The sequence below is a fragment of the Bradyrhizobium sp. G127 genome (genome assembly GCF_021502575.1).
GTDB lineage: Bacteria > Pseudomonadota > Alphaproteobacteria > Rhizobiales > Xanthobacteraceae > Afipia.
Map to the genome: position 1 here is coordinate 962,284 of NZ_JAKFGN010000001.1, position 453,466 is coordinate 1,415,749.

General features: G+C 61.2%; 443 protein-coding genes, 5 tRNA genes and 2 pseudogenes (2 of these 450 running past the window's edge). 251 read left to right on the top strand and 199 right to left on the bottom strand.

The window, feature by feature from the left end:
• Positions 1-163 carry the start of a Crp/Fnr family transcriptional regulator gene (locus tag LVY71_RS04600; protein ID WP_184086064.1) on the bottom strand. It extends 560 nt beyond the left edge of the window, so 163 of the gene's 723 nt are visible here — the first part of the coding sequence; it begins with the start codon at positions 161-163; its stop codon lies beyond the left edge, outside the window.
• 465 nt (positions 164-628) lie between these two features.
• Between LVY71_RS04600 and LVY71_RS04610 the strand changes: the two genes are divergently transcribed.
• From LVY71_RS04610 to LVY71_RS04630, 5 genes are all read left to right on the top strand, one after another.
• A complete protein-coding gene (locus LVY71_RS04610) occupies positions 629-835 on the top strand; it encodes a hypothetical protein (RefSeq protein ID WP_184086062.1) in 207 nt (68 codons plus the stop codon).
• Positions 832-2,199: a hypothetical protein gene (locus LVY71_RS04615; protein ID WP_235098540.1), complete on the top strand. Its 1,368-nt coding sequence runs from the start codon at positions 832-834 to the stop codon at positions 2,197-2,199. The genes LVY71_RS04610 and LVY71_RS04615 overlap by 4 nt, the downstream gene beginning before the upstream one ends.
• Positions 2,196-2,699 (top strand): DUF2249 domain-containing protein, encoded by a 504-nt coding sequence (locus LVY71_RS04620; protein WP_184086058.1) that lies wholly within the window; start codon positions 2,196-2,198, stop codon positions 2,697-2,699. The genes LVY71_RS04615 and LVY71_RS04620 overlap by 4 nt, the downstream gene beginning before the upstream one ends.
• Complete coding sequence (locus LVY71_RS04625; protein WP_184086056.1) at positions 2,696-3,013, top strand: metal-sulfur cluster assembly factor; 318 nt, start codon at positions 2,696-2,698, stop codon at positions 3,011-3,013. The genes LVY71_RS04620 and LVY71_RS04625 overlap by 4 nt, the downstream gene beginning before the upstream one ends.
• Positions 3,014-3,094: 81 nt before the next feature.
• Positions 3,095-3,526, top strand: coding sequence for a hypothetical protein (locus LVY71_RS04630; RefSeq protein WP_184086054.1), 432 nt, complete (start codon positions 3,095-3,097; stop codon positions 3,524-3,526).
• A 117-nt stretch (positions 3,527-3,643) separates the two neighbouring features.
• Here the strand turns inward: LVY71_RS04630 and tnpC are convergent.
• The 3 genes and pseudogenes from tnpC to LVY71_RS04645 form a co-directional block, all read right to left on the bottom strand.
• Positions 3,644-4,669 (bottom strand): annotated as a pseudogene (gene tnpC, locus LVY71_RS04635) (IS66 family transposase); the annotation flags it as partial.
• Between the two features lie 56 nt (positions 4,670-4,725).
• Positions 4,726-5,232 carry an IS66 family insertion sequence element accessory protein TnpA gene (gene tnpA, locus LVY71_RS04640; RefSeq protein WP_184086052.1) on the bottom strand — a complete coding sequence of 169 codons (507 nt, stop codon included), beginning with the start codon at positions 5,230-5,232 and terminating at the stop codon, positions 4,726-4,728.
• A 126-nt stretch (positions 5,233-5,358) separates the two neighbouring features.
• Positions 5,359-5,562 carry a hypothetical protein gene (locus tag LVY71_RS04645; RefSeq protein WP_235098541.1) on the bottom strand — a complete coding sequence of 68 codons (204 nt, stop codon included), beginning with the start codon at positions 5,560-5,562 and terminating at the stop codon, positions 5,359-5,361.
• Positions 5,563-5,627: 65 nt separating this feature from the next.
• Here LVY71_RS04645 and LVY71_RS04650 point away from each other — a divergent pair, with 65 nt between their 5' ends.
• Positions 5,628-5,840 carry a hypothetical protein gene (locus tag LVY71_RS04650; RefSeq protein ID WP_235098543.1) on the top strand — a complete coding sequence of 71 codons (213 nt, stop codon included), beginning with the start codon at positions 5,628-5,630 and terminating at the stop codon, positions 5,838-5,840.
• Between the two features lie 81 nt (positions 5,841-5,921).
• Here LVY71_RS04650 and LVY71_RS04655 read toward each other — a convergent pair whose 3' ends face one another.
• Positions 5,922-6,233: a polyhydroxyalkanoic acid system family protein gene (locus tag LVY71_RS04655; protein WP_235098546.1), complete on the bottom strand. Its 312-nt coding sequence runs from the start codon at positions 6,231-6,233 to the stop codon at positions 5,922-5,924.
• Positions 6,234-6,412: 179 nt separating this feature from the next.
• On the opposite strand from LVY71_RS04655, the gene LVY71_RS04660 reads away from it, so the two are divergent.
• Complete coding sequence (locus tag LVY71_RS04660) at positions 6,413-6,610, top strand: DUF3606 domain-containing protein (RefSeq protein ID WP_235098547.1); 198 nt, start codon at positions 6,413-6,415, stop codon at positions 6,608-6,610.
• A 39-nt stretch (positions 6,611-6,649) separates the two neighbouring features.
• Here the strand turns inward: LVY71_RS04660 and LVY71_RS04665 are convergent, their stop codons facing one another.
• Positions 6,650-7,024: a CsbD family protein gene (locus LVY71_RS04665; protein WP_235098548.1), complete on the bottom strand. Its 375-nt coding sequence runs from the start codon at positions 7,022-7,024 to the stop codon at positions 6,650-6,652.
• Positions 7,025-7,147: 123 nt separating this feature from the next.
• Here LVY71_RS04665 and LVY71_RS04670 point away from each other — a divergent pair, with 123 nt between their 5' ends.
• The gene (locus LVY71_RS04670) at positions 7,148-7,378 is read left to right on the top strand and encodes a DUF2171 domain-containing protein (protein WP_235098550.1); all 231 of its coding nucleotides are present in this window, start codon (positions 7,148-7,150) and stop codon (positions 7,376-7,378) included.
• A 73-nt stretch (positions 7,379-7,451) separates the two neighbouring features.
• Here LVY71_RS04670 and LVY71_RS04675 read toward each other — a convergent pair whose 3' ends face one another.
• The 4 genes from LVY71_RS04675 to LVY71_RS04690 all read right to left on the bottom strand — a co-directional run bounded on the left by LVY71_RS04675 (position 7,452) and on the right by LVY71_RS04690 (position 10,243).
• Complete coding sequence (locus tag LVY71_RS04675; RefSeq protein WP_235098551.1) at positions 7,452-8,276, bottom strand: alpha/beta fold hydrolase; 825 nt, start codon at positions 8,274-8,276, stop codon at positions 7,452-7,454.
• A 207-nt stretch (positions 8,277-8,483) separates the two neighbouring features.
• On the bottom strand, positions 8,484-9,083 hold the full coding sequence (gene wrbA, locus LVY71_RS04680) for an NAD(P)H:quinone oxidoreductase (RefSeq protein WP_235098553.1): 600 nt from the start codon (positions 9,081-9,083) through the stop codon (positions 8,484-8,486).
• A 51-nt stretch (positions 9,084-9,134) separates the two neighbouring features.
• The gene (locus tag LVY71_RS04685) at positions 9,135-9,509 is read right to left on the bottom strand and encodes a nuclear transport factor 2 family protein (RefSeq protein WP_235098555.1); all 375 of its coding nucleotides are present in this window, start codon (positions 9,507-9,509) and stop codon (positions 9,135-9,137) included.
• 35 nt (positions 9,510-9,544) lie between these two features.
• Positions 9,545-10,243, bottom strand: a complete 699-nt coding sequence (locus LVY71_RS04690; protein WP_235098557.1) for a pirin family protein — start codon at positions 10,241-10,243, stop codon at positions 9,545-9,547.
• 132 nt (positions 10,244-10,375) lie between these two features.
• Between LVY71_RS04690 and LVY71_RS04695 the strand changes: the two genes are divergently transcribed.
• Both LVY71_RS04695 and LVY71_RS04700 read left to right on the top strand, forming a co-directional pair.
• Positions 10,376-11,290, top strand: a complete 915-nt coding sequence (locus LVY71_RS04695; protein ID WP_235098559.1) for a LysR family transcriptional regulator — start codon at positions 10,376-10,378, stop codon at positions 11,288-11,290.
• Positions 11,291-11,373: 83 nt separating this feature from the next.
• Positions 11,374-12,951 (top strand): gamma-glutamyltransferase family protein, encoded by a 1,578-nt coding sequence (locus tag LVY71_RS04700; RefSeq protein WP_235098561.1) that lies wholly within the window; start codon positions 11,374-11,376, stop codon positions 12,949-12,951.
• 78 nt (positions 12,952-13,029) lie between these two features.
• Here the strand turns inward: LVY71_RS04700 and LVY71_RS04705 are convergent, their stop codons facing one another.
• Positions 13,030-13,353 carry a hypothetical protein gene (locus tag LVY71_RS04705; protein ID WP_235098563.1) on the bottom strand — a complete coding sequence of 108 codons (324 nt, stop codon included), beginning with the start codon at positions 13,351-13,353 and terminating at the stop codon, positions 13,030-13,032.
• Positions 13,354-13,496: 143 nt separating this feature from the next.
• A complete protein-coding gene (locus LVY71_RS04710) occupies positions 13,497-14,240 on the bottom strand; it encodes a haloacid dehalogenase type II (protein WP_235098566.1) in 744 nt (247 codons plus the stop codon).
• A gap of 264 nt (positions 14,241-14,504) precedes the next feature.
• Here LVY71_RS04710 and LVY71_RS04715 point away from each other — a divergent pair, with 264 nt between their 5' ends.
• Positions 14,505-16,184, top strand: a complete 1,680-nt coding sequence (locus tag LVY71_RS04715; RefSeq protein ID WP_235098568.1) for a methyl-accepting chemotaxis protein — start codon at positions 14,505-14,507, stop codon at positions 16,182-16,184.
• Between the two features lie 113 nt (positions 16,185-16,297).
• Entirely contained in the window at positions 16,298-17,296 is a 999-nt protein-coding gene (locus LVY71_RS04720; protein ID WP_235098569.1) for a tripartite tricarboxylate transporter substrate binding protein, read from the top strand.
• A 6-nt stretch (positions 17,297-17,302) separates the two neighbouring features.
• Here the strand turns inward: LVY71_RS04720 and LVY71_RS04725 are convergent, their stop codons facing one another.
• The gene (locus LVY71_RS04725; protein ID WP_235098571.1) at positions 17,303-17,770 is read right to left on the bottom strand and encodes a YbaK/EbsC family protein; all 468 of its coding nucleotides are present in this window, start codon (positions 17,768-17,770) and stop codon (positions 17,303-17,305) included.
• 42 nt (positions 17,771-17,812) lie between these two features.
• On the opposite strand from LVY71_RS04725, the gene LVY71_RS04730 reads away from it, so the two are divergent.
• Positions 17,813-18,190, top strand: coding sequence for a DUF3175 domain-containing protein (locus tag LVY71_RS04730; RefSeq protein WP_235098573.1), 378 nt, complete (start codon positions 17,813-17,815; stop codon positions 18,188-18,190).
• A gap of 47 nt (positions 18,191-18,237) precedes the next feature.
• Here LVY71_RS04730 and LVY71_RS04735 read toward each other — a convergent pair whose 3' ends face one another.
• Complete coding sequence (locus tag LVY71_RS04735) at positions 18,238-19,008, bottom strand: IclR family transcriptional regulator domain-containing protein (RefSeq protein ID WP_235098575.1); 771 nt, start codon at positions 19,006-19,008, stop codon at positions 18,238-18,240.
• Between the two features lie 106 nt (positions 19,009-19,114).
• On the opposite strand from LVY71_RS04735, the gene LVY71_RS04740 reads away from it, so the two are divergent.
• The 5 genes from LVY71_RS04740 (at position 19,115) to LVY71_RS04760 (ending at position 23,409) form a co-directional block, all read left to right on the top strand.
• A complete protein-coding gene (locus tag LVY71_RS04740) occupies positions 19,115-19,594 on the top strand; it encodes a MaoC family dehydratase (protein ID WP_235098578.1) in 480 nt (159 codons plus the stop codon).
• 18 nt (positions 19,595-19,612) lie between these two features.
• A complete protein-coding gene (locus tag LVY71_RS04745) occupies positions 19,613-20,065 on the top strand; it encodes a MaoC family dehydratase (protein WP_235098580.1) in 453 nt (150 codons plus the stop codon).
• Between the two features lie 16 nt (positions 20,066-20,081).
• On the top strand, positions 20,082-21,332 hold the full coding sequence (locus LVY71_RS04750; protein WP_235098582.1) for an FAD-dependent monooxygenase: 1,251 nt from the start codon (positions 20,082-20,084) through the stop codon (positions 21,330-21,332).
• A gap of 58 nt (positions 21,333-21,390) precedes the next feature.
• A complete protein-coding gene (locus LVY71_RS04755; RefSeq protein WP_235098584.1) occupies positions 21,391-22,371 on the top strand; it encodes a tripartite tricarboxylate transporter substrate binding protein in 981 nt (326 codons plus the stop codon).
• Between the two features lie 66 nt (positions 22,372-22,437).
• A complete protein-coding gene (locus LVY71_RS04760) occupies positions 22,438-23,409 on the top strand; it encodes a tripartite tricarboxylate transporter substrate binding protein (protein WP_235098586.1) in 972 nt (323 codons plus the stop codon).
• Between the two features lie 51 nt (positions 23,410-23,460).
• Here the strand turns inward: LVY71_RS04760 and LVY71_RS04765 are convergent, their stop codons facing one another.
• Positions 23,461-24,498 carry an acyl-CoA desaturase gene (locus tag LVY71_RS04765; protein ID WP_235098588.1) on the bottom strand — a complete coding sequence of 346 codons (1,038 nt, stop codon included), beginning with the start codon at positions 24,496-24,498 and terminating at the stop codon, positions 23,461-23,463.
• Between the two features lie 330 nt (positions 24,499-24,828).
• On the opposite strand from LVY71_RS04765, the gene ykgO reads away from it, so the two are divergent.
• The 5 genes from ykgO to LVY71_RS04790 all read left to right on the top strand — a co-directional run bounded on the left by ykgO (position 24,829) and on the right by LVY71_RS04790 (position 28,087).
• Complete coding sequence (gene ykgO / locus LVY71_RS04770; RefSeq protein ID WP_002718645.1) at positions 24,829-24,954, top strand: type B 50S ribosomal protein L36; 126 nt, start codon at positions 24,829-24,831, stop codon at positions 24,952-24,954.
• A 141-nt stretch (positions 24,955-25,095) separates the two neighbouring features.
• On the top strand, positions 25,096-25,764 hold the full coding sequence (locus tag LVY71_RS04775) for a tetratricopeptide repeat protein (RefSeq protein ID WP_235098590.1): 669 nt from the start codon (positions 25,096-25,098) through the stop codon (positions 25,762-25,764).
• Positions 25,765-25,868: 104 nt separating this feature from the next.
• Complete coding sequence (locus LVY71_RS04780; RefSeq protein ID WP_235098592.1) at positions 25,869-26,840, top strand: alpha/beta fold hydrolase; 972 nt, start codon at positions 25,869-25,871, stop codon at positions 26,838-26,840.
• Positions 26,841-27,069: 229 nt separating this feature from the next.
• Entirely contained in the window at positions 27,070-27,480 is a 411-nt protein-coding gene (locus LVY71_RS04785) for a hypothetical protein (protein WP_235098594.1), read from the top strand.
• Between the two features lie 205 nt (positions 27,481-27,685).
• Positions 27,686-28,087, top strand: a complete 402-nt coding sequence (locus LVY71_RS04790; protein WP_235098597.1) for a phasin family protein — start codon at positions 27,686-27,688, stop codon at positions 28,085-28,087.
• A gap of 27 nt (positions 28,088-28,114) precedes the next feature.
• Here LVY71_RS04790 and pyk read toward each other — a convergent pair whose 3' ends face one another.
• Positions 28,115-29,551: a pyruvate kinase gene (gene pyk, locus LVY71_RS04795; protein ID WP_235098598.1), complete on the bottom strand. Its 1,437-nt coding sequence runs from the start codon at positions 29,549-29,551 to the stop codon at positions 28,115-28,117.
• Positions 29,548-30,072, bottom strand: coding sequence for a DUF1036 domain-containing protein (locus LVY71_RS04800; RefSeq protein ID WP_235098600.1), 525 nt, complete (start codon positions 30,070-30,072; stop codon positions 29,548-29,550). The genes pyk and LVY71_RS04800 overlap by 4 nt, the downstream gene beginning before the upstream one ends.
• A 282-nt stretch (positions 30,073-30,354) precedes the next feature.
• On the opposite strand from LVY71_RS04800, the gene LVY71_RS04805 reads away from it, so the two are divergent.
• Together LVY71_RS04805 and LVY71_RS04810 are read left to right on the top strand one after the other, a co-directional pair.
• Positions 30,355-30,657, top strand: coding sequence for a DUF1244 domain-containing protein (locus LVY71_RS04805; RefSeq protein WP_235098601.1), 303 nt, complete (start codon positions 30,355-30,357; stop codon positions 30,655-30,657).
• A gap of 235 nt (positions 30,658-30,892) precedes the next feature.
• Positions 30,893-31,165, top strand: a complete 273-nt coding sequence (locus LVY71_RS04810) for a DUF2312 domain-containing protein (protein ID WP_024574284.1) — start codon at positions 30,893-30,895, stop codon at positions 31,163-31,165.
• Positions 31,166-32,161: 996 nt separating this feature from the next.
• On the opposite strand, the gene LVY71_RS04815 is transcribed toward LVY71_RS04810, so the two are convergent.
• The 3 genes from LVY71_RS04815 to LVY71_RS04825 form a co-directional block, all read right to left on the bottom strand.
• Complete coding sequence (locus LVY71_RS04815; RefSeq protein ID WP_235098603.1) at positions 32,162-33,799, bottom strand: peptidoglycan L,D-endopeptidase MepK; 1,638 nt, start codon at positions 33,797-33,799, stop codon at positions 32,162-32,164.
• A 389-nt stretch (positions 33,800-34,188) separates the two neighbouring features.
• Entirely contained in the window at positions 34,189-36,282 is a 2,094-nt protein-coding gene (locus LVY71_RS04820; RefSeq protein ID WP_235098605.1) for a L,D-transpeptidase family protein, read from the bottom strand.
• Positions 36,283-36,613: 331 nt separating this feature from the next.
• Complete coding sequence (locus LVY71_RS04825) at positions 36,614-38,122, bottom strand: sigma-54-dependent transcriptional regulator (protein WP_235098607.1); 1,509 nt, start codon at positions 38,120-38,122, stop codon at positions 36,614-36,616.
• A gap of 163 nt (positions 38,123-38,285) precedes the next feature.
• On the opposite strand from LVY71_RS04825, the gene LVY71_RS04830 reads away from it, so the two are divergent.
• The 6 genes from LVY71_RS04830 to LVY71_RS04855 all read left to right on the top strand — a co-directional run bounded on the left by LVY71_RS04830 (position 38,286) and on the right by LVY71_RS04855 (position 44,592).
• Positions 38,286-40,154, top strand: coding sequence for a M3 family oligoendopeptidase (locus tag LVY71_RS04830; RefSeq protein WP_235098609.1), 1,869 nt, complete (start codon positions 38,286-38,288; stop codon positions 40,152-40,154).
• Positions 40,155-40,362: 208 nt separating this feature from the next.
• A complete protein-coding gene (locus tag LVY71_RS04835) occupies positions 40,363-40,515 on the top strand; it encodes an aa3-type cytochrome c oxidase subunit IV (RefSeq protein ID WP_235098611.1) in 153 nt (50 codons plus the stop codon).
• Positions 40,516-40,588: 73 nt separating this feature from the next.
• Positions 40,589-41,716: a Re/Si-specific NAD(P)(+) transhydrogenase subunit alpha gene (locus tag LVY71_RS04840; RefSeq protein ID WP_235098613.1), complete on the top strand. Its 1,128-nt coding sequence runs from the start codon at positions 40,589-40,591 to the stop codon at positions 41,714-41,716.
• Between the two features lie 11 nt (positions 41,717-41,727).
• Entirely contained in the window at positions 41,728-42,048 is a 321-nt protein-coding gene (locus LVY71_RS04845) for a proton-translocating transhydrogenase family protein (protein ID WP_235098615.1), read from the top strand.
• Positions 42,049-42,061: 13 nt separating this feature from the next.
• A complete protein-coding gene (locus tag LVY71_RS04850) occupies positions 42,062-43,462 on the top strand; it encodes an NAD(P)(+) transhydrogenase (Re/Si-specific) subunit beta (RefSeq protein WP_235098617.1) in 1,401 nt (466 codons plus the stop codon).
• 32 nt (positions 43,463-43,494) lie between these two features.
• On the top strand, positions 43,495-44,592 hold the full coding sequence (locus LVY71_RS04855) for a calcium:cation antiporter (RefSeq protein WP_235098619.1): 1,098 nt from the start codon (positions 43,495-43,497) through the stop codon (positions 44,590-44,592).
• A 2-nt stretch (positions 44,593-44,594) separates the two neighbouring features.
• On the opposite strand, the gene LVY71_RS04860 is transcribed toward LVY71_RS04855, so the two are convergent.
• Positions 44,595-45,974 (bottom strand): vWA domain-containing protein, encoded by a 1,380-nt coding sequence (locus LVY71_RS04860; RefSeq protein ID WP_235098621.1) that lies wholly within the window; start codon positions 45,972-45,974, stop codon positions 44,595-44,597.
• A gap of 3 nt (positions 45,975-45,977) precedes the next feature.
• The gene (locus tag LVY71_RS04865; protein WP_235098623.1) at positions 45,978-46,925 is read right to left on the bottom strand and encodes an AAA family ATPase; all 948 of its coding nucleotides are present in this window, start codon (positions 46,923-46,925) and stop codon (positions 45,978-45,980) included.
• A 289-nt stretch (positions 46,926-47,214) separates the two neighbouring features.
• Here LVY71_RS04865 and LVY71_RS04870 point away from each other — a divergent pair, with 289 nt between their 5' ends.
• From LVY71_RS04870 to LVY71_RS04900, 7 genes are all read left to right on the top strand, one after another.
• Positions 47,215-47,685, top strand: coding sequence for a hypothetical protein (locus LVY71_RS04870; RefSeq protein WP_235098625.1), 471 nt, complete (start codon positions 47,215-47,217; stop codon positions 47,683-47,685).
• A gap of 118 nt (positions 47,686-47,803) precedes the next feature.
• On the top strand, positions 47,804-48,037 hold the full coding sequence (locus LVY71_RS04875) for a hypothetical protein (RefSeq protein WP_235098627.1): 234 nt from the start codon (positions 47,804-47,806) through the stop codon (positions 48,035-48,037).
• A gap of 83 nt (positions 48,038-48,120) precedes the next feature.
• A complete protein-coding gene (locus tag LVY71_RS04880; RefSeq protein ID WP_235098629.1) occupies positions 48,121-49,521 on the top strand; it encodes a TolC family protein in 1,401 nt (466 codons plus the stop codon).
• Between the two features lie 14 nt (positions 49,522-49,535).
• Complete coding sequence (locus LVY71_RS04885; protein ID WP_235098631.1) at positions 49,536-50,918, top strand: multicopper oxidase family protein; 1,383 nt, start codon at positions 49,536-49,538, stop codon at positions 50,916-50,918.
• 1 nt (position 50,919) lies between these two features.
• Positions 50,920-51,387 carry a cupredoxin domain-containing protein gene (locus tag LVY71_RS04890; RefSeq protein WP_235098632.1) on the top strand — a complete coding sequence of 156 codons (468 nt, stop codon included), beginning with the start codon at positions 50,920-50,922 and terminating at the stop codon, positions 51,385-51,387.
• 26 nt (positions 51,388-51,413) lie between these two features.
• A complete protein-coding gene (locus tag LVY71_RS04895) occupies positions 51,414-51,719 on the top strand; it encodes a copper-binding protein (RefSeq protein WP_235098634.1) in 306 nt (101 codons plus the stop codon).
• A gap of 156 nt (positions 51,720-51,875) precedes the next feature.
• Complete coding sequence (locus LVY71_RS04900) at positions 51,876-52,784, top strand: cell envelope biogenesis protein TolA (protein ID WP_235098637.1); 909 nt, start codon at positions 51,876-51,878, stop codon at positions 52,782-52,784.
• Here LVY71_RS04900 and LVY71_RS04905 read toward each other — a convergent pair.
• Positions 52,781-53,956, bottom strand: a complete 1,176-nt coding sequence (locus LVY71_RS04905) for a substrate-binding domain-containing protein (RefSeq protein ID WP_235098639.1) — start codon at positions 53,954-53,956, stop codon at positions 52,781-52,783. The two genes, LVY71_RS04900 and LVY71_RS04905, sit on opposite strands and share 4 nt — an antisense overlap.
• A gap of 113 nt (positions 53,957-54,069) precedes the next feature.
• On the opposite strand from LVY71_RS04905, the gene LVY71_RS04910 reads away from it, so the two are divergent.
• The gene (locus LVY71_RS04910) at positions 54,070-55,554 is read left to right on the top strand and encodes an aldehyde dehydrogenase family protein (protein WP_235098641.1); all 1,485 of its coding nucleotides are present in this window, start codon (positions 54,070-54,072) and stop codon (positions 55,552-55,554) included.
• Between the two features lie 106 nt (positions 55,555-55,660).
• Here LVY71_RS04910 and rpsU read toward each other — a convergent pair whose 3' ends face one another.
• Complete coding sequence (gene rpsU / locus LVY71_RS04915) at positions 55,661-55,963, bottom strand: 30S ribosomal protein S21 (protein WP_235098643.1); 303 nt, start codon at positions 55,961-55,963, stop codon at positions 55,661-55,663.
• Positions 55,964-56,234: 271 nt separating this feature from the next.
• Here rpsU and aqpZ point away from each other — a divergent pair, with 271 nt between their 5' ends.
• Complete coding sequence (gene aqpZ, locus LVY71_RS04920; protein ID WP_235098645.1) at positions 56,235-56,951, top strand: aquaporin Z; 717 nt, start codon at positions 56,235-56,237, stop codon at positions 56,949-56,951.
• Positions 56,952-57,008: 57 nt separating this feature from the next.
• Here the strand turns inward: aqpZ and LVY71_RS04925 are convergent, their stop codons facing one another.
• Complete coding sequence (locus LVY71_RS04925) at positions 57,009-58,109, bottom strand: 5-(carboxyamino)imidazole ribonucleotide synthase (protein ID WP_235098647.1); 1,101 nt, start codon at positions 58,107-58,109, stop codon at positions 57,009-57,011.
• Positions 58,106-58,597 (bottom strand): 5-(carboxyamino)imidazole ribonucleotide mutase, encoded by a 492-nt coding sequence (gene purE, locus LVY71_RS04930; RefSeq protein ID WP_235098649.1) that lies wholly within the window; start codon positions 58,595-58,597, stop codon positions 58,106-58,108. Before purE ends, LVY71_RS04925 begins: the two co-directional genes overlap by 4 nt.
• A gap of 89 nt (positions 58,598-58,686) precedes the next feature.
• On the opposite strand from purE, the gene LVY71_RS04935 reads away from it, so the two are divergent.
• The gene (locus LVY71_RS04935; RefSeq protein ID WP_235100015.1) at positions 58,687-59,418 is read left to right on the top strand and encodes a GGDEF domain-containing protein; all 732 of its coding nucleotides are present in this window, start codon (positions 58,687-58,689) and stop codon (positions 59,416-59,418) included.
• A gap of 30 nt (positions 59,419-59,448) precedes the next feature.
• Here LVY71_RS04935 and LVY71_RS04940 read toward each other — a convergent pair whose 3' ends face one another.
• Positions 59,449-59,655 (bottom strand): YdcH family protein, encoded by a 207-nt coding sequence (locus LVY71_RS04940; protein WP_235098651.1) that lies wholly within the window; start codon positions 59,653-59,655, stop codon positions 59,449-59,451.
• A 417-nt stretch (positions 59,656-60,072) separates the two neighbouring features.
• Here LVY71_RS04940 and LVY71_RS04945 point away from each other — a divergent pair, with 417 nt between their 5' ends.
• Positions 60,073-60,249 (top strand): YdcH family protein, encoded by a 177-nt coding sequence (locus LVY71_RS04945; RefSeq protein WP_006022144.1) that lies wholly within the window; start codon positions 60,073-60,075, stop codon positions 60,247-60,249.
• An 88-nt stretch (positions 60,250-60,337) separates the two neighbouring features.
• Here LVY71_RS04945 and LVY71_RS04950 read toward each other — a convergent pair whose 3' ends face one another.
• Positions 60,338-61,447: an NAD(P)/FAD-dependent oxidoreductase gene (locus LVY71_RS04950; RefSeq protein WP_235098653.1), complete on the bottom strand. Its 1,110-nt coding sequence runs from the start codon at positions 61,445-61,447 to the stop codon at positions 60,338-60,340.
• Between the two features lie 208 nt (positions 61,448-61,655).
• On the opposite strand from LVY71_RS04950, the gene LVY71_RS04955 reads away from it, so the two are divergent.
• From LVY71_RS04955 to LVY71_RS04975, 5 genes are all read left to right on the top strand, one after another.
• Entirely contained in the window at positions 61,656-64,370 is a 2,715-nt protein-coding gene (locus tag LVY71_RS04955) for a sensor domain-containing protein (RefSeq protein ID WP_235098655.1), read from the top strand.
• 67 nt (positions 64,371-64,437) lie between these two features.
• Entirely contained in the window at positions 64,438-65,895 is a 1,458-nt protein-coding gene (locus LVY71_RS04960) for a glycerol-3-phosphate dehydrogenase (RefSeq protein WP_235098657.1), read from the top strand.
• On the top strand, positions 65,892-66,992 hold the full coding sequence (locus tag LVY71_RS04965; RefSeq protein ID WP_235098658.1) for an ABC transporter ATP-binding protein: 1,101 nt from the start codon (positions 65,892-65,894) through the stop codon (positions 66,990-66,992). Before LVY71_RS04960 ends, LVY71_RS04965 begins: the two co-directional genes overlap by 4 nt.
• Positions 66,989-67,900 carry an ABC transporter permease gene (locus LVY71_RS04970; protein WP_235098659.1) on the top strand — a complete coding sequence of 304 codons (912 nt, stop codon included), beginning with the start codon at positions 66,989-66,991 and terminating at the stop codon, positions 67,898-67,900. Before LVY71_RS04965 ends, LVY71_RS04970 begins: the two co-directional genes overlap by 4 nt.
• Positions 67,901-68,057: 157 nt before the next feature.
• The gene (locus tag LVY71_RS04975) at positions 68,058-68,858 is read left to right on the top strand and encodes an ABC transporter permease (protein WP_235098660.1); all 801 of its coding nucleotides are present in this window, start codon (positions 68,058-68,060) and stop codon (positions 68,856-68,858) included.
• On the opposite strand, the gene LVY71_RS04980 is transcribed toward LVY71_RS04975, so the two are convergent.
• Positions 68,855-70,990 carry an AsmA family protein gene (locus LVY71_RS04980; RefSeq protein WP_235098661.1) on the bottom strand — a complete coding sequence of 712 codons (2,136 nt, stop codon included), beginning with the start codon at positions 70,988-70,990 and terminating at the stop codon, positions 68,855-68,857. The genes LVY71_RS04975 and LVY71_RS04980 overlap by 4 nt on opposite strands.
• A gap of 291 nt (positions 70,991-71,281) precedes the next feature.
• On the opposite strand from LVY71_RS04980, the gene LVY71_RS04985 reads away from it, so the two are divergent.
• Entirely contained in the window at positions 71,282-71,983 is a 702-nt protein-coding gene (locus LVY71_RS04985) for a CoA transferase subunit A (RefSeq protein WP_235098662.1), read from the top strand.
• A gap of 21 nt (positions 71,984-72,004) precedes the next feature.
• Complete coding sequence (locus LVY71_RS04990) at positions 72,005-72,655, top strand: 3-oxoacid CoA-transferase subunit B (protein ID WP_235098663.1); 651 nt, start codon at positions 72,005-72,007, stop codon at positions 72,653-72,655.
• A 125-nt stretch (positions 72,656-72,780) separates the two neighbouring features.
• Here LVY71_RS04990 and LVY71_RS04995 read toward each other — a convergent pair whose 3' ends face one another.
• From LVY71_RS04995 to LVY71_RS05005, 3 genes are all read right to left on the bottom strand, one after another.
• On the bottom strand, positions 72,781-74,424 hold the full coding sequence (locus LVY71_RS04995) for an ABC transporter permease (RefSeq protein ID WP_235098664.1): 1,644 nt from the start codon (positions 74,422-74,424) through the stop codon (positions 72,781-72,783).
• A 40-nt stretch (positions 74,425-74,464) separates the two neighbouring features.
• On the bottom strand, positions 74,465-75,487 hold the full coding sequence (locus LVY71_RS05000) for a Fe(3+) ABC transporter substrate-binding protein (protein ID WP_235098665.1): 1,023 nt from the start codon (positions 75,485-75,487) through the stop codon (positions 74,465-74,467).
• 123 nt (positions 75,488-75,610) lie between these two features.
• Entirely contained in the window at positions 75,611-78,580 is a 2,970-nt protein-coding gene (locus LVY71_RS05005; RefSeq protein ID WP_235098666.1) for a PAS domain-containing sensor histidine kinase, read from the bottom strand.
• Positions 78,581-78,918: 338 nt separating this feature from the next.
• Here LVY71_RS05005 and LVY71_RS05010 point away from each other — a divergent pair, with 338 nt between their 5' ends.
• From LVY71_RS05010 to LVY71_RS05030, 5 genes are all read left to right on the top strand, one after another.
• The gene (locus LVY71_RS05010; protein WP_235098667.1) at positions 78,919-79,293 is read left to right on the top strand and encodes a phasin family protein; all 375 of its coding nucleotides are present in this window, start codon (positions 78,919-78,921) and stop codon (positions 79,291-79,293) included.
• A 204-nt stretch (positions 79,294-79,497) separates the two neighbouring features.
• A complete protein-coding gene (locus LVY71_RS05015; protein ID WP_235100016.1) occupies positions 79,498-79,926 on the top strand; it encodes a phasin in 429 nt (142 codons plus the stop codon).
• A gap of 234 nt (positions 79,927-80,160) precedes the next feature.
• A tRNA-His gene (locus tag LVY71_RS05020) sits at positions 80,161-80,237 on the top strand.
• Positions 80,238-80,394: 157 nt separating this feature from the next.
• On the top strand, positions 80,395-80,829 hold the full coding sequence (locus tag LVY71_RS05025; RefSeq protein ID WP_235098668.1) for a MarR family winged helix-turn-helix transcriptional regulator: 435 nt from the start codon (positions 80,395-80,397) through the stop codon (positions 80,827-80,829).
• Positions 80,830-80,839: 10 nt separating this feature from the next.
• Complete coding sequence (locus LVY71_RS05030; protein WP_235098669.1) at positions 80,840-81,610, top strand: enoyl-CoA hydratase; 771 nt, start codon at positions 80,840-80,842, stop codon at positions 81,608-81,610.
• Between the two features lie 44 nt (positions 81,611-81,654).
• Here the strand turns inward: LVY71_RS05030 and LVY71_RS05035 are convergent, their stop codons facing one another.
• The gene (locus tag LVY71_RS05035; protein ID WP_235098670.1) at positions 81,655-81,930 is read right to left on the bottom strand and encodes a metal-sensitive transcriptional regulator; all 276 of its coding nucleotides are present in this window, start codon (positions 81,928-81,930) and stop codon (positions 81,655-81,657) included.
• A gap of 49 nt (positions 81,931-81,979) precedes the next feature.
• Here LVY71_RS05035 and LVY71_RS05040 point away from each other — a divergent pair, with 49 nt between their 5' ends.
• A complete protein-coding gene (locus LVY71_RS05040; RefSeq protein WP_283842503.1) occupies positions 81,980-84,445 on the top strand; it encodes a heavy metal translocating P-type ATPase in 2,466 nt (821 codons plus the stop codon).
• A gap of 303 nt (positions 84,446-84,748) precedes the next feature.
• Here the strand turns inward: LVY71_RS05040 and LVY71_RS05045 are convergent, their stop codons facing one another.
• Together LVY71_RS05045 and trxB are read right to left on the bottom strand one after the other, a co-directional pair.
• The gene (locus LVY71_RS05045) at positions 84,749-85,672 is read right to left on the bottom strand and encodes a LysR family transcriptional regulator (protein WP_235098672.1); all 924 of its coding nucleotides are present in this window, start codon (positions 85,670-85,672) and stop codon (positions 84,749-84,751) included.
• Positions 85,673-85,674: 2 nt separating this feature from the next.
• Positions 85,675-86,640: a thioredoxin-disulfide reductase gene (gene trxB, locus LVY71_RS05050; protein WP_235098673.1), complete on the bottom strand. Its 966-nt coding sequence runs from the start codon at positions 86,638-86,640 to the stop codon at positions 85,675-85,677.
• A 428-nt stretch (positions 86,641-87,068) separates the two neighbouring features.
• Between trxB and LVY71_RS05055 the strand changes: the two genes are divergently transcribed.
• On the top strand, positions 87,069-87,551 hold the full coding sequence (locus LVY71_RS05055) for an Lrp/AsnC family transcriptional regulator (RefSeq protein ID WP_235098674.1): 483 nt from the start codon (positions 87,069-87,071) through the stop codon (positions 87,549-87,551).
• A 171-nt stretch (positions 87,552-87,722) separates the two neighbouring features.
• The gene (locus LVY71_RS05060; RefSeq protein ID WP_235098675.1) at positions 87,723-88,478 is read left to right on the top strand and encodes a sulfite exporter TauE/SafE family protein; all 756 of its coding nucleotides are present in this window, start codon (positions 87,723-87,725) and stop codon (positions 88,476-88,478) included.
• A 20-nt stretch (positions 88,479-88,498) separates the two neighbouring features.
• On the opposite strand, the gene LVY71_RS05065 is transcribed toward LVY71_RS05060, so the two are convergent.
• The 6 genes from LVY71_RS05065 to LVY71_RS05090 all read right to left on the bottom strand — a co-directional run bounded on the left by LVY71_RS05065 (position 88,499) and on the right by LVY71_RS05090 (position 94,629).
• Positions 88,499-88,903: a DoxX family protein gene (locus tag LVY71_RS05065; protein WP_235098677.1), complete on the bottom strand. Its 405-nt coding sequence runs from the start codon at positions 88,901-88,903 to the stop codon at positions 88,499-88,501.
• A 165-nt stretch (positions 88,904-89,068) separates the two neighbouring features.
• The gene (locus LVY71_RS05070; RefSeq protein ID WP_235098679.1) at positions 89,069-89,350 is read right to left on the bottom strand and encodes a hypothetical protein; all 282 of its coding nucleotides are present in this window, start codon (positions 89,348-89,350) and stop codon (positions 89,069-89,071) included.
• A 98-nt stretch (positions 89,351-89,448) separates the two neighbouring features.
• Entirely contained in the window at positions 89,449-89,925 is a 477-nt protein-coding gene (gene greA, locus LVY71_RS05075) for a transcription elongation factor GreA (protein WP_235098681.1), read from the bottom strand.
• 178 nt (positions 89,926-90,103) lie between these two features.
• Positions 90,104-93,568: a carbamoyl-phosphate synthase large subunit gene (gene carB / locus LVY71_RS05080; protein WP_235098683.1), complete on the bottom strand. Its 3,465-nt coding sequence runs from the start codon at positions 93,566-93,568 to the stop codon at positions 90,104-90,106.
• Between the two features lie 215 nt (positions 93,569-93,783).
• Positions 93,784-93,859: transfer RNA gene (locus LVY71_RS05085), tRNA-OTHER, on the bottom strand.
• A 74-nt stretch (positions 93,860-93,933) separates the two neighbouring features.
• Positions 93,934-94,629, bottom strand: a complete 696-nt coding sequence (locus LVY71_RS05090; protein WP_235098685.1) for a class I SAM-dependent methyltransferase — start codon at positions 94,627-94,629, stop codon at positions 93,934-93,936.
• A 166-nt stretch (positions 94,630-94,795) separates the two neighbouring features.
• Here LVY71_RS05090 and LVY71_RS05095 point away from each other — a divergent pair, with 166 nt between their 5' ends.
• Positions 94,796-95,317 carry a Dps family protein gene (locus LVY71_RS05095; RefSeq protein WP_235098687.1) on the top strand — a complete coding sequence of 174 codons (522 nt, stop codon included), beginning with the start codon at positions 94,796-94,798 and terminating at the stop codon, positions 95,315-95,317.
• Positions 95,318-95,320: 3 nt separating this feature from the next.
• Here the strand turns inward: LVY71_RS05095 and LVY71_RS05100 are convergent, their stop codons facing one another.
• A complete protein-coding gene (locus LVY71_RS05100) occupies positions 95,321-95,764 on the bottom strand; it encodes a PaaI family thioesterase (protein WP_235098689.1) in 444 nt (147 codons plus the stop codon).
• A 145-nt stretch (positions 95,765-95,909) separates the two neighbouring features.
• Between LVY71_RS05100 and LVY71_RS05105 the strand changes: the two genes are divergently transcribed.
• Positions 95,910-97,457, top strand: a complete 1,548-nt coding sequence (locus tag LVY71_RS05105) for a cation:proton antiporter (protein WP_235098691.1) — start codon at positions 95,910-95,912, stop codon at positions 97,455-97,457.
• A 38-nt stretch (positions 97,458-97,495) separates the two neighbouring features.
• On the opposite strand, the gene carA is transcribed toward LVY71_RS05105, so the two are convergent.
• The gene (gene carA, locus LVY71_RS05110; protein WP_235098693.1) at positions 97,496-98,686 is read right to left on the bottom strand and encodes a glutamine-hydrolyzing carbamoyl-phosphate synthase small subunit; all 1,191 of its coding nucleotides are present in this window, start codon (positions 98,684-98,686) and stop codon (positions 97,496-97,498) included.
• Between the two features lie 155 nt (positions 98,687-98,841).
• Here carA and LVY71_RS05115 point away from each other — a divergent pair, with 155 nt between their 5' ends.
• From LVY71_RS05115 to LVY71_RS05135, 5 genes are all read left to right on the top strand, one after another.
• On the top strand, positions 98,842-100,437 hold the full coding sequence (locus LVY71_RS05115; protein WP_235098696.1) for an AMP-binding protein: 1,596 nt from the start codon (positions 98,842-98,844) through the stop codon (positions 100,435-100,437).
• A 145-nt stretch (positions 100,438-100,582) separates the two neighbouring features.
• The gene (locus LVY71_RS05120; RefSeq protein ID WP_235098697.1) at positions 100,583-101,284 is read left to right on the top strand and encodes an alpha/beta fold hydrolase; all 702 of its coding nucleotides are present in this window, start codon (positions 100,583-100,585) and stop codon (positions 101,282-101,284) included.
• An 89-nt stretch (positions 101,285-101,373) separates the two neighbouring features.
• Positions 101,374-101,829, top strand: coding sequence for a GatB/YqeY domain-containing protein (locus LVY71_RS05125; RefSeq protein ID WP_235098699.1), 456 nt, complete (start codon positions 101,374-101,376; stop codon positions 101,827-101,829).
• A 130-nt stretch (positions 101,830-101,959) separates the two neighbouring features.
• Complete coding sequence (locus tag LVY71_RS05130; RefSeq protein ID WP_235098701.1) at positions 101,960-103,570, top strand: acyl-CoA synthetase; 1,611 nt, start codon at positions 101,960-101,962, stop codon at positions 103,568-103,570.
• A 79-nt stretch (positions 103,571-103,649) separates the two neighbouring features.
• Positions 103,650-104,432, top strand: a complete 783-nt coding sequence (locus LVY71_RS05135) for a DUF2189 domain-containing protein (protein WP_235098704.1) — start codon at positions 103,650-103,652, stop codon at positions 104,430-104,432.
• On the opposite strand, the pseudogene LVY71_RS05140 reads toward LVY71_RS05135, so the two are convergent.
• The 4 genes and pseudogenes from LVY71_RS05140 to LVY71_RS05155 form a co-directional block, all read right to left on the bottom strand.
• Positions 104,421-104,534 (bottom strand): annotated as a pseudogene (locus tag LVY71_RS05140) (SRPBCC family protein); the annotation flags it as partial. The gene LVY71_RS05135 and the pseudogene LVY71_RS05140 sit on opposite strands and share 12 nt — an antisense overlap.
• A 48-nt stretch (positions 104,535-104,582) precedes the next feature.
• A complete protein-coding gene (locus LVY71_RS05145) occupies positions 104,583-105,035 on the bottom strand; it encodes an SRPBCC family protein (protein ID WP_235098706.1) in 453 nt (150 codons plus the stop codon).
• Positions 105,032-105,517: an SRPBCC family protein gene (locus LVY71_RS05150; RefSeq protein WP_235098709.1), complete on the bottom strand. Its 486-nt coding sequence runs from the start codon at positions 105,515-105,517 to the stop codon at positions 105,032-105,034. Before LVY71_RS05150 ends, LVY71_RS05145 begins: the two co-directional genes overlap by 4 nt.
• On the bottom strand, positions 105,510-105,824 hold the full coding sequence (locus LVY71_RS05155) for an ArsR/SmtB family transcription factor (protein WP_235100017.1): 315 nt from the start codon (positions 105,822-105,824) through the stop codon (positions 105,510-105,512). Before LVY71_RS05155 ends, LVY71_RS05150 begins: the two co-directional genes overlap by 8 nt.
• A gap of 128 nt (positions 105,825-105,952) precedes the next feature.
• Here LVY71_RS05155 and LVY71_RS05160 point away from each other — a divergent pair, with 128 nt between their 5' ends.
• Positions 105,953-106,918, top strand: coding sequence for a DUF3592 domain-containing protein (locus LVY71_RS05160; RefSeq protein WP_235098710.1), 966 nt, complete (start codon positions 105,953-105,955; stop codon positions 106,916-106,918).
• 31 nt (positions 106,919-106,949) lie between these two features.
• On the opposite strand, the gene LVY71_RS05165 is transcribed toward LVY71_RS05160, so the two are convergent.
• Complete coding sequence (locus LVY71_RS05165) at positions 106,950-107,759, bottom strand: N-formylglutamate amidohydrolase (RefSeq protein WP_235098712.1); 810 nt, start codon at positions 107,757-107,759, stop codon at positions 106,950-106,952.
• A 111-nt stretch (positions 107,760-107,870) separates the two neighbouring features.
• On the opposite strand from LVY71_RS05165, the gene LVY71_RS05170 reads away from it, so the two are divergent.
• From LVY71_RS05170 to LVY71_RS05180, 3 genes are all read left to right on the top strand, one after another.
• The gene (locus LVY71_RS05170; protein ID WP_235100018.1) at positions 107,871-108,773 is read left to right on the top strand and encodes a transglutaminase family protein; all 903 of its coding nucleotides are present in this window, start codon (positions 107,871-107,873) and stop codon (positions 108,771-108,773) included.
• Positions 108,767-109,582 carry a transglutaminase-like domain-containing protein gene (locus tag LVY71_RS05175; protein WP_235098714.1) on the top strand — a complete coding sequence of 272 codons (816 nt, stop codon included), beginning with the start codon at positions 108,767-108,769 and terminating at the stop codon, positions 109,580-109,582. The genes LVY71_RS05170 and LVY71_RS05175 overlap by 7 nt, the downstream gene beginning before the upstream one ends.
• A 77-nt stretch (positions 109,583-109,659) precedes the next feature.
• Positions 109,660-110,058, top strand: coding sequence for a gamma-glutamylcyclotransferase family protein (locus LVY71_RS05180; protein ID WP_235098716.1), 399 nt, complete (start codon positions 109,660-109,662; stop codon positions 110,056-110,058).
• Here LVY71_RS05180 and LVY71_RS05185 read toward each other — a convergent pair.
• Positions 110,055-111,257, bottom strand: coding sequence for an MFS transporter (locus tag LVY71_RS05185; protein ID WP_235098718.1), 1,203 nt, complete (start codon positions 111,255-111,257; stop codon positions 110,055-110,057). The two genes, LVY71_RS05180 and LVY71_RS05185, sit on opposite strands and share 4 nt — an antisense overlap.
• 108 nt (positions 111,258-111,365) lie before the next feature.
• Positions 111,366-111,983 carry a cysteine hydrolase family protein gene (locus LVY71_RS05190; RefSeq protein ID WP_235098720.1) on the bottom strand — a complete coding sequence of 206 codons (618 nt, stop codon included), beginning with the start codon at positions 111,981-111,983 and terminating at the stop codon, positions 111,366-111,368.
• A 39-nt stretch (positions 111,984-112,022) separates the two neighbouring features.
• Here LVY71_RS05190 and LVY71_RS05195 point away from each other — a divergent pair, with 39 nt between their 5' ends.
• The 3 genes from LVY71_RS05195 to rpoD all read left to right on the top strand — a co-directional run bounded on the left by LVY71_RS05195 (position 112,023) and on the right by rpoD (position 117,466).
• A complete protein-coding gene (locus LVY71_RS05195) occupies positions 112,023-112,949 on the top strand; it encodes a LysR family transcriptional regulator (protein WP_235098722.1) in 927 nt (308 codons plus the stop codon).
• A 100-nt stretch (positions 112,950-113,049) separates the two neighbouring features.
• Entirely contained in the window at positions 113,050-115,083 is a 2,034-nt protein-coding gene (gene dnaG / locus LVY71_RS05200) for a DNA primase (RefSeq protein ID WP_235098725.1), read from the top strand.
• A gap of 253 nt (positions 115,084-115,336) precedes the next feature.
• Entirely contained in the window at positions 115,337-117,466 is a 2,130-nt protein-coding gene (gene rpoD, locus LVY71_RS05205) for an RNA polymerase sigma factor RpoD (RefSeq protein WP_235098727.1), read from the top strand.
• 187 nt (positions 117,467-117,653) lie between these two features.
• On the opposite strand, the gene LVY71_RS05210 is transcribed toward rpoD, so the two are convergent.
• Positions 117,654-117,995, bottom strand: a complete 342-nt coding sequence (locus LVY71_RS05210) for a hypothetical protein (protein WP_235098729.1) — start codon at positions 117,993-117,995, stop codon at positions 117,654-117,656.
• A gap of 509 nt (positions 117,996-118,504) precedes the next feature.
• On the opposite strand from LVY71_RS05210, the gene mbfA reads away from it, so the two are divergent.
• A complete protein-coding gene (gene mbfA / locus LVY71_RS05215; RefSeq protein ID WP_235098731.1) occupies positions 118,505-119,482 on the top strand; it encodes an iron exporter MbfA in 978 nt (325 codons plus the stop codon).
• 6 nt (positions 119,483-119,488) lie between these two features.
• On the opposite strand, the gene LVY71_RS05220 is transcribed toward mbfA, so the two are convergent.
• Complete coding sequence (locus LVY71_RS05220; RefSeq protein WP_235098733.1) at positions 119,489-120,355, bottom strand: SDR family NAD(P)-dependent oxidoreductase; 867 nt, start codon at positions 120,353-120,355, stop codon at positions 119,489-119,491.
• A gap of 193 nt (positions 120,356-120,548) precedes the next feature.
• Here LVY71_RS05220 and LVY71_RS05225 point away from each other — a divergent pair, with 193 nt between their 5' ends.
• A complete protein-coding gene (locus LVY71_RS05225; RefSeq protein WP_235098735.1) occupies positions 120,549-121,466 on the top strand; it encodes a 5'-methylthioadenosine/S-adenosylhomocysteine nucleosidase in 918 nt (305 codons plus the stop codon).
• 120 nt (positions 121,467-121,586) lie between these two features.
• Positions 121,587-122,390 (top strand): lytic murein transglycosylase, encoded by an 804-nt coding sequence (locus LVY71_RS05230; protein WP_235098738.1) that lies wholly within the window; start codon positions 121,587-121,589, stop codon positions 122,388-122,390.
• 211 nt (positions 122,391-122,601) lie between these two features.
• Here LVY71_RS05230 and LVY71_RS05235 read toward each other — a convergent pair whose 3' ends face one another.
• Together LVY71_RS05235 and LVY71_RS05240 are read right to left on the bottom strand one after the other, a co-directional pair.
• Positions 122,602-123,075: an SRPBCC family protein gene (locus LVY71_RS05235; RefSeq protein ID WP_235098740.1), complete on the bottom strand. Its 474-nt coding sequence runs from the start codon at positions 123,073-123,075 to the stop codon at positions 122,602-122,604.
• The gene (locus LVY71_RS05240) at positions 123,072-123,416 is read right to left on the bottom strand and encodes an ArsR/SmtB family transcription factor (RefSeq protein ID WP_235098742.1); all 345 of its coding nucleotides are present in this window, start codon (positions 123,414-123,416) and stop codon (positions 123,072-123,074) included. The genes LVY71_RS05235 and LVY71_RS05240 overlap by 4 nt, the downstream gene beginning before the upstream one ends.
• An 879-nt stretch (positions 123,417-124,295) precedes the next feature.
• On the opposite strand from LVY71_RS05240, the gene LVY71_RS05245 reads away from it, so the two are divergent.
• Positions 124,296-125,510, top strand: a complete 1,215-nt coding sequence (locus LVY71_RS05245) for a GGDEF domain-containing protein (protein ID WP_235098744.1) — start codon at positions 124,296-124,298, stop codon at positions 125,508-125,510.
• A 47-nt stretch (positions 125,511-125,557) separates the two neighbouring features.
• Here LVY71_RS05245 and LVY71_RS05250 read toward each other — a convergent pair whose 3' ends face one another.
• From LVY71_RS05250 to LVY71_RS05260, 3 genes are all read right to left on the bottom strand, one after another.
• Positions 125,558-125,797 carry a DUF2171 domain-containing protein gene (locus LVY71_RS05250; RefSeq protein ID WP_235098746.1) on the bottom strand — a complete coding sequence of 80 codons (240 nt, stop codon included), beginning with the start codon at positions 125,795-125,797 and terminating at the stop codon, positions 125,558-125,560.
• A 403-nt stretch (positions 125,798-126,200) separates the two neighbouring features.
• Positions 126,201-126,425 (bottom strand): hypothetical protein, encoded by a 225-nt coding sequence (locus LVY71_RS05255; RefSeq protein ID WP_235098748.1) that lies wholly within the window; start codon positions 126,423-126,425, stop codon positions 126,201-126,203.
• Positions 126,426-126,642: 217 nt separating this feature from the next.
• Positions 126,643-126,966, bottom strand: coding sequence for a hypothetical protein (locus LVY71_RS05260; protein ID WP_235098750.1), 324 nt, complete (start codon positions 126,964-126,966; stop codon positions 126,643-126,645).
• A gap of 345 nt (positions 126,967-127,311) precedes the next feature.
• Between LVY71_RS05260 and LVY71_RS05265 the strand changes: the two genes are divergently transcribed.
• Positions 127,312-127,992 (top strand): hypothetical protein, encoded by a 681-nt coding sequence (locus tag LVY71_RS05265; protein ID WP_235098752.1) that lies wholly within the window; start codon positions 127,312-127,314, stop codon positions 127,990-127,992.
• Positions 127,993-128,039: 47 nt separating this feature from the next.
• On the opposite strand, the gene LVY71_RS05270 is transcribed toward LVY71_RS05265, so the two are convergent.
• Positions 128,040-129,740 carry an AIPR family protein gene (locus LVY71_RS05270; RefSeq protein ID WP_235098754.1) on the bottom strand — a complete coding sequence of 567 codons (1,701 nt, stop codon included), beginning with the start codon at positions 129,738-129,740 and terminating at the stop codon, positions 128,040-128,042.
• A 586-nt stretch (positions 129,741-130,326) separates the two neighbouring features.
• Here LVY71_RS05270 and LVY71_RS05275 point away from each other — a divergent pair.
• Positions 130,327-130,650 (top strand): hypothetical protein, encoded by a 324-nt coding sequence (locus tag LVY71_RS05275; RefSeq protein WP_235098755.1) that lies wholly within the window; start codon positions 130,327-130,329, stop codon positions 130,648-130,650.
• Positions 130,651-130,680: 30 nt separating this feature from the next.
• Here the strand turns inward: LVY71_RS05275 and greA (LVY71_RS05280) are convergent, their stop codons facing one another.
• Positions 130,681-131,145, bottom strand: a complete 465-nt coding sequence (greA, locus tag LVY71_RS05280; RefSeq protein WP_235098757.1) for a transcription elongation factor GreA — start codon at positions 131,143-131,145, stop codon at positions 130,681-130,683.
• Between the two features lie 109 nt (positions 131,146-131,254).
• Between greA (LVY71_RS05280) and LVY71_RS05285 the strand changes: the two genes are divergently transcribed.
• Positions 131,255-131,809, top strand: coding sequence for a DUF4112 domain-containing protein (locus LVY71_RS05285; protein WP_235098759.1), 555 nt, complete (start codon positions 131,255-131,257; stop codon positions 131,807-131,809).
• 41 nt (positions 131,810-131,850) lie between these two features.
• Here the strand turns inward: LVY71_RS05285 and LVY71_RS05290 are convergent, their stop codons facing one another.
• From LVY71_RS05290 to LVY71_RS05315, 6 genes are all read right to left on the bottom strand, one after another.
• A complete protein-coding gene (locus LVY71_RS05290; protein WP_235098761.1) occupies positions 131,851-132,189 on the bottom strand; it encodes a hypothetical protein in 339 nt (112 codons plus the stop codon).
• Between the two features lie 282 nt (positions 132,190-132,471).
• On the bottom strand, positions 132,472-132,636 hold the full coding sequence (locus LVY71_RS05295; RefSeq protein ID WP_235098763.1) for a DUF3309 family protein: 165 nt from the start codon (positions 132,634-132,636) through the stop codon (positions 132,472-132,474).
• Between the two features lie 90 nt (positions 132,637-132,726).
• Positions 132,727-133,119: a hypothetical protein gene (locus LVY71_RS05300; protein ID WP_235098765.1), complete on the bottom strand. Its 393-nt coding sequence runs from the start codon at positions 133,117-133,119 to the stop codon at positions 132,727-132,729.
• 135 nt (positions 133,120-133,254) lie between these two features.
• A complete protein-coding gene (gene msrB / locus LVY71_RS05305) occupies positions 133,255-133,674 on the bottom strand; it encodes a peptide-methionine (R)-S-oxide reductase MsrB (RefSeq protein WP_235098767.1) in 420 nt (139 codons plus the stop codon).
• Positions 133,675-133,707: 33 nt separating this feature from the next.
• Positions 133,708-134,424 carry a peptide-methionine (S)-S-oxide reductase MsrA gene (gene msrA / locus LVY71_RS05310; protein WP_235098769.1) on the bottom strand — a complete coding sequence of 239 codons (717 nt, stop codon included), beginning with the start codon at positions 134,422-134,424 and terminating at the stop codon, positions 133,708-133,710.
• Positions 134,425-134,551: 127 nt separating this feature from the next.
• Positions 134,552-135,595: a sensor histidine kinase gene (locus tag LVY71_RS05315; RefSeq protein WP_235098770.1), complete on the bottom strand. Its 1,044-nt coding sequence runs from the start codon at positions 135,593-135,595 to the stop codon at positions 134,552-134,554.
• A 671-nt stretch (positions 135,596-136,266) separates the two neighbouring features.
• On the opposite strand from LVY71_RS05315, the gene LVY71_RS05320 reads away from it, so the two are divergent.
• Positions 136,267-137,091, top strand: a complete 825-nt coding sequence (locus LVY71_RS05320; protein ID WP_235098773.1) for a three-Cys-motif partner protein TcmP — start codon at positions 136,267-136,269, stop codon at positions 137,089-137,091.
• Here LVY71_RS05320 and LVY71_RS05325 read toward each other — a convergent pair.
• The 3 genes from LVY71_RS05325 to galU all read right to left on the bottom strand — a co-directional run bounded on the left by LVY71_RS05325 (position 137,088) and on the right by galU (position 140,080).
• The gene (locus tag LVY71_RS05325; protein ID WP_235098774.1) at positions 137,088-137,834 is read right to left on the bottom strand and encodes a DUF5131 family protein; all 747 of its coding nucleotides are present in this window, start codon (positions 137,832-137,834) and stop codon (positions 137,088-137,090) included. The genes LVY71_RS05320 and LVY71_RS05325 overlap by 4 nt on opposite strands.
• A 179-nt stretch (positions 137,835-138,013) precedes the next feature.
• A complete protein-coding gene (locus LVY71_RS05330) occupies positions 138,014-139,165 on the bottom strand; it encodes an OpgC domain-containing protein (RefSeq protein WP_235098775.1) in 1,152 nt (383 codons plus the stop codon).
• Positions 139,166-139,207: 42 nt separating this feature from the next.
• Positions 139,208-140,080, bottom strand: coding sequence for a UTP--glucose-1-phosphate uridylyltransferase GalU (gene galU / locus LVY71_RS05335; RefSeq protein ID WP_235098776.1), 873 nt, complete (start codon positions 140,078-140,080; stop codon positions 139,208-139,210).
• Positions 140,081-140,351: 271 nt separating this feature from the next.
• On the opposite strand from galU, the gene LVY71_RS05340 reads away from it, so the two are divergent.
• A complete protein-coding gene (locus LVY71_RS05340; protein WP_235098777.1) occupies positions 140,352-141,377 on the top strand; it encodes an aldo/keto reductase in 1,026 nt (341 codons plus the stop codon).
• Between the two features lie 138 nt (positions 141,378-141,515).
• Complete coding sequence (locus tag LVY71_RS05345; RefSeq protein ID WP_502797533.1) at positions 141,516-142,862, top strand: lytic murein transglycosylase; 1,347 nt, start codon at positions 141,516-141,518, stop codon at positions 142,860-142,862.
• A gap of 32 nt (positions 142,863-142,894) precedes the next feature.
• Here LVY71_RS05345 and LVY71_RS05350 read toward each other — a convergent pair whose 3' ends face one another.
• Positions 142,895-143,221, bottom strand: a complete 327-nt coding sequence (locus LVY71_RS05350) for a nuclear transport factor 2 family protein (RefSeq protein ID WP_235098779.1) — start codon at positions 143,219-143,221, stop codon at positions 142,895-142,897.
• A gap of 177 nt (positions 143,222-143,398) precedes the next feature.
• Between LVY71_RS05350 and LVY71_RS05355 the strand changes: the two genes are divergently transcribed.
• The 3 genes from LVY71_RS05355 (at position 143,399) to LVY71_RS05365 (ending at position 145,987) form a co-directional block, all read left to right on the top strand.
• Entirely contained in the window at positions 143,399-143,560 is a 162-nt protein-coding gene (locus LVY71_RS05355) for a winged helix-turn-helix transcriptional regulator (protein WP_502797534.1), read from the top strand.
• Between the two features lie 103 nt (positions 143,561-143,663).
• Positions 143,664-145,346: an SGNH/GDSL hydrolase family protein gene (locus tag LVY71_RS05360; protein ID WP_235098780.1), complete on the top strand. Its 1,683-nt coding sequence runs from the start codon at positions 143,664-143,666 to the stop codon at positions 145,344-145,346.
• A gap of 254 nt (positions 145,347-145,600) precedes the next feature.
• Positions 145,601-145,987, top strand: a complete 387-nt coding sequence (locus tag LVY71_RS05365) for a DUF1236 domain-containing protein (RefSeq protein WP_235098781.1) — start codon at positions 145,601-145,603, stop codon at positions 145,985-145,987.
• 90 nt (positions 145,988-146,077) lie between these two features.
• Here LVY71_RS05365 and LVY71_RS05370 read toward each other — a convergent pair whose 3' ends face one another.
• From LVY71_RS05370 to gltB, 4 genes are all read right to left on the bottom strand, one after another.
• Positions 146,078-147,181, bottom strand: coding sequence for an SbmA/BacA-like family transporter (locus LVY71_RS05370; RefSeq protein WP_235098782.1), 1,104 nt, complete (start codon positions 147,179-147,181; stop codon positions 146,078-146,080).
• A 217-nt stretch (positions 147,182-147,398) separates the two neighbouring features.
• Positions 147,399-147,722, bottom strand: coding sequence for a YnfA family protein (locus LVY71_RS05375; RefSeq protein WP_235098783.1), 324 nt, complete (start codon positions 147,720-147,722; stop codon positions 147,399-147,401).
• A 62-nt stretch (positions 147,723-147,784) separates the two neighbouring features.
• Positions 147,785-149,242, bottom strand: a complete 1,458-nt coding sequence (locus tag LVY71_RS05380) for a glutamate synthase subunit beta (protein WP_235098784.1) — start codon at positions 149,240-149,242, stop codon at positions 147,785-147,787.
• A gap of 148 nt (positions 149,243-149,390) precedes the next feature.
• Complete coding sequence (gltB, locus tag LVY71_RS05385; RefSeq protein WP_235098785.1) at positions 149,391-154,109, bottom strand: glutamate synthase large subunit; 4,719 nt, start codon at positions 154,107-154,109, stop codon at positions 149,391-149,393.
• Between the two features lie 466 nt (positions 154,110-154,575).
• On the opposite strand from gltB, the gene LVY71_RS05390 reads away from it, so the two are divergent.
• The gene (locus tag LVY71_RS05390; RefSeq protein WP_235098786.1) at positions 154,576-155,484 is read left to right on the top strand and encodes a hypothetical protein; all 909 of its coding nucleotides are present in this window, start codon (positions 154,576-154,578) and stop codon (positions 155,482-155,484) included.
• Positions 155,485-155,502: 18 nt separating this feature from the next.
• Here the strand turns inward: LVY71_RS05390 and LVY71_RS05395 are convergent, their stop codons facing one another.
• Positions 155,503-155,856, bottom strand: a complete 354-nt coding sequence (locus LVY71_RS05395) for a hypothetical protein (protein WP_235098787.1) — start codon at positions 155,854-155,856, stop codon at positions 155,503-155,505.
• 124 nt (positions 155,857-155,980) lie between these two features.
• Complete coding sequence (locus LVY71_RS05400) at positions 155,981-156,442, bottom strand: Hsp20 family protein (RefSeq protein WP_235098788.1); 462 nt, start codon at positions 156,440-156,442, stop codon at positions 155,981-155,983.
• Between the two features lie 296 nt (positions 156,443-156,738).
• Between LVY71_RS05400 and LVY71_RS05405 the strand changes: the two genes are divergently transcribed.
• From LVY71_RS05405 to LVY71_RS05415, 3 genes are all read left to right on the top strand, one after another.
• Positions 156,739-157,686 carry an alpha/beta fold hydrolase gene (locus LVY71_RS05405; protein WP_235098789.1) on the top strand — a complete coding sequence of 316 codons (948 nt, stop codon included), beginning with the start codon at positions 156,739-156,741 and terminating at the stop codon, positions 157,684-157,686.
• Positions 157,687-157,906: 220 nt separating this feature from the next.
• Positions 157,907-159,307 (top strand): selenium-binding protein SBP56-related protein, encoded by a 1,401-nt coding sequence (locus tag LVY71_RS05410; RefSeq protein WP_235098790.1) that lies wholly within the window; start codon positions 157,907-157,909, stop codon positions 159,305-159,307.
• Between the two features lie 2 nt (positions 159,308-159,309).
• Complete coding sequence (locus tag LVY71_RS05415) at positions 159,310-159,984, top strand: hypothetical protein (protein WP_235098791.1); 675 nt, start codon at positions 159,310-159,312, stop codon at positions 159,982-159,984.
• 20 nt (positions 159,985-160,004) lie between these two features.
• Here LVY71_RS05415 and LVY71_RS05420 read toward each other — a convergent pair whose 3' ends face one another.
• The 6 genes from LVY71_RS05420 to LVY71_RS05445 all read right to left on the bottom strand — a co-directional run bounded on the left by LVY71_RS05420 (position 160,005) and on the right by LVY71_RS05445 (position 168,296).
• A complete protein-coding gene (locus LVY71_RS05420) occupies positions 160,005-161,378 on the bottom strand; it encodes a M16 family metallopeptidase (protein WP_235098792.1) in 1,374 nt (457 codons plus the stop codon).
• The gene (locus LVY71_RS05425) at positions 161,375-162,775 is read right to left on the bottom strand and encodes a M16 family metallopeptidase (protein ID WP_235098793.1); all 1,401 of its coding nucleotides are present in this window, start codon (positions 162,773-162,775) and stop codon (positions 161,375-161,377) included. Before LVY71_RS05425 ends, LVY71_RS05420 begins: the two co-directional genes overlap by 4 nt.
• Before the next feature lie 149 nt (positions 162,776-162,924).
• Positions 162,925-163,656, bottom strand: coding sequence for a hypothetical protein (locus tag LVY71_RS05430; protein WP_235098794.1), 732 nt, complete (start codon positions 163,654-163,656; stop codon positions 162,925-162,927).
• A 116-nt stretch (positions 163,657-163,772) separates the two neighbouring features.
• Positions 163,773-164,273: a signal peptidase II gene (gene lspA / locus LVY71_RS05435; protein ID WP_235098795.1), complete on the bottom strand. Its 501-nt coding sequence runs from the start codon at positions 164,271-164,273 to the stop codon at positions 163,773-163,775.
• On the bottom strand, positions 164,270-167,248 hold the full coding sequence (gene ileS, locus LVY71_RS05440; protein WP_235098796.1) for an isoleucine--tRNA ligase: 2,979 nt from the start codon (positions 167,246-167,248) through the stop codon (positions 164,270-164,272). Before ileS ends, lspA begins: the two co-directional genes overlap by 4 nt.
• Before the next feature lie 76 nt (positions 167,249-167,324).
• The gene (locus LVY71_RS05445) at positions 167,325-168,296 is read right to left on the bottom strand and encodes a bifunctional riboflavin kinase/FAD synthetase (protein WP_235098797.1); all 972 of its coding nucleotides are present in this window, start codon (positions 168,294-168,296) and stop codon (positions 167,325-167,327) included.
• Between the two features lie 221 nt (positions 168,297-168,517).
• Between LVY71_RS05445 and LVY71_RS05450 the strand changes: the two genes are divergently transcribed.
• Positions 168,518-168,913, top strand: a complete 396-nt coding sequence (locus LVY71_RS05450) for a response regulator (RefSeq protein WP_235098798.1) — start codon at positions 168,518-168,520, stop codon at positions 168,911-168,913.
• Positions 168,914-169,022: 109 nt separating this feature from the next.
• Here the strand turns inward: LVY71_RS05450 and LVY71_RS05455 are convergent, their stop codons facing one another.
• The 3 genes from LVY71_RS05455 to aptA all read right to left on the bottom strand — a co-directional run bounded on the left by LVY71_RS05455 (position 169,023) and on the right by aptA (position 172,808).
• Positions 169,023-169,898: a TIGR01459 family HAD-type hydrolase gene (locus LVY71_RS05455; protein ID WP_235098799.1), complete on the bottom strand. Its 876-nt coding sequence runs from the start codon at positions 169,896-169,898 to the stop codon at positions 169,023-169,025.
• Positions 169,899-169,907: 9 nt separating this feature from the next.
• Entirely contained in the window at positions 169,908-171,374 is a 1,467-nt protein-coding gene (locus LVY71_RS05460) for an EAL domain-containing protein (RefSeq protein ID WP_235098800.1), read from the bottom strand.
• 90 nt (positions 171,375-171,464) lie between these two features.
• Positions 171,465-172,808, bottom strand: a complete 1,344-nt coding sequence (gene aptA, locus LVY71_RS05465; RefSeq protein WP_235098801.1) for an omega-aminotransferase AptA — start codon at positions 172,806-172,808, stop codon at positions 171,465-171,467.
• A gap of 519 nt (positions 172,809-173,327) precedes the next feature.
• Here aptA and hisS point away from each other — a divergent pair.
• From hisS to LVY71_RS05490, 5 genes are all read left to right on the top strand, one after another.
• Positions 173,328-174,902 (top strand): histidine--tRNA ligase, encoded by a 1,575-nt coding sequence (gene hisS / locus LVY71_RS05470; RefSeq protein ID WP_235098802.1) that lies wholly within the window; start codon positions 173,328-173,330, stop codon positions 174,900-174,902.
• Positions 174,903-174,914: 12 nt separating this feature from the next.
• Entirely contained in the window at positions 174,915-175,325 is a 411-nt protein-coding gene (locus LVY71_RS05475; RefSeq protein WP_235098803.1) for a DUF2000 family protein, read from the top strand.
• 61 nt (positions 175,326-175,386) lie between these two features.
• Complete coding sequence (locus LVY71_RS05480; RefSeq protein ID WP_283842504.1) at positions 175,387-175,644, top strand: tautomerase family protein; 258 nt, start codon at positions 175,387-175,389, stop codon at positions 175,642-175,644.
• A 16-nt stretch (positions 175,645-175,660) separates the two neighbouring features.
• Entirely contained in the window at positions 175,661-176,056 is a 396-nt protein-coding gene (locus tag LVY71_RS05485) for a thioesterase family protein (protein WP_235098805.1), read from the top strand.
• Between the two features lie 167 nt (positions 176,057-176,223).
• Positions 176,224-176,439 (top strand): hypothetical protein, encoded by a 216-nt coding sequence (locus LVY71_RS05490; RefSeq protein WP_235098806.1) that lies wholly within the window; start codon positions 176,224-176,226, stop codon positions 176,437-176,439.
• Between the two features lie 911 nt (positions 176,440-177,350).
• Here the strand turns inward: LVY71_RS05490 and LVY71_RS05495 are convergent.
• Positions 177,351-177,644, bottom strand: a complete 294-nt coding sequence (locus tag LVY71_RS05495) for a hypothetical protein (protein WP_235098807.1) — start codon at positions 177,642-177,644, stop codon at positions 177,351-177,353.
• A gap of 175 nt (positions 177,645-177,819) precedes the next feature.
• On the opposite strand from LVY71_RS05495, the gene LVY71_RS05500 reads away from it, so the two are divergent.
• Both LVY71_RS05500 and LVY71_RS05505 read left to right on the top strand, forming a co-directional pair.
• Positions 177,820-178,290: a hypothetical protein gene (locus tag LVY71_RS05500; protein WP_235098808.1), complete on the top strand. Its 471-nt coding sequence runs from the start codon at positions 177,820-177,822 to the stop codon at positions 178,288-178,290.
• Positions 178,291-178,819: 529 nt separating this feature from the next.
• Positions 178,820-179,257: an RNA-binding protein gene (locus LVY71_RS05505; RefSeq protein WP_235098809.1), complete on the top strand. Its 438-nt coding sequence runs from the start codon at positions 178,820-178,822 to the stop codon at positions 179,255-179,257.
• A 440-nt stretch (positions 179,258-179,697) separates the two neighbouring features.
• Here the strand turns inward: LVY71_RS05505 and LVY71_RS05510 are convergent, their stop codons facing one another.
• Positions 179,698-180,549: an IS1595 family transposase gene (locus LVY71_RS05510; protein WP_235098810.1), complete on the bottom strand. Its 852-nt coding sequence runs from the start codon at positions 180,547-180,549 to the stop codon at positions 179,698-179,700.
• A gap of 207 nt (positions 180,550-180,756) precedes the next feature.
• Between LVY71_RS05510 and LVY71_RS05515 the strand changes: the two genes are divergently transcribed.
• From LVY71_RS05515 to LVY71_RS05525, 3 genes are all read left to right on the top strand, one after another.
• Positions 180,757-181,398 carry a ribonuclease T2 family protein gene (locus LVY71_RS05515; protein ID WP_235100019.1) on the top strand — a complete coding sequence of 214 codons (642 nt, stop codon included), beginning with the start codon at positions 180,757-180,759 and terminating at the stop codon, positions 181,396-181,398.
• Positions 181,399-181,440: 42 nt separating this feature from the next.
• Positions 181,441-182,301: a 23S rRNA (adenine(2030)-N(6))-methyltransferase RlmJ gene (locus LVY71_RS05520; protein WP_235098811.1), complete on the top strand. Its 861-nt coding sequence runs from the start codon at positions 181,441-181,443 to the stop codon at positions 182,299-182,301.
• A gap of 285 nt (positions 182,302-182,586) precedes the next feature.
• A complete protein-coding gene (locus LVY71_RS05525; protein ID WP_235098812.1) occupies positions 182,587-182,799 on the top strand; it encodes a cold-shock protein in 213 nt (70 codons plus the stop codon).
• A 133-nt stretch (positions 182,800-182,932) separates the two neighbouring features.
• Here LVY71_RS05525 and LVY71_RS05530 read toward each other — a convergent pair whose 3' ends face one another.
• Positions 182,933-183,559, bottom strand: coding sequence for an outer membrane protein (locus tag LVY71_RS05530; protein WP_235098813.1), 627 nt, complete (start codon positions 183,557-183,559; stop codon positions 182,933-182,935).
• Positions 183,560-183,826: 267 nt separating this feature from the next.
• Here LVY71_RS05530 and uvrC point away from each other — a divergent pair, with 267 nt between their 5' ends.
• From uvrC to prmB, 5 genes are all read left to right on the top strand, one after another.
• A complete protein-coding gene (gene uvrC / locus LVY71_RS05535) occupies positions 183,827-185,884 on the top strand; it encodes an excinuclease ABC subunit UvrC (RefSeq protein ID WP_235098814.1) in 2,058 nt (685 codons plus the stop codon).
• An 86-nt stretch (positions 185,885-185,970) separates the two neighbouring features.
• The gene (gene pgsA / locus LVY71_RS05540; protein ID WP_235098815.1) at positions 185,971-186,585 is read left to right on the top strand and encodes a CDP-diacylglycerol--glycerol-3-phosphate 3-phosphatidyltransferase; all 615 of its coding nucleotides are present in this window, start codon (positions 185,971-185,973) and stop codon (positions 186,583-186,585) included.
• Positions 186,582-186,833: a molybdopterin converting factor subunit 1 gene (gene moaD, locus LVY71_RS05545; protein ID WP_235098816.1), complete on the top strand. Its 252-nt coding sequence runs from the start codon at positions 186,582-186,584 to the stop codon at positions 186,831-186,833. The genes pgsA and moaD overlap by 4 nt, the downstream gene beginning before the upstream one ends.
• Positions 186,834-186,840: 7 nt before the next feature.
• Entirely contained in the window at positions 186,841-187,320 is a 480-nt protein-coding gene (locus tag LVY71_RS05550) for a molybdenum cofactor biosynthesis protein MoaE (RefSeq protein WP_235098817.1), read from the top strand.
• Positions 187,320-188,330 (top strand): 50S ribosomal protein L3 N(5)-glutamine methyltransferase, encoded by a 1,011-nt coding sequence (gene prmB / locus LVY71_RS05555; RefSeq protein WP_235098818.1) that lies wholly within the window; start codon positions 187,320-187,322, stop codon positions 188,328-188,330. Before LVY71_RS05550 ends, prmB begins: the two co-directional genes overlap by 1 nt.
• A 27-nt stretch (positions 188,331-188,357) precedes the next feature.
• On the opposite strand, the gene LVY71_RS05560 is transcribed toward prmB, so the two are convergent.
• A complete protein-coding gene (locus tag LVY71_RS05560; protein WP_235098819.1) occupies positions 188,358-189,470 on the bottom strand; it encodes a branched-chain amino acid aminotransferase in 1,113 nt (370 codons plus the stop codon).
• 306 nt (positions 189,471-189,776) lie between these two features.
• Here LVY71_RS05560 and LVY71_RS05565 point away from each other — a divergent pair, with 306 nt between their 5' ends.
• The 3 genes from LVY71_RS05565 to LVY71_RS05575 are packed head-to-tail and all read left to right on the top strand — an operon-like array spanning position 189,777 to position 192,440.
• Positions 189,777-190,313 carry a MarR family winged helix-turn-helix transcriptional regulator gene (locus LVY71_RS05565; protein WP_235098820.1) on the top strand — a complete coding sequence of 179 codons (537 nt, stop codon included), beginning with the start codon at positions 189,777-189,779 and terminating at the stop codon, positions 190,311-190,313.
• A complete protein-coding gene (locus tag LVY71_RS05570) occupies positions 190,310-191,035 on the top strand; it encodes a response regulator (RefSeq protein WP_235098821.1) in 726 nt (241 codons plus the stop codon). The genes LVY71_RS05565 and LVY71_RS05570 overlap by 4 nt, the downstream gene beginning before the upstream one ends.
• Before the next feature lie 16 nt (positions 191,036-191,051).
• Positions 191,052-192,440: an ATP-binding protein gene (locus LVY71_RS05575; protein WP_235098822.1), complete on the top strand. Its 1,389-nt coding sequence runs from the start codon at positions 191,052-191,054 to the stop codon at positions 192,438-192,440.
• Here the strand turns inward: LVY71_RS05575 and proC are convergent, their stop codons facing one another.
• The 7 genes from proC to lgt all read right to left on the bottom strand — a co-directional run bounded on the left by proC (position 192,441) and on the right by lgt (position 199,052).
• The gene (gene proC / locus LVY71_RS05580) at positions 192,441-193,277 is read right to left on the bottom strand and encodes a pyrroline-5-carboxylate reductase (protein WP_235098823.1); all 837 of its coding nucleotides are present in this window, start codon (positions 193,275-193,277) and stop codon (positions 192,441-192,443) included.
• A 177-nt stretch (positions 193,278-193,454) separates the two neighbouring features.
• Positions 193,455-193,955 (bottom strand): type III secretion system chaperone family protein, encoded by a 501-nt coding sequence (locus LVY71_RS05585; protein ID WP_235098824.1) that lies wholly within the window; start codon positions 193,953-193,955, stop codon positions 193,455-193,457.
• 433 nt (positions 193,956-194,388) lie between these two features.
• A complete protein-coding gene (locus LVY71_RS05590) occupies positions 194,389-195,342 on the bottom strand; it encodes a ribose-phosphate pyrophosphokinase (RefSeq protein ID WP_235100020.1) in 954 nt (317 codons plus the stop codon).
• Positions 195,343-195,513: 171 nt separating this feature from the next.
• A complete protein-coding gene (locus tag LVY71_RS05595; RefSeq protein WP_235098825.1) occupies positions 195,514-196,107 on the bottom strand; it encodes a hypothetical protein in 594 nt (197 codons plus the stop codon).
• A 152-nt stretch (positions 196,108-196,259) separates the two neighbouring features.
• On the bottom strand, positions 196,260-197,027 hold the full coding sequence (gene pgeF / locus LVY71_RS05600; RefSeq protein WP_235098826.1) for a peptidoglycan editing factor PgeF: 768 nt from the start codon (positions 197,025-197,027) through the stop codon (positions 196,260-196,262).
• Entirely contained in the window at positions 197,024-198,148 is a 1,125-nt protein-coding gene (locus LVY71_RS05605; protein ID WP_235098827.1) for a class I SAM-dependent methyltransferase, read from the bottom strand. Before LVY71_RS05605 ends, pgeF begins: the two co-directional genes overlap by 4 nt.
• Before the next feature lie 52 nt (positions 198,149-198,200).
• A complete protein-coding gene (lgt, locus tag LVY71_RS05610) occupies positions 198,201-199,052 on the bottom strand; it encodes a prolipoprotein diacylglyceryl transferase (RefSeq protein WP_235098828.1) in 852 nt (283 codons plus the stop codon).
• A gap of 122 nt (positions 199,053-199,174) precedes the next feature.
• Between lgt and LVY71_RS05615 the strand changes: the two genes are divergently transcribed.
• Positions 199,175-199,438, top strand: a complete 264-nt coding sequence (locus LVY71_RS05615) for an accessory factor UbiK family protein (RefSeq protein WP_235098829.1) — start codon at positions 199,175-199,177, stop codon at positions 199,436-199,438.
• 9 nt (positions 199,439-199,447) lie between these two features.
• On the opposite strand, the gene LVY71_RS05620 is transcribed toward LVY71_RS05615, so the two are convergent.
• Positions 199,448-199,828 carry a tautomerase family protein gene (locus tag LVY71_RS05620; protein ID WP_235098830.1) on the bottom strand — a complete coding sequence of 127 codons (381 nt, stop codon included), beginning with the start codon at positions 199,826-199,828 and terminating at the stop codon, positions 199,448-199,450.
• Positions 199,829-199,873: 45 nt separating this feature from the next.
• A complete protein-coding gene (locus LVY71_RS05625) occupies positions 199,874-200,353 on the bottom strand; it encodes a MarR family winged helix-turn-helix transcriptional regulator (protein ID WP_235098831.1) in 480 nt (159 codons plus the stop codon).
• Between the two features lie 144 nt (positions 200,354-200,497).
• On the opposite strand from LVY71_RS05625, the gene LVY71_RS05630 reads away from it, so the two are divergent.
• Positions 200,498-200,944 carry a tautomerase family protein gene (locus tag LVY71_RS05630; RefSeq protein ID WP_235098832.1) on the top strand — a complete coding sequence of 149 codons (447 nt, stop codon included), beginning with the start codon at positions 200,498-200,500 and terminating at the stop codon, positions 200,942-200,944.
• A gap of 16 nt (positions 200,945-200,960) precedes the next feature.
• Here the strand turns inward: LVY71_RS05630 and LVY71_RS05635 are convergent, their stop codons facing one another.
• The 3 genes from LVY71_RS05635 to LVY71_RS05645 all read right to left on the bottom strand — a co-directional run bounded on the left by LVY71_RS05635 (position 200,961) and on the right by LVY71_RS05645 (position 203,549).
• Positions 200,961-201,959, bottom strand: a complete 999-nt coding sequence (locus LVY71_RS05635; protein WP_235098833.1) for a Bug family tripartite tricarboxylate transporter substrate binding protein — start codon at positions 201,957-201,959, stop codon at positions 200,961-200,963.
• A gap of 135 nt (positions 201,960-202,094) precedes the next feature.
• The gene (locus tag LVY71_RS05640) at positions 202,095-203,189 is read right to left on the bottom strand and encodes an HD domain-containing phosphohydrolase (protein ID WP_235098834.1); all 1,095 of its coding nucleotides are present in this window, start codon (positions 203,187-203,189) and stop codon (positions 202,095-202,097) included.
• Between the two features lie 114 nt (positions 203,190-203,303).
• Positions 203,304-203,549, bottom strand: a complete 246-nt coding sequence (locus LVY71_RS05645) for a hypothetical protein (RefSeq protein ID WP_235100021.1) — start codon at positions 203,547-203,549, stop codon at positions 203,304-203,306.
• A 226-nt stretch (positions 203,550-203,775) separates the two neighbouring features.
• On the opposite strand from LVY71_RS05645, the gene LVY71_RS05650 reads away from it, so the two are divergent.
• From LVY71_RS05650 to ychF, 4 genes are all read left to right on the top strand, one after another.
• Positions 203,776-204,006 (top strand): hypothetical protein, encoded by a 231-nt coding sequence (locus LVY71_RS05650; protein ID WP_235098835.1) that lies wholly within the window; start codon positions 203,776-203,778, stop codon positions 204,004-204,006.
• Positions 204,007-204,212: 206 nt separating this feature from the next.
• A complete protein-coding gene (locus LVY71_RS05655) occupies positions 204,213-204,956 on the top strand; it encodes a 50S ribosomal protein L25/general stress protein Ctc (RefSeq protein ID WP_235098836.1) in 744 nt (247 codons plus the stop codon).
• Positions 204,957-205,128: 172 nt separating this feature from the next.
• Positions 205,129-205,734 (top strand): aminoacyl-tRNA hydrolase, encoded by a 606-nt coding sequence (pth, locus tag LVY71_RS05660; protein ID WP_235098837.1) that lies wholly within the window; start codon positions 205,129-205,131, stop codon positions 205,732-205,734.
• A 33-nt stretch (positions 205,735-205,767) separates the two neighbouring features.
• Complete coding sequence (ychF, locus tag LVY71_RS05665) at positions 205,768-206,865, top strand: redox-regulated ATPase YchF (RefSeq protein ID WP_235098838.1); 1,098 nt, start codon at positions 205,768-205,770, stop codon at positions 206,863-206,865.
• A 142-nt stretch (positions 206,866-207,007) separates the two neighbouring features.
• Here the strand turns inward: ychF and LVY71_RS05670 are convergent, their stop codons facing one another.
• On the bottom strand, positions 207,008-207,313 hold the full coding sequence (locus tag LVY71_RS05670; RefSeq protein WP_235098839.1) for a DUF4282 domain-containing protein: 306 nt from the start codon (positions 207,311-207,313) through the stop codon (positions 207,008-207,010).
• Positions 207,314-207,506: 193 nt separating this feature from the next.
• Between LVY71_RS05670 and LVY71_RS05675 the strand changes: the two genes are divergently transcribed.
• Both LVY71_RS05675 and LVY71_RS05680 read left to right on the top strand, forming a co-directional pair.
• Positions 207,507-207,965, top strand: coding sequence for a MaoC family dehydratase (locus LVY71_RS05675; RefSeq protein ID WP_235098840.1), 459 nt, complete (start codon positions 207,507-207,509; stop codon positions 207,963-207,965).
• A gap of 10 nt (positions 207,966-207,975) precedes the next feature.
• Positions 207,976-208,455, top strand: a complete 480-nt coding sequence (locus LVY71_RS05680) for a MaoC family dehydratase (protein ID WP_235098841.1) — start codon at positions 207,976-207,978, stop codon at positions 208,453-208,455.
• 369 nt (positions 208,456-208,824) lie between these two features.
• Here the strand turns inward: LVY71_RS05680 and LVY71_RS05685 are convergent, their stop codons facing one another.
• From LVY71_RS05685 to LVY71_RS05700, 4 genes are all read right to left on the bottom strand, one after another.
• Positions 208,825-209,241: a hypothetical protein gene (locus LVY71_RS05685; RefSeq protein WP_235098842.1), complete on the bottom strand. Its 417-nt coding sequence runs from the start codon at positions 209,239-209,241 to the stop codon at positions 208,825-208,827.
• Positions 209,242-209,412: 171 nt separating this feature from the next.
• Positions 209,413-210,309: a hypothetical protein gene (locus LVY71_RS05690; protein WP_235098843.1), complete on the bottom strand. Its 897-nt coding sequence runs from the start codon at positions 210,307-210,309 to the stop codon at positions 209,413-209,415.
• A 261-nt stretch (positions 210,310-210,570) separates the two neighbouring features.
• On the bottom strand, positions 210,571-211,002 hold the full coding sequence (locus LVY71_RS05695) for a nuclear transport factor 2 family protein (protein ID WP_235100022.1): 432 nt from the start codon (positions 211,000-211,002) through the stop codon (positions 210,571-210,573).
• Between the two features lie 233 nt (positions 211,003-211,235).
• A complete protein-coding gene (locus tag LVY71_RS05700) occupies positions 211,236-211,481 on the bottom strand; it encodes a hypothetical protein (protein ID WP_235098844.1) in 246 nt (81 codons plus the stop codon).
• 257 nt (positions 211,482-211,738) lie between these two features.
• On the opposite strand from LVY71_RS05700, the gene LVY71_RS05705 reads away from it, so the two are divergent.
• On the top strand, positions 211,739-212,806 hold the full coding sequence (locus tag LVY71_RS05705; protein ID WP_235098845.1) for a Rieske 2Fe-2S domain-containing protein: 1,068 nt from the start codon (positions 211,739-211,741) through the stop codon (positions 212,804-212,806).
• Between the two features lie 203 nt (positions 212,807-213,009).
• Positions 213,010-214,305, top strand: coding sequence for a serine hydrolase domain-containing protein (locus tag LVY71_RS05710; RefSeq protein ID WP_235098846.1), 1,296 nt, complete (start codon positions 213,010-213,012; stop codon positions 214,303-214,305).
• 16 nt (positions 214,306-214,321) lie between these two features.
• Here LVY71_RS05710 and LVY71_RS05715 read toward each other — a convergent pair whose 3' ends face one another.
• Both LVY71_RS05715 and LVY71_RS05720 read right to left on the bottom strand, forming a co-directional pair.
• Positions 214,322-214,777 carry a nuclear transport factor 2 family protein gene (locus LVY71_RS05715; RefSeq protein ID WP_235098847.1) on the bottom strand — a complete coding sequence of 152 codons (456 nt, stop codon included), beginning with the start codon at positions 214,775-214,777 and terminating at the stop codon, positions 214,322-214,324.
• A 128-nt stretch (positions 214,778-214,905) separates the two neighbouring features.
• Positions 214,906-215,595 carry a hypothetical protein gene (locus tag LVY71_RS05720; RefSeq protein WP_235098848.1) on the bottom strand — a complete coding sequence of 230 codons (690 nt, stop codon included), beginning with the start codon at positions 215,593-215,595 and terminating at the stop codon, positions 214,906-214,908.
• A gap of 117 nt (positions 215,596-215,712) precedes the next feature.
• Between LVY71_RS05720 and LVY71_RS05725 the strand changes: the two genes are divergently transcribed.
• A complete protein-coding gene (locus LVY71_RS05725) occupies positions 215,713-215,892 on the top strand; it encodes a hypothetical protein (RefSeq protein WP_235098849.1) in 180 nt (59 codons plus the stop codon).
• A gap of 109 nt (positions 215,893-216,001) precedes the next feature.
• Entirely contained in the window at positions 216,002-216,973 is a 972-nt protein-coding gene (locus LVY71_RS05730) for an ATP-dependent 6-phosphofructokinase (protein WP_235098850.1), read from the top strand.
• A gap of 389 nt (positions 216,974-217,362) precedes the next feature.
• Here LVY71_RS05730 and LVY71_RS05735 read toward each other — a convergent pair whose 3' ends face one another.
• The 3 genes from LVY71_RS05735 to uvrB all read right to left on the bottom strand — a co-directional run bounded on the left by LVY71_RS05735 (position 217,363) and on the right by uvrB (position 221,945).
• Positions 217,363-217,722, bottom strand: coding sequence for a hypothetical protein (locus LVY71_RS05735; RefSeq protein WP_235098851.1), 360 nt, complete (start codon positions 217,720-217,722; stop codon positions 217,363-217,365).
• A gap of 106 nt (positions 217,723-217,828) precedes the next feature.
• Positions 217,829-218,809: an LLM class flavin-dependent oxidoreductase gene (locus LVY71_RS05740; RefSeq protein WP_235098852.1), complete on the bottom strand. Its 981-nt coding sequence runs from the start codon at positions 218,807-218,809 to the stop codon at positions 217,829-217,831.
• A gap of 178 nt (positions 218,810-218,987) precedes the next feature.
• A complete protein-coding gene (uvrB, locus tag LVY71_RS05745) occupies positions 218,988-221,945 on the bottom strand; it encodes an excinuclease ABC subunit UvrB (protein ID WP_235098853.1) in 2,958 nt (985 codons plus the stop codon).
• 153 nt (positions 221,946-222,098) lie between these two features.
• Here uvrB and LVY71_RS05750 point away from each other — a divergent pair, with 153 nt between their 5' ends.
• Complete coding sequence (locus LVY71_RS05750; protein WP_235098854.1) at positions 222,099-224,081, top strand: alkyl/aryl-sulfatase; 1,983 nt, start codon at positions 222,099-222,101, stop codon at positions 224,079-224,081.
• A gap of 5 nt (positions 224,082-224,086) precedes the next feature.
• Here the strand turns inward: LVY71_RS05750 and LVY71_RS05755 are convergent, their stop codons facing one another.
• Together LVY71_RS05755 and LVY71_RS05760 are read right to left on the bottom strand one after the other, a co-directional pair.
• Positions 224,087-224,689 (bottom strand): SCO family protein, encoded by a 603-nt coding sequence (locus tag LVY71_RS05755; protein ID WP_235098855.1) that lies wholly within the window; start codon positions 224,687-224,689, stop codon positions 224,087-224,089.
• 56 nt (positions 224,690-224,745) lie between these two features.
• Positions 224,746-225,858, bottom strand: coding sequence for an MBL fold metallo-hydrolase (locus tag LVY71_RS05760; RefSeq protein WP_235098856.1), 1,113 nt, complete (start codon positions 225,856-225,858; stop codon positions 224,746-224,748).
• Positions 225,859-226,108: 250 nt separating this feature from the next.
• Between LVY71_RS05760 and LVY71_RS05765 the strand changes: the two genes are divergently transcribed.
• Positions 226,109-226,813 (top strand): glutathione binding-like protein, encoded by a 705-nt coding sequence (locus LVY71_RS05765; protein WP_235098857.1) that lies wholly within the window; start codon positions 226,109-226,111, stop codon positions 226,811-226,813.
• A gap of 4 nt (positions 226,814-226,817) precedes the next feature.
• The gene (locus LVY71_RS05770) at positions 226,818-227,519 is read left to right on the top strand and encodes a glutathione S-transferase family protein (protein ID WP_235098858.1); all 702 of its coding nucleotides are present in this window, start codon (positions 226,818-226,820) and stop codon (positions 227,517-227,519) included.
• Positions 227,520-227,660: 141 nt separating this feature from the next.
• On the opposite strand, the gene LVY71_RS05775 is transcribed toward LVY71_RS05770, so the two are convergent.
• Together LVY71_RS05775 and olsA are read right to left on the bottom strand one after the other, a co-directional pair.
• Positions 227,661-227,855 (bottom strand): cysteine-rich CWC family protein, encoded by a 195-nt coding sequence (locus LVY71_RS05775; protein ID WP_235098859.1) that lies wholly within the window; start codon positions 227,853-227,855, stop codon positions 227,661-227,663.
• A 132-nt stretch (positions 227,856-227,987) separates the two neighbouring features.
• Positions 227,988-228,830 carry a lyso-ornithine lipid O-acyltransferase gene (gene olsA / locus LVY71_RS05780; RefSeq protein WP_235098860.1) on the bottom strand — a complete coding sequence of 281 codons (843 nt, stop codon included), beginning with the start codon at positions 228,828-228,830 and terminating at the stop codon, positions 227,988-227,990.
• Between the two features lie 399 nt (positions 228,831-229,229).
• On the opposite strand from olsA, the gene LVY71_RS05785 reads away from it, so the two are divergent.
• On the top strand, positions 229,230-229,586 hold the full coding sequence (locus tag LVY71_RS05785; RefSeq protein ID WP_235098861.1) for a DMT family protein: 357 nt from the start codon (positions 229,230-229,232) through the stop codon (positions 229,584-229,586).
• Between the two features lie 175 nt (positions 229,587-229,761).
• Here the strand turns inward: LVY71_RS05785 and LVY71_RS05790 are convergent, their stop codons facing one another.
• Positions 229,762-229,941, bottom strand: coding sequence for a hypothetical protein (locus tag LVY71_RS05790; RefSeq protein WP_235098862.1), 180 nt, complete (start codon positions 229,939-229,941; stop codon positions 229,762-229,764).
• 166 nt (positions 229,942-230,107) lie between these two features.
• Positions 230,108-230,779, bottom strand: coding sequence for a glutathione S-transferase family protein (locus LVY71_RS05795; RefSeq protein ID WP_235098863.1), 672 nt, complete (start codon positions 230,777-230,779; stop codon positions 230,108-230,110).
• Positions 230,780-231,428: 649 nt separating this feature from the next.
• On the opposite strand from LVY71_RS05795, the gene LVY71_RS05800 reads away from it, so the two are divergent.
• From LVY71_RS05800 to LVY71_RS05840, 9 genes are all read left to right on the top strand, one after another.
• Entirely contained in the window at positions 231,429-232,631 is a 1,203-nt protein-coding gene (locus LVY71_RS05800; protein WP_235098864.1) for a pyridoxal phosphate-dependent aminotransferase, read from the top strand.
• A gap of 136 nt (positions 232,632-232,767) precedes the next feature.
• Positions 232,768-233,292 carry a DUF992 domain-containing protein gene (locus tag LVY71_RS05805; RefSeq protein ID WP_235098865.1) on the top strand — a complete coding sequence of 175 codons (525 nt, stop codon included), beginning with the start codon at positions 232,768-232,770 and terminating at the stop codon, positions 233,290-233,292.
• A gap of 172 nt (positions 233,293-233,464) precedes the next feature.
• The gene (locus tag LVY71_RS05810) at positions 233,465-233,947 is read left to right on the top strand and encodes a DUF992 domain-containing protein (protein ID WP_235098866.1); all 483 of its coding nucleotides are present in this window, start codon (positions 233,465-233,467) and stop codon (positions 233,945-233,947) included.
• Positions 233,948-234,295: 348 nt separating this feature from the next.
• Positions 234,296-236,374: an elongation factor G gene (locus LVY71_RS05815; protein WP_235098867.1), complete on the top strand. Its 2,079-nt coding sequence runs from the start codon at positions 234,296-234,298 to the stop codon at positions 236,372-236,374.
• 135 nt (positions 236,375-236,509) lie between these two features.
• A complete protein-coding gene (locus tag LVY71_RS05820; RefSeq protein ID WP_235098868.1) occupies positions 236,510-236,782 on the top strand; it encodes a helix-turn-helix domain-containing protein in 273 nt (90 codons plus the stop codon).
• A gap of 119 nt (positions 236,783-236,901) precedes the next feature.
• Complete coding sequence (locus LVY71_RS05825) at positions 236,902-238,623, top strand: SulP family inorganic anion transporter (protein WP_235098869.1); 1,722 nt, start codon at positions 236,902-236,904, stop codon at positions 238,621-238,623.
• A gap of 63 nt (positions 238,624-238,686) precedes the next feature.
• Positions 238,687-239,517, top strand: coding sequence for a shikimate dehydrogenase (locus tag LVY71_RS05830; RefSeq protein WP_235098870.1), 831 nt, complete (start codon positions 238,687-238,689; stop codon positions 239,515-239,517).
• A gap of 15 nt (positions 239,518-239,532) precedes the next feature.
• The gene (locus LVY71_RS05835) at positions 239,533-239,838 is read left to right on the top strand and encodes a hypothetical protein (protein WP_235098871.1); all 306 of its coding nucleotides are present in this window, start codon (positions 239,533-239,535) and stop codon (positions 239,836-239,838) included.
• A 72-nt stretch (positions 239,839-239,910) separates the two neighbouring features.
• Positions 239,911-240,543 (top strand): single stranded DNA-binding domain-containing protein, encoded by a 633-nt coding sequence (locus LVY71_RS05840; protein ID WP_235098872.1) that lies wholly within the window; start codon positions 239,911-239,913, stop codon positions 240,541-240,543.
• A 91-nt stretch (positions 240,544-240,634) separates the two neighbouring features.
• Here LVY71_RS05840 and LVY71_RS05845 read toward each other — a convergent pair whose 3' ends face one another.
• On the bottom strand, positions 240,635-241,810 hold the full coding sequence (locus LVY71_RS05845) for an alpha-hydroxy acid oxidase (RefSeq protein WP_235098873.1): 1,176 nt from the start codon (positions 241,808-241,810) through the stop codon (positions 240,635-240,637).
• Here LVY71_RS05845 and LVY71_RS05850 point away from each other — a divergent pair.
• From LVY71_RS05850 to LVY71_RS05900, 11 genes are all read left to right on the top strand, one after another.
• Positions 241,791-242,075, top strand: a complete 285-nt coding sequence (locus LVY71_RS05850; RefSeq protein ID WP_235100100.1) for a hypothetical protein — start codon at positions 241,791-241,793, stop codon at positions 242,073-242,075. The two genes, LVY71_RS05845 and LVY71_RS05850, sit on opposite strands and share 20 nt — an antisense overlap.
• Before the next feature lie 81 nt (positions 242,076-242,156).
• A complete protein-coding gene (locus LVY71_RS05855; RefSeq protein WP_235100101.1) occupies positions 242,157-242,357 on the top strand; it encodes a hypothetical protein in 201 nt (66 codons plus the stop codon).
• A gap of 231 nt (positions 242,358-242,588) precedes the next feature.
• A complete protein-coding gene (gene glmM / locus LVY71_RS05860; protein ID WP_235098874.1) occupies positions 242,589-243,938 on the top strand; it encodes a phosphoglucosamine mutase in 1,350 nt (449 codons plus the stop codon).
• A gap of 288 nt (positions 243,939-244,226) precedes the next feature.
• The gene (locus LVY71_RS05865) at positions 244,227-245,468 is read left to right on the top strand and encodes an MFS transporter (protein ID WP_235098875.1); all 1,242 of its coding nucleotides are present in this window, start codon (positions 244,227-244,229) and stop codon (positions 245,466-245,468) included.
• Positions 245,469-245,809: 341 nt separating this feature from the next.
• Positions 245,810-246,622, top strand: a complete 813-nt coding sequence (locus tag LVY71_RS05870) for an outer membrane protein (RefSeq protein ID WP_235098876.1) — start codon at positions 245,810-245,812, stop codon at positions 246,620-246,622.
• 152 nt (positions 246,623-246,774) lie between these two features.
• Positions 246,775-247,602, top strand: a complete 828-nt coding sequence (locus LVY71_RS05875; RefSeq protein WP_235098877.1) for an outer membrane protein — start codon at positions 246,775-246,777, stop codon at positions 247,600-247,602.
• A gap of 93 nt (positions 247,603-247,695) precedes the next feature.
• Positions 247,696-248,274: a glutathione S-transferase family protein gene (locus LVY71_RS05880; RefSeq protein ID WP_235098878.1), complete on the top strand. Its 579-nt coding sequence runs from the start codon at positions 247,696-247,698 to the stop codon at positions 248,272-248,274.
• An 80-nt stretch (positions 248,275-248,354) separates the two neighbouring features.
• Positions 248,355-248,642, top strand: coding sequence for a hypothetical protein (locus tag LVY71_RS05885; RefSeq protein ID WP_235098879.1), 288 nt, complete (start codon positions 248,355-248,357; stop codon positions 248,640-248,642).
• Between the two features lie 136 nt (positions 248,643-248,778).
• Entirely contained in the window at positions 248,779-249,951 is a 1,173-nt protein-coding gene (locus LVY71_RS05890; RefSeq protein WP_235098880.1) for a phosphoserine transaminase, read from the top strand.
• A gap of 168 nt (positions 249,952-250,119) precedes the next feature.
• A complete protein-coding gene (gene serA, locus LVY71_RS05895; protein ID WP_235098881.1) occupies positions 250,120-251,709 on the top strand; it encodes a phosphoglycerate dehydrogenase in 1,590 nt (529 codons plus the stop codon).
• A 220-nt stretch (positions 251,710-251,929) separates the two neighbouring features.
• Positions 251,930-253,621, top strand: a complete 1,692-nt coding sequence (locus LVY71_RS05900; protein WP_235098882.1) for a methyl-accepting chemotaxis protein — start codon at positions 251,930-251,932, stop codon at positions 253,619-253,621.
• Between the two features lie 132 nt (positions 253,622-253,753).
• On the opposite strand, the gene LVY71_RS05905 is transcribed toward LVY71_RS05900, so the two are convergent.
• From LVY71_RS05905 to LVY71_RS05915, 3 genes are all read right to left on the bottom strand, one after another.
• Complete coding sequence (locus tag LVY71_RS05905; protein WP_235098883.1) at positions 253,754-254,746, bottom strand: Bug family tripartite tricarboxylate transporter substrate binding protein; 993 nt, start codon at positions 254,744-254,746, stop codon at positions 253,754-253,756.
• A 149-nt stretch (positions 254,747-254,895) separates the two neighbouring features.
• Positions 254,896-255,846, bottom strand: a complete 951-nt coding sequence (locus tag LVY71_RS05910; RefSeq protein ID WP_235098884.1) for a DMT family transporter — start codon at positions 255,844-255,846, stop codon at positions 254,896-254,898.
• Positions 255,847-255,979: 133 nt separating this feature from the next.
• Positions 255,980-256,906, bottom strand: coding sequence for a DMT family transporter (locus LVY71_RS05915; protein ID WP_235098885.1), 927 nt, complete (start codon positions 256,904-256,906; stop codon positions 255,980-255,982).
• 221 nt (positions 256,907-257,127) lie between these two features.
• Here LVY71_RS05915 and LVY71_RS05920 point away from each other — a divergent pair, with 221 nt between their 5' ends.
• The 3 genes from LVY71_RS05920 to LVY71_RS05930 all read left to right on the top strand — a co-directional run bounded on the left by LVY71_RS05920 (position 257,128) and on the right by LVY71_RS05930 (position 260,816).
• Complete coding sequence (locus tag LVY71_RS05920; protein WP_235098886.1) at positions 257,128-258,420, top strand: adenylosuccinate synthase; 1,293 nt, start codon at positions 257,128-257,130, stop codon at positions 258,418-258,420.
• Between the two features lie 75 nt (positions 258,421-258,495).
• Complete coding sequence (locus LVY71_RS05925) at positions 258,496-260,085, top strand: hypothetical protein (protein WP_235098887.1); 1,590 nt, start codon at positions 258,496-258,498, stop codon at positions 260,083-260,085.
• Between the two features lie 80 nt (positions 260,086-260,165).
• Entirely contained in the window at positions 260,166-260,816 is a 651-nt protein-coding gene (locus tag LVY71_RS05930) for a formyltransferase family protein (protein ID WP_235098888.1), read from the top strand.
• Between the two features lie 219 nt (positions 260,817-261,035).
• Here the strand turns inward: LVY71_RS05930 and LVY71_RS05935 are convergent, their stop codons facing one another.
• Positions 261,036-261,254: a hypothetical protein gene (locus LVY71_RS05935; RefSeq protein ID WP_235098889.1), complete on the bottom strand. Its 219-nt coding sequence runs from the start codon at positions 261,252-261,254 to the stop codon at positions 261,036-261,038.
• Positions 261,255-261,647: 393 nt separating this feature from the next.
• Here LVY71_RS05935 and LVY71_RS05940 point away from each other — a divergent pair, with 393 nt between their 5' ends.
• The gene (locus LVY71_RS05940; RefSeq protein WP_235098890.1) at positions 261,648-262,124 is read left to right on the top strand and encodes a hypothetical protein; all 477 of its coding nucleotides are present in this window, start codon (positions 261,648-261,650) and stop codon (positions 262,122-262,124) included.
• Between the two features lie 148 nt (positions 262,125-262,272).
• The gene (locus LVY71_RS05945) at positions 262,273-263,262 is read left to right on the top strand and encodes a Bug family tripartite tricarboxylate transporter substrate binding protein (protein ID WP_235098891.1); all 990 of its coding nucleotides are present in this window, start codon (positions 262,273-262,275) and stop codon (positions 263,260-263,262) included.
• Positions 263,263-263,810: 548 nt separating this feature from the next.
• On the opposite strand, the gene LVY71_RS05950 is transcribed toward LVY71_RS05945, so the two are convergent.
• From LVY71_RS05950 to LVY71_RS05970, 4 genes are all read right to left on the bottom strand, one after another.
• On the bottom strand, positions 263,811-264,299 hold the full coding sequence (locus LVY71_RS05950; protein ID WP_235098892.1) for an ureidoglycolate lyase: 489 nt from the start codon (positions 264,297-264,299) through the stop codon (positions 263,811-263,813).
• A gap of 29 nt (positions 264,300-264,328) precedes the next feature.
• Positions 264,329-265,303, bottom strand: coding sequence for a Bug family tripartite tricarboxylate transporter substrate binding protein (locus tag LVY71_RS05955; protein WP_235098893.1), 975 nt, complete (start codon positions 265,301-265,303; stop codon positions 264,329-264,331).
• Positions 265,304-265,468: 165 nt separating this feature from the next.
• On the bottom strand, positions 265,469-266,368 hold the full coding sequence (gene rpoH / locus LVY71_RS05960) for an RNA polymerase sigma factor RpoH (protein WP_349629878.1): 900 nt from the start codon (positions 266,366-266,368) through the stop codon (positions 265,469-265,471).
• Positions 266,369-266,585: 217 nt separating this feature from the next.
• On the bottom strand, positions 266,586-267,635 hold the full coding sequence (locus LVY71_RS05970; RefSeq protein ID WP_235098895.1) for an RluA family pseudouridine synthase: 1,050 nt from the start codon (positions 267,633-267,635) through the stop codon (positions 266,586-266,588).
• Between LVY71_RS05970 and LVY71_RS05975 the strand changes: the two genes are divergently transcribed.
• Entirely contained in the window at positions 267,634-267,966 is a 333-nt protein-coding gene (locus LVY71_RS05975; protein WP_235098896.1) for a hypothetical protein, read from the top strand. The two genes, LVY71_RS05970 and LVY71_RS05975, sit on opposite strands and share 2 nt — an antisense overlap.
• Here the strand turns inward: LVY71_RS05975 and LVY71_RS05980 are convergent.
• Positions 267,944-268,942 (bottom strand): sterol desaturase family protein, encoded by a 999-nt coding sequence (locus LVY71_RS05980; RefSeq protein WP_235098897.1) that lies wholly within the window; start codon positions 268,940-268,942, stop codon positions 267,944-267,946. The two genes, LVY71_RS05975 and LVY71_RS05980, sit on opposite strands and share 23 nt — an antisense overlap.
• A 176-nt stretch (positions 268,943-269,118) precedes the next feature.
• Here LVY71_RS05980 and LVY71_RS05985 point away from each other — a divergent pair.
• A tRNA-Glu gene (locus LVY71_RS05985) sits at positions 269,119-269,193 on the top strand.
• 191 nt (positions 269,194-269,384) lie between these two features.
• Here the strand turns inward: LVY71_RS05985 and LVY71_RS05990 are convergent.
• Positions 269,385-271,487 carry a HAMP domain-containing methyl-accepting chemotaxis protein gene (locus tag LVY71_RS05990; RefSeq protein WP_235098898.1) on the bottom strand — a complete coding sequence of 701 codons (2,103 nt, stop codon included), beginning with the start codon at positions 271,485-271,487 and terminating at the stop codon, positions 269,385-269,387.
• 663 nt (positions 271,488-272,150) lie between these two features.
• Between LVY71_RS05990 and LVY71_RS05995 the strand changes: the two genes are divergently transcribed.
• From LVY71_RS05995 to LVY71_RS06005, 3 genes are all read left to right on the top strand, one after another.
• A complete protein-coding gene (locus LVY71_RS05995; protein ID WP_235098899.1) occupies positions 272,151-273,476 on the top strand; it encodes an ABC transporter substrate-binding protein in 1,326 nt (441 codons plus the stop codon).
• A gap of 400 nt (positions 273,477-273,876) precedes the next feature.
• On the top strand, positions 273,877-275,505 hold the full coding sequence (locus tag LVY71_RS06000) for an NADP-dependent glyceraldehyde-3-phosphate dehydrogenase (RefSeq protein WP_235098900.1): 1,629 nt from the start codon (positions 273,877-273,879) through the stop codon (positions 275,503-275,505).
• A 137-nt stretch (positions 275,506-275,642) separates the two neighbouring features.
• A complete protein-coding gene (locus LVY71_RS06005; protein WP_235098901.1) occupies positions 275,643-276,512 on the top strand; it encodes a hypothetical protein in 870 nt (289 codons plus the stop codon).
• A gap of 420 nt (positions 276,513-276,932) precedes the next feature.
• On the opposite strand, the gene LVY71_RS06010 is transcribed toward LVY71_RS06005, so the two are convergent.
• A complete protein-coding gene (locus tag LVY71_RS06010; RefSeq protein WP_235098902.1) occupies positions 276,933-278,153 on the bottom strand; it encodes a multidrug effflux MFS transporter in 1,221 nt (406 codons plus the stop codon).
• 270 nt (positions 278,154-278,423) lie between these two features.
• Here LVY71_RS06010 and htpX point away from each other — a divergent pair, with 270 nt between their 5' ends.
• Entirely contained in the window at positions 278,424-279,347 is a 924-nt protein-coding gene (htpX, locus tag LVY71_RS06015; RefSeq protein ID WP_235098903.1) for a zinc metalloprotease HtpX, read from the top strand.
• A 70-nt stretch (positions 279,348-279,417) separates the two neighbouring features.
• On the opposite strand, the gene LVY71_RS06020 is transcribed toward htpX, so the two are convergent.
• A complete protein-coding gene (locus tag LVY71_RS06020; RefSeq protein WP_235098904.1) occupies positions 279,418-279,618 on the bottom strand; it encodes a cold-shock protein in 201 nt (66 codons plus the stop codon).
• 168 nt (positions 279,619-279,786) lie between these two features.
• Entirely contained in the window at positions 279,787-281,526 is a 1,740-nt protein-coding gene (locus LVY71_RS06025) for an adenylate/guanylate cyclase domain-containing protein (protein WP_235098905.1), read from the bottom strand.
• A 237-nt stretch (positions 281,527-281,763) separates the two neighbouring features.
• Between LVY71_RS06025 and LVY71_RS06030 the strand changes: the two genes are divergently transcribed.
• Positions 281,764-283,323, top strand: coding sequence for a glycosyltransferase family 39 protein (locus LVY71_RS06030; RefSeq protein ID WP_235100024.1), 1,560 nt, complete (start codon positions 281,764-281,766; stop codon positions 283,321-283,323).
• Positions 283,324-283,379: 56 nt separating this feature from the next.
• Here the strand turns inward: LVY71_RS06030 and LVY71_RS06035 are convergent, their stop codons facing one another.
• The 3 genes from LVY71_RS06035 to LVY71_RS06045 form a co-directional block, all read right to left on the bottom strand.
• Positions 283,380-283,640 (bottom strand): hypothetical protein, encoded by a 261-nt coding sequence (locus tag LVY71_RS06035; RefSeq protein ID WP_235098906.1) that lies wholly within the window; start codon positions 283,638-283,640, stop codon positions 283,380-283,382.
• A gap of 277 nt (positions 283,641-283,917) precedes the next feature.
• Positions 283,918-284,961 (bottom strand): YcjF family protein, encoded by a 1,044-nt coding sequence (locus LVY71_RS06040; RefSeq protein ID WP_235098907.1) that lies wholly within the window; start codon positions 284,959-284,961, stop codon positions 283,918-283,920.
• Entirely contained in the window at positions 284,958-286,427 is a 1,470-nt protein-coding gene (locus tag LVY71_RS06045) for a YcjX family GTP-binding protein (protein ID WP_235098908.1), read from the bottom strand. Before LVY71_RS06045 ends, LVY71_RS06040 begins: the two co-directional genes overlap by 4 nt.
• 289 nt (positions 286,428-286,716) lie before the next feature.
• Here LVY71_RS06045 and trhA point away from each other — a divergent pair, with 289 nt between their 5' ends.
• The 3 genes from trhA to LVY71_RS06060 all read left to right on the top strand — a co-directional run bounded on the left by trhA (position 286,717) and on the right by LVY71_RS06060 (position 288,977).
• A complete protein-coding gene (gene trhA / locus LVY71_RS06050) occupies positions 286,717-287,418 on the top strand; it encodes a PAQR family membrane homeostasis protein TrhA (protein WP_235098909.1) in 702 nt (233 codons plus the stop codon).
• A 218-nt stretch (positions 287,419-287,636) separates the two neighbouring features.
• A complete protein-coding gene (locus tag LVY71_RS06055) occupies positions 287,637-288,434 on the top strand; it encodes an SDR family oxidoreductase (RefSeq protein WP_235098910.1) in 798 nt (265 codons plus the stop codon).
• Between the two features lie 69 nt (positions 288,435-288,503).
• On the top strand, positions 288,504-288,977 hold the full coding sequence (locus LVY71_RS06060) for a VOC family protein (protein WP_235100025.1): 474 nt from the start codon (positions 288,504-288,506) through the stop codon (positions 288,975-288,977).
• A gap of 25 nt (positions 288,978-289,002) precedes the next feature.
• Here LVY71_RS06060 and LVY71_RS06065 read toward each other — a convergent pair whose 3' ends face one another.
• From LVY71_RS06065 to LVY71_RS06080, 4 genes are all read right to left on the bottom strand, one after another.
• Positions 289,003-289,860, bottom strand: a complete 858-nt coding sequence (locus LVY71_RS06065) for an HTD2 family dehydratase (protein ID WP_235098911.1) — start codon at positions 289,858-289,860, stop codon at positions 289,003-289,005.
• Positions 289,857-290,972 carry a CaiB/BaiF CoA transferase family protein gene (locus tag LVY71_RS06070; protein ID WP_235098912.1) on the bottom strand — a complete coding sequence of 372 codons (1,116 nt, stop codon included), beginning with the start codon at positions 290,970-290,972 and terminating at the stop codon, positions 289,857-289,859. The genes LVY71_RS06065 and LVY71_RS06070 overlap by 4 nt, the downstream gene beginning before the upstream one ends.
• Positions 290,973-291,114: 142 nt before the next feature.
• Complete coding sequence (locus LVY71_RS06075; RefSeq protein ID WP_235098913.1) at positions 291,115-292,278, bottom strand: acyl-CoA dehydrogenase family protein; 1,164 nt, start codon at positions 292,276-292,278, stop codon at positions 291,115-291,117.
• Positions 292,279-292,409: 131 nt separating this feature from the next.
• Positions 292,410-293,675 carry a cytochrome P450 gene (locus LVY71_RS06080; protein ID WP_235098914.1) on the bottom strand — a complete coding sequence of 422 codons (1,266 nt, stop codon included), beginning with the start codon at positions 293,673-293,675 and terminating at the stop codon, positions 292,410-292,412.
• 269 nt (positions 293,676-293,944) lie between these two features.
• Between LVY71_RS06080 and LVY71_RS06085 the strand changes: the two genes are divergently transcribed.
• Together LVY71_RS06085 and LVY71_RS06090 are read left to right on the top strand one after the other, a co-directional pair.
• Entirely contained in the window at positions 293,945-295,426 is a 1,482-nt protein-coding gene (locus tag LVY71_RS06085) for a methyl-accepting chemotaxis protein (protein ID WP_235098915.1), read from the top strand.
• A gap of 311 nt (positions 295,427-295,737) precedes the next feature.
• A complete protein-coding gene (locus LVY71_RS06090; RefSeq protein WP_235098916.1) occupies positions 295,738-296,907 on the top strand; it encodes an isovaleryl-CoA dehydrogenase in 1,170 nt (389 codons plus the stop codon).
• Between the two features lie 71 nt (positions 296,908-296,978).
• On the opposite strand, the gene LVY71_RS06095 is transcribed toward LVY71_RS06090, so the two are convergent.
• The gene (locus tag LVY71_RS06095; RefSeq protein ID WP_235098917.1) at positions 296,979-297,794 is read right to left on the bottom strand and encodes a DUF2927 domain-containing protein; all 816 of its coding nucleotides are present in this window, start codon (positions 297,792-297,794) and stop codon (positions 296,979-296,981) included.
• Positions 297,795-297,953: 159 nt separating this feature from the next.
• Complete coding sequence (locus LVY71_RS06100) at positions 297,954-298,532, bottom strand: L,D-transpeptidase (RefSeq protein ID WP_235098918.1); 579 nt, start codon at positions 298,530-298,532, stop codon at positions 297,954-297,956.
• Between the two features lie 233 nt (positions 298,533-298,765).
• Between LVY71_RS06100 and LVY71_RS06105 the strand changes: the two genes are divergently transcribed.
• From LVY71_RS06105 to LVY71_RS06115, 3 genes are all read left to right on the top strand, one after another.
• On the top strand, positions 298,766-300,310 hold the full coding sequence (locus LVY71_RS06105) for an acetolactate synthase large subunit (RefSeq protein ID WP_235098919.1): 1,545 nt from the start codon (positions 298,766-298,768) through the stop codon (positions 300,308-300,310).
• Between the two features lie 67 nt (positions 300,311-300,377).
• Complete coding sequence (locus tag LVY71_RS06110; RefSeq protein WP_235098920.1) at positions 300,378-300,596, top strand: hypothetical protein; 219 nt, start codon at positions 300,378-300,380, stop codon at positions 300,594-300,596.
• Between the two features lie 158 nt (positions 300,597-300,754).
• Complete coding sequence (locus LVY71_RS06115) at positions 300,755-300,916, top strand: Flp family type IVb pilin (protein ID WP_235098921.1); 162 nt, start codon at positions 300,755-300,757, stop codon at positions 300,914-300,916.
• Between the two features lie 66 nt (positions 300,917-300,982).
• On the opposite strand, the gene LVY71_RS06120 is transcribed toward LVY71_RS06115, so the two are convergent.
• Complete coding sequence (locus LVY71_RS06120; protein ID WP_235098922.1) at positions 300,983-303,037, bottom strand: putative bifunctional diguanylate cyclase/phosphodiesterase; 2,055 nt, start codon at positions 303,035-303,037, stop codon at positions 300,983-300,985.
• Positions 303,038-303,347: 310 nt separating this feature from the next.
• On the opposite strand from LVY71_RS06120, the gene LVY71_RS06125 reads away from it, so the two are divergent.
• Positions 303,348-304,481 (top strand): acyltransferase family protein, encoded by a 1,134-nt coding sequence (locus LVY71_RS06125; protein ID WP_235098923.1) that lies wholly within the window; start codon positions 303,348-303,350, stop codon positions 304,479-304,481.
• Between the two features lie 611 nt (positions 304,482-305,092).
• Here LVY71_RS06125 and LVY71_RS06130 read toward each other — a convergent pair.
• The 5 genes from LVY71_RS06130 to LVY71_RS06150 all read right to left on the bottom strand — a co-directional run bounded on the left by LVY71_RS06130 (position 305,093) and on the right by LVY71_RS06150 (position 308,138).
• On the bottom strand, positions 305,093-306,250 hold the full coding sequence (locus LVY71_RS06130) for a site-specific integrase (protein WP_235098924.1): 1,158 nt from the start codon (positions 306,248-306,250) through the stop codon (positions 305,093-305,095).
• A 184-nt stretch (positions 306,251-306,434) separates the two neighbouring features.
• On the bottom strand, positions 306,435-306,713 hold the full coding sequence (locus LVY71_RS06135; protein WP_235098925.1) for a hypothetical protein: 279 nt from the start codon (positions 306,711-306,713) through the stop codon (positions 306,435-306,437).
• The gene (locus LVY71_RS06140) at positions 306,713-307,024 is read right to left on the bottom strand and encodes a hypothetical protein (RefSeq protein WP_235098926.1); all 312 of its coding nucleotides are present in this window, start codon (positions 307,022-307,024) and stop codon (positions 306,713-306,715) included. The genes LVY71_RS06135 and LVY71_RS06140 overlap by 1 nt, the downstream gene beginning before the upstream one ends.
• Positions 307,025-307,034: 10 nt before the next feature.
• Positions 307,035-307,319, bottom strand: coding sequence for a hypothetical protein (locus tag LVY71_RS06145; RefSeq protein WP_235098927.1), 285 nt, complete (start codon positions 307,317-307,319; stop codon positions 307,035-307,037).
• 78 nt (positions 307,320-307,397) lie between these two features.
• Positions 307,398-308,138 (bottom strand): S24 family peptidase, encoded by a 741-nt coding sequence (locus tag LVY71_RS06150; protein ID WP_235098928.1) that lies wholly within the window; start codon positions 308,136-308,138, stop codon positions 307,398-307,400.
• Between LVY71_RS06150 and LVY71_RS06155 the strand changes: the two genes are divergently transcribed.
• The 15 genes from LVY71_RS06155 to LVY71_RS06220 are packed head-to-tail and all read left to right on the top strand — an operon-like array spanning position 308,137 to position 320,218.
• The gene (locus LVY71_RS06155; protein ID WP_235098929.1) at positions 308,137-308,421 is read left to right on the top strand and encodes a hypothetical protein; all 285 of its coding nucleotides are present in this window, start codon (positions 308,137-308,139) and stop codon (positions 308,419-308,421) included. The two genes, LVY71_RS06150 and LVY71_RS06155, sit on opposite strands and share 2 nt — an antisense overlap.
• Positions 308,421-308,822 (top strand): hypothetical protein, encoded by a 402-nt coding sequence (locus LVY71_RS06160; RefSeq protein ID WP_235098930.1) that lies wholly within the window; start codon positions 308,421-308,423, stop codon positions 308,820-308,822. The genes LVY71_RS06155 and LVY71_RS06160 overlap by 1 nt, the downstream gene beginning before the upstream one ends.
• On the top strand, positions 308,819-309,055 hold the full coding sequence (locus LVY71_RS06165) for a hypothetical protein (RefSeq protein ID WP_235098931.1): 237 nt from the start codon (positions 308,819-308,821) through the stop codon (positions 309,053-309,055). The genes LVY71_RS06160 and LVY71_RS06165 overlap by 4 nt, the downstream gene beginning before the upstream one ends.
• 6 nt (positions 309,056-309,061) lie before the next feature.
• On the top strand, positions 309,062-309,496 hold the full coding sequence (gene gpU / locus LVY71_RS06170) for a phage tail terminator protein (RefSeq protein WP_235098932.1): 435 nt from the start codon (positions 309,062-309,064) through the stop codon (positions 309,494-309,496).
• Positions 309,497-309,514: 18 nt separating this feature from the next.
• Positions 309,515-309,916 (top strand): hypothetical protein, encoded by a 402-nt coding sequence (locus LVY71_RS06175; protein ID WP_235098933.1) that lies wholly within the window; start codon positions 309,515-309,517, stop codon positions 309,914-309,916.
• A 12-nt stretch (positions 309,917-309,928) separates the two neighbouring features.
• The gene (locus LVY71_RS06180; RefSeq protein WP_235098934.1) at positions 309,929-310,261 is read left to right on the top strand and encodes a hypothetical protein; all 333 of its coding nucleotides are present in this window, start codon (positions 309,929-309,931) and stop codon (positions 310,259-310,261) included.
• 17 nt (positions 310,262-310,278) lie between these two features.
• A complete protein-coding gene (locus tag LVY71_RS22845; RefSeq protein WP_283842505.1) occupies positions 310,279-310,410 on the top strand; it encodes a hypothetical protein in 132 nt (43 codons plus the stop codon).
• On the top strand, positions 310,410-312,443 hold the full coding sequence (locus LVY71_RS06185; protein ID WP_235098935.1) for a hypothetical protein: 2,034 nt from the start codon (positions 310,410-310,412) through the stop codon (positions 312,441-312,443). Before LVY71_RS22845 ends, LVY71_RS06185 begins: the two co-directional genes overlap by 1 nt.
• Before the next feature lie 3 nt (positions 312,444-312,446).
• On the top strand, positions 312,447-312,806 hold the full coding sequence (locus LVY71_RS06190; RefSeq protein WP_235098936.1) for a hypothetical protein: 360 nt from the start codon (positions 312,447-312,449) through the stop codon (positions 312,804-312,806).
• Between the two features lies 1 nt (position 312,807).
• The gene (locus LVY71_RS06195; protein ID WP_235098937.1) at positions 312,808-313,356 is read left to right on the top strand and encodes a DUF1833 domain-containing protein; all 549 of its coding nucleotides are present in this window, start codon (positions 312,808-312,810) and stop codon (positions 313,354-313,356) included.
• Entirely contained in the window at positions 313,353-313,778 is a 426-nt protein-coding gene (locus LVY71_RS06200) for an NlpC/P60 family protein (RefSeq protein ID WP_235098938.1), read from the top strand. The genes LVY71_RS06195 and LVY71_RS06200 overlap by 4 nt, the downstream gene beginning before the upstream one ends.
• The gene (locus LVY71_RS06205) at positions 313,778-316,540 is read left to right on the top strand and encodes a phage tail protein (RefSeq protein ID WP_235098939.1); all 2,763 of its coding nucleotides are present in this window, start codon (positions 313,778-313,780) and stop codon (positions 316,538-316,540) included. The genes LVY71_RS06200 and LVY71_RS06205 overlap by 1 nt, the downstream gene beginning before the upstream one ends.
• Positions 316,541-316,543: 3 nt before the next feature.
• On the top strand, positions 316,544-317,941 hold the full coding sequence (locus tag LVY71_RS06210) for a hypothetical protein (RefSeq protein WP_235098940.1): 1,398 nt from the start codon (positions 316,544-316,546) through the stop codon (positions 317,939-317,941).
• A gap of 3 nt (positions 317,942-317,944) precedes the next feature.
• Entirely contained in the window at positions 317,945-318,355 is a 411-nt protein-coding gene (locus LVY71_RS06215; protein WP_235098941.1) for a hypothetical protein, read from the top strand.
• A 21-nt stretch (positions 318,356-318,376) separates the two neighbouring features.
• Positions 318,377-320,218: a hypothetical protein gene (locus LVY71_RS06220; protein WP_235098942.1), complete on the top strand. Its 1,842-nt coding sequence runs from the start codon at positions 318,377-318,379 to the stop codon at positions 320,216-320,218.
• Positions 320,219-320,544: 326 nt separating this feature from the next.
• On the opposite strand, the gene LVY71_RS06225 is transcribed toward LVY71_RS06220, so the two are convergent.
• Positions 320,545-320,874 carry a hypothetical protein gene (locus tag LVY71_RS06225; protein ID WP_235098943.1) on the bottom strand — a complete coding sequence of 110 codons (330 nt, stop codon included), beginning with the start codon at positions 320,872-320,874 and terminating at the stop codon, positions 320,545-320,547.
• Between the two features lie 231 nt (positions 320,875-321,105).
• On the opposite strand from LVY71_RS06225, the gene LVY71_RS06230 reads away from it, so the two are divergent.
• Together LVY71_RS06230 and LVY71_RS06235 are read left to right on the top strand one after the other, a co-directional pair.
• Entirely contained in the window at positions 321,106-324,714 is a 3,609-nt protein-coding gene (locus tag LVY71_RS06230) for a glycosyltransferase (RefSeq protein ID WP_235098944.1), read from the top strand.
• Positions 324,715-324,821: 107 nt separating this feature from the next.
• Positions 324,822-325,004, top strand: a complete 183-nt coding sequence (locus LVY71_RS06235) for a hypothetical protein (protein ID WP_235098945.1) — start codon at positions 324,822-324,824, stop codon at positions 325,002-325,004.
• Positions 325,005-325,107: 103 nt separating this feature from the next.
• On the opposite strand, the gene LVY71_RS06240 is transcribed toward LVY71_RS06235, so the two are convergent.
• A complete protein-coding gene (locus LVY71_RS06240) occupies positions 325,108-326,160 on the bottom strand; it encodes an acyltransferase family protein (RefSeq protein WP_235098946.1) in 1,053 nt (350 codons plus the stop codon).
• Between the two features lie 87 nt (positions 326,161-326,247).
• On the opposite strand from LVY71_RS06240, the gene LVY71_RS06245 reads away from it, so the two are divergent.
• The 5 genes from LVY71_RS06245 to LVY71_RS06265 all read left to right on the top strand — a co-directional run bounded on the left by LVY71_RS06245 (position 326,248) and on the right by LVY71_RS06265 (position 328,539).
• A complete protein-coding gene (locus LVY71_RS06245; RefSeq protein ID WP_235098947.1) occupies positions 326,248-326,871 on the top strand; it encodes a hypothetical protein in 624 nt (207 codons plus the stop codon).
• Positions 326,868-327,344 (top strand): hypothetical protein, encoded by a 477-nt coding sequence (locus tag LVY71_RS06250; RefSeq protein ID WP_235098948.1) that lies wholly within the window; start codon positions 326,868-326,870, stop codon positions 327,342-327,344. The genes LVY71_RS06245 and LVY71_RS06250 overlap by 4 nt, the downstream gene beginning before the upstream one ends.
• Positions 327,345-327,346: 2 nt before the next feature.
• Positions 327,347-327,817: a hypothetical protein gene (locus tag LVY71_RS06255; protein ID WP_235098949.1), complete on the top strand. Its 471-nt coding sequence runs from the start codon at positions 327,347-327,349 to the stop codon at positions 327,815-327,817.
• Between the two features lie 64 nt (positions 327,818-327,881).
• Positions 327,882-328,175: a hypothetical protein gene (locus LVY71_RS06260; RefSeq protein WP_235098950.1), complete on the top strand. Its 294-nt coding sequence runs from the start codon at positions 327,882-327,884 to the stop codon at positions 328,173-328,175.
• Between the two features lie 25 nt (positions 328,176-328,200).
• Complete coding sequence (locus LVY71_RS06265) at positions 328,201-328,539, top strand: septal ring lytic transglycosylase RlpA family protein (protein ID WP_235098951.1); 339 nt, start codon at positions 328,201-328,203, stop codon at positions 328,537-328,539.
• Positions 328,540-329,141: 602 nt separating this feature from the next.
• Here LVY71_RS06265 and LVY71_RS06270 read toward each other — a convergent pair.
• The 6 genes from LVY71_RS06270 to LVY71_RS06295 all read right to left on the bottom strand — a co-directional run bounded on the left by LVY71_RS06270 (position 329,142) and on the right by LVY71_RS06295 (position 333,038).
• Positions 329,142-329,954, bottom strand: coding sequence for an SOS response-associated peptidase (locus LVY71_RS06270; protein WP_235100026.1), 813 nt, complete (start codon positions 329,952-329,954; stop codon positions 329,142-329,144).
• On the bottom strand, positions 329,947-330,405 hold the full coding sequence (locus LVY71_RS06275; RefSeq protein WP_235098952.1) for a hypothetical protein: 459 nt from the start codon (positions 330,403-330,405) through the stop codon (positions 329,947-329,949). Before LVY71_RS06275 ends, LVY71_RS06270 begins: the two co-directional genes overlap by 8 nt.
• Entirely contained in the window at positions 330,405-330,611 is a 207-nt protein-coding gene (locus tag LVY71_RS06280) for a hypothetical protein (protein ID WP_235098953.1), read from the bottom strand. Before LVY71_RS06280 ends, LVY71_RS06275 begins: the two co-directional genes overlap by 1 nt.
• A gap of 188 nt (positions 330,612-330,799) precedes the next feature.
• Positions 330,800-330,874 (bottom strand) — tRNA-Val (locus tag LVY71_RS06285).
• A gap of 144 nt (positions 330,875-331,018) precedes the next feature.
• Complete coding sequence (locus LVY71_RS06290) at positions 331,019-332,320, bottom strand: coiled-coil domain-containing protein (RefSeq protein ID WP_235098954.1); 1,302 nt, start codon at positions 332,318-332,320, stop codon at positions 331,019-331,021.
• A 145-nt stretch (positions 332,321-332,465) separates the two neighbouring features.
• Entirely contained in the window at positions 332,466-333,038 is a 573-nt protein-coding gene (locus tag LVY71_RS06295; protein WP_235098955.1) for a DUF1134 domain-containing protein, read from the bottom strand.
• A gap of 149 nt (positions 333,039-333,187) precedes the next feature.
• Between LVY71_RS06295 and LVY71_RS06300 the strand changes: the two genes are divergently transcribed.
• Both LVY71_RS06300 and LVY71_RS06305 read left to right on the top strand, forming a co-directional pair.
• Entirely contained in the window at positions 333,188-333,664 is a 477-nt protein-coding gene (locus LVY71_RS06300; RefSeq protein ID WP_349629879.1) for a YHS domain-containing (seleno)protein, read from the top strand.
• A 102-nt stretch (positions 333,665-333,766) separates the two neighbouring features.
• Positions 333,767-334,228 carry a DUF6894 family protein gene (locus tag LVY71_RS06305; RefSeq protein ID WP_235098957.1) on the top strand — a complete coding sequence of 154 codons (462 nt, stop codon included), beginning with the start codon at positions 333,767-333,769 and terminating at the stop codon, positions 334,226-334,228.
• A gap of 76 nt (positions 334,229-334,304) precedes the next feature.
• On the opposite strand, the gene cysQ is transcribed toward LVY71_RS06305, so the two are convergent.
• Entirely contained in the window at positions 334,305-335,144 is an 840-nt protein-coding gene (gene cysQ / locus LVY71_RS06310; RefSeq protein ID WP_235098958.1) for a 3'(2'),5'-bisphosphate nucleotidase CysQ, read from the bottom strand.
• Between the two features lie 175 nt (positions 335,145-335,319).
• On the opposite strand from cysQ, the gene chpT reads away from it, so the two are divergent.
• The 7 genes from chpT (at position 335,320) to chrA (ending at position 343,431) form a co-directional block, all read left to right on the top strand.
• Entirely contained in the window at positions 335,320-335,967 is a 648-nt protein-coding gene (gene chpT, locus LVY71_RS06315) for a histidine phosphotransferase ChpT (protein WP_235098959.1), read from the top strand.
• A 186-nt stretch (positions 335,968-336,153) separates the two neighbouring features.
• Positions 336,154-338,871: a hybrid sensor histidine kinase/response regulator gene (locus LVY71_RS06320; protein ID WP_235098960.1), complete on the top strand. Its 2,718-nt coding sequence runs from the start codon at positions 336,154-336,156 to the stop codon at positions 338,869-338,871.
• Positions 338,872-338,882: 11 nt separating this feature from the next.
• The gene (locus LVY71_RS06325) at positions 338,883-339,353 is read left to right on the top strand and encodes a chemotaxis protein CheW (protein WP_235098961.1); all 471 of its coding nucleotides are present in this window, start codon (positions 338,883-338,885) and stop codon (positions 339,351-339,353) included.
• A gap of 103 nt (positions 339,354-339,456) precedes the next feature.
• Positions 339,457-339,822 (top strand): response regulator, encoded by a 366-nt coding sequence (locus tag LVY71_RS06330; protein WP_235098962.1) that lies wholly within the window; start codon positions 339,457-339,459, stop codon positions 339,820-339,822.
• Positions 339,823-339,915: 93 nt separating this feature from the next.
• Positions 339,916-341,094: a protein-glutamate methylesterase/protein-glutamine glutaminase gene (locus LVY71_RS06335; protein WP_235098963.1), complete on the top strand. Its 1,179-nt coding sequence runs from the start codon at positions 339,916-339,918 to the stop codon at positions 341,092-341,094.
• Positions 341,091-341,960: a CheR family methyltransferase gene (locus LVY71_RS06340; protein ID WP_235098964.1), complete on the top strand. Its 870-nt coding sequence runs from the start codon at positions 341,091-341,093 to the stop codon at positions 341,958-341,960. Before LVY71_RS06335 ends, LVY71_RS06340 begins: the two co-directional genes overlap by 4 nt.
• Before the next feature lie 88 nt (positions 341,961-342,048).
• Entirely contained in the window at positions 342,049-343,431 is a 1,383-nt protein-coding gene (chrA, locus tag LVY71_RS06345; protein ID WP_235098965.1) for a chromate efflux transporter, read from the top strand.
• A gap of 188 nt (positions 343,432-343,619) precedes the next feature.
• On the opposite strand, the gene ctrA is transcribed toward chrA, so the two are convergent.
• Positions 343,620-344,321: a response regulator transcription factor CtrA gene (ctrA, locus tag LVY71_RS06350; RefSeq protein WP_235098966.1), complete on the bottom strand. Its 702-nt coding sequence runs from the start codon at positions 344,319-344,321 to the stop codon at positions 343,620-343,622.
• A gap of 369 nt (positions 344,322-344,690) precedes the next feature.
• Here ctrA and fliI point away from each other — a divergent pair, with 369 nt between their 5' ends.
• The 4 genes from fliI to LVY71_RS06370 all read left to right on the top strand — a co-directional run bounded on the left by fliI (position 344,691) and on the right by LVY71_RS06370 (position 348,486).
• Entirely contained in the window at positions 344,691-346,016 is a 1,326-nt protein-coding gene (fliI, locus tag LVY71_RS06355) for a flagellar protein export ATPase FliI (protein ID WP_235098967.1), read from the top strand.
• A gap of 106 nt (positions 346,017-346,122) precedes the next feature.
• Positions 346,123-346,539, top strand: coding sequence for a flagellar export protein FliJ (fliJ, locus tag LVY71_RS06360; protein ID WP_235100027.1), 417 nt, complete (start codon positions 346,123-346,125; stop codon positions 346,537-346,539).
• Positions 346,540-346,814: 275 nt separating this feature from the next.
• Positions 346,815-347,363 carry a sigma-70 family RNA polymerase sigma factor gene (locus LVY71_RS06365; RefSeq protein ID WP_235098968.1) on the top strand — a complete coding sequence of 183 codons (549 nt, stop codon included), beginning with the start codon at positions 346,815-346,817 and terminating at the stop codon, positions 347,361-347,363.
• 16 nt (positions 347,364-347,379) lie between these two features.
• On the top strand, positions 347,380-348,486 hold the full coding sequence (locus tag LVY71_RS06370) for an anti-sigma factor (RefSeq protein ID WP_235098969.1): 1,107 nt from the start codon (positions 347,380-347,382) through the stop codon (positions 348,484-348,486).
• Positions 348,487-348,669: 183 nt separating this feature from the next.
• Here LVY71_RS06370 and LVY71_RS06375 read toward each other — a convergent pair whose 3' ends face one another.
• Complete coding sequence (locus LVY71_RS06375) at positions 348,670-348,879, bottom strand: hypothetical protein (protein ID WP_235098970.1); 210 nt, start codon at positions 348,877-348,879, stop codon at positions 348,670-348,672.
• Between the two features lie 305 nt (positions 348,880-349,184).
• Positions 349,185-351,317, bottom strand: a complete 2,133-nt coding sequence (gene flhA, locus LVY71_RS06380) for a flagellar biosynthesis protein FlhA (RefSeq protein WP_235098971.1) — start codon at positions 351,315-351,317, stop codon at positions 349,185-349,187.
• A 294-nt stretch (positions 351,318-351,611) separates the two neighbouring features.
• On the opposite strand from flhA, the gene LVY71_RS06385 reads away from it, so the two are divergent.
• From LVY71_RS06385 to LVY71_RS06410, 6 genes are all read left to right on the top strand, one after another.
• Entirely contained in the window at positions 351,612-352,847 is a 1,236-nt protein-coding gene (locus tag LVY71_RS06385; RefSeq protein WP_349629880.1) for an MFS transporter, read from the top strand.
• Positions 352,848-352,948: 101 nt separating this feature from the next.
• The gene (gene panD, locus LVY71_RS06390) at positions 352,949-353,296 is read left to right on the top strand and encodes an aspartate 1-decarboxylase (protein ID WP_235098972.1); all 348 of its coding nucleotides are present in this window, start codon (positions 352,949-352,951) and stop codon (positions 353,294-353,296) included.
• 51 nt (positions 353,297-353,347) lie between these two features.
• A complete protein-coding gene (locus tag LVY71_RS06395; RefSeq protein ID WP_235098973.1) occupies positions 353,348-354,478 on the top strand; it encodes an 8-amino-7-oxononanoate synthase in 1,131 nt (376 codons plus the stop codon).
• Positions 354,475-355,116, top strand: a complete 642-nt coding sequence (bioD, locus tag LVY71_RS06400) for a dethiobiotin synthase (protein WP_235098974.1) — start codon at positions 354,475-354,477, stop codon at positions 355,114-355,116. The genes LVY71_RS06395 and bioD overlap by 4 nt, the downstream gene beginning before the upstream one ends.
• Positions 355,113-356,372, top strand: coding sequence for an adenosylmethionine--8-amino-7-oxononanoate transaminase (locus LVY71_RS06405; RefSeq protein WP_235098975.1), 1,260 nt, complete (start codon positions 355,113-355,115; stop codon positions 356,370-356,372). The genes bioD and LVY71_RS06405 overlap by 4 nt, the downstream gene beginning before the upstream one ends.
• A gap of 169 nt (positions 356,373-356,541) precedes the next feature.
• Positions 356,542-356,617, top strand: a tRNA-Ile gene (locus LVY71_RS06410).
• A gap of 6 nt (positions 356,618-356,623) precedes the next feature.
• Here LVY71_RS06410 and LVY71_RS06415 read toward each other — a convergent pair.
• The 4 genes from LVY71_RS06415 to LVY71_RS06430 form a co-directional block, all read right to left on the bottom strand.
• Entirely contained in the window at positions 356,624-357,832 is a 1,209-nt protein-coding gene (locus LVY71_RS06415) for a tyrosine-type recombinase/integrase (protein WP_235098976.1), read from the bottom strand.
• Between the two features lie 239 nt (positions 357,833-358,071).
• A complete protein-coding gene (locus tag LVY71_RS06420; RefSeq protein WP_235098977.1) occupies positions 358,072-358,293 on the bottom strand; it encodes a hypothetical protein in 222 nt (73 codons plus the stop codon).
• A gap of 94 nt (positions 358,294-358,387) precedes the next feature.
• Positions 358,388-358,897, bottom strand: coding sequence for a hypothetical protein (locus LVY71_RS06425; protein ID WP_235098978.1), 510 nt, complete (start codon positions 358,895-358,897; stop codon positions 358,388-358,390).
• A 7-nt stretch (positions 358,898-358,904) separates the two neighbouring features.
• Positions 358,905-359,093 carry a hypothetical protein gene (locus tag LVY71_RS06430; protein ID WP_235098979.1) on the bottom strand — a complete coding sequence of 63 codons (189 nt, stop codon included), beginning with the start codon at positions 359,091-359,093 and terminating at the stop codon, positions 358,905-358,907.
• 384 nt (positions 359,094-359,477) lie between these two features.
• Between LVY71_RS06430 and LVY71_RS06435 the strand changes: the two genes are divergently transcribed.
• Complete coding sequence (locus tag LVY71_RS06435; RefSeq protein ID WP_235098980.1) at positions 359,478-359,864, top strand: GIY-YIG nuclease family protein; 387 nt, start codon at positions 359,478-359,480, stop codon at positions 359,862-359,864.
• 141 nt (positions 359,865-360,005) lie between these two features.
• On the opposite strand, the gene LVY71_RS06440 is transcribed toward LVY71_RS06435, so the two are convergent.
• The gene (locus LVY71_RS06440) at positions 360,006-360,785 is read right to left on the bottom strand and encodes an LvrA C-terminal domain-related protein (protein ID WP_235098981.1); all 780 of its coding nucleotides are present in this window, start codon (positions 360,783-360,785) and stop codon (positions 360,006-360,008) included.
• A 935-nt stretch (positions 360,786-361,720) separates the two neighbouring features.
• Between LVY71_RS06440 and LVY71_RS06445 the strand changes: the two genes are divergently transcribed.
• Positions 361,721-362,479, top strand: coding sequence for a DUF4145 domain-containing protein (locus tag LVY71_RS06445; RefSeq protein WP_235098982.1), 759 nt, complete (start codon positions 361,721-361,723; stop codon positions 362,477-362,479).
• 38 nt (positions 362,480-362,517) lie between these two features.
• A complete protein-coding gene (locus LVY71_RS06450) occupies positions 362,518-363,477 on the top strand; it encodes a hypothetical protein (RefSeq protein ID WP_235098983.1) in 960 nt (319 codons plus the stop codon).
• Positions 363,478-363,520: 43 nt separating this feature from the next.
• Here the strand turns inward: LVY71_RS06450 and LVY71_RS06455 are convergent, their stop codons facing one another.
• Positions 363,521-364,528, bottom strand: coding sequence for a S1 family peptidase (locus LVY71_RS06455; RefSeq protein ID WP_235098984.1), 1,008 nt, complete (start codon positions 364,526-364,528; stop codon positions 363,521-363,523).
• 65 nt (positions 364,529-364,593) lie between these two features.
• Complete coding sequence (locus LVY71_RS06460) at positions 364,594-367,452, bottom strand: phage tail tape measure protein (RefSeq protein ID WP_235098985.1); 2,859 nt, start codon at positions 367,450-367,452, stop codon at positions 364,594-364,596.
• A 565-nt stretch (positions 367,453-368,017) separates the two neighbouring features.
• On the opposite strand from LVY71_RS06460, the gene LVY71_RS06465 reads away from it, so the two are divergent.
• On the top strand, positions 368,018-368,701 hold the full coding sequence (locus LVY71_RS06465) for a recombinase family protein (protein ID WP_235098986.1): 684 nt from the start codon (positions 368,018-368,020) through the stop codon (positions 368,699-368,701).
• Between the two features lie 30 nt (positions 368,702-368,731).
• Here the strand turns inward: LVY71_RS06465 and LVY71_RS06470 are convergent, their stop codons facing one another.
• From LVY71_RS06470 to LVY71_RS06490, 5 genes are all read right to left on the bottom strand, one after another.
• Positions 368,732-369,259, bottom strand: coding sequence for a hypothetical protein (locus LVY71_RS06470; RefSeq protein ID WP_235098987.1), 528 nt, complete (start codon positions 369,257-369,259; stop codon positions 368,732-368,734).
• Between the two features lie 551 nt (positions 369,260-369,810).
• On the bottom strand, positions 369,811-371,058 hold the full coding sequence (locus LVY71_RS06475; protein ID WP_235100029.1) for an MFS transporter: 1,248 nt from the start codon (positions 371,056-371,058) through the stop codon (positions 369,811-369,813).
• A 105-nt stretch (positions 371,059-371,163) separates the two neighbouring features.
• Positions 371,164-371,715: a PRC-barrel domain-containing protein gene (locus LVY71_RS06480; protein WP_235098988.1), complete on the bottom strand. Its 552-nt coding sequence runs from the start codon at positions 371,713-371,715 to the stop codon at positions 371,164-371,166.
• Between the two features lie 73 nt (positions 371,716-371,788).
• Positions 371,789-373,990 (bottom strand): amylo-alpha-1,6-glucosidase, encoded by a 2,202-nt coding sequence (locus tag LVY71_RS06485; RefSeq protein WP_235098989.1) that lies wholly within the window; start codon positions 373,988-373,990, stop codon positions 371,789-371,791.
• Positions 373,991-374,047: 57 nt separating this feature from the next.
• The gene (locus tag LVY71_RS06490; protein ID WP_235098990.1) at positions 374,048-375,808 is read right to left on the bottom strand and encodes an ABC transporter ATP-binding protein; all 1,761 of its coding nucleotides are present in this window, start codon (positions 375,806-375,808) and stop codon (positions 374,048-374,050) included.
• Between the two features lie 296 nt (positions 375,809-376,104).
• Between LVY71_RS06490 and LVY71_RS06495 the strand changes: the two genes are divergently transcribed.
• Positions 376,105-377,172: a glycosyltransferase family 4 protein gene (locus tag LVY71_RS06495; RefSeq protein WP_235098991.1), complete on the top strand. Its 1,068-nt coding sequence runs from the start codon at positions 376,105-376,107 to the stop codon at positions 377,170-377,172.
• Positions 377,173-377,601: 429 nt separating this feature from the next.
• On the opposite strand, the gene LVY71_RS06500 is transcribed toward LVY71_RS06495, so the two are convergent.
• The 3 genes from LVY71_RS06500 to LVY71_RS06510 are packed head-to-tail and all read right to left on the bottom strand — an operon-like array spanning position 377,602 to position 380,927.
• Positions 377,602-378,837 carry a glycosyltransferase family 4 protein gene (locus LVY71_RS06500; RefSeq protein ID WP_235098992.1) on the bottom strand — a complete coding sequence of 412 codons (1,236 nt, stop codon included), beginning with the start codon at positions 378,835-378,837 and terminating at the stop codon, positions 377,602-377,604.
• Positions 378,838-378,858: 21 nt separating this feature from the next.
• Positions 378,859-380,136: a glycosyltransferase family 4 protein gene (locus tag LVY71_RS06505; protein WP_235098993.1), complete on the bottom strand. Its 1,278-nt coding sequence runs from the start codon at positions 380,134-380,136 to the stop codon at positions 378,859-378,861.
• The gene (locus tag LVY71_RS06510; protein ID WP_235098994.1) at positions 380,133-380,927 is read right to left on the bottom strand and encodes a WecB/TagA/CpsF family glycosyltransferase; all 795 of its coding nucleotides are present in this window, start codon (positions 380,925-380,927) and stop codon (positions 380,133-380,135) included. The genes LVY71_RS06505 and LVY71_RS06510 overlap by 4 nt, the downstream gene beginning before the upstream one ends.
• A gap of 199 nt (positions 380,928-381,126) precedes the next feature.
• Here LVY71_RS06510 and LVY71_RS06515 point away from each other — a divergent pair, with 199 nt between their 5' ends.
• Positions 381,127-382,230, top strand: coding sequence for an endo-1,4-beta-xylanase (locus LVY71_RS06515; RefSeq protein WP_235098995.1), 1,104 nt, complete (start codon positions 381,127-381,129; stop codon positions 382,228-382,230).
• A gap of 18 nt (positions 382,231-382,248) precedes the next feature.
• On the opposite strand, the gene LVY71_RS06520 is transcribed toward LVY71_RS06515, so the two are convergent.
• The 10 genes from LVY71_RS06520 to LVY71_RS06565 form a co-directional block, all read right to left on the bottom strand.
• Positions 382,249-383,685: a lipopolysaccharide biosynthesis protein gene (locus LVY71_RS06520; protein ID WP_235098996.1), complete on the bottom strand. Its 1,437-nt coding sequence runs from the start codon at positions 383,683-383,685 to the stop codon at positions 382,249-382,251.
• Positions 383,686-383,687: 2 nt separating this feature from the next.
• Positions 383,688-384,740 (bottom strand): acyltransferase family protein, encoded by a 1,053-nt coding sequence (locus tag LVY71_RS06525; RefSeq protein ID WP_235098997.1) that lies wholly within the window; start codon positions 384,738-384,740, stop codon positions 383,688-383,690.
• The gene (locus LVY71_RS06530; protein WP_235100030.1) at positions 384,737-385,840 is read right to left on the bottom strand and encodes an acyltransferase family protein; all 1,104 of its coding nucleotides are present in this window, start codon (positions 385,838-385,840) and stop codon (positions 384,737-384,739) included. Before LVY71_RS06530 ends, LVY71_RS06525 begins: the two co-directional genes overlap by 4 nt.
• Before the next feature lie 87 nt (positions 385,841-385,927).
• Positions 385,928-386,992, bottom strand: coding sequence for a glycosyltransferase (locus LVY71_RS06535; protein ID WP_235098998.1), 1,065 nt, complete (start codon positions 386,990-386,992; stop codon positions 385,928-385,930).
• The gene (locus tag LVY71_RS06540; RefSeq protein ID WP_235098999.1) at positions 386,989-388,401 is read right to left on the bottom strand and encodes a VpsF family polysaccharide biosynthesis protein; all 1,413 of its coding nucleotides are present in this window, start codon (positions 388,399-388,401) and stop codon (positions 386,989-386,991) included. The genes LVY71_RS06535 and LVY71_RS06540 overlap by 4 nt, the downstream gene beginning before the upstream one ends.
• Before the next feature lie 14 nt (positions 388,402-388,415).
• Positions 388,416-390,728 carry a GumC family protein gene (locus tag LVY71_RS06545; protein ID WP_235099000.1) on the bottom strand — a complete coding sequence of 771 codons (2,313 nt, stop codon included), beginning with the start codon at positions 390,726-390,728 and terminating at the stop codon, positions 388,416-388,418.
• The gene (locus tag LVY71_RS06550) at positions 390,709-392,151 is read right to left on the bottom strand and encodes an outer membrane beta-barrel protein (protein ID WP_235099001.1); all 1,443 of its coding nucleotides are present in this window, start codon (positions 392,149-392,151) and stop codon (positions 390,709-390,711) included. The genes LVY71_RS06545 and LVY71_RS06550 overlap by 20 nt, the downstream gene beginning before the upstream one ends.
• A gap of 314 nt (positions 392,152-392,465) precedes the next feature.
• Positions 392,466-393,044 (bottom strand): polysaccharide biosynthesis/export family protein, encoded by a 579-nt coding sequence (locus LVY71_RS06555; RefSeq protein WP_235099002.1) that lies wholly within the window; start codon positions 393,042-393,044, stop codon positions 392,466-392,468.
• A gap of 212 nt (positions 393,045-393,256) precedes the next feature.
• Positions 393,257-394,000, bottom strand: a complete 744-nt coding sequence (locus LVY71_RS06560; RefSeq protein ID WP_235099003.1) for a metallophosphoesterase family protein — start codon at positions 393,998-394,000, stop codon at positions 393,257-393,259.
• Positions 394,001-394,072: 72 nt separating this feature from the next.
• Positions 394,073-394,291 (bottom strand): hypothetical protein, encoded by a 219-nt coding sequence (locus tag LVY71_RS06565; protein WP_235099004.1) that lies wholly within the window; start codon positions 394,289-394,291, stop codon positions 394,073-394,075.
• A 491-nt stretch (positions 394,292-394,782) separates the two neighbouring features.
• Here LVY71_RS06565 and LVY71_RS06570 point away from each other — a divergent pair, with 491 nt between their 5' ends.
• The 7 genes from LVY71_RS06570 (at position 394,783) to LVY71_RS22805 (ending at position 401,049) form a co-directional block, all read left to right on the top strand.
• Positions 394,783-395,553, top strand: coding sequence for a sugar transferase (locus LVY71_RS06570; RefSeq protein WP_235099005.1), 771 nt, complete (start codon positions 394,783-394,785; stop codon positions 395,551-395,553).
• 61 nt (positions 395,554-395,614) lie between these two features.
• Positions 395,615-397,048: a mannose-1-phosphate guanylyltransferase/mannose-6-phosphate isomerase gene (locus tag LVY71_RS06575; RefSeq protein ID WP_235100031.1), complete on the top strand. Its 1,434-nt coding sequence runs from the start codon at positions 395,615-395,617 to the stop codon at positions 397,046-397,048.
• Between the two features lie 54 nt (positions 397,049-397,102).
• Positions 397,103-397,894 carry an FkbM family methyltransferase gene (locus LVY71_RS06580; protein WP_235099006.1) on the top strand — a complete coding sequence of 264 codons (792 nt, stop codon included), beginning with the start codon at positions 397,103-397,105 and terminating at the stop codon, positions 397,892-397,894.
• 78 nt (positions 397,895-397,972) lie between these two features.
• On the top strand, positions 397,973-399,298 hold the full coding sequence (locus tag LVY71_RS06585; RefSeq protein WP_235099007.1) for a UDP-glucose dehydrogenase family protein: 1,326 nt from the start codon (positions 397,973-397,975) through the stop codon (positions 399,296-399,298).
• 360 nt (positions 399,299-399,658) lie between these two features.
• Positions 399,659-400,114 (top strand): baeRF12 domain-containing protein, encoded by a 456-nt coding sequence (locus LVY71_RS06590; RefSeq protein WP_235099008.1) that lies wholly within the window; start codon positions 399,659-399,661, stop codon positions 400,112-400,114.
• A gap of 116 nt (positions 400,115-400,230) precedes the next feature.
• A complete protein-coding gene (locus LVY71_RS06595; RefSeq protein WP_235099009.1) occupies positions 400,231-400,707 on the top strand; it encodes a hypothetical protein in 477 nt (158 codons plus the stop codon).
• Between the two features lie 54 nt (positions 400,708-400,761).
• The gene (locus LVY71_RS22805) at positions 400,762-401,049 is read left to right on the top strand and encodes a universal stress protein (protein WP_235099010.1); all 288 of its coding nucleotides are present in this window, start codon (positions 400,762-400,764) and stop codon (positions 401,047-401,049) included.
• Between the two features lie 88 nt (positions 401,050-401,137).
• Here LVY71_RS22805 and LVY71_RS06605 read toward each other — a convergent pair whose 3' ends face one another.
• Positions 401,138-401,383 carry a hypothetical protein gene (locus LVY71_RS06605; RefSeq protein ID WP_235099011.1) on the bottom strand — a complete coding sequence of 82 codons (246 nt, stop codon included), beginning with the start codon at positions 401,381-401,383 and terminating at the stop codon, positions 401,138-401,140.
• A gap of 64 nt (positions 401,384-401,447) precedes the next feature.
• The gene (locus LVY71_RS06610) at positions 401,448-401,873 is read right to left on the bottom strand and encodes a c-type cytochrome (protein ID WP_502797535.1); all 426 of its coding nucleotides are present in this window, start codon (positions 401,871-401,873) and stop codon (positions 401,448-401,450) included.
• A gap of 416 nt (positions 401,874-402,289) precedes the next feature.
• Here LVY71_RS06610 and LVY71_RS06615 point away from each other — a divergent pair, with 416 nt between their 5' ends.
• From LVY71_RS06615 to LVY71_RS06645, 7 genes are all read left to right on the top strand, one after another.
• A complete protein-coding gene (locus LVY71_RS06615; RefSeq protein ID WP_235099012.1) occupies positions 402,290-402,835 on the top strand; it encodes a hypothetical protein in 546 nt (181 codons plus the stop codon).
• Entirely contained in the window at positions 402,832-403,308 is a 477-nt protein-coding gene (locus LVY71_RS06620) for a hypothetical protein (RefSeq protein ID WP_235099013.1), read from the top strand. The genes LVY71_RS06615 and LVY71_RS06620 overlap by 4 nt, the downstream gene beginning before the upstream one ends.
• Positions 403,251-403,691, top strand: coding sequence for an autotransporter outer membrane beta-barrel domain-containing protein (locus tag LVY71_RS06625; protein ID WP_235100033.1), 441 nt, complete (start codon positions 403,251-403,253; stop codon positions 403,689-403,691). The genes LVY71_RS06620 and LVY71_RS06625 overlap by 58 nt, the downstream gene beginning before the upstream one ends.
• Positions 403,692-403,720: 29 nt before the next feature.
• A complete protein-coding gene (locus tag LVY71_RS06630; protein ID WP_235099014.1) occupies positions 403,721-403,981 on the top strand; it encodes an invasion associated locus B family protein in 261 nt (86 codons plus the stop codon).
• Between the two features lie 231 nt (positions 403,982-404,212).
• Positions 404,213-405,370: a transporter substrate-binding domain-containing protein gene (locus tag LVY71_RS06635; RefSeq protein ID WP_235099015.1), complete on the top strand. Its 1,158-nt coding sequence runs from the start codon at positions 404,213-404,215 to the stop codon at positions 405,368-405,370.
• Positions 405,371-405,391: 21 nt separating this feature from the next.
• Entirely contained in the window at positions 405,392-406,000 is a 609-nt protein-coding gene (locus tag LVY71_RS06640) for an ANTAR domain-containing response regulator (RefSeq protein WP_235099016.1), read from the top strand.
• Between the two features lie 165 nt (positions 406,001-406,165).
• Positions 406,166-407,203, top strand: a complete 1,038-nt coding sequence (locus LVY71_RS06645) for an aliphatic amidase (protein WP_235099017.1) — start codon at positions 406,166-406,168, stop codon at positions 407,201-407,203.
• 74 nt (positions 407,204-407,277) lie between these two features.
• Here the strand turns inward: LVY71_RS06645 and LVY71_RS06650 are convergent, their stop codons facing one another.
• From LVY71_RS06650 to LVY71_RS06685, 8 genes are all read right to left on the bottom strand, one after another.
• Entirely contained in the window at positions 407,278-409,599 is a 2,322-nt protein-coding gene (locus tag LVY71_RS06650) for a nitric oxide reductase activation protein NorD (RefSeq protein WP_235099018.1), read from the bottom strand.
• Complete coding sequence (locus tag LVY71_RS06655) at positions 409,596-410,396, bottom strand: CbbQ/NirQ/NorQ/GpvN family protein (RefSeq protein ID WP_235099019.1); 801 nt, start codon at positions 410,394-410,396, stop codon at positions 409,596-409,598. Before LVY71_RS06655 ends, LVY71_RS06650 begins: the two co-directional genes overlap by 4 nt.
• A gap of 105 nt (positions 410,397-410,501) precedes the next feature.
• Complete coding sequence (gene folD / locus LVY71_RS06660) at positions 410,502-411,374, bottom strand: bifunctional methylenetetrahydrofolate dehydrogenase/methenyltetrahydrofolate cyclohydrolase FolD (RefSeq protein ID WP_235099020.1); 873 nt, start codon at positions 411,372-411,374, stop codon at positions 410,502-410,504.
• A 2-nt stretch (positions 411,375-411,376) separates the two neighbouring features.
• Positions 411,377-412,249 (bottom strand): formyltetrahydrofolate deformylase, encoded by an 873-nt coding sequence (purU, locus tag LVY71_RS06665; RefSeq protein ID WP_502797536.1) that lies wholly within the window; start codon positions 412,247-412,249, stop codon positions 411,377-411,379.
• Positions 412,250-412,283: 34 nt separating this feature from the next.
• On the bottom strand, positions 412,284-412,889 hold the full coding sequence (locus LVY71_RS06670) for a sarcosine oxidase subunit gamma (RefSeq protein ID WP_235099021.1): 606 nt from the start codon (positions 412,887-412,889) through the stop codon (positions 412,284-412,286).
• Entirely contained in the window at positions 412,882-415,842 is a 2,961-nt protein-coding gene (locus tag LVY71_RS06675) for a sarcosine oxidase subunit alpha family protein (RefSeq protein ID WP_235099022.1), read from the bottom strand. The genes LVY71_RS06670 and LVY71_RS06675 overlap by 8 nt, the downstream gene beginning before the upstream one ends.
• 2 nt (positions 415,843-415,844) lie before the next feature.
• The gene (locus LVY71_RS06680; protein WP_235099023.1) at positions 415,845-416,111 is read right to left on the bottom strand and encodes a sarcosine oxidase subunit delta; all 267 of its coding nucleotides are present in this window, start codon (positions 416,109-416,111) and stop codon (positions 415,845-415,847) included.
• Positions 416,112-416,114: 3 nt separating this feature from the next.
• Positions 416,115-417,365 (bottom strand): sarcosine oxidase subunit beta family protein, encoded by a 1,251-nt coding sequence (locus LVY71_RS06685; RefSeq protein ID WP_235099024.1) that lies wholly within the window; start codon positions 417,363-417,365, stop codon positions 416,115-416,117.
• A gap of 129 nt (positions 417,366-417,494) precedes the next feature.
• On the opposite strand from LVY71_RS06685, the gene LVY71_RS06690 reads away from it, so the two are divergent.
• The 5 genes from LVY71_RS06690 (at position 417,495) to glnT (ending at position 423,038) form a co-directional block, all read left to right on the top strand.
• A complete protein-coding gene (locus LVY71_RS06690) occupies positions 417,495-418,478 on the top strand; it encodes a GlxA family transcriptional regulator (RefSeq protein WP_235099025.1) in 984 nt (327 codons plus the stop codon).
• Between the two features lie 219 nt (positions 418,479-418,697).
• The gene (locus tag LVY71_RS06695; RefSeq protein WP_235099026.1) at positions 418,698-419,597 is read left to right on the top strand and encodes a class II glutamine amidotransferase; all 900 of its coding nucleotides are present in this window, start codon (positions 418,698-418,700) and stop codon (positions 419,595-419,597) included.
• Entirely contained in the window at positions 419,594-420,301 is a 708-nt protein-coding gene (locus LVY71_RS06700; protein ID WP_235099027.1) for a GltB/FmdC/FwdC-like GXGXG domain-containing protein, read from the top strand. Before LVY71_RS06695 ends, LVY71_RS06700 begins: the two co-directional genes overlap by 4 nt.
• Positions 420,302-420,320: 19 nt before the next feature.
• Positions 420,321-421,646: an FMN-binding glutamate synthase family protein gene (locus tag LVY71_RS06705; RefSeq protein ID WP_235099028.1), complete on the top strand. Its 1,326-nt coding sequence runs from the start codon at positions 420,321-420,323 to the stop codon at positions 421,644-421,646.
• A 36-nt stretch (positions 421,647-421,682) separates the two neighbouring features.
• Positions 421,683-423,038, top strand: a complete 1,356-nt coding sequence (glnT, locus tag LVY71_RS06710) for a type III glutamate--ammonia ligase (protein WP_235099029.1) — start codon at positions 421,683-421,685, stop codon at positions 423,036-423,038.
• A 37-nt stretch (positions 423,039-423,075) separates the two neighbouring features.
• Here glnT and LVY71_RS06715 read toward each other — a convergent pair whose 3' ends face one another.
• The gene (locus LVY71_RS06715) at positions 423,076-423,729 is read right to left on the bottom strand and encodes a helix-turn-helix domain-containing protein (protein WP_235099030.1); all 654 of its coding nucleotides are present in this window, start codon (positions 423,727-423,729) and stop codon (positions 423,076-423,078) included.
• Between the two features lie 306 nt (positions 423,730-424,035).
• Here LVY71_RS06715 and LVY71_RS06720 point away from each other — a divergent pair, with 306 nt between their 5' ends.
• The 16 genes from LVY71_RS06720 (at position 424,036) to LVY71_RS06795 (ending at position 439,126) form a co-directional block, all read left to right on the top strand.
• Positions 424,036-425,352: a transporter substrate-binding domain-containing protein gene (locus LVY71_RS06720; protein ID WP_235099031.1), complete on the top strand. Its 1,317-nt coding sequence runs from the start codon at positions 424,036-424,038 to the stop codon at positions 425,350-425,352.
• 62 nt (positions 425,353-425,414) lie between these two features.
• Positions 425,415-426,317 (top strand): urea ABC transporter permease subunit UrtB, encoded by a 903-nt coding sequence (urtB, locus tag LVY71_RS06725; RefSeq protein ID WP_235099032.1) that lies wholly within the window; start codon positions 425,415-425,417, stop codon positions 426,315-426,317.
• A 28-nt stretch (positions 426,318-426,345) separates the two neighbouring features.
• Positions 426,346-427,458 (top strand): urea ABC transporter permease subunit UrtC, encoded by a 1,113-nt coding sequence (urtC, locus tag LVY71_RS06730; RefSeq protein ID WP_349629884.1) that lies wholly within the window; start codon positions 426,346-426,348, stop codon positions 427,456-427,458.
• A gap of 9 nt (positions 427,459-427,467) precedes the next feature.
• Positions 427,468-428,208, top strand: a complete 741-nt coding sequence (urtD, locus tag LVY71_RS06735; protein WP_235099034.1) for an urea ABC transporter ATP-binding protein UrtD — start codon at positions 427,468-427,470, stop codon at positions 428,206-428,208.
• Positions 428,205-428,909: an urea ABC transporter ATP-binding subunit UrtE gene (gene urtE / locus LVY71_RS06740; RefSeq protein ID WP_235099035.1), complete on the top strand. Its 705-nt coding sequence runs from the start codon at positions 428,205-428,207 to the stop codon at positions 428,907-428,909. The genes urtD and urtE overlap by 4 nt, the downstream gene beginning before the upstream one ends.
• Positions 428,910-428,924: 15 nt before the next feature.
• Entirely contained in the window at positions 428,925-429,365 is a 441-nt protein-coding gene (locus LVY71_RS06745; RefSeq protein WP_235099036.1) for a N,N-dimethylformamidase alpha subunit family protein, read from the top strand.
• A 38-nt stretch (positions 429,366-429,403) separates the two neighbouring features.
• Positions 429,404-431,803: a N,N-dimethylformamidase beta subunit family domain-containing protein gene (locus tag LVY71_RS06750; protein WP_235099037.1), complete on the top strand. Its 2,400-nt coding sequence runs from the start codon at positions 429,404-429,406 to the stop codon at positions 431,801-431,803.
• Positions 431,804-431,859: 56 nt separating this feature from the next.
• Positions 431,860-432,873, top strand: a complete 1,014-nt coding sequence (locus LVY71_RS06755; protein WP_235099038.1) for a Rieske (2Fe-2S) protein — start codon at positions 431,860-431,862, stop codon at positions 432,871-432,873.
• Between the two features lie 3 nt (positions 432,874-432,876).
• Positions 432,877-433,185 carry a hypothetical protein gene (locus LVY71_RS06760; protein WP_235099039.1) on the top strand — a complete coding sequence of 103 codons (309 nt, stop codon included), beginning with the start codon at positions 432,877-432,879 and terminating at the stop codon, positions 433,183-433,185.
• Positions 433,186-433,188: 3 nt separating this feature from the next.
• Positions 433,189-433,836: a tetratricopeptide repeat protein gene (locus LVY71_RS06765; protein ID WP_235099040.1), complete on the top strand. Its 648-nt coding sequence runs from the start codon at positions 433,189-433,191 to the stop codon at positions 433,834-433,836.
• Positions 433,837-434,007: 171 nt separating this feature from the next.
• Positions 434,008-434,556 carry an urease accessory protein UreE gene (gene ureE / locus LVY71_RS06770; protein ID WP_235099041.1) on the top strand — a complete coding sequence of 183 codons (549 nt, stop codon included), beginning with the start codon at positions 434,008-434,010 and terminating at the stop codon, positions 434,554-434,556.
• Positions 434,557-434,651: 95 nt separating this feature from the next.
• The gene (locus LVY71_RS06775; protein ID WP_235099042.1) at positions 434,652-435,230 is read left to right on the top strand and encodes an urease accessory protein UreF; all 579 of its coding nucleotides are present in this window, start codon (positions 434,652-434,654) and stop codon (positions 435,228-435,230) included.
• A gap of 15 nt (positions 435,231-435,245) precedes the next feature.
• A complete protein-coding gene (locus LVY71_RS06780; protein WP_235099043.1) occupies positions 435,246-435,941 on the top strand; it encodes an urease subunit gamma in 696 nt (231 codons plus the stop codon).
• 1 nt (position 435,942) lies between these two features.
• Positions 435,943-437,652, top strand: coding sequence for an urease subunit alpha (gene ureC, locus LVY71_RS06785; RefSeq protein ID WP_235099044.1), 1,710 nt, complete (start codon positions 435,943-435,945; stop codon positions 437,650-437,652).
• Positions 437,653-437,655: 3 nt separating this feature from the next.
• Positions 437,656-438,318 (top strand): urease accessory protein UreG, encoded by a 663-nt coding sequence (gene ureG / locus LVY71_RS06790; protein ID WP_235099045.1) that lies wholly within the window; start codon positions 437,656-437,658, stop codon positions 438,316-438,318.
• Positions 438,272-439,126, top strand: a complete 855-nt coding sequence (locus tag LVY71_RS06795) for an urease accessory protein UreD (RefSeq protein WP_235099046.1) — start codon at positions 438,272-438,274, stop codon at positions 439,124-439,126. The genes ureG and LVY71_RS06795 overlap by 47 nt, the downstream gene beginning before the upstream one ends.
• A gap of 161 nt (positions 439,127-439,287) precedes the next feature.
• On the opposite strand, the gene LVY71_RS06800 is transcribed toward LVY71_RS06795, so the two are convergent.
• Positions 439,288-440,289 (bottom strand): NADPH:quinone oxidoreductase family protein, encoded by a 1,002-nt coding sequence (locus LVY71_RS06800; RefSeq protein WP_235099047.1) that lies wholly within the window; start codon positions 440,287-440,289, stop codon positions 439,288-439,290.
• 152 nt (positions 440,290-440,441) lie between these two features.
• On the opposite strand from LVY71_RS06800, the gene LVY71_RS06805 reads away from it, so the two are divergent.
• The 3 genes from LVY71_RS06805 (at position 440,442) to LVY71_RS06815 (ending at position 444,460) form a co-directional block, all read left to right on the top strand.
• Positions 440,442-441,506 (top strand): AraC family transcriptional regulator, encoded by a 1,065-nt coding sequence (locus tag LVY71_RS06805; protein WP_235099048.1) that lies wholly within the window; start codon positions 440,442-440,444, stop codon positions 441,504-441,506.
• Positions 441,507-441,634: 128 nt separating this feature from the next.
• Positions 441,635-443,161, top strand: a complete 1,527-nt coding sequence (locus LVY71_RS06810; protein ID WP_235099049.1) for an acyl-CoA synthetase — start codon at positions 441,635-441,637, stop codon at positions 443,159-443,161.
• Positions 443,162-443,245: 84 nt separating this feature from the next.
• Positions 443,246-444,460, top strand: a complete 1,215-nt coding sequence (locus LVY71_RS06815; RefSeq protein ID WP_235099050.1) for an ABC transporter substrate-binding protein — start codon at positions 443,246-443,248, stop codon at positions 444,458-444,460.
• A gap of 87 nt (positions 444,461-444,547) precedes the next feature.
• Here LVY71_RS06815 and LVY71_RS06820 read toward each other — a convergent pair whose 3' ends face one another.
• The gene (locus LVY71_RS06820; RefSeq protein ID WP_235099051.1) at positions 444,548-445,729 is read right to left on the bottom strand and encodes an acyl-CoA dehydrogenase family protein; all 1,182 of its coding nucleotides are present in this window, start codon (positions 445,727-445,729) and stop codon (positions 444,548-444,550) included.
• A gap of 296 nt (positions 445,730-446,025) precedes the next feature.
• Between LVY71_RS06820 and LVY71_RS06825 the strand changes: the two genes are divergently transcribed.
• Positions 446,026-447,645: an ABC-F family ATP-binding cassette domain-containing protein gene (locus LVY71_RS06825; protein WP_235100035.1), complete on the top strand. Its 1,620-nt coding sequence runs from the start codon at positions 446,026-446,028 to the stop codon at positions 447,643-447,645.
• 155 nt (positions 447,646-447,800) lie between these two features.
• On the opposite strand, the gene LVY71_RS06830 is transcribed toward LVY71_RS06825, so the two are convergent.
• A complete protein-coding gene (locus LVY71_RS06830) occupies positions 447,801-450,080 on the bottom strand; it encodes a cation-translocating P-type ATPase (RefSeq protein ID WP_235099052.1) in 2,280 nt (759 codons plus the stop codon).
• Positions 450,081-450,621: 541 nt separating this feature from the next.
• On the opposite strand from LVY71_RS06830, the gene LVY71_RS06835 reads away from it, so the two are divergent.
• On the top strand, positions 450,622-451,362 hold the full coding sequence (locus LVY71_RS06835; protein ID WP_502797537.1) for a cyclic nucleotide-binding domain-containing protein: 741 nt from the start codon (positions 450,622-450,624) through the stop codon (positions 451,360-451,362).
• Positions 451,363-451,749: 387 nt separating this feature from the next.
• Here the strand turns inward: LVY71_RS06835 and LVY71_RS06840 are convergent, their stop codons facing one another.
• The 3 genes from LVY71_RS06840 to hyi form a co-directional block, all read right to left on the bottom strand.
• Positions 451,750-452,190 (bottom strand): phasin family protein, encoded by a 441-nt coding sequence (locus LVY71_RS06840; protein WP_235099053.1) that lies wholly within the window; start codon positions 452,188-452,190, stop codon positions 451,750-451,752.
• Between the two features lie 232 nt (positions 452,191-452,422).
• Positions 452,423-453,310: a 2-hydroxy-3-oxopropionate reductase gene (locus LVY71_RS06845; RefSeq protein WP_235099054.1), complete on the bottom strand. Its 888-nt coding sequence runs from the start codon at positions 453,308-453,310 to the stop codon at positions 452,423-452,425.
• Between the two features lie 23 nt (positions 453,311-453,333).
• Positions 453,334-453,466, bottom strand: partial view of a hydroxypyruvate isomerase gene (gene hyi / locus LVY71_RS06850; RefSeq protein ID WP_235099055.1) — the 3' end only. Its footprint extends 653 nt past the window's final position; 133 of the gene's 786 nt are visible here — the last part of the coding sequence; its start codon lies beyond the right edge, outside the window; its stop codon occupies positions 453,334-453,336.

Here is a 453,466-nt window from a genome sequence, read left to right on the forward strand (position 1 = left end):
GCAGCACGAAGAAGCGGTCGGCTTCCGCGCCCTGCTCGAACACGGCGGTACCCCTCGGGTAGCGGACCGAGCGAGCCTCGCGCAGCAACTCCTCCTGTTCGCCGGGATTCAGGCCGGAGAACATTGAGAGACTGGCGACCAAAGAACGGTCGACTGAGGCCATGGCACCTTTCCTTGCAATGCGCCGGACACTAACCGCCACCGCTGCAGGCCACAACACCGGGCCGAGCCTTGGGCACGGGAACCCGCCGGCTGGTTGCGCTGGCGCAAAGTCCGGGATCGACGGGTTGGATATCGAAGAAGGCGGAGCCCGGCAGTCGCCGGTCCGCAAAGGCGAGGACGAAATGACAGTAAGGTTGAAAGGCGGCACTGGTCGCTGCGATCGTGGTGCTGGCGGGAGCCGCGCATGCTGCGGAAATCGAAGTGAAGATGCTCAACAAGGGATCTGACGGGGTGGCGATGGTATTCGAGCCGTCCTTTGTGAAGATTGTGCCGGGCGATACCGTGAAGTTCGTGTCCACTCACGAGGACAACGCATGAGCGGACCGGAAAGCCGCGAAGCGCAGTTTGGGGATGCTCCCCGAAGCGGCGGCGCTGCTTGCCACACTATGGGATGGGGATAGTTGCCATGGGTTTCGAGCTTGTCGAAAAGCGTGGCGAATACCTGCTTGGCCTTGCCCGTTTGAGGCACGGCCTTCGCCTGATCGACGTTGGTCGGCGAACCGACCACGATCACGCTTCTGGTTTGCGTCGGGACAAAGAAACCGGATCGCTCCTGACTATTTTGAGGGAGACAATTGGAGGTCTCGTAATGGCGACTATGGCTCCATCATGATCGGCGGCAACCTTTCAAAATGGGCGATGAGCTACTTTGCGGCTGCGATCGTATGGTTGTTGGCAGCCGAGATCCTCATGGTCGCTGGCTTTGGCTATCCTGCTGTCGACGTCGCATCGCCCGATACGCTGGTGATAGTCCACATGATCTGCGTCGGCTGGCTCAGCATGGCGATGTGCGGGGCGTTATTCCAGTTCGTGCCGGTCCTGGTAGCGAAACCCTTGTTTTCCGAGCGTTGGGAGCTGCCCACCTTCGCATTGCTCACGGCCGGTCTGATTGCGCTACTAGCGGGCTTTCTCGCACTCGGCGGGCGCCTGTCGGCGTGGCTCTGGTTGCTTCCGCTTGGCGCGACTTTGCTGATCGCCGGATTCGGTCTCATGACGATCGACCTTGTGTTGACGGTGTGGCGGGCCCGTCCTCCCATGGGCCCGGCACACTTCGTGCTCATCGGACTCGCTTCGCTGTGTGCGACAGCGTTGCTAGGCAGCGTGTTTGCATGGTCGCTGGCTGGGTATGGCGGTGCCGCGTTCGGGACGATTCTGGAATCGGGTGTCCCGCTTCATGCGATCTCCGGTTTGGGCGGCTGGCTGACGCTTACCGCCATGGGCGTCAGCTATCGCCTATTATCGATGTTCATGCTGTCGCCTGATATCGAGGGGCACCAAAGTCGCATTACGCTCCTTGCCGGTGCGGTGACGATCAGCTTTGTCGTGACCGGCGGACTTCTCGCCATCGCGATGGAAACCGGACTTGACGTCGTGCTTCTGGCGACCGCTGTTCTGAGCCTCGCAACACTCTCTCTCTACGGCCGCGACATCGCGGGGCTCTACCGCAACCGCAAACGACGACAACTCGAGCTGAATACTCGCATGGCGGCCTACGGTTTCGTTAGTCTGGCCGCAGCGGCATTGCTCGGGATCGAACTGGTAGCCACCGGCTCGTTCTCGGCGCATGTCGGAGCCTTCACGTTCCTAATCGCCTTCGGTTGGCTTTCGGGGCTCGTCCTCGCCAAGCTCTACAAGATCGTCGCTTTTCTCACCTGGCTCGAAACCTATGGCCCTGCGATGGGGCGCGTGCCGACGCCCCGCGTGCAGGATCTTGTTGCCGAGCGGCGCGCTGCCAAGTGGTTCGCGGGCTATTTCATATCCGTCTGGATAGCGACCGGCGGTTTGCTGGCCGGCCAGCCGTCTGCTTTCCGTCTCGCTGTCCTCGCGATGACGGTGGCGACTGCCGGCATTGTGCGGCAACTCGTCCGGACGCGTCGCCTAAGGGATGTAGTCGAGCCGCTCCGTCTGCCGAGCGGAACGAGCTTTCCGCGACTTTTGTATTCTCGACCTGAACCATGCCGAAAGAAACAGTCATGACCCATTACATCGACGTTGACGTCCGTCCCATCCTGCGCGCGGGCGGTGAGCCGTTTTCGGCGATTATGGCTGCCCTGGATAATCTTCAACCCGACAATGGATTGCGCCTCTACGCGACCTTCAAGCCCATCCCGCTGTTCAGCGTCATGGCCGACAGGGGCTTCGTCCACTCGGAGAGAGAACTCGACGGTGGCGAGTGGGAGGTCCTGTTCACGCCAGCGGGGATAGCGCTCGCCGAATCTCCGCCGCCATCGCAAGTTTCGGATACTTGGCCGGAACCGGTCGTGCGGCTCGACAACCGGAACCTCGATCCTCCTGAACCGATGGTGCGGATCCTCAGCGCCGCCGAACAGCTCCTTCCCGGGGAGACGCTCGCTGCGCTGCTTCGCCGCGAGCCGGTCTTCCTGTTTCCGCATCTGGAAAAGCGGGGCTTCCAATGGCTCGGCGGTTTCACGTCGGACGGATCGGCCTACGAACTCACTGTCCGGGCGCCGGCATGAATGACGATGACCTCGTTGAACTGATCGGGGAAGCGCTCCGGACTGTCATCGACCCCGAACTCGGGCACAATATCGTCGACCTCGGACTTGTCTACACAATCATGGTCACCGACGGCCTCGCGCATATCGTGATGACGGCCACCACGCCGGGATGCCCGGCCGTCAGCTTTCTCAAGGATGGCGTCGCCAACTGCGCATCGCGCGTGCCTGGGGTCCGGTCGGTCGATGTCGTCATAACGTTCGACCCGCCGTGGACGCCGTTGATGATAGCAGCCGACGTCAAAGCCTTGCTCGGGTTTGCTAGCTTGCATTAAAGCTACGGCAAGTTGCGATGGCGCAAAGACGATACTCTCGCACCAGCTATCGTGATCGCGTTCAAACAGACGGAGCGCACCATGGTATCCCGTTCAAGCCCGATCCTCGGCCGCGTGATCGATAGTCTCACCGCATGGCTCGCACATCGCCGCGACATCGGAGAGCTTTCTCACCTGCCGCCGGGAGAGTTTTCCTCGATCGCAAGTGATCTTCGCCTCTCCCCGACCGATTTTGCGAGGCTGGCCGGCAAACGGCGCGGCAAGGCCGACAATCTTTGCAGACTGCTCAGCGCTCTTGGAATCGATAATTCGGCAATCGCCCGCACCGAACCGGCCGTCATGCGCGACATGGAACGCGTATGTGCTGCGTGTCTGAACACCGCGATATGTCAGGACGAACTTCGTGCCGGAACGGCGGCTCGGACCTATCAGGAATTCTGTGCAAACAGCGGCACGCTCGATGTGCTCGATCGAGAGGAGAGGCTGCCGCCGGCCCCGGCGAGAGCCTCATGAAACTCGGTTACTGAGAAAAGCCATTAGAAATGCAACAATGGCGTTGCCGGTGCTGATAACGCACCGCGCCCCTACCGTCGTTGAATTAAGTGTAAGCGTCCATTTCTTACACAAGGCCTAGGCTTTGCCTTTGATAGGTTGCCAATTCCATGGCAGCGTCTCGTCGAGACGGCTGGCGGGATGGCCGTCGATCATGCGTTGCAGGATGTCCTTTAGATAGCCAAACGGCTCGACGTTGTTGAGCTTTGCAGTGGTGATGAGTGAACAGACGGTTGCCCATCGCGCACCGCCGCCGTCCGAGCCCGCGAACAGATGGTTCTTGCGTCCCAGCGCAACGGGACGGATGGCGCGCTCGACGGTGTTGGTGTCGAGTTCGATACGCCCGTCATCGATGAACCGGCCAAGATCGCTCCAACGGGTCAACGCATAACGGATCGCATCGGCGAGGCCGCTGCGCGGCGGGATGTGTAGCAGCTTCGTCTCGAACCATAGCTTCATCGCCTCGACCAGTGGCAGTGACCGGGCTCGTCGCACGCCCTTGCGTGTACCGGCGCTCTCGCCACGGATGGTTGTCTTGATCGCATAGAGTTCGGCGATGCTCCTTAGCGCTTCAGCCGCAATGGGAGAGCCGGTCGCCTGATGGACCTCATAGAACTTGCGCCGCGTATGGACCCAACACGCGGCGAGCTGTATATTGCCGCCGACGCGGAGCCGGTCGAAGCCGGGATAACCGTCGACCTGAACAACCCCTCTGAATTGTGCCAGATGAGAAGCTGGACGTTTGGCCTTGCGATCGGGACTGTAGAAGTAGATCGCCGCCGGTGGATCAACTCCGCTCCAGGGACGGTCATCGCGGGCGTAAACCCAGAGCCTGCCGGTCTTGGTGCGACCGCCGCCGGGATCGAGCACCGGGATTGGCGTATCGTCGGCGAACAGTTTTTGCGAGGCGAAGGCGTGCTCGGCAAGCTTTGCCTGCAGCGGCTCCAGCCACCAGCAGGCGCCGCCCACCCAGTTCGCCAGGGTCGAGCGGTCGATCTCGACGCCGTGCCGGGCGAAGATTTGGCTCTGCCTGTAAAGCGGAAGGTGATCGCAGTACTTGGCGACCAGGACATGAGCGAGAAGACCGGGACTGGCGAGGCCCTTGCGCATATCGATGAAGCCGAAGGCCAGATGCACCTTTACGCCCGGAGGAAGCAGCGTCATGACACATGCTCCTTGTCGCTCAGCACCGCGTCAGTGATCTGCACGGCCACGAACATTGGCTCACCACCAACTGTCATCTCCTGCTTCCATCGAAACAGCACGCGCTCCGCGATCCCATAGTGCCGGGCAACGTCGGAGAAGCGCGCGTCTGGTCGTATCGCCTCCGCGAGGATTTGCCGTTTGTCGGCCTCGCTGAACTTCCGACGACGACCTTCACGTGCGGGTGGAATGACGGGGACCGACACTGGTAAGTCATGACTAAGACCATGACTAAGGGTATGACTTAGTCCATGACTTAAGTGGCGCCGCCGGTAGAGCAGCTTCGGTTCGGGCAGCCGGGGCTCGGCCTTGAACTTCGCCCGCCAGTTGCCGAACGTCTTGAGCGGAATGCCTTGAGCCGCGCAATACTCACGTTGATTCAACTCACTACGACACCACGCCTCATGATGCGCCCGCCAGAATGCTTCGCCATAGCGCTCACGCGGATGAAAACCCTTCGACATCTTGTCCTCCTCACCTGCAAATTGCTGGTGAGAACAGATCGCTTCCGCGATGCTAGGAACAAGTGTGCGAGAAATGGACGCTTACTTATTTGCAGGTAAAATTCCCTGTTTCGGCTTGAAAATTCCCTATTCTCCGAAAATCTTGCCTGATAAGTTGCGTAGGGAATTGCGGGAGAAGTCGCTGCAGCGCAGAGGGTTCTCGCTATGGAACTGGCTATTGGTGCCCTGGAATTGCAGAATTCCCTGTATTTTTCCCTGTTCGCAGGGAACTGCGTTGGAGACCGGTTCGCGGGTGACTGCTTCCACCACCATCTTCCCCCAGATATTCATGGGTTCGCCTTTCCGGGTGGAACTCCTTGTTCCCTGACACGTTGCATGGGTCGGAGGACGATCACATGCGAACTTTTCTGGGAATGGTGCTGGGCTGCCTGCTGACGATCGGCGTCGTCTACATCCACGATTCGATGGCCACCTCGAGCGTCGCAAGCGGTGCATCGGCAAGTGCATCGCGCCAAATTGTGAACTGGGACGTTGCCGCCAGCGAGTGGGGACAGGTCAAGAATAACGTTCACACCACGTGGCTGAAGCTGACGGCCAATAACGGTTAAGCGGCGGGTCCTGCTAAATTACGTGCGAACGAAATTCTGCAGTGGTGCCGGATTTCGAGCCACTACAACAAATAGCGCGCGTTATTTCTTTTCAAGCATGCGCGTCGCGCGGGCGCGAATGGTCGCCTGCACGCCATGAGCCAGTCCGGCGAGCAGCCAGGGCAGCATGACCTCGAGCTTGACGTTATCTTCCGCCACATTGATCGTTCCGCTGACCCGCTGCTTCAATGCCGTCAGTTGGAATGCGAGGCGATCGCCGCTCCAGATTTCCTCATGCACCTGGAGAATCTTTCCATACTCTGAACGAATGCTGCCGAGTCCCGCCTTCAGCCGCCGGGTTGCTTCGTCCTTGCCGAGCTTGTGCGGAATGGAAACGATGAAGGGCTGGGCCACTGTCGCCTCGGAACCATGCGATGCGCCCTGATGGCGCGGGTTTCTGAAGTAACTATAGCAATTTTGTCCCCGAGAATGCCAAATAACCGGTAGTGCATCCGTTTGACTAAATTTCATCTTCATTAACGTTGCGACACACCGCAGCGTGCGAGCCCGGCACATCCGTGGTATTTTGAAGAATGCTCCGTCTTGTGACAGTCGCCTCCGTGCTGTCGTCGAATACCGGTGCGCGGCCTGCACCTGTAATCGACACGACGGATGACGCCCAGACTAAATACTGGGCCACCAAGCTCAACGTCTCGCCGGACGATCTCGCCGCCGCGATCCAGGAAGTCGGCCCCGCCGTTGCCGCCGTGCGGCGACACCTCGGCAAATAGACCTTCCTTCCGGACCGCGTCTATGCGGCGAGTTATCCCTCACCGATAATAGTAATCACGCAAGTTCCGGCGGCGCGGTTGCCGGTTGAGCATCAACGCGAGTGCAAAGCCGACCGCGCCTGCTACCAGCAACGCACCCAGCGGCTGGTCGCGAACGGTGGACGCCACCGCGGCGCTGCCGTCACGATAAATATCGCTGCCTTTATCGAACGCGTCCTTGGCGTAATCACCCGCAGTGTCGCCGATGTCGCGCACGGCGTCCTTCGCCTGCCCGTACAAATTCTGCACGGTGCCGGCGGCTTCCCGGGCGCGGCCGGAGGCTTCCGTGGAAGCATCGCCTGTGGCGCGGCCGAACGCGCCTTCAACTTTACCTGCGGCATCCTTGGCGGCGCCTGTGATTCGATCCTTATCCATTTTTCAATCTCCGGGGTTTGATGCCGCTCGACAACCGCGCGGCAGTCCAGAGGTTCCACTTGCAGCACCGAAACCTCCGGCGCGTTGCGTCGTTGTCAGGGCTCATCACAAAGGAGGCCAAAAATGGCAGACGTGTCGAAAATCAGGGAACACATGGACGTTATCGATTCCACCGGCAAGACGGTCGGGCAGGTCGATCACATGGAAGGCACGGACAAGATCAAGCTGACCAAAAGCAGTTCGCCTGACGGGCAGCATCATTTTGTGCCGGTGGCGTGGATCGATCATGTCGATACCCACGTTCATCTAAAGAAGCCGGTCAATGACGTGAGTGCCTTGCAGAAGGCTTCGTAACCATAGTACTGCGAAAAAAGAAAAAGGCCCGCTCATCGAGCGGGCCTTTTGGTATGTGGCGTTGAAACGAGCCTCAGCTCTTGATGAAGGCCAGCAGGTCAGCGTTGATGGTTTCGGCTTCCGTCGTGGGCATGCCATGCGGAAAACCCTTGTAAGTTTTCAGCGTGCCGTTTTTCAGCAGCTTGGCGCTCAGCGGTCCTGAATCGGCATAAGGTACGATCTGGTCGTCATCGCCATGCATCACCAGAACCGGCACCGTGATCTTCTTGAGGTCATCGGTGAAGTCGGTCTGCGAGAAGGCGACGATGCCGTCATAGTGCGCCTTGGCACCGCCCATCATGCCCTGACGCCACCAGTTCTGGATGATGCCTTCCGAGGGCTTCGCACCGGGCCGATTGTAACCATAGAACGGTCCAGCCGGAAGGTCGCGATAGAACTGGGCGCGATTGGTCGCGACCTGTGCCTGCAGTCCGTCGAACACGTCTTTCGGCAAACCGCCGGGATTGGAAGCTGTCTTGACCATCAGCGGCGGAACGGCGGCAATGATCGCGGCCTTCGCTACCCGGCTTTCGCCATGACGTGCGATGTAATGCACCACCTCGCCGCCGCCGGTCGAGTGGCCCACATGCACTGCGTTCTTCAGATCGAGGTGCGCGGTCAGCGCAGCCAGATCATCTGCGTAGTGGTCCATGTCGTGACCGTCCGCCGTCTGTGAGGATCGGCCGTGACCGCGCCGGTCATGGGCGATGACGCGGAAGCCTTTTCCCAAAAAGAAAAGCATCTGCGTGTCCCAATCGTCCGCCGAGAGAGGCCAGCCGTGACTGAAAACGATGGGCTGCCCGGAGCCCCAATCCTTGTAAAAGATTTCGGTACCGTCTTTAACTTTAATGGTCGGCATCGGAATTTCTCCCTCACTGGAAAGAACTCAACAAACCCGGCCCGCGAACTTTAGTTTGTTGTCGTGGCATTTGCGCGACCGCCATTAGTCGCAGATGTTTTCAAGGAAGATAAAACAATCCGCCACGCCGGTATCGATCATATCGCAGGGATCGGTCAGTTTATAAAATTGACGGCAGCATTGATTGTGCTGCCGTCAATTTTCCTGTCAGCCATGCAGCTTTTTTGCAGTCTCTGCGATGGTTTTGCCCTGATAGCGGGCCGCGGCGAGTTCGTTCGCGCTCGGCTGGCGGCTGCCGTCGCCGTCGGTGATGGTGGTTGCGCCATAAGGCGAACCGCCGGTCACTTCCTTGACGCCCATCTGTCCCGCAAAGCCGTAGTTCAGGCCGACCACGACCATGCCGAAATGCAGCAGGTTGGTGATGATCGAGAACAGTGTGGTTTCCTGGCCGCCGTGCTGTGTGGCGCTGGCGGTGAATGCACCGCCGACCTTGCCGTGCAGTGCGCCCTTCGCCCACAGGCCGCCTGCCTGATCAAGGAAGTTTGCCATCTGCGAGGCGATGCGGCCGAACCGTGTGCCGGTGCCGACAACGATCGCATCGTAGTTCGCAAGATCCTCGATCTTGGCGACGGGCGCGGCCTGATTGACTTTGTAGTAGGACGCCTTCGCGACGTCCGGCGGCACGAGTTCAGGCACGCGCTTGATGTCGACGGTGGCGCCGGCTTCACGTGCGCCTTCCGCGACGGCATTCGCCATCGCCTCGATGTGTCCGTAAGCGGAATAATAAAGAACGAGAACCTTGGTCATTGGAGTCTTCCTTGCGTTGGTGGGTTTGGGAGGGTCTGCTCCCCGCGAATCTCACGCGGGAGGATGGTCGAGAAATGTGTAGAGCGCGGCGATCCGGCCGCCGCGAACGGCGATCACGTCGAGGCCGGTGACCCTTTCCGGGTCTTCGGGAGGTCCGAAGGCCCAGGCAAGGCGGCCGGCGTCTTCCAGCGTTTGAGGAGGAGCGCGAGTCTTGAAGACGTAACCGGGCAGCAGTTTGTGCAGGGCGGTGACAGCTTCATCGAGCGCCTCATGGCCGGAGTTGCGGCCATGAGGATCGGTGAAGGTGAAGTCCTCGGTGAACAACTCGCCGATCACGGCTCGGCGTTTTGCCGGATCGTGCTCGCCGAACACCTCGAGGAGATTTCGCGCCAGAAGCGTTTCGATAACGACAGATGCTTCACTCATGTCCATCTCCTCAAAGTGTCCGTAAAGTGGTCGCGTCAGGCCGCATCCACCAGCACGAGTTCGCTGTCTTCCAGCGCGGTGATCTTCACCGACGCTTCTTTCTGCACGGCGACGCCGTCACGCGCCTTGACACGCACGCCGTTGATCTCCACCGAGCCGGTGGCCGGGACGAGATAGCCGTAGCGCTTCTCGCCGATGGCATATTCAGCGGTCTCGCCGGCCTTCAGCGTGGTGGCCAGCACGCGCGCATCGGCGCGGATCGGCAGCGCATCGTTGTCGGCCTTGAAGCCGCTGGCGATGGTGACGAACTTGCCGGAGCGGTTGGCCTTGGGAAACGGCTTCGCGCCCCAGGTCGGCTGTCCGCCTGCTTGCGTCGGCACGATCCAGATCTGGAAGATCTTGGTCGTCACCGGCTCGAGGTTGTACTCAGAGTGGCGGATGCCGGACCCCGCACTCATGACCTGCACGTCGCCGGCTTCAGTGCGTCCCTCGTTGCCGAGCGAGTCCTGATGGGTAATCGCGCCTTCGCGGACATAGGTGATGATTTCCATGTTGGCATGGGGATGCGCAGGGAAACCGGTGTTCGGCGCGATCTCGTCGTCATTCCAGACGCGCAGGCTGCCGTGGCTGATATTCGCGGGATTATTGTAGCTGCCGAAAGAGAAGTGGTGCTTCGCCTTCAGCCAGCCGTGATCAGCGCTGCCGAGCTTATTGAAAGGTCGAAGTTCGATCATGGGATGTTCCTTTGTTCGTTTTCGACATTGGAAATTGTCGTTGGCGTTATGGATAAGCAGTACGACCTCGTGCATAAATAGAAACTATCGAAACTCATTGTTTCTATTTGTGACATGCAAGGGGATGTACGGATGGCCAAACTTCCGGACTTCGAGGCGCTGGCGATCTTCGCCAAAGTCGTGGAAATGCGGTCATTCGCAGGCGCTGCAACCGAGCTGGCGCTTTCGAAAGCAACGGTCTCGAAGGCCGTCAGCCGGCTTGAGGAGCGGCTCGGCGCGCGCCTGTTCAACCGAACCTCGCGGCAACTGGCACTGACCGATGCCGGCCAGAAGCTGTCCGAGCGTGCCGCACAGCTTCTGATGGACGGTGAGGCGGCGGAGAATGAGGCGCTGGCCCAGTCGGCCGTGCCGCGCGGGCTGGTGCGGCTGGCAGTGCCGATGACGTTCGGCGTGAAGGTGATCGGCCCGCTATTGCCGGAGTTCCTCGGCACCTATCCCGAGGTCTCCATCGACCTTCATCTCAGCGATGCGACCGTCGACCTGATCGGCGAGGGCTTCGACGCCGGTGTCCGCATCGCGCGGTTGCCGGATTCATCACTGGTGGCGCGCCGGCTATGCGGCATGCGGCGCTACACAGTGGCAACCCCGGCCTATCTGAAGAAATACGGCCGGCCGACACATCCCATGCATCTCGCCCAGCACAAGTGCTTCGGCTACGCGTATCTCTCGACGCCGGGTGTCTGGCACTATGTCAATGCGGCCGGCGAGCAGGCAACGGTGCGGCCGTCCGGACAACTGCGCGTCAACAACGGCGAAGCCACCATGCCGTCGCTGTTGGCCGGGCTCGGCATCGCAGACCTGCCGGATTTTATCGTCGGCGACGCTATCGCCGACGGGCGGCTTGAAGTGATCCTCAAGGACTGGAAGCAGCCCGAGGGCGCGGTGCATCTGGTAATGCCCCCGGGCGGTCCGCGTCCTGCGCGCGTCGAGGTGCTGGCGGATTATCTCGCCGCCAAACTGGGGCGTACCAAACGGGCAACCCGGTGAGGCTCGATCACGTTGATGTTCCGCACTGGATCGATGCAACAAGTCCGTTTACGATGCGTCTCCATCCTCGAAGGTTTCCCTCAATGCGCAATTTCATCACGCCGTCCCGCTCCATCGCGGTGGGCGAACGCGGTATGGCCGCGACCTCGCACCCGCAGGCGACTCTCGCCGCGCTCGATATTCTGAAGGCCGGCGGCAACGCGATGGATGCGGCCATTGCTGCCGTTGCCATGCAGGGGGTGGTCGAGCCGCAGATGACCGGCATCGGCGGCGACTGCTTCGTGATTTACTCGCTGAAGGCCGGCACGCCGGTGGCGCTGAACGGCTCCGGGCGCACGCCCGCGAAGACCGATCTGGCTACGACGATGGCAAGGGGTGTGACGGCGCTGACGCCGACTTCGATCGAAGGCGTCACGATTCCCGGCGCAATTGACGCGTGGTGCAAACTGTCGGCCAAGTACGGCAGCAAGTCGCTGGAGGAAATTTTCAGGCCAGCCATCGATGCGGCAGAGAACGGCTTTCGCATCACGCCACGCGTCGCGTCGGATTGGTCGCGCAACCGTGCGAAACTCGAAAGCAATCCCGCCGCGAAAGCGCATTATCTTCCCGGCGGTGTCGCGCCGGAGATTGGCGCGCGGCGCGATCAGCCCGCGCTCGGCAAAACCCTGCGCCGCATCGCGCGCGAAGGGCGCGCCGCATTTTACGAGGGCGAGGTTGCGGAAGAAATCGTCAGCGTGCTGCAAGGCCTTAGCGGCGTGCACACCGTTGCGGATTTCGCCGCGAACGCGCCGGAGGATGTGACGCCGATTTCCACGAGCTATGGCGGCCACGACATTCTTGAATGTCCGCCGAACGGGCAAGGACTCGCGGCGCTGATGATCCTGCGGACATTGGCTGGCTACGACATCAAATCGCTCTCGGAAGCCGACCGCGTCCATCTGCTGGCGGAAGCGACCAAGGCGGCGTATCGTGCGCGCGACGCATTCTTCTGCGATCCCGCTTTCGGCAAGAGCGATGCCACGCACTTCTTGTCTGAAAGTTATATCGGTGCGATCCGCAGCAAGATCGACATGGCGCACGCCAGCGCGAGTGTTGACTGGGATGACATCGAGCACAAAGACACCGTCTACGTCACGGTGGTCGACCGTGATCTCAACGCCGTGTCGTTCATCAATTCGCTGTTTCAGCCGTTCGGCAGCGGCATCTATGCGCCGAAGTCCGGCGTGCTGCTGCACAACCGCGGCTGGGGTTTCCGGCTCAAGCGCGGCCATCCCAATGCGCTCGCTCCGAACAAGCGGCCGATGCACACCATCATTCCCGGCATGGTGATGAAGAACGGCCGCTGCGCGATGCCGTTCGGCGTGATGGGCGGGCACTATCAGGCAACCGGCCACGCGAATTTCATTTCCAACATCTTCGATCTCGGCATGGATATTCAGGCGGCCTCCGAGGCGCCGCGCTCGTTCGCTTTTGAAGGCGTGCTGTCGGTCGAACCGACGTTTGGAAAAGAAATCGGCGCTGAGCTTGCCGCGCGTGGACATGATCTGAAATGGGCCGATGCAGCCATCGGCGGGTGCCAGGCGATCTGGATCGATCATGAACGCGGTGTCCTGCTCGGCGCCACCGACCATCGCAAGGATGGTGTCGCGCTCGGCATTTGAGCACTCGCTCCGGACGCATTGGGCATGTCCGGAGATACATCAACCGGCGCGGATGTCAGCCGCGCGCGATCGCTTTGATTATGTATTGCCGTACTTCATGAAGAAGCACCTCCTTTCGCCGGAAAGGTTGTGGCATCGCCAGGTTCTGCCGTCTTCGCTCGGCGTCGCCTGTTCGAACGGAACCAGCTCCTTGAATCGCGTGAGCCAGATTCCGTCGGGGCGGACCTGTACCTCGTCTGCGCTGAGCTGTTCGCAATCACTGGGTCCGCAGCAGTGGACGCCGTCCTGGCCTTTGTAGGAGCCTTCGGCAATCCAGTTCGGTTTGCCATCGGCGTCGTGCGCGAAGCATACGCGGGTGAGCAGCAGCGCCACCGTCAGAAACAAGAAAATGATTGATCGCATCACATCACCTCCTTGGTGAAATGCGAAGCATCAATCGTGCCAGTCACGAGTCGCAGCGATTCCCAAAGGACATGCCTGAGATGCAAAGCCGGACGGCGAGTCTTTTCTGCAACAGTAACCGCGGATGCGAACGTCCGAATTCCCTAAGCGTCCGCGGTCATGAGCCTGGGCAGGTCGGCAAGTGCGGAGATTCGAAAGTCGGGTTCCATCCCGAACTCGTCCATCTGCATGCGCAACGCCTTGAACATCGACAGCGGGCGCACGAGATCGGCTTTCGCAAGCTCGGCAGCCATTGCTTGCGGCGTCACGCGTTCGATCCATGCCACATTCAGGCCAAAGGCTTTTGCGCCGCAGGCATCGAACGGATTGGACGACACGAACAGCACCTCATGCGGTTTCACGTCGAGATTCGATTCAATCAGTTCGTAGGTTCGCGGCGACGGTTTGAAGGTCTTCGTGGAGTCGATGCTGATGGTTGCGTCGAGAATGCTGTGGAGGCCAGTATTGCGCACCAGCGAATTCAGCATGTCGGTGCTGCCGTTGGAGAGGATCGCGAGCTTGCGGTCTTTCAGTCCGGTGAGCGCCTGTTTCGCATCCGGGTAAAGGTCGAGATGGATGTATTTGTCCATAATGCGATCGAAGACTGCTCCGTTGAATGTCAGCCCGAGTACGTTGAGTGTGAAAGTCAGCGAGTCGCGTGTGATGACCGAGAAGTCCTCGTAGCGGTTCATCAGCGAGCGCAGCCAGGTGTACTCAAGCTGTTTCAGCCGCCAGATCTGTGTGATCAGCTCGCCATAGCCGGGAAAAGCCTGGTTCGTGACGGCAGCAACCGACTGCACATCATAGAGTGTGCCGTAAGCGTCGAATACGACGGCCTTGATTCTCATTTCACACGTCCATCTTTGAGGGGCACGATCGGCAAATCTCCGGCGCAACTCATCTAGGTCCTGTCAATGCCAGCACGCCTGATCCGGGAGCGCCAACGCCTATAAATTGGGCCTCTATTGTGGTCCGCCATTGCCGGAATACTCAACCAATTCAAATTGCAATTCAGACTCCCGTTAGGAGCTGTTTCATGAATTTAAGTTAGCCATTGATCTGGCGCAAAGCGCCTGCCGGTTTATCGATCGCTGAAACCAGAAAGGTTAACGATGCTCGGGAATTTGCGGATTTCGTCCAAGCTGCTGATGATGGTGGTGCTTTCGGCGCTGGGTATCGTTGGCGTCGCCGGTGTCGGCCTCTCGGCGCTCAAGGATAATCTGCTAGAGGACCGCAAAGCCAAGCTCCAGGATCTGGTCCTGCTTGCGCGCCAGGCTGTCGAACAAAACTACGAAGTTTCCCGCAAGGCCGGCCTTTCGGATGCCGAGACGCTCGAGCGCGGATCGAAGTTGCTGCGCACGCTGCGCTTCGGCAAGGAAGATTATTTTCTTGCGTTTGGTTCGAACAGCGCCGTGCAGGTCCATCCCAACCCGAAAGTCGAGGGCAAGGATCTGACGAATTCTCCGGATTCCGACGGTGTCTTCTACACCCGTCAGTTGATCGAGATGGGTAACAAAGGTGGCGGATTTGTCGCTTACCGTTTCCCGCGCCCCGGCTCCGACCAGCCGGTGCCGAAGATTTCCTATTCGACACAGTTCAAGCCCTATGGATGGATCATCGCCGGTGGAATCTATGTCGACGACGTCGACGCGATCTTCTGGACACAGGTGCAGCGCATCGGTGCTCTGGTCGGCATTGGATTGCTGCTGGTTGTAGGCATGTCGCTTCTGCTGAGCCGCAGTATCGTCAGGCCCATCGTCGATATGACCGGGGCGATGCGCAAGATCTCCCAGGGTGACACCTCCACCGAGGTGCCCGCATTGGATCGCCGCGACGAAGTCGGCGCGATGGCGCAGTCGGTGCAGGTGTTCAAGGACAACATGATTGAGGCCGCGCGTCTGCGCGCCGAGCAGGACGAGATGAAAGTGCAGTCCGAATCCGAGAAGAAAAACCTTCTCAGGAAAATGGCCGACGATTTCGAGCAGGGCGTTCGTCAATCGCTCGATACGCTCACCGGAGCGGCGACGGAGATGCGTGCGACGTCGCAGAGTATGTCTGCGACTGCCGAGGAAACCAGCCATCAGGCCACGACGGTTGCCGCGGTTGCGGAGCAGGCCTCCGCCAATGTGCAGACGGTCGCAGCCGCGACTGAGGAATTGTCGTCTTCGGTGTCCGAGATCGGTCGTCAGGTTGCCGAATCCACCAAGATCGCGGGTCAGGCCGTGGAGCAGGCAAACCGCACCAACGTCACGGTGCAGGGTCTGTCGGCGGCGGCGCAGAAGATCGGCGCTGTGGTCAAGCTGATCAGCGACATCGCCAGCCAGACCAACCTTCTCGCGCTCAATGCCACGATCGAAGCCGCGCGCGCGGGAGAAGCCGGCCGTGGATTTGCGGTGGTCGCGAGCGAGGTCAAGTCGCTCGCCAGCCAGACCGCCAAGGCCACCGAAGATATCTCGGCGCAGGTGGCCGCGATGCAGGAGGCCACCGCCGAGGCGGTGCAGGCCATCGAAAGCATCGGCGGCACCATCGGATCGATCAACGAGATCGCCACTGTGATTGCGTCGGCGGTTGAGGAGCAGGGCTCCGCGACGCGGGAGATCGCCCGTAACGTTCAGGAAGCCGCGCAGGGGACCGGTGAAGTTTCCAGCAACATCGTCGGCGTCAATGCCGCCGCTGGCGAGACCGGCACGGCAGCCACGCAGGTGCTCGCTTCAGCCGAGCAACTCAGCGGGCAGGCCGCAACGCTGCGCGGTGACGTCGATCGCTTCCTCGCCAATATCCGTGCGGCCTGACGCGGCTCGTATCTGATCGGACTGCCGGAGTAATCCGGCCGCCCGATCGTCATTCCTGCATCCCATCGTGTGTGCTACCGTTCCCTCATAAAAATAAGACTAGGGGAGGCACCATGAATCGGCGCGAGCTTTTGAAGGCGGCTGCGGTGTTGCCGCTGTCGCAGGCTGTCTTGACGACGCTGTCCGGCAACACGAATGCGCAGGCGGCATGGCCCGCGCGCAACATCACCATGATCGTCCCGTTTCCGGCTGGCGGGCAGGCCGATCTTGCGGCGCGTCCGGTTGCACTGGCGCTGGAGCGCATTCTCGGCAAGCCCGTGATCGTGGACAATCGCGCCGGTGGTGGCGGTGGTTCGGTCGGTAACGCAGCGGCCGCACGCGCCGAGCCGGACGGCTACACGCTGCTGATGACGCTGTCCTCGCTGGCGGTATTACCCGAGGCCGACCGGCTGTTCGACCGTCCCGTCGCTTATGAAATGTCGCAGTTCGCACCTATTGCGCGGGTGCTTGCCGATCCGACCATGCTGGCGGTGCCAGCGTCGGCGCCCTGGAAGACCGTGAAGGATTTCGTCGAGGATGCGAAAGCGCGGCCGGGACAAATTCCCTACGGCTCGTCCGGCCCCTACGGCACGCTGCACATTGCGATGGAAATGTTCGCCGCGAGCGCCGGCATCAAGCTGCTGCATGTGCCGTTTCGAGGTGCAGGCCCTGCGCTCACCGGATTGCTCACCGGCACGGTGCAGGCAGTCGCGTCGGCGCCGGGAACGCTGCGTGCGCAGGTCGATGACGGCAAGATGCGTGTGCTGGCCGGCTGGGGCGCCAAGCGCGTCGCGAGTTTTCCGGACGTGCCGACCTTCCAGGAACTCGGCTACAAAGATGTTGAGTTTTACATCTGGGCCGGGCTGTTCGCCCAGAGGGCGTTGCCGGCACCGATCATGACGCGCCTGCGCGAGGCAATGGGTGAAGCCGTGCGCGCGCCGGAGGTGGTGAAGACCTTCGAGACGGCGGGTAGCCCGGTTGCTTATCTGGATGCGCCGGACTTTGCGAAGTTCGTCGAGGCTGATAGCGCGCGCCTGATCGCTGCGGTGAAAAAGATCGGCAAGGTGGAGTAGTTCTCCTTATGCGGGCAACTCGCTGACATCCACCCATTCGGCGCTGGTCAATTCGGCCATGCGCGCGGGCGAAATGCGCACCGCGCTGTTGATCGAACCGGCCGCGGGCACGACTTCGCTGAAAGCTTTCAGCGATATGTCGCAATACACCGGCAGCGGTGTCTTCAGCCCAAACGGACAGATGCCGCCGACCGGATGGCCTGTGGCATCCAGTGCTTCCTCAGCATTCAGCATGCGTGGCTTGCCACCGAACGCGGCGCGCGCCTTTTTATTGTCGAGCCGCGCAGTGCCGCAGGTCACAACCAGCAGCACGCGATCGCCGACGCGCAGCGACAGCGTCTTGGCAATTTCGGCGGGGGTGACGTCAAACGCTTCGGCGGCCAGCGCCACGGTGGCGGAACTCTTGTTGGATTCGATCACGGAAATCTCGGGCGCATTTTTCGCGAAGAACGCGCGAACCGATTCGATGCTCATGCTTTGTCCTGTCGGCAGTCTGGAGTCGATGGAGGACCTATCATGGCCACGGCCGTACGCAAATCGTCAGCAAGGCGAACGCGAAAGACATCGTCCGCGACGAAGAGCCGGAGAACGGCATCCGGACGCAAGACGGCAGCAAAACGTCCGGTTCGCAAATGGTCTGGCCGCGTCACCGCGACCAGCAATGCGCTGGATCTGAAGCACGATGTATTCAAGCAGGATAGTCCGGCCGCCATCGCCAGGTCGCTGAAGCGATCGGCAGAGCGCAGCCATCGTCGCAAGAGCGATCCCTATCGATCTGCGATGTCGATGCTGGTGTTCTACATTAACCGCGCCGGAAAGAATCTCTCGACTGCGCGCAAGCGCAAACTGGAGGCAGCGAAAGGCGAATTGCGCAAGGCGTTCGGTAAAACCTGACGACAAGACGGGAATGAGACGTATTGGCTCTCCTACGGGGCATCGTCTCACCCTTTCGCCGCGGTCTGCGTGCGGATATCCTGCGCCGTGCGTTGCAATGCCACCAGAAACTTTTTCTTCGCCTCGGTTTCGGTCACCGTCCCGGAGATTGTGTTGATGCTGATGGCGGCCACCACCTGACCGGCCTGATCCCGGACTGGCACGGCAATGCCGCAGATCGCGGGATCGAGTTCGCCGTCGATCCAGGCGTAGCCTTGCGCCTCCACGCGCGCGAGTTCTTCACCGAGCCTGATCGGGCAGGTCACTGTGCGTGGCGTGATCTGTTTGTAGTCGATAGCAGCAAGAACCTCCGCGCGTTTCTCCGGCGGAAGCGCCCCGAGCAGCACGCGGCCCAACGAGATCACATGCGCGGGCAGGCGGCTGCCGATGCCGAGATTGGCGGAGAGAATGCGCCGTGCTGGCAGGCGCAGCGCATAGACGATCTCGGTCTCGTCGAGCACCGCCAGCGCGCAGGACTCTCCGATCTCGTTGCGCAGGTCTTCGAGCGCGCGTTGCGCATAGCCCCAATAAGGCAGCGCGTTGAGGTACGACAATCCGAGGCCAAGCGCGCGAGGACGCAGGCTGAAGTAGCGGCCATCGGCCTCGCAATACTTGAGTGCAACCAGCGTCGCCAGCATGCGGCGCGCCGTTGCGCGTGTGAGCCCTGCGAATGCCGCAGCTTCCGACAGTGTGTGCCGTCCGGGCGGGCGGCCGAGCGCTTCAACCACGGAAAATCCCCGGGCGATCGCGCGCACGAAACTGTCACTATCCTTGGCCATTCTAAAAACCTCGTTTTTTCCGTCTTGTCAGGCTCGAACGGCCGGACCATAATGTTCGTAAGGCGGCTATAAAGTTCGCCTGATGAACGATAGATGAGAGAATGCCATGGCGCAAGCCCAAGCCGCCTTCGAAACCGATTTCTGGAAAGACGCCAATCTGCGAAAGGTCTGGGACGACATCGTCCCCGGCGAACCACGCAAAACGATTCCCTATCTGCTGACCAAGGAAGCGATCGAACTGTACTGTCGTTCCGTCGGCGAGGATCACCCGCTCTATTTCGACGAGGCCTATGCAAAGACCACGCCTTACGGCGGTCTGATCGCCCCGCCGTCGATCCACATTCTGCTGATGTTCGCCTGCACGCCCGCCGATGACTGGATGCGCTCACCGGGCACGGTTAACGCGGGACAATCCTGGAGCTACAACAAGCCGGCGCGCCCGGGCGACACCATTACGTTGCAGGCGCGCGCGCTCGACAAGTTTATCAAGCGCGAGCGACTGTTCGTGGTGCACGACAACGTCTTCTTCAATCAGCATGGCGATGTGATCTGTTCCGGCCGCGGCCAGACCATCCGGCCGATGTAACGCGAGAGGAATCCGAACATGACGACGACATTCGACAATCTCTCGGTCGGCGATACCATCGATGGTCCGAAGTTCGCGGTCTCGCGCGAATCCATCCGTCTCTTCTGCGACGGATCGCTCGACTACAATCCGCTGCATCTTGACGACAACTATATGAAGGGCAATTTCGGCAAGACCAATTTCGGCGGCATCATCATGCACGGCATGAACAATTTCGGACTCATCACCCGCATGCTTACGGACTGGGCCTATCCGGCCGGCGCCATTCATCGCCGTCTTGAAACACGCTGGCTCAAGCCGGTGAAACCGGGCGACACCATTCAGCCGACCGGCATCATCAAGGCTAAGCAGATCACGCAGAACTCGCGCTGGGTGCTGATCGATGTTCTGGTGAAGAACCAGCACGACGAGAAGGTCGCGACCGGCGAGGCCATGGTCGAGTTTCCCGTCGCGGCATCTGCTGCGGCCTGATCGGGAGCGGGACGCGATGTCGATTGCCATCGTGGGGGCAGGGGTTGGCGGACTGACGGCGGCGTTGAGTCTTCACGCCGCCGGCCGCGACGACGTCTTTGTCCTCGAGGCGGCGCGCGAGCTTCGCGATGTCGGCGTCGGCATCAACCTGCCGCCGCATGCGGTTCGCGAACTGACCGAACTCGGTCTCGGTGACGCGCTCGACAGCGTCGGCATCCCGACCAAGGAACTGGCCTATTACGATCCGTCGGGCCGGTTGATCTGGGCCGAGCCGCGCGGGCTCGATGCCGGGTACAAATGGCCGCAATACTCCATTCATCGCGGCACGTTGCAGCGGCTTCTGGCCGATGCCGTGAGGCGGCGTCTGGGAGATTCCTCCATCCGGATTGCACAACGCGTAACCGGCGTGGATGCCACGCAAGCCCACAAGATTCTGATCGAGGCCATCGATCAGGCCGCGGAACGTCCTGTCTCATATTCCGCAGACGTTCTGATCGCCGCCGACGGCATTCGCTCGCCGGTGCGCAACAGCCTCTATGGTTCGCCAGTGCCGCTCGCGTCTAACGGCTGGGTGATGTATCGCGGCGTCACCTCGTCCGCGCCGTTTCTGACCGGACGATCGATGGTCATCATCGGCGACGAAACCCAGCGCGTCGTAGTTTATCCGATCGCGGACGGCGTTCTTAACTGGTTATTGGTTCGCCCAAAAGATCAGACGAAAGCAGATGCCGAACTCGGCAACTGGAATATGCCGGTTTCCACGGATGTCATTGCATCATTCGTGAAGGACTACCGGTTCGACTGGCTCGATGTTCATCGTCTGGTGGCGTCGGCGTCGGAAGCCTACGAATATCCGATGGCCGACATCGATCCGCTGCCGCGATGGGTGTTCGGACGATGCGCGCTGCTCGGGGATGCCGCCCACGCCATGTATCCTTTCGGCTCCAACGGCGCGTCGCAGGCGATCCTCGATGCGCGCGTGCTGGCCTATGAAGTGGCGAACGCCGCAAATATTGACGACGGTCTCCGCGCCTATGAGACGCATCGCCGTCCTGTTGCGAGCGAGGTACAACTCGCGAATCGGCGGCAGGCGGGCGATGTCATGGCGCGGGTGAGCGCAATGGCGCGGCGCGGGGCGCACGGTGACGCGGCGACTGAACTTCAGGAGGTCGAGCGCCGTTACAAGCAACTCGCAGGCTTCGATGTCGATGCCCTGAACAACAGGAAATCCTGGAGCGTATCAGGAGCTTTGCCACAAACAGCGTGACAACAACCGGGCACGAAAACTGCAAGAAAAGTCCGGATCAGAACTGAGGGAGATGATGATGAGTTGGCTGAAAGCCGCATTGCGTTACGGAGTGGTCGCGGCGGCGCTGATGGCTGTGCCTCAATTTGCCAAGGCGCAAGATGCCTATCCCTCGCGGCCGATCAAGCTGCTCGTGGGATTCGCCGCAGGCGGCGCGACGGACACCACGTTCCGCAAACTCGGCGAACTCGCTTCCAAGCATCTCGGTCAGCCGATCATTGTCGAGAACAGGCCCGGCGCAGGCGCGACACTGGCGCCATCCACCATGGCGAAAACCGAGCCGCCGGACGGATATACCATCGCGGCCGCAACGGCAGGCCTGCTGCGTTATCCGTACATGCAGAAAGTGGACTGGGATCCGATCACGGACTTCACCTGGATCACCGGTCTTGGCGGCTACACTTTTGTCCTCGCGGTGAATGCAGACTCGCCGTTCAAGACCACTGCCGATCTGGTTGCCTACGCCAAGACGAATCCCGACAAGTTGACGGTGGCCACAGCAGGCGCCGGCACCACCATGCATCTTCTGGCCGAAGCGCTTGCCGGCATGGCCGACGTGAAAATCACCCACATCGGATACAAAGGCAGCAGCGAGGCCGTTACCGCCATTCTCGGCGGTCATACCATGGCGACGGTGGACGCCATTGGGACCATTCTTCCGTATGTCGAATCCGGCAAGATGCGCGTGCTGCTGTCGTTCGATCCGCAGCCGGCGGCGTCGCTGCCGGGCGTGCCGACGGCCAAAAGTCTCGGCTACGATCTGGTCTATCCCGCGCCCTATGGACTCGTTGGCCCGAAGGGAATGCCGCCCGCCGTCGTCGACAAGCTCTATCAGGCGTTCAAGGCCGCGGCGGACAGCGATGAATACAAGAAGCTGCTGGTCACACTGGGGCAGACGGAATGGCAGAAGCCGCCCGCCGAGTATCAGAAATGGGCCGGCGAATTCTACCTCTCCGAGCGTTCGCTGGTCGAGCGCGCCAGGTTGCTGCGCCAACCCTGAGGCGTCCCGATTGAAATCATTCTGGCGAGCGAACGGCCGCCATACAAATCAAGTCAGGCTGAAATCATGAAGCGAATACTTGCTGCCATCCTTTCCGTGTTCACGCTGACGGCAGCGGTTGTCGGCGCAAATGCCAATGAGTCGTTTCCCAACAGCGTGAAAATCATCGTGCCGTTCCCGGCAGGCGGCACGACCGACATCCTCGCGCGCTTTGTCGCGCAGTATCTCGGCGACAAGCTGGGCGTCACCACCGTTGTGGAAAATCGTCCTGGGGCGTCGGGCACGATCGGTTCCGAAATGGTGGCGAAGTCGTCGAACGACGGCAGCGTGCTGCTGCTGACCGCCACCCATCATGTCATCAATCCCAGTCTGTATCGCAAGCTGCCTTACGATACGAAGAAGGATTTCTCGCCGGTCGCCGTAGTGGCGAGCGCGCCGAACGCGCTGGTGGTCAACAAGGATTTTCCGGCGAAGACCGTCGCCGAACTGATCGTGATGGCGAAGAAGGATCCCGGCAAATACTCGTTCGGTTCGGCTGGCATCGGCGGGGCCAATCATCTGTCCGGCGAATTATTCAAGCAGATGGCCGGCATCGACATCGTGCATATTCCTTATAAGGGCGCGGCGCCCGCGATGAACGATCTGATCGGCGGCCATATCCCCATCATGTTCGATACGCTGCCGACAGTGCTGCCGGCCGCGACCGCCGGGAACATCCGTGTGCTGGCCGTCACCAGCAAGGAGCGCGCGGCTTCGCTACCCAATGCGCCGACGCTTGATGAGTCCGGTGTGAAGGGCTTCGAGGCGACGGCGTGGTTTGGTCTTTACATGCCTGCCGCCAACGGCAACGCGGCCTATACGAAACTTGTCGCGGCAATGAAGGATATTCTTTCGGCACCGGCGACGCGGGAGAAATTCGCGACGCAGGGCGTTCAGCCCGGCAGGCTCGCGGGTGCAGAGTTCGCGAAATTCGTCGATGCCGAAATCAGCAAGTGGGCCGGAGTGGTGAAGACCGCCAACGTGCCGCAACAAGATTGAGTCGGCGAGCGCGTGGCACGCTGGTTGCCACCGGCGTTCCGCCCGTTTCGATCAGTGCGTCGGAGTGCCGTCCGGTCCGTGGGTCGTGATGACCTGCCCCGTCGCGATGCCGGCTTTGGCCATGACATGAGGGCTCGGGCCGATCACATCGGTGGCGAGCCCGAGTTTCTCGAACAGGCGGATGGTCAGCCAGGTTGTATCGAATTCCCATCGCGTATGACCGTGGCGCGCCGAACGGGGGTCGGCGTGGTGATTGTTGTGCCAGCCTTCGCCATGCGCCAAGAGGCCGATGAAGACGTTATTCCGGCTGTCCTCATCGGTCTGGTAATTCCGGTAGCCCCACAGATGCGTGACGGAGTTCACGGCCCATGTCTGGTGCCAGACAAACACCGTGCGCACGAACACGCCCCAGATCAGCAGGCTCGTGCCGAACTGCACGGCCTGCATCGCCGTGCCGCCCATCGCCAGTTCGGCTAGGAAGCCGGCGCCGAAGAACACCGCCCATTGCAGGAGGATGATCTTGAGCTGAAGCCAGTTGCGTTCCAGCGCGACGTAAAAGGGATCGCGCAGGATGTCCTTGGCGTAGCGGTCGTAGATTCCGAGCCGGTTCAGTTCGGGGTTCTTCACCACCAGCCAGCCGATATGGCCCCAGATGAAGTTCACCAGCGGGCTGTGCGGATCGGGCTGTTCGTCGGCGTACTGGTGATGCCGGCGGTGCACCGCGACCCAGCGCGCGGGGGTGTCCTGCACGCAGCACACCGCAATAACCGCCAGCGCATGCTCGAACCACTTTGGACATTTGAAGCCGCGATGAGTGAGCAGGCGATGGTAGCAAATGTTGATGCCGAGCAATCCCGTCAGCCGGGCGGTGACGATTGCGACGATCACGCCGGTCCAGCTGAATGTCCAAGGCAGGACAGCGAGCAGCGCCACCAGATGATAGAAGGCGATGGGAAGCGCCGCTCCCCAGTCGATCCGGCTCAGGATAACGCCCGAGGGCAATGGCAGGCGGCCGGGACTTCCGGGCTTCGCTAGGCTGGACCGGGACAATTTGACGGCCTTCGCGGCGGCCCGGTGCTCTGTGGTCATTTCGACGGTCAATGGTTCACATCTGTCTTGCAAGCGGCCCCAGTGCCGTCTTTAACGCATGCACCCATAAAGCAGAATAACGGTGGTGCGAATGTGCCTGAATGTTGATTAGAGCCAGATTCGAGCCCCGGAAAGGCGGAAAATCGGTTCCATTCGAGGCATTTTGACCCGGGAGATGGCTCCGGAATAGCTTCCTCCGGATTGACATTTGGGCCTTCGATGGCATAGAAACCGCCTGTCTCGCGCGGCCTTGGCCTGCGGGATATTGCCCATCAACCAAACGGTTCCACACTCGGCCCTGCAACGCGGCCTTCCAGAGAGCATTGTCCCATGAAGGTCCGTAATTCGCTGAAGTCCCTGCGCGGCCGTCACCGCAACAACCGTCTGGTCCGCCGGAAGGGCCGGGTTTACGTCATCAACAAGGTTCAGCGCCGCTTCAAGGCGCGCCAGGGCTGATTGCTGGCGGCTAATTTAGCCCGCGCTGCATGATGATGTGTTCGGCCTGATCGGCCGGCGAACCGGGACAATCCCTACATCACGACCGTTTGACGCCGCATGTGTTTTGCATGCGGCGCTTTCCACGTTTAGACTTTCTGTATGGCATTGCGGTCGGCATCCACGGCAAATCGAACCGGGCTTTTTCTTAAGCTCGCGATAGGCGCCGTCGTACTCGGATCAGTGGCTGCAGCACCGGCCGCCGCGCAGGCGCCCCAGCTCACACCGCCCGGCAAGCAGAAGAAACTGCCCGAAGCGCCGGCCAAGCTGCCGCGCATCTCCGGCGACAAGACCAAGAATCTCGATTTTCTGTTCGGCGCGTTGAAAGCGGCGCCCGATCAGGAGAGCGCCAAGGCGGTGGAGGCCCGGATCTGGGCGCTGTGGACCGCGACGCCGAGTGATACGGCGGCGTTGCTGATGTCGCGAGCCAAGGTCGCGTTGGATGGCAAGGACACTGATGTCGCGCTGAAGCTGCTCGATGCCGTCATCAAGCTCCGCCCCGATTACATCGAGGCGTGGAACCGGCGTGCGACGATCTACTACCTGCAGAATGACTACAGGCGGTCGATGGAAGATATCCGGCAGGTGCTGATTCGCGAGCCGCGCCATTTCGGCGCGCTAGCTGGTCTCGGCATGATCATGCAGGAAACCGGCGACGAAAAGCATGCGCTGGACGCCTTCCGCAGGGCGCTGGCCATCAATCCGTATCTCGAACGCGTCCCCGACCTTGTGAAGTCACTGGCCGAAAAGGTCGAAGGCCGGGATATCTAACCGGACACTTCTGAGTTAAGCCGGTCCCGGATTTTTCACCGAAACTTTTCTTTCAGTGGCCCGTATTTTTTTCTGCTGTGCGGAAATTCTCCCGGATATTTTTCATGTTGGTTGTTGTTGCAGCGATCGCGCTGGCTGTCTTGGCGCTGGTCACGCAGGTCGGCGTCTATGCGCTGGACCGCGCCTATCCACCGCAGGGCAAATTCGTCAACGTGAAGGGCGCACGTCTCCACATCGTGGAACTCGGCCCGACTTACGCTCCCGGTCTGCCGATCGTCCTCGTTCATGGTGCGAGCTCAAGTCTGGAGATGATGCGCCGGCCGCTCGGCGACAGGCTGGCCAGGGATCGGCGCGTCATCCTGATCGATCGCCCCGGCCACGGATGGAGCACGCGCGACCGCCTCGAGGATTCCACACCTGCCATTCATGGCCGCATGATCGATGAGGCGCTGGGCAAACTCGGTATCGATCGCGCAATCTTCGTCGGTCACTCTTGGGCCGGATCGCTGATGCCTGCGATGACGCTGGACACGCCCGGGCGAGTCGCGGGCATCGTTATGCTGTCACCGGTGGCGTATCCGTGGCCGGGCGGAGTCGGAACCTTCAACAAGCTCGCAACCGTTCCGGTGATTGGTCCGCTGCTCGCCTATACCATCATGTTGCCGCTCGGCATGTTGCTGGTCGACAGCGGCACACGTTATGTATTTGCCCCACAGACGATGCCGGACGGCTATGTCGATGCCGCCGCGGTGCGCACGCTGCTGCGTCCGCGTGTATTCCTCAACAATGCGTGGGATCTCACCACGCTGAAGGCGGAAATGGTGAAGCAAGCGCCGGAATATCCGTCGATCGAAGTCCCTGTGACCATCGTGACAGGTGACGCCGACAAAACCGTCTCGACAAACATTCATTCACGCCCATTCGCGGCGGCGGTCCCGCAGACCAAACTTGTGGTGCTGCCGGACGGCGGTCACATGCCACAGGTCTATGCGGCCGATGTGGTCGTGTCCGAGATTGAGGCGATGGTGGCAAAGGTGCAGGCGATGTCATCCGTGGCAAAGGGGACCGCCGATTGATCGGGCGATCATCGCCGGTCTCTTCTCTTCAGAGGGCAAGCGTGATCGCTCTTGAGGCGCGCCTGCTCCCTAAGCAGGCGTTGAACCCGATTGATCGATGCAAAAGTGCAAGCGATTTCGGCGATGATCGCGGCGACTCAGATTGATCTTGATGACGCCGGCTGATAGGTCGGCGCCTCTCCGGCTGACCTATGCCGGATTCCTCATATTTTTTGATCGGGAGATGTTCATGAAGGCATCGTCTTTAAGCTTTTTTGCCGCGGTCATTGCAGTGCTCGTCGGGATGTCATGGGGCATCGCGATGGCGATTTCGCAGGATCACTCCGCCATGCCCGCCCATGCTCACCTCAACCTGCTGGGCTGGGTATCCCTGTTTCTGTTTGGCATTTTCTATCGTCTCCATCCGTCGCTGGAAGTCACGCGCACGGCGCTGATGCAGGTGTGCATCTGGATCATCGGCACCGTTTCCCTCACCATCGGCGTCGCCATGCTTCATGCCGGCAACAAGGGCGGCGAACCGTTCGCCGGCATCGGATCGTTTGTGTTGCTGGGGGATATGCTGCTGTTCGGCTGGCTGGTTGTGCGATACGAGCGTCGCGATATTATGCGCGATGTGGCGATCATGGTACCGGCCGAATAGCGGGATCGCTTCGCGCGCGGGTGGGTCATTGTTACTGACCTTCCTGCAATGACAAAAGGCCGGTCGGACTCGTTCGCACGTGAGTCGCAGGGAAGATTTTTCTTTCATCCACAGTCGCTGACTATCACACTACTGCCATCGACCGGTGGTGAAGTTCAGTCGTTGCACGCGTCCTTTTCTTGCTCCAGCGAACGAAGGTCGGACAATGACAACCACATCAGGCAGTGACAACGGTTTCAACAAGGCGGCGGGAACCATTCCGTTTCCGGATCTCGCTCGGGTGAGCGAGCTGAACGGGACCGTGTTCTCCGAAACCGCGAAGTTCAACGCGCAGGTCAGCACCACCTTGCAGAATATCGGCAAGGAATGGTCCGAGTTCGTCGGCACGCGGCTGCGCGAGGATATCCAGCTGTTCCGGACGATTCATGATTGCCGCTCGTTGCAGGATCTCCAGCAGGCTTATGCCCAGTTCTGGCAGAATGCCTTCACGCAGTATGGCGACGAAGCCCAGCGGATGCTGCGGATTGCGCAGGGCGCGGCGGAAAACGCCACGCTTACGGCGCGGGACATTCAAGAGACGATGACGGCCGCCGACAAGGCTGCCTGATCGTTGTTTTGAAGTTCCGGCCGTTTGTCAGATGTCGGCGTCTCGGTTCGGGCCGACATAGGCGATGCGGACCATATTGGTGGTGCCCGGCGTTCCGAGCGGAACGCCGGCGACGATGATTACCCGCTGGCCGGCCTTGGCGAAACCGTCGCGGAACGCGATGCGGCCTGCACGGTCGATCATGTCGTCCTGATCGTGGGCGTCTTCGGCGATCACACAATGCACGCCCCACACCACCGACAATTTGCGGCCGGTGTTAACGCTCGGCGTGATCGCGACCACCGGAGGCTTCGGCCGCTCGCGGGCAACGCGCAATGCGGTCGAACCTGAACTGGTCCAGCAGATGATGGCGGACAGATCGAGGGTTTCGGCGATCTGGCGCGCGGCGTCGGCGATGGCGTCGCCTGCGGTGGGCTCCGGGTCTGGACGCTGTGCACCGATCACGCCGCGATAGGTCGGGTCGCGTTCGACCTCCTCGCCGATGCGGTTCATGGTCAGCACCGCCTCGACGGGGAATTTGCCGGCCGCGGATTCCGCCGACAGCATGATGGCGTCGGCGCCCTCGAACACGGCGGTCGCGACGTCGGAGACTTCCGCGCGGGTCGGAACCGGGGAGGTGATCATCGACTCCAGCATCTGGGTCGCAATGACGACCGGCTTGCCCGCACGCCGCGCCATGCGCGTCATCTGCTTCTGCAGTCCCGGCACGCGTTCGGCCGGAAGTTCGACGCCGAGGTCGCCGCGCGCGACCATCAGCGCGTCCGATGCTTCCATGATTTCGGCGAGGCGATCGATTGCCTGCGGTTTCTCGATCTTCGACATGATCGACGCGCGGCCGCGCACCAGTTTCTTGGCCTCGATGACGTCGTCGGCGCGCTGCACGAATGACAGCGCGACCCAGTCGATACCCGTCTCGAGCGCGGCTTCCAGATCGGCGCGGTCTTTCTGCGTCATTGCCGAGACCGGCAAGTCGGTATCGGGAAGACTGACTCCCTTGCGGTCGGACATGCGTCCGCCGGTGACCACGCGTACAAGCGCGTGATCGGGTGTGGTTTCTTCCGCAATCAGCCGCAGCTTGCCGTCGTCGATCAGCAGCGCGTGACCGGGGCGCAGGGCCTTGAGAATTTCCGGATGGGGAAGGTGGACGCGGGTCTTGTCTCCGGGCGCCGGATCGCTGTCCAGCGTGAACATCGCGCCGTTGCTGAGTTCGACCGCGCCTTCCGCGAAATTTCCAAGCCGCAGTTTCGGTCCCTGCAGATCGACCAGAATGCCGATCGGGCGGCCATAGCTGCTTTCCACGTTGCGGATGGTCGAGACCAGTTCGCGCATCTTGTCATGCGGCGTGTGGCTCATGTTGATGCGGAACACATCGGCGCCCGCTTCGAACAGCTTGCGGATGGTCGCGCTGTCCGACGAAGCGGGTCCCAGCGTGGCGAGAATTTTGATACGGCGCAGACGTCTCATTTCGGATTTCCCGGAGCGGAGCCGGGAATTGCGCCTGGTTGTGCGGCTCCCGGCGCATTCGGCATGCCGGGCAATCCTGGCGTGCGTGGATTCTGTTCGTTGGATTCGGTCAACTGGACGGTCCAGGCGCGCTGCTCGCCGGTATCGACTTCGAAATAACCGGTGCGGTCGAAGCCGCGCGCCAGACAGTCGTCGGTCCCCTTGATGGTGAATTCCTTGTCGCGCGAACACATGAAGGCCTGCCCCGACCATTCACCGCCGCGGTCATAGTCGATGGCATAGATATAATAGTATCGTGCGACAAGCGTGCCACGCAGCAGGGTTTCGCAGGCGCGGGACGAGACGTTCCACCAGCCCTCCGTGACCCAGCCTTCATTGTCCTTGTAACCCAGCGCGATGCCGACCCGGCTCGACGTATTGTTGCAGAGACGGAAATCCGCTGCGGCCGGATCGCTCCATGCGCACAGCGCCATCAGCGCGACAAGCCCTGAGAGGGCGGCGGTGATGGTGCGACGGGACATTGCGGTGCGGAAATTTCGGGCTGTCATCTATCGGGCTGTATCAAGCGGGAAGGTTGTCGCGTAACACATTGAATATGATGGGCAAAAGTGAAAAACCCGTGTCCATCGGATCGGGTCGTGCGCAGTATAGAGGCGCTTGATGGTTTCGCCAAACCTCACAGAGGCGTTAATAGCCCGGTCGCCGGGATCGCGGCGTCGCGGGCCGGCTTTTTTCACGATATGGAAAACGATGCGGCGTGATCCCATGTTAGAGGCCACAGCCTATCAAATGGAAAAGTGACCATGGCCATCGACGACAAGACCCGGACGGAATTGGAAGCGGCGGTCTTTCGCCGCCTGGTCGCGCATTTGCGCGAACGGACCGACGTGCAGAACATCGATCTGATGAATCTCGCCGGCTTCTGCCGCAATTGCCTGTCGAACTGGCTGAAGGACGCGGCCGACGAGAAGAGCGTGGCGCTCACCAAGGACGACAGCCGCGAGGCGGTCTATGGCATGCCTTATGAGACCTGGAAGGCGACATATCAGAGTGAGGCGACGCCGGACCAGCAGGCGGCGTTCAAGAAAAGCAACACGGGCCACTGACAGGTTCCTCCGCGAGGCGCGCAGCGCCGCCCGCGAAGCGGTTCGCCGTTGTCTTCCGGCTACCAAAGGCAAGATAAATCCGCGCTTTCTCCGCGAGATGTCTTTCTTCTGTGGGTCACTGTGGATGACCCCTGCCGCTGCCTTGACGCAGCAGGCAGCACTCTTGAGTGTGCCTCGCAAATGACGTGCCGCGCACGCCCCTTCAAGCCCCATACCGAGTTCAGGAGTATCTCCGATGGCTATGCCTGCCGAGAAAGACAACGACGACACCGCGCACTCATTCGCGAAGGGGCAGCTCAAGGCCATCATCGAGCGTATCGAGAAGCTCGAGGAAGAGAAGAAAGCCATCAGCGACGACATCAAGGACGTCTACGGCGAAGCCAAGGGCAACGGTTTCGACGTCAAGGCGCTGCGCACGATCATCCGCATGCGCAAGCAGGACGCTGACGAGCGCCAGGAACAGGAAACCATCCTGGAAACCTACATGCAGGCGCTCGGGATGCTCTGAGTTGCGGCGGCGGTAAAACGCCTCGCGCCCTCCACAACGTGGTTCCTGCGCGGGGACGACAACTGTGGGGTTGCGACAGAGTGGGTCACCTCTCGTTCCCGATTCAATTTTCAAACAGCCACGTTCATTCACGCACGCGCAATTGCTCTCGCGCATCGCGCGAGGTGAGCTTGTAGTTTCCCCCTCACATGCGCGCGCGGGGCCTGCCTCGTTCGCGCCCCTTAAAAAGGGAGGGGCATGGAGCGCCGCGAGGCGCACCTTGTCTTGTCTCGCTTCCGGCATCCGCTTGCGAGGCGGTATTTCTCCGGAAGCGCATCGCCTTGCGGCGCTCCATTCGCGGCGATTTGTGTCCGGGGGACCGTGCTTCCGGGACAGGACGAGCGCGTATCGCGCCTCCGATCCGGCAGGCTTTCGCCCGCCTTCATCCTGTCCGCGTCCAGCCATCGAAGGCAGAGCCACGTAGTTGGCCCGGACGGTGATCCCCGGCCTCCCGGACGTGTGGGTGCGAATCCACATCGCGCAGGCGCCGCATCCTGCTCCGCCTTCAAGACGCCTCTAGAAAGCGCCCCTCACGAGCAGGACGGGTCGAACTTAAGAGAGGTTTGAAGGGCGGGGATTGGTATCCCCATCACGAAATGTTTCGGTGCTCGCTCGATATTATTGCCGTCATTCCGGGGCGCGAGCGCCTTCGCGAGCGAGCCCGGAATCCACCACCGCGGACCAAGCCTTAACAAGAGGACTGGATTCCGGGCCTGCGCGTGCAGAACGCGCATCCCGGAATGACAGGTTCAAGCATCCGGGCCCGCGTCTAGGAAGACGCGTCCCGGAATGACGAGTGCTCAAACCTGCATCGCGGGTGTCCCGGGCGCGATGCAGCGCGCCGCGCTGTCTCGCAGAACCGGGACCGTCACGGATCGGAATGCGTCCTGGCCCCGGCTCGGCCGCGCACGACTGGCGCGATGCGCTGCGCCCAAGGCACGGTTCGTGGGAAGGCCGTCAGCGCAGCGAGGCGGTGCGCATCGCGAACGGCGTCGTCGTCAGCGTCGTGATCGCCGAGCCGGTGAATTTCTCGCAGACGATGCCCATCTGCGGATCTTCGGAGAACGTCATCGCCACCGCAGCATTCGGCTTGGCGAAATGAACGCGCATCACCGTCATGTCCTGATCGCCGAGGATCGAAGCCGACAGCGACGTGCTGGCGCTCGGCGCGAGAATCATCGCGCGCATCCAGATGCTGTGGCTCTGGTCGGTTGTCTTGGTGCGAACCACGGCGGCCGTCGCGCCCTTCCGGGTCTTGGCGATCGCGGCTTCGGCCGTGTTGACGTCCCCGCCGGACATCGGAGCGAGCGAGGCGATGCGCGAACCGCGCGGGATCGGCGCGCTGGCAGCGACGATCTGGGCGCGTTCGAGCGGAGCGGGCGATGGCGCGTAGGCGAGCGCCTGGGAGACGTTCTGCGGCAGGCTGGCCGTGGATTGCGGATCGGCGGCGGAGACGGCGCCGCGGGCCTTGAGGGCGGCGATCTGGGCCTGCGTGGAGGGTTTCGGGGCGGGCTCGCTATCCCAGAAGCCGCGCGCGTTGATGATGTCGACCGGCGATTGCGGGGTATATTCGTCGGTGGGTATCGGCTTGAGCGCCGGCTGCGGCTTGGCGAGCGCAACCGTCCGGGAATCCGCCGAGGCGACCTGATAGCTCGCGGCGCCGGGAGGCTTGGCGCGCGGCAACGGCACGCGTTCAAGGACCTTCTCTGCGGCTGCGACCGTCGCCTGCGCGGCGTCCCTGGCCTTATCGGCCGCAGCGATGGCCACCTGCTTGACCTTGCCGCCGGCGGCGACGCTGTCGTTGCCGGCCTCTTCCTCGTCATCCGCCGACTTGCGGCCGAACAGCGAGGCCAGGAAGGTCTTCGACTTCGACGGGGCCGCGACGTCCTCGCCATTGCCGCGGCGCTGGATATCGGCCAGCGCCAGCTCGTAGCCCTTCAGCGGCTTGCCGTCGGACGGTACGTGCACGGTGCGTCCGTCGGGGAACACGCGCGCAAGCTGATCGTGGGTCATGCGTGGCCAGTGGCGGATGCTGCCGACGTCGAGATGCACAAACGGCGATCCGGAGGTGGGGTAGAAACCGACGCCGCCGCGCTGCAGGCGCAGTCCGGCGAAGCGAATCTGTTCGAGCGGCACGCCGGGGATGAAGAAATCCATCGCGTGGCCCTGCATGTGCTGGCTGTGGCGCGCCACGCCCGAGGAGCGGCGGCGAAGCATGGCGTTGGTGGCGGGCGAGCGATAGGCGGAGATGATCTTGATCGGCTGTTTGCCGTCGACGTCGCGGTAGACTTCCCAGACGATGTCGAACAGCCGGCGGTCCATCGTGGTCTGGTCCTGGCTGCGCCAGTCGCGGAGGAAATAATTGAGTTTCTTCAGCGCCGCCTCGTCGTAGCGGCCGTTGCGCTTGAAGGTGACGGTGAGGTCTTCGTCGGAATGGGTGTGGTGGAAGGTGAGGGTGCGGGTGTCGCCATCGGCGGTGGCGTTATGGACGGAGCGGGCATTGGTCACGATCAGAAGCAACGAGGCGAGACCGACGCGCACACCGGTGCGCGAAAGCCATTCAAGCCCAGTGCTGCGTGGAAAGCCGCCCGCCACTCAGAATCCCGCTCGACGCAGTTCGACTTGCGTCTGTTGGTTTTGATGATCCCCCGCTACCCCACGCAACGGGAGAGGATGAACGTTGTCTAAAGGCTGAGAGTTAATCGAGATTTACCCGCTCTAAGCTCTTTAGGTAATGTCCTCTTAATCAAGCTTCCCAAGTCTTCGATCGCCAACTGGAACTCACCGGCCCGGTCACAGGCCTGTGAACCGCCAGTATGCCCCCCGGAGTATGGCAAAAAAGGGCCGGTAGGCCGATCCGGGACGGAATGGTTTACGAATGCTTTCGGGGCGATGGTTAATGAAAAAGCCCCGCAGAGCGGGGCCTTTCAAGCTGCGAGCCGGGGAAAACCGGTGTTCCCGGGTGTTCAGGCCGTCAACGAGCCTCAGCGAATGACCCGGCGCTGCCCGCGAACCGCCGCTGGCGGCGGTGTCGGGGCGCCGAACAGCCGTTCGAAGAAGCTCGGGCCGTTGCTGGCGTAGCTGTCGCCCGGAATGTTGACGTTGGTCGGACGCACGTAGTTCGGCTGGGCATGGGACACCACGGTCTCCATGTCCTTGCCCTCGCTGCCCTTGAGCATCGCGATGATCCTGGCGTCGCGGCCATAGATGTCCTTGCGGAACTCCAGCTTGCCGGCATCGTCAACGAATGCGGTCTGATAGGTGATGTTGACCGGGATCGGCGTCGGGAAGTTGATGTTGAGTTCGCTGCGGCCGTACAGGCTTTTGATCTTCTCCGGCGTGTAGCCTTCCTTCGGCAGCGCGATGCTGAGCAGGTTCGCGGCGTACTGATCCGGATTCTGCACGCGCATGCAGCCGTGGCTGAAGGCCCGCTCTTCCTTGGCGAACAGATGCTTGTCCGGCGTGTCGTGCTGATAGACCAGGAACTTGTTCGGGAAGTTGAATCGGATGCGGCCAAGCGCATTGGCTTCGCCCGGCGGCTGCGAGATGCGCACGCTGCCGTCAGCGGCGCGCGCCAGCTTCAGGCCCATGCGGTCGAGCACGGTCGGGTCCTGCTGCAGGGCCGGCAGATATTCGTTGTAGATGATGGACGGCGGCACGTTCCACGTTGGGTTGACGGTGATGAACTTCATCGTCTCCGTCAGTTCCGGCGTTGCGTGCTTGCCAGGCTTGCCGACCACGACGCGCGTGGTCCAGGCCTGCTTGCCGTTGTGCATCAGCTTGAGCGTGTAGTCCGGAATGTTCAGGATCACGTAGGCATCGCCGAGCGCCTTCGCGCCCAGTTCGCGCGGCAGCCAGCGCCAGCGTTCCATGTTGGCGCGCACGATGTCGATCTGACGGTCGCTCTTGGGGCCGTTCAGCGCACGCACGGTGGCGTTGTCCAGAATGCCGGTCGCCTTGAGATCGTTGTTCGCCTGGAACTTGCGCACCGCGTCGGCGACCTTGGCATCGTAATGCGTGTCGTCGGCGTGCTCGGTGATGTTGAGCTTGGCGCGCAGCGCGGGCACGCGCGGATCTTCCGCGACGGCCGGGTTCGGGTTCTTCTTGGTCGGCTTGACGAACTTCAGCGCGTCGCCTTCGGCGATCTGCTTGGAGGTGTCTTCGGTCACGCCGCGCAATGCCGCGAGCTTGGCCTTCAGCGCCTGATAGCCCTTGTGCGGCGGGTTGTAGCTGTCGAGCGCCGCGGACGCATCCTTGGCGGTCGAGATATTGACGAGGACCTCGACGGGATCGACCGGATGCTCGGGATAGGAAATATCCGCGCTCACCCGTGACCAGTGCATGCGGCCGCTCTGGGCGTGGCGCGCGTAGTCGAGCAGGCTTTCCGTCAGGCGCAATTCGGCCTCGGCCTGCGCATCCGGCCCGGCCGAAGCGGAGAAGTCGGGGATCGGATAGTCGGTGGGGTTGAGACCTTCGCTGCCCGCATCCTTCAGGCGCGCGATCACGCTCTTGGCGCGCGCCGTCACGGCGCCCGCGTCGCTCCAGAGCGGCGCGTAGTTGCGGTCCTTGTAGAAATTCTCGACGGCGGTGCGTTCGTTCTTGCGGTCGAAATAGCGCGCGCCCTTGGTGGCGATCAGATCGCGCAGCTTGTCGGCGACCGGCTGATCGGCGGCTGCGACGGCAGGAGCGGCTTTCGCGGGTTCGGTTTTCGGAGGCTCGGCAGCAGCGGCAGCCGGCGGAGTTGTTGCAGCCGGCGCGGTTGCAGTCGCGGCCGGAGGAACGGTTGCGGTGGTAGCCGGTGCGGCGGCTTCGTCTTTTTTCGCAGGTGCAGGCGTGACGGCAGCGGCGGTGTCAGGCTTCGCCGCATCGGGCTTGAAGTCGTTGACGGTCGGCGGCGGCACGTTGGCGGGTTCGGGAAGCGGGATGGCGGCATCAATGGCCAGATCCGCGGGGCTCTTCGCCGTGCTCTGGGCGATGGCGGACGTCGCAGCGAGAGAGAGGAAAGTGGCCGTCACGGCCATCAGGACCCGGTCGAAGCCTGTTGGGCCCTTGCGGTGGCCGGTCGAAAAGTCGCGCATTCTCGCACCCCCTTGGGTGAAACTGCCCCGGCATGGAACAGCTCATGATGGTATCCGCCAGAACCTGAAGCAAAACCGCCGGCTCGATCGGAGTCTGCTACGCAATCCCGCACTAAAATACGGCGAGACGGTACACGCGCCGGCCTGAAGCGGCCAGACGCCGCCGGATCAACTCGAAGTCATTGCAAAAGAAATGACTTCAAATCAGCATTTCTTGCAACGGTTTGCGCGCATTGCCGCGCGCTTTTCCTATGTCTGTCACCGGGCCGCAACGGTTCAACAAGAGAAGCGAAAAAGCCGCGTGTTCGTTCCATGCAGAAGTGATTCGATTTTAGCGCGCCGGGTCGGATGGTTCAGCACCGGCGGCTTCATCCAGTTTGCGATAGAGGGTCGAGCGGCCGATCTTCAATCGCCGCGCCACCTCGGACATCTGGCCGCGGTAGTGGGCGATGGCGAAGCGGATGGTTTCCGCCTCCATGTCCTCAAGCGGCCGGACCTCGCCGTCCTCGCCGAGCATCGCAAGAGTGCCGTAGGCGGACGCAACTCTGGCCGGGGCGGCGACGGGCGCGATAGGTATTTCAATACCTGAAACCATTCTGGCCTGAGGCACCGGGTTTTCGAGCATCACCGGCTCGACCCCCACCGGATCCGAATCCGGCAGGACTGCTCCCGTCTGCGGAAAATCCTGCGGCCCGAGCTGGCCGCCGTCGCTCATCACCACGGCGCGATAGACCGCGTTCTCAAGCTGGCGGACATTTCCCGGCCAGTTCATCTGACTGAGCATCGCCATGGCTTCGCCGCTGACCGACGTGGCGGGCCGGTTTTCCTCGGCGGCGATGCGCGCCATGAAATGCCGCACCAGATGCGGAATGTCCTCGCGGCGGGCGCGGAGCGGCGGAATCGTCAGCGGCAGCACATGCAGGCGGTAAAACAAATCCTCGCGGAATGCGCCGGCCTTTACCTGGTTCAGCAGATTGCGGTTGGTCGCGGATACGATCCGCACGTCGACCTTGACCGGTTTGCGGCCGCCGACGGCTTCGACCTCGCCCTGTTGCAGGGCGCGCAGCAGTTTCACCTGCGCGGCCAGCGGCAACTCGCTGATCTCGTCGAGAAACAGCGTGCCGCCATTGGCTTCGACGAATTTACCGGCATGGCGTTCGGTGGCGCCGGTGAACGCGCCCTTCTCGTGGCCGAACAGCAGCGACTCCACGAGGTTGTCGGGAATCGCGCCGCAATTGACGGTGATGAACGGCTTGGCGCTGCGCTCGCTGGAACCGTGGATGGCGCGGGCGATCAGCTCCTTGCCGACGCCGGATTCGCCTTCGATCAGCACCGGGATGGCGGATGCTGCGGCCTTCCTGCCCATGGCGATGACATGATTCATCGCCTCGGAGCGGGTGACGATGTCGGCGAAGGTGAGCTTGCCCTCGCGGCGGTGGCGGATGCGCTGGAGTTCGCCTTTCAGCGCGCTGGCGTTGAGGGCGTTGCGCAGCGAAACCTGCAGGCGTTCGATGCCGACCGGCTTCACCACGAAATCCTGCGCTCCGGCGCGCATCGCGGACACCACATTGTCGATGCCGCCGTGGGCGGTCTGCACGATCACCGGCAGATCGAGGCCGAGGTCGCGGATTTTTTCCAGCACGCCCATGCCGTCGAGGCCGGGCATGACGAGATCGAGCACCAAGGCGTCGACGGGTTTCGTATCGGGATCGATCAGGTGGGCGAGGGCGGCGTCGCCGCTGTCGACCGTCACGGCCTCGTAACCGCAGCGCTGCACCATGTTCTCGACCAGACGGCGCTGAACGGCGTCGTCATCGGCAATCAGAATGGTCGCAACCATGGCATTCCCCGCAACTCTGGACTATCTCAACAACATGTCTCGAATCGGGGCACTCTCGCCGAAGCCGATTAACGACCTCTTAAGGGTTGAGATCAGGTTCGCGTTCTGTGGATAATGCCGCGTCAATCACGCCGGTCCGAAACGTCATTACAGGTTGAAAAGCATGGCCTCGCGTTCATCTTCCGCTCTCCGCAAATCCGCAAAGTCCAAACCTGCCGCGAAGGCAAAATCCGCCCGCAAGCCGGCGTCAGGTGCTGTCGGCAAATTGCCCGAGTGGAATCTCGCCGATCTTTATCCGGCGATCGATGCGCCGGAAGTGGCCCGCGATCTCGACAAGCTCGATGCCGACTGCGCGGCATTCGAGACGGCCTACAAGGGCAAAATCGCGGAACAGGTGGCGATGCCCCATGGCGGCGAGTGGCTGGCCGAGGCGATCAGGAGCTATGAAGCGATCGATGATCTCGCTGGGCGGCTGGCATCGTTTGCGGGTCTCGCCCATGCCGGCAACACCGTCGACGCTGCAATCTCGAAATTCTACGGCGACGTCTCCGAGCGCATCACCGCGGCATCGACTCACTTGCTGTTCTTCGCGCTCGAACTCAACCGCGTCGATGACGGTGCGATCGAGCGCGCAATGGAAGCGCCGGCGCTCAATTATTATCGGCCGTGGCTCGAGGATCTGCGCAAGGACAAGCCTTACCAGCTCGAGGATCGCGTCGAGCAACTGTTCCACGAGAAATCCGTCAGCGGCTACGCCGCCTGGAACAGGCAGTTCGACCAGACCATCTCGGCCCTGCGTTTCAAGGTCGGCGGCAAGGAGCTTGCCATCGAACCGACGCTGACGCTGTTGCAGGATCGCGCGCCGGAAAAGCGCAAGGCAGCGGCGCAGGCGCTGGCAAAAACCTTCAAGGCCAACGAGCGCACCTTCGCGCTGATCACCAACACGCTGGCCAAGGACAAGGAAATCTCCGACCGCTGGCGCGGCTTTCAGGACATCGCGGACTCACGGCATCTCGCGAACCGGGTCGAGCGCGAAGTGGTCGACGCGCTGGTGGCGTCGGTGCGCGCGGCCTATCCGCGGCTGTCTCACAGATATTACAAGATGAAGGCGCGCTGGTTCAAAAAGAAGACGCTCGCCTACTGGGACCGCAATGCGCCGTTGCCCTTTGCCGCGACCGGCCAGATTCCCTGGAGCGACGCCAAAAGCACCATCCTGAAAGCCTATGGCGAGTTCTCGCCGCAGATGGCGAGCATCGCGGAGCGCTTCTTCACCGACCGCTGGATCGATGCGCCGGTGCGTCCCGGCAAGGCGCCGGGCGCGTTCTCGCATCCGACCACGCCGTCGGCGCATCCCTATGTGCTGATGAATTATCAGGGCAAGCCGCGCGACGTGATGACGCTGGCTCACGAACTCGGTCACGGCGTGCATCAGGTGCTGGCTGCGAAAAACGGAGCGCTGATGGCGCCGACGCCGCTGACGCTGGCGGAAACCGCCAGCGTGTTCGGCGAGATGCTGACCTTCAAGCGGCTGCTGGCCCAGACCAAAAACGCGAAACAGCGTCAGGCGCTGCTGGCGGGCAAGGTCGAGGACATGATCAACACCGTGGTGCGGCAGATCGCGTTCTATTCCTTCGAGCGCGCGATCCACACCGAACGCCGCAACGGTGAACTCACCGCCGAGCGGATCGGCGAAATCTGGCTCAGCGTGCAGAGCGAGAGTCTCGGGCCGGCGATCGAGATCAAGCCGGGTTACGAGACCTACTGGATGTACATCCCGCACTTCATTCATTCGCCGTTCTATGTCTACGCCTATGCGTTCGGCGACTGCCTCGTGAACTCGCTCTACGCGGTCTACGAGAATGCCTCGGACGGGTTTGCGGAACGCTACCTCGCCATGCTCTCGGCCGGCGGCACCAAGCACTATTCCGAATTGCTCCAGCCGTTCGGGTTGGACGCCAAGGACCCCAAATTCTGGGACGGCGGCCTGTCGGTGATCGAGAACCTGATCGCCGAACTCGAGGCGATGGGGTAGCGGACAACGGGGGCAGGGTTGAAAGCCCGGGATTTAAGCAGCCGCTCCGTTCCGCATCGTGAAAATCCCGTCGGCAAAGCGTTGCATGGCTTCCATGAGAACGGTTTAATCCGTGGTCAGAAAAGCGGCGGGCGTTGCCCTTGCACCGCATTTGGGCTAATTCGCGCTACCTTGTGAACGGTACTTGAGCCGGATTTTGGAGGGGACGATGGCTGAGCATAATGAAGTCGCTTACACCACGGCGGATGGCATGGACTATCCGGCGCATGAGCAGACCTACGAAGGCTTCTTGCTGCTGACAAAGTGGGGCACGATTTCGGTCGTGGTCATCCTCGCCTTGATGGCGTTTTTTCTTCTCTGATCGAATTTGGTTGTTCACCGGCAGAATTGCCGGTGGTTAAGTCATGCGCGGCCGAACGGCTGCGGGAGGCGTCATGAAAATTGCGATTGCCAAGGAAGTCGATGCGGCGGAGCCGCGCGTTGCGGCGACCCCCGACACAGTGAAAAAGTTCAAGGCGCTGGGCATCGATGTCGCCATCGAGCCGGGCGCCGGCATCAAGTCCGGTCTGCTGGATGCGGATTATGAAGCCGCGGGCGCTGTCGTCAGTGCCGATGCGGTGAAGGATGCCGACATCGTCATCAAGGTGAAGCGTCCGGAAGCCTCTGAACTCGGCGCGTATAAAAAGGGCGCGCTGGTCATCGCGATCATGGACCCCTATGGCAACGACGCCGCGCTGAAGGTGATGGCCGATGCCGGCGTGTCGGCCTTCGCCATGGAACTGATGCCGCGCATCACCCGCGCGCAGGTGATGGACGTGCTGTCGTCGCAGGCCAACCTCGCGGGCTATCGCGCGGTGATCGAATCCGCTGAAGCCTTCGGCCGCGCCTTTCCGATGATGATGACGGCGGCCGGCACCGTACCCGCTGCGAAGGTCTTCGTGATGGGCGTCGGCGTTGCCGGATTGCAGGCGATTGCCACCGCGCGCCGCCTCGGCGCTGTGGTGACCGCGACCGACGTGCGCCCCGCCACCAAGGAGCAGGTCGAAAGTCTCGGCGCCAAGTTCCTCGCCGTCGAGGACGAGGAATTTAAGAACGCGCAGACCGCCGGCGGCTACGCCAAGGAAATGTCGAAAGAGTATCAGGCCAAGCAGGCCGCGCTCACGGCAGAACACATCAAGAAGCAGGACATCGTCATCACTACAGCGCTGATCCCCGGCCGCCCCGCGCCGAAGCTCGTCACCGCCGAGATGGTGAAGTCGATGAAGCCCGGCTCCGTGCTGGTCGATCTTGCGGTCGAGCGCGGCGGCAACGTCGAGGGCGCGAAGGCCAATGAAGTGGCGGACGTGGGCGGCGTGAAGATCGTCGGCTACACCAACCTTGCCGGCAAGGTCGCAGCATCGGCCTCGAGCCTCTATGCCCGCAACCTCCTGTCATTCATCGAGACGCTTTACGACAAGGCCGCCAAGTCGCTCGCCGTGAAGTGGGACGACGAACTGGTGAAGGCGACCGCGCTGACCAAGGACGGCGCCGTGATCCATCCGAATTTTCAGCCGAAAGCATAAGGAGAGCCGACATGCATGGAATTGAGGCTGTCGACCCGTTTGTGTTCCGGTTGTCGATTTTCGTTCTCGCGGTTTTCGTCGGCTATTTCGTTGTGTGGTCGGTGACCCCCGCGCTGCATACGCCGCTGATGTCTGTCACCAACGCCATTTCGTCGGTCATCGTGGTCGGCGCGCTGTTGGCGACCGGGGTTGCGCTGGTCGGTGACGACAACGGCCCGATCTGGGCGCGCGGTTTCGGTTTTGTCGCGCTCATCTTTGCGTGCATCAATATTTTTGGCGGTTTCCTTGTCACCCAGCGCATGCTGGCGATGTACAAGAAGAAGCAGAAGTGACGGGGCAGGGCACATGAACGCGAATCTCGCAGCGCTTCTCTACCTGGTCGCTGGCGTCCTTTTCATTCTCTCGCTGCGCGGTCTGTCGAGCCCGGCGTCATCCCGCCAGGGCAACTTCTTCGGCATGATCGGCATGGCCATCGCCATCGCCACCACACTGGCGGCGCATCCGCCGACCAGCCCGACCGGCTGGATCCTTGTGATCCTCGGCATCGCCATCGGCGGCGGCATCGGCGCTGTGATCGCCCGCCGCGTGCCGATGACCTCGATGCCGGAACTGGTCGCGGCCTTCCACTCGCTGGTCGGCATGGCCGCAGTGCTGGTGGCGGCCGGTGCCTTCTACGCGCCCGCCGCCTTCGACATCGGTGCGCGCGGCAGCATCCACGCCTCAAGCCTGATCGAAATGTCGCTCGGCGTCGCCATCGGCGCGCTGACCTTCACCGGCTCGGTGATCGCGTTCCTGAAGCTCTCCGGCCGCATGAGCGGCGCGCCGATCATTCTGCCGGCACGCCACATCATCAATATCGTGTTGGCGCTGGCGCTGGTGTTCTTCATCTACGGCCTTGTGGTCTCCCAGAGTTCGTTCGACTTCTGGATGATCACCATCATCGCGCTGGTGCTGGGTGCCCTGCTGATTATCCCGATCGGCGGCGCGGACATGCCGGTCGTGATCTCGATGCTGAACTCCTACTCCGGCTGGGCGGCGGCGGGCATCGGCTTCACGCTGGGCAATTCGGCGCTGATCATCACCGGCGCGTTGGTCGGCTCGTCGGGCGCGATCCTGTCCTACATCATGTGCCATGCGATGAACCGCTCCTTCATCTCGGTCATCCTCGGCGGTTTCGGCGGCGACAGCGGTGGTCCTGCCGCGGCAGGCACCGGCGAAGTCAAACCGGTCAAGCTGGGATCTGCGGACGATGCGGCCTTTATCATGAAGAACGCGCAGAAGGTCATCATCGTGCCGGGCTACGGCATGGCGGTGGCGCAGGCACAACACGCCTTGAGAGAGATGGCGGACACGCTGAAGAAGGAAGGCGTCGAGGTGAAGTACGCGATTCATCCGGTCGCGGGCCGCATGCCCGGCCATATGAACGTGCTGCTGGCCGAAGCCAACGTGCCCTACGACGAGGTGTTCGAACTCGAGGACATCAACTCGGAATTCGCGCAGGCCGACGTCGCCTTCGTGATCGGCGCCAATGACGTGACCAATCCGGCGGCGGAAGAAGATCCGAAGTCGCCGATCTACGGCATGCCGGTGCTGCAGGTCTGGAAGGCGGGCACCGTGATGTTCATCAAGCGTTCGCTGGCCTCGGGCTATGCCGGCGTCGACAACCCGCTGTTCTATCGTGACAACACGATGATGCTGCTGGGCGACGCCAAGAAGATGACGGAAAACATCGTCAAGGCGATGTAGCCTCGCGGACCCGTTCCGCCTACTGTGCGCGCATGAGCGCACATGTACATGTTCCACGGTCAGCATGGGTCTTTCCCTTGCTGGCCGTTTTGCTTTTCGCGGCAACCTCAATTCCGGGTATCGGCTTCAGCCATTCCGCCGGCGGTTATATCTTCGCAGTTGTTCTGCTGGTCGTCCTGTTCGGGACCGTGTTTGCGGCCGTTCACCACGCCGAGGTGATCGCGCACCGGATCGGAGAGCCCTACGGCACGCTGGTTCTGACGCTCTCGGTGACGATCATCGAGGTCGCGATGATCGCCAGCATCATGCTGGGCGAGAAGGCCGTGCCGACGCTCGCGCGCGATACGGTGTTCGCGGTGGTGATGATCGTCTGCAATGGCCTGATCGGCTGGGCTATCCTGGCCGGCGGCGTGCGCTTCCGGGAGCAGGAGTTTCAGATCACCGGCGTGAAGGTCTATCTCTGTGTTCTGATCGTGATCTCGACAATCACGCTGGTGCTTCCGAACTATACGCTGACCACGCCCGGGCCCTTTTTCGCGTCAAGCCAGCTCATCTTCATCGGCATCACGACGCTGCTGCTGTACTGCGTGTTCGTCTACACCCAGACCGTGCTGCATCGCGACTATTTCATTGTGGAAAGCGACGATGAGGGTGCCGATCATGCGGTGGCGTCCAGTGGCGTCATGATCATCAGCACGTTGCTGTTGCTGGTTTCGCTGGTCGCCGTGGTCCTGCTGGCCAAGAAATTCTCGCTCGTGGTGGATGCGGGTGCGGCCGCCATCGGCGCGCCGCCGGCCTTTGCAGGCGTTGTGGTCGCGCTGCTGATCCTGATGCCGGAAAGCGTGGCGGCGCTGGCCGCTGCGCGCAAGAACGACCTGCAGAAGAGTATCAACCTCGCGCTCGGCTCCTCGCTCGCGACCATCGGCCTGACCGTGCCCGTCGTCGCCGTCGCAGCCTTTGTGCTCAAGGAGAAGCTCGTTCTCGGGCTCGATCCCCGCGACATGGTGCTGCTGGCGATGACGCTGCTGGTCAGCATGATGACCTTCGCCACAGGCCGGACCAATGTCCTGTTCGGCCTCGTGCATCTGGTGATCTTCGCGGTCTATATTTTCTTTGTGCTGGTGCCTTAATTCTATTGATACGCCGCGACAATATCGGTGATGGCGCGCTCGAGCTGCTTGGCGGTGGAGCACTGGCGCACGGCGCTGCAAAAGGTGGCATAGCGCGGCATCTCGGAATCGCCCCAGCCCCACGCCATGCGGCCTTCGGGATTGAGCCAGACCAGCCGCTTGGAGCGCTCCGAGATACGGCGCAGGATGTCGGCGCGCGGATCGAGATTGTTGGTCCGTGCGTCGCCGAGCACGATTACGGTGGTCTGCGGCGTCACCGCGCTCAGCGCAAGCTTCTCGAAATCGGCGAGGGATTTGCCGTAGTCGGACGAGCCGAAGCCGACCTTGGCCATGATCTCTTTCATGGCTTCGTTGGCGTCCTTCCCGTCGAGAATGTCGCTGACTTCGATGAGATGACTGGAGAATGCGAAGGAGCGCACGTCCGAGACCACCTCGTGCAGGCTGTAGATCAGCAGCAGGAAGAAGTCCGAGACCCGCGCGACCGATCCGCTGACGTCGCAGATCGCGATGATCCGCGGCTTGTCGCGGTGGCGGCGCTTCCAGGTGGTGAGAAACGGCACGCCGCCCCACGCGGCGTTGCGCCGGATCGTGCGGCGCACGTCGAGATGGCCTCGGCGCTGGCGCTTGCGCGGCTTGCTATAACGCTCGCGCAGCCGCCGGGCGATCTGTCGGATCAGCGCGCGCATCTGTTCGATCTGCCGATGGTCGAGTTGCGACATCGGCGCGTTGCGCAGCACTTCGTTGCGCAGGTTCTCGCTTTCTTCGCGGCCATAAAGCAGCAGCGCCTGCGAGACCGTGTCGCGGACGGTGTCGCGCAAAGCCTCGGTGGCGGCCGCGAGCCGTTCGGCCAGCGCCGGATTGGTCGCGGTCAACGTATCCAGATCGTCTCGCAGTTGGGCGATGCCGAGCTGTTCGAGCAACCGGCTCGAATAGATGCCGCGCTGGGTGAAAAACCGGATCTCGGAAAGCTGCGCGGCCTCCGCGGCATTGGCGATCGCGGCGGCGAGGGCATTGCGGTCCTGTGACATGAGCATCTGGGCGAGGGGGCCGAGGCCGGATGGCGCACCGGCCGCGCCGTCGCCGGAGGGCGGCTGGGCATCGCCGTTGTCTTCAGGCTGTGTTTCCGGCTCCTGGGGCTGATTGTCCTGCGTCGCGGGAGCCTGGATTTCAGGCTGCTGGAAGAACAGATCGAAACACTCGGCAAGCGATCGTTTGTCGTCCTCCGATTTGGCCAGCGTCAGGAGGAAGGTGTCGCGCAGCACGTCCCGGTCGGCAAAGCCGATATCGGCGACCGCTCGCATGGCGTCGATGCTTTCGGAGGGCGAAATCCGCACCCCGGCCCCGCGGGCCGCCCGAAAGAATCGATGCAGATTTTCTCGCATCAATTATCCGAACACATTCTCGCGGCGGGTCTTGCCGATGAAGGTGGTGACTTGCGGCATCGTGGTCTCGATGTCGGCTTCGTATTTCAGCAGGACGTTGAGCGTGTCCTTGACCATCTGCTGATCCAGCTCGCTGGCTTGCAACAGCACGAGCACGCGCGCCCAGTCGATCGCCTCGGAGACCGACGGCAGTTTCTTCAGGTCGAGCGTGCGCACGTCATTGATGAAGCTGACGACCTGCCGCCGCAGCGATTGCGAAATGCCCGGCACGCGGCTCTCGACGATGCGCTCCTCCAGCTTCTGTTCGGGGAAGCCGATGTGCAGATGCAGGCAGCGCCGCTTCAGCGCGTCGCCGAGATCGCGCTCGCTGTTGGAGGTCAGGATCACCGTCGGCGGCGCAATCGCCGAGATGGTGCCGAGTTCGGGCAGCGTGACCTGAAAGTCGGACAGGATTTCCAGCAAAAGCGATTCGAATTCGGCGTCCGACTTGTCGATCTCGTCGATCAGCAGCACGCAGCCCTTCGGCTGTTCGAGCGCTTGCAGCAGCGGCCGCGGCTCGACGAATTCCTTGGAGAAAAACACGTCGCCGAAATCATGCAGCTTGTTGAGCGCCGCCGGAAGCGTCTCTGCGTCGCCGAGCACTTCGCCGAGCTTGTCCTTCAGGATCTGGGTGTAGAGCAGCTGCTTGGCGTACTTCCACTCGTACAGCGCTTTGGCTTCGTCGAGGCCTTCGTAGCATTGCAGGCGGATCAGCTTGAGACCGCGCCATGCCGCGATCGCCTTGGCGAGTTCGGTCTTGCCGACGCCGGCCGGCCCTTCCACCAGGATGGGCTTTTCGATCCGCTCCGCCAGATAGACCGCGGTCGCGATCTGGCGATTGGCGATGTAGCCCGCCGACGCCAGGCCTTGTTCGACCGCGTCAATGGAAGCTGTCGGCTGATGTTCGGTCACGATCGTAAACTCCAAAAGGCTTGGCTGGCCGGCCAGAGAATGCCGCCGGTTCCGGAGCGGCACAGACGCCGGCAAACCGGTATCTTGCTACGATGCTCTGAGGCATTCGTCCATATCGCGCCCGCTATGCGTCCGCGCCAGCCTCCGCCTGCGGACCCGCTGTGCGAAATAAGGCAGGGCCGCGTCCGTCTGCGCAAATAATGAACGTGCCGTTGCCTTGCGCATGCTGTGGCCGGCGGGTATTTTGCGCCAGGGAGGCCGTTGGACAGACGGTCGTTGAAATTTTCATATGCTGACACGACTGACCAGAGCGACACGATTGAAGGCCGCGCGCATGCTCATCGCGCTGTATGCCTTTTGCGTTGTTTTCCCGGTCGCGGGTTTTGCTTTCAGCAACACCGCCGCCGTGCCGCATTGTCTGACCGGCGCGGTGCAGGCCGAGCCCGTTGTGCATCGGCATGGCGAAGGTCAGGGCCACGCTCACCACGGCGATGCTCATCAGGGTCATGATCACGGCTCCGTGGCCGTCGCCGACGACAGCGGCCTGAACGACCACGGCGGCATGACTCACTCCGGCGGCAAGTCGACCGTGCCGGCCTGTTGCGGCGTGATGTGCGTCAGCGCGCTTCCCGCCAGCCTGTTCGAACTCGCGCCGCGGACAATGCATCACCTGTCGGTGATTGCATTCTCCGATGCCGGCATTCCCGGCGAGGCGCCTGATCGCCTTTACCGCCCGCCCATCGTCCTCCTGTCGCTGTGATCGCCGGCGTCGCGGCCGAGTAGCTGCGCGCCTCCGAAACCGTTCGACATTCGAGGATATGATGCTCGCGCAAAATCCGGCGAGGCGTGCTGCCGTAGGTTCGACGGTGGCGGTACGCGTGCCACGACGATTCAAAACGCCATTCCTGCTCACGGCCATGCTGGCCCTCGCAGGCTGCGCCGCACAGCCTTCGGCTTCGCCAGCGCCCGATCCGTCCGATCCGGGCGCGCGGACGCCGCGCGCCGACTATCGCTCCGCGATCGGCAATTATACACGCCAGCGGCCGGTGGCGCCCTCGGCGTGGCAGAAGCAGAACGAGCAGGTGACCCCCGCTCCGAAATCCAGCGAGTAGGCGCGATGCCAATTCCGGATTTCAGGACCTTCATTCCTTTTGGGCCGACGGCCCAGAGTCATGCCCGTCGTCTCGGGCGATGGATGGCCGCGGCAAGTGCCGTCCTGCTATCGGGCTGCGCGTCGTTCTCGCCGGACGGCGGGATGGGCGTTGTCACGGCCACGGTCTCGCAGGACCTCGGCAAGGAGGCGGTCGCGCTGCGCACGCCGGAGGACACCGTGTTCGCCCGCGCTGCGACGGTGCGCCTGCTGTCCAGACCATTGTCGGCGGATGCAGCGGTCCAGATCGCGCTTCTCAATAATCGCGGACTGCAGGCCGCCTACAACGAACTCGCCATCGCGGAGGCACGGGCGGTGGAGGGAAGCCTGCCGCCGAATCCGTCGCTTTCGCTGACGCGGATTGCAGGCTCCGTGGAAATCGAGGTCGAGCGCAAGATCATCGCCAATGTGCTGGCGCTGGCGACCCTGCCGGTTCGCTCGGAAATCGCCGCCGCGCGCTTCCGGCAGGCGCAGATCGTGGCTTTGAGTGAAACGCTGCGCATCGCAGCGGACACGCGGCGCGCTTACTACCGCGCCGTCGCCGCACGCGAACTGGCCGGCTTTCTGGCGCAGGCCCAGACCGGCGCCGAGACCGCGGCCAAGCTCGCTACTCGCTTGGGCGAGAGCGGCGGGATGAACAAACTGGATCAGGCGCGGGAGCAGGTATTCTACGCGGACATCACGGCGCAACTCGCCACAACGCGGCAGCGCGCCGACAGCGAGCGGGAAGCGCTGATCCGCGCCATGGGCCTGTGGGGTGATGACCTTGGATTCAAGACGGCTGGCGCATTGCCGCCGCTGCCCTCGCGGCCGCAGTCGCTGCCCGGCATCGAGGCGGAAGCGGTTCGGCGTCATGTTGATTTGCAGATCGGACGGATCGAACTCGATGCACTTGCGAAGGCTTACGGGCTGACGCAGGCGACGCGCTTTATCAACATCCTTGATGCGGGATTTGCCGCGAAGGACATTAAAGACAAGGCGACGGGAGAGAAAATCCGTGAGCGGGGCTTCGATGTCGAACTGCAGATTCCGATTTTCGATTTCGGTGAGGTGCGCGTCAGGGAAGCCGAGGCCACCTACATGCAGGCGGTCAACCGCCTGACGGAGCGGGCGGTCAATGTCCGCTCCGAGGCGCGCGACGCCTATCGCAGCTATCGGTCGGCTTACGACATCGCGGCGCACTACCAGCGCGAGGTGTTGCCGCTGCGCAAGATCATCTCCGACGAAACGCTGCTTCGCTACAACGGCATGCTGATCGACGTGTTCGCGCTGCTGGCGGAGGCGCGCCAGCGCATCGCCGCCACCACGGCGGCAATCGAAGCGAAACGTGATTTCTGGCTGGCCGCCACCGATCTCAATACGGCGGTGATGGGCGGCGGCGTCGCGGGCCGGGGCAACACCGCACGATCGCTGTCCGGCATATCCGCCGATCAACCTCAGCATTGAATGGAGAACGAGCGATGATCTCTCGCAGAGCAATTCTCGGGTCGGCCGCGGTGCTGGCGGGCGCGGGTGTCGTCAGCGGACGGGTGCAGGCCGCAAGCATTCCTGAAGCGGCGACTTCGAAAGTCACCACGATGCAGCCGCCGCTGTTTCCCGCCAGCGGTCCCGACTACCAGCCCGTGGTGACGCTGAACGGCTGGACACTGCCGTGGCGCATGAATGGCGACTGGAAGGAATTCCATCTCGTCGCCGAACCGGTGCAACGCGAATTCGCGCCGGGCATGGTCGTCAATCTGTGGGGTTACAACGGCCAGTCGCCGGGCCCCACCATCGAAGCCGTGGAAGGCGACAAGGTCCGCATCTTCGTCACCAACAAGTTGCCCGAGCACACCACCGTGCACTGGCACGGCATGATCCTGCCGAACGGCATGGACGGGGTCGGCGGCCTGACCCAGCCGCATATCAAGCCGGGCAAGACCTTCGTCTACGAGTTCGTGCTGAAGCGGAGCGGGACGTTCATGTACCACCCGCATTCCGACGAGATGGTTCAGGTCGCGATGGGCATGATGGGTTCTTTCGTCGTGCATCCGCGCGACCGCAAGGTCATGCCGGTCGACCGCGATTTTGTTTTTCTGGTCAGCGCCTTTGCCGTCGAGCCCGGCTCGTACCTTCCAAAGGTGTCGGAGATGACCGACTTCAACATGTGGGCCTGGAACAGCCGGGTGTTTCCCGGCATCGACACCATGCCGGTGCGGCTCGGCGATCGCGTGCGGGTGCGGATGGGCAATCTCACCATGACCAATCATCCGCTGCATCTTCACGGTCACGTCTTCTCCGTCACGGGCACCGAAGGCGGCTGGATTCCGGAAAGCGCGCGCTGGCCGGAAGTCACGGTCGATCTGCCCGTCGGCGGCATGCGCGCCGTTGAGTTCGTCGCGGATGCACCGGGCGACTGGGCGTTCCATTGCCACAAGAGCCATCACACCATGAACGCCATGGGCCACAACGTCCGCAACTTTGTCGGGACGAAAAAAAGCGACCTGGTGAAATCCGTCCGCAAGCTGGTGCCGGACTACATGCCGATGGGCACTGCCGGCATGGCGGATATGGGCGAAATGGAAATGCCGCTGCCGGACAACACGCTGCCGATGATGACCGGCTTCGGTCCGTTCGGCCCGCTGGAAATGGGCGGCATGTTCACGACCGTGAAAGTTCGCGAAGGATTGGCGGCCAACGACTACGCCGATCCGCCCGCCTATCAGCATCCCGCCGGAACGGTGGCCTACGAGGTCGCGAGCGCCACCGCTCCTTCGCCGGCGAAATCGGCGTCGCCGCCACCCGCGCAGTCTGCAACCGGCATGAAAGTCATCAAACCTTCCATGAACCACAAAGGGCACTGAGATGCGCATTTTGCGAAAATCTCTCATTATCATGACGGCGGCCGCACTGTTGCTGCCGATCTCGCTAAACTGTGCGCGGGCGCATGAAAGCCACGCGTCTTACGCCGCCGGAGAGCCTGGCGATCCGAAAAAACCTTCGCGCGACATTGTCATCGAGATGGGGGATCGCTTTTATCAGCCGATGAAAATCGAGGTGAAGCGCGGCGAACAGGTGAGATTCGTGCTGCGCAATGGCGGCCATGAAGATCACGAATTTCTGCTGGCCACGACCGAAGCCAATCTCAAGCATGCCGAGGCGATGCGGAAAAATCCCGGCATGGAACATGACGAGCCGAACGGCATTCAACTCGCGCCGCAAAAATCCGGTGAGATCGTCTGGAAATTCACCAAGGCGGGGACGTTTGAATTTTCATGCCTGATCGCCGGTCATCGCGAGGACGGCATGACCGGCACGGTCGTGGTGAAATGATCTACCTAGCAGCCAAAGGAAGAAACATGCGGAAATTCATTCTCGCTCTGTCCCTTATTATCGCGCTGTCCGGCGCTATGGTCCCGACGCAGGTCCATGCCCAGGCGCTGCCGGTGTCCGGAACCGTTACCAAGATCGACGAGGCCGCCGGAAAGATCACCCTCAAACATGGTCCGATCAAAAAGCTCGATATGGACGAAGGAATGACCATGGTCTTCAAGGCCGGAACGCCCGAGATGCTCAAGCAGGTGAAGGCCGGGGACAAGGTCAGGTTCGACGCCGACAAGGTTAACGGCCAGCTCACAGTTACCAGGATCGAGAAGGCGAAATAGCCGTTCGGCGGCAGCGGCCAAGCGTCTGGGTAACGCCTGAAACTGCTGACAAAGGCGTGACCCGCCGGTTTTCCGCCGCCTGCCACCGATCCGTCGCAGTTGATCCCTCAATCGGCCCTAAAGTTCCCGCAAGCAATGGCCGCGTGGGGAGTAGCGATGATCAAGAAGTTTCTGTCGAAATATATTCTGGAGGTGATCCCGTCGATCGTGGCGACGGTGGTCGGGGCGTACATCGTCACGCACTACATCAACTCCAAGCCGGAGGCTGACAAGCCCAAGGCGGGAATCTCCGCCCCCGCGGAAACCTCGAAGGATGCTGCACCACAAGCGCTGAAAGCTGACGAGGCCGGCGATAAGGCCTTCAAAGAGACCCCGAAAGCCGAGGCTGCCAGACTCAAGGCGGAAAAGCTCGCCGCCGAAAAGGCCGCCGCGGAGCGGGCCGCTGTCGATCGGGCGGAGAACGCGAAGAGGGCTGCCGAAAAACTTGCAGCCGAGAAAGCCGCTGCCGAAAAGGCCGCGGCCGAGAAGCTTGCCAGCGAGAAGGCTGCTTCCGACAAGCGGGACCGTGAACGGACCGTCGCGAAATCTGCGCCGGTTGCGTCGCCGTCTGCCGAGGCGAATGGTGGGTCTGAGCGCGATGCCAACGATCTGGCGCGGGCTGCGATCGAGCGGCTGCGCAAATCCTCCGATCCGCGTTCGTCCGAAACGCCGCGTGCGCCGGAAGCTGCCCGCGCCGAGGAGCCTGCGAAGCCGCAGCCCGAGCGCGCGAAAGTCAACAGCGTGGTCTATGCCCCAGCCGCGCCGCAGCCGTCCGTCCAGCCGCTGCCGCCCGCCGTCAACGTCGCACCGGCGCCGCCTGAAGTTGCGATCATCACGCCGCCCGCGCCATTCCCAAAGCCTGTGGACGAGGCGCGCGGGGATGATTCATCGCGGCTATCCCCGCCTGCGGACATTCCGTCGCGGCCGCTCGACCTTCGCGCACGTGAGAAGGATCGCTCCGTTGCTGAAGGCGTGGTCTCGGCGGCGCGATCGGTGTTTGAAGCCGTCTTGCCGGAACGCAACTAGGCCTTTTGTTTCCGGGTTTTCCGTTTCGCAACGCGCTTCGCCGTCGCCAGCCTTGTCTGCCCGGTTTGGGTGTCTCCGGCTTCTGCCGTCGTCCCGGCATCGACGATTTCCAGAAATTCCCTGACCGTGCTCACCGCGCCCGGGCTCGCCGCGACATAGCCGGGAAGCTGTGCGATCGCATCGTGAAAGGCATGGCCCTTCATGATGTCGAGCACACGCCGCATGGGCTCGGTATCGAGAAACGCTCTCCGGCAGACGAAGAAATAATCCTCCGTCAGCAGCCGCACGAAATCGAGCCCGAACTGTCTGGCCGCTGCTTCGACGCCGAATGCTGCGTCCGCCATGCCGCTGGCGACATAGGCCGCGACCGCTGCGTGGGTGAATTCCATCTGCTGCGCGCCGCTGATTTTCGCTTCATCGATTTTATGGAGCGCGAGCAGCTGGTCGAACAACGTCCGGGTGCCGGAATCGTGGTCGCGGTTGACGAAGCGGGCTTTGGTGGCGACGAGATCTTTCAGCGATCCGATGTTGAGCGGATTGCCCTTCTTCACCATCAGCCCCATTTCGCGGGTCACGAAACTGATAACGCGGTCTTCGCGCGGATCGAGCCAGTCGCGGCACGCCTTGATGGCCTGCACGCGCAGTTCACCGCGCGGGATGTGGACGCCGGAGAGATCGCAGGCGCCCTGCGCCAGCGACACCAGTGAATTCTGGTTGCTGACATAGCGCAGGTCGACGCCGATGCCGGGCTCGCGGTCGAGCAACTCGCGCAGCTTTGAAACCGCGAAGCCGTGGCTGGCGTGAACGCGGATCACCGACGGGCGCTGATGCAGGAACGGTTTGATTTCGGTCGCGAGTTCCTGCGCAAGGTTCTCAAGCTGCGGGCCGAGGCGCGCCTGCATGCGCTGCCCGGCCCACACCAGTTTCTCGCCGAACGCCGTCAGTCTGGTCCCTTTGCCGCGCTGGGTTTCCACCAGCAGAACGCCAAAGAAGTCTGACCATTGCTCGACGAGATTCCAGACGTGCCGGTAGGACAGGTGCGCATGTTCCGCGGCGCTGGTGAGTTTTCCGGTTTCGCGGATTCGGTTGAGGACTCCGAGCATGACCACTGCGGTCTGCGGGCTGCCTTCCTTGTGAAAGCGCCAGACCGGCTCGATCTCGATGTGCAGCATCGTGACCCTCTTATGAAATTGATTTCATATCATCGTGAGGCATTGGCACATCTTATCATATTTACTCTGGCATTTTGAATACACAAACTAGCGGAAACAATAGGAGTAATATGATGTCGATTGCATATGATAACTCCCTGGGGAGTCCGCACGCGCCGGGCGTCCTCCGCAAGCAGCTTTTGATCGACGGCCAGCATGTCGAGTCGGTATCGGGGCGGACCTTCAACACGCTCAATCCCGCGACCGGGCAGGTCATCGCGACCATTTCGGAAGGCAACGAAGCCGATGTGGAGCGCGCCGTCGCCGCCGCCCGCCGCGCATTCGAGGGCGTCTGGAGCGCCATGCGCCCTGCAGAGCGCGGCCACATCCTGTTCAGGTTCGCCGAACTGATCAAACAGCACGGCGATGAACTTGCCGAACTGGAAAGCCGCGATGCCGGCAAGCCGATCTCGGCGGTGTTGCGGCAGGATCTTCCCGCCGCCATCGACACGCTGACCTATTACGCCGGCTGGGCCGACAAGATTCACGGCGATACGGTGCCGACGCGCAGCGATGCGCTGACCTATACGGTGCGCGAGCCGGTCGGCGTGGTCGCTGTGATCGTGCCGTGGAATTTCCCGTTGATGATCGGCATGTGGAAGCTGGCACCGGCGCTGGCCTGCGGCTGCACCATCGTGATGAAACCTGCGGAGCTGACGTCATTGTCGGCACTCCGCCTTGGTGAACTTGCGCTCGAAGCCGGACTGCCGCCGGGCGTGCTCAACATCGTGCCCGGACCCGGCCGCGTGGTCGGCGACGCGCTGGTCAACCATCCCGGCGTGGACAAGGTGACGTTCACCGGATCGCCCGGCGTCGGCCGCGGCATTCTTCGCGGCGCGGCGGGTAACTTCAAGCGTGTGTCGCTCGAGCTCGGCGGCAAGTCGGCCAACGTGATCTATGACGATGCCAATCTCGATGCCGCGACCAAGGCCGCCGCCGCGGGCATCTTCTTCAATGCCGGGCAGGTGTGTTCGGCGGGTTCGCGCGTGCTGGCTCATGAGAAGGTCTATGACGAAGTGGTCGAGCGGCTGACGGCGCGCGCCGAGGCGCTGCGCATGGGCGACACTGCCGACAAGGCGACGGCGCTGGGTCCGGTGATTTCCGAACGGCAGATGAAGACGATACTCGACTACGTCGACATTGGTGAGAAGGAAGGTGCGACGCTGGTCACCGGCGGCCGGCATGTCGGCGACCGCGGCTACTACATCAGCCCCGCGGTGTTCGCGAACGTCAAACACGAGATGCGGATTTCGCAGGAGGAAATCTTCGGCCCCGTCGTCAGCGTCATCAAGTTCAAGGACGAGGCTGATGCGTTGCGGATCGCCAACGGCACCGCGTTCAGCCTCGCTGCAGGCGTGTGGAGCCGCGATATCGGACGGGTGCAGCGGTTCGCCAAGAAAGCGAAGGCGGGAACGGTCTGGATCAACACCTATGGTTATACGGACGTGCGGCTGCCGTGGGGTGGTGCGGGCGATTCGGGTTTCGGCCGAGAACACGGCACGGAAGCGCTGGCGAATTTCACCGAGCCGAAAGCGGTCTGGATGAATCTGAACGTCTGAGGATTGCTCTCTCCCCGTAAACGGGGAGAGGTGAAGAAACACACAGCTCAAACAAAAACGCGGGCCACAAGGCCCGCGTTTTTATATCCAAATACGATTGAAGCGCTCAGCGCGGTCCGCGCGGAGCACCTGCGCCGCCACGGCCGCCGCCAGCACCACGGTCCGCGCCGGGGCCAGCGCCGAACACCGGCTTCGGCTTCATCGGCAACAGGCCTTCGCGCTGCAGCTTCTTGCGCGCCAGCTTGCGTGCGCGACGAACGGCTTCCGCCTTTTCGCGGGCCTTCTTCTCGGAGGGCTTTTCGTAATGGCCGCGAAGCTTCATCTCGCGGAAAATGCCCTCGCGCTGCATCTTTTTCTTCAGCGCCTTGAGAGCCTGGTCGACATTGTTATCGCGGACGAGAACCTGCACGCGGCATCCTCTTTGTGTTTCAATCGAAAATTCAGGAGACGACGAAGGGCCGACAAAGGCCACGCCCTTCTCATCGAAGGCGCGGATGTACCAGATCAAACCGGGAATGTCCACCTGTGGACAGCCTTTTTCCGGGACGGCAAAGCCACTTTTCCGGGGCAAGTTCAGGGGGCGGGGCCGCGATTCGGGGAGTTCAGGAAGGCTTAAGACTCCGATTTCTAAAGTTCCCGCTGTTGAGGTGATTCAACACCGCATTCAGGGGAGACGTAACGTGAACGCGAAGAAATATGCTGCCGAGGCCATCGGCACGTTCTGGCTGACATTCGCAGGCTGCGGCAGTGCCGTCATTGCCGCCGCTTTTCCTCAGGTCGGTATCGGCCTGCTCGGTGTCTCGTTCGCGTTCGGTCTGAGCGTCGTCACCATGGCCTTCGCTATCGGCCATATTTCCGGCTGCCATCTCAATCCCGCCGTGACGGTCGGGCTTGCCGCGGGCGGCCGCTTTCCGGCGGGGCAGATCGTGCCCTATGTGATCGCCCAGGTGGTCGGCGCGATTGCCGCCGCGGCGCTGCTGTACGTGATCGCCAGCGGCAAGGCGGGTTTCGATCTCGCCGGCGGCTTTGCCTCCAACGGCTATGAAGATCATTCACCGGGCAAGTACAGCCTCGTTGCCTGCCTCCTCATGGAGGTGACGATGACGGCGGTATTCCTTTTCGTCATCATGGGTGCGACCCACGGCAAGGCGCCGGCTGGTTTCGCGCCGCTGGCGATCGGTCTTGCACTGGTGCTGATCCATCTTGTCAGCATCCCCGTCACCAACACGTCGGTGAACCCGGCGCGCAGCACCGGTCCGGCACTATTCGTCGGCGGCTGGGCATTGCAGCAGTTGTGGCTGTTCTGGCTCGCGCCGCTGGTCGGCGGTGTCATCGGCGGCGTGGTCTATCGCTGGCTGAGCGATGAGCCGGAGGGAATCGTGGCGGGGACCAAATAAACTCCAACACCGGACTCGGGGAAGGCTGTCGCGGAGTCGCCGCGGCAGCCTTTTGTTTTATTTTTGCGAAACTTTGACCTCGGTGACATGGCCCATCTTGCGGCCGGGCCGGGGAGCGCCCTTGCCGTAAAGATGCACGGTCGCGCCGGGCCTGGTCAGCCACTTGCCGTAATCGAGAATGTCGTCGCCGATCAGGTTGGTCATGGTGACATCGCCGTGGCGGACCGGATGGGCCAGCGGCCATCCGGCGATGGCGCGAATATGCTGCTCGAACTGCGACACCGACGCGCCATCCAGCGTCCAGTGTCCCGAGTTGTGAACGCGAGGCGCGATCTCGTTGACCAGCAGAGTGGGACCATCCTTGCCCGGCACCACGAACAGTTCCACCGCCAGCACGCCCACATAATCCAGCGCGGCGGCGATCTTCTCCGCAATGGTGCGGGCCTGTGCCGCGAGGTCATCGGAGATGCGCGCAGGCGCATGCGAGAATTTCAGGATGTGATCGCGATGCTCGTTTTCGGTGACGTCGTAGCAAACCACTTCGCCGCTGGTGCTGCGCGCGGCGATGACTGAAATCTCGCGTTCGAACGGCACGAACGCTTCGAGGATTGCCGAGCGCGTTTCGAGGTCGGCCCACACCGCTTCCGGGTCGTCGCCCTCGCGCACCACCACCTGTCCCTTGCCGTCGTAGCCGAAGCGCCGGGTCTTGAGCACAGCGGGCAGGCCGATCTGGCCAATGGCGGCTTTCAGGTCCTGTGCGGAGGAGACATCGGCGTAGCGCGCGGTGGCGATACCAAGCTTGGTGATGAAGTTCTTTTCCGCGAACCGGTCCTGTGTGGTTTCCAGGATCTTCGGGTCTGGCAGCACCGGACGGCGCGCGGCGAGGATCATCGCGGTGGAGGACGGGATATTCTCGAATTCGTAGGTGATGACGCCGACATCCGACGCGAACAGTTCCAGCGCCTCGACGTCGGCATATTCGGCGCAAGTCGCGTTCTGCACCACGTCGAAAGCCGGAGAATCCGGATCGGGTGAGAACACCTGCGCCTTGAGGCCGAGCCGTGCCGCGGCGAGCGCAAGCATTCGTCCCAACTGGCCGCCGCCGAGAATTCCGATGGTGTCGCCCGGTTTCAGCGTCACCCGACTTGAAGATGTCACTTAGGTTCGTCCTCTGGGCGCTCGCTTACCGCCTCGGTCTGTTGCTGGCGCCATGTGGCAAGCCGGGTTGCAAGACCGTCATCGTTGAGGGCCAGCACGCTCGCAGCGAGTAGGGCGGCATTGATAGCGCCTGCCTTCCCGATCGCCAAGGTGCCGACCGGAATTCCGGCGGGCATTTGCACAATGGAATACAGCGAATCCACGCCTGCCAGCGTCTTGGATTCCACCGGCACGCCGAACACCGGAAGTTCCGTCAGCGACGCCGCCATACCGGGCAGATGCGCGGCACCGCCAGCGCCAGCGATGATGACCTTGAAACCGGCGGCCTTGGCCCCCTTGGCGAAAGCATAGAGCCGCTCGGGGGTCCGGTGCGCAGAGACGATCCGCGCCTCATGCTGGATGCCGAGTGCGGTGAGGGTCTCTGCGGCGTGGCGCATGGTGGCCCAGTCGGACTGGCTTCCCATGATGATGGCGACGGGGGTTGTCATTCGGAATCTTTAAAAGGGGCCGAAAAAAGAGGGCGGATTATAGAGTTGCGCCCTTGCGTGGCAAGCCAGCGCGAATCCGTTATGCTTTCATGGTCAACGCGCGGGGCGGAAATTTGAAGAAACCGGGCAAGAAAGTGCCATCGCGGCGCCCTGCGGCAAAGCGTCTGCCCGCGGGCGCCGGGGCGTCGGGTCGCAAACAGGGCGCCAAGGCGTCCGTTAAACCCAAGGGCAAACCGATGGCGGCTCCGCTGAAGAAGGCGCGGCGGCAGATCTTGGCGCTGAAAGCGGAACTTGGCGCGGCGCAGGCCCGGATCGACGAACTTCAGGCCTGGGCTGACACCGACTTCCTGCTGAATATCTACAACCGCCGCGGCTTCGAGCGGGAACTCGACCGGTCGATCGCCTACATCCGGCGCTACAAGGCGACCGGCGCGCTGATCGTGCTCGACGTCGATCGCCTGAAGCCCATCAACGACACGTTCGGCCATGCGGCAGGCGATGTGGTGCTGAAAGGGGTGGTCGCGGTGCTGATGCGCCATGTCCGGTCGTCGGATGTGGTGGGGCGGCTCGGCGGCGACGAGTTCGGATTGCTGCTGTGGAATCTCACGGAGGCCGACGCCCTGGCGAAGGCGGCGGCGCTGGAAGAGGCAATCGACCGGCTGACCTTTGTGTTCAAGGGCCGTCCCGTGGTCGCGGGTGCATCGGCCGGCATCGCGCTGATCGGCGCAACCGACCAGGCTGCTGCGGCGATGGAAGCGGCGGATCGCGCCATGTATGCGCGCAAGGCGGTGCGCCGGGGACGCGTGCTGACCGCGCTTTGAGGCTCGACCGGCGCGGCGTCTTGCCGCAAGTCAGGCAATAATATCAGGTGTGATCTGGTCTTCGATGAACGCGATGCGGTCGCGCAATTGCAGCTTGCGTTTTTTCAGCCGCTGCAACCTCAGGAGGTCGGGCGCCGGCGACAGATGCAACGCCTCGATGGCGGCATCGAGGTCGCGATGCTCCTGCTGCAACCGCGCCAATTCCAGAGCGAATTCGTTGTTGTCCTGATCTACCATAACCGTCGATGACTAGATTGCGTCAGACTTCACTTAAGTCTTCCGTCTTCCCGGATGTGCCCTGCCAGTGGAGTGGATTTGACATTCGCACTCTCCCAGCCGGGAGTCCGCAAAGCGAATGTCAAATCCAGAACTCCACTGGAAACTTATATTTTCCAATGGTCCTTTGTTTCCAACATTCGCAAGAATGCCTGACGAAACGGGTGCGAATGTTGGAATCGGACCATTGGACGGTCATTGCAGAAAAACGTTACCACTTCCAGCAGACGGTATCGTGAGGCGGGTTCCGTCACAATTCGTTTCCATCGTTATAAAATTTACATAGGCGATTTCATTCGGCTGTCGACAGATGCCTCCGCTCATGTACACTTACTCGTCCAGATCCGATCTGAGGTCCACTCACAAAGGAGACTTCTTATGGCGATTCAGGCGCATCTCGTTGAACTGGAACGAAAACACGAAGTTCTGGAAAACGAATTGCACGATGCTCTCCAGCATCTTTCCACCGACGACCTCCAGATCATTGAGCTGAAGCGCCGCAAGCTGGTGCTCAAGGACCAGATCGAACGCATCAAGCTTGCTACGGTCCACTGACTCTCTCGGAAATCGACGCCTCCCGAAAATCCTTTCATCGGTTCGACACGATGTTCGTAACGGCTGTTTGGCCGTTGCGGGGTTGTGATCAGTCCTGCGCGGATGCGAGGCGAGCCACTTCGTCCGCGATGGCGAGGGATGAGGTCAGGCCGGGCGATTCAATCCCGAACAGGTTGATCAGACCTGCGAGGCCGTGGTCCTGTGTTCCCTGGATGACGAAATCCTGCTTGGCCACCGCAGGTGGAACGATCTTGGGCCGGATTCCGGAATAGCTCGGTGTCAGCGCGCCGTCCGGCAACCCCGGCCAATAGCGGCGGATTGCGGGATAGAACCGCTCGGCCCGCGCCGGGTCCACCGCGTAATCAATCTTCTCGATCCACTCCACGTCGGGTCCGAATTTCGCCTGTCCGCCGAGATCGATGGTCAGGTGCACGCCGAGGCCGCCTGGCTCCGGCGTGGGATAGATCAGCCGGGAAAACGGCGCGCGCGTGCTGCAACTGAAGTAGTTGCCTTTGGCGTAATAGATGTTTGGGACGCGATCGGCGGGCATGGCGTCGATCGTGCGGGCAATCGCCGGGGCCGAGAGCCCGGCCGAGTTGATCAGCAGCCGGCATTGCAGCGTCATCGGGCTGTCGCCGCCGATCTCCACCTCGAAGCCGCCTGCGACGGCTTTGGCGCTCCGCAGCGGTGCATGAAATGCAAGCGCGCCGCCCGCGTCCTCGATTTCGCCGCGCAGCGCCAGCATGTAGGCATGACTGTCGAGGATGCCGGTGGACGGCGACAGCAATGCGCCGGTGCAGTTCAGCGCGGGCTCCAGCGCGCGTGCTTCATCGGCGGACAGCATCCGAAGATCATCGACGCCGTTGGCCTCGGCATGCGACCGGATCGACGCCAGCTTCTCGTCCTCGTTGTTCGCCGTCGCCACGATCAGCTTGCCGCAACGCCGGTACGGCACGCCATGGTCGTCGCAATAGCTGTAGAGCATCTGCTTTCCGGTGACGCACATCCGCGCCATCAGGCTTCCGGACGGATAGTAAATTCCGGCGTGGATCACCTCGCTGTTGCGCGACGATGTTCCGGTGCCGATGTCTCCGGCGGATTCGACGACCACAACCTCGAGACCGGATCGCGCCAGATGTCGCGCAACGGCAAGACCAACGACGCCTGCGCCGACGACGACACACTCAATCCTGTCCATTGATGCCCCGTTTTGCTGGATAGGTTCTTTGCATGCTCATTTTATGCACAGCATGGTGCGATGCGAGGCGTTCGGCATTAGGGGATGGTTAAGCATAGACGGCCAATTGCCCGCATTTAAGTCACATTCTGTTCGCTGGGAAGATCGCGTTTACCCGATTCAAAGGGGTGCAACCAGAGAGTGTTCGCGAAGAATTCGCGGATCGGTAATGACGGGCTGGCAGAAGCAAGCGCACACAACCACAGTGAGCCTGGGAAGGATCGCTGGGAGCTTCTGCGTCTCGGCGATGGCATGCGGAAGCGCAAGCGCGCAGATTATCGCCAATCCCGATGGCACCTTTTCGGCCCTGTCAAGCGACAGCGCGCATACGGCCCTGATGTGGCAGGTGGCGATTGGCGGGTTTGTGGTCATCGCGTTCCTCGCGGCGATGGTCCTGTGGATTTCGACGGCCTTGCGGCGCGCGCGCCATGCCAATATCCGGCGCGCCGCCTTTGTCTCCAGCGCCCTCAACAATCTGGCCAACGGGATCGTGATGGTCGATGCGCGCAAGCGCATGGTGTTTTGCAACGACCGTTATCTGGAGATGTATGGGCTGGACCGTTTCGACCTGTTCCCCGGAATGACGGGACGCGACCTTCTGGAGTTGCGCAAGCAGCGCGGCACGATCTCCGGAGAGATCGATGACTATTTTTGCAATGTCCAGCATCCGGACGGCTACGTCTGCGAACTCAAGGATGGCCGCTCGATCCTCATCAAGCATCGCAAGCTCGCCAACGGCGGGATTGTGTCAACCCACGAGGATTGCACCGAGCAGCGTTCGCTGTCCAAGGAATTGGCCAAGAACAAGAACTTCCTGGAATCGGTGATCGACAACATTCCGGTCTGCGTTGCCGCCAAGAGCATCGAAGACGGCAAGTACATTCTGGCCAATCGTGCATTCGAACAGTTTGCCGGGATCAGCCGCGATCAGATCATCGGTAAAACGGCTCACAGCGTCTATTCGCCCGAAGCAGCCCAAGCCGTCGTGGATATGGATCGGGACGCGGTCGTTTCGCCGACGGGTCAGACGCGCACCGAACTGCTCATCGATCACCGTGGCGGCAAACGCCTTGTGGCATGCAACCGCGTCATCGCGCGCAATGAAAAGAACGAGCCTGAATTCCTGGTCGCGCTATTCGAGGATGTGACCGATCGCAGGTCGCTGTCGCGCGAAATCCAGAGCGCCAAGAAATTCCTGGAACTGGTGGTCGACAACATTCCCGTCGCGCTGGTGGTCAAGCGGCTGAGCGACGGTCAGTATGTGCTTGCCAACCGCACTGCCGAGGTGACGCTGGGTCGCCGCCGCGAAGAGGTGGTCGGCAGCACACTTGAGGACATTTACAACCCGGCCGATGTGAAATTCATCCTCAAGCGGGATGAAGATGCCGTCCGCAAGCAGGGCGTCGTTACCGAAGAGCACCCGATCCAGACTCCCAACGGATTGCGCCTGTTCCTGACGCGGCGCGTGACCGTTCTCGACGAGAACGGCGAGCCGCAATATCTCATCAAGACCAATGAAGACGTCACGGATCGCCGCGAGACGGAATCGCGCATGGCCCATATGGCCTATCACGATTCACTTACCGATCTGCCGAACCGCGCGGCCTTCCTGAAGGCCCTGTCGCAGATGATCGAGGCCTGCAAGGACACCACCGAGGAATTCGCGGTGCTGTCGATCGATCTCGACCGCCTCAAGGAAATCAACGACGTATTCGGCCACGAGGTCGGCGACAAGCTCCTGATCGAGGTGTCGCGCCGTCTGGAGACGGCCGTGCAGGGCGGTGTTGTTGCGCGCCTGAGCGGCGACGAATTCGGACTGATCATCGACGGCGTGCAGCCCGATGCGGCGCTGGAGCTTGCGAACCGCCTGATTGAAACCATGCGCGACGAAATCGTGATCGAAGGCCGCTCGCTCCGCATGGGGCTGACGACCGGCATCTCGATCTTCCCGCGCAATGGCGGCACCGCCGCGGAATTGCTCGCCAATGCCGACGCGGCGCTGTTCCGGGCCAAGGCGAAATCGCGCGGCTCCGTCAGCTTCTTTGCGGCTGAAATGGACCAGCAGGTTCGCGACCGCCGTGCGCTGCATCAGGATCTCTCGACCGCGATCAGGAACGGCGAATTGTCTTTGCACTATCAGCCGCAGGCACGGGCGCGGCACAAGATCAACGCCGACCACGTGCTTGGTTTCGAGGCACTGGCGCGCTGGGTCCATCCGGTGCGCGGCTTCGTTCCGCCGAGCGATTTCATCCCGCTGGCGGAAGAAAGCGGCCTGATTGTCGAAATGGGCGAATGGATTCTGCGCGAGGCCTGCCGCGAGGCGGCGTCGTGGCCGAAGGATTTGCAGATTTCCGTCAACCTGTCGCCCGCCCAGTTCATGCACGGCGATCTTGTTGGTCTTGTTCACTCCATCCTGATCGAAACGGGACTGGCACCGGGCCGGCTGGAGCTCGAAATCACCGAGGGCGTACTGATCGAGGACTTTGACCGCGGATTGTCGCTGCTGCGGCGGCTGAAAGCGCTTGGCGTGCGGATCGCGATGGACGATTTCGGCAGCGGATACTCCTCGCTGACCTATCTGCAATCGTTCCCGTTCGACAAGATCAAGATCGACCGCGCTTTCGTGATGAATCTCGGCCGTAACACCCAGTCCGCCGCGATCATTCGCGCCATGATCGGGCTCGGCCACGGCCTCAACATTTCCATCGTCGCCGAAGGCGTCGAAACCCAGGAACAGCTCAGCTTCCTGGCGGACGAGGCCTGCGATCAGGTGCAGGGCTATTTCCTGGGCAAGCCCGCGCCGATCGACCACTACGCCGACTGGATCGGCCGCGACAAGCGCGTCGCAAGCATTCCGCGCAAGGTTGTCTCGACCCGCGCATAGTCCGGAATCCGCAGGAAAAATTCGCAACACTTGACTCGCGATGGTGGTCGTCGGAGATCATCGCGGCATGGCTGATGTCGACATCGCGATCATCGGGGGCGGCCTCAACGGTGTGAGCATCGCGCGTGATGCCGCCGGTCGCGGCCTGAAGGTCGCGTTGTTCGAGCAGAATGACCTCGGCGGCGGTGCCGCGGCGGCATCGCCCCATCTGATGCACGGCAATTTCATCGATCTCGAACGCGGTCATGCGCTGCGGGTCCGCCGTGCCCTCGTTGAGCGGGACATCGCGCTGCGCACCGCGCCGCATCTGGTGCGCCCGGCGCGTTTCGTGCTGCCCGTTCATGCCGACGAGCGGCCGCCGGCGATGCTGCGTGCGGGCCTCTATGCCTACGACCGCCTTGCACCGCGAGGCAGCCTTCTCCATTCCGAGGCGCTCGACCTCACGATCCACGCAGCCGGTCATCCGCTCAAGCGCTCGCTCGGGCTGGCGCTGGCCTGGTCAGATTGCACTGTGGATGAATCGCGGCTGGTCGTTCTCACTGCGATGGATGCCGCCGCGCATGGCGCTGCCATCCGGACCGGGGCGCGTTGTGCGTGGGCGGATCGCTCCGGAGAATGGCGGCTGACCATCGTCAACCGCGGAGAGCGCGAGACCGTCAGGGCGCGCGCGCTGGTGAACGCAAGCGGCGCGTGGACAAGCGCGGTGGCCGAAACCGTCTTGCATTTGCCTGCCGTTCAAGCGAGCCTCGGGAAAATCAGCCAGATCGTCGTCAAGCGCCTGTTCGATCGTGACGATGTCTACGTGCTTCAGAACGACGACCGCCGGATGATCTACGCCATTCCTTATCATCGCGATTTTACCTTGATCGGCGCGTCCGAGCGCGGCTTCGCCGGCGATCCGGCCGTGATGTCGGCAGGGGCGGATGACGTCGCTTATCTTTGCGCGGCCGCCAGCCGCTATTTTCGCGAGCGGATCGAGCCGGCCGATGTGGTTCATGCCGTGGCCGGCGGTTATCTGGCTTCGGGCCAGGACGGACTCATGAAGCTCGACCGCAAGCCGGGCACCGCGCCGTTGCTGACGATCATCGGGGGCGTCACGACCAGCGCCCGGCGGCGCGCCGAAATCGCGCTGGCGCGGCTCGGCTCGTTCTTCAAGGCGTCGCCGAAGTCGATGTCAGCGTGGACCGCTGATGCGCCGCTGCCGGGAGGCGATTTTTCCTTCGATGCGCTGGACAATCAGGTCGAAGATGCGCGCAATCGCTGGGCTTTTCTGACCGAGCCCCACGCGCGAAGGCTGGTGGAGGCCTATGGCACGCGCATCGATCGCGTGCTGGGTGCGGCAAAAAGCATGGATGACCTCGGGCAACGGTTCGGCGATGACCTCACCGCTTCGGAGGTGCGCTATCTGATGAAAGAAGAATTCGCCCGCTTCGCCGACGACATTCTGTGGCGGCGGTCCAAGCTCGGCCTGACGATGCCGCGGCCGGATCGTGACGCACTCCAAGCGTTCATGGCGACGGCATGACGGCGGGTCCGGCTCCCTTGCTGCGGATCGCATCGGTGGTGAAGCGCTTCGGCGGCTTCACTGCGGTCGACGACCTGTCGCTCGACATCGCCGCCGGCGAATTTTTCGCGCTGCTTGGCCCGAGCGGCTGCGGCAAGACCACGCTGTTGCGCATGCTGGCCGGATTCGAGACGCCCGATGCCGGCGCGATCCATCTCAATGGCGCCGACATCGCGCATGTGCTGCCCCACGAGCGGCCCGTGAACATGATGTTCCAGAATTACGCGCTGTTTCCGCATCTGAGCGTCGAGGGCAATATCGCGTTCGGTCTCAAACGCGCTGGCCTGCCGAAAGACCAGATCGCTTCGCGCGTCGCCGAGATGATCGCGCTGGTGCGTCTCGACGGATTACAGGCACGTCGTCCGGATCAACTGTCCGGCGGCCAGCGCCAGCGCGTGGCGCTGGCGCGCTCGCTGGCGCGGCGCCCAAAGGTGCTGCTGCTCGACGAGCCGTTGGCTGCGCTGGACAAGAAACTGCGCGAAAGCACGCAGGCCGAACTGATGGAGGTGCAGCGCCGCCTCGGCATGACATTTGTCATCGTCACCCACGATCAGGAAGAGGCAATGACGGTCGCGGACCGTATCGGCGTGATGGACAAGGGCCGCCTGGTGCAGGTCGCGCCGCCGCGCGAATTGTACGAAGCACCGAACTCGCGCTGGATCGCGGGTTTCGTCGGCGACATCAATCTGATCGAGGGGCAGGTGGCGGCGCGCCAGTCCGGCCATTTCAGCATTGTAACGCAGGATGCGGGAACCATTATCGCGGCGCATGTGCCTTCGTCCGCGACGAGCAGCGTCTGCGTCGCAATCCGTCCGGAAAAAATCCGGCTGTCGCTTCCGGCGCAGGATGCAGCCGCCGCCGTCAATACATTCACGGGCGTTCTGGCCTCCGCCGGATTTCTCGGCGGCGTGTCGGTCTACAGCGTGAAGCTCGATCGCGGCGCGGTGCTGCGTGTCGCGCTGGCCAACGCCACGCGTACGGCAGCGGATGGCCTTGCAGTCGGGCAGCGCGTTAGTCTGTCAGTCGCGCCCGACGATGTCGTGGTGCTGGACCGATGAGCGGACGCCGCATCTTCACCCGGCCGGCGCGGCTCGCGGCGATTGCGCCCTATCTCTGGATGGCGCTGTTCTTCCTGGTGCCGTTCGGCTTCGTGCTCAAGATCGCGCTGTCGCAGACCGCCATCGCGCAGCCACCCTATGTGCCGGTGTTCGATCTTTCGGCCGGGTGGGGCGCGCTCAAGGCGGCGCTGTCCGCGCTGTCGTTTGACAACTTCAAGCTGCTGGCATCGGACGACCTCTATATCTTCTCATATATCCGAAGTCTCGTTGTGGCGATTACATCGACGGCCATCCTGCTGCTGATCGGCTATCCGGTGGCTTACGGCATGTCGCGCCTGCCGCAGCGCTGGCAGCCGGTGGCGATGATGCTGGTCATCGTGCCGTTCTGGACCTCGTTTCTCATTCGCATTTATGCCTGGATCAACGTGCTTCAGCACGACGGCCTGCTCAACAAGGTGCTGATCGCGCTCGGTATCGTCGACAGGCCGCTGGTGTGGCTGGCGACCGATTCCGCGATGTATCTTGGCATGGTCTATTCCTATTTCCCGTTCATGATCCTGCCGCTTTACGCAACCTTGTCGAAGATGGATGAGGTTCTGCTGGAGGCCGCCGCCGATCTCGGCTGCTCACGCGTCAAGGCGTTCTGGCTGGTGACGCTGCCGCTGTCGCTGCCGGGCATCGGCGCGGGCGTGCTGCTGTGCTTCATTCCCATCCTCGGCGAATTCGTGATCCCCGATTTGCTCGCGGGTTCCGACCGCATGATGATCGGCCAGACGCTGTGGCTGGAGTTCTTCACCAACAAGGATTGGCCGGTGGCGTCCGCCATCGCGGTCGTCTTGCTTGTGTTGCTGCTGGTGCCGTTACTCGTCTACGAGAAGCTGCAGCGCCGCCATCTGGAGTGGCATTGATGATCATTGTTGTTGCTGCCAGGCGCACGGTGCGCTCCCTCCCCCCTTGCGGGGGAGGGTTGGGAAGGGGGGCCTGTCGTCGGCGCGGCCTCGTTCTGTTGTTACCCCCACCCCCGACCCCTCCCCGCAAGGGGGAGGGGAGAGGAGGGCGGCGATCATGAGGCTGTCGCGCTTCAATATCGCGGCGCTCGCGCTCGGACTGGCGTTTCTGTATCTGCCGATTGCGATCCTGGTGATCTATTCCTTCAACGCCTCGCGCCTTGTCACGGTGTGGGGCGGCTGGTCGCTGCGCTGGTACACCGAGTTCTTCAACGACGAGGCGATGCTGTCGGCGGCGTGGATGAGCCTGCGCGTGGCATTCTGCTCGGCGACGGCGGCGACGGTGCTCGGCACGCTGGCGGCGGTGGCGCTGTCGCGCGGCGAGCGTTTCCGGGGGCGCACGCTTTTCTCGGGCATGCTCTATGCGCCGCTGGTGATGCCGGAAGTGATTACCGGGTTGTCGTTGTTGTTGTTGTTCGTCGCCATCGACGCCGGGCGCGGCTTCTGGACGGTCACGATTGCGCACACCACGCTGACCATGTGCTTCGTGGCGGTGGTGGTGCAGTCGCGGCTCGGCGCGCTGGACCGCAGCCTCGAGGAAGCCGCGATGGATCTCGGCTGTGCGCCGGTGCAGGCCTTCATCGCGGTGACGCTGCCGCTGATCCTGCCGTCGATTGCCGCCGGCTGGATGCTGGCTTTCACGCTGTCGCTGGACGATCTGGTGATCGCGAGCTTCACCACCGGGCCGGGCTCGGCGACGCTGCCGATCCGGATTTACTCGGAAGTGCGCCTCGGCGTGAAGCCCGAGATCAACGCGGTCTGCACCCTGGTGATCGGAGCCGTGGCTCTGGTGATCGTTGCGGCGTCGCTGGCGTCGAAACTCACCAGCGAGCAAGGCGAAAGCGCCGCGCCGCTTTAATCCGCTTTTTCGGGAGTGGATTCGGCGGCGACCGGGGGCTGTATGTTTGCCGGTGCATCGGGAACCGGTGCGGACGGGCCGGAGGGCGTTGTTTCAGCACCAGGTGAAGCCGGAGTTGCCGCAGCCGGTGCAGGCGTGTCGGCTGGCGCCGGGGCTGCAGCGGGGATGGCAGGCGCAACGGGCGGAGGCAGCACGGGTTGAGGGATCGCAGCTTGCGGCTGTGCGGTTGGTTCAACAGCGGGCTTTTTGCCGCCGCCGGTGAAGCGGTCGATCACCGATTTCACCGCGTCGCGGGTCTTGCGATCCTTCAGCGAGTCCAGCAGCGGCGCGGAGGCCGGGGAGCGGCGGATCAGCGAATCCGAGTCCGGGAAGATCAGCGGATCGTCCCACGGACCCTGCACCACGAACGGCAACTGGAACGCCGGCGGCGCGTCGCTGGCAACCACAAGGCTGGCGACGCCTTTCAGATCGTATTCGCGCGATGGTACCGAGGCCGTGCCGGTGAGCATGATGCGCGTGGTCGCGCCCTCGAGTTGGGCATCCTCGGCGGTGGCGACGCCGTCCCGGAATCGAATGGCGATGCTCAGCGTGTTGAACGGCGTCGAGCCGGTGCGGAAGTTGCCCGCGCCTGACAGCGGACGGCGCTCCAGCCGTCTCAACAACTGTTCGATATTCAGTCCGCCGATGGCGCCGTCGCGTCCGGTCAGTGTCGCGGTGCCGTCGAGGGATTGCGCCAGCGCGAACGGGCTGGCGCCGGTGGCCTCCAGCGCGAAGCTGAGATTGCCGCGTCCGGTCAGCCGGCTGACGCCGAACAGTTCGCTGGCGCAGCTTGCCAGATCTACATCGGTGAACTGGAACTGGGCTTTGACATCGGCATCGGTGTCCGCACGAGTGATGCCGAACGATCCCTTGAGAATGCCGCCATAGATCTGCGCTTCGCCGATGCTCAGCGCCAGCGTGCCGCTGCGCAGATTGGCGCCGAGCGCTGTGCGTCCAAGTTTGGAGGGGCCGATGGTCACCTTCGCGGCCGACAGGCGCATGTCGAGATCGGTGGCGGAGAGGCCGCGCAGATCGAACAATTGTCGGTTCCAGTCGCGCGCGCCGCTGGCGAGCAGGCGCACGGTGTCGATATAGGGCGTGAAGTCGAGCGCGTCGGCGGCCAGCGTGGCCTGCACGGTCTGGCGGTCGTTGTTGCTGTAGGTGATGACGCCTTCGGCGGTGTTGCCGTCGAGTTCGAGATTGACGTTGGTCAGCGCGATCGACTCGCCCACCACATTGGTGCGCGCCTTGAGCGAAAACCGTCCCAGTCCGCCGGTGCCGGGCGCGGGTTGACCGGTCCAGCGCAGCGCGTTGCGCAGCGACGGGCTGTCGGCGGCGAGCGTGCCTTCCATCAGCAGGCTGGTGCGGTTGGCGACTGCCCCGTCGAAGGCGAATTTCAGCGGCGCGCTGGCGACACGGACTTTGATGCCGGAGCGGTCGCCGGACAATGCTGCGATGAAATCCGCGATGCTGAGGCTGCCGTCGACGCGCTCGCCCCGCCAGTCGAACTGGCCGGTGGCGGCGAAGGAGCGCGAGATCGACGGCCATGCCAGCGACAGATCGATGCCGTCGAGGGTTTCGTCGATGCTACGAGCATCGTTCTGATAGGTGAGGACGCCGTCCTTGATGAGGATTTCGGAGAACGACACCGGGCTGTCGATGCCGGGCTTGATGGTGCGCGCCAAGGTCTCGATGATGCCCGACCAGTTGCTGCGGCCGTCGGCGGCGCGCTTCACGTTGATGCGGGGCCGCTCCAGCGTGACATCGGCGATTTCGTAGCGCCGCATCAGCAGCGGCAGCAGGCGCAGGTTGGCGGTCAGCTGATCGACAGTGAGCGGTTCATCGCCGCCGCCGCGCGAGCCCGCGCCTTTCAGCCCGACCTGCCGCAAGGTGATGGAACTGCCCGGAAACACCGACACGCGGACATCGCCGTCGACCTTGAGGTCGAGGCCGGTGACGGCGCGAATCTGCCGCTCCACGGACAGCCGCACCGCGTTCTGGTCGATCATCCATGAAATGGCGATCAGGCCGATCAGCGCGGCAGCAAGCAATGCCGCAACCGGCATCGCCAGGCGCTTTATCCCTTGGGCCATCGTCAATGAGTTCATCCGGCTGGTTTGCGGTGTGGAGCATCGGCGGGTGTCCCGCCGCAGCGCAGGCTGCAACTTGATTGCTTTTCTTGACGCTTTCAAGGCCATCCGTGGCTTAAAGCCCTCTATCCAGACCACAATTCCAGAGGATGCCGCGGGAGAGGGATTGCGCGAGGCTGTGGCAAAACCGCCGGGGTGGGGTTCGGCGGCGTGATTGACGCGCCTTGAAGATTCCGCCTAATAATCGCCCACAAGCCCAATGGCCCGCCTATTCTCCCATCAGGTTGCAGCATCATGAACAAGGTTTTCCCCGACGCGAAATCCGCGCTCGATGGCGTTCTCAAAGACGGCATGACCATCATGTCAGGCGGTTTCGGGCTTTGCGGTATCGCGGAGACGCTGTCCGATGCGCTGCGCGAGGCGGGCGTCAAGAACCTGACGGTGATCTCCAACAACGCCGGCGTCGATGGCATCGGTCTCAGTCGCTTGCTCGAGACCCGGCAGATCAAGAAGATGATCTCGTCCTATGTCGGCGAGAACAAGCTGTTCGCGCAGCAGTATCTCGCGGGCGAGCTCGAGCTTGAATTCAATCCGCAGGGCACGCTGGCCGAGCGCATCCGCGCCGGCGGCGCCGGCATTCCAGCCTTCTACACCAAGACCGGCGTCGGCACGCTGATCGCCGAAGGCAAGGAAGTGAAGGAATTCGATGGCGAGAAATACATCATGGAGCGATCGCTGTTCGCTGATCTCGCTATTGTCCACGCCTGGAAGGGCGACACTGCGGGCAATCTCGTCTACCGGAAGACCGCGCGCAATTTCAATCCGATGATGGCGACGGCGGCGAAGGTGACGGTCGCGGAAGTCGAGCATCTGGTGCCTGCGGGCGAGATCGATCCCGATCACATTCACACCCCCGGCATTTTCGTGAAGCGCATCATCGCAGTCGATCCCGCCTTGAAGCGGATCGAGCAGCGCACCACGCGCAAGCGCGCATAACTCATCTCAGGAGGACGCCTTATGGCCTGGACCCGTGAACAGATGGCTGCCCGCGCTGCGAAGGAATTGCGCGACGGCTACTACGTCAACCTCGGCATCGGCATTCCGACGCTGGTCTCGAACTACATCCCCGACGGCGTCGATGTCGCACTTCAGAGCGAAAACGGCATGCTCGGCATGGGGCCGTTCCCCTATGAGGGCGAGGAAGATCCCGACCTCATCAACGCCGGCAAGCAGACGGTGACCGAGCTTCCGATCACCAGTTACTTCTCCAGCGCGGATTCGTTCGCGATGGTGCGCGGCGGGCATATCGATCTCTCGATTCTCGGCGCGATGCAGGTGGCGGAGAACGGCGATCTCGCCAACTGGATGATCCCCGGCAAGATGGTCAAGGGTATGGGCGGCGCGATGGACCTCGTTGCGGGCGTCAAGCGCGTGGTCGTGGTGATGGAGCATTCGGCCAAGGACGGCCCGAAGCTGCTGCACCGCTGCAACCTGCCGCTGACCGGCGAGCGCGTGGTGGACATGGTCGTCACCGATCTGGCGGTGTTCACCATCGACAAGCACGGCAAGGACGGCATGGCGCTGATCGAGCTTGCGGACGGTGTTACGCTCGACGAGGTGAAGGCCAATACCGAAGCCAGCTTCCGCGTGGCGCTGAAGAACGCGTGATCTCTAATGCGTCATCCTGAGGTGCGCGCTCTTTCTTGCGCGCCCCGAAGGATGACGACACAACGCGCCGCCATCCTTCGAGGCTCGCCAAAGGTGGCTCGCACCTCAGGATGACGAAATCGTGCTCACGCCGGTCCCTGCGGAATATCCGAGAACCGCGTCAGCCATGCCACCGGGCCGATGCTCGCCGCCACGATCAGCAGCGCCGCGAGTGCGCCGTCCTCGAAACTGCCGCGGCTGGCATACTGATAGATCGAGGTCGCCAGCGTCTCGACGTTCATGGGCCGCAGCAGCAGCGTCGCCGGCAATTCCTTCAGGCAATCGACGAACACGACGATGGCGGCGCCAAGCAGCGCGGGGCGCAGCAGCGGCAGGTGGATGCGCCGCATGGCGGTCATCTCGCTTGCGCCGGCGCTGCGGGCGCTGTCGTCGTAGTCGCGCGGAATCCGCTCGAAACCTGCCCGGATGAATCCCGTCGGCACCGCGAGAAAACGGATCACGTAAGCGGTGACAACCGCCGCGCCAGATCCCATCAGCACGAGACCGGGCAGCGACAGCCCAAGCGCGGCCGCAAGCGTGTTCAGTCCATTGTCGATCGCAAGCACGGGGGCGAGCAGGCCGAGCGCCAGCACCAGCCCCGGCAGTGCGTAGCCCATTTGCGCGATATTCGCGGTGACGGACTTCCATGCCGCCGGCCGCCAGCGGATCGCAAGAATCGTCGCAAAGCCAAGACCCAGCGCAACGAGCGTGGCGAGTGCGGCGAACGTCACCGAGTTGAACGCGTCGCGCCAGATGGCTGCATCAACCGTCAGCAACGAGCGGCGCACACTCTGGTGCAGAAGAAACAGCAGCGGCACGATGAAGCCGAGCAGAGCGGGCAACGCGCAGGCGGCGAACGTCAGCCAGCCCTTCATGCCGCCGAGTTCAGCGCGCTCGGTGAGCCGCGGACTTTCCGAGGAAAATTCCGTGACCGCGTTGCGGCGGCCATAGCGCTCCATCGCGATCAGACCTGCGACGATGACCAGCACCAGGCAGGACAGTTGCGCCGCACCGGCGAGGCTGCCGCGATTGAGCCAGGTCGTGAAGATCGACACGGTCAGCGTACGGATGCCGAGATATTCGCTGGCGCCGATGTCGTTCAGCGTTTCGAGTGCGACGAGGGCGAGACCGACCGCGAGCGCCGGGCGCGCCATCGGCAGCGAGATGCGGCGAAACACGTTCCAGCGGTTCGCGCCCAAGGTGCGCGCGGCCTCGGCGAATTCCGCGCTCTGCAACTGGAACGTCGCCCGCGCCGAGAGATAGACGTAAGGATAAAGCACGAGGCCGATGATGAGGATCGCGCCCGGCAGGGAACGCAGATTGGGCAGAAGCACCAGCGCGTCGCGCGTCGGAAGCCACAGCGTCAGCATGCGATGCAGAAGACCGAGCGGCTCGAACAGATCGACATAGACATAGGCTGCGATGTAGGTCGGGATCGCCAGCGGCAGTGGCAGCAGCCAGAGCAGCAACCCGCGCCCGGGAAAATCATACAGCGAAATCAGCCATGCACTGCCTGCGCCGGCACCGAGTGCGACCAGCCCAACGCCGAACAGCAGCAAAGCGGTATCGCGCAGCGCGAGCGGCAGCACGTAGTCGATGAGGTGTTGCCAGACGTTGGGCGCGGGCTGGGCCGCAAGCACGACAATGGCGAGCACCGGCATCGCCACAAGCGCCGCGGTGAACACCGCGAGCGCCGAGACGGCGGGCTGTGCGAGGCGGGTGGTGGTCACGCCGGCATCACGTCGGGAGCAATCGCAACCGGCTTATCCCTCAATTATCAAACCCGACCTTGTCGACCAGCGCCGAGGCTGCCTTGCGGCGGGCGCCGATCTTGGCGATAGGAAGGGTGTCGGCATTCAGTTTGCCGTAACCGGCGATGGTCGGGTTGACGGCGACGCCGGCGCGGATCGGATACTCGTAGTTGGCATCGGCATAGAGCTGTTGCGCCTTTTCGCCGGCGAGCCATTCGATCAGCTTGACGGCGTTCGCCTTGTTGGGCGCGTTCTTCGCCAGCAGCACGCCGGATAGGTTCACATGAGTGCCGCCGCCCGCGAAGGTCGGCAGGATCACTTTGGTGGCTTCCGCCCAAGGCTTCTTGTCGGCATCGTGGTTCATCATCAGCGCCCAGTAGTAGGTGTTGCCGATGCCGATGTCGCATTTGCCGGCTGCAACATCGCGCGCGGTTTCGCGGTCGCCGCCCGACGGCTTCTGCGCCAGATTGGCTTTCACGCCGCGCAGCCATTCTTCGGCCTTCGCCTCGCCGTGATGCGCGACGTAGGCCGCGAACAGCGCGTTGTTGTAGATATGCTGGCCGGAGCGGATGCAGATCTTGCCCTTCCATTTCGGATCGGCGAGTTCCTCATAGGTGATCGCGTCCTGCTTCACCCGGTCCTTCGAGGCGTAGATCACCCGCGCGCGCATTGCGATGCCAGCCCAGTGTCCGTCGGGGTCGCGGTATTGCGCAGGCACGATCTTGTCGATCACCTCGGACTTGATCGGCTGGGTCACACCGGCCTGCACGGCTTCATCGAGGCGGCCGATGTCCACCGTCAGCAGCACGTCCGCGGGGCTGTTGGCTCCCTCCGCCTTGATGCGCTGCTCGAGGCCCGAACTCGCCGAGACGATATTGACCTTGATGCCGGTCTCCCGGGTAAAGGTATCGATCAGCGGCTGCACCAGTTTGTTTTCGCGATAGCTGTACACATTCACTTCGCCGGACTGAGCGACTGCGGCATTCCATGTGATCGCCGATGCGACGGCGGTTGCGGCGGCGAGAATGCGGGTTCGTAACATGATTGATGCTCCGGCTTTGACGTGCGTTGCAGCGCGTGTGCCGGTGTCTGTAGCGCACAGAGCGAGCGTATTCACGCGGCGCTATGTCGCGAGATCGCGGATTTAGAGAGATTCCAGATTGCTCTACGCAATCGCGCTGGCGTGGGAGAACACCACCTCGATCAGCGTGCCGGAATGCGGCGCGGTCTTGATGTGGAACTGCGCGCGGTTGGCTTCCACAAGCGCCTTGGTCAGCGACAGGTTGACCGCAGAGCTGTCCGCGGTCTGATCCGAGGCGCCCGTCGTGCGGAACGGCGCCATTGCGGCGGCGATCTCGTTGTCATTGAGGCCAGGGCCGGTGTCGCGGACCCGCAGCACGATGTCGCCGAAATCGGTGGTCGCTGTCGAGACGATGACCTGTCCGCCGGCGTTGGCGAGATGGATCGAGTTGCCGATCAGGTTCAGCGCGATCTGGCGCAGCGCGCGGGCATCGGCCTTCACGGTCGGCAGCGAGTGGGCCAGCGAGGTGCGGATGATGATGCGTTCCCGGTTGGCCTGCGGCTGCATCACCGCAACGCATTGCTCAACCATGCTGTTGAGATCCTGGTTTGCGAACGACAGATCCATCTTGCCGGATTCGATGCGCGTGAGATCGAGCAGGTCGTCGATGATCGCCATCACCCGCTGGCCGGAAGCGCGGATGTCCTTCATGTATTCGACATAGCGCTCGTTGCCGAGCGCGCCGAAGCGCTCGTCGATCATCACGTCGGAGAAGCCGATGATGGCGTTGAGCGGCATGCGGACCTCGTGGCTGATCCGCGCCAGAATGTCGGCCTTCGCCGTCATCGCGCGCTCGGCCTGCCGCCGCGCCTGTATCAATTCGCCTTCGTTCTTCTTCGCCTGCGACAGATCGCGGAAGATCGCAAAAAAGCGCGCGCTGCCCGGCCGCGTCCGGCCGATGGTCATCGACAGCGGGATCGTGCCGCCGTCGCGCACGCGGCCCAGCATGTCGCGGCCGTGATCGAGCAGGCTTGCAACGCTGGTGGTCTTGATGCTTTCCACATAGTCCAGCACCGCGCGCTGGCTTTCCGGCGCGAACAGGTCGGTGAGATTGAGCCCGGCGATCTCGGCGTCGTTGCGGCCGAACAGCGCCTCGGCGCTGCGATTGCATGACAGCAGGCGGCCTTCATCGTCGAAGATCACGACGCCTTCGGCGGTGGTGTCGAGGATGGTGGCGAGCTCCTCGGCCTGTGTGTTGGCTTTCGTCTGTATGTCCTGGGTCTGAACAGCCGCCGCTGCGATCACAGCTGCGGGTTCGGCGCGTTGCTCGGAACGCGGCTCGCTGCGCGGGCCGGAAAACACCAATGCGTGCGCCGGTTCATTGTCCCATGTGATGGCGAACAGCCGTGCGTCGGCTGGCTGGCCCTTTTCGGGACCGCTCTCGCTGGTTGCCGCAATCACGACGGGCGTGCCTGTCTCCGATGTGCTGCTCGCCGAGCCGGCACCGGCTTCAACGGTTAGCGCATCGAGGCCGCCGGCCTCGGCGACCGCATGCAGGCTGTCATAGCCGGTTGAATTGAGGAACGCACTGTTGGCGTAGATCAGCCGGTCGAGCCGGTAGACCAGCACGCCAACCGGCAGACGATCGAGCAGCAGCGTATCCTGCGCGGAATTCGCGCGCGGCAGCGCAGGCTCGCGCGGCGTGAATGCCGCGGGATATTCGGTCTCCATTCGGGATGGAGCCTCGATTTCCGGAATCGCGGCATCGGCCGCGTGCGAATCCGCCGACACGTTGTCCGGCGCAGCTTGGTTTGCGAGGTCGGCTTCGAGGCGCGCCGAGAGCTGCCGCGCCAGCTCGTCGAATGCGTTGCTCTCGACCGGCGTCAGGGTCGGCGATTTCGGCTCGGCGACGGGAAACGGTACGACGTTCTGCGGAATGTCCACGGGCTTGGCCTGTTGTTGCGGAAAATCGTCTTTCGGGGCGCTGTCTTGCGCATCGCCGGGGGGCTGCAGCGTATCGTGCGGTCGCGCGGCGGGCGGTTGCTCGTCGATATTATCCTGCACGATGTCCTGGAGCGTTTCCGGGATGCTCTCTTGTAGAGTTTCTTCGATGGCGGTCTGCGCGGCTGCGTCGTCAGTGAACTCTTCGGACTGGGTCGTCGTCTCGAAGGGTTCCTGATCAGCAGAGTCCGGCGCGGGCGCTTCATCGAACGCTGATTCGAACACATCGACCGGCATCACGTCGCCGGGTTGCTCCGCCGATCGCTTCTCCGCCACGTCATCAATGGGTGCGTCGGCGCTCGGTTCGCTCGCAGATTCGATCGGAGAAGGTTCTGGCGCCGATACCGCAACGGCCTCTGTAACCGGCGCAGCATGTTCAACTTCAGGCTCGCTGACCGGTGCGGTCTCGACATCCGGGGCGACAATCACGGGCACAGGCCTCGGTATCGGCTTGGGCACGCTCACGGCGCCGATCAGGGCGACCAGCACTGTTGTGTCCGCAGTGCCGACGCGATGCACCCCGACCCGGCCAATGTTCATTTGCATTGCCGACTGTCCGTCACGGAGCGCGATGCTGCGTGCGTCGTCGAAGCCGGGCCCGGTGAGATCGGTGAGCAGCGGGGTGAAGCGCTTCGCAGTTTCGTTGACTGCCGCCAGCGCGCCGTTCGGCGTGAAGATCATGGCTGGCATCGTGACACTGTCGGCCAGATTGGCAACGCGCTCGGTGAGCGGCATCGGACGCCCGACAGGCTCGGCGGCGGCGATGAGAAGCCCACTGCTTCCGTCGGGAAAAACCAGCCGCACGCATGCGCATGTCAGCAGGCGGCCGAGCGGTGCGCCGAAACCGCGCAGCCGTTCAAGCCGCGCCGGGCCGGATGGCGAGAGTCGTGCCGCGAGCTGGGCGGCCTGGCGGCGACGCGGGTCCGCGGGACCGATGGTTCGCTCCGCAAGAATTGCGGCGTTGCGCGCGCCGAACAGGCGTGCACCTGCGGCATTGGCCCACAGAATATGTGCGCCATCGAGCGACCAGACCCATGCCGGCATGGTGCTCGTCGCGTGAACCGCAAGGCGCGGATCGCGGATCCCATGAAGCTGGAAATCGGCTTCGCTCATGTTGAACAACCCGGCAATGCTTATGCGTCTCGCTGTTGCGACGCCGGTTTCGGCGTCTGGGGCGGATCGGACAGCCTTAACAAATGATTAGTATGGCGTGGCTGCCGCGAGGTCCATCGGTGCGGTGCGACACTAACCCGCCAAACCCGCGATAACGTTAATCGGGGCGCGAACCCCGGCGCTGTCGGGGCGTTGAGGTGTTGCAAAAGATATTCAAACGGTCACGATAGATAGAAGCCGTCGCTGCGCTGCGTCATATGCGCGATGTCGCTTGGCGATAAATTTGCAGGACACCCGGAAGCCAGCCAATGGTTCCGGCATGCACAGGAGGATGCGACATGTCAGGCGATCGTTTCGAAATTCCGAAGGAAATGCGCTCGATGGCGGAAACCAGCCTCGATCAGGCCCGCAAGGCGTTCGAATCCTTCATCAGTACCGCCCAGCAGACGGCGGCGGCTTTTGGCGGCCCGTCGATGGGCGCTCCCGGCGCCGCAGCCAAGGACATCAGCGCCAAGGCCATCGCCTTTGCGGAAAAGAACGTGCAGGCCTCGCTGGCCTATGCGCAGCAGCTCATCCACGCCAAGGATCTCACCGAGGTGATGCGCCTCCACACTGAGTACGTGCAGGCCCAGATGCGCGTTCTGGCCGAGCAGGCCAGCGAAATGGGCCAGACCGTGACCCGTGCAGCGATGGACGCCGCCAAACCCAAATAAGGCCCCTCGCAAGGCCTGTGCCGTTAACCGCATCCCGACCCGGCGGCCGCGCCGGATCAGGGATGCAGGCGATGTTATTGCAATGCACAAGACCGGCCATATAGTGCAACATAATGCCGATCTCCTGCAGGCCACGCGCCCGCGATGACGGCTTTGCCGCTCGCCTTCGGCGCGCGGCCCGAATTCCAGCACAAGGACGTTTCCATGAGCGCGCACGATCCGTTTTCGAATGTCACCCCGTTTCAGGTTCCGGAGCAGGTTCGCGCGTTCGCCGAGCAGGGCGTTTCGCAGGCCCGCGAGGGCTATCAGAAGCTCAAGGAAGCGGCTGAATCCAGCAATGGTGCCATGGAAGCGGTCTACGCATCGGCCACCAAGGGCGCGGGCGATTTCACTGCGAAGGTGATCGACATCGCCCGAACCAACACCGAGTCGGCGTTCGATTTCGCCCAGAGCCTGCTTGGCGTGAAGTCGCTGCCGGAAGCGTTCGAACTGGTGAATGCCCACGCGCGCAAGCAATTCGAGGTGCTGACCGCCCAGTCCCAGGACCTTGCGGCGCTGACCCAGAAGGTCGCGACCGATGCCGTCGAGCCGATCAAGACCGGCGCGGCGAAAGCCTTCAAGACCGGCGTCTAAACGCAGGGCGGGGTTGAGGCGCGATCCGCAAGGCGCGCCGTTTTCCTGTTCTTTCCCCAGCAGATCGGGCGGCGCGGCTGAACCCGTTCAGTCCTGGCACTCACCAATAGCCGGGTTTTTATGGTGCGGTCAGGCCGCCGAAGCGTCTTGCCAAAGCGCGGCGTTGCACCTAGTTTCCCGCGAAATCGCCGCCTCGGGCAGGGCAGACGTTTGGCTGCCGTGCGATTTGAAAATGCAGTTGTAGCTCAGCTGGTTAGAGCGCCGGATTGTGGATCCGGAGGTCGGTGGTTCGATCCCACCCAACTGTACCACTCCTTCCTCCCCCGACAGTCTTCATGAGTTCGTGTGACCGCCGTTCCGGCGGCGGGTGACCGGTTGCGGGTGCCGTGCGTATGGCTGGTTTGCGCAGACGCCGCGGGCGCAAAACCGGCTTGATATTTCACATGTGAAATATATACGGGGCTCATCATGCAGCCCGACCGCCGATTGATTTACCTGATGAGCGTTGGCTTCCGCCGGCTGCAGCGAGGCATGGAGCAGCAAAGCCTGTCAGCGGCGCAGGCGGGCGTACTCTTCGTTCTGGGGCAGAAGGACGGCGCTTTGATCGGCGAGGTCGCCGACACGCTCGACCTGGTTCCGTCGGCCATGACCGGCCTTGCGACCCGCATGGAGCGCGCGGGATTCATCCGGCGCCAGCGCGACGACCAGGACAGCCGTGCGCTGCGGCTCTACCTCACGCCGGCTGGACGTGATGCGCGCAAACATGCAACGGCGCGTGCGCAGGGGCTGAATGCCAAGCTTATCGAAGGTTTTTCGGAAGCGGAGATCGATGTGGTCTCACGCTGGCTGACCAGCCTTCAGCGCAAGTTTCCCAAGGACACCGAACAATCTCAAACCGAGTAAGGAGGATGCGATGACCGATCACGTCAAGGTGGAATTCGATTCAGGGGTGCTCACCGTCACCATGGCGCGCCCTGACAAGAAGAACGCGATCACGAACGCCATGTACGGCGCGATGGCCGATGCGCTGGAACGCGCCGAGACCGATCCCGCCATTCGCGCGGTGGTGTTTCAGGGCGATGGCGACAGTTTCACCGCCGGCAACGACATGGCCGACTTTGCCGCGCAGTCGAAATCCCAAGGAGGCGTGCTGCATGTCGGCCGCTTTCTGAAGAACATCTCCTCGGCGACAAAGCCGATCATTGCCGCCGTGCAGGGCAACGCCGTCGGCATCGGCACCACCATGCTGCTGCATTGCGATCTCGTCTATGTCGCGCCGACCGCGCGGCTGATTACCCCGTTCGTCAACATCGCGCTGGTGCCCGAAGCGGCATCGACCCATCTGCTTCCGGCCCGCGTCGGCTACGCCAAGGCCTTCGAGATGTTCGCCTTCGGCGAACCGGTGGATGCCGCCACTGCCGTCGCGATCGGTCTTGCCAATGCGCAGGTGCCGCTCGAGGAGTTGCGCGGCAAGGCGCGGAACGCAGCGCTTGCGCTGGTCAAGCGTCCGGCCGGTTCGCTGGCGCAGACCAAGGCGCTGATGCGCGACGTCGGCTCCCTGCAGGCGCAGATGGAGCGCGAGGGCGACATCCTGCGGGCGCGGCTGAAGGGACCGGAGGCGCGCGAGGCGCTCATGGCCTTTGCCGAGCGCCGCCCACCGGATTTTTCCAAGATCAGTGCATGAGCGAAAGCCGGTCATCTGACCGGCTTTTTCTTTCGCTGGATGTGTCAGCGATCAGCCCGGCTCACCACGTCCATCAGTTCCGCGATCTTGCGGCGCTGGTCCGCCTTGTCGCCGGACGCGATCGCATGCTCCACGCAATGCGCGACATGGTCGCGCAGGATTTCCTCCTCGACTCGCCGCAGGGCGGCGCGGGCGGCTGCGATCTGCGTGACGATGTCGATGCAATAGCGATCTTCTTCGACCATTCCCGCGAGACCGCGAACCTGCCCTTCGATCCGTTTCAGCCTTTTCAGGCAGGACGACTTGATTTCCTTGCGCATGCTATACTATATACCCCTAGCGGGTATTTATTGCAAGCGGGTGTGGGTCATGGGATCAGCCGGACAACGGGACAAAGGCGAGGGCGGCTGCTGCGGCTGCTGCGGCTCTGGCGGTCATGCTCACGACCATTACAAGCACGATCACTCCCATGCGCATCATGGGGCGCACGATCATTCGCATGCCGGGGGGGGCGGGTGCGTTGACCGGGATCAAACCGGGTCGACCAAGGCGGTCGATCCGGTCTGCGGCATGAGCGTCGATCCGGCGACGGCGAAACATCGCTTTGCCTATAAAGGGCAGGATTATTTCTTCTGTTCTGCAGGCTGCCGTACGAAATTCGAGGCTGATCCGGAAAAGTATCTGGCCTCGAAACCCTCCGCGCCCAAAGAAAAACTGCCGGAAGGCACGATTTACACCTGCCCGATGCACCCGGAAATTCGCCAGGTCGGGCCCGGAAGCTGCCCGATCTGCGGCATGGCGCTCGAACCCGAAACCGTGTCGCTCGACGATAAACCCGATCCCGAACTGATCGACATGACGCGGCGGTTCTGGATCGGACTCGTCCTGACGCTGCCGGTGTTCGTCATGGATATGACCGTGCATCTCGCCGGCATCCACCTGCTGCCGGGGCAAACATCCAACTGGATATCGTTCGTGCTGGCGACGCCGGTGGTATTGTGGGCGGGCTGGCCGTTCTTCGAGCGCGGCTGGCGCTCGGTCGTCACCCGCAATCTCAACATGTTCACCCTGATCGCCATGGGCACCGGCGTCGCTTATGTCTACAGCGTCGTCGCGACCTTGGTGCCGCAGGTGTTCCCGGACGCGTTCCGCGATATGCATGGCGCAGTCTCAGTGTATTTTGAGGCCGCCGCCGTCATCACCGTGCTGGTGCTGCTGGGACAGGTGCTGGAGCTGCGCGCCCGCGCCCAGACCTCCGGCGCGATCCGCGCGCTGCTCGGCCTCGCACCGAAGACGGCTCGGCGCATTGGCGCGCATGGCGATGAAGACATCGACATTGATGTCATCACGGTGGGTGACCTGCTGCGGGTGCGGCCGGGCGAGAAGATTCCGATCGACGGCGTCGTCACCGACGGATCGTCGCTGGTGGATGAATCCCTCGTCACCGGCGAATCCATGCCGGTGAAAAAGAGCGAAGGCGCAAAAGTGATCGGCGGCACCGTCAACCAGAGCGGCGGCCTCGTAATCCGCGCCGAGAAGATCGGCCGCGACACCATGCTGGCGCGGATCGTCGATCTGGTGGCGCGGGCGCAGCGTTCACGTGCGCCGGTGCAGCGGCTGGCGGATCAGGTCGCAGGCTGGTTCGTGCCGGTGGTGATCGCTGCGGCTCTGGTGGCGTTCGCCGCCTGGACGGTATTCGGTCCGGAGCCGCGCTTTACTTACGCGCTGGTCGCGGCGGTGACGGTGCTGATCATCGCGTGTCCCTGCGCGCTCGGTCTGGCGACGCCGATGTCGATCATGGTCGGCGTCGGCCGCGGTGCGCGGTCCGGCATTCTGATCCGGGATGCGGAAGCGCTGGAGCGGATGGAGAAGGTCGACACGCTGGTGATCGACAAGACTGGCACGCTCACCGAAGGCAAACCGAAGGTGGTGGCTATTGTCGCGGCCGATGGCTTCGAACGCGACGCGTTGCTGCGGCTGGCCGCCAGCGTCGAGCGAGGCAGCGAGCATCCGCTGGCCTTTGCGATCCTGAACGCGGCGAAGGAGCAGGGCCTTGCGCTTGCCGAGGTTCAGAACTTCGACTCGCCCGCGGGCAAGGGCGCCAGCGGCACCGTCGATGGCCGCAAGGTCGTGCTCGGCAATGCTTCAATCATGCAAGTGTCGAACGTCGATACCCGGGCGCTGGAGAAGGACGCGCTGGAGCAGCGCGAACGCGGCGCGACCGCGATCTATGTCGCGGTCGACGGCCGCGCCGCCGGCGTCATCGCCGTCGCCGATCCGATCAAGCTGAGCGCACCGGAGGCGCTGAGGCAGTTGCGCGCGAACGGTCTGCGCATCGTCATGCTTACCGGTGACAATGTGACGACAGCGCAAGCGGTGGCGAAAACGCTCGGCATTGCCGAGGTCGAGGCCGACGTTCTGCCGGAACGAAAGAGCGATGTGGTCACGCGGCTGCGCGGCGAGGGCCGGGTGGTGGCGATGGCCGGCGACGGCATCAACGATGCGCCTGCGCTCGCCGCGGCGGATGTTGGCATCGCCATGGGTAGCGGCACCGACGTGGCGATCGAAAGTTCAGGCATCACCTTGCTGCGCGGCGACCTGATGGGCCTGGTGGAAGCGCGCCGGCTGTCGCAGGCCACCATGAGCAACATCCGCCAGAATCTGGTGTTCGCTTTTCTCTATAATGCAGCGGGTGTTCCGATTGCAGCGGGCGCGCTCTATCCGGTGTTCGGGATCCTGCTGTCGCCGATGCTGGGCGCCGCGGCCATGGCGCTGTCGTCCGTCAGTGTGATCGGCAATGCGCTGCGGTTGTCGCGCGCGAAGCTTCATTCGTGATTTTCAAGACGCGCGCGCGCGTAGATTTTTGACCTGCGCCATGTGCGTCAATGGAAATTTAGTGCAGAAAAAAGGCCGGGCTAAAGAGCCCGGCCTGTTTAGTTTTGGCCACGTGAGGCCGACACAATCACCTTCCAAGAGGGATAACTGAATGCGCGCGCCCGCTGGAGGAGGGGGACAATGTGCAAACGCGCTCACTCAGTGTGGAGAGAGTATGGTCCTCGACTTCCGGTGCGGACAACTCCGATCCCGGTATGTCAGTCATGCTCAGGATGGGAGGCTCAAACGTCCGTTTGAACCGGCTTAACCCGGCCAACGCTGGGCTTTACTGACGATAAAGTCGCGGAAAACCTGCACGCGCGCCACCGACTTCAATTCTTCGGGATAGACGAAATAAGTATCCAATTGGATTGAATCGGCTTCGCCGAAAAGCTGCACCAGCCGGTTGTTATCCTCCACCAGATAGTCCGGCAGCGCCGCGATCCCGAGGCCCTGCTGGCAGGCACGCACCAGGCCGAGGATGTTGTTGACCCGGAAGACCGGCTCGCGCGGGCCGGAGCCGTTGCGGTTGGCTTCCACCAGCCAGTTTCTGTTTTGCAGGTGCTGCGGCACGTTCTGGTCGCTCAGCATGATGATCCGGTGCGCATCGAGTTCGTCGAGCGTACGCGGCGTGCCGTAGCGCTTGACGTATTCCGGCGAGCAATAGGCGTGAAAGCCCATCGAGAACAGTTTGCGCTGAATGAGATCGGGCTGGGTCGGCTTGCGGGTGCGGATCGCGACGTCGGCCTCGCGCATCGACAGGTCGAGTTCCTCGTCGGTGACGATCAGCGAGATACGGATCTCGGGATACAGCGCGGTGAATTCGCCGAGCCGCGGAATCAGCCAGTTGATGCCGACACCCGGTGTTGTCGTGACCTTGAGGTCGCCGCTCGGCCGTTCGCGGCTATCGGTGAGCTTGGCGCGCGCCGCCTGCAACTGCATGAACACGTCATGCGCGGTGCGAAACAGCAGGTCGCCCTGTTCGGTCAGGATCAGCCCGCGCGCGTGGCGGTGAAACAGCGACACCGATAGTTCCTGCTCCAGCGCGCTGACCTGTCGGGAGACCGCCGATTGCGACAGTCCGAGCTGCTCGCCGGCATGGGTGAAACTGCCCGCTTCCGCAGCCGCGTGAAATACCTTTAACTTGTCCCAATCCATATCGCTCAATCCGTCGCGTGTTCGAGGCATGGTTACTCCGCCGCTGCGCGTTCTGTCGCGCTGTGAGCCAGGAAACGTTCCGCTTCAAGTGCCGCCATACATCCGAGGCCGGCCGCTGTGACGGCCTGGCGATAGGTTTCATCCGCGACGTCGCCCGCCGCGAACACGCCGGGCACTGAAGTGGCGGTGGAATGCGGTGCGATCTCGACGTAACCGGAGGGTTTCAGTTTCAACTGCCCGGTGACGAGTTCGGTCGCCGGCGCATGGCCGATGGCGATGAAAACGCCGTCGGTGGCGTGTTCGGTCACAGTGCCGCTCTTGAGATTTTTCAGGCGTATATGGGTGACCTTCGCCGGATTTTCGGCGCCGCGGATTTCTTCGATCTCGCTGTCCCAGATCACCTTGATCTTGGGGTGCTTGAACAGGCGATCCTGCAGAATGCGCTCGGCGCGCAGGCTGTCGCGGCGATGGACCAGCGTGACGCTGGAGGCGAAGTTGGTCAGGAACAGCGCTTCCTCGACAGCGGTGTTGCCACCGCCAATCACGAAGACGTCCTTGTTGCGATAGAAGAAGCCGTCGCAGGTGGCGCAGGCCGAGACGCCGAAGCCCTTGAATTTCTCTTCCGAGGGAATGCCAAGCCAGCGCGCCTGCGCGCCGGTGGACAGGATCACGGCGTCGGCCAGATACACGTCGCCGCTGTCGGTGGTGATGCGGAACGGGCGCTGGCTCAGTTCGAGCTTGTTGACGTGATCGGTGACGATCTTGGTGCCGACATGGGCCGCCTGCTTCTCCATCTGCTCCATCAGCCAAGGGCCCTGGATGACGTCGGCAAAGCCCGGATAGTTCTCGACGTCGGTGGTGATGGTGAGCTGGCCGCCAGGCTGGATGCCCTGAATCAGCACGGGCTCAAGCATCGCGCGCGCGGCGTAGATGGCGGCGGTGTAGCCGGCAGGCCCTGACCCGATGATGACGACCTTGGCATGAATGGGAGCGGCCATAACGCGACCCTCAATAGCTTTGTTGCATGGATTGGCCAGCGAAGAGGCGGGAAATGCCCGCAAAGGCTTCGCTGCGGCGTCGAAAGTGCCAATTCCAAATGTAGGCTTTCCTGTGAGCTATGCAAGATATGCAACCCATATCCTGCAATTTTCCCCAGCTCCGCATGACCTGTCGCAATGACGAAATAAAATTGCGCGAACCGCGCCGGCTGGCTAGAACTGTGCCGGAATCGCCTGGAAGTGACGGGCGTCCAGAAACCGGGACAGCGGCGTGGTGGTTCGCAGTCCGTATCATACCCGCTGCGCGCTCGGATACGGACCTGCGGACCAAAACCACACCGGAATCCATAATTTCTAGTGTCCTTTCGTATCCGGCGTTCGCACGGAAGGCGCTGCAAAATGAAGCGAACGCCGGATACGGGACACTAGTGTCAAAGAGCCTCGACGAAATCGATCTGAAAATCCTCAGTGAAATTCAGGCCGACGGCCGGATCACCAATGTCGAACTGGCCAAGCGGGTCGGCATTTCGCCGCCGCCCTGCCTGCGCCGGGTCCGCACGCTGGAGGAGGAGGGCTACATCCGCGGTTACCGCGGCCTGCTCGATCCGCCGTCGCTCGGCTTCGATGTCACCGTGTTCGCGTCGGTGCATCTGTCGAGTCAGGCCGACGCCGACCTGCGCGCCTTCGAGGACTTCGTTCGCAAGGAGCCGTTGGTCCGCGAATGCTGGATGCTGTCGGGCGACGTCGATTTCATTCTCAAATGCGTCGCGCCGGACATGGCGACCTTCCAGAACTTCGTCTCGCATCTCACCGCCGCGCCTCACGTGCGCAACGTGCGGACCTCGCTGGTGCTGCACAATTCCAAGGACGCGCCGGACGTGCCGCTCGAACTGAAAGTCGCACAGGCCTGATTGCGCGTCACTGCCGGCCGGCACCGGCTTGACTGCTGGAATGACTGGACAAAAGCCGCGTTCCCACATGGCCTCCCTTCGAGGGGCGACGTTCTCCTTCCCGATCCGATGAGCTAGAAGCGCGCTGCCGGGCGCTTCCCTCGCGCCCATTTGCGTGAAGGGGGCTGACGTTTGACTCTGTTCCAGATCTTCGTGCTGGCGGTGGCAGGATTCACCGCGGGCACCATGAATGCCATTGCCGGCGGCGGCACCTTCGTCACCTTCGCGGCGCTTGTCGTCAGCGGATTGCCGACGCTCGATGCCAACGCCACCAGCGCGGTTGCGCTGACCCCCGCCAATCTCGCCAGCGTCGCGGCCTATCGCTCCGAGGTGCGCGCGCATTTCCGCGAGATGATTCCGTTCGCGATCATCGGCCTGATCGGCGGCGGCGTCGGCGCGTTACTGCTGATCTGGCTCGGCGACGGCGGCTTCCGCCCGCTGGTGCCCTGGCTGCTCCTGCTGGCGACGCTGATGTTCGCGTTCAGCAGGCAGATTCGCCTGTTCGTCGCGCGCTGGTCGCAGGGCCAGCACACCGTTGCGAAGCTCGTCGCCTATGTGGTGATGATGATCGTCGCGATCTATGGCGGCTTCTTCGGCGCGGGCGTGGGCATCATGATGCTCGCAGCGTTGTCGATCATCGAGAGCGGTGACTTTCACAAGGCCAACGCGACCAAGATTCTCGTCGCGTTCCTGATCCAGGTAGTCTCGGCGGCATTGCTGATCGCGGGCGGTCTGGTGCATTGGCCGCAGGCGCTGGTCACGATCGCATCGTCGGCGCTCGGCGGCTACTATGGTGTCAGTCTCGCGCGCATCGTGCCGGAAAAAATAATCCGCGCCGCGGTGGTGGCCGTCGGCGCGGGGTTAACTACCGTGTTCTTCCTGAGATAAAGCTCAGTTATTTAGCAGGATCAGGACTTGCCGCGCGACGCGTCGATGCTCCATGGGCCTGCGCCGGCGCTCGCCAGATAAAGGCAGACGAAGCAGAACAAGGCGGCTCCGGTGCCGCCGTTGTTCAGCGGATGCCAGACCGGTTCGCCGGTCTTGAACATGTGCCCCATGAAGTAGGCGAACGCCATTTCACCGGAAAGGATAAAGGCGGAGAGGCGCGTGAACAATCCGACGATCAGTAGCGCGCCGAGCACGAGTTCGAGGGTGCCGGCCGCCACGATCAGTGGCGGGATGTTGGCGAAATACGGCAGCACCGGAAACTTGAAAAGTTTGGCGACGCCGTACTGAAACAGCAGCAGGCCGGTGATGATGCGAAGCACGCTGAGAAGCTGCGGTCGGTACGGTGCGAGAAATTCGAATTGCATGGACAACCCCCTGTTTGATTCCACACACTTTGTTATCGCGCCGAAGGCGGAATCGAAAGCGCGCTGCGTCCCGGAACCGATGACGATTTCGTGGGGCGAACTGGAATAATCCGACAGAGACAGTGTTACGCGTGTGCCCCGGTTTCCGCTTTGATACCGGCTCCGCTATTTTTTCTGCGGTTCGCCCTGCGGAATATCTGCGCCGATGCAGCGGATGGCCTTCGGCTGACACGCAAGGCCGATGTTCGAACAGACCGGCGCTTGACCGTCCGGGCCGCGCGCGCAGTTCACGCAGTCATCGGTCCAGCGCGTGCAGTTCGGCTGGTTGACGTAAACCGACAGCTCTTTTGGTTTAAGCGGCGGAGGGACGTCGATCTCGGCGGCGTGCGCAAGCGGGGCGGCCATCAACGTTACCGCCAGCGTTACGATCAGATGGAATGTCCGCATCGTTCAAAATCCATCCCGAATGCTGCCGATCCTAAAGCAAATGGCCGGGATGTCCCGGCCATTTTCATTGCACCGCTCCGCAGAGGGCGTCCGACCGGCTACTTCCAGTCGACCTTGGTGATCTCGTAAGCCTTGGCGCCGCCCGGCGCGACGACTTCCACCGACGCGCCCTTCTTCTTGCCGATCAGCGCGCGCGCGAGCGGCGAGGTGATCGAGATGCGGCCTTTCTTGGCGTCGGCCTCGGGCTCGCCGACGATCTGCCAGACGGCTTTTTTCTCGGTGTCTTCGTCCACCAGGGTGACGGTCGCGCCGAACTTGATGGTGTCGCCGGACAGTTTCGACACATCGATGATGTCGGCGCGCGCCAGCTTGTCCTCGAGTTCCGCGATGCGGCCCTCGTTATGCGACTGCGCTTCCTTTGCAGCATGGTACTCGGCGTTTTCCGACAGGTCGCCGTGCGAGCGCGCTTCCGCAATCGCCTCGACGATGCGCGGACGCTCCACCGACTGGCGCTGCTTCAATTCAACTTCCAGCGCGGCGTAACCGCCCTGGGTCATCGGTACCTTTTCAACCATTTCGTCGTCGTCCTTGAACTTCGTGCGGCGACCATTTGCAGGCACGAAACGTCTTGATGTGAGCCCTTTGGCATTGGGCCGCCGCAGGGGAACAAAAGAGAACATCGCCGCGGCCGGGCGGTTCCCGCCATTGGTTCCGCTTTATAGCACGCCGGCCGCGGAGACCGGCCCGACAAATTCAGAGATCGGAGAAGTAACTTTGCAGGGTCCGAACCTCGAGATCCCCGCCCAAATAGGCCCGGACACCTTGTGCGGCTGCCAGCGCACCCGAAAGAGTGGTGTAATATGGCACTTTATGCAAGAGGGCAGCACGTCGCAATGAACGGCTGTCGGCCAGCGCCTGCGGTCCCTCGGTGGTGTTGAAAACCAGTTGTACCTCGCCGTTGGTGATGGCGTCCACGATATGCGGGCGGCCTTCCAGCACCTTGTTGATCTTTTCGGCCGGCACGCCGTTTTCCACCAGGAAGCGCTGTGTGCCCGAGGTGGCGATCACCTTGAAGCCGAGCGAGGACAGTTCCTTCACGGCGTCGAGAATGCGCGCCTTGTCGATCTCGCGGACCGACACGAACACCGTTCCCTTGCGCGGTACGCGCGTGCCACCGCCGAGCTGGCTCTTGGCGAAGGCGACCGCGAACGAGCGGTCGATGCCCATAACCTCGCCGGTCGATTTCATTTCGGGGCCGAGCACCGTATCGACGCCGGGGAAGCGCGCGAACGGGAATACCGATTCCTTGACGCCGACATGGCCGAGCTTGCGGGGTTGCAGCTTGAAGTCGGCGAGCTTCTCGCCGGCCATGATGCGCGCGGCGATCTTCGCGACCGGAATGCCGACCACCTTGGCGACGAACGGCACCGTGCGCGAGGCGCGCGGATTGACTTCCAGCACGTAGATCTCGCCGTCCTTGATGGCGTATTGCACGTTCATCAGGCCGACCACGTCGAGGCCGAGCGCGAGTTCGCGGGTCTGGCGTTCGAGTTCGGCGATCATTGCGGCGTCGAGCGAATGCGGCGGCAGCGAGCAGGCCGAATCGCCGGAATGAATGCCGGCTTCCTCGATGTGTTCCATAATGCCGACGACAAAGGTGTCTTTGCCGTCGCACAGGCAGTCGACGTCGATTTCGGTCGCGTCCGACAGGTAGCGGTCGAACAGCAGCGGGTTCTTGCCGAGCACCGTGTTGATCTGGCCGGTCTTGTCGTTGGGATAGCGCGCCTTGACGTCGGCGGGCACCAGTTCGGGCAAGGTGCCGAGCAGGTAATCGCCGAGCTGGGACTCCTCGCGGATGATCTGCATGGCGCGGCCGCCGAGCACATAGGATGGCCGCACCACGAGCGGCAGACCGAGATCGCCGGCAATGAGGCGGGCCTGCTCCACGGAATAGGCAATGCCGTTCTTCGGCTGCTTCAGGCGCAACTTGTCGAGCACGCGCTTGAAGCGGTCGCGGTCTTCGGCGAGATCGATGGCGTCGGGCGACGTGCCGAGAATGGGAACGTTGGCATCTTCCAGCGCACGCGCCAGCTTCAGCGGCGTCTGCCCGCCGAACTGGACGATGACGCCGTGCAGCGTGCCGTTGCTGCGTTCGGTGTCGATGATCTCCAGCACGTCTTCGGCGGTCAGCGGTTCGAAGTAGAGCCGATCCGCGGTGTCGTAGTCGGTCGACACCGTCTCCGGATTGCAGTTGACCATGATGGTTTCGTAGCCGGCGTCATGCAGCGCGAAGCAGGCATGGCAGCAGCAGTAGTCGAACTCGATGCCCTGGCCGATCCGGTTCGGTCCGCCGCCGAGGATGATGACCTTGTTCTTGTCCGACGGCGCGCTTTCGTCCGCGGCAGCGCCGGCGAACGGCGCTTCATAGGTCGAATACATGTAGGCGGTAGGCGAGGCGAACTCGGCCGCGCAGGTGTCGATGCGCTTGAACACCGGACGCACGTTCATGGTCCGCCGCAGCGACTTGACCTCGGCCTCGGTCTTGCCGGAGAGCACGGCGAGGCGCGCATCGGAGAAACCCATCGCCTTCAGGGTGCGCATGCTGTGCGCGTTGCCCGGCAGGCCGTGGGTCTTGATCTTGGCTTCCATCTCGACGATGCCGCGCATTTCGGCGAGGAACCACGGATCGATCTTGCACGAGGTGAAGATGTCTTCGTTGGACCAGCCGAGCCGCATGGCCTGCGCGACCTGCAGCAGACGGTCGGGCGTCGGCGTGCCGAGCGCCGCGCGCACGGCGTTCTTGTCGTCGCTCTGGCCGAGGCCTTCGATCTCGATTTCGTCGAGGCCCGTCAGGCCGGTCTCAAGACCGCGCAACGCCTTCTGCAACGATTCCTGGAAGGTGCGGCCGATCGCCATCACCTCGCCGACCGACTTCATCGAGGTGGTCAGCGTGGTCGATGCACCGGGGAATTTCTCGAACGCGAAGCGCGGAATCTTGGTGACGACGTAATCTATGGTCGGCTCGAACGACGCCGGCGTGGCACCACCGGTGATGTCGTTGGCGATTTCATCCAGCGTGTAGCCGACCGCGAGCTTGGCTGCGACCTTGGCAATCGGAAAGCCGGTGGCTTTCGAGGCCAGCGCCGAGGAGCGCGACACGCGCGGATTCATTTCGATCACGACCATGCGGCCATCGGCGGGGTTCACGCCGAACTGCACGTTGGAGCCGCCGGTCTCGACGCCGATCTCGCGCAGCACCGCCAGCGAGGCGTCGCGCATGATCTGGTATTCTTTATCGGTGAGGGTGAGGGCCGGCGCGACGGTGATGGAGTCGCCGGTGTGCACGCCCATCGGATCGATGTTCTCGATCGAGCAGATGATGATGCAGTTGTCCTTCTTGTCGCGGACAACCTCCATCTCGTATTCTTTCCAGCCGAGAACGGATTCCTCGATCAGGACTTCGTTGGTCGGCGAGGCATCCAGACCGCGCTCGATAATGTCGAGAAACTCTTCGCGATTGTAGGCGATGCCGCCGCCGGTGCCGCCCATGGTGAAGGATGGACGGATGATCGCGGGCAGGCCGATTTCGGACAGCGCCATCAGCGCTTCGCCGAGCGCGTGCTCCTGATAGCGCTTGCGGCGGTCGTTCTCGCCGAGGGTCCATTGCCGCTCGTGCTCGGCGAGCGCGTCGCCCGTGAGCTTTTCCTTCTCGGCGAGATACTTGTCGCGATAGGACTTCTTGAGCGCGGAGGCGTTTGCCAGCCGCGACTTCGGCGTCTCGAGGCCGATCTTGGTCATGGCCTCGCGGAACAGTTGCCGGTCCTCGGCCTTGTCGATGGCGTCGGCGGTGGCGCCGATCATCTCGACGTCGAATTTCTCCAGCGTGCCCTGCTTGCGCAGGCTGAGCGCGCAGTTCAGCGCGGTCTGGCCGCCCATGGTCGGCAGCAGCGCGAAGCCGCCCGGAATGACGTGGCGTTCCTTCTCGATGATCTTGGCGACGATTTCCGGCGTGATCGGTTCGATATAGGTCGCGTCCGCCAGTTCCGGGTCCGTCATGATGGTGGCGGGATTGGAATTGACGAGGACGATGCGATAGCCCTCTTCGCGGAGCGTTTTGACCGCCTGGGTCCCGGAATAGTCGAATTCGCAGGCCTGGCCGATCACGATGGGGCCGGCGCCGATGATGAGGATCGTCGAGATGTCGGTTCTTTTAGGCATTAAGTCTCACGGCAGGAGATCGAAGCTGGAAACTGGGCATAAAAAAAGGGCGCGCGTCCGCGCGTCCTTTGAACCCGGCGCTTGGGGGTAGCCATGCGCGCGGGGGTGTCTTTAGACCAGATTCCAGAGCGGTGAAAGGCCTTTAAAGCCGCGATCAACCGGCAATTTTACGCAGATTGCGGCGATATTGGCCGCCGGAGCGATGCAGGGGAGGTTGGAGGCCCGGCCTGGACTTGAACCAGGATAAAAAGCTTTGCACAGCTTCCGCGTCGACGCTTCCGCCACCGGGCCGGGTACAAAGTTACCGTATGGATATGTGATGTCCATCGGGACGTCTTTTTAACGTTAACCGCGTGCCATTTCGCTTATGTGCCGGCCGTGGCCACGAATGTCATGCGCGCCGGGTTGTAGCCCACATTGGTTTTGGCCAGCGATGCCGTGAAGCCGGCGGCATTCAGCTTCGCGATCATGTCCGTTGCGCTATAGCGTTGCAGTCCGATGCTCTGGCGCAGCTGCCAGTAGTCCGACAGCGCTGTGCGCGCCAGTCCCCACAGCGCGTCGCTGAGGAAGCCGTTTTTGGCGGCCAGTTTGAGCAGAGCCGTCACGTCCGCCGCCGCCCCCACCTCGGGACGCAGAATGTCGCCGACCACCAGTCTGCCGCCGGGTTTCAGCACGCGCCGCATCAGGGCAAAGGCCCGGTCGAGTTCGGCGGGTGTCATATATTGGGCCACCGAAATCATCACCGCCAGATCGACCGATCCGTTCGACAATTGCTGAAGATCGTCGAGCGAGCTGACCGCGATTTTCGGGTTCGGCCCGAAGCGGGCGGTGAGGCGGCCGCGCACGCCGGGGGCGGGTTCGGCCAGAATGAGCTTTTGGCAGGCGGCTGCGACCTGCGCCGCGAACAGCGCCTCGCCGCAGGAATAGTCCAGCACCACGGCGTCCGGCGATGGCACATATTCGAGAATGTCATTGGCGATCACGCGAAAATGGACGTCGCGATGCAGCTTGCTGACATAAATCGTATGCGTGGAATCGTAATAGTCGATCCAGTCGTCCATGTGTCTGTCCGGGTAGGCACGCCCCCGAGACCTGAGCTTTTCGGGAAAAGGGTGCCTTAAAATGAGGGTTCCAGCCGGGGAACCGGCGGGCCTAGGATGGGTTAGATCGTCAGACGAACGATGTCCATGTTCGTCTCTATTCCTCCTCCTAACAGGAAGGTTCGCCGTGAGTAAAACCAAGACTGCAAATCCGGAACTCGACACCCCGACTGATCTGGACGCCTCCGGCGTCGCCAAGGTATCCACCGCGCTCAATACATTGCTGGCCGACGCCTTTGCGCTTTATCTGAAGACAAAGAATTTCCACTGGCACATCAGCGGCAGGCATTTCCGCGACTATCACCTGCTTCTCGACGAGCAGTCCGACCAGATTTTCGCCACCACAGACCAGTTGGCCGAGCGCGTTCGCAAGATCGGGGGCGCCACCATCCGTTCGATCGGCCATATCGCTAAGCTTCAGACACTCAAGGACAATGACGAGAAATTCGTGCCGCCGCGCGAAATGCTGCGTGAGCTGATGGAAGACAACAAGAAGGTCGCGGCTGCGATGCGCAAGGCGCACAAAGTCTGCGATGATGCCGAGGATGTTGCATCCGCCAGCCTGCTGGAGAATTTCATCGACGAAACCGAGCGGCGCACCTGGTTTCTGTTCGAGGCCACCCGTCAGGAAGGCGGCAACGAGGCGTAACGTCTACTCCGCCATTTGAACGATGTGGCAGGTTGTTGTGCCGTGAGCCATGAGCTTGCCTGTGGAATCGAACAGGCGTCCCTCCGCCATTCCTGCCTGACGGCCGGCATGGATGACGCGGCCTTCGCCGCGCACCACGCCGGTTTTCGGCGACATCGGCCGCATGAAGCTGATCTTGTATTCGAGCGTGACCACGCCCTGACCGGGTTTGAGCGACGAATGGATCGCGCCGCCCATGCAGGTGTCGAGCAGCACCGCGGCGTAGCCGCCGTGGGTGATCCCCATCGGATTATTGTGTTCAGGTTTCGGTGTCGCGGTCAGCACGATATGGCCGGGGGCAACCTCGACGATGTCGATCCCGAACAGTTGCGCCATCGGCGGCGGTGGCACCGTGCCATTCTTGATGCCGTTGAAGAAATCGAAGCCGGACATGGGCGCGGATGTCATCTGATCGTGCTCGCGATTTTAAATGATGATTGTCATTTCAAACTAGAATCTTCGACCCCCGCCCGCAAGCCAGGTCACCGGCGGCGTGATGCTTTGCTGAAGAATAGTTCATCGCCTACAATGAATTTGCCAGGGAGCGGATCACTTGCACGCATTCGAATGGTTCATCGGCCTGATGCTAGGTGCCATGCTGCTGTCGGCGCTGGCGCGGCGGATTGGCGTGCCGTATCCGACGTTTCTGGCGCTCGGCGGCGTCGGTATCGCGTTTCTTCCCAATGCGCCGGACTGGACGCTGGAGCCTGACCTCGCGCTGGCGCTGTTCGTGGCGCCGGTGCTGCTCGACGCCGCGTTCGACACTTCGTTGCGCGATCTGCGCGACAACTGGCTTCCGGTCACGATGCTGGTGCTGGCCGCGGTCGGCGTCACCACCGCAGCGGTCGCATTCGTCGCGCACTGGCTGATGCCGGGAATGCCGTGGGCCGCGGCGATTGCTCTGGGCGCCATCGTTGCGCCGCCCGATGCGGCAGCGGCCACCGCGGTGCTGCGCAGTATCAAGCTGCCTTACCGCGTCCTGAAAATTCTCGAAGGCGAGAGCCTGCTCAACGATGCCAGCGCGCTGCTGATCTATCGTGTCGCAGTCGGCGCAGCGCTGGCGTCGTCGCTGAAGGTGAACGATGTCGTTCCTGCGCTGGCGGTCGCGCTGGCAGGAAGTCTGATCGTTGGCTACGTGTTCGCAAAGGTGTCGATGCTCGCGACCGCCCGCATCACGGACGTGCCGACCTCCATCATCATGCAGTTCGCCGGGACGTTCACGGTCTGGATCATCGCCGAACATTTTGCGTTGTCCGGAATTCTCACCATCGTGGTCTATGCCATTACGATGGCGCGTAGCGTGCCGATGCAGACGTCGCCGCGGTTGCGGGTGCCGTCCTATGCGGTGTGGGAAACGGTGGTGTTCCTGCTGAATGTCATGGCGTTCGTGCTGATCGGAATGCAGTTGCGGCCGATCCTGGAGAATCTCGAAACCTCGGTTCGTCACGATTACTTCATCATCGCTGCGGCGGTGCTGGCGACGGTGATCCTGACCCGGATCATTTGGGTGATGGGTTACAACACGGTGCTGCGCGGGACGATCGCCTATTTCGGATTCAGGCCGCGGCGCCTGTCCGAGACACGGCCGAGCGTGAAGGGCGGCGTGCTGATGTCATGGTGCGGCATGCGCGGCATCGTCACGCTCGCGGCCGCCTTCGCATTGCCGGAACGATTTCCCTATCGCGACCTGATCCTGCTGACGGCGTTCGGCGTTGTGCTCGGCACGCTGGTCATTCAAGGACTGACGCTGCGGCCGCTGGTGGCGTGGCTCGCGCTCGATGACGGCGATCCCGTGGGACATGAAGTGGGATGGGCGCGCCGCGCCGCTTTCCATGCCGCGCTGGAGTCGTTCGACGGCAACACCTCCGCCGAGGCGGAACTGCTGCGGCTCGAGTACCGGCAGATGCTGGACAAGGCGGAAAGCAATCCGGACGGCCTGACATCGAGCGAATTGCCCGCCGACCCGCTGCGGCGTCAGGCGATCAGCGCCGCGCGGCGGGTGCTGTTCGAGATGCGCGAGTCCGGTGAGATCGGCGACGACGCGTTTCATCTTTTGGAAGAGGAGTTCGACTGGGCCGAACTCAGCGCGACGGAAGCGTGAGCTGCTTCCCTCTCCCACGAGGGAGAGGAAGCAAAATGTTACGCCCGCTTCTTCTCGCGCATCAGGTCCGAGAATCGCCGGAAGAGGTAGTGGGAGTCACGTGGGCCGGGCGACGCCTCGGGATGATACTGCACCGAGAACACGGGCTTGTCGTTCAGCGCGATGCCGCAGTTCGAATCGTCGAACAGCGAGATATGCGTCTGAGTGACGTTCTTCGGCAGCGTGGTCTTGTCCACCGCGAAGCCGTGGTTCATCGAGGTGATCTCGACCTTGCCGGTCGTGAGATCCTTTACCGGATGGTTGGCGCCGTGATGGCCCTGATGCATCTTCATGGTCTTGCCGCCCAGCGCGAGGCCAAGCATCTGGTGGCCCAGACAAATTCCAAAGGTCGGTGTGCCGGACTCGATCACCTTCTTGATGACCGGCACGGCGTATTCGCCGGTCGCCGCCGGATCGCCGGGGCCGTTCGACAGGAACACGCCGTCCGGCTTCATCGCCAGAATGTCTTCGGCCGAAGTCTTCGCGGTGACGACCGTGACCTTGCAGCCTTCTCCCGCGAGCAGCCGCAGGATGTTGCGCTTGATGCCGTAGTCGATGGCGACGACGTTGAACTCCGGCTTGTCCTGAATGCCGAAGCCCTTGTTCCATTCCCACGGCGTCTCGTCCCAGTTAAAGCGCTGGGCGCTGGTCACCATCGGCACGAGGTCCATGCCCTCGAGGCCGGGCCATTCGCGCGCCTCTTCCTTCAGGCCATGCAGATCGAACTGGCCGTTGTGCGCATGCGCGATCACGGCGTTGGGCATGCCCTTGCTGCGGATCAACGCGGTGAGCGCGCGGGTGTCGATGCCGGCGATGCCGATGATGCCGCGTGCCTTCAGCCAGGCGTCGAGATGCTTCGCGGAGCGATAGTTCGACGGATCGGTGATGCCCGCGCGCAGGATGACGCCGCGCGCGCCCGGCGTCGCCGCCATGTTCACCGTTTCGATGTCTTCGTCGTTGGTTCCGACATTTCCGATATGGGGAAATGTGAAGGTGATGAGCTGCCCGGCATAGGACGGATCGGTGAGGATTTCCTCGTAACCGGTCATCGCCGTGTTGAAGCAGACTTCGCCGACCGCCTGGCCTTCCGCGCCGAGGCCGAAGCCTTCCAGCACGGTGCCATCGGCGAGCACGAGGAGCGCGGTCGGTTTCAGGTCCGGCCAGGCTGAGGAATTGTCTGATGTCGTCATAAGTGCATCACATAACCCCTGTGCCGCGGCGCGTCAAAGGCAGAAGGGCCGGAAATTCATGCCATTTGCACATATTTGACAGCCGCCGAACGCTCCCTAATCTGCGCCCCGCGCGGCCATTCGAAAAGAGCCGCAGGCGGGTTTGGAGACACCTCATGAATATGGCGGCGAACGCAACGGATTTTGCGCAGCTTCATTCGGGCGGCACGATGGGAAGCCTCATCATCAACGCGGTGGCGCGGTTCGGCGACCGGCCGGCGCTTGCCGACGGCAACGTCAACTGGAGCTACCGCGAATTCGGTGACGCGATGGGCCGCTTCATCACTGTATTCCGTTCGCTTGGCCTGAAGAAGGGCAATGCGCTGTCGATCCTGTCCGGCAATCGCGCAGAATCGTGGGCCGCGATCTGTGCCGCCATGGTGATGGGCATGCGCTACACGCCGCTGCATCCGATGGCAGCGGAGGACGATCACGCCTTCATTATCGAGGACGCCGAAGTCGATGCGCTCATTGTCGATGCCGGCAAATTCGGGGCGCGCGGGCTTGCGATCAAATCCCGCGTCGGCGGCCTGAAGCATCTCCTGTCGTTCGGTCCGCTGGCCGGCGCGCATGATCTGTCGCCGGATCTGTCGACCGCGAAGCCCGCGCCACTGGTCGATGAAGGTGGCGCGGCGGATCTGGCTTTCATCGCCTATACCGGCGGCACCACGGGACGTTCCAAGGGCGTAATGATGCCGCATCGCGTGCTGATGACCATGACATTGCAGATGTTCTCGGACTGGGACTGGCCGCCGCAGGACATCCGCTATCTTGCCGCGACGCCGATCAGCCACGCCGCCGGAGTCACGCTGTTCCCCGTGATGATGCGCGGCGGCTACGCGCGGCTGGTGCAGGGCTTCGAGACAGAAACCTATTGCCGCGTGGTCGCCGAAGAAAAGATGAATACCACGCTGCTGGTGCCGACGCTGATCTATGCCCTGATCGACGCCGTCGATCTTCGCGCGCGCTACGACATGTCGTCGTTGCAGACGATCATCTATGGCGCCGCTCCCATGTCGCCGGACCGCCTGCGCGAAGGCATGAAAATTTTCGGCAAGGTGTTCGTGCAGCTTTACGGCCAGACCGAAGCGCCGCAGGTCATCACCTCGATGCGCAAGATCGACCATGACGACTCTAAGCCTGGCCGGCTCGGCTCCTGCGGCCGGCCCAGCCTGTTCGTCGACGTGAAGTTGTTCGATTCCGAAATGCGCGAAGTCGCGACCGGCGAGCCGGGCGAAATCTGCGTGCGCGGGCCACTGGTGATGGACGGTTACTGGAAACGCCCGGAGGCCAACGCCGAAACGTTGCGCGGCGGCTGGCTGCACACCGGCGACGTCGCGGTGAAGGACGACGAGGGATACTTCTATATCGTCGACCGCACCAAGGACATGATCATCTCCGGCGGCTTTAATATCTATCCGCGCGAGGTCGAGGATGCGCTGATGTCGCATCCTTCGGTGGCGTCCGCCGCGGTGATCGGAATTCCGGACGACAAGTGGGGCGAGGCGGTGAAGGGATTTGTCGTTCTCAAGGCCGGTGCAAATTCCGGCGCCGCCGAACTTCAGGCCCATGTGAAGGACAAGCGCGGCGCGCCATGGTCGCCGAAAACCATCGATTTCGTCGACACTATCCCGGTCACCGGGCTGGGCAAGATCGACCGCAAGGCGCTGCGCGCGCCTTACTGGGAAGGCCGCAAGCGGGGGGTGGCGTGATGGATTGTAACTGGCGTCGCGCGATGCATGCGACACATTGAGGTTGTCATGCGCGGGCTTGACCCGCGCATCTATCCTGAGAAGCAGCCTTTCAAGCGATGGATTGCCGGGTCAAGCCCGGCAATGACAGAACAGGAAACGTCTCATGCTCAACATGCTTCCCGTCGTGCTCGTCCCCGGTCTGGCCTGTTCGCCGCGCATCTATGCGCTGCAGATTCCGGATCTATGGCGCGCAGCCCCGGTACATCTCGCCAATCATGCACGCGGCGGCGACATGGCCACCATCGCGCGGCGCATTCTGGCGGAAGCGCCGTTGCGCTTTGCACTCGCCGGTCATTCGATGGGCGGCTACATCGCGCTGGAGATGTTCCGGCAGGCGCCTGAGCGGATCGGACGGCTGGCGCTGCTCAACACCTCGGCGCGGCCGGAGACGCCGGAAGCAACCGAGCGCCGCCGCAGCTGGATCGCCGAGGTCAAGGCGGGCGGTTACCGCACGGTGATGGACCGCCTGTTCGAGAAGTTCGTGCATCCGGCGCTGGCGCGGGATGCGGGTTTGCACCGGATCGTCCTCGACATGGCCGATGATGTCGGACCCGACGCCTTCGTCTGGCAGCTCGAGGCGATCATGACGCGGGCCGATTCGCGGCCGACACTGACGCAGATCAAATGCCCGACGCTGGTGCTGACCTGCGACACCGACAACATGGTCCCGAACGAGTTTTCGACCGAGATCGCCGCCGGCATCGCAGGCGCGAAGCTGGTCACGATCCCGGATTGCGGCCATCTCCCGCAACTCGAGAAGCCGCAGGCGATGACCGATGCGCTGCTCGACTGGCTGGAGATGTAGCGCCGTTGGTTGTGCGGGCGCGCAAAACGCCCTAAATCAGCGGCAACCCGATTTGAACGAGGCGGCCGCTGATGCCGCAAGGAGGCCGGATGCTGCGCGATGACATCAACAACGCCGTCAAGGACGCGATGAGAGCGAAGGAGGAACGCAAGCTCTCGACGCTGCGCATGATCAACTCGTCGCTCAAGAATGCCGACATCGAGGCGCGCGGGCAAAGCAAGCCGCCGCTGTCCGACGAGGATATTCTCGGGCTGCTGCAAAAGATGATCAAGCAGCGTCAAGAATCGGTCGCGCTCTACGACAAGGGCGGCCGTCCGGAGCTTGCCGCGCAGGAGCGCGAGGAGATCGCGGTGATCTCGGCCTATCTGCCGAAGCAGATGTCCGATGATGAAGTGAAGGCCGCCATCGCCGCAACCGTGACGGAAACCGGCGCCGCCGGCATGAAAGACATGGGCAAGGTGATCGCTGCGCTGAAAGCGAAGTACGCCGGGCAGATGGATTTCGGCAAGGCCAGCGGACTGGTGAAGGCCGCGCTGGCGGGGTGACATCTTTCTTCACCTCTCCCCGCTTGCGGGGAGAGGTCGCGAGCCGTCAGGCGAGCGGGTGAGGGGTTTTTCAAGTGTGCCCCTCACCCGGAGGCGGGGTTTGCTCGTTGAATAAGAGACGAAGGCTCCCATGCTCACCGAAACCGACAACTACGACGAGCTTTACAAGAACTTCCGCTGGGAGATTCCGGCGAGGTTCAACATGGCGACCGCCTGCTGCGACCGCCATGCCGACGGCTCCGGCAAGCTCGCGCTGATCTATGTCGACGAGGACGGCGGCACGCAGCGGCTGTCGTTCGACGAGATCAGCGCGCTGTCGAAGAGCTTCGCCAACGTACTGAAGGCCGACGGCCTCGCGCGCGGCGATCGCGTTGCGGTGTTCCTGTCGCAGTCGGTCGAACTGCCGATCGCGCATCTTGCCGCGTTCCGCTCTGGCCTCGTCTCGGTGCCGCTGTTCACGCTGTTCGGCGAGGACGCGCTGGAATTCCGCCTCTCCAATTCCGGCGCGAAAGCGGTCATCACCGACGAAGGCGGCTGGGAGAAGCTGTCGAAAATTCGCGACCGTCTGCCTCATCTCCAGGACATCTATGTCACCAGCGGCGCGCTTCATGCGGGCGCCAAATCGTTCTGGCAGGCCATCGAGGATGCGTCGGAGGATTTTTCGACCGTCGATACCAGCGCCGACGATCCCGCCATCATCATCTACACGTCAGGTACAACCGGAAATCCCAAGGGGGCCCTGCACGCCCATCGCGTGCTGCTCGGCCACTTGCCGAATGTCGAGATGGCGCACGATTTCTTCCCCAAGCCCGGCGACCTGATGTGGACCCCGGCGGACTGGGCCTGGATCGGCGGGCTATTCGATGCGCTGTTTCCGGCGTGGTATCACGGCGTGCCGATGCTCGGTCATCGCGCCAGGAAGTTCGAGCCGCAGGCGGCGATGCAACTGATGGCGGATCACGGCGTGCGCAACGTGTTTCTGCCGCCGACCGCGTTGAAGCTGATGCGGCAGGCAGAGGTGAAGCGCGACGGCGTGAAGCTGCGCAGCATCTTCACCGGCGGCGAGTCGCTCGGCGCCGAACTGCTTGACTGGGTGCGCGCTACGTTCGGCGTCAATGCGCATGAAATCTACGGCCAGACCGAATGCAATCTCGTGGTCGGCAACAATTCCAACCTGTTTCCCATCAAGCCGGGATCGATGGGCAAGCCGACGCCGGGCTTCGATGTGCAGATCGTCAATGAGAAGGGCGAGATCCAGCCGCGCGGCCAGCGCGGCGTCATCGGTGTGCGCGTGCCCAATCCGGTGGCGATGATCGAATACTGGAAAAATCCGGACGCGACCGCGAAGAAAGTCGCCGGCGGCTTCCTGCTGACCGGCGATCTCGGGGTGCAGGATGACGACGGCTATTTCTGGTACGTCAGCCGCGAGGACGACGTGATCACCAGCGCCGGTTACCGGATCGGTCCATCCGAAATCGAACATACATTGATGAAGCATCCGGCGGTGGCGATGTCGGCCGTGGTCGGGATTCCCGATCCGATCCGCACCGAGGCGATCAAGGCGTGGATCGTGCTGCGTCCCGGTTTCGCCGCAAGCGATGCGCTCGCCAAAGAGATTCAGGATTTCGTCAAGGTGCAACTCGCCGCGCACGAATATCCGCGCCACATCCAGTTCGCGGACACTTTGCCGATGACGGCGACCGGCAAGGTGCTACGGCGGGAATTGCGGACGCTCGGCTGACGGCAGTTTGACCTGAATCAATCATCGCGCCGCGCACGCCTGCATGAATGCGCCATCGTGTGTGACGCTGGGGGCAGCCATGGCATCGGTTTCGGGGAAGATTGATCCTGTGGTGCGGCGCATCACGGCCGCTGATATTGCCGAGGCATTCAGCCGCGGCCTGCGCGACTTCCAGGCTGCGCCGCTCTATGGGCTTGCGTTCGGCGCGCTCTACGCCGGTGGCGGCATCGCGATCATGCTCAGCCTCACCGCGCTCGGCATGGTCTATCTCGCCTATCCGCTCGCGGCGGGCTTCGCGCTGATCGGGCCGTTCGTGGCCATCGGTCTTTATGAGGTGAGCCGCCGGCTGGAAGCGGGCCAGCGCCCGACGCCGCGTGATATCTGGTCGGCCATTACCTCGCGCGCCGAGATCGGATGGATGGCCTTCGTCACGCTGTTCGTGTTCGTGGTGTGGATGTACCAGGTCCGGCTGCTGATCGCGCTGATCCTCGGCGTCAGCGCGTCGTTCGCCAGCATCCGCGATTTTATCACGGTGGTGCTGACCACCAACGAGGGGCTGCTGTTTCTGCTGATCGGCAATATCGAGGGCGCGGTGCTGTCGCTGATCCTGTTCTCGCTGACCGTGGTGTCGTTTCCGCTGCTGCTGGACCGGGACGTCGATTTCGTCACTGCAATGATCACCAGCGTGCGTGCCGTGGTCATGAGCCCGCTGCCGATGATCGCCTGGGCGGCGATCATCGTGATGTTGCTGGTGGTCTCGGCGATGCCGTATTTCCTCGGGCTGGTGGTGACGTTGCCGGTGCTTGGCCACACGACATGGCACCTCTATCGCCGCATCGTGGCGCCGCTGCCGGAAGCCTGACGCGCGCTGCACCTCGACGCCGAAACCCGAGAAGTACTGACGGCTGTATTCCGCCGACGTCAGTGCTTCCCAGATATTCTCCGGCGTCGAAGCGATGTAGATCGATTAGACGAGGGATGGCCAGAACTTGCTGATGTCCATCACGACCCCTTACGCATCTTTCGCCGGATCGATGATCAGCGGCTTTCCGGTTTCGAGAATGCTCTTGAGGCTCGACAGCACCATTGGCCATCCGGTGGAAATGCTCTGCAGGGTTTTGCTGTCGTCCGCGAAGCCTTCATGCGTGACTACGAGCTTGATCATATCGCCGCGCGGCTCAATGACGTAGGTTACGCGCGAAGGCTTTTCTCTTTTCATCTCCTCATCGAAGATCGATACCCAGCTATAGGAAAGTCTGCGGGGCGGATCGGATTCCAGGATCACGCAGTCGTTCTTGACCTCACCGCCGCGCTCCATCGTCATCCGCGAACCGGCCTTCCAGTCCGAGGTCAGGGTGCAGTCCATCCAGTACTTGCGGGTGAAGTCCGCGTCGGTCAGCGCGTGCCAGAGCTTGTCCGGCGTGGTCCTGATGTAGGTGGTGTAAACGAATTCGGGCTTGCTCATGACGCGGCTCCCGTTGCTTCAGGTGCCTTGATCGGCTGGCGATCCAGCGCCATCGGCAGCGCTTTGCCGGTCTCTAGCATGGTCTTCAGGCTCGACAGCACGGCTGGCCATCCGCCCGAGATCGCCTTCAGCATCTCCGGATAGGTTTCGTCATGCGTCACGGTCAGGCGGACTTCATGATTGAGGGCTTCGATGTCGAAGGTGACGCGCGACACCTTGCTCGGGTCCGAGGCCTTCGCGGGATTGGCCCAGGTCAGGACAAGACGGTGGGGCGGTTTGCTCTCGATCACCGTGCCGACGATATCGACCTTTGCCGGATCGTCGTAATTCTCGTGACTCCACGTGGAGCCTTCCTTCCAGTCTGATCGGTTGCGATGCCGCCACCAGTAGTCCTTCGTCATCTCCGGATCGATGAGGGCATTCCAAAGCTTGTCTGCAGAGGTCTGGATATAGATCACATAGATGAAATCTGGCTTACGCATCACGCTTCTCCAGTTGCCGTTTCAACTCGCTGAGCGCGGCGAGCTTGCCGCGCTCGAATTTCCTGATCCACCGTTCGCCGATCTCGTGGATCGGCACGGGATTGAGGTAATGCAGCTTCTCGCGGCCATGCCTGATCGAGGTCACGAGATTGGCCGCTTCCAGAATCGCAAGGTGCTTGGTCACGGCCTGCCGCGTCATGGCAAGGCCGTCGCAGAGTTCGAGCAGCGTCTGACCGTTGCGCGCATGAAGCCGGTCCAGCAACGAGCGTCGCGACGCATCCGCCAGTGCCTTGAAGACTTCATCCATGGTCAGGATAATAGGCAACCAAATGGTTGCCTGTCAAGGGGCTATACACAGAGGCCGCTATTTCTTCGATGAACCACTTGCCCGCGGGACGCGTCTCAGGGTTGGATGGTTTTCATTTCGAGAAGAGAATGCTGCCGGATATTCCCTGGTTCGTTTACGCGATGCTGCTGGCCCCGGTGGGCCTCATCGTATTCGCCGCGATCTACAAGTCCTTTGAGGTGCGCGCCGCGAGCGATTGGCCGAGCGTGCCGGGCGAGGTGGTGATCTCGGCCCCGCAAGTGCGCAAGGTGAAGGTGATCGATGGCAATCGCGAAGAGGGGCACTACTACGAGGAACGCAACTTCGCCAATGTCACCTATCAGTATGTCATCGCCGGGCAGACCTATCGCAACAACCGGGTAACCATCGGAGAGGACCGCGGAAATTTCGAGGTCGCGGAGACGATCGCGCGTTATCCGGTCGGCAAGCCGGTGACCGTCTACTACAATCCGAACAAGCGCAGCGAAGCGGTGCTGGAGCGCGACCTGCCGAAGGGCCTGTGGGGTTGCATCGGCTGGATGGTGGCGATCGCGGTTGTGCTGGTGTTCGGCTCTGCGATCGGCTTCAACAAAGTGACCGAGTTTGCCTCCACGCGCGCAGCCAATGCGCCGCTGACGGTGGCGCTCGGCGCATTCGGTGCGGTGATGGCGCTGGTCGCGCTTGCCATCCAGCGCCATGCGCGTCAGGCGCGGCACTGGCCGACGGTGAAGGGCACGATTGCCACATCGGGCCTGGAGCGGTTTCGCAGCGCACCGGAGGACAATCGCCGCGGCCGGATCATGTTCAAGGCGAAGATCAGCTACACCTACAGCTTCAACGGCATGGACTATACCGGCACCGTCGCCTCGATTAGCGGCGAGGTGTCCTCGACATCCGATGGCGCGGTGCAGCGCTGGGTGAAGCGCTATCGGGATGGTCAGACGGTGGATGTTTACGTCAATCCCGCTAATCCGTCGGAATCGGTGCTGGAGCCGCGCGCAAGAGGAATCTGGGTGGTGTGGGTGATCGTGGCCGTGCTCTGGGCGATGGCGGTCTTTGTCGCCACAAGGCCGTGACGTCATCGCGCGCGCTGCGATCCGGCCGCTGTCAGGCCGGCATCAGCTTCTTGGCGTGCAGGTGTTCCTCGATCTCGCGGAACAGCCGCGCCAGCCGCTCCGCCCATTGATGCTGGCCGGACTGGTCCGCGATCAGGTCCTGCCGGATTTCGATGCCGGTGTTCATCAGCCCGCGCTGCTCGCCATGCACCGGAATGGTGTAGTCGGTGGCGTCGCTCACCGCGTAAGGCTCGTTATCGCCGACCACGAGGTCGCCTTCGTGGCGCAACAGGTCGCGCAACAGATGCGGCAGCCGGTCGTCGCGATGGTACAGTGTGCCGATGTGCCAGGGGCGCGCGATGCCGGCATAGACTGGCGTGAACGAATGTAGCGCCACCAGAATGGTCGGCAGTCCGTTTGCCTTGCGTTGATCCAGCGCCTGCGTGATGCGCGCGTGATAGGGCGCGAAGATCGCGCGTTGCCGCGCGGCGATCTGCTCGCGTGTCAGTCCGCCGTTGCCCGGAATTTCCGTGGCCTCGCTGATGAGCGGAATCGAGCCGGGACTGTCGAACGGCCGGTTGCAGTCGATCACGAGCCGCGAATAGCGCTGCGCGATCAGGTGGACGTCCATTTCCCTTGCCAGCTGCGTTGCGACGCCGGCGATGCCAATGTCCCAGGCGATATGACGCTCCAGCTCGCCGGCGTGAACGCCGAGGTCGCCTAGCGCGCGCGGAATCAGCCGCCCGTAATGATCGCAGGTGAAGAAGAACGGCGAGCGGCTTTCGGCGTTTTCCTCGATGACCGGGGGAACTTCGCCGCCGTCCAGGAGTCGTAAGGTGTCGCTTGTCTCGGGCAGGGTCATTTTGTCTTTGTTGCCTAGCGCTGCGGCATTCAAGCCCAACAATTAGCCGGAAATGCAGCCGAATAGCCTGTACGATTTGAGCACATGACCACAGCCGCCCCGAATGACACGATGCCCCTGCTGACGATTCACCACAAGACCGAGTATCGCTACGACCGCCCGGTCGGCTTCGGCGAGCACCGGGTCATGCTGCGTCCCCGCGACGGCCATGACTGCCGCGTGCTGTCCAGCCAGCTCGATATTTCGCCGAAGCCCTCGTCGCTGCGGTGGATTCACGACGTGTTCGGCAACAGTGTCGCCATCGCTGATTTCGATTCGGAATCCGACCGGCTGGTGTTCGACAGCACCATCACCGTCGAGCACTACCCGCTGGATGAGGTCGTCCTGTCGCCGGGTGACGACGCCTACTACTATCCATTCGCCTACGATGCGGAGGAATTGCCGGACTTGACCCCGTCGATGACGCCCCAATACAGCGATCCGGATGGCGCGCTGGCGGCGTGGGCGCTGCAGTTTCTAAGCGAAGGCCCCCGAACCAGGACGCTCGATCTGCTGGTCGGCATGACTCACGCGGTGCGGGCGCAATTCCGCTATCGCAAGCGCCACGAACACGGCACCCAGCATCCGCTCGACACGCTGGGCACCGGCTCCGGCACCTGCCGCGATTTCGCGCTGTTTATGATCGAGGCGTTGCGGCGGCTCGGCATCGCGGCGCGTTTCGTCAGCGGTTACATCTTCATTCCCGGCGACGAAGCCCACGGCTATGTCGGCGGCGGCAACACCCACGCCTGGGTGCGGGCCTACCTGCCGGGCGCGGGCTGGGTCGAGTTCGATCCGACCAACGGCATCGTCGGCAACCGCGATCTCATTCGCGTCGCGGTGGCGCGCGATCCGCATCAGGCGATCCCGCTTCACGGCACCTATGTCGGCCCTGCCGACGCCCATCTCGGAATGGATGTCACCATTCACGTTGTCTCGGTTGGTGAAGAAGTAAAGGTTCAGGCGGCATGCTGATCAGGATCGGATTCGAAATTTCCTATTTCGCCGTGGCGGAGACCCCGATGGTGATCATGATGCGGGTTCATCCGTCGCGTGCAAAAGATATCGTGGGCGAGGAAACCATCATCACCGAGCCGGACGTGCGCATCCGCTATTATCACGACACGTTCGGCAACATCTGCGGGCGGCTCACCGCGCCGCCGGGCGGCATTACGTTCAAGCTCGACGCGCTGGTTCGTGATACCGGCCTCCCCGATGCGATCGTGCCGGAGGCGCAGCAGATGCCGGTCGAGCAATTGCCCGATGAGGTGCTGCTCTACCTGATGGCGAGCCGTTACTGCGAGACCGACCGGCTGACCGATTTCGCGTGGGCGCAGTTCGGCAATACCCGGCCCGGCTGGGAGCGGGTGCAGGCGATCAATGCGTGGGTGCACAATCACGTGAGCTTCGGCTACGAGCACGCGCGGCCGACCAAATCCGCCTTCGATGTGTTTCAGGAGCAGCAGGGCGTCTGCCGTGACTTCGCGCATCTGGCGCTGACGCTGTGCCGCTGCATGAACATTCCGGCGCGCTATGTCACCGGCTACATGGGCGATATCGGCATTCCGCCGGATCCCGCGCCGATGGATCTGTCCGGCTGGTATGAAGTCTACCTGTCCGGCAAGTGGTATACATTCGACGCGCGCCACAACAAACCGCGCATCGGCCGTATCCTGATGGGCACCGGGCGCGACGCCGCCGATGTGGCGATTTCGACAACGTTCGGACGGATGGATCTGCAGAAATTCGTGATCATCAGCGACGAGGTCGACGAAGCCGCTTAGGCTTATCCCCAGCCGCAACTAGCTTTCGCGAGAGCACGCATTGACAACGCAAATCAGATCGTTCGGATTTGTGTATAATGACGGATCGCTTGTTCGTATATGGCACGTTGATGCGAAGCTCCTCGCATGCCTTGGCGCGCGAACTGAAGCAGCGCGCCACGTATGAGGGGCCCGCCCGATACAATGGCCGGCTTTATCGCGTCACGCATTATCCCGGCGTGATTGCGTCCAGCGCGGCGGACGAGTGGGTGTTCGGCGATGTCTATACGGTGCACGACCGTGAGCTGCTGACGGAGCTTGACCGGTACGAAGGCTGCGGGCCGGACGATCCCGAGCCGACGCCATATCTGCGGCTGCTCCAGCCCGTGATCCTGTCCTCTGGACCGCAGGTCGAGGTGTGGATCTATATCTACAATCAGCCGGTCGAGCGCCTCAAACGGATCGTGTCGGGCCGGTTTAGCGAGGGTCCGGCTTAAGGATTGCGGCGCGCGCGGAATTCCGTTGCGAACAGCGCCGCCGTCACCAGCGCGAATGCCAGTCCGATCACGCTGAACGTCGCCACGCCGCCGTGTGCGACCGCATAGCCGCTCAACGCCGATCCGAGCGCGCCGCCGAGGAACGACACGGCGAGATACAGCGCATTCAGCCGGCTGCGGATATCGGGATGCAGGTTGAAGATCGCGCGCTGGCCGATCACGAGATTGGCCTGCACGCCGGCATCGAGCGCGATACCGGCGATGACGAAAATCGCCACCGAATGCGCACCGCCCAGCCATGTCAGCACGAAGGCCAGCGCGACCAGGCCGATGGCGATGCCGGTGATCCTGCGGCTGTGGCCACGATCGGCCAGGTGCCCGATGTAGGGCGCGACGAATGCGCCGGCAATGCCGCTCAGCATCACGGCGGAGAGCGCCAGATGTCCGAGCGCGAACGGCGGTGCCTGCAGCAGCAGCGGCAGCGAGGTCCAGAACAGCGTGAAGGCGCCGAACAGAAACGCCTGATAGGCGGCGCGGCGCTGCAACACCGGCTCCGTCAGCAGCAGATGCCAAAGCGAGCCGATCAGCCGCGCGTAACTTACGCCGGGCGACGGGTTTCGCCGCGGCAGCACGAAGACCAGCATCACCAGTGTGGCGCACATGATGGCGGCGGAGATGTTGTACATCACGCGCCAGCCGAACTCGCCACCGATCAGCGTTGACACCGGCCGCGCCAGCAGGATGCCGAATAAAAGGCCGCTCACCACACTGCCGACCGTCTTGCCGCGAATGCGCTCCGGCGCCAGATGACCCGCCATCGGCACGATCACCTGCGTCGCACTGGCGGTGAGACCCAGCAGCAGCGAGCATGCGATGAAAATCGCGGGCCGCGTGGACAGCGTCGCGGCGATCAGGCTGAAGATGAGGCCGCCGAGCAGGATCAGGATCAGCCGCTTGTTTTCGACCAGATCGCCGAGTGGCACGAGGAAAAACAGGCCGGCCACGTAACCGATCTGCAAGGTCGTCACGATCAGGCCCGCCGCCGAAATGTCGAGGCCAAGCGACTGGCTGATCGGCCCGATCAGTGGCTGCGCGTAGTAGATGTTGGCGACGGTGGCGCCGCAGGCGATGGCGAGGGCGAAAACAAGCCAGGGGCCGGGCGCTGGAACCGGCGCGGCCTCATGCGGCGTGGATGACATGCAGATCTCGCGAAGCTCGCCGGGCGACAGGCGGGGAGGGAATGACGCTCCCTACGTAGTCGCTGAAGCGGCCGCGGCAAGATTAGCCAAAGGTCGAAACAGTCACGATCAGGCGACGGCCTTTGCTCCCGCAGTCAGCGCCGCGGTGTCCTTCACCACGATGGCGAAGCGGTCCGCCAGTTCGGTCAGCGCTACGCGATGCACCACGCTCGCCGGGATCGTGCCGCCGAGCGGATCGGGCAGATCGCGTGACGCGGTGGCATTGGCGACCACGGTGGTGCGGTACTTCAGATCGAGCGCGGCGCGCGCGGTGGCGCTGACGCACATATGCGTCATGAAGCCTGCGAGGATCAGCTCGGTCCGGCCGGTGCTCTTGATCAGCGCATCGAGGTCGGTGCTCGCAAAGGCATTCGGCAGGTTCTTGCGCACCACGACTTCGCCCGCGGCCGGTGTCAGAAGCTGGACGATCGCGGCGGTGGGGCCGTCTTCCGCAAACAGCGGACGGCCCGAGGGCGCGTGCTGCACGATATGAAATACCGGAACGCCGGAGTTGCGCGCCAGCGTCAACAGCTTGGCGGCTTCCACAATGGCGGCATCGACGCCCTCCAGAGGCAGCTTGCCCTTGGTGTATTCGACCTGGGCGTCGATGATGACGAGGGCGGATTTGTCGAGCGGGCTCGGATGCAGCGGTGCGCCGGCGATCTGGAGCAGGGTTTGTGCGGTCATGGTCGTTTCCTGTGAAGCGATACTGGACAACAATAGGCGATGGCAGCGCTGTCCGAAATTGTCTATATTTGCGGCATGGCTGTTCAAAAACGATCAGACCCGGATTGGGAAGATCTCCGTTATTTTCTGGCGCTGGCGCGTCACGGCAGCCTGTCGGCGGCGGCGCGTGCGCTCAAGGTGAGCCATGCCACTGTGGCCCGGCGTGTCGCAAGCCTCGAGGCGGCGCTGCAGGCGCCGTTGTTCGACCGTAAGGCCGACGGCTATTCACCGACTGCGCAGGGCCGCCGCATCGAAGGGCTGGCGCGGACCATGGAGGACGCGGCGCAGGCGAGTGCGGATCTCGCCGGACCCGATGCGGGATTGTCCGGCCTCGTCCGCCTGACCATGGCCCGCTCGATGGCGGAGCGGTTCGTCGTCGACCGTCTCGGCGACTTTCACAAACAACATCCCGGGATCGATCTCGAAATCATCGCGGATTCGCGGGTGATCAGTCTGTCGCGGCGGGAGGCCGATATCGCGCTGCGCTTCGGACGTCCGAAGGACAGCGATCTTCTGGCGCGTCGGCTGTCGAGTGTCGCTTTCTCGTTTTATGCCTCGCGCAGCTATGCGAAGACGCTGGGCAAGAATGCCGCGCCGGCCATGATCGGGTTCGACGACGAGAACGATTTCATTGCCGACGCGGCATGGCTCAACCGCGAGTTCCCGCAGGCCCGCTTCATCGTCCGCACCAACAGCCAGGCCACCCAGGCGGCTGCGGCACGCGCCGGTCTCGGCGTGGCGCAACTGCCCCTGCATGTGGGGGACAACGATTCGCGCCTTGTCCCGGTCACGCTGTCGAAAAAGCCGCCGGATCGCGAGATATGGATGCTGTTGCGCAAGGACGTGGCGCGCCTGCCGCGGGTGAGGGCGGTGGCCGACTATCTGGCAGCCATGTTCCGCCGCGATCGCCGGGTTTTGGCCGGCTGACCCTGTGAGCAATGGGGACAAGTCCGCCTGTGCTCATCGGCTATGGGGGATTTGGGCCGGCACCCTATATGGATGATCGGTTGGCAACACACTGAGTCTCATGCGCTTCACGCCTCAATTCCTCGACGAACTGCGCGCCCGGCTTCCGGTTTCGGAAGTCGTGGGCAAGCGCGTGAAGTTGAAGCGGGCGGGCAAGGAGTGGAAGGGGCTGTCGCCGTTCCATCAGGAGAAGACGCCGTCCTTCACGGTCAACGACCAGAAGGGATTTTATCACGACTTCTCCAGCAACAAGCACGGCGACATCATTTCCTTCGTGATGGAGACTGAAGGCGTCGGCTTCCCTGAAGCGGTCGAGCGCCTCGCCTCGATGGCGGGGATGCAACTTCCGGCGGTGACGCCCGATGCCGCGCGTCATGAGCAGCGCCGCAAGACGCTGTACGACGTGATGGACCTCGCTGCGAAATTCTTCGCCGATACGCTCACCTCGCGCGCCGGCGCCAAGGCGCGCGGCTATTTGGCGGATCGCGGCATTTCCCCGGCCACGCAGTTGCAGTTTCGCATGGGCTATGCGCCGGGCGAGCGCTTCGCGCTGAAGGAGCATCTCGGCAAGCTCGGCATTCCGGTCGAGGACATGGTCGAGGCGGGCCTTCTGATCGCGGGCGACGATATTCCGGTGCCCTATGATCGTTTCCGCGACCGCGTGATGTTTCCCATCACCGACGCGCGCAACCGCGTCATCGCCTTCGGCGGACGCGCGCTGGAAAAGGATGTGCCGGCGAAGTATCTCAACTCGCCGGAAACCCCGCTGTTTCACAAGGGCGACAATCTCTACAACCTCGCCACCGCGCGGCAGGCGACCCATGACGGCGCGCCGCTCATCGTGGCCGAAGGCTATGTCGATGTGATCGCGCTGGTCACGACGGGTTTTGTCGGCGCCGTCGCGCCGCTCGGCACCGCGCTGACCGAGAACCAGCTAGCCCTGTTGTGGAAGATGGCGGACGAGCCGATCCTATGTTTCGATGGCGATGGCGCCGGCAAGCGCGCGGCCTTCCGTGCCGCGGACCTGGCGCTGCCGCATCTGAAGCCCGGAAAGAGTTTGCGTTTTGCGCTGCTGCCCGAAGGACAGGACCCCGACGATCTCGCGCGCACGGGCGGACGCGCCGCGATCGAGGAGGTGATCGGTCTCGCCAAGCCCCTCGCCGAAGTGTTGTGGTCGCGCGAGATCGAGGGCGGCGGCTTCAGTACGCCGGAACGCCGTGCGGCGCTGGAAGCGCGGATCAACGAACTCACCAACAGCATTCGCGACGAGGTGGTGCGGCGCTATTACCGGCAGGATTTTTCCGAGCGGCTGCGCAACGCGTTCGCGCCTCAAGGCAGCTATCAAGGCGGTGGTGGCGGCTATCGCGGCGGCGGTTTCCGGGGTCAGTCCCAGACCGGTTTCGGCGGCGAATCAGGGCGGCGTTTTCAGCCGCGGGCGCCGTTCGTGCCCGGCGCGGTGGGCGGGGGCCCCGGCCGCGGCGGGCTATCCACAGCTCAGCGCACCATCAACCGCTCGCCCTATCAGGTGGCCAGCCCGCAACTGGCGGGCTCGTCCGTCATGCGCGGCCAGCGCAGCGCCCTGTCCCGGCGCGAGGCCCTGATCCTGCTGTCGCTGCTCCATCACCCCTGGCTGCTGCACGATCATCTCGAGGAAGTCGCCGCCCTTGAGCTCGCGCATCCCGAGGCGATCAAGCTCCGCGCCGGGATTATCGGGGCCTTTTCAAATTATTCACATACCGACGATCCGGCGGCGGAAGCCGCGCGATTGCGGGCAAGTCTTGATAAGAATGGATATTCCGAGCAAATTCAAAAGGTTGAGCGTTCGCTCACCACCAAGAATGTGTGGGGCGCGCATCCGGGCGCCGCAACGGAGGACGTTCTGGCCACCTGGCACCAGCTTGTTGCCTTGCATCGCCAATGGCACTCCTTACTTAGAGAACTCAAGGACGCCGAACTGGCGCTTGGGCAAGACAGCAGCGATCAGAACCTGAATTGGCTGCGCGATGTGAAAGCCCGGCTCGCCGAAGTGGACGGCCTTGAGGCGCTGATCGAGGGATTCGGCGAATCGAGTGGCCGGTTCCAGCGGACAAGCTGACGAAAAACGCTGCGGCAGGGCTTTAAACCCGCCGCCAAGGCTTTAAAAAGACTCGCCAAACCGGGTTTTTGGCCGCAAAAACAGGGTTAATCAGGGCTTAACGGCCTTGCGCTAAACGTTTGGGACACAGATCAAATCGGCCCGGGTGGTGCCCTCAAAAGCGCCGCCCTTTCCGCATCGCGCGGGATCAACGGGACCAGCAAAATTACGCGGGCCCTGCGCCCGTGTCGTGAGCGCGTTTCAGGAGCAGTGAATGGCCACCAAGGCAAAGACGGCAGTGATCAAGGACAAAGACAAGGATCAGAAGGCCGCCGAGACTCCTGAGAAAGACGGCGCAGACGCCCCGTCGCCGTTGCTCGATCTTTCCGACGCCGCCGTCAAGAAGATGATCAAGCAGGCCAAGAAGCGCGGCTTCGTGACCTTCGATCAGCTCAACGAAGTGCTCCCGTCCGACACCACCTCGCCCGAACAGATCGAAGACATCATGGCGATGCTCTCCGACATGGGCATCAACGTCTCGGAGGCCGACGACGCCGCCGACGAGGACGAGGAGAAGCAGGAAGAGGAAGCCGACGAGACCGATAACGAACTGGTCGAAGTCACCTCCAAGGCCGTCACCGAAACCAAGAAGTCCGAGCCCGGCGAGCGCACCGACGATCCCGTGCGCATGTATCTGCGCGAGATGGGCACCGTCGAGCTCTTGTCGCGCGAAGGCGAAATTGCGATTGCCAAGCGCATCGAGGCCGGCCGCGAGGCGATGATCGCGGGCCTCTGCGAAAGCCCGCTGACGTTCCAGGCCATCATCATCTGGCGCGATGAACTCAACGAAGGAAAGATTTTCCTTCGCGACATCATCGATCTTGAAGCGACCTATGCCGGTCCCGACGCCAAGAACAACATGAACCCGGCGATGATCGCCGGGCCCGTCGGTCCGGACGGCCAGCAGACCAGCGCGGTCATCAACGCCGACGGCACCGTGCAGGTGATCGCCGCCGTGCAGCCCGCGCCGCCGGCAGCCCCGCCGTCGCCGACCCCGTTCCGTCCCGCGCCCGCCGCGGGCGATGCCGGCGCAAGCCCGGCTGCGGAGGACGATGAGGACGACGAGTTCGAGAACCAGATGTCACTTGCCGCCATCGAGGCCGAACTGAAGCCGAAGGTGGTCGAGACGTTCGATAAAATTGCGAGCGAGTACAAGAAGCTGCGCCGCCTGCAGGAGCAGGACATCCAGAACCAGCTTCAGAACGAGACGCTCTCGCCGGCGCAGGAGCGCAAGTACAAGAAGCTGAAGGACGAGATCGTCGTCGAGGTGAAGTCGCTGCGGCTCAACCAGGCGCGCATCGACTCGCTGGTCGAGCAGCTTTACGACATCAACAAGAAGCTGGTGTCGTTCGAGGGCCGCCTGTTCCGCCTCGGCGACAGCCACGGCGTCGGCCGCGAGGACTTCCTGAAGAACTATCAGGGCTCGGAGCTTGATCCGCGCTGGCTCAACCGCGTCTCCAAACTGGCCGCCAAGGGCTGGAAGAATTTCGTCGCGGTGGAGAAGGACCGCATCAAGGAACTGCGCCAGAGCATTCAGGAACTGGCGGCGCTGACCGGCCTCGAGATCGGCGAATTCCGCAAGATTGTGCTCGGCGTGCAGAAGGGCGAGCGCGAGGCGCGTCAGGCCAAGAAGGAAATGGTCGAGGCCAACCTGCGTCTCGTGATTTCCATCGCCAAGAAATACACCAACCGCGGCCTCCAGTTCCTCGATCTCATTCAGGAAGGCAACATCGGCCTGATGAAGGCGGTCGACAAGTTCGAGTACCGCCGCGGCTACAAGTTCTCGACCTACGCGACGTGGTGGATCCGTCAGGCCATCACGCGCTCGATCGCCGATCAGGCGCGCACCATCCGTATTCCGGTGCACATGATCGAGACCATCAACAAGATCGTGCGCACCTCGCGTCAGATGCTGAACGAGATCGGCCGCGAGCCGACCCCGGAAGAACTCGCCGAAAAGCTCGGCATGCCGCTGGAGAAGGTGCGCAAGGTTCTGAAGATCGCCAAGGAGCCGCTCTCGCTGGAGACCCCGGTGGGCGACGAGGAAGATTCGCATCTCGGCGATTTCATCGAGGACAAGAACGCGGTGCTGCCGATCGATGCCGCGATCCAGTCCAACTTGCGCGAGACTACCACCCGCGTGCTGGCGTCACTGACGCCGCGCGAGGAGCGCGTGCTGCGCATGCGCTTCGGCATCGGCATGAACACCGACCACACGCTGGAAGAAGTCGGCCAGCAGTTCTCGGTGACCCGCGAACGTATCCGCCAGATCGAGGCCAAGGCGCTGCGCAAGCTGAAGCATCCGAGCCGGTCAAGGAAGCTGCGCTCGTTCCTTGATAACTGATCGCGTCATCCTGAGGTGCGGGCGACACTTGTCGTGAGCCTCGAAGGATGACTGTCATTGCCGGGCAAAAGCGCGAAGCGCGTCATTCCCCATCAAGTCCTGGCAATCCATCGAAACAAAACGGCGGGCCGCAAGGTCCGCCGTTTTGTTTTGTCCCTATACGAGAGCGTAGGAATGACTTACCGGCTTATTTCGCTCGCGGTCCACGCTTCGATAGCGGAATATTAGTTCCATCATCCGCTAAGTAATCTAAGAATGTTGGACTAAACATCTTTCCGGCAATAAGCAGTAAGCCGTCAACTACCGCTACAGCAATTTTTATTTCAGAGCCTGGCGTAGTCGCGGCAACAAGAAAAGAAAACGCTATTAAATAGAAGATCATATTGAGCAAAAATATTAGACCTAGCCAGCCGGCATCAAATTCTTGCTTCAGTCCTGCGAAGATGAAGGCCATTGAAAAAACGAACGCTCCACCCAACCCAATGCTAAACCACTGGCGGGCAGACTCGTTAATAATTGCTTCGGGCATGGTCACCTCAAAAAAGCTAACCGCAAAATCATTGGCATTTAAGTAAGCGCACTGAGAACAATCAACTAGTGCCTTTTAAGCAGATCAAAATGACGCTCATTGATCAAGAAGCTTCTTTAATATTTCTTGCAATCGCGATGATCCCCATCTGAGCGGTGGAGACATACAGCGCAGGCAATTTTGCGCGTGGACGTGGAGCAGAGACAAACGATACTTGGCTTTTTTGTGTTGAAATTAGTTAGTCGATCGCGAGGCTTTCGAAATGCATTCCCGGGAGCAATCTAACTGACGGATGCGTCGCCTGACATGGGCTCGCTTACGACGAGCGCAACGTATTTTCATAAGCAACGACGCACCCCACGCCGTACAAATATTGCGACGTCAATCTGAAAGCTTTCAAAGTCAGCTAGGACATCTCACTATTTGCAGTACGGCTTATCGGTGCTTGTGCAAGCTAATAAACCCGACTAAAATCTACTTTAGAATCATTCTAAATTTGAGTTTTGACCATGTTCCAAGGCTTCGCCGCGCGGCGGCAGTTTCGCGATCTCACCGAGGCCGAAGTGCTGGCGCTCGCCATTTCGTCGGAAGAAGACGATGCGCGGATCTACGCCACCTATGCCGAGCAGTTGCGCGTGGAATATCCGGCGACGGCGAAGATGTTCGACGAGATGGCGGCGGAGGAAGACGGCCACCGCGAACTCCTGATCGACATGTTCAAGAAGCGGTTCGGCCAGGTGATCCCGCTGATCCGGCGCGAGCATGTGGCGGGTTACTATTCGCGGCGGCCGTTTTGGCTGGTGCAGAATCTCGGGCTTGAGCGCATTCGCGGCGAGGCCGAGCGGATGGAGGACGAAGCGGCGCAGTTTTATGTGCGCGCCGCGCAGGCCTCGACCGATCCCGACACGCGCAAGCTGCTCGGCACGCTCGCCGCGGCTGAGCGCCAGCACGAGCACAAGGCCGAGGAATTCCGCGAGGCGGCGCTGTCCGGCGACGCGCGCGGCGAGGAGGACAGCAAGGCGCGGCGTCAGTTCGTGCTGACCTGGGTGCAGCCGGGCCTCGCCGGTCTGATGGATGGCTCGGTCTCGACGCTGGCGCCGATTTTCGCCACCGCGTTTGCCACGCAGTCGACCTCGACCACATTCACCGTCGGCCTCGCGGCCTCTGTCGGCGCGGGCATCTCGATGGGCTTCACCGAAGCCGCGCACGACGACGGCGTGATCTCCGGGCGCGGCTCGCCGCTGAAGCGTGGGCTGGCGTCGGGGCTGATGACCACGGTCGGCGGCCTCGGCCACGCGCTGCCGTATCTCATTCCGCAATTCTGGACCGCGACGGCGATCGCCGGCATCGTCGTGTTCTGCGAATTGTGGGCGATCGCGTGGATCCAGAACCGCTACATGGAAACGCCGTTCCTGCGCGCGGCGTTTCAGGTCGTGGTGGGCGGCGCGCTGGTGCTGGCCGCCGGCATCCTGATCGGCAGCGGCTAGCGGCGTTTATTTCCCACCATCCACGAAGCGCTTGAATGCCTCCGCATAATCCGGATGCCAGCGCGATAATGCGGGCCGGTTCTCGATGATGTCGCCCGCCGCCCAGGCGATGCGCTTCTCGTCGAGCGCGCGCGGCACGTCGTTGTCCGGGCAGAGAATGTAGAAGTCGCCCTTCGCCAGAGAAGCGATCATGAACTCCACCGTCTGCTCTGCGGTCCACGCGCTCGCGGGCTTTTCGGTGCGGCCGCGCGCGGTCAGCCCGGTGAACACGAAGCCGGGGATCAGCAAATGCGCGCTGATCTCGCAGGCTTGTCCGTTTATTTGCGTGTTGCGCAGTTCATGCGCCAGCGCTTCGGTGAATGCCTTCACGCCGGCCTTGGCGACGTTGTAGGCCGGATCGCCCGGCGGCGTGGTGATGCCCTGCTTCGAGCCGGTGTTGATGATCAGCCCCGGCCGTCCGCGCGCGATCATCGAAGGCGCGAACACCTGCGCGCCGTGGATGATGCCCCACAGGTTGACGTTGAGCACGTGCTGCCACGCATTCGGCGGCCCGAACATCTGGCTGCCGGGCTGGATGCCCGCGTTGTTCATCAGCACGTCGGTGCCGCCGAACCGGCCGCGCACCGCAGCCTCCAGCCGTTCGATCTCGTTGCGATGGCTGACGTCGACGCCGAGCGACATGATGTCGGTGCTGCCGCCGGGCGCGACATAGGTCAGCAGTTCCGCCGCGCGGGCGAGCTTGTCGGCGTCGTGATCGGCGATGCAGACTTTCAGCCCGAGTCTGGCGAAATGGCTGGCGGCGGCAAGGCCGATGCCGGAAGCGCCGCCGGTAATGACGGCGACGGAATTCGGAACGAGGGCAGGGTGGGACAAGGCTATTCCTCCGCAAGGCGCCGGTGTCCGCGCGCGGACGGACAAGGCGCATTTTTATGAAAAGGCCCGTTGTGGGCTGTCCCGCGTCACGCGCCGCATGTCCGCGCCGATGAGCCGGGCTGATGCGCGCAGCGTAGCAGAGCGAACGTATCTCCGGTATGACTCGTGGCTTCCTCTCGCACATGGTTTTGCAATGCCTGTTCTGCGCCTGCTTCTGATCTGTGTCCTTGCGCTCACACCTGTTGCGGCGCGCGCCGCCACCCAGCCCCTCGACACCGCGCCGCGCATCGCGCTGTTCTCGGCGTTCGAGCCGGAATGGAAGGCGCTGGTCGCCATCGTGGAGCGGCCGGTTTCGCACCGGGAGAAGGGCGTCGAGTTCGTCACCGGCCGCGTCGAGGGCCATGACGTCGTGCTGGTGCTGTCCGGCGTCTCGATGGTCAACGCGGCGATGACGGCGCAGATGGCGATCGACCGCTTCAACCTGCGTGCCATCCTGTTTTCGGGCATCGCGGGCGGCGTCGATCCCTCGCTCAACATCGGCGACGTGGTGGTGTCGGAGCGCTGGGGGCAATATCTCGAAACCATTCTGGCGCGGGAGACCCCGCAGGGCTTTCAGTTGCCGGCGTGGTCGAAGCAGGAGTTTCCGAACCACGGCATGATCTTTTCGCGCGGGGTCAGGGTGCCGCGCGAGGGCGTGGACAAGCCCGAGCGGCAGTTCTGGATTCCGGTGGACGCGCAACTGTTCGAGATCGCGCGCACGGCTACATCGGGGGTCGAGCTGAAACGCTGCGCGGCGGAGAAGGCCTGTCTCGTGCGCCCGCCAAAGGTGGTGGTCGGCGGCAACGGCGTGTCCGGCTCGGCATTCGTGGACAACGCCGCGTTCCGGACCTGGGCGTTCGACACCTTCAAGGCCCAGGTGCTGGACATGGAAAGCGCCGCGGTCGCGCATGTGGCGACGACCAACGGCGTGCCGTTTCTGGCGTTCCGCTCGCTGTCGGACCTCGCCGGCGGCGGCGCGGGCGAGAACGAGATGCAGACGTTCGAGAATCTGGCGTCGGAGAATTCCGTCGCGGTGCTGCGGGCGTTTTTGAAGGCGATGGGGAAGGAGTGACGTGCGTTCGCGCCGGGTCTCGGCCTGTCTTTAAAAAGCAATGAAAGTAAGGCGTGGATGGCCGGGACAAGCCCTGCCATGACAGTGTAGAATCGCGGCCATATTGCAACGGAGTTCATGATGCTCAGACTTCGCCTCGCCGTCATTCTTTCCACCCTCGCTCTCGCAGCTCCCGCATACGCTGCCCGCTGCGGCGGGGACTTCAACACCTTCGTCGCGGCGATGTCGCAGGAAGCATCTGCTGCGGGGATTTCACAAAGCGTAATTTCGCAGGCGTTCTCAGGTGTGACGCAGGACCCCGCGGTGCTGTCGTTCGACCGCCGCCAGCGCGGCACCTTCAACAAGACCTTCGAGCAGTATGTCTCCACCCGCGTCGGGCCCGGCCGCATTAACGGTGGCAAGGCGATGATGCAGCGTCATGCTTCTTTGCTGGCGCGGATCGAGCAGCGCTTCGGCGTGCCGAAGGAGATCGTGGTCGCGATCTGGGGACTGGAGTCGGATTTCGGCAAGGGAGATATCGGAAAAATGCCGGTGATCCGCACGCTGACGACCATGGCGCATGACTGCCGCCGCACCGAACTGTTCCAGGGCGAGTTGATCGCGGCGCTCAAGATCCTCCAGCGCGGCGATCTTCCGCAACGCGACCTGATTGGCGCCTATGCCGGCGAACTCGGCCAGACCCAGTTCCTGCCATCGTCCTATATCAAGTATGGCGTCGACTTCGACGGCAACGGCCATGTCGACCTGCGCCACAGCGTGCCGGACGTGCTGGCCTCCACCGCCAATCTGTTGAAGACCGCGGGCTTCCGGGGCGGGCAGCCTTACGGCGAAGGCACCGCGAACTTCGAGGCGATGCGCGAATGGAACCGCGCCACTATCTATCGCAAGACGATCGGCTATTTCGCGGACCAACTGGCGCGGTGAGGGCGGTTTTTCCGCCGTCGCGATGCGATTGAAATCGGCGCGAATCCAAACGCCGGTCGTCCCCGCGAAGGCGGGGACCCACCCATACTCCCCTGCGTCCTGGATCGAACGGCGATGCTGGAGCAACTCTCCCGTCGCCGCCGTAATGTTCGGTGGTTATGGATCCCCGCTTTCGCGGGGATGACCGGGAGAGATCGCGTTTCTCGCCACCTCACATCGTCTTCGCCCACGCCACAAGCTGATCGAGCGCGGTGCCCCAGCCTGAGTGGAAGCCCATCTCCTCGTGGGACTTCTTTCCGGCCTCATCCTTGTGAATCGCGGTCGCGGTGTATCTGGTGCCGCCCTTGACCGGCTCGATGTCGATGACGCCGGTGAAGAAGCCGTTGTCCTTCGGACGAAAACCCGGCGCCAGACAATCGGTGAAGACCAGCCGGCGGTTCGGAACGACCTCGAGGTAACAGCCGGCATTGTCCATGTCCTGGCCTTCGGGCGAGCGCATCACGGTGCGGAAAATGCCGCCGGGGCGCAGGTCGATCTCGCAGTCCACCGTCTTCCACGGCGCGGGTGTGAACCATTTCATCAGATGCTGCGGCTCGGTCCATGCCTTCCAGACCAGTTCGGGCGGCACATCCACCACGCGTTCGAGAACGAGGTCGAGTTTGGGATCGATTTTGTACGCGATCACTTGCGTTTCTCCGTGGCGTTGAGCTGTTTCAGATAATCGTCGAGCTGGTCGAGCCGCTTGATCCAGAGCGTGCGCTGCGTGCCGATCCAGCCTTCGGCGTCTTCGAGCGGCTTCGGCCGGAGCTGGCAGGTCCGCACCCGGCCGACTTTCTTCGAGCGGACCAGGCCGCATTGCTCCAGCACCTTGAGATGCTGCAGGAATGTCGGCAGCGCCATGTCGAACGGCTGCGCCAGATCGCTGACCGTCGCCGGACCCTGGCTGAGCGTGGCCAGCACCGCGCGGCGGGTGGGGTCGGCGAGGGCGTGGAACGTGTCGTCAAGACGGTTTTGAAGGTTAGCCATCTGACTAACTATATCAGCGCGAATGGTTAGGTCAACGGCTAACTGTTGCGGGGCGCGGGCGCGGCGCCGCCTGACAGCGAGCGGCTCGAAATCCCGCACTGGAACAGCGGCTTGAAGCAGACATGAGCATGAAGTCGATTGGTGACGCCGTTCCGCAACGCGCGCGTCGCTGACGGCAGATGCGGGCCGCGCGGAAAGCGCAGGTGATGGACGAGAGAGGAATTATAAAAGGGAGAGAATGTCGGGCGCGAAACGCGCGGGCCGGGAGCAGGCTCAACCGGCAGCTCGGGCGAAGCAGCTCCGCCCGAGCCACTTCAAATGACTAAAACTACTTCTTCTTGGCCTTCTTGACCTTTTTGGCCTTCTTGACCGTCTTCTTCGCCTTCTTGGCTTTCTTCGCCATAACATCCCTCACAGGGTTTGAGTTGACGTCAACGTCGTGAGGCATGCTCGGCGATGGGCCAGTGCGCAGCCTCGATTCCGATCCGAGCCGATTCGCTGAAATTTGTCGCCTGTTTTTCAGCGGTGTGCCGGATTGATGACGCCGCCGGGCATTTTTCCTGTGGACGGAGGCTTTCACGCGCTCAGGGTTAACACGCGGCAAAGTGTTTCGCTTTGCCTTCGCGTTGGCGCGAGGTGGAGGTGAACGGCATTCGGGTTCCATGCGTGCCGGTGATCTTCATCAATTCACAACCACGGCGCGGTTTATCCCGTCGCGGTCAGACTCCGTTAAGCGCGCGTCTGACAGGATGCGGCTAGCTTCGGGGGAGGCAGATTCCGCAAGGATGCGGCGTCGGAGAGCGGGCAGATGGATCGGGCGATGACCAGTTGCAGGACCAGGGCAGAAGACGCGGGCAGCCGCGCACCCTGGATTCGTCCATGCTGAGTGTCCCCACGCTCTGGATCGTGTTCGTCATCAACTTCGTCGCGCTCGGGACGGTGTGGATCTACGTCGCCCGCAGCTATCCCAATCTCGACGCCGCGCGGTTCTGGGCCGCATCGGCCTTTTTCGCGGCGCTTGGCGCCGCCGTCGCCATGACGCGCGGCTTCCTCGATCCGCAAACGCCCGCCCTGATGCTGATTCCGCTTCTGCTCGGCGGCTCGCTGCTGGTTCTCGCGGTCTGCCTTGCCGCCATGGGCATCCGGCGGTTTTTCGGCGCGCCGGTGTCGTGGCGCTCGACGTTTGTGTTCCTCGGCATCAACGTCGCGGGCTTGTCCTATTTCGTCTGGCAGGACAACATGACGATGCGCATCCTGATCTATTCGGGATGCCAGGCGGTGCCGGTCGCGATGACGCTGCCGCTGCTGCTGTCCCGCCGCAACGGACGCACGCAGCCCGGCGCGCGACTGACGGCTTCGATCGCGATCCTGATGATCGCGGTCTACGTGATGCGTTCGATCGCGGCGCTGCTGAACATCGGCGGCCCGGTCTCGCTGATCGACTTCAACCAGTTCCAGGCGGCGCTGATCCTCAGTCTGGTGTTCCTGTCGATGATGTGGAACTGCGGCTTCCTGCTGATGGGGATCGACCGGCTGCGCGCCGAAGTCGCCGATCTGGCGATGTTCGACGACCTCACCGGCGCGGCCAACCGCCGCCAGTTGCTGGTGCGGCTCGACGAAGAATGCGCGCGCTCGAACCGGTCGGGCGAGGCTTTCGCCGTGCTGATGATCGATCTCGACGGCTTCAAGGACATCAACGACGCCAACGGCCATGCCGCCGGAGACGAATGCCTGCGGCTGTTCACCCGCGCCGCGCAAAGCCGGCTGCGCAAGGGGGATCTGCTGGCGCGGATGGGCGGCGACGAATTCTGCGTGGTGCTGCCGTCGACCACGCTGCGCGAAGGCGCGATGGTCGCCCGCCATGTGCTGGAAGCCTGCCAGAACGAGGCCGTGCAATGGAACGGCGCGCCGCTGGCGCTGTCCGCCTCCATCGGCGTCGCGCAGTGGCGGCCCGAGATCGCCCTGCATTCGGAACGGCTGATCGCGGCTGCCGACCGGGCGCTCTACATGGCCAAGAACGACGGCAAGAACGGCTATGCGGTGTTCGACGCGACACCGCTGGAAGCCGAACCGGTGCTGCGCAAATCGGCCTGACCCTCAGGACAGCCGAGGCGCAATGCGCCCCGGCCGCTGACAAACAGCTATTTCTCTTCCTCGAACGTCACCGCGACATCGGCATTGGCCGACAGCCGCACCTTGTTGCCTTCGACGCCGGCCACCAGCCCCTGATCGATATAGTGATGATGGCCCTTGTGGCTGCCTTCGCCGCTGTCGGCCCTGGTCAGCTTGATCCGTCCGCCTTCGAGGCGATCGACCGTGCCGACATGCACGCCGTCGGCGCCGATGACTTCCATGTGCTCCTTGATGGCATTCGCGCTCATGCAATGTCCTTTCGTGACAATGTGACCCATTTCTTTGGCGATCTGCTCTTTGGTGACCTGCCTTAACGCGCGGGCGGCCAAAGCGTTCGGCGGGCCGCGGCGCTTTGCCGGCGCCGCACGCCAGATTGATGCGCGGTGTGCATCAGAATGGTGCTAGCGTCGTCGGCGCGAGATGGTTCGGCAACAGGAGGACGCGATGGCCAAAGGCAAGGACAAGGGCAACAAGGAAGCCAAGAAACCGAAAGCGGACAAGAACGCGCCGAAGGGTGCGGGCTCCAGCTATCAGCAGAGCAAGGGCGGCAAGAAGTAGCGCGCCCGCCTCGCATTCCACGGCAAGACACCATCGCCGGGCCGCAGGGTCCGGCGATTTTTCATGCCGCGCCGTGAGCGGGTGCGCATCGCGTCAGTCGAACCAGTCGGTGCCGGTGCGCGATTGCCGTCCGCGCGACCGGCCGTTGGTCACCGCCTTGAACATCTCGCACAGTTCGTATTCCAGGAATTCGTTGGCGAGGATCAGCGCGCGCACGGTGCTGCGCAGGTCGCCGCCGCATGCCGCGATGGCCTGATCGGCGGCAATATCCAGCCGCTCCGATTCCGACTGCGGGTCGGAGGCGAGATTGTCCAACATGGCGATGGTCCGTATTAATGTGTGGCGCGCATGTTCTCTTTTTGTTCTAGTCACGTCAAGAGAACAATTTCTCTCTCCCGCAAAACATCCGGTGCGCATGCGCCAAACTCAACGCGCCGCGTGCACGCGAATGAAACCGGCAGCGACGATCACGGCACGAAAAAAGCCCGGAGCGTGATCCGGGCTTTTCGCGTCGTCCGCTGTTACCGGGGCGCGGTTACCACGGATTGTAAGGATTCATATCGACCGGGTTCGGGTCGTTGCTGTGATTGCGCTGATAGCTGCGCTGGCGATAGTAGCCCGGTCCGTAATAGGCGGGCTCGGCATAGCCATAGCTCGGCTCGCTGTAATACGTCGGGCCGCCGTAATAGGCCGGGCCGCCATAGGAGTTGTACGAGTTTGCGGCAACGCCGGCTGCGATCGCGCCGGCGGCAATGCCGAGACCGATGGCGGCAGCGTTACGGCCGCCGCGCGCTTCGGCGGGGGCGGAAATCGCGGCGATCGTCGCGACAGTCGCGAGGGCAATGACCATTTTTTTCATGACCGATCCTTTCAAATGACTGCCGGATCAATCGATCAGCGCCGCAAATGTTCCGCAGCGGCGCCGCCGCTGCCGCGCGCGCCGCAAAATAAACTGTGCGCGCGTGGAACGAACCCGCCGCCCCGGTTTTGTCATTTTTTGACGGGGCAAGAGGGCTAACTCATGAAGCTCATCGACAAGATCGCGGAAGACCGGCCGCTGCGTTACGCCTTCGCGGGGCTGGCGATCCTGTTTCTGTTCGGCATGGTCCTGAACTGACGGGTGCCGTCTCGCGCCGATGATGGCGTAGCCGAACGTGCGGCGCGTGGTGTAAACTGCTCCGGCTGAAAGTCCGGGGCGGGCGACATGACATTCCTGATCGTTCTGGTGTGGGGCGTGATCGGCCTCGCCGTTGGCATGGTGACCGCGACCGAACTCGGCCCGCTGTTCGGCTTCCGCAACATGGAAGGCTCGTCGGCCATCTTCGGCGTGTTCACCGGCGCGCCGCTCGGGCTGATCTGCGGCGGGTTGTTCGGCTACCGGATGTCGGCGCGCTACCGCGAGGACCTTGCGAAGCGCAAACGGTTTTTCCTGCTCACGCTTGCCGGCGTCGCGGCGCTGATCGCGGGCGGCGTCGTGTTCGAGATGATCCGCACCCGCGACGACATTGTCTCGGGCGGCGGCGCGATGTGGCTCAACGCGCAGATCCGCCTGCCGCCGGGCACAGCCGCGCCGGGCAAGGACAAGACAATCGTGATCGAGCTGCGCAGCGACAAGGAAACGCGCAAGTCGTCGCCCTACGGCGTGCCGGACTGGACCGTCAAGGACGGCCGCGCGCAGGCGTACTCAAGCGTCGAGGTCTATCGCGCCACCGACCAGCGCACGCTGGCGGTGACCATCGGCGATGGCCCGACCTGGCTGTTCAGGCTGAAAGCCCCCGCGCGTCCGAAGACATATTCATACGAGGGCGACTGGCAGAAGCCCGATGGCGTCGAAGGCGCGGCAAGCGGCGTCGGCGAGGGGATGGAAATCAAAGTGGCGATGTGAGCGCCTGACTTCCCCTATAATTTCGGAGTGATGCTCAATAAAAATCCTCATCCTCCTCCTTTCAAACCAAACTGAGCAAGAATTTTGTCAGTTATTGGCTGCGTTCGAATGTGATCGCGATCCCAGTTTCCCTCCGCAACTTTGTCGACAACAGCGATTGCTTTTGCGAGAATTTCATCAGCTTCTTTCCAGAGTCTTTGAATCATTGTCTCGCTACGTTTCGCCATCTCTGCCGAATTCATTTGCGATTGTGCTTTCGGATCCATGACAAGCCGCGCTGCCAGCAAGATATGGTAACGTCCCGGAACATACTTTGATGGTATTTTCTTGGTCGTGAATAATCTAGCAAGCCGATAGGCGGAATATGCCGCAACGTAATATGGCTCCATTTTGTCGCCGTCTCGAAAAATGTCCCTGCCCACACGTTCGGCGAGTAATTTATAATTTCGTGTTGTGCGATTTGGCTCGTTTAAAAACATGGCTCCCATCGCTCGCACCAAATCTTGGTGGCCCACAATACGAGACTTTACGATTTCTTCGCTGTCATATTGATGCGTGCGGCGCTCATAGTACAAACGATGGTCTGCGTCGAAACGCTTGAAAAACTCTTCTAGTCGCTTAGCAAAATCTTTAAGTGCGAAGAATTGATCGGGTTTTACGGCGGTTTGCCGATTTGTTGCTGTGATTACAGATTCTGTTACAGCCTCATCCTTTGTCGAGATGATACGAACGGGAATTCTAACGTCATCCGTTAGCAGTTCCTCATTGTCATGTAGTACGTGACTTGTTTGGCAGCCGTTGACCACCTGAAAATCTGCCATCGTAAATTTGTTGCCTGTTGCAAATAGCGATTTTGCAATGATTGTTACTCCGTTGTTCATCAATGGAAATCTACCGCGCGCTTCGGATTTCAAGGTTTCGCGTATCTCGGCATTTATCGCGTTGTAGCCTTCCCAGTCGCGGACGTTTTCATAAAATAGACTTTTGATGATGTCTTTGTCGTCATCGCTTACCAAGGACAAAAACACCTTGGCAGGAAGCAAACCCAGATACGCTTCTTTCACTCCCGCAATTTCCGGAATAACGGTGCGTTGTGGAAAATCAAACTCTCGAGAGATGGAGTTTTTTGTTTGATTATAAAGTTTTTGTACCTGATCTGCCCCTACAGGAACGAACTCCACATTTTTGAACAGACCAGTCGCTTTTAATTCTTCCACCTCGGCAGACGCTCTTGCCACGAGGTTTTTATCGCCAAGCCATTTTCCAGTGGTGACGTAATACATGTAGCAAAGCGGATTACCTTTTGAGAATTTGCCGCTGCGCTTGTAGATAGCTTCCATAATTTCAACGGCAGATTTGATCTGGTCGTTTCTTTCCAATTTTCCCTTGCCAAAAAAATCTTGCACACCTGCTCCGAATGTTCCGATTTTCCCTCCATCGAATCCTTCGGAGCGTTCGGCTTGAACGAAAACAAATGTTGTTTCGAGGTAGCCGTTAATTTCGACCAAATCCTCGATGGAATCTAAGTCGCTTATCAGGCTGTTATTCACAATGATTGCGATTCCGTCGATTCCAGTATCTCCGCCTTTTCCAACAACAAGATCGGGCGGATCGAACGGTGCTTCGCTATAATGCTTCCTCGTAGCTAAGAACGTGGCGAACGCCTCAAAGCGTTCGGATTCTTCCATTCCCACCAAATCGAATTGATCCGTAAACTCGGTCAACAATCCTTGAGTTATTTTGTCCATGAGTCGCCCCCTCGTTAGAGAAGATTGCCACAACCTAGCAGCAGACCATACACCTTATAGTGGTAGGAAAATAATCCTTGACATTCTTCTCGACCTAATCCATCCTCATGCCATCCCGCCTCACTTGAGGGGCGTGTCCTGGGACGCTTCGATGCGCGGGGCGGGATGCGGCGCCTGCGCGCGCAAGGAGGGACGTCCTCCTTCGCTCCCGGGAGGCCTCGGGTCATCGTCCGGGCTCACTATGGAGCTCTGCCGTTAGCGGCTGGACGAGGACAGGATGAAGGCGGGGAAATCCCGCCGGATCAGGACGCGCCGCGTCCGTCCTGTCCCGGAAGTGCGATCCCGAGGACAGAAATCGCCGCGGCGGAGCGCTGAAAGGCGTTTCGCGGTCAGCCTCTCGTGGCGACACGATGCCGGCCGCGCACTTTAAACTTCAAGGCGCGTCTTTCGGCGCTCCTCCTCCCTCTCTTCATCGAGAGGCGGCACACGGTTTGAAAACATCGGTGAACGGACATCCGCGTTTTTCGCGCGGGAAAGCGACGGCGCGCGCGTGGTCCGCACCCAGTCATGCAGCAAGGAGACAGCAATGAAGGCGACAAAGAGCAGGACGATGCAGATGATCGACGACGCGCTGGAGGAGCTCGTGAAGGAGACCGGTGCTACGCCGGAGCTGCTGCTGTCGGACAGGGGCATGGCGTGCGTCATGCGTCTCGTCTCCAACCTGTTCGAGGACTGGCGCGGCTGTCCCGTCAAACAATGCCGCCGCGCGCGCTGCTGCCAGGGGCCGGACATGATCTGTCAGCTCCACGGCATGTCGCGCGCCGAGGCGTCGCCGGAGGAAATTGCGGACGTCAACGCGCGGATGAAGCAGATCGCCGAATGGTACCTGGAACGGCGCGGGGTCTGGTGACGAGCAGTCGCGAGCGTGCGCCGCGCGGCCTTACGCGATGGCGAGAATCTCAAGCTCGTGCGCGCCGGCGCGCACCGTGTCGCCGACGATCTTGCCGAACAGCGCGCGCGCCAGCGGCGAGACATGCGACAGCGTGCCCTTCGCGGGATCGGCTTCGTCTTCGCCGACGATGCGGAACATCTGTGTGCGGCCGTCGTCGCGCGCCAGCGTCACGGTGTGGCCGAAACGGACCTGCGTGGTGTCCTCGTTCGGCGCCACCACATGCGCGGTCGCGCGCCGCGCGTCCCAGTAGCGCATCTCGCGCGTCGCCCGCGCCAGCGCGTCGCGATCGCTGGCGGCCTGCGCCTCCGCATGCGCCTGCTGCGCGCGCGCGAGTTCAGCCTCGATCAGCGCGAGGCCTTCGGCCGTCACGTCGTTCGGGTGCTCCGAGACCGGCCTGTCGGGCAGGTCGATGACGCTGTCGGCGTCCTGTTCCTTGACGAATGCTCTGCTCATGGCTCTCCATATGGGGGCCGGATTGCGATTTTAAGCCGCGCGCGTTTGACGCAACTTGCGGGGGGCCGATGCGTTCCTATCTGTGGGCCTTGTGACCGGAAGGATGGATATGACCGACGACAGCATCTTCGACCGTACCACCACGCGCCGCCCCGGCGCGCGGCGTCCGCCGATCATCGATCAGGACGGCAACGAGGTGCGTCAGGGTATGGGCGGACGCGGCGGCTTCACCGCGTCGGGTCCGTTCGCCGCCGGCGGGGCGGGCGCGGGGACCGTGTTCGAATTTCAGTCGCTGAGCGGATTGTCGTTCGGCCCGCTCACCCGCGAGCAGCGCTTCGCGCGGATCGATGCGCTGTCGAAACTGCTCGATGTCGCCTTTGTGCTGCCGGGCACCAACATCCGCTACGGCATCGACGGGCTGATCGGTCTGGTGCCGATCGTCGGCGATTTGCTCACCACCGCGATCTCGCTGTGGATCGTGCGCGAGGCCCGCGCGCTCGGCGCGCCGAAATATCTGGTGGCGCGGATGCTGGGCAATGTCGCGCTGGACGGCGTGGTCGGGCTGGTGCCGTTCGCGGGCGACGCGTTCGACGTCATGTTCCGCGCCAACGTGCGCAACATCCGCATGCTCAGGAAGTGGATGGAAAAGCAGCCGCGGCTGTAACGCGCGCGGCTGTCATTTCGGCCGATCGCGAGACGTCGTGTTTAGCCGGCGGCGGCGGCTTTCTTGCGCGGGGCAGGCGCCGGCGCCGGGGTCACGGCTTCGGCTTCTTCCACCACGGGTGCCGCAACCGGCTCCGGCCGGTTGCGCTGAAGCGGAAATTCCGGGGCTTCATACAGCGTGCGGATGCCGCTCTGGTCGAAGCGGGCCTCGTCCACCTGGAGGTAGGCCCCGTTCAGGCTGTCGGCCGGAAGCTGTTCGATCGCGAACTGCACGGCCTCGGCTGCGGTCGGAAACCGGCGATAGGCAAAGCCCGCGCGCTTCTTCTTGCGGATCGCCGCAGGAAAGAGTTCGGCTTCGGTGTTGTAGTTGAACGCAGCCATGATCTCGGCCTTCTTGATGTGGTGTCGGTGAAAAATGCGACCGGGGGACGAGTCTGTCGTGCGTGTCGCGCGGCCCGGGTCATTCATTCCAGAACAGACTCCAATATAGGCCTTTTTTCGCCAATTGCGACCCGTCATAGGGGCTATGATGAATGGTATTGGAGCGTTCCCGTCGCGCCAAATAAGTCCTTGATTTTCAATGCGCTAGCGAACGCGAAAAAGGGCGCCGCGCGGGCGGTGGGCTCGCCGGGCCGCAGCCTGAGGCCGCGGCCCGCGACATTGTCAGATTTTACCCAGTAGAAGCAGGATGATGAGGATCACCAGAATGGTGCCGCCGATGCCCATTCCGCCGTGGCCGAGGCCGTAACCGTAGCCGCCGAACCGGCCGCTGAAGCCGCCGAGCAGAAAAATGATCAGGATAATAACGAGTATCAGTCCGATGGACATGGTGCGCCTCCTTGGCCCCGGCGGCGGCGTCAGCGCCCCAGCCTTCCGGGAAGACAAGCGCCGCGCGCCGCTTCGGTTCCTGACGGCGCGCTAGCGGATCGCCTCGATCATGATTTCATCGGTGATGGGGAGAACGGTGTGGGCCGTGGTGTAAGGCTCGATGCGGGTGGCGGGACCGGCGGCAATCTCGACCTTGCGGATCGGCGCTTCCTCCAGCGCTCCGCCGGCGCCGGTCCGGGGCTCGTACTGCCAGGCCTGCAACTCGCCGGCGTCGTTGAGCGCCCTGGTCACCGCCTCGGCGGTCTTGCCGTGCATTTCCGCCAGCTCGGCCCTGGTGATCCCGATCACGATTTCGTTTTGCGGCGTCACCACCTTGAAAAGCGTCACCTTGTTCACGCCAAAGGCGGGGTGGGAGGCGACGGCGTCGATCAGAAGACCGGTAAGGCCAATGGCCAGAACGACCTGGCGCGAGCGGGCGGACATGCGGAATTTCCTGACAGATCAAGTCGACGTGACGCGTTTCTTATTGTGGGCATACGAACGGACACGTCACATAGGTCACGGGCGGCGCGCGGCAAGGCCGCACGTCGCGCATGTCACCTTTGCAAGGGCTGCGATTTACTTCGGCGAATGTTTCAGCGCGGCCGAGTTGATGCAGTAGCGCAGGCCGGTGGGGCCGGGGCCGTCCTCGAACACGTGGCCGAGGTGGCCGTTGCATTTCGCGCACAACACTTCCGTGCGCACCATGCCGTGAGACATGTCGCGCTCTTCAGCGACCGCGTCGCCATCGGCGGGCGCGGAGAACGCCGGCCAGCCGCAGCCGGAATCGAATTTGTCGTCGGATTCGAACAGCGTCTGCCCGCAGCCGGCGCAGACATAGGTGCCCGGCTCGAACGAGTGATCATACTCGCCGGTGAACGGCCGCTCGGTCGCCTTCTCGCGCAGCACGGCGTACTGCATCGGCGTCAGGTCCTTGCGCCACTCGCTCTCCGACTTCTCGATGATGCCGGAGCCGGGCTTCGTCCTGGTATCGGTCATTGTCGATCCTCTTCTCGTTGTGTGTTGCCGCGCTCAGTTCGAGGCGCGCGCGTCGCGCACCAGCGCCGGCTTGTCGCGATAATTGTCCGCGAAGATCTTTTTCAGGTTTTCGATCTTCGGCAAATCGTTGATCACAATATAGGGCTGGCTGGGGTGCAGCGTCAGGTAGTCCTGGTGATATTCCTCCGCCGGATAGAATCCGTTCAGCGGCTCGAGCGTGGTGGCGATCTTCTTGGGGTAGACCTTCGCCGCGTTGAGTTGCGCGATATAGGCTTCCACCAGCTTGCGCTCGGCGGGGTCCGAGGTGAACACGGTAGAGCGATATTGCGTGCCGGAGTCGGGGCCCTGGCGGTTGAGCTGGGTCGGATCGTGCGCCACCGAGAAATAGATCTGCAACAGTTTGCCGAGCGTCACCTGTTTCGGATCGTAGGTGATCTGCACCGCTTCGGCGTGGCCGGTGCGACCGCTGCCGACGATTTCGTATTGCGCGGTGTCGGCCTTGCCGCCGGCATAGCCGGAGACCGCCTTGGTCACGCCCCTGGTGTGCTGATAGACGCCCTGCACGCCCCAGAAGCAGCCACCCGCGAGCACGAACGTCTTCAGTCCCTCGGCGGGCGCGACGTCGCTGGCCGGCGGCGGAATGATGAAAGCGTCCTCGGCGGCGCGGGATGGTGCTGCGAACCAGCCGAGCGCAAGCACGCCTGCGGCGGCAAAGGCGAGGGCGGTGCGGCGGAATTGTGTGCGGTCCATGATGGTCCCCTGCGGTGGTCTTGAGCGGATAACCGGCGCGCTCGCCAGTCCCTGAGATACGCGGAATAGACCCCGGCGTTACGGCAAAATTCCACACAAAAACGTGAGATTGGCCTAAAGCCCGGCGTCAGGCGAGCGGCAGCGCAATCCGGTAGCAATAGCCGGTTTCCGCGAAGGTCGGTTCGAGCCGGGCGTTCATCTGCTTCAACGTGATGTCGATCAGCTTGGAACCGAAATTGTGCCGGGCGGGTGGTGCGACGCGCGGCCCGCCGGTTTCGCGCCAGTCGATCACCAGCGTGCGCCCGTCCACCGACCAGATAATCTCCACCCGGCCCGCGGCGTCCGACAGCGCGCCGTACTTGACCGCATTGGTGGTCATTTCATGAAACACAATGCGCAGGCCGCGCGCCTGCCGGCAGCTCAGTTCGAGGTCCGGCCCGGTCAGCGCGATCCGGCTCGCGCCGTAGCGGTCCTGTACCGACGCCGTGAACAGCGCGCGCACGTCCGTCGCGCCGCCGTGCTCGTCGAGCAGATCCTGATTGTCGGCGCTGACGCGCATGCGGCTGATCAGCGTGTCGGCCTCGTCCTTGTCGGTGATGGTCTGCACCACCAGCGACGCCATGACCGCGAGCATGTTCCTGCTGCGGTGTTCGAGCTCGTTGACCAGCAGTTCGCGCTGCTGCTCCCGGTCCTCCAGCGCGAACACGTTGCGCCGGTGATTGACCGCGAGCACCACCACCAAGAGGCTCGACAGCGCGAACATGGTGAAATTGGCGATGTCGGCCGGCGAGAGCCGCCCGAACGCATAGGCCGGCGGAATGAACGCCCACCACACCGCGGCGATCGACAGCGGGATCGCGAGCAGGCCCGCCAGCCGGCCGGCGATCAGCGTGCAGACCAGCACCGCGGGAAAGAACGCGGCGAAATACAGCGTCGATCCGATCAGGCCCAGCAGAAGGCGGGCCACCACCGCGAGCGCGACGAACACCAGAGCGAACGCCAGCGACCCCAGGAAGCCAGGCTCGACCCGCCGATATGGAAAACGCCAAATAGCCACGACATCCTGCCCGCCCGTGAGCTTTTCATAAAACAGCAAACCATTCCAGCGCCGCATTTTCTGTCTGCTGGTGCACACAGCGCGGTGATTTGTCGCCGCCGCGGCCGCGCGCAAACGCCGCGCGTCATTCTGGTTTTGATTCAATTGTCAGACAGCCCTCGCGCTTGGGGCTTGCCCCCTTCGCGCAAGAAGACATGCGCCATCGTTCCCGCGCCGTGCGCGGGGTGGGCGTTTGGTTTCCCCCTCAAACAGTGAGGGGAATGGAGCGCCGCAAGGCGCAACATGGTTGTCGTCGCCCTTCGCCTTGCCGCTTGCGAAGGCGGCTCGGCGGAGAGCGCATCGCCTTGCGGCGCTCCACCGACGTTGCGCGTGAGCGAGGCCCGAGCCTGCGCGATACGCAACGCGCGAATCCTCGCCGCAGCCGAAGCTGCGGCAAACATCCGCTGCGGCGTCTTAAGGCGAAGGGACCGCACTTCCGGGTGGGGACGGGCGCGGCGCGCCCTGATCCGGCGGGATTTCTCCGCCTTCGTCCGCCACCTCGTCCAGCCGCTAACGGCAGAGCTCCGTAGTGAGCCCGGACGGTGACCCTCAGCCTCCCGGGAGCATGGCTGCGAACCACGCGCGCGGGCGCCGCGCTTCATTCCACTTCAAGACCGCCTCCGGAAGCGCCCCTCATGAACGAAGCAATAGGAATATAAGCCTATATAGATAAATTGTCAATCCGGGGGCAAATGTTCCATTTATCGATATTGTGGTGGCGAGCGTGATGACTGAACGGGTACAGCATGGCCGGCTTAATAGATGGCGACGACGGGTGGAAAGTTGAGGAAGTCGGTGTCTGGGCAAAAGACAAGTTATCTTCGCTTTGCAGGTATTTAGACATTTCGCGTGGGGTTAGATCAAAGTGGATTGGTCCGACCAAAGGTGGTGCAACCTATATCGATTTGTTCTGTGGGCCAGGCCGCTCAAGAGTTCGTAGCACTGGTGAATATATCGATGGATCGTGTGTCGCGGCTTGGAAAGAAAGTCAGAAGGCTACGCCATTTTCGGCAGTTTATATTGCAGACTTGGATCCTGAACGTCGCGATCTTGCCGCGGGACGGCTCAGGAAGGCGGGGGCACCTGTCATCGAAGTCGAGGGTGACGCGATCACCGCAGCGCGTAAGATTAGATCGTACCTAAGTCCGCACGGACTTCACTTCTGCTTCGTTGATCCCTACAGCTTGGGCGCTTTCGATTTCGAAATTCTAAGAACATTTGCGGGACTTAGATATATCGACATTCTCGTCCATATCAGCAAAATGGACTTACAGCGCAACGCAAAAATGAATATTCGCGCCCAGCAGGACGATTTCGATAACTTCGCGCCTGGATGGCGAGCAGCCATAGACACATCGCAAAGCCACTCAACTGTTCGGCGGCTTGTTTTCAGTTATTGGCGTAAGAGAGTTGAGGAGTTAGGTATCTCAGCGTCTGCCGCTACGGAATTGATCACCGGCGAACAAGGACAGCACCTTTATTGGCTCACACTGATTGCAAAAAACGACCTAGCACATAAATTCTGGAAAACCGCTGTAAATAAAGCCGGACAAGGTTCGCTCTTTGACTAAGCTGAGACGTTTGGCATTTCGTCGTAAGTGCGACCGTGCAAGGTTCGTCCAGTTGCTTTCTTGTTTTTTCCACCCCACTGCTTGAAGAAAAATGCCGTGCCGGACTCGCGGCACAGCGATTCAATTTCTTCAACCCAAACGGGCTCCATGTTTCGCGCCTGTGGTCCGCTCTCGCCCCCGACGATCGCCCAATGAATCTCTGTCAAGTCAGCATCGGCAACTGAACCGATTAGCGGCTCGAATGATATAAAGCGCACGAAGGCCGGGATTGTCCGCAATTCATCAATACGGTGGAGCACACGATCATCCTCAACGCTCGTTCCAAGCCAGACATTTGCCAACCTCTGCAAGTCGGGAACAATCACCGCCATGCGATCAGGGCGCTTTGTTAGAATTTGATATGTGTGCCGAGGCGTGGCGGCCATCACATTCCATACTTCTCCGATGAAATCGGCAGGTACGTCCGGATGAAACAAGTCGGACATGGAATTTACAAATACGCGACGCGGTTTGGACCAAGTCCTTGGAATAGAAAGCGCTTTATGATCCAGTGTGATTTTTCCGGTCCATTTTGCCCTGCCGCCGCTTTTGCGTGTTAGTCCGCGATACTTGTCCGTTCCCATCGCCTCAAGGCGCGCGGCCATCCGCATGGCATAACAGTTCGTGCACCCGGCGGTGAGCACGGTACATCCAGCCACCGGATTCCAGGTAGCGTCGGTCCATTCGATTGACGTTTCGCCCATGGTGCCTCCATTGGTTACTATGGTTGCAAACGGCGGTTAATTTAAGATTCTTAAATAATCCGTCCAATCAAATATACTGCTCCATCTCCGTCAGCAGATTGCTGCGCAGGTCTTCACGATCCCATCCCATTGGCAATGTTGGCGGCGAAGAAGCCGGACTCGAGCCGCAGTCGTTTTTGCTAAAACAGCTTCGGTCGTCCGCCCGCCGCCTTTTCCGTCGCCGTCATCAGCGTCGCCACCGCGATCATGACCGCGACGCCGAGCGCGCTGATCGCAAGCTGCATCGCAACGCCGCCGGACCATGCTTTCAGCATCTGGCCCGCGACAAAGGCCAGCGGCACGCCGAGGCAATAGATCGCCAGCGATTGCTCGCCGCAGCGGATCGCGCCGCGCGCGGCCCGCGACTGCAGCCAACGCCAGTCGTGCGGCATCAGCCGCAGCCCGACCACGGCCAGCGCCGCGAAATGCAGCGCGCGCAGCGGATCGAGGCCGCTCTTGTCGATCGGATAGATCAGCGCCTTGATCGCTTCGGGAATGAAGGTTTCCAGCGGCTTGACGTGCCAGCTCAGCACCACGGCGAAGCTGAACAGCAGATAGCCTGCGGCCAGCGCGAAGACCGCGCGCGAACGCAGCAGCGGCGTCAGCCGTTCCGCGCCGCCCATCGCCGCCCATGCGCCGAACACGAACAGCAATTGCCAGGCCAGCGGATTGAAGAACCATTCGCCCTTCGGCCATGTCGTCAGATTGAATCCCGAGACCTGCACCAGAATGTAGAGCACCAGCGATCCCGCGAACGCCACCAGCGTCGCCGCGCGCGACATCAGCCACAACAGCGGCGCGCACATGAGATGCAGCAGCGCGAAGGTCGGCAGCACGTCGGTGTTCACCGGCATGTAATGCAGCAGCGCCGCGTGCATCAGCGCGTTGCCGGGGGCTGCGAACAGCACGGCGGTGTTGGTGTCGTCCAGCGTCGCGCGGTCCGCGCCGTTCACCGCATAGATGATTGCGACGAAGACGACGATCAGCAGCAGGAAGGCGGCGTAGATTTCGAGCCCGCGCCGCACGCTGCGGGCGAGGGCATGGAGAAAGCCCTGTTGCTTCAGGTCGCGGCCATAGGCCAGCGCGCAGGTATAGCCGGACACGAAGAAGAAGATTTCGGTGGTGTCGCTGAAGCCGTAATTGCGCAGCGTCAGCCATTCGCCGATGTTGTTCGGCACGTGATCGAGGAAGATGAACCACAGCGCGATACCGCGGAACAGATCGAGCCGCAGGTCGCGCGGCTGCGTCGCGGTCCCGCCGTGTGATTGCGGGAGCGCGGCGCGGCTAGCCATCGCTGCGGCCTGTAGTGAGAGAGAATGCGGCGCGCGGCGCGCTCACAGATATTTCTTCATTTCCGCGCGCAGCTCGTCGCGCAGGTCGTCGCGGTCCATCGCGTAGGCGATGTTGGCGGCGAGGAAGCCGGACTTCGAGCCGCAGTCGTAGCTCTTGCCCTTGAACTTGAAGCCGTAGAACGCCTGGCTTTTCGCAAGGCCGAGCATGGCGTCGGTGAGCTGGATTTCGCCGCCCGCGCCCTTGGCCTGGGTTTCCAGCACGTTGAAGATTTCCGGCTGCAGGATGTAGCGCCCGGTGATCGAGAGGTTCGAGGGCGCGACTTCCTTCTTCGGCTTCTCCACCATGCCGTTGAGTTCGAACATCTCGCCTTTAGGTTTTCCAACGCCGACCACGCCGTACATGTGGACCTGATCCATCGGCACTTCTTCCACCGCGATGATGTTGGCCTTGTCGGCGCCCGCGGCGTTGGCGGCGTCGATCATCTGCTTGAGGCCGCTTGGGCGATGCTTCACCAGCACGTCCGGCAGCAACACGGCAAACGGCTCGTTGCCGATGATGTCGCGCGCGCACCACACCGCATGGCCCAGTCCAAGTGGCGCCTGCTGGCGGGTGAACGAGGTCGCGCCCGCCTTCGGCTGGTCGCGCTCCAGGATGTCCATTTCCTTGAGCTTGTTGCGCTCCTTCAGCGTGTCCTCGAGTTCGTAGGGCCGGTCGAAATGGTCCTCGATCACGCCCTTGTTGCGCCCGGTGACGAACACGAGATGCTCGATGCCGGCTTCCAGCGCCTCGTCCACCACATGCTGGATCAGCGGGCGGTCGACCACGGTGAGCATTTCCTTCGGCATGGCCTTGGTGGCGGGCAGGAAGCGGGTGCCGAGACCGGCGACGGGGAAGACGGCTTTGCGGATTTTCATGAGGCTCTTTGATATGTCGTGAAAAGACGTGGGTGGGTGGTAGCAGGTTTTGCGGTGTTGAAAAACCGCTTGGCGGGCAGGGAGTTCCGTAAAGGTTATTGGATGAACGGCGCGTGAGCGGTCTGCGGATTTTTTGTGGCGGCTCCCATGCGCGGGCATGCGCTGGCGCGGCTGCATGGCCGGGCCTAGTCTTGCCCGGCCTTCCTTCACGGCGCCGCCCGGCAGCCGATTTCTCTTCACTCCTTAAGATCAAGCATTCAGGAGACCATCCATGGAATACCGCCGTCTCGGGGCTTCGGGCCTCACCGTTCCCGTGTTCTCGTTCGGCACCGGCACCTTCGGCGGCGTCGGCCGTCTCGCCGGCTGGGGCAAGACCGACGCCACCGAGGCGCGGCGGCTGCTCGATCTGTGCTTCGATGCGGGCGTGTCAATGTTCGACACCGCCGACGTCTATTCGCGCGGTGAATCCGAGCGCGTGCTGGGCGAGGCGCTGAAGGGCCGCCGCGACAAGGCGCTGATCTCCACCAAGGCGACGTTCCGCTTTTCCGACGCGCTCAACGATGTCGGCTCCTCGCGCCAGCATCTGACGTCGAGCGTCGAGGCCTCGCTGAAGCGGCTCGGCACCGATTACATCGATCTGTTTCAACTGCACGGCTTCGACGCCATGACGCCGCCGGAAGAGGTGTTGTCCACGCTCGATGTGCTGGTGCGCGCGGGCAAGATCCGTTATGTCGGCGTCTCGAATTTCTCCGGCTGGCACCTGATGAAGGCGCTCAATGTCGCCGACAAGCATGGGTATCCGCGCTATGTCGCCAACCAGACCTATTACTCGCTGGTCGGCCGCGATTACGAATGGGAGCTGATGCCGCTCGGTCTCGATCAGGGCATTGGCGCTGTGGTGTGGTCGCCGCTCGGCTGGGGCCGTCTCACCGGCAAAATCCGCCGCGGTCAGCCGAAGCCCGAGGTGAGCCGCCTCGACACCACCGCCGAGATGGGCCCGCCGGTGCCCGACGAGCAGGTCTATCGCGTGGTCGATGCGATCGACGAGATCGCCAAGGAGACCGGCAAGACCGTGCCGCAGATTGCGCTGAACTGGCTGTTGCAGCGGCCGACGGTGTCCACCGTCATCATCGGCGCGCGCAATGAGGAGCAGCTCAAGCAGAACCTCGGCGCGATCGGCTGGAACCTGAGCAAGGAGCAGGTGGCGAAGCTGGACGAGGCCAGCAAGGTGACGCTGCCCTATCCCTACTGGCACCAGCGCACGACGTTCACCGAGCGCAACCCGCCGCCGGTGTAACCGCGACAATTTTGCGTCAAGAATTGCCGTTCTGTTAGTCTTTTGGAAACCCTCACCGGGCCTTCTAGGTCTTTGGGTGCGGTTTTCAGGGTGCGGGCGGCGATGCGTCAATCAGGGACATTTGTAGCGGCGGCAGCAATGCTGATGGCGGTAAGCGCCCATGCGCAGACCGCCACCGGACGCGGCCCGTTGCAGTCGCGCGCGGAAATTACCGGCTCGATCAACCAGACACCCTCCATGCCGCGTCAGGTCGCGCCGCCGCCGCGCCGGATGGCGCAGGCCGCGCCGCCCAAGGAGTGGAGCGGGGAAGACGGCGCATCCGGCCATCCCCTGATGACGGCCGACGCCATTCGCCGCTCGGCGCAGAATTTCGACCGCTGCGTCGCCGGGATGTGGCCCGACGCCGCACGGCGCGGAATTTCCCAACAGAGTTTCGAACGCTTCACGGCGGACCTCTCGCCGGATCTGCGCATCATGGATCTGATGGATTCGCAGCCCGAGTTCACCAAGGCGGTGTGGGACTATCTCGATATTCTGGTCACCGATGCGCGCATTGCGCGCGGCCGCGAAGTGTTGGCGAAAAACGCCGCAACCTTTGCCGCGGCCGAAAAAGCCTATGGCGTCGATCGCTACATCATCGCGGCGATCTGGGGCATTGAATCAAACTACGGCACGCAGGGCGGCGACCGCAGCGTGCTGAACTCGACCGCGACGCTGGCCTGCGTCGGCCGCCGTCAGGGCTACTTCAAGGACGAGTTTCTCGCGGCGCTGGAAATTCTCCATCGCGGCGACCTGACGCCACAGCAGATGCGCGGCTCGTGGGCAGGTGCGTTCGGCGCGACGCAGTTCATGCCGACGGCGTTCAAGCGCTTTGCGGTGGACTTCGACGGCGACGGCAAGCGCAACACCGTGGACGACATTCCGGATATCATCGCGTCCACCGCGGCGAAGTTCAAAAAGGACGGCTGGGCGCAGGGACAGACCTGGGGCTACGAAGTCGAAGTGCCGCAGGGCTTCAATTATCTCCATGCCGACCGCGCCAAGAACTACACCATCGCGCAGTGGGAGCATCTCGGCGTTCGCCGCGCCGGCGGCAAGCCGTTTCCGCGCACCACCGACAAGGCCTTCCTGTTGGCGCCTGCCGGCGCGGATGGTCCGGGCTTTCTGATGCTGGGAAATTTCCGCTCCATCATGCGCTACAATCCGTCCGAAGCCTACGCGCTGGCGATTGGTCACTTCGCGGATCGCCTGCGTGGCGGCACGCCGTTCGTGCAGCAATGGCCGCGGCAGGAGCGGGTGCTGTCCCGCGACGAGCGGTTCGAGTTGCAGCAGTTGCTGGCGCAGCGAGGGTTCTATCGCGGCGAACCCGACGGCAATCTCGGCGGCGAAACCCGCAAAGCCCTGCGCAGTTTCCAAGCCGCGGCGGGCTTGCCCGCCGACGGCTTCGCCTCATCGGGCATACTGGACCGGCTGCGCGGACGCTGACCTTCGTCGGCGTCAAAGCGCGCCGACGAGTTTCACCCGATCTCCAGCGACGAGATCTTGCCGTCGGTCACGCCGAAATTGAAATTGAGATTGACCGGACTGTTGGGAAATGTGCCCGACACTTTTCCGGTCATGACGATCTTGCCGTTCTTTGTGGTGACTGCGACCGGCTCGACAGTGTGATGATATTTTTCCCGCGACCCGGTCATCCACTCCCGGATGGCCGCATGGCCCTGGATCGTGCGCCCTTCGTCGTGGACGACGGCGTCAGAGGCAAAGCAGGCCGTCAGCGTATCCATGTCGCCGGCGTTTTCGGACGCGATGTAGGTATCGATGGGTTTTGGAAGTTGAACGGACATGGGATTTCCTCTGACGTGACGGTGAATGGCAGGCCGCCGAGGCGGCTGGATCGTGCGGTCATGAGGATGGGAATACGTTCGGGACATGACAAGAACGCACCCGGACGTAACCCGCGCACCTTCAGGTAAGCGTAACCAACACCACACGCCGATGACGGCCAATGGCATCGAGCGGAATTGGTAAATTTTCGACGACGGCATGGTGCTGCGGATCGTCCATCCGCACGTGCCCCGAAAGTCGAATATGCCCTGACCGAGCGGGGCCAGGCGTTGTGTCGGGCGCTCGATGCGCTCCTGACCTGGTCGGAGGCCCCGGATACAGCCGATTCCGGCCCTTGACGCCGCCCCGGCATGCCCTGTTTATGACCCGCGATTTCGCCCCGTTGGGGCCTGAATCTGCTATTATTTCAACGTATCGATTGTCCAGGCCCCTGTGAGCCATATGCCGAAACCGACTTCATTCCTGCGCCTCTTGACCGAACGCGGCCCACTGATCGTTCTGGCGGTCGCGGGAGTCATGCTGTTTGGCGTGGCCGGGCCGGCTTCAGCGCAATTCTTCGATTTCGGTTTCGGTCGCCCGCAGCGGCCCCAGCCGCCGCGCGGCGCACCGGGCGGAGGCGGAGGATTTTTCTCGCCGTTCAGCGATACGTTCGGCCCGGGCCAGCAGCAGCAGGCGCCGCGTGTGGATTATTCACGGGCACCCGCGCCCGCCAAGCGCGATACGATCCCCGAGCAGAATGTGCTGGTGCTCGGCGACGCAATGGCGGACTGGCTGGCCTACGGCCTTGAAGACGCGCTGGCGGAAACGCCCGAACTCGGCGTCATCCGCAAGCACAAGACGGTGTCCGGTCTTTTGAAGTACCAGCCCAAGGGCGAACCGTCGGACTGGGTCGCTGCGGCGAAGGGCATTCTCGCCACCGAGAAGCCGGACGTTATCGTCGTCATGCTCGGTCTCAACGACCGCATTCCAATCCGCGAACCCGCAGTGGAAAAGAAGGCCGACGCCAAGCCGGGCGAAAAGCCCGGCGACAAGGCCAAGGGCGCGAAGAAGGGCGCCAAGCCGAATGAGGCCGATGTCGCGAAGCCCGGCGACAAGCCCGCCGACGCTGCTGCAGACAACAAGACTGCGGACAACAAGCCAGCCGAGGCCAAACCGGCGGAGACCGAGGTCGCGCCCGACGACGATGATGACACGCCGCAGATCGCGGCGCCGGAGAAGGCGCGCTCGGCGAGCGGCAGTTATGATTTCCGCGAGGAGCGCTGGGTCGAGCTCTACACCAAGAAGATCGAGGAAATGGTCGCGGTCCTGAAATCCAAGGGCGTCCCGGTGCTGTGGGTCGGCCTGCCGGCCGTGCGGGGACCGAAGGCCACCTCGGACATGCTGTTCCTCGACGCGCTCTATCGTGACGTCGCCGGCAAGACCGGCATCACCTACGTCGATGTCTGGGATGGCTTCGTCGATGAAGCCGGGCGGTTCGCGCAGCAGGGCCCGGACTTCGAAGGCCAGACCCGCCGACTGCGCTCCAATGACGGCGTCTATTTTACCAAGGCCGGCGCACGCAAGCTGGCGCACTATACCGAACGCGAAATCCGCCGCGTGCTGGCAGCGCGTTCGGGCCCGATCGCGCTGCCGAGCGAATCCTTCTCGCCGGATTCCAACATCCGGCCGGGCGAGGCCGGTCCGCGCCCGCTGATGGGGCCGGTGATTCCGCTGGTGGCGTCATCGGTCGGCACCGACGAACTGCTCGGCGGCGTCGGCACGCGGCCCGCGTCGGTGGATGCGCTTGCGGCGCGCACGCTGGTGAAGGGCGAACCGCTCGCGCCGCCAGCCGGACGCGCTGACGATTTCTCCTGGCCGCGCCGCGAAGTGGGCGCGCTCAGTGCGCCGCCCAGCGATCCCGCCGTTGCGGCCGCCTCGCCCGACGGGACTGTAGCCCCGAAGCCGAAACCCAAGAGGCCTGCCCAACCGCCAGAGGGCTTTATCGCGCAGGATACCAGCCGGGTGCCGCCGGGCTTCGCCGTTCGTCCACGCCAGCAGACCGTGGGCCGCGACGGATTCCCGAGGCCTCCGGCAAATGTCGGCGGCTCGGGCTTCGGATTCGGCGGCCTGTTCGGGCGCTGGTAGGACGAAGGTCCGCACTGGCGCAGACTTCCGCCGGAATGCGCCATCTGGATTGCGTCAGCGATAATTTAGCGACCTGCTGTTCCTTGTGCAGGAACACCGACTCGCGATTCCGCAGTTGCGTGTATCAATTCTGGATTCAGAAAAATTAAGTCTGGTTCCGGATTCCCGCGCAAAATTTGCGGGTTCCCGCGCGCGATGTTTGGAACGCCCGTTGCCGCGCGCCGTTGGTCACCCTCTCAACGATGGAGGATGACATGGAGATTCGTATGGCAATGGCAGTCGCGGCGATTGCGCTGACGCCGGGCTTCGCTCTCGCGCAGAGCGCGACGGTTGAAGGCGCGCGCGATGGCGCAGCGACCGGTAACGCCATCGGCGGTCCGGTTGGCGGCGCTGTCGGTGGAACGGTGGGTGCCGCGGTCGGCACCGCAGTCGATATTCCGGCAGCCGTGATTTCAGCGGTGACCGGTCTGCCCGGGCCGTCGGTTGTGGTGCGTGAACGCGTGGTGGTCGGCGAACCGCTACCGGATTACGTCGAACTGCGCGCGGTGCCGTCACACGCCGAGTATCGCTATGCGGTCGTCAATGACCGGCGTGTGATCGTCGAGCCGCGCACCCGTCGCGTGATTCGCGTGATCGAGTAAACCCGGACGCGTTCGCTCCAGTGAACCAACAGGAAAGCCCCGTCCGCGCGGCGGGGCTTTTCGCCTGCGCCGAGACCGAGTCGGACGCGCTCATTTTCCGCGGGATTTTACATTCTCCTTCAAGTCGTCGATCGCCAGCAGCAGCGCCGCAACCCGGCTGGCCGCCGATCGCCAGTCCGCCATCCGCTGAAAATTATCCACGAACCAGTTCAATGCGCCCTGCACGGTGGCGAAAGCGGCGGCCGCCTGCGTCACTTCTCCGAGCGACATGTCTCCCGCCAGATATTTCGGCACGCACAGCAGCAGGCCTATCACCGGTGCGAGCAGCAAGTTGGTTTGCGAGACGAATGTGATTCGAATGAGCTGCCAGCACAGCCTGCGCCAATGTTCGATGACATTCCGCAGGCCGAGCCATAGTTCATGGCGGTCCTCGCTCTCGATGTCGCGCAGCAGAATCCCTTCGCCGCTTTCCCGCACCAGATTGGCTGACGAGCGGAAGGCTGCCTCCGCCTGGATCTGATCCTGAATCACCGCGGTCAGCCGACGTCCCATCACCAGAACCACGGTGACGACGACGCCGGAATAGATCAGGACCGAGATGGCGAGATAGCCGGGAATTGCGATGCGCAGCCCCGCGCCCTGGAGGACAAGCGTCCCGCCCAGACTGGCGAGAACCTGGAAGAAGACGATCAGGGTGAGAAGCGAGGAGACCAGCGAGAGGGAGAGGTCGACGGGCGCGTCCGTCGCCACCCGCGCATCTTCCGAGATCCGGTGTTCCGCATTCCGGGGCAGGTCCGTCCCGTTGAGATGTCCGAGCGATCGATAGTGGCGGTCCGTAAGCCAGTTGACCAGCAACTGCCGGGTCAGGTAGCCGCGCCAGTTGCGCTGGATCGTCATTCTCGCCCAAACCGACGCCACCGCAAGCAGGGTGCTTGCTGCCACCAGTGGAAAGAACAGCAGAATGGCATAGCGAAGCGCCGCGTGATTTCTTTGCTCCAGCGCATCGAAGAAATCGCGATTCCAGTAGTTCAACTGGTACTGCACGGCCAACTGGGCGATCACGATACTTATGGCGGTGAGGCACAGAAGCCAGACGCGCCAAGCCGAAGGCCCGCTCCAGAAACCCGAAGCGCTCGCCCAGAAGCGGCCGAGCAGGTGTCTCTGGTCGGGACGAATGACGTCAGGATCGGTCATCGGGACTCGACAGCTTCACATATCCTTCTCGGCGTGGTCTCTGCTCGCTTGTCGCTAAGGATGATACGACTCCCGCTCGGGGGACTGAAGCGAACAGGCCCCGTTTGCGTTCCGGCGACGGAGGCCCACAGCAGCTCGCTCGATACTGATTTCAGGCCATATCCATTTTATACGCACGTCCCAAAGCCGATTGATTCAGATCACGCATCCGGCTGTTTTAGGCCGTGCGCGGGCCAAGCAGAATGACCGCGGCCCCCGCCAGACAAAGGGCCGCGCCGGCCACATCCCAGCGGTCGGGTCGGACGCCTTCCACCGCCCAGAGCCACGCCAGCGACGCGACGATGTAAACGCCGCCATAGGCCGCGAAGGCGCGTCCGGCAGCGTCGCTTGGCACAAGCGTCAGGAGATAGGCGAACAGCAGCAGCGATGCCGTGCCGGGCACAATCCACCAGACGGATTTGCCGAGCCGCAACCACACCCAGAACGCAAAACAGCCCCCGATTTCGGCGAGGGCTGCCGCGATATAGATGAGGGCTGTCATGAGGGCATGATCCCGAAAAGTGGAAACCGGTTTTCGGACTAGATCATGCCCAAACAAAAAGACTATCGCGGCAGCGTGGTCGAACCCATCAGAAAACGGTCGATGGACGACGCGCACTGGCGGCCTTCGCGGATCGCCCAGACGACCAGCGATTGTCCGCGGCGCATGTCGCCCGACGAGAACACCTTGGCCACCGAAGTCTGGTAGTCGTTGGTGGTCGCACGCACATTGCCGCGCGGGTCGAGTTCGACGCCGAGCTTCTTCAGGAGGCCCTCGTGCACGGGATGGACGAAGCCCATCGCCAGCAGCACCAGTTCGGCCTTCAGTTCAAATTCGGTGCCCGGGATCGGCTGGAATTTGCCGTCGACATGCACGCAATGCAGCTTCGTCACCTTGCCGTCGTGGCCCGAGAACTTCTGCGTGAGCACGGCGTATTCGCGCTTGGCGCCTTCGGCCTGGCTCGACGACAGGCGCATCTTCAATGGCCAGTTCGGCCAGGTCAGCGCCTTGTTCTCGCGCTCCGGCGGTTCGGGCATGATTTCGAGCTGGGTGACCGAGAGCGCGCCCTGACGGATCGAGGTGCCGATGCAATCGGAGCCGGTGTCGCCGCCGCCGATCACCACCACGTCCTTGCCCTTGGCAAGAATTTCGCGGACATCGCCGAGCGGTTCGTTGCCGACGCGGCGGTTCTGCTGCGGCAGGAAATCCATCGCGTAATGGATGCCGTCGAGGTCGCGGCCGGGGATCGGCAGGTCGCGCGGGGCTTCCGCGCCGCCGGTCAGCGCCACGGCATCGTAAATCCTGAGCAGGTCCTGCGGATCGACCGCGCCGGCATAGGAGCCGCCGACCGGGGTGTTGTAGTGGAACACGACGCCTTCGGCTTCCATCTGCGCAATACGCCGGTCGATGATGCCCTTCTCCATCTTGAAGTCGGGGATGCCATAGCGAAGCAATCCGCCGGCCTTGGCGAACTTCTCGAACACATGGACCTCGTGGCCGGCGCGCGCGAGCTGCTGCGCGGCGGCGAGGCCCGCGGGGCCGGAGCCGACCACGGCGACCTTCTTGCCGGTCTTCTGCGCGGCGATCTCCGGCTTCAGCCAGCCATTCTCCCATGCGCGATCGACGATGGCGCATTCGATGGTCTTGATGGTGACCGGGTTGTCGTCGATGTTCAGCGTGCAGGACGCTTCGCACGGCGCCGGGCAGATCCGGCCGGTGAACTCGGGGAAGTTGTTGGTCGAGTGCAGGTTGCGCGAGGCTTCTTCCCAGTTGCCGTTGTAGACGAGGTCGTTGAAATCCGGGATCTGGTTGTTGACCGGGCAGCCGGGCGTGCCGGGCTGCACCGAGCCGGTGCCGTGGCAATAAGGAATGCCGCAATTCATGCAGCGCGCGGCCTGATCGCGCGTGTCCTTCTCGTTCAACGGAATGACGAATTCCTTGAAATTCTTCACCCGCTCGGCGACCGGCGCATACTTGCGGTCGTGACGTTCGATCTCAAGAAAACCTGTAGGCTTACCCATTTAACCCGAAGTCCCCTGCAACTTGTCCTGTCGTCATCCTGAGGTGCGAGCCGTTTTCGGCGAGCCTCGAAGGATGAATGTTTTGCTCCGTCGTCCTTCGAGGCCCTTGCTGCGCTCGGGCACCTCAGGACGACGTCCCGTCGTTTCTCTACGCCCCGATCGCGATTTTCGGCTCTGCCGGCTCGCGCGATTTCAGTTCTTTCAGCGCGCGGCGGTATTCGACCGGCATCACCTTGCGGAACATCGGCAGATACTGCTTCCAGTTCGCGAGGATATGCTGCGCCCGCGCCGAGCCGGTGAGCTTGGCGTGACGCGAGATCAGGATGTGCAGCCGCTCGACATCCTCGCCGAGCAGATTGGCGAACACGTCGACGCGGCCATGGGCCTCAAGATCGCCGGAATGGTGATAGGCGTTCGCGTTGATCATTTCCTCGGAGAGAACCGGTTCCAGTTCGACCATGGCCATGTTGCAGCGCTTGGCGAAGGTGCCGTCCTCGTCGATCACATAGGCCACGCCGCCGGACATGCCGGCCGCGAAGTTGCGGCCCGTCTTGCCGAGTACCACGACGATACCACCGGTCATGTATTCGCAGCAGTGATCGCCCGCGCCTTCGACCACGGCGACCGCGCCGGAGTTGCGGACCGCGAAGCGCTCGCCGGCGACGCCCTGGAAGTAGCATTCGCCTTCGATGGCGCCGTACATCACGGTGTTGCCGACGATGATCGATTCTTCCGGCACGATGCCCGAGTTCTTTGGAGGCCGCACAATGATGCGTCCGCCCGACAGGCCCTTGCCGACGTAGTCGTTGCCTTCGCCTTCGAGATCGAAGGTGACGCCGCGCACCAGCCACGCACCGAATGCCTGACCCGCCGTGCCCTTCAGGCTGACCTGGATGGTGTCGTGGGGCAGGCCGGTATGGCCGTAGGCCTTTGCGACCGCGCCGGACAGCATCGCGCCCGCGCTGCGGTCGGTGTTGTGGATTTCGGCTTCGATCTTCACTGGCGCGCCGCGGTCGATCGCCGCCCGCGCTTCGCGGATCAGGGTGCGGTCGAGCACGTTTTCCAGATGATGGTCCTGCGCCTCGGCGTGATAGATTTTCTGGCCGGGCAGGGCCTTCTGCTTGAAGAACAGCTTCGAGAAATCGAGACCCTTCGCCTTCCAGTGCGCCACCAGCGTGGTCTGGTCGAGCATCTGGCTCTGGCCGACCATTTCCTGGAAGGTGCGGAAGCCGAGCGAGGCCATGATCTCGCGCACTTCCTCGGCGACGAAGAAGAAGAAGTTGATGACGTGCTCGGGCTGGCCGGTGAAGCGCTTGCGCAGCACCGGGTCCTGCGTCGCGACGCCGACCGGGCAGGTGTTGAGATGGCACTTGCGCATCATGATGCAGCCCGCCGCGATCAGCGGCGCGGTGGCGAAGCCCATTTCGTCGGCGCCGAGCAGCGCGCCGATCACGACGTCGCGGCCGGTGCGGAAACCGCCGTCGACCTGCACCACGATGCGGCTGCGCAGCCGTTCACGCACCAGAGTTTGATGCGTTTCGGCGATGCCGAGTTCCCACGGTGAGCCCGCGTGCTTGATCGAGGTCAGCGGCGACGCGCCGGTGCCGCCCTCGAAGCCGGAGATGGTGACGTGATCCGCGCGCGCCTTGGCAACGCCGGCGGCAACCGTGCCGACGCCGATTTCGGAGACGAGCTTCACCGAGACCGCGCCGTCAGGATTGACGTTCTTGAGGTCGTAGATCAGCTGCGCGAGATCTTCGATCGAATAGATGTCGTGATGCGGCGGCGGCGAAATCAGGCCGACGCCCGGTGTCGAGTGGCGCACCTTGGCGATGGTCGCGTCGACCTTGTGGCCGGGCAACTGTCCGCCTTCGCCGGGCTTTGCGCCCTGCGCCATCTTGATCTGCATCATGTCGGAGTTGACGAGGTATTCCGTCGTCACGCCGAAACGTCCCGACGCCACCTGCTTGATGGCCGAGCGCATGCTGTCGCCGTTCGGCATCGGCTTGAAGCGGTCGGCTTCCTCGCCGCCTTCGCCGGTGTTCGACTTGCCGCCGATCCGGTTCATCGCGATTGCCAGCGTGGTGTGGGCTTCGCGCGAGATTGAGCCGAACGACATCGCGCCGGTGGCGAAGCGCTTGACGATCTCCTTGGCGGGCTCGACTTCCTCGAGCGGCACCGGCTTGCGCTTGTCTTCCTCGGCCGACTTGATGCGGAACAGGCCGCGCAGCGTCAGCAGGCGTTCGGATTGCTCGTTGAGCACCTTCGCGAAGGCGCGGTAGCGCTCCTGCGAGTTGCCGCGCACGGCGTGCTGGAGCAGCGAGACGGTTTCCGCATTCCAGGCATGGTCCTCGCCGCGCGAGCGGAAGGCATATTCGCCGCCGACGTCGAGCGCGGTCTTGTAGACCTGAGAATCCCCGAACGCGTCGGTGTGACGGCGCACGGTTTCCTCGGCGATCTCGGCAAGGCCGACGCCCTCGATGCGGGTGTGGGTGCCGGCGAAATACTTCGCGACGAAATCCGCCTTGAGGCCGACCGCGTCGAAAATCTGCGCGCCGCAATAGGACTGGTAGGTCGAGATGCCCATCTTCGACATGACCTTGAGCAGGCCCTTGCCGATCGACTTGATGTAGCGCTTGACGATTTCCTTGTCGTCGAGCTTGGCGGGCAACTGGTCCTTCATCGCGATGATGGACTCGAAGGCCAGATACGGGTTGATCGCTTCCGCGCCGTAGCCTGCGAGGCAGGCGAAGTGATGCACTTCGCGCGGCTCGCCGGACTCGACGACAAGGCCGACCGATGTGCGCAGCCCGGTGCGGATCAGGTGATGATGCACGGCGGCGGTCGCCAGCAGCGACGGAATCGGAATGCGGTCGCTGCCTGCGGCGCGGTCCGACAGGATGATGATGTTGACGCCTTCGCGCACGGCAGCTTCGGCGCGGCCGCACAGTTCTTCCAGCACCTGCTCCATGCCCGCAGCGCCGAGACCGGCGTGGAACGTGGTGTCCAGCGCGCGCGACTTGAAATGGTTGTCGGCGACGTCGGAGATCGAGCGGATCTTCTCGAGGTCCGCATCGGTCAGGATCGGCTGGCGCACTTCGAGACGCTTGGTCTTGGACAGGCCTTCGATGTCGAACAGATTCGGACGCGGGCCGATGATCGAGACGAGGCTCATCACCAGCTCTTCGCGGATCGGATCGATCGGCGGGTTGGTGACCTGCGCGAAGTTCTGCTTGAAGTAGGTGAACAGCGACTTCGGCTTGCTCGACAGCGCCGACAGCGGCGTGTCGGTGCCCATGGAGCCCGCGGCTTCCTCGCCGGTGGTGGCCATCGGCGTCATCAGGATGCTGAGGTCTTCCTGGCTATAGCCGAAGGTCTGCTGGCGATCGAGCAGCGACAGGTTGGAGCGCGCGGCCTTGGCCGGCGCATCCGCCATTTCCTCGAGCACGATCTGGGTGCGGTCGAGCCACTCGCGATAGGGATGGCTCCTGGCGAGTTCGGCCTTGATCTCGTCGTCCGGGATCAGCCGGCCCTGCTCAAGATCGACCAGCAGCATCTTGCCGGGCTGCAGGCGCCACTTGGTGATGATCTGGTCTTCGGGAATCGGCAGCACGCCCATTTCCGACGCCATCAGGATGCGGTCGTCCTTGGTGACGAGATAGCGCGCCGGGCGCAGGCCGTTGCGGTCGAGCGTCGCGCCAATCTGGCGGCCGTCGGTGAAGGCGATGGCGGCGGGGCCGTCCCACGGCTCCATCAGGGCGGCGTGATATTCATAGAACGCGCGGCGTTCCTCGTTCATCAGCGGATTGCCCGCCCATGCCTCGGGCACCAGCATCATCATCGCGTGCGACAGCGAGTAGCCGCCCTGCACAAGGAATTCGAGCGCGTTGTCGAAGCAGGCGGTGTCCGACTGGCCTTCATAGGAAATCGGCCACAGCTTCTCGATGTCCTCGCCGAACTTGTCGGAGGAGACCGAGGCCTGACGCGCGGCCATCCAGTTGACGTTGCCGCGCAGGGTGTTGATTTCGCCGTTATGGGCGACCATGCGGTAGGGATGCGCCAGCGACCATGCCGGGAAGGTGTTGGTGGAGAATCGCTGATGCACCAGCGCCAGCGCGGATTCGAAATCCGGCTCGTGCAGGTCGGGATAATACTTGCCGAGCTGGTCGGCGAGGAACATGCCCTTGTAGACGACGGTGCGGCACGAGATCGACACCGGATAGTAACCGGCCAGCGCGCGCTCGCGGCGCTGATAGATCGCGTTCGAGATCGCCTTGCGCAGGATGTAAAGACGGCGCTCGAAATCTTCCTGATCGGCGCAGTCGCCGCAGCCGATAAACACCTGCATGCAATGCGGTTCGGTCGGCTTGACGGTCTCGCCCAGCGAGGAATTGTCGACGGGCACCTCGCGCCAGCCGAGCAGCAGCAGGCCTTCCGACTTGATCTTGTCGGCGACGATGCTCTGGATGACTTCGCGCCACGGCTTCTCGCGCGGCATGAACAGCGCGCCGACGGCATATTCGCCGGGAGCGGGCAGGGTGAAGCCGGCTTCCTTGGCCTTGCGGGCGAAGAAGGCGTGCGGAATCTGCACCAGGATGCCCGCGCCGTCGCCGGCGCGCGGATCGGCGCCCACCGCGCCACGATGTTCCAGGTTGCAGAGGATGTTGATCGCGTCGGAGACGATCTGGTGCGATTTCTTGCCCTTGATGTTGGCGATGAAACCGACGCCGCAGGAATCCTTTTCCAGCGACGGATCGTACAGACCGGCAGCCTCGGGCCGCCAGTTATGTTCGCGCGGTTTCAAGGCCGGGTCCGCCATCGGCCCATCCACCTCGATTTCGTTCCGCTCGAACTCTGACGCGCTCATTCTGATCCTCACGCCTCTTTAGAGGCACTCTATTTTAGCCCATTTTGGCCGTAGCTTCGGCGGTCGCGACACCCTTCGGAAATTTCCATTTTTTGGAAATTCTTGGGGCCACCGCTCGCCTTCACGAGCCTCGCTTTAGAAGGTGCAACTCGCGTGGGCCGTTTCCGGCTGCCATGCGGCCTGCCAATATTACCTGCGCTGCAAACGCTGTGCCGAGTTCGACCCGGAAATTGGGACAGTGATCCTGTCCTAACCCCCAGACTGCCAAACTTTTTCCTATCACACAAGCGCGTGAGAGTCCTCGCTGGGATGCACGCTTGAGACGCATTGGGCCGCAGGATTGAGGCATTCCCGCCGCCGTCCGGTCCTAGCTCTGCCGAAATCGGCAACGACCTTTGCAGCTTGGCTGAGACCCGCAAAAGCGGGCGTTGCCGAGGTTTCGGGGGCGTAACGGGAGCGTTGGATCATGACGTTGTTTTCCGGGAAGCGATTGACTGGATGTGCGGTCGCGGTGGGTGCTGCTTTGGCCTCAGGCATGGCCGCTGCGCCGGCCCGGGCCGCGGACGACCTGCCGATGGTCGATGACATCCAGATTCCGATGCCGCGGGTGCTGGAGGACGACGGCGTCCCGCCCATTCGGGACTATGAACGGCCCTCTTACCAGCAGCGGCCTTACTCACAGCAGCCTTACCGGCCCGGTCCCTATGGACAGGGACCTTATGCGGCGATTCCATCCACAAGATATGGCCGTCCCGGGCTGGATGCGCGCCCCGTGATTCCGGCGGGGCAGGTCGTCGCCATCCTGCGCTCCACTGGCTATTCGCCCTTGGGGCAGGTCACCCAGAGGGGCTGGATCTACACCGTGGCGGCGCTCGATCCCAACGGCGAGGATGGCCGTCTCATCATCGATGCCCGCACCGGACGCATCATGCGGTTTATTCCGGCGATGGAAGTCGACGCGCGGCTGAACGACCGGATGGCCGTGATGTATGGCCCGCCCGGCCCGCCGCCGGTCACCGCGATCGGCTATGAGAATAGGCGCGGATCGCTGCTGGACCTGCGGCGCACGCCGCGTCCGCCGGCCGCTGTGCCGCGGACCGCGAAGCGTTCCGCGCCGAACGTTGCGACCAGGCCCGCGGCAGGATCTCCTGCGCAGCAGGCCGCCGTTCCCGCGCAGCCGTCCGCCACAGTCCCAGCCGCTGCATCCGCGGCCATGGCGAAGCCTGAGCCGTCGCAGACGACGGCGGAGAACAAGCCCGCGGCGGCCACGGTCGGCGCGGCCCGGCCCGCTGCAACGCCGTCCTCGACGCCAGCGCCAGTCACGCTGCATCTGTGGCCGACGCAGGCGATGCCCGATGTGCAGACGCTGGAGTGAGCGCGCAGGATTGCGCCCTCACGGGCAATCCACCAGCGTCGCGCTGCGGATGTGCTTGTCCCGGCCGCGCGGGGTGTTCGCGCCGCGGGTGCGGCCGAATTCCGGTGCGTAGTTCAGGTCATAGCGGCAGCCGGCTTTCATCGCCGCATAGATCGCATTGCGTTCGATGAAGTAGCTGCCGGCCGGTTCAGTCGCGAGGAGGACCTGATTGTCCAGCGGGACCTGCCCGTGATCGGGGCCGAGATAGACAACGCGGTCGGTCTTGCCGATCAGCCAGAAAAACAACAGCACGACGCCAATCAACGCCGCCGCGATCATGGTGTTGCGGACGTCCAGATAATAGTTGGCCGAGGGAGGAAGCAGGCTGCTCATGCGTCTTGGTCGCGTGCCGCCGGGGAAGAGTTCAGGTTCTTATACCTTGACGGGAGCCGCGCATAAAAAAACGCCCCGGGGTGCCGGGGCGTTTTGCAGTCGGGGAGGTTGAGAGCCGATGGCGTCAGGCGGCGGCCTTCTCGGTCACCTGCGGCGCGGCGGCCGATGAGGTGATCGGAATCTGGCGCGGCTTGGCGGCCTCGGGGATCTCGCGGACGAGATCGACGTGGAGCAGACCATTCTCGAGCGAGGCGTTCTTGACCTGCACAAAGTCGGCAAGCTGGAACTGGCGCTCGAAGGCCCGCGACGCGATGCCGCGATAGAGCACTTCGCCCTGTTTGCCGTCGTCGTTGGCGACCTTCTCGCCCTTGATCGTCAGGGTGTTTTCCTTGGCGACGATCGAGATTTCATTCTGCGAGAAGCCGGAGACGGCGACCGAAATCCGGAAATTGTTCTCTCCGGTGCGCTCGATATTGTAGGGCGGATAGCCCGGGGAGCTTTCGCTGGCGGTCTGGTCGAGCAGCGAGAACAGGCGGTCGAAACCGACGGTGGAACGGTAGAAGGGGGTGAGATCGAAAGTACGCATGGTTAGTCCTCCAATTTGAGCGACCAGCGCGTTTTTCAGGCGGGACGGACACATTGCGGGCAGCGCTCCATGAGCCCATGCCTCGGGACCGTCTCGCATGCACAACGCGCCACTCTTTTGCAAAGAGCAGACAACCCGCCATTGGGCCGGGTTTTCGTTCTGCGTGCAGCCTTAACTGGCCTGCACGAAGCTGATATGGGAGGGGCCTTCGGCTGTTCAAGAGGGTTTCCGGGCCCTCTTTTTGTCCTCACTATCCCTCTGAATTTCATGATTCCTTTGCCGATCGGCTGCCGCCCATGACGCTCGTTTCGATCCCTGCGAACCCTGTTCCCGACAACGTGGTCAGCGGCACCATCAAGACGCCGGACGGGGCGGAATTGCGCTTCGCGCGCTGGCAGCCGCCGGCCGGCCGCAAGGGAACGGTCTGTGTCTTCACCGGGCGCGGAGAATCCATCGAGAAATATTTCGAGGTGGTGCGCGAACTGCGCGAACGCGGCTTCGCGGTGGCGATGATCGACTGGCGCGGGCAGGGCCACTCGTCGCGGCAGTTGCGCGATCCCCGCAAGGGCTACGTGCGCAAGTTTTCGGATTTCGAGATCGACGTGGAAACCTTCGTGCAGCAGGTGATGCTGCCGGATTGTCCGCCGCCTTATTACGCGCTGGCGCATTCGATGGGCGGCGCGGTGATGCTGCGGGTCGCGCATGCCGGCAAGCGCTGGTTCGATCGCATGGTGCTGTCCGCGCCGATGATCGACCTGCCGGGCTTCGCCACCAAGCTGCCGACACGGATGCTGGTGCGGTCGCTGCGCCTGCTCGGCATGGGCGGCCGTTATGTGCCCGGCGGCAACAGCATGCTCGCGGGCACCGAGCCGTTTGTCGATAATCAGGTCACGTCGGACCCGGTGCGCTACGCCCGCAACGCCGCGATCTACGAGGAAGATCCGACGCTCGGCATCGCCTCGCCGACGATCGGCTGGGCGGATTCGGCGTTCAAGGCGATGATGCAGTTTCGCGAGATGGACTATCCTTCGCATATCCGCCAGCCGTTACTGATGCTGGCGGCGAGCAACGACACCGTAGTGTCCACGCCGGCCATCGAGGAGTTCGCCTATCACCTGCGCGCCGGATCGCATCTGGTGATCGCGGGCTCGAAGCACGAAATCCTGCAGGAGCAGGATCGCTACCGTCAGCAGTTCTGGGCGGCGTTCGATGCCTTCGTGCCGGGCACGCCGCTGTTCACATAGGGCACCGGCGGAACGTCGAAACGCCCATCGGAGAACTGAGGGAGTGGAACATTCCCCTCCTCGTCACGATCTTTTTTTCCGGCAGCGTTGGCGCGGTGCTATGGTGCCCGCCAGCGGGCCACTGCCGCTCGCCAAGCGCTCAACAGGTCATTCTCTTTCTGCAAACTCGTTTCCGCATGCCAGGTCAAGGCGTTGCGGGTCGACACAGGGAGGTAGTGCGATGACGATGAGGCCCGATCCGACCTTCCATGCATCACCGAAGCTTGCGATGGAAGCTCCTCCTGAAAATTTCGCTTATACGTTGCTGCTCAGTCCTGATTTTTCGAAGCCGGACGCGCTGGCCGTGATTGACGTCAAGCCGGGTTCGTCCAGCTACAGTCAGATCGTTCATACGGTGACGATGCCGTACAAGGGTGACGAGTTTCATCACTTCGGCTGGAATGCCTGTTCGTCGGCTTTATCGCCGCTGACAGGTCATGCGTTTGTCGAGCGGCGCTATCTGATCATTCCCGGAATCCGGTCCTCGCGCGTCTACATCGTGGACACCAAGCCTGATCCCACCAAGGCGAAGATTCACAAGATCATCGAGCCGGAAGAGATATTCCGAAAGACAGGTTACTCGCGGCCTCACACGGTTCACTGCGGCCCGGAAGGCATTTACGTCAGCACGCTTGGCGGTGGCGGCAAGGACGGCACCGACGGGCCGCCCGGGGTTTTCATCATGGACTGCGAGACCTTCGATGTTCTCGGACGCTGGGAAATCGATCGCGGACCTCAGACCCTGCACTATGATTTCTGGTGGAACCTGCCGCGCGACTACATGGTCACTAGCGAGTGGGGACTGCCGCCGCAGTTCGAGAATGGAATCGTGGCCGAGGACCTGCTCTCCAACAAGTACGGCCACCGAATCCACTTCTGGGATCTTCGCGCCCGGCGCAATGTTCAGACCATCGATCTCGGCGCCAACCATCAAATGGCGCTCGAAGTCCGCCCTGCGCACGACCCCGTTCGCGAGTATGGCTTCCTCGGCGTCGTGGTCGACACCACCAATCTCGAAGGCTCGATCTGGACCTGGTGGCGCGAGGGCGGAAAGTTTCACATCGAAAAGACGGCCACGATTCCGGCTGAACCTGCGCCCAAGGAAAAGCTTCCGCCGCTGCTGCAGGGTTTCGGCGCGGTCCCGCCGCTGGTCTCGGACATTGATCTCTCCATGGATGACAGGTTTCTCTATGTGTCCTGCTGGGGAACGGGCGAGATGCGCCAGTACGATGTCAGCGATCCGAGAAAGCCGAAGCTTGCGGGCTCCGTGCACATCGGCGGCATCGCCCGCCGCACGGCCCATCCCAACGGCAAGGCGTATGCCGGCGGCCCGCAGATGGTCGAGATCAGCCGGGACGGCAAGCGCGTGTACTGGACCAACTCGCTCTATTCCACATGGGATGACCAGTTCTATCCCGACGGAATCCCGGGGGCCGAGGTGATGGCCAACGTGAAGCCGGGCGGCGGTCTCGAACTCGCAAAGGATTACTGGCTGAGTTTCCCCGAGGGCTATCGCGCGCATCAGATCCGGCTCGATGGCGGCGACTGTTCGACGGACTCGTTCTGCTATCCGTCGGTCTAGCTTTGAGTGCTGCGGACTGGACACCGGCAGGACTTTGGCTCGCCGTTGTCGTCAGCGGCATCTATCACGGGATCAGCCCCGGGATGGGCTGGCCGCTGGCTGTCTCCGCCGGACTCATGGACAGAAGCGCGCGCGCACTCATTGCGGCGCTGTGGCCGCTCTCGATCGGCCACTTGCTGGCGGTGCTGCTGATCGTGCTGCCATTTGCCGTGCTTGCCGCGCTGGTGGAATGGCAACGGCAGATCCAGATCGGCGCAAGTCTTGTGGTGATCGGGTTCGGTATCTTCCGGCTCATCAACCGGCGTCATCCGCGGGCGCTGGCCCGGATACGGCCGACGCAACTGGGGCTGTGGTCCTTCGTCGTCGCGATTGCCCACGGCGCCGGGCTGATGCTGGTTCCGATCTATCTCGGGCTCTGCCGTGCTGTTGCATCCGACGACGCCCACACCGCGACAAGCACTCTTGTCGGCGCCAATCTCGGCACGGCGGTGCTGGTCTCCCTTGTCCATTCGGCCGCGATGATTGCGGCGGGCGGACTTTCGGCGTGGCTGGTCTACCGCTACCTCGGACTGAGGTTCGTGTCGCGAAGCTGGTTCAATCTCGAGACGGCGTGGGCCGCCAGTCTCATCCTGGTGGGCGCTCTGGCGCTCGTGATCAACCTCGCGGAGCAGCACTAGGCGCGACGGGGTCGAAAGGCTTAGTTCGCCTTCGGCGCGCTGCCCGTTGCCGGTTGTGCAGAAGCCTGCACGGCGCGGCCGACGCTGACACTGAGCAGACCCTGACCCCAGATCCGTTTTGCGACGCGTCTCGCATCGTCGAGCGTAACCGCATCGACGATGGCGTTGCGCCTCTCGATGTAATCGATGCCGAGATTGTCGATCTGATACTGCAGCAGCGCGGTGGCGAATTTCGGCGAGGTGTCGAGCGCCAGCATCTGCGAGCCCTTGAGATAGGATTTGGCCTCGTCCAGTTCCTTCTGGGTCGGGCCTTCGCTGCCCATGCGCGCGATCTCGGCGGAAATGGTGTCCAGCGTTTCGGTCGCCTTGTCGGCGCGGGTTGCGGTGGAGCCTGCGAAGATGGACGAATGCTTCATCCAGATCAGGTTTTCCGACACCGAATAGACCAGCCCGCGCTTTTCACGGACTTCCTTGTAGAGCCGGGTCGAGAGCGTGCCGCCGCCGAGGATGTGGTTGACGATATAGGCGGCCATGAAATCCGGATCGCTGCGCTTCAGCGCGGGCGCGCCGAAATTGATCGAGGTTTGCGGCACGTCGAGCGCCGTGAAGGACTGCTGCGGCAGTTTTCCGAACGTGGCGTCGGGCACCGGCGTCAGGTTTGCTTTCGCGGGCAACGCGCCAAACGCGGTATCGAGCAATTTACCGAGTGCGTCCGCGTCGATGTCGCCGACCACGGCGACTTTCAGCGTATCCTTCGCCAATACACGCCCAGCGTAGTCCTTGAGGTCGGCGGCCTGAATTGCTGGAAGGCTTTCCACGGTGCCGTTCGGCGCGCGCGCATAGGGATGCGTGCCAAAGGCCTGTTCCCAGAACTTGCGGCCCGCGATCGAGACCGGATTGGTGGTTTCGCGGCGCGCGTTCGAGACCATCTGCGAGCGGACGCGCTCCAGGGGCTCGGAATCGAACCGTGCGGAGGTCAGCGCCAGCTTCAGCAGGCCGAAGCCTTCGTCGCGGTTTTCCTTCAGCATTCGCATCGAGCCGCGCAGGTAATCACGGGTCACGCTGAAAGTCATTTCGATGGCGCGCCGTTCAAGCCGTTCATGAAACGCCTTGGAGTCGAGATCGGCGGCGCCTTCATCGAGCATATTGGCGGTGAAGCTGCCGGTGCCCGGTTTGTCCGCGGGGTCCTGCGACGACCCGCCGTCGAAAGCATATTCAAGCGCAACCAGCGGCACGGTGGCGTCCTGCACCAGCCACGCCTCGATGCCGCCCGGCGAGAGCACCCGCTGGATCTTTGCGGCGGCAAAAGCAGGCCGCGACAGCAGCGACAGGGCGGACGTTGCAAAGGGAAGCGCCGTAGTGAGTTGAAGGAGATGGCGGCGTGTGATGCTCACGAGCGTTTCTCCCCGCGGTTGGCGGTGGTCGCGCTCGTGTCCTTGATCAGATAGCCGGTCACCGAGCGCTTTTTCTCGAGCCAGGTGCGCGCCGCGTCACGCACCTGCTCGGCGGTGACGGCGCGGATGCGGTCCGGCCATGCCCGGATGTCGTCGACGCTGAGGCCAACGGTGATGGCGGCGCCGTACCAGCGCGCCAGCGTGGTCTGGCTGTCCTGCGCATAGACCGACTCGGCGATCATCTGCGTCTTGATGCGTTCGAGATCTTCCGACGGCACAGGATCGGTGGCGAGTCTGGTGATGACCTCGTCGATGGCCTGCTCGACTTCGGGGAATCCCACGCCGGGTCTCGGCGAGGCGGAAATTCCGAATTGGCTCGGATCGATGGCTGTGCCTTGATACCAACTGCCCGCACTCACCGCGAGCTGCCGGTTCACCACCAGCGCCTGATAGAGATACGAGTTGCTGCCCGATCCCATCAGTTGCGCGAGCACTTCCAGCGCCGAGCCTTCAGTCTGGGTGGCGGTGACCGAGGACGGAACCAGATAATAGCGGCGCACGCTCGGCTGCTCGACCCGCGGATCGGACAGCGTGACGGTGCGCGGCGCCGCGGGCACCGGCTCCTGCGGGCGGATGCGTTGTGCCGGAATGGAAGGCTGCGGCGGAATCTTGCCGTAGGCCTTTTCAACCATGGGGCGAACCTCGTCGGCGCTGACATCGCCTGCGATGATCAGGGTCGCGTTGTTCGGCGCGTAGAAGCGCTTGTAGAAGGCGAGCGCGTCCTCGCGGTTGAGCTTCTCGATTTCCTGACGCCAGCCGATGGTCGGCCGTCCATAGGGATGGTTGAGATACAGCGCGGCCATGATCTGCTCGGTCAGCCGTGCATCGGGGCTGTTGCCGACGCGCATGTTGTACTCTTCCAGCACCACGTCGCGTTCCGGCAGCACGTTCTCGTCCTTGAGAATGAGGCCGGTCATGCGGTCGGCCTCGAATTCCATCATGGTCGCAAGCTGGTCGCGCGGCACGCGCTGGAAATAAGCCGTGTAGTCGGACGAGGTGAAGGCGTTCTCGTTGCCGCCGATGCGGGCGATGAGCTGGGAGAATTCCCCGGCCGGATGTTCGGCCGTGCCTTTGAACATCAGGTGTTCGAGAAAATGAGCGAGGCCCGACTTGCCCGGCGTCTCGTCGGCGGAGCCGACCTTGTACCAGATCATCTGCGTGACAACCGGCGTGCGGCGGTCGGGGATCACCACGACCTGCAGGCCGTTGTTCAGCGTGAAGGTCGCCGGCCGCTGCGATGAGCCTTGCGCCATCGCGGTGTGAGCGGCGGCGGGCGCGCAAAGAATGCCAAGTGCGACAACGGCGCGGGCAATGGATCGTCGGGAAAAAACTGTCATGTAACTGGACCGGACCGCGGGTTGGTCGCCCGGAAAATATCCAGATCCGCAAGAGGCGAAATTGCAGGACCCGAGACGATCTCGCCCTGAAAGATCAAACAGGGCGGGATCGCAATGATGTCAAAGGACGGTTGGAACGGCCGGGATCATCAATCCCAGCGCTTCTCGCATCGGCCGCTGCCGGAATCGCAGACTTCCTTCGGTGCCTTGATCTGACCGGTGCCGTAGGCGAAGTTCGGCGACGGGGTCTGATAGCCGCTCGGCGGCTGCGTGAGATCGGTGCGTTCGGGCTCGCTGACGAACTTCTCGGCTTCCGGCTTGCCGCCGCCGAACGGGTTCGAGAACAGCCCGCTGGTGTATCCCAGCTCTGAAGGCAGCATCATGATTGGAGAGTTGGAGTTGTTGCCGCCCGGGGTGACGGGCTCGCTCTTGGAGCCGCGCGGCTTCTTCTGCACCATTTCGCTCGGCATCAGCGGCATGCGCTGTTCTTCAGGCGATTTTTCTTTCTGTTTGTAGGCCTCACGTGCGGCCTTGCGCTCGGCTTCGTCCGGATCCTTCGGCCAGTTCGGGGCGAGCTTCGCGCGGCCCGTCTGCGGCGGCGGAAGGTCGATCTTGGAGGGGACCACCAGCGGCGAACGCTCGCGGTAGTCGATGGTGCCGTCGTCGATCTTCTTGCCGCCGAGGCCGCTCATCAGGTTGTCGATCAGCTTGCGCTCGAAGGTCTTGCCGTCGTCTGTCTCTTCCGCGTCCTGGGCGTGGAGCGGGCCTGCGCCCAGCACCAGACCGACGCCGATCACGATGGCCGCCAGCCGCAATGCGCGCGCTGCGAGGCGCGATGAAAATTGCAAACCTGAACCGCTGAAGCTGCCGGTCTCACGCATTGCGTTCATCCTGATCCCGTTCATCTTGCTCGTCCAAGGGCGCTACCATGCCGCCACGATCCGGTGGCCGCGCGCCAACGCCCGGAGCTGAAACCCAGAGCCAAGCGTATCCCCGTTTATCGGGGCCTTTTTGCGGCACCGGGGGTTACAAGCGAGTCATACAGGAGGGCGGCGACGCCAGCAACGATGGCCACGTCCGCAAGGTTAAACACGTACCAGTTATAGGTTTTTCCGCCGATCTGGACGTGAAACAGGGCGAAATCGACCACCGCCCCGTAGGCCAGCCGGTCGATGGCGTTGCCGATGGCGCCCCCGATAATCAGCCCGAGGCCGACCACGGCAAGGCGGGTGCCGGATTTCGCCATCCAGACCCCCAGCACGATGACCGCGAGGGCCTTGACCGCAAGCAGGACAGCCTGACCCACGGGGCCTGTATCCTGAAACCAGCCGTAGCTGATGCCGGTATTCCAGGCGAGCACCAGATCGAAGAACGGCGTCACCGCCACCGAGCCCCGGCGGCCGAGTTCATAGACATTCAGCAGCCAGAGCTTCGACGCCTGATCGAGCACAAGTGCTGCGATGGCGGCTATCAATCCGGAGCGGAGCAGGGGGCTCACGCGCCGATCCCCAGCGCCTTCCATTCCCGCAGTGCCTGCGCGTCGCGCGGTGAGACATCGGGATAGTCCGGATCCTCGCCCACGGTCGGGAGAATTTTCCACGACCGCGCGCACTTGGTGCCGGCGGCTTTCTCGACCACCACAGCCACGCCCGGCACATCGCTGAGCGTGAACGCGTCGGTGGGAGCATCCTCGTTGGTGACCATCGCGTTCGAGGTGATGCACACTTCCGCGAGATCAATATCAAAGAGCGCCGTGAACAGCGCCTTGTCGGAGACATAGACCAGCGGCGAAGCTTCCAGCGACGAGCCGATCCGCTTGGCGGCGCGCTCGACTTCCAGCGCGCCGGTGACGACGCGGCGGACATCGCGGATGGTTTCCCACTTTTTCGCCAGCGCCTCGTTGCCGAAACGATCGAGATCGTCGCGGAACGTGGTCAGATGCACCGACGGTTCGGCGTCGGGGCGATACATGGTCCACGCTTCATCGGCGGTGAAGCTGATGGCGGGCGCCAGCCACTTCAGGATCGCATCGCAGAGAATGTCCACGGTGGTGAGCGCGGCCTTGCGCGCGATCGACGACGGCGGATCGCAATACAGGGTGTCCTTGCGGATGTCGAAATAGAACGCCGACAGTTCGGTGTTCATGAAATTCGCCAGCGTCGCGATCACGGTCTTGTAGTCGAAATTCGCGTAAGCCGGACGCACGATGGCGTCGACCTCGGACAGCCGATGCAGCATCAGCCGTTCGAGTTCGGGCATCTCGCTGAAAGAGACGGCGTCGCTGCGCTTGAAGTGATGCAGCGTGCCGAGCATCCAGCGCAGCGTGTTGCGCAGCTTGCGGTAGGTCTCGATGGTGTTCTTGAGGATTTCGGGCCCGATGCGCTGATCGTCGGCGTAGTCGGTGGCGCAGACCCACAGCCGCAGAATATCCGCGCCGGACTGCGCGATGACCTTCTGCGGCTCGGTGGTGTTGCCGAGCGACTTCGACATCTTGCGGCCGTTTTCGTCCAGCGTGAAGCCGTGGGTCAGCACCACGTCATAGGGCGCGCGGCCGCGGGTGCCGCAGCTTTCCAGCAGCGAGGAGTGAAACCAGCCGCGATGCTGGTCGCTGCCTTCGAGATACATCACGGTGTCTTTGCCGCCATCCACCTTGCGCTTGATGCCGGCAAGGCCGGGAAAATGCACCGGGTCTTCCAGCACGAAGGCGTGGGTCGAGCCTGAATCGAACCAGACGTCGCAGATGTCGTCGACCTTTTTCCATTCTTCGTTGGCGTGCGAACCGAGGAAGCGCTCACGTGCGCCATCCTTGTACCAGGCATCCGCGCCTTCGGTCTCGAACGCGTCGGCGATGCGCTTGTTGACGGTCTCGTCCTGCAGGATCTCGGCGGAGCCGTCGCCCTTCTCGCGCACGAATACGGTGATCGGCACGCCCCAGGCGCGCTGACGCGAGATCACCCAGTCGGGGCGGCCCGCGATCATGCCGGTGATGCGGTTCTGGCCCTGCTCGGGCACCCAGCGGGTGACGCTGATGGCCTGCAAGGCGCGGGCGCGCAAGGTGTCGCCGGATTTGGCTTTTCCGTTGTCGGAAATGTCCTTGTCCATCGCGATGAACCATTGCGGTGTGTTGCGATAGATCACCGGCTTCTTCGAGCGCCAGGAATGCGGATACTGATGCTTGAGGCGGCCGCGCGCGAGCAGCATGCCGCGCTCGGCCAGCGCCTTGATGACGGCCTCGTTGGCGTCGCCCTTTTCGCCCTTGTCGTTGAGCACGCGCTTGCCGGTGAAGCCGGGGGCCTGCTCGGTCAGCGCGCCATCGGCATCGACGGTGTAGGGAATGACCGAACTGATGCCGCGCGCTTCAAGCTCGCGCGCGTTCGCGGTCCAGATGTCGAAGTCCTCGCGGCCATGGCCGGGCGCGGTGTGGACAAAGCCGGTGCCGGTGTCGTCGGTGACGTGATCGCCCGCGAGCAGCGGCACGACAAACTCATAGCCGCCGGCGAGACCTTTCAGCGGATGCGAGCATTCGATGGCATCGAGAATGTCGGCGGAGACGTCACCCACTTTCTCGAACGACGTGACGCGTGCCTGCTTGAACACATCCTCGGCCAGCTTGTCGGCGAGGATGAGGAGATCGCCGGCTTTCGCCCAGTTGTCGGCGGGCGCGTCGGTGATTTTGTAAAGACCGTAGGAAATCTTCGGCGAGAAGCTGATGGCGCGGTTGCCGGGCAGCGTCCACGGCGTGGTGGTCCAGATCACGACTGACGCTTTAGCGAGGCGGCCATGCGCGGCGTTGACCGGAAACTTCACCCACACTGTATCCGAGGTGTGGTCCTCGTATTCGACCTCGGCTTCGGCAAGCGCGGTCTTCTCTACCACGCTCCACATCACGGGCTTCGAGCCGCGATACAGCGTGCCGTTGGCGGCGAACTTCATCAGTTCGCGAGCGATCTGCGCTTCGGCGGGGAAGCTCATCGTGGTGTAGGGATGCGACCAGTCGCCGACCACGCCGAGCCGCTTGAATTCCTCGCGCTGGATGTCGACCCACTTCTGCGCGAACGCCCGGCACTCCTGACGGAATTCGACGATCGGCACCGCGTCCTTGTTCTTGCCCTTGGAGCGATACTCTTCCTCGATCTTCCATTCGATCGGCAGGCCGTGACAGTCCCAGCCCGGCACGTAGTTGGAATCGAAGCCCAGCATCTGTTGGCTGCGGGTCACCACATCCTTCAGAATTTTATTCAGCGCGTGGCCGATATGAATGTTGCCGTTGGCATAGGGCGGGCCGTCGTGCAGCACGAACTTGGGCCGCGCTTTCGCGGTCTCGCGCAGCTTGCCGTAGAGATCGATCTCATTCCAGCGCGCCAGAATTTCCGGCTCGCGCTGGGGCAGGCCCGCGCGCATCGGAAAGTCCGTCTGCGGCAAATAGAGGGTTTTGGAATAGTCGGCGGCGTCGGATTTGGGCTTTTCGGTCATGGCGGGGTGAATAGCGCGTTTTGCCCGGCAGGGGAAACCGGTTTGGCTCATAAAATGGCGAGGCCGCGCCTTGTTTTCAGCCGACGGTACCCAGCTTCGGAAACGCATCGGGCGCGGCCGCCAGCATCGCGCGGGCTTTTGCGCTGTCATCGTCCATCTGGCGGACCAGCGCCTCGATGCCGTCGAACTTCAGTTCGTCGCGGATGAAGCCGATGAAGGCGACGTCGAGCTGCTGGCCGTAAAGATCGCCCTTGAAGTCGAACAGGAACACCTCCAGCAGCGGCGCGCCGTTGTCGAAGGTCGGGCGGCGGCCGAAACTGGCGACGCCGCCGATGCGTTTGTCGCCGATCCCGGCACGCACCGCATAGATGCCGTGCCTGAGCCCGCAATTCTTGTCGAGGCGGATGTTCGCGGTGGGATAACCCATGTCGCGCCCGCGCTTCTCGCCGTGAATGACCTCGCCGGAGATGAACCATGGGCCGCCCAGCATGGCAGTCGCGTCCGCGACCTGGCCTTCGGCCAGCGCCATGCGGATGGCGCTCGATGACACCGGGCGATCGAGAATATCGACGTGGGGCTGGACATGGACCTCGATCCCCAGCCGTGGCGCTTCGGCGGCCAGCAGCGACGGCGAGCCGGCGCGGCCTTTGCCGAAATGAAAATCGTAACCGACCGCAATGCCGCTGATTCCAAGCCGCGCGATGAGATCGTGGTTAATGAAATCCTGTGCCGTCGTGCCGGCGCGAGAGCCGTCGAAGGTCATGACGACCGCGCCGTCGAGCCCCGTGCCGGCGAGCAGCCGCAGCTTGGCGGCCTCGTCGGTCAGCCTGAACTGCGGCGTGTTGGGGCTGAAAAAGCTGCGGGGATGCGGTTCGAAGGTCACGGCAAATGCGGGCTTGCCATGCTTGCGGGCCATATCGATGGCCGCCGAAATCACCACACGATGGCCGAGATGGACGCCATCGAAGTTACCCATCGCCACGACCGCACCCTTGATGATGTCGCCGGGGGGCGTGGTGTCGCGAATGACAGAAAAGCGTGTCGTCATGAATACCGGAAGGAATCCGTTGAAGAATTTGGCCCGGACCGTGGCCCCGGTCCGCCCTGGGAGTCAAGGTAATGGCGCAACTTAAGATAATCCGGCGGCCGGCCGATTAACGGGCTGTTTAAGCAGCCGATGTAGGTTCGCCTGGACTGCGGGTGGCAGAAGCCATCCGCAAAATGTTGATAACGCATGCCGGTTGCTGCGTTCGAGGGAGAAAAACAGCGATGGCTATGGATTTGTCGATGTCCGTTCTGGTTGTGGATGACTACAACACCATGATCCGCATCATCCGCAACCTTCTCAAGCAGCTCGGCTTCGAGAATATCGACGACGCCAGCGACGGCTCGGCGGCTCTCAACAAGATGCGCAGCAAGAAGTACGGTCTCGTGATTTCCGACTGGAATATGGAGCCGATGACCGGCTACGACCTGCTCAAGGAAGTGCGCAGCGACCCGAACCTCGCCACCACGCCTTTCATCATGATCACGGCTGAATCGAAGACGGAAAATGTCATCGCCGCCAAGAAGGCAGGCGTGAACAATTACATCGTCAAGCCGTTCAACGCCGCGACGCTCAAGACCAAGATCGAGGCGGTGTTTCCGGACAACGTGCCGGCGTAAGCCGCCGTTACAATCCGCAGAATTTCAATGCCCGGCTCGCGCCGGGCATTTTGCGTTTTGGGGGACTTCTCCCTCTCCCTGTAAGAACGGGGAGAGGTGAAGAGGGAAGCTACCACGTCAGGTCGCGCATCAGCGCGCGCGGCGGCCGGGTCTCGCCGAACAGCCGGCGCACCGCGAATTCATCGGCGACGTCGAGCCCCTCGAAGTCCACCGCATGAATGCCGCGGGTCAGAAACAGGCAGTCCAGTCCGACGGTGTTGGCGCCGATGAGGTCGGTGCGGACGGAATCGCCGATCGCGAGAATGCGCTCGGGCGGCGTGACCTTGCCGCGCTTCTCCGCAGCAAGCTCCAGCGCGCGATCGTAGATCGGCCTGTGCGGCTTGCCGTAGAAAATCACCTCGCCGCCGAGGCTGCGATAAAGCTCGGCGATCGCCCCGGCGCAGGTGATGAGACGGTGCCCGCGCTCGACCACCATGTCCGGGTTGGCGCAGACGAAAGTGAGATCGCGCTTGCGCGCCTCTTCCATCATGCCGCGATAGTTTTCCTCGGTTTCGACCTCGTCGTCGTAGGGTCCGGTGCAGACGATATATTCGGCGTTCTCAAGCGTGGTGAACTTGACGTCGAGTCCGCGAAACATCGGATTGTCGCGCTCGGGTCCGATCTGCAGCAGCGGTTGATCGAGCCGCGAGGCGACGAAGCTGCGGGTGAGATCGCCCGACGACACGATGGCGTCGTAGGTCTCGTCGGCGATGTCCATCTTGCGCAACTGCCGCTGCACCGAATCCGCCGGGCGCGGCGCGTTGGTGATCATGATCACCGTGCCGCCCTGTTCGCGGAATGACCGCAGCGCCTGCCAGGCATCGGGAAAGCCATGCACGCCGTCGTGAATGACGCCCCAGACGTCGCTCAGAATGACGTCCACTCCAGCGGTGAGATCGCGCAAACGATCGGCGAATCGCAACGCGGGGACGTCAGGCAGTTTCATGGAAACGGATCACTTCTGTGCGGATGCGCGGCTACGGGACACCAGCGCGGCATTGCCCGTCGCGCGGAGCGCCTCTGGGCCGGTCTTGACGTCGGCTTTGTCTTCCTTTCGGGCAGGTGCGTCAACCGCCGGAGCGGCAGAAGTGACTTTTGCCGCGGCCGCAGGTTCCGCCGCCGGGGTGGTGGCGCCTTCCGGACGCAGCGGCCGGGGCGGCGCGAACAGGAAGCCCTGGCCGAAGCGGACGTCGTAATCGAGCAGGTCGACCACGGCGCGTTCGCCTTCGATCCGCTCCGCCACGAGGTCAATTCCAAAACGTCCGAGCAGATCCGAGAGATCTGCGGCATGAATATCGGCCGACGACAGTTGCTTCTGGTCGAGCAGCATGGATGCCGGAACCTTGACGAACTTCACGCCGCGATCGGCGAGTTCGCGCGGGTCGAACCGCAGGTCGGTGACGTTGTCGATCGAAAAGCCGTAGCCGAGCCGGTGCAAGGCGGCGAGATGTTCGCTTTCCACCGGGCCGAGGTGGCGGAATGTGCTCTGCTTGAATTCCAGCACCAGCGATGGCGCCAGCACGCGGTTGGCTTCGAGGAAATCGAGGCACTGGCTGAACACCGCCGGGTTGCTCAGCGTTGCGCCGGCGACGTTGCAGAATACGCCGACGTCCTTGCTGCGGACCATCAGCCGCCGCAGCACCTGCACGCAGCGGAACATCACCATGTTGTCGATCTGGCCCATCAGGCCGGCGGCTTCCGCCGTGCCGACGAAGTCGCCGGCGGTCAGCACCTGATCCTTGTCGTCGCGCAGCCGCGCCACCGCCTCGTAGAACCGGACCTTGCGCTGGGGCAGCGTCACCATCGGCTGCAGGAAAAGATCGATCCGGCTGGCCTCGATGGCGTTCTTCACCGCCACCAGAAGCTGGGCGTTGTTGATGTTGGCGGGCTTCGGCAGGGCGTCGGCGGGTTGACCGGACGCAGGGGGACCGGCGTTAGCCGGCGTGGCCGAGGGGACTCCGGCGTTCGCGTCGGCCGTCGCGTCGCCCGATGTCTGCGCGGCGAGGGCGCTGACGGCGTCGGAGAGTATCTCGTCATGGGCGGCGACCGAATCCGCCAGTTGCTTGACCAGCGTGCCCAGCTCGCTGATTTCGGCGGCCACGGTCTGCACGCGATCCTGCCCGTTGGCGTCGGTGGTGGACAAGCGCGCCTCGATGGTGGCCATCCGTCGGCCGAACTCGGCGACCTGGCGCGCAAGGTCGGCGGTGCCGCGCGACAGGTCGGCGATCTGCGCGCCGACATCGGTGCGGTCGCGCAAACGCATCGACACCGCGTTGTAGAGGATCAGGAAGGTCAGGGCGGCGAGCGCGACGATGGCGGATTCAGAGATCGTGAATCCGGCCAGCGAATAGACCATCAGGCCAAGCGACGCTGCGATCAGCACCATGCAGATGGCGATGAAAATCGTCGAAATGCGAATCATGATGCCTGCCCAGCCCCGAACGGGCCAAGCTTAGCATCAAGTTTTGATTCGGCGCGAAAACTTATGTTTCGGGCGACAAAGTGGCGGCGCTCACGCCACCGCGCGGATGACCTTGGCGACCTTGTCCATGATCTCGCCGACCTGGCTTTCCGACACGATCAGCGGCGGGGTCAGGCAGAGCGTATCGCCGGCGACGCGGATCATCAGGTCGTTATCGTGGAACGCGGAGTCCAGCGCCTCGAAGCCGCGCTTGCCGGGGCCGTCCTTGTTCGGCGCGAGGTCGATGCCCGCGGTGATGCCGACGGTGCGGATGTCCACCACGTTGGGCTCGCTGCGCAGGGCCATCACGGCGTCGGCCCACTTCGGCTCCAGCGCCCGGGCGCGTTCGAACAGGCCTTCCTCGCGATAGACATCGAGGGTGGCGAGGCCGGCGGCGCAGGCCAGCGGATGCGCCGAATAGGTGTAGCCGTGGAACAGTTCGACGACGTGTTCCGGCCCCTTCATGAAGGAATCGTAGATGTCGTCGCGGATCAGCACGCCGCCCATCGGCACCGCGCCGTTGGTGATGCCCTTGGCGAAGGTGATCATGTCCGGCAGCACGCCGTAGCGTTCCGCCGCGAAGGCATAGCCGAGGCGGCCGTAGCCGGTGATGACCTCGTCGAAGATCAGCAGGATGCCGTGCTTGTCGCAGATCGCGCGCAGCCGTTCGAGATAGCCCTTCGGCGTGACGATCACGCCGGTGGAGCCGGCCATCGGCTCGACGATCACGGCGGCGACCGTGCCGGGGCCGTGGATGCCGACGATGCGCTCGAGCTCGTCGGCCAGATGCGCGCCCCACTCGGGCTCGCCCTTGGTGAAGGCGATCTTCTCGCGGTCATAGGTGGTCGGCAGGTGATCGACGCCGGTCAGCAGCGTGCCGAACATCTTGCGGTTGTTGACCATGCCGCCGACCGAGATGCCGCCGAAGCCGACGCCGTGATAGCCGCGCTCGCGGCCAATCAGCCGGGTGCGGCCGGCTTCGCCACGGCCGTTGTGATAGGCCAGCGCCACCTTCAGCGCGGTGTCCACCGCTTCGGAACCGGAGTTGCAGAAGAACACATGCTCGAGGCCCTTCGGCGCCAGCGCGGCGACACGGCTGGCGAGTTCGAAGGCCTTCGGATGGCCGAACTGGAACGGCGGCGCGTAGTCGATGGTCGCGGCCTGCTTCTGGATCGCGTCCACGATGGAATCGCGGTTATGCCCGGCGTTGCTGCACCACATGCCGGCCGCGCCGTCCAGAATGCTGCGGCCGTCGGTGGTGAAGTAGTGCATGTCCTTGGCGCCGGCCAGCATGCGCGGCTTGCTCTTGAACGCCCGGTTGGCCGTGAACGGCATCCAGTAGGCATCGAGATCGTTCGGCGTCGCGACGGTCGGGCGAGGATGTTGGATATTCACGAGGATGTCCTTCCGGCAAGGAGCAAGGATGATGGTCGCGACCCTATCAGTTTCCCCGGTGCCGCGAAACGCATCGCGGCGCATGGTCGCCCGTAAGTGAAGCGGCCAAGCGCAGGCTTACCGAAATACCACCAATGGTGGTTGTGCGCATTAATATACCCTTAGAAGTTGTGTGGCCAAGTTGATACCCGGAAGCGGGCGCGGCCGTCTTTGATCGCGGACCAGGCAAGGATCCGCGCGGCGTCAGGAAAAGTTCAGGGAGGTTGTCATGCACCGCTGGCTTCGACGGCTGGCCGCCGATGAGCGCGGCGACATCGCGATCATTCAGGCCGTGGCCGTGCTGCTGGTGATCACATGCGCGGTGCTGGTGAACTGACGTTCGCGATCGTCCGTGACGCCGGACCTGTTCCGGCATGGCGATGGGGATGCTTGCTCGCCCCTGTTTCGGCTGATAATCCCTCGAAATGCTGACAATCCGCGTGTCGTAACCGTCAGCACTCCCCGCATGTCACGGACTCCATGGCCGACAAACCCAAAAAGCCCCAAAAACTGCGCGCGCGTCTGCCGCGCGGCCTCGTGGACCGTACGCCCGCCGAAATCGCCGCCACGCGCGTGATGGTCGAGAAAATCCGCGAGGTCTATGAGCGCTACGGGTTCGAGCCGGTGGAAACGCCGGCAATGGAATACACCGATGCGCTGGGAAAATTTTTGCCCGATCAGGACCGGCCCAACGAGGGCGTGTTCTCGTTTCAGGATGACGACGAGCAGTGGATCTCGCTGCGCTACGATCTCACCGCGCCGCTGGCGCGCTATGTCGCGGAGAATTTCGACACGCTGCCGAAGCCGTATCGCAGCTATCGCCACGGCTATGTCTACCGCAACGAGAAGCCCGGCCCTGGCCGCTTCCGCCAGTTCATGCAGTTCGACGCCGACACCGTGGGCTCCGCATCGCCCGCTGCGGATGCCGAGATGTGCATGATGGCGGCGGACACGATGGAAGCGCTGGGCATTCCGCGCGGCAGCTACGTGGTGAAGGTCAACAACCGCAAGGTGCTCGATGGACTTAAGGAAGCACTTGGCGTTCCTCATCCGATAGATGATTTGCAGTGGCTTACAGTTTTACGGGCGATCGACAAACTTGATCGGTTAGGACCGGGAGGCGTTTTTCAACTCCTTACTACCGGTCGTAAAGATGAAAGTGGCGACGTTACTGCTGGGGCGAATCTGAGCTCGCCACAAGCTGATAACGTAATGCGCTTTCTCGGCTACGTATCGAACGTCGATAAAGGTTATGTACCCGAGTGGCCGGCTCTGGACATTGCCCCTAGTGACAGCAACGAAGAAAGATTGGCTTGGTTCACGTCGAGCGTGAATCTTGGCGAGACCGGGAAAACGGGTGTCGCCGAGCTAACTGAAATATCTAACTTGGCAAAGGCGTCTGGATACAAGGAAGATCGGATATTAGTTGATCGTTCCGTCGTGCGCGGCCTCGAATACTACACCGGCCCGGTCTACGAGGTTGAACTGCTGCTTGAGACCAAGGACGAGAAGGGCCGTCCGGTGCGGTTCGGCTCGGTCGGCGGCGGCGGGCGCTATGACGGACTGGTGTCGCGCTTTCGCGGCGAGCCGGTGCCGGCGACGGGTTTCTCCATCGGCGTCTCGCGGCTACAGGCCGCGCTCACCATGCTGGGCAAGATCGACACCACGCCCGAGTTCGGCCCGGTGGTCGTGGTGGTGATGGATCGCAACGAGATCGCGCAATATCAAAAATTCGTCGCCACGCTGCGCAATGCGGGCATCCGCGCCGAACTCTATCTCGGCAATCCGAAGAACAATCTCGGCGTGCAGTTCAAATATGCCGACCGGCGCAATTCGCCTTGCGTCGTCATTCAGGGCGGCGATGAAAAAGCCAAGGGCGAGGTTCAGATCAAGGATCTCATCCTCGGCGCGCAGATCGCCAATGCCAGCGGGGACGACCGCGACGATTATCTCCAGAAGCAGGCCGAGGCGCAGTTCGCGGCAAAGGAAAGCGATCTGGTGAATGCCGTGCGCAAGGTGCTTGCACGGCACAATGTCCCCTGGGCCAGAAACTAAGAACACCGCGCCATGCAATTCGACACCAAGATCGCTCTCGTCATCCGCAACGACCTCGAACCCTGGCAGAAGCTGAACGTCGCGGCGTTTCTCGCCTCCGGCATGGCTGCGGCGTTTCCGGAATCCATCGGCGAGCCATACGAGGATGGGTCGGGCACGCGCTATCATGCGCTGATCGGCCAGCCGATCCTGATCTACGGCGCGGACCGTCCGGCGCTGTCACGCGCGCTTGAGCGCGCGCTGGCGCGGGACGTGAAGGCCGCCGTCTATACCGAGGACATGTTCAAGACCACGCATGACGAAGCCAACCGCGCCGCGGTGAAGGCCGTCATTCGGGCCGAGCTCAATCTGGTCGGGCTGGCGTTCCGCGCCGAGCGTAAGGTGGTTGACAAGATCGTCGATGGACTGAAGTTTCACGCCTAGCGCGTCTTCCGCAAAAAGCATGCCCTCGGGCGTAACCCGAGCGTGGGCACCGGTTTTGCGAATGGAATATGCGCAACCAAAAAAGACATTCTCCGCTGTCACAGCAAGAAAAAGGAAACGACCAATGCCTGAGATCACAGTGAACATGGCGACCGGCCGCACCGACGAGCAGAAGGCCGGCATGATGCGCGACATCACCCAGGCGCTGGTGAAGAACCTCGGCGTCGATGCTGAAGCAGTCGTCATCCAGATCAACGAGGCGCCGCTGGCCCACAAGATGAAGGGCGGCAAGACCTTCGTCGAGCGTCAGAAGAAATAGCCGTGCGGCTGTCCGCATGAGCCTGCTCGAAAACGTCGCGGTTGGAATGACGGCGGCCAACACCATCGCCGTCACCCACGACAAGACGGTGGCGCATTTCGTGCCCGCCATGCCGGCGGTCTATGCGACGCCGATCATGATCCTCCACATGGAAAAGGCCTCTGGCGATGCGATCTCGCCGCACTTGCCCGAAGGTTATGTCAGCGTCGGCATGGAGGTGAACGTGCGGCATCTGGCGGCGACGCCGGTCGGCCGGACGGTTCGCACCGTGTCGCGTGTGATCGAGGTCGATCCCAGGAGTGTGCTGTTTGCGGTGGAGGCGTGGGACGGCGACCGCAAGATCGGCGAGGGCACCCACCGGCGCGGCGTCGTCAATGTGGCGGCCTTCGAGAAGCGGCTCGCGGCGGGCTGATCGCGGCAGATGACGTTGATGTTTTTTGAACGATTCCCGATTGCTCCGGCCCGGCATGCGTTGTGGAATAGGCCGGAATGACGTTACCTTTTAAGGCATGATTACGATAACCGGCTTCGCTTCGTGATCATGTCCCGGTTTCGGCCATGCCTCGAATGGAGACAGCGATGAGACTCGTGTTGATTGTTGCAGCGGCTGCCCTTCTGCTGTCCGGGCAGGCCCATGCGCAGGGACGGCGTCCCAGCGGGCTGGTCGAAAGTGCTGCGTCCCAGGGCGAAGATCCGCAGAAGCGTATGGCGCGGGAAGAGGCCGCGGCGCGGGCGGCGATGAAGAACGTTCCGGATTCCAAAGAAAAGTACGATCCCTGGAAGATCGGGAAGTAGCGCCGGCCAGGCGTGTCCATCCTGCGCTCCAGAGTGATTTCTGCTTCGTCATCGTGGAGAGTTCGTCATCCGGGAGTTCGTCATTCCGGGACGCGACCGCGAAGATGGATTCCGGGCTCGCTCGCGAAGGCGCTCGCCCCGGAATGACGAGGAGTCGAAACATTTTGTGATGGGGATACAAATCCCCGCCCTTCAAACCTCTCTTAAGTTCGAAGCGTCCTGTTCGTGGGGGGCGCTTCTCGAGGGCGTTCGTTAAGCGGAGCAGGATGCGGCGCCTGCGCGATGTGGATTCGCACCCACACGTCCGGGAGGCCGGGGGTCACCGTCCGGGCCAACTACGTGGCTCTGCCTTCAATGGCTGGACGAGGACAGGATGAAGGCGGGCGAAAGCCTGCCGGATCGGAGGCGCGATACGCGCTCGTCCTGTCCCGGAAGCACGGTCCCCCGGACACAAATCGCCGCGAATGGAGCGCCGTGAGGCGACGCGCTTCCTTTTCGCAGAGGAAGCGAAACAAGACATTTGCGCCTCGCGGCGCTCCATGCCCCTCGTTGTTTCGTGGGGCGAGACTAAAGGAAAAACTCGCGCGCGGCGCGAGAGCGATTGCACGTGCGCGAATGAAAGTAGCTGTTTGAAAATTGAATTGGAACCGGCACATTGCAAGCACGTAAAGCTCACATCACGTCATTCCGGGACGCGCCCTCTTGGACGCGGATACGAAATCCAGTCTGTCTGTCATGATGGATTCCGGGTTCGCTCGCAAAGCTGCTCGCGCCCCGGAATGACGATGGACGTGAATAGCCGGGTCATCCTCGATCACGTCGAGGACAGGCGCCCGGCCATGACGAACTTCAATTCGGCGAGTTGCATGCCACACGCGCCGAGAGTCTGCATGCGATCAGTCAGCGGGGCGTCAGTAGGCGGCCCGCAGCGGCCGATTGAGATGGCCCGGGTGGACCCAGACGCAGGCGAATGAAATGTAGCCGCCGTATTGTGCATCCACGCCGGTCAGCTTCACGCCCTTGCCGTAGCTGGCGCAGTGATTCACGGCGAGCGCCTTGACGTCCGCGCCCTCCTTGTAGAGCGAATAGGCGATGATGCCGCCGGTATCGTTGCCCTTGAACGGCGGCACCCAATAGGCCTGCGCTGGAGCCGACAGTGCGAGCGCGCACGCCGCAGCCAAAATCGCCAATCCTGTGGTCCGCATCGTGCTCTCCCTGGAATCTGTCGTCACCATAAAGCGGCTGGCGGTCCATGGAAAGAACGCGCGTGCGGCTTGAGAGGGGATGGCTGCCAAGTGTTGCCGCGCTGCACTTGACCGGCTGGCGGCTTCGCGGCACCTTCCGCCGCAACGACATCCCGGATTCCGGCGGACCGCTCCCATGCGCGACCTTTTCTCGACAGTTCGAAATATCGCTCTGGCCGTGGCGCTCGGCGCCGTGGCGGGACTGACGATGCTCAGCCCGGCGGCCCATGCCGCCAGCGTCCTGGAGCGCGGCATCTGGCTGTCCGGCCCGCGCTACGACGGCGAGATGCGTGGATGCGCCGAGGCGCTCGGCACCATTTCCCAGCAGTTCGCTGAAAAAGAGAGCAAGTTCTGGAATTCCAGCCTCGAGATCACCGGCTACGCCGACGTTCATGAAGTGGCTTTCCGGGCCTGGGCAAACGACAGCATTCCCCGCCGCTTCTGCACCGCCAGCGCGATGCTGACCGACGGCCGCGCGCGTCAGGTGCATTACTCGATCATCGAGGACGGCGGCTTCGCCGGATTCGATTCCGGCGTCGAATGGTGCGTGGTCGGCCTCGACCGCAACTGGGCCTATAACCCGTCCTGCAAGGCCGCGAAGCCCTGAGCTTTCCGCGCTGATTTTCCCGATAGCTTCCCGTCACAGGTGCCGCTCCTGCGGGCGGGCCGATGATTTTGTTCTTGAAATGTTCCGGTGGTCTGACTAGCGGAATGTTCCCCTTGACACAAGTAGTCAAAGTGACCCCCGATATCTAGCTGATTCCAATGCGGTTTCTGCACGGAAAAAGGAACCGTTCAATTTCCGTAAATTTTTCGGCCAGTTTTTAGAATATTTGATTTTAATTAAGCCGTTTTTTACCTTGGGCGTTCATAGTTACGCCATCAGAACACTCAAACCCACCAAGCTCCCCGCAAGAGAATTTCAAGACAGAGAGCTAAGGAGCCTCTGGCATGAGGCCCGCATTCCTATCATAGGATTTATTTCCCAAATACCAAAGTTGGAGATACTACCGCGCGCGTAGCACAGACCGTGCCAACTTTCAGCGGACTCCGTTAAGGATTCGTTAACCACATCGGATTCCGTTAACCAATTCTCTGTTGCAATTGGTATCGCAAAGACTTATAGAATAGGAGGCATGAATCAGACGACGCGAGAAATACTCGAAAAGCAGAGGGCGCAAATTGTCGCCAAGCTGGAGCCGATGCTTGAGAGAACGCGAGAACTGAGAAAAGAGCTGATTACTTTGGAGGGCCAGCTTCGAGAGATGATCGAAGAGTTCGAGGCGGTTGATGTTGCCATTAAGGCCCTCGACGCGAAGAAACCTGCCGCCGAAATCACGATCATGCAGGCGGTGCTCCAGGTATTGGAGGATCGGCCAGAGGGAATGACGGCTCAAGAGATTCTATCTGAGATCAATACGCGCTATTTCAACGGGCGCATCGTGCGGCCAAGCCTTTCGCCACAGCTTTCGAGACTGAAAGACCGCGACCGCAAAATTGATCTTCGGGGAAATAAATGGGTTTTGCTGCCAAGTGAGCCAACGCTGTTCACCGCGAAGGATCGCCGGCTGTAAAAAAGTTAAGGCCCCGGATTGTCCGAGGCCTCACCTTGCAAAGGGTCGCTTCCAATGAGCGTGATCATTGGAGAAAGGAAAGAGCCGCTATGTCGCGAGACGTAGCAGACCGCGACGCGAGTTTCGGCGTGCACGATGGTGGGAAACGTTCCCGCTCTCGTGACGGCTTCGGAGCACCACCTCCGTTGCCGTATCCGAAACTCTTGTTAACTTGATCTTCGAGGGGGCGGGAAACCGCCCCTTCTTTCTTTTAGATAAAGGACTATAATGATTAGTCAAGACGCTTGAAGCAGAATCAGCCTGAGATTCCAATATGTTATACCTGACTCTCTCAGAAGCGATAAAGACTCAGCGAATACAGGACTTTATCGCGCAGGAGGAGGCCCGTGGGGTCTCGCCAGCGAGCGATAAGGATTTCAAGAAAGCACTCTCGCTGATGATCACAGCGACGCCACAAGAAGATCAAACATCGCATTCTCCCGAGCGCGATGGTTCGAGCGGAAAGTAAATTCCCGCAGGTACTTGTCGAAATGCTGCTTCGAAATATGAATGTGTGTCGAAGCAATCGACAGCTTGAAAATCCGCCAGAACGATTCGACGCTGTTCACATGATGCTCGCCGCGAGCGTACTCTTTTGCACCATGGTTCACGGTGCCGTGCTCGTAAGGGCTGATTTCCAGTAAGTTGTAACTGACGTGCTCGTCTGTTGAGATCGTCGCGCCTTCCTGCACTTGCCGCGTAACAACGCGCTCAAACGTTGCCTTCTTGGTATCCGGAATGATTTCAGTGTGGAGACGGCCACCCCGCTTCTTGAGGCCCATCACAATCGTTTTGCTCTTGAATGCGTTCTCACGATCAGAGACGCCGCCAACATAAGTCTCGTCGATTTCGACATGACCGTTGAGCATCACCTTCATATCGGCGCGGCCAGTCAGTTCACGAATCTTGTGGCCCATGCGCCAAGCGGTCTTGAGTGTGACGCCAAGCTGGCGCTGAAGCTCGCGGGAGCTAACGCCGTGGCGCGTCGTGACGAACAGGAAGATCGCGTAGAACCAAAGCTGGAGCGACGTTCGGCTATCCTGAAAGATGGTGTCGGCGCAGGGGTACACATGATCGCCGCACTGGGCGCAGGCGAACGCCTTGCGACCGGCAATGCGATGGAACGAGGCTTCCTTAGAGCACTTGCGGCAGACGTGGCGCAGGCCGTAGCGGACCTCCATGACGTGAGCCAGACAGGCGTCGTCATCGGGGAAGCGGGCAAAGAACTGTCGGACTGAAAGGGTTGCGGCCATCGGTTTCGTGCTCCAATGATGGAACACTAGCCCTAGGTCGTACTTGTGTCAAGGGGAACATCCCCCTGACTAGGCTTCAAGCTGGGCATCAGGTTTGGGGGCGTAGCCATGGGTCTTGCGGCAGGTTTCAGGTCCGGTTCGGCGACCGCCGGTTTTTCCTTTGCTGATTTGTCCCGCGGCCTGATCGCTTCGCTGCTCGGCCTTGCGATGGCCGGCATGATCGCGGGCGCGGCCTCGGCGCAGGACCATCGCCAGAATGCGCCGGGCGAATTCGATTTCTACGTCCTGTCGCTGTCGTGGTCGCCGTCGTTCTGCGAGGCCGCCAGCGAACGCGGCAATTCCAGCCGCGGCATCCGGACCCAATGCGCCGGCCGGCCGTTTTCCTTCGTTGTGCATGGGCTTTGGCCGCAATACGACCGCGGCTTTCCGAATTACTGCCAGCGGCCCGCGCCGCGTCTGGCGCGCAACATCATGACGTCGATGCTCGACCTGATGCCGGCGCCGGGGCTGATCTACAGCGAGTGGGATAAGCACGGCACCTGTTCGGGGCTGGGCGCGCGCGGCTATTTCGAAGCCATTCGCAAGGCCCGCGCGGCGGTGAAGATTCCCGCCGATTATCTTCAGCTGGCCGATCCGAAGAGCGTGGCGCCGGCGGAGATCGAGGATGCCTTCATCAAGGCCAATCCCGGCCTTTCCAGTTCGGCCATCGCGGTCACCTGCGACAGCAAGCGGCTCAGCGAAGTCCGCATCTGCATGAGCAAGGATCTGCAGTTCCGCGCCTGTGAGGAAATCGATCGCCGCGCCTGCCGCCGCAGCAACGTGGTGATGCCGCCCGTGCGCGGGGGATGAGCGCAGGTTACTTTCATCGCCCGATGTCGTAACACCTGCGGCATGAACTACCGTCACGCGTTTCACGCCGGAAACTTCGCCGATGTCATCAAGCACATCGTGCTGGCGCGCATCCTCACCTATCTGCACGAAAAGCCTGCCGCATTTCGCGTGATCGACACCCACGCCGGCGCGGGGCTGTACGATCTCACCAGCAGCGAAGCCGAGCGCGGCGGCGAATGGCGCACCGGCATCGCGCGGCTGATGCAGGCGCGGCTGTCGGAGCCGGTGATGGCGCTGGTCGCTCCCTATCTCAACATTGTGCGCGCGTTCAATCCGCAGCGCGATCTCACCGCCTATCCGGGATCGCCGCTGGTGGCGCGTGCGCTGCTGCGGCCGCAGGATAGTCTGGTCGCCTGCGAAATCGAATCCGGCGTGCGCAAGCAACTGATCGGCGCGCTCCGCCGCGACATCCAGGCGCGCGTCGTCGATCTCGACGGCTGGACCGCGCTGACCGCATTCGTGCCGCCGAACGAGCGGCGCGGCGTGGTGCTGATCGATCCGCCGTTCGAGAAGCGCGATGAATTCATCCGGCTCGCGGAAGGATTCCGCGCCGCGCATGCCAGATGGCCGACCGGCATCTACATGCTCTGGTATCCGGTGAAAGAGCGCCGCGCCACCGACACCCTCGCGGATGATGTGGCCCAGGTGGCGAATGCCGGCGGCGGGGAATCGAAATGCCTGCGCGTCGAATTCAGCGTCGCGCCGCAAACGCCGGAGGCAGGGCTGGTTTCGGCGGGACTGCTGATCGTCAATCCGCCGTGGACGCTGGCTGCCGAATTGAAAGCGATCCTGCACGAACTCGAAAAGCCGCTCGGGCTGGGCGGCGCCGCGCGTTTCCGCGTCGAGGCCGTCAGGACCTGACGCAGTGCGGTATGCCGCTGCTGCGGTCGCGCTGCCCGGAATAGAGGCGTGCCCGCGAAAACCCCAAATGCACCATGGTCAATTTGCCGGGAAGCGTATTATGCTGAAGCCGTGAGGCTGGCTTTACGTCCCATGTCCGCGAATGGTCGTGGCGGAATGACGAGGCCCCGAGCGATTTCCCGGTTTTTCCGGGCCGCTCTCAAGGCCAATGCTTTTCGGCAGTGAATGCCGGTCAGGCCGATGCGTGTTAGCGCTTCGGCGGAGCATTGCGGGGAGGGGTTCCCGATGGCCATGACGGGTACGGTCAAGTTCTTCAATGCCGAGCGCGGCTACGGCTTCATCAAGCCGGACGACGGCGGGCGCGATGTGTTCGTACACATCACCGCGGTCGAGCGCGCGGGACTGAAGGATCTGACCGAAGGACAGCGCATCACGTTCGAAGTCGAGCCGGACAAAAAGGGCAAGGGGCCGAAGGCGGTCGATCTCGTGGTTTCCTGAGCGAGCCACGACGATCCGGTCGGAGCGGCGTCACGCTGCGCGCGATCGCGTGCATCAACTGAGGCGCGGCGCAAAGCAAAATCCCGGGCGCGAAGCCCGGGATCGATGAACCATGAAAGGACGGGGGCTTCGATCAGAAGCGGTAGTTCACGCCGACGCGGATCGTGCTGAACTGATAGCCGTTCGGCAGGCCGGTCATCAGGAAGGTCTTCTCGCTGAGGTCGACATAAAGATATTCGATCTTGGCCGACCAGTTCTGGTTGATGGCGTATTCCGCGCCGACACCCGCCGTCCAGCCCGCCGACGTATGGCTTTCGGAGAAGCCGCCCATCTCGGTCTTCAGCGTGCCGAACGCGAGACCGCCGGTGCCGTAAAGCAGAACGTTGTTGAAGGCATAGCCGAGGCGGCCGCGCACGGTGCCGAACCACGGGTTCGAGAATTTCCAGCCTGCAAAGGTATCGTCGGCTGAATTGAGTTGGAGGTCGCCCTCGATGCCGAGCACCAGCTGACCGGATTGATAATTGTAGCCGGCCTGCAAGCCGCCGAGCACGCCGGACGGCCGTGCCCCGTTGTTGCTGACGTCGCCCCAGCCGTAGCCGAGATTGCCGCCGATATACGGACCCATCCAGCTGTTGGCGAGCGGCTGATGGACCGTATAAGGCTGCGAATAGGGACGCCGGCCATACATGTCCGCGGCCTGCGCCGTGGCTGTTACGCATGTTGCGGCGGCGGCGATCGCGCCAATAATGATCTTGCTCATCTCAACTCTCCTCACGCGCACCGCTGCCGCCGGTTGCCAGTCGGGGTCGCGGCGGTTCCGCATGGTTACGGAAGCCAACCTTTTGTGCCTAAAATTTATCGAGAGTTTTACGTTAAACACTCGTTAAGGCGGCTGGCCGCCCCATTCACGTCCTTAAGAAAGTGTTACCAATCTGGCGGCAGCGGGATTTTCGTGAGATGGAATCCCGGACTTTCCCTGCACCTGCCCACGCTGGATGAATTGGCTCGCAGCGCTTAAGTTCTGACCATGATTCACGACACCTCCGATCCGACGCAGCAGCCGGCTCCCCCGGTGCCGGACGTTCCCGCGCCGGAACCGTCCGCGCGGAGCCTGCGCGGGCAGGACGTCGATCCGGCCTCGATCCCGGCCGAAGAGGACGAGGAAGCCCGGCTGCCCGAACCGGTGGATGACTCGGCCGAGTTCGAGCCGGAAGGCACGCTCGCGGTCGGCCGCGCGGCGATCGAGCGCGCCGTGAAACTCGCGCCGACCTCGCCCGGCGTTTACCGGATGCTCAATTCCGCCAACGACGTGCTCTATGTCGGCAAGGCCAAGAGCGTGAAGAAGCGGCTGACGTCCTATGCGCGCCCGACTGGCCAGGTGGCGCGCATCGCGCGGATGATCGCGGCGACGGTCAACGTCGAGATCATCTCGACTGCGACCGAGACCGAAGCGCTGTTGCTGGAAGCCAACCTCATCAAGCAGCTTCGTCCGCGCTTCAATGTGCTGCTGCGCGACGACAAGTCGTTTCCGTATATTCTCATTACCGGCGATCACTGGGCGCCACAGATTCTCAAGCATCGCGGCGCGCAGACCCGGCCTGGCCGTTACTTCGGTCCATTCGCCTCGGTTGGTGCGGTCAATCGCACCATCACGGCCTTGCAGCGCGCGTTTCTGGTGCGCTCCTGCACCGATGCCTTTTTCGAGAGCCGCACGCGGCCGTGCCTGCTGTACCAGATCAAGCGCTGCGCCGGTCCGTGTACCGGCGAGATCGATTTTCCCGGCTATACCGAACTGGTGCGCGAAGCGAGCGACTTTCTCTCCGGCCGCTCGCGGCTGGTGAAGCAGGAACTCGCCGGCGAAATGGAGAAGGCCTCGAACGATCTCGAGTTCGAGCGCGCAGCGCTGTACCGCGACCGTCTCGCCGCGCTGTCCGCGATCCAGTCGCAGCAAGGCATCAATCCGCGCACGGTCGAGGAAGCCGATGTGTTCGCGATCCATCAGGAGGGCGGCTATTCGTGCGTCGAGGTGTTCTTCTTCCGCACCGGTCAGAACTGGGGCAACCGCGCCTATTTCCCGCGCGCCGACAAGGCGATGCCGCCGGAGGAAGTGCTGGGTTCGTTCCTCGCGCAGTTCTACGACGACAAGCCGCCGCCGAAACTGATCCTGCTGTCGCATCGCATCGACGATCAGGATCTGCTCGGCGAAGCGCTGGGCGTAAAGGCGGCGCACAAGGTCGAGGTGTCGACGCCGCAGCGGGGCGAGAAGAAGGAACTGGTGGCGCACGCGCTGACCAATGCGCGCGAGGCGCTTGGCCGCAAGCTTGCCGACACCGCAACACAGACACGCCTGTTGCAGGGGCTGTCGGCGGCGCTCGGTCTGGCGCGCGTGCCGCAGCGGATCGAGGTCTATGACAACAGCCACATCCAGGGTACCAACGCGGTCGGCGCAATGATCGTCGCCGGTCCGGAAGGTTTCCTGAAGAATCAATATCGCAAGTTCAACATCAAGTCGGAGGGTCTCGCGCCGGGCGACGACTACGGCATGATGCGTGAGGTGCTGGAGCGCCGCTTCAAGCGGCTGATCAACGAAGCTGCGGAGGGCAAGAAACCGGCCGACGACAGCGTGCCGCAATGGCCGGACCTCGTCATCATCGACGGCGGCCAGGGCCAGCTCAATGCGGCGCGCGAAATCTTCGAGTCGCTGAATTTATCGCAGGTGTCGCTGATCGCGGTCGCCAAGGGGCCGGACCGCGACGCCGGCCGTGAGACCCTGTTCATGCCGGACCGGCCCTCCATCAAGCTCGAGCCGCGCGACCCGGTGCTGTATTTCATCCAGCGGCTGCGCGACGAGGCACACCGGTTTGTCATCGGCTCGCATCGCAAGCTGCGTAAGAAAGACATCCGCGAGGCCGGATTGCAGGAAATTCCCGGCATCGGGCCGTCACGAAAGCGCGCGTTGCTGCATCATTTCGGGACCCTGAAGGAGATCGAGCGGGCCTCGGTGGCCGATCTTGGCAAGGTTCCGGGCGTCAGCGCCGAAAGCGCGCGCAAAATCTTCGATTTCTTCCATCCGGGTAACGGCTAGCAGCCCCCACCGCCCGGATTTTAGGCTTGTCCGAAATGCGTCAGCCGGGCTGTTGACGCGGGCGTTTTCGCAGTATTGGTAACCGCATGGTCAGTCTCGTCACTCCGAAGCCGGCGAAGCGCTCGCTGTCTTTGCCAAATATCCTGACGTACTCCCGGATCGCCGCCATTCCGGTGGTGATCGGCTGCATGTATGCGCAGTCCATCATGGGCGCGCCGCTGTGGCTTCGCTGGGTGGCGCTGTTCGTTTTCATCGCGGCAGGCATCACCGATTTTCTCGACGGCTATTATGCGCGGATGTGGGATCAGCAGTCGTCGCTGGGCAAGATGCTGGACCCCATTGCCGACAAGCTGCTGGTGGCGTCGTGCCTGCTGATGCTGGCGGCGGACGAGACCATTCGGGGCTGGTCGCTGTGGGCGGCCATCGTGATCCTGTGCCGCGAGATTCTGGTGTCGGGGCTGCGCGAATATCTCGCTGTCATCCGCATCAGCGTACCGGTGTCGCAACTGGCGAAGTGGAAGACCACGGTTCAACTCGTCGCCATCGGCTTCCTGATCGCGGGCGAGGCCGGCGAAATGATCCTGCCGCCGACCATCCTGATCGGCATCGTGCTGTTGTGGATTTCGGCCATTCTCACCATCTACACCGGATGGGATTACCTCCGCGCGGGAATCCATCACCTGACCGAGGAAGACCGGTGAAGGTTCTTTATTTCGCATGGGTGCGCGAGCGGGTCGGCAAGACCGAGGAAACTGTCGAGCCGCCAGCGAGTGTGCGCACGGTCGCCGACCTGATGCAGTGGCTGGTGGCGCGCGGTGAAGAATACGCCAGCGCCTTTGCCTCGCCGAAGACGATCCGCGCCGCCATCGACCGTACCCACGTGAAGCCTGATACGGCGATTGCCGGCGCCCGCGAGATCGCGTTCTTTCCGCCGATGACCGGCGGTTAATCCCACAATGACGGTCCCCGTCACCATCCGGATCCAGTCCGCCGATTTCGACATCGCGGCGGAAATCGCGGCACTGACAACAGGCAACACCGACATTGGCGCCGTGGTGTCGTTCTCGGGCATCTGCCGAGGCGGCGCGGGCAAGGACGCCATCGCCGCGATGACGCTGGAGCATTATCCCGGCATGGCGGAAGCCGAGATCGGGCGGCATGTCTCCGAGGCGATCGCGCGCTGGCCGTTGACCGGCGTCACGGTGATTCATCGCTATGGCCGCGTGGTGCCGGGCGACAACATCGTGCTGGTGCTGACGGCCTCGGTACATCGCGAGGCGGCGTTTCAGGCGGCGGAATTTTTGATGGACTATCTCAAGACCAACGCGCCGTTCTGGAAATCCGAGGAGCGCGCGGACGGCAAAGACTCTTTAAAGAAGACATGGGTCGATGCGCAGGCTCATGACGACAATGCAGCGGCGCGGTGGAAAAAATAATGGCCAAGAAATCGAAGTCCGTTGCCGCGAAGAAGGCATCCGCAAAACGCGCCGGGGGCGACACAAGAAAGAAGGCCGTTCTGAAGCCCATGAAGTCGTTCAGGCCTGCGCACGGCGAGTTGCTGACACTGCTCGACCTGATGCGCTACGGCGTTAGCCGCTTTGTCGAGGCGGGAGTGGTGTTCGCCCACGGTACCACCGATCCGGTGGCGGAGGCGGCGTTCATTGTCTGCGAGGTCCTGCATCTGCATCCCGACCAGTTCGAGATGTTCGCGAATGCGCGGGTTACCTCGCATGAAGCTGCGAAGATTCTCGCTCTCTTCGACAAGCGCATTGCCACGCGGAAACCGGCAGCCTACCTCGTCAACAAGATCTATATGCGCGGGTTGCCGTTCTATGTGGACGAGCGGGTGATCGTGCCGCGCTCCTTCATCGGAGAACTGCTGGATTCGCATTTCGGCGGCGTGATCGAGGAGGAGGGCGGCTCGCTGATCGACGATCCGGGCAATGTTACGCGCGTGCTGGATCTGTGCACAGGCTCCGGATGTCTCGCGATCCTTGCGTGTCAAAGTTTCCCCAACGCGACCGTGGATGCGGTGGATATTTCAGGCGATGCGCTGGCGGTGGCCGCGCGCAATGTCGCTGACTACGGCCTCGAGGATCGCGTGTCGCTCTACCAGGGCGATCTGTTCGATGCTCTGGATGACGAACGTTACGATCTCATCATCACCAATCCGCCCTATGTCGATGCCGAAGGCATGGAAGGCCTGCCGCACGAGTGTTTGCACGAGCCGTCGATTGCGTTCGACGGCGGTGACGACGGGCTCGACATCGTGCGCAGAATTCTCGATGCGGCAAAGGATCACCTCACGCCGGACGGCGGCCTGCTGTGCGAGATCGGCCGCGGCCGCGATGTGCTGGGTGATGCCTATCCCAACCTGCCGCTGCTCTGGCTCGACACCGAGGACTCCGACGGCGAGGTGTTCTGGATTCCGGCTGAGGCGTTGTAAGAGGCGATGGAATAATTCCGCCGCCGGTCACAGAACCTTTCGGATCCAGTTGTGCGGGTCGGCCGCGCGACCGTACTGGATGTCGACCAGTTGCTTGCGAAGCCCCATCGCGACGGGACCCGCGGCACCGCCGTTGATCAGAAAATCGCCGCTCGTCGAGCAGACCTTGCCGATCGGCGAGATCACGGCTGCCGTGCCGCAAGCGAAGGCCTCCTTCAGCTTTCCGCTGGCTGCGTCGGCGCGCCACTGGTCGATGGTGTAGGTCTCTTCGCGCACGCGCTTGCCCACGTCTTTCGCCAGCGTGATGATCGAATCCCGGGTGATGCCCGGGAGGATCGTGCCGAGCGGCGGCGTCAGCAGCGATCCGTCGTCGAACACAAAGAAAACGTTCATGCCGCCGAGTTCCTCGATGTAGCGGCGCTCGACCGCATCAAGGAAGACCACCTGATCGCAGCCATGTTCGATGGCTTCGGCCTGCGCGCGCAGGCTTGCGGCGTAGTTGCCGCCGCATTTGACGGCGCCGGTGCCGCCGATCGCGGCGCGGGTGTAAGTCTCCGACACCCAGATCGACACGGGTGCAGGTCCGCCCTTGAAATAGGAGCCGACCGGCGATGCGATCACGGCGAAAACGTAATCCGTGGACGGCTTCACGCCGAGGAAGACCTCGGTCGCGATCATGAAGGGCCGCAGATAGAGACTGCCCTCGCCACCGGGTATCCATTCGCGGTCGATGCGCACGAGCTGTTCGACCGCTTCGATGAACACAGGCTCGGGCAGCGGCGCCATGGCCATCCGGTCGGCAGAACTCCGGAAGCGCCGGGCATTGGCGTCGGGGCGGAACAGGTTCACGCCGCCATCGTCGCGCTTGTAGGCCTTGAGGCCCTCGAAAATCTCCTGGGCGTAGTGAAGGACGGCAGTGGCCGGATCGAGCAGGAAGCTGGCGCGTGATTCCACGCGCGCGTCATACCAGCCCTTCGCTTGGCTGTAGTGAACGACCGCCATGTGATCGGTGAAGATCCGGCCGAATCCGAGGTCAATGAGTTTCGCTGCGCGCTCCTCATCCGGCGTCGGATTCGGCGAAGGCCTCGTTTCGAAATCGATCAGGATGGTGCCGTCGATCTTCTCGAACGAAACTCCCATGGCTATCCTCCCAGCTTTTGATTCAGTCCACGCGGCGGCGGGCTGCTGATTCAGGTCTGACCCCTGGCCCGCCGGCCCCAGGGCCGGTTTCCGCTTTGGCGGAAGGCGCGAAGTCCAGTATGTTTGCCGAAATGCTGTTCGACAATCGCACGATGAACGAAATTGCGACTTGGACCGCCGTCGATACACAGCTGTGTGCGAACTTAAGGACCAAGGACGACGAACAAAACGAACTAATATTTCGTCGACATCGTCATTTTGGTAACATTGAAACCTATATACGTCAATATGGCTGACATAAAATTTATGAACGCAGGGGACTATCCCGCTGCCCCCGCCGACGCTTCCGCGTCGTCGCCGGAGGCTGGTCCTTTGCGCTGGGACATTATTGAACTCCTGTTTTTCGCCTACCGGGACTTCGTCGGAGATGCCGATCATGTGCTGGAAGAATTCGGATTCGGCCGGGCCCACCATCGCGTGGTGCACTTCGTCACCCGCTATCCGGGCCTCAAGGTGGCGGACCTGCTCGACGTGTTGCGGATCACCAAGCAGTCGCTCGGACGTGTGCTGAAACAGCTTCTCGATGAGGGCTATATCGTTCAGAAGGCGGGCGATAACGACCGGCGGCAGCGTCTTCTTTTCGCCACGGCAAAGGGTGAGGCCTTGGTGGCGAAGCTGGCCGGTTTGCAGACCGCGCGGATCAACCGCGCCCTTGAAGGCATGAGTCCGGCGGCAGCGGATGGCACGCGCCAGTTCCTGCTGGGCATGATCGACCATGAGGATCCCGACAAGGTGCTGGACGTCATTCTCAGGACCGGCCGCAAGGCGAAGGACGCAAGGTGAGCGAGATCGCGACATCGGTGCGAAGCAGCCGCAAGCCCGCCGACGATGCGCCGCATCTTCTGCTGGTCGATGACGATCGCCGCATTCGGGATTTGCTGTCGCGGTTTCTCGCCGGCGAAGGTTATCGCGTTACCACGGCCAAGAGCGCCGCCGACGCGCGCGCCAAACTGCTCGGCCTGCATTTCGATCTCCTGATCCTCGACGTCATGATGCCGGGAGAAACCGGCTTCGATCTCGCGCGTTTTATCCGCACCTCTTCGGCGGTGCCGATCATCATGCTCACCGCGCGGCACGAGGCGGAAAGCCGCATCGAAGGTTTGCAGATCGGCGCGGATGATTATGTCGCGAAGCCGTTCGAGCCGCGCGAACTGGTGCTGCGGATCGCCAACATCCTCAAGCGCGCGGCGCCTGTCATCGCGCCGCCGGTGGAATCGGTCGCGTTCGGGCCCTACGTCTATCATCTGGAACGCGGTGAACTGCGCGACGGCGACAGGATCGTCCACCTCACCGATCGCGAGCGCGATATGCTGCGTATCCTCGCGGCGACCCCGGGCGAAACGGTGCCGCGCGGCGCGCTGACCGGCGGCGACGGCTCGGTCAATGAGCGCGCGGTGGACGTCCAGATCAACCGGCTGCGGCGCAAGATCGAGCGCGATCCCGCCAATCCGCTGTTCCTTCAGGCGGTGCGCGGTATCGGCTATCGCCTCGTGGCGTCGCCGTGACCGGACCGGACGCGTCATGAGCACGCTGGACATTGGTCTTACCTTCATCCGTACCGCCTCGCGGCGAGTGTCCAGCGCCAGCGGATGGCTGGGCCGCTGGTTCAAGGAACTGATGCCCAAGGGGCTCTATGCCCGCGCGCTGCTGATCATCATCGTCCCCATGGTGGTGCTGCAGTCGGTGGTCGCTTTCGTGTTCATGGAGCGGCACTGGAATACGGTGACGCGGCGTCTGTCCGCTGCCGTGGTGCAGGATATCGCCGCGCTGATGGACATCTACAAGACCTATCCGCAGGACAAGGACCGCACGCAGATCAAGCGGATAGCGCAGCAGCGTCTCGGGCTGGTGGTCGACTTCCTTCCCGTCAACGACATGCCGGCGCCGGGGCCGAAACCCTTCTTCTCCCTGCTCGATCAGACGTTGTCCGTGCAGCTGTCGCGCCAGATCGGGCGGCCGTTCTGGATCGACACGGTGGGGCGCTCGTCGCTGGTGGAAATCCGCATCAAGCTCGATGACACGGTGATGCGTGTGTTCGCGCAGCGCAGCGCGGCCTATGCGTCGAACTCGGAAATCTTCATTTTCTGGATGGTGGGCACCTCATCGATCCTGCTGATCGTGGCGGTGCTATTCCTGCGCAACCAGATCAAGCCGATCCTGCGGCTTGCCGATGCTGCGGAAAGTTTTGGCAAAGGCCGCGAGGTGCCGGATTTCCGGCCGCGCGGCGCGCGCGAGGTTCGCCGCGCGGCACTTGCCTTCATGGAAATGAAATCGCGGGTTGAGCGCAGCATCGAGCAGCGCACTGCGATGCTGGCGGGTGTGTCTCACGATCTGCGCACCATCCTGACCCGGTTCAAGCTTGAGATGGCGTTGATCGGCGACAGTCCGGAAGTCGAGGGCATGCGCAAGGACGTCGACGAGATGAGCGGCATGCTGGAGGCCTATCTCGCCTTCGCGCGCGGCGACAGCGGCGAGCAGGCGCAGCCGACCGATATGGAGCAGGCGCTGGAAGAATTGCGTAGCGACGCCGAGCGCCACGGCCACGCTGCCACGGTTGTCTTCCATGGTCTGCCGGTCGTGATCGTCAAGCCTGCGTCCTTCAAGCGCTGTCTCGCCAATCTGGTCTCGAACGCCGCGCGCCATGGCGATGCGATTGCCATCACCGGCCACCGCGATCATCGCTATCTGACGGTAACGATCGACGACGATGGCCCCGGAATTCCTCCCGACATGCGCGAGGAAGTGTTCAAGCCGTTCCTGCGGCTCGACGACGCGCGCAATCAGGACGAGGGCGGTACGGGATTGGGTCTCGCGATTGCGCGAGACATTGCGCGATCGCATGGTGGTGACATCACGCTCGGCGACAGCCCGATGGGTGGACTGCGCGCGACGGTGCGCGTGCCGGTGTAACTACTTCGCCAGTTCCTTCGAGCGCCTGGTCGCGGCGGCAATGGCGCGGCTCAGCAGCGGATGGAAACCATCCAGTCCCATCAGCACATCGAGCGCCGCCGCTGTCGTGCCGCCGGGCGAAGTCACGTTTTGACGTAAGGTCGCGCTGTCGAGATCCGAGCGGTGCAGCAGTTCTCCCGACCCGGCGACGGTTTCGCGCGCGAGCTTCGTGGCCAGCGCTTCAGGTAGTCCGGCTGCGACACCGGCGCGCGCGAGTTCTTCCGCGAGCAGGAATACGTAGGCCGGGCCCGAGCCCGACACGGCAGTGACCGCATCCATCAGCGCTTCATCCTCGACCCATTCCACGCCGCCGGTGGCGCGCAGCAGTGCGTCGGCGACCGTACGCTGCTTCGCGGTGACGCCTTGCGCAGGGACGGCCACCGTGATGCCGCGCCCGATCGCGGCAGGCGTGTTCGGCATGGCGCGGATCACCTTGCCGCCGCAGATCTCGGTGATGCCTGCAATGGTGGTGCCCGCCATGATCGACACCACAAGCGTGGATGGACCAACCAGTGCTTTGAGTTGCGGACCCGCCTCGCGAAACATCTGCGGCTTGACGGCGACCACCAGCACGTCGGCGCGGATGTCCTTTGCATCCGGATTGAGGCGCACGCCGCGTGCTGCAAAGCCGCGGGTTTCGTCAGACGGGTGCGGTTCGATTACGACGACGCTTTTCGCCTCGATGCCCTGCGCCAGCCAGCCGGACAGCATCGCGCCGCCCATCTTGCCCGCGCCTGCGAGGACGAGGGTGCCGGCGAAGTTTTTCAGCGCGTCCGAGGAGGAGGTTGATGTTGCCATGATTCAATTTACCCGGGTTGTCCCCGGAAAGCGGGGACCCATAACCACAGAGTTCTATTGAATGAGCGGGAGCGCAACAAGTTATCGCGCAATTCAACGAATGGCTCCCTGCTTTCGCGGGGACGACATTGCATGTTTGGTGAGCGTCCGGACGAACTCTCGCTAAATAAACGAGGCTTATGCCTCGCCCGCCGTATCGAACATGGCTGCGGTCATGGCTTCCTGCGCGGTCTTGCCGGCCCAGGTGACGAACTGCAGCGCCGGGTAATAACGCTCGCAGGCGTGCAGCGCGCCCTCCAGCATCATTTCGCATTGCGCGGGCGTTGCCGTGAGGCCGCCCGGCAGGATCAGCGCCTGCCGGTACATCACCGAGCCGGTAGCGAGCCAGACGTCGAAATGGCCGACCCATAATTGCTCGTTGATCGCGGCGATCAGGCGCTGCACTTCGCCTCGGCGGGCTTCCGGAATCTTCATGTCGAACGTACACGCCAGATGCAGCGCGTCGATCTCGCCCATCCAGGTGAAGGACAGTTGGTAGTCGGTCCACTGGCCTTGCGTGAGGATCGTGATCTCGTCCTGGCCCGAGCGTTCGAACGACCAGTCGTTGGAGGAGGCGATCTCCTCGACAACCGAAAGCGGGCTGCTTCGCGAATCCGTGATGATGTCCAGATGGGACATGCTGCCTTCACCCTGAGTTGGTATGGGATGTGAAACGCCGAACGAAACGCAAAGAACGAGCGATGACTGTCGCTGCAAGTTCTCCGTTTACGATCATAACGACCCGGTCTTTGTGTCGTGCGCCGCAACGGCAACCTTGTAACAAGATTGATCGGTGATTTGCGGAATCTGCGCAACGCCGCCGCGAATCCCGTCCACAGGCAATGGATTAATTTTAAGACTCTTCAACAGATTAAGCGCGGCCGTTGACCGCGGCGCTTGGTTTTGCGTCGCGCATGGCAATTCCTGAGTCAGCCCATATGCTTATCGCGCAATCGCGCGAGCAGCGTTGGTCGTTGACGTGAGAACAAAACGGAATCGGATTCGCGGGGGGCGAGTCGGGCGCGTGAATTGCGCGGGGAAGGCGAGCAAAAAATATTTGAAGCTCGACAGATCAGTCGAACAGGCTGGACACCGATTCTTCGGATGCGGTGCGGCCGATGGCTTCGCCGATCAGGGAGGCGATCGACAGCACACGGATGTTGGGCGCCTTGCGCATGGCCTCGGTCGGCTGAATCGAGTCGGTGATGACCAGTTCCTTGAGCCGCGAGGAGGTGATGCGGGCTACCGCTCCGCCGGAGAGAACGCCGTGGGTGATGTAGGCGTAGACGTCCTTCGCGCCATTGGCGAGCAGGGCGTCGGCAGCATTCACCAACGTGCCGCCGGAGTCGACGATGTCGTCGACCAGAATGCAGGTGTATCCGGCGACGTCGCCGATCACGTTCATGACTTCGGACTCGCCGGCGCGCTCGCGACGCTTGTCGATGATGGCCAGCGGCGCGTTGATGCGCTTGGCAAGGCCGCGGGCGCGGACCACGCCGCCGACGTCGGGGGACACCACCATGACGTTGGCGAGGTCGAACTTGTCCTTGATGTCGCGCACCATCACCGGCGAGGCGTAGAGATTGTCGGTGGGAATATCGAAGAAGCCCTGGATCTGTCCGGCGTGAAGATCGAGAGTCATTACGCGGTCGGCGCCGGCATGGGTAATGAGATTGGCGACCAGCTTGGCGGAGATCGGCGTGCGCGGTCCGGCTTTGCGGTCCTGCCGGGCGTAACCGAAATAGGGGATCACAGCGGTGATGCGGCGCGCGGAGGCGCGGCGCAGCGCATCGGTGATGATCAGCAATTCCATCAGGTGGTCGTTGGCGGGATACGAGGTCGACTGGATGATGAAGACATCCGAGCCGCGCACGTTTTCCTGAATCTCGACGAACACTTCCATGTCGGCGAACCGGCGCACGCTCGCCTTCGTCATCGGCAGGTTGAGCCACGACGCGATCGCCGTGGCCAATTCGGGGTTCGAATTGCCGGCGACCAGTTTGATGGAGCCATTCTTAGCTGAAATTGCAGCCTCTCCTCGCGATGTGGGGGAAACGCTTTTCAACATAATGTCAGCCGCCTATGGAACCCGTTACCTTCGCCTTCGCAGGCGCGTGATAACAAGGACCGAACGAGGCTGGCAATACGGAGCCTTGCGTTTTCCTGCAAAAACAGGCGTCTCGCCGCCTGGGCATCGTTAATGGGCGCTGAAAGCCAGCGCCTGCATTTGTCCGGAGGCCGATTCAGGCCGATTCTCGTCCGTTTGCGCGATGGCAGGGCCGGAACGCGGTGCGGACGGGGCTGGGTCATCCTGCGCCGGGGCGCTCCCGTTGATCAGACCGTTGAGGCCATTCAGTCCGGAAAGCGCGATTCGGCGCATCAATTGGTCGTCCGCCATGGCCCAGGCATCGCGACCAGCCTTGCCGCCGGATTCCTCGCCACTGAGGCGGACAGCCCGTTGCTGATCGCGGTCGTAGACGTCCCAGACCCAGGCGATCACGGTCCGGCCGCGCCGGACCTGCGCCGAGAGATAGCTGCGGATGCGGTATGATGCGGGTGCCTCGCGCGAGACGATGGTGAAGCTGCGGGCCCCGGATTCCGCCTCCAGTGCACGCACCAGACGGTCGAACGCTTGGGGCGGCGGGCCGTCGACGGATTCGAATGCGACGGTGGGGCCGAAGGACTGCCCGGTAGACACCTGCATCGTGCCGCCGCCCGCGCATCCTGCGGTGACGCACAAGACGGCAAATAGCGCCGGCAGCCGCAGGCGGCGCAGCAGCGTCCAGCTCATTGCGCGCAGTCCGGAATTCATACGCGACGCCATCCCCAAATCCCTGTCCCGCGGACATCTGATGCGCCGCTTGGCCGGATGAGCGATACCGTTAAAATGCGTTAAGGTCTAGGGCAGAGCGGTGGCGGCGCGATCACAAGATTTATGCACGGCTAGGCTTCCAGCACGATGGCGTGGATGTTGCGGCCGTAGTCCGGCTCCTTGCGGTGAACCGAACGGCGATAGCTGAACAGCCGTTCGTCCGCGTAGGTGTCGACGCCGGTATCGTCGATCGTCCGGATGCCGGCGCACTCCAGCCGCTGCCGGATATAGTTCGCGAGATCGAACATAGCATGATCGGCACGGGAAGACGGCACGAAGAAGCGTGCGTTCTCTTTGTCGGTCTCGGTGAAACGCGCGACGAATTCCGCGCCGACTTCGTAACTCTGCTGGCGGATCAGCGGACCGATGGCGGCGATGATACCGCTGCGCGACGCACCAAGAGTTTCCATCGTCGCAATCGTGTTCTCCAGCACGCCGCTGAACGCGCCCTTCCATCCGGCATGGGCTGCGCCGATCACTCTGGCCGCCGGATCGGCAAACAAGATCGGTCCGCAATCGGCGGCGGTGACGCCGAGGGCAAGACCGGGAATTGTCGTCACCATCGCATCTGCGCGCGGCCGCGAGGCTGTGTCCCATGGTGCGGCGGCGACGGCGACAGCCGGCGAATGAATCTGGAACACGGTGAGGAACTGGGCCGGCTGCACGCCGAGATGCTCCGCCATGCGGCGGCGGTTCTCGGTCACATGCGCAGGATCATCGTCCGAGCCGACCCCGCCGTTGAGGCTTGCGTAAATGCCGCCAGACACGCCGCCTTCTCGCGTGAAGAACGCGTGGCGCAGGCCGGAAATGGCCGACAGCCGCGGCGATGCAAACGTCATGATTTTGCTGCTCCGCTGGATGATCCCTGATCGGACAAGGCTGCCAGCGTTTCGATATCGGGATGTGACACGCCGAGCACCTTGAACAGCGAGCCCATGCCCTCGGGACTCGGGCCGGTGAGGCGCTTCAGCGCGGCGGCGATGGCCTTTGCGCCGTCTTCCGATGCGTTCTTCGACAGCGCCTGGGCGCGGGTCTCGATGCCGAGCCGGTTGAGGAACGCGCCTTGCTCAACCGGACCATGGGCGCGGGCGCCGACATCCTCTGCGGCGCGGGCCAGTGCCTGAAAGTCGACATGGGCGGTGAGGTCGGCAAGGCCCGCGTTCTTCAGCGGATTGGTGTAGTTGTGCCGGGCGATCGCCTGAAAGGTATCGCCGGCGTCGCTGCGCAGATGGCCATAGTCGATAATCAGCGCTGCGCCGCCCTGATCGCGCAGGCGCCGCGCGATGGTGATGATCTGGTTGTCGGGGCGCCATTCGAAGATCGCGCCGTTCGGTGCGGCGCGCACCACCGGCGGCAGCAAGACCTCGAAACGAGGCATAGGGTCCCTGGCGATGCCATAGGCGAGAATATCGTCATCGATTTCGATAACACGCTCGTGCCAGCCGTCGTCCTGCTTGACCGCCTGATGGATCGGCAGCGCATCGAAGAATTCGTTGGCGAGGATGATAGCCGGCCCCTCGGGAACGTCGTCGATGCTGTCATACCATTCCACATGCGCGGCATCAGCCAGTTTCTCGCGCTGCTTGGCGCGCAGCGTCGGACTCGCCTCGACCAGATGCACGCTGATCGCCTCGTGGAATGCCGGAAGAATCCGCACCGCGCGCAGCGCGTCCGCCATCATGGTGCCGCGGCCGGGCCCGAGTTCGATGAACTTGACCTCCTGCGGCATGCGCATCGCATTCCACACCGATGCCGCCCACAGTCCGACCAGTTCGCCGAACATCTGGCTGATTTCAGGCGCGGTGATGAAGTCGCCATCGCGGCCGAGCGGATCGCGCTTGAGGTAGTAGCCGTATTCGGGATGCGTCAGGCAAATCTGCATGTAGCGCGACACCGGCATCGGGCCGGTGGCGGCGATTTGCTTTCGGATAATGGTCTCGAGCGGCGAGTAATTGGACACGGCAATCTTTCAAAGACATCAGAATCGAGCGCGCGAATATAACCTTACGATATTATGACGCCTGCGACGCCTCTTCTTCATGCCCCGCTCGCGGGCTGCGCCGCCATGCCGCGATGATGAACGCAAGGCCGGCGAGGATCATGGGAACCGACAATAGCATTCCCATCGTCAGCCCGCCCCACAGGAATCCAAGCTGCGGATCGGGCTCGCGGAAAAATTCGCTGGTGATGCGGGCCATCCCGTAGAATGTGGCGAATGCGCCGATGATAAATCCCGGCCGCTTCAGCGCGCCACCCTTGATCAGCAGCGCCAGCAGGATGAACAGCACGATGCCTTCGAGGCCTGCTTCGTAAAGCTGGCTTGGATGGCGCGGCAGGGGGCCGCCGTTCGGGAACACCATCGCCCACGGCACGCTGGCGTCGGCGTGACGGCCCCACAATTCGCTGTTGATGAAATTCGCTAGGCGGCCGAGCAGGAGGCCGATGGGTCCCACTGCGCAGGTGACGTCGCCGAGCGACAGCACCGAAATCTTGCGTTTCCAGCCGAACAGCAGCACGGCGATCACACAGCCGATGAATCCGCCGTGGAACGACATGCCGCCGGTCCACAGCTTGAAGATTTCCGCGGGATGCTGCGCGAAGAACCCGAGATTGTAGAACAGCACATAACCGGAGCGGCCGCCGAGGATGATGCCGAGTGTTACCCAGAGGATGAAGTCGTCGAAATCCAGTACGGTAAACGGGGCCTTGCCGCCCCACAGCCGCTCGCTGCGGATGATCCTGCGCGCATACATCCAGCCCAGCACGATGCCGCCGATATAGGCCAGCGCGTACCAGCGGATCGCGATCGGCCCGATGGCGATGGCGATGGGGTCGAACAGGGGAAAGGCGATGGTGAGCAGCATGGGCAGGACGATTTCCGGCAGAAGTCCTTAATCTTGCCGTGTCTTACATCTTGCGTCACGGCAACGCTATCACCATTGTCTGGGCAGGTTATAGACGGCAATCGGCCCTCGGAGTTTTGACGATGACCCAGACCAGCAACCGCTTTTTTGACGAAATCGCGCGCCTGATGAATGACGCCACCGGCGCGGCTCAGGGCGTCAAGCGCGAGGTGGAAACCGTCATCCGCAGCCAGGCCGAGCGCATCCTGCGCGATCTCGATCTCGTCAAACGGGAAGAATTCGAAGCCGTGAAGGATATGGCGCGCCTCGCCCGTGAGGAGAACGAGGCGCTGAAGACGCGCATCGCGGCGCTGGAGAAGAAGATCGGCCCTGTCGCGGAGACGTAAGGGGCGGCATCACGCGTACTGCGCGATACCGTTGCCGAACGACCAGTTTTCCTTGGCCACTTCCACCAGATTAATGAAAACGTCCTCGCGTCGGATTTTGAGCTGTGTGTGCAGGTCGTCGGCGATGCGCTTGTAAAACGCCTTTTTCATATCGACGGTGCGGCCGGCATTGAGCGTGATCTGAATGAAGACAATGTCCTTGCTGTATTCGATGCCAAGATAGCTCACCGGAAAATTCAGTTCCTCGGCAGCGTGTTCGGTAATGACCTGAAATTTGTCGTCAGCGGGTACGTTGATCGTGTCCGTCATCGCCTTGTAGATGACTTCGCCGATGGCCTTGCGGTGCTCGGCCGGCTTTCCCTTGGCGAGATCGATACGTACGAACGGCATGACATTGTCTCCATGTGGACGATGAATTGATATCCGCGGCCAGCGTCAGGTTTTCCCACGCTTGGTTCGTTTGATGGCCCGCTCTTCAATTTCGGCCGGCCCCGACAATGCCTGGAGTTTTTCGAGGGTGTGAATCAACGGATCGCCTTTGCGGGTGGCAAAAATCTCCTTGGCCGATGACAGGATCTGGTCCTGCGCAACCTGCCAGCTAGCGGCGGCTGTATCGATCTTTCGTGCTCCGGCGCTGCTCAGGCGAATCTTTTTCTCCCGGCCGTCGTCGGTGCCTTGAAAGTGGACCCAACCCGCGGCTGCCAGAACTTTGACGTTCCGCGAGATGGTGGTGGTGTCGAGTACGACTTCCTCAGCGAGTTCGCTGAACGTCGCCGCCCCTCCAAGCCGGCGCAGCGCACGCAGCAGCGAAAACTGGGTGATGCGGATGCCGTGATCCTTGAGTGCGGCGTCGTACAGGCGGGTCAGAGCCCGGGACGAGCGGCGGAATTGGGTGCAGTAGCAATCGGTGAACATGGTCTTTGCCAGGAAGTGGATGCCGGATGGTATCGAGAATTCGATGCATGTACAACGAATAAGATTGCATATGCATCTATTTTATGTAGTTTGGCGCGGAGCCGGGGGCATATGTTTGCGCCCGCGGTCAATCAGGAGGAAGAGATGCCAACCTACACCGTGACCACCGCCAACCTGTCGCTTTCGGCGGCGCAGAAAGCCGGGATTGCCGAGGCGATCACGGCGGTTCACCATGCCAGCACCGGCGCGCCGGCGTTCTTTGCCCAGGTGATCTTCCGCGCGATCGACAGCGGCGACCATTTCATCGGCGGAAAGCTGAATTCCCATTCCCATGTTTTCGTGCACGGCATCATTCGCTCCGGCCGCGCGCTGGAGGTGAAGCGGAAGCTGATGGGCGAGGCCGCCGGCAAGGTTGGTACAATCGCAGGCGTGGGCGCTGAAGACGTCTGGTTTTACATTCAGGATATGGATGCGCCGCAGATGATCGAGTTCGGCCGTTTCCTGCCGGAGCCCGGCGCAGAGGTGGAATGGCACAAGGCTATCACGGCGGAGAAACAGGCACAGCTCGCCGGTGCGGGCGTCAATATCTGAGGCGTATGCGGGACGGCTAGTCCAGTTTGATGCCGGCGGTCTTGATGACCTTCTGCCACTTCGCCGTCTCGGCCGCGATATAGGCCGCCATCTCCTGTGGTTCGCTTTGCAGCGGGTCGATACCGGCGGCGATCAGCTTCTGCTTGATCTCGGGATCGTTGACCGCCTTCAGATAGGCGTCCCGCAATCTTGCGGTGATGTCCTGCGGAACCTTGGCTGGTGCTGAAAAGCCCTGCCATGCCCACGCCTCGAAGCCCGGGACGTCGACCGCAACTGCTGGCACGCCGGGCAGGCCATAAAATTCACCCGGCGAGCAGACCCCGATTGCCTTGATTGATTTCAGGCTGAGTTGCGAGCGCGCGCTGGCGAAATCGACGAACATCATGCCGATCTGTCCGCCCGCGAGATCCTGCAAGGCCGGTCCTGCGCCCTTGTAAGGAACGTGGTTGAGCTTGAGGCTCGCCGACTGCGCGAACAGTTCCGCCGCCAGATGAAACGGCGAGCCGACGCCGGCGCTGGCATAGTCGATACTGCCGGGCGCTTTCTTTGCGGCCGCGATCAGGTCCTTTACCGAAGCGACATTGAGCTTGTCGGTGTTGACCAGCAGCACAATGGCGAAGCGTCCCGTCAGCGAGATCGGCGCGAAATCCTTTTGCGGATCGTAGCTCAGTTTCTGGTACAGACTGCTGTTCGAGGCATAAGTCGAGGTGTCACCGAGCAGGAATGTGTAGCCGTCGGGATCGGCTTTCGCCGCCGTCTCGGCACCGATCTGTGTGCCGGCGCCCGGGCGGTTCTCCACCACGATCTGCTGGCCGAGCGTGGCGCTCATTGACGTTGCAACGAGCCGCGCGAAGAAATCGGTGCCGCCGCCCGCTGCGTAGGGAACGATGAGGTGGACCGGCCGTGCCGGATAGGCCGCCTGCGCGAACAAACGAACGGACGTCGCGAGACTTGCGCCAATTGCAGCGCCGGCAGTCATCAGCGAACGGCGCGTCAGCGTGCTGTCGAACGGCATTGCGAATCCTCCCGGCGCGTCCGATGCATTGCCGGCCGCTTGGTCTCGATGAAGTATAATTGCATCTCATCGCGGGAGGGGGACAAAATCAACCGCTTGGTAAAAGCTGTCCGGTGTTGTCAAATCGAGGGACGCTTAAAGTCCCAGCGCGACCGGACGGAACGCCTGCCGCAGCGCGCCGTCGAGCTTATTGTCCATCAATTCCATGATCGCGAAGGCCTGCTCCGGCGACATCGCCGACGTTTCGGCGTCGGGTTCGAGCAGCGAGGCGTAAGTGTCCACCAGCGTGATGATGCGAACGATGTCGCTGATGCGCGATCCGTGAAGGCCTTCCGGATAGCCGGTGCCATCGAGCATTTCGTGATGATGCAGCGCGACGTCGAGAACCTCGCTGGGAAATCCGCGCTGCTCCCTCAGCGCGTTGTAGCCTAGCCGGGTGTGCTGGGCGAGGACGCTGATCTCCTCGTCGGTCAGCCGCCCCTTCTTGTCGAGGATCGGCACCGGAATGAATGCCTTGCCGACGTCATGCAGTAACGCCGCGCGGGTCAGCCGGCGCTGATCCTCCTCGCGCATGCAAAGATGCTGTGCGAAGGCTACGGCGTAGCCGGTGACATGCAGGGTATGGCGATAGCTTCTGTTGTGATGCTTGTTGATGGCGATCAGCCATTGCCGCAGCGAACAGCGTTTCAGCGCGCGCAGAATCTGCATCTCCGCTTCCATCACGTCCGCGATGGTCAGCGGAATGCCGGCCGGCAGCCGCCGGAAAATCTTGGACATTACGACAAGCGCAGCGGTGACGCCGTTGCTCAGGATTCGCGCGTCGGCGGTGCGCTCATCCTCCGGCATATCCGGAAACACCTGGCGAATGCGGTGCAGGATGCTTTCCGGGTCGAGCGGGCGCGAGATTGTATCGGTGGCGCCGAGCGCCCAAGCCTGCGTCGGTCCATGATGCAGCGAGTCCGCCAGTACGAAGAGCCGGGGCAATGCCTGATAAGGCTCGCGGGTGAGCTTGCTGCGGACACGTTGCACCGTGGCCGCGGATGTCAGATCGATGTCGACGATCACGCCGGCGAAATCGCTCGCAGGATGATCGGGCAGGTCGTGAATCGAGATGGCTTCCACGCTGCCCGCATTTTTCAAGATGCGTGCGAGATCGTCGCTGTGATCGTCGCAATCGGATGCGAGCAGCAGACGTCTTGTCGTTTGCGGAAGTTCTGCCAAGGCAGCCATTTCGTCCTCTGCGGGGCGTTTGGTAGATATGCACCCCACACGTGTAGCGAAAAACCGGTTCCCGACCCTTAACGGCTATCCTTAATGAGTTCCGTCCAGGGAGCGCCAAATTGTTTATTCCGCGCCGTCCGGTCCTTCGCCCTCGCGCCGCCCGATCGTGCTGCGGCCAAGGACACCATAGTTGCTGGATTTCATTCCCGCGCCGGTCACGATCTCAGCGGACGCCAAGCCGAGCTTCAGCAGCTCGCGCACGGCGGCGGCGCGCGTCGGCATCCGGTGTTTGAACCGGAAATCGTCCACCGCGGAAAGTTCTTCAGGCGAAAGCATGATTTGCAGGCGCTCGCCGCGCAAATCGCTCATTTTGGCCTCCTGTGTCGGTCGTCCGGAACATTCCAAACGCCTTTGGGAAAAGGTGAGTAAATTACTCAACTCACTCATTCGGCCAAAGTTCCCCATTTCCCTCCGGAGTCACCAAATTAGTAAAAAACTACAGTTGTTTCAATGGCTTATGTCTTGTGTTGGTTTGATTTGAATGGCATAGTGGAGTTTGGAAAAGCGTGGTCTTTTCCAGGAAACGGAAACTCCCATGATCAACAACACCTCCGCAGAATTGCGCGAATGGGCCGCCCGCTGCGAAGACGCCGCCGCATCCGCTCCGGACGATCATGAGCGTGCGTCGCTGCTCCGCAAATGCGACGCCTTACGGGCGCTCGCGGACTCCGAAGACTGGCTGGCGGGACAGTCCGTCGATACCGGCTCGGCTTCGGCAAATCGGCCGGTTTTTCCGGATGCGAACCGGGCCCAGGCCGCGGAATAGACGCCCCCGGCGGTCACAGCTTCCGTCCTTCAAGCCGTCGTCCGGGCCTAAAACTGGCGATAAAATTCCCTGATTTTCTTGTGTTTCGGGTCCTTTGGGGCTAAGAACCCGCCACGTCCGCGGCCCCCGCACCCCTGGAGGCTTGCCGCGACGTAAAACCGGGCCGCTTTGCGGCCCTTCACTTTTAAAGCTTAAGGAACTCAACAATGGCGACCGTCAAGGAATTGAAGGCGACCGCTCGTCCGAAGGCCGGCAAGGGGGCCGCCCGGGCTGAACGTCGCGCTGGCCGTATCCCGGCAGTGATCTATGGCAACAACCAGCCCCCGCTGACCATCTCGCTCGACGATGCTGAATTGCGCCTGCGCATTCAGGCCGGGCGTTTTCTGACGACGATTCATGACATCGAACTGGACGGCAAGAAGCATCGCGTGATTCCGCGTGACTTCAGCCTCGATCCGGTGCGCGACTTCCCGCTGCATGTGGATTTCCTGCGCCTCGGCGAAGGCTCCAAGATCCGCGTCAGCGTTCCGCTGCACGTGCTGAACGCGGAAACCGCGCCGGGCGTGAAGCGCGGTGGCACGGTCAACATCGTGACCCACTCCATCGACCTCGAAGTGCCTGCGGATAACATCCCGCAATATCTCGAAGCCGATGTCGGCAAGCTCGATATCGCGAGCTCGCTGCACATCACCGACATCAAGCTGCCGCCGGGCGTCAAGCTGCTGACGCGTGACGATGCGACGCTGGTTACGATCGTTCCGCCATCGGGTTACAACGAAGAACTGAAGGCCGCTGCTGCGGCTGCCGGCGGCGCCGCTCCTGCGGCCGGTGCGGCTCCTGCGGCCGGCGCTGCGGCTCCTGCTGCTGCGGCCGGTGCGAAAGCGCCTGCGGCTGGCGGCAAGGCTCCCGCCGCTGCTGCGGCGAAGCCCGCTGCCGACAAGAAGAAGTAAGCGGCCAAGACGTAAACCAAGAGAACCTGGTGGAGTGGATTTGACGTTCGCACGCGAATGTCAAATCCTAAACTCCACCAGAATTTATAATTGCCTAGTGTCCTTTCGAATCCGAAGTTCGCTCGGAAGATGCTGCGAAATCAAACGAACTTCGGATTCGGGACATTAGGTCATGCGCCTGTTCGTCGGACTGGGGAACCCCGGCGCGAAGTATCAGGGCAACCGGCACAATATCGGGTTCATGGCTGTCGATGAAATCGCACGGCGTCACGGATTTGGTCCGTGGCGCCGTCGCTTTCAGGGCGAGACCTCCGAAGGCAATCTCGGCAATGGGCGCGTCATTCTGCTGAAGCCCACGACTTACATGAATGAGTCGGGCAACGCTGTTGGCGAAGCTACGAAGTTCTTCAAGATGGGCGTCGGCGACATTACGGTGTTCCACGACGAGATCGAACTGCCGCCCGCGAAGCTGCGCGTCAAGGTCGGCGGCGGTATCGCGGGACACAACGGGTTGCGCTCGATCTCCGCGCATGTCGGCAACGACTATCGCCGCGTCCGGCTCGGCGTCGGGCATCCCGGCGTCAAGGATCTGGTGCATCAGCACGTTTTGTCCGATTTCGCCAAAAGCGAAATGCCTTGGGTAAGAGCGTTGTGCGAAGCGGTTGCCGACAACGCCGCGTTTCTTGTCACCGGACAGGACGCGTCGTTTGCAAACAAGGTGCATCTTGCGATGGATGCAAAGGGATTCACATCAAAGGACGACGGCGGCGCAGGATAGTTTGCGCATCGTTCGGAAAATTCAGGACAGATCATGGGTTTCAAATGCGGCATCGTCGGACTGCCCAATGTCGGCAAGTCCACACTGTTCAACGCGCTGACGGAAACGGCGGCGGCGCAGGCGGCGAACTATCCGTTCTGCACCATTGAGCCGAATGTCGGAGCAGTGGCCGTGCCGGACCCGCGTCTTGAAAAACTGTGCGAGATCGCCAAGTCGCAGACTATCATCCCGACCCAGCTGACCTTCGTGGACATCGCGGGCCTTGTGAAGGGCGCGTCGAAAGGTGAGGGACTCGGCAACCAGTTTCTCGCGACCATCCGCGAGGTTGATGCGGTGGCGCATGTGGTGCGCTGCTTCGAGGACTCCGACATCACTCATGTCGAGGGCAAGATCGCGCCGCTCGCTGACATCGAGACCATCGAGACCGAACTGATGCTGGCCGATCTCGACAGCCTGGAGAAACGCGTCGACAACCTCGGCAAGAAAGCCAAGGGCAATGACAAGGAAGCCAAGGAGCAGCTCGAACTGGTTGAGCGTTCGCTGAAGCTGCTGCGCGAAGGAAGGCCGGCGCGATTTCTCGAACGAAAGCCGGAGGAGGAGCGCGCCTTCCGCATGCTCGGTCTCCTGACGTCGAAGCCCGTGCTTTACGTCTGCAACGTCGAGGAAGGCTCCGCCGCCACCGGCAATGCATTCTCGCAGGCGGTGTTCGAACATGCCAAGAAGGAGGGCGCGGTCGCAGTGGTGATTTCGGCCAAGATCGAATCCGAGATCGCGACGCTGTCACGTGCCGAGCGCGTCGATTTCCTTGAGACGCTGGGGCTGGAAGAGGCCGGTCTCGACCGCCTGATCCGCGCCGGTTACGAACTGCTGCATCTCATCACTTACTTCACGGTCGGTCCCAAGGAGGCCCGTGCCTGGACCATCACCAAGGGCACCAAGGCGCCTGCGGCGGCCGGTGTGATCCACACCGATTTCGAGAAGGGCTTCATCCGCGCCGAGACGATTGCCTATGACGATTACGTGTCGCTTGGCGGCGAAGCCGGCGCGCGCGACGCCGGCAAGCTACGGCTGGAAGGCAAGGAATACATCGTCGCCGACGGCGACGTGATGCACTTCCGATTTAATAATTGAACTCAGGAGGTTGTATCCGTCATCCTGGGGTGCGAGGCCCTTGCGAGCCTCGAAGGATGGCGGATCAATATTGTAGCCGTCACCCTTCGAGGCCTTCGCTGCGCTACGGCACCTCAGGGTGACGGCAGAAGGAAAGCGTCGCTTAAAACTGCCGTCCCTGCTCGCGGCCTTGGTCGCGGATCGCACCGAGGTGCTCGTTGATCCGGAACACGATCAAAATCAGTTCGGCGCTGATGCGTGAGAAGATGATTCCCACGACGATTCCCGCGAGCGCCGACAGCAGCAGGACGAAGCCGCCGAACGGGCTGACGGCCATCAGCGTCAGCGCAGAGAATATGCCGGAGATGCCGAACAGGATGATCAGCGCGATCACCAGCCAGTAGAACGCCTTGATGATGGTGGGCGTGATGAACCTGTCCCACTGGAAGAGATCCTGGAATTGAAACATGGGTTTTTCTCCAGATGAGCCGCGGTTGGACGACGGCGGGCGAACGATGGCGAATCAGCCACAGACTGAATCGCTCCGGATGGATGGTTTGTCGCATATCGCCGAAAAGGACGGAAGGCGAGTGCGGAACGGACCGCTTGAGGTGTCCGCAAATAACGGCCAAACTGCGCCCGTCCACAATGCGATCGAGAAAATGAAACTGACATTCGAAGATTTCAAGCCGGGCCATTTCGGCACGTTCGGCCCCCACCATGTGTCGCGCGAAGATATTATTTCGTTCGCTTCCGAGTTCGATCCCCAGCCGATGCATCTCGACGACGAAGCTGCCAATCGCTCGATGCTCAAGGGCCTATCGGGCTCCGGCTGGCACATGTGCGCGCTGTTGATGCGTATCAGCTGGGACGGCTTCATCCACAACATCGCGTCCGCCGGTGCGCCGGGCGTCGAGGACGTGCGCTGGCTCTCGCCGCTGCGGCCGGGCGACGATCTGACGGTTTCGGTCGAGGTTCTTGACACCCGAGAGTCCCGAAGCCGATCCGACATCGGTTTCGTTCGCATCAAGAACGATATGCGCAACGCTTCCGGACAGACGCTGATGCTCGCCACGCTTCCGATTATGGTGCTGCGGCGCTCCGCGGCCGGCGCCAATTGAGGATTCGGTGATGCAGTATTTTGAAGAGATGAAGATCGGCGATCGCCGCGAACTCGGATCATTCACCTTTACGCCGGAAAATATCAAAGCCTTCGCCGAGAAATTCGATCCGCAGCCGTTTCATCTCGACGAGGAAGCGGGCCGCAAGTCGCCGTTCGGCGGGCTCGTGGCATCGGGTTGGCATGTCGCGGCCGCCTGGATGAAGCTGACCGTGGCGGACTTCAAGCGTGAGGCAGAGGCCCAGGTGGCGCGCGGCGAGCCGGCCGTTCTCGGAGGTCCGTCGCCCGGATTCGAGAACATGAAATGGATCAAGCCGGTGCTGGCCGGCGATACCTTGACCTATGATACCCAGGTGTCGTCGCTGCGGCCATCGGGCTCGCGTCCGCAATGGGGTCTCGCTGAATTCCACAACACCGGCATCAACCAGCGCGGCGAACTTGTGTTCTCCTTCACGGGCAAGGCGTTCGTTCCGAGGCGGCCGACAACGTGATGCGGGCCGGCGCGGACCGGTCAAGGCTCATGTCCGCCATGTGATCGCAAGAATCGCGATCGCAATGGCGAGCAGCACAACAAACCGCAGAAGGATGGTTGTGAGCTCAGGCCGCTGATCGCTGCCTGCGAGCGGTTCGGATTGGCTCGTCCTGATATTTTTCACGGATGTGTCCCACTGAATCGGTTGGCGGATTGTAGCCGGCCAATTCGTTGGTCGTGTCAGAGTGAAAACAGGTTCATTCGCCGTGAAATGAATTTCGCCGCCCCTCCGTTCAGGAAGAGGCGGCGACAAGTTTGCCGGGAGGTGACCGCGGCATGATTTCCTGAGCGGAGATCACGCCCGGCAACAGGAATCTCTCAGGAAATTTCAGTCCTGACGCGGCTCGGGCGCGGAGCGCCGCCATTGCGCGAGATTGTCCGCGATCATCCGGGTCGACTTCATCGCGGTCTGGCCGAGCTGGGCGTAGCCCGCGAGTTCGCGCTGGATGCGTTGGCCCTCATTGTGCATCAGCGTGCGCAGGCCCTCGAGTTCGGCGATCAGGTTCTCGATTTCGCTAAGCGAGGCTCCTGCCACGCGATGGATCAGCGTGTTGACGCTGCCGACCGCGGCATCGGCGGAGGTGTCTGCCGAAGGCTCCGTCGCGGGCGTGGTCGAAGGCGAACGGCGAAGATAGGCGACGTCCTTGCGGACGAAGTCGCGAATGCCCGCTTCGACTTCGGAGACGGCGGCGAGGTTCTTGTCTTCATCCGTCAGTTCAGATTTTTCGGCTGGCAGCGCATTCATCGGCTGTTCCTTTCGCTGGAGTGAGCGAGCGCGGATGTCCCCGCACGACGAGTAGCGGTATATGTGTCCAGCCGATCGTGACCAGAACGCGGCAAATATGCGGCAGGGGGCGATTCATACCGTGGACAAAACGGGAAAGCCCCGAATGGTAGCTGTCCGGTTAAGAGGAACTTACCACTGGTGCCTGAAGCCGGCCGTCAGGCTTCGGTTCGCAACGCCCTCGGGTGTCTCGCTCACCGATCCGGTGATGGTGACGCCGCCGAACAGCTTCTGTTCCGCGCCGACACGGCGCAGCCATTTGTTGTCGGCGGTGGAATGCGTCTGTCCGGCGATGAAACTGGTGCCGGTTTCGGCGATGCCGAGCTTGGCGGTTTGATCGGTCTCGAAGATGCGTGTCGAAGCGCCGAGCCCGAACACAGGCACCAGCGTCTGCTGCGTGACGTTGTATCCGTTCTGCAGCGTCAGCGAATACTGGTCGCCGCCGAACGGCACCGACTTGCTGAGCGACGTTCCGAACTTGCTCTGGTCGGCCGCCGGATCGGTCCGCGCCTCGATCGCAGTCTTGTCCCAGATCGAGCCGAGGCCGGGCGCGGTCATCGACGCCCATGCACTGCCCGTCGATTGCGAGAGCTGATTGTCATGCGCGATCTTCTCGGCAAGAACTTCCGAAGACGTCGTCGGCGTCCGGGTTGTGACATTGAGGTCGGCGCCGACGCGGGTGTCCCAGAATGGCGTGATCGGCTGCTTGACGGTGACGGCGGAGGATCCATCCGGTTTGTCGGCGCGGCTCCACGACCACGGGTCGCCGCTTGACGCCGTGACGTTCGGCTTCCGGCCGATCACCGCAGGCGTCTCGTACACCGATGTCGGATCGGTATTGAGCACGCTCCAGTCGATGTCCGCCGGTTCGACGAAATCGGGGGCGGCGGTTTCGGTGGCCGGCGCGGAAGTCGGGTCGACCGTCTGCGCAAAACAGGCCGACGCTGTGCACAGGCTCACTGCGAGTGTCAGCGCGATCCGTCGATTCCAGGCTTGCGATTGTTCAGGTTGAAGTCGGGTCGGCGTCATTGGCAATCCGTCCGGCGGCATTTGCAATTCGATCTGGGACGACGCAGGTTAATAACACCTTTCAGCGTCACGGGCATGACCGCCGCGCCACTCTCAATCTTCCGGCAATACAGTGATCTTGTTTCAATTGCGTTTGTCGCAATTGTGACTGCGCCGGTTCAACCTGCTGTGAGCAGTGAGAGACTGGTCAGATACACAAATGCCCCGCGCGGGCGGGGCATTTCGAAAGCGGTCGGCGGTATCTGGAGAGGCGTCGGTGCGTTACGCGATCTGCGGCAGATGAATCTGACGGCCCAGTACCTGTTCGACGAGATCGAAAGTATCGACCACGGCGCGCAGACTGGTCAGTTTATTGCCCTTGAATTGGGCAAAAAGCGCAACCCGCACGCTGATCGGATTGCCGGACTTCGACGGCGTCAGTGAATAGCGCATCAGTGAGGCCGCCGATTCCTCACCAAGCATGAGCGATTCGCGGTCGAAGCGATGAAGTTGCACGAGGCTGGAAATCTCACGCACCACATCGATAACGGCCCGCTTGCCATGCCTTGCGCCCAAAAAAGCGAACATGTCGATAGGGCCATAAATTGCCCAGTCGATGTTGTCATCAAGAATCGATTCGAGTTGATCAGTCTGACGCTCGTTCAGCGCACGATAAAACGCACGCGAAAAGCGCCAGAGGCTATGCTCTGTCATCTTGCGGTCCTGAAATGTCTTTTTAACGAACAGCAAACGGCAAAAAGGGCATCGTCTGTGACGCCCAGCCAAGAATGCTGAATTCCCACTGCTGCGATTTACATAGCAATTTTATTTCGTATGACAACACGCGCTGCTGCAATGCACAATTGTAAAAAACGCAGGTTTGGCGATTAAAATTCGCTCATGGTCTCGTCCGGCCTAAAATAGGCGCAACTTGCCAGGCTTGGCCGTCAGATGTCGTCTTCCATACGGATGCGCGACCGTGCGGCGAGAACGCCCGCCCCGATCGCGCCGGTCAGTCCGCCCAGCACGCTGCCCGTCGGCGCAAATGTAAAGAATACCAGCATCGCGGCCTCGCCCTCGAAATCGCGGGTTGGCACCAGATTGATCCAGGCGATTCCAGCCAGGATGCCAACAGCCGCGCCAAGGATGAGACCGGCAAGGGTCCCTAACGCAGCGAGAACGACTGTTTTCATGATGCCCCCGTTTCCGGATCGAGGCCCGGCAACGGTTTGGTCGGCGGGAGTCGCCAAAAAGTTCATTGACGGTGGACGATCGATGCGCCGAAGCCACAGCGAGTGCGGCTGCTGTCTTTCCCGGAATGAAGGTTGCATGGTTTGTATGCGCCGGCCGGTCACGATGGCGCCACAACAGATCGGACAAACTCGGTTCAGTCGCTATAGTTGGCGCCGGATCGCTTGCATTCGACGCCGCATCCATCCTCAGGGGCCTCATGTCCGATACTCTCGACTTGCCCACCCGCGAACTCATCCAGCCACCAGAAATCGATCTTCGTCGCATCGGCTCGCATCCCGACCATTGGTATCCGCTGGCATGGTCGAAAGAACTCAAGCCCGGCAAGACCTACGCGGCGCAATTTGCCGGCGAGCCGATCGTGCTGATCCGGCCGAAGGACGGCGGGGCGGTCTTCGCGCTGGAAGATCGCTGCGCCCACCGGCAGGTACCTCTGTCAAAGGGCGTTGTGGAAGGGTGCGCGGTGCGCTGCTGCTACCATGGCTGGACCTACGATGCGTCGGGCAAATGCATCGACGTGCCATATCTGGGCAAGGACAAGTTGCCGAACGGCGTCCGCGCCTATCCCTGCCGCGAGCAGGACGGATTGATCCTGATCTGGCCGGGCGATCCGAAGGTCGTTACCGAGCTGGGGCCGCTGGGCTCGGCGCACGACAAGGCGTTCAAGACCCGCCGTTTCGGCAAGCAGGTTCGCTGTCACTACACGTTTATGCACGAGAACCTGATGGACATGAACCATCAGTTCCTGCATCGCCGCCAGATGGGCAAGATTGCGCCGCGCTATCTCGGCCGTCGCAAGGGCGATGACTGGATCGAAGTCGACTACAGCTTCGCACGCACCGAAGGCAGCCAGCCGCTGGGCGAAGCTTTGATCCTGTCGAGCCGCCGCGGGGCTGACCGCGTCAGCCGCGACCTGATGACCATCCGCACTGAATATCCGTATCAGACCTTGCGGATCTGGACGTCCGGCGACGAGCCGGTAATGCATCTGTGGATCGCCTATACGCCGGTCGATGCCGAGCAGAAATTCAATCGCACCTTCGGTCTTCTGTCCGTGCGCCGTCCGAAAATTCCCGGGCTGCTCGATCTGGCCTGGCCGGCGCTGGTCTGGTTCACGGAGCGGATTTTCGCGGAAGACCGCGAGATCGTCGAAATGGAGCAGCGCGCCCACGACGCGCAGGGATCGGACTGGAATGTCGAAGTGTTTCCGCCGATCCGCGATCTGCGCGCACTGCTGGCCGCCAATGGTCAGCCCATGCCTTCCTGAGTCATGCCTTCCTGAGTCATGTCTTTCTAAAGCATGTCTTCTTAAGTCGTGACTTCCTGAGGCCGCTTTTCATTTCCTGAAACATTGTGCAACGCCCCCGTCCGAAAACGGGCGGGGGTGGCTTGCGCGGGGCGTGGCCATACGTCATTTTCAGACAGCATTTTGATCAAGCCATTTTCCTGATGTTGTGTCTGGAACACTTCATGCGCCGTTCCCCCGCAGTGTGGATCGTTACCAGCCTCGCTTTGTCTTGCTGGGTTGCGGTTGCGGTACAGGATCCGGCGCGGGCAGAAACGGCGAACGAAGCTCGCGCGAGCAGTTGCGCGCCTTCGTTCTCGAAGACCGGCCCAGATGCGGAGGCTTACGGCGCGGGGCAGAACTATCCGCTCGGCACCATCGCGGATCGCACCCGTCAGGATCGCATGGTCGCCACCTTTAGCAATTTCGACCGGCTGTTGCCCGCTCACGTGGTGCTGCCGCCGGCTGCGCCGTCGCCGCTGGCGCGCAACTGCGACCGGACGGATTTCACCTATACCTTCGACGGCGAGCGTTTCACCGTCGATCAATATCTGGCGCGGCATCCGACCACGGGACTTCTGATCGTGAGGGATTCCACGATCCTGCTGGAGCGCTATCAATATGGCCGCCGCGATACCGACCGCCTGCTGTCCAACTCGATGGTGAAGACGATGGTTGCAATGCTGGTGGGTATCGCGATCAAGGAGGGCAAGATCAAATCCATCGAAGATCTGGCGCAGGACTACGTGCCGGAAATGAAGGGCAGCGCCTACGGCCAGACATCGCTACGCGCGCTGCTGACCATGAGTGCGGGCGTCGAGTTCTCGGAGTCCTACGATGGCAAGGATGACGCCGCCGCGTTCAACCGCAGCCTCCGCCGCTCCGATCTGCCCGGCGCGGCGGTTCAACTGACTCACTACAACAAGCGGATCGCACCGCCTGAGACGAAATTCGCCTATGCCGGAACGCAGACTGAAGCACTGGGCCTTGTGCTGATGGCTGCCACCGGCCGGCGCCTATCCGATTATCTGTCGGAAAAAATCTGGAAGCCAATGGGGGCTGAGGACGAAGCAAGCTGGACCGTCGACGGCCACAATCAGGAGCAGGCTTACTGCTGCCTTGGCGCGCGGCTGCGCGACTATGCACGGTTCGGGCTTCTGCTCGCCAACGGCGGCGGCGGAGTCATTCCCGAAGCGTGGGTGATCGACGCGACCACCGCGCCAGAGGGGTCGTTTCGCGCGCCGCGCGTAGCGACGCCTTTCTACGGCTACGGCTATCAGACATGGATCGTTCCGGCGAAACGGCGGATGTTCGCCATGCTCGGCATCAACGGTCAGGCGATCTTTGTCGATCCAGCGTCCAAGCTCGTGATGGTGCATACCGCCGTGCGTCTGAAGCCGAGCAAGGACCCCGCGGCGCGCGAACTGATCGCCATGTGGTTCGGGCTGGTGCGGGAGCTTGGCGTTTCAGCGGCGCGGTAAGCGACGCGTCTCGGGACTATCGCTGCATTGCGGCGTTGACGCTGGTTGCGAATGCGTCAGTCAGATCGTGACCGAGCAATTGCTGGATGAGATCGAAGGAATCGAGGAACGAGCGGTGCTCGATGATGAGCCCCGCCTTCACCGTGTAGAACACCGCGGTGCTGAATTGCACGATGCGCTGATCGTTGCGCTTCTGCAGGTTCACTTGCAGGATCGTCGCGACGCGCGGCCCGTCGACAGCGATGTAGTCGATCGTGTATCGCCGGCTCGAATACCGCTTCTCCTGAATTTGGATCGCCTCTTTGACCCATGCCTTGCCGTGCTTGTGACCGAGATGCGGGAAGATCTCGACCGGAGCATGGGTAATGGAATCCAGTTCGTCGTCGCAACAGCTTGTCGCCCGGGCGACATCGCCGGCATAGAACGCATCGACAAAGGTCAACACGCACTGTCTAGACTGTTGATCAGTCATTTTCGTTGTCTCCCATTTGCAGGTTCCGTAAGTGGGAACCCGGAGGGGGGCAAGCGGCCTTTGAGACAAGGTTTAACGAAGTCTCTCCAATGTTTGCTCGATTTATCGGGACGCGATGCGTCCTGCGGTCACTGATAATTCACGCTCCATTGCGAGACCTGTGGACGCACGCGGCGGAGCACCAGATTTTTCGATGCGACGAACTGGTCGCCGGTCACCGACGCGAAACGCGGCGGCAGCGGATTTGCGATGCCGGGCTCAAGCTTTATCTTCAGGGTGCAGCCGCCGGGCAGATCGGAAAATGGGCCTTTCAGTCCCGAAATCTCGCCGCCACCGACGCCGCCGAATCCCATCATCCGGAATTCGTCGCCATTGAGCTTCACCAGATCCTTCAACGCGAGACCGTTGCGCACGCCGCCCGGACCCGTCCAGGTCGAGGGTGCCTCCACGGAAACGGCCATGGGTCTGGCCCGTGCCTTGTTGTCTTTCCAGTAGACCACCAGACGCCTGGTCGGGTCCTCGTCGAAGATCACGCTGGCCTGGGTCTTCACATCCCTCATGATATCGACGTCCTTGAACACGACGTTCTTCGCGCCGAACTCGCTCACGAGTTTGGCGTGGGTGGTGTCTTTGGCAAACGGCCCGTCGCAGGCGAGGGAGGGTGCCTTCGGGGCATTCTTCAAGGTATTAAGCGGTGTATCCTGCGGCATCGGCTCCGGCTGTTTGGCCGGCTTGTCCGATTTTTTCGCGGCGTCCGCGCCGGTCAAAGCGAGGGCGCAGATCAGGAAAGCGCCGGATATTGATCGAATGCTGGTCATTATCGATCCGTGATGGCCGCCCAAAATCAGAGCATGGCTTTTATGAGACGATGCTGCAATTGTTTCCGGAACGGCATCCGGCGCCCTGCGTTGTTGGATTGCAGATGGGAGACTCGTATGAACAAAACCGTCCCGCCAGTCCCGGAGGAGAACCGCAGCGACAAAGGTCCCGGCAGCGCGCCGAAAGTGGCGATCGACAACACCAAGGGTCATCGCGACGATGAGAAGCATAATCTCGATGAACAGGCGGCACACGGCAATCTGAAACAGAACACCAGCAACCGGCGGTCAGGTTAAGAGCGGTCGGGTGGACGGCGCGCGAATGGCGTCATAAAGTTCCGGTGTTTCAGTTTAACCTTCGTATTCCAGCCGAGGCGCTGCACGAACGCCGGATACAGTCACCAGCATGAAAGCCATTGCGATCCTGACGAGCGGCGGCGATGCCCCGGGAATGAACGCTGCGATCCGCGCTGTGACGCGCAGCGCGCTTGATCGTGAGATCGCGGTATACGGTGTGCGGGAGGGGTTGCAGGGATTGATCGATGATCGCATGACCCGTCTCAGCGCGCGCGATGTGGGCGGCATCATCCAGATCGGCGGCACGTTCCTCGGCAGCGCGCGATCCAAGGAGTTCCGGGAGGAAAGCGGGCGGTCGAAGGCGCTGCGCAACCTTTCCGCGCGCGGCATTGACGCTTTGGTGGTGATCGGCGGAAATGGTTCACAGACTGGCTCGTCCGCGCTGCATGCTCTGGGTTTTCCGGTTGTCGGCATCGCCTCGACCATTGACAACGATTTGTATGGCACCGACGTCACCATCGGTTGTGACACCGCCATCAACGTCACGCTTGAGGCCATCGATCATCTGCGCACCACGGGCTCGTCGCATACCCGCGCGTTTCTGGTCGAGACCATGGGCCGTAATTGCGGCTATCTCGCCATGATGGCGGGGCTGGCCGGCGGGGCCGAGGTGATCTCCACGCCCGAGTTTGAAGTGTCCGCTGCTGAAATTTCCGCGCGGCTGCGCGCGGCTTATGAGCGGGGCAAGACCCACGCCATCGTGGTGATCGCCGAGGGCGTCAAGGAGAATGCTGCGCATATTCTGGCGCACTTCGAGAAAGATCGCACAAGAACCGGGTTCGAACTGCGCGCTACCGTGCTTGGCCACGTTGTGCGCGGCGCGCCGCCGACAGCATTCGACCGGCTGCTGGCGACAAGGCTCGGCGTTGCCGCGCTCACCTCGCTGGGGGAAGGCGTGTCGGGGGTTCTGATCGGCGAGCAGCGTGGAGAACTTACCCGCACGCCGCTGGCTGAAATCGCCGGCCGGACAAAGCCTATTTCCACCAACCTGATCGATCTCGCCCGGGTGCTGGCAAAGTAAGCGGGCGCAACGTGCGTCTGTTGCGCGGGTAGTCCGCGCATCAGGAAATGTTCATTCCGGTGCAGCAGAAGAAATTCCGGCCTCGCTACAACATCTTGTGTGGCGACGGAATTCACACGGGCAAGGTCGCTCCTTGCCTGTTCGCGAACTTATCGACGTTCGGGATAGACAGAATTGCTTGCGGTGCTAGTATGTTTTCGCTCCCGATGGGACGAAGGACTGCTGTCCTTACGCAGCGACAGCATGATCACTTCAATACGTCCAATCCGGCGCACCGAGGTTTCTCGGAGAAGCCCGCGATGACGCGGCGCGAACTGAAGACGCAAATTACCAACGTGGCGACGAAAACGTCGGCGGCGTAATTTGTGATGTGTTCCCGGCGCGATCGTTCAGGCTGGGGATTTCCCGGACGACTTTTTCGCGGTCTTCTTCGCAGGCGTCTTGAGCTTGCCGGCGTCTGCCTTCTTTGCAGGCTTTTTCGCCGGGGCTGTCTCAACCGCCTGCCGGATAGAGCGCTCGTAGCTGTAGGCTGCGTTATCGGCCGACATCTGAAGACGCTTCACGGTGGCCGTGCCAATCTCCAGCACATCCTTCGCGATCTGCTTCAACTGCTTCCGGGCGTCCGCATCCTTTGCCTTGACAGCGAGCGCGGCATAACGATCGCGCTGCTTTTTGACGGCCGCCGTCAGGGTCTTGTGCTGCTGTTTCGCGAGTTTTCGGATGATTGCGTCCAGATCGGCATCCGCCATTGTTCGGCCCCTCAATTAACGTGCAGAGAATTGTGGTGATGACCTAGCAGGTGCCGAGGGGGGATTGCAAACAGGCGATCATTTGGACGAGTCCCGCTGCATCATGTCAGCGCGCCGCGCCGGCGATCATCTCAAACGACCTCAAGCGCGTCGGATGGTCATACACATCGGAGACGACGATCAACTCGTCGGCGGCGGTTTCTTTCACCAATGCATTGATCCCGGCGCGAACCGTTTCGGGGGAGCCGACAATGGACCGCGCCAGCATCCGCATGGCCTGCGCTTTTTCGGATGGCGACCAATAGGTCTCGATATCGTCTATGGGCGGCTGGCTGAGGCCGCGCGCCCCGCGGAACATGTTGGTGAAGGACATCTGCTGGGTCGTGGCCAGCCGCCGCGCCTCGGCGTCGCTGTCGGCCGCGATGATGTTGACGCCGACCATGGCATAGGGCCGGTCGAGCTGTTCGGACGGCTTGAATCTCGCGCGGTAGATCTCCAGCGCAGGCAACAACTCGTCGGGCGCGAAGTGCGACGCGAACGCATAAGGCAGCCCGAGCTCGGCGGCGAGCATGGCACCGAAATGGCTCGACCCGAGAATCCAAAGGGGCACGTTGGTGCCCGCTGCGGGCACTGCCTGGATGCGCTGCCCCGGACCGGCAGGCGCCAGAAAAGCTTGCACCTCCAGCACGTCCTGCGGGAAATTGTCGGCGGCTTCGGGTGAACGCCGCAAGGCGCGCAGCGTGAGTTGATCAGTCCCCGGAGCGCGCCCCAGGCCCAGATCGATACGGCCTGGAAACAACCGCTCCAGCGTTCCGAACTGCTCGGCGATCACATAGGGCGCATGGTTCGGCAGCATGATGCCGCCGGCGCCGACGCGGATGGTCTTCGTCCCGGCGGCGATATGCGCCAGCACCACCGACGTGGCCGCGCTCGCGATGCCCACCATGTTGTGATGCTCGGCCACCCAGATGCGGCGATAGCCCCAACCTTCGGCGTGGGACGCAACATCGCGTGCATTGTCGAGCGCGCCTCGCGCGTCTGTTTCTTCCGTGACGCGCACAAGCTCAAGGATGGAAAGGGGTGTCATGGGGACTTTCGGATTGGGCCGCGCCGTTTGCGAGGATGCGACGGACTGCGCTCATCGGGGAGGGACAGGCAGGGATCGGTCTGGTGTGTCGCTTTATATGGAGACGAATCCGGTCATTGCCATGCCGTAGCGCATGCCTCTTCATCGCGATCGCGCAGAGCCTGCGGGCGAACCGCGCCTACCTCTTCTTCCAGCCACCCCTATGTCCCGGCGCACCGCCGCTTGAACGCGGCGAGGGGCTGGCCGGGCGGCCGCCGAATTCCGGGCCTGATTCGCGCGAGTTGATCGGCTGGAAGATTTTGCTTTCGGTGCCCGGTCCCATCTCGTCCAGCGTCGGCTTGCGCGGGCGTGCGACGTTCTTGCGATCCGGCTTCACCTCATGCCACGTCGCGATGCCCATTTCATCGAGGCCCGGTTTGTGCACGCGCGACTTGTTGCGCGCCGCCGCCTTGTCGAGTTGCGCAGGCAGGTTCGCCGCATCGCCGTATTTCTTCTTGCCCGCATAGGCGCCGGCCTTCGCCGCCACGCCGCGCTGCTTGATGGTCGGATCGTCCACCACGGCGAGCTCCGTCGCGCGCAGGCGCTTCACCTCATCGCGTAGCCGTGCCGCTTCCTCGAAGTTGAGGTCGGCGGCGGCTTCGCGCATCTTCGTTTCCAGATCGGCCAGCACCGCCTCAAAGTTGTGGCCGATGGCGACCGCATCGTCGGCCATGCCGCCGTCACCGATTTCCACCAGCACGTGATCGCGCTCGTAGACGCTGCCGAGAATATCACCGATCGAACGCTTGATGCTCTCCGGCGTGATGCCGTGGGCGGTGTTGTACTCGACCTGCTTCTCGCGGCGGCGGTCGGTCTCGGCGATGGCGCGCTCCATCGAGCCGGTGATCTGGTCCGCATAGAGAATGACTTTGCCGTCGACGTTACGCGCGGCGCGGCCGATGGTCTGGATGAGCGACGTTTCGCTGCGCAAAAAACCTTCCTTGTCGGCATCGAGGATCGCGACCAGCGCGCATTCGGGAATGTCGAGACCTTCGCGCAACAGGTTGATGCCGACCAGCGCATCGAACGCGCCGAGCCGCAAATCGCGGATAATCTCGATACGCTCGATGGTGTCGATGTCCGAGTGCATGTAGCGCACGCGAATACCCTGCTCGTGCAGATATTCGGTGAGGTCCTCCGCCATGCGCTTGGTCAGCACGGTGATGAGCGAGCGATAGCCGGCCTGCGCCGTGGCGCGAACCTCGCCGACCAGATCGTCGACCTGGGTGCGGGCGGGGCGGATGTTGACCGGCGGGTCAATGAGTCCGGTGGGGCGGATGACCTGCTCCACGAACACGCCGCCGCTTTCGTTCAACTCCCAGCCGCCCGGCGTCGCCGACACCGCCACGGTCTGCGGGCGCATCATGTCCCACTCTTCAAAGCGCAGCGGGCGGTTGTCCATGCAGGAGGGCAGGCGGAAGCCGTATTCCGCAAGTGTCGCCTTGCGGCGGAAGTCGCCTTTGAACATGCCGCCGATCTGCGGCACGGTGACATGGCTCTCGTCGGCGAACACCAGCGCGTTGTCCGGCACGTATTCGAACAACGTCGGCGGCGGCTCGCCCGGTTTGCGGCCGGTGAGATAGCGCGAATAGTTCTCGATGCCGGCGCAGCTTCCGGTGGCTTCCATCATTTCGAGGTCGAAGGTGGTGCGCTGTTCGAGCCGCTGCGCTTCCAAGAGGCGACCCTGCGCGTTCAACTGGTCGAGCCGCCATTTCAGCTCGCTCTTGATGCTCTTCATGGCCTGAATCAGCGTCGGACGCGGCGTCACATAGTGCGAGTTGGCGTAGATCTTGATGAACTCAAGCTCGTCCTGCTTGTGCCCGGTGAGCGGATCGAACTCCTCGATGCTCTCGATGACGTCGCCGAACATGTTCACGCGCCATGAGCGGTCTTCATAATGCGCCGGGAAAATGTCGATGGTGTCGCCGCGCACACGGAACGTGCCGCGGGTGAAATCGTGCTGCGTGCGCTTGTATTGGAGCGCCACGAGATCGGCGATGAGCTGACGCTGGTCGATGCGCTCGCCCTTCTTCATCGCGAATGTCATGGCGGTATAGGTTTCCACCGAACCGATACCGTAGATGCACGATACCGAGGCCACGATGATGACGTCGTCTCGTTCCAAGAGCGCACGGGTCGCGGAATGGCGCATGCGGTCGATCTGTTCGTTGATCGAGGAATCCTTCTCGATATAGGTGTCGGTGCGCGGGACGTAGGCTTCGGGCTGGTAGTAGTCGTAATAGGAGACGAAATACTCCACCGCGTTGTCGGGGAAGAAATTCTTGAACTCGCCGTAAAGCTGCGCCGCCAGTGTTTTGTTGGGCGCGAGGATGATTGCCGGGCGCTGCGTCGCCTCGATCACCTGCGCCATGGTGTAGGTCTTGCCGCTTCCGGTGACACCGAGCAACACCTGGGTGCGGTCGTTGCGCTTGATGCCTTCGACCAGTTCCTTGATCGCTGTCGGCTGATCGCCCTTGGGCTCGTATTCGGACTTGATCTCGAACCGCACGCCGCCTTCGGATTTCTCCGGGCGCGGCGGGCGGTGGGGGGCCCAGACCTTGACCTGGCCATCATCGCCGCGAAATTCCGGACGGCCGTCGCGGATGAGATTTTCGAGCGCATCGGCTGTGGCCTGCACGCCGAGCGCTTCCATCTTGTTGCGCGGAGGACGGGCCATCGCGGCGGCGTCTTCCTCCTCGGTTGTGAAGCCGAGTTGCTTCGCCAGTTCGGGATCGAGCGTTGGGATCGGTGCGCTGGTGCCGTAGTTGGCTTGCGGGGCTTCCTCGAAACCCTGCCGCGCGCCCGTCGGCTGCGGGTTGGGACGCAGCGGAGCTGAGCGTGGTTCGCCCTCGTTGAAATCCTTCGGGGTCGAAGACCGCGCGCGATGGATCGCGGCCTCGCCGCCGGAGCGGCGATCCTTGGAATTGTCGGGCGGTGGCTGCAGGCCGGTGCCCGACCCCATGCCGGCATCACCACGGTTGATCGCGGGATTCAGCAATTCCGCCAGTGCCGGGCCGATCGGCTGCACGTCGGGGCGGTGCGCCTTCGACTTCGGGGTTTTCGGAGATTTTTTCGGGGAATCGGGGTTCTTCGCCATGAGTGGAATATGGGACGCGAAGCGGGACCAGAAAAGGGCAATTCCTTCGCCGGAGCCGATGAAGTTTGCGATGAAATTTGTGCATTTGTCCTGATAGGCTGGAACCAACGCGTGGCATCTGCCGAGAACCGCGCGACTGTCCGGGGAGTTTTCATGCCGTCGCTGCGTATCGCCAGCCTGCTGGCCACCATCCTGTTTGCCCTCGCACCTTTTTCGTCAGCATCCGCCCAGTCCAAGGACGCCGAACCGGCCAGCCGCGCCGTCAATGATGCCTTCCTCGAGACATTGCCGTTCAGCGATCGCGCCGATTTCGAGGATGCGAAACGCGGCTTCATCGCCACGCTGCCCGATGGTGTTGTTTCCGGCATCGGCGACAAGCCGGCATGGGACACCAGGTCCTATGAATTCCTGAAAAGCGATTCCGTGCCGCCTACGGTGAACCCGAGCCTGTGGCGGCAGGCGCAGCTCAATGCCATCAACGGCCTGTTCAAGGTTACCGAGCGCGTCTATCAGGTGCGTGGGCTCGATCTGTCCAACCTCACCATCGTCGAGGGCGACAGCGGCCTGATCCTGATCGATCCGCTATTGTCCAACGAGACCGCGAAGGCCGCGCTCGAACTTTATCTGAAGACCCGGCCTGCAAAGTCCGTCGCCGCGGTGATCTACACCCACAGCCATGCCGACCATTTCGGCGGAGCGAAAGGGGTCATCAGCGAGGAGGATGCGAAGCAGGGCAGGGTCAAGGTGATCGCGCCGGACGGCTTCATGGAGCATGCGGTGGCGGAGAACGTCATCGCCGGCAACGCGATGGCGCGGCGCGCGCAATATCAGTTCGGCAGTGCGCTGCCGGTGGGTGACAGGGCGCAGATCGACACGGGACTCGGCAAGGCACTCTCGAAGGGCACGATCTCGCTGATCCCGCCGAACGACCTGATCAAGCAATCCTATGAGACGCGCACCATCGACGGCGTCGAGATCGAATTTCATCTGGTGCCGGGTTCGGAAGCGCCTTCTGAAATGATCATGTACTTTCCGCAGTTCAAATTGCTGAACATGGCGGAAGACGCCACCCACAACATGCACAACCTTTATACCCTGCGTGGTGCCGAAATTCGCGACGGCCGGCTGTGGTCACGCTACATCGGCGAGGCGATCGAGCGCTACGGCGACCGGACCGACACCGTGATCGCGCAGCATCACTGGCCGATGTGGGGCACCGAGCGCATCGTCGCGTTTCTGAAGAAACAGCGCGACCTCTACAAGTTCATTCACGACCAGACGGTGCGTCTGCTCAATCACGGCCTGACGCCGACTGAAATCGCCGAACAGTTGAAGCTGCCGCCGTCACTGGCGAACGAGTGGGCGGCGCGCGGCTATTACGGCACGCTGAGCCACAATGCGAAAGCGGTCTATCAATTCTATCTCGGCTGGTACAACGCCAATCCCGCCGACCTCAATCCGCTGCCGCGCGCGGAGGAGGCGAAGAAGCGGGTGGACTACATGGGCGGCGCGGAGGCCGTGATCAAGCGTGCACGCGAGGACTTCAAGGCGGGGCAATATCGCTGGGTCGCCAGCGTCATGAGTGAGGTGGTGTTCGCCGATCCGTTGAACAGGGAGGCGCGCAATTTAGGCGCCGATGCGCTGGAACAACTCGGCTATCAGAGCGAGGCGGCGACCTGGCGCAATGCCTATCTGTTCGGCGCGCATGAGTTGCGCAATGGTGTTGCGCCGCAGGCGCCATCCAGCGCGAATGCCGACCTTCTGAAAGGCGTCTCGATCGACCTGGCATTCGGTTTTCTCGGTGTGCGGCTCAACGCGCCCAAGGCGGAAGGCAAGAAAATTATCATCAACTGGACCTTCACCGACCTCAACGAAACCTATGTGATGAACCTCGAGAATTCCGCGCTGACGCATACATCGGGCAAGCTCTCCGACAACGCCGATGCCAGCGTGACGCTGACCCGCGCTGCGCTCGATGCCATCACCCTCAAGCAGCGCACGTTCCTCGGCAGCGTGCTGACCGGCGACGTCTCGGTCGGCGGCAATCCGCTCAAGCTGCGCGAACTGTTCGGCCTGCTCGATGAGTTCTCGCCGGGGTTCGAAATCGTGGAGCCGCGCAAGGTGAGCGTGGAATAAGCCGGCTAGTGCTCAGCCTTGCCGATAAGATGCGGCCTGATCATCTCGACCAGCCTTGGCGCATCCGTGCCCGGCGGAAAGAAGCCGAGATATTTGCCGTCGCGGTCGACCAGATAGATGAAGGCGGAATGATCCACGGTGTAATCGTTGGGTTTGTCGCCGGTGGCGACACGCTTGTAGTAAACGCGATAGGCGTCCGCAGCCTGTGACACATCCTTGATGTTGCCTGTGAGACCGATCAGGCGTGGATGAAACAGTGGAACGTATTGCGCGAGATGCTCGACGGTGTCGCGTTCGGGATCGAGCGTGACGAACAGCGGCTGCACCTTCGCAGCGTCGTTGCCGAGTTGATCCATCGCGAGACCGATGGCCTGCAGGTCTGTTGGGCAGATGTCGGGGCAATAGGTGAAACCGAAATAGACCAGCATCAGCTGGCCGTGAAAGTCCGCGTCGGTCCGGGTCTTTCCGGTCTGGTCTTGCAGCCGGAATGGTCCGCCGATGGGCTCGCGATTCCACATCACCGCGTCCATAAGCTCCGCTGCGGATCGCGTGGAGCTTTGCGCAAAGACAGGAGGCGCGGCCCACAGGCCGAGAAGCAGCGCGGCCATGAGAGCTGCACCGCTTCTGCGCCAAGCGATCAACATCGCCAAGGGGCCGCGCGGGCTCACGCGCTGAAGAGCAGCCGGCTGCCGGTCGAGATATTGATGACGTTGTCCGGCATCTGCGCGCGCGCTTCGAGCAGGAAGTTCAGCCCGCTGCAATGCATCGGGATGACAACGTCCGGCTGGAGCGCTTTGATTTCCCCGACGATCTGCTTGAGATAGTCGGCGGGCGCCGGTCCGAGATGGAAGCCGCCGACGATGGCGTGAACCTTCTGCACGCCGGAGACTTCCTGCGCCTGCCGCACCGAGTTCACGATGCCGACGTGACCGCAGGAACTGATGACAACGAGGCCCTTGCCGCGGATGTTGAAACAGGTCGCATGTTCGTGGACGTGTTCGTCGGGAACGAAATTGCCTTGCAGTTCGGCGGCGGTGTAGTGGCTGTAATCGCAACCCGCGCTTGCCGGGGTGTAGTCGACAAAGCTGTTCGGCAGGATTTTCTCGACGCTGTTGCGCTTGATCTTGCCGGTGGTGAAGGCGTGTCCTTCGATCACCGTCGGCGTCTCGCACAGGATCGTCTGCACCTTGTTCGCAGTGATCTGCTTGCGGTCGAGGATGCCGAATTCGCCGTACTGTCCGGTCGAGGTCCGGCTGACGCGGTGACAGAAGTTGTCCTCGCCGCCGGCATACAATTTGACGTCCGCGGGCAGCACGCTGCGATATTTTTCAAGGAAGCCAATCAGGCCGCCGTAATGGTCAATATGGCCGTGGCTGACGATCAATGCGTTGATCTTGGCGGGATCGACCTTGAGCAGGCCGATATTGTTGATGATCGCGGGCGAGGTGTAGCCGAAGTCCAGCAGGATATTGCGGACGTCCTGTTCGCGCTGCGATTCCAGAAATAGCGACAGGCCCCATTCGTTGTGAAGCACGTTGCGCGCATCGGCGCTGCGTCCGCCGCCGGGGCCTTCGTGAACGACGCCGTTCACCGTGCTGCCCTTCAGGAACTGGTCATGCTGTTGGTCGACCAGCACCCGGATCGACAGCTTGTCGATCGTCGGGACCTGGATCGGCGCTGCGCTCGCAACTCCCATGCAGGCGAACCCGCCGGTTGCGGCCAGTCCCATCGCGGTGGAGAGTTTCAGGAAATCGCGCCGCGCCAGATCTGTCGTCATTTTCGTCTCCTCTTGCCCGGGAATCCTCTCGCCGGATTTGCGCGAACACTAGCTGCGCGGCCGGAGATGGACTGTTCTTTATTTCTGCGGGGGGCGGTGAAAGTATTCCACTGCAGGCCCGTTAGAGCGAATGAAATATGCTTGATTGGCATCGGGCAGCATTGACTTCGCGCCTGCAAGCCGCAAAGTTCATGCACCCGCATTGACATGCGTCGGGTCGAACGACCTGACGATCCCAAGGATAATCAAGATGATCGATCTCTATTACTGGCCGACGCCGAACGGCCACAAGATCACGATGTTTCTCGAAGAAACCGGCCTGAAATACAGCATCCATCCGATCAATATCGGGACCGGCGACCAGTTCAAGCCCGAGTTTCTGGAGTTCTCGCCGAACAACCGGATGCCCGCGATCATCGATCAGGCCCCCGCCGACGGCGGTGCACCGGTGAAGATTTTCGAGTCCGGCGCGATCCTGATCTATCTTGCGGAGAAGACCGGCAAGTTCTTGCCGGCCGATCTGCGCAAGCGTTTCGACGTGATTCAGTGGCTGATGTGGCAGATGGGCGGCCTTGGCCCGATGGCCGGGCAGAACCATCATTTCAGCGCCTATGCGCCGGAGAAAATTCCCTACGCCATCGATCGCTATGTCAACGAGACCAACCGTCTTTACGGTGTGCTCAACAAGCGTCTCGCGGATCGGGACTACGTCGCCGGGGATTATTCCATCGCCGACATGGCGGCGTATCCGTGGATCGTGCCGTATGAGCGGCAGGGCCAGAAGCTGGAAGATTTCCCGCATCTCAAGCGCTGGTTCGACACCATCAAGGCGAAGCCCGCCACTGTGCGCGCCTATGAACTCGGGCCGAAGGTCAATTCGAATCTGGGCAAGACCTTCACCGACGAGCAGAAGAAGGTGCTGTTCGGGCAGACTGCCTCCGTCGTGAAGGCCTGAGACGATGGCCGCCACGCGAAAGCTGTTTGAACTTTGCGGCAGCGAGTCGGATCGTGTGTTCAGTCCCTATTGCTGGCGCACGCGCATGGCGCTGGCGCACAAGGACATCAGGGCGGAAACGATTCCGTGGCGCTTCACCGAGAAGGCCGCGATCGCGCCACACCGCTCGGACAAGGTGCCGGTGTTGATCGATGGCGACACCTCCGTGGCGGACTCATGGGCCATCGCGAATTATCTCGAAGACACCTATCCCGACCGGCCGTCGCTGTTCGGCGGTGCGGGCGGCCGTGCGGTCGGGCAGATGCTGAACTGGTGGGGCGACATCGCGGTGGTCGGCGGGATATTCCCGATGATCGTGAAGGATATTTACGATCATCTGCGGCCGGCCGATCAGGCTTACTTTCGGGAAACGCGTGAGAAGCGTCTCGGCAAGACGATGGAGCAGGCGGCGGCCAATCGCAATGTGGCGGTCGAGGAATTTCGCAAGAGCCTGATGCCGATGCGGCTGACCCTGAAGACGCAGCCCTATCTCGGCGGTGATGCGCCGAACTATGCCGACTACATCGTGTTCGGCGGATTTCAGTGGGCGCGTGCCACGAGCCCGTTCAAGCTGCTGAAGGAAGACGATCCGATCTACGCCTGGCGCGAGCGGTTGCTCGATGCGTTTGGCGGCATGGCGCGGAATGCGCCGGGCTACGCGGTGTAAGAAAGCCTGTTGCGCGCACCGCGTCATCCTGAGGTGGCGCTCTTTTTGCGCGCCTCGAAGGATGGGCTGCATGCACTGTCTTGTCATCCTTCGAGGCTCGCCCAAGCAGGCTCGCACCTCAGGATGACGGATGACTTTACTTCACTTCGATACGGTCTCAGCCGCTGCGCGCAGGCACGCCTGGCACAGGCAGTCCTCGCCGTCGAGGGGCATCGGCAGCTTCGCGGTTTCATCCATACACCAGCAGTGACCGGACAGGTCGCAGGTAAACGCGGTTCCGCAGCGCGAGCAATTCAGCGTGCGCAGCTTCAGGGAATTGTCGGGCCGATCCGTCATAACGCCATCCGGAACACAAAAGATGTTTTCGTGGCCCTCTCGCTGTCGAGGGAGCACGGAGACTAACCCATTTCGCAACAGATCAGCCCTTCCGCGGCGCGCGCGTCGTGCTCTGGGCCGTGGCCCGGCTTCTCAGGTCTGGCTGAATGCGGGAACGGCCGGGGCCGCTTTCTCCGTACCTGACGGCTGCGCTGTTGGCGAGCGCAAAGCGCGCGCCGTCATCCGCCGCACCGCCGCTTCCGCGTCGCGGGCGATCTGCTTGCGGTCGGCGGTCATGCCGTAGGGGACGGCCTCGCCCCAGCTCACAGTGACGTCCACCGCGCCTGACGAAAACACGCCTTTCAGATGCGGCATCAGTTCGGTCTCGCCGTACCACGCCACCTTGTCGCGCAGCGCACGGCCGACCGGCACGCCCCCATAACCGACATAAGCGATCGACAGCGGCTGCACGGTGACGCGATCGTGATGCGTCGAATTCCCGATTGTATGATGCACCGCACCGATCAGGGCCGAGCGGAACGGCAGAACGCGAATGCCATCGCTCGATGTGCCTTCCGGAAACAGCACGACGACGTCGCCGCCCTGCAGGCGGTCACCCATGGCGCGTGCGGCGTCGCCGGTTTTGTGGCGGCGTTCGCGCTCGACGAAGATCGTGCGCTGCAATTTTGCCAGCCAGCCGAACACCGGCCATTTCGCGACTTCGGATTTGGCGACGAACACTACCGGCGCGACGGCGCCGAGCACGATGATGTCGAGCCACGAGGCATGATTGGAGAGCAGCAGCACCGGCGTTTCGCGGGTGCGTTCACCGACCTGCGTAATCCGCACGCCGATGACGGCGCAGGCAGCCCGGTGAAACAGGATCGGGACGATGCGCTGCAGCCGGTTGTTGAGCAGGATGCCGGCCACCTGGAATGGCAGAAGCAACAGACCGACGGAGGTCATGACGACGGTGACGTAAAGGGTGCGGATCATGCAGCTTGTTCGAAAAAAATGTCTCGAGTCGAGGGAAAGGTGGATCGAAAGCCAGCTTGCGACGGAGCCATTCCGGTTCAGAAAAAAGTGCGGCCCCGGTCGGATACGGCGCAGAGGGGATTTACGCGACCGGGGACCGCTGGAACGCGCGATCTGTGACGGGGGACAGCTCGTGCGCAGCCGGAAGCTAGGCGGGCAGCATTACAGGGCTATGACAGGCGGGTTATGCACAGGACGCGTCTGAGGTTGAGACCGGAAACTCGCGTCGTCCCCGCGAACGCAGGATCCATAACCACAGTGCGATGTTGTTGAAAACGCTGTTGAAGACTTATGCTCACGAAATATGGTCCCCGCATTCGCAGGGACGACGGTGTCTTGCTCTCCCCTGGAAGGATCTCCATGCCCACGACGATGTCGCCGTATCTGCTGCCGATTCTGATGCTGCTTGCCTCCAATGTCTTCATGACCTTTGCCTGGTACGGCCATCTGAAGTTCAAGGATCATGCGCTGCCGCTGGTCATCATGGTGAGCTGGGGCATTGCGTTCTTCGAGTACTGGCTGGCGGTGCCGGCGAACCGCTGGGGCAGCGCGGTTTACTCGGCGGCGGAGCTCAAGACGATGCAGGAGGTCATTACGCTGGTGGTGTTCGCCGGATTCTCGGTGCTGTACCTGAAGGAGCCGCTCGGCTGGAATCACGCCATCGGCTTCGCCTTCATCGCAGCCGGCGCGTTCTTCATTTTCCATAAATGGTCGTGAGAATCGTGGCCGCGCGCCTGCGTCGCGATCAAAAACCCCGCAACGAGGACGATCGCGAGCGTCAGCGACCCTGAAACCAATACGAGAGACGTCTTCATCCGTGCATCTCCATCCGCGCGCACGCATCGTGCGGTCGCGGGACATGACAGGCGCGCAGGGAAAAAAGGATCGTGCGTCAGCCGGCAATCGGCGCGGCAGCCATGACTCTGATCGACAGTGCTGTGAGGGTGACGATCACGCACAGCGACAGCGCCGCTACGGCAAGCGAGGCGGCAACGGCGTTCGTCAATCTGGACGACGCAACGCGCACAGACTTCAACTGAAAACCAATTCCTGAAACATGCGACCGGATCATGGTCGTGAATCCTCGATTAGGCGGCGAATCACCGCTGAGGGAAAGTCTCAGGAATCGCTGTCAAATTTGCGGCGCGGACCCGCCAAACGTGGCAGAACCGGGGCAACGTCAGGGAAATCAACGTGTTATCCCCGCTCTCCCCGAAGTTCCTGCACAGGTTTCGGGCTCACGCCTCGGCGGTCAGGCCTGTCTCGGTTCCGGGCACGGTATCGGGCGCAGCAATCTCGGCTGGCTGCCAGCTCATCGGGACGAAGCGTGGCTCCTGCTCGACGCGTTTCAGCCAGGTCTTCACTGACGGATAGCCGGAGAGGTCGAAGTCGCACTGGTTGGCGACGTGGGTGTAGCCGTACATCGCGATATCCGCGACGGTCAGATGTCCGGCCGCGAAAAAGTCATGGGTCTTGAGGTGATTTTCCATCACCCGCAGCGCCGCGTAGCCGCGCTCCATCCAGTCTTCCAGCGAGTGGGTCTGCAGGTCGCGGCCGCCGCGCACCAGCACCAGCCAGAAATAGGCCGCACCGACACTTGGCTCCAAGGCGTGCTGCTCGAAGAACATCCATTGCAGCGCCTGCGCACGATCGATGCGGTCTTCCGGCGCGAGAGACGTTCCGCCCGCGACATACCACAGGATCGCGTTGGATTCGGCGAGATAACGATCCGGCGCGACCTCGAGCAGCGGCACCTGTCCGCTCGGATTGCGCGCGAGAAATTCCGGTGTGCGGCTCTCGCCGCGAAGGATGTCCACCTCGATGGCGTTGTAGGGCGCGTTCAACAGCGCCAGCGCAAGGCGGACCTTGTAGCTGTTGCCGGAGCGCTGCATCGAGTAGAGCTTGTACATGCGACCTTTCAAGGGAACTGCCTGACGGGCATGCTGCACAAGCTTGCCCCGCCCAGCCCGCAAACCGATGTAACAATGAGGTCACGGGCGGTGTGCCGCAAGGCCTTTGCGTTAGAAAAGTTCAATCGGTCGCGGCCCTGCGGTCACAGGCGATTTTATGCTGTGGAATGTATGCGGGCGCGTCAATTTCTCGCAAATCGGCGTGAAAAAAAAGCGCGCTTTCGCGGGCAAACCGTGATCTCCGGATTGTTCGCAACTGCATCAAAATTGTTGTCGAGCATCTGTTTGGCTTCGCGTTGTCGCTGCGTGATGTGCGGCAAGGATTGCGATGAAGCAACGCGATACCTTTCGCCGATCTCGATCAGTGCGAGCGGAATGCGCGTGCCGTCCTGACAGGTTCGCGGCTTGCGGTCTGCGATCCGGCATCGTGCCCCAGGCCAGTCGAAAATGAGCGATTTGCGCCCCAGGATTTCTGAATGTTGCGGTGATGGCAGGAGCCGCGCTTGAAAAATTCTTTTGGTCCCACCAGCAAATTCGCGTGTTTCCGGCGAAGTTTCTTGCGATGCAGCGTCACCCGTTTTAGGGTGCGCCGCCCGCTGGAAAGCCGCGAATCCGGGCCTCGCGATCCATAGCCCCTCAGGAGAACATGATGCCGTTTCTGTCCGCTGCGCTTGACCGTGTGAAGCCGTCCGCGACCATCGCGGTCACGGATAAAGCACGTCAGCTCAAAGCCGCGGGCCGTAACGTCATCGGTCTCGGCGCAGGCGAGCCTGATTTCGATACACCGGCCAACATCAAGCTGGCGGCGATCCACGCCATCGAGGCCGGCAAGACCAAGTACACCGCGGTGGACGGCATTCCCGAGCTGAAGGAAGCGATCATTGCGAAGTTTCAGCGCGAGAACGGGCTCACCTACAAGCCGAACCAGATCACCGTCGGCACCGGCGGCAAGCAGGTGCTATACAACGCGCTGATGGCGACGCTGAATCCCGGCGACGAGGTCATCATTCCCGCGCCGTACTGGGTGAGCTATCCGGAAATGGTCGCGCTGGCCGGCGGCGAAAGCGTGCCGGTGGTCTGCACCGCGGAGTTCGGCTTCAAGCTGCAGCCCGCCGCCCTGGAAGCTGCGATCACGCCCAAGACGAAGTGGATCATTCTCAATTCGCCGTCGAACCCAACGGGCGCGGCGTATACGCGCGCAGAATTGAAGGCGCTTACCGACGTGCTGGTGAGGCACCCGCATGTCTGGATCATGACCGACGACATGTACGAACACCTCGTCTACGACAATTTCGAATTCACCACGCCGGCGCAGGTCGAACCCAAACTGTTCGACCGCACGCTGACTGTGAACGGCGTCTCGAAGGCCTACTGCATGACCGGATGGCGTATCGGCTATGCCGGCGGCCCGCAGCAGCTCATCTCGGCGATGGCGACCATCCAGTCGCAGTCGACGTCGAACCCGTCGTCGATCGCGCAATGGGCGGCGGTCGAGGCGCTCAACGGCCCGCAGGATTTCATTCCAGCGAACAACAAGGTGTTCAAGGAGCGCCGCGATCTCGTGGTCGCCATGCTTAACCAGGCCACCGGCATCTCGTGTCCGCGGCCGGAAGGCGCGTTCTATGTCTATCCGTCCTGCGCTGGCACCATCGGCAAGACCGCGCCGTCGGGCAAGAAGCTGGCGACCGACGAGGATTTCGTCACCGAGCTTCTGGAGACGGAAGGCGTTGCAGTGGTGCAGGGATCGGCATTTGGGCTCGGCCCGGCATTCCGGATTTCCTACGCCACGAAAACCTCGGATCTTGAGGAGGCCTGCAAGCGCATCCAGCGTTTTTGCGGAAATCTGCGCTAACAAGACATGCGATGATGCGGTGGCGTCGCATTATGCCGATATTTTGAATGGAAGTAGGCGAAGCGCCATGTTTTTGACACGGCGCTTCCCTTTTGTCCGCCCGCCAATCAAATCAAGCAATCCGGAGTTCAAATCCATGCGTTTTTCCTCAATTGCCGGGGTCGCCTTCGCGGCCCTCGTCGCCTCCTTCGCCACGGCTAATGCGCAGCAGCAGGGTGTGCGCGTGGGCGTGCTCGAATGCCGCGGCGGCCAGAACGTGGGCATGGTGATCGCTTCCGCGACCACGCTTGAATGCGTCTTCAATGGCCAGGGCCGGCGGCCAGAGCCTTATCTGGCGCATGTGTCGCGTTTCGGCGTCGATCTCGGCGTCACCGAGAACACCACCTTCGCATGGGCCGTCCATGCGCCGACCCAGCGCATCGGCCGCGGCGACCTCGCCGGCAATTACGGCGGCGTCGGCGGCAACGTGTCGTTCGGTGTCGGCGGCGGCGGCAACCTGCTGTGGGGCGGTTCGCAGAACTCCTTCGCGCTTCAGCCTTTGAGCCTTCAGGGCCAGACCGGCGTGAACGTGACGGGCGGCGTTGTCGGCCTCGATCTGGAGCCGGTCAGCTATCAGCGCCCGTACAAGAAGAAGCGTCATCACCGCCGTCATCGCGGTTGAGTTAACAAAGTGCAATCGAAAAGGCCCGCTTCGGCGGGCCTTTTTTGTGTTTGCTTATGCTCGTTCACGGGGCGGCAATTGAACATTTGCGCGCTGTATGACTAGATGCGCGGGCCTTTCGCACCTTTTCAACTGTCCGTTCAATTCGCGCCATTCAGCCGGAGATACCCTCATGCGCCGCTTTTCGACCATCCTGTCCGTTGCCGCAGCCGCAATCGTTGCAACAGTTGCCGTTGCCCAGTCGCAGTCGGGTAGCACCCAGGTCGGCGTACTGGAATGCCGCGGCGGCCCGAATATCGGCATGATTGTCGGCTCGGTCACCAATCTCGGCTGCGTCTTCCGTTCGCAGGGCCGCCCAGACGATCTCTACACCGCGCGCATCACCAAGGTCGGCGTCGACCTCGGCATTACCACTGAGACCGCCTTGTCGTGGGCGGTGTTCGCGCCGACCGTGCAGTTCGGTCCGGGAGATCTGTCGGGCAACTACGCCGGTGTCGGCGCCAGCGCCACGGTGATCGCGGGTGTCGGCAGCAACGCGCTGATCGGGGGTTCGCAGAATTCCTTCGCGCTTCAGCCGCTCAGCGTGCAGGGCCAGACCGGTCTGAGCGTTGCAGGCGGCGTGCAGAGTCTGGAACTGCGCCCCGGTCGTTTCTGACATTTGCCCAAAAATATTTTGCAAAGGCCCGCCGTTGCGACGGTGGGCCTTTTTGTCTGCGGGATGCTGGAATGCGGACTGCAATTTTAGGTGATCGCGTCATGCTGCGCAGCGGTATGTTTCCCGCTTGCCAACTGCACCGCGCCTTGAGACCATCCCGTTGCCGACCCGCATGAGTGCGTTCCGCAGAAGTGGGCTTGGCGCGAGCGGAATGCGCGCAACATTGAAGTAAGAGCGTTCCGGCGGCGACCGGACTCCATCCTCGGGCAGGCTCGATCAGTTTAACCCAAGGACATGCTTCGCCGGACCAGCTCGATGCGGGCCGTACTCCAGACGAGGAGACGGCAAATGGGACAAGACTCGCCAAGGCAAGACGTTTCAAGGCAAGACAACCTGAGAAGTCCCCGCGGTCCCCGGTGCATCGCACTGGTGGGCCCATTTCAGAGTGGCAAGACCACGTTACTGGAGGCAATCCTGGCCCGGACCGGGGCCATTCCCAAAGCAGGCACCATCGAGGCATGCAATACCGTCGGGGATTCATCTCCGGAGGCGCGCCATCACCGCATGAGCGTCGGCCTCACCGCCGCCACCACGACATTCATGGGCGACAGCTACACGTTCATCGATTGCCCGGGCTCCGTCGAATTCGCACACGACATGCGCGCCGCGTTGCCGGCGGTCGATGCAGCCGTCATCGTCTGCGAGGCCGACGAGCGCAAGCTGCCGCAGTTGCAACTCATCATGCGTGAGCTGGAAGACTTGCGGATTCCGCGATTTCTGTTTCTCAACAAGATCGACAAGGCCAACAAGCGCATCCGCGAAACGCTGGCGACCCTGCAACCGGCGTCGCGCACGCCGCTGGTGCTGCGCCAGATTCCGATCTGGAAGGGCGACCTTATCGCCGGTTTCGTCGATCTCGCGCTGGAGCGCGCCTTCGTTTACCGCGAGCACATGCCGTCGGAAGTAATCGATCTCGATCCCGGCGATCTCGATCGCGAGAAAGAAGCGCGCCTCACCATGCTGGAGAAACTCGCCGATCACGACGACCGTTTGCTCGAACAGCTTCTCGAAGACATTCCGCCGCCGCGCGATGCGGTGTTCGACGATCTCGCCAGCGAACTGCGCGAGGGCCAGATCTGTCCCGTGCTGCTCGGTTGCGCGACGCGCGAGAACGGCGTGCTGCGGCTGATGAAGGCGCTGCGTCATGAAGCGCCGGGTGTCGCCACGACGGCGGCACGGCTGGGCATTGCGGACGAGAAGGCCGCGCTGGCCTATGTGATGAAGACGACGCATCTTCAGCACGGCGGCAAACTCTCGCTGACACGCGTTCTGCGCGGACAGATCGCCGATGGCGACACGGTGCAGTCATTGGGCGGCGCGGGGCGGGTATCCGGGATCGTTGCCCCGAGTCTTGGCGCGGACAGCAAACGCACGTCGGCCGCGGCCGGCGACACGGTTTCGCTCGGCAAGCTCGACGTGGTGAAAACCGGCGACACGCTGACGACCGCCAAGACCGCGCCCGCCGCGCTGGTCAACGTGATACCGACCGCGCCGGTGCTGGCGACGGCGCTTTCCGCGACGGACCGCAAGGACGATGTGAAACTCGGTCAGGCGCTGACCCGGCTCACTGAGGAAGATCCATCGCTCAGCGTCGTTCACAACGCGCTTACCCATGAAATGGTGTTATGGGGGCAGGGCGAGATGCATCTGCGTGTTGCGGTCGAGCGCTTGCAGGATCGCTTCGGCGTCAGCGTGAAACAGCACGCGCCGCCGGTGGGTTATCAGGAGACCATCCGCAAGACCATCACCCAGCGCGGCCGTCACAAGAAGCAGTCCGGCGGTCACGGCCAGTTCGGCGATGTGGTGCTGGACGTGAGGCCGCTGCCGCGCGGGGGCGGCGTGGTGTTCCGCGAAAAGATCGTCGGCGGCGCCGTGCCGAAGAATTACATCGGCGCGGTGGAGGAGGGTGTCGGCGACGGCATGATGCGGGGGCCGCTCGGCTTCCCGGTCATCGATGTGGAAGTGACGCTGACCGACGGCTCCTATCACAGCGTGGACTCGTCCGATCAGGCATTCCGTACCGCCGCCCGCATTGGTGTCACCGAAGCGTTGCCACAGTGTCTGCCGGTGCTGCTGGAGCCGATCCACGTGGTCGAGATTGTGTGTCCGAGCGACGCGACCGCGAAGATCAACTCCATTCTGTCCGGGCGTCGCGGCCAGATTCTCGGCTTCGATACCCGCGACGGCTGGTCCGGCTGGGATCTGGTGCGGGCGATGATGCCGGAGGCCGAGATCGGCGACCTGATTGTGGAGGTGCGTTCGGCCACGGCCGGCGCGGGCGCCTTCACCCGGCAGTTCGATCACATGTCGGAGGTGACCGGCCGCGCCGCCGACCAGATCATCGCCGCTCATCGCGCGGCGGCGTAAGGACCTGAAAGCCCGGAATATTCATCTTTCTCGCCAGAGGTGAAAAAGGCCGTGCAAACGGTTTCAATGATGTATAGTACATCATTGAAACCGTTTTTTACTTGCCTTATGCTGGCTTAAGATGGAATTTTGGCATTGATTACGTCATCACAGATGCGGGCGGCGCGCGCGCTTCTTGGTCTCGACCAAAAGACGCTCGCCGAACTGTCCGGGGTGTCGCTTCCGACCATCCAGCGGATGGAAGCCAGCGGCGGCAACGTGCGCGGCATTGTGGATTCGCTGACCAAGGTCATCGATGCGCTGAACCGCGCGGGCGTCGAACTGATCGGCGACAACGCGAGAAGCGATGGCGGCGGCCGCGGTGTGCGGTTGAAGGAGCCTGCTCTGGGGCGGGCCGAACAGGGGTAGGCATGACCCCGAAACGTGGAAACCGGTTCTCGGAAAAGGTCATGCCCGACAAAAGATGAGCCGGCGACGCGCCGGCAAGGTAAGCGCGGCGACGCCGCGCCATACGCAGGCACGAACACATGGACGCATCGAGCGGGCAGTCGAAGCAATCGCAGCCGACATTCGCCGAACTGTTTACCCCGAAATTCATCACGGTCCTGCGCGAGGGCTACAGCCCCGACGCCTTCCGCGCCGACGTCGTCGCGGGCCTTACCGTCGCCATCGTTGCATTGCCTCTGTCGATGGCCATCGCCATCGCATCCGGCACCACGCCTGATCGCGGACTCTATGCCGCGATCTTCGGCGGCTTTCTCGTCTCGCTATTGGGCGGCAGCCGCTTCCAGATCGGCGGACCTGCCGGCGCGTTTATTGTTCTCGTCGCGGCATCGGTTGCGCGTCACGGCATCGACGGCGTGCTGCTGGCGACCATGATCGCCGGACTGATCCTGATCGCCGCCGGATTCCTCCGGCTCGGCACTTACATCAAGTTCATCCCCTATCCCGTCACGGTGGGATTTACCGCAGGCATCGCCGTCATCATCTTCGCCAGCCAGATCCGCGACCTGCTCGGCATCACACTGACGGGCAAGGAGCCCGGCGAACTGATTCCGAAACTGGAAGTGCTCGGCCACGCCATCGGCACCACGAATTTTGCCGCCGTGGCGGTTTCGGTCACGACCATCGTCATCATCTCGGGCTTGCGGAAATTGCGCCCGACATGGCCCGGCATGCTGATCGCGGTCATCGTCACCGGGGTCGCCGCGGCGCTGCTGTCGTTGCCGGTGGAGACCATCGGCACGCGGTTCGGCGGCATTCCGCAGTCGTTTCCGATGCCGTCATTTCCCGCCATCACGCTCGCAAAAATTCAGGCGGTGCTGCCCGATGCGGCGGCATTCGCGCTGCTCGGCGCCATCGAGTCGCTGCTGTCCGCCGTGGTGGCCGATGGCATGACCGGCCGTCGCCATCGCTCCAACAGCGAACTGGTGGCGCAAGGTTTCGCCAATATCGGCTCGGCCCTGTTCGGCGGCCTCTGTGTGACCGGCACCATCGCGCGCACCGCGACCAACGTCCGCGCCGGTGCGCGCGGGCCGGTGGCCGGCATGCTGCATTCGGCATTCTTGCTGGCGTTCATGCTACTGGCAGCTCCGCTGGCGAGCTACATTCCGCTGGCGACGCTGGCGGGCGTGCTCGCCGTGGTGGCGTGGAACATGGCGGAGAAGCATGAATTCGCCACGCTGCTCCGTTCCTCGCGCGGCGATGCCGTGGTGCTGTTGGCGACGTTCCTGCTCACCGTTTTCCGCGATCTCACCGAAGGCATCGTGGTCGGCTTCTCGCTCGGCGCGCTGCTGTTCATTCACCGCATGTCGCAGACCACCGGCATCGAGACCTATGGTTCGCTCGCCGTCGAGGATACGCCGGACCGGAAAAAAGGCGCGCGGGTGCGCTACAGTCCCGAACTCGCCGCCGATCCCGACATCATGATTTATCGCATCAGCGGCGCGTTCTTCTTCGGTGCCGTGGCTGCGGTGGCCTCTGTGCTTGACCGGATTTCCGGCTACAAGGCGCTGGTGATCGACTTCAAGGCGGTGCCGTTTCTGGATTCCACCGCGGCCAACGCCATCGCGCAGATCGCGCTGAAGGCGCGGCGGCATGGCGTGCGGGTGTTCATCACCGGCGCATCGCCGGCCGTGCGGCGAACGCTGCTGTCCTATGGCGCGCGGCCCCCCCAGGCAAAATACCGCACCGACATCGCGAGCGCCGTCTCCGAGATCAAGCGTTTGACAGGTCCGGCCGGCGCATGATTTGACCCGTTGGCTCGCGCCATTTTGGTGTATGCCGATCGGGTCGAACCGGAGCCTGCCTTCATGAGCGTTATCCCCGCCGCGTGTCTGATCGGCTGGCCTGCGGCGCATTCACGGTCGCCGCTGATCCACAAGTACTGGCTCAAGAGCTTCGGCATCGATGGCGACTACCGCATCGAGGCGGTGGAACCGGCTGCCTTCGCGGATTTCATCGCGGGTCTTGCGGCGCGCGGCTACAAGGGCGCCAATGTCACCATCCCGCACAAGGAGCAGGCCCTGGCGCTGTCGGCGCCGGATGCGCGCGCGCGCGCGGTCGGCGCGGCCAACACGCTCTACTTCGGCGATGGCAAACTGTGTTCGACCAATACTGACGTCGAGGGATTCATCAACAATCTCGATGCCAGCGCGCCGGGCTGGGATGCAGCGGAAGATGTGCTGGTGCTCGGCGCCGGCGGGTCATCGCGCGCGGTGATCTTCGGACTGATCGAGCGCGGCATCGGACGCGTGCATCTTGCCAACCGCACGGCGTCGCGCGCACAACTGCTGGCGGATCAATTCGGCGCACAGGTGCAGCCGCTGGCGTGGGACGCCATCGACACGGTGCTGCCGCGCGTGGGCTTGTTGGTGAACACCACATCGCTCGGCATGAAAGGCCAGCCTCCGCTTGCCGTTGATGTGTCACTGCTCCCGGTGGGAGCGGCGGCGGCCGATCTGGTGTATGTGCCGCTGGAAACGGATTTGCTGAAGGCGGCGAAGGCGCGTGGTCTGAAGACCGCCGACGGTCTCGGCATGCTGCTGCATCAGGCCGTGCGCGGATTTGAATTGTGGTTCGGCAGGCGGCCAACGGTGACGCCGGAGTTGCGCGCGCTGGTCGAAGCGGATCTCGCAAAGTGAGGACGAGGGACCGTCATGAATAATTTTGTGAAATTCATCATTCTCGCGGCGCTTGCGCTGGTGCTTTACAGCGCCTGGACGGTTTATCAGGGCGCGCAGGGTTTCACACCCGTGTTTATCGAGGATATAAAGAAGCGGATGCAGGACGATTTCGCCGCGAAGGGTTTCGCGGTCACTGAAATCAGCATGCTCCGGCGGGGCCCGCGTGAACTCGCAGGCTTTGTGAAGTTCAAGGCGCCGGGATCGGACGCGATCGAGCAGAAGACCTGCACTGCGACCATGGCCGAGGACAAGGTGACCACGTCCTGGACCTGTCAGTAACAGCTGCGTGACCGGTGAAATAATCCGGCCTGGCCTGCGTAGATCATGTTGGGGCCTCCTGGAGATACCAACATGACTGTTATTCGCCTTGCAGCACTGCGTGTCGCTGCCGTATCCGCGCTGCTTCTGTCAACGTCCTATGCCTTCGCGCAGCAATCGCCCGTCAGCAACATCACGCGCGTGCGCGGCACGGTGGAAAGTCTCACGGGCGAAAACCTTCTGGTCAAATCGCGCGACGGCAAGGACGTGACGCTGCATCTCGCTCAGAACGCGGGCGTCGCCGGCGTCGCGAAGATGTCGCTCGCCGACGTCAAGGTCGGCTCCTATATCGGCGTCACCTCGGTGCCGGCTTCGGACGGCAGCCAGAGGGCCGTCGAGGTTCATGTTTTTCCGGAAGCGATGCGGGGCACCGGCGACGGCACGCAGCCTTGGGATCTCAAGCCCAATAGCAGCATGACGAACGGTGCAGTCGATGACCGCACGGTCGCAGCCAACGACGGTCATACGCTGACGGTGAAGTATCACGGTGGAGAACGGAAGGTTCTGGTGACGCCGGATACCACGGTCGTCACGTTCGTTCCGGCCAAGCGCTCCGAGATCAAGGCGGGCACGCCCGTTTTCGCGATCGCCACCAAGAAGCCGGACGGCACACTCGATGTCGCGCGTCTCAGCATCGGCCGCGATGGCGTTTCACCGCCGATGTGAGTGGGATTGCAAAAAAGCGAAGCGGGATTTCACCTCTCCCCGCAAGCGGGGAGAGGTGAAGAAAAAGCATTCCTCTGAAATTATCTTGAGTTCAGCTCTTCGGGCTGCTCACCGCGTTGGTGTGCAGGTAGTCCGTCAGTACGCGGCGGTCGATCTCGTCGATGCGGTTGATGCCGCACAGGCCCATGGTCGTGCTCAACTCCTTGCCGATCAGATCGAGCGCCGTGGTCACGCCCAACTGTCCGCCGGCGCCGAGACCGTAGATATAGGCGCGGCCGATCATGCAGGACTTCGCGCCGAGCGCCAGCGCGCGCATCACGTCCTGTCCGGTGCGGATGCCGCCGTCGAACATGATCTCGGTTTGCGCGCCGACATCCTGCACGATTTCCGGCAGCACCGAGATCGACGACGGCGCGCCGTCAAGCTGACGCCCGCCGTGGTTCGACACCACGATGGCTTCCGCGCCGGTCTTCACCGCCTCGCGCGCGTCGGCGACATCGAGGATGCCCTTGATGATGAGCTTGCCGGGCCAGATGCTGCGGATCCATTCGACGTCCTTCCAGTTCAGCGTGGTGTCGAACTGCGAGGCGACCCATTCGGAGGTTGAGCCGAGATCCTCCGCTCCCTTCACATGGCCGGCGATGTTGCCGAAGTTGCGGCTCTTGCCCTTGAGGATGCCGGAGAGCCAGCCCGGCTTGGTGGCGAAGTCGACGATGTTCTTCAGCGTCATCAACTTCGGCGGCACCGACAGGCCATTCTTGATGTCGGCGTGGCGCTGTCCCAGCACCTGCAAATCGACCGTCAGCACCAGCGCGCTGCATTTCGCGGCAATGGCGCGCTCGATGAGAGACTTCGCGAAGCCGCGATCCTTCATGACATACAACTGAAACCAGAACGGCTTGTCGACATTCGCGGCCACATCCTCAATCGAGCAGATCGACATGGTCGAGAGCGTGTAGGGAATGTTCAGCGCCTGCGCCGCGCGGCAGGCGTAGATCTCGCCGTCGCCGTATTGCATGCCGGTCGAGCCGACCGGCGCGAGGATCAGCGGCATGGCTGCGCGTTCGCCGAGAATGGTGGTGCTCAACTCGCGCTTGGAAACGTCCACCAGGATGCGCTGGCGAAACTTGATCTTCGCCATGTCGTCGACGTTGGCGCGCAGCGTCTCTTCCGCATAGGAGCCGCGATCGACATAGTCGAAGAAGGCCTTGGGCACACGGCGCTTGTGGATCTGCCGCAGGTCTTCGATGCAGGTGATGTTCTTCATGGACGTTTCCTGGCTCATTGTATTCTTGGTTGCAGCGATCATCTATCATGGCAGCGCCGCGTGCAAACAGCCGCTGGAGATGGAGGGTGTCATGGCCGATAAGGACCGTGGTCCGGAAGCTGGTAAAAAGGCGAATGACGACAAGCGCAGGCTTGATGAGGCGCTTGAGGAAGGCCTTGAGGAGACCTTCCCCGGCTCCGATCCTGTGAATGTGGTTCAGCCGGCTCCCTCGAAGCCCGATCATCACATCAAGCGCAAAGGCTGATCGCCGCCCGTCGGGCTGCCGCGAGCCGGAACATGGCCCCGTCCCGGACGTTATTCCCGCGAACCCGCAGAGGAGTAACCGATGGCTGATACAGGCACCAAGGCGCGCGATCACAAGATCGGCGACCAGAGCAAGGACGAGAAGGGCTCCAAGGCCCACAAGGACAAGCTGGACGATGCCTTGAACAAGGGGCTGGAAGAATCATTTCCGGGCTCCGATCCGGTCAGCGTGACCCAGCCGCCGCCCTCCAAGCATGACGAAGACATCAAGCGGAAAGGCTGAAGGGAGCCGCGGAAACCGCCTTCGTTTCGAGATTCCCGGATAAAATTGTTATTATTCAGTGTGATAGCGACGGTCGCCGGTCTCCGGCGGCCGTAATGATTCATCATATTTTTTGAAGGTTTTCCGACAGCAGAGGCTTTATAATCAGCTCAGCGCTACAATGGGGCGCTCGCCAGAGCCATACAGGTGCCCAGGGTGCTTGACCGGAGACTCGGCGGAGCAGGGGAATTCATGGTTCGCAAGTATTTCGGCACCGACGGCATTCGCGGCCGTGCCAACAGTCTCATCACGCCCGAACTGGCTCTCAAGGTCGGTCAGGCGGCGGGGTTGGCGTTTCAGCGCGGCGAGCACCGTCATCGCGTGGTGATCGGCAAGGACACCCGGCTTTCCGGCTACATGATCGAGAATGCCATGGTGGCGGGATTCACATCCGTCGGCATGGACGTGCTGCTGCTCGGTCCGATGCCGACGCCGGCCGTCGCGATGCTGACCAAGTCAATGCGCGCCGATCTCGGCGTGATGATTTCCGCCTCGCACAATCTGTTCGACGACAACGGCATCAAGCTGTTCGGTCCCGCCGGATTCAAGCTGTCCGACGACGTCGAAGCGCAGATCGAACTCCTGATGGACGAGAATCTCGACAAGCGTCTTGCGCAGAGCGCCAGCCTTGGCCGCGCTCGCCGCATCGACGGCGTTCATGATCGCTATATCGAATTCGCCAAGCGCACCCTGCCGCGCGATATCGATCTCGACGGGCTTCGCGTGGTGGTCGATTGCGCCAATGGCGCCGCCTACAAGGTGGTGCCGGAAGCGCTGTGGGAACTGGGCGCCGACGTGATCTCCATCGGCGTCGAGCCGGACGGCTTCAACATCAACAAGGATTGCGGCTCGACCTCGCCGGAAGCGCTGTCGCGCAAGGTGCGGGAGATGCGCGCCGACATCGGCATCGCGCTCGACGGCGACGCCGACCGCGTCATCATCACCGACGAACGCGGCCATGTGGTCGACGGCGACCAACTGCTTGCCGTGATCGCGCAGAGCTGGAAGGACGACGGACGTCTCGCCAGACCCGGCATCGTCGCCACCGTGATGTCGAATCTCGGCCTCGAGCGTTATCTGAAAGACATCGGCATCGAGATGCTGCGCACGCCGGTCGGCGACCGCTACGTGCTCGAGCAGATGCTGAAGGGCGGCTACAATCTCGGCGGCGAGCCGTCGGGCCATATCATCATGTCGGACTTTGCCACCACCGGCGACGGTTTCGTCGCGGCGCTGCAGGTTCTCTCAGTGGTGAAGAAGCTCGGCCGCCCGGTGTCGGAGGTCTGCCATCGCTTCGAAGCAATGCCGCAGATCCTCAAGAACGTCCGCTACCGCACTGGCAAGCCGCTCGACAATCCGCAGGTCAAGGCCGCGATCCTCGATGCCGAGAAGCGTCTCAACGGCAGCGGCCGCCTGTTGATTCGTCCGTCGGGCACGGAGCCGGTGATCCGGGTGATGGGCGAGGGCGATGACCGCGATCTCGTCGAGGAAGCGGTCGACATGATCGTCTCGGCGCTGGGACTTGCCGCCGCGGCGGCATGATCTTCTTTTCACCTCTCCCCGTTTACGGGGAGAGGTCGGATCGCGCAGCGATCCGGGTGAGGGGCTGTGCTAGAAATTCTGCTCATGAGATTGCCCCTCACCCCAACCCTCTCCCGGCAGGCGGGGAGAGGGAGCAGATGTTGCTCCCCCCGGGACGACTCGAGAGTGCAATGCAAACTGGCGCAGTCTGGCCAATCCGGCAACGCAGCCATGGTCAATTGCGGCTGGTGAGGCTGCCGCCGAGTTTGTATTTCAATTCGTTCAATCTGGAATTTGCCGGGAATTGCCGTGAACAAGCCCGTTATCCTGTCCGAAGATACCCTCGCTGCGCCGATCGTTGTGGATGATCCTCCGAAAGCCGCGGCGTCGGGTCCGGCCTTCGCCGTGATCGGCGCCATCAGCGTTTCGCATATGCTGAACGACCTGATGCAGTCGCTGATCCCGTCGGTTTATCCGATCCTGAAGGACAACTACGCGCTGGATTTCGGCCAGATCGGCATGATCACGCTGGCCTTCATGTTCACGTCGTCGCTGCTGCAGCCGGTGATCGGCGCTTACACCGACAAGCACCCGAAGCCGTTTTCGCTGGCGCTCGGCATGGGCTTCACCTTCGCTGGACTGATCCTGCTGAGTGTCGCGCATCATTACTGGGCGATCCTGCTCGCGGCGGCGCTGGTCGGTACCGGCTCGGCGGTGTTTCATCCGGAGTCGTCGCGCATCGCGCGCATGGCTTCGGGCGGCCGGGTCGGAATGGCGCAATCGGTGTTTCAGGTCGGCGGCAATTTCGGCAGCGCGATCGGCCCGGTGCTCGCGGCGCTGATCGTGGTGCCGTTTGGGCAGGGCAGCATCGCCTGGTTCTCGCTGGTAGCGGCGCTCGCCATCGTCATCCTCTGGCAGATCGGCCGCTGGTACAAGCCGCGCGTCGCGCTGCGCAAGAGCGCGCATGCCGTGACGGGCGAAGAGCGGTCGTCGACGCGCACCCTTGTCGCGCTGACAGTGTTGATGGTGCTGCTGTTCTCGAAAGCGTTCTACACCGCAAGCATCGGCAGCTACTACACGTTCTTCCTGATCCAGAAGTTCGGCATCACCACGCAGGCGTCGCAGATCTATCTGTTCCTGTTTCTCGGCGCGAGCGCGGTCGGCGTGTTCTTCGGCGGCCCGCTGGGCGATCGCTTCGGCCGCAAGTATGTCATCTGGTTCTCGATCATCGGCGCGCTGCCGTTCACGCTGGCGCTGCCCTATGTCGGCCTGTTCTCGAGCGCGGTGCTGAGCATCCTGATCGGGTTCATCATCTCGTCGGCGACGCCGGCGATCATCGTCTATGCCCAGGAACTGATGCCGCATCGCCTCGGCATGATCTCCGGCTTGTTCTACGGCATGGCGTTCGGCTTCGGCGGCGTCGGCGCCGCGGTGCTGGGCGAGGTCGCGGACTGGAAGGGCATCACCTTCGTCTATCAGGTCTGCGCCTTTCTGCCGGCCATTGGCCTGCTTGCGATCTTCCTGCCGCACATCAAGCGCCACAAGCTCTGACGTTTATTCGTCCTTGCAGGAGCGTAGCGACGAAGCAATCCATCGATCGCCCATCATGCGGGGATCATGGATTGCTTCGCTTCGCTCGCAATGACCCCGGTCGCAGGCCGGTCGCGCTCATCGCGTCAGCATCCCTGACTCACCCGTCAACACATCGTTAGGATTTGCGGCGTGCGATGCCATGCGCGTTATCAAAGCGTTTACCGCTCAGCTTAAGGCGCATTAAAAATCACGGTTAAGAATTAGGGTTAAGTGCCGCTTAAGCATTTGCTGGCATCGTCCGCTCATGAGTTTTGTGTGTGGGGCTTTTGTCTGCCTCACCGGACGAAAGGACCGGACCAATGCGTACTCTGAAGAATCTCATTGCTGCAGGCGCTGCTTCATTGATGTCGACCGCGGTGCTCGCCGCCGACTTGCCTCTCGCACCGCCGCCCTACATTCCCCCTCCGGTCGAAGACTTCGGTGGCTGGTATCTGCGCGGCGACATCGGCTTCAGCAATCAACAGGTGAAGCGTCTGGACAATGCACTCTACTACGATCCGGGCGTCTCGGTGCAGAACACAGGCCTCGGATTCGACAGCGCGGGTATCTTCGGCCTCGGCGCCGGCTATCGCTTCAACAACTGGCTCCGCGCCGACGTCACGGGTGAGTATCGCGGCAAAGCGAATTTTCATGGTGCCGATATTGTCTCGTTTAATGGCGTTCCGACGAGCACCAATACTTATACCGGAAGCAAGTCCGAATGGCTGGTTCTCGCCAACGTCTATGCCGATCTCGGAACGTGGTGGTGCATCACGCCGTTCGTCGGTGTCGGTATCGGTGGCGCTCGCAACACGATTTCGGGTTTCACCGATACGGGCGTACAGGATGCAAGCACCGCATTTGGTCCGACCGCCTCGAAATGGAATTTCGCCTGGGCGGTACATGCCGGCCTTGCCTACCAGATCAATCCGAGCCTGACGCTGGAAATGGCATATCGCTATGTCGATCTGGGCGATGGCATCACCGGCGATGTGTATGCCTTCGACGGCACCAACGATCGCAACAACCCGATGCATTTCAAGAGCATCACCTCGCACGACCTGAAGCTCGGCGTGCGCTGGGCGATCGATCCGATGCCGGCCTACGCGCCGCCGCTGATGCGCAAGGGCTGATCGCGTTTCTTCTGTCTTCTCCCCTCCTGACAAACTTCAACGGCGCGGAATTCTCCGCGCCGTTTTCTTTTGCGCGCCAACGGGCGAGGCAACGGTTGGTTAAGGTTAACGCGGCATGATTGAACGTAGTTAAGCGTTTATGGAGTTCGGTAATGCGTCGGATCGTATTGGCGATGATGTTAGCCGCTGTGGTGCAGGGCGCGCAGGCCGCGGACTTTCCCGATCTTCCGATCTTGCGCGGCAGCCTGCGCGAAGGCCTGGGCGCGCGCTATGCTAGATGGGACGGCTTCTACGTCGGCGGACAGGCCGCCTACGGTTCCTCGGATCACAATTTCAACGGTGCGACGAAGGATATCGCTGCACAGCAGCTCGCGCTCACCACCGTCGAGCAGGTACTGCAGGTGTCCACCTGGCCGGTGATCGGTGGCAAGGTTTCCCACCAGAACGCAGCCTTCGGCGGTTTCGCCGGCTACAATGCGCAATGGAGCGATACCGTGCTTGGCGTCGACGTCAGCTATATGCATGGGACGTTCGGTGCAAAGGCTAGCGGCAACATGGCCCGGCAGATCACCGTCGATGACGTCAACTATAGCGCAAATGCCACTTCGGCCGCCTCGATCAATTTCACGGATGTGCTTACCCTACGCGGCCGGGCTGGATATGCGGTCGGCAACTTCCTTCCCTATGCTTTTGGTGGTGTCGCTCTTGGACTGGCCGACAGTAACAGGTCGAGCATCATCAGAAGCACGGGCACCTATGTCGGCACGGGCACCCCGACGATCACGGATTACGACGTGACCTACAGCAAGGCCGAGAACAAGCACGGCCGTCTGATGGTCGGTTACACCTTCGGTGTCGGCGCAGAGGCCATGCTGTTCGGCAATTTCTTCGCGCGCGGCGAATGGGAATATGTCCGCTTCACTGGTCCGATCGACACCAATGTCAACACGGTGCGCGGCGGTCTCGGCTACCGGTTCTGACAGGATCGCGCTTCGCAATTCTCTTTTGCAGCCTCCGTTCTTGACCTAGGATGACGTGCTCCGTTGCGCTGTCGCTCCGGTCGGGAGGCGGTCATGAAGATTTACGGCGATCTGAAGTCGGGCAATTGCCTGAAGGTGAAGTGGGTCTGCGACAAGCTCTCGCGGCGCTACACGTGGATCGATGTCGATACCTCGAAGGGTGAAAGCCACACTCCGGAGTTCCTGAAGCTCAACAGCGCCGGACAGGTGCCGGTGATCGAACTCGATGACGGCCGTTCGCTGGCCCAGTCCAACGCCATTATCCGCTATCTGGCGCGCGGCACGGACCTCATTCCGGCTGAAGCATTTCTCAGCGCGAAAATGGACGAGTGGCTGTTCTGGGAACAATACAGTCACGAGCCGTATATCGCGGTATGCCGCGCCCAGATGGTTTATCTCGGCAAGTCGCAGGGCGATCTCGATACGGACAAGGTCAAGCGCGGATATTTCGCGCTGGCGCGGATGGAGCACGAACTGAGAGACCGGCGGTTTCTGGTGGGCGATGCGCTGTCGCTCGCCGACGTGGCGCTGCTGGCTTACACGCGCGTCGCCCATGAAGGCGGCTTTCACCTCGACGGCTATGACGCCGTGAAGCGCTGGATCGCGGACTCCGAGAAAAATCTCGGGCTTTGATCCGTCGCAAGAGGCCGGTTGCCGGTGCGCGGGATAAGACGGCAGCAATCTCCGTCCTCCAGTCCTGGAAAGCGTCAGCCATGTCGGCCATCAATCCCCTGACCGCCATTGCGGTCCTGCTCGCCACCGCTGCGACCGATGCGATCTACGTCCTGTTCACATCCGCCGTGGTCGCACGCCGCGCGATACCCGCGGCGAACTGGAGCAGCCTCTGGTATCTGCTCTCGTCCTTTGCCGTCATCAGCTACACCGAGAACTGGGTCTATGTGACGTTCGCGGCGATAGGGTCCTGGCTGGGCGCGTTCGCCACCATCAAGTTCCTGCACCGGCCGCCAGGCGGGCCTCCGGTGGGCGCATCCCCCGATTGATCGCCGGGGCGGGTTTGCATGCCACGTTTGTGATCGCCGGCATCCAAAGTTTCTTGACGAAATCGGAAACCTTCCATATGCACGGCGGCGGGACACCTCCCCCCAACGGGAGGCTAGCTATCTGGAAGGATAGAATATGACTGTAGCGAAGCCCGGCTCAAAGCCGAACGTGCCGCATTTCTCTTCCGGCCCCTGCGCCAAGCGCCCCGGCTGGGCCCCCCAAAATCTCAAGGACGCCGCTCTCGGCCGCTCGCATCGCGCGAAGGTCGGCAAGGCCAAGCTCAAGCTCGCGATCGACCTGACGCGCGAAGTGCTTGAAGTGCCGGCCGACTACAAGATCGGCATCGTGCCTGCGTCCGACACCGGCGCCGTCGAAATGGCGCTGTGGTCGCTGCTCGGACCGCGCCCCGTCACCACCATCGCGTGGGAATCCTTCGGCGAAGGCTGGGTCAGCGACGTCGTCAAGGAATTGAAGCTGAAGGATGTCGTCAAGCTCAGTGCGGGCTACGGCGAAATTCCGGACCTGTCGAAGGCCGACAAGAATTCGGATATCGTGTTTACCTGGAACGGCACCACTTCCGGGGTGCGCGTGCCCAATGCCGACTGGATCAGGGCCGATCGCGAAGGGCTGACCATCTGCGACGCCACCTCCGCCGCGTTCGCGCAGCCGCTCGACTGGCCGAAACTCGATGTCGTGACCTTCTCCTGGCAGAAGGCGCTGGGCGGCGAAGCTGCGCACGGCATGCTCATCCTGTCGCCGCGCGCTGTCGCGCGGCTGGAGAGCTATACGCCGCCGTGGCCGTTGCCGAAGATCTTCCGCATGACCAAGGGCGGCAAGCTCAATGCCGGGATCTTCGAAGGCGAGACCATCAACACGCCGTCCATGCTTTGCGTCGAGGACTATCTCGATGCACTGAACTGGGCCAAGTCGGTCGGCGGTCTCAAAGCGCTGATCGCGCGCGCCGACGCGAACACGAAAGTCCTTGCCGACTGGAAGGCAAAGACGCCGTGGGTGGACTTCCTGGCGAAGGATGCATCGATCCGCTCCAACACCTCGGTCTGCCTGAAGGTTGTCGATCCGGCGATCACGTCGCTCTCCGCCGATGCTCAAGCCGACTTTGCCAAGAAGCTGGTCGCAGCCGTCGAGAAGGAAGGCGCCGGCTACGACTTCGCGCATTATCGCGATGCGCCTGCGGGCCTTCGCATCTGGTGCGGCGCGACGGTCGAGGCGAAGGATGTCGAAATCCTGACGCAGTGGATCGACTGGGCTTTCGCCGAGACCAAGGCTTCGCTCGCGAAAGCGGCTTGATTTTTTTTCACCCTCCCCTTGAGGGGGAGGGTCGACGCACCGCAGGTGCGGCGGGGTGGGGTGAACAGTTCCCATGTCGCCGCACGAGAATTCACATTGATAACTTCACCCCACCCCGGCCTTGCAGGCCGACCCTCCCCCTCAAGGGGAGGGTGAAGGAAGAACATCATGTCCAAGCCCAAAGTTCTCATTTCCGACGCGCTGTCTCCCGCTGCCGTGCAGATATTCAAGGATCGCGGCGTCGATGTCGATTTCCAGCCGGATCTCGGCAAGGACAAGGACAAGCTCGCCGAGATCATCGGCAATTATGACGGCCTCGCCATCCGCTCCGCCACCAAGGCGACGGCGAAGATTCTGGAAAAGGCTGCGAAGCTGAAGGTGATCGGCCGCGCCGGCATCGGCGTCGATAACGTTGAAATCCCCGCCGCCACGGCCAAGGGCATCATCGTGATGAACACGCCGTTCGGCAATTCGATCACCACCGCCGAACACGCCATCACACTGATGCTGGCGCTGGCCCGCGAGATCCCCGCCGCCGACGCCTCCACCCAGGCCGGCAAGTGGGAGAAGAACCGCTTCATGGGCGTCGAGATCACCGCCAAGACGCTCGGCGTGATCGGCTGCGGCAACATCGGCGCGATCGTCGCCGACCGCGCGCTCGGCCTGCGCATGAAGGTGATCGCGTTCGACCCGTTCCTGTCGCCGGAGCGCGCCAAGGACATCGGCGTCGAGAAGGTCGAGCTTGACGATCTTCTGAAGCGTGCCGACTTTATCACGCTGCATACGCCGCTCACCGAAAAGACCAAGAACATCCTCGACGCGGCGGCTCTCGCCAAGACCAAGAAGGGCGTACGCATCATCAACTGCGCGCGCGGCGGCCTGGTGGACGAGGCCGCGCTCGCCGCCGCCCTCGACTCCAAGCATGTCGCGGGCGCTGCCTTCGACGTGTTCGTCGAGGAGCCGGCCAAGACCAACGTGCTGTTCGGCCGTGCCAACGTGATCTGCACCCCGCATCTCGGCGCATCGACCACTGAGGCGCAGGAGAACGTCGCGTTGCAGGTGGCCGAGCAGATGTCGGACTACCTTCTGACCGGCGCGATCTCCAACGCGGTCAACTTCCCCTCGATCACGGCGGAAGAAGCGCCGAAGCTGAAGCCGTTCATCGAACTGGCCGAAAAGCTCGGCTCGTTCGCCGGCCAGCTCACCGAGACCGGCATCTCCAAGGTGACCATCACCTACGAAGGCCATGTCGCGGAAATGAAGATCAGGGCGCTGACCTCGGCGGCGCTGTCGGGCCTGCTGCGGCCGATGCTCGGCGACGTCAATGTCGTCTCCGCGCCGGTGGTGGCAAAGGAGCGCGGCATGGTGGTGGACGAGGTGGTCCGCGCCGCGGAAGGCGATTACGAGAGCCTGATCACGGTAACCGTCACCACCGAGCGGCAGGAACGCTCCGTGTCCGGCACCGTTTATGCCGACGGTGCACCGCGTCTGGTCGACATCAAGGGCATTCGTGTCGATGCCGAGTTCGGCAAGTCGATGATCTACGTCACCAACGAGGACAAGCCAGGCTTTATCGGCAAGTTTGCCTCGCTGCTCGGCGACGCCAAGGTCAACATCGCGACCTTCCATCTTGGCCGCAACAAGCAGGGCGGCGACGCCATCGCGCTGGTCGAGGTCGACGGCGCGGTACCAGCTGACGTGCTTGCCAAGGTGGCCACGCTGCCGCAGGTCAAGCAGGCCAAGGCTCTGGCATTCTGAGGCGCTGACGCTCTGATCTGCTTTTGGGCATCGCTGCCTGCAAAAGCGACAATTGAATTTCGAATCCACACGGGCCGGAGATTCTCCGGCCCTTTTTTTTGTGACGGCTATCGAAAAGGGATTTTGCCGGACGAGAGGGTAAGGAACCCGAAAGACTATCTAGGTAAATTTATGGCGAACCTTCCTGCGCAGAAGCGCGTCCCGCCCCGGAGTCTTCATCGTGAAGCTGCTCAATAATATGCGTATTACGGCCAAACTCGCGATCTTGGTCGGTATCACCCTGATCGGTCTGTGCGCGGCCGGTCTTTTCGCCGGCAGCATGATGCAGAAGGAAATGGTCCACGCCCGTATCGAGCAGACCCGCGCGATTGTCGAGACCGCGCGCAGCATGGCGCTTGCGATGCAGAAGCAGGTCGAGGCCGGCAAGCTAACCAAGGAAGCTGCGATCGAGGAATGGGGCAGCCGCGTAAGGACGATGACTTACGACAATGGCAACGGCTACATGTTCTCCTATACGATGGACGGCGTCACCGTCTCGGCGCCGGATGCGAAGACCATCGGCACCAATCGTCTGAACGTTGAAACCAGCGGCCGTGCCCTGGTACGGGAACTGCGCGACGGCATCATCGCCGGCAAGGGCGAGGTCACGCTATATTACGAATATATGAAACCCGGCGAGAAGGATCCGATCCGCAAGATGTCCTATGCGGTGTCCGTTCCGGGCTGGAATCTGCTCGTCGGCACCGGCGCGTATCTTGACGACCTCGATGCCAAGCTGATGCCGATCGCGGTGGCGCTCGGCATCGCCATCCTCGCCATCGCGGCATTCTCCGGCGCCATCGCCTGGCTGATCGGCCGCAGCATCACCCGTCCGCTCGGCCAGCTCGGCGCGCGCATGCAGACGCTCGCCGACGGCCACCTTGACGAGGACATTCCGGGCCGCGACCGCCGCGACGAAGTCGGCGCGATGGCTGCGACCGTGCAGGTCTTCAAGGACAACGCGTTGCGGATCCGCGGCCTCGAGCAGCAGGAAGCGGAAGCCGAGAAGCGCGCAGCCGCGGAGCGGCAGGCGGCGATGCAAAACATCGCCAATGAGTTTGAAAGCAGTGTCGACGGCATCGTTCGTTCGGTGGCATCATCGGCAGTCGGCATGCAGCGGACGGCGGAATCGATGACCGCCTCCGCCAGCGACGCCAGCGGACGTGCGGCCAACGTGGCTTCGGCATCGGAGCGGGCATCTAACAACGTCGGCACGGTCGCGGCGGCGGCTGAAGAACTGTCAAGCTCGGTCGCCGAGATCGCGCGTCAGGTCAGCCAGTCCAACGAGATCGCCAGCAGGGCGGTGGGCGACGCTGAGCGCACCAACGCGACGGTGCAGGTTCTGTCCAGCGGCGCGGAGAAGATCGGCGAGGTGGTGCAGCTTATTCACAGCATCGCGGCGCAGACCAATCTCTTGGCGCTGAATGCGACCATCGAAGCGGCGCGCGCCGGCGAGGCGGGACGCGGCTTCGCCGTGGTGGCCTCCGAGGTCAAGGCGCTGGCCAACCAGACCGCCAAGGCCACCGAGGAAATCTCGGCCCAGGTCGCGGCGATGCAGTCGACCACCAGCGACGCGGTGGTGTCGATCCAGGGCATCACCGAGACCATCGCGCGCATGAGCGAGATCACCATGAATATCTCCAGCGCGATCGAGGAGCAGGGCGCCGCGACGCGCGAGATCGCGCGCAACATCCAGTCGGTGGCGGAAGGATCGAACGAGATCAGCGGTCACATCGGCGGCGTCAGTTCGGCGGCGGCTGCGACCGGCACGGCCGCGGCGGACGTCTTGTCCAGCGCGCGCGACCTCGACCAGCAGTCGGGCATGCTGCGCTCGGCGGTGGATGAATTCCTCGGCAAGGTGCGGGCGGCTTGATTCTGCTGCATTGAGCACGAGTGCTCATCATAAGAAAACGTCATGGCCGGGCTTGACCCGGCCATACATTTTTTGAAGTGATGGATACGCGGGTCAAGCCCGCGTATGACGATCAGAGTGTGCAGCCAGCCCTCACTGCTTCTCGATCCTGGCATCCCGGATCAGCTTCTCCCACACCACGAGTTGCTGCTTCAGGAATGCATCGAAGCTCTCCGGCGTGCCGGAGAAGGCTTCCATGCCGCGGTCGGCCAGCTCCTTGCGGATGTCGGGCCGCTCGACCACCTTGCGGATCTCCGCGTTCAGCTTCGTCACGATGTCTTTCGGCATGTCGGCCGGGCCGAGATAACCCTGCCATGATGTGATGTCGAAGCCCTTCACGCCGGCCTCGTCCATGGTGGGAAGATCGGGCAGCAACGCCGAACGCTTCATGGTCGTCACCGCCAGCGCCTTCAGCACCTTGCCGTTGACATGCGGCAGACCGGTCGGCACGTCGACAAACATCATCGAGACTCGCCCTGCGATGACGTCGGTCAGCGCCGGCGGCGAACTCTTGTAAGGCACATGCAGCAGGTCGATCCCGGCGAGGGTGGCGAATGTCGCGCCGGAGACGATCGCCGACGAACTGCCGCTGGCGTAGGAGTATTTGCCCGGATCTTTCTTGGCGAGCGCGACAAGTTCGGCGACCGAGTTGGCCGGAATCTCCGGATTGATCACCAGCATGAACGGCAGATCGCCAGTGCGCGCGATCGGCGTGAAATCCTTGATCGGGTCGTAGGTCATGGTCTTCAGCAGATACGGATTGGCTGAATGCGAGGTGTTGGTGGTGACGAACAGCGTGTAGCCGTCCGGCGCGGAGCGCGCCACGTAGCTGGCCGCGATCGATCCGTTCGCGCCGGGCTTGTTGTCGATCACGATGTTGGCGCCGAGTGCCGTCGCGAGTTCTTTCGAGATCAGCCGCGTCGTGCTGTCGGTGCCGCTGCCCGCCGCGAACGGCAGCACCAGCGTGATGTTCTTGCCCGGTGCGGGGTAGGGAGTTTGCGCCGCCAATGGTGTTGCGGTCAGAACGCCCGCCGTTACGGCCAGCGCTGCGGCGAGCGTTGCCGCCGCCAATTTCGATGTCGTCATTCCGTTGTCTCCGCCCTGTTTTGTGACGCGCGTGTCGACAGACTGCCGCCGGAGCGGGCCTGCGCCGTTCGTTCATGACCAGACTGCGCGAAGTCGCGGGAAAATGCGAGAGGGTGCGCAAAAAGTTGCGCCGCATCAAATGATGCTGCTCAGGGGCGGGATGGCGGTGTCCGCGCCGATCCGCTTCGGGACGCGGTGAAGATCCCCGCCAGCACCAGCACATAGCCTACCAGATGAAACAGCTCCGGCTTCTCGCCGAGCAGCACGATGGCCATCACCGAACCGAACACCGGCACCAGGTGAAAGAACGGCGCGGCGCGATTGGGTCCGATCAGTTCGATGCCGCGGTTGAAGAACAGATAGGCCAGCGTCGAAGGAAAGATCACGACAAATACCAGCGTCAGCACGGTCAGGGTGTCGAAGGTCAGTGTCTCTCCGATCGAGACCTCCCATCCCACCAGCGGAATCAGCATCACAGCGCCGGCCCCGGTGGTGAACGCGATCAGCGAGAGCGGGTTGATCTTCGGCCGTTTCGGCATCAGCGCCGAATACAGTCCGAACACGAACAGCGCGCCAGCGAAGCTGATGTCGCCGGCGTTGACCTGGATCGCCGCCAGCGCGGCGAGATCCCCGCGCAGGATGATGACGAGGACGCCGAGCAGTGAGACGAGGATGCCGATGGCCTGCATCCATGACAGCCTCACCCCGAACAGGATCAGCGACCATAGCGCGACGAACAGCGGTCCGGATGACTGGATCAGCAGCGCGTTCAACGCCTGCGTGTGTTGAAGGCCCCAATAGGATAGCGCGTTGTTGAAGGCGAAGCCGGTAAAGGCGAGCAGCAGCAGCAGCGGAAGACGACGGCGCATGACCGGCCAGTCGCGCTGCAGGTAGGGCCATGCGAAAGGCGCGAGCACGAGAGCGGTCCCCGCCCAGCGGCCGAAGGTGAGCGCGAAAGGCGGCACATGGCCGGCCACGTAACGTCCGAGCACGATGTTGCCGGCCCAGAACAGCGCCATCAGGCTGAGCATCAGATAGGGCTGATTGGAGAGCCAGGCGGCAACGGAACGTTTGCGCAAGGGCGGATCGGCGACGGTCATGAATTTTCGGGAAAGAGGGCAGGCTGAGTTGTGCCCATATTCGTGGGCTTCACAACCGCCAATCCCGGATTGCTAGGTTGCGCCAGATGGGCAGCGCGGCCGCGCCGTCATTGGGGAACGCGAAATGCCCGGATCAGTTCGCGGTCGCCGATCCGCGCCGCGCCGCGATGAAAACGCCGACCAGCACCAGTGCGTAGCCGGCCAGATGAAACAGCCGCAGCCTCTCACCGAGGAAGACAATGGCCATGACCGATCCGAACACCGGGATCAGGTGAAAGAACGGCGCCGCGCGATTGGCGCCGATCAGTTCCACGCCGCGGTTGAAGCACAGATACGACAGGATCGACGGGAAGATCGCGACATAGAACAGCACCGCGAAGTTCGACGGCGTGAACTGCATAGCGGGCCGGGTCGCCAGTTCCCATATCAGCAGCGGGATCAGGCATAGCGTGCCGCAGCCGAAGGTAAAGGCGAGAAACGACAGGTTGTCGATCGCCGGCCGCTTCGCCGACAGGGCCGAGTAGAAACCGAAGATCGCCAGCGCCACGAGATAGATGATGTCACCCTTGTTGAGGGTGATCTGCGACAGCGCCCCAAGATCGCCGCGCAGCAGGATCACCAACACGCCGCTCAGCGAGACGAGGATGCCGGCCGCCTGCGCCCAGGTGAGGCGGATACCCAGCAGCACCAGCGACCAGATCGCCACGAACAGCGGTCCCGAGGATTGCATCAGCAGGGCGTTCAGCGCCTCGGTATATTCCAGCGCCCAGTACTGCAGCACGTTGAAGATGCTGATCCCGGTGAACGACAGCACCACCATCGTGGTGAGACGCTGGCGAATCGCGCCCCAGTCGCGCACCAGATGCGGCCAGGCGAACGGCAGCACAATCAGAAACGCGACGCCCCAGCGGATGAACGACAGGGTGATGGGCGGTATCTGGTTGGCGACGAAGCGGCCGACCACGGCGTTGCCGGCCCAGAACAGCGGCGTCAGCGTCAGCAGCAGATATGGCTTGTTCATCAGCCATGACGTGGTGGATCGCGGCACGGGGCTGTTCATGTCGGGGGCGGTTTCGAGGCTTCGGAAGGGCCGGTCCGGTTGTCCGGATTATACGGGAAATATCAACGATTTGGCTTGTGTATCGGAGGCCCGTCAACACCCGTTGGCGCTTGCGTCCCATGCGCGCATCCGTTATCCGATGACATGCCTCGCAAGCCAGTAACCCTGCTGCAAGGCGCTGGAATTCCGGCGGATTTGCGGGTTGCGGGAGATTGTCTGGAATGGCCAATGTTGTCGTCGTCGGCGCCCAGTGGGGCGACGAAGGGAAGGGCAAGATCGTCGATTGGTTGTCGGAGCAGGCTGACGTCATCGTCCGCTTTCAGGGCGGCCACAACGCCGGCCACACTCTCGTCATCAACGGGAACACCTACAAGCTGGCGCTGCTGCCCTCGGGCGTGCTGCGGCCGTCGAAGCTGTCGGTGATCGGCAATGGCGTGGTGTTCGACCCCCAGGCTTTTGTCACCGAGCTTGAAAAGCTGCGCGGCCAGGGTGTTGCCATCTCGCCGGACAATCTGCGCGTCGCCGAAAACGTCACGCTGATCCTGCCGCTGCATCGCGAACTCGATGCGGTGCGCGAGAACGCCAGCAAGGCCACCGCCATCGGCACCACCCAGCGCGGCATCGGCCCCGCTTATGAAGACAAGGTCGGCCGCCGCGCGATCCGCCTGATGGATCTCGCCGATCCGCAGACGCTGCCGCACAAGATCGACCGCCTGCTGGCGCATCACAATGCGCTGCGCCGCGGCCTCAATCTGCCGGAAGTCGACGGCGCGGAGCTCTTGAAAGAACTGACGGAGATCGCGCCGAAGGTGCTGCCGTTCGCGGACTCGGTGTGGAATCTGCTCGACCACAAGCGCCGCGAAGGCAAGCGCATCCTGTTCGAAGGCGCGCAGGGCGCGCTGCTCGACGTCGATCACGGCACCTATCCTTACGTCACGTCGTCGAACACGGTGGCGGCGCAGGCGGCGACCGGCACCGGCATGGGGCCGAGTTCGCTGGGCTATGTGCTCGGCATCTGCAAGGCCTATACGACCCGCGTCGGGCAGGGCCCGTTCCCGACCGAACTGGACAACGAGATCGGCGAAGAGATCGGCCGCCGCGGCAAGGAGTTCGGCGTCAACACCGGGCGCAAGCGGCGCTGCGGCTGGTTCGATGCCGTGCTGGTGCGGCAGACCGCGCGGACCTGCGGCATCCACGGTCTGGCCCTGACCAAGCTCGATATTCTCGACGGCTTCGACACCATCGAGGTCTGCGTCGGCTACAAGCTCGACGGCAAGGAGATCGATCATCTGCCGGCAGGCGAGGGCGCGCAGGCGCGCGTCGAGCCGATCTACGAGACCATCGAAGGCTGGAAGGAGCCGACGGCCAATGCCCGGTCATGGGCCGACCTGCCTGCGCAGGCCATCAAATACGTGCGCCGGGTCGAGGAACTGGTCGGCTGTCCCATTGCGCTGCTTTCCACCAGCCCCGAACGCGAGGATACTATCCTCGTGCAGAATCCGTTTGAGGCGTGAACATGGACACCATGTTCTGTTGATTGACGTTTTTTAAGTACAGGGTTTGCCAAGAATCCTGCAGACTGGATGAGGATGGCTGATTACTACCCGCTCATAGCCCGCGCCATCGCCGGACTGGACCCCAGTGCCCCCGGCGAGAGCCGCCGTGCGCTCTATGAACGCGCGCGGACGGCGCTGATTTCCCAGTTGCGCAGTGTGCAGCCCGCTTTGAGCGAAGCCGAGATCACCCGCGAACGTCTGGCGCTCGAGGATGCGGTGCGCCGGGTCGAGGCCGATGCGGTCCGCCGCGCCGCTGCGCATCAGGCGGCCTCATCGGAAACGCCGCGCGAACGCTCTGCAGCGCCATCGTCTGCGCCGAACCCGCCGCCCCAGACCCGGGCGCCGCTGGTCAAGCGTGAAGGACCGCGTCCCGGCGACGCCCTGCGTGAAAGTGCGCGCAGCGCCCGAACCGGATCGGCGCCGCCGCCTGCCGGCCGTGATCGCCCGCCCGGACGCGGCGATGCACCTTCTGGATCCGAGCCACGCCCGCCGCGCAATCTGCGCGGCGACCAGCCGCCCCCGTTGACACGGGCCCAGCCGCCGGGACAGCCGGGATTGCCGACATCGATGCGCGATGTCCGCGCCAACGATCAGCCGACCGATGACACCCGGATGCTGGATGCCTGGACGGAGGAGGCGCGGGCCGGACGCCGCGCGCCGCCGCAGGGCTCGGGGATGCGCGACGTTGTCGCGGACGCCAACGATCTCGGCGGCGCGACCCGTTCGGCGCGGCGCACCTACGCCCAGAACGACATCGATCCGCGCGGCCCCGCGCCGTACAGCTACGACGAATCCGCCGAGGAAGCCGGACGCTATCAGCCGTCCGACCGGCCGCGCGCGCGCATCAACATGCGCGACGAGCCCGAAAAAGCCGGCCGCGGCTTTCCGCTCAAGAGCGCCATCGCGGTCGGCGTTGCCGTGATCGCCATCGGCGCCGCGATCTGGGGCGGCCCGAAGGCCTACTCGCTGTTCAAGTCGCTGACCAAGCCGGCACAGCAGGCGGACACCGCGCCGAAGGACGCCTCGGGCACGCGGCCGAAAATCACCGACCGCGTCGGGCAGCCGGGCGCGACGCAGATCGCGCCGGTGGCGCAGCGCGTGGTGCTCTACGATGAAGATCCGTCCGCGCCGCAGGGCAAGCAGTATGTCGGCTCGGTGATCTGGCGCACCGAGGCGGTTAAGGTGCCGGCCGGCCAGCCGGCGGACATTGGCGTGCGGGCCGACATCGACATTCCTGAGCGCAAGATCAAGATGTCGCTCTCGATCCGCCGCAACACCGACGCGTCGCTGCCGGCGAGCCACACCGCCGAACTGACCTTCGTGCTGCCGCCCGATTTCGGCACCACGGTCGCCAACGTTCCCGGCATCCTGATGAAGTCCAACGAGCAGGCGCGCGGCACACCGCTGGCCGGACTCGCGGTGAAGGTCACCGACGGTTTCTTCCTGGTCGGGCTGTCGAATGTCGAGGCCGACAAGTCGCGCAACCTGCAACTGCTGAAGGAGCGGTCGTGGTTCGATATTCCGCTGGTCTACGCCAACCAGCGCCGCTCCATCGTCGCCATTGAGAAGGGTGCGCCGGGCGAGCGCGCCTTCAACGAAGCCTTCACGGCCTGGGGGCAGTGACGCATGATCGGGACCGGAACGGCCGCGCCGGCGCAAAGTGGGGACCGGTTTTCCGATCAGATCATGCGCAAAGGTGATTCATGAAGATAACTCTCGCCGGTTCGCGCCACTTCGGCGTCGAGACGCTGAACATGATGCGCGGTCACGGGATCGAGGTGATCCGCGTCGTGGTGGCGGACGGCGAGGACCGGCTCGCAGCCGCGGCGCGCGCCGCCGGCATCGAGGTCGTGGTGCAGGCGAAGCCGAAGCTGATCGCCGCGTCGGAAATTGCGCCAGGCACCGATCTGATCGTCACCGCGCACAGTCATGCCCTTGTCAGTAAGGAAGCGTTGCAGGTCTCAAAGCACGGCGGCATTGGCTATCATCCGTCGCTGCTGCCGCGCCATCGCGGCATCGCCGCGATCGAATGGACCATCAAGGAAGGCGATCCGATCGCCGGCGGCACGATCTATCACCTGTCGGAGCGGCTCGACGCCGGTGCGATCGCGGCGCAGGACTGGGTGTTCGTGAAGAAGGGCGAGACCGCGCGCGAATTGTGGGAGCGGGCGCTGGCGCCGCTCGGCCTGCGCCTTTTGGCGCAGGTGATCGATCAGGCCAAGATCAGCGGCAACGTGCCGTCGATGCCGCAGGACGAGCAGTTCGCGACCAACGCGCCAAGACTTGATGTGGAAAAACGGCTCGATTTAGAGAAGCCGCATGCCGCGCCGAAGAGCGCGGCATCGGGAGCGTAGGTTGTCCTGAGTTCCTTGCGGTCTTGGATCGTCCCGGATCCGGGATTTGTCATTGCCGGGCATAGCCGTTCGAAGAACGGCGTCGCTCCCGCTCGCCTGTGCCCCGGCAATCCATCCGCTTCTCGAAATGTTTTCTTATGATGGATCACCGGGTCGAGCCCGGTGATGACGATCGGATGTGTTGCGCGTTCGTCGCGCATTGCTGCTTCCCGTTATACCTCACGCCGCGCGCGTTTCGCCGACGCGGACGGCGCGCGACACCAGATCTCTCGCGTCAGTGATGCCGCCGGCGGCCTCCTGCACGATCACCTGCGCCATCTTCGCCTTCGTCGCCGGCGTGCGATTTTCAATGGCGATGTTCTCCACCGCGATGTCGAGAATCTTTCTCAAGGTGGCGACATAATCCGGATCGAATTTTCCCGGCGGCTGATTGATCATGTGCAGTCTCCATTCCATCTGCTGTCGTTCGGGGCGGTGAGCGAAAGCGCGGTTCATGCTTTCGATCCTGCCCGTCGTGAGCGGGCGGAACATGCCGCCGCAATGGGGCAGATCTGAGTCGCTTGCGCGAAGATACGACGACGTGAATTTGGAAACGCTCCAGTCACATTTCCTTAAAGACTTCCGTCACATTTCTTTCATGCGGTCCGATATGCCGCGCATGGAATGAAGCCGCTGAAATCGCACCACATCTTGTATGCGCGATTCGACAATTTATGCGGCGCAGGGCATGCTTTCACGCAGGTGTTAAATGGTTGCATGGAACACGAAGAAAATTTCTTTTTGTGCCGCGAGCGGCCGCTTCTTCACGATAAATTAATGCGAGGTCGACCGATGATTTTGAACATTTCCAGACGCGCCCGCGTGATGTCCGGCGCGCTCGCCGCCGTGGTGCTCGCGCTGCTGGCGTTGCCGCTGGCGGCGGAATACGTCGTGCCGAGCAAGCCGTTCCTGGAGAAGAACGCGTTCTATCTGCGCTCCGCCGGGTTCAGGATTCAACTCGCCGATGACGCCGCGGGCCGGCGCGCATTGAAGGCGCTGCCGCCGCATCGCTTCGTGATCCACGCCAGGGCGGCTGGCGGACCGCGTTATGTCTATGCCGATCCCGGCGTCTGCAATTGTATTTTCAGCGGCACGCTCGACAACTACAAATCCTATCTGGACATTCTGCGCCAGCCGATCCCCGGCGTCGCCGATGTCTCGCCGGATTACAAGACGCAGGCCAGTGCGCTCTTGATGGACGAGCCGGCCTATTTCGGTGCGCTCGACAACGATGACTCCATGGCGGATTACTTCCGCGACTATCTGTAATCCGGTCCACGCGTTTCTTGTGCGCTGCCACAAGAAGACTGCGCCCTTCGTTCACCTGTTCGCTGCTGGTTTTGTTTGTTAGCGTTGTGTGTTGTCCATTCAACACACGCTGACCGCGCGCCAAGTCGCGGCAGCCGGGAGGAACGAAATGGCTATACGTCGCGCCGCGATCGGCCTGATCGCGATGGGCTTTTCTGCATGTCTGTCCGTGACTGCTTTGTCTGTAAGCTGCGCGCTCGCGCAGGATTATCCGTCCCGCCCGGTGAAGTGGGTGGTCGGTTATCCGGCGGGGGGAGCGACCGATATTCTCGCCCGCCTGATCGGCCAGCGGCTCTCGGAGCGCCTCGGCCAGCAGTTCATCATCGAGAACAAGCCGGGAGCGGGCAACAACGTCGGCACCGAATCCGTCGTCAATGCCGATCCCGACGGCTACACGCTGCTGCTGGTCAATCCGGCCAACGGCATCAACGCCTCGCTCTATACCAAGCTGAGTTTCAACTTCATCCGCGACATCGCGCCGGTGGCGGGCCTCGCGCGGGTGCCGAACGTGATGATCGTGCCGCCGGATTTCCCGGCGAAGACGGTGGCGGAGTTCATCGCTTACGCGAAGGCCAATCCCGGCAAGGTCAACATGGCCTCCAGCGGCAACGGCACGTCGATCCATCTGTCCGGCGAACTGTTCAAGGCCATGACCGGCGTCGAGATGCAGCACGTGCCGTATCGTGGCTCGGCGCCTGCGGTCACCGACATGATCGGCGGCCGCGTGCAGGTGATGTTCGACAACATGCCGTCCTGCATCGCGCACATCAAGGCGGGCACGCTGCGCGCGCTGGCGGTGACGACAGCTGAGCGCTCCGCCGAACTGCCCCACGTGCCGACCGTCGGCGACACCGTGAAGGGCTACGAGGCGAGCGCGTGGTTCGGCATGGGCGCGCCGGCCAAAACGCCGAAGCCGGTGATCGACAAGCTCAACAAGGAAGTGAACGCGATCCTTGCCGAGCCCGCGATCAAGGCGCGGATCGCCGAACTCGGCGGCGTTACGCTGATCGGCACGCCCGCGGATTTCGGCAAGATCGTCGTCTCCGAAACCGAGAAGTGGGAGAAGGTGGTCAAGTTCGCCGGCGCGAAGGTGGATTAGGGGGAAGGCTTGTCATTCCGGGGCGCGAGCATTGGCGAGCGAACCCGGAATCTCGATGTTGTTTCCGATGAATTCTTTTTGCTCCCTCGCCCCGCTCTTGCGGGGAGAGGGTCGGGGTGAGGGGCGAACTCGCAACATATGTGATGGTGCAGGTTTTAATGAAGCTGCCCCTCACCCGGATTGCTGCGCAATCCGGCCTCTCCCCGCCAGAACGGGGAGAGGTGAAAAACAGGGCGCACCTCACACTCGACGTCGTCCCCGCGCAGGCGGGGACCCATACTCCCTGAGTCATCGTCTTGAGGGAGATGATGGAGCAACGCGCCATGTCGAATCTGGTGCTGGGCTATCGCGGCTGTCCATTGAGAGACTGCCGTCGCGCGCGGCCGTTGCCGGGGCGACTCCTCGCACGATTGCCTCACGCTGGTGAGGCGCATTCCGTTGTCCTATGAGCAGCAGAACAACGCGATCGAGGACATTTATCAGGCTGCGCTGCGCCGGCGTCGCGAGAGCAGGGGACGCAAGGAATCCCGAGGATGACGGTTGCGGATCTATGCCTCGACCCGCAGCGGCGCGGCGAGATCGACGAATTCTTCGTCGCCCGCGCTGCCGTCGCGCCACATCACCACGGCGAAACTCGCGCGGCGATCCAGCGCCATCATCGGATGGTGCCAGACATTGCCGCGGTAGGTGATGCCGACGCCGGCCGGCACGATGAAGGCCTGCAACGCGGCCGGATCGGGCAGGCCTTTCCTGTTGTGAGGCGCGACGCAGACCAGATAGCGGCTGGCCTCCAGCGGCAGGAAGGTCTGCGATGAAAAGCGGTGACGCTCCATCTTCTCAAGCGTCACCGGCAGCGCGACCGGCTCGACCACGGTGGTGTAGAGAGTCGTCCTTGCGCCAGCGCGCTGGTTATCGAGTGCGGTGGAGAAGTCGATGTTCGGCAGGCTGCGGGGGCTTGCGATCAGATCGCCGAACGGCGCGAACGCCACCGGATCGGCGATCCGCGCCTTTACTGCGATCAGTCCTGCACTGTCCATCGTCGCCCAAAGCCCTTTGGCCGGCGATGCTACTTGATCCCCGCCGCCTTGACGAGCGCCGCGCTGGCGACCGTTTGCTGCGCGACCAGCGCGTCCATCTCGCCGGGCTTCATCGGCCAAGGCTCGACGCCGAGTTTCTTCAGGCCGGCCTGCATGTCGGGGTTCGCCAACACCTTGCTGCCGCTCTCATACAGTTTCTCGACGACCTCCTTCGGCGCCTTCGACGGCACGAACACGCCGAACCAGATTGCGCTGTCGGCGTCCTTCAGGCCGATCTCAGGCGGGGCGGGAACATCGGGCAGATCGGTGACGCGTTTTGGCGTCGAGACCAGCAGCGCGCGGACTTGACCACTTTGAATCAGCGGCAGCGCGGTGGCCAGCGGGCAGAAGTAGAAATCGATCCGGCCGCCGAGAATGTCGGCGATCACTTCCGAACCGCCGCGATAGGGAACGTGGGTGACGTCGATGCCGGCGGCGAGGCGGAATTTCTCGGCGCTGATGTGAACCGCGCTGCCGATGCCGACCGAGCCGAAGGTGATGGAGGCGTCTTTCTTCTTTGCCGCCGCGATAAATTCCTGCGCCGTTGTCCATGGTTTCGACGGCGAGGTGATCATGACATTGGCGCTGTAGCCGATCATCAGCGCGGAGGAGAGATCCCTGGTGGCGTCGTAGTTCAGTTCGGTGAAGATCGCCGGGGCGATGGTGATCGCGGACGAATGCGCGAGGATGGTGTAGCCGTCCGGCTCCGCGCGGACCACGGTGGCGGTGCCGACTGTGCCTCCTGCGCCGGCGCGGTTCTCGACCACGATCGGCTGGCCGAGTTCGGTGGAGAGTTTCTCGAAGAACATGCGCGGCACCACGTCGGTGGCGCTGCCGGCGCCGAACGGGATGGTGGCCTTGATCAGGTGCGACGGCCAGGTCTGCGCGGCGGCCGGGGCGGAGATGAAGAGGCAGGCCAGAATCGCGAACCGCTTGAGGTGGGCCTGCATGCGCCGTCGTGTCATCGCCGCTCCTTGCATTGGTGTTTGCAGCATCTTGCCGCCAACACCGGTCTTGCAAGATCTATTCCGGGTGGGAGCGCGGTCTTTACCTCTCCCCGCACGCGGGGCGAGGGCAAAAGAAAAAGCCGGCCCGAAGGCCGGCTTTTGCAACTTGTGATGAGAAGGAGATCAGTACGCCGCTTCCAGCGCGGCGTGCTCCTGCTTGGCGACGGCGGTCTTCACCGCCGACTGCACCTTCTCGAAGGCGCGGACCTCGATCTGCCGCACCCGCTCGCGCGACACGCCGAATTCGGCGGCGAGATCTTCCAGCGTCATCGGCTCTTCGGCCAGACGCCGCGCCTCGAAGATGCGGCGCTCGCGCGGGTTGAGCACGCTCATCGCGCCGGTCAGCGCGCTGCGGCGATGATCGAACTCCTCGCTTTCCGCCATGATGGCTTCCTGGTTGGGCGAGGTATCGACCAGCCAGTCCTGCCATTCACCCGGCTCGCCGTCGTCCCGGATCGGTGCGTTGAGCGACGCGTCGCCGCCGAGGCGGCGGTTCATGTCGATCACGTCCTGCTCGGTGACGCCGAGAGAGGTGGCGATCTGCTTCACCTGCTCGGGGCGGAGATCGCCCTCTTCAAGCGCGGAGATCTTGCTCTTCGCCTTGCGCAGGTTGAAGAACAGCTTCTTCTGGTTCGCGGTGGTGCCCATTTTGACGAGCGACCACGAACGCAGGATGTACTCTTGTATCGACGCCTTGATCCACCACATTGCGTAGGTGGCAAGACGGAAGCCCTTTTCAGGCTCGAAGCGTTTCACAGCCTGCATCAGGCCGACGTTGCCTTCGGAGACAACCTCGGAGATCGGCAAACCATAGCCGCGATAGCCCATGGCTATCTTGGCCACGAGCCGCAGATGGCTGGTGACGAGTCTGTGCGCCGCATCGCGATCGTCATGCTCGCGCCAACGCTTGGCCAGCATGTATTCCTCCTGCGGCTCCAGCATCGGGAACTTGCGGATTTCGGACAGGTAATGCGAAAGACCGGATTCTCCGTTGAGAACCGGCAGGGTAGCGGCACGGGCCATGTTGCGCCCTCCAGAGTTCACGCCCCCGACAGCGGCGGGCGAGGCAGGCCATCTGCTGTGTCAAAGCCAGAAGCGCTGCAATGTTCCGCGCCGGGACGATCCCAGCGCAGGTGCAACATACTCCAGAACGGGCAGCCAAGGGAAGAACAAAACGGGGTCACGAACCTGTGACCCGGGTTAAATCTCTGTAACCATGCGTCTTTTTAGCGCATTGCCTTTAGTCTATTCCCCGCAAGGCCGCCTCAAGGAGAACCAAATCCTCCGGCAGCGGGGATTCCCAGTGCAGAATTTCTCCGCTCGAAGGGTGCTCCAGAACCAGCAAATATGCATGGAGCGCCTGCCGTCCGAGCGCGGTCAGCGCCGACTGGCTGTGGGGGCCGAGCTGGCGGGCCTTGGTCTTGAATCCGGCGCCATAAACGTCGTCGCCCATCAGCGGATGGCCGAGATGGGCGAGGTGGACCCGGATCTGGTGGGTGCGCCCGGTCTCGAGCTGGCAGGCGATCAGCGAGGCGACCGGCTTGCCGTCCAGCCCGGTGAAGGTTTCCAGCACCTCCCAGTGGGTCACGGCTTCGCGGCCGCCCTGACGCACCGCCATTTTCTCGCGGTTGTGCGGATGCCGGTCGATCGGCTGATCGATGGTTCCGGTCTTGCGGTTGGGAGCGCCCCACGCAAAGGCCATGTAGCCGCGCCGCATCTCGCCGGTGCGGCCGTGGTCGGCGAACTGCGCCGACAGCGACTGGTGGGCGCGGTCGTTCTTGGCCACCACCATCAGCCCGGTGGTGTCCTTGTCCAGCCGGTGCACGATGCCGGGCCGCCGCACGCCGCCGATGCCAGAGAGGCTTGCGCCGCAGTGGGCGATCAGCGCGTTGACCAGCGTGCCGGTCTCGTGCCCCGCGGCCGGATGCACCACGAGGTTTTTCGGCTTGTCGATGACGATGATATCGTCGTCCTCGAATACGATATCGAGCGGAATGTCCTCGCCTTCGGGCTCTGCGGGAGCTGCGGGCGGCACGTCGATTGTGATCGTATCCCCGGCACTGACATGATAAGCGGGGTCGCGAACCGGGGCAGCGTTGATGCTGACCTGGCCCGCAAGGATCAACGCCTTCAGGCGCGAACGCGACAGGCCGGGTGTGCGCGCGGCCAGCACGCGGTCCAGCCGTTGCGATCCTTCATCGCCCTCGACCGTGACCGTGAGCAGCCCCGAAGTCGCGTCGCGTTCGTTTTCGTCCTGATCGGAAGAGTCTTGTTGAGAAGAGCTTTGCATGTCTGAAACTGTTGCGCCCGAACCGACGCCCGAGCAAGCAGCGCTGATCGCGCGGGTGCGCCGGATGATGGTGATCGCAGGCCTGACCACGGCGATCGGTGTGGGGGCCTTGCTGGTCGCCATCGGCTACCGCCTTTTCCGCACCGATGGAAGCGTTCAAACGACCGATGTGACCGCCACGCTGCCGAAGGGGGCGCGGATCGTCTCCACCGCCGCCATCGGCGACCGGCTGGCGGTGACCGTCGACATCGGCGGCGTGACCGAAATCCGCACCTATGACGGGAAAACCCTGAAGCCGGTGGGGCGGCTCAAGTTCGCCGTTGAGCCATAAGCGCGATGCGCAGGGATTGCGCGGCCTGATAAACAGGCAAGACGAGCTGGCGCACAAAGATCAGCGGCGTTCCATACCACGCCCCGTTCCGCTCGTCGGGGAAACCTTCGACACCGGTCGGGATGACACGCGCGTCGGTGGTTCGGAACGTGCCGAAAATCGTATCCCAGATCGAGAAATAGACACCGTAATTCCGGTCGTGCAGTTCGGTTTGAATGGCGTGATGCAGACGATGCACGCGTGGTGACACGAACACCCGGTCAAGCGGCCCATAGCTGATGTCGATATTCGCATGCAGGAACATCAGGTAATATTTTTGCAGCAGGATAAAAACAAACGCCTGCTCGACGGGCACCAGAACCAGAGCGAACACGAATGACACGCCGAGTGTCCGGGCCAGGAGATCGCACGGATGCAGCCTGAATTCCGTCATGAGATTCATGGCGCGCTGCGAATGATGCAAGGCGTGGAAATGCCAAAGGACTGGCACCTTGTGGCGAATGACATGGCTGAGCCATGAGGCCAAATCAACCGTGATAAAGACAACAACCACACGCAGCCAGTTCGGCCAGTGTCCAATCAGGCCTGAGAGTGGCGGAACGTGGCGGCTGAAGAAATCCAGGAACAGAATGGCGAATAATGAGACGAACAGAAAATGGACCAGAAGTGAAACAACGCTAAATGCAGCGTCGAACACAAGCCCGCGCGGAAACGATGCCTGATCCGGATCGGCGGGCCATATCCGCTCAAGAATGAGTATGACGGCAAAGAACACGATAAACGAAGCCGAAATGAAAAAGGCCTCGAAATAGTCAGTGAAGCCTTTCATGCCGGTTGCGAAATGAATCGGGAAGGCTGAGGGCGCCATTTCGAGCGCCGAGATCACGAGGATCGCCAGCGGCACAGCCAAGGTAACAGCCGACACCGCGCCGGGATGCGCGGCGATCCAATCCTGAAATGTGGCCCGGTTCTTCATGTGAAGGTCCTATATCCAACTCGCAGACCCGGGAACAGGGAGGATTGGAATTCGGCAGGGGGTGCGGGAGCCTTGGTGCAATGCCCAGGCATGCCTTATGCCCTGGAGGTTGAGGGCAAGCGGACCGGCAGCGCTTGCAGTTGCGCCATTTCGAGGTTATTCCCTGTGCCGCGCTTGCTCCCTTCGTCTAGCGGTTAGGACGCGGCCCTCTCAAGGCTGAAACAGGGGTTCGATTCCCCTAGGGAGCGCCAGATTGTTGCGCAGGGTCGATTTTTCGGATCCCAAGATTCAACTCCCAAAATTAGAGACCATCTTCAAATTCTGAAATGAAAAAGGCCCGCCGTGAGGCAGGCCTTCAAACGAATATTGCGCGCCGTTAGTTGGCTTCTCACATTGCGTGACCGACGGAAGGGAGCCTTCGCGCCCTTCCATCTTCACATCGCTACGCCGCCTTGATGCTGGTGAGGAAGATTTCGACCTGGCCCCGCATCGTCTCCGACTGACGGGACAGCTCGCTCGATGCCTGCAGAACCTGATGCGCCGCGGCTCCGGTATCTCCGGCGGCCTGTTGAACGCCGGAAACATTCGCCGAGATTTCACCGGTGCCGACGGCGGCCTGCTGGACGTTGCGCGCGATCTCCTGCGTCGCCGACCCCTGTTCTTCGACGGCGCTGGCAATCGCCGCCGCGATCTCGTTCATTTCGTGAATCGTGGCGGTGATGCCCTCGATGGCGCTTGCGGCTTCGCCGGACGAATTCTGGATCGATGAAATCTGCGCTCCGATCTGGTCCGTCGCCTTCGCGGTCTGTTCAGCAAGACTCTTCACCTCGGCAGCAACCACCGCGAAGCCCTTGCCGGCATCGCCGGCGCGGGCGGCCTCGATCGTCGCATTGAGGGCGAGAAGGTTGGTCTGGCTGGCGATCTCGTTGATGAGTTTGATGACATCGCCGATTTTCGTGGCTTCGCTGGACAAGGTGTGAACCGTCTCGTTCGTGCGGAGGGCTTCGGCGACTGCCTTGCGGGCGATCGCGCTGGATTGCGAGACCTGACGGCTGATCTCGCTCACCGAACCCGACAGTTCTTCGGCGGCCGCCGCCACGGTTTGCACATTCGCCGAGGCTTCTTCGGTCGCGGCTGCAACCGCCGTTGCCTGGTTGCTGGTTTCTTCCGCCGTCGCGGTCATGGACGATGCCGTGACCTGCAACTCCGTCGTGGCGGACGCGACGGATTTCAGCACCACCGAGATGTCCGAATCGAACTGCCGCGTCAGGTCATCGACCTTGGTGGCGCGCGCGATGCGGTCGTTGATGGCGGCGGCTTCCTTGATCGCCAGTTCCTTGGCCTTGATCATGTTGTCCTTGAATACCAGCACCGCCTTCGCCATCAGACCGATCTCATCGGTCTTGTCAGCCGCGGGAATTTCGACGGAATGATTGCCGCCGGCAAGTTGCCCCATGGCGTCCACCATCTTGAGGATGGGTGGAACGATGGAACGGCTGGTCAGATAAACAACCGTGGCCGCGACGCCGACGCCGACGCCGAGAAGCACCCAGAGCAGGGTGGTGAGGAAATTTGTTTCGGCGACCACCGCGACTCCGTCGGCTTTCAGGTTGTCCTGCTGTCGCGTGACCATTCCGCCGGCGCGTGAGCCTGCGGCATCCTTCGTTCCCGCAAAAATATCGAGAAGTTTGTTGGCGCGGGGCGCGGCTTCGTTGGTGAGGAACCATTGCGCCATGTTCCAGCGATCCGAAGCCCGGATATCGAACATCTTCTGGGGCAGCGGGGAGAACTTGACGCGGGCGGCGACAAGCGCGTCGAATGCGCTTTGCTGATCCGGCGTCATTTCCGCTCTGCGCTGCGACAGCACGTCGAATTTTTGCTGATTGAGCCGCCAGAGTTCTTCGAACTCCGCCTTGAATGCGGGATCGGCGGTCAACAGGTAAGCGCGGATGGCGCCGATGGCCATCGCCATGCTGCCGCGCAGGTCGGCGAAGCCGATCAGCAGGCTCTTGCGCTTGTCGGTTGACGCGATGTTTCCCTCTTCGTCAATGATGGAGGTGGCTTTTTGCAGCATGAGCTTGGCCAGAGGCGCGGCCTCGATGGCCAGCATTTTCGCCGCGGGCTGTTCGTCGATCGTATGGGCGATCGTCTCCGCCTTGTCCTGCGCGGTGCGCAACTCATCGAGCAGTGGCTTGGCGGCCTGCCAGTCCTGCTTGTTCTGCGCGACGGTCCAGGATTTCGAGAGGGTGTCCATTTCGGCGCTATGGGTCTGGATGCTTTTCCAGAGCCCCGCGCGCTCGGCTTTGAACGCGTCGTTTCCGGTGATCAGCCAGCCGCGAAGCGATGCAAGCGAAGCATAAATTCCCGCGACCATGTCGCTCGCCGCCATCGCGGTTGGAACCCGCAGATTGACGGTCCGGTCGGTGGATTCACGAACGGAATGAACCTTGATGATTGTGGTTCCGACGACGGTCGCCAACAGAGCACAAAGCACGCTGAAACCAAGAATAAGCCGGCCCCGAATTTTCAGATTAAACAACGTCATGGTCGCTTCCTCTTATGTGGGCTTCCGCTTAAGGCCGCGAAAGTTCCATTTACACTGTTCGTTAACCATTAAAATTTGCTTAAATTTTAGGCATCGCGGGTGGCGCGGCGTTTTGCAACGACCGCGTGTGCGCGGAGACCGTCAACATTCGCGGCCATGCCCGCGCGCTGCCTTGGGCGGCGGAGGTCGCCCGGCCGGGATTTTCTGTGACGGGTAGCGCAGCGATCCCGGTGGGCCGACGAGAGCCGCGGTCAGGCGGGCGGAACGCCGAGTCGACCCCCAGCCGTCGCCGCGCACGTCACCGGACCATACGTCGTGGGGTTTGCCGCTAATTCCGATGCGTCGATCACGACCACGCGATCGATCACTATCGAAATCCAATGACATCCTTTCGCTGGATCGCGTTACCGAGCGTTGCGAACGTCGGAAGCGACATCGTGCGTCACCGGCTTGTCGAGACGAGACACCACAACACTTCACTCGCGCCGATTTGCTGCTCTGCACTCTCGGCCTGGGCGCATTGATCGCACCACGGGCAGGTGATTACATCGCACGCTGCCGGCATATCGCTCGCCGGTTTTTCGGGAAGGAAGTTCAATCACGCAAACGATCATCTGAAAATTTTGGCCGATCAACGGCCGATTCAAAAGGGAGGAGATGCCAATGACCGAGTTTACCCCGGATCGACGATCTCTACTCAAGGGCAGCGCGCTGACGCTGGCTGCGGCGGCAACCATGTCCGCCGATCAATTGCTGGGCCATGCCAAGGTCTGGGCGCAGACCGCGCAATGGAAGCCGGAGCCCGGCGCCACCATCAACATGCTGCGCTGGAAGCGCTTTGTGGAGGCCGAGGACGTTGCCTTCATGAAGATCGTGGACGCATTCCAGAAAGCCACCGGGGTGAAGGTCAACATCTCCAATGAATCGTTCGACGACATCCAGCCGAAAGCCTCGGTCGCGGCCAACACCGGACAGGGCCTCGACATGGTGTGGGGACTCTATTCGCTGCCGCATCTGTTTCCCGAGAAGTGCACCGACGTCACCGACGTCGCGGAGTATCTCGGCAAGAAGTACGGCGGATGGGCGCCGTCCGGAGAGGCCTACGGCAAACGCGGCAACAAGTGGCTCGGCATTCCGGTCGCCGCCAGCGGCGGTCTCGTCAACTACCGGATCGCGGCGATGCAGAAATGCGGCTTCAAGGAATTTCCGAAGGATCTCGGCGGTTTTCGCGAACTCATCGCCGGCCTCAGCAAGAACGGCACGCCGGCGGGCATGGCGCTCGGCCACGCCACGGGCGATGCCAATGGCTGGCTCGCCTGGGCGATGTGGGCGCATAACGCCTACACCGTCGACAAGAACAACAAGGTCATCGTCAATTCGCCGGAGACGGCGAAGGCGCTGGAATACGTCAAGTCGTTGTACGTGAATTTCATTCCGGGCACGGCCTCGTGGAACGACAGCTCCAACAACAAGGCGTTCCTCGCCGGGCAGCTTCACCTCACCACCAACGGCATCTCGATCTATGTTGCTGCGAAAAAGGAAAATCCCGCGATTGCGGCCGACATGGATCACGCGCATCTGCCGGTCGGCATCAGCGGCCAGGTCCGGGAGCAGCATCTCGGATTCCCGATCCTGATCTTCAATTTCACCAAGTACCCGCAGGCCTGCAAGGCGTTCACCGCCTTCCTGATGGAAGGACCGCAGTTCAATCCGTGGATCGAGGCGGCCGGCGGTTATCTGTCGCACTTCCTTTTGGCCTACGACAAGAATCCGATCTGGACGGCGGACCCCAAGAACACGCCGTATCGTGATGTCGCCAAGCTGGCGTCGACGCCCGCAGGGCTCGGCACCCTGAACGAGAGCGCGGCGGCGGCGATTTCGGATTTCGTGCTGGTCGATATGTTCGCCAACTATTGCACCGGCCGCGAAGACATCAAGGGAACGATGACGGGAGCGGAGCGGCAGCTCAAGCGCATCTATCGATCGTAACCTCTCTACCGTCATGCCCGGCCTTGTGCCGGGCATCCACGTCTTCAGATCCGAACAACAAAAGGCGTGGATGGCCGGGACGAGCCCGGCCATGACGAACTCCAAATAAAGGTTCGATGTTATTGAGTATGCACAACGCGCGAATGTTCCCGCGCGCGGCGATCACATTGCCGCGCGCGGACTGTTTCTTGCCGCACGATTGAGCAGATACATTCCGGGCCAGCGTCTGCCATGCGGTCACAAAAACCAGCACTGCACATTATCATTTCGACTCATTCGTCAGGCAAACTACACTGACCAACCCGAGGTCCGGCTGATTTCATGCCGGTCCCATCCGCATCCGTCCGGGTCCCGCTGATTTCACAGGACCGGCCCGCGGACACGCGCAATCGATGAGGTCATGATGCTCACGTCGCAGCAGTTGAACGAATTGTTTCCGGAGGAAAGCCGTCTCAAGGAGTGCGGCTTGCCGCCGCCGATCCATCAGCGCGAAACGCTGGTCAACGGCGTGCTGGAGCCGTGGCGCGGTCCCGTGGAGACGGTGCGTTCGGCAATCTGCGTGCGCAAGGCCGACGGCGCCTTGCAGCAGGTCGAGCTCGGCAGCACTCCGGTCGGCGGCGTACCGGAAGCGAGGATCGCGCTCGATGCAGCGGTCGCGGCCTATGACAGCGGACGCGGCGAATGGCCGACCATGACGGTCGCCCAGCGCATCGCCTGCATGCAGGACTTCACCCGGCAGATGGTGGCGCGGCGCGAGCAGATCGTGAACCTCATCATGTGGGAGATCGGCAAGACGCTGCCGGACTCGCAGAAGGAATTCGACCGCACTGTCGAGTACATCAAGGCGACCATCGACGCGCTGAAGAATCTCGACAACGACAACTCGCGCTTTACCGTCGTCGAAGGCACCATTGGACAAATCCGCCGGACGCCGCTCGGTGTCGTGCTCTGCATGGGGCCGTACAACTATCCGCTCAACGAGACCTTCGCGACGCTGATCCCGGCGCTGATCATGGGCAACACCATGGTATTCAAGCCGCCGAAGTTCGGCGTGCTGCTGTTTCAGCCGTTGCTTGAAGCGTTCCGCAGCGCGTTTCCCAAGGGCGTCATCAATACGGTCTACGGCAAGGGATCCGAGGTGGTGCCGATGCTGCTGGAATCCGGCAAGGTCAACGTGCTGACGCTGATCGGCTCCAGCCGCGTCGCCGACCATCTCAAGAAGATGCATCCCAAGGTCAACCGGCTCCGCGCCATTCTCGGCCTCGACGCCAAGAACGCGGCCATCGTGCTGCCCGATGCCGATGTCGAACTCGCGGTGAAGGAGTGCCTGCTCGGCTCGCTGTCGTTCAACGGCCAGCGCTGCACCGCGCTGAAGATGCTGATCGTGCATCGCTCGATCGTGGACAAGTTTCTTGCGCGCTTCACCGAGGAACTCGGCAAGCTGAAAGCCGGCATGCCGTGGGACAAGGGCGTCACCATCACGCCGCTGCCGGAATTCGGCAAGGTCGAGCACATGACGCGGCTGGTGGCGGACGCGAAAGAGAAGGGTGCGAAGGTCGTCAACGAAGCCGGCGGCACGAGCGGCGGCACGCTGTTCTATCCGGCGGTGGTCTATCCGGTGAAGGACGGTATGGCTCTCTATCGCGAGGAACAGTTCGGGCCGATCGTACCGGTGATGGCGTTCGACGACATCGACACCGCGCTCGACTACGTGATCACCTCGGAGCACGGCCAGCAGGTTTCGATCTTCAGCGAAGATCCGGCAACCATCGGCAAGCTTGTCGATCCCTTGGTCAATCAGGTGTGCCGCGTCAACATCAACTGCCAGTGCCAGCGCGGGCCGGACGTCTTCCCGTTCACCGGACGCAAGGACTCCGCCGAAGGCACGCTCTCGGTGCACGACGCGCTGCGCTCGTTCTCGATCCGCTCGATGATCGCGGCAAAACAGACCGAGGACTCCAAGCGGTTGCTCGACGAGATCGTGCGCGACCACAAGTCGAACTTCATAAATACTGGGTTCATTTTGTAGTTGATACAAACTTGCGGACGGCGCGCGCGCCTGCCGCGAGTTTCGATGCGATCTCGCCGCTGGCGCGATGCGCCGGGTAACGAATTCTCAACCAATTCGTGGTTACCAAATAGTAAACCCATTCGGAGTTCGCGCGCATGACCGACCATACTGCCGACGGCGGGATCCAGGATTCGTCTCACAAGGATTTGGACACTCACAGCGATGCGTCGCTGGTGCCGGACACCGGCGACATGATTTCGCATGAGGCGAAGGCCGCGGATGCGGCGGACGCCAGCGCGCCGACGGCTGCCGCGAAGCAGCCCTCCAGGGAAATCACCCTGCAACGCCTGACGCCGCACACGTCATGGGAGGATTATGCCTTCCGCGATGAGAGCGTTCTCGATCAGGCCGCCAATGCCGCCGCTCCGCCAACCGCCGGCCGCCGCATGTCGATTGCTGCGATTGTCACCATCGCTGCCGCGGTCGGCGCGATCGGAGGATCGCTGGCGACCGCGGGCGTGGGCCATTACCTGAAGAATGACCAGACCACTGTTGTCGCGGCGAGCGCTGCGGCGGAGCAGGCGCGGACGGTGGACAGCGCGATCGCAAAGATCAATGCCGACATCGCGGCGCTCAAGAGCAACAGCGCGGGGCAGTCCGCGAAAATCGCCGAGCGGGTTGAGAAGCTTGAGAAGGCGCAGGCCGAGCCGGCCGCGAAACTGGCGAAGCTGAGCGAGGCGGTTGATAAACTACGCGCGCCTGCGGCTGCGCCCGCCGCAACGGCTGCACCCGAAACCACCGGCTCGATCAAGACCTCGGCAGCGCAGCCGAACCGGCTTCCTGTTGTCGAGGGCTGGACGCTTCGCGAGGTGTTCGATGGCACCGCGACCGTCGTCGGCCGCGCGGGAATCTTCGATGTGATTCCGGGCGATCCGCTGCCGGGCGTCGGCCGCGTCGACGCGATCCGCAGGCAGGATGGCCGCTGGGTTGTCGTCACCAGCCGCGGTCTGATCGTCACGCGTTAAGCGTTGTTGTGGAACCCGAAGTTGCCACGATTTGACCGCTAAAATTTGAGTGTTCGCTTGAACGGACCAGCATGATCTCGCTGGCATGATGCAGCCTCTGATGAAGAGGAATGAGCATGCCAGCATATCGACTGACCCCGCGCCTCCATGTGGTTAACTTTTTCGCTCACGACGTCACCGACGTTGTGGGGGATGCGCCGCGTCCATCGAATGACAATAACTGCCCGTATTGCGGCGGTGTGCTCGAGCCCGGCGACAAGGCAGAAGATTGTTCGGGTTCCGGCGCCTGGCCGATGATCCCGTTCCCCAAAGGCTGGGGTGCGTCCTGCTAAGGAGAAGTTGCAACGCTCTCCTTGAGAGTGTCGCTTAATTTTCCCTTTAGGCCTGATCCGTCCGAAAACCGGTTCCCACTTTTCGGGATCAAGCCTTGCGCTTTCCGGCGAGATACAAAATCAATCCGAGCATGGTTAGCAGAGTCTGTACCGCGCCGATGGCGAGAGTCGCGCTTGCGATCGAGGCTGTCAGCAGGACGCCGATCGAGGCTCCCGCCATCTGAAGAAAGCCAACCAGCGCCGACGCGAGGCCGGCCCGGTCGCCGAACGGTTGCAGCGCCGTCGCGGTGACCAGCGGGCTGACCATGCCGAATCCGCTCAGGAACACCATCACCGGAATGAAATAGGTCCAGATCGAATGATCGGCCCAGTGCGCCAGCAACAGCAGAACGGCGCCCAGCCCGGCAATGCCGAGACCGATCACGGCCGCGCGGCTGTGCCCCAGCCTGATCGCGACCCGCGGCGCGGCCATTCCCGAGGCAAACACGGCGAACACTGTCGTTGCGAAGAATAATCCCACCTGGATCGGCGAGAAGCCCAGTCCATCGATCAGGATGCGCGGCGACACCGAGAACATCGCGAACAGCGCGCCCATGAACAGACCGATGGTTCCCGCCGGTGCGATGAAGCGCAGATCGGTGAGGAGGCCCCAGTAGCCGCGCACGATGGAGCCCGGCTGCATCGAGACATTGCCGTCGGCGCGGTGGGTTTCTCCGACATACCGGAAATAGGCCAGCGCAACGATGGCGCCGAACAGGCCGACCACGAAGAATTCCGAACGCCATCCGGAAGTGGCGTCGAGCAGTCCGCCGATCAGCGGCGAGAAGCCGGGCGCGGCTGACATCGCCACCATGATGAAGGCGAGGGCGCGCGTTAGATCTTCGCCGCTCAACAGATCGCGGGCGATGGCGCGCGACAGCACGGAGGCGGCGCAGGCGCCGAGCGCCTGAATGGTCCGGCCGACCAGCATCATCGGCAGCGTTGTCGAAAACTCGCACCAGATGCTTCCGGCGACGAAGATGCCGAGTCCGAACAGCACCGGTTTCCACCGACCATAGCGGTCGGACAGTGGACCGACGACCAACTGGCCGGCGGCAAAGACCGCGAGATAAACGCTGATGGTCGAGGACACCGCGGCCGTGGAAACATCCAGCGCCTTCGCCATCGAGGGCAGTGACGGCAGCAGGATGTTGGTCGCGAACGATCCGACGGCGGCGAGCGCCGCAAGCACCATGATGCGCGATGACATCGATGATCGTGCGGCCGATGCGGACAGCACGTCGTTTGCTTCGATATTCTGGATCGTCATTCGGGGGCCCCTTGTCGGGTTTTATTATATGACGATCATCATATTTAAAACCGGAGATTGGCCTCTGGCTGCCGCGTTTGGACAGCCCTCCCATGCACGAGGCGATGGTGAAACAAGCCGCCGTCGCCGCGAAACGACTGCGCGAAGGCAGCGAAATCCCGCCGTCAGACGCGACGCGGCGTCGCAGAACGCGGCCTTGAACTGGCCCGGCGGTGCTCACCATCTATCTGGAAATGTTGTTTCGAACAAAGCGCTCGCGAGGAGGCGGCGATGAGCTATTTCAAGACGGCGGTGCTGCTGGCAGGTCTGACGGCCCTGTTCATGGGCGTTGGCTATCTGATCGGCGGTTTGGGCGGCGCGGTGATCGCGCTGGTGATCGCCGCCGGCACCAACATGTTCGCGTACTGGAACTCCGACCGCATGGTGCTGTCGATGCACGGCGCGCAGGAGGTCGACGCGCGCAGCGCGCCGGATTTCGTGCGGCTGGTGGCCGAGCTTGCCGGGCGCGCGCAACTGCCGATGCCGAAGGTCTATCTGATGGACAATCCGCAGCCCAACGCGTTTGCGACCGGGCGCGATCCGCAGCACGCCGCCGTGGCTGCAACCACTGGCCTGCTGCAATCGCTGAGCCGCGAGGAACTTGCCGGCGTGATCGCGCATGAGCTGGCGCATATCAAGAACCACGACACGCTGATCATGACGATCACCGCGACGATCGCGGGTGCGATTTCGATGATCGCGCAGTTCGGCATGTTCTTCGGCGGCCATCGCGACAACAACGGTCCGGGCATCATCGGCTCGCTGGCGATGATGATCCTGGCGCCGCTGGCCGCGATGATCGTGCAGATGGCGATCAGCCGGACGCGCGAATATTCCGCGGACAACATGGGCGCGCGGATCTGCGGGCAGCCGATGTGGCTGGCGTCGGCGCTGGTCAAGATCGACAACGCCGCGCATCAGATCCCGAACATGGATGCGGAGCGCAGTCCCGCGACCGCGCACATGTTCATCATCAATCCGTTGTCGGGGCGGGGAATGGACAACCTGTTCTCGACCCATCCGTCGACCGAGAACCGTGTGCGCGAATTGCAGCGGCTTGCCGGCGAGCTGCCGCGTGGCAATGTCGCGACCGCGGCGGCGGGCGCGGCCGGCGGGCGTGGCCCGTGGGGCAGATCGCGCGGACCCTGGGATTGATCTAGGCCGCGCGTCGCAGAAGCAGAATAAGCAAAGGTCCGATTCAGCGTTTCTGAATCGGACCTTCCTATCAAACCTTGAGATTTTCCGCGGAGGTCTTGCCGCGGTTTGCAACTTCTTCGTACTCGACCGACTGTCCTTCGTTGAGGGAAGAAAGACCTGCCTTCTCAACTGCCGAGATATGAACGAACACGTCCTTGCCGCCGTTGCTGGGCTGGATGAATCCGTAGCCCTTCGTCGGGTTGAACCACTTCACAGTACCTTTAGCCATTCCGTCGTCTCCAAGAGGGTAAGACCTGTAACAAGCGTCGAACCCCGCGGATGGCGTGTCCAACGGCACGCACGATACGCGTTAAGCGTGTGCCTTGATAGCAAAAATGCCGTGCGCGCTTGCCGCAGCCGCCAGTTTCGCTCAAACTTTGCAAGAATCTGCGGTTTTTTACGCTGCTGCAACTGCGAAATGGGCGGTGATTGCCGACAGCGTTCCGGCTTTTTCGGCGGTATGGACCACCAGCGGCTCGACCCGGCCGCGGATCGGGACCTCCATCCGGGGCAGGTCGCCGGCCGGAACACCGGCTGTTTTCAGCACATCCTGGGACAGCACGACCTCGCAGGACAGGGTTTTGGTCATGTCCTGAAGCCGCGCCGCCACGTTCACGGAATCGCCGAGCGCGGTGAAGACCATATGCTCCTGCGACCCGATGTCGCCGATGATGACCTCGCCGCCGTGGATGCCGATTCCGAAGCGCAGCGGTTCCGGCACGTCTTCACCGAGAAATTCGTTCAGCGCATCGACACGGACCGCGATCCGCGCCGCCGCTTCGATCGCCTGCCGGCAGGCGGTCTGCGGATGGGTGGCGAGGCCGAACAGCGCCAGTTGTCCGTCACCGACGAACTGGTTCGGCTGGCCGCCGCATTCGACCACGGCCTGCGAGACCGCGGTGAGAAAGCGGTTGATGACGAAGACGGTATCGAACGGCAGCAGTTGTTCGGCGAGCTTGGTTGAGCCGCGCATGTCCACGAACATGCTGACCACATAGCGCTCCTTGCCGGGATGAACGGGCGCGGTCCTCGCCGCCGCCGACGGGCTCGCATGCGGCGGGAAGATCTGGAAGAAGGCGATGTCGCTGGTCGGGCGCAATTGGCAGGCGAGACGGATGGCGGGATCGCCCCCGGCGCCGACGCGATCCAGCACGAAGGTTTCGCGGTTCGACGGTTCGGGCAGCGCGCTGCAATCCCCGATGACGCGGATGCGGCATGTCGAGCATCGCGCCCGTCCGCCGCAGACGCTGGAATGCGGAATGTTGAACCGGGTGCTCGCCTCCAGCACGGTCAGGCCGACCGGAATGCGAATGGTCTTGCCGTTGCCGTAGGACAGTTTGACCAGGCCGCGGCGGCGCTCGCGCAGCAGACGCACGCCGCGGGCCGCGATCACGAGGCCGATCAGGCCGAAATAGCCGTACTGCGCATAGAGGGTGATCCGTCCCAGCAGTTCCTGTTGCGCGGCGGTGCCGGTCTTCTCCGCGGACAGATTGTCGGCGCGCCATTCCGGCGCCGCGCTGGCGCGCACGATGGTCCGGCCGCCCTGATAGAGACCGAGCAGGGCGAGCGTCGGCACGATCACGGCAATAGCGAGCAGCAGCGAGGAGATTTTTTTGAAATACGGTTTTGATCTGAACCAGAAGTAAAGTCCGATGCAGCCGTGGACCCATGCGATGAGCAGCACCGCGCAGATGAACCACTTGTTGTCCGGCGCGCTCACCCAATGGGCGAAGAAGACCTGCGGATAGTCGCGTTCGATGCCGAACAGTGGCGAGGCGAGCCGCACGCCGACAAAATGCGACAGGATGAGCGGCGGAATGCTGAGGCCGAACAGAAGCTGTGTGACCTCGATGCGGGTCCAGCGGAATTGTCGTCGCGCGTAGAGCGCCCAGAGCCCGAGTCCCATGTGAATGAGCACCGCGCCGTAGAATACGGTGAGGACCGGCCAGCTTTGCCAGAACAGCATCTGATAGTTGAGAAAATCCTCCATCGCGGCGATCGAGACGTTGCCGAGCGCATGATTGATGAAATGGCTGGCGATGTAGCTGAACAGCACAATGCCGCTGGCCAGCCGCACCTGGCGCAGGCCGATTCCGCGAAGATGCCGCGTGAAGGGTGAAACGGCTTTTTCTGCCATGCTGCGAACCGTCCGAATCCATGAATCTTGACCGACGATCCTGATCGACAATCCTGATCGCGCGCGCAGGAATTGTCCCGAGCGGTGAAATTTTATCGAAGAGCCGGGCCGGACGCCATGGGCGGCTCGACTTGGTAGAAGGGGAGCGGTTTGACTTCACGACCGGGGTCGCGGAAAAGCGAACCGCACCATGACCCCGGCGGCAGCCTGATCTGTCGTCCCGAGCCGCTGACCTCGATGGCCCAAATTCCCGCCGATGATACCGCCCCACTGCTGACGTCCCGCGAAACGCGTTTCGCGGCGCTGGCGCTGGCCGTTCTCGTGGCGTTGCAGGTGATCTACGCCGTGATTGCGGACCTGCGTACCGACGAAGCTTATTACTGGACGCTGTCGAAGGAATACGTGTTGTCCTACCTCGACCATCCGCCGATGGTGGGATGGCTGGTGCGTTTCGGCACGGCGATCTTCGGCGACACCAGTTTCGGCGCGCGGTTCGGCGGGCTGCTGGCGATGTGGATCGCTTGGGTCATTCTCGCCGACATCGTCTGGCGAGTGACGCGCAACAGGGGCGCGGTCGTGGTCGCGGTCCTGATGCCGTTCGCGGCTCCGGAGTACGGGTTGTTCGCGTCGCGCATCGTGCCGGATGCCGGGCTGATCGCGTCTTCTCTCGCCATGGTGTGGTCGCTGGTTCGCCTTACGGAAAGCAACGATGGCCGCTGGTGGCTCGCCGCCGGGTTATTCGGCGGACTGGCGCTGCTGTCGAAATACACCGCGATCTTTCTGGCGCCCGCGATTCTGGCGTTTCTGCTGGTGCCGCTGTGGCGCGCGCGCTGGCTGCGTAGCCCGTATCCGTGGCTTGCGATCATCGTCGCACTGCTGGTGTTCTCACCGGTCTTGATCTGGAACGCGCAGCACGACTGGGCGTCGTTCAAATTCCAGTTCATCCGCGCCGGCGCCGACCACGGCCTGTCCGCGCGGACCCTCGGCGATTTTCTCGGGCTGCAACTGGCGCTGGTCGGCCCGGTTCTGTTTCCGGTGGCGCTGGCGGGCACCGTGTTGCTGGCGTGGCGCGGTTATCGCCGGCAGCATCCGGCGTTCATTCTGGTTTCGACCTGCGCGCTGGTGCCGTTCGCGTACTTCCTGTGGAAATCACTGTCGCTGCGGATCGGCGACACCTGGCCGCTGGTGATCTGGCCGTTCGCTTTCGCAGCGGCGGCGATCAATCTTGACGCGATGGGCGGGGAAGGCCGTTCAGGCTGGATTGCCCGCACCGCTGCGCCGTGGGCGAAGGTAGCGCTGGTGCTCGGCTTTGTGCTGAACGTCGCGATTTTCTACTATTACAGCGTCAGCAATTTCGCGGTCGCTGCCAGACAGGACCCGGTCGCCAAGGAAGCCGGTTATGGCGAGATCGCGCAGCGTGCCAAGGCCGCCGCCGACAAGGCGGGCGCCACATGGATCGCGACGCTCGATTACAGAATTTACGCGGAACTGCGCTGGCATCTGAAGGACAGCATTCCGGTGGTGCAGGTCAATGAGCGCAGCCGCTTCATCGGCTTCACGGACACTGCCAGCGCAGCCATGAGATCGGGCATCGGGCTTTATGTCGACAGCGCGCCGAACGACGGCAACGTGATGGAGAAAGAAACGCCCGCGGTGTTTCGTGTTGTGGGGCAGGCGGACCGCACATGGCGCGGCGTGGTGATCGAGCCGTTCGTCTTCAAGACCGTCACCGGATGGACGCCCGATCTGTCGCCGCCTCCGGACTCGCCGTTCTATCGCTGGCGACTGCTGAACTGACAAAAACCCCGGCCGCATCACGCGACCGGGGTTTTCGATTCAGGCAACGCCCGGCATCAGTAGCAGACGTTCACGGTGCGCCAGCGGATGCCGTAGGGCGTGCGGACGCGGCGCTGCACGTAGCAACCGCTGTCGTCGGCATAGCCGCCGCTCACGATGACCGGGCTGAAACCAAATCCGAAGCCGTGACCATGGCCCCAGCCATGACCCCAGTGATGATGACCGTGCCAGCCGCCGGCGGACGCGGCGGTCGGAGCAAGTGCGGCTGCGCCAAGCGCAGCGGAAGCAGCAAGAACGAGAGCGAATTTGCGAAGCATGGCCGTTCTCCAAAGTAGCGCGATTGCGCGGGTTGACCGATATCCACCCCTTGCAGATTGGTCGCGCCGTCCGGACAACAGGTTCATGGGGACTGTTGATATTGAAAATGCTCGCGTTTTTGTAGGAGACGAATTTGGATTCGAAACGATCCGTCATGGCCGGGCTTGTCCCGGCCATCCACGTCTGACCGAGGCATCTCCAAGACGTGGATGCCCGGCACAAGGCCGGGCATGACGAGAGTTGGGAGTGATTGCTCGACGAATTGTCAGGCTAGCCTCACCCCTTCTCGTGCCCGCCACCCGCGCGCTTGAGCAGGTCCTTGGCGAGATCGGACAGCGCCGGGCGGGGCAGTGCGGCGAACGGCAATGGGCGCGTCACGTCGATGGCGGCAAGCCCGAGCCGCGCGGTGAGCAGGCCGTTGAGCAGGCCTTCGCCGAGCTTGGCCGACAGCTTCGCGGTGATACCGTGGCCGAGCATTTGTTGAATCAGGCTGTCACTGGCGGCCATGCCGCCGGTCAATGCCAGATGCGCCACCACATGGCGCATCAGCCGGATCATGCCCAGCGTGCCGGGGCGGCCGCCGTAGAGCCGCGCCAGTTGCCGCACCAGCCGCAGCGCCGCGGCGAACACGAACAGCATGTCGATCACCGCGCCGGGGCTGACGGCGGTGACGATGGAGACGCGCTGCGCGGCACTCGACACCAGCCGCCGCGCTTCCTGATCGAGCGGCGTCATCAGTTCGCGCTCGGCGAGCCGGATCATGTCCGCGCCGTCGATGATGTCGCGGCCGTGTTCTTCCAGCGCCGCGCGGGCGCGGGCGAGTTTCGGATTGTCATGCGCCACTTTCAGAAGATCGCGGACAATGGCGTCGCTGTCCTTGCGGTCGTCACTGAGCAGCACCGCGTTGGCGCGGGCGTGCAGCTTCTCGATGGTTTCGAGCCGCGCGAGACTCAAGGCTTCGCGCGCGATGATGACCACCAGCGCCAGCACCGCGAGAATGGCGAAGACGAGGCCGATATAGCCGAGGCTCGTGCTGCGGTTGAACAGGTCCTCGACCAGATTGGAAATGCCGAGGCCAAGCCCGAGCGTGACCAGCCCGGCAAGCGCGATCCAGAACACGGTGACCCAGCCGAAGCCCTTGCGCACCGGCACTGCGGGTTCGTCGATGGGGACGGGCAACTGCGCCGGGTCGGATTCCGGCGTGATGTGGACCTTTCCGCGCGCGGGGCGTGACGGATCGTCCTCGGCATCCATCAGGATGACGCGGGGATCGTTGAGCTTGAACGCCGCCGGCTTGCGGGGATGCGGCTTGTCGCTCATTGCAGCTTGTCTCCGATCAGGAACTGAAGCGCGCGGTCGAGACGGATATGGGGAAGCGCGGGCTCTTCGCCAGCCTTGTGGTCGAGCAGCGGCGGACGAAAGCGCAGGAAGCGGAAGTCGGTCTGGTCGGATGCCCCGCTGTGAAGGCCGCGGAACGCGCCGTCGCCGCTGAACAAGTCGTCGGGCTTCGCCGGGAGATCGCCGGGAAAGGTCGCGGCTTCGGTGTCGCCGTCGAACACCTCGCCGCCGGACATCTCGCCTTGTTCCGGCGTGCCGAGGATCGAGGGCAGTTTTTCGCGGCCCTGCTGCACCAGTGCCTCGCGCGTCGCCCGCACGGCGGCCAGCGCCACCACATCGACCGAGGCCCCCGCGAACGCGGCGCGCGAGGCGGCGCGCTCTACCATGCGCTTGAGGATGGCTTCCAGCCGGTCGTGACTGGAATGGTGCAGGTGATCGGCCTTGGTCGCGGCGAACAGGATTTTATCGATGCGCGGCCGGAACAGCGAACTGACGAAGGTGCTGCGGCCGATGTTGAAACAATCGAGAATTCCGGACAGCGCGCCTTCGAGATCGGTCAGCGCCTCAGGTCCGGCGTTGAAGGCCGCGAGTGCATCGACCAGCACGATCTGGCGGTCCAGCCGCGCGAAGTGATTGCGGAAGAACGGCCGCACCACGACATCCTTGTAGGCCTCGTAGCGCCGCCGCATCATCGCCCATAGTGATCCTTCGGGCGCGATACCGTCCTGCGGCACATCCAGCGGCGCAAATGTCAGCGCGGGCGAGCCCGCAAGATTGCCCGGCATCAGGAAACGGCCGGGCGGCAAGAGACTCATGGCGAAGCGTTCGTCGCGGCAGGCGCGCAGATAATCCGTGAACAGCTTTGCGGCTGTGAGCGTCGCCTGCTCATCCTCGCGCTCTTTCGGGGCGAGTGTCGCGAGATGCGCATGCCATTGCGCTGCGAGTCGTGCGCGCGGCTCGCGACGGGAGAGCGCAAGGCTCTCCATCGACCATTGCTCGTAACTCTTGTTCAGCAGCGGCAGGTCGAGCAGCCACTCACCGGGATAGTCGACGAGATCAAGCGTGAGCTGGCGCGACGCGGAATTCTTGCGCTGGTAGTCAATCACGAGCCGCAGCTCGCTGATGTCCACGGTGGAGTGCGGCCAGCGCCGGTCCTCGATCAGGGTGCGGACATGGCTCTCATAGGCAAAACGGGGAACGGCGTCGTCGGGCTGCGGCTCCAGCCGCGCCCGGGCGATGCGCCCTGTTGCCAGCGACTCGAACACCGGAAAGCGGCCGCCGCGCAGCAGGCCATGCACCAGCGCGGTGATGAACACCGTCTTGCCGGCGCGTGACAGGCCGGTGACGCCAAGCCGCACGGTGGGATTGAACAGGCTTTCGCCGTATTCGATCAGCGAGCGAACCGAAAGTCTTGCTTCCTCGACAATGTCCGAAAAGCTGGGTGCCATAATTCCATCAAGACTTTATCGGACAAGCGCGTATTCCGCAAAAGTGGGTACCGGTTTTGCGATCAGAATACGCGCTAAATTATAGTTGAGAACGTTTTCTCGCGAAAACGCTCTGGCGAGATCAGCAGACAAAGTATGAGCCATGCGACAGTATTGTGAAGCTGGGGTTTTATGGGGCTGAAATCAAGTTTCAAACCCTCATGAATCTTGATCGCTCCCGTTTCATCGTTCGTTGACCATTGCCGGATTATCCGTTTTGCTTGACGAGGAAAGAGACAGGTTGCGCCGTATGACGATCTTCCGATTGAAGCAGCCAAGTTCTCATGCCCGCGTCGCCGGCGGCGGCGTGGTGCGCTGGGATTATGATCGCGCGGAGCTGATCGCGGACGGCGTGGTCCATGTGCTTGGCATCGCCTTCGGACTGATCGCGGCCATCGCGCTTGTGGTCGTCGCCGGCAACTACGCCTCGCGCGCCGAAGTCATTTCGGTGTCGGTCTATGTCGCAGGCCTGCTCGCCATGCTCGGCCTGTCCGCGACATACAATCTCTGGCCGGTCTCGCCGGTCAAATGGGTGCTGCGCCGGTTCGATCATTCGGCGATCTACATCCTGATCGCGGCAACCTACACGCCGTTTCTGGTGCAGATGAACGACCACTTCATGGCGACCGTGCTGCTGATCGGCGTATGGTCGGTGGCTGCGGCGGGGATTGCGCTCAAGATCTTTCTGCCGGGTCGGTTCGACCGTCTCTCGATCGGACTTTATCTGGCGATGGGATGGAGCGGCATCGTGGCTTACGACAGTCTGGTGTCGTCGCTGCCGGTTTCGACCATGTGGTTCATCGCGGCCGGCGGGCTGATCTATTCACTCGGCGTGGTCTTCCATGCCTGGGAGCGGCTGCGCTTCCAGAATGCGATCTGGCATTCCTTCGTGCTGTTCGCAGCCGGGCTGCATTATACCGCGGTGCTCGACCTCGTGCTGGTCGCTGCGTGATGGTTTGAGTCGTCCCGGCGAAGGCCGGGACCCATCAGCCCTATCGGTGTTTTTCAAAAAGAGATTCAACCATCCGGTTTGATCGAGAGGCCAGTGGTTATGGATCCCGGCTTTCGCCGGGATGACGATATGGCGAGTCCTGTTCGCAAGCCATCATGCCCGGCATGACGATCTTTGTGCCGATTGATCTCCCCGTTTTTCCCATCTAAAACATCTGTATGAAAATCTCCGGAAAACTCGTTGTCGTCACCGGCGGCGCCAATGGCATCGGCCAGGCGCTTGCTGAAATCTTCCATCGCGAGGGCGCGGCCAAGGTTATCGTCGTCGATCTCGACGGCGAACGCGCCAAGGCCGTCGCCGATTCCATCGGTGGCGCGTCGTTCGCCTGCGATGTCGGCAAGGAAGCCGACATTCTCCATGTCATCGACGAGACCGAAAAGAACTTCGGCCCGATCGATCTGTTCTGCTCCAACGCGGGCATCGGCGCGGGTTTCGACATGATGTCGGAGAATGCTGGCGGCACATCGGACGAGCCATGGGCGCGAAGCTGGGCCGTTCACGTCATGGCCCATGTCTATGCGGCGCGGCATCTGATCCCGCGCTACCGTGCGCGCGGCGGCGGCTATTTCCTCAACACCATCTCGGCAGCCGGATTGCTGTCGCAGGTCGGCAGCGCCGCCTATTCGACCACCAAGCACGCCGCCGTCGGCTTCGCGGAAAATCTCGCGATCTCGCACAAGGCGCACAACATCCGCGTGTCGATTCTCTGCCCGCAGGGTGTGGAAACCAACATGATCAGGGGAATGCCGAAGGGCCCGCAGTCCAACGACGGCAATCTCACGCCGGAGGACGTCGCGCAGTGCGCACTGGAGGGCATCGACCGCGAGACTTTCCTGATCCTGCCGCACCCGCAGGTGATCGACTACATGCGCAAGAAGACCGAGAACTACGACCGCTGGATCGGCGGCATGGCCAAGCTGCAGGCGGCCACGCGGGAGATGTTCGGGAAAAAATGATCAGCGCTGTTTGGCGCATGAGAAACCGGGGGGAATGGGCTCCAAGCGTAAAGGGAACCAGCTATGGCAATTGCGAAAAACACGATCTGCCTGTGGTACGACAAGGACGCCGAAGCCGCGGCGCGCTTCTACGTTGCAACTTTCCCTGATAGCTCGATTAACGCCGTTCACCATGCTCCCGGTGACTATCCATCCGGCAAGGCCGGTGACGTGCTCACTGTGGAATTCACAGTCGCCGGTGTCCCTTGCCTCGGGCTGAATGGTGGTCCCACGTTCAAGCACAATGAAGCCTTCTCGTTTCAGATTGCTACCGATGATCAAGACGAGACCGATCGCTACTGGAACGCCATTGTCGGCAATGGTGGGCAGGAGAGCGCGTGCGGCTGGTGCAAGGACAAATGGGGTGTCTCATGGCAGATAACGCCGCGCGTGCTGACAGAGGCGCTGGCGGCCGGTGGCGCTGAAGCCAAGCGTGCATTCGAAGCCATGATGGAAATGAAGAAGATCGACGTGGCTGCGATCAAGGCAGCGCGGCGCGGCTGATCGAAAACCGAACGCGGCCTGGCTGTCAGCTCGCGGTGCCCTTCATGGTCGGCACGCCTGCGGCGTTCGCGGTCCAGACCTCAAGGCCCGCAGCCGTCTCATTGCCGTTGACGCTGAATTCGGCGCCGTCGAACAGCGGGCTGACGCCGCGATAGACGAACGTCGCGGGCGGCTTTCCGCCGCGCAGCTTCGCCGCGAATTCGATCAGCAGCGAGGCCTGCAACGGGCCGTGCACGATCAGGCCCGGATACCCCTCGACCTTGGTGACATAGTCGCGGTCGTAATGGATGCGGTGGCCGTTGAAGGTCAGCGCCGAGTAACGAAACAGCAGCACCGGATCGGCCATGTGACTTTCGCGATGCTTCGCGGCGGGAGCGGGGGCAGGCGTCGGAGCCGGCGCGGCCTTCGCGTCGCCGGCAGGCGCGATGTCGCGATAGACGATGTCGTGCCGCTCGCGGATGGCTGTGCCGCGCGGCGTGGTGATGGTGTGATCCACCGAGACGAAGCACAGCGCGCCGGTGCTGCCGGTCTTCATGGTCACGTCCGAGATGCGCGACGAACGCGTTACCGTGTCGCCGACGCGCAGCGGATCGATGAATTCGATCTGGCCGCCGGCCCACATCCGGCGCGGCAGCGGCACCGGCGGCAGGAAGCCGCCGCGCGCGGGATGGCCGTCGCTTCCGATTTCGCTCATGGGCACCACCGGCTGCGCGAGGCACCAGTGCGTGGTGAACGGCGCGACGTCGCCCTCGACAGGCGTGCCGATGTCGAGGAACAGCGTCGCGCGCAGGCCCTTCACCAGTTGCGCGGTAATGACGTCGGACGCCTCCTGGGTGCGGCCGATCCACTGGCGCAGATGATCGATGTCGGGTGTCGCGGTCATGATGTCTTTCCCTGCGAGCTTTCGCCGGTTGCGCCGACGGCTGGCACCGCGCCATAGGGCCGCTGTTCACCGACGACAATGGACGCGGGCGCGGGATAGGCGACGACGCCATTGGGCGTCTCGACCTCGATGCGGCGCAGATGCGGATGTTTCGAAAGGTCGTCCATGGTGTTGACCTCGGCGAATGCGATGTCGGCCTCGTCCAGCCGTTTCACCAGATCGTCGCGGGTCATGGTGGCGAACACGTCGGCCACCGTCTTGTCGGTAAGCGCGCGGTTCTGCACGCGCGCGACTCCGCTGGCGAAGCGGGGGTCGTTCGGCAGATCCGGCTTGGCCAGCACATCGGCGCAGAGCTTCTTCCACTCGCGCTCGCTCTGGATCGAGATCAGGATGTCGCGGCCGTCCTTGGAGCGGAACACGCCGTAAGGCGCGATCGATGTATGCGCGAGGCCCATGCGCTTTGGCGGCTGACCATTCTCGGCGTTCAGCAGCGGCACAGTGAGCCAGTCGGCCATGACGTCGAACATCGAGATGCGGATGTCCGCGCCCTGTCCGGTCTTTGCGCGCCCGATCAGCGCTTCGAGGATCGCGGCATGGGCCGTCGCGCCGGTGGCGATATCGACAATGGACAGGCCGACACGCGCCGGCGTTTCCGGGCCGCCGGTGATCGAGGCGAGGCCGCTTTCGGCCTGAATCAGAAGGTCATAGGCCTTGCGCTCGGCATAGGGGCCGTCGTCGCCGTAGCCGGAGATGGTGCAGATCACCAGCGCCGGATAATCCTTGCGCAGGCGCTCGCGGGTGAAGCCGAGCTTGTCCATCGAGCCGGGCTTGAGGTTCTGCACCAGAACGTCGGCGCCCGCGATCAGGCGCTCGAGGGTCTTGCGGCCCTCGTCGGTGGCCAGATCGATCACCACGGACTTCTTGCCGCGATTGAGCCAGACGAAATAGCTGCTCTGGCCCTTGGCCGCGGCATCATAGCCGCGGGCGAAATCGCCTTCCGGACGCTCGACCTTGTAGACCGTCGCACCGGCATCGGCCAGACGCGAGGTGCAGAACGGCGCTGCGACCGCCTGCTCGACGGCGATGACGGTCAGTCCTTCAAGCGGCAGCATCGTCAGTTCCCTCAAACGCGACAATTGGAGCTTTGATTGTTGTTCTCGTCATTGCGAAGAGCGCTCGCGACGAAGCAATCCAGCTGTTGATCCAGGAATGGACTGCTTCGCTCCGCTCGCAATGACGACATATCATCGCGCCTCAATACGAACGCGGCATGCCGAGCACATGCTCGGACAGATGCGACAGGATCAGGTTGGTCGAGATCGGCGCCACCGAATAGAGCCGGGTCTCGCGGAATTTGCGCTCGACATCGTATTCCTCGGCGAAGCCGAAGCCGCCGTGGGTCTGGATGCAGGCGTTGGCCGCTTCGAACGAGGCATCGGCCGCCAGCATCTTGGCCATGTTGGCTTCCGCGCCGCAGTCCTTGCCTGCTTCGTAGAGCCGTGTGGCCTCCCGCACCATCAGTTCGGCGGCGCGCATATTGGCGTAGGACTTCGCGATCGGAAACTGGATGCCCTGGTTCTGGCCGATGGGGCGGCCGAACACCGAGCGCTCCTTGGCGTAGTTGCTCGCCTTGGCGATGAACCACTTGGCGTCACCGACGCATTCCGAGGCGATCAGGATGCGTTCGGCATTCATGCCGGAGAGGATGTAGCGGAAGCCCTTGCCTTCATCGCCGATCAGGTTTTCGGCGGGCACCTTCATGTTGTCGAAGAATACTTCCGTAGTTGAATGATTCATCATGGTGCGGATCGGCCGGATGGTGAGGCCGCCGGCCTTCTGCGCCGCCTGCATGTCGACGATGAACACCGACAGTCCATCGGTGCGCTTGGCGGCCTGCTCCTTCGGCGTGGTGCGCGCCAAGAGGATCATCAGGTCGGAATATTCGGCGCGGCTGGTCCAGATCTTCTGGCCGTTGACCACGTAGTGATCGCCCTCCCGCTTGGCAAAAGTCTTCAGCGAAGACGTATCGGTGCCGCTGGTCGGCTCGGTGACGCCAAAGGCCTGAAGCCGCAGCTCGCCGCTGGCGATGCGCGGCAGCCACTTGGCTTTCTGCTCCTCGTTGCCGTGCCGCAGCAGCGTGCCCATGGTGTACATCTGGGCGTGGCAGGCGCCGCCGTTGCAGCCCGCGCGCTGGATCTCTTCCAGGATCGCCGCCGCCGCTGACAGCTTCAGCCCCGAGCCGCCGTACTCTTCAGGGATCAGGACCGAGAGATAGCCGGCGTCGATCAGCGCCTGGACGAACTCTTTCGGATAGGCCATGTCGCGGTCCAGCTTGCGCCAGTACTCGCCGGGGAATTGGGCGCAAAGTTTTGCGACCGACTCGCGGATGTCAGAAAAATCTTGCTCGTGATGTGTCATGCGGGAGTGTTTGGCAGATCACACGCCTGTGATCCAGCGGTTTGGGACGCGCAGCGGTATTCCGAATTTGCATTCGTGGCGCAGCCAGTGGCCGCAAGAAGCTGGCCGCGAACAGATGGCATCCTGTCCGGTCAGGCGTTGATGCGGACGGGCAGGGTCTCGTAACCCTTCACGAAGCTGGAATAGATCCGGGTCGGCTCGCCGACAACCTCGATGTTGTCGAAGCGCTTGAGGATTTCTTCCCAGATGATCTTGAGCTGCAAATCGGCCAGCCGCATGCCGAGGCAGCGGTGGATGCCGAAGCCGAACGACATGTGCGTGCGCGGCCGGGCGCGGTCGATGATGAAGCTGTCGGGGTTCTCGATGGCCTCGCCGTCGCGGTTGCCGGAGACGTACCACATCACAACGCGGTCGCCTTTCTTGATCCGCTTGCCGCCGAGTTCGGTGTCCTGCAACGCGGTGCGGCGCATATGGGCCAGCGGCGTCTGCCAGCGGATCACTTCGGGGACGAAGCTGTCGATCAGCGCCGGGTTGGCGCGCAGCTTGTCGTATTCGTCCGGGTTCTCGTTCAAGGCGAGCACCGAACCGCTCATTGAGTTGCGGGTGGTGTCGTTGCCGCCAACGATCAGCAGGATCAGGTTACCCAGCAACTCGTTGCGGTCCATCGTGCGCATCGCGTCGCTGTGCGCCATCATCGAAATCAGGTCGTTGCCGGGGGTCTTGAGCCGCTCGTTCCACAGCCGGATGAAATAGTCGGCGCATTCGCCGAGTTCACGGAGCCGCTGTTCCTCGCTCTCGTAGAGTCCGCTCTTCGGCAGCGCGGTGGACAGGTCCGACCAGCGCGTCAGCATGCGGCGGTCTTCCCAGGGAAAATCGAACAGCGTGGCCAGCATCTGAGTGGTGAGTTCAACGGACACGCGATCGACCCAGTTGAAGGTCTCGTTGCGCGGCAGGTTGTCGAGGATGGTGGCGGAGCGTTCGCGGATCAGGACTGCCAGCCGGTCGAGATGCACCGGCGTGAACATCGGCGACACGGTCTTGCGCTGCGGGCCGTGCTTTGGCTCGTCCATCGCGATGAAGCTGGGCCATTGATAGTCTTCGCCCATGTCGCGCAGGTTGATGCCGCCATACTTGATGTCGGAGGAGAAGATCGCGGCATTGGTATCGACATGCATGATGTCGTTGTACTTGGTCACCGACCAGTAATCCCCGACTGGGCACGTGGTGCAGTAATGCACCGGCTCTTCGTTGCGCAGCCGCTCGAAATAGGGCCACAGCGTATCGTCGCGAAACAGCGCCGGCGCGCCGGGATGGAACTCAGACAGAGGCGTGGAATAGGCTTTTTCGCGTGCGGCTTTCTGGCGCTCGTCGCGAGTGGTTGTCGTTGTGCCGTGCATCGTTCGCTTCCCCTCAGACGTCCTTGACGCCCTGATTTTTTACGCCCGGATGCCGGCTTTGCTGTGACCCGGCCGCATCGGACGCTTTGTCATTCCGCGAATTACATCGTGTTGCCGGCGGTTGAACAAGCCCGGTTCCCGGGCCGGATTTGATTGCACCGGAAAACTCCTGGTTCCCCTGATCGGAACATTCGAAAAGTTTTTCCCGTAAAAGTTGTTTAACCAGTTAACGCTATTTTACCTGGATCAACACGGGCGAGGCATAGAAAATGCATTTCTTCAAGCCTTCGCAAGAGCTTACGGCGAAGCTCGCCGCTCTCGACAAGTCGCAGGCCGTGATCGAGTTTAACCTCGATGGCACAATCGTGGCGGCCAACGCCAATTTCCTGAATGCCATGGGTTACCGGCTGGACGAGGTTCAGGGCAAGCACCACAGCATGTTCATGCCGCCCGACCTGCGCGACGGGCCCGAGTACCGCGCATTCTGGGACGGGCTCCGCCGTGGCGAATACCAATCGGGTGAATTTAAGCGCATCGCCAAGGGCGGCCGGCCGGTGTGGATTCAGGCCTCCTACAATCCGCTGCTGGACGGGCGCGGCAAGCCGTTCAAGGTGGTCAAGTTCGCCACCGACATCACCGCGCAGAAGCTGAAGAACGCCGACTACGAGGGCCAGATCACGGCCATCCACAAATCGCAGGCCGTCATCGAGTTCAATCTCGACGGCACCGTGATCACCGCCAACGACAATTTCCTGAACACCCTCGGCTACCGGCTGGACGAAATCCAGGGCAAGCATCACGGCATGTTCGTCGAACCGCAGGAGCGCGACAGCGCGGCCTATCGTGCGTTCTGGGACTCGCTGCGCCGGGGCGACTATCAGGCCGCCGAATACAAGCGCATCGGCAAGGGCGGCAAGGTGGTGTGGATTCAGGCGTCCTACAATCCGATCTGCGGACCCGACGGCAAACTGGTCAAGGTCGTGAAATTCGCCACCGACACCACGGCGCAGGCGGAAGACCGTATCCGCCGCGTCGAGGTGCAGAAATCCATCGACATCGATCTGTCGCACATTACCGACGCCGTCACCGCGACCTCCGCGCGCGTCACGGCAGCGGCGAGCGCATCGACGCAGACATCCTCCAACATGCAGGCGGTGGCCTCGGGGGCGGAGGAGCTTGCCGCCTCGGTCAGCGAAATCAGCCGCCAGGCCGCGGACGCGCTCAGCATCTCCACGCAGGCTGTGCAGCAGGCCAACGAGACCAGCGTGATCGTGGCGGGGCTTGCGACCGCCGCGCAGAAGATCGGCGACGTGGTCAAGCTCATCAACAATATCGCCGAGCAGACCAACCTGCTGGCGCTCAACGCCACCATCGAGGCGGCGCGGGCGGGCGAGGCGGGCAGGGGCTTTGCGGTGGTGGCGTCGGAGGTCAAGGTTCTCGCGACCCAGACGGCGAAGGCCACCGACGAAATCAGCGCGCAGATCGCCGAGGTTCAGGGAACGACCGGCAGCGCCGTCACCGTCATTCAGGACATCACGCAGACCATTTCCCGCGTCAATGAAATCTCGGCCGCGATCGCGGCGTCGGTGGAGGAGCAGGCCTCCGTGACGCAGAGCATGTCGTCCAACATGCAGGTCGCGGCGAAGGGCGTCACGGACATCAACGTCAACATGACCGACATCGCGGAAGCAACGCGATCGGTCGATGCCTCCACCCGCAAGGTCCGGGAAGCCTCCCGCGCGCTGGCATAACGGAGCGGTCGTGTCACCGTACCGAGACGGCATCAATCGATACGATAGTGGTGAGCCCTCCTCCTGAGACGCGAGTTCTTGCGAGCCTCGAAGGATGATGGCGATGTGTGGCCGTGCATCCTTCGAGGCTCACGCGCTACGCGCGGTTCGCACCTCAGGATGACGGCGCGGCGTGAGCAGGTTCGAAGAAATGTCACCTGCAAGACATTTCGCTGGCGTTTCTGCCTCTTCTCTCCGTTATCCGACCGTGGCATTGTCCGGCCGAATAACGGCAGGCTTGATCAAAAAGCCGTGCCCAGGGAGGCAGTCTGATGATTTCCAACGCGCACACATTCAACTTTGATCTCGGCGATACCGCGGATGCGATCCGCGAAACCGTCCGCGATTTTTCGCAAAACGAGATTGCACCGCGCGCCGACGAGATCGACAAGAGCAACCAGTTTCCGCGCGACCTGTGGCCGAAGATCGGCGCGCTCGGCCTGCACGGCATCACCGTGGAGGAAGAGTACGGCGGCTCGGGGCTGGGCTATCTCGATCACTGCATCGCGCTTGAGGAAATTTCCCGCGCGTCCGCGTCGGTGGGGCTGTCCTATGGCGCGCACTCCAATCTCTGCGTCAACCAGATCCGCCGTAACGGCAACGAAGCGCAGAAGCGGAAATATCTTCCGAAGCTGATCTCCGGCGAGCATGTCGGCGCGCTGGCGATGTCCGAGCCGGGCGCCGGCTCCGACGTGGTGTCGATGACGACGCGCGCCGAGAAGAAGGGCGACCGCTACATCGTCAACGGCTCCAAGATGTGGATCACCAACGGCCCGATCGCCGAGACGCTGGTGGTCTATGCCAAGACCGATCCCGCGGCGGGTCCGCGCGGCATGACCGCGTTCCTGATCGAAAAGGGCATGAAGGGTTTCTCGACGGCGCAGAAACTCGACAAGCTCGGCATGCGCGGCTCCGACACCGGCGAACTGGTGTTCGAGAATTGCGAAGTCCCCGAGGAGAACGTGCTCGGTCATGTCGGACGCGGCGTCAACGTGCTGATGTCCGGCCTCGACTACGAGCGCACCGTCCTTGCGGCAGGTCCCCTCGGCATCATGCAGGCCTGTCTCGACGTGGTGATGCCCTACGTTCACGAGCGCAAGCAGTTCGGCCAGCCGATCGGCACCTTCCAGCTCGTGCAGGGCAAGGTCGCCGATATGTACGTGACGCTGAACGCCTCGCGCGCCTATGTCTATGCGGTGGCGAAAGCCTGCGACCGCGGCGAGACCACGCGCGAGGATGCCGCCGGCGCGATCCTCTACGCGGCGGAACGCGCCACCCAGTGCGCGCTGGATGCGATCCAGTTGCTCGGCGGCAACGGCTACATCAACGACTATCCGACCGGACGGCTGCTGCGCGACGCCAAGCTCTATGAAATCGGCGCCGGCACCAGCGAAATCCGCCGTATGCTGATCGGCCGCGAACTGTTCGAGAAGACGGCGTAGGATTGTCGTGTGTGCCCCGGCTCTGCGAAGCAGCGTTGCACGCTGTATCGCGTCCGGGACACGAGCCTTGGCTATTTCGGCAGATTGTTCACCTTGGCGACCCACGCGCGCACATCCGGCAGGATCGCGGGCAGCACGCCACGCACCTCGTCGACCGTCATGCCGGCCTTGATGCGCGGGTCGTAGAGAATGTTCATGATGTACTGGTCATAGATGTCGAAGAAGCCCATCGACACCTGATCGTTGAACATTGTCCACGGCACCGAATCCGTGTCGTTGATCGGGCCGAGCGATTGCAAGAGTTCTTCATAGGCGCAATCGAGAAATACGAAGTCGCCGTTGTCGACGGTCAGGATCACGTCCGAGCGCTGGATTTCGTAGTCCTCGTTCTTGCGAAAGCCGGACAGGCACTGCGGGTCCAGCGAGTCGCGAATCTCGTTGGCCTTCTCCTCGCCGTAGAACGACGTGATTGTTTTCTGGAGGTCGCGGTCGCGGACCAGCCTGATGACGGCATTGGCGTCGTCGCGCTTGCTCGCCATGGCGATGTCGAGATGCTGCACGCGCGCCGCGATGTCGCCAACGACCTTGCCGATCTGCATCTGGCGGTCGCTCCGGCTTTCGCCATCGACGAAGACCCGCACCGGCATCTGGTACTTGCGGATGCGGTCGACGCGTCCGGCGAGATGATATTCCGCGCCGAACGCCGTCTTCATGAAGCCGTCGATGATCTCGCCGTCGGTGAAGGTCTTCTTTTCGCTGCGCTGGCGCGCGCTCACGCTGTTCGCTTCCGCGGGTGCCGGGGACAACAGGGCCGCGCCGAACGTGATCCCGGCCAGCAGGGCTGCGATGCCTGGCGAGAGTCGCCACGTTGCAAGTGATGCTCTCATGACAACCAGAGCTAGCGGCGTCGATGCCGGCATGCAAGGGAACTGTCGGCAGGACAGCCATAAATGAAAAGGCCGGCCTCATACAAAAAGGCCGGCCCAGTTGGCCGGCCTTTCAATCTGTTCCGGCACGACCGCGATCGGTGCCGGAGGCGGGACGCCTCAGTTCTTGACGATGACCGTCGCGCCGACCTGCACGCGGCTGTAAAGGTCGATGACGTCGTCGTTGACCATGCGGAAGCAGCCGGACGAGACGGCCTGCCCGATGGTCTCCGGCTCGTTGGAGCCGTGGATACGGTAGAGCGTCGAGCCGAGATACATGGCGCGTGCGCCGAGCGGATTGTCGGGACCGCCGACCATGTGGCGCGGCAGGTCCGGGCGGCGGCGCAGCATCTGTGCCGGCGGAGTCCAGCTCGGCCATTCCTTCTTCGCGGTGATGCGATGGACGCCGCCCCAGCGGAAGCCGTCGCGGCCGACGCCGATGCCGTAGCGCAGCGCCCGGCCGCCGTCCTGCACCAGATACAGCCGGCGCTCTCTCGTATCGATGATGATCGTTCCCGGCGCGTAGTTGCCCTGGAAGCTGACGGTGGTGCGTGGAATCGGACCTGGTCCGCCGCTGCCGGCGCCGGGGTTGAACCCGAACAACTGGGCAATCGGATTGAACTCCTGATCCGCCATCGCCAATCCGGTGCCGGCAAACAGGGTCACTGCAGTAAGAATTACGGTCAAAAGGCGCGTCATTACAATCCTCATAAAGCCCGTCGGCCCGGCACGGAATCAGCAAGGCAAGCAGTGGAGCCGAAGCTCACAGGTGGCATGGACTCGCGAGAAAGGCCACAATTTCGATGATTTCGCAACCCACGGACGCGTGATGCTGCAATGACTGCGCTCTCCGCCGGGATGCCTTTGACGAAACGCCCCAAGGATGGTTGATCTAGCGCCACCAATAAAAATCTCGAACGGGGAGTGACTTGATGAACGGCGCGGAAAGCCTGGTGCGAACATTGGTCGCGGGCGATGTGAATGTCTGCTTCACCAATCCGGGAACATCGGAGATGCATTTTGTCGCCGCGCTGGACCGCGTCGATGGAATGCGCTGCGTGCTTGGCCTCTTTGAAGGTATCGTGACGGGCGCCGCCGACGGATACTACCGGATGGCCGGCAAGCCGGCCTCGACGCTGCTGCACCTCGGCCCCGGCCTCGCCAACGGCCTCGCTAACCTGCACAACGCCAAGAAGGCGCATTCCGGCATCGTCAACATTGTCGGACAGCACGCCACCTATCACATCGAATACAACGCGCCGCTGACCTCGGACATCGAAGGCATCGCCCGGCCGATGTCGGCCTGGGTCCGCACCTCGCCGGATTCCAAGTCCATTGCGCGCGACGGCGCGGCGGCGATTGCCGCGGCCCGCAGCCATCCCGGCCAGATCGCGACGCTCATTCTTCCAGCCGACACCGCATGGAACGAGGCCGACGGCATCGCGCCGGTGCCGGAGGAATCGCAGCGCGCCAGTTATTCGCCGCAGGCGGTCGTTGAAGCCGCCCGCGTTCTGCGCAGCGGCGAGCAGACGCTGTTGCTGCTGACCGGCAAGGCGCTCACCGACGAAGGGCTGGCGCTGGCCGCGCGGATCGCGGGCAAGACCGGCTGCAAGGTGATGGGCCAGACCTACAATCCGCGCATGGCGCGCGGCCGCGGCCGTTTCTCCATCGACCGCATTCCCTATGTGATCGAGCAGGCGCTGCCGATCCTGAAGGACTTCAAGCATATCGTTCTGGTGGAGACCAACGATCCGGTGGCCTTCTTCGCCTATCCGAACAAGCCGAGCCTGCTGAAGCCGGAAGGCTGCGAGGTTCATCGCATGACCGCGGCGGGCGAAAACTCGGTTGCCGCCCTGCACGCGCTGGCCGATGCGCTCGGAGCCAAGGCCGCCGACGCGCAGCCGCAGAAACTCGCCGAACTGGTCAAGCCAACCGGCGCGCTGACCCATGCGTCGATCGCGCAGGCGATCGCGATGGCCATTCCGGAAAACGCCATCGTGGTCGATGAATCGATCACCACCGGCCGCGGCTTCTTTCCGCCGACGGCGGCGTCGGCGCCGCACGACTGGCTGCAGAACATGGGCGGCTCGATCGGCTTCTCGACGCCGGTCGCCACCGGCGCAGCGGTCGCCTGCCCGGACCGCAAGGTGATCTGCATGGTCGGCGACGGCAGCGCGATGTACACGCTGCAGTCGCTGTGGACCCAGGCGCGCGAAGGTCTCGACGTCACCACCGTCGTCTTCGCCAACCGCACATATCAAATTCTCAAAGGCGAATTCGCCGGCGTCGATGCCGGCGAGCCGGGACAGAAGGCGCTCGCCATGCTGAACCTCGACAATCCGTCGCTTGACTGGGTGTCGCTGGCGAAGGGCATGGGCGTGCCGGGCCGTTCGGTGCATACCGCTGAGGACTTCTTCACGGAGCTGACCGACAGCGTGCGTGAAAAAGGTCCGCGCCTGATCGAAGTCGTCATGTAGCATTTCGAGGGAACCTGCAGGTGCATGCCGCGTTGGTCCCGGCAAGCACCGCGCTGGATTCCCCCACATGACCGTTTTTCAGGGCTCTTCGTTCAGCCCCGACATCATCGCCGCCATGACGCAGGCATTTGAAGAGGCGGTGGACACCTTGCCGTTTCCGGTGGGCTCGGCGCGTGTGCAATCGCTGGCGAAAAACATCGTCGAACTCGCCGCGCAGGGCGAGCGCGATCCGGAGCGCATGAAGCTGCTGGCGTTGCTCGCCCTCAAATCGGTCCGGCACGATTGACACGCCCAAACGCCATCTGCGGCGCGAGCCTTTGCGAGCCTCCTGGCGAAAAATTTAGTTAAGTCTTCGGCAGCTTCTTGCCGCTAGATTAGCCGTGGTTTTACGGCGCTCTCGTCTGGTGCAGCCGCCATATGCAAGAAATGCGTGAGGTTGATTTCATGAAGACGTTGATTTCATTTATTGGCGACGAGACGGCTGCGACGTCGATCGAATACGCTCTGATCGCAACAGGTATCGCGGTCGCCATCGTTGTCGCGGTCACCGGCCTCGGCACAGCGCTGACCGTCAAATACACTGCGGTCAAGGACGCGCTGAACTAGGACATTATCCTTCGACTATCTCGCAGCCCGGCCGAAGTCCGCTTCGGCTTTTTTGCGCGCGCATGCTCAGGCGGTGCGCCGCTTCTCCGGTCGCCATTCCGCAAGAAACTGCCTGAATTGCTCTTTTGGGAGCGGGCGGGCGTAGAAATAGCCCTGCACCTCGTGGCATCCCTTCGATTGCAGGAAGGCCGCCTGCGACGCGGTTTCAACGCCTTCGGCGGTGACCGACAGTCCGAGGTGGTGCGCCATGGCGATGATGGAATTGGCGACGGCTGTTTCTTCCGCCGAGGAGTTGCTGTCGATGTTCTGGATGAAGCTCCGGTCGATCTTGATCCGGGTCAGCGGATAGCGCCTCACGCAGGACAGCGAGGCATGGCCGGTGCCGAAATCATCGAATGCGAGACCGACGCCTCTGGCTCGCAACGCCCGCAGCGCCACGATTTTGGTGTCGTCATTGTTGAGCGCGATGTTTTCGGTGATTTCGATTTCGAGCAACTCGGGCGGCAGTCCGCTGATCTTCAGCGCAGCATCGACCTGCGCCGATATGACGTCGTCGTGAAACTGCGCCGGAAAGAGGTTCACGGACATTCGCACTGGCGGCAGGCCCATCGCGCGCCACGCCGCGCCGGTCTCGCACGCGTCTTGCAGAATCCAGTTGCCGACATCCAGCGCGGCCGGGCTCTGCGCCAGCGCATCGATGAAGGCGGCCGGGGCAAGCAGGCCCCTCTGCGGATGCTGCCAGCGCAGCAGCGCTTCTGCGCCGACCACCGCGCCGTCGCTCAGCCGGATCTGCGGCTGGAAGTGCAGCACGAATTCTTTCTCGGAGAACGCCCGCCTGATTTCGCCTTCCATCTCATGCCGAGCCTTCGCCTTGGCGCGCATGGTGCGGGCGAACAGGCGATACCTGTGTCCGCCCGAGGCTTTCGCTTCGTAGAGGGCGAGATCGGCATTTGCGATCAGATCGTCAGCGTCGGTTCCGTCGGCGGGAGCGAAGACGATGCCGGCGCTGGCGCTGATATAGATTCTGTGGCCGTCGATCTCGAAGCGCTGCTCCAGCGACCGCAGGATCGTATCGGTGATGCTTGTGACCATGATCGGATCGCGGGTATCAGCCACGACAAGAACGAACTCGTCGCCTCCGAGGCGATACATCTGGCCCTTTTCAGGAGCAAACGTTTCCATTCGCCGGGCGACATCCACGAGCAACTTGTCGCCGAGCGAGTGCCCCAGCGTATCGTTGATGTCCTTGAAACCGTCGAGATCGAACACGACGACGGCGGCATTGAACGTCCGCCGATCAGGATCGTTCAACTCCTTGAGCAGGCTGATCCGGTTGGGAAGCCCCGTCAGTTGATCGAAATGCGCGAGATGCGTCAGTTTTTGCTCGACGGCTTTCTGCTCGGTCATATCGCGTCCGATCATGAAAAACCGCTGGGCCTGATCGGACCACACCCCGGTCAGGGCGACCGGAACAAGCGAGCCGTTCTTGTGAATGAGATCGCACTGGAAATTCCGGATGGCTTCGCCCTGTCTGCAAAGCATCAACTCATTCCGCAACGTTTCGGTATTCGCGGCCGCAACGAATTCACCGCCATAACGGCCGGTCATCTCGGCGGGTTCATAACCCAGCAGCGTCTCGCAACTGCGGCTGATGCGGGTGATGACCCGGTCGCTGTCGGTGACGATGATGATGTCGACCGAGGTCTCGAACAGCCGGCGGTGTTCTTCCATTTCCTGCGCGAGCGCTTCCGAGGTCTGGCGTATTTCGCTTTCCGCGATTTTTCTTTCGCGCAGCGCCATCGGCAGCCAGCGCAGCAGCAACAGGCCGAGGACCAGGGAGGCCGCAAGCACATTGATGATCTTGGGAATGATCAGCAGATAAGGCTTGCCCAGAACGGGGATGAGCGAGGCGGAGAAGACTCCATACTGCGCGCCCCAGTAAAGACCGAAATAGAAATTCTCGATGACGTTGCGGGCCGTATCGATGCCGACGACGATCAGCAGAAGCCGCGTTCCGCCGAAAGTCCGCGGATTCTTGTAATAGGCCACCGCCACCGTGATCAGCACGGCGAGCCAGACTGCGATAATCACCCAGTATACCAGCGCACCGGCAAGATTCATTTCGACACTCAAGGTTTGGCGGATCTCACTCCTGAGACGCGCCGATAAGTTGGTTCATCCGGTGGAAGCATACCTGTCGCTGGTAATTTGACGTTTATTTGCAGATGGAACCCGGATCGTTGTTAATGCGGCCCTAAGGATTTTGACAAAACGCACCCTCAAATCCGCCGCGTGCGCTGTCGTACGGATCGGCGGTGTGCCGGGATTCATGCCGTGACCGGCAATCCCGAGTGCAAAGTCCACATATTTGATCTTTTGTGTCGCGCCCACAGACAGCCTAAGAGTGGACAAGTCTTGGGTGGGAGCGGGCATGCGCGACGTTGGGGGAGGGATGCAACGGCGGTTCCATCCGGAACTGGAAAGTCTGCGTGGGCTGGCCGCGCTGTCCGTCGCCGGATTTCACATCTCCCAGGCGCCGGTGCTGACGGGCGGCGGGCAGGTCCTTCTGCGAGACATTCCCTCCGCTGCGATGGATGTCCTGAGGATGCTGTTTCAGGGCCAGCCTGCGGTGGTGTTCTTCTTCGTGCTGAGCGGGTTTGTTCTCACCGCTTCACTGCAAAATGCGTCCCGCCCGCTGCGCACGATTGCGATGCCGTTTGTCGTTGCGCGGCTTTTCCGCATTTACCCGGCGTGGATATTCACGATTCTTGTTTTCCTCGAAGTTTACTGGCTGAGCGGAAGGACCCTCGGCGTTGTTCCGACCGTATCGGAGACGTTCAGGAATCTGCTGCTGCTGTCGGTGTCGATGGACGGTGTCGGCTGGTCGATCCAGACCGAGTTGCTGGCGATCCCCGTCATGCTGCTGGCGTTTCACTGGATCACTGCGGGAAAGATCGTCAGAATTTTCGTCATCGCGTCGGTGCTTGCGGTGTTCATCAATCTGGTGAAGGTGATCCTGCCTCTCCCCGGCGGCGCGCCGCGCGCGATCTATCTCTACTGCTTCCTGTTCGGTGCGCTGACCCACGTTCTGCTGCCGCGCGCCGATCCGCGCCGCGCCAACCTCATCTTCTGTCTCGGAGTCGCGCTGTTCTTCCTCGGCGTCACCCTGTTCGCGCGACATTCCAATATCAAGGATGCGTGGGTGACCATCGCCTCGTGCCTGATGATCGCGGGCGGTGCCCTGGGGCTACAGGGCTGGCTCACGGTTTTCAGGGACAACGCGTCGCTGAGATTTCTCGGCCGGGTGTCCTACAGCTTCTATCTGCTGCATCCCCTGACGCTGATGATCTTCTGGCAGATGCCGCAGGCGCTGGGCGTTGTGCTGCAAGCCGGATGCCCGCCATGGCTGGCGATGCTGGCGATGGTGTTGGTCTCGACAGCGGTCGCGCTGCCGCTCGCCGCGCTGTCGTATTACTTCGTCGAAAAGCCGTTCATCCGGCTCGGCCGGCAATTCACCGCTGCGACGCAGTCGCGCGAAGTGGCGCCGGCCGGTTCATCGGCCTGAGCTTCGCCGAGCGCGGCCGCCTGCATTCGCATCGACGCATTCTCACATCCTGCAGCAAGGAACTTTCGCGCGTCGCGGGAATTGGGATGCGCTCGGTGTCACCGGGCCAACGGAGGAACCTTCCATGAGACGATTGATTTTGCTTGCTGCATCGGCCTGCGCGTTTGCGGTCATGCCTGTCCTGCCGACGCATGCTGCGCCATCGGCACCCGCACCCTTCACCACCGCACCATCCAGCAGTGACATCGTTCTTGTTAAGGGTGGACATGGCCGTGGGCACGGCTTTGGCCGTTATGGCGGGCACCGGGCCTATGGCTGGAGTCGTGGCAAGAAGGTTGGCTGGCGCGGACGCGGCTGTCCTCCCGGTTTGTGGAAGCAGGGGCGCTGCTGAAAAATAATCCGCGATGCGGATCGCGCACAGAGCGGCGCGCTAGCGCTCATACTGAAATGAAAAACACGCGCCCGGTTCGGGCGCGTGTGAAGCTACCGCATCAAGCGCGATGCACGGCCGCCGTTGCATGAAATCTGACATGAAATCTGAAATGGTGGGCGCACAAGGGATCGAACCTTGGACCTCTCCCGTGTGAAGGCCGGACCCCAGCCTGAAATCTCTAGGCTTTTTTCCGCCGCTTGGCTGTTTCCACCGTTTTTCCACGGGTCGGCGGCACCGGCAGCAGATCCGCGCGCATCGCCTCAGCGCTGGCGACCGTGTGGTTATAGCGATCGGCGGACTCCGCATTTTTCCAGCGCTTCGTTCGCACCAGGCCATAGGTATCGAGACCGCCGTAGCGTGTCATCCAGCTGCCATAGGTGTGACAAAACAGATGGAAGCCACCCTGGCGCGGCGGGAAAGAGAGGCCGGCCTTTGCAAAGGCCTGCTTGAGCAACTTGCGAAGATGGCCGCCGACGCTGAAGCGGAAGATCTTCGCATCGGGCGAGCGATCTAAGAACGGCACGCCCGCATCAGCGCGGGAACGTCCCGCAGCACCGTTTGCCAATCGCACGCCGGCGGCCTTGCGCGGCCGCCTGATGCGCGGCGGCTGATCACGGAAGGCCTGCACCACGATCGGCGGCAGATGCACCGGCGACGGCTCTCCGTTCTTTGTGTCGGGCAGGTAAAGAAGCGCGTTGTCTAGTTTCAGATGGCGCAGCTTCGCGTCGATGATCTCGCTCAGGCGGCGGCCGGTGTAGCAATAGACAAGGCAGAGCAGGCCGAACTCGGCATCGATTTCATAGGCCGCTTTCAGGGCCTCAAAAGCCTGCTCCGGCTCGAGCCACGTCGTTGCCTTGTTGCCGCGCCACCCCTTCGGCCGCTTGATCTGCATCTCGACGCCGGCGCGCTTCAACACTGCTGAAACCGGGGTATAGAACTGGCGGTTGCGCGTGGCGGCCGAGGCGGCCGGATAGAGCGCGGCCGCGGCGTTGTCGATCGCGAGCTGGTCGATGTCCGTCAGCTTGCGGTCCCGCAGCGCGTGCGGCCCGGTCTGCTCGATGATGGGGCTGATGAACTTCGGATCGCCATCGGCCTTGAGATAGGCGAGCGCGGCGTGCGCGAATGTCGGCTCTGAGGTTACGACCTGCGCGCGCGTCTTTCCGTCGCTATACTCACCACGTTCGATTTCTTCTTTCCATCCTTTGAGGATGGTGGCCGCAATCCGTTTTTCAGGAGTGCCCGTAGTTCGCTCAACGTGGATTCCGAGGTAGGTTCCTCGGACTTGCCAGTTCGGCGATTTGCCCGGGCGGGGCGGGACGAGCTTGAGCCGCGGCACTGTTCCTCCTCCCTGCAGGCCTCGCGGATGCGGGCGAGATCAGTATCGTCGAACGTTTTGGTCCGGCCAAGGGGGGCATAGAAGGGTTTTCCGAGTTTGTCCCTCGGATGACCGGCAAGCCAGTCCTGGAGCCATCGACGGCTTTTCCGCAGTTCTTTCGCTGCCTCATCGATGGTCCGGAATGTCATGGACGGGCGGCCCTTGCGGCCAGTGTGATGCGGTCACCAGTCCGGACGGCGCGGCCGTCCAGGAGCAGCTGCTCGATAACGTTTTCGCCGATCGTTGCCATGCCAAACCGCCACCTATTGTCGGAACGGATGATCGCGCCGAACCTCAAAAACCGCAGGCACCGGCGCACAGCAGGATCGGTGGCGGTGGGCTTGTGATCGTGCGTGTCGCTGACATATTGCCGCGCGGGCGTTCGACTCGCGCGGCGCTCGATGTGATGGCGATAGGGTGCCATCACGCGCCCCCGGTCTTGGTGGCGGCGATGGCGTTCGTCGCGATATATCGGAGCGTCTTGATTGTGTGGCGCAGGCTTTCGCTGTCGTTCACATGCGAGCACGGCATGTCGCGGATTTCTTCCAGCGCCTTCACCAGATCGGCATTCGTGCCGCCGTTAAGATAGTGAACACGGCGGTCGGCATCATTTGCTGTCGGGTGGTCACTTTCCGGCTGCCAATGTCCATCCGGATCATAAAATCCAACGGTCCAAAGACTGGCCTCAGAACGAACGTAAACCCACGATCCCGTGCTGGTCTGTGCTGCTGACATCGCGCGTCCCTCAGCAGAAGCCGGCGCGGCGCTGGGCGAGCTGGCGGGCGTCGTCGCCCAGGCGCTTGATCTGCGCCGGCGTCCAGCCCTTCACCTTCAGATCATCTTCGGTGACGCCGCCCTCGCGGTAGGCCGCCTCGCGCATGTCGTCGGCCATCTGGCCGATCGCTGTGCCGTCGGGCATCGCGGCGCGCGGCTGCACGAAGCTGGTGGCGATGTAATCGGGAATTCGGGGCTGGGGCTTGAAATAGGAGGGCACGCCGGGGAGGCGGGCGGTACGTCGGATGGTGGTCATGGAAATCTCCCGTTGAACTAACGGGATAGATTCCTAGGGTGTTCCACAAATCATGTCAACACGATATATGTTGATATTCTACTTGCGCAGTTTCTTCTGGATCAGACGCTTCCGCCCGTTTGCATCGAGCTTCCGCCATTGTCCTCGCCGGACAACCGAATGAATCTCGGCAACGCTGTTGATCTTCACGTTACGAATGACGGGGGCGTTGTGGCTTTCAAGGTCAAAATACCCCGCGCGTGAACCTTCGACGACGCGCTTGAGGTAACGATCGCCGTCCTCAGTCGTCACCATCGATTCGAAATTCAATACGTCCTCGATCCGTATATGTCGCTTTCGAACGATGATCACATCGCCGTCGTCATAGCGCGGGAACATCGAGTCCCCCGAGATCTGGTAAGCTGCCGCATCATCAGGAAGCGGGAACGGCACCTCAATCTCATAGAGACCTTCGTGTCCGACATCCTCCACGCTCGTCGAGATTACTCCGCCGGCGCTCACCAAGCCTTCGACCTTAACGGCGTTTTTCCGCGCTGATTCTCCCTCGCCGGTGAGAAGCCATCCTGCTGAGACCTTGAAGGCCTCACCATAGAGTTCGGCTTTTTCCGGTGGAAAACCGTTCTGGCCGTTTTCGTGTGCGGCATAGGTCGATGGGGGCCACTTGTGTTTCTTGGCGGCCGCCATTGCCGATGAAAAACCCGCTTTTTTGCGCGCTTCGCGTAGTCGTTTGCCCATCTCATCCATGGCCTGACTATCACAAAACGTGTCAACACTAATCATGTTGGTCAAATCAACACGAATCATGTAGATGCAGGTCATGAATGATTCGAATCGCCAACGCACTGTCGATGACATCTTCAACGCCCTGGGCGGTCCGGCAGCCTTTGCGCGCGGCGTAACCGAGCATGGGCGGCCGGCGGTCAAGGTGAGCCCATCCGGCGCTGGGGAGATGAAGCGCCGTCAGTCGATCCCTGTCGACTATTGGATAGCGCTCGTCGAATTCGCTCGCAGCCGCAATGTGACGTGGCTGACCTACGAAGCGCTCACGTTCATTCACGCCAAAAAGACCCAACCGAACCTCCTCAAAATTGGAGAACTCTGATGGCCGGACCTGTACGCGCGGGGCTCAAAAAGAGGAAATCCGGCCATTCCCGGATCAGGAATCAAAATACCCAGATCCGGAATCAGATTTCTCCGGTCATGCAGAAAGTGCGGGGCTTGCTGCCGCAACAGAAAGCCGCACAGCACTTGGCTTTGTTGACCGATTGGCCGCTTTCCACCTGCCAGAAACTGCTCTGTGGAGAGCGTCGCGAAAATGCCGAGCAGCTGACCGTCTTGCTGCGGTCGGATTTCGGGCGCGACATCCTGTTCGTGCTGATGGGCGAGGCCCGGCCGGACTGGTTCAGCAAGTACAGCAAGCAGCTCGACGTCATCGATGCGAACCGGGCGCTCAAGGAAGTCGAAGCCAAGGTAGAAACCCTTCGCGCGGAGGTGTTCCAATGATGGATCATCTCGCGCAGTTCCTCGCCGGCCAGGACGCGAAGTCCGTCGCCGTTTTCCTTCTCGCGATGGCGTGCCTTGCGATCGTCGTTGCGTTCGCCGGCCTGATCTATTTCGCCGACCGCGATCGCGTGCGCATCGATCCCTGCGAACACGACTTCTCAAACCTGCCGGGCTTCTCGCGCGATCAGCTCGAGCAGATCGCGCGGATGATCGTCTGCAATCTGACGAAGTGAGGTCGCATGCATGTTCGTGCCCAAATCAGGCAGAATGTCGTCGATGCGTTGTCCGGACTTCCGACCACATCGGATCAGGTTTTCCCGGGCCGCACGCGACCGCTGGCTGCGAACCACCCGCCAACGCTCCTCGTCTATGTCACCGACGAACGGTCGGATTCCGACGCCATGGGCGGCGTCCTCGGGCGCGAATTGACGCTCGCGGTTGAGGGCCGCGTGACCTCCGGTGACGTGCCGGACGACACCCTCGACCAGATCGCGCTTGAAGTCGAACCGGCGATGATCGCGCGGCCATTGCTGGGCGGCATGGTCAATGAGGTGACGCTGACATCGACCTTGATCAACACCCAGGCGCCAGGCGACGCACACGCCGGCGAGATCATCATGAAGTTTCGCGTCGCGTACCGGACCACAGAAAGCGCGCCGGATACGGCGATTTAACCCCAGCAGGAGAGAACGATGGGCACCTATCACGGCAAAGACGGCGTTGTGAAAATTGGCGCGAACGCAGTGACCGAAGTGAAGCAGTTTTCGGTGAAAACGAGCGCAAAGACCGCTGACGACACGGCGATGGGCGATGAATGGGAAACGCATATTCCGAACAAGACCGTCAAGAACTGGTCGGGGTCGCTGACCTGCAATCATAACCCGCTCGATGCGACTGGCCAGAAGCTGCTGGTCGCGGGCGCGTCCATCGATCTCAAATTGTATCCGATCGGCACTACCGATGGGCTGCAGGAACTGACCGGGACCGCCACGATCACCGACGTCAGTGTTGATCCAAGCAAGGATGGCACCGTGCCGGTCAGCTTTTCGTTCACTGGCAACGGCGCTTTGGCCGACGCCGTCATCGCGGGTTGATCGGAGGCTACGATGACAATGCCGAACAAGTATCTGCAAGCGGCCAAGGACCATTACAAAGCTCTTGGCACCCCGCATATCGACATTCCGGAATGGACTGTCGACGGAAAGCCGCTCCGCATCTTCTGGAAGCCGATCACCTGCATCGAGCAGGACGAGATCCGCGCGGGAGACAACACCGATCTTGAAATTTTTATCAAGAAGGCGATGACCGAGTCCGGCGACAGGATGTTTACGCTGGAAGACAAAATGCATCTGAAGGCGCTCGTTGCGCCGCAGATCATCACTCGTGTCGCCGTCAAGATGATGCTGCTGCCCTCGATCGAGGACGCGGTAAAAAACTAACCGACGATCCCGGCGAGATGGTTCTGTTCTCGCTCGCGGATCGGTTCGGAATGACGGTTGCCGATCTGAAAGAACGGCTCACTGTCGAAGAGTATACCAAGTGGTGTGCGTATTTTCGCATCCGCAAGCAGCAGATGGATGACGCCTGATGGCAACATCGGAACAAGCGCAAGTTCTACCGGTCGTGCTGACCGGACAGGATTCGACGACCGCTGCATGGGCGTCGTTCCGCAGGAATGCGTCCGACACCAAAGCGGCCGTCGATCTGCTGAAGAAGTCCCTCGAAGGGCTTGGCAGCGGCAACACGATGGGCGGACTGTCGAATATCGGCAGCGCGGCGCGGATGCTCGCGAACCCTTATGTCGCTGTCGCCGCAGCAGTCGTCGCCGCAGGCGTTGCGGCTGGCGTGACGCATGACAAGTTATCGAAGATCGGTGATGCGGCCGATGATATCGGCGTGAGCGCTAGAGCGATTGACGGTCTCGACATTTCTCTGAAGAAGGCCGGCGGCTCTGGCGTATCGGCGATTGCGGTTCTAAAGACTCTGCAGACCCAGCTCGACAAAACCGGGCGTGACGGCGGCTATCTTGAAGACCTGTTCAAGCTGAACGGCAATGCGCTGACCAACTCCGGTAAGACCAAGTCCGTCGAGGACGCCTATAAGTCCATTGCTGGCTTTATCCAGAACGCTCGAAATGAGACCGAGCGGCTGGAAATTGCGACGAACGCGTTTGGCGCCGAAGCCGCCCCCGCAATGGTCAAGGCGATCATGGGTGGCGCGACCGCGCTCGATCTGCTGGCTCAGAAATCAGACGCCGCGCTCGATCCTGCGATTAAGCAGGCGCAGGAAATGGACCGGCTCTGGAAGGAGATCGCGAAGTCGGGCGACGGCCTGGGCGTTGCGATTCGGAATGCGGCGCTGCCGGCGATGCAATCGCTGTATGACAAGGCGCTCGAATGGGCGGAAATTTTCGGATCGAAGGGAGCGTCGGAAACACGGTTCCTGATGGGCAATCAGAACGCCCAGCGCACCATGACCAACCAGAACGAGATCGACCGCTTTTATAATTCGGTCGGCTTTGGTGCGACGAAGACGCCGAACAACCGGAAAAAGGAAACCGAGTCTCGCAACGACTATGACCGCGCGTTGAATTCCATCGGAAAGCATATTTCGCTGATGGAGGCCGATGCGGCGGCGATCGGCAAGACGGCGGGTCAGCACGAGGAACTGCGCGTCAAGGCGCAATTGACCGACGCAGCGTTGCGCGCAGGGCTCGCAATTACCGGCGAAAGGGCAAAGAAGTTCGATGAACTCGGTGCTCGCGCCAAGGCGGCGGCAGATAATCTGGCCTTCCTCAAGCTGCAGAATGACCTGCTGTTTGAGAACGAGCAGCTTGGACGCTCTGCGCTCGAACAAACCGTATCGTCGCGGCTGCGAGGCGCAGGCATCGATCCGAAATCCGCTGCCGGCGAAATGCTGGCGCAGCAGATCCGGCTTAATGAAGTCATCAAGGAAACACAGGACATCAGCAAGGATGCGCTGAAAGGCTTCATTTCTGACCTTCGCAACGGTGTAACGGCCGGCCAGGCCTTCGCCAACATGCTCGATAAGATTTCGCAGCGCCTGATGGATAAGGCGCTCGATACCGCGCTGAACGCGCTGATCGGAAAGGGCATCTCCGGCCTGGGCGGGATTTTTGGTCTCGGCACGTCGGCGGGCACGCTGACTGGTCAGGATGCCGCGCTCAATTCGTCGCTGTTCCCCGGATTCGGGACGGGGCATTCCGGGGCCGTAATCGGAAAGTCGGTGACGGGCTATAAGAGCATTCATCCTGCCTATTTTGACAACGCACCGCGGTTGCACGGCGGCGGCCGACTGAGCGCGCTTGACAGGCTGGCGCCTCGCGAGGTCCCGTTCATCGGCCTTGAAGGCGAAGAGGTTGGCTTTCCAGATCAGCTCAGGTCGAAGTACGGAAGTTCCAGTCCGAGCGTCATCGTCAACGTGGCCGTCGACAATCAGTCGTCGTCGCCGGTATCGGTACAGCAGCAGAAGAATGCGTCGGGCGGTGTCGACCTCAAGGTGTTGGTCGGACAGGCTGTCAACAGCGGCATTGCCAATGGCGATTTCGACAAGACGATGCGGTCGCGATATGGCGCGGCCCCGGTCGGCCAGCGGAGATAATGCATGCCGCTTGCGATATGGCCCATTGATGTACCGCTACGGACGCTCCAGAGCGGTTATTCCGAAGCGCCAGAAAAGAACACTGCCGACTTTCAGCCGGAGGTGGGTCCGCCAAAGACGCGGCGCCGGACATCGATCTCTTCCGACGTCATCACATGCTCCGGCAATTTCTCGTCAGAGGAGTGGGATGCTCTGGTCGCCTTCTACCGGACTACGCTGGCGGACGGATCGCTTCCGTTCACGCGCGCGCACCCACGCAGCGGCTTATCGATGACGTTCAAGTTCACGGGGGACCCGCCCAAACTCTCGCAGGTACGCGGGGACGTTTACACTGGCTCGTTCGGCCTGCGGCGGATGCCCTGACATGCTCGGCTTCGGAGCGATCGGCGAACTTGCGTTCTGCGAGGCGGATTCGGCGGCGAATACGCCGTTCAGGAATGCTGCCGAGGCATCCGCGACTGACGAGGTCTTTGTCATTTTTGCGACGATCACGCACCCGGATCTGTCCATGCCGGTGTGCGTGAACGACGATATCGTCGACTATGTCTACAATGGCCTTCTCTTCCGCGGCTCCGCCTTCAGTTGCTCGCTTGTGACCGACAACGACAGTCCGCCGCGCGCCCAGGCGTCGATCCAGAATGTCGATCAGGAGATCGGCGAGACGATTCAGGCGCTGTCATCGCCGCCGCTGGTAAAGATCGAACTTTTGCTGAAATCGGATTTTACGAACGACATTCCTCGCCTTCCGATCGGCAGGCCGCGTCCCGAGTACGTCGCGGACATGCTCCGGCTTCGCAACGTGAAGGGCGATGTGATGACGGTGACGTCTGACTTGACCGGCTTCGATCTGACGACCGAGCCATATCCCGCGATCAGGTCGACGCAGGATCGCCTGCCGGGGCTGTACCGTTGATCGAAGCGCCGCGCTGGGCCAGCCGTTTTGTCGGCATTCCGTTCAAGGTGGATGGCCTCGACCGGCGCGGTTGTCATTGCTGGGGGCTTGTCCGGCTGGTGCTGAAGGAGCGCGCAGGGTTCGATCTGCCGGCCTATGCCGAGTATAACGCCAGCGACCTGCTACGCGCCGCGAAATTGTTCGCCGCCTCCGCGAAGAGCGATGAATGGCGCGAGGTGGCCGCGCCATATCGCGCGCTCGATTGCGTTCTGATGACCGCCATGAGCGGCAGGGTGCGGATTGAGGGGCATGTCGGCGTTCTCGTGACGCCTTTCTTGCTGCTCCATGTGTGGGAGGCGACGGCCGCCGTGTTGATGCCGCTCGATCATCCGCTGATCAAAACCAAGATACTGGGCGTTTATCGCTATAGGAATCTCGCTTGATGGCAACCCCGCAAAAGCATGACCGTCTGCCCGTGGTCTGGCGGGGCCGGGCCTTCGATGGCGCGTTTCAGACGCGCTATTTCGATCCGCGGCGGCCGGTGCCGACCATTGCCGAGATTGTCGCGTCGATCGGCGACCTGCCGCGGGGCTTTGTGGCGTGCGGAGAAGTCCGCATCAACGGCGAGATCGTGCCGCGCGCATTCTGGCATCTGGCGCGCCCGCGCTATCGTCCCGGTTTCGAGACGGTCGTCTGGCTTGGCATTCCGCTGCGAGGCGGATCAAGCTCAGGTCCGGGCGGGCAAACCAAGAATCCACTCGCGACCATCGCCAGCATTGCGGTCCTGCTCGTGGCCGCCGCGGTGACGGGCGGCGCCGCGGCCGGGCTTGGCGGCATCTTCGGCGGATTGACCGCCGGCAGCATCGGCGCCAGCGTGGCCGGCGCGGCGATCGGGATTGGCGGCGCGCTTGCCATTGCCGCGCTGATCCCGCCGCCGACATTGTCCGGGAATACCGGCGCTGGCGCGGCGTCAGCCGTGTCATCATCCAGCACCAACCCGGGCGCGGCGGCGCTGTCGGGCAACCTATTATCGCCAGGCGCTTCAATGCCGCGCGTCGTGGGAACGATGCGGGTATTCCCGCCGTTTCTGTGCAACCCGCTGATCGAGGTCGTCGGCGATACCGAGATCGGCGAGGCGGTCTACGGTCTTTGCGGTCCGCATGCTTTGGCCGACATCCGCGTCGGCGACACCTCGATCGACACCATTGCAGAAGTTCAGTCCCAGACCATTGAGGGCAAGACCGGCGATTATATCCAGTCCATGGTAACGCGGCAGAGTTTCACGCTCAGCCCGAACGCCGAACTGTCTGGCCATACGCTCGATGAGACTGCGCAGAACAAGCTGGCCGATCAGGCGAATCCGTCCGCCGATATTCCGCAGCCGCAAGCCGTGGTGTCGCGGAAGGCTCCGGATGAACTCTGGATCAACCTGCAATGGCCGGAAGGACTGTTCAAGGCGGATGCCACGACGGCCAAGATCAACCAGGCGGTGCGCGTCCGCATCCGGCTGCGAGGGGCAACCGACTTCATCAATCTGCCGGAGGTTCACTTTTCGCAGAACCAGCCCGGCACCTTTCAGAAGGTGATCCGGCTGAAGTGGGGGGCATATCCGGCGTTTCCGAATCCCGCGCCGGCCGATCAGGGACCTGTCTATGTGTTCAAGGCGGTGCCGGGACAGGACGGGGTGAGCGTTTCGCCGGCGACGGCGGGGTGGACAGCGCATGGCTGGTTTTCAAACGGCATCGGCAACGATGTGCTGTCGGCGGCGACAATCCGGACGTCGAATGTCGCCAATACCGAACTGCATTCCGACAAGGCGATCTTCTATCTCGACCCCGAAGTCTTTCCGAAAGGCTATTACGAGTGCGACATCGTCCGCTCGACCGGCTACGATTCATCCTCATTCGTGCCCGCGACCTATCGATATTCGGGTCAGGTCTATGATTTCTTCGGCTACTCCATCAGCGGCGGCGCGGCCGTTCTGCCGATGGATCACGCACAGTATCATGATCGCGTGCTGATCACGCGGGTGTCGTCGATCTGGAATCAGAACCCGGTGCAGACCGCCGACTTCGCCACCATCTCGGTGAAGGTGCACAGCCGTTCCCTCGATCAGCTCTCGGTGCTTGCGAGCGGCCTTGTGCCGGACTGGAACGGTTCTGAGTGGAGCGGCCTCGCCGCGACGTCAAATCCCGCGCCGCATTTTCGCGACGTCATGGCAGGATCACTCGGCAATGCTCCGGTGCCGGTTTCGATGATCAACAACGACGAGATCGTCCGCTGGCGCGCATCCTGCGACGCCAACGGCTACACCTGTAACGCCGTGATTCAGGGCAAGAACTATATCGATGTCCTGAACATGATCGCAGGCACCGGCTACGCCACGTTGCGCACGAATGAGCGCTGGGGCGTGTTCGAGGACATGGACACGAGCGCCTTTGCGCCGCGGCAGATCTTCACGCCCCGCAACATGGCAAATTTCAACTGGACCCGCGCTTTCGCGAACCGGCCGACGGGCATCCGCGCGGGATACGTCGATGCCGGGGACAACTACAACACCGATGCCTCGATCATCGTTTATGACGATCTGAGCCGGCAGGATGCGGACGACCTCGATCAGGTATCCTATGACGGGCTGGTGCTGACCGATGACGTGGTGAAGCGCGCCAGATACGATCTGGCGCAGTCGCGGCTGCGGATGACCTTCTATCAGGGCGATGCCGATCTGGAAGCGATCGCCTGTCAGCGCGGCGATCTGATCGGCGTGCAGCACGATATCCTGATGAGGAACGCGGGTTTCTCCCGCATCAAGTCCATCATGCGGACGGGCGGCGAGGTCAGAGGTCTGGTGCTGGACGGCTCGATCCCGGTCAACGCGACGCCCGGCATTTTCACCATCGCGCATCTGTTTGCGGAGGATCACATCTTTCTGCTCGGACAGCGCACCGGGATTGCGATCAGGCTGCCTGACGGCGCCGGCGTGCTGGTCAAGGAAGTGACCGGCGCCAGCAACGGGGACCTGACCGAGATCGAGTTCGTCGCGCCGGTCGGAGAGACCGGCGACATCCTCGCGCCGGACTGCCTCGTGACCGCCGGGCCTCTCGGCTTTGCGTACAAGCGCCTGAAGGTTTTCGGCATCGAGCCGAAGAACGCCCTGCAAGCGACCGTCACGATGGTCGATGAAGCCCCCGCACTCTGGAAGTGACACATGGTAGCCACGCGAAGCACGCCGACCTCTACAAACGGAGGCTCGGACAACGGCATATCATACACGAACGCGGTCAACGCCGCGGTCAGCGCGTTGTTTCAGTGTTCCTATAACTGGCTGACCGATGTCGGCGGGTCCGCAAATGCCATCACGGCCGCAAGCGATGCGGCGCTGGTCGAACCGATCGCGGCCTATGCGCGGCCGATGGCCTTCTGGCTGGTGCCGGCCGTAACCAACGGCCCCGGCGGCGTCAACATCAACATCGACGCCGCCGGCGTTGTCGATCTGACCGACAAGGACGGCAACCCGCTTGCGGAAGGCGCGCTGGTCGCAGGCCGCGTGCTTCCGATCGTTTATGATGGCGCGCGGTTCCGCCTGAACGCCGAGGCCGGATCGGGTCTCAGCCCAGTGCTGAATATCAATGGCGGGCGGCTTTGCCTGCAGGCCGGCAAGCCGGTCCTTGGCGTCGCCGTGACCGGCGCGACGGCGGTGCGCTGGGAGCCTGACAGCAGCGCGGAAATCAGCCTTTTCAGCGCCGGCGAATGGCAACTGGTCAGCGCGTCGGCGGCCACGCTGAACTTCACCGACGTGCAGACCGGCACCACCCACAACGGCACCAAGATCATCGACGGCATGGCCGATACGTCGCGCCTCATGATCGGAATGAAGCTGAGCGGGACGGGCGTCGGCTCCGGCGCCGTGATCCAGTCGATCGACAGCCCGACCCAGATCACGTCTTCGGTCAACAGCACGGCGGGCGCGGCCGTCACCATCACGTCGAAGGTCCCCGCCGATACCGCCGTCGATATTTTCGGAACGATCTCGGCGGGCACGCTGGCGCTGCGCGGAATTTTCCGGGCGACATTCAATGTCCCGAACGTCCTGGGGCGGCAGGACGGCGTCGAGGTGCTGGATGCGGATCACACGCTGCGCTGGCTCGGCGCTGTTGCCTCGAGCGCGACGGACGGCCAGATCGACTGGGCCTTGAATGGCCGCAGGCGGTACCGGGTCTGGAACCGCAGCAACGTCCGCTTCTATCGGAACACCGAAGGCTTTTCCGCGAGCGGCACCTGGTACAAGCCGCTCGGTCTCGTTGAGGCAACCATCGACGTTGCAGCCGCCGGCGCGACGTCTACCGTGAGCGGAGGAGCAAGCTCCTTCGGTTCTCACGCGTCGGCGACAGGCGGTAACTTCGGCGGCACCAACGGCACCGGAAGCGGTGGTGATGTGAACATCGGCGGCGGCGGCGGGGGCGACGTCGCCGCCGGCAAGGGCGGCCGGGCGATCAGGACCCGCAGTGCTGCGGACCTGAATGCGACGGAAACAGTCACGATCGGGTCCGCGTCCGGTTCTGCTGTGTGGGGCTGGGTCCTCGTCAACGAACTGTTGGAGGGCTGACGTATGGATAGCATCCTCGTTCAAAACGGGCGCGCGCACCAGATCTGGCGCGGTGTGGCCAAGGACTCAATCCCGCCGATGACGCCGGAATTGATGGATTGCGTCGTGGAAGCCGAGGCCGGACTGGTCGATGACGGTGACATCTGGAGCGGATCGGCTTTCAGCAAGCCGTCACCGGTTCTCGGGCCGCATGTCGATGGTGAAACCTTTCTCGCCCGTGTGACCGATGACGAGTACGCCTCGGTGATCGCCGCGGCCCAGAGCAACATGCAACTCGCCCGCTGGCTCGATCAGCTTCGCATCCTTGGTTATGTCAACGTCACGAGTGACGCGGCAATGGCCGCGAAAGCGGCGCTCGTCGCCGCCGGACTGCTCACAAGCGGCCGCGCCGATATGATCTTCGCGCAAGCATAATTTCAAAGCAGGACTCAGCCCGTGAAATACTTTGACCGCGTGAAAACTTTCGTCGGTACCGCTGGAACTGGCGACATCGAGTTCGGTACGCCATGGGCGGCATTTCTCGGACCCGCAGATGCCGGAGCCGCCGACGGGGACACGACGCCTTACATTCTGACCGATGGCCTCGATTTCGAGGAAGGCATTCTCACGATCGGCGACGGCGTTACGACCGGATCGCGAAATGTCACACGTTCGAAAATCGGCGGTGTGGTCGGGACTGACCCGCTTGACCTCAGCGGAAATGCGACGCTGTTCTTCACGATACGCGGGGTGGATGTCGGGCGGGACGGTATCGACGGCGCATCCGACCTCACCACAGTGAGGATTGTCGATCTGACGGGAGCCGATCCCGCGACGGCCTATGAGAATGGGGATGCGCTGGACGGCAAGGTGCTGGTCACGAACGATCTCGTTCTGCGCGCGAAGCCGGTCGCAGACGCGGACAATGGCGTCTATGTTGTGCCGGCAAGCGGTGCAGCGTCACGCACCACAGCCTTTGCTGCCTATGACGATCATTGTGGCCGCTTCTTCGGCGTGAAGGACGGAACATCAAAAGGGAAACTGTTCGGCTGTACGTCAGCGCCAGGTGGCACGCTCGGGACAACCGCGATTGCTATCTCGGAGTTTGCAGCAGGCGGAGAGCGTGAGAAGCTCACCGCGAACCGAGACTACTACGTTCGCGGCGACGGCGACGACAGCCATAATGGACTTAGCAACACGTCGGGAGGGGCATTCCTTACAAAGCAGAAGGCCGTCAATGTTGTCGTAAACACGCTAGACCTAAACGGCTACGCCGTGGTGGTGCACGTCGGGTCCGGGACCGCTACGGATGCTGTGTTGATGGATAAGCCTGTGGTTGGTGGCACCCTGACATTGCAGGGAGACACTTCCACGCCATCTAATGTCGTGGTTGCGGTCGCTAACGACTACGCAATCAACGTACTCGGAAACGCCGAGCTATACGTTAAAGGGTTCAAGTTTGCCGACGCAAACTCGTTCGGTGCCTTGCGCGCTCTATACGGCGGCAAGATTTATTTTGATAGCTGCGACTTCGGCGCTGTGAAGAGTGGCGTCGGCTCGCATGTGACTGCTGATTATGGCGGGCAGTGTCTCGCGACCGGAAACTACGCGATATCCACTGGCGCGGTGTTCCACGTCCACTGCAATTACTTTGGCAGATATGCTGCGGTGGCAAACACCATCACCCTTACTGGCACCCCGGCATTTTCTGCTGGCTTCGTTGGCAATCGCGAAGCGAGTGTCGTATTCCAGTCGGTCACTTTCTCCGGATTGGCAACAGGACCGCGCTATGTTATTCATCGCGGCGGTTTGATCGACACACTTAATGCGGGCGATACCTACCTGCCGGGGAATGCGGCAGGCTCCATCATTGCTGGTGGAATTTACGACACGAAAGTTGGCGGAGATTTCTTTCCGCAGGCCGGGTCGTTTGTTGCAAATACAGCCCACATCTACACGGATGCAAACTTGGGGTTGGTGATAACAGGCCAGCCTGGCGCATCAAAAGATTTTGGCTATTTCTCTGCGGCTGGCTTTGAACTGCTTGCCAATCCCACCGGAACCGCAAACCTCGAACTGTCTAGCGGCGGCGTCGGGAGTCTCGGTTTTTGCACCCCCGCAGTCTCAGGATCGTTTGCGAAATTTGCCGGAAGCACTACCGCTAAATCCCTAATGAGGCTCACCACAGGTAGCGCTCCTACAAGCCCCGCCGATGGTGATGTTTGGCTTGAAAGCAACACGAACACAGGCTTGAAGATCAGAATCAATGGCGTGACCAAGACCGTCACACTTTCCTAGTGTCTGTAAGGCGAGCACATCCTTGAGATTGAGGATTCATCGGGTGCCCGTTCTCTGCAGAACTGCCTGAAATTCAGTTCCATATCCGAAACGTCTTTGGACGGGAGATCACCGATCAGGGATCGGAAGGCGAACACCAACAGCAAACTTCCAAAAATCGATACCCCTAATCGGACAAAAAAATTCGCGATCTTTGACATCTATCCGCCTGGTCGGTTCAAGCGCCAGCGCGCATAACACCTGTCGAGATATCGACATCAAGATATAATGTGCTTCTGACTGCTCTAAAGGACTAACCTGAGCGCAACCAGTATCGAATTCGCAGGCTAGTTAGGCCAAGGCTTGTGCGGCGGTTTAACCTCATATGTCCGACCGTCAGCGCCGATCACGACATCCTTGATGAATATCTTCGGCGTGTTGTTGAAGATCGGATCGACGTCACTCTGCTCGGTTGACAGAAACTTCTGAAGCTTGTGGATGAGCAGCGCAGCAATGTTCTGGTTTATGAATGTTGTGACCTGCCCCTGATCTGTTTGCATTTCTAGGAAACCGTGAACGGGATCTACAGAAACTGGGATTACTTCAACGTCAAGAAGCCGGTTCGGCTCATCGTTGTTGATCAGGGTGGTCCTTGGTGCGTCTTTGGTGTCGCTCATCGATTATCCTCAGGTGATTTTAGCGCGTTCGATTTGAGCGAATGGCGCGTCTATCCTCGCCGAAGGCCGCTCAGGGAAAACGTTGCGAAACTAAATGGATGTAGCCAATCGTCGTCTTTGTTGAGGAGAAAGTCTAGGAGCTAGACAATATGATGTGTAACAGCTAGGCAAAAGCTCATTATTTAACGCTTTCTCATAAAATCAGTGTCTAGTCGAGACTGGGGCAGCGTCATGAAAGTCAATAACTTCTCATCTGACCTTACTATTCAGGGCAAGGTATCAGACAGCACTTCGCCAAAAGTCTCGATTATTCTTCCCACGTATGCCCGAGCGCAGACGACTCTTCCGACCGCGATCAAAAGTGTTCTGGCGCAAACATACGGCGATTTCGAGCTCATCATTGTGGACGATGGATCGCGGGACGGGACAGCCGATGTTCTTGCGGAATACGCGCGGCTCGACGACCGTATTATTCTACATTCGTATCGTCGCAATAGCGGGCTGCCCGCACTCAGAGTCAATCAAGGCGCTCTTCATGCTCGCGGCCGCTATATCGGCTATCAATTTGATGACGATGTTTGGACGGAGGACAGCCTCCAGCTGCGGGTATCTGAGTTAAGTAAAATTGACAAGCTTGCGGTGGTCTACGGCAATTCAAGTGTAAGCTTGGATCAAAAAGGCGGCCGGGAGCCTGTTATACTTGGCAAAGCATTCAGCTTTGCGGATTTGATTCAGCAAAACTTCATTGCCAACAACACCGTGTTGCATCATCGAGGTCTTTTCGATGTGGCGGGCATGTACGATCCGCACGTTATTTTTCGGCGATATTCGGACTATGACCTCTGGCTGCGGTTTTCCAAGCACGCTCAGTTTGTCTGGATTGATCAGACCGTTTCGCATGTTTATGCGAATCTCGATAACTCACTCGGCCGGGAAATTCGGCATTTTCATACGCTTCATAGAAAGGTGATCTCGGTACAACGGGATGATCTCCTGACGCCCGATGTCATCGACAACTATGAGGTCGTCGACATTCCGCTATTTGCTGATCGCTTCTCGGACAGTGAAATTGAAAATTATCGGCGAAATATTGCAGTTCCGTTCCTGTCAAATTTCAATGATTATTGTACCGAAGATGAGCTGAGCGTAGCAGCGAGTTTGCGCGGCCATCGACTTAATCTGCTGACTGTCAAGCCGGATTTTTCAACTTCGGTTGATGTTACGATCAACAACTTTGTAAATCTGCCGTTTCAGCGTGCTCTTGCCAGCACTTTCGTTCCAGAACGGGAGTTGCCCGCCGTTGACCTGAAAAGCATGGACATTGCTGTCCTCTATCGTACCGTCGGTTCACAAGCGAGCGCGATGGCCGCTCGGGGTGACATTCCGACAGTGTATTGCATGGATGATAACATGCTGCATTTCCATAAGGTGGGCGCTGAGCATCATCTTCTGGCGCCCGGGACATCTGCTTACAGGAATATCGTTCAACAAATATCTGACGCCGACGCCTGCATCGGCTACAGCGATTCTATTGTCGAAGATTTGCGGGAGCTAAATCCTAGAACCATTAAACTGACGACGAATATTCCGAGGAGGTTTGTTCAACAGCGGGACTACCGGAGAGGCGAGCGCCTACGTGTCGCGGTTTTGTCCGGTCCAGGGCGAACTCAGATATTGAGCGATCTCTGGCCAGCGTTGATGAATTTTGCGAACCGGCATTCTGATCAAGTGGAGATGCATTTTTGGGGCGTCGATCCCGCGAGTTTCGGTCAGCTTTCCTGCAAGACTTGTTTCAGGCCATTTGATCACAACCATCAAAACTACCTAAATAGCCTTTTGCAAACGTCCTTCGATGTCTTGCTCGTGCCGTTGGATCACTCGACGCGCGCGGCCAAGAGCAAGAGTCCCGTTAAATTGCTTGAAGCGGTGTCTACCGGTGCGATTTGTATTTTTTCAAATACCGAACCCTACAGATCTCTTCCTGATGACTGTTGTTTGAAAGCGCCCAATACAATCCAGGCATGGAGCGCCGCATTGGAAGCAGCGCTCTCCATGGGAGTGTCCGGACGGAACGCTCTGCTTGAACGCGCGCGATCGCTCGTGGCGGAAAGGTATACGACGGAAGGTCAATTCTACGACTTCCTCGCCGCCTACGAAGCTGTCAGGCTTCACGCTGAGCTAAGAGAAAAGAACATCGCTTTCGGATTTCACGAGGCCGCTTTGGGAGGGGCGACCTTGCATTTGCTGCAGCATGCACGAATGGCTCATTCCCTCGGCTTTAGCGTAGTCGGAATTGTTCCGGATGATGCAACGGAGCATATGGCGAACTTTGAAGCGAGATGGACGGAAGCGACAAATGGCGCTCCACTAATCGCAGCGCAGTGGCCATTGGGGTTCATCGATGCCGATATTCCCGGGGAGATAATTGAACGCTCGGCAAATGGCAGTGATCGGATGGCCGTGACGTCTCTCGTTGCCAATCTGCAGAAATTCAATGTTGGTCTTCTACATTTCGCTACGTGGTCGCCAGCGATGAGTCTTCTGGCCAAGGCGTTGGACATTCCTTCCGTAGCTAGCGTTCACCAATATTACGGCGGAGGCCATCCCTCTATCGTCGGCTTTGTGGATGCAGTGCATTGCTCATCTCTCGCACACGGAGTCCGTTGGGAGAATGCTGCTAAGCTCCCGGTCAGAAGAATTGTGTGCCCTGCGGAGCAGGAGTATTTCCGAGCCTTTCGGGCTAATTTTAATCGAGCAGGTTTGCCTGTGCGCCCCTTTCGCATTCTGGTATCGGGAACGTTACAGCCGAGAAAGAACCAATTGGCAGTCATTCATGCCATTAGAGAGTTGAGGCGCAGAGGATACGATATTGTCGCGGACTTCATCGGTTACACCGAGTTCAATCCCGAATACGTTGCGCAATGTCGGGAAGAAATAGAGAGGTCCAGCCTCGACGAGCACGTTAAATTGCATGGCTTTGTCGACAATCCTCATCGGTTCTATGATCGCGCAAACCTTTTAGTCGTTGCCGCTATCGACGAATCCATGCCTCAGACGATTGTTCAGGCAATGGCAGCTGGAGTGCCGGTCGTTTCAACAAACGTCGGAGGAGTGAAGGAGATTTTGCGGCATCGCTACACGGGCTTCTTAGCGAGGGATCATAGTCCCGAAGAGATAGCCTCTGCGATTCTGGAATGGCTTGAATTGTCCGCAGATCAGCGCGAAGAAATCGCTATTCGAGCTCATCGCACGATGAGGTTTCTGTCGGACTCAAGCTATGTAAAGTTCGAACTAATCGGTCTGTACAATGAAGCCGTTCAGAGAAAACAGGGAACAAAGGAGAGAGGCCGTCGAGGTTTGATTGATTCTCCGTCCTCTTCCCCACAAGAACAGACGACAGTCGAGGATGAAATCGCGGCCATCAAGCGATACACCAAGAGGCACTTTCGTTGCGGTTTCAGGCGCAGACTCGTTCCAAGCGAGGATCTTCAATCGACACCGTATGTTGAGTACGTGATTCCGTTCAGCATTAAGCGACTAAATTCGGTGTCCCTTATCGTCGGGCCCGTTGAGTCTTCAACGTCCTGCTGCATAGGTATCGAAATAGTTACTCGGTCGCAGGAAATAGTCGCCCATGAAGTAATGAATGTGCGGTTGACTGACGAAGATAAGCCGCTGCGTTTTCTTTTGTCGACGCCTTTGGATGGGCTTGAGAAAGGCTGGCAGCTTCGGATTTTTGCACGGGACGTCGACGCTGCGATCTTTACCTATGAGATTTCAGGTCTCAAGGTCCAACTCAGCGGGAGGCGTTGCCGCGTCCCGCTCGTACATTTTCAGTGATTTGCCAGATCGCGCGGTTTGGTGGATCAAGCCAAGCTTTGTGCCGACAGAAGGCGTGAATTGCGCCGAATGCTTGTCAGCGAGCCCGCCGAGATAACCAAGTCCGCGTGCCGAGCCGCGATAAATCTCGGAATCTGATTGCCGTCGCGATCTGGTCAGGACACAACAATGTCCCGTCGTACATCGCCTTCTGCAAGGCGCGCGTCCCCGGCCTGACAGAAGGCACCATCATGAACGACGCCTTCTGGAAAAGCCCGATGGGCCCCGCCTTCCTGAAAGCTCAGGCGTGACCGAGAACGACACTGCCGCGATCACGGTGAAGGTCACTGGTCAGAACGGAACCGCGAATGCTGGCGACATCACCTGCCTAGGGTTCACCGTTGAGATTTTGGACTAACTTTGGCGCGCGGTTAGCTCGGAGACTGAAGATGTCAGAGGCTGAAGTGATTTTGTATCGGCTATCCGATCAGCCCATTTCCTAGCTACATTTCTATAAAACCAAAAATCGGCAAAGCCGAACAATGAGCCCAAGCCTCCTCCGATCAGAAGACACACCGCGACTGCTATCGGATAGGTGACACTCTTCGTCAGGCCCGTCGCCACCAGTGCAGAAATAACGGGCGCGTGCAATAAATAGAGGCCGTAAGAATAGTCGCCACCGCGAACAAGCGGAGAAAGCCAATTTTGGCGACTAACAAAATTGCTCGCAAGGGCCGCAAGATGGATGGTTGCTAGGGTGCCAACGACAAAAACGGGAATGCTTTGGTAGAGCGTGCTTGACCGCCAGTAACCAGTCCAAAGCAGAATTCCAACATACACCAAAGGCCAAGACGTCCCCGCGTGCAGCCTGCCAAGTGCAGCACCAGCGATGAAAAGCAGACTCAGCGGACTCGTGAGTATGGCAAGGATGTTTGCTGTAAAGGCTGGCGGTGCGGGGAGGAAATATGCCGTGCCGACGATCACCCCTGCCCATAGAACTAGTCCGATGTCGAACACGCGCTTCCCGCCGAGGATCATTGCGGCAGTTACAGCGTAGAATGTCATTTCATAAATTAGCGTCCAGAATGGCACTTGTGTCCATGAATCGATTGCGCCGCCCAATGGCAACAACGTAAACGACCAGAGCCAGCGGATTTTTGTGACATCCACAGCGCCAATTGAAATTAACAGCGCCGCAGAAATGGCAATCGCCGAGAGGTATGGTGGATAAATTCTGGCGATGCGGTGTAGAGCAAATCTGAATGGCCGTTGTTCAACGAGCGCTGCGATCACATAGCCGGAAATCACAAAGAATATAAAGACGCCCGCCGTTCCTAGGCCAAGTTTTCGAAATGGCAGCACGTCGATCCCATAATGGATGGACGGCAAATAGACCGCGTGCTGGATCAACACCATCACGGCTGCAACAAATCTTAGAATCTGAATTCCGTCTAGACGTCCCGACATCGCGCCTCCCCAGCGACCCGAACCTACCGCACCAAATCGCCAACTGCCAGCCCGCCTCGCGGGCCGCTATCCTATGGAGAAGCCGAAATGGAGCCTGCATCAATTCGATTTAAGAATCCGGGTGCCATGTGGGGCAGCGCGCTTGCCATCAAGTGGGGCGCGCAAAAGAAGGCCGTCTCGCTGAATGACGGAACGGGGCAGGGCAACAACATCGCCGTGTTCCCAACCTATGTGCAGGGCATCTGCGCCCAGCTTGATCTGTGGCGCACGTCGAAGAACTACCGGAACAAGCGATTTGCCGACGCGATCCGGGTCTGGTCCGGCGGCAATCACGTCGAAAGCTATATCAAGTTCGTCCTCGATCGCGTGCCAGGCATGACCCGCGACACGGTCATGGACGACGCATTCTGGCGCAGCCCGATGGGGATCAAATTCCTCAAGGCGCAAGCCTGGCATGAAGCGGGCAAGCCGTATCCCGCTCCGGAGGCTGACTGGATTGCGGCACAGAAGCGCGTCTTCTCGGGCGTGCCGACGGCCAACACCGTCAAGAACGCTGCGACCACGGTCGTTGTTGCGGCGGGTGTGGGCGGCGGCACAGCGACCGTCGCTGCCCAGCAGGGCTGGACCTGGTCCGAGATCGGTCTAGCGGCGTTCATTGCGGCCGGCATCGTCACCGCCGTCGTCATCCTCATCAAGAAAGTCCGGTCATGAAGATCCTGCTCACCCTTGCCGTCATCACCGGCCTGCTGCTCGGGTACGCCTTACAGGGTCGCGAGTGGCTGAAGTCGAAGCCGTGGGCCGAAGGATTCTTCGCCTGGGTCGAGCCTGTCGAAATCCTGCTGTTCAAGAAATCGGAAACAATCCTGTTCGCGCGGCTCAAGATCGTTGTCGGCGCTGTGCTGACGCTTCTGACGCAGATCGGGTCCATCGACCTCACGCCGCTGATGCCGTTCGTTCCCGAACAGTACCAGCCCTATGCCTATTTCGGGATCAACCTCATCCCGCTGGCGATTTCGCTCATCGGCTATTTCGACGAGAAGCTGCGCTACACCACGACGAAGCCGATTGAGCTAGTTGAAGTGGCGGACAAGAACCTCACGCCGGAAGTCGCGGACGCGCTTGTCGCGGCCAACACCGCCAAGGTCGAAGCCGTCGCAGTGGTCGAAGCGGCAAAGGGGGACTGATCATGCTGGCAGCCATCATCTCATCGGTCGGCGGGGCCTTCATCAACCAGTTTTTCGACGCCGCGAAAGACATCTTCCACGACTACCAGCAAGGGAAGATCACCGCAGAGGAGTGCAAGACGCGGCTGCTTACGTCGCTGCTGGATTCTGCAAGGGCAATCGAGGTTTCCCATTCCGAAACGCTGGCCAAGACCTATGCCAGCTTTATGCAGGCGGTGGAAAAATCGAGACTGCTGCAAGTTGTCTGGGCCTCGGTCGCAATCTCGCAACTGCTCGTTCTGCTCTGGCACCAGGTTGGCATACCGGCGGTCGTCGCCATGGGATGGGTTCAGAAATATCCGACCAGCGGGTCAACCGTGGAATGGGCCTATCTGCTGCTGGGGGGGTGCATCGGGCTTGGCCCGATCGTGCTTCGCAACGGTCCGGGCGCGGGGTCCGTGGCCGAAAAACTCAAGAGCGCCGTTTCCAAATAGCAAGCGGCCCGACCTCGCGCGCGAACGCGCCAGCTATTTCACCATGGTTGATGGGAATGCCAGAATGGAATCGATCGACGTCAAAGCCGTTGTTGCGGAAGTTCTCGCAGAGCAAAAGCGCCTCCACAACAATGACGTTGACGAGGTCGTTCTCAAGACAATGGCGACGATCCTGACGTCGTTCGGGATTGAGGAAGAAGACCGCGTCGAGCTTCGTGCCGACTTCATCCATCTGCGGAAGTGGCGCAAGAGCGTCGAGCAGGCGCAGGGCCTGACCTTTAAGGTCATCCTCACCGCAATCATCGGCGGCGTCGTCGGGGCCTTCTGGCTCGGCTTCAAGGCGATGATCGGCAAGTAACATCCCGACACCGAAAGGACTCCCCATGATCCGAGCCATCGTTCTCGGCGCGCTGATGCTTGTCTGCGCCTCCGCCGCTGCACGCGCCCAAACCTGCATCGCGTCTCACTATGGCGTCGGCGAAGGCTACGGCGGCCGCCGCACCGCCAGTGGTGAACGGATGAACCCCGCGGCGATGACGGCCGCACACCGCAGCCTGCCGTTCGGAACGGAAGTCACGGTGACGGATCTCCGCACTGGCCGCAGCGTTTTGGTTCGCATCAACGACCGCGGGCCGTTCGTGCGCGGCCGGTGCATCGACCTCAGCTACGGCGCGGCGCGCGCGCTCGGCATGGGCGGAACGGCGCGAGTGTCCGTGCGATGAACCCCGTGCTGCAATTCGTGCTGGTGATGCTGGGCTGCGGGATTGTCGCCTGGGTGATCGAGTGTGCGCTCGATGGCATGGCCGATCGGTGGCGGCGTCGTCGTAAGGTGAGATAGGAAGCGAAAGTAATATACCGAGGTTCGCTTCGCTCCGAAGTGCCGGCCGCTGCCTCAATAAATGAGGCAGCGGCTTTTTCGTTACAGCCTTGGTTCGTCCGGGTCCGGGTGCATGCCCGTCCCACAGAGTGATCCATGCGCGCAGTCACACCCTCTGCCGCAGTCGCTATCTTCGCGGCAGTATCGCTGAGCACAAGTAGCTGCGACCTCCCTTTTCGGCATGACCCGCATCGCGCGACCCTTGGCCGTCACCGGCGCGAGGTATGGCGCGAACAGGACCGGACTTGCGTTCTTAGGCGGGAAGATTTCTTGAGTGCCCGACGTTGCCGGGGACGAAAAGCCAAGCAATACGAGGGCAAAAATTGCGAATAATCTCTTCAAAATTGCCTCCTATTAAATTGCAGGCCTAAGTGCCTGCAACCTGTAGGATGGCTAAACTGGGAATTGTTAGCGAGTCATTTTTTGCGAAATAACGCGCGCTCGACGTTAGAGCGGCTGATCATCGTCTGTTGAAGGCTCTGCTTCTAACGAAGCAAAGTCGCCGCCGCCATATTCCTCTTCCGACGGCGGCTGTGTCGGATCTGCCTGATCGCTTCGCTGGCCTTGCGCGACGATCTTCAATGATCCGTCCGGTAACGGCCGCTTTAAGGCACTTGCTTCCGACCAGGGCGCGCGCATCCACACGTCATGTTCTTCCTCGGTGGTCAGAATCACCGGCATCGCCTTGGGGTGAACTCTGCCGACCTCGGCATTCGGATCACAGGTCAGGAAGCCGTAGAGGTCGGTGGTGATCTCGCCTTCCTTCGTTTTGCGAACCGAGGTCCAGTTCGTCCAGATGCCGCCGAAGGCGAGTAGGGGACGCTCTTTGCTCGCAGCGAACCACACCGGCACCTTCTTGCCTTCGATCGTGTCGTATTCCGAAAATGACGTGAACGGCACCAAGCAGCGGTTGTCCGGACCAAGCCATCGCTGCCAGTGCTTGCTGGTGGTGTTGCGTATGTTCGTTGTTCCAGAGTCCGGCTCGAGGCGCAGTAGCTCCTTGAAGTCGACCGTCTGACCTTTGGCTTCCAGCTTTTCGGCGCGTTTCTTTGCCGACTGCATCAACGCAAACTGCGACGACGGCATGCCCCAGCGCGCCATGACCAATTCACGGCCGCCCGGCGCGTTGCGCACGATCGGGCCGGGATAGTCGGGGAAAATGCCGGGCATCGGCGGGAGGTTGCCAGAATAGTCTTTCAGGACGCGGAATAGCTTCCGGATCGCCTCCTGGTTCTTCGTCATTGAGTAGAGGTTACACATCGCGCCGCTTCCTCGCCCGCATGGGCTGGCTGTCGTCCGGATCGCGCGCAATGAGGCCGGTGAGGTTCGATCGCTTCCGCCCGCAGCTTCCGCAGACTAGAGCCTTCCCGAGCGTGTGGATCGGCTTGTCGCGCGGCCAGATCACGTCTTCAAGGTTCACGCTATGGCTATGGGTGCAGGCGCCGCACTCGACCTGAAGGAAGACGCAGTCCGAGCCGATCGCCTGTGCAATGGTCGGGGAGGGCTCTACATCGCCACCGATGAACTGCCGCGTTGACCACTCCTCACAAAACAGCCGGTCCCGCATTCGGGCATAGTCGGTCGCCACGATCTCGGCTTCGGCGAGCCGCTTGACCAGACTCTCATGGGCCCGTTCCGCCATCCGGAGTTGTTTGGCGTAATGCTTTCGGTCTCCGCCCGAGAGCGGAATGTTGATGACTCGCGGCGACATTACGGATCCGTAGGTCGGACACCGACCAGTTTTTCGATCTTGTTGAAATAGGCTTCGCGGTCCCTGGCTTCGTCCTCCAGCGCCGCATCGAATGCCGATTGTTTTGGAAGCAATCCCTTGTCTCGGGCCACGCGCGCAAAATTATCGACGGCCTTGTCGTCGGCGTGGCGTGATTTGGCGCGGCGAAAGAACGACAAGATATTCATCAATTAGATTCCTTCACGGGCTGCCTGCAGGTTCTCTCCGTGAAGATCAGTTTAGCGGAGAACAGCTCGCGAACAAATTCCCCGGATTTTCCACGGGTCTTTGCGTCATGTTTGCGTAACGTTCTGCCGAAAACTGCTGAGAGGAACCGAGACCGGTTTAAGAAAAGCCCATATTTATTGGGGTTTTCTGGTGGGCGCACAAGGGATCGAACCTTGGACCTCTCCCGTGTGAAGGGAACGCTCTCCCGCTGAGCTATGCGCCCTAAGCGGCCGATGGGGCCGGTCAGGCCAGCGATTTAGAGAAGCAGGGGCGGGGGTGTCAAGCGCAGCGGCCTTGATGCTGCAGAATTCGGCTTGAATGACGCGCCGCCGCGTCCGCTTGCGGCCGAAACGCTCCGAATCCCGCGCTATCCGGGCTGGCGGGCACGCGAGGCGTGGGTCTGCAACGCCCGGATGCGCTCGGCCAAGGTGCCGCGCGCTTCGGTGGCGCCGCCGCCTGCCGCCACGGCATTGGCCGCCGCGCCGTTCACCGTCGTCGTCTTGACGATGGTGCTGATCGCGGGCTTCTGCGCGTCCGACACCAGGATGGCCTCGATCGGCGAATCCGGTCCCTCCAGCGTCAGCGCAAGTTTGGCGACCTCGGCGGCAATGTCGTTGATGCGTTCGCGCAGCAGCGCGTTCTCCATGCGCTCGGTGGACCACGAGCTTTCCGCCTGCTGTTTGATCAGGTTGATCTCGCGCTGAAGTTTGGCGCGCTCGTCGCGGGCGACGGTGAGCTGTTCTTCCAGCGCGGCTTTTTCCGCGCGCAGCTTTTCCACCGCGGTCGAACTGCCGGCGCCGGACGCCAGGTCCTCGCGCAGCTTCTGCTCGGTCTGTTTTGCCGCTTCGGACTGCTGGCGCAGCAGGTTGTTCTCGTATTCGCGCTCAGCCAGAATCTTCCCCTGCAAGGCGAGGCGGTTTTCGAGATCGCTGATGCGCGCCGACAGCATCTCGGTTTCCTTGGTCTGCAGCACGAGCTGGCGGTCGAGGTCGCCGACCTTTCCGCTCAGGTTCTCGACCTTGCCGCGTGCGTCGCTTAGTTCGCGCGTCGCGATCTCCGCTTCGTTGCGATGATCGGTCAGGCGCTGCTGGCTGCCCGCGACTTCCTTTTCGGCGTCGGCGACGCGGTTCTGCAGCGCCTCGATCTGGCTGCGCACGGCCATCAGTTCGACCTGGCGGCTTTCCGCCGTCATCGAGCGCTGCGACAGTTCGCTGTTGAGCTTTGCCAGTTCGCTCTGCTTGTCGTTCAGCAGTTGCTCGGCGTTCCGCAGCGACTGCGTCTTGGAGGAGAATTCCTCCTCGGTCGACCGCAACTGATCCTTCAGCGCCTTCTCGCGCGCTTCCAGCGAAAAAATCGCGGCGTTCTTTTCGCCGAGTTCGATCTTCAGGCGGTTGATCGCGTCGGATTTCTTGCCGAGTTCGGCCAGCTGGCTCGAGGTCTTGTTCTTGAGCTGCTCGACGCTCATTTCGAGGCGGCGGGCGGACATCGCAAACTCGGCCCGCAACTGGTCCTTGTCGGCCTGGATTTCGGCCATCGACAGCGGAGTCGCCGCTTCAAGACGCTTCGTCGTCAGCCGCACCGCGCGGTTGTGAACCAGCGGCACGATCATCAGCCCGAACAGCATCGAAACCAGAAAACCGATCGCCAGATACATGATCGGCTCGACCATCAGCGTAACCCCTGCAGCAAAAAGACTTTATTCACCATGCCATGGCGCGCGGGGAAAAAGCTAGCTGGACCATGCGTTAACGTGAATCCGCCACCTTGCTCCCGTGTGGTGGTTCGCAGGTCCGTATGATGCGTTCATCAAGAGGTCAGAACGGGTTCCAGGTCGCACGGGGCGTGAACTTGAGATAGCCGATATTGGCCCCCAGCCGCAGGCCGACGCCGGAGCGGATCGGCACCAGCACGATGCCGTTGGCGGTCAGTGCGGTCATGCCGAACCCGCCGATAATATAGGCAGAGCCGTCGATGCCGGCGAAGCGCTGATAGATCGCCTCGGTGGCAGGGAGGTTATAGACCAGCACCATGGTGCGCGCGCCGTCGCCGCCCCAGTCGAAGCCGACCGACGGCCCCTGCCAGTAGACCCGCAGGTCGCCAGCGTTCTTGGTGTAGAGCGTGCCTTCGCCATAGCGCAGTCCGGCGACGAATGCGCCGCTGCCTTCCTCGCCCAGCACATAGCCGTTCGGCAGGCCCCACTGGCTGACCGCGCGTTCGATCACCGAGGCGAGACCCCGCGACACGCCGCCGAAAAACCGGTGGCCCGCGGCGGCCAGCTCGTCCGGGCCATAGTTGTTGCTGCCCGCGCGCTGCTGGGCCGAGGCCGGCATCGCCAGTGAAATCGTCGCTGCGAATACCAGCGCCGCAATACGCGAAGCGAAGGTCATGAAAGAACCCCTTGGAGCACCAAACGCCCGAGTCTCATGGCCATTGCTTAACGCCTTGCTGAGAGGCATCGGCTTAAGCTGCGGTCCCACGTCCCCGACTCGATTGTTTATCGGCATGAACTATGACGGCACGGCGGCAGGAAAATAAAGTGCGATACCTTAGAATTGCCCGTGTTGTGGCTATCGCGGCGGCCGGTCTGACCGGCGGGTCGGGCGATGCGGGGGCCATCACCGAGCGGGTGGTGGTGAACCGCTATACCGGCCTTGCCATCGACGGCCACGATCCCGTGGCCTATTTCACCGATGGCCAGCCGACCCGGGGCGACCGCGACATCGAGGCGGTCGAGCGGGGCGCGGTCTGGCGCTTTCGCAACGACGCCAACCGGGCCGCTTTTCTGGCTCATCCAGAGATTTACGGTCCCCGGTACGGCGGTTACGACCCGGTCGACGTGGCGCGGGGCCGGATCGTCGCAGGGCAGGCGCAGGTGTGGCTGATTTCCGGCCAGCGGCTGTATCTCTTCAGCCGCGACGACAACCGGAGCGCCTTCATGGCCGATCCCGCAGGCGTCGTGAAACAGGCCGACGGCCAATGGCCGGTGCTGCTGGAAACCCTGTCGGGCCACTGATCCGACACCGCCGGACACCACTCGATGCCGGCACACTTGCACCAATTACTGTCAAATGTCGTGCGAATTGGAACGAAACCATGGATGTTGGCTTGACCCGCCATGGCACGCATCGCAAGCAGAAGCTGGACGTCCGCTGAGATCTTGCGCCTGAGGGAATTGCTCGACGTGGGAATATCGGCGGCGGCTGCCGCCATTGCACTTAAAAAATCAATTATCACCGTTCGAGCAAAGGCCAAGGTTCTTGGCTGTCCTTTTCAAACGCGAGCCGGCAACGATCGGCTGGTGTCATCCCAGAGGTCCATAGTGCCCACATACTTTTTCGATACGAAGGACGGCGTGACGGTGAGGGACAGCGTTGGTGTGTCCTTTCGTCTGGACTCCGAAGCCATCGAGCACAGCAAAATGCTTGCCGGCGAAATACGGCTGAAAGGTCCGGTCAACGAAGCCGATCTTCGGATATGCGTCGTCAGCGAATCCGGCCGCGAAGTTCACGTGGAATTGGTGAGTCCGGATGCTGCGGACGTCCCGGAGAATTCTGCCGGCATGATCCGGTCGCCCTGACACGGGTGGGCCCTGCTGCGTCCGGGTCCAGATGGGCCCGACGAAATGCCGCGGAATGATTTCCGGAAGCCGGTTGCTAGAGCTTAACGAGGCTTGCGGCGGGATCACCCCACGCGATGAATTCGGGGACCAGGAAATCCTCGCGCGCTTCCCCGAAGCACAGCGGAGCGCCGTTGCCATCGGTGATCTTGCCGCCCGCTGCGGTGACCACGGCATGGCCGGCCGCGACATCCCATTCGGAGGTCGGCGACAGCCGGGGATAGATGTCGGCCTCGCCTTCGGCGATCCGGCCGAATTTCACCGCCGAGCCCAGCGCCCGCCGCACCGCCCCCGGCCGGGCCGAGATAAAGGCTTCGGAGCGCGGATCGCCATGCGACCGGCTCACCGCCGCCACCCAGGGCTGTCCCGGACCGGGGTGGGCCCGGGTCCGGATCGTATGCGCCGGGCCGGTTTGGCCGTCCCGGGTCATCGGCAGGCGTTCCGTGCTACGGCCCACAAGTCCGCGCCAGATCAGCCCGAGGGCAGGGGCGGCGATGATTCCGAGCAACGGCTTGCCGTGGGTGATGAGCGCGACATTGACGGTGAATTCGTCGCGCCCGGCGACGAATTCCTTGGTGCCGTCCAGCGGGTCGACCAGAAAAAAGCTGTTCTTGTAGGGACGCGCGGCGAGATGGGTCCGTTCTTCCGACAAAGCCGGAATCCGCGGCGCGATCCGCTTCAGGCCGTCCGCGATGATGCGGTCGGCGGCCATGTCCGCCGCCGTGACCGGCGATCCGTCGCTTTTGTCGTCTACCCGCATGCCGGACCGGTCGATCGCGAGAATCGCTGCGCCGGCCTGCGCCACAAGCTCCGTCAGCGGCTCCATCAGGGCGGCGGCGGCATCCCTGTCGATCGCAGGGCTGGAGGTGTCCGTCATCGATGGGTCCCGGTTACGCGCATTATCAGCCTTCAATCCCCTGTGGTCTCGGTGGCAGCGGGAGCAGCCGCAGTGTATCAAACCATAAAGCACGCGTGATTCGCCGCGTCAGCCCCGTGCCAACCTGTCCACGCTGCGCAAACGCAGTCATCCCGGATAATCTCAGGAAAAAAGCATGTCTGACACCCCGACCCCCGGTCCGACCCCTGATGCCCTCGAACTCGCCGCGCTGATGTGCTCGCGGGTCTGCCATGACCTCATCAATCCGGTGGGCGCGATCGTCAACGGGCTCGAGGTGTTCGACAGCAGCAACAAGGAAGACGACAAGGAGTTCGCGCTCGACCTGATCCGCAAGAGCGCGAAATCCACCTCGGCGCGGTTGCAGTTCTGCCGCATCGCCTATGGCGCCGCCGGATCGGCGGGCTCGCAGATCGATCTCGGCGAGGCGCAGAAGATGACGCGCAACCATCTCGAGGACGAGAAGACCAAGATCGTCTGGAATCTGCCGCACGTGCTGATGGCGAAGAATCGCGTCAAGCTGCTGCTCAATATGTTCGTCATCGCGCAGCAGGCGATTCCGCGCGGCGGCCAGTTGACCGTCGATCCGGTGGGCGAGGGCGACACCATGGGCTTCGTCATCCGCGCCGCCGGCACCAACGCGCGCGAGCCGCAGAACATTGCGTCGCAATTAAATCTCGACAATGCCGGCTCGGTGTCCGCGCATGCGGTGCAGCCGTATTACACGGCGCTGCTGGCGCAGGCCTGCGGGTTGAAAGTGTCGCTCGCGGCTGAACCCGACGCGGTCACTGTAACCGCAGCCTGACCTATCTTCATAAACTCTTAATGATCGGCTCGCGGAAGGTGCATCCTTCCGGGAGCATGCGACATTAGCGCTTTGTTCAGCGCGTTCTTTTCGGAATACTCAACCAATATTAAACGCTTTGCACCGACACTGGCCGGAATTCCGGAGGCATGACGTTCATGCCTCCCTTGCCAGAAGGCCGGGTGCATGGACGACTTATTGCGAGAGTTTCTCACCGAGACCAACGAAAGCCTCGATACCGTCGATAACCAGTTGGTGCGTTTCGAGCAGGATCCCAACAACGCGAAGATTCTCGATAACATCTTCCGGCTCGTCCACACCATCAAAGGCACCTGCGGCTTTCTCGGATTGCCGCGCCTCGAAGCGCTGGCTCACGCAGCCGAAACGCTGATGGGAAAATTCCGCGACGGAATGCCGGTCACCGGCGAAGCCGTGACGCTGATTCTCTCCACCATCGATCGCATCAAGGACATTCTCAGCCAGCTCGAGGCGACCGAAGCCGAGCCGGAAGGCTCCGATCCCGATCTGATCGATGCGCTTCATCAGATGGTCGAGGACGGCATGGCCGCGATGGCGGCTCCGTCCGCTCCCGCGGCCGAAGCCGCGAAGCCCGCGCCGGCTGAAGGCAATCTGATCGTCCAGTCGCTTGAGCGCGAATTGCGTCCCGGCGAGGTCTCGCTCGACGAGCTTGAGCGCGCGTTCCGCGAAACCGAAACCGAAATCGCCTCGCCGTCGATCGCGCCCGCCCAGGCGGCAGCCCCGAAGCCGGAAGCGCCGAAGGCGGAAGCTCCGAAGCCCGCCGCGGCGAAGCCGAGCCCGAAAAAATCGGTGATCGAGCACGAGACCGCGGAAGGCGACAAGGTCGCCAACCAGTCGATCCGCGTCAACGTCGACACCCTCGAACACCTGATGACGATGGTGTCCGAACTGGTGCTGACCCGCAACCAGTTGCTGGAGATCAGCCGCCGCAACGAGGATTCCGAATTCAAGGTGCCGCTGCAGCGGCTCTCCAACGTCACCGCCGAGCTGCAGGAAGGCGTCATGAAGACGCGGATGCAGCCGATCGGCAACGCGTGGCAGAAGCTGCCGCGCATCGTGCGCGATCTGTCGAGCGAACTCGGCAAGCAGATCGAGCTGGAGATGCACGGCGCGGACACCGAGCTTGATCGCCAGGTGCTCGATCTCATCAAGGACCCGCTGACGCACATGGTCCGCAACTCGGCCGACCACGGTCTTGAATCGACCGCCGACCGTGTCGCCGCCGGCAAGCCGGAGCAGGGCACCATCCGCGTCTCCGCCTATCATGAAGGCGGTCACATCATCATCTGCATCGCCGACAACGGCCGCGGTCTCAACACCGAGCGCATCAAGGCGAAGGCGGTCTCCAACGGTCTCGCTTCAGAAACCGACGTCGAGAAGATGACCGAGGCGCAGATCCACAAGTTCATCTTCGCGCCGGGATTCTCGACCGCCGCTGCCATCACCAGTGTGTCCGGCCGCGGCGTCGGCATGGACGTGGTGCGCACCAACATCGATCAGATCGGCGGCACCATCGACGTCAAGTCGGTGCCGGGCGAAGGTTCGAGCTTCACCATCAAGATTCCGCTGACGCTGGCGATCGTCTCCGCCCTGATCGTCGAAGCGGCGGGCGACCGTTTCGCGATCCCGCAGCTTGCTGTGGTCGAACTGGTCCGCGCGCGCTCCAACTCGGATCATCGCATCGAGCGCATCAAGGACACGCCGGTGCTGCGGTTGCGCAACAAGCTGCTGCCGCTGATGCACCTGAAGAAACTTCTCAAGATCGACGACGGTGAGTCGAGCGATCCGGAGAACGGCTTCATCGTCGTGACGCAAGTCGGCAGCCAGACCTTCGGCATCGTGGTCGACGGCGTTTTCCATACCGAGGAAATTGTGGTCAAGCCGATGTCGACCAAGCTGCGTCATATCGGCATGTTCTCCGGCAACACCATTCTCGGTGACGGCGCCGTCATCATGATCATCGATCCGAATGGGATCGCCCAGGCGCTCGGCACCGCCGCCGTGTCGCAGAGCGAGATCACCGACGAGAGCGCCCACACGCGCATGAACTCCGACGGGCAACTGACATCGCTGCTGGTGTTCCGCGCAGGCTCCGCGCAGCCGAAAGCGGTGCCGCTGTCACTGGTCACGCGCCTTGAAGAGATCGATGTCGCCAAGATCGAAGTCTCGAACGGCCGCCACATGGTCCAGTATCGCGAGCAGCTCATGCCGCTGGTGGAGATCGAAGGCGTTACGATCCGCGAGAGCGGCGTGCAGCCGATCCTCGTCTTCGCCGACGACGGCCGCTCGATGGGCCTTGTGGTCGACGAGATCATCGACATTGTCGAAGAGCATCTGAGCATCGAAGTCGCAAGCACGCGCGACGGCGTTTTGGGTTCGGCCGTCGTGAAGGGTCAGGCCACCGAAGTGATCGACGTCGGGCATTTCCTGCCGATGGCGTTCGCGGACTGGTTCAGCCGCAAGGAAATGCGTCTGTCGTCGACGGCGCAGAGCGTATTGCTGGTCGACGACTCGGCCTTCTTCCGCAACATGCTGGCGCCGGTGCTGAAAGCCGCCGGTTACCGCGTCACCGTCGCGCAGAGCGGCGTTGAGGGTCTGGGTGTGCTGCGCTCCGGCAACCAGTTCGACGTGATCCTGACCGACATCGAGATGCCGGAGATGAACGGTTTCGAATTCGCCGAAGCGATCCGCTCCGACCGCCGCATGGACTCGACGCCGATCATCGCGCTGTCGTCGCTGGTGTCCCCGGCGGCGATCGAACGCGGCCGGCTCGCCGGCTTCCACGACTATGTCGCGAAGTTCGACCGGCCGGGACTGATCGCTGCGCTGAAGGAACAGACCGCCGAGATGAGCCAGGCGGCATAAGGAACATGACAATGGATGCAAATATCGACGGCGCCGATCGCGGAATTACCGAATACGTGACCGCGATGATCGGCGGTCAGTTGTTCGGCTTGCCGATTTCGCGGGTTCAGGACGTGTTCATGCCGGAACGGCTGACGCGCGTGCCGCTGGCGTCCAGCGACGTCGCCGGCGTGCTCAATCTGCGCGGCAGGATCGTGACTGCGATCGACATGCGCTCGCGCCTTGGTTTGCCCAAGAACGAGGACGGCCGTCCGCCGATGGCGGTGGGCGTCGATCTGCGCGGCGAATCCTACGGCCTGCTGATCGACAGCATCGGCGAAGTCCTCAAGCTCGCGGACGACGGCCGCGAGGTGAACCCGGTCAATCTCGATCCGCGCATGGCGAAAATGGCGGGCGGCGTCCACCGGCTCGATGGCCAGTTGATGGTGGTGCTCGACGTCGATCGCGTGCTGGAGATCGCTCCGGACATGCTGGCAGCGTGACGCGTTTCGAAAAAAGAAAAGACCTGGAAGACACTTTGGGAAGTGACGCTCAAAAGTCCCGTAGCGGCGGCCTGGACGGGACCGGCAGAAACGAGAGGCTAAAATGAAATCATGTTTGATCGTTGACGATTCAAGCGTCATCCGGAAAGTCGCGCGGCGCATTCTGGAAGGGCTGGATTTCCAGATCGTCGAGGCTGAGGATGGCGAGAAAGCCATGGAAGTCTGCAAGCGCGGCATGCCGGATGCGATCCTGCTCGACTGGAACATGCCCGTCATGGACGGCTACGAGTTCCTTCGCAACCTGCGTCTGATGCCCGGCGGCGACAAGCCGAAGGTGGTGTTCTGCACCACCGAGAACGACGTCGCGCACATCGCGCGCGCGCTTCATGCCGGCGCCAATGAGTACATCATGAAGCCGTTCGACAAGGAAATCGTGACGGCGAAGTTTCATGAGGTCGGTCTGATCTGAACTCTGCGCTGGAACGGCTGTATGCGGCTGTCCGGATTGTCTGTCTAAGTCGCCTTCGTTGTCGCCGTTCGTTTGCGTAGAGTTGGTTGTCTCATGAGCGTTGCAGTATTGACCCCTCCCGGCTCGGCCATCCAGCGGCATGAGCCGTTGCGGGTTATGGTGGTCGATGACTCCGCCGTCATTCGCGGGCTGATTTCCCGCTGGATCGAGGCGGAGCCGGATCTGACGGTCGCAGCCTCGGTCAGGACAGGACTCGACGCTGTCAATCAGGTGATGCGCGTCGATCCCGATGTCGTCGTGCTCGATATTGAAATGCCTGATATGGACGGCATTTCGGCGCTGCCGCTGCTGCTCGAAAAGAAGAAGAATCTCGTCGTCATCATGGCCTCGACGCTGACCCGCCGCAACGCGGAGATCAGCTTCAAGGCGCTGTCGCTCGGCGCATCCGATTATATCCCGAAGCCCGAAAGCACCCGCGAGATCGCCGCCGCCGACGTCTTCAAGCGGGACCTCATTGAAAAAATTCGCCACCTCGGTGCGCGGCTGCGGCGTCCGGCCACGGTTGCAAGCCCGTCGCTTTCGCCGGCGGCGCAGCCGGTGCGCGCTCCGTTGCTGCGTCCCGTGGCTGCAGTCCCTGCGCCGGCGTCGGCCTCGCACAAGGTGGAGTTGCGGCCGTTCAGCCCCACGCAACCTCGCGTGCTGCTGATTGGTTCATCGACAGGCGGTCCGCAGGCGCTGATGACTCTGGTGGCCGGCATTGGCCCCGTGATCGACCAGTATCCGGTTCTGATCACCCAGCACATGCCGCCGACCTTCACCACCATTCTTGCGGAGCATCTGGCGCGCACCAGCGGACGCCCCGCCCATGAGGGCGTCGACGGCGAGCCGATAAAGCCGGGACGCATCTATCTCGCGCCGGGCGGCCGCCACATGCGCGTGGCGCGCTCCGGCGGCAATCCGGTCATCGCACTCGATGACGGGCCGCAGATCAATTTCTGCAAGCCGGCTGTCGATCCGCTGTTCGCGTCGGCCGTCGAGGTCTGGCAGGGCGCCATCCTCGCGGTCGTGCTGACCGGCATGGGGTCGGACGGCGCGCAGGGCGGTAAGGTCATCGCCGCCGCCGGCGGCAACGTCATCGCCCAGGATGAAGCCACCAGCGTTGTCTGGGGCATGCCGGGGGCTGTCGCCCACGCCGGGGTCTGTGCGGCGGTTCTGCCGCTGGACCAGATCGCGCCCAAAGTTGTTCGGCTTTTTGCAGGAGTGCGCGCGTGACACCTCTCGATTACGAGTACCTGCAAAAGCTCCTGAAAGACCGCTCCGGATTGCTGCTGTCCTCGGACAAGCAGTATCTGATCGAAAGCCGCCTGCTTCCGCTCGCCCGCAAGGCCGGGCTGTCAGGCATCGGCGAGCTGGTTCAGAAACTCAAGAGCGGCTCGGAAGCGCTGACCGTCGATGTGGTCGAAGCGATGACCACCAACGAGACGTTTTTCTTTCGCGACAAGCTGCCGTTCGAAAATGTCCGCGACGTCGTTCTTCCGCAATTGCTGAAGGCGCGCGCGAACCGCCGCAGCATCCGCATCTGGTGCGCCGCGTCCTCCACGGGACAGGAGCCGTATTCGCTGGCCATGATCCTGAAGGAAGCGCTGCCGGCCGGCTGGCGCGCCGAGATCGTCGCGACCGATCTGTCGCTCGAGGTGCTGGAAAAAGCCAAGTCCGGCATGTACAGCCAGTTCGAGGTCCAGCGCGGGCTGCCGATTCAGATGCTGGTCAAGTATTTCAAGCAGATCGGCGATGTCTGGCAGCTCAATCCCGAGATTCGCGCGATGGTTCGCTTCCAGCAAACCAATCTGTTGCAGGATTTCTCCCACTTCGGCGTGTTCGACATCATCTTCTGCCGCAACGTGCTGATCTATTTCGACCAGGCCACCAAGGTCGACGTGTTCAATCGCATGCAGAGAGTGACTGAACCGGACGGCTATCTTTTCCTCGGTGCCGCCGAGACGGTGATCGGACTGACCGATGCGTATCGCGCCGCGCCGGACCTGCGCGGCGTCTACATGCCCAACCCGGTGCGGTCGTCGCCGTCGCTGGTGCCTGGGATCGGTCTCGGCGCGACCAAGGCTCTGGCGCGAAACTGAAACTCGACTAAAGTGGCTGCGGGGACGAGCGATCTCCCCACAGGCGGCATGCCCAAGTATCGCGTCCGCACCCGTGCAAGGACGTGCCATGCCCTCGACCCATCCTCCGCTTGCTGAGCAGAGCGCCGAGCCATCGGCAGCCTCCGCCATCCCGATACGCGAAGCCTTCTTCGTCTGGCTCCGGATCGCTCTGCTGTCCTTCGGCGGCCCCGCCGGCCAGATCGCGCTGATGCATCGCGAACTGGTCGATGAGCGCAAGTGGATTTCGGACGCGCGATTTATCCATGCGCTGAATTTCTGCATGCTGCTGCCCGGTCCCGAGGCGCAGCAACTCGCTACCTATATCGGCTGGCTGCTGCACGGCGTGCGCGGCGGCGTCATCGCCGGAACGCTGTTCGTGTTGCCGGGCTTTGTCGTCATCGTGACACTGAGCGTGATCTACGCGCTGTATGGCGCGCTCGATGTGGTCTCGGGATTGTTCTTCGGGCTGAAGGCGGCCGTGCTGGCCATCGTGATCGAAGCGTTGTTTCGCATCGCCCGGCGCGCGCTGAAGACGACGGCGCTCTACAGTCTCGCCGCCGTGGCTTTCATTGCGATCTTCGGATTTCATGTCCCGTTCCCGCTGATCATCGTTGCCGCCGGCGTGTTCGGCTGGTTCGCGGCGAAGATTGCGCCCGACTGGATCGGCGGAGCGCCGACATCCGTCGAACAGTCGGACCGCGCTGCCGATGCCGCCGCCATGTCGCGGGATGCGCCGACACTCAAGCGCGGCCTTCGGATCGTCGCGGTCTGCGGAGCGCTGTGGGTGGCGCCGATTGTTCTGCTGGTGCTGCTGTTCGGGCGGGGTAGCGTGTATCCGACCCTCGCGACGTTCTTCTCGGAGATGGCGGTGGTTACGTTCGGCGGGGCCTATGCGGTGCTGGCCTATGTGGCGCAGGCGGCGGTCAACGATCTGCACTGGCTCAATCCCGGCGAGATGCTCGACGGTCTTGCGCTGGCCGAGACGACGCCCGGGCCGCTGATCCTGGTGCTGACCTTCGTCGGTTTTCTCGCGGGCTTTCGCGATCCCGGCGGCATCCCGCCGCTTGCGGGCGGTCTGATCGGCGCGAGCCTCACCACCTGGGTGACGTTCGTGCCGTGCTTTCTCTGGGTGCTGCTGGGCGCGCCCTATGTTGAGCGGCTGCGCCACAACCGCGCGCTGTCAGGCGCGCTTGCCGCCATCACCGCGGCGGTGGTCGGCGTCATCCTCAATCTTGCGGTGTGGTTCGCGCTGCATGTGTTGTTCCGCAACGTCGGCGAATTGAATCTCGGATGGCTCCGCCCGGCATGGCCGGATCTGGCGTCGCTGGACTGGAAGGCGGCGCTGTTGTCCGCGTTCGCCATGCTCGCGATGTTCCGCTGGCACTTCGGCATGCTGCCGACGCTGGCGGTGTGCGGGGCCGCCGGACTGGCGCTGAAGTTCGCGGTCTGAGGCTGCCTTAAGCTTCTCCTGATTTTGCCTTATCGGCCGGGGTTCGCCGCCATTTCGCCTTATGCGCGAAAGGGCCGAAAGCCGGCGGCACCGGGGCGGGATTGCGTCTTTCCAAACAAAAACCCCGCCATTTGCGGCGGGGCTCAGTCTGGGAGGAGAGGGCGTACGGCCCCCGGTACAACCCATCATCAGGCTGGAATGCGGACTTCGTCCTCGGTCGGCTCGCGCAGCACGTAGCCGCGGCCCCAGACGGTCTCGATGAAGTTGCGGCCTTCCGAAGCGTTCGCGAGCTTCTTGCGCAGCTTGCAGATGAAGACGTCGATGATCTTGAGTTCGGGCTCGTCCATGCCGCCGTAGAGATGATTGAGAAACATCTCCTTGGTCAGCGTCGTGCCCTTGCGGAGCGAGAGCAGCTCCAGCATCTGGTATTCCTTGCCCGTGAGATGCACGCGCTGGCCGCCGACTTCGACGGTCTTGGTGTCGAGGTTGACCACCAGATCGCCGGTCTGGATGACCGACTGGGCGTGACCCTTGGAACGGCGGACGATCGCATGGATGCGGGCGATCAGTTCGTCCTTGTGGAATGGCTTGGTCATGTAGTCGTCGGCGCCGACGCCGAGACCCTTGACCTTGTCCTCGATGCCGGCGAGGCCGGAGAGGATCAGAATGGGTGTCTTGATCTTCGAGACACGCAACTGCTTGAGAACATCATATCCGGACATGTCCGGCAGGTTCAGGTCGAGCAGAATGATGTCGTAATCATAAAGCTTTCCGAGGTCGACGCCCTCTTCTCCGAGATCCGTCGTGTAGACGTTGAAACTCTCGGATTTGAGCATCAACTCGATCGACTGCGCAGTGGCGCTGTCATCTTCTATCAGCAATACGCGCATGCCAGTCCCCTATAGTCGCCGCTCCGGGCGTCAGGCCGGCCGCATACTTGCGGCACTGGAAAAACGCCTTTGAACAACTGATTCGGATCCTGACGACATATGGTTAACAAATGCTGATTCGTGTCTGCAAGCTCTATCGTGCAATTTTTGTCGAATCGCACTAAGATGTTGCCTGTAAGCAGCTTTTCGTAGCCTTGCCGTTCAATTTCCACATTAAGAACCGGGCCTAACCGACTCCTGCGACTCGCACCTTCATTCTGAAGGCCAAGTGCTCTCAGTCATCAAAGACAGTGACGCAATGATTAACGATGCGGGTAAACATCGAGTTAAGGGGAAGCTGCGGAATCGCGGAAACTTAAGGTTTTCGCAATGAAGGCCCTCGCCGAGCAGATATCCGACATCGATGGCGTCAATATTTATGGCCGTGTCGTCGGTGTGCGCGGATTGATGGTGGAGATCGCCGGTCCGATCCATGCCATGTCGGTCGGCGCGCGCATCGTGGTGGAGACCGGCACCAACCGTTTCATTCCCTGCGAGGTGATCGGCTTCACCGGCAACAATGCCGTCGTCATGCCTTTCGCCGGACTTGAAGGTGTGCGGCGCGGTTGCCGTGCGGTGATCGCCAATGCGGCCAGCCAGGTGCGTCCGTCGGCTGCGTGGCTCGGGCGCGTGATCAATGCGATGGGTGAACCGATCGACGGCAAGGGGCCGCTGATGCAGGGGCCGTCGCCGATGCCCTATCGCAACGCGCCACCGCCGGCGCATTCCCGCAAGCGCGTGGGCGCGCCGCTCGATCTTGGCGTGCGGTCGCTCAACACGTTCCTGACTTGCTGCCGCGGTCAGCGCATGGGCATCTTCGCCGGTTCCGGTGTCGGCAAGTCGGTGTTGCTGTCGATGCTGGCGCGCAATGTCGACGCGGACATTTCCGTGATCGGTCTGGTCGGTGAACGTGGCCGCGAGGTGCAGGAATTCCTGCAGGACGATCTCGGCGACGAAGGCTTGGCGCGCTCGGTGGTGGTGGTGGCGACGTCTGACGAGCCTGCACTGATGCGGCGGCAGGCGGCTTACCTTACGCTGGCGATTGCCGAGTACTTCCGCGACGACGGCAAGGACGTCATGTGCATGATGGACTCGGTCACGCGCTTCGCCATGGCGCAGCGTGAAATCGGTCTGTCCGCCGGGGAGCCGCCGACCGCCAAGGGCTATACGCCGACGGTTTTCACAGAGCTGCCGAAGCTCCTGGAGCGGGCAGGGCCGGGATTGGGCGAGGGCACCATCACGGGCATCTTTACGGTGCTGGTGGATGGTGATGACCACAATGAGCCGGTCGCCGACGCGGTGCGTGGCATCCTCGACGGCCACATCGTGATGGAGCGCGCGATCGCCGAGCGCGGCCGTTACCCGGCCATCAACATTCTGAAGTCAGTGTCGCGCACCATGCCGAAATCCGCGGACCCTGCGTTCTGGCCGACCATCGTCAAGGCCCGCCAGACCATGGCGACCTACGCCGACATGGAGGAGTTGATCCGGCTCGGAGCCTATCGCGCCGGGTCCAGTCCCGAGGTTGACGAGGCTATCCGGCTGCACGAGCCGCTGGAGGATTTCCTCCGTCAGCGCAAGGATGAGGCGACGGGACTGGGAGACGGGTACCGGCGGTTGGAGCAAATCCTCCAGACCTTGGAAACGGAACGCTAACTTTGTCGCGCCATGATCCCGCCATCTGTGTTCAACCGGAGGGGCCCTTGCGGGGATGCCGGTTGCGTCCCGTTTTGAGATTGGGACTTCTGGGGAGTACGAGTCGATGAAGTCACGTGAAACGCTGATCCGCCTGAAGAAATTTCAGGTCGATGAGAAGCGCCGAAGGGTTGCGCAGATCGAGGGCATGATCGCTGATTTCCAGCGTATGTCCGTTGATCTGGAACGCGAAATCCAGCATGAGCAGGACCGTGCCGGAATCCAGGACCCCTCGCACTTCGCCTATCCCACCTATGCCAAGGCTGCCATCCAGCGCCGCGAGAACCTCACCCGTTCCGCGGATGAATTGCGGGTCCAGCTTGAGGATGCCAAGGCGGTACTGGGCGAGGCGTTCGAGGAGCTCAAGAAGGTGGAACTTCTCGATGAACGCGATCAGGCGCGTGAGCGTGCCGAGGAAAGCGCCCGCGAACAGGCCGATCTTGATAGCATCGGCTTGATGCGCTCCCGGATTGCGATGGCGTGAGGTCGGGCGGCCGCTAGCCTGCAATACCGGCGGGTTCCCGGTCGTGCTTGCTCACGGTGCGTTGATCCGCGACGGTCATGAACCCGGCTTTCGCCAAATGGTTCCATGATATGAGACCCGGGCCGCAATGCCCGGGTTTTGTTTTTCCGCGACTTTCCGTCCGCCGTGGAAGCTGGACGGGGTACAGGCAAGATGTGATACGGAATGGCACAGTCGTGGCGCTAGGCGGTGAGCTAGCCGCGTTGGGGTAGAGCGACGTTTTTTGAGGGGATTGAATGCTGACGCCGGCGGAATTGATCTGGCTGCTTGCATCTGTTGCGAAGGGGGATGAGGCCGCGTTCGAGCGCCTTTACGACGCCACCCGCGCGAAACTCTTCGGCGTCGTGCTTCGTATATTGAGACGTCAGGATCTCGCCGAAGAGGTGACCCAGGAGGCCTACGTCAAGATCTGGAACAACGCGGGTCAATTCAATCCGACGCTCGCGTCTCCGATCACCTGGATGGTGTCGATTGCCCGCAACCGCGCGATCGATGTGGTGCGCAAGCGCAGCGAGGCGTCGATCGAGGACGAGCCGACGGCCATGGAAGTGGCTTCCGATACGCCGGATCCGCTCGCGCGGCGGGAAATGACGGAGGAGTTGAAGCGGGTTCTCGAATGCGTCGGTCAGCTCGATCCGGAACGCCAGAAGCTGGTGCTGCTGGCCTACTACAACGGATGGAGTCGCGATCAACTGTCGGAAAAGTTCAATACGCCGTTGAATACCGTCAAGACATGGCTGCGGCGAAGCATGATTGATATTCGCGAATGTCTTGGTTTGGCATGAATTCGATTGGTATGAGATGAACTACAGCGAAGACCATATCGCGCTCGCGGCGGAATATGCCCTCGGTACGCTTGATGCGGACGAGCGCGCGCTTGTCGAAACCATGATGATCGTCGATCACGGCTTCATGGAAGTGGTCGAGGCATGGGATCGCAAGCTCAGCCCGTTGCATCAGATGGTGGCCCCGATCGAGCCGCCGCCGCACCTCTGGGACAACATCAGCGCTGCGCTTGGTTTGGGGCAGAAGATCGAGTCGGCGCCGGAGCCGGTGGTCGAGCCTCAGGACTCTTCCGTCACACCAACCACCGCAGTTGCGCCAACGCCCGCCGCGCCGGACGCGGCTGCTGCGCCGGTGCCGGATCACTTCGACTACACGCACATCCCTCCGACGACGCCGGACGATTCGACAGCCGTCACCGCCGCTCTGGAGCAGGTCATCTCGGATCAGGCGAAGTCGGATCAGACGACGTCCGATCAGGCCGCGCTGGATCATGGTGCAGCCGAGGCAAGGCCGGCCGCAGCTCCGGATATCGTTGTCGAGCCCGTGGCAGCGCAGCCTTCGCAGCCCTCAAACGTCGTGCCGTTGCCCGGCAAGCGTGGTGGTCTGGCGTTTGGCTGGGTCATGACGGCAGTGGCCGCCTCGCTGGCCGGCGTGATCTGGCTGCAGGCCTATCGGCCTGATCTGCTGCCGGAGAATCTTCGCGTGAAACCGAAGATCCAAGTGGTCGAAGTGCCTGCGCCTGCCGCGCCGCTGCCCGCGCAATTCGTCGCGGTGCTTCAACAGGGTGCTGCTGCGCCGGCCTTCATTCTCACGGTGGACACGGCTACGAAGAACTTCACCGTGCGCAAGGTTGGCGCGGCGGCGGAACCCGGCAAGAGCTACGAGCTCTGGCTGGTCTCCGACAAGCTGCAACGTCCGCGTTCGCTGGGTGTGATCGGCGGCAGCGATTTCACCATTCGTCCGTCGTTGGCGGCTTATGACAGCGACACGATCAACACGGCGACCTATGCGGTCACACTCGAGCCGGAAGGCGGATCGCCCACCGGCATTGCCACCGGTCCGATCGTCTATGCAGGCACGCTGGTTGAAAGCGTTCCTGCACTTCCCGCACAGCCGCGCTGAGTATTTTTGGCACGATCTTTTCCGAAACCGGTTTCCACTTTTCGGGATCATGCCGCCAAATCCGGACAACAAAAAACGCCCGTGGGGAGCGGGCGTTTTCTGGTCTCAGACTTGGGGTCTTCTGAGCAATCACAAGGCGACTTCGGGGGGCGGGGAAGAGAGCCTTGTGAATTCGTGAAATCGTTAGCGGATCGTCGATTGATCCGAGCTGGTCAGGACAACGGCTTTATTGGCTTTGATTGCGGGACCGCTGACACGTGCCGTCTGGGTCAGTCCGGTATCCGAGAGGCGCGCAGAAATTCCAAGACCCGCGACGCCGATCGCGGCGACCAGCGCCACAACGACGATCTTCAGGTGTGTCATACGATCTGCACTGTAGAACGAATGGTTCATACAAACCTCCCGCCGCCTTTTGGTGTGGTCGAACATTGGTGCTGTTCGCTCGCCCGCAGGTTCAACCACTGCACATGAACAGAAACGTAATTGGCAGGGATTCGTTTCCAAGCGCCGATCACAAACGAGTGAAATGTCTTGAACTTCCGAGAGGGCTGTAAACCACTCAAGAATTATCGAGATAAATCAATGGATTAATTGCGGTTTGGTTTCGCGGTCGGGGGCCATTATTTTTTCGGCGGCTTACGAAAGACTTGTCTGTGACCAGAATGTCGCAGGTATTTCATCCCGGATATGGTGCCGGATCAGACGCTTCCGACCGTTTTCAGGCGGGCGCGGGGATGGATTTCCGCCTGCGAAAGCACGGTGGTCTGGGCGCGGAAGCGCTCCACCAGCGAGCGCACGAATGGCCGGATAGCCGCCGACGTGACCAGCACCGGTGCCTCACCTTCGCGCGCGGCCTGCTCAAAGCGATCGCGTACAAGGGTCATGAACTCCGAGAGTTTCGACGGCTGCATTGCGAGGCTGCGCTCCTCGCCAGTGCCGATCAGCGATTCCGCGAAGGCCTGCTCCCACTTCGCGCTGAGTGCGATCAGCGGCAGGTAGCCATTCATCGATGTATTCTGCGCGCAGATTTGCCGCGCCAGCCGTGCGCGTACATGCTCGACCAGCGTCGCGGGATTGCGCGAGAAGGCGAGTGCGTCGGCGATGCCTTCGAGAATGGTCGACAGATCGCGGATCGAGATGCGCTCGGCGAGCAGCAATTGCAGCACGCGCTGGATGCCCGACACGGTGATCTGGTTGGGCACGATGTCCTTGACGAGTTCGCCCTGTTCCTTCGGCAGGTCCTTCAGGAGTTTCTGCACCTCGCCGTAGGACAACAGGTCCGACATGTTGCCCTTGAGCAGTTCGGTGAGGTGTGTGGACAGGACGGTCGCGGCGTCCACCACGGTATATCCCTTGAGCGAGGCTTCCTCCTTGAGCGAGGCGTCGACCCAAGTCGCAGGCAATCCGAACGTCGGCTCCGTGGTGTGCGTGCCCGGAACGCTGACCTGATTGCCGGCAGGGTCCATCACCATGAACTGGTTGGCCCAGATGCGGCCGGTGCCGGCGTCCACTTCCTTGATCTTGATGACATAGGTGTTGGCTTCGAGCTGCACATTGTCGAGAATTCGCACGGCGGGCATCACGAAGCCCATTTCGGTGGCGAGCGAACGGCGCAACGCCTTGATTTGATCGGTGAGGCGGTCCGTGCCGTCGGGTCCGTTGACCAGCGGCAGCAGCGCGTAGCCCAGTTCGATCTTGAGATCGTCAATCTTGAGGGCGCTCGAGATCGGTTCTTCGGCGGCTGCTGCGGCAGCCGCAGCAGCGGCTGGTGCGGCTGCTTCACGCGCTTCCTGGACCTTGGCGGCGCGATGATTGGTGCGCGCATTCCATGCCAGCCAGCCCGCGCCGCCGCCCAGCGCCAGAAACGGCAGCATCGGAATGCCCGGCAGCAGCGCCAGCACCAGCATCACGCCCGACGACATGCCGAGCGCCTGCGGATAGCCCGACAGCTGCTTCATCATCGCCTTGTCGGCGGCGCCGGTGACGCCCGCCTTGGAGACCAGAAGGCCGGCGGCGGTCGAAACGATCAGCGCCGGCACCTGAGTGACGAGGCCATCGCCCACCGTCAGCAGCGTGTAGGTGCGGGCAGCGTCCGCAAAGCCCATGCCCTGCTGCGCGACGCCGATGATGATGCCGCCGATCACGTTGATGAACACCACCAGCAGGCCGGCAATGGCGTCACCGCGCACGAACTTCGACGCACCGTCCATCGCGCCGAAGAAGCCGCTTTCATCCTCAAGCTCCTTGCGGCGGTGCTTGGCGGTCTTCTCGTCGATCAATCCGGCAGAAAGATCGGCATCGATTGCCATCTGCTTGCCGGGCATCGAGTCGAGGTGGAACCGCGCGGCGACTTCCGCGATGCGGCCCGAACCCTTGGTGATGACGACGAAGTTCACGATCACCAGAATCGTGAAAACGATAATTCCGATGACGAAATTGCCGCTCATCACGAAATTGCCGAACGCCTCGATGACGTGGCCGGCTGCGGCGGTGCCTTCGTGGCCGTGCGACAGGATCAGACGGGTGGACGCCATGTTGAGTGACAGCCGCAGCATGGTCGAAATCAGCAGAACCGTAGGAAAGGCTGAGAATTCCAGCGGTGTCTGGATGAACAGCGCTGTCATCAGGATCAGGATCGACAGCGTGATCGAGATCGCGAGGAACAGGTCCAGCACCACCGCCGGCAGCGGCAGGATGAGCACCACAAGAATGGTGAGAACGCCGAAGGCCAGCGCGAGATCGCCGCGCCTGAGCATGGTGCCGATGTCGGAGAAACTGGGAAATCCGGAGCTTTTCGCCGTCTGGCCTTGGCCCGCCGTTACATCAACCATTGCCGCCGCTTCCCCCCGCGCATGTCGTTCGCGGACCCCAAAGACGTGAGCGGCGGCCGAAGGGCCACCGTTCCTAAAGTGAGGCACCGCACTGGCATCCACGGGTATTCCCCCGTTCTGCGCGACCGACGACACTCGACTTCACCCGGCAAAATTTGCCCAGCTTATGGTTAGTAAAGAGTTAACGGGGGATGCTGGCGGGTCATTTCGCTGATGCGAGAGGATGATATTCTCGCATAACCCCTATTCGGAGAACGACTTGACCCGAACGGCAATGCCGACGAGGTTGCCTGCGTGTCGGGCTCTAGCGATTCCACCTCCTCTTTGGCGGCGTTCACGCCGGACTCACGCGCTGCGTGGGTACGGTTGGGTATTGCCCTGATAATCGGATCGATCGGCAGCGTCGGCATGTGGTCGGTGGTGGTGGTCATCCCTATCGTGCAGGCGGACTTCGGCGCGACCCGGGGCGCAGCGTCGCTGGCCTTTACCTGCACCATGCTCGGCTTCGGTCTTGGTGGCATCGGCATGGGCCGGTTGTCCGACCGCTTTGGCATCGTGCCCGCGATCACCATCGGTATCGTCGCCATGCTGCTGGGTTACCTCGGTGCTGGCTATGCCGCTGCGCTATGGCAATTCAACCTGATGCATTTTCTGATCGGCCTAGGCGCCGCGGCCACTTTCGGCCCGCTGATGACCGAGGCATCGCACTGGTTCGATCGCCACCGGGGCCTCGCGGTCACCATCGCCGCCAGCGGCAACTACATCGCCGGCACGTTCTGGCCTCCCGTCGTCGAACGCGGAACCGCCTATGCCGGATGGCGGGCCACGCACATCGCTATCGGAATTGGCTGCGCTATTATCATGGCGGTCGTAGTTGCGATCCTGCGTTGGCAGATCGGCAGCGAGTCCGTGCGCTCGCATGAGAACGCGCCGCCGCCGCGCGTCGATCTCCAGATCAACACGAATACGCTGACCATTATGCTTTGCATCGCAGCCGTTGCCTGCTGCGTGGCAATGTCGATGCCGCAGGTCCACATCGTCGCCTATTGCGGCGATCTCGGTTACGGCGTGGCTCGCGGCGCGGAGATGCTGTCGCTGATGCTTGCCTTCGGCATCGTCAGCCGGATCGGCTCCGGTTTTCTCGCGGATCGCATCGGCGGCTTGCGCACGCTGCTGGTCGGTTCGATCGCGCAGGGCGTCGCGTTGATGTTCTATCTCTTCTTCGACGGCCTGATGTCGCTGTACATTATCTCTGCGATGTTCGGCCTGTTTCAAGGCGGCATCGTGCCGAGCTACGCCATCATCGTGCGGGAATCGATGCCGTCCAGCGAAGCCGCGACCCGGGTGGGCATGGTGATCTTCGCGTCGGTGATCGGCATGTCGTTGGGGGGATGGGTTTCGGGCGTGATCTTCGACGCAACCGGCTCCTATGCCGCCGCTTTCCTGAACGGGGTCGGCTGGAATGCTCTGAACGTGACCATCGTTGTGGCGCTGCTGCTGCGCGCTCGCCGGCGCATGGCTTTTGCCTGACAGCCATTCGCTCCGTTCTAATCCTAAAGTCTTGACCTGAGGGGGCGGTCGTCCTAACGGACCTTCGCGCGAAACATCCGCGCCGTAACCAGAGCACGCCGATGCATGTCACGTTGATGAAGGGGAAGATCCACCGCGCACGCGTGACCGAGGCGGATTTGCATTATGAAGGCTCGATCTCAATCGATCGGACACTGATCGATGCTGCCGGTTTCCTCATCAACGAACGCGTCGACATCTATAACATCGATACCGGCGCGCGCTTCTCGACCTATGTCATCGAAGCGCCTGCCGGCTCTGGCGTTATCGGATTGAACGGCGCAGCGGCGCGGCTGGCGATGATGGGCGACAAGGTCATCATCGTGGCCTATGCAAGTTTTGATGAAGTTGAAGCGCGGCAATTTCAGCCGCGTGTTGTTCTTGTCGACGAAAAGAACAGGAAACTCTAGCGCGGTATTTGCCCGCATCCATCTTCCTTCGTGACAATCGGGATTCGATGCATGCATGAGCCATTCGAAGCAGACTTGCGCGATCTTGAGGGGCGGGGCCGTCTGCGCTCGCTTCGCAATCGCGTCGGGATCGACTTTACGTCGAATGACTATCTCGGATTGGCGGAATCTGATGAATTAAAGCGCGCCGCTGCCGAGGCCGTGGCGCGCGGGGTTCCGGTCGGAGCGGGCGGCTCTCGCCTGTTGCGTGGCAATCATTCCGAGCATGAGGCTTTGGAAGCTGAGGCTGCTGCGTATTTCGGAGCCGAGACGGCACTCTATTTCGGCGGCGGCTTTGTCGCCAACCATGCAATCTTCTCGACACTGCCGCAGCGTGGCGATCTCGTTGTCCATGATGAATTGATTCACGCCAGCGTTCATGAAGGTCTGCGCAGCGGTCGCGCGGACCCTGTTGGCGTCCCACACAATAATGTAGATGCTTTCGACGCCGCGATCGTCCGCTGGCGCAAGGCCGGCGGCAAGGGGCGGCCCTGGATTTCGGTTGAGAGCCTTTACAGCATGGATGGCGACAGTCCGAATTTTGCGGAACTGTTTGCCGTCGCCGATCGTCATGAGGCGATGGTTGTCATCGACGAGGCTCATGCGACAGGTGTGCTGGGACCGCAGGGCCGGGGACTGGCTGCGGCGTTCGAGGGCCGCGACAATGTCATCACGCTGCATACATGCGGCAAGGCGCTTGGCACTGTTGGTGGCTTTATTCTCGCGTCGCGCACCATCCGCGACTTTCTCGTCAACCGCGCGCGCCCCTTTATCTTCGCAACCGCGCCGTCGCCGCTGATGGCAGCGATCACGCGGGCGGCCATCGAGATTTCACGCACCAATCCCGAGCGCCGCAAGCGGCTGGCGCGTCTGGTTCAATTTGCGGGCGATGAGTTGCGCCGCCGTTGCAACCTCGCGACGTCAGGCTCGCAAATCCTGCCGGTGATTATAGGCGCGGATCGCGCGGCGGTCGCTGTTGCCGCGTCCTTGCAGCGCCGCGGGTTCGATATTCGCGCGATCCGTCCGCCGACCGTTCCCGAGGGTACCGCGCGGTTGCGGATCGCGCTGACGCTGAATGTCAACGAAGTCATCGTGGCGGAACTGTTCGAGGCGCTCGCCGAAGACATGCGGCAGGCGGCATGATCGTGCGTATTGTTGTCACCGGCACCGACACCGGCATCGGCAAGACGGTATTCGCCGCGGCCCTCGCCGGCGCGCTTGACGGGTTTTACTGGAAGCCGATCCAGGCGGGCCTCGACGAGGAGACCGACCGCGATACCGTCCAGCGGCTGTCTGGTCTTTCGCAAGATCGCCTGTTACCCGAGGCCTATCGATTGAAGACACCGGCATCGCCGCATCTCGCTGCCAGGATCGACGGCGTCGTCATCGATCCTGATACACTCGCTCTGCCGGACCTGAGCCAGCCGCTGGTGGTTGAAGGTGCGGGTGGTCTGATGGTGCCGCTGACGGAGAGCATCACATATATCGACGTCATAGCCCGGTGGCGCGCACCGGTGGTGCTCTGCGCGCGGACCACGCTCGGCACGATCAATCACAGCCTGTTGTCGATCGAGGCGCTGCAGGCGCGCAATATTCCCCTGCTCGGGGTCGCCTTTATTGGCGACGAGAATATGGAATCCGAACGGATCATTTGCGAGATGGGACGAGCGAAACGCCTTGGCCGCCTGCCGCGCCTCGCACGGCTGACGCACGACACCTTGCATTCGGCGTTTGCACAGCATTTCCATGTGGACGAATTTCGCAGGGACTCCGCCCGATGACGTCGAGATCGCCGGTATGGCATCCGTTCACGCAGCATGCGGTGCAGCCTGAAGCGGTCATGATTTCGAAAGGCGAGGGCGCGTGGCTCGAGGCCGCGGATGGCCGCCGCATTTTCGATGCGATTTCATCGTGGTGGGTGGTGACCCACGGCCACCGTCATCCTCATATCATGCAGGCGATCAAGCAGCAGGCAGACCGTCTCGATCAAGTGATCTTTGCGGGATTCACGCACGAGCCCGCCGAGAAGCTCGCGCGTCGTCTTGTCGAGATTACGCCGCCGGAACTTGAATACGTCTTTTTCTCCGACAGCGGATCCACCTCGGTCGAAGTCGCGCTGAAAATGGCGCTCGGGTTCTGGCGGCATCACGGCAGCAATCGTAATCGCATTCTCGCGCTGGAAGGAGCCTATCATGGTGACACCATCGGCGGCATGTCGGTGGGAGAGCGTGGTGTGTTCAATGCGCCTTACGATCCGCTGCTGTTCGACGTCCAGCGGATCCCATTTCCAGCCGCAGGTCGCGAGCAGGCGACGCTGGATGCGCTCGATGCCGCCTGCATGAAAGGCGATGTTGCGGCCCTGATCGTCGAGCCGCTCGTTCTGGGGGCAGGCGGCATGCTAATCTATCCGCCGCATGTGCTCGCGGGGATGAAGCGCGTCTGTGCGGCGCACGAGATTCTTTTCATCGCCGACGAGGTGATGACGGGGTGGGGCCGTACAGGCACATTGTTTGCCTGCGAGCAGGCCGATATCAGTCCGGACATCGCCTGCTATTCGAAGGGATTGACGGGCGGCTCGCTGCCGCTGGCAGTTACGCTCTGCCGTGCGGACATTTTCGACGCACATTATTCGGCGGACCGCAGCCGCACGTTCTTCCATTCCAGTTCGTACACCGCGAACCCGATTGCCTGCGCGGCAGCGCTGGCCAATCTGGAAATCTGGCAGCGCGAGCCGGTGATGGAGCGCATCAGCGCCATTGCCGCTTTCCATCAGGACAAGCTCGCGCGCTTTCGCGATGACGAACGTTTCTCCAATGTTCGTCAGATCGGAACCATCGCGGCGCTCGACCTTGCGGCCAAGGATGCAGGCTATCTGGCCGACATCGGCCCGCGTCTCTATCGTGGTTTTCTCGCGCGCGGATTGCTGGTCCGGCCGCTCGGCAATACGATCTATATCATGCCGCCCTATTGCAGTACCGCGCATGACCTCGATCTGGTCTACGATGCCGTCGATGAATTGGCGGACGAATCCGACTGAGGATTGATGCCCCTGAACCGGAGCGGGCTTTTGGCCTGGATCGCGCCTGAACCGGCAGATAATGCAACAAGCCGGGATATTTGCGGGACGAGCATGGGTACGATTGCCCGGCGGCGGCGGTCATTGTATGGGGTGATTGCACCGTTGCCCGCCGTCATGGCGGACCGGCGGGCCTGTAGCTCAATGGTTAGAGCCGACCGCTCATAACGGTCTGGTTGCAAGTTCGAGTCTTGCCGGGCCCACCAATTCTTTCAATTAGTTAACGTTTTCATCTTTTTCTCGGATAACCGATTGGATAACTGATTGGCGGAATTTTGCTTCCGTGTGATCGCATCCGCCGCCGCTCGCATGAAGTCGGGATGGTGATGGCCATACACATTCTTCAACGTCTCCGGCGACATCCCCAAAAATCCTGATGATTGCCAGAGGTCAGCGCCACGCTGCATCAGCCAAGTCGCAGCAGTGTGCCGAAGCGTGTGAGGCGTGACATTTCCTTCCTCGGTTGAAAGGTCCGCAATCTCCACGGCCCGTGCAAAGCCGTTCTTTACGGATGCGACGGCCTCGCCATTCCACTCGACAAAATGATCCTTGATGATCTTACGATCCATCCACCGCCGCATATGTGCGACCAGTCGCGTTGGCAGGGCAACGGGAGGCTGACGCTTGTTCGTGACGCGTTTGCCGATTGGAAGGCGGTGAAACACGCCAGTCTGAAGGTCAACGTAAGAATGCCCTTCCTTCCGGTAGGGGGAGGCCGCCGCGATGGCACTGGCACGAGTACCGGTGTAGAGACCGATCAGAATGAATCTTGCTATGTGGCGGAGAGGGTGTTTGTCCGTAACGACCTTTTCGCCTTTTTTGGGTCCACGATGGATTGTTTGAACCTCACGGTGACGCCATGCGGCCCAAATCAGCTTGGCGGCTTCATCTCGCGTCAGCCAACGCTCGCGGGCTTTCCCCTTCGGTGGTAGGGCGACATTTATCACCGCATGATGCAGGTTCTGTTTTGCATGATGACCAATGGCTGCCCTCAGGTCTTCCAAGTCCCGACGCGCGCCACCGGCATTTCCTCGATGTTTGGCGTAATCGTTGCACAGCTTGGTAGTGAGCGACCCAAGCATCGTGCCACCGAGAAAATCATTCAGTCGGGTTATGCGCGCATCGAACCGCTTTTTGTAAAGGTCCGTCTCAAACGACTCGCGGCGGTCTTCGTGGTAGATCGCCAGCACATCGGCAATGTCGATAAGGTCCACGTCACGACGTGTCCGCACCGGCGAATACTTTGAGGCGATGTAGTCAGCTAAGCTGCGCTCTGCTGCTTCTGGTGGGCTGACTTCAAACGGTTTCGCAACGACTCCTGTGGCGATGGACCTTCCACCGTCTTTAATGATCCAGAGCGCGGAACGGCCATTACTTGCGGGCTTTTTCCAGAGTCTTGCAGGCTTACGTTCGCGCGACACAGTTCCCTCATTCGCTCAATATCGGCCAGAGTCGTGAAATGCTTTCCGGCTATAGTTTCGACCGCTAGTCGCCCCCTCGCAACTTCTTTCCGCAGGCCGGAGAGCGTCATTCCACCGGCAGGGAATGCGAGGGCAAGTGCATCTTGCAGCCGCAAGGGAGTATTTGGCCCGCATATGCGAGCCAAGGTATTTCCAGAGTTCGACGGTACTGATTCCAAATGGTTTCTATCCATCATCCCTCACGAAGATCGCATTTTAGAGGACTTGCCTTTGGCTGGATCGATAATTGCAGCGACGTTCCGCATGGCCTCGGCGATTGACGCCTCCCGCTGTTTGGCCTCCGCAAGCTGATGGGACATTCCCGCCTTACGGCCTTCTTCAGCTTCCAATGCCGCCATGGCGTTCGCCGTCTCCACCTTTGCCTCAGCGGCCTCCTCGGCGAGGCGCTTGGCTTCGAGCATGGCGGCCCTCTGCGCTTTCACCTCATCTGACACCTTGATCGCATTGAGTCCGCGTGGACGGTGGGACCGGCGCGGAATTTGAAAATGGGGTACGTTAGACATTCGCATTTGCCTCCATGTGCGCGGCGAGCTCTGGGTCAGCGCGTTGCATCTGCATTTGTTTAGTGAGATTCCAGCCAGCGAGGCTGAAGGGATTGCTCGGATCACCGGCACCATTCTGCTTGGCTTCCGCCTTGAGGCGCTTGGCCAGTTCTGGTTGGGTGTTTTCCAACAGCATCTGTTGGGTCAGGTTGCGGTCCTCTTTCGACCAAGGGTTCCTCGCGGGGACGTTTACCGGCTGAACCCGAGCGTCTGAGCGCGATGCCATGAAATAGCGCTGCGTCGCTTCAGATTGACGGAGCACTCGAAGGTGCGCAAAAAGGTCCAGTTCTCCGGTGGCCTCACGCTCTGCGATCAGAACGGCCTTGCCGCCGCCGATCCGGATTTTGTTGGTCATAGAGTTGGCTATGAAAGCCTCGCCCTCCGGTGAAAGGTCGAGTCCTTCCTCTCGGAGTATGCTGCGGACCACCGCAAACGTGTTCACAGTTCCTTCTACAGTCTGCATCCGGTCGTCATTTCTCGTTGTTAAGCTTCATATCGGCATAGAGCGCGTTCATGATCGTTTGACGGAGCCAAGCACTGCGGGCCAAGAATGCCTCAGCCGCTTTGTTGTCGATCAGAGGGATTGCCGCTTTGGGCATGCTAAACCCGACAACCGAGAATTTTTCGTACTTGAACGCATCGGGATTGATGCTCTTCATTTTTGATTGTTCCTTGGATTAAACATGACGGCGCACGCAGCGAAGAACGCCGCGCGCTTTAGTCATCGAATGTGGGAGGTAGAAAGCGCCAAGGGACATGATGGCGCTAGAAAAGCAAAAACCTCGCCGGGGTTTATCCTGACGAGGTTCTGCAATGTAGTTCGTATTATAGGGGGATACCCCGGTTTTGTCAAACCATCGCGGTGTTACACTTGCAACCCATCGGCGCGACAAACCAAACTGTCAGGAATTATCGACCTGACAAGATCGCGGAAACGGCTGCGGCACAGGCCTTTCTTGCGAGTGACAAAGAATAACAAATGCAATTTCGCTTTTAAGGGGAGTGAAAGGAATGGATGGACAGCGCAAGATGAAGGGCCGTGCATGAAGGGTGAACCAAAGGCGGTTAAGGCGAAGCTCCGCCAGCTTCTCCGGCGTCCAATGTTCGCGTTCCCACCGGCTGGTGAACGGATAAGTGTCCCGGACCTCCACGGCGTCTATGTGATTTACGATGCTTCAGGACGAGTCGCTCACGTCGGGAGGACGATCCGGGGCAAGCGGGGCCTCTATCAGAGGCTGAACAACCATCTGCAAGGCGCATCCTCCTTCACTGTGAGAGCGCTCGGGGGCAAGGGAGCCAAGCTCCGGAACGGTTTCAAGTTCAGGTATATCGAGATCGAACAAGCCCGTCTGAGGGCACTTGTCGAGGCCTATGCCGTCGGACAACTGTGCCCGGATCATCTCGGCGACGGTGCGCTCGCAACCAAGTGATTACCGGCTGGAGCGCACGGTTACCGGCCATCACTTCGATTGGGCATTGCTGGACCACAGCGGCCCGTGGGCAGGTTACGCGACCTCAAATGAGGAACCCGCCGTCATCGGCCCAATGACCGTTCCTGGGCCCGGTGGACCTTAGATGGAGACCTTCGTCATTGCCCGGGCTTTCTGATGCAGCGTCTCGTAGCCGTCGTTCGCTGGCTCATCATCCCAACGCTCTTGGTTGATGAACGTCGAGGGATGGCACCATGCGCGGTCCTTCGGCTTGTTCTTGACGTACCGGCGAATGCCATCGATCACAGTCTCGAACCTAACGTCCCCGCGTTTCTCGATCTTCGAGAGAAGCGTGCGAGCATAAGCCTTCCCGGTCTTGTCCGGGTAGATCGCCCAGAACTGATCGAAAGCATCCGTTGGCCAGTTATCATTTTCGGCTTGGGGTTGGCTTGCAGGACTCGAGTTCAGGACAGGGCCGGTCGACCCCGACGCGCCAGCGTCAGGAGTTTCTCTCTTAAGCTTGGTGTCTAAGCTTCCTGAATAAGTATTATTGGCGGGAGTTTCTTTCTGGACCTGTCGGGAATCTTCTTCCGCACCATCCGGAAGATTCTTCCCGGACCCTTCGGAAGATTCTTTCCGATCCAGCGGCATCTGTCGCCGTTGGCTTTCGAGATAATCCGCTTCGACCTCTACCAGATCGTCCTGTTTCAATCCGACCTCATCGAATCTGTCCCACGCGAGATAGTACCGGCTCCCGACACGTTCGTTATTCAGGAAAACCGGGGTCACTCGCAACCAGCCGCGCTCTTTCAGTCTCTCACGGGCATTGTAAAGGGACTTCAAGCTGCATTTGAGAACACGGGAAAGCCAACGATCCCCCGGCCAAGCACACCCTTTCTTTTCGTCGGTGAGCTCAGACAAGATGATTCCCAGCCGCAAGGCCGTCTCAGATAGCTCTCGATCAAGCGCGAGCTGTATGTGCATTTTATGCTTCAGAAAAAACGGTTTATGACCCGTCGTATTGCAAATTTCGAGTAACGGTGGCATATTAGAGCATCCTTAGTTTCTGCATCGAACCCCGTCGCCGCGCCAACGGCTGCGGGGTTTTCTTTGGATTAGGCGGCGAACGCTTCATCCAGTCGGGACCATGTGGGTACGTATGCGTGAGTCCGCAACAAATTGCGTTCCACCGAGAACCAACCCCGACGTTCGAGTCGATGAGATGCATCCCCTACGGTCTTTTCCGTGAGACCGGCGCATCCGATGATGGCTGACCGGCTCATCATGGTCAGGCCTGCGGTATCGCTGAAGTGATCCAGCAACACGAATGCTATCACCTTGTCGGCAGGGGTCAGTTCGGGATCGCGACACAGAGCCGCGACGAACGCAAATCTTTCATCGGTTGTCCGCCGGAGGTTAGTATGTTGCCCAAGCAGTAAGTTCGTATTGTTCATATTTCCTCTAACGTAAAAAGCCCGCCCCGTTAAATCGGGAGCGGGCTTGCGGTGGTGACCCCGGAGAACCGGGGACGGTTGGTTGATTTTAGTCTTGGTTGTCGAATTGGAGATGGCTGCCAGCGGTAGCCACATCCAAGAATAGCATGAGGGACTCGGCTGCAAGCCTTGCGGCGTTTACGGCGTTTTCTGATCCCTCAACTTGGAAGAGGTGCGGCAAGAGCGTTTCGATGTGTTGTTCAAGAGCGGTGGTCACTGATTCCCCCTATGTGAGGATTTGATTTTGATCGACCAAGCTCTATAGGTCCATTTGTATTGATTTGCATTCGTGCAAATCTAATGACGATAATGCATTCGTTACGTTGCAGAGTCGATCCAACCTCAGTCGTTGATAGGCACCCAATGTCCGACCTAGCCACCCTTCTCGGCGAGAAGGTATTCATAAACTCCAATGTGTATCAACCGTCCGGCAACTACATCGCGGCGAAGGCCTTTAGGATCAGCCTAAAATGCCCTCACTGCTGCAAAGAGGGCATTTTTGATCCAATCGATAACGTTCAGGACGCGATCTTTCCGCGAACATACAAATACGACGGGCCACTGAATGATGCGCTTCAATCCGGCGCAGAGATGTTCGCGATTGGTGTGAGAAGTTGCCCAAACGCCAAATGTCGCGGAGCAGTCACTATCGTTGCGGAAATTACTCCTCACAGCGAAACCCTCGTCACTTATTCTCCACGGGCGCTGATTGATTTTCGATCAGACAATATCCCCATGATGATCGCGGAGTCGTTAAAGGAGGCCGTCGCAGCCAACGGCGCTCAAGCATATCGAGCTTCAACGTTGATGGTGCGTCGTGCGCTTGAACTTCTGTGCCAAGAAAAAGGAGCTAAGGGTGCTAATCTGAAGGAGCGCATTGGGAAGCTAACCAATTTTGTTACGCTATCACCCTCTCTACTCGAAGCAGCGGATGAACTTCGCATTCTGGGAAATGATGCAGCACACGTTGAGGCTCACGAGTATGATGATATAACCAAAGAGCATTCAGATGCTGCAATTGAGCTTGCTAAGAAGATCCTTGAAGCCGTCTATCAGCACGACGATCTGGTTGCACGATTGAGAAATCTGAAGAAGCCAACAGTCGCGAAACACCAGCAATGATCTCAGCCCTCCGAAAATCGTCGAACCGCTCCGGATAAATGAAAGCCCCACCTGTGGAGCGCATCTACAATATTTTCCTTCATTTCGAGAACGGCAATTGCTCGAAACTTGGATACGAGATTCACGAAACTGGACTCGATGACCAATCCGCAGTGAGCTACCTTCAAGAACGTGTCAGCGTTGACTGCAAAACAGCGCAAATATACTGGTTGAAATCTCCATTTACTGAGGCCGAGTACTACGCAAGGGCTCGGCTCGCCCAAAGTCACCACCTAATTGATGACTTTTTTGAACACATCGGAGCGACCTTAACGCCTCTCTTCGTCGTGACGACGGTGGTCAATGGTGAGCCGACCGTCAACTATGCTTCTGAACATAATAAACCGCTAAACATGAAAGATGTAAGGCGGTCACTAGGTGAAGAAGGCGAAATGATCGATTGGCTTGAGAAGTACACAAGCGCTGACGGAGTCGACATACCTCAACTCATTCACGACGATTATTTTCTGGCTATCAAGCTGACTTTCAACGCAGGATTGCATGTGTCGTCAATGAAGCTGTTGCTTTCGTGTATCGATAGCGTTGCTTACATCGAATTCGGGAATGACAAGCCTACGCCGTTCATCGACTGGTTGGATGCATATGCAGACCTAAAGTCTCTTGAAATTAGCGCGGCAGAGTTATGGGAACTCCGGAACGGCATTTTGCATATGTCTAATATTAGTTCGAAGAAAGTTCGGACGAACAAGGTAAGGCGGATTTCCTTTCGAGCCGGGGGACCAACGGATTATCCAAAGATGGGTACCGACGGAATATTCTATTTCGATTTCTATGAATTGATCTCAGCATACGCCGATGCGATTGGGCGATGGATTGCAACTTATAATGATGACCGTCCCAAGTTTGCAAAATTTGTCGAGCGGTACGACGAAACGATTTCTGACAGTCGAGTTTCTTTTACCAAGCTCGCGTCAAAAGCAGCGCGTCAATCTACCTGACACAACTGCGCGCCATACATTATTATGGCGCTTCATACTGCACTTAGGGGATTGACTCGATGAAGGCCCGCAACTCATTTGAGGGTATCGCGGCATTTGCCTTGCTCACTCCTCCCTCATATTCGCCTTCAAGCGCGCGAACGACCATTCCGATACAGAGCCCGGCTTCATCCAAAACGGGGCCGCCGCTGTTTCCCGGTGCGACGCGGTTTGAAATAAGCAAATACTGCTGCTTGTCGAGATAGGAAGTGACAATCGCGTTTAGCTCTCCGCCATGAGCCAACAGATAAGCCTGATCGGTCGAGGAAATGAGAGGGTAGCCGAGCGTAACAGTGCGAGCCAAAAGGTGCGCCCTTCCTAAAAGGGAAATGGTAACGGGCGATTGAGTCGCAGGCGTTTTCCCAATGCGCACTTCGATGGCTGCAATGTCCCGTATCGCATCTAAGGTCCAAGATGACCCTACAGGTTCGTATTTCACATCATCCGCATCACCTATCCTTAGAAATTCAATCCCATCACTTGGATCAACGTTGTGTTTTGCCGTTACAACAAAGAACTTTTCGCCTTTCCCGACAACAAACCCCGTTCCAATTCGCTCTTTACCGTCCTTAAAAACCAAAATTGAGGGAACGCTCTGGCGATACTTCTGAGCGATATAAACCGGACCAAGCACAATGTTGTCGATGATCCCTAATCTCCCAAATAGCGCAACCATCTTCGTATTCCATTGATACGGCGCGCGCGCATTCGGAAGATCGAGTTTCGCAACTAACCCCCATTCCTCGATCTTCTTCAAGAAAGCCGAGACCGTGGTTGTGTTCACGCCGCCTGAACAACCGCAGCCCATTAGTAGTTGCCATAAATCATGACTTGCAAAGAATCCGTTCAGTAGCAGCGCTTCCCTTGATGAAAAGTCTCCCGACTTCCCAAGCTGTGCTCTAACTAGTTTTTCATACTCTGCTTTATCGAAAACGACAGATAAAAGCTGAATGAGTGCCCTTAGCTCTTGTGGCGGGCTTAAAGCCAGCAACGTCTCAAATTTCATCGTCATAAGAAAATCCCCCGCGCCATTACAGCGCGAGGGATCGCTGGTTGCAAGGCTTACAGCAAAGCGGTTCAAGTCATTTCAGCTTCGATGTCGTGGGTACGCCAGTTCATCGACTCATTGATACGGCGCTGGACAAGCGTTGCGAGCGTTTCAGGATCGTGGCTTCCGCCGTTGATATTGATCTGCGCTCCGCCGTTCATTGCGAATGGCAACATTCCACCGCCCGACGCTCCACCGCCCTGCGGGACCTTCTGGATGATGCTTTGACCTGTTTCAGGTACATTCCGAACCAAGCTATCTGGCGTCTTCGAAATGTTCTCTTCAATGAACTTGCGATAGTTCATTGCCCCGGCGCGACCCCGACCCCAGCGCGATCCCGGCCCGACCCAATCGGTGAATTCGTTGCCGTCCTTTGGACTGATCTTAAAGCCCTTGATACCGGTCCTAGCTGAACCATTTGGGTCGGTGGCCAATCCCTGATCGGTGTACCCGCCGATAACGTGGCTCCCGGCAAGCGCGCGACTAGTGAATGCATCATACTTCGCGAACTCTTTTGGGCTGTTCTGCAACCTGCGGATTGCTCCAAAAATCTCACCGCGACGGATCGGGCCGTAGAAGCTCCTCGGGTTGATCCTACCCTCGGCACTGAAGCCAAGCATCTCACGCATGGTCTTGCCCTGCATGTCGGCACGGTTCATGAGGCTTTCAATCGTGCCGCCCTTGCTTGTGCCCTCAGTCGCCTGCATGGCGGCGAGGTGCATTCTCAAAGCCGGATCGTTCTTCAGCTCTTCCGCAAACCTCGCGCGCCGTGCGGCAAGAAATGCATTCCCGGTCAATCCAGCGCCAACATTATCGGCCACCGAGCCTCCACCGCCTGTGAATGATGGGACTGCATTCTTGTCAAAGAATTTTGACCGCCCATTATGGATGATGCCAGAGCGACTCATGCCAAATGCGGGGAGTGGGTTTCCGGGAGCATTGTTTGCCAAAGCTCTCGGCGATGCTTCGAATGAGTTTCTTGCCGCCAATCCCGCGCCTGAAAATGATTCACTGGACTGCCGCCTCGCGCTAAATTCCGTCGCGCCCGAATAGGATGCGAGACGTATGTCAGCACCGATGCTGCGAAGCTGATCCCGCAAGGCATCAATTGATGACTTGGTTTCATTGTCGTCGAAAGCAACTTTCTTGAATGCTTTAGCAGCATCCTCGGCAGGTGCGAGTAGTGATTGCTTCCGAAGGTGGGGCCTATCGGGCGATCCCCCCTTGTCTTTCTTCCCTAGAATTGACCCGAAAACAGAGCTTGCCGCCTCCTTCGCGAAATCCAAAATCAACCCCCAGACGCCCTTTATCAGGTCAAGCATCAGCATGGGCAGATTGCCAGTGAGCGCATTCTTCACGCCGCTGGCGATGAGGTCAAAATTCAAATGATCGCCGATCCAAAGCAGAACATTGCTCACTGGAATCAAGATAGTCTCGAAACCTGCCCCGATCCTGTCCATTGCCAACGTGAATTGCGCTATGTGCCGATCCCATCGGCCTTGCAGAGAGCTAAGTTTTTGAATGGACGTAGTGTCAATGAAGCCAGGACTTTTACGTACCGCTGCGATAGACTTTCGGATGTCGTCGGCTTTCTTGGAGTTGGCAAGCGCTTCGTCTCGCCACTCTCGCATGAAAACCAAGTCAGCGGCTTTGACGCGATTTTCCTCTGTCATTGCTTGCAAGGCATCATAAACCTTCAACAAGGTCTCCGTTGGAGCGTTTGCCATTTGTCTGGAAATGTCTCCGCGACCGGAGAACCCCAGCATCCGTGATCCTTTTTCCAAGTCCTTGGAGCGCTGCCCGCGCGCATTCTTGGCGTTGATAAGTTCGGACACGCTAAAGCCAAGGAATGTTCCGGCCTTTCCGGGCTGCAATCCGGCATCGACTCCGGCGGCAGTGAAGGCACTCAAATCTTCCACCGACATACGAGATGAAGTCAGGACAGATATGCCGCGCTTGTTCGCTTCCACAATTTCATCGGGATCGGCGGCCGTTTCTTTTGCCACAACAGCGATGGCGTTCAGGAAGCGGTATGTGAAAGCTGGATCAAAGCTATTCTTTAGCCCGGAAGAGATGGTCGCAATACGGGCCGCGATTTTTGCGGTTACATCCGTTCCGAGTTCAAGGCCGGTCTTTGCCTTCAAGATATTTTCAGTGAACTGCTCTGCAACTCGGCCTTTCGTGACGCCAGCCTTCAAGCCCTCATTATAAGTGCTGATAATTTCATTGATCGGGACACCGAACCTGAGCGAGGCTTTATCGGCCCATCCGGATCGCAGTTTGGCGACGTCATCCTTGCTCAACTCACCGAAAATCTGAGCCTTAGTTTCTGCCGCGTCGGTCTTCATGCGCTGCTGCATCGCTTCCTTGACCGCAAGGCCGATACCGGCGCCTACAGCTAGTGCGCCACCACTACTAAATCGACTCCCGACAAATGCACCAGCCGCACCGTTGATAAAGGCATCGTCCGCGCTTCTTGAACGGGCTGCCGATCGATAGCCCGCCCCGGCATGGCTATGCTGTCGCGCCAGTGCCGCCTGATGCCGTTCACGTCGTGCGAAGGCATCGCTTTCAAGTCGTGATAGCGAAGCATGTAGCCGCTGTTCTGAGCGGATACGTTCGTCATGAGCTTGTCGCCAAGATGCGGAGTACCTCCGCGCACCGGCGATCTGATCCTTAACGGATCGATCCATGTCATTGAATAGCTTCTGGTATGGATTGGCCAGATCGGGACTTCCCTTGCCGATTCCTTTGAGGGTGTCGAAACTGCGGTTAAGACGCTTCACAGAATTTTCGAGCTTGCGGACGTTCTGCATAAACCGGTCGATTACCGGCGATGCCATATCGACCGCAGATAGGGTTGCGGTGACGTTGAGACGATCAGTCATGTTGTTTCTCTAAGTGACGTTGGCGTGCCGGTACTAGCCGCGCATGGATGAACCTCCCGAACGGAGGGGGTACTTTCGGAAAGGGGTGGGGGTCGAAAATTGGTCTTTTGGGGGAAAATAATCTGAGTGGCCTGCCCAACCCGGGGGGCCTATGCCGATAAAAAAATCAGCCTCTTGTTTACTGGCTGGACACAGCGTTGGCGGGAACACCATGCGGTGGCTGCGGGAGAAGCTGATGAAAACATCTGATTGATGAGGACACGTTAAATCAGCATGCAGCGATGTGGCCGGACAAGGACCGGCATGGCGATAAGTCAGGAACGACTCCCGGACACCAATGTTCAAGTGTCCGGGAGTCATCAGGCTAGGTCCGTCGTGCTCGGCTAGCCTTGCGAGAGCAGCGGGAAAGCATCGCGCTCAATCGCACCATCTCAAAAATCAAGCCCAAGCATTGTCCGCCTTCCAGCTCCGGATGGAATCGTGGCGCAAGGGGCCAATTTCCGCTTGTGTATAAATCTAAAATGTGGGTATGAAGTATTTACAGACTTGAGGCCGGAGCATTCCCATGACCAAGCCAGTCCTGATTGCATACGTTCGTGTCTCCACCGGGAGACAGGGAAGGTCTGGCCTTGGCCTCGAAGCGCAGCGGGAGAACATCGCCCGCTTTGCTGCGGCGGAAGGCTACGAGGTCGTTTCCGAATATGTAGAAGTGGAGACCGGCAAAGGCGCTGATGCGCTGGACCGCCGTCCCAAGCTCGCTGCGGCCCTTGCAGAGGCACGGAAGATCAAAGGCACGGTGGTGGTGGCGAAGTTGGATCGCCTTAGCCGTGACGTGCATTTCATCAGCGGTCTAATGGCGCATCGAGTCCCGTTCATCGTGACTGAACTGGGGCCGGACGTTGATCCGTTCATCTTGCATTTGTATGCGGCCCTCGGAGAGAAAGAGCGCAATCTCATCGCAGCCCGGACCAAGGCAGCACTTGCTGTTAGGAAGGCTCAGGGCGTCCGGCTTGGGAATCCGGAAATCGAAAAGGCTGCAAAGGTAGGTAGAAAGGTGGTTGTCGCGAATGCGGACCGGCATGCGGCAAACATTCTGCCAGTCATTCGCGCGGTCCAAAAAGCTGGCGCAACAACTCTAAGGGAAATCGCAGACGCACTGAATGCTCGCGGTGTCCAGACAGCTCGTGGGGGTACTTGGCATGCTATGACCGTCAAGAACATGTTAGATCGGGCAAGCGCGGTGGTGTAAAATCATCGACGAGTTCAAATGGGCCACTTGTTACTTGGCATGCAGACCTTTGAGCAACATCTCAGCATTGCTAGTCGCTGATGCTTCTGAGTCTGCGTTTGCCATGGCTTCGTCAAAGATCAAAAGCTGATAGCCACTCATTCCTTTTGATAACGACAACGTTCGATCTTCGTGAATTTTCCAAACAAGTTTCGGACGTCCACCAAAGCCCTTCGCAGTGGTGGGCAGTTGATTAAGCCCCAACTGCCGAGCCGCATATTTTCCCGCTTCCTCTAAGGAATCGTCGCTTTGATATATAAAGCCCACCGAGAAAACCTTTGAGGGGGACACATTCTTCGTAGAAGATACGGTTAGGCTGCCAGAACCGACGTGGCACATAATTTCTACGCCGTTCTTTGCAGCGTCGATGCATTGCAAGCCTCGATCCTTGATAGCCTCGCGGACTTGCTCGCGCGAAAAGCCAATTTTCACCCCAAGGAAGCCCAACTCCTCCTCAGCTTGAGCCGAGGCACATGCCGCCACGGTCACCAAACCACAAACCAATATCGCTGACTTCATCTTCTACCCTACAGCTTTGGTGCGTCTAACACTTGGTACTAGCCATACCGGATCAAGCACCTATCGAAAAGCCTTACACGACCCACCACTGGCGAAATAGCCAGACGGGCAGGCGGCTCCCCTAATCTTTGGAATGGCATTCGGCGTTTCTTTGTGAAGTGCTTCGCAGCAATCTCCAGATGCAAAATAGCCGGTCGGACAAGCGCCAGCCTTCTGGATTCTGTCCCGCCCGTTCTTTGGCGTGCAGTATGGCGACGATGCCAGAGATTTAAGAGTTGAGGCCACCACAACAGCGATAACCAGTAGTAGGAAAGCCAATGAACGTGTCTCGTTCTCGCGTGTTCTCATCACCGTTAGGATAACCGATTGATAACCGAATGACCGTGAACAAACGCTGATCATGGCGCACTGTCTCCGACAAATTCACTCAGCAATTCATGGCCATAGTGCAAAGGAAAGTCGCTCATAACGGTCTGGTTGCAGGTTCGAGTCCTGCCGGGCCCACCAATGATTTCAATAGTTTGCGACCGTTTCGATGGAGTGTTGTCGTGTTAGCTCTGCAGCGATGGAATGCTTCGTCGCTGCGTTTCCGGCATGATCGTCCAGATCATCACGAGGCCCACCGCTGCGACGGCGGCCAATCCGAGGAAAGCGACGCTGCTGCCGAAACGGTCGGCGGCATAGCCGGCCAGTACGGTGCTAAGCGAAGCACCGATCCCGGTCGCAGTGCCGACGATGCCCTGCGCAAGATTGAAATGGCCGCTGCCGAACGCGATGTCGGCGACGATCAGCGGAATCATGACGGCGAAGACAGCCGCTGTAATGCCATCGAAAACCTGAACCGCGACCAGCAGATAGGGATCGCGGACCGTTGCAAACAGCACACCGCGGATCGCCAGCGCACTAAAACCGAGCAGCAGCAACGGCCTTCGTCCGAATTTTTGCGCGATGCGCCCGACTGAAGGTGACGTCAGTGCCACAATGGCCTGGGGCACGATAATACATGCGGCAATCAGAACGGGCGCCCATTGGCTGGAGCGTGTCGTCACCACGCCGGCCATCAGCGGCAGCATTGCCGCATTTGCCAGTTGCAGCAGTAGCACGCTCAAGGCGAAGATCAGCAGCGGCCGTTGCTGAACAAGCTGGCGAATGCTCGCGGTGGAGGCGACCGGCGCTCCCCGGAATTCGGCTCTGACCAGATGTTCGGAAATGATTTCGCGCTCGCGGATGCGCGACAGAGCAACAAGTGTCGGGATTGCCAGAATGAAAGTAACTACGAACACCGATCGGCTTGACAGATAATAGCCGCAGGCGCCCATTACCGCCGCAGCCACACCGTTTCCCAGCGAAGCGCATCGTGCGTTGCGTCCCAGCCGTTCACCGATCGCCAGCGGCCCCACCAGTCCGAGACTGATGGCGGCAATTGCCGGACCGAGGACGCAACTGGCCGCAGCATGGAGAGTGGCTGCGGTCATCACAACAGGAAAGATGGGCAGCACCGCATAGCCGAGAGCGCTGAGAGCGATCAGCGAAATTGCGATGCCGGCAGCCTTGCGGGCCGAGCGCGCAGCATCGACGAAAGCTCCGCCGGGCATTTGTCCGAGAAGTGCCACGATGCCGCCCACCGAAAGCACCAGACCGATTTCGACCTGGGTCCATTTCTGGGTGGTTAGATAGACTGCGACGAAGGGACCAAATCCGGTCTGGACGTCGGCGAGAAAAAAAATGAACCAGTCAAGCCCGCGCCGACTTTGACGCGAGGGACCGTAGGCGCGTGGCTCGCGCGATTCTGGTGCGATCGCGGATGCGTCGTGCCCGGCATGCGCAATGTTTTCGCGGCTGCTGGCATCCTCATTGGCCGAATCTATGGTGGCTTGTTTGGGCAGTTCAGGACTCCTCCCTTATTAAGGGATAAAGCGCATAGGCGCGAGGTTGCCCGACGCGCCGAGCACGACTATCGGCTTGTCCTCCTTGTATTCGGGCGCGGCCTTCACCTGATCGCGCGTCAGTTCGAGCGTGATACTTTCGGCCTTGTTTGCGACATTCCAGAAGTGCAGCGCGCTCCAGTCGACCACGATCTTCCGGCTTCCGACGCCGAGAAATCCGCCAAAGTCGATCAACGCGGCCCGTGGCTTTCCCGAACGATCGACGATCACATCGACGATCCGGCCCATGTTTTCATTTGCCGGACTTCGAATATCCCGGCCGAGAATGCCGTGGGCTTCCACGGCATCGATCACCGTGACGGAGGGGGGCGGCGAAGTTTCCACCGGTGCGGGGCGAGAGGATGTCGCTGGCGGCAAGGTGAGGGGGGCCGTGGGCGGCGAAGTCCCCGTATCAGCGGAGGGAACCGTCTGGCTTGATGGTTGCGAGGCGGAATCGGCGGCTTGCGAAGGCGCGCTGAGAAGGGCTGCGGCGATCCATGCGACGATCACTGCGAGGCGGTTAACCCCCATAACGATGCTCCCTGACTTGGCTTTGCGACGCTGCCGCCATTTGCCTGAACCGCGTTGCCCAAGTTGTCGAAAATTAGCGGGCGAGAACGATCGAGACTTGGATTTTTCCGCGCGTGCGCAACACCTCGAGCGATACATCGTCGGCCTGGCGTCTCACCCGCAAATCCACGCTGGACTCTCCGAGCTGAAGATTGCGCAGAATGACTTCGTTCAGAAATGCGGGCAGTCGTGGATTGCGCAAGCGAATCTCGCCGCGCTCGGGATCGAATTCGAGACCGAGTGCAGCTTCGAGTAATGTAAACGGTGTCGCGCTTGCCCATGCCTGTGGCGCGCAGGCGACTGGATAAAGTGTCGGCCCCTGACGACGTTCGCGCTGGAAACCGCAAAACAATTCCGGCAATCGCCGAAGATCCATATAGGTTGCAGCGTCAAACAGGCCCTTGAACACCTGTTCGACCGAATGCTTCAGACCGTAACGTGCAAGACCGAGGACGATCAGTGCATTGTCATGCGGCCAGATCGAGCCGTCGTGATAGGACATCGGATTATAGCGGGCCTCACCGCGCGCCACCGTGCGGATGCCCCAGCCCGAAAAGAAGTGAGGCCGCAGTAAATCCGCGGCGACCATGCGTGCGTGATCCTCGCGGGCGATGCCGGTGAACAGAACCTGACCGGCATTGGATGTTTTGACTTTGCATTGCTTCTTGGCACCGTCGAGCGCCAAAGCATAGGTGCCAAGTTCATCGCACCAGAAAGCCTGCTCGAAGCGCTCTGCAAGAATCTGCGCTTCGGCTTCAAGATTCGTTGCCCTGTCCATGAAGCCGAGGCGCCGTGCGGAGCATGCGGCCAGTTTCTTGCCGGCAAAGACGTAACCTTGAACTTCGGCGAGAGCGATATATCCCTCGGCGAGCTTGCCATCGGCGTGGAAGATGGCGTCGAACGAGTCCTTCCATCCCTGGTTGGCGAGGCCTTGCTCGGAAGCGCGCTTATACTCGACGAAGCCATCCCGGTCGGGATCTCCAGGCCCGTCAATCCATCGCAAGGCTGCTTCGATGGCGGGCCAGAGTTCTCGTAGCGTTTCCTCGTCGCCAGTCCGCTCGACATAGAGGCCAGCAAGAAGCACGAACAGCGGCGTGGAATCGACGCTGCCGTAGTATTTTCCGAATGGCACTTCGCGCAGCGCAGCCATCTCTCCGCCCCGCATCTCATGCAGGATTTTCCCGGGTTCAGCGTCGGCAAGCGGATCGACCGCCGTTGCTTGATGGGTCGCCAGCCGCTTGAGGACGCTGCGTGCAATGCGCGGATCGATCCATAGCATCTGCAGCGCCGCAATGAGGGCGTCGCGGCCGAATGTGGTCGAGTACCATGGAATTCCGGCGTAGGGATAACGCCCTTCCGGCGTTTGCGTCATCAGCATATTCAGGTCGGCGCTTGCCTGGCAAAGCACCTCATTGAAGATATTGTTGGATGTTTCGATGGTGGTTGCGCCAGCCGTGGACTGCCGCATCTCCCGGCGGTGAGCCAGCAGGCCGCGGAAAAATGGAACTGGCTTGTATGAGGCAGGCTTGTTGCAAGACACGGCCACAAACAGCGAGATCGTCTGTTGGGGCGCCAGATCCAGATGATAGGTCGCGCGATTTACCGCCAGATGCGATGGAGCGGGATCGAAATAAAGTGCGGTGCTCCGAGGTCTTTCGTCGAGCCCGATATACTCAAAGAGTACGTCCGTCGGATCACTCACCCGGCCGCCGCCCACGCCACGCCTCGGGCGTTTCTCGCCACGGACCTCAAACAAATCCGCAAAGTCGCTGTCGAACAGCAAGGCAAGACTGAAGCTGGCGCTGCGTTCGCCGTGGTTTTGCAGTCCGATCCGCTGATAGGCAGTGTCGCGCCACAGAAAGATCGTTCGCACAATGTGCAGCATGTCCTTTCGCAGTACGATCTGTCCGTTACGAAAGATGTCCGGATTGGTAAGATCGACGGTCAGCGACGAGTTGTCATCGCGTAAATTGGAGCCGAGCAGCAGGGGCTGCATATCGTTCAGCAGCAGTTCGAGGCGTGCGAGATAGCGGGTGTCGGCGTTGAAGAGCCCGTCGGGACCGCCGACGGATGCGCCGATGTCGCCGTGGCTGTCGAGCACCACGAAGGTGTCGTCGTGTTTCAGTGCCCGGCGCGGGCGCGCCGCGGGGCCGGTCATCGGAATATAGAACGGCGATTCTGTAACGCTTTCTATGTCACGAATCGTCGTTATTTCGGTGACGGCTTCGATTGCCATTCTCGACCTCGAAGTGGTTCAGGGGTGAGCGTTCCCGCCCGAAAATGGGCCGGGTATTCATGCAGCGTGCCTTGCGAGGCGATCCATCTCCCGTGTCACAAGTTCACTGTAAGGCCCTTGACTCTGCATCAGACGATCGGGCGGGCCGTCTTCAATAATGCGGCCCGACTGGAGCATGACGACCCGGTCAAAGTTGCGCAGCGTCGCGAGCCGGTGCGCAATCGCGATCACGGTTCGCCCACGCATCAGCCGTGATAGCGCTTCCCGGATGGCTTCCTCGGATTCACTGTCCAGCGCCGCTGTCGCTTCGTCGAGCAGGAGAATCGGAGCGTCTTTCAGGAACGCGCGTGCGATGGCAATACGCTGACGCTGGCCGCCCGACAATTTGAGGCCGCGATCTCCGACCAAGGTGTTCAATCCATCCGGAAGATCTTCGACGAAATCGCAGCGCGCTGCAATCGCGGCGCGCAGAACTTCATCGTCGGTCGCCGTCGGGCGACCATAACGGATATTCTCCATAATCGAGCGCTGGAACAGGGAGATGTCCTGCGGCACGACGGATATCGCCTCGCGCAGGCTTTGCTGTGTGATCCGCGAAACATCCTGGCCATCAATGCTGATGCCGCCTTGCTGCACGTCGTAGAATCTTTGCAGCAGGGTGAAGAGGGTCGACTTTCCGCCACCGGACTGGCCAACAAGTCCAACCCGTTGGCCAGGGTTAAGCCGGAGGCTGAATTTCTCGAACACCTGCATGCCGCCGGGATAGCCGAAGGAAATGTCGTTGAAGGCGATGGCTGAGCCGGCTTTCACCAGCGGTTCGGCGTCGGGATGGTCGCGCAGTTCGTGCGGCACGAGGAGGGTCGCGGTAGCTTCCGACAACCTCGCGACATGCTGTGTGACATCGACGAGCGCCACGGCCAGATCGCGTGTGGCATTCAGGATGGAAAGGCCCAGCGTGCAGACAAGTACGACGTCGCCTGTGGTGGCGTGACCCTGCTGCCAAAGCCTGAGCGCCCAGCCGAGCAGTCCGATCGTCAGGACAACGGTGATGGCGGCATGTGTGAGCCGCAGCACTTCAAGATAACGCAGGCTACGGCCTCTGGCGGTCAGCTCGCGGTTGACGGTCGCATCGAAGCGTTCATGTTCGTAGTCCAGACCACCGAACGCCCGGACTAGCGACATATTATTGATAACGTCTACCATCTCGCCGTCCACGGCGGCGGCTTTGTCCGCGAAGTCATCGTGCAGCGGCTTCCCTGCGGCGGCGATGCGGAACATGGCGAGCACCACGATGCCTGCGATAACCGTCAAGCCGGCCGCCATTGGCAGGCTGACGGTTCCAATCAGCGCGATGGCGGCGAAGGTCGCGATGCACGGCGGCATCACATTCCAGACGAACATGTTTTCGAGAGTGAACACCGCGTTGGAGGTCGCGGTAATGCGGCTGGTAAGCATCCCCGGTAGCCTGTCGGAGAAGTAGCTTGGTGCATGTCCCGTCAGGTGACGGAAAATATCTCGGCGTAAATCTCCGGTCACACCAACGAATGTGAAGCTCGCGATCCAGCTTGCAATTCGCCACAGGAAATTATCGGCGGCAATAAGAGCCACGAGAAAACCGAATGCCAGCCATACATCGTTGTGGGTTGGGCCGGCAGAGAGGCCATCGACCAAGTACTTGACGCTGTATTGTGTGCCTACGGAGCAAGCAACGGCTGCTCCGACTGTAGTCACTATCGCAACGTGAGCGGCTGTCCGCTGGCGGAGATAACGCAGCACGAAAGCAAACGGATGATGAGCGTATCCGGAGAGATTGTCCATAAAACCTCTTATTTATCGCTGGAGGCGTCGAGAATGCAAAACCCTGCAAAGGGAGTCGGCCCTCCAGCATAGGACTGTCGGTCAACGACGCTCATTGTTTCGCCACCGTTGTGCAAAAGTCTCTCCGTTGGCTGTCCGAAAATCTGATCGACTGAAATGGCGTGAACAAGACAAGGCTGTGGAGGGAATGCGCACCTGCAAAGGAACTTCGCATTTGCGAAAACGTTCCGCTGTTGCGCTCCAACAGGAATTAGTCCGAACAATTTGTTCATGCATGAGCGAAGGGAGACGATGAAATGCGAATTGCACAGGTTGCTCCGTTAACTGAAGCGGTTCCGCCCAAGCTCTATGGAGGTACCGAGCGGGTGGTACATTGGCTGACGGAGGAGTTGGTCTCTCTCGGGCATGACGTCACCCTGTTCGCTAGCGGAGATTCCGAGACGTCGGCAAAGCTGGATGCAACCTGGCCGAAAGCGCTACGCCTCGACGGCTCGATCCGCGATCCCAATGCTCTGCATATGGTGATGCTCGAACGGGTCCGCCGGAAATGCGATGATGAGGAATTCGACTTTTTGCATTTTCACCTCGACTATTATCCCTTTTCGCTGTTCGCGCGGCAGCCAACCCCATTTCTGACCACTTTACATGGCCGGCTCGACCTGCCGGAGCATCAGCCGGTGTTCAATACGTTTTCCTCGGTTCCGGTGATTTCCATATCGAATGCGCAGAGACGTCCGGTGCCGCAGGCCAACTGGCTACGAACCATTCATCATGGGCTTCCGGAAAAGCTGCTGACACCGCAGCCGGTGACGCCGAGCTATCTGGCCGTGCTTGGCCGGATCGCCCCTGAAAAGGGAGTGGATACTGCGATCAAGATCGCAGTCCGGTGCGGCATTCCGCTCCGCATCGCTGCGAAAGTCGATCGCGCCGATCAGGATTATTATGATGAGGTCATCAAGCCGCTGATGAATCATCCGCTCGTCGAATATATCGGCGAGATCGCCGATCATGAAAAGTCGAGTTTTCTCAGCGGGGCACTTGGATTGTTGCTGCCGATCAACTGGCCTGAACCGTTTGGCCTTGTCATGATTGAAGCGATGGCGTGCGGGGCTCCGGTCATTGCCTTCAACCGTGGATCGGTGCCGGAAATTATCGACGAAGGGGTTACAGGCTTTGTGGTGGAGGATGAACTCAGCGCGATCGCAATCGTTGATCGATTGGCGCATATGGATCGCATGGTCATTCGTAAGAGATTTGAGCAGCGTTTCACCGCACGGCGGATGGCACTGGATTATCTCGCGGCTTACCAGGAACTAACGGAAACGGCGACGCCGCGAATGCGGCTGGTTAGCAGTGCGGAATAGGCAGGCGTCATTACTCAGGATGACGAATTACCCTTAATCTTCTTGCATGACGTTGATCCTGTTGATGACAGTTGGACTACGCGTGGGACTGATGTGGCCTGCAAGAGGTCCTTGCGAGTCAGAAAGCGCAGGGTGTTCTGAGGGTAGGCGTCGCAGAACGTGGAGAGTGTGGTTGCGGTTGCCGAGATACTGTCCTGTTTCGGTATCACGGCGATCCCGCCATCTCTCAGAATATATGCATCTCTGACATTCGACATGCTGGTTGTGGCCAAACAAACCTTGAACAGGTTTTGATAAGCTTGTGGGGGGAGCGTGAGGTCACCACCGAGATTTCCCAAGAGATAGTCGCGACTCTTGCTGCAGCTCTCGGCATGAAGGGGCGTGATGATCAATGCGGACAATATGGTCGCTGCAGCGAACATCTTCATGTCAGCGGCCCATAGAGACCTTCCGCGGCATGCTGTCTTTCCGGTGCATTTGGCTCTCGAATGGCTTTTCCGTCATTGTTTTGAAGACAGTATTCTCCTTGGATGGAGGCAGACCGTAAGTCTCCGAAGCGCAACGTTCCCAAGACAGCGAACGGGCATGCGCCGAGGCGCCGGAAGCAAGAATGCAGCGGGTATCGTTGTCCTCCGCCATTTCCACCAGCGCTCGCGCGATAGCATCGGGGAAGGGTTCAGCAAGGAATCCTGTCTCGTCGGCGAGAACGGCATCAGGAACGCCGCCGATCGCTGTGCCGACGCTCGGCAGGCCGGCAGCTGCGGCTTCGAGATAGACCAGGCCGAAACCCTCCACTCGTCCGGCGGGGTCCGGCACGCCCGTCAGGCAAAAGAAATCGCTCGCACCGTAAATGTCACGGATAGCCTCGTTCGGAAGTGAACCAAGAAGATGAATATTGCAGTCTGACGTTTCGACCATGTCGCGGAATTCGCCCACATAGTCGGCCTCGCCATTCGGACCGACCACCAGCCAGACGATACTATGACGCAATTTCTCAGGGAGACTGGAGAGTGCCGCAAGCGTCATGTGGTGTCCCTTGCGGCGTGTGAGCCGGGCAACGGTAACCATGACGATCTTGTCTCGGGCGATACCATATGCTTTCCGGGTTTCGTCGCGACTGGCGCGCGGCCCGAACCAGAAATCGGACACGCCGAGCGGAATTGCGTGGATTCGCTTGGGCTCGATCGAGAAGCGGCTGTGGAACAGGTCGCGGGTATAACGACTGTTCGCAGCGATCTCAGTCCGAGGCCCAAAAACGTCCGTGGCGTGGATTGCCAGGCGCTTGAGGCGTGTTTGCGTTTCGTTGATCTCTGTGCCGTGGACCGTCATAAGCAAGCGGGCCTTCGTCCGGCGTCGCGAAAGCGCTACAGGAATGAAAAACGGCCAATCGGCCGCGTGGACAATATCGTAATCCTCCAGCCTTACGCGGTCGCGCGCGAGAAATATCTTGGCTGGAAGATCCCGCGCCGAATGCAGCCCTCCGTGAAAGCGCTGAAGATGAAAGGGGAACGATCCAGACTCTGTCTGCGACACTTCCGAATAATCAGGAGCAACCACTGTTATTTTTGCACCAAGGCCCGCGGCAGCGGTGGCAATTTCGCGTGCATAGGTGCCTATGCCGCCTGTTGCGGGGGCGAATTCGCTGGTCAGCATCAAGATGTTCATGGAGCTTCCCCGACCGGTCGATTAATAGATTTGCGAGTTCGTGGTCATGCCTCGCATGTTCTGGATTTCCTGATGATATCGAAAGACCCGCGCAAGCTGCGTTCCTGGTGTAAACGTCCTGATGCTGGCGGCTATGCGAGATGAGTCCATGTCGTCTTTGGCAATTAAATCACGAACCTCGATGAATCGCTGCGCGAGCCGATGCGCCATGTCCGTTCCTGATTCACTGCGCGGTACCAGATACCCGCTCTCGCCACCCCGGATGACTGCTTCAAGTTGAGGAAGGTGCATAGCGACGACAGGACGTCCGACGGCCAACGTTTCCAGAACAAAGCGCGGCATTCCCTCAAATTCCGAGGTGAGAATGCCCGCATGGGCCTGAGCCAGAGTGGAGGCCATGCCAGCCGCATCCTTGAATCCATGGCGTATGGTGATGTCTTCGATCTCACCAAATTCGGTGAACCGGTGCGGATCGCTGGTTCCGATGTAATGAAACTCGACTTTGCCCTGCATCAATTGCTGCAGCCGAGCGATGGTCCGGAACATTAGAGGAGGATCCTTGAACTCGTCCAGCCGGCCAGCAAACACAATGCGGAACGTTGTCGTATCCCGCGGCAAGGGCTGCGGCTTGAAGATATCGGTGTTGACCCAAGTCCATAGCGTATCGATCTTCTCTTTCTGTCGCGGATAGGTCTTCTGAAGTCGCTCGGTAATGTAAGGATTAACGCAGAGAAACTTGGCACTTGTCGCCATTGCAAAGCGTTCCCCGGCGTTGTGGACAAATGAGTATTTCCTCAATAGGGAATCCATCTGGAGTTTCGGCGCTCCTTCGCCGTGGAGCATCTGGACGAAGGGCAGGCGCAGGACGGCGGGAAGCCACGAGAATTCCACGCGACGCAGGTCAATCGAGCAACGTCGCGCTCGGATCAATTTCGAAATCGTTCCGAAATGGCGCAACAGCGCCATAAAGAATTGCCCGGTCAGCGATGTCCGGATGCTGCGGGCAGCTTCCCTTGCCTGGTGGTCCGAGTAGTGGAGAATTGGCAGAAAGTCGAAGTTGCGGCCTCGAAAGGTGAGTTTGTGAACTTCCCCAAGGCTTAGATCGCCGACCGAATCAACTCCGATGAAAAGCAGATCTGTATCGGTTGGGTGAAACGTAATGAAATCCCTGATGTAAGTTTCCAGGCCGCCAACCTTCTCTCCGCGCGGATCAAACGGATGAATCAGGCAGATCTGATAATGCGACCGGGCGTGGCCTGTATTCCTTGCTCGCTGCGCAAGTGTCAGTGTTGATGTCATGCCGCTTTCCTTATCCGTGCCGTGACAATTTGGGGAAGAATGCGGGCGACCAGCCCGGGAACGATCGCCACGCAACGGGCGTAGCGAGGTCCCAGCCTGCGAGGGCTGTGGAGCATTCGCCATGCCCATTCGAGACCTATCTTCTGTGTGATTTCTGGTGCGCGATCCTGCGTGTGGGCGATGAAGTCCAGCGCAGCGCCAATGCAAAGAAATCCGACACCCGGGACTTCATCCAGGCAGCGCGCGGCGAAGATCTCTTGTTTCGGAGCGCCCAGCGCAACGAAGCAGAGCCTTGCGCCGGAGATCCGAATCTCATGGATCGCTCGGTCAGCTTCATCTGAGTATGGATCGAAATTGGCACGAGGTGAGTATGAGCCGACAATCTCTAATCCCTGGAATCTTTCCGACAATCGTCGCCTTGTTCGATGCAGCGTGAGATTGTTGGAGCCTAGGAAGAAAACGGGAATTCCGTTTTGGCCGGCTTGCTCGCAAACCGGTTCGACGAGATCGGCACCGGTGGTGCGCTCGATGTGGTTTCCCGCAAGACGTCCGAGAACAACGATGGGAAATCCATCGGCGGTGACGAAGCGGGCGCGGCGATAAGCCGCGCGAAATTCGGGATGGTTTTGCAGTTGCGCGACATGGTCGAGATTGAGTGTGTAGACGCTAAAGCTGTCACCGCTTTGCGTCGCTGCCAAAATTGAAGACACCGCCTCTGACATCGATGGGATGTTGATGGCGACGCCGTCTACGGTGAGATTATCCTGTTGTCGCGTCTGCGAGTCCAGCATGCCGATCCCCTGATGACATTGCGGTCGAGGTACGCTTGCACAAACAATGCGCCCATCTGACGATGAACAATACGTTCGAAGATTTCTTCTCTTCAAAACGCGTCGTCACGAAATCGCACCATTGCGACGCAACGATGGCGTTGCGTCCGAACAGTTCGGTGGCGATGAAATTAATTCATTCTCTTGATGGAGATCTGTCATGCATGTGGCGTGTTCGCGGCGACAGGCGCTCGCAATTCTCGCTGGCGCAGGTGTTGCATCTCAAAGTGCAATTTCATTTGCGGTAGCTGATGAAAGTCTTGGCGCGATTGCTGCATCAAGCGGCTTCGTCTTTGGTGCCGCTGCGGGACCGGTCATTGATAAGGATGTCGCATATCGCGAGCTTTATGCGAAACATGCGAAGATCGTGACGACGGACGTCGCCATGAAAATGGGCACGATCGCGCCGCAATCGGATATCAGGCGCTTCGAAAGCGCAGATCGATTGCTGCAATTCTGTGCAAGCAACAAGATTCCCATGCGTGGTCATTGCCTCATTTGGAACGAGTGGGTTCCAGCATGGGTGAGGAACCTGAGCGTTGCGGAACGACAAAAATTTTTCGATAGCTATATCGAGGAAGTGGTCGGCCGATATGCGGGAAAATTGCAGTCTTGGGACATTGTCAATGAACCGTTCTGGCCCGGACACAAGGCACCAGGTGGATATCGACTGGGGCCTTGGTACGAAGCCTTTGGAACAGACTATATCCGGCGCGCGTTCGAACGTGCCGCAATGGTCGATAAAACGGCGAAGTTCGTACTCAACGAAGCGCAAACTGAAAGAGACGACGATGTGGGCCGCGCTGTTCGCAGCGGCTTGTTGCGGCTCGTCGATGAGCTGAAGGATGCCGATGTGCGACTGGATGCGGTCGGCTTACAAGGGCATCTTCAACCGCGTTATCCGCACGATTCCGGGCGATTTGCTGAGTTTGTCCATGCTTTGGCCGAGCGAAAAGTGGACATCTACATCACGGAATTCGATGTTCGTGATGATACATTCCCGGATGATATTCCCAGCCGTGACGCGATGATCGCGGAGACCGCCGAAAAATTTCTCAATACCACGTTGCGCATTCCCGCAGTCAAGATGGTCATCGCCTGGGAGCTTGCCGACAACTATTCATTCTATACGGATGCTGCCAAGAAAAAGAATCCGCTTGCGGACCGGCTTCCCCGGCCACTACCGTTCGACGATGCCATGCAAAAGAAGCCGCTTTGGTTTGCCATGGCGCGAGCGTTTCGAAACAACGCCAGAAAGACATGACGGGTTTGCTGGTGTTCATCACCCCGATTGCTGGAGGCGGGCGCGCCGCAGCCTGAAGATAGACGGCACATAGAGCACGGCGAGTGTTGTCATATAGATTGCCGCGCCGGCGGCGATATGTGCGACCAGCGCCACGAAATTCGCAGCATCGGGCAAGGCATTCAGCAACACGCCCATGGCTATCGTGGCGATCGTTATGCGGATGAGGTGGCTCAGTGGCAATGTCAGCCCGAATCTTGAGAAGCCGATCGTAAAACTCGCGATGGCCGCGGCGGAAGCGGCTATGACCGTCGCAACAGCGCCTCCAACGATGCCCCAGTACCAGATGCAGGCGAAGCTCAGCACGACGGTCACCGCCGCATCGATACTCGCGACCACGATCAGCAGGCGAGTGCGGCTGTGCAGGAGAAATATCTGATCACCGAAATGAGCACGCAGGTTGCGGATGGCACCGGCCAGTACGGACAGCGGTAAAATGGAAAGGGTCACCGGCTGGAAGGGCGCAGCGATCAGCAGATGGACGATCTCGGTTCGCAGCATGAAAATTCCGACGATGCTTGGCGCGAGAATGGCGACCAGAAGTGCGCTGTTGTCGGCAAGCTGTCGCATCGCGGCAGCGTTGCCGCCGTCCTCCATGCGTTTGACAGCGATCGGGAAAGCAGCCGCGGTGACCAGCATCGCCGCAACAGCGGCAGCTCGCTGGCCGAGGCCGTAGCCGACGGCGAACAGGCCGGCCGCGGCGATGCCCAGTATGTCGTTGACGATGAAACGCGAGGCATTGAGGCCGACCCAGCCGAGCGCGCCGCCGATGATGATCGGGATGCCATAATGCAGAGCGTGATTGATGATGGCGCGGTCGATCGGCCACAGGCGCCAGCCATGAGCGATGCGCGGCAGCACGACGAGCGTAGCGAACAATTGTGCAGCCGCATAGCCAGCCAAGGGCCACTCAGGGCTCTGACCGAGAATCTTGATCATGATCAGGCCGATGATGAAGCCAATCGCGGGGCCTGCGACCTGCTGGATCGAGTAGATGCCGATCTGCTGCTGCACGCGGGCACGTTCGCCAATATAGAGGTTAAGCGAGCGGGTCATGACGTAGGCGACGGTCGCAGCGAGCAGCCCGGTATTAGCATCTGGCGCAATCACCAGAAGAAGAATGCCGATGATGGCGAGGCTTTGGACGACGACAGAGATGAACAGGATCGCATTTTCCGTCCGATAAAATCGCTTGGCGTCGTCGCCGTTCTGGAATCGGCCGAAGAAACGCAGCACGTATTGTGACCACCAGGCAAGAAAGCCGATTTGTAAGAGTTCGTGCGTGGCGGTTACGAGCGTGATAACGCCGAACGTGTGTTCGCTGACGACATGGGTCCAGACGATCATGGCGATCAACTGGAACAGCGGGCCGACGACCTGAGCCGGCATGTAGAGAAGGGTGTGGCGCAACAACATGATCAGGCTCCCAGCCGGCGCGAAAGACTGGAAGGTGCGATCCGCCGTACAGCCAACAAGGCTACAATGCTGGCGACAGCGGTCACCGAATAGGTGATTGCAAATTCAGCCACAGCGCCGGATGCATGCAAAGACGCGTGGTCACGGAGCATCATGACAGCAAAGATATGCCAAAGGTAGATGAAATAGCTGCCGGATCCGATGGTGGCCAGGAATGGTAGCTGTGGATGAAGGACAAACAGCAGGATGCAGAACAGCGCCGCGTAGCCAAAAAAGGCAACCGAGTCGTAGTCCGCGGCATCGCCGATGCCGAATAGCCGCACCGACGCGTATATAATGTAGGCAGCCAAGGCGGAACCAGTGATCGTGAGGCGCATGTCGCGAAGCGCCAGACCGGTCTCTGAGCTTCCGACGAGAGCGCCGAGGGCCGCAAAGCAGAACCAGAACGGAATATCGCGCAGGCGGACCTCCTGAATGATCGAATCTGCGTAGCCTGACCGGGTCAGGAGAGGGTCGATGTAACTCCCGGCGATCAGGCCGAACGCAATCGAGAGTGCAAGGAGAACGACGAGTCTGCGGGGGAAGGACGCACCGCTGTCCGCGATGCGAAAAATTAACCACAAGCCGACGGTGCAGCCGATATAGACGAAGACATAATAATAGACGAACACATAGGCGAGAATGAAGCGTGCAATTGTCGTCGTAACACGGTGGTCCATCGCTGGATTATGCATCGCCATATAAAGATAGGCTGCGACGAAGGCGATGGCGTACGGCACAAGTGCCGTCTTGATCCGCTTCCATAAGGCAACCCGTCCAGAGAGAGCGGTAAGATAGCCCGACGCGAAAAGAAAGATCGGCACGCAGGGCCGCAGCATCGCGTCCGCCAATTTCTGCCAGGAAGGATCGAGCGGCTGGGGCAGCGAGTGAATTCCAATCACCATGAGAATGGCAACTCCGCGCATGGTGTCGATACCAGCGTCGCGGCCGACCACCTGCGCGTGTGTGTTCCGCTCCGGAATCCAACCCGTGTCAGTGCGTGCTGCTATCGTCATCGGGCTTGCTCCGGCTGCGAGGTCACGGATACCGATAATCGTCGCGCAAAACGGCGGTCGAACACCCTGTTCAGGTATTCCCGAGCCGGGGTTTCGAAGAAGCGATATGAAAAAATACTCGCGGCAGCGAGAAGGACGATGGCGGCAGGAAGCAGCAGCAGCTTTCCGCCGGGGATTGTCGCGAAATAGCGCCCCCCGAACGTCAATACGACGGTAGCGACCGGAATGTGCAGCATGTAGCAGGAATAAGTGTAGACAGCGGCGCTATCCAGACGGAGGCGTGTCAGCCAAGTCGACGCGCCAGATGTATCGTACAGGATCGCGAGAACGGCGATCGCATAGACTGCAACAAGAGCCGCCATGTCCGGCAACAACCACCCAAGCATGACGAATGCAGCCAAGGCAGTCGTTAACCCGCCGGGAACCACCGGCCAGCGTGCGATCTGGTGACGGAAAAGGTAACACGCAACGCCGAGATTAAACCCCGGAAGTGCCCTGAAGACACCGCCCTTGTTGATCCATTCCGCCCAAGGGCCGGTTCCGGCCGCGGTAGCATAGAGGCTATTTACAGCAGCAGGAATCAAGACAAGCGCCAGAACGAGCCATCGGCGTTGCGTGGTAAGGCGTGCTACGACCGGGAAAGCCAGATAACAGAACATTTCGGCGGACAACGACCAGCTCGGGAAATTGAAAGTCAGTCGCTGACCATCGAGAGCGTGCAGCAACAGAAGTTGGGCGGGGACATCGGATAGGGGATAGCGCGCGGCATTGTCGCTTCGAGCCAATCCGAAATACAGTGCGAGAGCAACGATGAGATAGAATGCGAGCGTGGCCAGATGCAGCGGATAGATCCGGGCCAACCGCCGCCAAATAAATCGTCTCGCCGCTGGAAAATCATCGACCTTGCCGAGATACTGACTCGCAATCACAAAGCCGGATACGACAAAGAAAAGATCGACGAACAAGTTGAAATGCAGGGTGTGCTCGAGCATGAACCCGCCGGCCGGAGCATCCTTCACATAGTCCGAGTAGTGCAGAACCACCACAGCGCCTGCGGCGATAATTCGCAGCGCATCTAGATGGCGCGTTGTGCTTTGCATTTCCTGCAACGAATCGTTCCTGTCTGAGAATGTGAGCGAAAGAGATATGTCATCCTAAGGCGTAGTGGTGCCGTCGCTCCGCTTCAGTTATACGTTCGCAGGTGTCAGGCGTATCCGTTGATGGGCGATCCTTGCGACGAGCTGAATGACAGCGTTGCGATCGGATGCCGCCAGCGCGTTCCATCGCATCAGGTTCCGCGCACCGTGGATAGCGTATTGCGTTCTCCAATCGGGAATGGAGAGCGCTTTTGCTATTCTGCTCGCTGACGAAAGCGGATCTGCGGGATCGATGAAAATTCCGGATTGGTCCAGTACCTCGTGGAAGATGGCGTCGTCCGGCGCGATGATGGGGAGACCGGCATACTGCGCCTCCAGCAGCGGCAGGCCAAGACCTTCTTCATGGGATGTGCAAATGAAGGCGTCCGCATCCTGAAGAATCTGGTTGACGCGCTCGGTCGGCTGATAGCCGTGAAGGATCACACCGGGGCAAGTTTCAAGTGAATTCCAGTGGTCCCCCCAGCCCCGCCGTCCCACAATTTCCAGCGTTGCATTTTCGAACCCGTTCTGGCGCATGGCGCTCAGGATTTTCGCTGCGGCGACAAAGTTCTTGCGCGGCTCCACGGTTCCAAGTGCGACAAGGCGTAGAGGTGAAGCCTTTGTCGCCCTTTTAACGCGTTCATCCAACTGAAGATTGAAAACGTTTCGGACCGGCGGCCGGTAGAGCACGATCTCAGCATCGGAGCGGCAATGCCTGGTGAGCTTGCGTTTGGTATCGAGCGAATTGACCAGAAAGCGCGGATAGGTTCGCACTACGAGCCTGAACGGCTCCGCCATGTAGAGTTTGGCGCGTTGGTTGAGGTCGTCCCGCCGCGTGAGCAGGAAGACATCGTGAATGTAAGGAATCACGCGTGATGCGAACGGACGTAGCAGCGGGCTTGGCGGAAATCCGGGACACAACAGGATCGACGACGGCTGCATGAGGCGCAACGGTAGTCCCAATGTCTGGGTCGCCATCATGCGGGCGGTTCCGTGGGCCGTCACCGGAATGACGTCGAGCGGTGCGAAGGATTCGGGAGAGAACAGATCAAGAGTGATCCGCTCCAGGCCCGTGACGTGGCGTCCAAGATGGGTGTGATCGACATAGACGGTCATGTGAATCTAATCCCGGCGCTTGTCGGGGCATAAGCTCTGTGAGCGGAGTCCATTGCGCGCGCGAAAGGCGGTACCTCCTTCGGCAAAAGAAATGTGATGATCATGATGAATTGAGCGAGCTGGATGTTCTTTGATGAGAAGCTCACCGAGCTTGCTGCGATCACCAGAATTAGCAGAACGATCGCCCATGCGGCGGGATTCGCGCGCTTGAGAATTTCAACGAAGAAGCCGATCATCCCGATCGTGAGCAGGGCGGTATGAACGATGCCGAACTGGACGATACAGGAAACCCAGAAGTTCTCGATTCCATAGTTGAGACCGAGTTGCGCCTGAAGCGCATTCACGCGGACCGGTTTCGGACCTATCAAAAGTTCATGCCAGTCGAAATGGGACAGCAAGTTGAAAGTGGCGACCCGCGCGAGGGCGCTCCCCTTGTCGGATGAAAACCGCAGCAGCATCTTGTCGAAGATGCCGAGATCGAATACCGCAAAGATGCCTGCTGATGCAATGAACAGCAGGCAAATGGCGCCCATCACGTGTGGCAGCGAGACTCGCTTTCCGCGCAAAATGAGAAGCAGTTCAGACGCAGCGAGAAGGCCAAGTACCGCCAGCACAGTGATGAGCGCAGTGCGCCCGCCGAACGCCATCAACGATCCGAGGCAGAATACAACGAGCGGGATCCGGAGCGGGATGGGCGGGCAAAGTGCGGGGCGCAGAACCAGCGCGAGAATGTAGGCTCCGACCAGGCCGGAGGCGGTTAGCGGATGACCGAGAAACGCGGACGAGCGCCATTCCCCAACAACCAGAATGTCGCCGAGTGTCAGGGGAATGAGCCGATGGCCGGAAAAATACTCATAGTATCCGACGCACACGTTCAGCAGGATGGTGAGGTGAGTAGCCCACACCAGCGGCTTTCTTTGTGCCGGGGTCAGTTGCCAGATAACCAGGCACAGCACGACTGGTTGCAGGAAGGTGTCGATGATGACGGTGAAGGGACGTTCCAGAACAAACATCTGGATTAGCAAAAATATCCAGCACACCATGTAGACGATAACGAGTTTTGCGCCGGACAACATCCGATCCAGATCGCCGACGGGATCTCCGTTGCGAACCAGCAGCAGACTGAAAGCGACGAACGTAAAATAGGTGGCGGGATGTAGCTTTTCATAAAAATTTCCGCCAGCGGTAAGGTAATGAATCTTCCAATTGGTCAGCATGGCCCCGGAAAGCGTGAACGTCGCAATCACAGCCAGCAGCATCAGTCCCATAATCATCAGATTGGTAAGCGATGCAGTTGTAGTGGTCGCGGGATGTTGCGAAAACGGTGGCTGGTGAAATGTAGCGGCTCTGCGCCCGCCGTGCCGCAGAAGCGGTCCGTCGATGGGAAATGCGCGGGGGGAGCCGCTCATCGGCCCGCGCACCTTCATTCCGCCGCTCCCGGAGTGAGTCCCGCAGTGCCGTAGGGCTTGAGGTAAGCCGAACTGCGATAATAGTCGTAGAATCGCAGGCGACTGAGATCGACACATGTCAACACGGTGCCGAGAATCCGGTTATGGACTGGAGCCAGCAGGCTGATGGTATGTGAAACGACCTCCTGAGGAGTGCGGTCCCATGCCAGGGCGAGAACAATGCTGTCGGCAAGCTCAGCCAGCGCACGGCCATCCACCAGAGGAACGAGAGGTGGTGAGTCGATAATGATCAGTTCATAACGCTGGCGCAAATGATCGAGCAGGTCGACAATCCTCTCGGAGAACATCAATTCCGTGATGACATCGGTATTCTTCACAGGCGGCGACGGCAGAATGGAAAGTCCGGAGCTGCGATCGAGAAGGATAGCCTGCTCCGGCGGTGTCTGGCCGGTTGCGACTTCGAGGAGTCCGGCATCGGCATGGGGACAGATTGCGCGTGTCAGTTGTGGATTGCGGAGATCGCCGTCGATCAGAAGCGTTTTGATGCCAAGCGTGGCGAGCGACAACGCGAGGTTGGCCGCAAGTGTTGTTTTTCCCTCATTGTCGAGCGCGGATGTGACCAGCACAATCTTGACCGGTTGTATCCGCATGGTGCGTTGAAGCGCGAGACGAACCGAGCGGATCGCTTCCGCAAAGAACGTGCCGGGCTCGTCGATTGCGTATCGCATCAATGGCGGCTGAAGCAGGGGTGGCAACAGTCTCGCAGTTCTTGGATCGTAACGGCCAAGCTCCTCCCGTCCCCGCTTGGCCCGCGCGGCAAGTTCGCGGATACCGATCAGCGGGACTGCTGCAAGCGCCGGCACGCCAGAGATAGCTTCAGCTTGTTCCAGCGTTTTAATGCGGCGGTCGAGATAATCGAAGAGAAAGCCGAGAATGCTTCCGCTGCCCAGGCCGAGCATTAGCGCGAGGCCCAAAATGAGCATGGTCTTCGGTGACGAAGGCCTGATGGGGATGCTCGCGCGAGTCACCACGCGAGAATCCGGCATTTCAAGACTTTCCTGCGCGGATGTCTCCTTGTATCGCGCGAGATAGGATTCATAGAGTGTACGGTTGGCCTCTGCTTCCCGCTGCAGTTCGTGTAGTCGCACCTGTGCCTGGCCGGACAGGCTGGAGACGCCCTGAAGCTGGTCGAGGCTCTGCTGGAGCGACGCCTCCCGCGAGCGTGCGACATCATAGTCGTGCCGCGTGCTGTCCAGAATCCGGCGGATTTCCTCGTTGATGAGGCGCTGGGTGTCCTGCAACTGCGCGCGCACGTTGGCCACCAGAGGGTGGCGTGGGCCGTATTTGCTCGAGAGATCCGCTTCGTTTTTCGCGATGTCGGCGTACTGCGTTCGCAGCTTGGTGATCATGTCCGATGTGATGGCCGCATTAATGCCGCCCGGATCGCCGCCGGACTTCGCCAGTTCCTGGACTTGATCGAATTTTGCGCGGGCTTCCGCTGTCTGCACGCGCGCGGCGATCAGTTTGTTATTGAGATCCGTGATTTGCTGGTCGTTTACGGTAACACCCTGCGATACCGCGAGGTTGTTCGAGGACCGGAAATCCTGCACGGCTTGTTCCGACGCCACCACGCGTGACTTCAATGTTTCGATCTGGCTATTGAGCCAATTCGCTGCGATCCTCGTCGCATCGTATTTGGCGCGGACCTGTTCCTCGAAGTAGCCGTCGGCGATCGCATTTGCGATCAACGCAGCCTTTCGCGGCTCTTCCGAACTGACATTAATGTCGACGAGGAACGTGGTCCCCTGCCGCGTTACCTTCATTCGCCGCTGGAGGATTTCGACCGATCGCGCCTTTGCAGCATCCTCGGGGCTCGCGCCATCGGATGAGCCGCGGCTGCTGAACAACCGTTTGATCGGATCGAGAAGGCCGGGGGTCGGTATGAATTCCGGATCAGTGGTCAGCTTGAGGCGTTCCACCACGCGTTGCAGAAGCGCCACCGACTGGATCAACAAGGTCTGGCTTTCGATCGTCGCGTCATCGGTTCCGAAATTCGAGAGTACCGTCTGGCTGGTGTCGACCACATTGGCTCGCCGCGGGTCGACGAGAACCGTAGATGTCGCGGTATATAGAGTAGGGACGGCCAGGACATAGATCAGCGCGAGCGCGATCAGCGCCAAGGGGGCTGCGGCAACGACTTTCCAGCGCCTTCGCAGAATGCGCGCCATTTCCAGCAGATCAACCGTTGGCGGCTGCCATTTTCCAGCAGCCGGCCCGTTCGGCGCTTCCGGCACTTGATAGTCGTAGTCAGAATTGCGCTGTAACATTTATTCCTACCTGATGTTTGTCGAAGCTGAAGGCGGGAATATTGCTGTTGCGCTCGGTATACCGATGGAAGAGAGAGACGGCGCCGTATCGATTGATCAAATACTTGATGCGTGCATCGGAGGTTGTAACTTTGTCCTCGCGCTGCTGCCCAAAGAAGCTGTCGTTTTCATACCCGCCCGCCAAAGAGATGATGACGTTGCGGCGAAGTTCGTAGTCCAGCCCGAGTTGCAGCGCGTTTGCCAGTACGCCCGTGGAACTGGTATCCGAGGTCTCCGTGACGATCTGTTCGGCCTTGAAATGAACATCCAGCAGGCGGGTTGGACGCCATGTCAGCATGGCCCTATAGGATGGCCCCTCGATGGTTCCGATCGAAAGATCATCGAACCGCTGCTGGACATAGCCCGCGCCAAACTCACCGCTGACAAGATTGGTGAGGCCGATGGTGAAACCTGAGAGCGCGCGATAACCTTGCGAATCCAGCGTCTGACCGGGAACGCCCCGTATGTTTCGCTGATTACCTTCTACGCCTGCAAACCATCCCAGTACCGGTGAAAATGCGTAGTCGACACGGCCATGAAGCGAATAGATCTGACCGTCACGGCTGTTCTGATTGATGATTGAACCATCCTGCGCGCGCGTCTGGCCGTAGTCATAGGAATCAACGCGTATGCCCACAGAGCTGGAAAAGCGATTGAATTCCTTTCGGATGGTAAGGTCGCCGGAGAACAGATCGTAAGGCGTGGGCGAGATTGCGTTGACCGGCGAACTCAGGGTTCCGACCCCCTCGTTCAGATGGGCAATCTGAAAGTTTGTGAGTACGGCAAGATCATGCGCGATATCGAACCACCCGTTGCCTTTCAGGCTGGCATTGGTCTGATCAAGGCTCGAGTTCTCTTTATATGAGGTGGATTGTGCAGCCAGCTTCAGATCGAGGCCGTGCCGCTCCCACAACGTATGTGCCCGCAACGAGGGTTCGAATACGGCGGCAATGTCCGCGCGTTTGGTGGTGTTCGAGGAGAACACGTTGCTGTCGAAAAGCGCGCCCGATATTAGAGATGGATTGAACATCCATGAGCCCGCGCGAATTCCGACGGGTTCGTATCCGGGCTGCTGTCGCTTCTTCACCGGCATATCCTCGGGCGGAATTTCATTGCGCTCGTCCTGGTCGCTCATATCCGGCAGCGAAGACGGTTCGAAGATTCGCTGCGCGTTCCATGGCGTAGTTAGAATCTCGGTTGTTGACGGGATCACCTGCGCGTTTGATGGCGACGCGAGACCGAGCACGAGCGCGGTTGCCGGCCACTGGACGATCTTCAAGCGTGCAATTTTCAGTCCATCGCGATCTGCTCGCGAGTTCGAACATACGGAGCGTTGACGCATTCCGACATTGTTCAACGCTATCAACGCAAAAGTACTCTTCATCCAGTGTCTCTTGCGGTAAGCAATCGTATCGAGAGAAGGCAGCGATGGTCATGCCGTTGTGCGTCGCTCAGAAAATCATCGCGGCGTGCCCACGAAGTTGCCAGCGTGGAATTAGTTTTCTCATCAACGCCTTACGACCCGCCTTCTCTGTCGAAAGAGGAATCGTGCGCATCAACGCTCGGTCCAAACATTGGTTCTGCATCGCGAAAAAAGTTTGCATCGCAAAGAGACGAGACTATGACCGCATAGCCTTCTTCGACGAACGATGTATGATCGAATGCCGTATCAGCCTTCAGATACAATAAAGAGGTGCTCTAGAAATAGCGTTCGGGTATTCGGATATTGTCTCCGGGAAAAATGAGCACTGGCGCATCGAGCGGATAAATCTCTTCTACCGTGCTTCCTGACCTCCTTAGATAGACCTTGTTCTCATTGGCGCGATAGGTGAATCCGCCAGCACTCGCGATGGCGTCAAGCACGGTCATGCCCACACGATAGGGATACTCTCCGCTCTTTTTCACCTCTCCGAGAATGTAGAATGGGCGATAGAGAGCAATTTCGACATTCACGCGTGGATCGCGCACGATTCCTTTCGATAATGCGGCTGCGATCGATCGTTCGAGTTGCCGCGTCGTCAATCCTGCGGCTTTGATGCGGCCGGCGAGAGGCACCGACACGTAGCCTCCTGCATCCACTTCATATTCCCCGGCAACGTCGGGCTCTCCATAAACCTTCACTCGCACGCGATCTGTGGGGCCCAGAACGTAAGTTCCGGAACTTGGCGCAGGCGGAGAATACTTTTGTTGAGCACTGGCCGCCGTGCTCAACTGCATGCGGCCACCGTAAGCAATCATCGTTGCAACGAGAAGTGCGCTCCCGATGTAGATCGGCATTTTTGACATAACTCACCCCGCTCGACATCAAGCATCATAGTCGGACAGAGCAAATTGGATCGCTCGACCAACTTTGTGTGATGATCGCGATGATAGTCGGGCAAAAAAGGCAAAAAAATGTGAGAAATTGTTCCGATGCTCTCGAAGCGGGTTCCGGAACGTCGATTGGCGCACGCGATCATTCGCAAACAGATTGTGCAAGATGACAAATGTCATAGCACGAGGACTGTTGAGCCTTCGATCGCGATGCATGTGAGAACACCGCTGAACCATGCGCCGGTGTCGATATTGATGCGATTGTTGAAAATCTGAGGGTGGTCGACCGGAGTGTGACCATGCACGATGATCTTGCCGTGATCGATCGTCGAGTTCAGGAACTCGTCGCGAATCCAAAGCAGATCTTCGGAATTTTGTTCCAGGATCGGAAGGCCAGGTCGTATCCCTGCATGGACAAACAGAAAATCTCCGCAACTGAAAGTGTTGGTCAAACATTGAAGAAACAAGTCATGCGTGCGCGGGAGAGCATGACGCAGTGATTTCTGAAGTTCGAGCGGTGATTTGGTAATGGTTCCGGATCGCAGAGAAACACCATAAGAAGCGAGCGTGTGCAGCGCGCCGAGCTGTGCCCAGCTATGAAAGGTGTGAGGATCGTCCCGCAGAAACGATTCAAGAACGGCCTCATGATTACCGCGAAGGCAAACTGCGCTTCGCTGAACCAAGCGAACTGCGAGTTGATCGATCACGCCTTTCGAATCGGGGCCGCGGTCAACATAATCACCTAGGTAGACTTCGCGCGCGTGCTGAATGGGTCGGCGGCGAAGATCGTCTTCGATGCGATCGATGGTTTCAGAGAGGAGGTCGCTCCTGCCATGGATATCTCCGACGGCATAGATGCGTGTATTCGCAGGCAGCGACGCCGCGTTCGTTCGTGGATGATGAGTGGAACCAAATGGCATTGCCCGCGAGTTTCGCCATGAAAGAGTTCCGCGGTCAAATGACCGTGGCGATACGTCGAGTCGATGGGAAATTTAGAAGAAGATCAGCCGAACGAGGGCAACAATAGTAATCCAAGCTGCGATGTTGGCGAGAATGAGCCAATTGCGCAGGCGACGATTCGTCTCCGGCGGGGGAGGCAGCGCAGAAATATTGACGGGATGGGTACGCATTGGCTGTTCCGCAGCGGGCGCTTGCGACATAAGCCGGTCGCTGTCAGCTGTTGCCTTAATCTTCTGAAGCTGGACAATCATTTGCGGTTCGCGATGAGCGGACAGATGCGTTCTTTAGAAAGTCTAAGGTCGGTCTTTTAGTATTTGGTGAACGAGCTAGCGAAAAATATCGGCGTGATGTGCGGATCATTGCGCCAAACAAACAATGCGCTCGTTCGATTCGATAATCGACTCCAATTTTTCTGGTCGCCACGTATCTGATTGTGCATGGCTGTGGCGACGAGACCGCAGCGTAAGAAATCGGCAGTTCATCTAAGCACTTCGCAACGCGATAAATTTTCGCGGTGCAAGAATTCGGCGCGCAAGCCGCGAGCATCGTCGATGCAAACTTTTCGTTTTGCTGCCCCATTTCGTACAAAACTTTACGAAAGCTTTAATTAATGGGAGCGCGTTCGCTTCTGCGGCGCTCGGTTCGCATTCGCGAGAGCCGAGGCTTCACTGCAGAAGGTGCAAAGCCCATGAGCGATGAGTTCCATTTCTACGGCGTCGGCACTGAGCTGAAAGTATGAGCAATGGCATCCACAATCACAGCCCGCTTTGTCCAGGACAACTCGTCCCCTCTCTGGGTGGGGCCGCGCTTTATATCCGTTCGGCCCGTCGAATATGCCGGCACGAGCCCCTACCGCAACTACGGTGCTTATAACCTTCGCGCTTTGAAGCGCGTCTCGCGCGGTGAATCAGCCTCCGCTCTCAGCAAACGATTGTTCGATGCGACGGCAGCGAGCCTGGCGCTTCTGTTCTTCGCGCCGATGTTTATTGTCATTGCGATTGCGATCAAGTCGACCTCGCGAGGGCCGATCTTTTTTCGGCAGTATCGCTATGGTTATCGCAACAAGCTCTTCAAGATATACAAGTTTCGCTCGATGCGAACTGAGCTCGGTGATGCAGCCGGCGTCAAACAGACCGTGCTGGGTGATTCCAGAATAACGCCGATTGGACGAATTCTGCGAAGTACGAGCCTCGACGAAATTCCCCAGCTTATCAATGTCGTCAAAGGCGATATGTCGCTGGTCGGACCGCGGCCGCACGTTCCCGGCATGCTTGCTGCGAACACACTCTATGAGGATCTGGTTCCATACTATTTCCAGCGGCACATTGTACGACCGGGGATTACTGGCCTTGCTCAGGTGAGTGGCTGCAGAGGCAGTACGGTTGAACCCCGGTTGGCAATCGCGCGTGTCGATTATGATCTCGACTATATCGAGAAGTGGTCGCTTCGGATGGACGTCAAGATCATCGTACGTACGATCCAGCGGGAGTTTTTGTCGGGTAGCGGATTCTAGGCCTGATCTATTTTGCTGCGATTGACTCTCTTATTTCTGTATCTGAATGGGGGCGATGAAGATGACGAAGCAACAAAGTCGTATTATTCCTGTTCTGTTGTCAGGTGGAACGGGATCGCGGCTATGGCCGCTGTCGCGCGAGACATATCCGAAACAGCTTCTTTCGCTTCTGGGTGAAAGGACACTGTTGCAACAGACCGCCCAGCGGGTCGCCGATCCATCCATTTTCGATCGTGCAATCGTGGTCGCGAGTGTGGAACATCGTTTTGCGATTGCTGAGCAATTGCGAGCAGTTGGCGCTGTGGATTCAACCATGGTGCTCGAGCCTTTCGGAAGAAATACTGCGCCAGCGATCGCCATTGCGGCGCTTGTCGCCAGCGAAGCCGATCCCGACGCGGTCATTCTCGCGATGCCGGTGGATCATTGGGTTCCCGATGCGTCGGCGTTCCGCGACGCTGTGACCCTTGGAATGACAGCCGCGATGGGCGGCCGATTCGTACTTTTTGGGTTGCGTCCGACGGCACCCACCACTGGCTTCGGCTATATTCGATCCGGAAATCAGCTTGGCGCCACATCGGGCGTTTATGATGTTGCCGGTTTTGTCGAGAAGCCAAATCCTGCTGCCGCCGAGCGGCTTCTCGCGACAAATGACCACCTCTGGAACAGTGGAATCTTTCTGCTGCCGGCCCGGTTGCTCATAGAGGAACTGGCGCGACTTGCTCCGGACGTGCTGGCCGCATGCAGGGCAGCGCTGGCAGGCGCTACCCGGGACCTCGATTTCCTGCGCCTTGAAGATAGCGCTTTCAGCACCTGTCCCTCCGTGTCGCTCGACTATGCGGTGATGGAGAAGACAAGCTTGGCCGCGGTGGTTCCAGCGAACTTTGACTGGAGCGATGTTGGTAGCTGGTCTGCATTGTGGGAGAGGGGGGACAAGGATGCTGACGGCAATGTGGTGGTTGGGGATGTTGTCACGGAAGACGCCAGCGGATGCTATGTTCGCGGTGAAGGACCTCTGGTTGCTGCGCTCGGTGTCGAGGATCTCATCATTACGGCGACACCGGATGTGGTTCTCGTCGCTTCAAAGCAACGGGATCAGGACGTCGCCAAACTCGTCGGCCGATTGAAAGCGAACGGTCACCGTTCCGCGACTCAAACCCAGTCGGTCCATCGGCCGTGGGGATATTATCAGTCGATCCACGCTGGAGACCGCTTTCAGGTCAAGCGCATCACCGTCAATCCAGGCGCCAAGCTGTCGCTTCAGAAACACTATCACCGCGCTGAACATTGGGTGGTCGTCAACGGAACTGCCATTGTCACTCGCGATGACGAGGAAATTCTTCTCCGCGAGAATGAGTCGATTTTCGTCCCGCTTGGCTGCATGCATCGGCTGGAGAATCCCGGGAAGGTGCCGCTCAACCTGATCGAGGTGCAGTCGGGTCCCTATCTCGGCGAGGACGATATCGTTCGGGTCGAGGATATTTATCATCGGGTTTGAACGGGGCAGGCCAGACTGTCCTTCCTAAGCCACCACAATACGAGGGCAACCGCGATGAATGCAGTAAGACAAGCAAAGAATGTATTAAAAGAGGCGTTTCCGTCTCTTTGGCTACGCTGGCATTTGATGCATCGGCCGAAGTCCGCGGAGATCGAGCTATCGCTTCTGGACAAGATCGTGCCAGACGATGCTGTCACCGTCGATGTTGGCGCAAACTGCGGCCTCTATACCCGCGAGCTGGCGCGACTCTCAAGGCATGTGCATGCATTTGAGCCTTCACGACAGATGGCAGATATCCTTCGGCATACTTCGGCGGCAAACGTGGAAGTGCACGAAATCGCCCTGTCCGATCGGGAAGGGGAGGCGGACTTGTTGATTCCCCAAGGTGACCAGGGAGCGGTGCATGGCCTGGCTTCGCTCGAACCGCAAGTGGCGGTTTCCGCGAAGTCATGTTTCGCGCTGCATGTGTCTTTGGCTCGTCTCGACACGGTTATTCGGGAAGACGTTGCTTTTGTGAAGATCGACGTGGAAGGACACGAGCTAAGTGTTTTGAATGGCGCGGTGGGACTTCTGGAGCGGAGTCAGCCCGTCTTTCTTGTCGAGGCGGAAGACCGGCATCGTAAGGCTGCCACCGAATCAGTTTTCGAGTTTTTCCGAAGGAGGAGCTACAGCGGATTTTTTATAGAAGACGGAGATATCGTATCCGTCGACCAGTTCGATCCGGATATTTTCCAGGATGCAAGTTCACTTCTGCCGAACGGCGGGAGAAAGAATGGTCAAGCCTACGTCAATAATTTTTTCTTCTTTCCGCAGCACCGGGACGGAAAGACCATCCTAAGCAGCTAGAGAACTTTCAGAATTCTCCTTTGCAACATCCATGGTGCGACAGCACCGTAAGGCCGGCTTTATAAGACAGGATCGTCGATGCGAATTGCCATGGTTGGAGCAGGGTATGTGGGATTGGTATCGGGAGCATGCTTTGCGGATTTTGGACACGACGTCGTTTGCATCGATAATGACAGGGAGAAAGTCACCGCGCTGGGCCGGGGTGAAATTCCGATCTATGAGCCAGGCCTCTCCGAACTTGTTGCCAATAATGTAAAGCAGGATCGCCTAACCTTTACTGACGAGATGAAAACGGGGGTTGGCAATGCGGATGTGGTCTTCATCGCGGTTGGAACGCCGTCCCGGCGCGGCGACGGCCATGCCGATCTTTCTTTTGTCTATGCTGCGGCTCGCGAGATTGCGGTCTCGCTGTCCGGCTTCACGGTTCTTGTAACAAAATCGACTGTGCCGGTGGGCACCGGAGATGAAGTTGAGCGCATTATCCGCGATGAAAATCCCCAGGCACAGTTCGCGGTTGTCTCGAATCCGGAATTCCTGCGCGAGGGAGCCGCGATACGCGATTTCAAGCATCCCGATCGGATTGTTATCGGCACCGATGATGCGCGTGCACGAGAAGTCATGGCTGAAGTGTACCGGCCACTTTATCTCAATGCGCCGCCGATTGTGTATACCGACCGTCGCACGGCAGAGCTGACGAAGTACGCCGCGAACTCTTTTCTGGCAACGAAGATTGCCTTCATTAACGAGATCGCGGATCTCGCCGAGAAAGTTGGAGCCAATGTGCAGGAAGTTGCACGCGGAATCGGTCTGGACAACCGCATAGGAGCGAAATTCCTGCACGCCGGACCAGGATATGGTGGATCGTGTTTTCCGAAAGATACGCTGGCGCTGATCAAGACCGGACAGGATAATGAAGCGCCGCTGCGCATTATCGAGACGGTTGTGGCCGTAAACGATCAGCGCAAGCGCGCAATGGCGCGAAAAGTGGCAAATGCGTTCGGTGGCAACGGTAACTTGCGCGGCAAGACAGTGGCGGTGCTGGGCGTGACTTTCAAGCCAAATACCGATGACATGCGCGATGCTCCTTCGATTCCGCTCATCACTGCACTGCAGGATATGGGCGCGATCGTGCGTGCATTTGATCCGGTCGGCATGGAGCAGGCCAAGTTGGTTCTGGAAAACGTGAGTTTTTCAGATGATGCCTATATTTGCGCGACAGGCGCTCATGCACTTGTTATCGTGACCGAGTGGGAACAGTTCCGCGCGCTTGATCTCAAGAAAATGGCCACGATTATGGCTACTCCGGTCATCGTGGATCTGCGGAATATCTATTCATCGGATGAAGTCTCGCGAAACGGGTTTCTGTATTGCGGGGTTGGACAGCCACAGCCTGTGGCTTACTAGATCTGCACTCGATGGATTTGTCGCGCTACTGTAGATAGATGAACTTGTTCGTAATTCATCAAGGCTACCTGCTAATTTCCCCCAGAGATTAAGGTGAAAATCGCCGCGATGCGGCGATTTCCTTGTTCGAAATCCAATCGCATCCGCATCCGCATGCCAGCCTGCTGGACATGGCCAACCTAGCCGCGAGATTTGGAGCGACTGGGCACCGCATCGGATGCCGGCTTGGGCGATGCTTGATGCTGATCAAGCCCCGGGCGGCAGAATATCGCTAACCTGCCATCATATAAAGGTCGGCGATGAATGCATCTCGATCATGCTTGGATACTTGAGCGCCGTTCATCCTGAGGAGTGTCTGACATGTTTAAAATTCCGCATGATGCCTTGGTGTTTGTGGGTGACGGCCGGAAAGCCCTGTTTTTGCGAAATGATGGCGACGCGAAATTTCCAAATCTCAAAACCGAGAGCGTGTTTGAGGCGGAAAATCCGCCGACTCGCCAGCAAGGTAGCGATAGGCCGGGACGGGTAAGCGAGGCTGCCCTAGCCGGTCGCAAAAGCGCTGTTGACGCGACCGATTGGCATGACTTCGAAGAGCACCGGTTCGCTCGGACCGTCGCGACAGCCATGGAACAACTGGTCCGTACGAGCAAGGCGAAGGCCCTCGTCGTGGTAGCGCCGCCGAAAACGCTGGCTGAATTACGAGATGCGTTCCATTCTGATGTGAAGGTTTGCATTGTTGCCGAGATAAACAAGGATCTCACCAAGCATCCGGTTTGGGAAATCGAAAAGCACCTTACGAGCGAATCTGAAGCCTGAACGGACGGACGACCTCCCAAGTCACTGTTGTCACATCGAATAGGGGATTTGATCTGGGTCAAGATGAGCCGCGCCAAGACGTGGACCTAATGCAATCGCCAAGCAGGGAGTCCGCTATGTCCTATGCAACGGTGATGGTCTGGGTCGATATCGATCAGATATCGAAACCACTGGTCAGCGTCGCAGCGGGCGTGGCGAACAAGTTCGCGGCCAAGCTGGTCGGGTTATCGGCTGTTGCGATCGTGCCGCCGTTTGTGGCCGAAGGTGTCGTGATCGTCGACAATGCGACGGAGTTCGATATCGTAAAGATAAAAGCCAATCTTGCGGAGGCGGGAAGCAAGTTCCAGTCCGCCGCCGGGATTGATCAGCAGGCCGAATGGCGGTCAGCCATCGAATTTCCCACGCAGGCGCTGGTTGGCGAAGCGCGATGCGCTGATTTGATCGTGATCGAGAAAGGAAAGTTGGGGGACATCTATCGGACTGTCGATGTGGGTGCGGCTATTCTGGGAGCCGGTCGTCCCTTTCTGGTGGTGCCAGCCGCGATCAAATCATTTTCTGCTGACCACGTAGCGATCGGTTGGAAGGACACGTGAGAGGCGCGAAGAGCTATTCGGGACGCATTGCCGTTTCTCCACGAGGCAAAGCGTGTGACCATCATAGAGATATGCGAGAAAGACCAGATGGACACCGAGCGTCATCATGTCGAAGATGTCGTTCGCTACCTTGCGCAGCACCGAATAAAGGCGGAATTTCGGATTGAAATGCAAGCCCATCGATCAAGTGCGGACCAGATCATCGGATTGGCTGAGGACGAAGGAGCCGATCTGCTGGTGACGGGCGCTTACGGTCACAGCCGATTTAATGAATGGGTATTTGGCGGGATGACTCGTGATTTGCTGGCATCGAGTCCGATTTGCTGTCTGATGTCCCATTGAAATGACGAGTTTGCGAGGGCAAATGCGACAGTCAGGTCCCAGAAAATTTTCTGAAAGCATTTCCCCTCCTGCCAAGAGACACACTCCGTCAGAACAGACGGACGAAGCGCCCGGCTCGGTTGAAAACGAGCAGGTTGATGTCGAGCGGGACGTCCCCTTGCAGGAAAACGAGTCGGTCGAACGTACAGAGTCTGACGAAAGGCAGGGCCCGCCTGCCTTTGAAGATTGAGCGGTTCCAAGCTGGATTAATCCAGCACAATTCACCGAATCCGTTGCCAGAGAGTGCCTCGAAAATCTGGACCGACGCCCGCTTTTGCCGAAACGGATACGGCATGAAGGGGAGGATATTCCTCAGCACAAGATCATTCGGAAGTAGGGAGGATGACGGGGAGAAAGATCTATTCGAGCGATTTTAGAAAGCTGATGAAATCGCCGACTTGACTGGGGTCCAGCCGAAATTCCGGCATCCGTGGGTGGCCCGTTGATAATCCCTCGCCGAGTGCGTCCTCCAGCGTTTCGACAGGGTATCGCTCGTGCAAGGTCCGAAACGGTGGTGCAGCAGCCCGACGGCTTTTGGAAAATCCATCGATCGAATGACACTGCGAACAATTGGCTTTTGCAAAAGCTTTGCCGCGCTGAACGCTTATTGTGTCAGCGAATGACGGGCTAGCATTGATGTTTGATATGATAAACATCGAAAAAAGAATTGAAGAAATTTTGCGTATATGAGCCCCTGTTGAGCGGCTTTTCGTGTTCATCAGAATATCCTTCATCCCGTTGATCACGCGGTTCTTCTTCATGTCCATCCGTTCTGCTTTGGTCATCGATGGAGACCGCCACCGGTATCCAGCATCGCAGTAGTAGTGGACCTGCATCCATAGTGGAAGCGTCCTTCTTTGATCTCAAATGGCGGCTTGAAATGAGCATGCGCCCACATTCAAGGGCGCGTCCTTTTAAGCGCTGTGCCCGATAATCGATTTGTTCGATTTCAGTAGCTTGAATGTGTAAACCCAACGCGGTGCAGCCGCATTTGGCGCTTTGGCTTTGTTTGAACAATCGATTGTGACTACTTCCCTCCGTCTAAAACCTGCGTCCCGCCCCTTCGAATGAACAGGCCAGAAATCTTCCCTCCTTGCGCGGAGTGAGACGACAGGTCTCCCGCAAAAGTGCAAAAACATTGTTGAATCAGACGGCTGCGGAACCGGTCGGTACAGGGACGTCATTTGACGTTGGGGACACCGTGGATTTTGGGGGCGGATCGGCACGAGGGCTGCTGGCGGTCTTTTTGGGCTGTGCCTGTCTGTGCGTCTCAGTCCTGCCTGCGTCCGCGGCCTGCGATGGTGAGGTCAACTGCACGGGCGATATTTCTGGTGGCGTCGGCTATGACGGCAACTCGGTCACGACACTCAACGTCAACTCGCTGACGACAAATGTCACGCCCTCCGGTGGCGTGTCAGGTTTAAGTCTGACGGCCCGGGCCGACGATGGCAGCAACGGCCGCGACGGCGGCGTTGGAATCGGCACCGAGCCCGGCGATGATGGCAACGGTGCCAACAATCTCAATCTCACCTACTCGCAGCCTGGCGCAAACCCTTCGGGAGGAAACTCCGGGGCATTCGTCACAGCCAACGCCGCAGGTATCGTGGTTACTTCGCGCGGCGGCAACGGCGGTACCGGTGGTGACGCGTATATCGCGGGTAATGGCCGTGGCGGTGGTGATGGGGGCGGCGGCAGTTCGGGCGGTCTGGTGTCGCTCGGTGGCAGTGGATCGGCGCGGTTTCCGTGACGAACTCTGCGACCGGATCGATCACAACATCCGGCGATATGGCTTACGGCATCTACGCACAGAGCGTCGGTGGCGGCGGCGGCGGCAATGCCGTGTCGGGGAGCGTGGGGCTTTCGTTGTCGGTCGGCGGTAACGGTGCATCGTCAGGGAACGGCGGCGCGATTACGATCGACAACTATGGAGCAATTCGCACGAACGGCGCGGTTGCTCTTGGCATTTTTGCGCAAAGCATCGGCGGTGGTGGCGGCAACGGTGGCACAGCCGGAAGCTTCGGTGTCGCAGCGCCGGTAGGCATTGGTGTGGCCGGCGGCGGCTTCGGCGTCGAGCGGCAGCTTGGCGACACTGCTGTCTTCGGATTTAGTGCGGCGGCAGCAGTTCGACCTATTCCGTACCCGACCGTTCAACCAGTGGCCGGATTGAGGGAGGGCATCCGGGCGTGTATGGCGCCGTTCGCGAAGGCGCGCTCTATCTAAGCGGTAGCCTTGGCTATGGTCGCTTTGATAACCGCATGACTCGCGGAATCAGCGCCGCCGGGCTTCCTATCGAATATGTTTCGGGGCGATTTGCGAGCGACCAGCTTAACGGACGCATCGAACTGGGATGGCGGCAGGCGTTCGGGGATGTCGCGCTGACACCATTTGGCGCCATCCAGTTCGCGAGGACTTGGCAGTGCGGCTATACGGAAGGGCCGGCTTATGGTGGACCGGTCGGAATTCTCGGATTGTCATACCAATCGCAGTCGATTACGTCCCTGCCGTCATCGCTTGGTCTGCAACTCGACAGCAAGCTCGCGCTTACTAACGGCGTGACTTGGGCACCCTACGTGCGCGCGGCTTGGTGGCGTCCGTCAATGTGAAGTTGCCTCCTGACACGCGTCAGCCTGTGATGATGATTCAGCTTCCAGTGGGACTGTTTCTTCCGGGAGGGGTGAATTTCCAGATCGATGATGGCAAGCTCCAGGCGCTGGCGATTCAGACCTGTGATCTGAAGGGGTGTTACGCAGCAACCACAGTTTCGTCCGAACTGCTCGGATCAATGAAGTCCGTAAAGCGCCTTTCCATTATTTTTCAGAAGCTGAATAAAGAGAATGTCAATCTTGCTTTCTTGCTTTCCGGCTTCGCTGACGGATGCGACAAGATAAACTAGACTATCGCATACTGTATCTGCGCTCTCAGCCCTTTGTCGTCCAACGTCCTGAGAACATCGGGCGTCTCCCTATACCTTGCGAATAACCCTATCAGGCTGCGCTTCGTTGGCTGCCGACGGTGTACTTCAGCATGGGCCATCGCGAGACCTCTGTTGAAGATTGGCTTGTAATATGGCTCGGCTGTCGTAAGGTCCGTCGAGGCTCCATCCGCACTGCGAACCGACGGGACGATGACGAAAGATAACGGTAACTGGCGCGTCGGCGTGCTATTTTCCCAGACCGGCGTAACATCGGCAATCGAACAGTCGCAGCTTAATGCCACCCTTCTTGCGATCGATGAGATTAACGCCGCAGGGGGCGTGCTCAATCGCATGGTCGAGCCCGTGATTTACGATCCGGCCTCCGACGAGAAGAAATTTCGCGCGCTGGCTGAACATCTCTTCGTAACGGATCGCATTCGCCTGCTGATGGGCTGTTATATGTCGAGCGCACGCAAGGCAGTTCTGCCGGTCGTGGAAAGCCACCGCGGTCTGCTTTTCTATCCCACGCTTTACGAGGGCTTCGAGTATTCGCGCCGATGCATATATTCCGGCGCAGCTCCAAACCAGAATTCTCTCCAGTTAGCCCGCTACCTGCTTTCGACCTTTGGAAACCGCTTTTTGCTGGTCGGGTCGAACTATATCTATCCCTATGAGTCCAACCGACTCATGACGGATTTCGTCATGCAGGGACGGGGTGAAATTCTCGACGAACTCTACGTTCCGCTTCAGGCTAACGAGGCGGACTTCGACAAGGTCATCAAGCGCATCAAGAAAACGTCACCCGATGTGATTTTTTCGACCGTAGTCGGCAGCAGCACCGCGACGTTTTACGAAGCCTACCGGGCCGCCGGATTCGATCCGGCGCGTATGCCGATCGCGAGCCTGACGACAAGTGAAGCGGAAGTCGCTGGAATGAGTCGTGAGGCTGCCGAGGGCCACATTACGGCCGCACCATTTTTTGAGACGCTCACGACGCCAGCTGCGCGGCTCTTTGTCCAAAGCTACAAGAACAAGTACGGCCCCGATGCTCCGGTCCCGGCCGCTGCCGAAGCTGCCTATTTCCAGACCTATCTCGCGATGCGTGCGCTGGCCCGTTGCGGCTCGGACGATCCCGATCGCATCGTTGCCGAAGTCAGGGATTCGGAGTTTGACGCGCCTCAGGGCCGGATCAAGATCGATCCGGAAAACAACCATGCCTATCTCTGGTCGCGAATCGCACGGCTGGACCAGAATGCTAAATTTCAGGTGGTCTGGAATCCCGGAGTAAGAATTAAACCAGATCCCTATTGTGTCGTGCAGAGCCTGGATGACTGGTCGGCTGACGACGTCCTGTCAGTTAGCCGCTAACGCACGGACGCAGGAGCACAGGTGGCGATCCAAATTCTCCGCGATCTTCGAGGTCTGCGTGTCCAGGTCGTTCATGCGCCGGACAACGAGCGCCTCAGTCTCGTTGAGCACCTTCGCCGGATCGGCTGCATGGTCGAGACGCAGTGGCCGGTGCCTGCGGAGTGGCCCGGCGGATGCGATGTGATGTTGCTTGCTATCGAGCACGACGTTCGCGACCAGATTCATCAATTGCTGAAATCAGGGGATGGACCGCGCCCGACCCTGATCGCGATTGTCAGCTATGAGGACCCGTCCACGCTTCAACTGGTCCTGGAATCCGGTGCGGTTGGCGTGATTGAGCGTCCGATACGCCCGTTTGGGTTGCTGACAAACCTTACGATCGCGCGCAGCTTGTGGCTGCAAAAGCGGACGATGGAAAAGCAAATCGCTAAGCTGCAACGCAAGCTGACCGGCATTCAGCGAATCCAGAAAGCCAAATCTATTCTGATGGATGGCCAGGGTCTGAACGAGATCGATGCGTATGAGAGCATTCGCCGTCAGGCAATGGCCAAGCGCTTGTCGATGGATGAAATGGCTTCTGCCATCATTCATGCCAACGAATTGTTGCAGTACCGGCTAAAAGATGTTTAGCTTGAGGCCTGATCGCACCTAAACAGTTGCGATGTCGCCGGACCACCAGTGACGCTGGTTTGGCATTGGCTATGTAGCCCGAGAGATCCGTGAGGATCTGTCGGGCTTTTTTGCGTTTTAGGACCTTGAACTGGCACGGACGGAATCGTCCATCAGGAGAGCGATATGCATCACGGTGATATTTCGTCGAGTAACGACACGGTCGGTGTCGCAGTCGTGAATTACAAGATGCCGAGCCTTCATACCAAGGCGGAAGTTCTGGCCAATGCCAGGAAAATTGCCGATATGCTGGTTGGCATGAAGAAAGGCCTTCCGGGAATGGACCTTGTGATCTTCCCGGAATATTCTACGCACGGCATCATGTACGACTCCAAGGAGATGTACGACACCGCCTCCGTCATTCCCGGCGATGAAACGGAAATCTTCGCGGAAGCCTGCCGCAAGGCGAAGGTATGGGGTGTTTTCTCGCTCACGGGTGAGCGGCATGAAGAGCATCCCAACAAGGCCCCGTACAACACGCTCATCCTGATGAACGACAAGGGTGAAGTGGTGCAAAAATATCGGAAGATTATGCCATGGGTGCCTATCGAAGGCTGGTATCCCGGCAACTGCACCTATGTCTCGGACGGGCCGAAAGGCCTGAAGATATCGCTGATTATCTGCGACGACGGCAACTATCCGGAAATCTGGCGCGACTGTGCGATGAAGGGCGCCGAACTTATCGTTCGTTGCCAGGGTTACATGTACCCAGCAAAGGATCAGCAGGTCGTCATGGCCAAGGCGATGGCGTGGGCCAATAACGTCTACGTCGCCGTTGCGAATGCGGCGGGCTTCGATGGCGTCTATTCCTACTTCGGTCACTCGGCCATTGTCGGCTTCGATGGGCGGACACTCGGCGAATGCGGCGAGGAAGAATATGGCATTCAGTACGCTCAGCTTTCTAAGTCGCTGATCCGCGATGCGCGTAAGACCGGACAATCGAACAACCATCTCTTCAAGCTCGTCCATCGCGGCTATACGGGCGTGATTAATTCGGGCGAAGGAGACAAGGGTGTCGCCGCATGTCCATACGATTTCTACGCCAAATGGATTGCGGACCCGGAAGGTACCCGCGAGATGGTGGAGTCATTCACGCGAACGACGATCGGCGTCGAGGAATGTCCGATCGAGGGTATCCCCAACAAGGCGACCACTCATCGTTAGAGCCGGTCTCTGATGTTTTACGTCACGGGATAGCAGCGCTTGCGCTGTTATCCCGTGCGTCTTTGAAAGCACCACTAGCGTCGCGCAAGCCGGAAGTAGAGTTCAGACAGGCGTCCCGGCAGATCCTCAACACGATGAACCAGCATCGTATTTCCGCGTCCGAAGATTCGCGCTGCGGCGCCCATTTCCCTCTGATTGAGCACCACGCCGAAACCATCGATGCCGCGCCCCTTGAGACCTGCTGCGGCTCGGCGCGCATCTTCGATGAGATCTTGCGAATCTGTGACATCGATGTCCGAGGGTTCGCCATCGGTGAGCACGATGACGAGCTTCCGGTAACTGCGCACGCGGCTGATCGTCTCACCGGCGTGACGCAGAGCGGTACCGAGCCGTGTTGAGAGGCCCGACGACAGGCCCGCAAGCCGCCTGACGCAATCCCGGTCATAACCCTGTTCAAAGGTCTTGACGGTTGTCATCTGCACGTCGTCGCGTCCGTTGGATGCGAAGGCGAGGAGGCAGAATGGGTCGCCTAGCACATTCATGGCTTCGGACAGCAAGGCGACCGCAATGCGTTCGACGTCGAGGATCGTTGCACCCGAGGACAAACGGTCTCGCGTTGATTCTGAAATGTCGATCAGCAGCAGGACCGCAAGATCGCGATGTTTCGATGTTGAAGAGCGGAAAATGCGAGGATCCGGCTCCTGCTTCATGCGCAGCGCGATACCTGCGTCGTTCATCGCATCGACATCGAGATCGTGGCCGTCGAATTGTCGCTTCAGGCGAATTGTGCGGCCAACCCGCACCCCACGAATGAGCTGCCTGACTCGATTTCGCAGGACTTCGGCTCGATCCAGCGCGGCATCGACCGAACGTGAATCGCCCCGCGGCGCGGGTACTTCGCGGACAGTGGTCCATTCAGGCCGCTCCATCCCGTGGATGCGATCCCATTCCGGATACTTGGCGATGACGATACCGCGTTCGTCCTGTACGATCGGTCGGGCCCGACCCATGTCACCATCATCGGCCGTCGGATTGTTGTCCGGTTTATCCCCATCGGGATCGTTCTTTGGCTCAACACGTGCGGCCTCAGTGGCGATATCTAGGGTTTCTTCCGGCGGGCTGGCGTTCTCGCCAAAATCCCACAAACCCATGCCATCATCCCGGTAGATGGGTTCGGTGACATAGGTTTTGGCGTTGAACTGCACGCGCATCTGCCCGAGGTCGTTACCCAGCAGCATGCCGATTTCCCGGCTGATTGCCGGATCTGCCATGCGGGGCGCTGCGCCTTCGAACAGGCGGCGGCCCTTGCTCACAAAGCCATCGTCGTCGCTGTAGGACGGATCGAAGAGGGACCGTGCAAGACGCGCCAGCAGGGTGGGCGCGGTCGCAACGCCCGATGGAAGCGCGACATGGTACTGCGACCACAGCCGGCGCAGGCCAGGGAGTTCGCGCATCGCAAGCCTCTCGACGCGGGCGTCCTCGATCAGCGAGACAAGCGCCACCTGAAGCGGCTTCAGGCTCCCCAAGGGAAAACGGGCGCCGCCGTAGACAAGGTGAGCCTGCGCATGCGCCGTGGCGGCCCGGTATAAGGTGCGGGCTGCGTCCCCCTGAATACCGCGATAGAATTCCGGCAACTGGATCAGTGGTCCGCTGAGAGTGGACCGGCGCTGGCTGGATGGGTCTGTCGATGGTGCCATGGCTCGAAGCAATGGTGGCTGGCCCCACAGGGCTGTCGCAAAGGCCTTGATCTCCCGCTCGACGTCGGCGAAGCCGAGGCCGGTCGATGATCGCGCGACAAGGCGTCGCGCGAATTCATCCTCAAGGCTGAAGAATGACAGTCGTCTTTGCCTATTCCCACCTGCAACTTTCAATCCGGCGGCGACGAAATTTTCGAAGGCGGCGATGTCGCCGGCAGGAAGGGTCGTTCCCATATGTGTGGCGGCGGCTTCGACGGACTCGGGGGCCTCGCGCGCGAGGCGCTCCATCGTCCGCCACCAGCGCGACAGGTCGGTGCCGAACCCGACCAGGTTACGAGCAATAACGAAGGCGCTGATGGTTGCCGCTGCCGCATGGCCGCCGGCATGGCGGCAAACGTCGGCGGTTGTAGCAGCCGCTGTCACAAGAGGCGCGATGCCATATTGTGATGGCTGGCTCTTGCTGGCGTTCCAGAAGCCGAGCAGGCAGGTCGGACCCACGTTGACATGGGCGAGTCTGAGGACGCCCAATGCCCATTCTTCAAGGTCATCGGCGTCGAATCGTGCAGCGAGATCGTTCAACGCGGAGTTAAAAGGCGGCCTCAAGGTTTCGCGCTGCTGCATCAAACTTTGTAGCTGCTCTTTCGCGCCAGTGGATGCCGCGCCGATTGATCGTCGGGCGCTGGCGGCGGTCGCGGTCACGGAAGACAGGCCTCGATTGCCGCACTGAGGGCCGCGCGAATGTCAGAATTATCCGTAATAGGCAGCACAATGCTCGATCTGATCGCCGCTTCGAGGGGAAGGCCTGCGGCAACCAGGCGTCCGGCATGAATCAGCATGCGAGTCGAAGCGCCTTCGTCCAAGCCATGACCCTGAAGATTGCGTGAGCGCTCGCCAATCGCCACCAGTGTGAACGCCAGTGCGCTGTCGGTGCCGGCTTCGCGCGCCACGATTGTGGCCTCGATCTCGGGTGAGGGATATGAGAAGTCGATGGCGAGGAACCGCTGCTTGGTGGATTCCTTGAGATCCTTTACCGCGCTTTGGTATCCGGGATTGTAGGAAATCGTGAGCTGGAAATCGGGATGGGCAGCAACGATCTCGTTATGCTTTTCCAGCGGAAGAATGCGCCGCGCGTCAGTCAACGGATGGATGACCACAGTGGTATCCTGCCGCGCTTCGACGATCTCATCGAGATAGCAGATGGCACCGTAGCGGACAGCCTGGGTCAACGGGCCATCATGCCAGACCGTGCCCTGCGGTTCGAGAAGATAGCGGCCCGCAAGATCGGAGGCGGTCATGTCTTCGTGGGCCGCGACTGTCACCAGCGGTTTGCCAAGACGCCACGCCATATGTTCGACGAAGCGGGTTTTTCCGCATCCCGTCGGCCCTTTCAACATCACGGGCAATCGCTGGCTGTAGGCGGCCTCAAAGATCGCAATCTCATCAGCGACGGCCTGATAGTAAGGCTCGGTGGCGATGCAATAGGCATCGAGCTTCATGCGTGTCTCCGCGGATCGCCTCGCTGGGCGCCAATCTCCACAACAGTCTGCTGCAACGAAACAATAGTCGTCAAGTTATCAATAGGACAACGAGACATGCGTGAACTACGCTTGCGTCAGGCGTTGCGCCTTGAATGCGGTCACGGTGTTTTGCAAGAGACATGCGATGGTCATCGGACCTACTCCACCCGGAACGGGTGTGATGTAGCCTGCGATGCCCAGCGCTTCATCGAATGCAACGTCGCCGACAAGTTTGCTTTTGCCGTTTCCGCCATCCACCCTGTTGATTCCGACATCGATCACCGCCGCGCCGGGCTTGATCCAGTTGCCACGGATCATCTGGGGGCGGCCAACTGCTGCGATAAGAATATCCGCCTGACGGCATTCTTCAGCGATGTTCCTGGTGCGCGAATGCGCCATGACGACCGTGCAATCTTGTTGCAGAAGAAGCTGAGCCATCGGCTTTCCGACAATGTTCGAACGGCCGATCACGACTGCCTTCAGGCCCCTCATGTTTGGAATAATGCTTTTGAGCAGCATGGTGCAGCCCAGCGGCGTGCAGGGCACCAGAGCGGGAAGACCGGTGGCCAGACGTCCGGCATTCACGACATGGAATCCATCGACATCCTTGGTCGGATCAATCGCGGCGAGAACCTTATCGGCCGAAATCTGCGGTGGAAGTGGCAGTTGCACCAGAATGCCGTGAACGGAGTGGTCCCGGTTCAACTGGCCAATTAACGCAATCAGGTTGTCTTCCGATAGCGATGCAGGCAGGCGATGTTCGAATGAGTTCATCCCTGCGGCGATGGTCTGACGCGCCTTGTTGCGGACATAGACGGCGCTGGCCGGATCTTCACCGACGAGAACAACCGCAAGGCCGGGGATTCCGTGAGGCTTTAGCGCCCCCACCTCGGCGGCAATCTGTCCACAAAGATTTTCGGCAAACGCCTTGCCGTCGATGATTTTGGTCTCGGCCACGGTCAGTCCCTAAACACTACAGTGCGGTTCTTGTTTACCAGAACGCGGTCCTCGAGATGGAATGCAAGTGCACGCGCCAGAACGCGGCGTTCGATATCGCGTCCCTTGCGGACGAGGTCTGCAGGCGAATCCGCGTGGCTGATGCGTTCGACGTCCTGTTCAATGATGGGGCCCTCGTCCAAGTCGGCGGTGACGTAATGCGCTGTGGCGCCCATCAGTTTCACACCGCGCTCATGGGCTTGATGATATGGCTTTGCGCCCTTGAAGCCGGGCAGGAACGAGTGGTGGATGTTGATACATTTGCCAGACAAGCGGGTGGAAAGTTTGTCGGACAGGATTTGCATGTAGCGCGCAAGCACCACTAGTTCCGTTCCGGTGGCTTTAACAAGCTCCCACAACTTTTCTTCCTGCTCGTGTTTGGTCTCCTTCGAGACCGGTAGATAATGAAAAGGAATGCCGTCGAGGTCGAGATGTTCGTAGGTGTCACGTGGATAGTTCGAAACGATGCCCGTGATGCCCATATCGATTTCGCCGGTTCGCCAGCGATAGAGCAGATCCACCAGGCAATGATCGAACCGGGAAACAAGGATCATGACGCACCGCTTCTGGCTGCGTGGCCGCAGTTGCCACGACAGCGAGAGGCGCTCGGCGATCGGGGAGAATCCCGCCTTCAATGCATCGAGCGGGACAGCGGATGACACTGTGTTAAAGACGATACGTGCAAAGAACGTATTGCTTTCCGTATCGTCAAATTGCTGGGCTTCCAGAATATTGCAACCTTGCTCGAACAGGAAGGTTGAGACGGCAGCTACGATTCCCGGCCGGTTCGGACTCGACAGCCGGAGGATGAACTGATCGGACAGGTCGGATGTCATTACAGGTTCTTTCAAATATCGCTGCTGGAAGATTTTATTTGTTGGATTGGAGTTGGCTGAGAAAGTCGATGCCGTACTCGGCACCGGTGGCGAGCAGGTGGCGCGCAAAGCTTGGAGCGAAGCTGCGCGCGACGGCGATCCTGTAGGAGGGCGCTTCACTGGTCTGCCAGAATGTCAGCCCGATATGAGCCGCTGAGGTGGTCGCAGCGTCATCGACCTTGAACACGCTCGGATCGAGGTCAATAGCTGCGCCCTTCATCATACACTCGCGTGCGCGAGACCCTTCAAGAGTGAAGAGGATATAAGCGTCGCTCTGGTCGCAGACCGCGGCGAGAGCGCCAAAGGCCTGCCGTAGCTGCGCTGCTGGGGGGGTATTGTTGGTACTGAAAGCAAGCCACTTTCCTGGGCCGATGCCGACAAATGACAGGAATTGCCCGCGGGAAACCACAGCTCCATCGACCAGATTGACGCCAAAAGCTGCAAGGCAGATGTCGCTCAGTGCGCAGGCCTGTCCGCGCGCCAGGGCGACCGATGCAATCGGCGAATCATCAACCGTAATCCGGACAGCGGAGCCGCTTGCGCCGTAATGGTCTGTACCCGGAAGTGCAGTGAATGAAACGTTTTTGAGAACATCAGCCACGAAGGCGTACTCCTTCGGGGTCAATGAATGTGGGCGCACAAACTTCGACCTCGATATCGGCGCCACGAATTGGATCGTAGGCACGTACGATGTCTCCGATGCGCTCCGGACCGCGCTTCAGCAGGCCTAGGCCGATCCAGTGCTGCAGGTTCGGTGAATACGCAACCGAAGTCATATAGCCTTCGTCGAACTTGATATCAGCCGGCTTGTTGAGGCCGAGAAAATGTGCACCTGCGCGAAGGCGCTGGTTTCGATCGACCGGGCGGAAGCCAGCGAGCACCGGCCGGTCCGGATCGAGAAACGCAGGACGCTGCGCCATCACGCGGCCGATATAGTCCTTCTTGCTGGATGCCATGCGCGCCAGCCCGAGATCTCGCGCGCTGGTCTGGCCATTGAGTTCGGAACCTGAGACATGGCCTTTTTCGATGCGCATGACGCCCAGCGCTTCCGTGCCATAGGGCGTGATTTCGAAGCTGCGTCCGGCCTCCATCAGCGCCTGCGCAAGACGTTGACCGCGGCGGGCGGGCACTGCGATTTCGTAACCGAGTTCACCGGAGAAGGAGAGACGAAAAATGCGGGCGGGCGTGCCACCCAACACATCGGCTTCAATCGCGCCCATGTAAGGCAGTGCTTCATTCGAAATATCCGCGCTATCGACAATTCCCGCTAGAACCTTGCGCGCGTTCGGACCGGCAATCGCGATCTGCGCCCATTGCTCACTGACCGATGTGAGTTGAACGTCAAGATCGGGCCGCAGAACCTGCAAGCAGAATTCGAGGTGCTGGAAAACCTTGGCGGCATTCACCGTTGTCGTCGTCATGACATAGTGATTTTCACCGAGCCGTGTCGTGGTGCCGTCGTCCATCACGATGCCGTCTTCGCGCAGCATGACGCCGTAGCGGGCGCGTCCGGCCGGCAGCGTCGAGAACATGTTGATATAAGCGAAGTCGAGCAACGCGCCTACATCCTTGCCCTGAAGATCGATCTTGCCGAATGTGGAGACGTCGATCAGTCCGACGCTGGCGCGCACGTTGGTGACTTCTCTGGTGACGGTCTCGAGCCAGTCGCTTTCCCCTACGCGGGGAAAATACTGGGCGCGCAGCCAGAGACCGGTCTCGACGAATTTCGCTCCCTGGGATTCCGCCCAGTGATGAGTTGGCGTCGGGCGAACGGGCCGGAAGTCACGCCCTCTGTGATGACCTGCCAGCACGCCGATAGCGACCGGGGTGTAGGGCGGCCTGAAGATTGTCGTGCCGGTGGCTTCGATGCTTTGCCCCGTCAGCGACGCCATGATGGCGAGGCCCGTGACATTGGATGTCTTGCCCTGATCGGTCGCCATGCCGAGCGTCGTATAGCGTTTCAGATGTTCGACGGAACGGAAGCCTTCGCCGTGGGCAATGGCGATGTCCTTCGCGGTGACGTCGTTCTGAAGGTCGACAAATGCCGGGTCGCGCGACTGCGTGACATGCCAGAATGGCTGGATGTCCGCAGCCGCATCGCCCGCATGCGGAGCGGGGATCGCTGCCGCCGCAAGTCCTAGATCGCGTGCAATCTCCGCGCCCTTGCTCGCGCCGTCCGCAAGACAGGCGGCGAGGCCGAAAATGCCGGCGGCGGAGCCCGCAACGCGCAGTCCCGGAGGACATTTGCCTGGAACGAAGGCGGCGATGGCCTCGTTCCATTTGGGCTTTCCGCCGTGATGGCAGGTGAGCTGGATGTTGGGCGACAGTCCGCTGGAGATCGCGAGGCCTGTGACTGAAAGCCGTTCCTGCTTGCCGTTCGCAACGACGTCGATCGAACGCAGGGTTTTCCCTGACGTGGCGACGACACGGCCGTCGAGGATGGTGCGAATGCCGAGATGTTTAGCCCGCGCCAGAATGTCAGGCGCAATGCCGGGGCGGATATCGATAATGACATCAGCCTTTGCGCCCGCTTCTGCGGCATCGAAGGCCGCCCGCCATGCGCCATCGTTGTTGACGAAGTAGGCCGCGCGAGAAGCGGGTGCGACAGCAAAGCGGTTTGCGAATGTCTGATGGGCACGCGCGCTCATGACGCCGGGGCGGTCATTGCCGCCGAACACGATGGGCCTGTCGATGGCACCTGCGGCGAGGAGAGCTTGCTTTGCGAATATCTTGAGAAGGCGCTGGCGGGGCTTGAATGCGGACGGCGTCGGCAGATGATCGTTCACGCGCTCGACCGCACCATATGTCCCGCCGTCGTACACGCCGAAGACTGTCGTGCGCGGCAGAAGCTCGACATTCGGCAGGCTCTCAAGTTCCCTCAGGGTTTCCTCAAGGAAAGAGAGTCCTGAAGCACCGTTGATCTCGGATTTTTCCGCAAGCAGCCGTCCGCCGAAGCGGAAATCCTCATCGGCGAGAAAGACGCGCGCGCCGCTGCGCGCTGCCGTCAAAGCCGCCATCAATCCGGCTGGACCGGCCCCTATCACGAGCAGGTCACAGAAGGCGTTGCGCTTTTCATACGCGTCGGGATCCGGCTCCATGGCGGCCCGGCCAAGTCCGGCCGCACGGCGGATGACGGGTTCGTAAAGTTTTTCCCAGGCCTGCGCGGGCCACATGAATGTCTTGTAGTAGAAGCCTGCGCCAAGGAACGGCGCGGCAAGGCCGTTGGCGGCCAGCAGGTCGAAAGACAAAGAGGGCCAGCGGTTCTGGCTGTCGGCGGCGAGGCCGTCATAGAGTTCCACCACGGTGGCCCGGGTGTTCGGCTCTTTGCGGCCGCCCTTTCGCAGTTCGACAAGCGCGTTCGGCTCGTCGGAGCCGGCGCTGAAGATGCCGCGGGGGCGATGATACTTGAAGGACCGCGCGACGAGCGACACGCCATTGGCAAGGAGCGCCGATGCGAGCGTATCGCCCTCGGCGCCTTGGTACGGCTTGCCGTCGAAGGTAAAACGAAGTGGCTTTGTCCGGTCGATCAGACCGCCCAGATTGAGCCGGCTCATGTTCAACCTCCGGCCTTGCGAGGAAAATTCACGCTGTAGATCTCGTGGGTGAGTGTGTCGCGCGTGACCTCGAGCCAGCGACGGCAGCCGTTGGCGTGATACCAAAGCTCGCGCTTTTCTCCGGCGGGATTGTCCCGCAGATAGACGTAATCGTGGAATGCGGTGGCCGCGTTCGCCGCAGTTGGATCGGGGCGGCGCAGGGCCGCGTCACCGAGGCAGGTGAACTCCTGAGAGTCGCGGAAGCCGCAATAGGGACATGTGATGCGCATGATTCAGTGCAGGTTCGGCTGTGCGCCGACCCCCTTTTCATCGATCACGTAGCCGGTGGCGAAGCGATCCAGCCGGAATGCGGCGTTCAGTTGATGCGGCTCATCCTTTGCAAGCGTCCACGCGAAGCACCAGCCGGATGCCGGTGTTGCCTTGAACCCACCGTAATTCCAGCCCGCGTTGAGATACAGGCCCGGATGCGGCGTTCGATCGATGATGGGGGACCCATCCATCGACATATCCGTGATGCCGCCCCAGTGCCGCAGAATGCGTAACCTGCCAAGCAACGGCATCAGCGCCATGCCGCCTTCGCAGACATCCTCGATCACCGGAAGATTCCCGCGCTGTGCATATGAACTGTAGCCGTCGATGTCTCCGCCGAAAACCAGGCCGCCTTTGTCGGATTGGCTGACGTAGAAATGTCCCGCGCCGAACGTGATGACGCCGTCGATCAGCGGCTTCAGCCCTTCGGTAACAAATGCCTGAAGCGGATAGCTTTCGATGGGAAGGCGAAGATTGGCGAGGCGCGCGAGACGCGAGGTATTTCCGGCGACGGCCAGTCCAACCTTGCCGGCTCGGATTTCGCCGCGTGTCGTCGAGACGCCAACCACTCGGCCGCCCTCGAAAAGAAAGCCGGTGACTTCGCAATTTTGAACGATATCGACGCCGAGACGGTCGGCGCCCCGTGCGTAGCCCCAGACCACGGCATCGTGTCTGGCTGTTCCGCCCCGCCGCTGCAGAATTCCGCCCTGGATCGGGAAGCGCGCGTTTTCGAAATCGAGGAACGGATACATGGCGCGAACCTGGGCCTGATCCAGAAGCTCGGAGTCGGCACCGCTGAGACGCATGGCATTGCCGCGTCTGGCATAGGCGTCGCGCTGTGCGTCCGAGTGATAGAGATTGAGGACGCCTCGCTGGCTCACCATGGTGTTGTAGTTGAGTTCCTGCTCAAGACCTTCCCATAGCTTCATCGACCATTCGTAGAATGGCTCGTTGCCCGGCAGCAGATAGTTTGAGCGAATGATGGTGGTGTTGCGGCCTGCGTTGCCGGAGCCGATCCAGCCTTTTTCGAGCACGGCGATGTTTCGGATGCCGTGTTCCTTCGCGAGATAGTATGCGGTGGCGAGGCCGTGACCGCCGCCGCCCACGATAATCACGTCGTAAGCGGGCTTCGGCGTCGCATTGCGCCACGCGGGCGTGAGGGCGGAAGGACCGCGAAAGACTTGGGCGGCAAGTGAGAGGACGGAATAACGCATCGCGAGCGCTCGTCTTAATTCGGTCCCTATAGATGTTTCATCCGATCGGCGCTATCGTGCCTGAATGCGACGTGATCTTGCCTATTTCCGACATCGCCTGAATCGTCCCATCTTCGATGGAGACGACCAGTGATCGACACGGCAGGGTGCCCGGCTCAGCGTGACAGTGAGGGGACAAGGCAGTTTGGCTTTCTGCTGCTCCCTAATTTTCCGCTCATGTCCTATGCGTCGGCGGTTGAACCGCTGCGCGCGGCAAACTTGCTGTCGGGAAAGCCGCTGTACCGATGGCAGCATATATCGGTCGACGGCGACACGGTTTTGGCATCGACTGGCGTCGGCATCCTGCCCGACGGCAAGATCGGCGACGATCTCGGGCTCGATACGCTGTTTGTTTGCGCTGGTGGCAATCCGGCCAAATTCAGGCACCGGCAAACCTTGCAGTGGTTGCGGTCGCTCGCTCGCTCCGGTGTCTCAATGGCTGGAATGTCCGGCGGCCCCTTTGTGCTTGCGCGCGCCGGATTGCTCGATGGACGCCGCTGCACGCTTCATTGGGAGCATATCCCTGCCTTTATCGAAGACTTCCCCGAACTCGACGTGCGCCGTACCCTTTACGAGATAGATCGCGACCGCATTACGTGTGCGGGCGGAATTTCCTCGCTCGATATGATGATAGAGCTGATCGAGCGCGATCATGGCGTTGAGCTTTCGGGCGCTGTGAGCGAATGGTATCTGCGGACGCAACCGCGCACCGGAAGCGGTCCACAGCGCATGCCTCTGCGTGAGCGGCATGGTGTGAGCAACGAGCGCCTGATCCGTGTGTTGACGTTGATGGAGGCGCGAATCGAAGATCCGCTGACACTCGGCGAGATGGCCGAAAGTGCCGGCATCACGCCACGCCAGTTGGAGCGGCTGTTCACCGATAATCTCCACGACAAGCCGTCGCGTTATTATCTCAAAATCCGGCTCAGCCGCGCTCAGAACCTGCTCCGGCAGACATCGTTATCCATTGCGGAAGTCGCGATGGCGACGGGCTTCGTTTCAACGAGTCACTTTTCGCGCGTCTATTCGAAAACGTTCAGTCGTTCTCCGAAGCAGGACCGTGTGCGCAGTTGATCGCATGGCCGTCATGCGGCTCTCACTACTGAAGTCTTTCATTGGGCGTTTCGCAGCAACGACGTTTAACGTCCCGCAGTTGCTGGCTGGATTAAGGGCAACCCGCTCAATTTCTTGGCAGGAAAATTATATTCTTATTGATTGACGGCGCGGCCATTCGCGTTTATCGACGAACCATAGTGATCGTTCACAGCGGTCATGGTGCCGGAGAGTCGTTGGATGTGTGGAATCGTCGGGTTGTATTTGAAGGACAAGTCGCTCGAGCCAGAGCTTGGGTCGATGCTTGCATCGATGTTGTGTGTAATGACCGATCGCGGTCCTGACAGCGCGGGCTTCGCGATCTACGGTCAGGGCAATCCAGATCAGGTGAAGCTTTCGTTGCGAACCGCACTGGATTTCGATGTCTCGCGCCTCGAAACTGAACTGGCTGACGTATCAGGCGGCGGCCCGAGCGTGATGAAGCGGGCGACCCATACGTTGTTGACAATTCCCGCCAGCAAGGAGGCGGCCGTCCGCAATGCCATTGCTGCGCGCTATCCCCAGATCACAGTTGTCGGCAGCGGAACGCGCATGGAGATCTTCAAGGAGGTGGGTTTGCCTGCGGACGTGGCATCCCGTTTTGACTTGGCGCATATGACCGGTACCCACGGAATCGGTCACACGAGAATGGCGACCGAGTCTGCTGTCACGACCGATGGTGCGCATCCGTTCTCGACGGGGCGCGACCAGTGCCTCGTTCATAACGGCTCGCTTTCGAACCATGCCGGGGTCCGTCGCATGCTGAAGCACGAAGGGCTGACTTTCACCACGGACAACGATTCGGAAGTTGCGGCAGGCTATCTCTCTTGGCGGATGCAGAAGGGCGCTTCGCTGGGTGAGGCTCTGAAGGAAAGCCTCGGTGATCTCGACGGCTTCTATACCTTCGTCGTCGGCACAGAGTCTGGCTTCGGGGTGCTGCGCGATCCGATCGCCTGCAAGCCCGCCGTTATGGCCGAGACCGAGCGCTACGTTGCGTTCGGCTCGGAGTATCGCGCACTCGTCAATCTGCCTGGCGTCGCAAATGCAAAGGTGTGGGAACCAGAGCCCTCAACGCCGTATTTCTGGGAATCCGCGGCATGAACATGATTGAAAACGAGGTTTCTTTCGATCTTCGCAAGAACACGCTCCGCGACCTCAATCAGGCGCTGCATGACCTAAGCAAGACCCCAGGTGCGAAGTATTGGCGCGTCCGGAATCCGGATGGCGCACACGCGATCGCCGCGGGGATCAAGGCACCGGTCACCGTCAATGTGGAAGGACATGTCGGGTACTACTGTGCGGGTATGAACCAGCTTGCGACGGTCATCGTGCACGGCAATGCCGGCGTTGGCGTTGCCGAAAACATGATGTCAGGCCTCGTGCACGTCAAGGGCGATGCGAGTCAGGCGGCTGGCGCTACGGCACATGGCGGAACCCTCATCGTGAATGGCAATGCATCGGCGCGTTGCGGCATCTCGATGAAGGGCGTCGATATCCTGGTGAAGGGTAATATTGGACACATGAGCGCTTTCATGGGGCAGGCCGGCTCTCTTGTCGTGCTGGGCAATGCAGGAGAGGCGCTTGGAGATTCAATCTACGAAGCGCGACTCTTCATCCGAGGCAGTGTTGCAAGCCTTGGCGCCGACTGTATCGAGAAAACGATGGGGGACAAAGACAAGGCTTACCTTGCGGAGAAACTGAAAGCCGCCGGTATGGCCGGCGAAGTCGATGTCGCGGAGTTCAAGCGATACGGGTCGGCCCGCCAACTCTACAATTTCCACGTCGATAACGCTGGTGCGTATTAATTCAGGGAATGTAACTTCAATGGCTATCAAGTCCCCTACGCCGCCGCGCTTTTCCGCGACCTTCGATGAATACTCTCTTGCCGAAATCCGCAGAGCCGCTTCCACCGGAATCTACGACATTCGGGGCGGCGGAGCGAAGCGCAAGGTCCCGCATTTTGACGATCTGCTATTTCTCGGCGCGTCGATGTCACGTTATCCGTTGGAAGGATACCGTGAGCGTTGTGGCACCGATGTTGTGCTTGGCAGTCGGTTCGCCAAGAAGCCGATCCATCTGAAGATTCCCGTCACGATCGCCGGCATGAGCTTCGGTGCTCTCTCCGGTCCTGCAAAAGAGGCGCTGGGTCGCGGCGCTTCGACGGCGGGGACTTCGACCACAACCGGCGACGGTGGAATGACGCCCGAGGAGCGCGGGCAATCATCGATGCTGGTCTATCAGTATTTGCCATCCCGTTACGGTATGAATCCGGATGACTTGCGAAAGGCGGACGCAATCGAGATTGTCATCGGGCAGGGCGCCAAGCCCGGCGGCGGCGGAATGTTGCTTGGCCAAAAAATTTCGGATCGCGTGGCGGAGATGCGCACGCTGCCGAAAGGCATCGATCAGCGCTCGGCCTGCCGTCACCCGGACTGGACCGGCCCCGACGATCTTGAAATCAAGATTCTCGAGCTGCGTGAGCTGACCGACTGGGAAAAGCCGATCTACGTTAAGGTCGGAGCCGCGCGGCCTTATTACGATACAGCATTGGCAGTGAAATCCGGCGCCGATGTTGTGGTGCTCGACGGTATGCAGGGCGGCACGGCTGCCACGCAAGAGGTGTTCATCGAAAATGTCGGCCTTCCGATTTTGTCCGCAATCCGGCCCGCGGTTCAGGCGCTGCAGGATCTCGGCATGCATCGGAAAGTGCAGCTGATTGTCTCCGGCGGTATTCGCAATGGCGCTGACGTTGCCAAGGCGCTCGCACTCGGCGCGGACGCTGTCGCAATAGGAACCGCAGCGCTTGTTGCTCTGGGTGACAACGATCCTGTCCATGAAACGGAGTATCAGGAGCTCGGCACGACTGCAGGAGCTTATGATGACTGGCATGAGGGACGCGATCCCGCGGGCATCACGACGCAGGACCCCGCTCTTGCTGCGCGGCTTGACCCGGTGAAGGCGGGCCGTCGTCTCGCCAATTATCTCGCGGTGCTGACTCTCGAGGCGCAGACCATCGCGCGCGCTTGCGGCAAGAACCACGTCCACAATCTCGAACCGGAAGATCTGGTTGCCTTGACGCTGGAGGCTGCTGCGATGGCGCGCGTTCCGCTCGCAGGAACAAACTGGATTCCCGGACTGCAAACGTTCTGATCATTTCAATCTTGCTATCTGAACAAAGGCACCTGCATGACGACCTTAGCCGAGATTGCTACCAAAGACCGCCCGGCGTCCGCGTCATCTGAAACCATTGATCTGGCGAAGATCGCGAAGGAGCGAGGAATTAAATATTTCCTGATTTCCTATATCGATCTATTCGGGGCCTCACGCGCCAAACTCGTTCCGGCTTCCGCGATCGCCGGCATGGCCAAGAACGGTGCAGGCTTCGCTGGTTTTGCAACGTGGCTCGATATGTCACCGGCAGATCCTGACCTGTTCGCCCTTCCGGATCCGACAAGCCTCATTCAGTTGCCGTGGAAGCCGGAGGTTGGCTGGCTCGCATCCGATCTCTACATGAACGGAAAGATGGTTCCGCAAGGACCCCGCAATGTTCTCAAGAAAGCCATCGCCGATGCCGCGAAACATGGCGTTGTCCTCAAGACCGGCGTTGAATGCGAGTACTTCCTCGTTATGCCGGATGGTTCGGCGATCAGCGACGCGGCCGATACTGCGACCAAGCCCTGCTACGATCAGTCAGCCTTGATGCGCCGCTATGCCGTCATCAAGGACATCTGCGACGCGATGCTGTCACTCGGATGGGGCGCATATCAGAACGACCACGAAGACGCGAACGGTCAGTTTGAAATGAACTGGCACTATGACGATGCCCTGGTCACGGCGGACCGTCATGCGTTCTTCAAGTTTATGGTTCGTGCCATTGCGGAACAGCACGGCCTGCGTGCGACTTTCATGCCGAAGCCGTTCCTGAATCTGACCGGCTCAGGTTGCCACATGCATGTATCGATCTGGAAGGGCGAAGAGAATATTTTCGAGGATGAGGCGGACGAACTCGGGTTATCCAAGATGGGTTACCAGTTCATCGGCGGCATCATCAACAGCGCTGATGCGCTCTGTGCTATCACCAATCCAACAGTGAATTCCTACAAGCGGATCAATGCACCGCGTACAGTCTCCGGTGCCACCTGGGCCCCCAATACGGTCACTTACACCGGCAATAATCGCACCCATATGATCCGCATTCCGGAGGCGGGACGTTTTGAATTCCGCCTCGCAGACGGCGCTGCAAATCCCTATCTGCTTCCGGCGGCGGTGCTGGCGGCGGGTATGGATGGCGTAGCCAACAAACGCGATCCAGGCAAGCGTCTGGACATCAACATGTACACGGATGGTCATACGATCGTTGACGCGAAGCGTTTGCCGCTGAACTTGCTGGACGCGCTGCGCGCGCTGGAGAACTCGACGATTCTGCGCGGTGCACTCGGCGATGAACTTGTCGACGGCTTTCTGAAGTTGAAGACCATCGAGTGGAACGACTACAGCCGATTCCTGACGCAGTGGGAGCGGGACAATACGCTCGATATCTGATGCGGACTGATCGAAGCGAATCTGCCGACAACCGCCGTCAGATTTGCCGTCTCGGATAAACGATAATCGATAGATAGGTCATTGGCCGCTTGACCAGAGTTTCTGGGCCATGCAGCGCGCCTGAATCGAACATCAGGGAATCCCCCGGCCGAAGCCGGTGGCTGGTGTCGCCATGACGATAGATCACTTCGCCCGACAGCATGTAAATAAATTCGATTCCGGAATGCTGGAAGCCGGTGAAGGCCTCGGCATTTTCTTCCAATGTGATCAGATATGGCTCGACCGCGACGTCACCGCCGATCACATGCCCCAGCAACTGATAGACATGACCGACCTTGGTGCCGCGCCGTTCGATGACGACGCCCTGTTTCGCCCGGACATAGGAGCAGTCGCGGCGTTCTTCTGACGCAGCGAACAGCATGCTCAAAGAAACTTTCAGCGCATTCGCAATCGACTGGAGGGTCGAGAGCGACGGCGAAATCTGGCCGTTCTCGATTTTGGAAAGCATGCCAGCCGAGATATTTGCAGCGTTTGAAAGATCGAGCACCGACAGATCCTGCTCGCGTCTGATGAAGCGAATTCGCGCGCCTAGTGCGCGTTCAAGCGCGCGCGAGCCTTCTGCGGGAGCGTTCGATCCGGTGCTGTACTCCCGGCTAACGGCTTCAATATTCTTCGCGCTCTTCTTCGGCATTGCGAATCCTTCAGACCAACGACCGCCAAGGCATACCACGTGGCGAACATATCACTTGCAGATATTTAAGACCCATGTGCGCGCAAGGGTGCAATTCCTCGCAACTCTATTGATCGCGCGTTAGCCTCGCTCAATGCAACACCTCGGCGGCGCATTGATCGTCATATCTGCGCTGCGACCGTTTTGTGTGCGCAGCGATGCTCCTTATTGATCCGTGATGCACACATTTTACTCTTGAGAAACATTCTTTCACTTCTATTCTTAGAAAATAGATTTCTTTTCAGGAAAATGAGGCAGGGGTTCAAAATGGGTACCAATCGCCGCGACTTTCTCAAGAAAACGGCATTACTAGGCACCGCCGCTGCGGCCGCGCCGTATGGATTTGTTCGCACTATCGATCAGGCATGGGGCGCGACCCCGTGGATCAAGAAGGGAGAGCCGATCAAGATCGGACTTCTGTTCTCGCTGACGGGCGGTCTCGCTGTACCGGAAGAAGATTCCACCCTCGTGATGCAATACGCGATCGACGAGATCAACAAGAATGGCGGCATCGCCGGCTCGCCGATCGAGCCTGTCATCGTCGACGCGAAGTCGGACTTCAACGTCTACTCCGAAAAGACGAAGGAGCTCATTCTGCGCAATAAGGTCATTGCATTGTTCGGCTGCTACACCTCGGCAAGCCGCAAAGCGATCCTGCCGACGGTTATGGCGCAGAACCATCTTCTGTACTATCCGACCTGTTACGAAGGCGCGGAATGCACGCAGAACACGATCTGCACCGGACCGCTTGCCAACCAGCACTCCCAGGACCTCATTCCATTCATGGTCAAGGAGTTTGGAAAGAAGGTCTTCTTCGTCGGCTCGAACTATGTGTGGCCGAAGGAATCGAACAAGAACGCCAAGATCTGGCTCGAGAAGGCTGGGGGCGAGTTGCTCGGTGAAGAATACATCCCGCTCGGCGGCTCCGAGTTCGGGCCTGTGCTGAACAAGATTCGCGACGCTAAGCCGAATTTCATCTTCTCCACGGTCGTCGGCGCGTCGGACATCGCCTTCCACAAGCAGTTCAAGCAGGAAGGTTTCAAGGTCGACACGATGCCGATCGCTTCGCTCACCACGGGCGAAATCGAGACCCGCGCCATGGGCAACGAGTTCGGTGCCGGCCACTTCCTGTCGGCTCCTTACTTCCAGGCACTGGATAATCCGACCAACCACAAGTTCGTCGAGGGCTTCCTCAAGAGCAAGTACGGCAAGAACGGCACCACGCACTACAATATGGAAGAAACCTATCTGTCGGCCTACGTATTCAAGTACGGCCTTGAGAAGGCCATCGCGGCGCTTGGCTACGATGGCGTGACGCCTCGCTCGATCCGCGATCATTCGGGCGGCATCAAGGTCGAGGATGGCATTTCGCCGGAGGGGCTGATCTGGATCGACGATCAGAACTTCAACACCTGGCTCAAGCCGAAGATTGGCCAGTGTCAGGCTGACGGCAGCTTCAAGATCGTGAAACAGGCCGCAGAGCACGTCGCTCCGGATCCGTATTCGATCTATCCGGCCAGCGGCAAGTGTACTGCCAAGGGCCTTGTAGCGCCGGACGGCAAGGTTCGCACAAACGTTATCTAAAACCATCGGCGCGCTTCCGGTCGATATCGGCTGGAAGCGCGCGGGTAATGAGAGGCGAGCAAATGGCGCTCGGAAGTTTCTTCGGATCATTCGATATAAGTGCGTTTCTGAACGCGCTTATTCTCGGCATCAGCATCGCCAGCATATGGTTGCTTGCGGCGCTGGGGTTAACCATCATCTATGGCACGGTCGGCGTGATCAACATGGCGCACGGTGAATTCATCATGCTCGGCGCCTACAGTTCCTACATGCTGCAGAGCTATTTTTCGCTTCCATTCCTGCTATGTATTCCAGCCTCGTTCCTTATCGTGGCCGCCGTCGGCCTCATCCTGGAGCGCGGCCTGATCCGATATCTCTATAAACGCCCGCTCGATACCTTGCTTGCAACGTTCGGAGTCTCGCTTGTTCTGATGCAGGGTGTGCGGCTGTTGTTCGGCAGTGACCCGAAGTACATCGCCGTGCCGACGATTTTCTCCAGCAATGTGCAGTTCGGCTTTGTCAACATTTCCGCGTTCCGGATGGTTGTGCTTGGCATTACGATCGGCGCGGTTGTGGCGTTATGGGCGTTGTTCTACCGCACAAGGTTCGGTGTCCAGGTTCGTGCCGTGATGCAGAACAAGGAGATGGCCGCATCGTTCGGCATCAACTCCGATCGCGTGTATATGCTGACATTTGCGCTGGGCGCGGGGTTGGCCGGTTTAGCCGGCTCTCTGTTTGGCGTTCTGAACATCGTGCTGCCGACCATGGGGTCCGCCTATGTGGTGCAGGCATTTCTGGTCGTTGTTGTCGGCGGCGGCACGCTCGCCGGAAGTGTGGTTGCGGGCGGTGCGACGGGCGAGTTGCAATCGATCTTTGCATACTTCACGAACGATACGTTCGCCCGGTTCCTGTTGTTTGTCCTGATTGTCGTGCTCCTGCGCATTCGTCCGCAAGGTCTCTTTGCACCTTCGGCAACACGCAGATGACGCAAGTGACACGAGTGAGCCCAACGACATGAATCTCTACCACAATACCAAGGCGCAGTGGCTGACCTACCTCGTGTTCTTCGTGGCGATTGGCACCGTACCGCTGTACGTGACCGACAATTTTCTGCTCAACCAGTTCGCGGTTTACGGCGTGTACGGCATGCTCGCGCTGGCTATCGGGCTTTGCTGGGGTTTTGGCGGCATTTTGAACCTCGGTCAGGGCATTCCGTTCGGCCTCGGGGCCTATGGCATGGCAATGACCATGCAGATGCAGTCGCAGGATGCGTCGAATCCAATTCCGCCATTCATGCTGAACAACAGCCTCGACCATCTGCCATGGTTCTGGGAGCCATTTCGCAACACAGGGTTCGGCATTTTCCTGGCGTTGCTGGTGCCGACCCTTTTTTGCGCGTTGTTCGGCGGCTTGATGTTCCGCGCCCGGGTTTCAGGTCCGTTCTTCGCGATCATGACGCTGGCCATGCTGAGCGCATTTTACACTTTGATCCTCGATATCCAACCCTACACCAACGGCGTCAATGGCATCACGCCGCCGTCGCCGCTCACGATGGGCAACTTCACTTTCGACCCCTACAGTCCTGAGGTGTACTGGATCGTTTTTGGGCTCCTGCTTGTCGCGACTGTCGGCGGTAAGTTGATGACGCGCAGCCGTTTCGGACTGGTGGTCCAGGCGGTGAGAGGTGACGCGGAGCGCGTGCGTTTTCTTGGCTACAACGTGGCCAGTTACGAAACCGCCATCTACACCGTGTCGGGATTCATCGCCGCCGTCGCGGGATGTTGCTGGGTCGTTCTGACCCAGTACGTTTCGCCGGCGCAATTCGACACCACTTTCAGTCTTTCGATGGTGATCTGGGCCGGTATTGGTGGTCGGCTTTCGTTGTTGGGCGCGATCATCGGAGCGTTCATGATCCAGGGTGGCCAGAGCTATCTCGGCGACTCCCTGCTGTCGACGTGGCTGCTTTTCCTCGGCGCCTTCTTTATCGTTGTGGTGCGCTTCCTGCCGAAAGGGCTCGTGGGTCTTGTCGAGACCATTTTGGGATATTTCCCTGTTGCAAGAAAGAAGAAGACGGTCGGCGAAGATCGGCCCGCTGACGGCCAGCTCCTTCCGCAGCCAGGGGAGTGAGAGGGCGCAATGTCGTTTCTTGAAATCAAAAATCTCTGCAAGACGTTCGACACCGTAAACGTCATCAACGATTTCAGCGTTGAGATCGTCGAAGCGACGCTTTGCTGTCTTGTCGGTCCAAATGGCGCGGGAAAAACCACGACCATGGATCTGATCACGGGGCGCCAGAAGCCGACCTCCGGTACGATCACCTTTTGCGATGAAGATATTACAGGCCTCGACGAGCACGAGATCGCCCGGCGCGGGATCGGACGCAAATTCCAGGTGCCGGCTGTTTTTAGAGATCTGTCGGTTCGTCAAAACCTCGAAGTTTCCTATAGCCGCAACACCAATCCGCTGAAGAACATGTTCCGTTTTCGCGAGACTGGATTCGCACAGAAGCTCGACGAAGTTGCGACGCTAAGCGGCCTTTCGGATCGTCTCGATGTCGAGGCGGGAATTCTGTCGCACGGTGAAACGCAGTGGCTTGAGATTGGCATGGTGCTGATGCAGGATCCTCGGTTGCTGCTGCTGGATGAGCCGATTGCGGGCATGACGGAATCCGAGATTGAGAAGACGGCAAAGATCTTCAACAATCTGAAGGCGACGAACACGCTTTTGGTCGTTGAACACGATATGTCTTTCGTTCGGCAAATCGCCGATGTCGTCACCGTGATGCATATGGGCAGCCTGCTCGCCCAGGGTTCGTTGAAAGAAATTGAATCGAATGAGCGTGTCCGCGAAGTCTATCTTGGGGAGACTGCGGCATGACCACGCTTCTCTCGATGGACAGGGTAACGTCCTATTACGGTAAAACCCCAATCCTGAAGGATTTCTCGTTCGAGATAGAGCAGGGTACATGCCTTTGCGTGCTGGGACGCAACGGTGTCGGCAAGACGACCATGATGCGTACGATCATGGGACTTACCGACCGATCCGCCGGCGATATCACCATAAACGGATTGTCGATTGGCGCATTGCCGACTTATCAGCGGGCCAAACAGGGCATCGGCTACGTTCCGCAAGGACGCGGCATTCTCTCTGATTTTACTGTCCGCGAGAATATCCTGCTCGGCACCTTCGCGCGCAAGGACGAAGACAACGAGATTCCGGAAATCTGTCTGCGTCTGTTTCCCTATCTCAAGGAAAATCTCGATCGGCGTGCGGGGCTGCTGTCGGGCGGCCAGAAGCAGCAGCTGGCGGTGGCGCGGGCTCTCGCAGTGGATCCGAAAGTTTTGCTTCTCGACGAGCCGACCGAAGGAATCCAGCCGAACATCGTTCAGGAAATCGGCGAAACACTGCGGATGCTCAACAAGGAGCTTGGCATCACGCTGCTGCTTACCGAGCAGCACATCAAGGTCGCAAAAAAGCTCGGCGACAAATTTCTCATGCTGGACAACGGTCGCGTCGTTGCCTCCGGCCCGATAGACGCCCTCGACGACGAAGTCATTCAAAAGCATATGACGATCTAACAACGGAGCAGGACCATGATTCCCATTCCACGCCCTTCGACGCCCGATGCTGAGCGCATGATCAGGGAACACAAGGAATGTATCGACTCCATGAAGGGAGTTGCCGGCAACAGCGTTCTGAAATGCGAGACGCCAGGAGACACCACGACCGTCACCGGCGGAATTCATGAGGATCTTCAGCTGAACCGCGTCCTGCTTCGGATGCGTGCCAAGCCAGCCAAGGGCAAGCTCGTGGTTATTTGCACCAAAGTCGAAAAGGAATGGCGCATTGCCCGCCTTTCGGGCGTGCGTGGCGTGCCGCCCGAATTCGTGACCGATAAGGTCTACGACAACGAGCAAGACCCGCAGCACGATATTTTTCTCATGCGACTTGAGGAGATGCCGGAGACCGATGGTTTCCCCGAGCACTTCCGGGAAGGCTGGAAGCGCCGCGACGACCAGTGGACCGTAACCTGATCGCAAAATCTGGCATCACCAATCTTTAAGGGATAACCATGACCTGGATGAAAATTACCGGATACGCTGACAAATTTAGCGTCCATCCGGAAGACACGATCAAGTTTTATGTCAATTGCGACGGGCCGGCCGAGTACAAGGCCGAGATCGTCAAGATGATTCACGGCGACACCAATCCGCGCGGTCCCGGATATATCGAGGAGTCCATCAAGGCCGACTGCAACAGCACCTACAAGGGCATGAAACAGGAGATCTACAGCGGCTCCTACGGTTTCGTCGCGGACAAGAAGCAGTTTCAGCTTGAGAGCGTCACTCTGCAATGCTGGATCTGGCCGACCACGCCAAAGACCCATCCGAAGTACTGGAAGCACGGCGCTCAGGGGCTCGTGACCAAGTGGTGCGACGGCAAGGGCTACGGCCTCTTTATCAATGAAGACGGCTGCGTCGAATTCCGGATCAACGATCAGGTCATTTCAACCGGCGCGCCGCTGCGCGACCATGCTTGGCACTTCGTTGCGGCGTCGTTCGATGCAAAAACCGGGGAGGCAATCCTTTATCACGAGCCTCAGGTTGTCTACGCGCTCGATCCGGAAATTCCCCCGGTGAGCAAAAAATTCTCAACGAAGCTCACCTATGTGCCGGGTACGCCGACCGTGATCGCCGGCTATTGCGGCGGAATGAGCGACGCGCCGCAAGCGCAGGCTTCGGTTCCCCCGGGAGTTCTCATCAAGGGACACTACAACGGCAAGATCGACAGCCCGCGTGTCTGTAATCGCGCGCTCTCCCGGCTTGAGATCGAATCGATGAAACTCGGCGCCCAGCCGGGCCTGTCCGAGCGTCGCAACTCCGGCCCGAGCGGCAAGCTCTCAGAAGCGATCGTGGCGTCGTGGGATTTTGGCGACGGCATCAATACGATTTTTGGCAAGGACAAGGGGCCTTATCTCTTTCATGCCACCATCGTGAATTGCCCGACACGCGCGATGACCGGATACAACTGGCAGGGGCACGTTTTCGACTGGAAGGGAGCGCCCGAGCAGTATGGCGCTATCCATTTCCACGACGACGACATCGACAATGCCCGCTGGCAGGTCAGCTTCGAGTGGAAGGTGCCGAAAGGCACGAGCAGCAAGTTCTATGCGGCGAAACTGACCTCAAAGGACGGCGACGAAGACTACATCCCGTTCTGGGTTGTGCCGCGGGTCGGCGAGGAGACCGCAAAGATCGCCGTCATGGTCCCGACCATCAGCTACATGGCCTATGCCAACGAGCATCTGGCGAATAATGCTGGCGGCGCGGAGCTTCTCGTCTATCGCGTTCCGATCATGCAGCAGCAGAATATGTTCCTGTCGGAGCATCGCGAGTATGGCGGTTCGATCTATGACACCCATACGGATGGAAGCGGCTTGTGCTTGTCATCGCGGTTGCGGCCGATCCTGAGCATCCGTCCGAAGTATGATCACTTCCTGGCGCAGGCACCATGGCAGTATCCGGCGGATCTTCATCTGATCTACTGGCTGGAGAAGATGGGCTATAACTATGACGTCATCACCGATGAGGACGTGACCTATGACGGTCTCGCTCGCGTCGAGAACTATAACGTCATCATTACCGGCTCGCATCCGGAGCACAATTCAGGGCCGCAGCTTGACGCCCTGCATAACTACATGCAGCGCGGTGGACGCTTCATGTATATGGGCGCTGACGGCTGGTACTGGGTGCATTCGTATCATCCGGCTTATGACGGCATCGGTCGTGGCGTTGTCACGGAAATGAGGCGCTGCGAATCCGGCATCCGGACATGGCGCGCGGATCCGGGCGAGTACTATCATCAAGGCACCGGCGAACTCGGCGGTATGTGGCGCTTCCGTGGCCGCTATCTGCACACCATCGCGGGTACGGGCATGTCGTCTGAAGGCTTCGACATCTCGACCTATTATTCGCGAACCGAGGAGAGCAACGACGCGCGTGTCGCTTGGGCGTTCGAAGGTATCGACTACGACGAAAAGCTCGGCAATTTCGGTCTTGTGGGCGGTGGCGCCGCCGGCACCGAGCTCGACATCGTCGACACCATGCTGGGCAGTCCTCCGCATACGCTTGTCGTGGCGACCTCGGCCGGCCGTCACACCGAGGGCTATCTGCTGGTCATGGAAGACTACGGCTTCAACCAGCAGGGTCTCGATGGCACGCAACACCCGCGCGTTCGCTCGGACATCGCCTACCATGAGACGCCGAACGGTGGCGCATCCTTCGCGTTCTCGTCCATTGCGTTCTGCGGCGCGTTGCCGTGGAACAATGGCGACAACAATATTTCGAAGCTCGTCGGCAACGTTCTGAATCGCTTCATGCAGGATGGTCCGCTCCCCGCGCCGAGCCCGGAGGCGATCATGCATCGTGGCCGTGCGGATTATGACCAACCGCTGAACAAGACGCGCAAGTAAACAAACCGGCGTCCGCGCTTCCCGCGCGGGCGCCATTTTCTTTGATGGATCGACCGATGCAGAAACACCCGGATTCCGGTTTTTATGACAACGGCATGGATTTGCAGGATCCCGATCTCTATGCGTCCGGTCAGCGGTTGGAAGACATTTCAGTGCTGCCAGCGCAGGCATACACCTCCGAGATGTTTCAGCGGCTAGAAAATGAGAAGGTGTGGACCCGCGATTGGGTATGTATCGGGACGACTGCCGAGATCGCACATACCGGCGACCTGATGCCATACACCATCGGGCAGCATGCAATTCATGTTCAGCGCCAGACAGACGGCGGACTGATTGGACGATTCAACAAGGCTCAGCATGGCGGGTGCCGGTCTGTTCCCGCGCAGTGCCAGACCGGCAAGAAGACCAAATGTTCCTATACATCCTGCGGGTTCAGCCGGGATCGCGACGTCATTCCCGGCGGCAGCCTCGAAGACATGTCGCCACTTGCGGGTCAATACCTTGGCACGGTGCCGGAGCGGCTGTTGCCTGTCAGGGTGCAAGTGCGGGGACCGTTCATTTTTGCAAACATCGATCCGATGATTGATCAGACGATCGAGCCACCGCCGATCGCTTGGCAAGCGGATATTCTGCGCCGGGAGGGAGTTTGGTGCGAGTATCGTGCGAACTGGAAGTTGGCCGGCTCGGCCATTGTCGCCTCGGCTCGTTCGAGCGGCGTCGAAGCTCAGTGGCATTTTCCGAACCTCCTGGTAATCCACACATTGAATGCTGTAGCCGCAATCATTCTTCAGCCGACGGCCATGGATCAGACGTTGTGCCGCATTTCTTACTTTGCGCAGCCGGAACTTGCAGCCTTCGACGCGAGGATGGCCGCGATGGCGTCGATCCTCGATTTGGCGGCGACACAGGCGAGAGACATGCAGTCGCAATTCACCCGTTCTTCCGAAAAGGTGGCCATTGAGCCGCCCCGTGTTGAGCGCGGCTTCAATCGGAAATTCGTGGAACGCATTACACGTCAGCACATCTCGTACTGGAATGCACCGCTGACCGATGCGCGAATGGTATGTTGATCGATGATAGTCAGTGTTCAACAGGCAAAATATGAGCTGCTTGCCTATATCAAGGAGTTCGATGCCACGTTCTCCAACTGGTACGTCGGCATCGCGGACAATCCGAAACGCGTTCTCTTCGACGTGCATGGCGTCAGGGATGCTCAGGATCCGTGGCTTTATAAGCAACTCCTGACGGCGAGGGCGGCACGGACTGTTCAATCCTACTTTACGGAACATCTGAAGACGCGCGGCGTTCCGCCGGAATCCGAGTCCGAGGATTTCGATTGCATCTATCTCTACAAAATTGACCAGCACACTAAGCAGGATTGAAATATGGCGTCTTTGGCCGACGGCGAAGCTGCGTTCCTCAGGCGTGATTATGAGGCGGCGCGCACGATATGGGAGCCGCTTGTCGAGCAGGGGCATGCGGATGCCGCAGCTTGGCTCGGATCGCTTTATGCAAACGGACTGGGAGTTGAGCGAGATTCCGCGAGGGCGTTTCGCCACTATCTGTTGGCGGCGGAGCGCGGCAACGTTATGGCCGCGAACAATGTCGCCGTGATGTACTCGCGAGGGGATGGCACCGAGCTAAATCCCGAGCGTGCCTGCTATTGGCTTCGGATCGCGGCAGAGCAGGGCGATGAGTTTGCACAGCACAACTACGCCGTCGCTCTCACGAGCGGAATAGGGATGGAGATCGACGTTGCTGCTGGGATCGTATGGTTCCGAAAGGCTGCAGAAACCGGCCACTATCTTTCGCAAGCTCGTCTCGGAAGCATTTATGCGCAGGGCGCTGGCGTTGCCGTTGATCGTATTGAGGCATTCCGCTGGCTGTCGTCGGCGAGCCGCCATGGCGTGGCGCGGGCAGAGACAGAATTGCAAGCCCTTATAGAGACGATGAGCGAAGAGGAAAAGGCGATTGCAACGGCGCGCGCCGGTGTCTTATCAAAGCGGGAGATAACGCCAGAGCTTACGGTTTAGTGCTTATCTGTTCTGACAGTTGAGATGGATGATGAATTGTGCATTCGTTGCACATAAATCATGCAGCGAGCGTAGAGGCGCGCGCGTACTATCGTCTCGATATTGGTATGAGAGATCTTACGGGATGATGCGATGATGGTGATAGCGTCCGCGAAGTTTCCGGGAGTATCGATGCAGAAAGTTGATCACGTGATAGGAAGCCGGATTGACACGGCCTTCTCCGGAAGGCTGCACGACCTTGAGCATCGTGGCGCGGTCGACACCGTTGTAATTTCGTCTGCAGACCTATCGCGTCGCCGTTTGCGTGCAATCACCCGCGGCGGCGTCGAACTTGCGATTGCGTTGCCGCGTGATGAGAAACTCTATGATGGTGCCGTTTTGGTTTTGAACGACGATCAGGCGGTCGTCGTAAGGGCGGCGACCGAGCGCTGGCTGCGGCTTGAACCCGCGTCAACTGCCGATGCGGTTGAACTCGGCTATCATGCGGGCAATCTGCACTGGCGCGTCCGCTTTGATGGTCCGTGCCTTCTTGTCGCGCTCGAAGGTCGTCCCGAGGACTACGCAGCCCGCATCGAGCCGATGGTTTCCAGCAGGCGCGTCCATGTGAGCGTCGTGGATGACGATCATGCCGATGTGCATCGTCATGATCACGATTATCCTGGCGACCACCATCATCACCACGATCACGGTCGTCACCGCCATAGCTGCTCGGATCATTAGTCGTGCTGCAGCTCCTTAAGACCATATGGCAATCCGACGCTGCGTTCCCTAGCGGATCCTTTGCATTTTCTTACGGTGTGGAGGGTCTGGCTGCGATGGGAGTGGTATCCGATCGGGAAACGCTTTCCAATCTCGCACAGACGATCTTGCAGCAGCGGTGGGCTCCGTTCGATCGTATTGCTGTTGTTCAATCATTTCGTGCGCGCGGCGATCTCGCGCGGATTGCTCGGATTGACGAAGAAGTCGAAGCAGCGACGTTCGGCGAAACGCAACGGGAGGGTTCAAGACGCAATGGATCGTCTTTTCTGGCGACGCACGCCAAGCTCGGCAATGCGACCGCGGTGCTGTTGCGCGATGCCGTCCGCGGTGGTGACGCGCTTGGTCATATCGCGGTGATGCAGGGCGCTCTCTGGTGCTCGATGGACCTGGATGAGCGGATGGCGCAACTGGCGTCAGGCTACATTGCCGTCTCTGGCGCAATGTCGGCGGCTGTACGTCTCGGCGTCGTCGGGGCATTGCAGGCGCAGGCAGTGATGAATGACTGTTTGCCGTTGATCGATCAGCTCTCGGCTGCGCCTGTTCCGGATGATACGCGCCTCAGCAGTTTTGTTCCTTTTCTCGACATCGCAGCGGCACACCAGGCGCAGGCAAACCTTCGTCTGTTTGCCAACTAGAATGAGGCTCACGATATGCTTTTGACGCCGACCGAGATGGAGCGGTTGACGATATTCAGCGCCGCGGAGTTGGCGCGCCGGCGCCGCGCGAAGGGCCTGAAGCTGAATTACCCTGAAGCTGTTGCAATTATCACCGACGAAATTCTCGAAGGTGCGCGCGAAGGGCGCACCGTAGCGGATCTTATCGGATACGGGTCCACGATCCTGACGACCGACGATGTTATGACGGGTATCGCCGCCATGATGCACATCATCCAGGTCGAAGGCGTATTTCCGGATGGCACCAAGCTTGTCACAGTTCATGAGCCGATCCGTCCCGCGCCCGGTTCGGCGGCGGACACGGAATTGCCGGGTGCGATCACAGCGCTGTCCGGAACCCTTGAGCTGAACGACGGACGCCCGCGCGTCACGCTGAAGGCTACTAATACAGGAGACCGCCCGGTTCAGATCGGGTCGCATTTCCATTTTTTCGAAGTCAACAAGGCAATGGATTTTGACCGCGCGGCCGCGTTCGGCAAGCGGCTCGATATTCCCGCCGGCACGGCGGTCCGCTTCGAACCGGGCGTCTCGAAGGACGTCACGCTGGTATCATTCGGGGGCGCGCAGCGGCTCACAGGTTTGAACAATCTGACCAACGGCGACAGTGCAGACTCCAAGGTGCGCGATGCCGCGCTGGCGCAGGCCCGGGCGCGCGGATACAAGGGAGCGTAGCGTGGTTGCAATCGATCGGAAGGACTACGCTGCGCTGTATGGGCCGACGACGGGGGATTCCGTGCGCCTCGGCGATACCTCTTTGATTGCCGTGGTTGAAAAGGATCACGCGGTTTATGGCGACGAATGTCTGCATGGCGGCGGCAAGACGTTGCGCGACGGCATCGGAATGGCAGGTATTACAAGCGCTGAAGGTGCGCTCGACTTTCTGCTTTGCAATGTTCTGCTGATCGATCCCGTCCGCGGGATCGTGAAGGGCGATCTCGGCATCCGCAATGGCCGCATCGTCGCCTTCGGCAAGGCTGGCAATCCTGCGATCATGGACAATGTGGATCCGAAGCTCGTCGTTTCGACCGGGACGACCGTGCGCGATTGTGAGGGCCTGATCGCCACGCCGGGTGCGATTGACGTTCACGTCCATTTCGACAGCGCGGGTCTTGTCGAGCACGCTCTGGCCAGCGGTATCACCACCATGATCGGCGGATCGCTCGGGCCCATCACCGTGGGCATCGATTCCGGCGGGCCGTTCAACACCGGAAAAATGCTTCAGGCGGCCGAAGCGTGGCCGATGAATTTCGGTTTTCTCGGTCGCGGCAATGCGCATCGCGCCGCGCCGATGGTCGAGCAACTTGAAACCGGTGTGATGGGATTGAAGCTTCACGAGGACTGGGGCTCGATGCCTGCGGCTATCGATACCTGCCTGCGTGTTGCCGATGAATACGATTTCCAGGTGCAGATTCATACCGATACACTGAACGAATCCGGATTCGTCGAGAACACGCTGGAGGCGATCGGCGGTCGCACCATTCACATGTATCACACCGAAGGAGCAGGTGGCGGCCATGCACCGGATATCATCCGCGTTGCGGGTGAAATGCATTGCCTTCCGTCGTCGACGAATCCGACAAATCCCTACACGGTGAATACGTTCGATGAACATCTCGATATGACGATGGTGTGCCACCATCTCAATCCTGCAATTCCGGAGGATGTCGCCTTTGCCGAGAGCCGGATTCGCGCGCAGACCATCGCGGCGGAGGACGTTCTGCATGACATCGGTGCGATCTCGATGCTTGGGTCCGACAGCCAGGGTATGGGGCGCATTCACGAAGTGATCTGCCGGACCTGGCAGCTCGCGTCCAAGATGAAAGATCAGCGTGGTCCGCTTCCCGACGATAAGCCTGGGATGGGTGACAACGCGCGTATTCTGCGCTACATCGCGAAATACACGATCAATGCCGCAAGAACATTTGGCATTGCCGATCATGTAGGGTCGCTGGAAGATGGCAAGCTCGCTGATATCGTGGTGTGGCGACCCGCGTTCTTCGGCATCAAGCCGGAGCTGGTGATCAAGGGAGGTTTCATCGCTTGGGGAGCCATGGGCGACAGCGCGGCTTCACTGATGACCTGCGAACCGATCTTGATGCGGCCTCAATGGGGTTCTTTTGGCCGCGCGCCCGCCGCGCTCTCTGCGTGTTTCGTGCATCCGCTTGCAATTGATCGCGGTCTTGCCGGAGAGCTTGATTTGAACAAATCGCTGTTGCCTGTGCGAGGGACGCGGAAGCTGACGAAACGAGACATGCTCTGGAACGATGCTTGTCCAAAGGTGACGGTTGATCCGGAAACCTTCGACGTGTTCGTTGACGGCACGCTTGCGACCTGCGAACCGGCAAGGGAATTGCCGCTGGCACGCCGCTATATGTTGAGGTGATCGATGCTTCATTCGCTTGCGAAAGAGTCAAACAGCAAGGCGGTCACCACGGCTGCGCGAGTCGGAATCGGCGGTCCAGTCGGTTCCGGCAAGACGGCCCTGATAGAGGCTTTGATTCCTGAGTTGCAGGCGCGTGGTATCGATTTTGCGGTTGTCACCAATGATCTGGTCACCAAGGAGGACGCGGAGCGTCTTCGCCGGTCGGGATTGATCGAACCGGCGCGCGTCTCCGCGGTGGAGGCGGGGGCCTGCCCGCACACGGTGATCCGGGAAGATCCGAGCCTGAATATTGCCGCGGGTGACGATCTTGAAGCTCGGTTTCCCGGACTTGAATTGATCCTGTTTGAATCTGGCGGGGACAACCTAGCTTCCACGTTTTCACTCGACCTCGTGGATTGGTGGATGTTCGTGATCGATGTTGCGGGCGGTGACGATATTCCACGCAAGCGCGGCCCCGGTCTCTTGCGCAGCGATCTGCTCATCGTCAACAAGACCGATCTTGCGCCGTATGTTGGCGTCAATCTGTCATCGATGCTTGAAGAGGCCAATGCGGTCCGCAAGGGCCACCCGGTGATCGCGACGAATGCCCGTTCGGGCGAAGGTATAAAGGCTGTTGTCGATGCAATTGCTGCCGCAGTCCTTTTCCATACCGCATCCGGGTCGTGAAACTTGGAGTCGGCTGGAGGCCGATTTTGCCGGCGGGCGCACTGTCATTCGCCGGCAGCACATGGACTACCCGCTCCACATCACGCGTGGCTTTTATATGGATCGGGCGGTTCCCGATCTTCTGACGCTTTATCTACAATCTGCATCCGGCGGACTCTATGCGGGTGACCGGCTTCATCTCAATATCGCTGTGCGCAGCGGTGCATCGCTGAGCCTGACTTCACAATCCTCCACGGTTGTCCACCACGGCCGCGAGGATGGCTCCATCATGCACCAAATGCTTGATGTGGGTATCGGTGCGTTCTGCTCATTCGTAAACGATCCCTATATCCTCTTCCCTGGCGCCCATCTCGCCGTCAAGACGATTGCGAGCGTAGCGGACGACGCTGTTCTGCTTTTGATCGATGGCTTTACGGTTCACGATCCCGTCGGCGAAGGGAGGTCCTTTTCGCGCTTCGAAACCACGCTCAGGGTTGTACGCCCCGATGGAAAGTTGCTGGTGGTCGATAACGGCTGCTTGGCAGGCAAGGAGCTGCGGCCCGCGGGCGGTGCGCTTGGCGGCAGAAAAGCTGCCGCGACGCTCACGCTGATCGCTCCGCCGGAGCGGCTGCCGAGCATCTCCGTACTTGAAAGAACAGTTGCCGCTCAGGGATGCCTGGCGGGGGCTTCAAGAGCTCCAAACGGCGCCGGTCTTGTGATGCGGATACTCGGCGAAGACGCAGGTTCACTGGTCCGCGGCATGGAAGCCGCGTTTCATGTTGCCGGTGCAGCTGCGAAAGGCTTGGAGCTCGCTCGTCGTCGCAGATGAAATAATCGAGGTGCGACTGTTGCCGCGCCCCGACGCAAGAAACTTCACTTGGAGGTTGCCCGCCACACTCTTTGTGAGATGCGTCGTATGACGCGGCTTAGGAGAATGCTGGTAACGAAGTTAATTGCCTGATTGAAAGGGGAGAAGACATCGATCCGCTATCAAAGCAAGGCGACTTTGATGACCATTTTTCCCATGGCGCCGCGATTTTGCAACTTGGAGATCGCGTCGGCTGCCAGTTCCAATGGAAATGTTTCTGTGACGATCGGCGCTATGAGTCCACGATTGTACAGCCTGAACAGCTCCTGCTGATTTGCCTCATTTATTTCCGGATGTGAAAGTACCAGCGTCCGCCAATTGACGCCAAGAATATCGCATGACTTCAGGAGTGGAAGATTAAGCGGGACACGTGGAATACCTGCCGTAAATCCCAAGACTAGATAGCGCCCGCCTTCCACCGTCACACGCAACGCCGGCTCGGAGATCGGCCCTCCGACTGGATCAAACACTACATTCGCGCCGTTCGATCCCACAATTGTCTTCAGCGAACGCGAGAAGTCACGCGCATCCGACGTGTCCATTGCAGAAGAGTAGATCAGGCCGTCATCGGCACCGTGTGCGCGCGCGAACGCCAGCTTGTCTTCGGAGGATACAGCAGCAATAACGCGGGCGCCGAGCGCTTTCGCGATCTGGACCGCAGCGATACCAACACCTCCTGCCGCGCCGAGCACCAGAACAGTCTCACCCGGCCGGAGTTGCGCTCTCGTAACGAGCGCGTAGTAAGAAGTTGCATGGGTGAAGAGAAAAGCTGCGGCGTGTTCGAACGGCATCGACTTCGGAATATGGGTGCATCTCTCCGGTTCAAGAGCGATCTTTTCAGCCATTCCTCCCCAGCCACATCGTCCGATGACGCGGTCGCCGACCTTGAAACCCTGGACATCGCGTCCAACGTCGGTCACGACGCCTGCTACTTCCGCGCCAGGGGCGAATGGCCGTGGAGGTTTAGCTTGATAGAGATCCTGGATGAGTAAGAGGTCCGGAAAATTGACACCGCAGGCGGCAATTGAAATCAGAATCTGCCCGGATCCCATCTGTGGGTCAGGGACATCTTCAAGAAGCAAGGTTTCAGGGCCGCCGGGGCACCTGCTCAATAGTGCCTGCATGATGGTGGGTCTTGCTCCGTTCGCCGGTCCGGGTCGTCAGCGGTTGTCAAGTGAAGCGATAACCTTCGCTCAAGCGAAATGGCGCAATCACTCAAACGGATTGGCATCCTGTGCCATGACGATCACGCCAACTTCATGTTAGTCTTCCGCCGATGAGAGCAATCGCCAAACCGATCGATCATTTGCCCCTGCGCAGTCAGGGGAATGGACCTGCGCGATCAATTATTGACGCGGGGTATCTGAACCTGGTGCTGAGCGGCGTGCGGCAGGGCGGATACGATATTGAAGCCATTGTCGCTCGCGCCGGAATTGACCCGAAGATTCTTGCAACCCCGAACAGCAGGTTGTCGCAGCAGCAGTTCGCCCGGCTGATTTCACATCTGACCCGTGTCACGCGGGATGAAGCCTGGGCCTTGGGTCGTCGGCCGATCAAGCCCGGAACGTTCCGGACCATGTGCAAGCTGCTTGTGCGATGCAGCAATCTGCGCGAGGCGCTTCGCACGGGCTGTCATTTCTACCACCTCGTGGTCGATGATTTTACGCTTCGGTTTCAGGCCGACTCTCAGGAAGCCTGCGTATGGATCAACGACGACATTGCGGACAAAGACCGGCAACGGATGATCAACGGCGCCGCGATCTTTTTTGTCTATGGCCTTATGTGCTGGCTGGTCGGGCGCAAGCTGCCGCTGACTACGGTCCACTATAAATTTCCGCAACTTCCCCTAAGTTCGGAGCTGGAGCCGGTATACGAAGCGCCAATCCTCCACGATCAGCCGCGGACCGAATTGCGGTTTGAAGCGTCGCTTCTCGATCTTCCGATCATCCCGGATGAAGAGCGCTTAGGGCGCTTTCTGGCATCGGTCCCAAGCGTGCTACTGGTGCGGTATCGCGACGAAACCTCCTTTTCAGAGCGCGTTCGCGGCATTCTCAGGCGCAATCTCACGAAAGTTCTCTCCTTGGAGGATGTCGCGGAGAAATTGAACGTATCACCGCAGACCTTGAGGCGGCGTCTTCAGGATGACAACAACTGCGGATTCCAAGAGCTGAAGGATAGGGTGCGGCGGGACGTCGCCATTCATCTTTTGCAAAAATCACGGCTATCGCTTGAGGAGATCGGGATGTCTCTGGGCTTTTCAGAAGTCAGCACATTCCATCGTGCATTCAAGCGCTGGACCGGACATGCCCCCGGCGAATACCGGCAGATCGCGAAAACCTAAGGCTCGGTCCTCAGCCGTCCATAAACGTCAACGATTTTGTCATTCGCGGTCATACCGCGAAGCAGACAGGGCTTCGATACTCCGCGGTCATTGACAGCAGCAATAGCTGTTCCATCCGTGGGATCGAAATGACAACTCTGCGCGCTTGGGCCGACAAATTTCCAGATAAGACAGCCTGTCTTGTCGCCGGGACGGAGGAGCAAATGACCTTTGCCGCTCTCGATCAGCGTGCGAATTCCGTGGCGCAATTGCTGATGTGGATGGGATTGTCGAGCGGTGACGGCATCGCCATCATGCTCGACAACGATCTTGCCTATTTTGAACTTGTGTGGGGCGCAATGCGTCACGGCGTCTACTACACACCGATCAGTACGCATTTGAAGCCGGACGAGGCAGCCTTCATTATCCGTGACAGCGGTGCGAAGGCGTTCTTTACGACAGAAAAATATGCCGACGTCATTGGCGCCCTCGCGCAGGACAATCCGGCAAACTGCTCGGTTTTCATTCTTGGCGGGTCGGTCGCGAGCTGTCTCGACTACAAACGCGAACTGGCGAAGTTCGATCGTTATCTGGAAATTCCCGAAGGCCCGGTCGGAAAGGATTTCTTCTATTCGTCAGGCACGACAGGAAGACCTAAGGGTATCAAACAGCCCTTGTTTGCCAATGCCCAGCAGTTTCGATCGTCAGGCGACTGGGTCCGCGACAACTTCAAGTTCGATTCCGAGACCGTCTATCTGTCGCCCGCGCCACTTTATCATGGGGCGCCCCTCCGGTTCACGCAGCGCGCCCTCGACTGCGGCGGCACGGTCATTGTGATGCCGAAGTTTGGGCCCGAGGCCGCTCTCGCCGCGATCGAAAGGTATGGGGTGACGCACAGCCAGTGGGTGCCGACCATGTTCTTCCGGATGCTGGCGCTGCCGGAAGATATTCGCGCCAAATACAATCTTTCGTCGCATCAGTGCGCCATTCATGCGGCGGCGCCATGTCCCGTAGAGATCAAGGAGCGTATGATTGCATGGTGGGGCCCCATTGTCTGGGAATATTATGCAGGTTCCGAGCGAAATGGGGTCACATGCATTTCCGCAGCAGACTGGCTGACGCATAAAGGGTCCGTCGGCCGGGCTGTTGTTGGTACGCTTCATATTCTCGACGAAGACCAAAATGAACTCGGTCCGGGCGAAACAGGCGATGTCTATTTCGAGGGCCCTGAATTTTCCTATCACAATGACCCGGAAAAGACCGCGCGATCGCGCAACGACAAGGGATGGAGCACGATCGGCGATGTCGGTTTCCTCGACAGGGATGGATATCTCTATCTGACCGACCGGCGTTCCCACATGATTATTTCGGGTGGGGTCAATATCTATCCGGCGGAGATCGAAAATCGCCTCTCGCTGCATCCCGATGTGCAGGACGTGGGCGTGTTCGGCATCCCGAACCTGGAGTTCGGTGAGGAAGTCAAAGCCGTTGTGCAACTCAAAAACCCCGCAAAGGCCTCGCTGGAACTTGCAGCCGAACTGATCGAATTCTGCCGGTCGGGAATGTCGAACGTGAAATGCCCACGTTCGATAGATTTCGAGACCGATATGCCGCGGCACGATAACGGCAAGCTTTTCAAGCATGTGTTGAAGAAGCGCTATCTCGAAACAGTCTGAAATTTCAGCGGGCCGCGCTCGCAAGCTTCACGATAAAAAGGGAGCACGATGCGGAGGCCTCTAACAGTAGTCCAAGGAGAGACCATGAAGGCAATCGTAACAATCGGGGGGACGGCCGTCTTCAGCCTGATGCTGGCAAGCGGGACGCTCGCGCAGACCAAGAACTACGGCCCCGGCGTCACGGACACAGAGGTCAAGATCGGGCAGACCATGCCGTACAGCGGCCCGGCTTCGAGCTTTGCCGCGATCGGCAAGTCGATGGCTGCGTATTTCGAGAAGGTCAACGCCGAGGGCGGAGTCAATGGACGCAAGATCAATCTCGTCTCTCTCGATGACGGCTACAGCCCGCCGAAGGCCGTGGAGCAGACGCGCCGACTGGTTGAGAGCGAAGAGGTGCTGGCCATCGTTGGCACCTTCGGTTCTCCGACGAATTTCGCCATCCAGAAATACCTGAACGTCAAGAAAGTGCCCGGATTGTTCCTGGGGACCGGCGCTGATCGAATCTCGCAGCCGGAGACTTATCCCTGGTCGATGGGATGGCAACCCAACAACCACGCCAAAGGCGTGATCTATGCTAAATACGTTCTCAAGGAGCGGCCGAACTCAAAGGTCGCCATCCTCTATCAGAACGATGATTTCGGCAAAGACTATGCGAAAGGATTCCGCGACGGATTGGGAGCCAAGGCTGCCTCGATGATCGTCAAGGAAATCAGCTACGAACTGGCTGAGCCGACCATCGATTCTCAAATTCTGGTTCTGAAAGCCACCGGCGCGGATGTTTTTCTCAATCTGTCGACCCCGAAATTTTCAGCCCAGGCCATCAAGAAAATGGCTGAAATCAAGTGGGATGCTCTGCATCTGCTGAGCGATGCGTCCGGTTCGCTGGCCAGCGTACTGATACCGGCAGGCCTGGAAAATTCAAAGGGCGTCATCACTGTGGCCTTTCGCAAGGACCCGAACGATCCTGCGTGGAGGGATGACGAAGGAATGAAGGCGTATCTGGCGTTCATGAAGAAATATATGCCCGACAGTAACCCGTCCGAGACCTATCACGTGTTCGGCTATGCAACGGCTCAGACATTTATCCACGTGCTGGAGAAGTGCGGAAGCGATCTAACCCGGGAAAATCTGATGAAGCAGGCGGCAAGCATCAAGGATCTGCTCCTTCCCATCATGCTGCCCGGTATTTTGCTGAACACCAGTGCGACACGCTTTACGCCGATGACGCAGGAACAGATCATGCAGTTCGACGGCGTGAAGTGGGTCCCAGTGGGCGGAGTGATCGACGCCGAGAAATGATTCTGCATGGCTCCGGCCGATACGAGGGATAAGCAGAAGCCCCGGATGCAATCCGGGGGCTTTTTTTACCGTGTGAGGATGAGGTTGTTATGCGTAAGATCGCAATGCTTCGCGGGCAATGGTCATTTTCATGACCTCCGTCGAGCCCTCGGCAATCTGGGCGATGCGCGACTGGAAATAGAGCTGGCCAAAGCGGTTTTCCTTCAACACACCCAGACCGCCGTGAATCTGGATAGCCCGATCGATCACGCGGCAAGCTGCGACTGGCGCGAAACATTTCACCATCGCGGCTTCCTTGCGGGCGTCCAAGCCTTTATCAAGCATCCAAGCCGTCTTGTAGGCCATCAAGCGAATCTGCTCGACGTCCATCTCGGACTCTGCAAGCATCCACTGTACAGCTTGACGTTCGGCTAATGGTTCGCCGAAGGTGATACGCTCTTTCGCTCGCTTCACTGCCTGTGCCTGCGCCCATCGCGCCGTTCCGCCCAGCCGTGCGCCAATCACTGTCCGGTTTCGGTTCAGCTGGTCCATCATATAGCGAAAGCCCATGCCTTCATGACCCAGCAGGTTCTTCGCCGGGACAACGCAATTTTTGTATTCGTAATCGCAACTGCGTCCGAGATAGGTGCCGGGCGCCATTGTTTCGTATTCGCGCAGAACCTTCACACCCGGATTTGGATAGTCCACGAGGAACAGGCTGATTCCCTCGTAGCCTTTTGATGCGTCGGTGACGGCGTAACAAAGCAGATACTTCGGGGTAATGCCGGGATGGTTGGGCGGCGGCGCCCAGCGCTTGATGCCATTGATAATGTAGGTGTCGCCATCCCGCACGGCGGTCGTGGCGATTCCGGCGGCATCGGAGCCGGCTCCTGGCTCCGATATATTGATGTGGTAGAATTTGTCTTCCTTCAGGATGGGATAGAGATAGGTCTCTTTTTGCCATTCCGGTGCATCATGAAGCGCGGGATGCGGATCGAGAAATCCGGACCATGTCGCCAGAAGGCCATGCATAACCGGCGATTTGACGATTTCTTCGTAGACCAGACATTTGGCGACCGTGCCCAGTCCTTGACCGCCGGCTTCCTTGGGAACGGCCAGTCCGCGAAATCCGTACTCACGGAATTTCCGGACCACGTTCATGAAGACATCGTGAGGGACCTCGTAGTCACTGACACCCCAGGTCGCTTCCAGTGGCCGACAAACCTCCTCGACGAAGGCGCCCGCGCGGCCCTGAATTTCCCGTTGTTCCTTTGATAGCTCGAAGTCCATCGCAAACTCTCCTTGAGCGGATATGAGTTTGTTTTAACGCCCGGTAAGACTGTGGCGTTATGGCTCAGGCCATCAATGTCGTTGGCCGAATTGGTCAAGATCTGCGGGGTTTGCATGGGCGCGAAATGCGCGGTGTGCCGGTTTGTCATTCTGGGATTTAAGGCAGATCAAGGTGACAATTTCCGCCTTGCAAGCGGGAAAAATGGCCTGTTTTGCTGATCGAAATGCCTTTCGCGAGGTGCTCACATGGCATAAAGACAGCGCAACATTTTTCAGTCTTCCAGCCTTGTGAGCACATGATTCGTCTCGACAACATCAGCAAGCAGAACGGCCATCAGATCCTTTTTATCGAAGCGTCCGCGGCCCTCCAGAAGGGAGAGAAGATCGGCCTCGTTGGTCCCAATGGATCGGGCAAGACAACACTCTTTCGTATGGTCACCGGCCAGGAACTCCCTGATGAGGGCCAGGTGTCCGTCGATCGCGGTGTGACCATCGGCTACTTTAGTCAGGATGTCGGCGAGATGTCGGGCCGCAGCGCCGTGTCCGAAGTGATGGAGGGGGCCGGCCCCGTGAGCACCGTGGCAGCCGAACTGAAGGAACTGGAGACTGCCATGGGTGATCCCGACCGGGCGGACATGGATGATATCATCACTCGCTATGGTGAAGTGCAGGCGCGTTTCGAGGAGTTGGACGGCTATGCGCTTGAAGGCCGCGCACGTGAGGTCCTTGCCGGCCTGAGTTTCACTCAGGAGATGATGGACGGTGACGTCGGCGCGTTGTCCGGCGGCTGGAAAATGCGCGTGGCGCTCGCCCGAATCCTGCTCATGCGCCCCGACGCAATGCTGCTCGACGAGCCGAGCAACCATCTCGATCTGGAGAGTCTCATCTGGCTGGAGGAATTTCTCAAGAGCTATGACGGCCTGTTGCTCATGACGTCGCACGACCGCGAATTCATGAACCGCATCATCAACAAGGTGGTGGAGATCGACGGCGGCGCGCTGACGTCGTACTCGGGCAACTACGAGTTTTATGAGCAGCAGCGTGTGTTGGCAGAGAAGCAGCAGCAGGCCCAGTTCGAGCGTCAACAGGCGATGCTCGCCAAGGAGATCAAGTTTATCGAACGTTTTAAGGCGCGTGCGTCTCATGCCGCGCAGGTGCAAAGCCGGGTGAAGAAGCTCGACAAGATCGAGCGGGTCGAACCGCCAAAGCGCCGGCAAGCCGTGTCCTTTGAATTTCAACCGGCTCCGCGCTCCGGCGAGGATGTCGTAAGTCTGAAGAACATTCACAAAGGCTACGGCAAGCGCAGAATCTACGAAGGACTGGATTTCTCGGTGCGCCGCAGGGAGCGCTGGTGCGTCATGGGCATCAACGGAGCAGGGAAATCCACACTGTTGAAGCTTGTGACTGGCTCCGCGGAGCCGGACGATGGCACGGTGGCCTTGGGAGGGAGCGTGAAGATGGGTTACTTCGCGCAACACGCCATGGATCTGCTGGATGGCGAACGCACGGTGTTCGAAGAGTTGGAATATTCATTTCCACAGGCGGGGCAAGGCTCGCTGCGAGCGCTGGCCGGCTGCTTTGGATTTTCCGGCGACGATGTGGAGAAGAGGTGCCGCGTTCTGTCGGGTGGTGAGAAAGCCCGGCTGGTGATGGCCAAGATGCTGTTCGATCCGCCGAATTTTCTGGTGCTTGACGAGCCAACCAACCACCTCGACATGGCGACGAAAGAGATGCTTATCACCGCGCTGTCGCAGTATGAGGGCACCATGCTGTTCGTCTCGCACGATCGGCATTTTCTCGCAGCGCTGTCCAATCGCGTGCTGGAAGTGACGCCCGAAGGCATTCATCAGTACGGTGGCGGCTATACGGAATATGTTGCGCGCACAGGCCACGAGGCGCCGGGACTGCGTAGTTAAAGCGGCAAGCGAGACAGACATACTTAACGATTCTGGGTCGCCGTCGCTCTAGACAAAATTCGCGTTACTGTTCCGGGTGGCGGCCTTCGAGCAATCATATGAATGGGCTGCGCCAAGGCTAAGCCCACGCGGGATTGGATCCAAGAGAAAATCCGTCATCTGGCCTCCTCCACGCGAAGCGAGCGTAGGGAATTTTGCGGGAGGGAATCGTCCGTCCGGAATTTCTTGCCCGGGCGTGGTCCCGTCAGGCGCAACGCGTTGGCGATCACGATGATGGAAGACGCCGACATCGCCACAGCGGCGATCAGCGGCGTGACATGCCCGAGGATCGCAATCGGAACGGCAATCGCATTGTAGCCTACGGCAAGAATAAGATTTTGCCGCACAAGCTGGCTCGCATTGCGTGCGACGACGATGGCTTGCGGCACCGCCGTTAAGCTGTTGCGCAGGAACACTAGATCGGCGGCGCTTCGGCTCACATCGGCGGCGGAGGCCGGCGCCATCGAGGCATGCGCCGCAGCAAGCGCTGGCGTGTCGTTCAGGCCATCGCCGACCATCAGCACACGACGGCCAGAGGCGGTCAATTCCGCGATATGCTGGGTTTTTCCTGCGGGCGAAACGCCTGCGAGGTAGGGGACATCAAGCGCGGCGGAAAGACGGCGGACAGGTTCGTCACGGTCCCCGGACATGATCTCGACGCCGCACCCTTGAGACGAAACCTCGGCAATGCTCTGCTGCACATCCGGCCGTAGCTCGCTCTCAAAATGGAAAGCGGCGCGTAGTTGCCCTCCTTCCGACAGAACGACGCCGGCGCCAGCAGCATCTGTGGACGCATCGCTCAGAGTCCAATCGGGCCGTCCCAGCCGGTACACGGTTCCGTCGATATGTGCTTCCAGTCCGGCTCCGGGAGTCTCCGAGATGTCGGTCAAAACTAAGGGCGCAAGACCCTTGTCCCGGCCGGCGGCGGCAAGGGCTCGCGAGTAGGGATGGCGGGAGTGCGCTGCGATTGAGGCCGCGACGGTTAGTGCCGAGGGGTCGATTCGATCGCGGCTCGCGAGTTTCAGGCGATCGAGGGTCAATGTGCCTGTCTTGTCGAAAACCACGGTATCGATTTCGGCGAGGCGCTCCAGCGCGCCGCCGTCCTTGATCATGATGCCATTCTCGAACAGGCGGCGGGCGGCGACAACCTGGACCATGGGGACGGCAAGACCGAGCGCGCAGGGGCAGGTGATAATGAGGACCGCGATGGCAATGGTCACGGCGCGATGCGCGTCTCCAGTGGCGATCATCCAGCCCATGAACGTCAGAAATGCGGTGAGATGCACCACAGGTGCATACAGACGTGCCGCGCGGTCGGCGATGCGCCGATAGACCGAACGGCCGGCTTCGGCCGCTTCCATCATTCGCACCATTTCCGCGAGGAACGAATCCTTTGCTGCCGCTGTCGCAACAATGGTCAACGGGCCGGTCAGGTTCAATGTGCCGGCAGAAAGTGCCGAACCTGCTACGGCTGGCCGCGGCAGGCTTTCGCCGCTCACGAGAGCGCAGTCGATTTCGGATTGCCCCTGCATGACTTCGGCGTCGACCGGAACGCGCTCGCCTGCGGGCAGGAGAATTGTCATGCCAGGCTGAATTTCCCCGACCGGCAGATAGCTGTGAGTTCCGTCGTCATGCACGACGAGCGCGCCGCGGGCGGCGAGGCGTGCCAATCCCTTTACCGCGGTTCGTGCGCGCTCCCGCATCATGTGATCGAGCGTTCGGCCGATCAGGAGGAAGAACAGCAGAGTGATAGACGCATCGAAATACGCATGCACTCCCTGATGCATTGTCTCGTAAAGGCTCATCCCGAATGCGAGCAGAACGCCGATCGAAATCGGAACGTCCATGTTGGTCTGGCCATGACGCAGGCTATGCCACGCGGATTGAAAGAATATGCGGCCCGAGTAGATCAGCGCCGGACAGGCGATCAACGCCGAAAGCCAATGAAACAAATCGCGTGTGGCCGGCTCGGCACCAGCCCAGACCGACACCGACAACATCATGATATTGCTGGCGGCAAAGCCGGCAACCGCGAGCGCGCGTATCAACTCCGTCAGCGTTTCGTCCTTGAGGTCCGAACCGAGGTCACTGAGGTGGGCGTGATAGCCGATTTTATCGAGGGTCGCGATGAATGGCGGCGGCGGTTTCTCGGCTTCCCAGCGAATCGCAACGCGTCTGGTTGACAGGTTGACGCGGGCCCGCTCAACGCCCGGAAGCGCGCCGAGCGCCGCCTCGATGGCCTGAATGCAACCGCCGCAGTGAATTGACGGCACGGAAAGATCGGTCTGGCGGATGCCGTTGTCGACGATCCGGCTCGCGAGCAACATCTCTTCATCCGCGATGTGCGGATCAATCGTCGCGAGAGCAAGTTCAGCGCTAGGTGCGCAGCAACTCATCGGATACTCCATTTCCGCGCCGTCCGTCTACGGACGCCGTCTCTATGCCCTCGGCTGAGGTGGTCCGATAGCTGCGATCCAAGCACCACATCCAGGATCGGAGCCGCCTCACGGCAGGCACGGCAAAGTGCATATAAACATAGTTTGCCCACCGAATTCTGGTTTGACGAAGATCATGTCTTCGAGACTCGTTGGCAGCGAGGCGGTAGCTTTTCCTACGCTCGATTTTGAATCGGGCCGACCCGCCATCTAACTTGGCGAAGGCGGGAAACAAGATCTCCTCCCATCCGATATGGAACAGACCGGCAACGATAGCGATCGATGCCAAAAAGATGAGCAGACCGTCAGCTTCGGCATGGGCTCTGCGGTCCTACTTCTTAGGCGGGGTAAAATTAAAGGCCAGCCGGAGGACATAGATTGTTGAATCGGGCACCGGGACACTGGCCCTCTATTGATGTGAGTCACAGTTCATGGTCTTGATCTGGATCAAAAGCTCACCAGTTCCCGCCTATATATAAAGGCTCGGATCACGACAGGCGGCATGAGGGACATGTCTGAGCAATGCACGGCACCGGGAAGCCGCCAATGCAATCATAGCGGAAATACCGTGTGCGCCGACTGCACGGTTCGCGGGGTCAGCGTCTGTGGCGTTCTCGAACCGCAGGAACTCGAAGCGCTTGAGCGGATCAGCCAGGTCACGATCTTTGCGCCGAAATCTATGCTGTTCGATCAGGGCACGCTTGCCAGTAACGTGTTTAATGTCACCGAGGGGGTCGTTCGCCTCTACAAGTCGCTGCCCGACGGCCGGCGTCAGATCATGGGTTTTGCATTGCCTGGCGATTTTCTCGGGCTTGCCCTGATGGATCGCTATGGTGTGACGGCTGAAGCGATTACGCCAGTAAAGGTTTGCCGTTTTATGCGGTCATCCTTCCTGTCCTATATAGATGGCAAGCCGCATTTGTTGCGCAGGCTGCATGAGTTTGCCGGACATGAACTCAGCCTTGCGCAGGATCAGATGCTCCTGCTCGGACGGAAGACTGCGGAAGAGAAGGTTGCCGCGTTCCTTGTCAGTCTGCAGGCACGGTACGCAAGGCTCGGTCCGATGTCCGTTACCGTTCCTTTGCCGATGGGGCGACAGGACATTGCCGACTATCTCGGGCTGACCATCGAGACAGTCAGCCGGACTCTCACCAAGCTGGCCCGGGAGAAGACCATCCTGTTAGTCCCCGATGGCGTCCGGCTGCTCAGCAGCGAGCGACTCGACGAACTCACTGCGGCCTGAATCTCCCCCTAGCCGATTTGCATTGATCGAGGTCAAATACTTGATTTTCGCGCGACGATAGAGGTCTCTCCATAGCACTGGAGAGGACAATGCCGACTGACACCATCATCGCCATGATTCCTGTAGTTCTTTTGTTCGCGTTCTTCGCCGGCACCATGATCTGGGCCGACCTTTATTCCAACAAAAAATAACAAGCAGCGGACAGTTCGATCAGGCGGTTTGCCGGAGCTATTTCGATAGCTCCGGCTTTCGCTTTTTGGCGCCTGGGGTGGGCTGTCGATGAGCCGGTGAGTGCGTTGGAGGAAGGCTTCCGCAGGATGCGGATTACAGGGCGGCAACCGCACACCTGGCAGGATCGTGAGAGTTGTCCGATGCAATGCTTTCACATCAGGGGCGGTCTTCCGATGATCCCTTTGCGACGCTCTCGCGGATTTCTGTCAGGCCGGTTTGCATGCGGTCCTGCAGAATCTTTAGTGCCTCCGCCGTCGATTTATTGGCCAATTCGGCAATTTCGCGGGCGTTCTGAACGGTAAAGTCGAAGGCCTTCCTGGCAAATTCAACCTGGCGAGGAATGATTGTGGCTACCCCACCGTCCGGCTTGAAATCCCGAACCATAGTGGACGCCTCGCGGAGCATGCTCTCAAGAACCTCCCGCTGCTTTTCCGCGATCGATTTGGCACCTTCGGACAACGCTCCCGCCGAACTTCCGATGGCTTCGATATTTTTGCGATGGCTCTCAATGACCTTGTCGATCTGGAGCCTTGGCAGGTTGAGATCGGAGCCGAATTTCCGAAGCATCTCGATGAAAGGCGGTGCGGTCACGGCCATGGTCGTTCTCCCGTCTATTGCCAACCGATCAATTCAAGCCGGAAATTCGGAGGCAGCCAAGGGCCAATTTGTCGAATGGTGAATTGATCGAAGCCCCTTCTGGGACGTCGTCGCAAGAACAAGGTATAGATCACGGTGGGACTGCCGAGCCCGCCGTGAACAATTTGATAAGCAGATGATGACCGCCGTGACGTTCCGCTTCGAGGCAATCACATCGTGATTTGTTTCGACGTCAGGCTTTCGCCACCTCGTGGTTGGCCATGGTTTCCAGCGCCTTCACCATGGCGGAGTGATCCCACGCTTTCCCTCCCTGCGCCGTGCACGAGTTAAAGAGCTGCTGTGCCATCGATGTACTCGGCAACGACAGGCCAAGCGCTCGCGCACCCTCCAATGCGAGGTTAAGGTCTTTCTGGTGCAGTTCGATCCGGAAGCCCGGATTGAACGTCCGCTTAATCATGCGCTCGCCATGCAGTTCGAGGATGCGCGAGGTGGCGAGGCCCCCCATGAGCGCCTGACGTACCAGTGCTGGATCTGCACCGGCTTTTGAAGCGAACAACAGGCCTTCGGCGACAGCCTCGATGGTCAGTGCGACGATAATCTGGTTGGCAACCTTTGTGGTCTGTCCGTCGCCGTTGCCGCCGATCAGTGTGATGTTCTTGCCCATCTTCTCGAACAGCGGCTTCACCGCATCGAATGCTTTCTGCGGACCACCCACCATAATGGTCAGCGAGGCCGCCTTGGCACCGACTTCGCCGCCGGAGACCGGGGCATCGAGATAGTCGGCACCGAGCGCGTTGATCTGCTTTGCAAACTCCTTGGTGGCGATGGGCGAGATCGAACTCATGTCGACAACGGTCTTGCCCGTCGACAATCCTTCCGCAACCCCGCCAGCCTTGAACAATACGGACTCGACGTCGGGCGTATCCGGCACCATGACGATGACGACGCTGGATTTTTCGGCGATCTCTTTGCCGGACTTGCATGCAATTGCACCAGCAGCGACAAGATCCTTCGCGGCGGCCGATGTCTCCAGCACATGCAGGCGATGACCCGCGGTTTGCAGGTGACCCGCCATGGGTCGTCCCATGATTCCAAGCCCGATGAAACCGATATCGGTCATTTTTCCTTCCCTTCTTTTTTTAATTACGCGTCGACCGTATGCGGCGCGTACCAGCCGAGACCTTCGATGGTGGTGGTCTTCGGCTTGTATTCGCAGCCGATCCAGCCACGATAGCCGATCTCGTCGAGGGTGCGAAAGAGAAAGGGACAGTTGATT

Coding starts and splice junctions, on each gene's coding strand:
- LVY71_RS04725 (WP_235098571.1), bottom strand. CDS start 17,770: ATGAGCATCGAATCGGTTCGCGCGTTCTTCGCGAAAAATGCGCCCGAG.
- LVY71_RS04980 (WP_235098661.1), bottom strand. CDS start 70,990: ATGGCCCAAGGGATAAAGCGCCTGGCGATGCCGGTTGCGGCATTGCTT.
- LVY71_RS04745 (WP_235098580.1), top strand. CDS start 19,613: ATGACGACGACATTCGACAATCTCTCGGTCGGCGATACCATCGATGGT.
- LVY71_RS06330 (WP_235098962.1), top strand. CDS start 339,457: ATGAAATCATGTTTGATCGTTGACGATTCAAGCGTCATCCGGAAAGTC.
- LVY71_RS06275 (WP_235098952.1), bottom strand. CDS start 330,405: ATGTCGCCGCGAGTCATCAACATTCCGCTCTCGGGCGGAGACCGAAAG.
- chpT (WP_235098959.1), top strand. CDS start 335,320: ATGTCTGACACCCCGACCCCCGGTCCGACCCCTGATGCCCTCGAACTC.
- serA (WP_235098881.1), top strand. CDS start 250,120: ATGTCCAAGCCCAAAGTTCTCATTTCCGACGCGCTGTCTCCCGCTGCC.
- LVY71_RS04620 (WP_184086058.1), top strand. CDS start 2,196: ATGACCCATTACATCGACGTTGACGTCCGTCCCATCCTGCGCGCGGGC.
- LVY71_RS05885 (WP_235098879.1), top strand. CDS start 248,355: ATGTCGGCCATCAATCCCCTGACCGCCATTGCGGTCCTGCTCGCCACC.
- LVY71_RS04670 (WP_235098550.1), top strand. CDS start 7,148: ATGGCAGACGTGTCGAAAATCAGGGAACACATGGACGTTATCGATTCC.
- LVY71_RS06535 (WP_235098998.1), bottom strand. CDS start 386,992: ATGACCGTCTATGTCGATCACACCCATCTTGGACGCCACGTCACGGGC.
- LVY71_RS04800 (WP_235098600.1), bottom strand. CDS start 30,072: ATGTCCCGTCGCACCATCACCGCCGCCCTCTCAGGGCTTGTCGCGCTG.
- LVY71_RS06365 (WP_235098968.1), top strand. CDS start 346,815: ATGCTGACGCCGGCGGAATTGATCTGGCTGCTTGCATCTGTTGCGAAG.
- LVY71_RS05365 (WP_235098781.1), top strand. CDS start 145,601: ATGGAGATTCGTATGGCAATGGCAGTCGCGGCGATTGCGCTGACGCCG.
- LVY71_RS04755 (WP_235098584.1), top strand. CDS start 21,391: ATGAGTTGGCTGAAAGCCGCATTGCGTTACGGAGTGGTCGCGGCGGCG.
- LVY71_RS04960 (WP_235098657.1), top strand. CDS start 64,438: ATGGCTGATGTCGACATCGCGATCATCGGGGGCGGCCTCAACGGTGTG.
- LVY71_RS05070 (WP_235098679.1), bottom strand. CDS start 89,350: ATGCGGACATTCCATCTGATCGTAACGCTGGCGGTAACGTTGATGGCC.
- htpX (WP_235098903.1), top strand. CDS start 278,424: ATGAGCTATTTCAAGACGGCGGTGCTGCTGGCAGGTCTGACGGCCCTG.
- LVY71_RS04765 (WP_235098588.1), bottom strand. CDS start 24,498: ATGACCACAGAGCACCGGGCCGCCGCGAAGGCCGTCAAATTGTCCCGG.
- LVY71_RS06190 (WP_235098936.1), top strand. CDS start 312,447: ATGCCGCTTGCGATATGGCCCATTGATGTACCGCTACGGACGCTCCAG.
- LVY71_RS05990 (WP_235098898.1), bottom strand. CDS start 271,487: ATGACGTTGTTTAATCTGAAAATTCGGGGCCGGCTTATTCTTGGTTTC.
- pyk (WP_235098598.1), bottom strand. CDS start 29,551: ATGAGACGTCTGCGCCGTATCAAAATTCTCGCCACGCTGGGACCCGCT.
- glnT (WP_235099029.1), top strand. CDS start 421,683: ATGACGACCTTAGCCGAGATTGCTACCAAAGACCGCCCGGCGTCCGCG.
- LVY71_RS06175 (WP_235098933.1), top strand. CDS start 309,515: ATGGGCACCTATCACGGCAAAGACGGCGTTGTGAAAATTGGCGCGAAC.
- LVY71_RS05855 (WP_235100101.1), top strand. CDS start 242,157: ATGGCTGATACAGGCACCAAGGCGCGCGATCACAAGATCGGCGACCAG.
- LVY71_RS05515 (WP_235100019.1), top strand. CDS start 180,757: ATGGCCGGCATGATCGCGGGCGCGGCCTCGGCGCAGGACCATCGCCAG.
- LVY71_RS05475 (WP_235098803.1), top strand. CDS start 174,915: ATGCAATTCGACACCAAGATCGCTCTCGTCATCCGCAACGACCTCGAA.
- LVY71_RS05955 (WP_235098893.1), bottom strand. CDS start 265,303: ATGACACGACGGCGCATGCAGGCCCACCTCAAGCGGTTCGCGATTCTG.
- LVY71_RS05840 (WP_235098872.1), top strand. CDS start 239,911: ATGACTGTTATTCGCCTTGCAGCACTGCGTGTCGCTGCCGTATCCGCG.
- LVY71_RS05260 (WP_235098750.1), bottom strand. CDS start 126,966: ATGAAAAAAATGGTCATTGCCCTCGCGACTGTCGCGACGATCGCCGCG.
- LVY71_RS05520 (WP_235098811.1), top strand. CDS start 181,441: ATGAACTACCGTCACGCGTTTCACGCCGGAAACTTCGCCGATGTCATC.
- LVY71_RS05180 (WP_235098716.1), top strand. CDS start 109,660: ATGACGGATCGCTTGTTCGTATATGGCACGTTGATGCGAAGCTCCTCG.
- LVY71_RS05905 (WP_235098883.1), bottom strand. CDS start 254,746: ATGACGACATCGAAATTGGCGGCGGCAACGCTCGCCGCAGCGCTGGCC.
- LVY71_RS06420 (WP_235098977.1), bottom strand. CDS start 358,293: ATGCTCGAAGCCAAGCGCCTCGCCGAGGAGGCCGCTGAGGCAAAGGTG.
- LVY71_RS05015 (WP_235100016.1), top strand. CDS start 79,498: ATGAGCGCGCACGATCCGTTTTCGAATGTCACCCCGTTTCAGGTTCCG.
- LVY71_RS06080 (WP_235098914.1), bottom strand. CDS start 293,675: ATGCACGGCACAACGACAACCACTCGCGACGAGCGCCAGAAAGCCGCA.
- LVY71_RS05345 (WP_502797533.1), top strand. CDS start 141,516: ATGCTGATGGCGGTAAGCGCCCATGCGCAGACCGCCACCGGACGCGGC.
- LVY71_RS05950 (WP_235098892.1), bottom strand. CDS start 264,299: ATGGACAGTGCAGGACTGATCGCAGTAAAGGCGCGGATCGCCGATCCG.
- LVY71_RS04840 (WP_235098613.1), top strand. CDS start 40,589: ATGAAAATTGCGATTGCCAAGGAAGTCGATGCGGCGGAGCCGCGCGTT.
- LVY71_RS06065 (WP_235098911.1), bottom strand. CDS start 289,860: ATGACCGCGACACCCGACATCGATCATCTGCGCCAGTGGATCGGCCGC.
- LVY71_RS06455 (WP_235098984.1), bottom strand. CDS start 364,528: ATGACGATGAAATTTGAGACGTTGCTGGCTTTAAGCCCGCCACAAGAG.
- LVY71_RS05245 (WP_235098744.1), top strand. CDS start 124,296: ATGCTGAGTGTCCCCACGCTCTGGATCGTGTTCGTCATCAACTTCGTC.
- LVY71_RS05035 (WP_235098670.1), bottom strand. CDS start 81,930: ATGCGCAAGGAAATCAAGTCGTCCTGCCTGAAAAGGCTGAAACGGATC.
- LVY71_RS06845 (WP_235099054.1), bottom strand. CDS start 453,310: ATGACCGATATCGGTTTCATCGGGCTTGGAATCATGGGACGACCCATG.
- olsA (WP_235098860.1), bottom strand. CDS start 228,830: ATGATCCGCACCCTTTACGTCACCGTCGTCATGACCTCCGTCGGTCTG.
- LVY71_RS06030 (WP_235100024.1), top strand. CDS start 281,764: ATGGCCCAAATTCCCGCCGATGATACCGCCCCACTGCTGACGTCCCGC.
- LVY71_RS06135 (WP_235098925.1), bottom strand. CDS start 306,713: ATGGCACCCTATCGCCATCACATCGAGCGCCGCGCGAGTCGAACGCCC.
- LVY71_RS05650 (WP_235098835.1), top strand. CDS start 203,776: ATGATCAACAACACCTCCGCAGAATTGCGCGAATGGGCCGCCCGCTGC.
- LVY71_RS04700 (WP_235098561.1), top strand. CDS start 11,374: ATGCGCAATTTCATCACGCCGTCCCGCTCCATCGCGGTGGGCGAACGC.
- LVY71_RS05730 (WP_235098850.1), top strand. CDS start 216,002: ATGAAAGCCATTGCGATCCTGACGAGCGGCGGCGATGCCCCGGGAATG.
- LVY71_RS05005 (WP_235098666.1), bottom strand. CDS start 78,580: ATGAGCGAAGCCGATTTCCAGCTTCATGGGATCCGCGATCCGCGCCTT.
- LVY71_RS04705 (WP_235098563.1), bottom strand. CDS start 13,353: ATGCGATCAATCATTTTCTTGTTTCTGACGGTGGCGCTGCTGCTCACC.
- LVY71_RS06110 (WP_235098920.1), top strand. CDS start 300,378: ATGACCGTTTTTCAGGGCTCTTCGTTCAGCCCCGACATCATCGCCGCC.
- LVY71_RS06005 (WP_235098901.1), top strand. CDS start 275,643: ATGACCGACCATACTGCCGACGGCGGGATCCAGGATTCGTCTCACAAG.
- LVY71_RS06180 (WP_235098934.1), top strand. CDS start 309,929: ATGACAATGCCGAACAAGTATCTGCAAGCGGCCAAGGACCATTACAAA.
- LVY71_RS06335 (WP_235098963.1), top strand. CDS start 339,916: ATGAGCGTTGCAGTATTGACCCCTCCCGGCTCGGCCATCCAGCGGCAT.
- LVY71_RS06215 (WP_235098941.1), top strand. CDS start 317,945: ATGGATAGCATCCTCGTTCAAAACGGGCGCGCGCACCAGATCTGGCGC.
- LVY71_RS04945 (WP_006022144.1), top strand. CDS start 60,073: ATGGCGATTCAGGCGCATCTCGTTGAACTGGAACGAAAACACGAAGTT.
- LVY71_RS05460 (WP_235098800.1), bottom strand. CDS start 171,374: ATGATTCGCATTTCGACGATTTTCATCGCCATCTGCATGGTGCTGATC.
- LVY71_RS05700 (WP_235098844.1), bottom strand. CDS start 211,481: ATGAAAACAGTCGTTCTCGCTGCGTTAGGGACCCTTGCCGGTCTCATC.
- purE (WP_235098649.1), bottom strand. CDS start 58,597: ATGACAACCCCCGTCGCCATCATCATGGGAAGCCAGTCCGACTGGGCC.
- LVY71_RS06090 (WP_235098916.1), top strand. CDS start 295,738: ATGATTTCCAACGCGCACACATTCAACTTTGATCTCGGCGATACCGCG.
- gpU (WP_235098932.1), top strand. CDS start 309,062: ATGCATGTTCGTGCCCAAATCAGGCAGAATGTCGTCGATGCGTTGTCC.
- LVY71_RS22845 (WP_283842505.1), top strand. CDS start 310,279: ATGGTTCTGTTCTCGCTCGCGGATCGGTTCGGAATGACGGTTGCCGAT.
- LVY71_RS06425 (WP_235098978.1), bottom strand. CDS start 358,897: ATGCAGACTGTAGAAGGAACTGTGAACACGTTTGCGGTGGTCCGCAGC.
- LVY71_RS06150 (WP_235098928.1), bottom strand. CDS start 308,138: ATGACCTGCATCTACATGATTCGTGTTGATTTGACCAACATGATTAGT.
- lgt (WP_235098828.1), bottom strand. CDS start 199,052: ATGCTGCTCACCATCGCCTTTCCCCTGTTCGACCCCATCGCCATCGCC.
- galU (WP_235098776.1), bottom strand. CDS start 140,080: ATGAAAATCCGCAAAGCCGTCTTCCCCGTCGCCGGTCTCGGCACCCGC.
- LVY71_RS05940 (WP_235098890.1), top strand. CDS start 261,648: ATGATTTTGAACATTTCCAGACGCGCCCGCGTGATGTCCGGCGCGCTC.
- LVY71_RS05850 (WP_235100100.1), top strand. CDS start 241,791: ATGCAGGTGATGTTCTTCATGGACGTTTCCTGGCTCATTGTATTCTTG.
- LVY71_RS04910 (WP_235098641.1), top strand. CDS start 54,070: ATGTCGATTGCATATGATAACTCCCTGGGGAGTCCGCACGCGCCGGGC.
- urtB (WP_235099032.1), top strand. CDS start 425,415: ATGGCGCTCGGAAGTTTCTTCGGATCATTCGATATAAGTGCGTTTCTG.
- ychF (WP_235098838.1), top strand. CDS start 205,768: ATGGGTTTCAAATGCGGCATCGTCGGACTGCCCAATGTCGGCAAGTCC.
- LVY71_RS06630 (WP_235099014.1), top strand. CDS start 403,721: ATGATGATTCAGCTTCCAGTGGGACTGTTTCTTCCGGGAGGGGTGAAT.
- LVY71_RS04715 (WP_235098568.1), top strand. CDS start 14,505: ATGCTCGGGAATTTGCGGATTTCGTCCAAGCTGCTGATGATGGTGGTG.
- LVY71_RS04895 (WP_235098634.1), top strand. CDS start 51,414: ATGCGGAAATTCATTCTCGCTCTGTCCCTTATTATCGCGCTGTCCGGC.
- rpoD (WP_235098727.1), top strand. CDS start 115,337: ATGGCCACCAAGGCAAAGACGGCAGTGATCAAGGACAAAGACAAGGAT.
- LVY71_RS05810 (WP_235098866.1), top strand. CDS start 233,465: ATGCGCCGCTTTTCGACCATCCTGTCCGTTGCCGCAGCCGCAATCGTT.
- LVY71_RS05845 (WP_235098873.1), bottom strand. CDS start 241,810: ATGAAGAACATCACCTGCATCGAAGACCTGCGGCAGATCCACAAGCGC.
- LVY71_RS06165 (WP_235098931.1), top strand. CDS start 308,819: ATGATGGATCATCTCGCGCAGTTCCTCGCCGGCCAGGACGCGAAGTCC.
- LVY71_RS04835 (WP_235098611.1), top strand. CDS start 40,363: ATGGCTGAGCATAATGAAGTCGCTTACACCACGGCGGATGGCATGGAC.
- LVY71_RS04735 (WP_235098575.1), bottom strand. CDS start 19,008: ATGGCCAAGGATAGTGACAGTTTCGTGCGCGCGATCGCCCGGGGATTT.
- LVY71_RS05620 (WP_235098830.1), bottom strand. CDS start 199,828: ATGCCGTTCGTACGTATCGATCTCGCCAAGGGAAAGCCGGCCGAGCAC.
- LVY71_RS06250 (WP_235098948.1), top strand. CDS start 326,868: ATGAAGATCCTGCTCACCCTTGCCGTCATCACCGGCCTGCTGCTCGGG.
- tnpA (WP_184086052.1), bottom strand. CDS start 5,232: ATGTCGAAGGGTTTTCATCCGCGTGAGCGCTATGGCGAAGCATTCTGG.
- LVY71_RS06125 (WP_235098923.1), top strand. CDS start 303,348: ATGCGCGACGTTGGGGGAGGGATGCAACGGCGGTTCCATCCGGAACTG.
- LVY71_RS06095 (WP_235098917.1), bottom strand. CDS start 297,794: ATGAGAGCATCACTTGCAACGTGGCGACTCTCGCCAGGCATCGCAGCC.
- LVY71_RS04940 (WP_235098651.1), bottom strand. CDS start 59,655: ATGGTAGATCAGGACAACAACGAATTCGCTCTGGAATTGGCGCGGTTG.
- LVY71_RS06675 (WP_235099022.1), bottom strand. CDS start 415,842: ATGAGCCGGCTCAATCTGGGCGGTCTGATCGACCGGACAAAGCCACTT.
- LVY71_RS06695 (WP_235099026.1), top strand. CDS start 418,698: ATGTGTGGAATCGTCGGGTTGTATTTGAAGGACAAGTCGCTCGAGCCA.
- LVY71_RS04820 (WP_235098605.1), bottom strand. CDS start 36,282: ATGCGCGACTTTTCGACCGGCCACCGCAAGGGCCCAACAGGCTTCGAC.
- LVY71_RS05025 (WP_235098668.1), top strand. CDS start 80,395: ATGCAGCCCGACCGCCGATTGATTTACCTGATGAGCGTTGGCTTCCGC.
- LVY71_RS05645 (WP_235100021.1), bottom strand. CDS start 203,549: ATGAGCGATTTGCGCGGCGAGCGCCTGCAAATCATGCTTTCGCCTGAA.
- pgeF (WP_235098826.1), bottom strand. CDS start 197,027: ATGACGTTTGCATCGCCGCGGCTGTCGGCCATTTCCGGCCTGCGCCAC.
- LVY71_RS05430 (WP_235098794.1), bottom strand. CDS start 163,656: ATGCGTGAGACCGGCAGCTTCAGCGGTTCAGGTTTGCAATTTTCATCG.
- LVY71_RS06375 (WP_235098970.1), bottom strand. CDS start 348,879: ATGAACCATTCGTTCTACAGTGCAGATCGTATGACACACCTGAAGATC.
- fliI (WP_235098967.1), top strand. CDS start 344,691: ATGAAGGCCCTCGCCGAGCAGATATCCGACATCGATGGCGTCAATATT.
- LVY71_RS05325 (WP_235098774.1), bottom strand. CDS start 137,834: ATGGGCGAAACGTCAATCGAATGGACCGACGCTACCTGGAATCCGGTG.
- LVY71_RS06780 (WP_235099043.1), top strand. CDS start 435,246: ATGCTTTTGACGCCGACCGAGATGGAGCGGTTGACGATATTCAGCGCC.
- LVY71_RS04965 (WP_235098658.1), top strand. CDS start 65,892: ATGACGGCGGGTCCGGCTCCCTTGCTGCGGATCGCATCGGTGGTGAAG.
- LVY71_RS05525 (WP_235098812.1), top strand. CDS start 182,587: ATGGCCATGACGGGTACGGTCAAGTTCTTCAATGCCGAGCGCGGCTAC.
- LVY71_RS05155 (WP_235100017.1), bottom strand. CDS start 105,824: ATGGATGAAGTCTTCAAGGCACTGGCGGATGCGTCGCGACGCTCGTTG.
- LVY71_RS04720 (WP_235098569.1), top strand. CDS start 16,298: ATGAATCGGCGCGAGCTTTTGAAGGCGGCTGCGGTGTTGCCGCTGTCG.
- LVY71_RS05165 (WP_235098712.1), bottom strand. CDS start 107,759: ATGACCCTGCCCGAGACAAGCGACACCTTACGACTCCTGGACGGCGGC.
- LVY71_RS06470 (WP_235098987.1), bottom strand. CDS start 369,259: ATGAAGTCAGCGATATTGGTTTGTGGTTTGGTGACCGTGGCGGCATGT.
- LVY71_RS06370 (WP_235098969.1), top strand. CDS start 347,380: ATGAACTACAGCGAAGACCATATCGCGCTCGCGGCGGAATATGCCCTC.
- LVY71_RS04785 (WP_235098594.1), top strand. CDS start 27,070: ATGAAGGCATCGTCTTTAAGCTTTTTTGCCGCGGTCATTGCAGTGCTC.
- LVY71_RS05150 (WP_235098709.1), bottom strand. CDS start 105,517: ATGCGTAAGCCAGATTTCATCTATGTGATCTATATCCAGACCTCTGCA.
- LVY71_RS05045 (WP_235098672.1), bottom strand. CDS start 85,672: ATGCCTCGAACACGCGACGGATTGAGCGATATGGATTGGGACAAGTTA.
- LVY71_RS05265 (WP_235098752.1), top strand. CDS start 127,312: ATGACATTCCTGATCGTTCTGGTGTGGGGCGTGATCGGCCTCGCCGTT.
- LVY71_RS05800 (WP_235098864.1), top strand. CDS start 231,429: ATGCCGTTTCTGTCCGCTGCGCTTGACCGTGTGAAGCCGTCCGCGACC.
- LVY71_RS06570 (WP_235099005.1), top strand. CDS start 394,783: ATGGCATCCACAATCACAGCCCGCTTTGTCCAGGACAACTCGTCCCCT.
- LVY71_RS06500 (WP_235098992.1), bottom strand. CDS start 378,837: ATGAACATCTTGATGCTGACCAGCGAATTCGCCCCCGCAACAGGCGGC.
- proC (WP_235098823.1), bottom strand. CDS start 193,277: ATGGCAACATCAACCTCCTCCTCGGACGCGCTGAAAAACTTCGCCGGC.
- LVY71_RS06765 (WP_235099040.1), top strand. CDS start 433,189: ATGGCGTCTTTGGCCGACGGCGAAGCTGCGTTCCTCAGGCGTGATTAT.
- LVY71_RS06800 (WP_235099047.1), bottom strand. CDS start 440,289: ATGCAGGCACTATTGAGCAGGTGCCCCGGCGGCCCTGAAACCTTGCTT.
- LVY71_RS05455 (WP_235098799.1), bottom strand. CDS start 169,898: ATGAAACTGCCTGACGTCCCCGCGTTGCGATTCGCCGATCGTTTGCGC.
- LVY71_RS04985 (WP_235098662.1), top strand. CDS start 71,282: ATGAACAAGGTTTTCCCCGACGCGAAATCCGCGCTCGATGGCGTTCTC.
- LVY71_RS06120 (WP_235098922.1), bottom strand. CDS start 303,037: ATGAATCTTGCCGGTGCGCTGGTATACTGGGTGATTATCGCAGTCTGG.
- LVY71_RS06115 (WP_235098921.1), top strand. CDS start 300,755: ATGAAGACGTTGATTTCATTTATTGGCGACGAGACGGCTGCGACGTCG.
- pgsA (WP_235098815.1), top strand. CDS start 185,971: ATGGTCAGTCTCGTCACTCCGAAGCCGGCGAAGCGCTCGCTGTCTTTG.
- LVY71_RS06655 (WP_235099019.1), bottom strand. CDS start 410,396: ATGAAGCTCGATGCCTATTGCATCGCCACCGAGCCTTACTATCAGGCC.
- LVY71_RS06055 (WP_235098910.1), top strand. CDS start 287,637: ATGAAAATCTCCGGAAAACTCGTTGTCGTCACCGGCGGCGCCAATGGC.
- LVY71_RS04830 (WP_235098609.1), top strand. CDS start 38,286: ATGGCCTCGCGTTCATCTTCCGCTCTCCGCAAATCCGCAAAGTCCAAA.
- flhA (WP_235098971.1), bottom strand. CDS start 351,317: ATGGTTGATGTAACGGCGGGCCAAGGCCAGACGGCGAAAAGCTCCGGA.
- LVY71_RS05395 (WP_235098787.1), bottom strand. CDS start 155,856: ATGAGCAGCCTGCTTCCTCCCTCGGCCAACTATTATCTGGACGTCCGC.
- LVY71_RS05640 (WP_235098834.1), bottom strand. CDS start 203,189: ATGGCTGCCTTGGCAGAACTTCCGCAAACGACAAGACGTCTGCTGCTC.
- LVY71_RS04805 (WP_235098601.1), top strand. CDS start 30,355: ATGGCCATCGACGACAAGACCCGGACGGAATTGGAAGCGGCGGTCTTT.
- LVY71_RS05330 (WP_235098775.1), bottom strand. CDS start 139,165: ATGGCTAGCCGCGCCGCGCTCCCGCAATCACACGGCGGGACCGCGACG.
- LVY71_RS04675 (WP_235098551.1), bottom strand. CDS start 8,276: ATGCCGACCATTAAAGTTAAAGACGGTACCGAAATCTTTTACAAGGAT.
- chrA (WP_235098965.1), top strand. CDS start 342,049: ATGCCCTCGACCCATCCTCCGCTTGCTGAGCAGAGCGCCGAGCCATCG.
- greA (WP_235098681.1), bottom strand. CDS start 89,925: ATGGTTGAAAAGGTACCGATGACCCAGGGCGGTTACGCCGCGCTGGAA.
- LVY71_RS06705 (WP_235099028.1), top strand. CDS start 420,321: ATGGCTATCAAGTCCCCTACGCCGCCGCGCTTTTCCGCGACCTTCGAT.
- LVY71_RS04750 (WP_235098582.1), top strand. CDS start 20,082: ATGTCGATTGCCATCGTGGGGGCAGGGGTTGGCGGACTGACGGCGGCG.
- LVY71_RS05160 (WP_235098710.1), top strand. CDS start 105,953: ATGCTGCCGGATATTCCCTGGTTCGTTTACGCGATGCTGCTGGCCCCG.
- LVY71_RS05735 (WP_235098851.1), bottom strand. CDS start 217,722: ATGGCGGATGCCGATCTGGACGCAATCATCCGAAAACTCGCGAAACAG.
- LVY71_RS05320 (WP_235098773.1), top strand. CDS start 136,267: ATGGCCGGCTTAATAGATGGCGACGACGGGTGGAAAGTTGAGGAAGTC.
- uvrB (WP_235098853.1), bottom strand. CDS start 221,945: ATGGCGAAGAACCCCGATTCCCCGAAAAAATCTCCGAAAACCCCGAAG.
- LVY71_RS05370 (WP_235098782.1), bottom strand. CDS start 147,181: ATGACCGATCCTGACGTCATTCGTCCCGACCAGAGACACCTGCTCGGC.
- LVY71_RS06485 (WP_235098989.1), bottom strand. CDS start 373,990: ATGGCAATCGAAGCCGTCACCGAAATAACGACGATTCGTGACATAGAA.
- LVY71_RS04990 (WP_235098663.1), top strand. CDS start 72,005: ATGGCCTGGACCCGTGAACAGATGGCTGCCCGCGCTGCGAAGGAATTG.
- LVY71_RS05190 (WP_235098720.1), bottom strand. CDS start 111,983: ATGACCGCACAAACCCTGCTCCAGATCGCCGGCGCACCGCTGCATCCG.
- LVY71_RS06510 (WP_235098994.1), bottom strand. CDS start 380,927: ATGCTGGACTCGCAGACGCGACAACAGGATAATCTCACCGTAGACGGC.
- LVY71_RS05880 (WP_235098878.1), top strand. CDS start 247,696: ATGAAGATTTACGGCGATCTGAAGTCGGGCAATTGCCTGAAGGTGAAG.
- LVY71_RS06750 (WP_235099037.1), top strand. CDS start 429,404: ATGACCTGGATGAAAATTACCGGATACGCTGACAAATTTAGCGTCCAT.
- LVY71_RS05040 (WP_283842503.1), top strand. CDS start 81,980: ATGGGATCAGCCGGACAACGGGACAAAGGCGAGGGCGGCTGCTGCGGC.
- LVY71_RS05980 (WP_235098897.1), bottom strand. CDS start 268,942: ATGAAGAACCGGGCCACATTTCAGGATTGGATCGCCGCGCATCCCGGC.
- LVY71_RS05595 (WP_235098825.1), bottom strand. CDS start 196,107: ATGAGCTGGACGCTGCTGCGCCGCCTGCGGCTGCCGGCGCTATTTGCC.
- LVY71_RS05630 (WP_235098832.1), top strand. CDS start 200,498: ATGCCAACCTACACCGTGACCACCGCCAACCTGTCGCTTTCGGCGGCG.
- LVY71_RS06805 (WP_235099048.1), top strand. CDS start 440,442: ATGAGAGCAATCGCCAAACCGATCGATCATTTGCCCCTGCGCAGTCAG.
- LVY71_RS06745 (WP_235099036.1), top strand. CDS start 428,925: ATGATTCCCATTCCACGCCCTTCGACGCCCGATGCTGAGCGCATGATC.
- LVY71_RS05065 (WP_235098677.1), bottom strand. CDS start 88,903: ATGCAATTCGAATTTCTCGCACCGTACCGACCGCAGCTTCTCAGCGTG.
- LVY71_RS06540 (WP_235098999.1), bottom strand. CDS start 388,401: ATGAGCGGCTCCCCCCGCGCATTTCCCATCGACGGACCGCTTCTGCGG.
- LVY71_RS06020 (WP_235098904.1), bottom strand. CDS start 279,618: ATGGCTAAAGGTACTGTGAAGTGGTTCAACCCGACGAAGGGCTACGGA.
- LVY71_RS06290 (WP_235098954.1), bottom strand. CDS start 332,320: ATGGTCGAGCCGATCATGTATCTGGCGATCGGTTTTCTGGTTTCGATG.
- LVY71_RS05825 (WP_235098869.1), top strand. CDS start 236,902: ATGGACGCATCGAGCGGGCAGTCGAAGCAATCGCAGCCGACATTCGCC.
- LVY71_RS06555 (WP_235099002.1), bottom strand. CDS start 393,044: ATGCCGATCTACATCGGGAGCGCACTTCTCGTTGCAACGATGATTGCT.
- ureG (WP_235099045.1), top strand. CDS start 437,656: ATGCTTCATTCGCTTGCGAAAGAGTCAAACAGCAAGGCGGTCACCACG.
- LVY71_RS06530 (WP_235100030.1), bottom strand. CDS start 385,840: ATGCAAAGCACAACGCGCCATCTAGATGCGCTGCGAATTATCGCCGCA.
- fliJ (WP_235100027.1), top strand. CDS start 346,123: ATGAAGTCACGTGAAACGCTGATCCGCCTGAAGAAATTTCAGGTCGAT.
- LVY71_RS06590 (WP_235099008.1), top strand. CDS start 399,659: ATGTTTAAAATTCCGCATGATGCCTTGGTGTTTGTGGGTGACGGCCGG.
- LVY71_RS06760 (WP_235099039.1), top strand. CDS start 432,877: ATGATAGTCAGTGTTCAACAGGCAAAATATGAGCTGCTTGCCTATATC.
- LVY71_RS05705 (WP_235098845.1), top strand. CDS start 211,739: ATGTCCGATACTCTCGACTTGCCCACCCGCGAACTCATCCAGCCACCA.
- LVY71_RS05740 (WP_235098852.1), bottom strand. CDS start 218,809: ATGACACCCCTTTCCATCCTTGAGCTTGTGCGCGTCACGGAAGAAACA.
- LVY71_RS05765 (WP_235098857.1), top strand. CDS start 226,109: ATGATCGATCTCTATTACTGGCCGACGCCGAACGGCCACAAGATCACG.
- ykgO (WP_002718645.1), top strand. CDS start 24,829: ATGAAGGTCCGTAATTCGCTGAAGTCCCTGCGCGGCCGTCACCGCAAC.
- LVY71_RS05655 (WP_235098836.1), top strand. CDS start 204,213: ATGGCGACCGTCAAGGAATTGAAGGCGACCGCTCGTCCGAAGGCCGGC.
- LVY71_RS05920 (WP_235098886.1), top strand. CDS start 257,128: ATGGCCAATGTTGTCGTCGTCGGCGCCCAGTGGGGCGACGAAGGGAAG.
- LVY71_RS06430 (WP_235098979.1), bottom strand. CDS start 359,093: ATGAAGAGCATCAATCCCGATGCGTTCAAGTACGAAAAATTCTCGGTT.
- dnaG (WP_235098725.1), top strand. CDS start 113,050: ATGCGCTTCACGCCTCAATTCCTCGACGAACTGCGCGCCCGGCTTCCG.
- LVY71_RS06255 (WP_235098949.1), top strand. CDS start 327,347: ATGCTGGCAGCCATCATCTCATCGGTCGGCGGGGCCTTCATCAACCAG.
- LVY71_RS05725 (WP_235098849.1), top strand. CDS start 215,713: ATGAACAAAACCGTCCCGCCAGTCCCGGAGGAGAACCGCAGCGACAAA.
- LVY71_RS05340 (WP_235098777.1), top strand. CDS start 140,352: ATGGAATACCGCCGTCTCGGGGCTTCGGGCCTCACCGTTCCCGTGTTC.
- urtE (WP_235099035.1), top strand. CDS start 428,205: ATGACCACGCTTCTCTCGATGGACAGGGTAACGTCCTATTACGGTAAA.
- LVY71_RS06025 (WP_235098905.1), bottom strand. CDS start 281,526: ATGGCAGAAAAAGCCGTTTCACCCTTCACGCGGCATCTTCGCGGAATC.
- LVY71_RS05720 (WP_235098848.1), bottom strand. CDS start 215,595: ATGACCAGCATTCGATCAATATCCGGCGCTTTCCTGATCTGCGCCCTC.
- LVY71_RS06070 (WP_235098912.1), bottom strand. CDS start 290,972: ATGCTGCCGCTTGAAGGACTGACCGTCATCGCCGTCGAGCAGGCGGTC.
- LVY71_RS04905 (WP_235098639.1), bottom strand. CDS start 53,956: ATGCTGCACATCGAGATCGAGCCGGTCTGGCGCTTTCACAAGGAAGGC.
- LVY71_RS06445 (WP_235098982.1), top strand. CDS start 361,721: ATGTCCGACCTAGCCACCCTTCTCGGCGAGAAGGTATTCATAAACTCC.
- ctrA (WP_235098966.1), bottom strand. CDS start 344,321: ATGCGCGTATTGCTGATAGAAGATGACAGCGCCACTGCGCAGTCGATC.
- LVY71_RS05405 (WP_235098789.1), top strand. CDS start 156,739: ATGACGCTCGTTTCGATCCCTGCGAACCCTGTTCCCGACAACGTGGTC.
- msrA (WP_235098769.1), bottom strand. CDS start 134,424: ATGGACCGCACACAATTCCGCCGCACCGCCCTCGCCTTTGCCGCCGCA.
- LVY71_RS05285 (WP_235098759.1), top strand. CDS start 131,255: ATGACCGACGACAGCATCTTCGACCGTACCACCACGCGCCGCCCCGGC.
- LVY71_RS05935 (WP_235098889.1), bottom strand. CDS start 261,254: ATGATCAATCAGCCGCCGGGAAAATTCGATCCGGATTATGTCGCCACC.
- LVY71_RS05175 (WP_235098714.1), top strand. CDS start 108,767: ATGCTGATCAGGATCGGATTCGAAATTTCCTATTTCGCCGTGGCGGAG.
- LVY71_RS06100 (WP_235098918.1), bottom strand. CDS start 298,532: ATGACGCGCCTTTTGACCGTAATTCTTACTGCAGTGACCCTGTTTGCC.
- LVY71_RS06270 (WP_235100026.1), bottom strand. CDS start 329,954: ATGTGTAACCTCTACTCAATGACGAAGAACCAGGAGGCGATCCGGAAG.
- urtD (WP_235099034.1), top strand. CDS start 427,468: ATGTCGTTTCTTGAAATCAAAAATCTCTGCAAGACGTTCGACACCGTA.
- LVY71_RS04760 (WP_235098586.1), top strand. CDS start 22,438: ATGAAGCGAATACTTGCTGCCATCCTTTCCGTGTTCACGCTGACGGCA.
- LVY71_RS04780 (WP_235098592.1), top strand. CDS start 25,869: ATGTTGGTTGTTGTTGCAGCGATCGCGCTGGCTGTCTTGGCGCTGGTC.
- LVY71_RS05750 (WP_235098854.1), top strand. CDS start 222,099: ATGCCGTCGCTGCGTATCGCCAGCCTGCTGGCCACCATCCTGTTTGCC.
- LVY71_RS05185 (WP_235098718.1), bottom strand. CDS start 111,257: ATGTCATCCACGCCGCATGAGGCCGCGCCGGTTCCAGCGCCCGGCCCC.
- LVY71_RS05380 (WP_235098784.1), bottom strand. CDS start 149,242: ATGGGTAAGCCTACAGGTTTTCTTGAGATCGAACGTCACGACCGCAAG.
- LVY71_RS06045 (WP_235098908.1), bottom strand. CDS start 286,427: ATGGCACCCAGCTTTTCGGACATTGTCGAGGAAGCAAGACTTTCGGTT.
- LVY71_RS06240 (WP_235098946.1), bottom strand. CDS start 326,160: ATGTCGGGACGTCTAGACGGAATTCAGATTCTAAGATTTGTTGCAGCC.
- LVY71_RS05275 (WP_235098755.1), top strand. CDS start 130,327: ATGAAGGCGACAAAGAGCAGGACGATGCAGATGATCGACGACGCGCTG.
- LVY71_RS05625 (WP_235098831.1), bottom strand. CDS start 200,353: ATGTTCACCGATTGCTACTGCACCCAATTCCGCCGCTCGTCCCGGGCT.
- LVY71_RS05615 (WP_235098829.1), top strand. CDS start 199,175: ATGACCCAGACCAGCAACCGCTTTTTTGACGAAATCGCGCGCCTGATG.
- LVY71_RS06305 (WP_235098957.1), top strand. CDS start 333,767: ATGGCACGCATCGCAAGCAGAAGCTGGACGTCCGCTGAGATCTTGCGC.
- LVY71_RS05090 (WP_235098685.1), bottom strand. CDS start 94,629: ATGGACGACTGGATCGACTATTACGATTCCACGCATACGATTTATGTC.
- LVY71_RS05375 (WP_235098783.1), bottom strand. CDS start 147,722: ATGACAGCCCTCATCTATATCGCGGCAGCCCTCGCCGAAATCGGGGGC.
- LVY71_RS04825 (WP_235098607.1), bottom strand. CDS start 38,122: ATGGTTGCGACCATTCTGATTGCCGATGACGACGCCGTTCAGCGCCGT.
- trxB (WP_235098673.1), bottom strand. CDS start 86,640: ATGGCCGCTCCCATTCATGCCAAGGTCGTCATCATCGGGTCAGGGCCT.
- LVY71_RS06245 (WP_235098947.1), top strand. CDS start 326,248: ATGGAGCCTGCATCAATTCGATTTAAGAATCCGGGTGCCATGTGGGGC.
- LVY71_RS06155 (WP_235098929.1), top strand. CDS start 308,137: ATGAATGATTCGAATCGCCAACGCACTGTCGATGACATCTTCAACGCC.
- hisS (WP_235098802.1), top strand. CDS start 173,328: ATGGCCGACAAACCCAAAAAGCCCCAAAAACTGCGCGCGCGTCTGCCG.
- LVY71_RS05875 (WP_235098877.1), top strand. CDS start 246,775: ATGCGTCGGATCGTATTGGCGATGATGTTAGCCGCTGTGGTGCAGGGC.
- LVY71_RS05030 (WP_235098669.1), top strand. CDS start 80,840: ATGACCGATCACGTCAAGGTGGAATTCGATTCAGGGGTGCTCACCGTC.
- LVY71_RS05785 (WP_235098861.1), top strand. CDS start 229,230: ATGCCCACGACGATGTCGCCGTATCTGCTGCCGATTCTGATGCTGCTT.
- urtC (WP_349629884.1), top strand. CDS start 426,346: ATGAATCTCTACCACAATACCAAGGCGCAGTGGCTGACCTACCTCGTG.
- LVY71_RS05130 (WP_235098701.1), top strand. CDS start 101,960: ATGCTCACCGAAACCGACAACTACGACGAGCTTTACAAGAACTTCCGC.
- LVY71_RS05195 (WP_235098722.1), top strand. CDS start 112,023: ATGGCAGCGCTGTCCGAAATTGTCTATATTTGCGGCATGGCTGTTCAA.
- LVY71_RS05425 (WP_235098793.1), bottom strand. CDS start 162,775: ATGACAGTTTTTTCCCGACGATCCATTGCCCGCGCCGTTGTCGCACTT.
- LVY71_RS04790 (WP_235098597.1), top strand. CDS start 27,686: ATGACAACCACATCAGGCAGTGACAACGGTTTCAACAAGGCGGCGGGA.
- LVY71_RS06595 (WP_235099009.1), top strand. CDS start 400,231: ATGTCCTATGCAACGGTGATGGTCTGGGTCGATATCGATCAGATATCG.
- LVY71_RS05815 (WP_235098867.1), top strand. CDS start 234,296: ATGGGACAAGACTCGCCAAGGCAAGACGTTTCAAGGCAAGACAACCTG.
- LVY71_RS04695 (WP_235098559.1), top strand. CDS start 10,376: ATGGCCAAACTTCCGGACTTCGAGGCGCTGGCGATCTTCGCCAAAGTC.
- LVY71_RS04740 (WP_235098578.1), top strand. CDS start 19,115: ATGGCGCAAGCCCAAGCCGCCTTCGAAACCGATTTCTGGAAAGACGCC.
- LVY71_RS04645 (WP_235098541.1), bottom strand. CDS start 5,562: ATGAATATCTGGGGGAAGATGGTGGTGGAAGCAGTCACCCGCGAACCG.
- LVY71_RS05890 (WP_235098880.1), top strand. CDS start 248,779: ATGACTGTAGCGAAGCCCGGCTCAAAGCCGAACGTGCCGCATTTCTCT.
- LVY71_RS06680 (WP_235099023.1), bottom strand. CDS start 416,111: ATGCGCATCACATGTCCCTATTGCGGCTTCCGCGACTCTCAGGAGTTC.
- LVY71_RS05300 (WP_235098765.1), bottom strand. CDS start 133,119: ATGTCCGCCCGCTCGCGCCAGGTCGTTCTGGCCATTGGCCTTACCGGT.
- LVY71_RS05360 (WP_235098780.1), top strand. CDS start 143,664: ATGCCGAAACCGACTTCATTCCTGCGCCTCTTGACCGAACGCGGCCCA.
- LVY71_RS05500 (WP_235098808.1), top strand. CDS start 177,820: ATGCGCGACCTTTTCTCGACAGTTCGAAATATCGCTCTGGCCGTGGCG.
- LVY71_RS06320 (WP_235098960.1), top strand. CDS start 336,154: ATGGACGACTTATTGCGAGAGTTTCTCACCGAGACCAACGAAAGCCTC.
- LVY71_RS04935 (WP_235100015.1), top strand. CDS start 58,687: ATGGTCAACGCGCGGGGCGGAAATTTGAAGAAACCGGGCAAGAAAGTG.
- LVY71_RS06040 (WP_235098907.1), bottom strand. CDS start 284,961: ATGAGCGACAAGCCGCATCCCCGCAAGCCGGCGGCGTTCAAGCTCAAC.
- pth (WP_235098837.1), top strand. CDS start 205,129: ATGCGCCTGTTCGTCGGACTGGGGAACCCCGGCGCGAAGTATCAGGGC.
- LVY71_RS05400 (WP_235098788.1), bottom strand. CDS start 156,442: ATGCGTACTTTCGATCTCACCCCCTTCTACCGTTCCACCGTCGGTTTC.
- LVY71_RS05240 (WP_235098742.1), bottom strand. CDS start 123,416: ATGGCTAACCTTCAAAACCGTCTTGACGACACGTTCCACGCCCTCGCC.
- LVY71_RS04870 (WP_235098625.1), top strand. CDS start 47,215: ATGCTGACACGACTGACCAGAGCGACACGATTGAAGGCCGCGCGCATG.
- LVY71_RS04950 (WP_235098653.1), bottom strand. CDS start 61,447: ATGGACAGGATTGAGTGTGTCGTCGTCGGCGCAGGCGTCGTTGGTCTT.
- LVY71_RS05770 (WP_235098858.1), top strand. CDS start 226,818: ATGGCCGCCACGCGAAAGCTGTTTGAACTTTGCGGCAGCGAGTCGGAT.
- LVY71_RS05115 (WP_235098696.1), top strand. CDS start 98,842: ATGAATATGGCGGCGAACGCAACGGATTTTGCGCAGCTTCATTCGGGC.
- LVY71_RS04660 (WP_235098547.1), top strand. CDS start 6,413: ATGCTCCGTCTTGTGACAGTCGCCTCCGTGCTGTCGTCGAATACCGGT.
- LVY71_RS05975 (WP_235098896.1), top strand. CDS start 267,634: ATGTCTGAAACTGTTGCGCCCGAACCGACGCCCGAGCAAGCAGCGCTG.
- LVY71_RS06160 (WP_235098930.1), top strand. CDS start 308,421: ATGGCCGGACCTGTACGCGCGGGGCTCAAAAAGAGGAAATCCGGCCAT.
- LVY71_RS05295 (WP_235098763.1), bottom strand. CDS start 132,636: ATGTCCATCGGACTGATACTCGTTATTATCCTGATCATTTTTCTGCTC.
- LVY71_RS06195 (WP_235098937.1), top strand. CDS start 312,808: ATGCTCGGCTTCGGAGCGATCGGCGAACTTGCGTTCTGCGAGGCGGAT.
- LVY71_RS05250 (WP_235098746.1), bottom strand. CDS start 125,797: ATGAGCGCGAATGCCATCAAGGAGCACATGGAAGTCATCGGCGCCGAC.
- LVY71_RS06575 (WP_235100031.1), top strand. CDS start 395,615: ATGACGAAGCAACAAAGTCGTATTATTCCTGTTCTGTTGTCAGGTGGA.
- LVY71_RS05755 (WP_235098855.1), bottom strand. CDS start 224,689: ATGGCCGCGCTGCTTCTCGGCCTGTGGGCCGCGCCTCCTGTCTTTGCG.
- LVY71_RS04885 (WP_235098631.1), top strand. CDS start 49,536: ATGATCTCTCGCAGAGCAATTCTCGGGTCGGCCGCGGTGCTGGCGGGC.
- LVY71_RS05925 (WP_235098887.1), top strand. CDS start 258,496: ATGGCTGATTACTACCCGCTCATAGCCCGCGCCATCGCCGGACTGGAC.
- LVY71_RS06140 (WP_235098926.1), bottom strand. CDS start 307,024: ATGTCAGCAGCACAGACCAGCACGGGATCGTGGGTTTACGTTCGTTCT.
- LVY71_RS05225 (WP_235098735.1), top strand. CDS start 120,549: ATGCCTGTTCTGCGCCTGCTTCTGATCTGTGTCCTTGCGCTCACACCT.
- LVY71_RS05585 (WP_235098824.1), bottom strand. CDS start 193,955: ATGTCCCATCTGGACATCATCACGGATTCGCGAAGCAGCCCGCTTTCG.
- LVY71_RS05685 (WP_235098842.1), bottom strand. CDS start 209,241: ATGAATGCGCTGCCAGCCGAAAAATCTGAACTGACGGATGAAGACAAG.
- LVY71_RS04810 (WP_024574284.1), top strand. CDS start 30,893: ATGGCTATGCCTGCCGAGAAAGACAACGACGACACCGCGCACTCATTC.
- carB (WP_235098683.1), bottom strand. CDS start 93,568: ATGCCTAAAAGAACCGACATCTCGACGATCCTCATCATCGGCGCCGGC.
- LVY71_RS04855 (WP_235098619.1), top strand. CDS start 43,495: ATGAGCGCACATGTACATGTTCCACGGTCAGCATGGGTCTTTCCCTTG.
- LVY71_RS06465 (WP_235098986.1), top strand. CDS start 368,018: ATGACCAAGCCAGTCCTGATTGCATACGTTCGTGTCTCCACCGGGAGA.
- LVY71_RS04690 (WP_235098557.1), bottom strand. CDS start 10,243: ATGATCGAACTTCGACCTTTCAATAAGCTCGGCAGCGCTGATCACGGC.
- LVY71_RS05675 (WP_235098840.1), top strand. CDS start 207,507: ATGAAACTGACATTCGAAGATTTCAAGCCGGGCCATTTCGGCACGTTC.
- LVY71_RS04615 (WP_235098540.1), top strand. CDS start 832: ATGATCGGCGGCAACCTTTCAAAATGGGCGATGAGCTACTTTGCGGCT.
- greA (WP_235098757.1), bottom strand. CDS start 131,145: ATGAGCAGAGCATTCGTCAAGGAACAGGACGCCGACAGCGTCATCGAC.
- LVY71_RS05795 (WP_235098863.1), bottom strand. CDS start 230,779: ATGTACAAGCTCTACTCGATGCAGCGCTCCGGCAACAGCTACAAGGTC.
- LVY71_RS06835 (WP_502797537.1), top strand. CDS start 450,622: ATGAGGGACATGTCTGAGCAATGCACGGCACCGGGAAGCCGCCAATGC.
- LVY71_RS04775 (WP_235098590.1), top strand. CDS start 25,096: ATGGCATTGCGGTCGGCATCCACGGCAAATCGAACCGGGCTTTTTCTT.
- LVY71_RS06825 (WP_235100035.1), top strand. CDS start 446,026: ATGATTCGTCTCGACAACATCAGCAAGCAGAACGGCCATCAGATCCTT.
- LVY71_RS05010 (WP_235098667.1), top strand. CDS start 78,919: ATGTCAGGCGATCGTTTCGAAATTCCGAAGGAAATGCGCTCGATGGCG.
- LVY71_RS05790 (WP_235098862.1), bottom strand. CDS start 229,941: ATGATCCGGTCGCATGTTTCAGGAATTGGTTTTCAGTTGAAGTCTGTG.
- LVY71_RS06795 (WP_235099046.1), top strand. CDS start 438,272: ATGCAATTGCTGCCGCAGTCCTTTTCCATACCGCATCCGGGTCGTGAA.
- LVY71_RS05485 (WP_235098805.1), top strand. CDS start 175,661: ATGAGCCTGCTCGAAAACGTCGCGGTTGGAATGACGGCGGCCAACACC.
- LVY71_RS05000 (WP_235098665.1), bottom strand. CDS start 75,487: ATGTTACGAACCCGCATTCTCGCCGCCGCAACCGCCGTCGCATCGGCG.
- purU (WP_502797536.1), bottom strand. CDS start 412,249: ATGACATCCGACCTGTCCGATCAGTTCATCCTCCGGCTGTCGAGTCCG.
- bioD (WP_235098974.1), top strand. CDS start 354,475: ATGATCGTGCGTATTGTTGTCACCGGCACCGACACCGGCATCGGCAAG.
- LVY71_RS06565 (WP_235099004.1), bottom strand. CDS start 394,291: ATGATTGTCCAGCTTCAGAAGATTAAGGCAACAGCTGACAGCGACCGG.
- LVY71_RS05135 (WP_235098704.1), top strand. CDS start 103,650: ATGGCATCGGTTTCGGGGAAGATTGATCCTGTGGTGCGGCGCATCACG.
- LVY71_RS05835 (WP_235098871.1), top strand. CDS start 239,533: ATGAATAATTTTGTGAAATTCATCATTCTCGCGGCGCTTGCGCTGGTG.
- LVY71_RS06635 (WP_235099015.1), top strand. CDS start 404,213: ATGACGAAAGATAACGGTAACTGGCGCGTCGGCGTGCTATTTTCCCAG.
- LVY71_RS06280 (WP_235098953.1), bottom strand. CDS start 330,611: ATGAATATCTTGTCGTTCTTTCGCCGCGCCAAATCACGCCACGCCGAC.
- LVY71_RS06435 (WP_235098980.1), top strand. CDS start 359,478: ATGAAGGGTGAACCAAAGGCGGTTAAGGCGAAGCTCCGCCAGCTTCTC.
- LVY71_RS06715 (WP_235099030.1), bottom strand. CDS start 423,729: ATGCCGAAGAAGAGCGCGAAGAATATTGAAGCCGTTAGCCGGGAGTAC.
- LVY71_RS05680 (WP_235098841.1), top strand. CDS start 207,976: ATGCAGTATTTTGAAGAGATGAAGATCGGCGATCGCCGCGAACTCGGA.
- LVY71_RS05505 (WP_235098809.1), top strand. CDS start 178,820: ATGAATCAGACGACGCGAGAAATACTCGAAAAGCAGAGGGCGCAAATT.
- LVY71_RS05490 (WP_235098806.1), top strand. CDS start 176,224: ATGAGACTCGTGTTGATTGTTGCAGCGGCTGCCCTTCTGCTGTCCGGG.
- LVY71_RS06260 (WP_235098950.1), top strand. CDS start 327,882: ATGGAATCGATCGACGTCAAAGCCGTTGTTGCGGAAGTTCTCGCAGAG.
- LVY71_RS05230 (WP_235098738.1), top strand. CDS start 121,587: ATGCTCAGACTTCGCCTCGCCGTCATTCTTTCCACCCTCGCTCTCGCA.
- LVY71_RS05945 (WP_235098891.1), top strand. CDS start 262,273: ATGGCTATACGTCGCGCCGCGATCGGCCTGATCGCGATGGGCTTTTCT.
- LVY71_RS05915 (WP_235098885.1), bottom strand. CDS start 256,906: ATGAACAGCCCCGTGCCGCGATCCACCACGTCATGGCTGATGAACAAG.
- LVY71_RS04610 (WP_184086062.1), top strand. CDS start 629: ATGGGTTTCGAGCTTGTCGAAAAGCGTGGCGAATACCTGCTTGGCCTT.
- LVY71_RS05575 (WP_235098822.1), top strand. CDS start 191,052: ATGAGCACGCTGGACATTGGTCTTACCTTCATCCGTACCGCCTCGCGG.
- LVY71_RS05715 (WP_235098847.1), bottom strand. CDS start 214,777: ATGACTGATCAACAGTCTAGACAGTGCGTGTTGACCTTTGTCGATGCG.
- LVY71_RS06480 (WP_235098988.1), bottom strand. CDS start 371,715: ATGGGGGTTAACCGCCTCGCAGTGATCGTCGCATGGATCGCCGCAGCC.
- LVY71_RS05550 (WP_235098817.1), top strand. CDS start 186,841: ATGACGGTCCCCGTCACCATCCGGATCCAGTCCGCCGATTTCGACATC.
- LVY71_RS06605 (WP_235099011.1), bottom strand. CDS start 401,383: ATGCCGTATCCGTTTCGGCAAAAGCGGGCGTCGGTCCAGATTTTCGAG.
- glmM (WP_235098874.1), top strand. CDS start 242,589: ATGGTTCGCAAGTATTTCGGCACCGACGGCATTCGCGGCCGTGCCAAC.
- LVY71_RS06520 (WP_235098996.1), bottom strand. CDS start 383,685: ATGTTGTTGCGCCACACCCTTCTCTACATGCCGGCTCAGGTCGTCGGC.
- wrbA (WP_235098553.1), bottom strand. CDS start 9,083: ATGACCAAGGTTCTCGTTCTTTATTATTCCGCTTACGGACACATCGAG.
- LVY71_RS05350 (WP_235098779.1), bottom strand. CDS start 143,221: ATGTCCGTTCAACTTCCAAAACCCATCGATACCTACATCGCGTCCGAA.
- LVY71_RS05760 (WP_235098856.1), bottom strand. CDS start 225,858: ATGACGACAGATCTGGCGCGGCGCGATTTCCTGAAACTCTCCACCGCG.
- LVY71_RS04850 (WP_235098617.1), top strand. CDS start 42,062: ATGAACGCGAATCTCGCAGCGCTTCTCTACCTGGTCGCTGGCGTCCTT.
- LVY71_RS06810 (WP_235099049.1), top strand. CDS start 441,635: ATGACAACTCTGCGCGCTTGGGCCGACAAATTTCCAGATAAGACAGCC.
- LVY71_RS06225 (WP_235098943.1), bottom strand. CDS start 320,874: ATGAGCGACACCAAAGACGCACCAAGGACCACCCTGATCAACAACGAT.
- msrB (WP_235098767.1), bottom strand. CDS start 133,674: ATGACCGATACCAGGACGAAGCCCGGCTCCGGCATCATCGAGAAGTCG.
- LVY71_RS06550 (WP_235099001.1), bottom strand. CDS start 392,151: ATGAAGAGTACTTTTGCGTTGATAGCGTTGAACAATGTCGGAATGCGT.
- LVY71_RS06495 (WP_235098991.1), top strand. CDS start 376,105: ATGCGAATTGCACAGGTTGCTCCGTTAACTGAAGCGGTTCCGCCCAAG.
- LVY71_RS05170 (WP_235100018.1), top strand. CDS start 107,871: ATGCCCCTGCTGACGATTCACCACAAGACCGAGTATCGCTACGACCGC.
- LVY71_RS06755 (WP_235099038.1), top strand. CDS start 431,860: ATGCAGAAACACCCGGATTCCGGTTTTTATGACAACGGCATGGATTTG.
- LVY71_RS04665 (WP_235098548.1), bottom strand. CDS start 7,024: ATGGATAAGGATCGAATCACAGGCGCCGCCAAGGATGCCGCAGGTAAA.
- LVY71_RS05995 (WP_235098899.1), top strand. CDS start 272,151: ATGACCGAGTTTACCCCGGATCGACGATCTCTACTCAAGGGCAGCGCG.
- LVY71_RS06515 (WP_235098995.1), top strand. CDS start 381,127: ATGCATGTGGCGTGTTCGCGGCGACAGGCGCTCGCAATTCTCGCTGGC.
- LVY71_RS05870 (WP_235098876.1), top strand. CDS start 245,810: ATGCGTACTCTGAAGAATCTCATTGCTGCAGGCGCTGCTTCATTGATG.
- LVY71_RS06405 (WP_235098975.1), top strand. CDS start 355,113: ATGACGTCGAGATCGCCGGTATGGCATCCGTTCACGCAGCATGCGGTG.
- LVY71_RS04845 (WP_235098615.1), top strand. CDS start 41,728: ATGCATGGAATTGAGGCTGTCGACCCGTTTGTGTTCCGGTTGTCGATT.
- ureE (WP_235099041.1), top strand. CDS start 434,008: ATGCAGAAAGTTGATCACGTGATAGGAAGCCGGATTGACACGGCCTTC.
- LVY71_RS05495 (WP_235098807.1), bottom strand. CDS start 177,644: ATGCGGACCACAGGATTGGCGATTTTGGCTGCGGCGTGCGCGCTCGCA.
- LVY71_RS06085 (WP_235098915.1), top strand. CDS start 293,945: ATGCATTTCTTCAAGCCTTCGCAAGAGCTTACGGCGAAGCTCGCCGCT.
- LVY71_RS05210 (WP_235098729.1), bottom strand. CDS start 117,995: ATGCCCGAAGCAATTATTAACGAGTCTGCCCGCCAGTGGTTTAGCATT.
- LVY71_RS05635 (WP_235098833.1), bottom strand. CDS start 201,959: ATGCCGTTCGACAGCACGCTGACGCGCCGTTCGCTGATGACTGCCGGC.
- carA (WP_235098693.1), bottom strand. CDS start 98,686: ATGACGACATCAGACAATTCCTCAGCCTGGCCGGACCTGAAACCGACC.
- LVY71_RS05120 (WP_235098697.1), top strand. CDS start 100,583: ATGCTCAACATGCTTCCCGTCGTGCTCGTCCCCGGTCTGGCCTGTTCG.
- LVY71_RS06000 (WP_235098900.1), top strand. CDS start 273,877: ATGATGCTCACGTCGCAGCAGTTGAACGAATTGTTTCCGGAGGAAAGC.
- LVY71_RS06820 (WP_235099051.1), bottom strand. CDS start 445,729: ATGGACTTCGAGCTATCAAAGGAACAACGGGAAATTCAGGGCCGCGCG.
- LVY71_RS05565 (WP_235098820.1), top strand. CDS start 189,777: ATGAACGCAGGGGACTATCCCGCTGCCCCCGCCGACGCTTCCGCGTCG.
- LVY71_RS06010 (WP_235098902.1), bottom strand. CDS start 278,153: ATGACGATCCAGAATATCGAAGCAAACGACGTGCTGTCCGCATCGGCC.
- prmB (WP_235098818.1), top strand. CDS start 187,320: ATGGCCAAGAAATCGAAGTCCGTTGCCGCGAAGAAGGCATCCGCAAAA.
- LVY71_RS06185 (WP_235098935.1), top strand. CDS start 310,410: ATGGCAACATCGGAACAAGCGCAAGTTCTACCGGTCGTGCTGACCGGA.
- LVY71_RS06720 (WP_235099031.1), top strand. CDS start 424,036: ATGGGTACCAATCGCCGCGACTTTCTCAAGAAAACGGCATTACTAGGC.
- LVY71_RS06610 (WP_502797535.1), bottom strand. CDS start 401,873: ATGACCAAAGCAGAACGGATGGACATGAAGAAGAACCGCGTGATCAAC.
- LVY71_RS04900 (WP_235098637.1), top strand. CDS start 51,876: ATGATCAAGAAGTTTCTGTCGAAATATATTCTGGAGGTGATCCCGTCG.
- LVY71_RS04730 (WP_235098573.1), top strand. CDS start 17,813: ATGGCCACGGCCGTACGCAAATCGTCAGCAAGGCGAACGCGAAAGACA.
- LVY71_RS05100 (WP_235098689.1), bottom strand. CDS start 95,764: ATGACATCCGCGCCCATGTCCGGCTTCGATTTCTTCAACGGCATCAAG.
- rpoH (WP_349629878.1), bottom strand. CDS start 266,368: ATGGCCCGTGCCGCTACCCTGCCGGTTCTCAACGGAGAATCCGGTCTT.
- LVY71_RS05390 (WP_235098786.1), top strand. CDS start 154,576: ATGACGTTGTTTTCCGGGAAGCGATTGACTGGATGTGCGGTCGCGGTG.
- LVY71_RS05450 (WP_235098798.1), top strand. CDS start 168,518: ATGGCTATGGATTTGTCGATGTCCGTTCTGGTTGTGGATGACTACAAC.
- LVY71_RS05670 (WP_235098839.1), bottom strand. CDS start 207,313: ATGTTTCAATTCCAGGATCTCTTCCAGTGGGACAGGTTCATCACGCCC.
- trhA (WP_235098909.1), top strand. CDS start 286,717: ATGACGATCTTCCGATTGAAGCAGCCAAGTTCTCATGCCCGCGTCGCC.
- LVY71_RS06580 (WP_235099006.1), top strand. CDS start 397,103: ATGAATGCAGTAAGACAAGCAAAGAATGTATTAAAAGAGGCGTTTCCG.
- LVY71_RS06395 (WP_235098973.1), top strand. CDS start 353,348: ATGCATGAGCCATTCGAAGCAGACTTGCGCGATCTTGAGGGGCGGGGC.
- LVY71_RS06105 (WP_235098919.1), top strand. CDS start 298,766: ATGAACGGCGCGGAAAGCCTGGTGCGAACATTGGTCGCGGGCGATGTG.
- LVY71_RS04650 (WP_235098543.1), top strand. CDS start 5,628: ATGCGAACTTTTCTGGGAATGGTGCTGGGCTGCCTGCTGACGATCGGC.
- LVY71_RS05560 (WP_235098819.1), bottom strand. CDS start 189,470: ATGGGAGTTTCGTTCGAGAAGATCGACGGCACCATCCTGATCGATTTC.
- LVY71_RS04890 (WP_235098632.1), top strand. CDS start 50,920: ATGCGCATTTTGCGAAAATCTCTCATTATCATGACGGCGGCCGCACTG.
- LVY71_RS05710 (WP_235098846.1), top strand. CDS start 213,010: ATGCGCCGTTCCCCCGCAGTGTGGATCGTTACCAGCCTCGCTTTGTCT.
- LVY71_RS06145 (WP_235098927.1), bottom strand. CDS start 307,319: ATGACCACCATCCGACGTACCGCCCGCCTCCCCGGCGTGCCCTCCTAT.
- LVY71_RS05805 (WP_235098865.1), top strand. CDS start 232,768: ATGCGTTTTTCCTCAATTGCCGGGGTCGCCTTCGCGGCCCTCGTCGCC.
- LVY71_RS06585 (WP_235099007.1), top strand. CDS start 397,973: ATGCGAATTGCCATGGTTGGAGCAGGGTATGTGGGATTGGTATCGGGA.
- LVY71_RS06525 (WP_235098997.1), bottom strand. CDS start 384,740: ATGACGATAGCAGCACGCACTGACACGGGTTGGATTCCGGAGCGGAAC.
- LVY71_RS06560 (WP_235099003.1), bottom strand. CDS start 394,000: ATGCCATTTGGTTCCACTCATCATCCACGAACGAACGCGGCGTCGCTG.
- LVY71_RS05930 (WP_235098888.1), top strand. CDS start 260,166: ATGAAGATAACTCTCGCCGGTTCGCGCCACTTCGGCGTCGAGACGCTG.
- LVY71_RS04970 (WP_235098659.1), top strand. CDS start 66,989: ATGAGCGGACGCCGCATCTTCACCCGGCCGGCGCGGCTCGCGGCGATT.
- LVY71_RS06450 (WP_235098983.1), top strand. CDS start 362,518: ATGAAAGCCCCACCTGTGGAGCGCATCTACAATATTTTCCTTCATTTC.
- LVY71_RS06840 (WP_235099053.1), bottom strand. CDS start 452,190: ATGGCCGTGACCGCACCGCCTTTCATCGAGATGCTTCGGAAATTCGGC.
- LVY71_RS04710 (WP_235098566.1), bottom strand. CDS start 14,240: ATGAGAATCAAGGCCGTCGTATTCGACGCTTACGGCACACTCTATGAT.
- LVY71_RS05775 (WP_235098859.1), bottom strand. CDS start 227,855: ATGACGGATCGGCCCGACAATTCCCTGAAGCTGCGCACGCTGAATTGC.
- LVY71_RS05830 (WP_235098870.1), top strand. CDS start 238,687: ATGAGCGTTATCCCCGCCGCGTGTCTGATCGGCTGGCCTGCGGCGCAT.
- LVY71_RS05255 (WP_235098748.1), bottom strand. CDS start 126,425: ATGTTGGACAATCTCGCCTCCGACCCGCAGTCGGAATCGGAGCGGCTG.
- uvrC (WP_235098814.1), top strand. CDS start 183,827: ATGATTCACGACACCTCCGATCCGACGCAGCAGCCGGCTCCCCCGGTG.
- ileS (WP_235098796.1), bottom strand. CDS start 167,248: ATGACCGAAAAGCCCAAATCCGACGCCGCCGACTATTCCAAAACCCTC.
- LVY71_RS05125 (WP_235098699.1), top strand. CDS start 101,374: ATGCTGCGCGATGACATCAACAACGCCGTCAAGGACGCGATGAGAGCG.
- LVY71_RS06205 (WP_235098939.1), top strand. CDS start 313,778: ATGGCAACCCCGCAAAAGCATGACCGTCTGCCCGTGGTCTGGCGGGGC.
- LVY71_RS06295 (WP_235098955.1), bottom strand. CDS start 333,038: ATGACCTTCGCTTCGCGTATTGCGGCGCTGGTATTCGCAGCGACGATT.
- LVY71_RS06230 (WP_235098944.1), top strand. CDS start 321,106: ATGAAAGTCAATAACTTCTCATCTGACCTTACTATTCAGGGCAAGGTA.
- LVY71_RS06545 (WP_235099000.1), bottom strand. CDS start 390,728: ATGTTACAGCGCAATTCTGACTACGACTATCAAGTGCCGGAAGCGCCG.
- LVY71_RS05445 (WP_235098797.1), bottom strand. CDS start 168,296: ATGACGACACGCTTTTCTGTCATTCGCGACACCACGCCCCCCGGCGAC.
- LVY71_RS06685 (WP_235099024.1), bottom strand. CDS start 417,365: ATGCGTTATTCCGTCCTCTCACTTGCCGCCCAAGTCTTTCGCGGTCCT.
- LVY71_RS04860 (WP_235098621.1), bottom strand. CDS start 45,974: ATGCGAGAAAATCTGCATCGATTCTTTCGGGCGGCCCGCGGGGCCGGG.
- LVY71_RS06505 (WP_235098993.1), bottom strand. CDS start 380,136: ATGACATCAACACTGACACTTGCGCAGCGAGCAAGGAATACAGGCCAC.
- LVY71_RS05695 (WP_235100022.1), bottom strand. CDS start 211,002: ATGACAGAGCATAGCCTCTGGCGCTTTTCGCGTGCGTTTTATCGTGCG.
- LVY71_RS05510 (WP_235098810.1), bottom strand. CDS start 180,549: ATGGCCGCAACCCTTTCAGTCCGACAGTTCTTTGCCCGCTTCCCCGAT.
- LVY71_RS04880 (WP_235098629.1), top strand. CDS start 48,121: ATGGCCGCGGCAAGTGCCGTCCTGCTATCGGGCTGCGCGTCGTTCTCG.
- LVY71_RS06325 (WP_235098961.1), top strand. CDS start 338,883: ATGGATGCAAATATCGACGGCGCCGATCGCGGAATTACCGAATACGTG.
- LVY71_RS06210 (WP_235098940.1), top strand. CDS start 316,544: ATGGTAGCCACGCGAAGCACGCCGACCTCTACAAACGGAGGCTCGGAC.
- LVY71_RS05530 (WP_235098813.1), bottom strand. CDS start 183,559: ATGAGCAAGATCATTATTGGCGCGATCGCCGCCGCCGCAACATGCGTA.
- LVY71_RS06490 (WP_235098990.1), bottom strand. CDS start 375,808: ATGGACAATCTCTCCGGATACGCTCATCATCCGTTTGCTTTCGTGCTG.
- LVY71_RS06645 (WP_235099017.1), top strand. CDS start 406,166: ATGCATCACGGTGATATTTCGTCGAGTAACGACACGGTCGGTGTCGCA.
- LVY71_RS06035 (WP_235098906.1), bottom strand. CDS start 283,640: ATGCTTCGCAAATTCGCTCTCGTTCTTGCTGCTTCCGCTGCGCTTGGC.
- LVY71_RS05690 (WP_235098843.1), bottom strand. CDS start 210,309: ATGACGCCGACCCGACTTCAACCTGAACAATCGCAAGCCTGGAATCGA.
- LVY71_RS05290 (WP_235098761.1), bottom strand. CDS start 132,189: ATGGCTGCGTTCAACTACAACACCGAAGCCGAACTCTTTCCTGCGGCG.
- LVY71_RS06700 (WP_235099027.1), top strand. CDS start 419,594: ATGAACATGATTGAAAACGAGGTTTCTTTCGATCTTCGCAAGAACACG.
- LVY71_RS05270 (WP_235098754.1), bottom strand. CDS start 129,740: ATGGACAAAATAACTCAAGGATTGTTGACCGAGTTTACGGATCAATTC.
- LVY71_RS06830 (WP_235099052.1), bottom strand. CDS start 450,080: ATGAGTTGCTGCGCACCTAGCGCTGAACTTGCTCTCGCGACGATTGAT.
- LVY71_RS05910 (WP_235098884.1), bottom strand. CDS start 255,846: ATGACCGTCGCCGATCCGCCCTTGCGCAAACGTTCCGTTGCCGCCTGG.
- LVY71_RS06815 (WP_235099050.1), top strand. CDS start 443,246: ATGAAGGCAATCGTAACAATCGGGGGGACGGCCGTCTTCAGCCTGATG.
- LVY71_RS05480 (WP_283842504.1), top strand. CDS start 175,387: ATGGAATATGCGCAACCAAAAAAGACATTCTCCGCTGTCACAGCAAGA.
- LVY71_RS06775 (WP_235099042.1), top strand. CDS start 434,652: ATGGGAGTGGTATCCGATCGGGAAACGCTTTCCAATCTCGCACAGACG.
- LVY71_RS04975 (WP_235098660.1), top strand. CDS start 68,058: ATGAGGCTGTCGCGCTTCAATATCGCGGCGCTCGCGCTCGGACTGGCG.
- LVY71_RS06075 (WP_235098913.1), bottom strand. CDS start 292,278: ATGACACATCACGAGCAAGATTTTTCTGACATCCGCGAGTCGGTCGCA.
- LVY71_RS05410 (WP_235098790.1), top strand. CDS start 157,907: ATGACGATGAGGCCCGATCCGACCTTCCATGCATCACCGAAGCTTGCG.
- mbfA (WP_235098731.1), top strand. CDS start 118,505: ATGTTCCAAGGCTTCGCCGCGCGGCGGCAGTTTCGCGATCTCACCGAG.
- panD (WP_235098972.1), top strand. CDS start 352,949: ATGCATGTCACGTTGATGAAGGGGAAGATCCACCGCGCACGCGTGACC.
- LVY71_RS05970 (WP_235098895.1), bottom strand. CDS start 267,635: ATGCAAAGCTCTTCTCAACAAGACTCTTCCGATCAGGACGAAAACGAA.
- LVY71_RS06265 (WP_235098951.1), top strand. CDS start 328,201: ATGATCCGAGCCATCGTTCTCGGCGCGCTGATGCTTGTCTGCGCCTCC.
- LVY71_RS04685 (WP_235098555.1), bottom strand. CDS start 9,509: ATGAGTGAAGCATCTGTCGTTATCGAAACGCTTCTGGCGCGAAATCTC.
- LVY71_RS05145 (WP_235098706.1), bottom strand. CDS start 105,035: ATGAGCAAGCCCGAATTCGTTTACACCACCTACATCAGGACCACGCCG.
- LVY71_RS06460 (WP_235098985.1), bottom strand. CDS start 367,452: ATGACTGATCGTCTCAACGTCACCGCAACCCTATCTGCGGTCGATATG.
- LVY71_RS04625 (WP_184086056.1), top strand. CDS start 2,696: ATGAATGACGATGACCTCGTTGAACTGATCGGGGAAGCGCTCCGGACT.
- LVY71_RS04955 (WP_235098655.1), top strand. CDS start 61,656: ATGACGGGCTGGCAGAAGCAAGCGCACACAACCACAGTGAGCCTGGGA.
- gltB (WP_235098785.1), bottom strand. CDS start 154,109: ATGAGCGCGTCAGAGTTCGAGCGGAACGAAATCGAGGTGGATGGGCCG.
- cysQ (WP_235098958.1), bottom strand. CDS start 335,144: ATGACGGACACCTCCAGCCCTGCGATCGACAGGGATGCCGCCGCCGCC.
- LVY71_RS04630 (WP_184086054.1), top strand. CDS start 3,095: ATGGTATCCCGTTCAAGCCCGATCCTCGGCCGCGTGATCGATAGTCTC.